Source organism: Streptomyces spiroverticillatus (assembly GCA_014650415.1).
Classification (GTDB): Bacteria; Actinomycetota; Actinomycetes; order Streptomycetales; family Streptomycetaceae; genus Streptomyces; species Streptomyces spiroverticillatus.
In genome coordinates, this window is the sequence record BMUX01000003.1 from 112,123 (window position 1) to 570,822 (window position 458,700).

General features: G+C 70.5%; 414 protein-coding genes, 4 tRNA genes and 11 pseudogenes (2 of these 429 cut by a window edge). 199 read left to right on the plus strand and 230 right to left on the minus strand.

The features are described from left to right. The 5 genes from IE269_RS08605 to IE269_RS08625 form a co-directional block, all read left to right on the plus strand. Positions 1-84, plus strand: partial view of a hypothetical protein gene (locus tag IE269_RS08605; protein WP_189822219.1) — the 3' end only. Its footprint begins 804 nt before the window's first position; 84 of the gene's 888 nt are visible here — the last part of the coding sequence; its start codon lies off the left edge, out of view; it ends in the stop codon at positions 82-84. 11 nt (positions 85-95) lie between these two features. After that, positions 96-1,274, plus strand: coding sequence for a collagen-like domain-containing protein (locus IE269_RS08610; protein WP_189822220.1), 1,179 nt, complete (start codon positions 96-98; stop codon positions 1,272-1,274). A 71-nt stretch (positions 1,275-1,345) separates the two neighbouring features. Next, positions 1,346-2,143: a peptidoglycan-binding protein gene (locus tag IE269_RS08615; protein ID WP_189822221.1), complete on the plus strand. Its 798-nt coding sequence runs from the start codon at positions 1,346-1,348 to the stop codon at positions 2,141-2,143. 65 nt (positions 2,144-2,208) lie between these two features. Continuing rightward, the gene (locus tag IE269_RS08620) at positions 2,209-2,475 is read left to right on the plus strand and encodes a hypothetical protein (RefSeq protein WP_189822222.1); all 267 of its coding nucleotides are present in this window, start codon (positions 2,209-2,211) and stop codon (positions 2,473-2,475) included. Further along, positions 2,472-2,831, plus strand: a complete 360-nt coding sequence (locus IE269_RS08625) for a hypothetical protein (protein ID WP_189822223.1) — start codon at positions 2,472-2,474, stop codon at positions 2,829-2,831. The genes IE269_RS08620 and IE269_RS08625 overlap by 4 nt, the downstream gene beginning before the upstream one ends. A 486-nt stretch (positions 2,832-3,317) precedes the next feature. Here IE269_RS08625 and IE269_RS43730 read toward each other — a convergent pair whose 3' ends face one another. Next, complete coding sequence (locus IE269_RS43730) at positions 3,318-3,854, minus strand: ATP-binding protein (RefSeq protein WP_438817527.1); 537 nt, start codon at positions 3,852-3,854, stop codon at positions 3,318-3,320. Positions 3,855-4,015: 161 nt separating this feature from the next. Here IE269_RS43730 and IE269_RS08635 point away from each other — a divergent pair, with 161 nt between their 5' ends. From IE269_RS08635 to IE269_RS08665, 8 genes are all read left to right on the plus strand, one after another. After that, complete coding sequence (locus tag IE269_RS08635; protein WP_189822735.1) at positions 4,016-4,876, plus strand: Scr1 family TA system antitoxin-like transcriptional regulator; 861 nt, start codon at positions 4,016-4,018, stop codon at positions 4,874-4,876. A gap of 11 nt (positions 4,877-4,887) precedes the next feature. Beyond that, a complete protein-coding gene (locus IE269_RS08640) occupies positions 4,888-5,088 on the plus strand; it encodes a DUF397 domain-containing protein (RefSeq protein ID WP_189822225.1) in 201 nt (66 codons plus the stop codon). A gap of 690 nt (positions 5,089-5,778) precedes the next feature. After that, positions 5,779-6,600 (plus strand): hypothetical protein, encoded by an 822-nt coding sequence (locus IE269_RS08645; RefSeq protein WP_189822226.1) that lies wholly within the window; start codon positions 5,779-5,781, stop codon positions 6,598-6,600. A 106-nt stretch (positions 6,601-6,706) separates the two neighbouring features. Continuing rightward, positions 6,707-7,000 carry a hypothetical protein gene (locus tag IE269_RS08650; RefSeq protein ID WP_189822227.1) on the plus strand — a complete coding sequence of 98 codons (294 nt, stop codon included), beginning with the start codon at positions 6,707-6,709 and terminating at the stop codon, positions 6,998-7,000. A 15-nt stretch (positions 7,001-7,015) separates the two neighbouring features. Further along, on the plus strand, positions 7,016-7,999 hold the full coding sequence (gene tgmB, locus IE269_RS08655; RefSeq protein WP_189822228.1) for an ATP-grasp ribosomal peptide maturase: 984 nt from the start codon (positions 7,016-7,018) through the stop codon (positions 7,997-7,999). Then, entirely contained in the window at positions 7,996-9,153 is a 1,158-nt protein-coding gene (locus IE269_RS08660; RefSeq protein WP_189822229.1) for a methyltransferase domain-containing protein, read from the plus strand. The genes tgmB and IE269_RS08660 overlap by 4 nt, the downstream gene beginning before the upstream one ends. A 110-nt stretch (positions 9,154-9,263) precedes the next feature. Next, the gene (locus IE269_RS43005; protein ID WP_268253589.1) at positions 9,264-9,398 is read left to right on the plus strand and encodes a hypothetical protein; all 135 of its coding nucleotides are present in this window, start codon (positions 9,264-9,266) and stop codon (positions 9,396-9,398) included. 150 nt (positions 9,399-9,548) lie between these two features. After that, complete coding sequence (locus IE269_RS08665) at positions 9,549-10,724, plus strand: MDR family MFS transporter (protein ID WP_189822230.1); 1,176 nt, start codon at positions 9,549-9,551, stop codon at positions 10,722-10,724. Between the two features lie 55 nt (positions 10,725-10,779). Here IE269_RS08665 and IE269_RS08670 read toward each other — a convergent pair whose 3' ends face one another. Beyond that, a complete protein-coding gene (locus IE269_RS08670; RefSeq protein ID WP_189822231.1) occupies positions 10,780-11,283 on the minus strand; it encodes a type III secretion system chaperone family protein in 504 nt (167 codons plus the stop codon). Then, positions 11,276-12,625 (minus strand): D-inositol-3-phosphate glycosyltransferase, encoded by a 1,350-nt coding sequence (gene mshA, locus IE269_RS08675; RefSeq protein ID WP_189822736.1) that lies wholly within the window; start codon positions 12,623-12,625, stop codon positions 11,276-11,278. Before mshA ends, IE269_RS08670 begins: the two co-directional genes overlap by 8 nt. 156 nt (positions 12,626-12,781) lie before the next feature. On the opposite strand from mshA, the gene IE269_RS08680 reads away from it, so the two are divergent. The 3 genes from IE269_RS08680 to IE269_RS08690 all read left to right on the plus strand — a co-directional run bounded on the left by IE269_RS08680 (position 12,782) and on the right by IE269_RS08690 (position 16,617). Next, positions 12,782-13,654: a class I SAM-dependent methyltransferase gene (locus IE269_RS08680; protein WP_189822232.1), complete on the plus strand. Its 873-nt coding sequence runs from the start codon at positions 12,782-12,784 to the stop codon at positions 13,652-13,654. Between the two features lie 217 nt (positions 13,655-13,871). Then, complete coding sequence (locus tag IE269_RS08685; protein ID WP_229897485.1) at positions 13,872-14,942, plus strand: C40 family peptidase; 1,071 nt, start codon at positions 13,872-13,874, stop codon at positions 14,940-14,942. 304 nt (positions 14,943-15,246) lie between these two features. Next, the gene (locus IE269_RS08690; RefSeq protein ID WP_189822233.1) at positions 15,247-16,617 is read left to right on the plus strand and encodes a PP2C family protein-serine/threonine phosphatase; all 1,371 of its coding nucleotides are present in this window, start codon (positions 15,247-15,249) and stop codon (positions 16,615-16,617) included. Here the strand turns inward: IE269_RS08690 and IE269_RS08695 are convergent. The 3 genes from IE269_RS08695 to IE269_RS08705 all read right to left on the minus strand — a co-directional run bounded on the left by IE269_RS08695 (position 16,599) and on the right by IE269_RS08705 (position 18,071). Further along, positions 16,599-16,937 (minus strand): DUF2516 family protein, encoded by a 339-nt coding sequence (locus IE269_RS08695; protein WP_189822234.1) that lies wholly within the window; start codon positions 16,935-16,937, stop codon positions 16,599-16,601. The two genes, IE269_RS08690 and IE269_RS08695, sit on opposite strands and share 19 nt — an antisense overlap. Positions 16,938-17,061: 124 nt before the next feature. Next, entirely contained in the window at positions 17,062-17,646 is a 585-nt protein-coding gene (locus tag IE269_RS08700; RefSeq protein ID WP_189822235.1) for a hypothetical protein, read from the minus strand. Positions 17,647-17,669: 23 nt separating this feature from the next. After that, a complete protein-coding gene (locus tag IE269_RS08705) occupies positions 17,670-18,071 on the minus strand; it encodes a helix-turn-helix domain-containing protein (protein ID WP_189822236.1) in 402 nt (133 codons plus the stop codon). 185 nt (positions 18,072-18,256) lie between these two features. Between IE269_RS08705 and IE269_RS08710 the strand changes: the two genes are divergently transcribed. Continuing rightward, the gene (locus IE269_RS08710; RefSeq protein ID WP_189822237.1) at positions 18,257-19,291 is read left to right on the plus strand and encodes a hypothetical protein; all 1,035 of its coding nucleotides are present in this window, start codon (positions 18,257-18,259) and stop codon (positions 19,289-19,291) included. Here the strand turns inward: IE269_RS08710 and IE269_RS43735 are convergent. Further along, a pseudogene (locus IE269_RS43735) lies at positions 19,239-19,352 on the minus strand (winged helix-turn-helix domain-containing protein); the annotation flags it as partial. The gene IE269_RS08710 and the pseudogene IE269_RS43735 overlap by 53 nt on opposite strands. Before the next feature lie 100 nt (positions 19,353-19,452). Here IE269_RS43735 and IE269_RS08715 point away from each other — a divergent pair. Both IE269_RS08715 and IE269_RS08720 read left to right on the plus strand, forming a co-directional pair. Then, positions 19,453-20,865 carry a protein kinase domain-containing protein gene (locus IE269_RS08715; protein ID WP_189822238.1) on the plus strand — a complete coding sequence of 471 codons (1,413 nt, stop codon included), beginning with the start codon at positions 19,453-19,455 and terminating at the stop codon, positions 20,863-20,865. 100 nt (positions 20,866-20,965) lie between these two features. Continuing rightward, on the plus strand, positions 20,966-21,283 hold the full coding sequence (locus IE269_RS08720; RefSeq protein ID WP_189822239.1) for a hypothetical protein: 318 nt from the start codon (positions 20,966-20,968) through the stop codon (positions 21,281-21,283). Between the two features lie 1,264 nt (positions 21,284-22,547). Here the strand turns inward: IE269_RS08720 and IE269_RS43740 are convergent. The 14 genes and pseudogenes from IE269_RS43740 to IE269_RS08775 form a co-directional block, all read right to left on the minus strand. Continuing rightward, positions 22,548-22,848 (minus strand): annotated as a pseudogene (locus tag IE269_RS43740) (helix-turn-helix domain-containing protein); the annotation flags it as partial. Between the two features lie 66 nt (positions 22,849-22,914). Next, positions 22,915-24,852 (minus strand): ATP-binding protein, encoded by a 1,938-nt coding sequence (locus IE269_RS08725; protein ID WP_189822240.1) that lies wholly within the window; start codon positions 24,850-24,852, stop codon positions 22,915-22,917. A gap of 1 nt (position 24,853) precedes the next feature. Then, the gene (locus tag IE269_RS08730; protein WP_189822241.1) at positions 24,854-25,426 is read right to left on the minus strand and encodes a hypothetical protein; all 573 of its coding nucleotides are present in this window, start codon (positions 25,424-25,426) and stop codon (positions 24,854-24,856) included. Continuing rightward, complete coding sequence (locus IE269_RS08735; protein ID WP_189822242.1) at positions 25,423-26,802, minus strand: dsDNA nuclease domain-containing protein; 1,380 nt, start codon at positions 26,800-26,802, stop codon at positions 25,423-25,425. The genes IE269_RS08730 and IE269_RS08735 overlap by 4 nt, the downstream gene beginning before the upstream one ends. Before the next feature lie 157 nt (positions 26,803-26,959). After that, positions 26,960-27,730 carry an IS21-like element helper ATPase IstB gene (istB, locus tag IE269_RS08740; protein ID WP_189822243.1) on the minus strand — a complete coding sequence of 257 codons (771 nt, stop codon included), beginning with the start codon at positions 27,728-27,730 and terminating at the stop codon, positions 26,960-26,962. After that, positions 27,727-29,142, minus strand: coding sequence for an IS21 family transposase (istA, locus tag IE269_RS08745; RefSeq protein ID WP_189822244.1), 1,416 nt, complete (start codon positions 29,140-29,142; stop codon positions 27,727-27,729). Before istA ends, istB begins: the two co-directional genes overlap by 4 nt. 396 nt (positions 29,143-29,538) lie before the next feature. After that, positions 29,539-30,057, minus strand: a complete 519-nt coding sequence (locus IE269_RS43010; protein ID WP_229897572.1) for a hypothetical protein — start codon at positions 30,055-30,057, stop codon at positions 29,539-29,541. A gap of 201 nt (positions 30,058-30,258) precedes the next feature. Then, positions 30,259-30,702 (minus strand): annotated as a pseudogene (locus IE269_RS43015) (TniQ family protein); the annotation flags it as partial. Positions 30,703-30,704: 2 nt separating this feature from the next. Beyond that, the gene (locus tag IE269_RS08755; protein WP_189822246.1) at positions 30,705-31,244 is read right to left on the minus strand and encodes a hypothetical protein; all 540 of its coding nucleotides are present in this window, start codon (positions 31,242-31,244) and stop codon (positions 30,705-30,707) included. A 267-nt stretch (positions 31,245-31,511) separates the two neighbouring features. Beyond that, positions 31,512-31,934 (minus strand): annotated as a pseudogene (locus IE269_RS43745) (TniQ family protein); the annotation flags it as partial. Then, the gene (locus IE269_RS08760; RefSeq protein WP_229897487.1) at positions 31,931-33,217 is read right to left on the minus strand and encodes an AAA family ATPase; all 1,287 of its coding nucleotides are present in this window, start codon (positions 33,215-33,217) and stop codon (positions 31,931-31,933) included. The gene IE269_RS08760 and the pseudogene IE269_RS43745, both read right to left, overlap by 4 nt. Before the next feature lies 1 nt (position 33,218). Continuing rightward, positions 33,219-35,507: a transposase gene (locus tag IE269_RS08765; protein ID WP_229897489.1), complete on the minus strand. Its 2,289-nt coding sequence runs from the start codon at positions 35,505-35,507 to the stop codon at positions 33,219-33,221. Further along, positions 35,504-36,370 carry a TnsA-like heteromeric transposase endonuclease subunit gene (locus tag IE269_RS08770; protein ID WP_189822247.1) on the minus strand — a complete coding sequence of 289 codons (867 nt, stop codon included), beginning with the start codon at positions 36,368-36,370 and terminating at the stop codon, positions 35,504-35,506. Before IE269_RS08770 ends, IE269_RS08765 begins: the two co-directional genes overlap by 4 nt. A gap of 209 nt (positions 36,371-36,579) precedes the next feature. Then, complete coding sequence (locus IE269_RS08775; protein ID WP_189822248.1) at positions 36,580-37,485, minus strand: LysR family transcriptional regulator; 906 nt, start codon at positions 37,483-37,485, stop codon at positions 36,580-36,582. Between the two features lie 173 nt (positions 37,486-37,658). Between IE269_RS08775 and IE269_RS08780 the strand changes: the two genes are divergently transcribed. Together IE269_RS08780 and IE269_RS08785 are read left to right on the plus strand one after the other, a co-directional pair. Next, positions 37,659-38,114, plus strand: coding sequence for a cupin domain-containing protein (locus IE269_RS08780; RefSeq protein ID WP_189822249.1), 456 nt, complete (start codon positions 37,659-37,661; stop codon positions 38,112-38,114). A 162-nt stretch (positions 38,115-38,276) separates the two neighbouring features. Beyond that, a complete protein-coding gene (locus IE269_RS08785) occupies positions 38,277-38,927 on the plus strand; it encodes a hypothetical protein (RefSeq protein WP_229897544.1) in 651 nt (216 codons plus the stop codon). On the opposite strand, the gene IE269_RS08790 is transcribed toward IE269_RS08785, so the two are convergent. Continuing rightward, positions 38,924-39,682, minus strand: coding sequence for a class I SAM-dependent methyltransferase (locus IE269_RS08790; RefSeq protein WP_229897491.1), 759 nt, complete (start codon positions 39,680-39,682; stop codon positions 38,924-38,926). The two genes, IE269_RS08785 and IE269_RS08790, sit on opposite strands and share 4 nt — an antisense overlap. A 36-nt stretch (positions 39,683-39,718) precedes the next feature. Here IE269_RS08790 and IE269_RS08795 point away from each other — a divergent pair, with 36 nt between their 5' ends. Then, positions 39,719-40,180, plus strand: a complete 462-nt coding sequence (locus IE269_RS08795; RefSeq protein ID WP_189822251.1) for a helix-turn-helix transcriptional regulator — start codon at positions 39,719-39,721, stop codon at positions 40,178-40,180. A gap of 10 nt (positions 40,181-40,190) precedes the next feature. Continuing rightward, complete coding sequence (locus tag IE269_RS08800; RefSeq protein WP_189822252.1) at positions 40,191-40,604, plus strand: VOC family protein; 414 nt, start codon at positions 40,191-40,193, stop codon at positions 40,602-40,604. On the opposite strand, the gene IE269_RS08805 is transcribed toward IE269_RS08800, so the two are convergent. The 3 genes from IE269_RS08805 to IE269_RS08815 form a co-directional block, all read right to left on the minus strand. Continuing rightward, positions 40,588-42,036 (minus strand): MFS transporter, encoded by a 1,449-nt coding sequence (locus IE269_RS08805; RefSeq protein ID WP_438817528.1) that lies wholly within the window; start codon positions 42,034-42,036, stop codon positions 40,588-40,590. The two genes, IE269_RS08800 and IE269_RS08805, sit on opposite strands and share 17 nt — an antisense overlap. Before the next feature lie 72 nt (positions 42,037-42,108). Continuing rightward, positions 42,109-42,648 carry a cupin domain-containing protein gene (locus IE269_RS08810; protein WP_189822253.1) on the minus strand — a complete coding sequence of 180 codons (540 nt, stop codon included), beginning with the start codon at positions 42,646-42,648 and terminating at the stop codon, positions 42,109-42,111. A 98-nt stretch (positions 42,649-42,746) separates the two neighbouring features. Beyond that, positions 42,747-43,109 carry a MerR family transcriptional regulator gene (locus IE269_RS08815; protein ID WP_189822741.1) on the minus strand — a complete coding sequence of 121 codons (363 nt, stop codon included), beginning with the start codon at positions 43,107-43,109 and terminating at the stop codon, positions 42,747-42,749. Positions 43,110-43,185: 76 nt separating this feature from the next. Here IE269_RS08815 and IE269_RS08820 point away from each other — a divergent pair, with 76 nt between their 5' ends. The 3 genes from IE269_RS08820 (at position 43,186) to IE269_RS08830 (ending at position 45,849) form a co-directional block, all read left to right on the plus strand. After that, positions 43,186-44,427 carry an MFS transporter gene (locus tag IE269_RS08820; RefSeq protein WP_189822254.1) on the plus strand — a complete coding sequence of 414 codons (1,242 nt, stop codon included), beginning with the start codon at positions 43,186-43,188 and terminating at the stop codon, positions 44,425-44,427. A gap of 287 nt (positions 44,428-44,714) precedes the next feature. Beyond that, complete coding sequence (locus tag IE269_RS08825) at positions 44,715-45,182, plus strand: hypothetical protein (protein ID WP_229897493.1); 468 nt, start codon at positions 44,715-44,717, stop codon at positions 45,180-45,182. 64 nt (positions 45,183-45,246) lie between these two features. Beyond that, complete coding sequence (locus IE269_RS08830) at positions 45,247-45,849, plus strand: histidine phosphatase family protein (protein ID WP_189822255.1); 603 nt, start codon at positions 45,247-45,249, stop codon at positions 45,847-45,849. On the opposite strand, the gene IE269_RS08835 is transcribed toward IE269_RS08830, so the two are convergent. After that, on the minus strand, positions 45,846-47,117 hold the full coding sequence (locus tag IE269_RS08835) for an MFS transporter (RefSeq protein ID WP_189822256.1): 1,272 nt from the start codon (positions 47,115-47,117) through the stop codon (positions 45,846-45,848). The genes IE269_RS08830 and IE269_RS08835 overlap by 4 nt on opposite strands. Positions 47,118-47,208: 91 nt before the next feature. Here IE269_RS08835 and IE269_RS08840 point away from each other — a divergent pair, with 91 nt between their 5' ends. Next, the gene (locus tag IE269_RS08840) at positions 47,209-48,135 is read left to right on the plus strand and encodes a LysR family transcriptional regulator (RefSeq protein ID WP_189822257.1); all 927 of its coding nucleotides are present in this window, start codon (positions 47,209-47,211) and stop codon (positions 48,133-48,135) included. On the opposite strand, the gene IE269_RS08845 is transcribed toward IE269_RS08840, so the two are convergent. Together IE269_RS08845 and IE269_RS08850 are read right to left on the minus strand one after the other, a co-directional pair. Then, positions 48,132-48,737: a TetR family transcriptional regulator gene (locus IE269_RS08845; RefSeq protein ID WP_189822258.1), complete on the minus strand. Its 606-nt coding sequence runs from the start codon at positions 48,735-48,737 to the stop codon at positions 48,132-48,134. The two genes, IE269_RS08840 and IE269_RS08845, sit on opposite strands and share 4 nt — an antisense overlap. Before the next feature lie 61 nt (positions 48,738-48,798). Further along, positions 48,799-49,590: a TetR/AcrR family transcriptional regulator gene (locus tag IE269_RS08850; protein ID WP_229897495.1), complete on the minus strand. Its 792-nt coding sequence runs from the start codon at positions 49,588-49,590 to the stop codon at positions 48,799-48,801. A 179-nt stretch (positions 49,591-49,769) separates the two neighbouring features. On the opposite strand from IE269_RS08850, the gene IE269_RS08855 reads away from it, so the two are divergent. Both IE269_RS08855 and IE269_RS08860 read left to right on the plus strand, forming a co-directional pair. Beyond that, positions 49,770-50,750 carry an ABC transporter ATP-binding protein gene (locus IE269_RS08855; protein WP_229897546.1) on the plus strand — a complete coding sequence of 327 codons (981 nt, stop codon included), beginning with the start codon at positions 49,770-49,772 and terminating at the stop codon, positions 50,748-50,750. After that, positions 50,740-51,489, plus strand: a complete 750-nt coding sequence (locus tag IE269_RS08860) for an ABC transporter permease (RefSeq protein ID WP_189822260.1) — start codon at positions 50,740-50,742, stop codon at positions 51,487-51,489. Before IE269_RS08855 ends, IE269_RS08860 begins: the two co-directional genes overlap by 11 nt. Here the strand turns inward: IE269_RS08860 and IE269_RS08865 are convergent. Together IE269_RS08865 and IE269_RS08870 are read right to left on the minus strand one after the other, a co-directional pair. Beyond that, positions 51,470-53,698 (minus strand): phosphotransferase family protein, encoded by a 2,229-nt coding sequence (locus IE269_RS08865; RefSeq protein ID WP_189822744.1) that lies wholly within the window; start codon positions 53,696-53,698, stop codon positions 51,470-51,472. The two genes, IE269_RS08860 and IE269_RS08865, sit on opposite strands and share 20 nt — an antisense overlap. 215 nt (positions 53,699-53,913) lie before the next feature. Next, positions 53,914-54,786 (minus strand): winged helix-turn-helix domain-containing protein, encoded by an 873-nt coding sequence (locus IE269_RS08870; protein ID WP_189822261.1) that lies wholly within the window; start codon positions 54,784-54,786, stop codon positions 53,914-53,916. A gap of 159 nt (positions 54,787-54,945) precedes the next feature. Here IE269_RS08870 and IE269_RS08875 point away from each other — a divergent pair, with 159 nt between their 5' ends. Further along, on the plus strand, positions 54,946-55,113 hold the full coding sequence (locus IE269_RS08875; protein ID WP_189822262.1) for a hypothetical protein: 168 nt from the start codon (positions 54,946-54,948) through the stop codon (positions 55,111-55,113). Here IE269_RS08875 and IE269_RS08880 read toward each other — a convergent pair. Together IE269_RS08880 and IE269_RS08885 are read right to left on the minus strand one after the other, a co-directional pair. Continuing rightward, positions 55,104-55,838 (minus strand): HAD family hydrolase, encoded by a 735-nt coding sequence (locus IE269_RS08880; protein ID WP_229897497.1) that lies wholly within the window; start codon positions 55,836-55,838, stop codon positions 55,104-55,106. The two genes, IE269_RS08875 and IE269_RS08880, sit on opposite strands and share 10 nt — an antisense overlap. Continuing rightward, the gene (locus IE269_RS08885; RefSeq protein WP_229897498.1) at positions 55,838-56,725 is read right to left on the minus strand and encodes a winged helix-turn-helix domain-containing protein; all 888 of its coding nucleotides are present in this window, start codon (positions 56,723-56,725) and stop codon (positions 55,838-55,840) included. The genes IE269_RS08880 and IE269_RS08885 overlap by 1 nt, the downstream gene beginning before the upstream one ends. 172 nt (positions 56,726-56,897) lie before the next feature. On the opposite strand from IE269_RS08885, the gene IE269_RS08890 reads away from it, so the two are divergent. After that, positions 56,898-57,092, plus strand: a complete 195-nt coding sequence (locus tag IE269_RS08890) for a hypothetical protein (RefSeq protein ID WP_189822264.1) — start codon at positions 56,898-56,900, stop codon at positions 57,090-57,092. Between the two features lie 28 nt (positions 57,093-57,120). Here the strand turns inward: IE269_RS08890 and IE269_RS08895 are convergent, their stop codons facing one another. Then, the gene (locus tag IE269_RS08895; RefSeq protein ID WP_189822265.1) at positions 57,121-57,969 is read right to left on the minus strand and encodes a winged helix-turn-helix domain-containing protein; all 849 of its coding nucleotides are present in this window, start codon (positions 57,967-57,969) and stop codon (positions 57,121-57,123) included. 260 nt (positions 57,970-58,229) lie between these two features. Between IE269_RS08895 and IE269_RS08900 the strand changes: the two genes are divergently transcribed. After that, the gene (locus IE269_RS08900; RefSeq protein ID WP_189822266.1) at positions 58,230-58,415 is read left to right on the plus strand and encodes a hypothetical protein; all 186 of its coding nucleotides are present in this window, start codon (positions 58,230-58,232) and stop codon (positions 58,413-58,415) included. A 49-nt stretch (positions 58,416-58,464) separates the two neighbouring features. Here IE269_RS08900 and IE269_RS08905 read toward each other — a convergent pair whose 3' ends face one another. The 3 genes from IE269_RS08905 to IE269_RS08915 form a co-directional block, all read right to left on the minus strand. Next, positions 58,465-59,748, minus strand: a complete 1,284-nt coding sequence (locus tag IE269_RS08905) for a GNAT family N-acetyltransferase (protein WP_189822267.1) — start codon at positions 59,746-59,748, stop codon at positions 58,465-58,467. A 25-nt stretch (positions 59,749-59,773) separates the two neighbouring features. Then, a complete protein-coding gene (locus IE269_RS08910; RefSeq protein ID WP_189822268.1) occupies positions 59,774-60,754 on the minus strand; it encodes an asparaginase in 981 nt (326 codons plus the stop codon). 69 nt (positions 60,755-60,823) lie between these two features. Then, positions 60,824-61,384 (minus strand): RsiG family protein, encoded by a 561-nt coding sequence (locus IE269_RS08915; protein ID WP_229897499.1) that lies wholly within the window; start codon positions 61,382-61,384, stop codon positions 60,824-60,826. 138 nt (positions 61,385-61,522) lie between these two features. Between IE269_RS08915 and dtd the strand changes: the two genes are divergently transcribed. Continuing rightward, positions 61,523-61,948 (plus strand): D-aminoacyl-tRNA deacylase, encoded by a 426-nt coding sequence (gene dtd / locus IE269_RS08920; RefSeq protein WP_189822269.1) that lies wholly within the window; start codon positions 61,523-61,525, stop codon positions 61,946-61,948. Between the two features lie 31 nt (positions 61,949-61,979). On the opposite strand, the gene ygfZ is transcribed toward dtd, so the two are convergent. From ygfZ to IE269_RS08935, 3 genes are read right to left on the minus strand one after another with little or no spacing between them, the layout of a single operon-like run. After that, positions 61,980-62,960, minus strand: coding sequence for a CAF17-like 4Fe-4S cluster assembly/insertion protein YgfZ (gene ygfZ, locus IE269_RS08925; RefSeq protein WP_189822270.1), 981 nt, complete (start codon positions 62,958-62,960; stop codon positions 61,980-61,982). A 9-nt stretch (positions 62,961-62,969) separates the two neighbouring features. Beyond that, positions 62,970-63,410, minus strand: coding sequence for a Fur family transcriptional regulator (locus tag IE269_RS08930; RefSeq protein ID WP_189822271.1), 441 nt, complete (start codon positions 63,408-63,410; stop codon positions 62,970-62,972). A gap of 46 nt (positions 63,411-63,456) precedes the next feature. Further along, on the minus strand, positions 63,457-64,029 hold the full coding sequence (locus IE269_RS08935) for a heme-binding beta-barrel domain-containing protein (protein ID WP_189822272.1): 573 nt from the start codon (positions 64,027-64,029) through the stop codon (positions 63,457-63,459). Positions 64,030-64,278: 249 nt separating this feature from the next. Here IE269_RS08935 and IE269_RS08940 point away from each other — a divergent pair, with 249 nt between their 5' ends. Further along, the gene (locus IE269_RS08940) at positions 64,279-64,641 is read left to right on the plus strand and encodes a DsrE family protein (protein ID WP_189822273.1); all 363 of its coding nucleotides are present in this window, start codon (positions 64,279-64,281) and stop codon (positions 64,639-64,641) included. A gap of 10 nt (positions 64,642-64,651) precedes the next feature. On the opposite strand, the gene IE269_RS08945 is transcribed toward IE269_RS08940, so the two are convergent. The 8 genes from IE269_RS08945 to IE269_RS08975 all read right to left on the minus strand — a co-directional run bounded on the left by IE269_RS08945 (position 64,652) and on the right by IE269_RS08975 (position 69,961). Beyond that, on the minus strand, positions 64,652-64,918 hold the full coding sequence (locus IE269_RS08945) for a DUF3099 domain-containing protein (RefSeq protein WP_189822274.1): 267 nt from the start codon (positions 64,916-64,918) through the stop codon (positions 64,652-64,654). Positions 64,919-65,134: 216 nt separating this feature from the next. Further along, a complete protein-coding gene (locus IE269_RS08950; RefSeq protein ID WP_189822275.1) occupies positions 65,135-65,422 on the minus strand; it encodes a DUF1416 domain-containing protein in 288 nt (95 codons plus the stop codon). 33 nt (positions 65,423-65,455) lie between these two features. After that, positions 65,456-66,301 (minus strand): sulfurtransferase, encoded by an 846-nt coding sequence (locus IE269_RS08955; protein WP_189822276.1) that lies wholly within the window; start codon positions 66,299-66,301, stop codon positions 65,456-65,458. A gap of 178 nt (positions 66,302-66,479) precedes the next feature. Further along, entirely contained in the window at positions 66,480-66,566 is an 87-nt protein-coding gene (locus IE269_RS43750; protein WP_353963751.1) for a putative leader peptide, read from the minus strand. Between the two features lie 206 nt (positions 66,567-66,772). Then, the gene (locus IE269_RS08960; protein ID WP_189822277.1) at positions 66,773-67,468 is read right to left on the minus strand and encodes an LmeA family phospholipid-binding protein; all 696 of its coding nucleotides are present in this window, start codon (positions 67,466-67,468) and stop codon (positions 66,773-66,775) included. Positions 67,469-67,561: 93 nt separating this feature from the next. Then, positions 67,562-68,779, minus strand: coding sequence for a hypothetical protein (locus IE269_RS08965; RefSeq protein WP_189822278.1), 1,218 nt, complete (start codon positions 68,777-68,779; stop codon positions 67,562-67,564). A gap of 10 nt (positions 68,780-68,789) precedes the next feature. Further along, positions 68,790-69,044 carry a MoaD/ThiS family protein gene (locus tag IE269_RS08970; protein WP_189822279.1) on the minus strand — a complete coding sequence of 85 codons (255 nt, stop codon included), beginning with the start codon at positions 69,042-69,044 and terminating at the stop codon, positions 68,790-68,792. Between the two features lie 41 nt (positions 69,045-69,085). Further along, on the minus strand, positions 69,086-69,961 hold the full coding sequence (locus IE269_RS08975) for an alpha/beta hydrolase (RefSeq protein WP_189822280.1): 876 nt from the start codon (positions 69,959-69,961) through the stop codon (positions 69,086-69,088). Positions 69,962-70,240: 279 nt separating this feature from the next. On the opposite strand from IE269_RS08975, the gene IE269_RS08980 reads away from it, so the two are divergent. The 5 genes from IE269_RS08980 (at position 70,241) to IE269_RS09000 (ending at position 75,681) form a co-directional block, all read left to right on the plus strand. Continuing rightward, positions 70,241-71,032 carry a winged helix-turn-helix transcriptional regulator gene (locus IE269_RS08980; RefSeq protein ID WP_189822281.1) on the plus strand — a complete coding sequence of 264 codons (792 nt, stop codon included), beginning with the start codon at positions 70,241-70,243 and terminating at the stop codon, positions 71,030-71,032. 61 nt (positions 71,033-71,093) lie between these two features. Further along, positions 71,094-72,116 (plus strand): LacI family DNA-binding transcriptional regulator, encoded by a 1,023-nt coding sequence (locus tag IE269_RS08985; RefSeq protein ID WP_189822282.1) that lies wholly within the window; start codon positions 71,094-71,096, stop codon positions 72,114-72,116. A 244-nt stretch (positions 72,117-72,360) separates the two neighbouring features. Beyond that, entirely contained in the window at positions 72,361-73,407 is a 1,047-nt protein-coding gene (locus IE269_RS08990) for a S1C family serine protease (RefSeq protein ID WP_189822283.1), read from the plus strand. Between the two features lie 76 nt (positions 73,408-73,483). Next, positions 73,484-74,236, plus strand: a complete 753-nt coding sequence (locus IE269_RS08995; protein WP_189822284.1) for a response regulator transcription factor — start codon at positions 73,484-73,486, stop codon at positions 74,234-74,236. Next, positions 74,233-75,681: a HAMP domain-containing sensor histidine kinase gene (locus tag IE269_RS09000; RefSeq protein WP_189822285.1), complete on the plus strand. Its 1,449-nt coding sequence runs from the start codon at positions 74,233-74,235 to the stop codon at positions 75,679-75,681. Before IE269_RS08995 ends, IE269_RS09000 begins: the two co-directional genes overlap by 4 nt. A 15-nt stretch (positions 75,682-75,696) precedes the next feature. On the opposite strand, the gene IE269_RS09005 is transcribed toward IE269_RS09000, so the two are convergent. Continuing rightward, entirely contained in the window at positions 75,697-76,275 is a 579-nt protein-coding gene (locus tag IE269_RS09005) for a TetR/AcrR family transcriptional regulator (RefSeq protein ID WP_189822286.1), read from the minus strand. Between the two features lie 91 nt (positions 76,276-76,366). Between IE269_RS09005 and IE269_RS09010 the strand changes: the two genes are divergently transcribed. The 4 genes and pseudogenes from IE269_RS09010 to IE269_RS43025 form a co-directional block, all read left to right on the plus strand. Beyond that, positions 76,367-76,813: an anthrone oxygenase family protein gene (locus IE269_RS09010; protein ID WP_189822287.1), complete on the plus strand. Its 447-nt coding sequence runs from the start codon at positions 76,367-76,369 to the stop codon at positions 76,811-76,813. A 56-nt stretch (positions 76,814-76,869) separates the two neighbouring features. Beyond that, positions 76,870-77,292, plus strand: coding sequence for a DUF4267 domain-containing protein (locus IE269_RS09015; RefSeq protein WP_189822288.1), 423 nt, complete (start codon positions 76,870-76,872; stop codon positions 77,290-77,292). A gap of 144 nt (positions 77,293-77,436) precedes the next feature. Further along, on the plus strand, positions 77,437-77,883 hold the full coding sequence (locus tag IE269_RS43020) for a nuclear transport factor 2 family protein (RefSeq protein WP_229897500.1): 447 nt from the start codon (positions 77,437-77,439) through the stop codon (positions 77,881-77,883). Continuing rightward, positions 77,853-78,125, plus strand: a pseudogene (locus tag IE269_RS43025) (VOC family protein); the annotation flags it as partial. The gene IE269_RS43020 and the pseudogene IE269_RS43025, both read left to right, overlap by 31 nt. A gap of 7 nt (positions 78,126-78,132) precedes the next feature. Here the strand turns inward: IE269_RS43025 and IE269_RS09025 are convergent. Beyond that, the gene (locus IE269_RS09025; protein WP_189822290.1) at positions 78,133-78,411 is read right to left on the minus strand and encodes a hypothetical protein; all 279 of its coding nucleotides are present in this window, start codon (positions 78,409-78,411) and stop codon (positions 78,133-78,135) included. Between the two features lie 445 nt (positions 78,412-78,856). Between IE269_RS09025 and IE269_RS09030 the strand changes: the two genes are divergently transcribed. Then, positions 78,857-79,219: an SCO4225 family membrane protein gene (locus tag IE269_RS09030; protein WP_189822291.1), complete on the plus strand. Its 363-nt coding sequence runs from the start codon at positions 78,857-78,859 to the stop codon at positions 79,217-79,219. A gap of 77 nt (positions 79,220-79,296) precedes the next feature. Then, on the plus strand, positions 79,297-79,614 hold the full coding sequence (locus IE269_RS09035) for a hypothetical protein (protein ID WP_189822292.1): 318 nt from the start codon (positions 79,297-79,299) through the stop codon (positions 79,612-79,614). A 134-nt stretch (positions 79,615-79,748) separates the two neighbouring features. On the opposite strand, the gene IE269_RS09040 is transcribed toward IE269_RS09035, so the two are convergent. Further along, on the minus strand, positions 79,749-80,261 hold the full coding sequence (locus IE269_RS09040; RefSeq protein ID WP_189822293.1) for a DinB family protein: 513 nt from the start codon (positions 80,259-80,261) through the stop codon (positions 79,749-79,751). A 194-nt stretch (positions 80,262-80,455) separates the two neighbouring features. On the opposite strand from IE269_RS09040, the gene IE269_RS09045 reads away from it, so the two are divergent. Both IE269_RS09045 and IE269_RS09050 read left to right on the plus strand, forming a co-directional pair. After that, positions 80,456-82,057, plus strand: a complete 1,602-nt coding sequence (locus IE269_RS09045; protein WP_229897501.1) for an ABC-F family ATP-binding cassette domain-containing protein — start codon at positions 80,456-80,458, stop codon at positions 82,055-82,057. A gap of 33 nt (positions 82,058-82,090) precedes the next feature. Then, complete coding sequence (locus tag IE269_RS09050) at positions 82,091-82,669, plus strand: DinB family protein (RefSeq protein ID WP_189822295.1); 579 nt, start codon at positions 82,091-82,093, stop codon at positions 82,667-82,669. Between the two features lie 95 nt (positions 82,670-82,764). Here IE269_RS09050 and IE269_RS09055 read toward each other — a convergent pair whose 3' ends face one another. Further along, complete coding sequence (locus tag IE269_RS09055; protein WP_189822296.1) at positions 82,765-84,612, minus strand: bifunctional metallophosphatase/5'-nucleotidase; 1,848 nt, start codon at positions 84,610-84,612, stop codon at positions 82,765-82,767. A gap of 244 nt (positions 84,613-84,856) precedes the next feature. Between IE269_RS09055 and mshD the strand changes: the two genes are divergently transcribed. The 7 genes from mshD (at position 84,857) to IE269_RS09090 (ending at position 90,727) form a co-directional block, all read left to right on the plus strand. After that, positions 84,857-85,777, plus strand: a complete 921-nt coding sequence (gene mshD / locus IE269_RS09060) for a mycothiol synthase (protein ID WP_189822297.1) — start codon at positions 84,857-84,859, stop codon at positions 85,775-85,777. Between the two features lie 101 nt (positions 85,778-85,878). Further along, a complete protein-coding gene (locus IE269_RS09065; RefSeq protein WP_189822298.1) occupies positions 85,879-86,268 on the plus strand; it encodes a GntR family transcriptional regulator in 390 nt (129 codons plus the stop codon). Beyond that, positions 86,265-87,179 carry an ABC transporter ATP-binding protein gene (locus IE269_RS09070; protein WP_189822299.1) on the plus strand — a complete coding sequence of 305 codons (915 nt, stop codon included), beginning with the start codon at positions 86,265-86,267 and terminating at the stop codon, positions 87,177-87,179. Before IE269_RS09065 ends, IE269_RS09070 begins: the two co-directional genes overlap by 4 nt. Beyond that, positions 87,176-88,138, plus strand: coding sequence for an ABC transporter permease (locus IE269_RS09075; protein ID WP_189822300.1), 963 nt, complete (start codon positions 87,176-87,178; stop codon positions 88,136-88,138). Before IE269_RS09070 ends, IE269_RS09075 begins: the two co-directional genes overlap by 4 nt. 50 nt (positions 88,139-88,188) lie before the next feature. Then, positions 88,189-88,773 carry an ABC transporter permease gene (locus tag IE269_RS09080; RefSeq protein ID WP_189822301.1) on the plus strand — a complete coding sequence of 195 codons (585 nt, stop codon included), beginning with the start codon at positions 88,189-88,191 and terminating at the stop codon, positions 88,771-88,773. Next, the gene (locus IE269_RS09085; protein WP_189822302.1) at positions 88,773-89,801 is read left to right on the plus strand and encodes a hypothetical protein; all 1,029 of its coding nucleotides are present in this window, start codon (positions 88,773-88,775) and stop codon (positions 89,799-89,801) included. The genes IE269_RS09080 and IE269_RS09085 overlap by 1 nt, the downstream gene beginning before the upstream one ends. Beyond that, complete coding sequence (locus IE269_RS09090; RefSeq protein WP_189822303.1) at positions 89,798-90,727, plus strand: ABC transporter permease; 930 nt, start codon at positions 89,798-89,800, stop codon at positions 90,725-90,727. The genes IE269_RS09085 and IE269_RS09090 overlap by 4 nt, the downstream gene beginning before the upstream one ends. Before the next feature lie 4 nt (positions 90,728-90,731). On the opposite strand, the gene IE269_RS09095 is transcribed toward IE269_RS09090, so the two are convergent. The 17 genes from IE269_RS09095 to IE269_RS09175 form a co-directional block, all read right to left on the minus strand. Next, on the minus strand, positions 90,732-91,256 hold the full coding sequence (locus IE269_RS09095; protein ID WP_189822304.1) for a tetratricopeptide repeat protein: 525 nt from the start codon (positions 91,254-91,256) through the stop codon (positions 90,732-90,734). Between the two features lie 80 nt (positions 91,257-91,336). Then, entirely contained in the window at positions 91,337-92,035 is a 699-nt protein-coding gene (locus IE269_RS09100) for a response regulator (protein ID WP_189822305.1), read from the minus strand. Further along, complete coding sequence (locus tag IE269_RS09105; RefSeq protein ID WP_308436937.1) at positions 92,032-93,579, minus strand: histidine kinase; 1,548 nt, start codon at positions 93,577-93,579, stop codon at positions 92,032-92,034. Before IE269_RS09105 ends, IE269_RS09100 begins: the two co-directional genes overlap by 4 nt. A 73-nt stretch (positions 93,580-93,652) precedes the next feature. Continuing rightward, positions 93,653-94,516: an SDR family oxidoreductase gene (locus IE269_RS09110; protein WP_189822307.1), complete on the minus strand. Its 864-nt coding sequence runs from the start codon at positions 94,514-94,516 to the stop codon at positions 93,653-93,655. A 52-nt stretch (positions 94,517-94,568) separates the two neighbouring features. Further along, on the minus strand, positions 94,569-95,444 hold the full coding sequence (locus IE269_RS09115; RefSeq protein ID WP_229897547.1) for an alpha/beta hydrolase family protein: 876 nt from the start codon (positions 95,442-95,444) through the stop codon (positions 94,569-94,571). A 169-nt stretch (positions 95,445-95,613) separates the two neighbouring features. Beyond that, positions 95,614-96,795, minus strand: a complete 1,182-nt coding sequence (kynU, locus tag IE269_RS09120; RefSeq protein WP_189822309.1) for a kynureninase — start codon at positions 96,793-96,795, stop codon at positions 95,614-95,616. Between the two features lie 55 nt (positions 96,796-96,850). Next, entirely contained in the window at positions 96,851-97,708 is an 858-nt protein-coding gene (locus tag IE269_RS09125; protein WP_189822310.1) for a tryptophan 2,3-dioxygenase family protein, read from the minus strand. Between the two features lie 111 nt (positions 97,709-97,819). Continuing rightward, positions 97,820-98,665 carry a DUF3152 domain-containing protein gene (locus IE269_RS09130; RefSeq protein ID WP_229897502.1) on the minus strand — a complete coding sequence of 282 codons (846 nt, stop codon included), beginning with the start codon at positions 98,663-98,665 and terminating at the stop codon, positions 97,820-97,822. Positions 98,666-98,883: 218 nt separating this feature from the next. After that, positions 98,884-99,297: a DUF3151 domain-containing protein gene (locus tag IE269_RS09135; protein WP_189822311.1), complete on the minus strand. Its 414-nt coding sequence runs from the start codon at positions 99,295-99,297 to the stop codon at positions 98,884-98,886. Between the two features lie 21 nt (positions 99,298-99,318). Further along, a complete protein-coding gene (locus tag IE269_RS09140) occupies positions 99,319-100,839 on the minus strand; it encodes an MFS transporter (RefSeq protein ID WP_189822312.1) in 1,521 nt (506 codons plus the stop codon). A 121-nt stretch (positions 100,840-100,960) separates the two neighbouring features. Beyond that, positions 100,961-101,983: a class II fructose-bisphosphate aldolase gene (fbaA, locus tag IE269_RS09145; protein ID WP_189822313.1), complete on the minus strand. Its 1,023-nt coding sequence runs from the start codon at positions 101,981-101,983 to the stop codon at positions 100,961-100,963. Between the two features lie 231 nt (positions 101,984-102,214). Then, a complete protein-coding gene (gene pyrE, locus IE269_RS09150) occupies positions 102,215-102,754 on the minus strand; it encodes an orotate phosphoribosyltransferase (protein WP_189822314.1) in 540 nt (179 codons plus the stop codon). Between the two features lie 45 nt (positions 102,755-102,799). After that, entirely contained in the window at positions 102,800-103,621 is an 822-nt protein-coding gene (locus tag IE269_RS09155) for an aldose epimerase family protein (protein WP_189822315.1), read from the minus strand. A gap of 25 nt (positions 103,622-103,646) precedes the next feature. Next, positions 103,647-104,558, minus strand: a complete 912-nt coding sequence (locus tag IE269_RS09160; protein ID WP_189822316.1) for an SRPBCC domain-containing protein — start codon at positions 104,556-104,558, stop codon at positions 103,647-103,649. Between the two features lie 71 nt (positions 104,559-104,629). Next, the gene (locus IE269_RS09165) at positions 104,630-106,213 is read right to left on the minus strand and encodes a polyamine aminopropyltransferase (protein WP_229897503.1); all 1,584 of its coding nucleotides are present in this window, start codon (positions 106,211-106,213) and stop codon (positions 104,630-104,632) included. A gap of 258 nt (positions 106,214-106,471) precedes the next feature. After that, positions 106,472-106,993 (minus strand): DUF2617 family protein, encoded by a 522-nt coding sequence (locus tag IE269_RS09170; RefSeq protein ID WP_189822318.1) that lies wholly within the window; start codon positions 106,991-106,993, stop codon positions 106,472-106,474. Positions 106,994-107,313: 320 nt separating this feature from the next. After that, on the minus strand, positions 107,314-107,601 hold the full coding sequence (locus tag IE269_RS09175; protein ID WP_189822319.1) for a hypothetical protein: 288 nt from the start codon (positions 107,599-107,601) through the stop codon (positions 107,314-107,316). Positions 107,602-107,722: 121 nt separating this feature from the next. Here IE269_RS09175 and IE269_RS09180 point away from each other — a divergent pair, with 121 nt between their 5' ends. Together IE269_RS09180 and IE269_RS09185 are read left to right on the plus strand one after the other, a co-directional pair. Continuing rightward, on the plus strand, positions 107,723-108,934 hold the full coding sequence (locus IE269_RS09180) for a pyridoxal phosphate-dependent aminotransferase (protein ID WP_438817529.1): 1,212 nt from the start codon (positions 107,723-107,725) through the stop codon (positions 108,932-108,934). Positions 108,935-109,059: 125 nt separating this feature from the next. Next, positions 109,060-110,070, plus strand: a complete 1,011-nt coding sequence (locus IE269_RS09185) for a helix-turn-helix transcriptional regulator (protein WP_189822321.1) — start codon at positions 109,060-109,062, stop codon at positions 110,068-110,070. Positions 110,071-110,117: 47 nt separating this feature from the next. On the opposite strand, the gene IE269_RS09190 is transcribed toward IE269_RS09185, so the two are convergent. Then, positions 110,118-110,333, minus strand: a complete 216-nt coding sequence (locus tag IE269_RS09190) for a hypothetical protein (RefSeq protein WP_189822322.1) — start codon at positions 110,331-110,333, stop codon at positions 110,118-110,120. Between the two features lie 338 nt (positions 110,334-110,671). On the opposite strand from IE269_RS09190, the gene IE269_RS09195 reads away from it, so the two are divergent. Beyond that, positions 110,672-111,889: a glycosyltransferase family 39 protein gene (locus IE269_RS09195; RefSeq protein ID WP_229897504.1), complete on the plus strand. Its 1,218-nt coding sequence runs from the start codon at positions 110,672-110,674 to the stop codon at positions 111,887-111,889. A 10-nt stretch (positions 111,890-111,899) separates the two neighbouring features. On the opposite strand, the gene IE269_RS09200 is transcribed toward IE269_RS09195, so the two are convergent. Further along, positions 111,900-112,442, minus strand: coding sequence for a type III secretion system chaperone family protein (locus IE269_RS09200; protein ID WP_189822323.1), 543 nt, complete (start codon positions 112,440-112,442; stop codon positions 111,900-111,902). Positions 112,443-112,576: 134 nt separating this feature from the next. Beyond that, positions 112,577-115,189, minus strand: coding sequence for an ATP-dependent chaperone ClpB (gene clpB / locus IE269_RS09205; RefSeq protein ID WP_189822324.1), 2,613 nt, complete (start codon positions 115,187-115,189; stop codon positions 112,577-112,579). Between the two features lie 162 nt (positions 115,190-115,351). Here clpB and IE269_RS09210 point away from each other — a divergent pair, with 162 nt between their 5' ends. Then, the gene (locus tag IE269_RS09210) at positions 115,352-115,756 is read left to right on the plus strand and encodes a pyridoxamine 5'-phosphate oxidase family protein (protein ID WP_189822325.1); all 405 of its coding nucleotides are present in this window, start codon (positions 115,352-115,354) and stop codon (positions 115,754-115,756) included. Between the two features lie 110 nt (positions 115,757-115,866). On the opposite strand, the gene IE269_RS09215 is transcribed toward IE269_RS09210, so the two are convergent. After that, a complete protein-coding gene (locus IE269_RS09215; protein ID WP_189822326.1) occupies positions 115,867-116,259 on the minus strand; it encodes a Rieske (2Fe-2S) protein in 393 nt (130 codons plus the stop codon). Between the two features lies 1 nt (position 116,260). Continuing rightward, positions 116,261-116,578, minus strand: coding sequence for a hypothetical protein (locus IE269_RS09220; protein WP_189822327.1), 318 nt, complete (start codon positions 116,576-116,578; stop codon positions 116,261-116,263). Between the two features lie 190 nt (positions 116,579-116,768). Here IE269_RS09220 and IE269_RS09225 point away from each other — a divergent pair, with 190 nt between their 5' ends. The 4 genes from IE269_RS09225 to IE269_RS09240 are packed head-to-tail and all read left to right on the plus strand — an operon-like array spanning position 116,769 to position 119,727. Then, positions 116,769-117,698: a helix-turn-helix transcriptional regulator gene (locus IE269_RS09225; RefSeq protein WP_438817530.1), complete on the plus strand. Its 930-nt coding sequence runs from the start codon at positions 116,769-116,771 to the stop codon at positions 117,696-117,698. 33 nt (positions 117,699-117,731) lie between these two features. After that, a complete protein-coding gene (locus IE269_RS09230; protein ID WP_189822329.1) occupies positions 117,732-118,376 on the plus strand; it encodes a helix-turn-helix domain-containing protein in 645 nt (214 codons plus the stop codon). A gap of 37 nt (positions 118,377-118,413) precedes the next feature. Further along, a complete protein-coding gene (locus IE269_RS09235; RefSeq protein WP_189822330.1) occupies positions 118,414-119,067 on the plus strand; it encodes a helix-turn-helix transcriptional regulator in 654 nt (217 codons plus the stop codon). A 57-nt stretch (positions 119,068-119,124) separates the two neighbouring features. Beyond that, positions 119,125-119,727: a hypothetical protein gene (locus IE269_RS09240; RefSeq protein ID WP_189822331.1), complete on the plus strand. Its 603-nt coding sequence runs from the start codon at positions 119,125-119,127 to the stop codon at positions 119,725-119,727. 264 nt (positions 119,728-119,991) lie between these two features. Here the strand turns inward: IE269_RS09240 and IE269_RS09245 are convergent, their stop codons facing one another. From IE269_RS09245 to IE269_RS09280, 8 genes are all read right to left on the minus strand, one after another. Beyond that, positions 119,992-120,174: a hypothetical protein gene (locus IE269_RS09245; protein ID WP_189822332.1), complete on the minus strand. Its 183-nt coding sequence runs from the start codon at positions 120,172-120,174 to the stop codon at positions 119,992-119,994. 128 nt (positions 120,175-120,302) lie between these two features. After that, a complete protein-coding gene (locus tag IE269_RS09250; protein ID WP_189822333.1) occupies positions 120,303-120,752 on the minus strand; it encodes a heat shock protein transcriptional repressor HspR in 450 nt (149 codons plus the stop codon). Between the two features lie 7 nt (positions 120,753-120,759). Continuing rightward, the gene (gene dnaJ, locus IE269_RS09255; protein ID WP_189822334.1) at positions 120,760-121,935 is read right to left on the minus strand and encodes a molecular chaperone DnaJ; all 1,176 of its coding nucleotides are present in this window, start codon (positions 121,933-121,935) and stop codon (positions 120,760-120,762) included. Between the two features lie 39 nt (positions 121,936-121,974). Then, positions 121,975-122,634, minus strand: coding sequence for a nucleotide exchange factor GrpE (grpE, locus tag IE269_RS09260; RefSeq protein ID WP_189822335.1), 660 nt, complete (start codon positions 122,632-122,634; stop codon positions 121,975-121,977). Next, positions 122,634-124,490 carry a molecular chaperone DnaK gene (dnaK, locus tag IE269_RS09265; RefSeq protein WP_189822336.1) on the minus strand — a complete coding sequence of 619 codons (1,857 nt, stop codon included), beginning with the start codon at positions 124,488-124,490 and terminating at the stop codon, positions 122,634-122,636. The genes grpE and dnaK overlap by 1 nt, the downstream gene beginning before the upstream one ends. 146 nt (positions 124,491-124,636) lie before the next feature. Beyond that, positions 124,637-125,173: an arsenate-mycothiol transferase ArsC gene (locus tag IE269_RS09270; protein ID WP_189822337.1), complete on the minus strand. Its 537-nt coding sequence runs from the start codon at positions 125,171-125,173 to the stop codon at positions 124,637-124,639. Beyond that, positions 125,170-126,138 (minus strand): FkbM family methyltransferase, encoded by a 969-nt coding sequence (locus IE269_RS09275; RefSeq protein ID WP_189822338.1) that lies wholly within the window; start codon positions 126,136-126,138, stop codon positions 125,170-125,172. The genes IE269_RS09270 and IE269_RS09275 overlap by 4 nt, the downstream gene beginning before the upstream one ends. Beyond that, complete coding sequence (locus IE269_RS09280; RefSeq protein WP_189822339.1) at positions 126,135-127,625, minus strand: tyrosine-protein kinase domain-containing protein; 1,491 nt, start codon at positions 127,623-127,625, stop codon at positions 126,135-126,137. Before IE269_RS09280 ends, IE269_RS09275 begins: the two co-directional genes overlap by 4 nt. 56 nt (positions 127,626-127,681) lie before the next feature. Here IE269_RS09280 and IE269_RS43030 point away from each other — a divergent pair, with 56 nt between their 5' ends. Continuing rightward, on the plus strand, positions 127,682-129,136 hold the full coding sequence (locus IE269_RS43030; RefSeq protein ID WP_229897506.1) for an O-antigen ligase family protein: 1,455 nt from the start codon (positions 127,682-127,684) through the stop codon (positions 129,134-129,136). Positions 129,137-129,542: 406 nt separating this feature from the next. On the opposite strand, the pseudogene IE269_RS43035 reads toward IE269_RS43030, so the two are convergent. Together IE269_RS43035 and IE269_RS09290 are read right to left on the minus strand one after the other, a co-directional pair. Beyond that, positions 129,543-130,430 (minus strand): annotated as a pseudogene (locus IE269_RS43035) (oligosaccharide flippase family protein); the annotation flags it as partial. 127 nt (positions 130,431-130,557) lie between these two features. Beyond that, positions 130,558-131,634 (minus strand): LCP family protein, encoded by a 1,077-nt coding sequence (locus IE269_RS09290; protein WP_189822341.1) that lies wholly within the window; start codon positions 131,632-131,634, stop codon positions 130,558-130,560. Positions 131,635-131,793: 159 nt separating this feature from the next. Between IE269_RS09290 and IE269_RS09295 the strand changes: the two genes are divergently transcribed. Beyond that, complete coding sequence (locus tag IE269_RS09295) at positions 131,794-132,393, plus strand: sugar transferase (protein WP_189822342.1); 600 nt, start codon at positions 131,794-131,796, stop codon at positions 132,391-132,393. Positions 132,394-132,435: 42 nt separating this feature from the next. Here the strand turns inward: IE269_RS09295 and IE269_RS09300 are convergent, their stop codons facing one another. Genes IE269_RS09300 through IE269_RS09320 form a run of 5 tightly spaced genes read right to left on the minus strand, consistent with a single transcriptional unit; the run spans position 132,436 to position 137,492 of the window. After that, positions 132,436-133,329, minus strand: a complete 894-nt coding sequence (locus IE269_RS09300; protein WP_229897507.1) for a class I SAM-dependent methyltransferase — start codon at positions 133,327-133,329, stop codon at positions 132,436-132,438. Continuing rightward, positions 133,326-134,486, minus strand: coding sequence for a glycosyltransferase (locus IE269_RS09305; protein ID WP_229897508.1), 1,161 nt, complete (start codon positions 134,484-134,486; stop codon positions 133,326-133,328). Before IE269_RS09305 ends, IE269_RS09300 begins: the two co-directional genes overlap by 4 nt. Next, complete coding sequence (locus IE269_RS09310; RefSeq protein WP_229897509.1) at positions 134,483-135,646, minus strand: glycosyltransferase family 4 protein; 1,164 nt, start codon at positions 135,644-135,646, stop codon at positions 134,483-134,485. Before IE269_RS09310 ends, IE269_RS09305 begins: the two co-directional genes overlap by 4 nt. After that, on the minus strand, positions 135,643-136,485 hold the full coding sequence (locus IE269_RS09315) for a WecB/TagA/CpsF family glycosyltransferase (protein ID WP_189822751.1): 843 nt from the start codon (positions 136,483-136,485) through the stop codon (positions 135,643-135,645). Before IE269_RS09315 ends, IE269_RS09310 begins: the two co-directional genes overlap by 4 nt. 5 nt (positions 136,486-136,490) lie before the next feature. Next, positions 136,491-137,492: an NAD-dependent epimerase/dehydratase family protein gene (locus IE269_RS09320; RefSeq protein WP_189822344.1), complete on the minus strand. Its 1,002-nt coding sequence runs from the start codon at positions 137,490-137,492 to the stop codon at positions 136,491-136,493. Between the two features lie 253 nt (positions 137,493-137,745). Between IE269_RS09320 and IE269_RS09325 the strand changes: the two genes are divergently transcribed. From IE269_RS09325 to IE269_RS09335, 3 genes are all read left to right on the plus strand, one after another. Beyond that, positions 137,746-138,867 carry a nucleotide sugar dehydrogenase gene (locus IE269_RS09325; protein WP_308436938.1) on the plus strand — a complete coding sequence of 374 codons (1,122 nt, stop codon included), beginning with the start codon at positions 137,746-137,748 and terminating at the stop codon, positions 138,865-138,867. Between the two features lie 205 nt (positions 138,868-139,072). After that, positions 139,073-141,355: a (Fe-S)-binding protein gene (locus IE269_RS09330; protein WP_189822345.1), complete on the plus strand. Its 2,283-nt coding sequence runs from the start codon at positions 139,073-139,075 to the stop codon at positions 141,353-141,355. 71 nt (positions 141,356-141,426) lie between these two features. Then, on the plus strand, positions 141,427-142,683 hold the full coding sequence (locus IE269_RS09335) for a hypothetical protein (RefSeq protein WP_189822346.1): 1,257 nt from the start codon (positions 141,427-141,429) through the stop codon (positions 142,681-142,683). Here the strand turns inward: IE269_RS09335 and IE269_RS09340 are convergent. Then, positions 142,671-143,504 carry a hypothetical protein gene (locus IE269_RS09340; RefSeq protein WP_189822347.1) on the minus strand — a complete coding sequence of 278 codons (834 nt, stop codon included), beginning with the start codon at positions 143,502-143,504 and terminating at the stop codon, positions 142,671-142,673. The genes IE269_RS09335 and IE269_RS09340 overlap by 13 nt on opposite strands. A gap of 397 nt (positions 143,505-143,901) precedes the next feature. On the opposite strand from IE269_RS09340, the gene IE269_RS09345 reads away from it, so the two are divergent. Next, the gene (locus IE269_RS09345) at positions 143,902-144,876 is read left to right on the plus strand and encodes a Yip1 family protein (protein WP_229897510.1); all 975 of its coding nucleotides are present in this window, start codon (positions 143,902-143,904) and stop codon (positions 144,874-144,876) included. 89 nt (positions 144,877-144,965) lie between these two features. Here IE269_RS09345 and IE269_RS09350 read toward each other — a convergent pair whose 3' ends face one another. The 3 genes from IE269_RS09350 to IE269_RS43040 form a co-directional block, all read right to left on the minus strand. Further along, complete coding sequence (locus tag IE269_RS09350; protein WP_189822349.1) at positions 144,966-145,469, minus strand: phosphoribosyltransferase; 504 nt, start codon at positions 145,467-145,469, stop codon at positions 144,966-144,968. Positions 145,470-145,477: 8 nt separating this feature from the next. Further along, positions 145,478-146,053 carry a dCTP deaminase gene (dcd, locus tag IE269_RS09355; protein ID WP_189822350.1) on the minus strand — a complete coding sequence of 192 codons (576 nt, stop codon included), beginning with the start codon at positions 146,051-146,053 and terminating at the stop codon, positions 145,478-145,480. 74 nt (positions 146,054-146,127) lie between these two features. Further along, positions 146,128-146,331 carry a hypothetical protein gene (locus tag IE269_RS43040; protein WP_229897511.1) on the minus strand — a complete coding sequence of 68 codons (204 nt, stop codon included), beginning with the start codon at positions 146,329-146,331 and terminating at the stop codon, positions 146,128-146,130. 123 nt (positions 146,332-146,454) lie between these two features. Here IE269_RS43040 and IE269_RS09360 point away from each other — a divergent pair. Continuing rightward, positions 146,455-146,528 (plus strand) — tRNA-Gly (locus tag IE269_RS09360). Between the two features lie 731 nt (positions 146,529-147,259). Here IE269_RS09360 and IE269_RS09365 read toward each other — a convergent pair. Further along, positions 147,260-147,442: a hypothetical protein gene (locus IE269_RS09365; protein ID WP_189822351.1), complete on the minus strand. Its 183-nt coding sequence runs from the start codon at positions 147,440-147,442 to the stop codon at positions 147,260-147,262. Positions 147,443-147,774: 332 nt separating this feature from the next. On the opposite strand from IE269_RS09365, the pseudogene IE269_RS43045 reads away from it, so the two are divergent. After that, positions 147,775-147,957, plus strand: a pseudogene (locus tag IE269_RS43045) (ISAzo13-like element transposase-related protein); the annotation flags it as partial. Between the two features lie 373 nt (positions 147,958-148,330). Further along, complete coding sequence (locus IE269_RS09375) at positions 148,331-148,879, plus strand: DUF6328 family protein (protein WP_189822353.1); 549 nt, start codon at positions 148,331-148,333, stop codon at positions 148,877-148,879. 67 nt (positions 148,880-148,946) lie between these two features. Here the strand turns inward: IE269_RS09375 and IE269_RS09380 are convergent, their stop codons facing one another. The 3 genes from IE269_RS09380 to IE269_RS09390 all read right to left on the minus strand — a co-directional run bounded on the left by IE269_RS09380 (position 148,947) and on the right by IE269_RS09390 (position 150,362). Continuing rightward, positions 148,947-149,402, minus strand: coding sequence for a hypothetical protein (locus IE269_RS09380; protein WP_189822354.1), 456 nt, complete (start codon positions 149,400-149,402; stop codon positions 148,947-148,949). A gap of 549 nt (positions 149,403-149,951) precedes the next feature. Then, positions 149,952-150,125, minus strand: coding sequence for a CsbD family protein (locus tag IE269_RS09385; RefSeq protein ID WP_189822355.1), 174 nt, complete (start codon positions 150,123-150,125; stop codon positions 149,952-149,954). 33 nt (positions 150,126-150,158) lie between these two features. Further along, positions 150,159-150,362 (minus strand): hydrophobic protein, encoded by a 204-nt coding sequence (locus IE269_RS09390; RefSeq protein ID WP_189822356.1) that lies wholly within the window; start codon positions 150,360-150,362, stop codon positions 150,159-150,161. Positions 150,363-150,716: 354 nt separating this feature from the next. On the opposite strand from IE269_RS09390, the gene IE269_RS09395 reads away from it, so the two are divergent. Continuing rightward, on the plus strand, positions 150,717-151,112 hold the full coding sequence (locus IE269_RS09395; RefSeq protein ID WP_189822357.1) for an ANTAR domain-containing protein: 396 nt from the start codon (positions 150,717-150,719) through the stop codon (positions 151,110-151,112). After that, positions 151,109-151,465 (plus strand): PRC-barrel domain-containing protein, encoded by a 357-nt coding sequence (locus IE269_RS09400; protein WP_189822358.1) that lies wholly within the window; start codon positions 151,109-151,111, stop codon positions 151,463-151,465. The genes IE269_RS09395 and IE269_RS09400 overlap by 4 nt, the downstream gene beginning before the upstream one ends. A 121-nt stretch (positions 151,466-151,586) precedes the next feature. On the opposite strand, the gene IE269_RS43055 is transcribed toward IE269_RS09400, so the two are convergent. The 3 genes from IE269_RS43055 to IE269_RS09415 all read right to left on the minus strand — a co-directional run bounded on the left by IE269_RS43055 (position 151,587) and on the right by IE269_RS09415 (position 153,066). Next, positions 151,587-152,258: a hypothetical protein gene (locus IE269_RS43055; RefSeq protein WP_229897513.1), complete on the minus strand. Its 672-nt coding sequence runs from the start codon at positions 152,256-152,258 to the stop codon at positions 151,587-151,589. A 46-nt stretch (positions 152,259-152,304) separates the two neighbouring features. Then, positions 152,305-152,841: a hypothetical protein gene (locus tag IE269_RS09410; protein ID WP_189822359.1), complete on the minus strand. Its 537-nt coding sequence runs from the start codon at positions 152,839-152,841 to the stop codon at positions 152,305-152,307. A 63-nt stretch (positions 152,842-152,904) separates the two neighbouring features. After that, a complete protein-coding gene (locus IE269_RS09415) occupies positions 152,905-153,066 on the minus strand; it encodes a hydrophobic protein (protein ID WP_189822360.1) in 162 nt (53 codons plus the stop codon). Positions 153,067-153,598: 532 nt separating this feature from the next. Here IE269_RS09415 and IE269_RS09420 point away from each other — a divergent pair. The 5 genes from IE269_RS09420 to IE269_RS09440 all read left to right on the plus strand — a co-directional run bounded on the left by IE269_RS09420 (position 153,599) and on the right by IE269_RS09440 (position 156,658). After that, positions 153,599-153,847, plus strand: coding sequence for a hypothetical protein (locus IE269_RS09420; protein WP_189822361.1), 249 nt, complete (start codon positions 153,599-153,601; stop codon positions 153,845-153,847). A gap of 153 nt (positions 153,848-154,000) precedes the next feature. After that, on the plus strand, positions 154,001-154,450 hold the full coding sequence (locus tag IE269_RS09425; RefSeq protein WP_189822362.1) for an STAS domain-containing protein: 450 nt from the start codon (positions 154,001-154,003) through the stop codon (positions 154,448-154,450). After that, the gene (locus IE269_RS09430; RefSeq protein WP_229897515.1) at positions 154,447-155,100 is read left to right on the plus strand and encodes a hypothetical protein; all 654 of its coding nucleotides are present in this window, start codon (positions 154,447-154,449) and stop codon (positions 155,098-155,100) included. The genes IE269_RS09425 and IE269_RS09430 overlap by 4 nt, the downstream gene beginning before the upstream one ends. 26 nt (positions 155,101-155,126) lie before the next feature. Further along, positions 155,127-155,861 carry an ANTAR domain-containing protein gene (locus IE269_RS09435; RefSeq protein WP_189822363.1) on the plus strand — a complete coding sequence of 245 codons (735 nt, stop codon included), beginning with the start codon at positions 155,127-155,129 and terminating at the stop codon, positions 155,859-155,861. 80 nt (positions 155,862-155,941) lie between these two features. Continuing rightward, a complete protein-coding gene (locus tag IE269_RS09440; RefSeq protein ID WP_189822364.1) occupies positions 155,942-156,658 on the plus strand; it encodes a GAF and ANTAR domain-containing protein in 717 nt (238 codons plus the stop codon). 493 nt (positions 156,659-157,151) lie between these two features. Here the strand turns inward: IE269_RS09440 and IE269_RS09445 are convergent, their stop codons facing one another. Further along, positions 157,152-157,733: a TetR/AcrR family transcriptional regulator gene (locus IE269_RS09445; protein ID WP_189822365.1), complete on the minus strand. Its 582-nt coding sequence runs from the start codon at positions 157,731-157,733 to the stop codon at positions 157,152-157,154. A gap of 170 nt (positions 157,734-157,903) precedes the next feature. Here IE269_RS09445 and IE269_RS09450 point away from each other — a divergent pair, with 170 nt between their 5' ends. From IE269_RS09450 to IE269_RS09460, 3 genes are all read left to right on the plus strand, one after another. Continuing rightward, a complete protein-coding gene (locus IE269_RS09450) occupies positions 157,904-158,254 on the plus strand; it encodes an antibiotic biosynthesis monooxygenase family protein (RefSeq protein WP_189822366.1) in 351 nt (116 codons plus the stop codon). Positions 158,255-158,398: 144 nt separating this feature from the next. Further along, a complete protein-coding gene (locus IE269_RS09455; protein WP_189822367.1) occupies positions 158,399-158,785 on the plus strand; it encodes a VOC family protein in 387 nt (128 codons plus the stop codon). Positions 158,786-158,936: 151 nt separating this feature from the next. Next, positions 158,937-159,362, plus strand: coding sequence for a DUF4267 domain-containing protein (locus IE269_RS09460; RefSeq protein ID WP_189822368.1), 426 nt, complete (start codon positions 158,937-158,939; stop codon positions 159,360-159,362). Positions 159,363-159,465: 103 nt separating this feature from the next. Here IE269_RS09460 and IE269_RS09465 read toward each other — a convergent pair whose 3' ends face one another. Beyond that, positions 159,466-160,317, minus strand: coding sequence for a helix-turn-helix transcriptional regulator (locus IE269_RS09465; RefSeq protein ID WP_189822369.1), 852 nt, complete (start codon positions 160,315-160,317; stop codon positions 159,466-159,468). A 148-nt stretch (positions 160,318-160,465) separates the two neighbouring features. On the opposite strand from IE269_RS09465, the gene IE269_RS09470 reads away from it, so the two are divergent. The 5 genes from IE269_RS09470 to IE269_RS09490 all read left to right on the plus strand — a co-directional run bounded on the left by IE269_RS09470 (position 160,466) and on the right by IE269_RS09490 (position 165,277). Next, positions 160,466-161,278, plus strand: coding sequence for an alpha/beta fold hydrolase (locus tag IE269_RS09470; RefSeq protein WP_189822370.1), 813 nt, complete (start codon positions 160,466-160,468; stop codon positions 161,276-161,278). Positions 161,279-161,607: 329 nt separating this feature from the next. Beyond that, positions 161,608-163,137: an ATP-dependent DNA ligase gene (locus tag IE269_RS09475; protein ID WP_189822371.1), complete on the plus strand. Its 1,530-nt coding sequence runs from the start codon at positions 161,608-161,610 to the stop codon at positions 163,135-163,137. Between the two features lie 102 nt (positions 163,138-163,239). Then, positions 163,240-163,707, plus strand: a complete 468-nt coding sequence (locus tag IE269_RS09480; protein WP_189822372.1) for a cytidine deaminase family protein — start codon at positions 163,240-163,242, stop codon at positions 163,705-163,707. Then, positions 163,704-164,543 (plus strand): sulfurtransferase, encoded by an 840-nt coding sequence (locus IE269_RS09485; RefSeq protein WP_189822373.1) that lies wholly within the window; start codon positions 163,704-163,706, stop codon positions 164,541-164,543. The genes IE269_RS09480 and IE269_RS09485 overlap by 4 nt, the downstream gene beginning before the upstream one ends. Positions 164,544-164,755: 212 nt before the next feature. Continuing rightward, positions 164,756-165,277 (plus strand): hypothetical protein, encoded by a 522-nt coding sequence (locus IE269_RS09490; RefSeq protein ID WP_189822374.1) that lies wholly within the window; start codon positions 164,756-164,758, stop codon positions 165,275-165,277. 117 nt (positions 165,278-165,394) lie between these two features. Here the strand turns inward: IE269_RS09490 and IE269_RS09495 are convergent, their stop codons facing one another. Beyond that, positions 165,395-166,909 carry an alpha/beta hydrolase gene (locus IE269_RS09495; RefSeq protein WP_189822375.1) on the minus strand — a complete coding sequence of 505 codons (1,515 nt, stop codon included), beginning with the start codon at positions 166,907-166,909 and terminating at the stop codon, positions 165,395-165,397. 399 nt (positions 166,910-167,308) lie between these two features. Here IE269_RS09495 and IE269_RS09500 point away from each other — a divergent pair, with 399 nt between their 5' ends. From IE269_RS09500 to mnhG, 6 genes are read left to right on the plus strand one after another with little or no spacing between them, the layout of a single operon-like run. Further along, complete coding sequence (locus IE269_RS09500; protein ID WP_189822376.1) at positions 167,309-170,215, plus strand: Na+/H+ antiporter subunit A; 2,907 nt, start codon at positions 167,309-167,311, stop codon at positions 170,213-170,215. Next, positions 170,212-171,114, plus strand: coding sequence for a Na(+)/H(+) antiporter subunit C (locus tag IE269_RS09505; RefSeq protein ID WP_189822377.1), 903 nt, complete (start codon positions 170,212-170,214; stop codon positions 171,112-171,114). The genes IE269_RS09500 and IE269_RS09505 overlap by 4 nt, the downstream gene beginning before the upstream one ends. Beyond that, positions 171,111-172,682, plus strand: coding sequence for a Na+/H+ antiporter subunit D (locus tag IE269_RS09510; RefSeq protein ID WP_189822378.1), 1,572 nt, complete (start codon positions 171,111-171,113; stop codon positions 172,680-172,682). The genes IE269_RS09505 and IE269_RS09510 overlap by 4 nt, the downstream gene beginning before the upstream one ends. Beyond that, a complete protein-coding gene (locus IE269_RS09515; RefSeq protein ID WP_189822379.1) occupies positions 172,679-173,266 on the plus strand; it encodes a Na+/H+ antiporter subunit E in 588 nt (195 codons plus the stop codon). The genes IE269_RS09510 and IE269_RS09515 overlap by 4 nt, the downstream gene beginning before the upstream one ends. Then, entirely contained in the window at positions 173,263-173,562 is a 300-nt protein-coding gene (locus IE269_RS09520) for an MrpF/PhaF family protein (protein WP_229897516.1), read from the plus strand. The genes IE269_RS09515 and IE269_RS09520 overlap by 4 nt, the downstream gene beginning before the upstream one ends. Beyond that, positions 173,559-173,915: a monovalent cation/H(+) antiporter subunit G gene (gene mnhG, locus IE269_RS09525; protein WP_189822380.1), complete on the plus strand. Its 357-nt coding sequence runs from the start codon at positions 173,559-173,561 to the stop codon at positions 173,913-173,915. The genes IE269_RS09520 and mnhG overlap by 4 nt, the downstream gene beginning before the upstream one ends. Positions 173,916-174,098: 183 nt before the next feature. On the opposite strand, the gene IE269_RS09530 is transcribed toward mnhG, so the two are convergent. Continuing rightward, the gene (locus tag IE269_RS09530; RefSeq protein ID WP_189822381.1) at positions 174,099-175,076 is read right to left on the minus strand and encodes a PRC and DUF2382 domain-containing protein; all 978 of its coding nucleotides are present in this window, start codon (positions 175,074-175,076) and stop codon (positions 174,099-174,101) included. A gap of 337 nt (positions 175,077-175,413) precedes the next feature. Between IE269_RS09530 and IE269_RS09535 the strand changes: the two genes are divergently transcribed. Further along, positions 175,414-177,765 (plus strand): ATP-binding protein, encoded by a 2,352-nt coding sequence (locus tag IE269_RS09535; RefSeq protein ID WP_189822382.1) that lies wholly within the window; start codon positions 175,414-175,416, stop codon positions 177,763-177,765. A 51-nt stretch (positions 177,766-177,816) separates the two neighbouring features. Here the strand turns inward: IE269_RS09535 and IE269_RS09540 are convergent, their stop codons facing one another. Further along, the gene (locus IE269_RS09540; RefSeq protein ID WP_189822383.1) at positions 177,817-177,969 is read right to left on the minus strand and encodes a hypothetical protein; all 153 of its coding nucleotides are present in this window, start codon (positions 177,967-177,969) and stop codon (positions 177,817-177,819) included. Positions 177,970-178,233: 264 nt separating this feature from the next. On the opposite strand from IE269_RS09540, the gene IE269_RS09545 reads away from it, so the two are divergent. The 3 genes from IE269_RS09545 to IE269_RS09555 all read left to right on the plus strand — a co-directional run bounded on the left by IE269_RS09545 (position 178,234) and on the right by IE269_RS09555 (position 180,554). Further along, on the plus strand, positions 178,234-178,656 hold the full coding sequence (locus IE269_RS09545; RefSeq protein WP_189822384.1) for an ATP-binding protein: 423 nt from the start codon (positions 178,234-178,236) through the stop codon (positions 178,654-178,656). Positions 178,657-178,813: 157 nt separating this feature from the next. Next, on the plus strand, positions 178,814-179,302 hold the full coding sequence (locus IE269_RS09550) for a cation:proton antiporter regulatory subunit (protein ID WP_189822385.1): 489 nt from the start codon (positions 178,814-178,816) through the stop codon (positions 179,300-179,302). Positions 179,303-179,321: 19 nt separating this feature from the next. Continuing rightward, a complete protein-coding gene (locus tag IE269_RS09555) occupies positions 179,322-180,554 on the plus strand; it encodes a cation:proton antiporter (protein WP_189822386.1) in 1,233 nt (410 codons plus the stop codon). A gap of 75 nt (positions 180,555-180,629) precedes the next feature. Here IE269_RS09555 and IE269_RS09560 read toward each other — a convergent pair whose 3' ends face one another. From IE269_RS09560 to IE269_RS09595, 8 genes are all read right to left on the minus strand, one after another. Then, positions 180,630-181,265 (minus strand): CatB-related O-acetyltransferase, encoded by a 636-nt coding sequence (locus tag IE269_RS09560; protein WP_438817537.1) that lies wholly within the window; start codon positions 181,263-181,265, stop codon positions 180,630-180,632. Positions 181,266-181,443: 178 nt separating this feature from the next. Then, positions 181,444-181,992, minus strand: coding sequence for a GNAT family N-acetyltransferase (locus IE269_RS09565; protein WP_229897517.1), 549 nt, complete (start codon positions 181,990-181,992; stop codon positions 181,444-181,446). Further along, a complete protein-coding gene (locus IE269_RS09570) occupies positions 181,989-183,077 on the minus strand; it encodes a murein hydrolase activator EnvC family protein (protein WP_189822389.1) in 1,089 nt (362 codons plus the stop codon). The genes IE269_RS09565 and IE269_RS09570 overlap by 4 nt, the downstream gene beginning before the upstream one ends. 131 nt (positions 183,078-183,208) lie before the next feature. Further along, on the minus strand, positions 183,209-183,337 hold the full coding sequence (locus tag IE269_RS09575; protein ID WP_189822390.1) for a type II toxin-antitoxin system YoeB family toxin: 129 nt from the start codon (positions 183,335-183,337) through the stop codon (positions 183,209-183,211). Between the two features lie 64 nt (positions 183,338-183,401). After that, positions 183,402-184,190, minus strand: coding sequence for a hypothetical protein (locus IE269_RS09580; protein WP_189822391.1), 789 nt, complete (start codon positions 184,188-184,190; stop codon positions 183,402-183,404). Between the two features lie 37 nt (positions 184,191-184,227). Beyond that, positions 184,228-184,737, minus strand: coding sequence for a SigE family RNA polymerase sigma factor (locus IE269_RS09585; RefSeq protein WP_189822392.1), 510 nt, complete (start codon positions 184,735-184,737; stop codon positions 184,228-184,230). Positions 184,738-184,854: 117 nt separating this feature from the next. Then, positions 184,855-185,220 (minus strand): iron chaperone, encoded by a 366-nt coding sequence (locus IE269_RS09590; protein ID WP_189822393.1) that lies wholly within the window; start codon positions 185,218-185,220, stop codon positions 184,855-184,857. Between the two features lie 19 nt (positions 185,221-185,239). Further along, positions 185,240-185,629, minus strand: coding sequence for a DUF1801 domain-containing protein (locus IE269_RS09595; RefSeq protein ID WP_189822394.1), 390 nt, complete (start codon positions 185,627-185,629; stop codon positions 185,240-185,242). Positions 185,630-185,817: 188 nt separating this feature from the next. Between IE269_RS09595 and IE269_RS09600 the strand changes: the two genes are divergently transcribed. Both IE269_RS09600 and IE269_RS43060 read left to right on the plus strand, forming a co-directional pair. Continuing rightward, complete coding sequence (locus IE269_RS09600) at positions 185,818-186,033, plus strand: type II toxin-antitoxin system VapB family antitoxin (protein WP_189822395.1); 216 nt, start codon at positions 185,818-185,820, stop codon at positions 186,031-186,033. Between the two features lie 25 nt (positions 186,034-186,058). After that, positions 186,059-186,233 (plus strand): annotated as a pseudogene (locus tag IE269_RS43060) (PIN domain-containing protein); the annotation flags it as partial. 193 nt (positions 186,234-186,426) lie between these two features. On the opposite strand, the gene IE269_RS09605 reads toward IE269_RS43060, so the two are convergent. The 7 genes from IE269_RS09605 to IE269_RS09630 form a co-directional block, all read right to left on the minus strand. Further along, positions 186,427-186,843 carry a hypothetical protein gene (locus IE269_RS09605; protein ID WP_189822396.1) on the minus strand — a complete coding sequence of 139 codons (417 nt, stop codon included), beginning with the start codon at positions 186,841-186,843 and terminating at the stop codon, positions 186,427-186,429. A 191-nt stretch (positions 186,844-187,034) separates the two neighbouring features. Beyond that, positions 187,035-213,119, minus strand: a complete 26,085-nt coding sequence (locus tag IE269_RS09610) for a DUF7927 domain-containing protein (RefSeq protein ID WP_189822397.1) — start codon at positions 213,117-213,119, stop codon at positions 187,035-187,037. Positions 213,120-213,624: 505 nt separating this feature from the next. Beyond that, positions 213,625-214,839 (minus strand): hypothetical protein, encoded by a 1,215-nt coding sequence (locus IE269_RS09615; RefSeq protein ID WP_189822398.1) that lies wholly within the window; start codon positions 214,837-214,839, stop codon positions 213,625-213,627. Positions 214,840-214,852: 13 nt separating this feature from the next. Continuing rightward, entirely contained in the window at positions 214,853-214,984 is a 132-nt protein-coding gene (locus IE269_RS43065; RefSeq protein ID WP_268253590.1) for a hypothetical protein, read from the minus strand. Positions 214,985-215,103: 119 nt separating this feature from the next. Continuing rightward, positions 215,104-215,421 carry an NIPSNAP family protein gene (locus IE269_RS09620; protein ID WP_189822399.1) on the minus strand — a complete coding sequence of 106 codons (318 nt, stop codon included), beginning with the start codon at positions 215,419-215,421 and terminating at the stop codon, positions 215,104-215,106. A gap of 428 nt (positions 215,422-215,849) precedes the next feature. Further along, positions 215,850-216,278, minus strand: a complete 429-nt coding sequence (locus tag IE269_RS09625; protein WP_189822400.1) for an ATP-binding protein — start codon at positions 216,276-216,278, stop codon at positions 215,850-215,852. Between the two features lie 202 nt (positions 216,279-216,480). Beyond that, a complete protein-coding gene (locus IE269_RS09630; protein ID WP_189822401.1) occupies positions 216,481-216,678 on the minus strand; it encodes a hypothetical protein in 198 nt (65 codons plus the stop codon). Positions 216,679-216,806: 128 nt separating this feature from the next. On the opposite strand from IE269_RS09630, the gene IE269_RS09635 reads away from it, so the two are divergent. Next, the gene (locus IE269_RS09635) at positions 216,807-217,640 is read left to right on the plus strand and encodes a helix-turn-helix domain-containing protein (protein ID WP_189822402.1); all 834 of its coding nucleotides are present in this window, start codon (positions 216,807-216,809) and stop codon (positions 217,638-217,640) included. Beyond that, positions 217,637-217,849, plus strand: coding sequence for a DUF397 domain-containing protein (locus tag IE269_RS09640; protein ID WP_189822403.1), 213 nt, complete (start codon positions 217,637-217,639; stop codon positions 217,847-217,849). The genes IE269_RS09635 and IE269_RS09640 overlap by 4 nt, the downstream gene beginning before the upstream one ends. A 116-nt stretch (positions 217,850-217,965) precedes the next feature. On the opposite strand, the gene IE269_RS09645 is transcribed toward IE269_RS09640, so the two are convergent. Both IE269_RS09645 and IE269_RS09655 read right to left on the minus strand, forming a co-directional pair. After that, entirely contained in the window at positions 217,966-218,610 is a 645-nt protein-coding gene (locus IE269_RS09645) for a hypothetical protein (RefSeq protein ID WP_189822404.1), read from the minus strand. A gap of 400 nt (positions 218,611-219,010) precedes the next feature. Continuing rightward, positions 219,011-219,364, minus strand: a complete 354-nt coding sequence (locus IE269_RS09655) for a hypothetical protein (protein WP_189822405.1) — start codon at positions 219,362-219,364, stop codon at positions 219,011-219,013. A 27-nt stretch (positions 219,365-219,391) separates the two neighbouring features. Between IE269_RS09655 and IE269_RS09660 the strand changes: the two genes are divergently transcribed. Continuing rightward, positions 219,392-220,963, plus strand: a complete 1,572-nt coding sequence (locus IE269_RS09660) for an alpha/beta fold hydrolase (protein ID WP_189822406.1) — start codon at positions 219,392-219,394, stop codon at positions 220,961-220,963. Here the strand turns inward: IE269_RS09660 and IE269_RS09665 are convergent. Continuing rightward, a complete protein-coding gene (locus IE269_RS09665) occupies positions 220,960-221,895 on the minus strand; it encodes a GNAT family N-acetyltransferase (protein ID WP_189822407.1) in 936 nt (311 codons plus the stop codon). The two genes, IE269_RS09660 and IE269_RS09665, sit on opposite strands and share 4 nt — an antisense overlap. Before the next feature lie 228 nt (positions 221,896-222,123). Between IE269_RS09665 and IE269_RS09670 the strand changes: the two genes are divergently transcribed. The 5 genes from IE269_RS09670 (at position 222,124) to IE269_RS09690 (ending at position 228,130) form a co-directional block, all read left to right on the plus strand. Next, the gene (locus tag IE269_RS09670) at positions 222,124-222,495 is read left to right on the plus strand and encodes a hypothetical protein (protein ID WP_189822408.1); all 372 of its coding nucleotides are present in this window, start codon (positions 222,124-222,126) and stop codon (positions 222,493-222,495) included. Continuing rightward, a complete protein-coding gene (locus IE269_RS09675; RefSeq protein WP_189822409.1) occupies positions 222,465-224,606 on the plus strand; it encodes a glycoside hydrolase family 172 protein in 2,142 nt (713 codons plus the stop codon). Before IE269_RS09670 ends, IE269_RS09675 begins: the two co-directional genes overlap by 31 nt. A gap of 141 nt (positions 224,607-224,747) precedes the next feature. Further along, on the plus strand, positions 224,748-226,394 hold the full coding sequence (locus IE269_RS09680; RefSeq protein WP_189822410.1) for an alpha/beta hydrolase: 1,647 nt from the start codon (positions 224,748-224,750) through the stop codon (positions 226,392-226,394). 140 nt (positions 226,395-226,534) lie between these two features. Next, entirely contained in the window at positions 226,535-227,326 is a 792-nt protein-coding gene (locus IE269_RS09685; protein ID WP_189822411.1) for an ANTAR domain-containing protein, read from the plus strand. A 42-nt stretch (positions 227,327-227,368) separates the two neighbouring features. Next, entirely contained in the window at positions 227,369-228,130 is a 762-nt protein-coding gene (locus tag IE269_RS09690) for an ANTAR domain-containing response regulator (protein WP_189822412.1), read from the plus strand. A 4-nt stretch (positions 228,131-228,134) separates the two neighbouring features. Here IE269_RS09690 and IE269_RS09695 read toward each other — a convergent pair whose 3' ends face one another. Then, positions 228,135-228,347, minus strand: coding sequence for a hypothetical protein (locus IE269_RS09695; protein ID WP_189822413.1), 213 nt, complete (start codon positions 228,345-228,347; stop codon positions 228,135-228,137). A 64-nt stretch (positions 228,348-228,411) separates the two neighbouring features. Then, positions 228,412-228,597 (minus strand): hypothetical protein, encoded by a 186-nt coding sequence (locus tag IE269_RS09700; protein ID WP_229897518.1) that lies wholly within the window; start codon positions 228,595-228,597, stop codon positions 228,412-228,414. A 525-nt stretch (positions 228,598-229,122) separates the two neighbouring features. On the opposite strand from IE269_RS09700, the gene IE269_RS09705 reads away from it, so the two are divergent. The 3 genes from IE269_RS09705 to IE269_RS09715 are packed head-to-tail and all read left to right on the plus strand — an operon-like array spanning position 229,123 to position 231,322. Continuing rightward, positions 229,123-230,235, plus strand: a complete 1,113-nt coding sequence (locus tag IE269_RS09705; protein ID WP_189822414.1) for an LLM class flavin-dependent oxidoreductase — start codon at positions 229,123-229,125, stop codon at positions 230,233-230,235. Further along, on the plus strand, positions 230,232-230,840 hold the full coding sequence (locus tag IE269_RS09710; RefSeq protein WP_189822415.1) for an FMN reductase: 609 nt from the start codon (positions 230,232-230,234) through the stop codon (positions 230,838-230,840). The genes IE269_RS09705 and IE269_RS09710 overlap by 4 nt, the downstream gene beginning before the upstream one ends. Positions 230,841-230,899: 59 nt before the next feature. Then, positions 230,900-231,322: a universal stress protein gene (locus IE269_RS09715; protein WP_189822416.1), complete on the plus strand. Its 423-nt coding sequence runs from the start codon at positions 230,900-230,902 to the stop codon at positions 231,320-231,322. Between the two features lie 45 nt (positions 231,323-231,367). On the opposite strand, the gene IE269_RS09720 is transcribed toward IE269_RS09715, so the two are convergent. From IE269_RS09720 to IE269_RS09730, 3 genes are all read right to left on the minus strand, one after another. Continuing rightward, positions 231,368-232,243 (minus strand): ABC transporter permease, encoded by an 876-nt coding sequence (locus tag IE269_RS09720; RefSeq protein ID WP_189822417.1) that lies wholly within the window; start codon positions 232,241-232,243, stop codon positions 231,368-231,370. Next, complete coding sequence (locus IE269_RS09725; RefSeq protein ID WP_189822755.1) at positions 232,240-233,259, minus strand: ATP-binding cassette domain-containing protein; 1,020 nt, start codon at positions 233,257-233,259, stop codon at positions 232,240-232,242. Before IE269_RS09725 ends, IE269_RS09720 begins: the two co-directional genes overlap by 4 nt. A gap of 290 nt (positions 233,260-233,549) precedes the next feature. Further along, the gene (locus tag IE269_RS09730) at positions 233,550-233,969 is read right to left on the minus strand and encodes a hypothetical protein (protein WP_189822418.1); all 420 of its coding nucleotides are present in this window, start codon (positions 233,967-233,969) and stop codon (positions 233,550-233,552) included. A 166-nt stretch (positions 233,970-234,135) separates the two neighbouring features. Between IE269_RS09730 and IE269_RS09735 the strand changes: the two genes are divergently transcribed. The 4 genes from IE269_RS09735 to IE269_RS09750 all read left to right on the plus strand — a co-directional run bounded on the left by IE269_RS09735 (position 234,136) and on the right by IE269_RS09750 (position 237,852). Further along, complete coding sequence (locus tag IE269_RS09735; protein ID WP_189822419.1) at positions 234,136-235,041, plus strand: hypothetical protein; 906 nt, start codon at positions 234,136-234,138, stop codon at positions 235,039-235,041. 5 nt (positions 235,042-235,046) lie between these two features. Then, entirely contained in the window at positions 235,047-235,592 is a 546-nt protein-coding gene (locus IE269_RS09740) for a hypothetical protein (protein WP_189822420.1), read from the plus strand. A 133-nt stretch (positions 235,593-235,725) separates the two neighbouring features. Beyond that, complete coding sequence (locus IE269_RS09745; protein WP_189822421.1) at positions 235,726-236,028, plus strand: DUF2630 family protein; 303 nt, start codon at positions 235,726-235,728, stop codon at positions 236,026-236,028. Positions 236,029-236,175: 147 nt separating this feature from the next. Beyond that, entirely contained in the window at positions 236,176-237,852 is a 1,677-nt protein-coding gene (locus IE269_RS09750) for an alpha/beta fold hydrolase (RefSeq protein WP_189822422.1), read from the plus strand. 32 nt (positions 237,853-237,884) lie between these two features. On the opposite strand, the gene IE269_RS09755 is transcribed toward IE269_RS09750, so the two are convergent. After that, a complete protein-coding gene (locus IE269_RS09755) occupies positions 237,885-239,978 on the minus strand; it encodes a PhoX family protein (protein ID WP_189822423.1) in 2,094 nt (697 codons plus the stop codon). Positions 239,979-240,695: 717 nt separating this feature from the next. Next, a complete protein-coding gene (locus IE269_RS09760; protein WP_189822424.1) occupies positions 240,696-242,243 on the minus strand; it encodes an MFS transporter in 1,548 nt (515 codons plus the stop codon). A gap of 197 nt (positions 242,244-242,440) precedes the next feature. Between IE269_RS09760 and IE269_RS09765 the strand changes: the two genes are divergently transcribed. Next, a complete protein-coding gene (locus IE269_RS09765; protein ID WP_189822425.1) occupies positions 242,441-243,211 on the plus strand; it encodes a TetR/AcrR family transcriptional regulator C-terminal domain-containing protein in 771 nt (256 codons plus the stop codon). Between the two features lie 110 nt (positions 243,212-243,321). Here IE269_RS09765 and IE269_RS09770 read toward each other — a convergent pair whose 3' ends face one another. Next, the gene (locus tag IE269_RS09770) at positions 243,322-243,741 is read right to left on the minus strand and encodes a DUF6344 domain-containing protein (protein ID WP_189822779.1); all 420 of its coding nucleotides are present in this window, start codon (positions 243,739-243,741) and stop codon (positions 243,322-243,324) included. 318 nt (positions 243,742-244,059) lie between these two features. On the opposite strand from IE269_RS09770, the gene IE269_RS09775 reads away from it, so the two are divergent. The 3 genes from IE269_RS09775 to IE269_RS09785 all read left to right on the plus strand — a co-directional run bounded on the left by IE269_RS09775 (position 244,060) and on the right by IE269_RS09785 (position 249,414). Next, positions 244,060-245,724: a VWA domain-containing protein gene (locus tag IE269_RS09775; protein WP_189822426.1), complete on the plus strand. Its 1,665-nt coding sequence runs from the start codon at positions 244,060-244,062 to the stop codon at positions 245,722-245,724. Positions 245,725-245,794: 70 nt separating this feature from the next. Continuing rightward, positions 245,795-247,405, plus strand: a complete 1,611-nt coding sequence (gene metG / locus IE269_RS09780) for a methionine--tRNA ligase (RefSeq protein ID WP_189822427.1) — start codon at positions 245,795-245,797, stop codon at positions 247,403-247,405. Positions 247,406-247,578: 173 nt separating this feature from the next. Beyond that, positions 247,579-249,414: a serine/threonine-protein kinase gene (locus IE269_RS09785; protein WP_189822428.1), complete on the plus strand. Its 1,836-nt coding sequence runs from the start codon at positions 247,579-247,581 to the stop codon at positions 249,412-249,414. A gap of 3 nt (positions 249,415-249,417) precedes the next feature. Here IE269_RS09785 and IE269_RS09790 read toward each other — a convergent pair whose 3' ends face one another. The 4 genes from IE269_RS09790 to aspS all read right to left on the minus strand — a co-directional run bounded on the left by IE269_RS09790 (position 249,418) and on the right by aspS (position 253,524). Further along, the gene (locus tag IE269_RS09790; protein ID WP_229897519.1) at positions 249,418-250,194 is read right to left on the minus strand and encodes a L,D-transpeptidase family protein; all 777 of its coding nucleotides are present in this window, start codon (positions 250,192-250,194) and stop codon (positions 249,418-249,420) included. After that, positions 250,191-251,108 carry a hypothetical protein gene (locus IE269_RS09795; RefSeq protein ID WP_189822429.1) on the minus strand — a complete coding sequence of 306 codons (918 nt, stop codon included), beginning with the start codon at positions 251,106-251,108 and terminating at the stop codon, positions 250,191-250,193. Before IE269_RS09795 ends, IE269_RS09790 begins: the two co-directional genes overlap by 4 nt. Next, entirely contained in the window at positions 251,101-251,613 is a 513-nt protein-coding gene (locus IE269_RS09800) for a SigE family RNA polymerase sigma factor (protein ID WP_189822430.1), read from the minus strand. Before IE269_RS09800 ends, IE269_RS09795 begins: the two co-directional genes overlap by 8 nt. Before the next feature lie 144 nt (positions 251,614-251,757). Continuing rightward, positions 251,758-253,524, minus strand: coding sequence for an aspartate--tRNA ligase (gene aspS, locus IE269_RS09805; RefSeq protein ID WP_189822431.1), 1,767 nt, complete (start codon positions 253,522-253,524; stop codon positions 251,758-251,760). A gap of 277 nt (positions 253,525-253,801) precedes the next feature. On the opposite strand from aspS, the gene IE269_RS09810 reads away from it, so the two are divergent. Next, the gene (locus IE269_RS09810; RefSeq protein ID WP_189822432.1) at positions 253,802-255,901 is read left to right on the plus strand and encodes a SpoIIE family protein phosphatase; all 2,100 of its coding nucleotides are present in this window, start codon (positions 253,802-253,804) and stop codon (positions 255,899-255,901) included. Here the strand turns inward: IE269_RS09810 and IE269_RS09815 are convergent. The 7 genes and pseudogenes from IE269_RS09815 to IE269_RS09845 all read right to left on the minus strand — a co-directional run bounded on the left by IE269_RS09815 (position 255,862) and on the right by IE269_RS09845 (position 263,498). Next, positions 255,862-256,948: pseudogene (locus tag IE269_RS09815) on the minus strand (AI-2E family transporter). The gene IE269_RS09810 and the pseudogene IE269_RS09815 overlap by 40 nt on opposite strands. 210 nt (positions 256,949-257,158) lie before the next feature. Further along, positions 257,159-257,972, minus strand: a pseudogene (locus tag IE269_RS09820) (pirin family protein). Positions 257,973-258,078: 106 nt separating this feature from the next. After that, positions 258,079-259,935, minus strand: a complete 1,857-nt coding sequence (locus IE269_RS09825) for a lectin-like domain-containing protein (protein ID WP_189822433.1) — start codon at positions 259,933-259,935, stop codon at positions 258,079-258,081. A 292-nt stretch (positions 259,936-260,227) separates the two neighbouring features. Further along, positions 260,228-260,728 (minus strand): SseB family protein, encoded by a 501-nt coding sequence (locus tag IE269_RS09830; RefSeq protein ID WP_189822434.1) that lies wholly within the window; start codon positions 260,726-260,728, stop codon positions 260,228-260,230. Between the two features lie 434 nt (positions 260,729-261,162). Then, on the minus strand, positions 261,163-262,002 hold the full coding sequence (locus IE269_RS09835; protein ID WP_189822435.1) for a transposase: 840 nt from the start codon (positions 262,000-262,002) through the stop codon (positions 261,163-261,165). Between the two features lie 329 nt (positions 262,003-262,331). Then, positions 262,332-262,622: a hypothetical protein gene (locus IE269_RS09840; protein WP_189822436.1), complete on the minus strand. Its 291-nt coding sequence runs from the start codon at positions 262,620-262,622 to the stop codon at positions 262,332-262,334. A gap of 96 nt (positions 262,623-262,718) precedes the next feature. Then, the gene (locus IE269_RS09845) at positions 262,719-263,498 is read right to left on the minus strand and encodes a GntR family transcriptional regulator (protein ID WP_189822437.1); all 780 of its coding nucleotides are present in this window, start codon (positions 263,496-263,498) and stop codon (positions 262,719-262,721) included. 30 nt (positions 263,499-263,528) lie between these two features. On the opposite strand from IE269_RS09845, the gene IE269_RS09850 reads away from it, so the two are divergent. From IE269_RS09850 to IE269_RS09880, 7 genes are all read left to right on the plus strand, one after another. Further along, positions 263,529-263,987, plus strand: a complete 459-nt coding sequence (locus tag IE269_RS09850) for an NUDIX hydrolase (RefSeq protein WP_229897520.1) — start codon at positions 263,529-263,531, stop codon at positions 263,985-263,987. Between the two features lie 139 nt (positions 263,988-264,126). After that, entirely contained in the window at positions 264,127-265,953 is a 1,827-nt protein-coding gene (locus IE269_RS09855; RefSeq protein ID WP_189822439.1) for an acyl-CoA dehydrogenase, read from the plus strand. 98 nt (positions 265,954-266,051) lie between these two features. Further along, entirely contained in the window at positions 266,052-266,768 is a 717-nt protein-coding gene (locus tag IE269_RS09860; RefSeq protein WP_189822440.1) for a hypothetical protein, read from the plus strand. A gap of 124 nt (positions 266,769-266,892) precedes the next feature. Further along, positions 266,893-268,197: a M18 family aminopeptidase gene (locus IE269_RS09865; RefSeq protein WP_189822441.1), complete on the plus strand. Its 1,305-nt coding sequence runs from the start codon at positions 266,893-266,895 to the stop codon at positions 268,195-268,197. Between the two features lie 155 nt (positions 268,198-268,352). Then, on the plus strand, positions 268,353-268,580 hold the full coding sequence (locus tag IE269_RS09870; RefSeq protein WP_189822442.1) for a DUF6458 family protein: 228 nt from the start codon (positions 268,353-268,355) through the stop codon (positions 268,578-268,580). Positions 268,581-268,755: 175 nt separating this feature from the next. Continuing rightward, the gene (locus IE269_RS09875) at positions 268,756-271,854 is read left to right on the plus strand and encodes an AfsR/SARP family transcriptional regulator (RefSeq protein WP_189822443.1); all 3,099 of its coding nucleotides are present in this window, start codon (positions 268,756-268,758) and stop codon (positions 271,852-271,854) included. Between the two features lie 154 nt (positions 271,855-272,008). Then, positions 272,009-272,644 carry a DUF4232 domain-containing protein gene (locus IE269_RS09880; protein ID WP_189822444.1) on the plus strand — a complete coding sequence of 212 codons (636 nt, stop codon included), beginning with the start codon at positions 272,009-272,011 and terminating at the stop codon, positions 272,642-272,644. A gap of 13 nt (positions 272,645-272,657) precedes the next feature. Here IE269_RS09880 and IE269_RS09885 read toward each other — a convergent pair whose 3' ends face one another. Then, positions 272,658-274,463: an NHL domain-containing thioredoxin family protein gene (locus tag IE269_RS09885; protein ID WP_189822445.1), complete on the minus strand. Its 1,806-nt coding sequence runs from the start codon at positions 274,461-274,463 to the stop codon at positions 272,658-272,660. Between the two features lie 123 nt (positions 274,464-274,586). On the opposite strand from IE269_RS09885, the gene IE269_RS09890 reads away from it, so the two are divergent. The 10 genes from IE269_RS09890 to IE269_RS09935 all read left to right on the plus strand — a co-directional run bounded on the left by IE269_RS09890 (position 274,587) and on the right by IE269_RS09935 (position 283,580). Further along, on the plus strand, positions 274,587-275,120 hold the full coding sequence (locus tag IE269_RS09890; protein WP_189822446.1) for a toxin-antitoxin system HicB family antitoxin: 534 nt from the start codon (positions 274,587-274,589) through the stop codon (positions 275,118-275,120). Positions 275,121-275,218: 98 nt separating this feature from the next. Continuing rightward, a complete protein-coding gene (locus IE269_RS09895) occupies positions 275,219-276,097 on the plus strand; it encodes a DUF4097 family beta strand repeat-containing protein (protein ID WP_189822447.1) in 879 nt (292 codons plus the stop codon). A 110-nt stretch (positions 276,098-276,207) separates the two neighbouring features. Next, positions 276,208-276,696 carry a GNAT family N-acetyltransferase gene (locus IE269_RS09900; protein ID WP_229897522.1) on the plus strand — a complete coding sequence of 163 codons (489 nt, stop codon included), beginning with the start codon at positions 276,208-276,210 and terminating at the stop codon, positions 276,694-276,696. A gap of 179 nt (positions 276,697-276,875) precedes the next feature. Further along, complete coding sequence (locus IE269_RS09905; protein ID WP_189822448.1) at positions 276,876-277,370, plus strand: GNAT family N-acetyltransferase; 495 nt, start codon at positions 276,876-276,878, stop codon at positions 277,368-277,370. Positions 277,371-277,401: 31 nt separating this feature from the next. Continuing rightward, positions 277,402-277,896, plus strand: coding sequence for an LURP-one-related/scramblase family protein (locus tag IE269_RS09910; RefSeq protein ID WP_189822449.1), 495 nt, complete (start codon positions 277,402-277,404; stop codon positions 277,894-277,896). A gap of 142 nt (positions 277,897-278,038) precedes the next feature. Continuing rightward, a complete protein-coding gene (locus IE269_RS09915; RefSeq protein ID WP_189822450.1) occupies positions 278,039-278,986 on the plus strand; it encodes a hypothetical protein in 948 nt (315 codons plus the stop codon). Then, positions 278,983-280,095, plus strand: coding sequence for a hypothetical protein (locus IE269_RS09920; protein ID WP_189822451.1), 1,113 nt, complete (start codon positions 278,983-278,985; stop codon positions 280,093-280,095). The genes IE269_RS09915 and IE269_RS09920 overlap by 4 nt, the downstream gene beginning before the upstream one ends. 31 nt (positions 280,096-280,126) lie before the next feature. Further along, positions 280,127-281,056: a hypothetical protein gene (locus tag IE269_RS09925; RefSeq protein ID WP_189822452.1), complete on the plus strand. Its 930-nt coding sequence runs from the start codon at positions 280,127-280,129 to the stop codon at positions 281,054-281,056. A 197-nt stretch (positions 281,057-281,253) separates the two neighbouring features. Next, on the plus strand, positions 281,254-282,357 hold the full coding sequence (locus IE269_RS09930) for a hypothetical protein (RefSeq protein WP_189822453.1): 1,104 nt from the start codon (positions 281,254-281,256) through the stop codon (positions 282,355-282,357). Positions 282,358-282,575: 218 nt separating this feature from the next. After that, entirely contained in the window at positions 282,576-283,580 is a 1,005-nt protein-coding gene (locus IE269_RS09935) for an FKBP-type peptidyl-prolyl cis-trans isomerase (RefSeq protein ID WP_189822454.1), read from the plus strand. A 119-nt stretch (positions 283,581-283,699) separates the two neighbouring features. On the opposite strand, the gene IE269_RS09940 is transcribed toward IE269_RS09935, so the two are convergent. From IE269_RS09940 to IE269_RS09950, 3 genes are all read right to left on the minus strand, one after another. Next, positions 283,700-285,634 (minus strand): L-type lectin family protein, encoded by a 1,935-nt coding sequence (locus IE269_RS09940; protein WP_189822455.1) that lies wholly within the window; start codon positions 285,632-285,634, stop codon positions 283,700-283,702. Between the two features lie 17 nt (positions 285,635-285,651). After that, the gene (locus IE269_RS09945) at positions 285,652-285,924 is read right to left on the minus strand and encodes a hypothetical protein (protein ID WP_189822456.1); all 273 of its coding nucleotides are present in this window, start codon (positions 285,922-285,924) and stop codon (positions 285,652-285,654) included. 178 nt (positions 285,925-286,102) lie between these two features. Continuing rightward, the gene (locus IE269_RS09950; RefSeq protein ID WP_189822457.1) at positions 286,103-286,897 is read right to left on the minus strand and encodes a carbon-nitrogen family hydrolase; all 795 of its coding nucleotides are present in this window, start codon (positions 286,895-286,897) and stop codon (positions 286,103-286,105) included. A 191-nt stretch (positions 286,898-287,088) separates the two neighbouring features. On the opposite strand from IE269_RS09950, the gene IE269_RS09955 reads away from it, so the two are divergent. After that, positions 287,089-287,919, plus strand: a complete 831-nt coding sequence (locus IE269_RS09955) for a maleylpyruvate isomerase family mycothiol-dependent enzyme (protein ID WP_189822458.1) — start codon at positions 287,089-287,091, stop codon at positions 287,917-287,919. Between the two features lie 67 nt (positions 287,920-287,986). On the opposite strand, the gene IE269_RS09960 is transcribed toward IE269_RS09955, so the two are convergent. From IE269_RS09960 to pdhA (IE269_RS09980), 5 genes are all read right to left on the minus strand, one after another. Then, positions 287,987-289,288: an MFS transporter gene (locus IE269_RS09960; RefSeq protein ID WP_189822459.1), complete on the minus strand. Its 1,302-nt coding sequence runs from the start codon at positions 289,286-289,288 to the stop codon at positions 287,987-287,989. Continuing rightward, positions 289,285-289,926, minus strand: a complete 642-nt coding sequence (locus IE269_RS09965; RefSeq protein ID WP_189822460.1) for a GntR family transcriptional regulator — start codon at positions 289,924-289,926, stop codon at positions 289,285-289,287. The genes IE269_RS09960 and IE269_RS09965 overlap by 4 nt, the downstream gene beginning before the upstream one ends. Before the next feature lie 77 nt (positions 289,927-290,003). After that, entirely contained in the window at positions 290,004-291,431 is a 1,428-nt protein-coding gene (locus tag IE269_RS09970; protein ID WP_189822461.1) for a dihydrolipoamide acetyltransferase family protein, read from the minus strand. Positions 291,432-291,444: 13 nt separating this feature from the next. Continuing rightward, positions 291,445-292,425: an alpha-ketoacid dehydrogenase subunit beta gene (locus IE269_RS09975; protein ID WP_189822462.1), complete on the minus strand. Its 981-nt coding sequence runs from the start codon at positions 292,423-292,425 to the stop codon at positions 291,445-291,447. Between the two features lie 3 nt (positions 292,426-292,428). After that, positions 292,429-293,595, minus strand: a complete 1,167-nt coding sequence (gene pdhA / locus IE269_RS09980; protein WP_189822463.1) for a pyruvate dehydrogenase (acetyl-transferring) E1 component subunit alpha — start codon at positions 293,593-293,595, stop codon at positions 292,429-292,431. Positions 293,596-293,922: 327 nt separating this feature from the next. On the opposite strand from pdhA (IE269_RS09980), the gene IE269_RS09985 reads away from it, so the two are divergent. The 3 genes from IE269_RS09985 (at position 293,923) to IE269_RS09995 (ending at position 296,300) form a co-directional block, all read left to right on the plus strand. Further along, positions 293,923-294,585: a response regulator gene (locus IE269_RS09985; RefSeq protein WP_189822464.1), complete on the plus strand. Its 663-nt coding sequence runs from the start codon at positions 293,923-293,925 to the stop codon at positions 294,583-294,585. 117 nt (positions 294,586-294,702) lie between these two features. Next, complete coding sequence (locus IE269_RS09990; RefSeq protein WP_189822465.1) at positions 294,703-295,122, plus strand: pyridoxamine 5'-phosphate oxidase family protein; 420 nt, start codon at positions 294,703-294,705, stop codon at positions 295,120-295,122. Positions 295,123-295,325: 203 nt separating this feature from the next. Then, positions 295,326-296,300 carry a phosphotransferase gene (locus IE269_RS09995; protein ID WP_229897550.1) on the plus strand — a complete coding sequence of 325 codons (975 nt, stop codon included), beginning with the start codon at positions 295,326-295,328 and terminating at the stop codon, positions 296,298-296,300. Positions 296,301-296,303: 3 nt separating this feature from the next. On the opposite strand, the gene IE269_RS10000 is transcribed toward IE269_RS09995, so the two are convergent. Continuing rightward, positions 296,304-298,013 carry a protein kinase domain-containing protein gene (locus IE269_RS10000; protein WP_189822466.1) on the minus strand — a complete coding sequence of 570 codons (1,710 nt, stop codon included), beginning with the start codon at positions 298,011-298,013 and terminating at the stop codon, positions 296,304-296,306. Positions 298,014-298,407: 394 nt separating this feature from the next. Between IE269_RS10000 and IE269_RS10005 the strand changes: the two genes are divergently transcribed. From IE269_RS10005 to IE269_RS10025, 5 genes are all read left to right on the plus strand, one after another. Beyond that, positions 298,408-300,030, plus strand: coding sequence for a protein kinase domain-containing protein (locus tag IE269_RS10005; protein ID WP_189822467.1), 1,623 nt, complete (start codon positions 298,408-298,410; stop codon positions 300,028-300,030). A 655-nt stretch (positions 300,031-300,685) separates the two neighbouring features. Further along, a complete protein-coding gene (locus IE269_RS10010) occupies positions 300,686-301,333 on the plus strand; it encodes a PadR family transcriptional regulator (protein ID WP_189822468.1) in 648 nt (215 codons plus the stop codon). A 79-nt stretch (positions 301,334-301,412) separates the two neighbouring features. Next, positions 301,413-302,174, plus strand: coding sequence for an ABC transporter ATP-binding protein (locus IE269_RS10015; protein WP_189822469.1), 762 nt, complete (start codon positions 301,413-301,415; stop codon positions 302,172-302,174). Further along, on the plus strand, positions 302,171-305,029 hold the full coding sequence (locus tag IE269_RS10020; RefSeq protein ID WP_189822470.1) for an FtsX-like permease family protein: 2,859 nt from the start codon (positions 302,171-302,173) through the stop codon (positions 305,027-305,029). Before IE269_RS10015 ends, IE269_RS10020 begins: the two co-directional genes overlap by 4 nt. Before the next feature lie 110 nt (positions 305,030-305,139). After that, positions 305,140-305,682 carry a bacterial proteasome activator family protein gene (locus IE269_RS10025; protein ID WP_189822471.1) on the plus strand — a complete coding sequence of 181 codons (543 nt, stop codon included), beginning with the start codon at positions 305,140-305,142 and terminating at the stop codon, positions 305,680-305,682. A gap of 90 nt (positions 305,683-305,772) precedes the next feature. Here the strand turns inward: IE269_RS10025 and IE269_RS10030 are convergent, their stop codons facing one another. The 7 genes from IE269_RS10030 to pdhA (IE269_RS10060) form a co-directional block, all read right to left on the minus strand. After that, the gene (locus IE269_RS10030; RefSeq protein ID WP_189822472.1) at positions 305,773-306,753 is read right to left on the minus strand and encodes an NAD(P)H-quinone oxidoreductase; all 981 of its coding nucleotides are present in this window, start codon (positions 306,751-306,753) and stop codon (positions 305,773-305,775) included. Positions 306,754-306,892: 139 nt separating this feature from the next. After that, entirely contained in the window at positions 306,893-307,996 is a 1,104-nt protein-coding gene (locus IE269_RS10035) for a potassium channel family protein (RefSeq protein WP_189822473.1), read from the minus strand. 61 nt (positions 307,997-308,057) lie between these two features. Continuing rightward, entirely contained in the window at positions 308,058-309,467 is a 1,410-nt protein-coding gene (locus tag IE269_RS10040; protein ID WP_189822474.1) for a molybdopterin molybdotransferase MoeA, read from the minus strand. Next, on the minus strand, positions 309,464-310,426 hold the full coding sequence (locus IE269_RS10045) for an NTP transferase domain-containing protein (protein ID WP_189822475.1): 963 nt from the start codon (positions 310,424-310,426) through the stop codon (positions 309,464-309,466). The genes IE269_RS10040 and IE269_RS10045 overlap by 4 nt, the downstream gene beginning before the upstream one ends. 64 nt (positions 310,427-310,490) lie before the next feature. After that, positions 310,491-311,819 carry a dihydrolipoamide acetyltransferase family protein gene (locus tag IE269_RS10050; protein WP_189822476.1) on the minus strand — a complete coding sequence of 443 codons (1,329 nt, stop codon included), beginning with the start codon at positions 311,817-311,819 and terminating at the stop codon, positions 310,491-310,493. 3 nt (positions 311,820-311,822) lie between these two features. Next, on the minus strand, positions 311,823-312,848 hold the full coding sequence (locus IE269_RS10055; RefSeq protein ID WP_189822477.1) for an alpha-ketoacid dehydrogenase subunit beta: 1,026 nt from the start codon (positions 312,846-312,848) through the stop codon (positions 311,823-311,825). After that, positions 312,845-313,996, minus strand: coding sequence for a pyruvate dehydrogenase (acetyl-transferring) E1 component subunit alpha (pdhA, locus tag IE269_RS10060; RefSeq protein WP_189822478.1), 1,152 nt, complete (start codon positions 313,994-313,996; stop codon positions 312,845-312,847). Before pdhA (IE269_RS10060) ends, IE269_RS10055 begins: the two co-directional genes overlap by 4 nt. A 222-nt stretch (positions 313,997-314,218) precedes the next feature. On the opposite strand from pdhA (IE269_RS10060), the gene IE269_RS10065 reads away from it, so the two are divergent. After that, on the plus strand, positions 314,219-314,791 hold the full coding sequence (locus IE269_RS10065) for an Lrp/AsnC family transcriptional regulator (RefSeq protein WP_229897523.1): 573 nt from the start codon (positions 314,219-314,221) through the stop codon (positions 314,789-314,791). A gap of 79 nt (positions 314,792-314,870) precedes the next feature. Here IE269_RS10065 and IE269_RS10070 read toward each other — a convergent pair whose 3' ends face one another. Then, on the minus strand, positions 314,871-315,479 hold the full coding sequence (locus tag IE269_RS10070; protein ID WP_189822479.1) for a TetR/AcrR family transcriptional regulator: 609 nt from the start codon (positions 315,477-315,479) through the stop codon (positions 314,871-314,873). Next, a complete protein-coding gene (locus tag IE269_RS10075; RefSeq protein WP_189822480.1) occupies positions 315,476-317,014 on the minus strand; it encodes a 3-hydroxyacyl-CoA dehydrogenase in 1,539 nt (512 codons plus the stop codon). Before IE269_RS10075 ends, IE269_RS10070 begins: the two co-directional genes overlap by 4 nt. Before the next feature lie 171 nt (positions 317,015-317,185). On the opposite strand from IE269_RS10075, the gene paaN reads away from it, so the two are divergent. Then, positions 317,186-318,889, plus strand: coding sequence for a phenylacetic acid degradation protein PaaN (gene paaN / locus IE269_RS10080; protein WP_189822481.1), 1,704 nt, complete (start codon positions 317,186-317,188; stop codon positions 318,887-318,889). An 82-nt stretch (positions 318,890-318,971) separates the two neighbouring features. Here paaN and IE269_RS10085 read toward each other — a convergent pair whose 3' ends face one another. From IE269_RS10085 to IE269_RS10095, 3 genes are read right to left on the minus strand one after another with little or no spacing between them, the layout of a single operon-like run. Continuing rightward, on the minus strand, positions 318,972-319,640 hold the full coding sequence (locus tag IE269_RS10085; RefSeq protein ID WP_189822482.1) for a TrmH family RNA methyltransferase: 669 nt from the start codon (positions 319,638-319,640) through the stop codon (positions 318,972-318,974). Then, the gene (locus IE269_RS10090; protein WP_438817531.1) at positions 319,637-320,869 is read right to left on the minus strand and encodes an HTTM domain-containing protein; all 1,233 of its coding nucleotides are present in this window, start codon (positions 320,867-320,869) and stop codon (positions 319,637-319,639) included. The genes IE269_RS10085 and IE269_RS10090 overlap by 4 nt, the downstream gene beginning before the upstream one ends. Beyond that, positions 320,866-321,702, minus strand: a complete 837-nt coding sequence (locus tag IE269_RS10095; protein WP_189822484.1) for a DUF5819 family protein — start codon at positions 321,700-321,702, stop codon at positions 320,866-320,868. Before IE269_RS10095 ends, IE269_RS10090 begins: the two co-directional genes overlap by 4 nt. A gap of 121 nt (positions 321,703-321,823) precedes the next feature. Here IE269_RS10095 and paaA point away from each other — a divergent pair, with 121 nt between their 5' ends. The 6 genes from paaA (at position 321,824) to IE269_RS10125 (ending at position 326,668) form a co-directional block, all read left to right on the plus strand. Beyond that, positions 321,824-322,810, plus strand: a complete 987-nt coding sequence (paaA, locus tag IE269_RS10100) for a 1,2-phenylacetyl-CoA epoxidase subunit PaaA (protein WP_189822485.1) — start codon at positions 321,824-321,826, stop codon at positions 322,808-322,810. Beyond that, positions 322,807-323,106: a 1,2-phenylacetyl-CoA epoxidase subunit PaaB gene (gene paaB / locus IE269_RS10105; RefSeq protein WP_189822486.1), complete on the plus strand. Its 300-nt coding sequence runs from the start codon at positions 322,807-322,809 to the stop codon at positions 323,104-323,106. Before paaA ends, paaB begins: the two co-directional genes overlap by 4 nt. Continuing rightward, positions 323,103-323,822, plus strand: a complete 720-nt coding sequence (gene paaC / locus IE269_RS10110) for a 1,2-phenylacetyl-CoA epoxidase subunit PaaC (RefSeq protein WP_189822487.1) — start codon at positions 323,103-323,105, stop codon at positions 323,820-323,822. The genes paaB and paaC overlap by 4 nt, the downstream gene beginning before the upstream one ends. Next, on the plus strand, positions 323,816-324,328 hold the full coding sequence (gene paaD, locus IE269_RS10115; protein WP_189822488.1) for a 1,2-phenylacetyl-CoA epoxidase subunit PaaD: 513 nt from the start codon (positions 323,816-323,818) through the stop codon (positions 324,326-324,328). The genes paaC and paaD overlap by 7 nt, the downstream gene beginning before the upstream one ends. Continuing rightward, the gene (locus IE269_RS10120) at positions 324,329-325,393 is read left to right on the plus strand and encodes a 2Fe-2S iron-sulfur cluster-binding protein (protein ID WP_189822489.1); all 1,065 of its coding nucleotides are present in this window, start codon (positions 324,329-324,331) and stop codon (positions 325,391-325,393) included. Positions 325,394-325,525: 132 nt separating this feature from the next. Next, complete coding sequence (locus IE269_RS10125; protein ID WP_189822490.1) at positions 325,526-326,668, plus strand: acyl-CoA dehydrogenase family protein; 1,143 nt, start codon at positions 325,526-325,528, stop codon at positions 326,666-326,668. Between the two features lie 40 nt (positions 326,669-326,708). On the opposite strand, the gene IE269_RS10130 is transcribed toward IE269_RS10125, so the two are convergent. The 4 genes from IE269_RS10130 to IE269_RS10145 all read right to left on the minus strand — a co-directional run bounded on the left by IE269_RS10130 (position 326,709) and on the right by IE269_RS10145 (position 330,895). After that, positions 326,709-327,053, minus strand: coding sequence for a rhodanese-like domain-containing protein (locus IE269_RS10130; protein ID WP_189822491.1), 345 nt, complete (start codon positions 327,051-327,053; stop codon positions 326,709-326,711). Positions 327,054-327,143: 90 nt separating this feature from the next. After that, the gene (locus IE269_RS10135; protein ID WP_189822492.1) at positions 327,144-327,974 is read right to left on the minus strand and encodes a hypothetical protein; all 831 of its coding nucleotides are present in this window, start codon (positions 327,972-327,974) and stop codon (positions 327,144-327,146) included. Between the two features lie 127 nt (positions 327,975-328,101). Continuing rightward, positions 328,102-329,559, minus strand: coding sequence for a DUF2252 domain-containing protein (locus tag IE269_RS10140; protein ID WP_189822493.1), 1,458 nt, complete (start codon positions 329,557-329,559; stop codon positions 328,102-328,104). Positions 329,560-329,779: 220 nt separating this feature from the next. Continuing rightward, positions 329,780-330,895, minus strand: coding sequence for a hypothetical protein (locus tag IE269_RS10145; protein WP_189822494.1), 1,116 nt, complete (start codon positions 330,893-330,895; stop codon positions 329,780-329,782). Between the two features lie 154 nt (positions 330,896-331,049). On the opposite strand from IE269_RS10145, the gene IE269_RS10150 reads away from it, so the two are divergent. Beyond that, a complete protein-coding gene (locus IE269_RS10150; protein ID WP_189822495.1) occupies positions 331,050-331,520 on the plus strand; it encodes a MarR family winged helix-turn-helix transcriptional regulator in 471 nt (156 codons plus the stop codon). Between the two features lie 60 nt (positions 331,521-331,580). On the opposite strand, the gene IE269_RS10155 is transcribed toward IE269_RS10150, so the two are convergent. After that, positions 331,581-333,299, minus strand: a complete 1,719-nt coding sequence (locus tag IE269_RS10155) for a glycosyltransferase (RefSeq protein ID WP_189822496.1) — start codon at positions 333,297-333,299, stop codon at positions 331,581-331,583. Between the two features lie 134 nt (positions 333,300-333,433). Next, a tRNA-Leu gene (locus IE269_RS10160) sits at positions 333,434-333,516 on the minus strand. A 311-nt stretch (positions 333,517-333,827) separates the two neighbouring features. Here IE269_RS10160 and IE269_RS10165 point away from each other — a divergent pair. The 6 genes from IE269_RS10165 (at position 333,828) to pknB (ending at position 342,042) form a co-directional block, all read left to right on the plus strand. Further along, complete coding sequence (locus IE269_RS10165; RefSeq protein WP_189822497.1) at positions 333,828-334,673, plus strand: FhaA domain-containing protein; 846 nt, start codon at positions 333,828-333,830, stop codon at positions 334,671-334,673. 10 nt (positions 334,674-334,683) lie between these two features. Further along, on the plus strand, positions 334,684-335,199 hold the full coding sequence (locus IE269_RS10170; RefSeq protein ID WP_189822498.1) for an FHA domain-containing protein FhaB/FipA: 516 nt from the start codon (positions 334,684-334,686) through the stop codon (positions 335,197-335,199). Between the two features lie 150 nt (positions 335,200-335,349). Further along, entirely contained in the window at positions 335,350-336,843 is a 1,494-nt protein-coding gene (locus IE269_RS10175) for a Stp1/IreP family PP2C-type Ser/Thr phosphatase (protein WP_189822499.1), read from the plus strand. A gap of 15 nt (positions 336,844-336,858) precedes the next feature. Beyond that, complete coding sequence (locus tag IE269_RS10180) at positions 336,859-338,271, plus strand: FtsW/RodA/SpoVE family cell cycle protein (protein ID WP_189822500.1); 1,413 nt, start codon at positions 336,859-336,861, stop codon at positions 338,269-338,271. Beyond that, entirely contained in the window at positions 338,268-339,728 is a 1,461-nt protein-coding gene (locus IE269_RS10185; protein ID WP_189822501.1) for a peptidoglycan D,D-transpeptidase FtsI family protein, read from the plus strand. The genes IE269_RS10180 and IE269_RS10185 overlap by 4 nt, the downstream gene beginning before the upstream one ends. 304 nt (positions 339,729-340,032) lie before the next feature. After that, positions 340,033-342,042, plus strand: coding sequence for a Stk1 family PASTA domain-containing Ser/Thr kinase (pknB, locus tag IE269_RS10190; RefSeq protein WP_189822502.1), 2,010 nt, complete (start codon positions 340,033-340,035; stop codon positions 342,040-342,042). Positions 342,043-342,181: 139 nt separating this feature from the next. Here pknB and IE269_RS10195 read toward each other — a convergent pair whose 3' ends face one another. The 6 genes from IE269_RS10195 to IE269_RS10220 form a co-directional block, all read right to left on the minus strand. Continuing rightward, complete coding sequence (locus tag IE269_RS10195; RefSeq protein WP_189822503.1) at positions 342,182-342,913, minus strand: class E sortase; 732 nt, start codon at positions 342,911-342,913, stop codon at positions 342,182-342,184. A gap of 67 nt (positions 342,914-342,980) precedes the next feature. Further along, on the minus strand, positions 342,981-344,129 hold the full coding sequence (locus IE269_RS10200; RefSeq protein ID WP_438817538.1) for a class E sortase: 1,149 nt from the start codon (positions 344,127-344,129) through the stop codon (positions 342,981-342,983). Positions 344,130-344,257: 128 nt separating this feature from the next. Beyond that, positions 344,258-344,902, minus strand: a complete 645-nt coding sequence (locus tag IE269_RS10205; protein ID WP_189822505.1) for an aminodeoxychorismate/anthranilate synthase component II — start codon at positions 344,900-344,902, stop codon at positions 344,258-344,260. Beyond that, positions 344,899-345,078 (minus strand): hypothetical protein, encoded by a 180-nt coding sequence (locus tag IE269_RS10210; RefSeq protein ID WP_189822506.1) that lies wholly within the window; start codon positions 345,076-345,078, stop codon positions 344,899-344,901. The genes IE269_RS10205 and IE269_RS10210 overlap by 4 nt, the downstream gene beginning before the upstream one ends. A gap of 78 nt (positions 345,079-345,156) precedes the next feature. Beyond that, on the minus strand, positions 345,157-345,846 hold the full coding sequence (locus tag IE269_RS10215; protein WP_229897524.1) for a class E sortase: 690 nt from the start codon (positions 345,844-345,846) through the stop codon (positions 345,157-345,159). A gap of 51 nt (positions 345,847-345,897) precedes the next feature. After that, a complete protein-coding gene (locus IE269_RS10220) occupies positions 345,898-346,710 on the minus strand; it encodes a DUF881 domain-containing protein (RefSeq protein ID WP_189822508.1) in 813 nt (270 codons plus the stop codon). Between the two features lie 147 nt (positions 346,711-346,857). On the opposite strand from IE269_RS10220, the gene crgA reads away from it, so the two are divergent. Further along, positions 346,858-347,115: a cell division protein CrgA gene (crgA, locus tag IE269_RS10225; RefSeq protein ID WP_189822509.1), complete on the plus strand. Its 258-nt coding sequence runs from the start codon at positions 346,858-346,860 to the stop codon at positions 347,113-347,115. 311 nt (positions 347,116-347,426) lie between these two features. On the opposite strand, the gene IE269_RS10230 is transcribed toward crgA, so the two are convergent. Next, positions 347,427-348,344 (minus strand): rhomboid family intramembrane serine protease, encoded by a 918-nt coding sequence (locus IE269_RS10230; RefSeq protein ID WP_189822510.1) that lies wholly within the window; start codon positions 348,342-348,344, stop codon positions 347,427-347,429. 89 nt (positions 348,345-348,433) lie between these two features. After that, on the minus strand, positions 348,434-348,961 hold the full coding sequence (locus IE269_RS10235) for a peptidylprolyl isomerase (RefSeq protein ID WP_189822511.1): 528 nt from the start codon (positions 348,959-348,961) through the stop codon (positions 348,434-348,436). A 344-nt stretch (positions 348,962-349,305) separates the two neighbouring features. Between IE269_RS10235 and IE269_RS10240 the strand changes: the two genes are divergently transcribed. Then, positions 349,306-350,016, plus strand: a complete 711-nt coding sequence (locus tag IE269_RS10240; protein ID WP_189822512.1) for a DUF5324 family protein — start codon at positions 349,306-349,308, stop codon at positions 350,014-350,016. 94 nt (positions 350,017-350,110) lie between these two features. On the opposite strand, the gene IE269_RS10245 is transcribed toward IE269_RS10240, so the two are convergent. From IE269_RS10245 to IE269_RS10265, 5 genes are all read right to left on the minus strand, one after another. Then, positions 350,111-350,755 (minus strand): response regulator transcription factor, encoded by a 645-nt coding sequence (locus tag IE269_RS10245; RefSeq protein ID WP_189822513.1) that lies wholly within the window; start codon positions 350,753-350,755, stop codon positions 350,111-350,113. Continuing rightward, positions 350,719-352,017: a sensor histidine kinase gene (locus tag IE269_RS10250; RefSeq protein ID WP_189822514.1), complete on the minus strand. Its 1,299-nt coding sequence runs from the start codon at positions 352,015-352,017 to the stop codon at positions 350,719-350,721. Before IE269_RS10250 ends, IE269_RS10245 begins: the two co-directional genes overlap by 37 nt. Before the next feature lie 80 nt (positions 352,018-352,097). After that, positions 352,098-354,608, minus strand: a complete 2,511-nt coding sequence (locus IE269_RS10255; protein WP_189822515.1) for an ABC transporter permease — start codon at positions 354,606-354,608, stop codon at positions 352,098-352,100. Beyond that, complete coding sequence (locus tag IE269_RS10260; RefSeq protein ID WP_189822516.1) at positions 354,608-355,411, minus strand: ABC transporter ATP-binding protein; 804 nt, start codon at positions 355,409-355,411, stop codon at positions 354,608-354,610. Before IE269_RS10260 ends, IE269_RS10255 begins: the two co-directional genes overlap by 1 nt. A 205-nt stretch (positions 355,412-355,616) precedes the next feature. Continuing rightward, a tRNA-Ala gene (locus IE269_RS10265) sits at positions 355,617-355,689 on the minus strand. A 161-nt stretch (positions 355,690-355,850) separates the two neighbouring features. Here IE269_RS10265 and IE269_RS10270 point away from each other — a divergent pair. Together IE269_RS10270 and IE269_RS10275 are read left to right on the plus strand one after the other, a co-directional pair. Then, positions 355,851-356,399 carry a helix-turn-helix domain-containing protein gene (locus IE269_RS10270; RefSeq protein WP_189822517.1) on the plus strand — a complete coding sequence of 183 codons (549 nt, stop codon included), beginning with the start codon at positions 355,851-355,853 and terminating at the stop codon, positions 356,397-356,399. Positions 356,400-356,439: 40 nt separating this feature from the next. Beyond that, the gene (locus tag IE269_RS10275; RefSeq protein WP_189822518.1) at positions 356,440-357,699 is read left to right on the plus strand and encodes a serine/threonine-protein kinase; all 1,260 of its coding nucleotides are present in this window, start codon (positions 356,440-356,442) and stop codon (positions 357,697-357,699) included. 55 nt (positions 357,700-357,754) lie between these two features. On the opposite strand, the gene IE269_RS10280 is transcribed toward IE269_RS10275, so the two are convergent. From IE269_RS10280 to dnaA, 11 genes are all read right to left on the minus strand, one after another. Further along, positions 357,755-359,197 carry a hypothetical protein gene (locus tag IE269_RS10280; RefSeq protein WP_229897525.1) on the minus strand — a complete coding sequence of 481 codons (1,443 nt, stop codon included), beginning with the start codon at positions 359,195-359,197 and terminating at the stop codon, positions 357,755-357,757. A gap of 290 nt (positions 359,198-359,487) precedes the next feature. After that, entirely contained in the window at positions 359,488-359,622 is a 135-nt protein-coding gene (locus tag IE269_RS43070) for a DLW-39 family protein (protein WP_003958712.1), read from the minus strand. Positions 359,623-359,781: 159 nt separating this feature from the next. Next, positions 359,782-359,855 (minus strand) — tRNA-Ile (locus IE269_RS10290). An 84-nt stretch (positions 359,856-359,939) separates the two neighbouring features. Further along, a complete protein-coding gene (locus tag IE269_RS10295) occupies positions 359,940-360,581 on the minus strand; it encodes a DUF3566 domain-containing protein (protein ID WP_189822519.1) in 642 nt (213 codons plus the stop codon). A gap of 93 nt (positions 360,582-360,674) precedes the next feature. After that, on the minus strand, positions 360,675-363,290 hold the full coding sequence (gene gyrA / locus IE269_RS10300; protein ID WP_189822520.1) for a DNA gyrase subunit A: 2,616 nt from the start codon (positions 363,288-363,290) through the stop codon (positions 360,675-360,677). 42 nt (positions 363,291-363,332) lie between these two features. Further along, positions 363,333-365,438 (minus strand): DNA topoisomerase (ATP-hydrolyzing) subunit B, encoded by a 2,106-nt coding sequence (gyrB, locus tag IE269_RS10305; RefSeq protein ID WP_189822521.1) that lies wholly within the window; start codon positions 365,436-365,438, stop codon positions 363,333-363,335. Between the two features lie 352 nt (positions 365,439-365,790). Continuing rightward, positions 365,791-366,324, minus strand: coding sequence for a DciA family protein (locus IE269_RS10310; RefSeq protein ID WP_189822522.1), 534 nt, complete (start codon positions 366,322-366,324; stop codon positions 365,791-365,793). Continuing rightward, the gene (gene recF / locus IE269_RS10315; RefSeq protein ID WP_189822523.1) at positions 366,321-367,442 is read right to left on the minus strand and encodes a DNA replication/repair protein RecF; all 1,122 of its coding nucleotides are present in this window, start codon (positions 367,440-367,442) and stop codon (positions 366,321-366,323) included. Before recF ends, IE269_RS10310 begins: the two co-directional genes overlap by 4 nt. Before the next feature lie 31 nt (positions 367,443-367,473). Then, the gene (gene gnd / locus IE269_RS10320) at positions 367,474-368,355 is read right to left on the minus strand and encodes a phosphogluconate dehydrogenase (NAD(+)-dependent, decarboxylating) (protein ID WP_189822524.1); all 882 of its coding nucleotides are present in this window, start codon (positions 368,353-368,355) and stop codon (positions 367,474-367,476) included. A 132-nt stretch (positions 368,356-368,487) separates the two neighbouring features. Continuing rightward, the gene (gene dnaN / locus IE269_RS10325; protein WP_189822525.1) at positions 368,488-369,618 is read right to left on the minus strand and encodes a DNA polymerase III subunit beta; all 1,131 of its coding nucleotides are present in this window, start codon (positions 369,616-369,618) and stop codon (positions 368,488-368,490) included. 957 nt (positions 369,619-370,575) lie between these two features. Then, a complete protein-coding gene (gene dnaA, locus IE269_RS10330) occupies positions 370,576-372,432 on the minus strand; it encodes a chromosomal replication initiator protein DnaA (protein ID WP_189822526.1) in 1,857 nt (618 codons plus the stop codon). Between the two features lie 405 nt (positions 372,433-372,837). Between dnaA and rpmH the strand changes: the two genes are divergently transcribed. The 9 genes from rpmH (at position 372,838) to IE269_RS10375 (ending at position 379,705) form a co-directional block, all read left to right on the plus strand. Continuing rightward, positions 372,838-372,975, plus strand: coding sequence for a 50S ribosomal protein L34 (rpmH, locus tag IE269_RS10335; RefSeq protein WP_014137019.1), 138 nt, complete (start codon positions 372,838-372,840; stop codon positions 372,973-372,975). An 18-nt stretch (positions 372,976-372,993) separates the two neighbouring features. Further along, on the plus strand, positions 372,994-373,395 hold the full coding sequence (rnpA, locus tag IE269_RS10340) for a ribonuclease P protein component (RefSeq protein WP_189822527.1): 402 nt from the start codon (positions 372,994-372,996) through the stop codon (positions 373,393-373,395). After that, positions 373,392-373,748 carry a membrane protein insertion efficiency factor YidD gene (yidD, locus tag IE269_RS10345; RefSeq protein ID WP_189822528.1) on the plus strand — a complete coding sequence of 119 codons (357 nt, stop codon included), beginning with the start codon at positions 373,392-373,394 and terminating at the stop codon, positions 373,746-373,748. Before rnpA ends, yidD begins: the two co-directional genes overlap by 4 nt. Before the next feature lie 3 nt (positions 373,749-373,751). Next, complete coding sequence (gene yidC / locus IE269_RS10350; protein ID WP_189822529.1) at positions 373,752-375,008, plus strand: membrane protein insertase YidC; 1,257 nt, start codon at positions 373,752-373,754, stop codon at positions 375,006-375,008. A gap of 14 nt (positions 375,009-375,022) precedes the next feature. Then, positions 375,023-375,541 (plus strand): Jag family protein, encoded by a 519-nt coding sequence (locus IE269_RS10355; RefSeq protein ID WP_189822530.1) that lies wholly within the window; start codon positions 375,023-375,025, stop codon positions 375,539-375,541. Positions 375,542-375,644: 103 nt separating this feature from the next. Then, positions 375,645-376,364 (plus strand): 16S rRNA (guanine(527)-N(7))-methyltransferase RsmG, encoded by a 720-nt coding sequence (rsmG, locus tag IE269_RS10360; protein WP_189822531.1) that lies wholly within the window; start codon positions 375,645-375,647, stop codon positions 376,362-376,364. Positions 376,365-376,617: 253 nt separating this feature from the next. Further along, positions 376,618-377,694 carry a ParA family protein gene (locus IE269_RS10365; RefSeq protein ID WP_189822532.1) on the plus strand — a complete coding sequence of 359 codons (1,077 nt, stop codon included), beginning with the start codon at positions 376,618-376,620 and terminating at the stop codon, positions 377,692-377,694. Next, a complete protein-coding gene (locus IE269_RS10370; RefSeq protein WP_189822533.1) occupies positions 377,691-378,788 on the plus strand; it encodes a ParB/RepB/Spo0J family partition protein in 1,098 nt (365 codons plus the stop codon). Before IE269_RS10365 ends, IE269_RS10370 begins: the two co-directional genes overlap by 4 nt. Positions 378,789-379,087: 299 nt before the next feature. Further along, the gene (locus IE269_RS10375; protein WP_189822534.1) at positions 379,088-379,705 is read left to right on the plus strand and encodes a GNAT family N-acetyltransferase; all 618 of its coding nucleotides are present in this window, start codon (positions 379,088-379,090) and stop codon (positions 379,703-379,705) included. Between the two features lie 96 nt (positions 379,706-379,801). On the opposite strand, the gene trxA is transcribed toward IE269_RS10375, so the two are convergent. The 7 genes from trxA to IE269_RS10410 form a co-directional block, all read right to left on the minus strand. Beyond that, positions 379,802-380,134 carry a thioredoxin gene (gene trxA / locus IE269_RS10380; protein ID WP_189822535.1) on the minus strand — a complete coding sequence of 111 codons (333 nt, stop codon included), beginning with the start codon at positions 380,132-380,134 and terminating at the stop codon, positions 379,802-379,804. A 44-nt stretch (positions 380,135-380,178) separates the two neighbouring features. Further along, positions 380,179-381,153 carry a thioredoxin-disulfide reductase gene (trxB, locus tag IE269_RS10385; RefSeq protein WP_189822536.1) on the minus strand — a complete coding sequence of 325 codons (975 nt, stop codon included), beginning with the start codon at positions 381,151-381,153 and terminating at the stop codon, positions 380,179-380,181. A 139-nt stretch (positions 381,154-381,292) separates the two neighbouring features. Next, positions 381,293-382,168 (minus strand): hypothetical protein, encoded by an 876-nt coding sequence (locus IE269_RS10390; RefSeq protein WP_189822537.1) that lies wholly within the window; start codon positions 382,166-382,168, stop codon positions 381,293-381,295. Next, positions 382,165-382,869 carry an RNA polymerase sigma factor SigM gene (gene sigM, locus IE269_RS10395; protein ID WP_189822538.1) on the minus strand — a complete coding sequence of 235 codons (705 nt, stop codon included), beginning with the start codon at positions 382,867-382,869 and terminating at the stop codon, positions 382,165-382,167. The genes IE269_RS10390 and sigM overlap by 4 nt, the downstream gene beginning before the upstream one ends. 30 nt (positions 382,870-382,899) lie before the next feature. Continuing rightward, complete coding sequence (locus tag IE269_RS10400; protein ID WP_189822539.1) at positions 382,900-384,621, minus strand: protein kinase family protein; 1,722 nt, start codon at positions 384,619-384,621, stop codon at positions 382,900-382,902. Between the two features lie 119 nt (positions 384,622-384,740). Continuing rightward, positions 384,741-386,891 (minus strand): murein biosynthesis integral membrane protein MurJ, encoded by a 2,151-nt coding sequence (gene murJ, locus IE269_RS10405; RefSeq protein WP_189822540.1) that lies wholly within the window; start codon positions 386,889-386,891, stop codon positions 384,741-384,743. A gap of 52 nt (positions 386,892-386,943) precedes the next feature. Then, positions 386,944-389,259 carry a DUF6049 family protein gene (locus IE269_RS10410; RefSeq protein ID WP_189822761.1) on the minus strand — a complete coding sequence of 772 codons (2,316 nt, stop codon included), beginning with the start codon at positions 389,257-389,259 and terminating at the stop codon, positions 386,944-386,946. Between the two features lie 181 nt (positions 389,260-389,440). Between IE269_RS10410 and IE269_RS10415 the strand changes: the two genes are divergently transcribed. After that, entirely contained in the window at positions 389,441-390,907 is a 1,467-nt protein-coding gene (locus IE269_RS10415) for a CCA tRNA nucleotidyltransferase (protein WP_189822541.1), read from the plus strand. A gap of 131 nt (positions 390,908-391,038) precedes the next feature. Here IE269_RS10415 and IE269_RS10420 read toward each other — a convergent pair whose 3' ends face one another. The 3 genes from IE269_RS10420 to IE269_RS10430 form a co-directional block, all read right to left on the minus strand. Further along, a complete protein-coding gene (locus IE269_RS10420) occupies positions 391,039-392,322 on the minus strand; it encodes an MFS transporter (RefSeq protein WP_189822542.1) in 1,284 nt (427 codons plus the stop codon). Between the two features lie 86 nt (positions 392,323-392,408). Next, positions 392,409-393,491: an inositol-3-phosphate synthase gene (locus IE269_RS10425; RefSeq protein ID WP_189822543.1), complete on the minus strand. Its 1,083-nt coding sequence runs from the start codon at positions 393,489-393,491 to the stop codon at positions 392,409-392,411. Between the two features lie 50 nt (positions 393,492-393,541). Further along, a complete protein-coding gene (locus IE269_RS10430) occupies positions 393,542-394,225 on the minus strand; it encodes a PadR family transcriptional regulator (protein WP_189822544.1) in 684 nt (227 codons plus the stop codon). A 388-nt stretch (positions 394,226-394,613) separates the two neighbouring features. Between IE269_RS10430 and IE269_RS10435 the strand changes: the two genes are divergently transcribed. Continuing rightward, positions 394,614-397,349: a transglycosylase domain-containing protein gene (locus IE269_RS10435; protein ID WP_189822545.1), complete on the plus strand. Its 2,736-nt coding sequence runs from the start codon at positions 394,614-394,616 to the stop codon at positions 397,347-397,349. A gap of 157 nt (positions 397,350-397,506) precedes the next feature. Beyond that, positions 397,507-398,991 carry a glycosyltransferase family 87 protein gene (locus IE269_RS10440; RefSeq protein WP_229897526.1) on the plus strand — a complete coding sequence of 495 codons (1,485 nt, stop codon included), beginning with the start codon at positions 397,507-397,509 and terminating at the stop codon, positions 398,989-398,991. 90 nt (positions 398,992-399,081) lie between these two features. On the opposite strand, the gene IE269_RS10445 is transcribed toward IE269_RS10440, so the two are convergent. The 3 genes from IE269_RS10445 to IE269_RS10455 all read right to left on the minus strand — a co-directional run bounded on the left by IE269_RS10445 (position 399,082) and on the right by IE269_RS10455 (position 401,749). Next, the gene (locus tag IE269_RS10445; RefSeq protein WP_189822547.1) at positions 399,082-400,113 is read right to left on the minus strand and encodes an alanine racemase; all 1,032 of its coding nucleotides are present in this window, start codon (positions 400,111-400,113) and stop codon (positions 399,082-399,084) included. A gap of 77 nt (positions 400,114-400,190) precedes the next feature. Beyond that, positions 400,191-401,315: a lipid II:glycine glycyltransferase FemX gene (locus tag IE269_RS10450; RefSeq protein WP_189822548.1), complete on the minus strand. Its 1,125-nt coding sequence runs from the start codon at positions 401,313-401,315 to the stop codon at positions 400,191-400,193. Between the two features lie 119 nt (positions 401,316-401,434). Continuing rightward, on the minus strand, positions 401,435-401,749 hold the full coding sequence (locus tag IE269_RS10455) for a hypothetical protein (protein WP_189822549.1): 315 nt from the start codon (positions 401,747-401,749) through the stop codon (positions 401,435-401,437). Between the two features lie 266 nt (positions 401,750-402,015). On the opposite strand from IE269_RS10455, the gene rpsF reads away from it, so the two are divergent. The 4 genes from rpsF (at position 402,016) to rplI (ending at position 403,744) form a co-directional block, all read left to right on the plus strand. Beyond that, positions 402,016-402,306, plus strand: a complete 291-nt coding sequence (rpsF, locus tag IE269_RS10460; protein ID WP_005482942.1) for a 30S ribosomal protein S6 — start codon at positions 402,016-402,018, stop codon at positions 402,304-402,306. A gap of 87 nt (positions 402,307-402,393) precedes the next feature. Then, positions 402,394-402,999 (plus strand): single-stranded DNA-binding protein, encoded by a 606-nt coding sequence (locus tag IE269_RS10465; protein WP_189822550.1) that lies wholly within the window; start codon positions 402,394-402,396, stop codon positions 402,997-402,999. 43 nt (positions 403,000-403,042) lie between these two features. Continuing rightward, positions 403,043-403,279 carry a 30S ribosomal protein S18 gene (gene rpsR / locus IE269_RS10470; RefSeq protein ID WP_003967857.1) on the plus strand — a complete coding sequence of 79 codons (237 nt, stop codon included), beginning with the start codon at positions 403,043-403,045 and terminating at the stop codon, positions 403,277-403,279. Between the two features lie 18 nt (positions 403,280-403,297). Beyond that, the gene (rplI, locus tag IE269_RS10475) at positions 403,298-403,744 is read left to right on the plus strand and encodes a 50S ribosomal protein L9 (protein ID WP_189822551.1); all 447 of its coding nucleotides are present in this window, start codon (positions 403,298-403,300) and stop codon (positions 403,742-403,744) included. Between the two features lie 151 nt (positions 403,745-403,895). Here rplI and IE269_RS10480 read toward each other — a convergent pair whose 3' ends face one another. Further along, positions 403,896-405,233, minus strand: a complete 1,338-nt coding sequence (locus IE269_RS10480; protein WP_189822552.1) for an MATE family efflux transporter — start codon at positions 405,231-405,233, stop codon at positions 403,896-403,898. Positions 405,234-405,714: 481 nt separating this feature from the next. Here IE269_RS10480 and dnaB point away from each other — a divergent pair, with 481 nt between their 5' ends. After that, a complete protein-coding gene (gene dnaB / locus IE269_RS10485) occupies positions 405,715-407,202 on the plus strand; it encodes a replicative DNA helicase (protein ID WP_189822553.1) in 1,488 nt (495 codons plus the stop codon). A 10-nt stretch (positions 407,203-407,212) separates the two neighbouring features. Here the strand turns inward: dnaB and IE269_RS10490 are convergent, their stop codons facing one another. After that, positions 407,213-407,941: a dienelactone hydrolase family protein gene (locus IE269_RS10490; protein WP_189822554.1), complete on the minus strand. Its 729-nt coding sequence runs from the start codon at positions 407,939-407,941 to the stop codon at positions 407,213-407,215. Between the two features lie 163 nt (positions 407,942-408,104). Here IE269_RS10490 and IE269_RS10495 point away from each other — a divergent pair, with 163 nt between their 5' ends. Continuing rightward, positions 408,105-409,535, plus strand: a complete 1,431-nt coding sequence (locus tag IE269_RS10495; protein ID WP_189822555.1) for a serine hydrolase domain-containing protein — start codon at positions 408,105-408,107, stop codon at positions 409,533-409,535. A 69-nt stretch (positions 409,536-409,604) separates the two neighbouring features. Here IE269_RS10495 and IE269_RS10500 read toward each other — a convergent pair. Continuing rightward, a pseudogene (locus tag IE269_RS10500) lies at positions 409,605-410,031 on the minus strand (N-acetyltransferase family protein). 71 nt (positions 410,032-410,102) lie between these two features. Continuing rightward, positions 410,103-410,561 carry a MarR family winged helix-turn-helix transcriptional regulator gene (locus tag IE269_RS10505; protein ID WP_189822557.1) on the minus strand — a complete coding sequence of 153 codons (459 nt, stop codon included), beginning with the start codon at positions 410,559-410,561 and terminating at the stop codon, positions 410,103-410,105. A 237-nt stretch (positions 410,562-410,798) separates the two neighbouring features. Between IE269_RS10505 and IE269_RS10510 the strand changes: the two genes are divergently transcribed. Together IE269_RS10510 and IE269_RS10515 are read left to right on the plus strand one after the other, a co-directional pair. Then, entirely contained in the window at positions 410,799-412,016 is a 1,218-nt protein-coding gene (locus IE269_RS10510; protein ID WP_189822558.1) for an MFS transporter, read from the plus strand. A gap of 397 nt (positions 412,017-412,413) precedes the next feature. Next, positions 412,414-413,805: a globin domain-containing protein gene (locus IE269_RS10515; RefSeq protein WP_189822559.1), complete on the plus strand. Its 1,392-nt coding sequence runs from the start codon at positions 412,414-412,416 to the stop codon at positions 413,803-413,805. Positions 413,806-413,821: 16 nt separating this feature from the next. Here IE269_RS10515 and IE269_RS10520 read toward each other — a convergent pair whose 3' ends face one another. The 4 genes from IE269_RS10520 to IE269_RS10535 form a co-directional block, all read right to left on the minus strand. After that, entirely contained in the window at positions 413,822-414,301 is a 480-nt protein-coding gene (locus tag IE269_RS10520; RefSeq protein WP_189822560.1) for an NUDIX domain-containing protein, read from the minus strand. A 59-nt stretch (positions 414,302-414,360) separates the two neighbouring features. Further along, the gene (locus tag IE269_RS10525; RefSeq protein WP_189822561.1) at positions 414,361-415,257 is read right to left on the minus strand and encodes a LysR family transcriptional regulator; all 897 of its coding nucleotides are present in this window, start codon (positions 415,255-415,257) and stop codon (positions 414,361-414,363) included. A gap of 353 nt (positions 415,258-415,610) precedes the next feature. Next, positions 415,611-416,765, minus strand: a complete 1,155-nt coding sequence (locus IE269_RS10530; RefSeq protein ID WP_189822562.1) for a cystathionine gamma-lyase — start codon at positions 416,763-416,765, stop codon at positions 415,611-415,613. Between the two features lie 5 nt (positions 416,766-416,770). Further along, entirely contained in the window at positions 416,771-417,151 is a 381-nt protein-coding gene (locus IE269_RS10535; protein ID WP_189822563.1) for a phage holin family protein, read from the minus strand. A 70-nt stretch (positions 417,152-417,221) separates the two neighbouring features. On the opposite strand from IE269_RS10535, the gene IE269_RS10540 reads away from it, so the two are divergent. From IE269_RS10540 to IE269_RS10555, 4 genes are all read left to right on the plus strand, one after another. Next, positions 417,222-417,539 (plus strand): cupin domain-containing protein, encoded by a 318-nt coding sequence (locus IE269_RS10540; RefSeq protein ID WP_189822564.1) that lies wholly within the window; start codon positions 417,222-417,224, stop codon positions 417,537-417,539. 220 nt (positions 417,540-417,759) lie between these two features. Continuing rightward, entirely contained in the window at positions 417,760-417,984 is a 225-nt protein-coding gene (locus IE269_RS10545; protein WP_189822565.1) for a DUF5326 family protein, read from the plus strand. A 188-nt stretch (positions 417,985-418,172) separates the two neighbouring features. Beyond that, entirely contained in the window at positions 418,173-419,054 is an 882-nt protein-coding gene (locus IE269_RS10550) for an IclR family transcriptional regulator (protein ID WP_189822566.1), read from the plus strand. A 99-nt stretch (positions 419,055-419,153) separates the two neighbouring features. After that, a complete protein-coding gene (locus IE269_RS10555) occupies positions 419,154-419,588 on the plus strand; it encodes an SsgA family sporulation/cell division regulator (RefSeq protein WP_189822567.1) in 435 nt (144 codons plus the stop codon). 36 nt (positions 419,589-419,624) lie between these two features. On the opposite strand, the gene IE269_RS10560 is transcribed toward IE269_RS10555, so the two are convergent. Continuing rightward, positions 419,625-420,950, minus strand: a complete 1,326-nt coding sequence (locus tag IE269_RS10560) for a YibE/F family protein (protein ID WP_189822568.1) — start codon at positions 420,948-420,950, stop codon at positions 419,625-419,627. 199 nt (positions 420,951-421,149) lie between these two features. Here IE269_RS10560 and thiC point away from each other — a divergent pair, with 199 nt between their 5' ends. Continuing rightward, a complete protein-coding gene (thiC, locus tag IE269_RS10565; protein WP_189822569.1) occupies positions 421,150-422,916 on the plus strand; it encodes a phosphomethylpyrimidine synthase ThiC in 1,767 nt (588 codons plus the stop codon). Between the two features lie 47 nt (positions 422,917-422,963). On the opposite strand, the gene IE269_RS10570 is transcribed toward thiC, so the two are convergent. The 3 genes from IE269_RS10570 to IE269_RS10580 form a co-directional block, all read right to left on the minus strand. Continuing rightward, a complete protein-coding gene (locus tag IE269_RS10570; RefSeq protein ID WP_189822570.1) occupies positions 422,964-423,815 on the minus strand; it encodes a hypothetical protein in 852 nt (283 codons plus the stop codon). A gap of 182 nt (positions 423,816-423,997) precedes the next feature. Then, positions 423,998-425,251 (minus strand): metallophosphoesterase, encoded by a 1,254-nt coding sequence (locus IE269_RS10575; protein ID WP_189822571.1) that lies wholly within the window; start codon positions 425,249-425,251, stop codon positions 423,998-424,000. A 263-nt stretch (positions 425,252-425,514) separates the two neighbouring features. After that, positions 425,515-426,636 (minus strand): LacI family DNA-binding transcriptional regulator, encoded by a 1,122-nt coding sequence (locus IE269_RS10580; RefSeq protein WP_189822572.1) that lies wholly within the window; start codon positions 426,634-426,636, stop codon positions 425,515-425,517. A 405-nt stretch (positions 426,637-427,041) separates the two neighbouring features. Here IE269_RS10580 and hisC point away from each other — a divergent pair, with 405 nt between their 5' ends. From hisC to IE269_RS10605, 5 genes are all read left to right on the plus strand, one after another. Then, positions 427,042-428,139: a histidinol-phosphate transaminase gene (gene hisC, locus IE269_RS10585; RefSeq protein ID WP_189822573.1), complete on the plus strand. Its 1,098-nt coding sequence runs from the start codon at positions 427,042-427,044 to the stop codon at positions 428,137-428,139. A gap of 286 nt (positions 428,140-428,425) precedes the next feature. After that, positions 428,426-429,934 carry a cytochrome ubiquinol oxidase subunit I gene (locus IE269_RS10590; protein ID WP_189822574.1) on the plus strand — a complete coding sequence of 503 codons (1,509 nt, stop codon included), beginning with the start codon at positions 428,426-428,428 and terminating at the stop codon, positions 429,932-429,934. 15 nt (positions 429,935-429,949) lie between these two features. After that, a complete protein-coding gene (gene cydB / locus IE269_RS10595; RefSeq protein ID WP_189822575.1) occupies positions 429,950-430,951 on the plus strand; it encodes a cytochrome d ubiquinol oxidase subunit II in 1,002 nt (333 codons plus the stop codon). Between the two features lie 40 nt (positions 430,952-430,991). After that, positions 430,992-434,534, plus strand: coding sequence for a thiol reductant ABC exporter subunit CydD (gene cydD, locus IE269_RS10600; RefSeq protein WP_189822576.1), 3,543 nt, complete (start codon positions 430,992-430,994; stop codon positions 434,532-434,534). Between the two features lie 105 nt (positions 434,535-434,639). Continuing rightward, on the plus strand, positions 434,640-436,376 hold the full coding sequence (locus IE269_RS10605; protein ID WP_189822577.1) for a GAF domain-containing sensor histidine kinase: 1,737 nt from the start codon (positions 434,640-434,642) through the stop codon (positions 436,374-436,376). Between the two features lie 54 nt (positions 436,377-436,430). On the opposite strand, the gene IE269_RS10610 is transcribed toward IE269_RS10605, so the two are convergent. Next, positions 436,431-437,324, minus strand: a complete 894-nt coding sequence (locus IE269_RS10610) for a Cof-type HAD-IIB family hydrolase (RefSeq protein ID WP_229897527.1) — start codon at positions 437,322-437,324, stop codon at positions 436,431-436,433. Positions 437,325-437,599: 275 nt separating this feature from the next. Here IE269_RS10610 and IE269_RS10615 point away from each other — a divergent pair, with 275 nt between their 5' ends. Both IE269_RS10615 and IE269_RS10620 read left to right on the plus strand, forming a co-directional pair. Next, a complete protein-coding gene (locus tag IE269_RS10615) occupies positions 437,600-439,489 on the plus strand; it encodes an HSP90 family protein (RefSeq protein ID WP_189822579.1) in 1,890 nt (629 codons plus the stop codon). Beyond that, complete coding sequence (locus tag IE269_RS10620) at positions 439,486-442,431, plus strand: tetratricopeptide repeat protein (RefSeq protein ID WP_189822580.1); 2,946 nt, start codon at positions 439,486-439,488, stop codon at positions 442,429-442,431. Before IE269_RS10615 ends, IE269_RS10620 begins: the two co-directional genes overlap by 4 nt. A gap of 259 nt (positions 442,432-442,690) precedes the next feature. On the opposite strand, the gene IE269_RS10625 is transcribed toward IE269_RS10620, so the two are convergent. The 6 genes from IE269_RS10625 to IE269_RS10650 all read right to left on the minus strand — a co-directional run bounded on the left by IE269_RS10625 (position 442,691) and on the right by IE269_RS10650 (position 448,940). Next, complete coding sequence (locus IE269_RS10625; RefSeq protein WP_189822581.1) at positions 442,691-443,596, minus strand: LLM class flavin-dependent oxidoreductase; 906 nt, start codon at positions 443,594-443,596, stop codon at positions 442,691-442,693. Between the two features lie 67 nt (positions 443,597-443,663). Continuing rightward, positions 443,664-444,224, minus strand: a complete 561-nt coding sequence (locus tag IE269_RS10630) for an RNA 2'-phosphotransferase (RefSeq protein WP_189822582.1) — start codon at positions 444,222-444,224, stop codon at positions 443,664-443,666. Positions 444,225-444,359: 135 nt separating this feature from the next. Beyond that, positions 444,360-445,304, minus strand: a complete 945-nt coding sequence (locus IE269_RS10635; RefSeq protein ID WP_189822583.1) for a MerR family transcriptional regulator — start codon at positions 445,302-445,304, stop codon at positions 444,360-444,362. 35 nt (positions 445,305-445,339) lie between these two features. After that, a complete protein-coding gene (locus IE269_RS10640) occupies positions 445,340-446,275 on the minus strand; it encodes a metal-dependent hydrolase (protein ID WP_189822584.1) in 936 nt (311 codons plus the stop codon). Continuing rightward, entirely contained in the window at positions 446,272-448,077 is a 1,806-nt protein-coding gene (locus tag IE269_RS10645; protein WP_189822585.1) for an SDR family oxidoreductase, read from the minus strand. The genes IE269_RS10640 and IE269_RS10645 overlap by 4 nt, the downstream gene beginning before the upstream one ends. Then, on the minus strand, positions 448,074-448,940 hold the full coding sequence (locus tag IE269_RS10650) for a M24 family metallopeptidase (RefSeq protein WP_189822586.1): 867 nt from the start codon (positions 448,938-448,940) through the stop codon (positions 448,074-448,076). The genes IE269_RS10645 and IE269_RS10650 overlap by 4 nt, the downstream gene beginning before the upstream one ends. A 299-nt stretch (positions 448,941-449,239) precedes the next feature. Between IE269_RS10650 and IE269_RS10655 the strand changes: the two genes are divergently transcribed. Genes IE269_RS10655 through IE269_RS10670 form a run of 4 tightly spaced genes read left to right on the plus strand, consistent with a single transcriptional unit; the run spans position 449,240 to position 452,812 of the window. Beyond that, entirely contained in the window at positions 449,240-450,268 is a 1,029-nt protein-coding gene (locus tag IE269_RS10655; RefSeq protein WP_229897563.1) for an ABC transporter ATP-binding protein, read from the plus strand. Continuing rightward, positions 450,258-451,169, plus strand: coding sequence for an ABC transporter permease (locus IE269_RS10660; RefSeq protein WP_189822588.1), 912 nt, complete (start codon positions 450,258-450,260; stop codon positions 451,167-451,169). Before IE269_RS10655 ends, IE269_RS10660 begins: the two co-directional genes overlap by 11 nt. Further along, positions 451,166-452,077: an ABC transporter ATP-binding protein gene (locus tag IE269_RS10665; protein ID WP_189822589.1), complete on the plus strand. Its 912-nt coding sequence runs from the start codon at positions 451,166-451,168 to the stop codon at positions 452,075-452,077. Before IE269_RS10660 ends, IE269_RS10665 begins: the two co-directional genes overlap by 4 nt. Before the next feature lie 15 nt (positions 452,078-452,092). Further along, positions 452,093-452,812 (plus strand): ABC transporter permease, encoded by a 720-nt coding sequence (locus IE269_RS10670; RefSeq protein WP_189822590.1) that lies wholly within the window; start codon positions 452,093-452,095, stop codon positions 452,810-452,812. 143 nt (positions 452,813-452,955) lie between these two features. On the opposite strand, the gene IE269_RS10675 is transcribed toward IE269_RS10670, so the two are convergent. From IE269_RS10675 to pheA, 5 genes are all read right to left on the minus strand, one after another. Continuing rightward, positions 452,956-454,221, minus strand: a complete 1,266-nt coding sequence (locus IE269_RS10675) for a CynX/NimT family MFS transporter (protein ID WP_189822591.1) — start codon at positions 454,219-454,221, stop codon at positions 452,956-452,958. A 56-nt stretch (positions 454,222-454,277) separates the two neighbouring features. Next, on the minus strand, positions 454,278-454,952 hold the full coding sequence (locus IE269_RS10680) for a FadR/GntR family transcriptional regulator (RefSeq protein ID WP_189822592.1): 675 nt from the start codon (positions 454,950-454,952) through the stop codon (positions 454,278-454,280). Between the two features lie 393 nt (positions 454,953-455,345). Next, positions 455,346-456,191 carry an HAD family hydrolase gene (locus IE269_RS10685; RefSeq protein WP_189822593.1) on the minus strand — a complete coding sequence of 282 codons (846 nt, stop codon included), beginning with the start codon at positions 456,189-456,191 and terminating at the stop codon, positions 455,346-455,348. Next, a complete protein-coding gene (serS, locus tag IE269_RS10690) occupies positions 456,188-457,465 on the minus strand; it encodes a serine--tRNA ligase (RefSeq protein WP_189822594.1) in 1,278 nt (425 codons plus the stop codon). Before serS ends, IE269_RS10685 begins: the two co-directional genes overlap by 4 nt. A gap of 594 nt (positions 457,466-458,059) precedes the next feature. Beyond that, positions 458,060-458,700, minus strand: the 3' portion of a protein-coding gene (gene pheA / locus IE269_RS10695; protein ID WP_189822595.1) for a prephenate dehydratase. It continues 295 nt past the right edge of the window; the window shows 641 of its 936 coding nt (coding positions 296-936); its start codon lies off the right edge, out of view — the gene reads right to left on this strand; it ends in the stop codon at positions 458,060-458,062.

A 458,700-nucleotide genomic window follows, 5' to 3' on the forward strand; every position in this document is an offset into this window, starting at 1 on the left:
CACGACGCCGAGCAGCCCGCGCCACCCCCCGCCGGCGACGCCGTCGACGAGGTCCTGCCGGGACTGCACCGCATCGACGACTAGGAGAGGTTGCCTTGCTCCCCGAAGAGATACCTACGGTCGTTGTCAGCGGCCGATTCCTCACCCCCGACGGACGCCCCCTCTCCGGCGCCGTAACCTTCCGCGCGCCCGGACAGATCACCTTCTCGGCGTCCGACGTCATTCTCGGTGGCCCTGTCGTGGCGCAGCTCGACGCGCAGGGACAGATCAGCGCGACCCTGCCCGCCACAGATAGCCCCGGTATGGACCCCGGAGGGTGGTCCTACACGGTGACCGAAGCACTGTCCGGCATCCCCACCGGACGCACGTACTCCGTGCTGCTCCCCCGTGCGCAGAAGTTGGTCGACCTGGCCGACATCGCCCCGACCGACCCGTCGAAACCCAACTACATTCCGGTACCCGGCATACAAGGACCGCGCGGCGAGCAGGGGCAATCCGCCTATCAAGTCGCCGTGGCCGGAGGGTTCAACGGCACACCCGCAGCATGGCTCGCGTCCCTCGTCGGGCCGCGCGGCGCAACGGGCGCGACGGGCGCGCAGGGACCGCAGGGCGTGCAGGGAGTACCGGGAAAGGACGGCGCCCCGGGCGGTATCCAGTCGGTCAACGGCAAGACTGGCGCCGCGGTAACCCTCGCAGCCGCAGACGTGAACGCACTCGCAACCCCTTTGCGAGGGGCTGCGAACGGCGTTGCATCGCTGGATGCCGGCGGGAAACTCCCCACTGCCCAACTGCCCGCGGGGGCAAGCGGCGTAACCAGTGTCAACGGAAAGCCCGGCCCTGCGGTTTCCCTTACCGCGGCCGATGTTGGCGCAATGCCCAGCGACGGACAGGCCGGCGCTTACCTCTTCTTGAACACACCGACCCCTGAATACCGGGGACTTGCCTTTCAAACCGGGGGCTCGAATCGGTGGGTGTATCAAGTCGACAACCAGCCAGAGGGCGCCAACGACAGCGGCTCGAACTTCGAACTTGCAGCGTGGACGAACGCCAACCAGTGGAAGAGCACCGTTCTCTACAGCGACAGGTCGACAGGAAATCTCGCTATCGGTACGGCCACGCTCGCAGTCGGCGCCAAACTCACCGTTGCGGGCGCGCTTGCCCTGCGCAACGTCGCAGCGGCGCCCGCCCCTGTTGCCGGCAGCGTTGTTCTTTACGCAGAAGCAGGCGTTCTCAAGGTTGTGAACGCTGCGGGAACGAGAACCACGCTCGGCTAGAACTCCAGCTCGCCCCTACGCCCCGCCCGGATTCCGGGCGGGGCGTTTCTCATGCCCAAGGAGGGCACGCAGTGCAGTTCGTCAGCCGTTCCCAGTGGGGCGCCCGCCCCTCCCGCTACTCCCTGACCCACATCGCCAGCACGCGCGGCGTCAAGATCCATTACGAGGGCACGGCCGTTCCGGCAAGCCTGGCCAAGCCCGAGAACCACAAGCAGTGCGCCGGTCGCGTCCGCGCGATTCAGGCGAGCCACCTTGCCAACCGGCAGGAGGATTACAGCGACATCGCGTACTCGGCGATGGTCTGCCCGCACGGCTACGTCTACGAGGGCCGCGGCGCCCGCAAGAAGACCGGCGCCAACGGCACGAGCACGCTCAACGCGCAGCACTACGCGGTCTGCGCCATGGTCGGCAGCTCGGGCCTGACCACGCCGACCGACGCTCAGCTCGCAGGGCTGCGCGACGCCGTCGAGTGGCTGCGATCCAGCGGCGGCGCCGGCGACGAGATCCGCGGCCACCGCGACGGGTACGCGACCGCGTGCCCGGGGCCGGCCCTGTACGCATGGGTACAGAAGGGCGCCCCGCGCCCCGGCACCACCACGCCGCCTAAGCCGCAGAAGCCTGCGTTGCAGCCCTTCCCGGGCGCCGACTGGTTCAAGACGAACCCCCGCTCGCCGATCGTCGCCGCCATGGGGCGCCGCCTCGTCGCGAACGGATGCTCGGCCTACGTCGAGGGCCCCGGCCCCCAGTGGACCGGCGCCGATCGCGAGAGCTTCCGGAAGTGGCAGCGCAAGCTCGGCGACGCCGAGCAGTTCTGCGACGGATGGCCCGGACGTCGCCAGTGGGACGCGCTGAAGGTCCCGCACATCTGACCCCCATCGGTCCGGCCGCGCCCGCGGCCGGACCGCCCCGCCCTTCCCCCAGTGAGGACCCGTACATGATCGACGCCAACCGCCGTACCCTGCGCACCCTCGTGCAGACCACGCTCGCCCTGGCCGTGACCCTGCCCGCGATCGTCGACGCCTCCGGCATTCCGGCCGCTCTCCCGTGGGTCGCAGGCGCGCTCGCCGTCGCCGGCGGACTCTCCCGCGTGATGGCCCTGCCGGGCGTGCAGTCCCTGCTTCCGCCGTGGCTGCGCGCCGAGCCGCACGTCGACGACGAGCTGCTGCGCGTCCTGCACCGTAGGGAGGATGCGACCGAGTGAGCGCAGCAACCGGCGTCGAGCAGGTCGACGCCGCAGTGATCTGGTGCGCCGCGCTCGTCGCCGTAACGGGCGCGGTAACCGTCGTCTGGCGGGCAACCCGCGCCGCGCGACGGCTCGCCCGACGCGTCGACGAGTTCGTCGACGACTGGCAGGGAACCGAAGCTCGCCCCGGAGTACCGGGGCGCCCCGGGGTCATGGCCCGACTCGTCGACATCGAGCAGCAGATAGCCGGTACCGCCGAGCAGCTCGCCGCCGTCGAGCACGAGCTGCACCCCAATTCCGGCAGCAGCCTGCGCGACGCCGTCGACCGAGTCGACGAGCGCACCCGGCAGATCGTCGACGACCCGCCCCCGTAACAGCAGCACGCCCCCCGTACCGGCCTCGTGCCGGTACGGGGGGCGCCTTTTGCGTTGGCGGGCAAGCAGAATGGACCCCCGGCGAGCCGCTACCGGGGGTCCATTCCTGGGGCTCACCGTGCGAATAGACCTATGCGGCTACTGGCACGGGACGAACGCCCCCTTCTCCGCCGTCCGCCCCCGCGTGGGAGACGTGGTTGGGGCGGTTGCGGTGGTCTGGTGGTGGGTTCTTCGCATGGCGCCCGCGCGACGCCGGCCGTGTGTCCGGCGGTGCGTCGATTCGGATCGTTGCTGCCGGATCAACGATCAATACGCGCAGTGGACGATCCCAGCAGTAACAGGAGTAGACCCGCCCCGGCTGGTCATTGGGGGGCGGCGACACTGCGCGGCTCGCAGAGGGCATCGACGCGTAGATCGCGACGAGGCTCAGCACCGCGAGACCGACAGCCAAAGCGATGACACCGAGGAACACGGGGGCAGTTGCACTCATGCGACGGACCTCTCGAACTCGTGCAGCCGGAACCACACAGCCTTACTCGTGCAGCCGAACGCGCCCCCGTAAAAGGTCGTCCCCCACTCTTCAGCCAAGGAGTCGAGCAGGGAGAGGCCCCGCCCCCGCTCCTCTTCCGAAAAATGGCTGCTCGGTACCAGCGTCCGCACGGGTGAGCTGTCGTGAACGCAGATCACGAGGTCGCGCTCGCGCAGCGTGGCATCGACAACAACCAGCGGCGATGCGGTGTGAAGCAGAACGTTCGTCACCACCTCCGAGAGGCAGAGGCGCGCGTCGTCCACAAGGTGTGTAAACCCAGCAAGGTTGCAGAGCAGCACGACCCACTCACGCGCTACGCGCGGCGTGGTGGGTCGGCTCGGGCCTGTCATGCGGTACGAACCCGGCTCGGGCGGTGGTGCAGATGGAGCTAAGGCAGCGATCGTCATCTCGTCGTCTCCCAACGCGGTCTGAGCTGCTCGCGTCGCGCGCCATGCGTGGCAATGGCCACCCCCAGGAGATACGCCAACTGGCATACCGGTGGCTGCACTTCGGACTTACAGGCGTGCGAAGCGGTGCTGCCGAAACCATAGGGTGAAACCATGGACCGGTACAACCCTGTACCCCTCATTGGGCAACGAGGTGGACCCGTGACGCTGCAACCGGCAAACTCATGTGGGACAAGGGGAAGGACGACATGCCACCGAGGGACAACCCCACAGCGCGACAGGTCCGTTTGGGCTCAGAGCTGCGAAAGCTGCGCGAGCGCGCCCAAGTGACCGCACGCGACGCCGGGGGCCTGCTCTCCACCGCCACCGATGCGGCCCGGATCAGCAATATCCCGGCCGGCCGCCTGGGGATCAGCGAAGAACGCATTCGCCGACTGTTCACGTTCTACCAGTGCCACGACGAGGACCTGCTGACTGCTCTCTGCGCCGTCGCCAACGAACGCCGCGGAACACACTGGTGGGATGACTACCGCGGCACTCTCGCCCCGGGCTTCCTCGACATCGCCGAGCTTGAGCACCACGCGGTCGCCCTGCGATGCCTGCAACCGGTGACGTTTCCTGGCCTCTTGCAGACCGAGGACTATGCGCGCGCTCTGTTCGGTGGCGCCATCCCGAAGGTACCGGCGGACGAGGTAGAGGTCCGGGTCGAACATCGCATGAAACGCCGAGTGATCTTCGATCGGCCCGAACCTCCGCAGTTTGAGGCCATCGTGCACGAGGCTGCGCTCCGTATGCGCGTGGGTGGTCGGAAGGTAGCTCGGGAGCAACTCGACTACCTGCTGCAAGCGTCTGAGCAGGAGTGGGTAACCCTCCGAGTAATCCCCTTCACCTCTGATGACTTCATTGAAGTCACACAGACAGTGATGTTCGCGTCTGGCACGGTCCCACAGCTTGACACCGTCCACATTGACACGCCATTCGGTGGACGTCTCCTTGACGCAGTCGCAAGCATCGACGGCTATCGAGCCCTGTTTGAGTTTGCCGAGCAGACGTCACTCAGCCCCGAAGAGTCGCGAAGTTTCATTCACCATGTCGCAAGAGAACTGTGAGAAATTCAGGAATGGACAGCGAAATTCAGTGGCAGAAGTCGAGCTTCTCGGGGGGCGGGGGCGAGCAGTGCCTGTACGTCGCCAAGCACGAGGGGGAGATCCTCTTGTGCGAGAGCGACGATCCCTCACGCATCGTGGCCACCTCACCCGAAAAGCTCGCCGCGTTCATTGAGGGAGTGAAGGCCGGCGAGTTCGACCACTTCGTCAACTAGCCACCCCCGGCGCACTCCTCCGCGCTGCAAGTGTTCCCCCCGCCTGACCTGGGCGGGGGGTTTTTGCATATGCCATTCGGCAGGTTTGGACCGGTACACCCTTGCAGTCGCGAGCGACCCGGCGCTACGGTCACACCCTGCCGCAGTAGCGCGTCCACCCCTTGTCACGCTGGACAAGTTGCAGCAGCAGGCCACTTGCACCGCCCTCTTGCGGTTCCAGCAAGGGAAAACCATGTAACTCTTTCGGGGAGTCCACATGCGTACCGCTCACTCACCGCACGCAGCAGCCGGTAAAACATTGCACCCCAGTGAGCTTCCCTTCACTCCTGCCCCCTTCAACGGCTACTGGCTACAGGTAGTGCGCTACGTCGCATCTACTGCCCTTCCCGAACCTTCAGCACTCACCATGTCGACCGAGAGCAACTCCGCAATTCGTTCCATGCGAATTCAGCTCCGCACCTATCACGCGTCCGGCATGACACCCCGCGAAGTCCTGCGCGCCGTCGAATGGACCGAATCCGGCTGGATACAAGCCCTTGCCGCGCTTCAGCGTGGCGAGCCCTGTTCCTTCTCAATCGTGTTGGGCAGCGGTGTTCGGATCGAATGGCGCGCAACCCCAAAGAAGTTGCTTCCGCTCATTGACGCTAGTTCTACAACTTGCCACACATCCCCCCACCCGGAATTGAGCAGATGAGTACCACGATCATGGCTGATCACCCCGCGTGGCAGGAAAGCTCGCAGGGGGACCTCGTACGCGTCGTCGAGTTCACCGGCGTTGTATGGGTGGCCCATTGGGTCGACGAGAGCCTCGTGCTTCGCCCCGTCGGCAGCGATGCCATGGACGCACCGCAGCCCGCCTATGCGCTGCCGATCCGGTTGCCGTACCTCCCTGAAGCGGCACTGCTCGCGGACGAGTTGGCGCGGCTCGGCACCGTACTGCGGCTGAACAACCCCTCGTTGTGGGATGCCCTGTTGGGTGCGCTGCTGCGCAAGGGGGCGCGAAGCTGCGACGCGAAAATCGTCTATCGCCGCATGTGCTCGGCGCACGGGCGCACCGTCGACACCTTCGCCGGCCCGCTCTCGCTCGCCCCTACCCCCGAACGCATCCTCGACCTACCCGACGAGGCGTTCGCCGCAGCCGGCGCCGCGCTCGACCGCGACGCGATGCGCGCCGCTGCTGAGGCGTACCGCGACCACGCCCCGTACTGGCACACGCTCGACGTCGAGCAGCTCGTTACGAGCCTGGCCACGGTGGACCACGTCGACCACTGGATCGCCGCTGTTGCGGCTGCGGACTACCGGGGCGACTTCTCCGTCTACCCGATCACCGATCTTTCCCTGCGCACCCTCGCGCACAAGATCGCACCCGACATGCAACTACCAAGCAGCGACCACGAGTTCGCCACCCTGTGGCGGAAGTGGGCACCCGACCGAACTGGACTCCACACCCTCACCCAATTCACTCTGGCATGGGGGACACATGCCCGCACCCGAACACAGACCGCCCGCTAGATCCTCCGCCCGCGCACCGCCGAGACGCCTGCATGACGTCGCCCTGCTCGTTGCTCGACACGTACCTGAACGGTCCGTTCTCACCAACGCAGAAAGAGGCAACTCCGTGCCCATACAGCCGATCGAGACAAGCAGCGATCTCGGAACGCTCGACCTCGTCACCCACTCCCCCGACGGCGAATCCCGGGGGATGTTCGAGCGCGTCGGGGACGTGTTCCCGCTCTCGCCCTTCCGCCACATCCTGACCAGCATCGCCGACGCCCCGACCCCCGTACGCCCGTGGGGACTGCGCTTCGCCGAGATCCCCCGACCGTCCGCCGGCAAGCACGAGGGGTCGAGCAAAGCCACCAGCGGCCACACGGACGGGACCAGCGGCGGCGAAGAGACGTCGGACGACTGAGAGGGCAGCGGAACCATGGGAAACACCGTTCTGATCCTCACGAATGACGAGGACATCACTGCCGGACGCGTCGCAGCCGAGCTCGCCGTGCGCGGCGTCCCGCTCGTACGGCTGGACCCTGCCGACTTCCCGACCAAGGTCAGCATGTCCGCCGAGATCAGCACCGGCACAACGTGGTCGGGCACGGTGACCGGTCTCACCACCGGGCGCGCCCTGGTCGACCTCGACGACGTCGCCGCGGTCTACTACCGGCGCCCGACGCAGTTCCGGCTAGCCGACGGCATGAACCGGGCCGAGCAGCAGTTCGCCTACGGAGAGGCCCGGAGAGGATTTGGCGGGGTGCTGGGCGCCCTCGACGGCGCCCTGTGGGTCAACGACCGAGCCGCAGCCGTACGAGCCGAATACAAGCCCTTCCAGCTCGCCGCAGCGTCCCACGTGGGGCTCACCATCCCCCCGACACTGATCAGCAGCGACCCGCAGCACGCGCACCAGTGGGCCAAGGAACAAGAGGGCCCGATCATCTACAAACCGTTGTCCGGCATCTGGCACGCCGACGACAACCAGATACGCGCGCTCTACACGAGTGCGGTCGAGGACCTCGACACCCTGCTCGACCCGGCGTTCGGCCGCACCGCGAACCTGCTACAACGGCAGGTGCCCAAGGATCACGAGGCGCGGGCAATCGTGGTCGGCGAGCAGGTGTTCGCCGTCGCCATCGACGCCGGCAGCCCCAGCGCACACAACGACTGGCGATCGGATTACGACGCTCTCAGCTATCGCCGGATCGAACTTCCCGACGACACGACGCGCAAGCTCGTCGCGCTGCACAAGCAGCTCGGCCTCGTCTTCGGCGCCGTCGACCTCATCCACACCCCGGACGATCAATGGGTGTACCTCGAAACCAACCAAAACGGCGAGTGGGATTGGCTGGCCGAAGAGACAGGTATCGACGTGGCAAGCGCAGTCGCCGACCTGCTCACTGGAAAGGCGCAAGAATGATCGGAAACCCTCTCGCGCAAGCGCTCTTCAAGCAGCTCATCGCGGCCGGCAAGCTCCCCGAGGAGTGGCGATCGGCGTACAGCGCGGTACTGCGCGAAACGTTCGTGCCCACCGTCGCGTGGGCCGTGCCGGACGGCCCTGCCCCCGGATACGGAATCGACCGCGACCACGATGCAGACGCGTGGTCGAGGGCGGTCTACTCCGACGCCTCGATCGTGACGCAGCTCGACGGCGGAACCGGTGACCTGCTCACCGGCAAGGGCAACCCGACGTCGTCCCTCTCAGCACCCCGAGCGGTATTCAACGCGCTCGACGCACTCGGCATCGAGGCCGGACACCGAGTGTTCGAGGTAGGCACCGGAACGGGTTGGACTACCTCTCTCCTGTCCAGTCGGCTCGGCTCGCGGAACGTCTTCTCGGTCGAGGTCGACGAACAAGTCGCAGCCGCGGCAGCAGCGAACATCAGCAGGGCCGGATACACACCGACGCTCATCGTGGGTGACGGCGCCGACGGTCTACCCGACGCCGCGCCATTCGACCGCGTGCACTCGACATGCGCCGTCGAGACGATCCCGTACGCATGGGTACGCGACACCCGCCCCGGCGGCGTGATCGTCACCCCATGGACCCCCACCTACGGCGACGGCCTACTCGCCCGCCTCGTCGTCACTGGCGACGGACGAGCATTCGGCCGCTTCCCTACAACCGCGAGCTACATGATGATGCGCGCACAGGACCGGCACGCATCGTGGTCGCCACACCACACCGACGAAGCCCACCAGACAACGACCACCCTCGACCCCCGCACCATCGCGCACGCCCCGCAAGGGGCAGCCCTGTTCATCGCGTCCACGGTGCGCGACGTCGTCGCGTTCGCCACCCCCGACGCTGACGGCGGATTCTCCCTGCTGCTCGCTGAAGCGGGACGTGCGAACGGCGCGTGGGCAGCCGTGGACTACACACCCGACGCGTCACAGTTCGAGGTGACGTGGTTCGGCGAGCGCGCTCTCTGGGACGAGGTCTCGGCCGCGTACTTCCAATGGGTCGCGTGGGGACAACCCGAACGAGAACGGTTCGGAATCACCGTTGCCCCAGAGGGCCAATTCGTGTGGGTCGACCACCCTCGGCACACCCCCTCCATGCGCCCCCTGTAGGAACTGTTCTGGGGAGAGGTTTTGAAACAACGGGGCGGGTACATGCAGATCTTCACTGTTTGACACTCTGTCACCGTCTGCCACAGAGCAGCCAATGAGAGGAGGCCGTCATGGCTGAGGAGAGCAACAAAAGGGTGAACGCGCCCAAGGAGTCCGTCGACGGCATGGCCGAATCGGTCACAGAGATCGAGGATGGTCAAGAAGTGGTGGGAGAGAAGGGGAACGGGACCGAGGAGAACGACTAGGAGCGGCTCCGCCCGCCTACCTCCGCCCGTCGGCGCCCACCCCCGGGGCCCGGCGGGCGGAGTCATGTCGGCGCCCCCTTTGGCGCAGCCCCCGACGCTACAAACGGGCCGCACCCGGAATCCGGCACCCCGTTGCGTACGGCATAGCAAATGGCTACCTTCATGGCGCTGTACCTGACGCTCGACCGGGGCTACTCGGCGACGTACGCCGGTCTGGTCGCCGCGCTGCACGGGCTCGGCGGTGTGGTGTCCTCGCTGGTCGCGGGTGTGATGGCGGACCGGCTCGGGCGGCGGCCGACGATGCTGATCGCGCAGACGTCGACGGCGTTCTCGGTGGCGCTGCTGGGGTTCATGGAGCACCCGATCGCGATTGCCGGGGTCGCGTTCCTGGTGGGCATGGCGTCCAACGCCTCGCGGCCGGCGGTGCAGGCGATGATGGCCGACATCGTGAAGCCCGAGGACCGGGTGCGGGCGTTCTCGCTCAACTACTGGGCGATCAACCTGGGGTTCGCGATCTCGTCGGCGGGCGCCGGGTTCCTCGCCGAGTACAGCTATCAGGCGGGCTTCCTCATCGAGGCGGCCATGACGCTGGCCTGCGCGGTCGTCGTCTTCGTGAAGCTGCCGGAGTCGCGGCCGGAGCGGACCACCGCGCAGAAGGCCGCCGAGCCGTCGGTGGGGCTGGGGACCGTGCTGCGGGACGGGCGCTTCATGAGCGTGGTGGGGCTGTCGTTCCTGGTGGCGCTGATCTTCCAGCAGGGGTACGTGGCGCTGCCGGTGGCCATGGGGACGGACGGGTTCAGCAGCTCGGACTTCGGGGCGGCGATCGCGGTCAACGGTGTGCTGATCGTGGCGTTGCAGATCCCGGTCACGCGGTTCATCGAGCACCGGGACCCGCGGCGGCTGCTGGTCGTGTCGTCGCTGCTCGCGGGGTACGGGTTCGGGCTGACCGCCTTCGCGGGGTCGCTCGGGGTGTACGTGCTGACCGTGTGCGTGTGGACGCTGGCCGAGATCATCAACTCGCCCATCCAGACGGGGCTTGTGGTGCGGCTGTCGCCGGTGCACGGGCGGGGGCGCTACCAGGGGATGTACACGATGTCCTGGGCGGTGGCGGCGCTGACGGCTCCGCTGATGGGCGGGTACGTCATCGACCGGTTCGGCAGTGAGTGGCTGTGGGGTGCGTGCGCGGTGATCGGGATGGTCGCGGCGGGCGGGTACTGGGTGCTGATGCGGAACATGCCCGAGGAGGAGTCGGCCGTGGTCGAGAAGGTCGCCGTGCCGGAGGAGGGGGCGGTGGCGAAGGCGGGGGAGGTCACGCCGGCCGCGTAGGTCCGCGTACGTATGGAAAAGGCCCGTCCGGAGCGTCCGGGCGGGCCTTGGTGCGTCAGGCGCGCGGTTGGGTCAGGTGGGCGAAGGCGTCCAGGTTGCGGGTGGATTCGCCGCGGGAGACGCGCCAGTCGTATTCCTTGCGGATGGCGGACGCGAAGCCCAGTTCGAGGAGGGTGTTGAAGGAGCCGTCGGCGGCTTCCAGGACCGAGCCGAGGAGGCGGTCGATCTCGTCGGGGGTGACGGCCGCGAGGGGGAGCTTTCCGGCGAGGTAGACGTCGCCGAGGGAGTCGATGGCGTAACTCACGCCGTACAGGCGGAGGTTGCGCTCCAGGAGCCAGCGGTGGACGGCTTCGTGGTTCTCGTCGGGGTGGCGGATCACGAAGGCGTTCAGGGAGAGGGAGTGGCGGCCGATGATGAGGGAGACCGTGGTGGAGAGCTTGCGGGTGCCGGGGAGCTTGACGACGTAGGAGCCCGGGGAGGGGCTTTCCCACTCCAGGTCGGCGTCCTTGAGGGTCGCTTCGAGTATGTCCCGCGCCGCTTTGTCAGCTGTCTCAGCCATGGTGCGAGCGTACGTGACGGCGGTGTTCGTGCATGGCGGCGGTGTAGACGTCCGCGGTGGCGGACGCGGCGGTGTCCCAGCCGAAGGCCTGCGCGTGGCGGGCGGCGGCGGTGCCCATGGTGTCGACGAGTTCGGGGTGGTCGATGAAGCGGCGCAGGGCGCGGGCGTACGCGGCCGGGTCGTGGCCCTCTATGAGGAAGCCGGTCTTCTCGTCGCGTACGGCCACGGGCAGGCCGCCGACGGCCGCCGCGACGACCGGGGTGCCGGTGGCCTCGGCCTCGATGGCGACCAGGCCGAAGGACTCGCTGTAGGACGGCATGACGAGGGTGGAGGCGGCGCGGAACCAGTCCGCGAGACGGTCCTGGCCGACCGGCGGGCGGAAGCGGACGACGTCGGCGATGCCCAGGCGCGCGGCGAGCTTCTGGAGCTTCTCGGGCTTGGCCATGCCGCTGCCGCTGGGGCCGCCGACGACGGGCACGACCATGCGCGTACGGAGAGAGGGGTCCTCGGCGAGGAGGACGGCGACCGCGCGCAGCAGGATGTCGGGGGCCTTCAGGGGCTGGATGCGGCCCGCGAAGAGGGGGATGAAGGCGTCCTGGGGCAGGCCGAGGCGGGCGCGGGCGGCGGCGCGGCCGTCGCCGGGGCGGAAGCGCTCCAGGTTCACGCCGGGGTGCACGACGGCGACGCGGCCCGGGTCGGCCTCGTAGAAGCGGACCAGCTCGTCGGCCTCCTCGGCGGTGTTCGCGATGAGGCGGTCGGCGGCGCGGACGATCTGGGTCTCGCCGATGACGCGGGCGGCGGGCTCGGGGGTGTCGCCCTCGGCGAGGGAGGCGTTCTTGACCTTGGCCATGGTGTGCATGGCGTGGACGAGGGGGACGCCCCAGCGTTCGGCGGCGAGCCAGCCGACGTGGCCGGAGAGCCAGTAGTGGGAGTGGACGAGGTCGTAGTAGCCGGGGCGCTGGCCGGCCCAGGCCTGCATCACGCCGTGGGTGAAGGCGCAGAGCTGGGCGGGCAGCTCCTCCTTGGCGAGTCCTTCGTACGGTCCTGCGTCGACGTGGCGGACCAGGACGCCGGGGGCGAGCTCCACGCGGGGCGGGAGGCCGCCGGTGGTGGCGCGGGTGAAGATCTCGACCTCGATGTTGATCGCGGCCAGGCGCTTGGCGAGCTCGACGATGTAGACGTTCATGCCGCCCGCGTCGCCGGTGCCGGGCTGGTGCAGCGGTGAGGTGTGCACGCTGAGCATGGCCACGCGGCGCGGCTTGCGCGGGGTGCCGGGCAGGCGCAGGCGCGGCGGGGTCGCCGCGGCCAGTGTGCCGGTGAGTCGGGAGACGTACTGGCTCACGTCGACGGTCCTCTCGACTGACTGCGCGGGCATGCCAAGGGAGGGCGGTGCCGCCCTTCCGAAGGGGGAGAACAGCGGAATTCCGCGGTCCATTTCCAGTTTGCCAAATCATTGCCAAGCGGCTCGGCGCGTCCCTCGCGCTTTAGGATTTCGCTCATGGCCTCCCGCACCACTCCCTCGCGCCCCGTCGGCGCCGTCACCCGGGGGACCACCAACCCGAACCGGCTGCGGCGCATGGACCGCTGGATCGCCGCCGTGCACGGTCAGGCGCTGCGGCGTACGGAAGGGGCGGTGGCCGTCGACCTGGGGTACGGGGCCGCACCCTGGACGGCGGTGGAACTGCTGGGTCGGCTGCGGACGGCGGCGCCGCGCGTCGAGGTGACCGGTATTGAGATCGAGCCCGCGCGGGTGGCGGGGGCGAAGCCGTACGAACGGGAGGGGCTGACCTTCCGGCACGGGGGCTTCGAGGTGCCGCTCGACGGGGGGCGGCGGCCGATGCTGATCCGTGCGGCGAACGTACTTCGACAGTACGACGAGGAGCAGGTGGCCGCCGTCTGGGAGCGGTTGCGGGGGCGGCTGGCGCCGGGCGGGCTGCTGGTGGAGGGGACCTGCGACGAGATCGGGCGGCGGCACGTGTGGGTGGCGCTGGGGCCCGAGGGGCCCCGGACGGTGACGTTCGCGGCGCGGCTGGCGTCGCTGGAGAAGCCGTCGGACCTGGCGGAGCGGCTGCCGAAGGCGCTGATCCACCGCAATGTGCCGGGTGAGCCGGTGCACGCGTTCCTGCGGGACTTCGACCGGGCGTGGGCGGCGGCGGCGCCGTTCGCGTCGCTGGGGGTGCGGCAGCGGTGGGTGCGGGCGGTGCGGGATCTGGCGGTCGACTGGCCGGTTCGCGGGCCGCATTCCGCTGCCGGGCACGCTCCGGCGGACGGGGAGCGGCGGTGGCGGCAGGGGGAGGTCACGGTGCGGTGGGAGGCGTTGGCGCCCCGGAGCGGGGAGGCACCGGCCCTCCGGAATGCCACATACCGGTGAATATCGGGGGACTTTCCGCTCGCTGGGCACTTTTGGGGAACGGGAATTCGATCTCGTTCGTCGGACGGGTGTGCAGGGAAGGGCCGGACGGTTCTTGGGGGTTGTGAGGGGATGCTGATGCGGCCTCTGTCGCTTTGACGGGAGGCGTGGCAGCATCTCGACAGCACCGCCAGGTTACTGACGGTAAATCAGATTCGACTTGTTCCGGGGGGAGCTCGTGAACCGACGCCGTAGCAGTGGCTGGGGTGGGGGTCGCCGCGTCACGACCGCTGTGGCAGTGGCCTGCGCGCTGAGCGTGCTGGTGCTGCCGGGTCAGGCGTCCGCCGCCCCGGAGCCGCCGCCCGCCGGGGGCTCGGGCCAGAGCCTCGAAGACGTACGAAGAGAGATCGACGAGCTCTACCGCAAGGCCGCCGTCGCCACCGACGCCTACAACCTCGCCGAGGACCAGGCGCAGGGGCAGTCCGGCGAGATCGTGAAGCTGGCCCAGACGATCGTGGCCGGCGAGCAGAAGATCAACAAGCTGAAGGACCGGCTCGGCGCGCAGGCCCGCGCCCAGTACCGCACGGGCGGTGTGCCGCAGAGCGCCCGGCTGATGCTCAGCGGGAACCCGGACCTCTTCCTGCGCGGCGCCGCCCGCATGCAGCAGGGCGAGTCGGCGGTCAAGGGAATGCTGGAGGAGCTCAAGCGCACCCAGGAGGACCTGCGTACGTACTCCGCGGACGCCAGCACCCAGTGGACCAAGCTGGAGGCCAACCGCAAGAGCAAGGAGAAGGCCCGCCAGGAGATCAAGAAGCAGATCGACGCCGCCGAGAAGATCGAGTCGAAGCTGGCGTCGAAGGACCGGGCCAAGATGCGGGAGCTGGAGCGCGAGGCGGAGTACCGCGCGCAGCAGGCCTGGATGAGCTCCGGTGCGCTGGGCAGCGGCGGGGGCGCGGGGACGAGCCAGGGCAAGCGGGCCGTGGCGTACGCGATGGACCAGATAGGCGACCCGTACGTGTGGGGTGCCGAGGGACCGTACGCCTTCGACTGCTCGGGGCTCACCCAGCAGGCGTGGATCTCGGCGGGGCGCGGGATACCGCGCACCTCGCAGGAGCAGTGGCGGCTGCTGCCGAGGGTGCCGGTGTCGCAGATGCGGCCCGGGGACCTGATCATCTACTTCGCCGACGCGAGCCACGTCGCGATGTACATAGGCAACGGCGCGATGGTCCACGCCCCCCGCCCGGGGCGGAACGTGACGGTGGCGGGCGCGGGCTCGATGCCGATCCTGGGGGTCGTGCGACCGGGGTAGCGCATCCGTCCCGGGGATCGTGCGGCCGGGGCAGGCGGGGCGTGCGGCCGGGGTGGCGCGCGGGGTCGGCCCCGCCCCCGTACGGCGTGATCTTTGTCATGGGAACGGGAGCGGCGGAACCGGCCTCGGCCCCCCGGCGGAACCCGGTCATGCCGGGCCGCAAGCGGTGAAAACTCCCGGCATATGACCGGGGCGGATTCGTGAACGCCATTCCGCTCGCCCGCCGGGTACCGCTAAGGTCCCCGTTTGGCGGGGCGTCGCTCGGCGTCCCACCGCCCTCGGGGGGAGGGAAGGAACCGAACCGATGCCCGTACCCATACCGCGGCAGAGAGCAGTGCCCGCCGTGGAAAGCGACGGACAAGGCGGCTCTTCGCACTCCGCTCCGCAGCAGCCGGCCGACCTCACGCTGCTGGTCATCGAGAACGACCCGGCGGACGCCGTCGCCGTACCCGACCTGCTGGACCACGACTCCGCGGGCGGCGGCCGGGTCCGCGTGCGCACCGCCCGCAACCTCACCGAGGCCCACCGGCTGCTCACCGACGACGTGCACTGCATCCTGCTCGACCTGGACCTGCCGGGCTGCGGCCACTGCCCCTCGTGCACGGCGGAGCCCGGACACGCGCTGGGCGCGCTGCACGACGTACTGCGGATGGCCCCGCACCACGCCGTCCTCGCGCTCACCCCGTCCGACCGCCCCGAGCACGCCGCGGACGCGGTGCGGGCCGGGGCGCAGGACTACCTGTTCCGCGACGAGCTGGACGGGCGGCTGCTGAGCCGGGCCATCCGGTACGCGGTGGAGCGCAAGCGCGCCGACACCGCCTCGTACAAACTGGCCGAGTCCCGGCTGCACGCGCAGGAGAACGCCCGCCTGGAGCGCGGGCTGCTGCCGACGCCGCTCCTTGAGGGCTCCGACCTGAAGTTCGCCGCCCGCTACCGGCCGGGGCGCTCCCGGGCACTGCTCGGCGGGGACTTCTACGACACCGTCCGCACCCCGGACGGCACCGTCCACGCGATGATCGGCGACGTCTGCGGCCACGGCCCCGACGAGGCGGCGCTCGGCGTGGAACTGCGCATCGCCTGGCGGGCGTTGACCTTCGCGGGCCTGTGCGGGGACGAGCTGCTCTCCACCCTCCAGCGGGTCCTGGAGCACGAGCGGGAGAGCGAGGAGATCTTCGCGACGCTCTGCACGGTCGACATCGCACCCGACGGCCGCCGGGCCGGCCTGTGCCTGGCCGGGCACCCGGCACCACTGATCGCCCGGCACGGGCAGCTCGCCCAGCTGATGCCGTACGACGGCGGCGGCCCGGCGCTCGGCCTGCTGCCGCACGCCCGCTGGCCGCGCAGCCAGGTCGAACTGGGCGGGGCCTGGAGCCTGTTGATGTACACGGACGGCCTGATCGAGGGCAAGATCGCCGGGACCGACGGCTCGGGCCGCCCGGTGCGGCTCGGCCAGGACGGCATGGTCGCGATGATCAACCGTCAGCTGTCGGAGGGGCTGCGGGGCGACGAGCTCCTGGAGGCCGCCATGACGCGCGTACGCGAGCTGAACGGCGGCGAACTCACCGACGACGTCGCGCTGTTGCTGCTGGACCGGGACCTGAAAAGGGACCTGCAAAGGGACCCGGGCCGGGACCGCTCCGACGCAACCGCCAGGGCTCAGCGCCCGCCGTTGTAGGGCCCGTACGGACCGTCACTGCTGCTGCCGCCGCTGCGCCGACCGCCGCCGGAGACCTGCCGGAGCGCGGGCCGCACGTCCACCAGGAAGACGATCGAGGCGACCAGCCCGGCGATCTGGAGGAACAGCATCGGCACCAGCAGGTTCACGACCGCCGTGATGCCGAGGATGATCAGCCAGAAGTTCTTGGACTGCTTGTCGGCGGCCCGGTAGGCGTCCGCCCGCGCGGTCGCCGCCATGACCAGCGCGACCACCGCCGTGATGAGGAAGACCCAGCCGACCACGAACATCAACGTGGCATCGAATCCCGAACGCAACATAACTGAGCACCGCCTCATCGGTTAGACCGCCTGGTGACCGCCCTGCCGCCCAAGGTACCGAAACGACGGACCGGACGCCCTCGCGGCGACCCGGCCCGTCGCATCCGGTCCGTGGAACGGCGGGCTACTTCTCCCCGGAGGCGTCGGCGGACGCAGCCGTCTTCTTGGCGGCGGCCTTGCGCGGCGCCGGGGTCTTCTTCGCCGGGGCGTCCTCGGCCTTCGTTTCCTCGGCCTTGGGCTCCTCGGCCTTGGGCTCCTCGGCCACCTTGGGCTCCGGGTCCGGCTCGACCGCGACGGCGATCTCGGCGATCTCCTCGGCGGCCTCGCCGCGCCACTGCTTCACGGCCTGCTCGCCGTGCTCGGCGACCTTCTCGTACGCCTCACGGGCCTTGACCGCGTACTCGGCGGCCACACCCACGCCGCGCAGGGCGAGGTCCTGGGCGGTCTCGCCCAGCTTCTTCAGGTCGGTGTCGAAGGAGCCGACGATCTCGCCGAACTTGGCCTGGAGGGTGGCCTGCGCCTCCTTGGCCTGCGAAGTCACCTTCTCCTGCACGGCCTTGGGGTCGGTCTGGCGCACCTTCTCGAAGCGCTCCGGCGCCTCGTCGGCGAGCTTCTTGGCCTGGCGGGCGGCGAGGTCGGCCGTACCGGCGAAGAAGTAGAGGGGGGTCGGGTCGGTGAGGGTCTTTCGCAGGTCATCGCTGATGGCCATAACTGTGGTCCTCCCGGATCGCATCAGTGTGAGGGTGGCGCTTCACTGCCGGCACCGGGGGCGTCCTGATTCCCGTTCTCCGCCGCGTTCTCCTTGCGGAAGGACTCGTAGATCTGGAGCAGCACCTGCTTCTGCCGCTCGTTGATCAGCGGGTCGGCCAGGATGACGGCGGGCGTCTCCAGCTCGTCCCGGTCCTTCTCGTCGAGGATTCCGGCCTGCACGTACAGCGTCTCGGCGGAGATCCGCAGCGCCTTCGCGAGCTGCTGGAGGATGTCCGCGCTGGGCTTGCGCAGGCCACGTTCGATCTGGCTGAGGTACGGGTTGGACACCCCGGCCGCATCGGCGAGCTGCCGCAACGAGAGCTGCGCGTTGCGGCGCTGCTCCCGCAGGTACTCCCCGAGGTTGCCGACGTTCAGTGAAGCCATGCTCCGATGGTGCACCCACTGCGCTAACTTTTGCAAGCACGTGCTTGCAAAAGTGGTCCACGCCACGCGAACCCGTTGTTGTGACTGAGCACGGTAGGTGTCGTATTTGCGCGACAGCTGTCGCCATCCAGGTCCAGTCGGAAATTGTGGGGTGGTTTCGGGCTGCGGAGCCATAGATTGGCGCTATGCCCGATTTTGCGCATGCCGAGGCCACGGCCTGGCGCGCTCTCGGCGTCATCGACCAGCTGCTGGCCGCCCGCGACAGGATGGCCTCCGGAGTTGGCGGCATCGGCTTCCTCCGCGAACACGAGGCAGTGGCACCAGTCGCGTGGAGCTGGTGGATGCTCATTTCGGACTCCGCCCGCGTGGTGGCGGAGGCGGCCAAGAATGGTAACGGGTTCGTCGTCGCACCGGTGATGCGGAACCTGATGACGCACGCGGTGGCGATGGCCTGGCTCGTCGACGGCGGCGACGCCGCGGTGCAGGCCGTTGACGCCTACAGCGACAACCAGCTCCTCAAGCTGATCACTAACGCGAAGCGAGCTGGGTGGGATGTCGAGGGAGACGAGGTCGAGACAAAGGTCCGTGCCGCTGTCGACGAACGCACCGCCCACCCGGCCCCTGAGGTTGTCCGGCTGACGAACGAGATCCGCAACACCGCCGACCTGATGGCGGCATTCGGAGAGCAGGAAGGCTATCTGCCCTACCGGCACCTCAGCTCCTACTCCCACACCACACGAGAGACAGCGCAGCTGTATCTCCATCGCACACGGGCCGGCGGCTGGGAACTGCGCAACAAGCCCAGGGAGAGTGGCCTGAACGACGTCACTTGGACGGCCGTCTGCCTGATCCAGGCCGGCCGGATCCTTGACTCCATCCTCAGCGAGCAGTTGCTGGCCGAGGAGCTTGACCAGGCCACCGCGCACCTCGGTATCTCTGGGGACATCGTCCCTCGGATCGCCTTCGCCGGGACGCCGCCAACTGACGTGGGCGACGCCCAGCTTCGGCGAGCAAGATGCCGATCCCGTCGCCACGGCGGGATAGCGCCATATCGGGGCACGCTTATCGACGCCGCCTCGCCAGCAGATCCTCCAGGTCGGCGCAGTCGCGACCCGGCGCAGCGGCCGCGGCAACCGAATCGCCGTCCGGCTGGATCTTCGAACGTGGCAGCAGGTCCAGCCCGGCCCGGGTGTAGTCGATGCCGAAGCGGCGGCCCATAATCTCGGCGATCAGGGCCAGCGTCCAGCACTGATCGAGCCGGCCAAACGCGGCCGGACCGGACCGGCCTGACCGGACTCGACCTCCAACCCCCGTGACCCCAGCCATTGGAGGTCTCTAGGTAGGCTCCCTCAGGCTAGAAGCCACACGACAGGGGGCTTAGATGGCAGGGTCGTTGACAGCTGCGGTGCGGAACCACTGGGTCACTTCAGGCAAATCTGTCCGTAGCCCTCACCACATAGAATCCGTAATTGAATCCGCCGTCGATGCCCTGGTTGAACGCGGCATTGACCGCTCCTGGATTCAGACAGGACGAAAGGCTTCCCTACCGGCATCCTTCGGCTTGGGAAACACCCGCTGGGATATTGTCATCATCAAGGATGAAATACCGCTGGGAGGAATCGAATTCACGGCACAGTCCGGGACCTCAGCCAGAATGAACTTGCCCAACCGGATCCACGAGGCAACCTCGCGCGCACTCGCGGTACGAAGCTCAGATCAAAACGGCGGACTGCAGCCACTGCTCGGTCTGTTTATCATGTGGGAACAGGGCAGTGGCACCTCTGTCCAGCCAAGGCTTGAAGCAGCGCTAAACCAGTTTCTTGACGACGAACTATACGACGAGATTGCCTACACGACCTGTAACTCCGATGCGGAACTACGGGAGCCAGTGGAAGGCATGTCTGTGCAGCGGTTCATCGACCGTTTCAGCCGTCGACTACTCGCACGAGCGGTAGGCCCACTGGAAGTCGTTACGCCAATACTAGAGCCCTACCGAGAGGTGATCGAGGCCGCACGGGGTGAGAAGAAGGACTATTCCCTGGAGCGCGTGCCCAAACAGGGTGGGCAAGCAGCAGTGTTCCGAGGAGTGCACAAAGCGTCAGGAATCGAGATTGCTTTCAAGCGGAGGCTTTCTCAGTGGTCGAAGGCAGGCGCCCGGATGGGACGCGAGATCGAGATCGCCCGCATCCTGAGTGCGCATCCACATGTCATGCCAGTCCTGGACTTTGAGGCGCAGCACCGCTGGTTCATCATGCCTCTGGCCGACGCAACCGCTGAAGAGCAGTTCCTCCAGTTGAAGGATCCAACGCATCTTCACAGGATGATCAAATCGGTGGCATCCGCTCTAGCAGAAGCGCACCGCCATGGTTGGCGCCACCGCGACGTCAAGCCACAGAACATCCTCCTGTTGCATGGGCGTTGGACCTTGGCCGACTGGGGCACCGTGCGTCGGCCACGCGGCCAAACCACCTTTGCCGGCCGTACCGGCGCCCATATCGGCACTCCTGGCTTCGCGCCGCCTGAGCTTTTCCCCGGGCCGCATGCGCCTGAGTTTCCCGCCGGGCCGCACGACCTCTCCGTACCGGCGACAGACATCTACAGCCTCGGCCGAGTCGCCGCCTGGGCTCTCACCGGGCAGTGGCCACAAGCAAATATCCCCCTCTTGCCGACAGAGGAGCCATGGCGGACCATCGTCGAGGAAGCGACACAGCACAAGATCGAAAGACGCCCCCAAAGTATTGCCGAGTTCCTGGCCATCATCGACCGCGAGCATGGCAAAGCAGGACGATCCTGAGGCTGAGAATTTGGCCTGCATCAGCGCGACTCACACATAGGTGGACGTAGGGCTACAGAAGTTCTGCCTGACTGATTGAAAGCCAGTAGTCAAGGTCTACGTGACCGCCTGGGAGGAAGCATTCAGTCCATCCACCCTTGAGATCCATCTTGGGGACATAAGACCGAGGGCCGACATGCCTCTTTATGTGGGCTTCCGCGACTATACATGTAAGCAATGGGGCGTCACGAGTTGCCACGATTCTCCCACCGGAGCGGCGGTGCGTATCAAGACGATCCTGAATGGTCCCGTACCTGCCGATGCCGAATTTAAGAAAATCCGCGCCGTCGACATCGCCGAAAAGCGCCAAATAAATGTAAGCCGGAGCGCTGGCAAGGGTCTCGTTGCGCTGCACTTTTGCCCTAATGTACAAATGTGAGGAACATGATCTACAGCCACCTTGGCCCCGCCGGATCGAATTCAGCAGGGGACGCGCGTCCCGACCACAGCGCAAACAACGTCCATGTATAGGCGTGGTTACGTTGACCCAGCCACCGAGTAATTCTATCCCTGCCTCGCGAAATTCCCGCTGGGCTGTTTCGAATGCAGTAGTTCGCTCCGCTGATATGGATCGATACATGCACGTTCGGCATCCGAAGACACGTTCTCCAGCGGCGAACTTCGCCCGAATCGCCCCAACTTTCACCCGAACGTGGGATCGACAGCGTTCACATCGGGCGCTAGTCAGCGCGTGTGCATCGACGTAAGGCCCAGTCATGAGAAGACCGGCGCTCGCGAGGGATTTAGTGGCCTCTGATTTAGTCAGTCTGTTCACAGGCAGACTGTTGGAGCGATAGCAATATCGACATCCGGACCCTTTGAGAACGTTAGTCAACGCCGGATTAGAGATTCCTGCACAAGTCAGGCAAATGCATCGGACAGGGCGTGAGGCAGCAAGGAAATCCCCCAGCATGGCAAATCCCGAAGACTCGAATATAGCCCGTACGCATGATAGGCAGCGTTTGGTCCTTCCGATGCGCGGGTTAGTGCCACACTCTACACACCAGGGTTGGCCATTAATGCTGCCGTACTCCATAAACCGTCGGTAATGAACGGAACACCACCCACGGGCGATCGAAGAACCACCACATCCACTGGCTTCGCATGGGGAAGGTTGCGATTTGGGACGGGTTTCAGTAGTTCCTGTTCGCTCAACCCTCTGGGCATGGAGAGAACAATAACCGTGATGTGAGTGCTTTCTGTCGCAGCCGGGAACGGCGCAGAATCGCTCAGGTATCAGAGCCAGCGGGTCACCGTGCCGCTGCCAACGCGCGTAGTGAGTGGGGCACCATCCGCGCCCGACGGCTAACCCCTGGCATCCGTCTATTGAACAGGGCTTCCGTCCCGTTGCTCGCCGATCTATGTGAGGGTCGCCATTCGCCCGCCAGCGTTCATAGTGTGCACCGCACCATGTACGGGCCCGCACAGGCCGGGTACAGCCGGGTATCGAGCACTGAAACACGCGACTATCACTTCCTCTGCTTGTTCATGTGGTGGTTTGTTGTGGTGCGACGTCAGTCTGCAGTGCGTCTTTCTGACATGAGCGGGACCGTACAGGCCAACACTGACAACGGAGTTGCTCTGGCCCTGCTTCAAGTCGAGAGACTGACGCAACGGACATGGAGGCCCTGACCACCGCCTGAGCACTGGTCACTCCAGCCCCACCCTGCCAGACAGGACTCCAAGACCACTTGCAGAAAACGCAGTTGCCAGGCGGCTAAGCCTTGCAACGAGCGTCACCGGGTCCCTTGGCGACCAGCGCTTGTCGGCCGCCCGAAGCGAGGGCCCGACACCAGCGGTTCGCCGACATCCGAGGCACCCGGAACCGCCGGGCCATCTCCCGGTCACTGACCCCAGCCTCGATCAAGTCAGCTGCCGCGAGCCGGACCTGCTCACGCCGATCTCGTTCCTCGGCTGTCAGCCGCCACCATTGGGATGCCTCACCCCTCCGGCATCGCGCAGCGGACGCCAACCGTCACGACCCCACGTAACCCGCAGCATTAAAGATCTCTAGCTATCCGACTGGCTCTCGATGCGAGTGACCTGATCAGGGCCGGGATGGTCCACGCCAGGCACCATGGGGTTCTCGTAGTCGAACTCCACCTTGCCGAAGGAGTCGCTGGTGATGGGCGGGGGGTCATTGTCAGCGATGATCAGTTGCAAGCGTTCGCCATATGCGTCAGCCAACGTCCTGAAGCGGCTGTAGATCTTGGCCGCGCGTTGACGGTCGGAGGCATTGTTGCCGAAGGCCTTGCGCGGTGAATCGATCACAAGGAGCGATGGAACGAGGACGTCGGAGTGGTCGAGTCCGAAGGCAAGGAGCGTGAGGCTGTAGGCGAGGTTGACGGAGGTGGCGATGCCCCCACCGGAGGCCTGCAGGGTCTCGAAGGGCCGTCCGTTGACCACCGGCAGGTAGGTGTCGCGGTCGATGACGGCCGTGTCGACCCAGGGCAGGTTCCAGCTGGTGAGCAGTCGGCTGAACTCGGTGCTGAGGTCACCGAGCAGAGTCTGGTTGGCCTTGAGCTGATCGGACTTCTCCTTGATGTCCTTGTTCAGCTGCCGGCGGTCGGCCTTGAGTGATCGGATGTCCGCGTCGATGGTGCGCACCCGTGCCCAGGATTCGCGCAGTTGTGTGATGGCGTCAATGCTGGCCTTGAGCGAGGCGACGCGGGAGCTGGCCTCGGCGATGGCGTCAAAGCGCGGGGCGACCGCATCACGGGTCTGGGCGTCGAGCTCTCGGCGCAGGCTGGTGACGGCGAAGCTGAGTTGCTGTGACCGTTCCTGGACGGTCTGCAGGTGTGCCTCGTCCGACTGCTGGATGGCTTGTGCGTCCTCAAGCTGCTGCTGCAGGGCCGTGCGTGTCTCTTCGATGGCAGCCGGGTCGATGTCGGCCTCGACTGGGTCGGGTTGGAGACAGACAAGGCAGTGATCGTGTTCGACGGCCCGGGCCGCCAGCGGCTGCATGCACCGCGGGCAGACGACGAACTCGAAGGGGGAGAGCTGGTCGATGGCCGTGACCGACCGTGCGAGACGGGAGAGGTCGAGCTGTACCTGGGCGACGACGGCATGTCGCGCCTCCACGAGGTCGGCGGCCGCGGACACTTCTTCTTCGGTCTGCCGAGCGGCGCGGATGGCGTTCTGCAGCTCGTCACGCAGTGCGGTGTCGGCGGCGGTCTGATCCTCAAGTTCGGCGCGGAGGCTGGCCAGGGCGGACGATGCCCGCTCAAGGGCGTCGCGCAGCTGGCTGAGTTCGGCCCGCAGTTCATCGTCGCTGCGGGGATCGGAGGCTGCCAGGAAGGAGCTGACGTTGTCGTGCTCGGCGGTTCTGGCCTTCAGTGTGTCCAGGAGCTGGTTCCTGGTGCGCTTGAGCTCCATGAGCGCACTGTCGGTGAGCCCGAACATCAGGCGGAAGAGCTCTCTGCGCTTGGTCTCAAACCAGCTGTCCAGGTGACCGACGACCTGGCGGTCGATCTCGCGTGCCTGGAGGTAGACGTAGGCGTACAGGTCGTTGAAGGTGAGGTTCTGCGGTCGCGCTACTCCTTCTCGCCGTGCGGCGATCTGTTCGCGCGGGAAGCCGAGTGCGTCCAGGAGGTGGTCGGAGAGCGTGGTGACGCCTTCCGAAGCCCGCAGAGGTAGGGTGCGTTCCAGAGCTAGGGAGTGTGGATCAAGGAGATCCACGGTGTCTGCGGTGTCTCCCTCAATGGTCCGCCTGAGGACGAAACGTTCGTCGCCGGCCACGACCTCGGCCTGGACCGACAGGACGTGGTCGCGGACCGCTGGGGTGAGCATGGCGCTGCCGCCGAGGGCGTGCTTGAAGAGCATCAGCAGACTGGACTTGCCAGTCCCGATGGGGCCGGTGATCACGGTGGCCGGACGGTCGAAGCGGTAGGTCTGTTCCGTCTCAGCGGTCGTGACGGTCAAAGCGACGATGCGCAGGTGGACGGCCATGTTAGATCTCCGTCCGCCAGGGCCGGTCGACGGCGTCGGGCAGACGGTCGTAGATGAGGTTCTTCAAAGCCGATCCTGACTTGTTGAAATGCCGCTTAAGCAGCTTGATGCGGCTGGCGACAACATCCCACTCCGGCGTTGCTGCAAGAGAGGCCGCGGCGGCGGCACCCTGCGGCGTGGCTCGGAATTCGGCTCTGGCGCTGTTGCTGTAGGTGATCAAGCCGCGGGCAGCGAGTGAGCCGAGGACGCTGTAGTAGCGCTGGTCCCAGGGCCCGTACTTGTAGCGGGTCATACGGCTTTCGACCGCGAGGCGCTCGGGTGGTGTGGGGGCGGTTCCTACTGGCCACGACGCCTCGCCAGCAGGCAGGAGGCGTTCCAACATTGCTGGATAGCGCAGAAGAAAATCGAGTTTGGCGAGCTTGGTCAGGCCGTCGAGCCCGCCTTTGGGGGTGGTGAACTGTGAGATGAGCAGGAGGATGCGCGCCTCGTGGTAGTGGACCTCACGCTGCTCTGCCTGCCGCCTCTGAGCCCGCAGGCGCGCTACGGCGGTCTCGAAGTCGGCGCTATGGGTCATGAGGCTTCCTCATCCGTGTTGAAATTCTCGGAGAAGAAGAAGAGGCACTCGTCACACAACTGGTAGGCCAGACCTCGCAAATGCAGGTTGCTGAGCAAGAACGGCGGCGGCGACGGCAGAGCGTCGACCTTCAGTTTCTCGGCCAACAGGTCGTTCATCTTGACGCCGAACTCGCTGCCCTCGGCGACCTGAGCCCGCGCATGGCGTCGGCACTCGAAGGCCATCTCCAGCACGTCCATGGACAAGTTCAAAAGGTCGGTTTCATCCCCGGCCAGGCCGGAGCGGCGCTCGGACCAGGTCGTGTACCACGCGGAGCGGAGCCGTTCGGCGAATGCCGCCTCGTCCAAGGGAACCATGCCCCGGCGCAGCTTGCGGTCGAGCTTTGCCCCTCCCGGTGCCAGCACGGGCGTCTGACCTCGGGGGAACGTAGGCAGCTGAACCGTCGTGTACGCGATCGCCTGGCGCACGATCTCGCGGGTGATGCTGCGCCGGCCGATGCGCCGCTGCATCCGCGTGCTGTGACGGACCCGGCTCGGGTCGGCTATGTAGACAGCAAGTTGGCTGCGGTCGCTCTCATCCCGGTTGGCACGCTCGATCCGGTCCACGACGGCCCGGTAGGTGCTCTCAAGGTCGACATGCGCCAGCTGCAGTTGCTCGACGGCAGGTACCAGAAGTCGTTGGATGTTGACGTCGGTGATGTGTGCGCGCTGGGGTGGATCACAGGAGATCTCCAGGACTGCGAGGAAACGAAGAACCCTCTCCACGAAACCCGCTGGCACCTGGATGTCAGCGAGCTTGCTCACCTGGGGTGTGTCCGGGACGTTGGGATAGGGCTGCTTCCAACGGACTTTGAGCATTTGGCGGGCGATCGTCTCCGCCATAGAGGACAGCCCATCCGTGAGTTCCGGCTCCGGGCCGCACATCCGAGCCAGCGTGCCGGCATTACCCTTGATCGGACTCAGCGCCGCGTTCGTCGCCAGTCTGAGTCGGACATTGGCGGCACACTCGCATGCGCACCAGCGGTCAAAGAGATGGGTCAGACCGCCGCTCTTGCACAACTCCGTAAGCGACCAGGTGCCCTGATTTTCTTCGCGATGCTTGACCGATACCAGTTCCACTGAACCATCGGCCCACGCCACGACGAAGTCCTCGTGCCACTCGCAGACGACGAAGTCAATTGCGTTCTCCGTGAGCATGGCGAGACACTCTCGTGCGGCTACCTCCGCCTGGTACCGGTAACGGCCCAGCGTGTCCGAGCCGCTGTCTTCTTCCGGAGCCAGTTCGAAGATGGCGTGCGCTGAACCGTCTGAACTCTCCGACTCAGCGGGCGCTCTGGCGCCTTCAGCCCCAACACCCATGCCCGCCGTGTCGACCATCGACGCCCCCGATCCGGCCCCATATCAGGGCACGTCCCCCGCCGCTTCCATCCCAGCACCGGAATTGAAGATCCCTACCTTTATCACACTCCAGCACCACCACTGTCGGCGTACGGAGTGAAGTGCAGAGGTGCGTACGGATGAACGTGCAGAGCTGTCAAGCGACGTCGGTCTCGCGCTCGATGGCCTGGAGGCGGTTCTTGAGCCGGTAGCTGGGGCCGTTGATCGGGACGACTTCGCAGTGGTGCAGGAGTCGGTCGAGGATCGCGGTGGCGAGGACTTCGTCGCCGAAGACCTGGCCCCATTCGCTGAAGGTCTTGTTCGAGGTGAGGATGATCGAGCCCTTTTCGTAACGCTTGGAGATGACCTGGAAGACCAGGTTCGCCTCGGCGCGTTCGAGCGGCTGATAGCCGACCTCGTCGACCACGAGAACGCTCGGCCGCAGGTAGGAGCGGAGTTTGCTGGTCAACCGGCCGGCTGCTTCGGCGGCTTTGAGGTTGCGGACCATGTCGTCGAGGCTGGTGAAGTAGATCGAGTAGCCGGCCCGGCAGGCCGCGACCGCCAGCGCGATCGCGATGTGGGTCTTGCCGACTCCGGGCGGGCCGAGCAGGGCGGCGTTGGCCTTGGCCTCGACGAAGGACAGGGTGGCGAGGTCTTTGACCTTGCGCGGGTCGAGGTCGGGCTGGAACGAGAAGTCGTACTCATCAAGCGTTTTGTGGTGCGGCAGCCGGGAGAGTCGCAGGCCCTGGCGGAAGCGGCGGTCGTCGCGGACGGCGAGTTCTTCGGAGAGGACCAGGTCGAGGAAATCTTGGTAGCCGAGTTTTCCCTCGTCGGCCCGTCGGGTGAACTCGTTGATGGTTTCCGCGAGGTGGGGCAGGCCGAGCTTCGCGGCCGTGGTGCGGATGCGGTTGCCGGTCAGCTCGCTCACGACGATTCCTTCGGGGTGCGGTGGGTGGTGAAGGGGCGGGTGCCGGTCAGTTCGTCATAGACCGACAACGGCCGGCGGCCGACCACGACCTGGGTTGCGGCGGCCCTGTTCAGCAGGGCCTGCAAGGCCCCGGCCTCTTCACCCAGGGGCTGGTGGTGCCGCGGCTGGACGGGGATCTCGCCGGTGGTCGTGCGGCGGTTCTTGCCGGTGGGCAGCCCGTCCCAGTGGGTTTCCTCGACCACGCGAACCCCGCGGCCAACCGCCCTGCAATGTGTGGCCAGCAGCGTTTCGCCATCCGCGTCGGGAACCGTGGAATGCAGCATGACCTGCGACTTCGTCGCCCGGATCTCGACAAGCTGACGAGGGCGGACCTTGCGGGCGGGCACCGAGTAGAGGTTGCCGGCGAACGCGACCAGGCAGTCCTTGCCGACCGGCCGCAGGTGCCGTTCGGCCACCAGATACGGGGCCGTCGGGATCGGCCTGAGAGCCTCATGATCGCCCACCGCCCGCTCACCGATGACCTGCTGGTGAGTGCGGTGGGTCTGGGCCCGTCGCTGCGGCACCCAGGCCGCGAAAGCGGCGTCCATCTCCTCGACCGAGGAGAAGGCCCGCCCGGAGAGTACGTGGTCGCGGACGATCAGCACCTGCCGCTCGACCCGGCCCTTGCCCTGGGGGCGGTAGGCGGCCAGCACATCGATGTCGAAGTCGTAGTGCCCGGCGAACCCGACCGCTTCAGGATGCAGCGGAACCGCCTCACCAGGGGCGACGTGGCGGCGCACGACCGTCTTGGTGCGGTCGTAGACGACTGTCATGGGCACACCGCCGAAGTGCGCGAACGCCCGCCGGTGGCAGTCGAAGAAGGTCTCCAGGTCCTGGCTCGTGGTGAAACAGCAGAACGGATCACGGGAATACGACAAGGTCATGTGGAAGGAATAGACCTTCCCGATGCCCAGATGCGCGAGGATCTTGCCCTCGTCTCCCCAGTCCACCTGAGCCTGGGCGCCGGGGATCACCTCGAACCGCCGGTGCATCCCCGCCAACTCCCGCGGTGTGATCCCCAGTTCACCCGCAATCCTGGGACGGGCCTCTTGAACATAGAGCTTGACCCGCTGGTAGTTCCCGGTGAAGCCGTACTCCGCGACCAGCCGCTCGTGAATCACCGCGGCCTTCATCAGGATCTCGGCCCGCAGCATCGCATCGACCAGCGGGGAAACTTCGTCGATCACCCGCTTGCGCGGCCGTCCACTCACCCTCCGGCGCGGCGGCGCAGACGACTCGGCAGACAAGTACTTGCTGACCGTCCGCCAGTTGAGCCCTGTCTCCTTGGCGACCTCCGACACACTCATCGCCCCGGACTCCACCAAACCGCGGAACCGCCGGAGTTCCAGCCAGCGCTGCGGCTCCAAGACCATCGGCCCGCACCTCCCTGCCGCTTTGGACAACAGGCAACAGGGTGCCGAGCACCATTCCTCAGCACATCAAGAACTCTGCACGTTCATCCGTACGCGGCTTTGTGCGTTCATGCGTACGCCGACAACCACGTAACAGTCCGTCGCGATCTGCTGTCTGATCAGGCCTTCGTGCGCTCGCCTCGGGAAGGACGACGAGCGCTCATCAGGACAGACGCAAAAGACCCTCAGGAGCAGGGAAGCTGTCACAGTCCGGACCGTTTCTACGTGATTCATGGTCATGCTCCCCCTCTGCCCCGACCAAGAAGCGGGGGACGTGGCTCTGCCCCTCCCGAATCGAGTCATGTATCTGGGGACGCCACGGCCGATCGAGCCCGGCTTGATGCCCACCAGAGGCGATCACGATGCAGCCCTTCTGCCTGTCGGAAGATCCATGACCGCTTGTCTCAGAGAGACCGAGATCCAAGTTGGGCGACGAAGCCAGGTGCTCAGTGCGAGGTCGGCCTCCCTTAGCCGTTGAACGAGCGGCGCTAACCGTCGTCGGGCATCGCCCGGATCGTGCGTGTCGAGCAGCTTCGCCGCGGTGTCGAGCGCCGCACCGGTGGCCAGGCACCCTTGGGGCGGCACGGTGTAGGGCTTGGAGGTCTTCTTCTTGCCCAGAGTGTTGAGCAGGCGCTCAGCCTGCAAGACGCGGGAGGCGTACTCCGCATCGATGGCGGCGGCCAGACAAGGTGTGCTGGCGTGCTCGCGGGCGACGGGCCAGGACCGGAAGATCATCGCGACCGTGGCGCGCAGGTCGGCGAAATAGTGAGGGACGGGGACTGGTGCGCCGGCGCTCATCGCGGTCTCGGGTCCGCTCGCGACGAGCAGGTCAATGAGTTGTCGCTGTACTTGCAGGAGCACTGTCATGGTGGCCACGTCAGGTGCTGTGGATGCCGGATCCACCCAGGTCAGGTCGGCTGCGCAGGCTGTTTCGGATCGCTGTGATGTCTGCCGCGCGGTGAAACGGCACTGCCATGGGTGGAGTGTGTCGTCGGACAAGCGCGCGATGGCGTTTGCTGCCGGAGCGAACTGCGCGGGTGTTGCGCAGCGTGGGCATTGACTCTCGAGAAGGCGTTGGTGCTGAACGCACAGGAACGTTACGGGGAGCCTCCACAGTCGTCTCCACGCCCCACCGTGGAGATCCTGAATGGCGCTGCGGTCCCCGGTGAGGCATTGCGGACAGTACCGCGTGGAGCGGGTCAGGACCCATGGGTTGTCGTAGATCATTCGCGCTGGGGTACGGCGTGGGGTGAGCACGGGGTTCAGAGGCCCGTAGCGGTCTCCGAGCGGGGCGAGAAGCATGCCGCTTACCTCGGCAGGCATCAGCTGTGTGGAGCGGGCGAATCCCGTGAGGTGTTCGTCGTTCAGGTGGTGAAGAACGCCCAACGGCAGACGGGAGGGCAAACCCGTGCGGTCGGCAATCTCGCCGGGTGTCGTACCCAGCCTGTGGGCGAGCCGGAGTACGAATCCGGTGAGGGTCTCGTCGGGCAGCGGGTTGAGGCTGCGTGGCAGAGGGCGCATGGTCAGCCATTTCGCGGACCGCGGATGTAGGGCTCGGGGCTCGAACTGTCCGCTGGTCCCTTCGCTACTCCGAGAACCTCCTGCAGCGCAGAGGAAGTGCCTGGAAGGCGGGCGAGCTCCAGAAAGGTGTCCCGGTGCAGCGCCAAGGCGCTGCCGTAGAGCGGGCCTACAGCCATCCGAGTCCACTGCTTCTCGCGGCCGTCAAGGATGCGTTCGGCGATCCCCAGTACTGCGCCCATGGTCAGGGGGGATTCCAGAGGCGAGAGCAGCGAATTGATCCCGTATGGTCTCTTCGATGCGCCTGACGTGCGGCGTCGGCTGTCGCGAAGTCGCTGCTCTGCTTCCCGTCCGATGGCTTGGGCCAGGGCACGTGTCGCCGCAAATCCGCTGGCCTCCGGCCAAGAGGCCAGGACTAGGGTGGCCACGACACGCAGGTCAATGAAGTACTGCGCGACAGGCACGAGCTGGCCGCAACTGTTGACTCTCTGAGGCCCGTCGGATGACAACAGCGTATCCAAGCGATGCTGGAGGGCCAGCAGCATGCCGAGGGAGTCCTCGTCACCCAACGCGCGGAGAGAGCGAACACTGGCGAGGTCCGTCCCGCAGACCGAGCGTCGTCCCGTGCCCGTCTGCGGTGCAGGAGACGTGGCTCGGCACTGGGTGGGGTGAAGATCTTCCGTGCCTGGGCGAGCGATCAAGCCGTTGGGGGCGAACTGGGCGGGGGCTCGGCACTTGGGACAGGTGCGGCTCAGGAGTTGCTGGTGTCGCGAACACGCAAAAACCACCGGAAGCCGCCAGGCCCGTTTCCAGGCACCTCCGTAAAGGCGTCCCAGCGGGCCGTCATCACCCGCGAGGCATGGCGGGCAGTACTGGGAGGTCCGCATGAAGACCCAGCGGTTGGGGCGGCCCAGCTGCTGTGGGCTCGTCCACGGCCGGTATAGGTGGCTCACGAGGCCATATCGATGGCCCATGGGGGCAAGCAACAGCTTGCCGGCCTCCGCCACAGTCAGGTCTGCCGCGCGCGCCGCCCGGACAAGGCGTGGCTTATCCATGTCCGCGAGCAACCACGGCGAGACGACTCCAGGTGCGGCGCTCATCTCGTCCATCAGCCCCATACGAGACGCGATTTGAGCCGGGGTCGTGCCGTTGTGGCGAGCGAGGCGTAGAAGGAAGCCGACAAGGGTCTCGTCGTCGAGCGGGTCGAGGCTGCGTGACAGTCGGCGGTGAGTCATCCTTCGGCCGCCGAAGGGGTGCCTCGGTCGTCGTAGACGCTGTTGCGGCCCCTTCTGGGCCTCGGCCCTGGTTTCCGCTTCGGAGCGGTGTCGACGTCGGGGATCTCTCCGGCTTCGGCGTCCCGCCCGTCGTCTCTGCCGGGAACGTTGCCCAGATTGATCGTGATCTCGTCGAGGAGGTCGGTAGTCAGGTCCTCTAGGCCGCTCTCCATGGCTTTGACCAGTCCGTCCTCGGCCAGCCGCCGCAGGAGACCGACGATGCCGTGGGTCCGGCGATAGAGGTACTCGGGCATCTCGCCTTCGGACAGCGTGCCCGGGCCGGCGTTGAAGAGCCGGATCTGGTTCTCGATGCCGACAAGATGGTCGACGAATGCCGCGATGCCCGCGTCGCTGCTGTAGTCGAACGGGGCAAGGTTGACCAGATCGAAGCGGCGTTCCGTCTGGGTGGAGGCGTCGGGGTTGTAGCTCTTGCCTTTCTTCAGCGGGGCGTAGACCCACTGTTTAGTGCGGGGGTCGTGCCAGCCCTCCCTGAGCAGTCCGGAGCGAGGGATGTTCACACCGATGAGGACGAGCGTGACGTCCAGGTCCATCAGGCCTCGGATCAGGTCGAGAGTGTCCTGGTCGTCCTCCCGGTGCATCTTCAGGCGCGTGATGTCGTCGATCAGCAAGACGGTGGTGGCGTGCGCTTTGATCGATTCGCGGACGTTGCGGATCATGCCGCGCAGGTTCTTGCCGTAGGGGGCGCCGTAGAAGTCGAGAATCGCCTCACACAGGCCGATCGGGGTCGCTTTGACCGGGGTCTGGCAGTAGGCGACCGGTGCGATCAGGTCCCGGGTCCCAGGCATCGGGTCGAGGTAGTAGGCGGGGTACCGCTCGAACAGGTCGCGCCAGGTGTCCTCGAACTCGGCGGCGGTCCGGCAGGCAGTCTCCGTTTTGCCCTGGTAGCCACCGCCGTTGATCATCAGTCCGTCGAGAGTGCTCGGGCCGATGCGCATTGCGTTGTTCTGGATGCGAGAACGCATCAGCGTGGTGACCACCGCGCTCATCGGAGTCTCTTCCATCCGCATGTTTACGTGCGTGGCCGCGCGATGCAGGTCGTGCAGCGACCTCTTGCGCGGGCTCAGCAGTCGGTACTCGGCCAGGGAGATCTTCTTGACCGGCACGAACAGCTCGCGTGTCCTGCGGAACTCCTGCCAGCCCTCGTAAGTGGTCCTGTCCGGCCGGGGGCCGAAGCGTAGGAACGGCACGGGCTCGTCCGGTGCCTCTGGGAGCCGGTCGCTCATCTCACTTCTCCTCCGCCGCCTGCGGACCGGACCCCTGCAGTTCTGTGGGTGGATCGCCGGGTGTGTCATCGTCGTCCGCGATCACGAAGAGGTTGCGGCCGCGGCGGCTCGATCCAAGGGAGGCAGGCTGCGACGGCCGCAGTGGCCCAGCCGCTTCGCGCCGCCGACGCCGATGGGTGTCCAGACTCCGTGTGGCCTGCCGGGCCCGTTCCCACAACGGCAGCTCCGCTTCAGGCACACCGGCGGCGGCCAGCAGCGGCGACTCGCCCCGTTCCTGCGATTGTGGTCGGTCCGCAGCGGCTGCCTGGGCCTGGGCGATCTCCCGCGCCTGCTGCATGCGCTGGGACTTGGTCATCTGGGACGGCCAGCTCTCGACCGGATCGACCGCTCCCAGCATCTCCAGGAGAATCGGAACGAGCTCGGTGTCAGAGCGCGGCTTGAGTCCTGCTTCTCGTACTCGGTTGAGAAGTTCTTCAACCCGGGTATCCCCGAAGGCCGGGATCTCGCCCTCCGGCGGCAGGCCCGTCCAGCGTAGGGCGTGCCACTCGTGTGTGTCGGGGTCCTGGAAGTACACCACCCGCCGGTCCCGGGGTTCGCGGTGGATGACCCACTGCTGTTTGTACCGGCCGCCTCGCGCCGATTGCCGGCCGGGACGGTGCAGCAGCTCGGCGTCGTACCAGAGACCTTTGACCTTCACGCCTCGCCGGTAGATCCGCTTCACATGATGCTCGGGCAGAAAGCGGTAGTACGTCTCCGGTGACGGGATGTCCAGGTCGAAGCCCTCCTGAGCGAAGGAGGCAGCGAACAGAGTGTTGGGGCTGTGATCACCGCCTGGATCCCAGCTGGGTGCGAACTCGGCGAGCCTGCGGTTTTGCCAGGTCTTCACGACCCAGGTCGCGATGAAGTGTTCCATCTCGGTGAAGGTCAGTACCGCGTCGCCCTCCGGGTCGGCGCCACGGTCGGCAACATCGATTCCCGTGTAGCCGGGAAGCTTCTCGAACAGCAGCGATCGGATGCTGCCAAAGACACGCTCCACCGCGCTCTTGTCCTGCGGGCGCAAAACACGAGCCGGCAGGATCCGGCATCCCATCGCCTCCTGAACATCCACGAGATGGTGGTTGCGGTAGACAGAGCCATGGTCGGAGGTGATGGTCTCGGGAGTGAAGAACGGCAGTGCGGCCACCTTGTGCCCCGCGAACTCGGAGACCACTGCGGCCGGCAGCCCGGGGTAGGGCCACTCCATGTCCTCGCCCCACTCCGCCCGCATCGGCAGCGGCAGCATGACGTCCCGCAGGACCATCGCGACGTCCACGGAGGAGTCCGACACCAGCGTGAGCCGGAAGGCGCAGATGGAGTGGGTGTATACGTCGAGCGCCAGGGTGAGGTGGACAGTGACCGGATCCCCGAAGACATTCTCGCGGACCATCACCGGGAGGATCGTGGTGTCCAGGGCGACAACCTGGCCCGGCCGCGTCACGAGCACATGTCCGTTCTTGGTGGGCAGTTCAGCCGAACGCTGGTACCGCGGTCGGGCGCCACCCGGCCCAAACCACTCTTTCCACACCCGCAGGAGGGTGTGATAGCTCGGGACCTCGATCTCAGCGTCCTTGAAGGTCTCCCGCACATAGCGCTGGATCATGATCTCGCGGGTTCGTGCGCTCACCCGGGAGCGGTGCAGCGTCTCCTGCCTCACTGCGAAGATCGCCTCACGGACTTCTTCGCAGATGCTCGGGTGTCCTCCGCTGGCACGCAGCCACCGGTGATCGGCACAGCCGATGACGCCGTACTTCCTGCGCCGGCGTTCCCACCGTTCAAGCGTGCGCACTCCGACGTGGGCGACGCCCAAGAGCAGTCTGGTCTCCTCGGGCCGCAGCGTCGATAGCTCGGCGGCCTTCGCCGCCCGTCGCTCGGTCAGCGTCGTGCGGTCCGGGTCGTACTCGGGACGCGGCTCACCCGGCTCAGGACGGAACGGATCACCGCTGCGGAAGCCGCACTTCACCTCCATCAGGTGGGCGAAGCGCTGCTCCATCAAGGGGCGCTTCTCCGGCTTCACATCGCTCCATGTGGCCGACTGGCGCCCTCGGTCCGCCCCTTCCGCAGCCGTGCGTGACGACGGTCTGCAATTCGGGTCGTTGACCAAGAAGCGGAAGCTCACCCGCTGGCGATCACCGTCCGCCCGCACCAGGTGGACCCGCCCCAGATGCGGCTCCTGCCGCTCGACCAGCCACTCCACGTCGTTAAGCACAATGCCTGCTCCGGGCGAGAGGTCCAGGGCAGCTGAAGCATTCACGAGGCACCTCCTGCCAGAACCACTCGCGACCTGTCCGTCAGCGGATGAGAAAGGTCGATCCCGAGCCTGCGGTGCCACAACAGGTGCAGCAGATGAGCCCGGGCCACCGGCCAGTACGCCTGAGCGGCCGCCAGCTCTCCGAACGTCACGCCCTCTGCGGCGTGGGCGAGCAGACCGGCCTGGACCCCGAGCATGTCCCGCGTTGGACGACGCCTTCCGTACATCGCGCCGATCGTGGACCGCACCTGCGGACGCCACTCGGACACGACCGTGTAGTGCCACCCGCAAGCGACTGCCACTTCCTTGGCCGCTGCGAAAGACTGCAAGTCTTCGGGCTTGATCAGGGGCCTGGGCCGCACATCGATCAGCCAGGTGCCCGTCTTCGTGACCGCGAAGAAGTCGGGCGTGTGCTTGCGCCATTTCTCCGCGGTGCGAAACCGAATGCACAGCGGCTGCGACAGCACCTCGACCAGATCACCGGCAAAGTCCATTGCCACCAGCAACTGATCCTCTTCGAGGCTCTCGAATGCGTGCAGCCGCCCGGTCGCCAGCAACGGTCCCAGGCCAGGCCGATGCCTCTGATCCCGCCGCCAGGTAAAACCCCGCATCGGGCCGCGGCCCGCCACAGGGACCTGCCCCAGATGGCGTACCAGGCCCGTCACCTCGTTCCCGGCGTACCTCCACGTCGCGGTCCACCGGTTCGCCCAGCCGTCGGACAGGTCCAGGGCATCCCGCCCCGCATCCAGGGGGACGGGCACCAGCAGATCCCTCCATGTACACCGGTGGGACCACAGAGAACCGAGCTCGTACGGAAACGGAGCCTTATTGCCAGCCAACCCAGATACGCCCTCGGTTTCGCTCATGCCTCAAGGGAAGCTGCTTGCCTCCTGACAGGGAGGCGATCTTCGAAGTTGGCGACAACTTGGCTGCAAAGAGCGCTGAGCACGTCAGGAACGATGCGAATCCGACGACAGATGTCGCGCTCAGGGCCTCAAGAAAGGCCAGGTCGGCACGCGAAATGACGACACCTATCGTGCTCAGTCACAGTTGTTGTGACGCGCAGCGGCGCCTGTCACTTCGTCGCCGGAACGACCGGCCCGAGCGTGCGCAGCGCCTGGAGCAGGACCCGTACCGGCGGGGTCGGCGGGCCGGGTGGCAGGGCGAGTGAGGTGGGCACGGACGGCGCGGCCAGCGGGCGCAGTGCCACGCGGGGCAACTGCGGCAGCGCGCCGACCTCGTAGAACACGGTCCATGAGGGTTCTGCGGCGGCTCCGATCGCGGTGAGCGTCGCCTGGAGGTCGGTGAACGGCGGGCCCTGCGGCGGTTCGGCCCCGGCCTCGCGCAGCGACCGTCGGACGAGGTCGTGGAAGGGAGGGTTGTGCTCCCGCGCGGCGAGCCGCAGCGGCAGCGCGGACAGTGCGTCGAGGCCGAGTACGGGGAGGTCGGCCAGCGGATGGTCCGCGGGTACGGCCGCGTACAGCGGATCGCGCCACACCTCCAGCAGCTCGAGCCCGTGAGCGGTGGGGGCGGTGGGGGCGGCCCGTACCAGCGCCGCGTCGAGCTCCCCGGTGCGCACTGCGGCCAGCCGCTCGGCGACCGGCAGCCGCCGCAGTTGGACCTGCAACTTCGGTACGAGGGCGGAGAGTTCGCCGACCAGCCGGTAGATCCGGTCGCCGGGCCCTTGAACGGTGCCCAGGCGCAGCACCCCGTCGCGGCCGGCCGCGATGTCGGCGGCCACCTGCCGGGCGCGGTCCGCGGCGGCGAGTACCGCGTACGCCTCGGGCAGCAGCCGCTCGCCCGCGCCGGAGAGGCGCACCCGGCGCGTGGTGCGGTCGAAGAGCGCGACGCCCAGGGAGCGTTCGAGGCGGCGGACCTGCTGGCTCACTGCGGACTGGACGATGTTCAGCCGCTCGGCGGCCCGCCCGAAGCCGCCTTCTTCCGCCACGGCGACGAAGTATTTCCACTGCCTCAGTTCCACGGCTGCCTCAGTTCCACGGCGCTGCTCCGCTCCCGTCGCCCGCCGACTCATCACGAACGGTGATTTCTGGAGGCGACAACTGCCGGTGGTACCCGACTCCTTCCCGCGCTGTCATGGAGTGCGGCGCAAGTGCGGCACATCAGCCGCCCCGCACGACGCAAGGAGCAGACGTCATGGCTGACAAGGACAGAGCGCTGATCGTACGCACGGGCGAGGCCGAGCAGGTGCCGCTCCCGCACGGCGGCGCCTTCCACCTGCTGGCCGATGCGAGCAGCACCGGCGGTGCGCTGGGCGCCAACCGCCTGACCCTCGGCGAGGGTGCGGTCGGCGCCCGCCCCCACTACCACGCACTGTCGACCGAGCTGTTCTACGTGCTCGACGGCGTCATGGAGTTCACGCTGGCCGGCCGTACGGAGACCGTGGCCGCGGGCGGCATGGTCTGTGTCCCGCCCGGTCTAGGGCACTCCTTCGGCGCCGCTCCCGGTTCGACGGCGGACCTGTTCGCCGTACTGACCCCGGGCATCGACCGCTTCGAGTACTTCCGCACCCTGAGCCGAATCCAGCACGGGCAGGCGGACTTCAGCGAGCTCCTTCCCGAACAGGACCGCTACGACGTGCACTTCCTCTGACACACCACGCGAACCCGCCGCCTGCACCCCCCGCCCGGAAATGCATTCGACGGACCGGGACCCGGCCGACATGATCCCTCGGTGACAACACCGCAGCAGAAGCAGCAGCCCCTGCCCCTCGCCCTGTCCGCCGCCCGCAACAACGCCGAATGGTGCGCGGCGATGAGCCGGTCGCACGGCCTGAAGAGCGAGTTCGGCGACCAGGCCTGGGCCGCCCCCGCCCGTACGCCGCTCTACTACCCCGACGCCGTGACGCTGGCCCCGGGCGCCGCACCGGACGCGCTGGTCCCCCGTATCGACACTGCCTCACCCGGCGCATCCGTCAAGGACAGCTTCGCCGACCTCGATCTGGCGGGGAGCGGCTTCGGGGTGCTCTTCGAGGCGCAGTGGATCCACCGCCCGGCCGGTCCGGCCGCACCGGCACCTGGCCTGGCCTGGGAGGTGGCGAAGACCCCGGAAGCCCTGCGGGCCTGGGCGCTGGCCTGGGACGGCGGGGACGGCCACGCCGCTCTCTTCGGGCCCGAACTGCTCGACGAACCCGACCACTTCGTCATCTCCGTACGGTCGTCCGACGGGGCCCGCGTGGTCGCCGGAGCGGTGGCCAGCCGCAGTGCGGACGTGGTCGGCCTCTCCAACGTGTTCACCGGGGAGGACGGCCCCGAGTCGGCCTGGCCCGCCGTGCTCGGCGCGGCGCACGCACTCTTCCCCGGCCTCCCGGTCGTCGGCTACGAGGCGGGCGACGACCTCGCCGTCGCCCTGCGCCACGGCTTCGAGCCGGTCGGCCCGCTGCGGGTGTGGCTGCACGGGCTCTAGTCGCGTAAGGCCTTCCTGGCCGCGACGACCACGAAGTTGGTCAGGTGTACGTAGCTCTCGATGCCCGGCGTGGCCGGCGCGGCCTCCTCGGCGACCGCCGGAGGGAGTCCCGGCTCGGCCAGTTCGGTGAAGTGCAGTCCGAGGGGCGGGAGTTCCTTGAGGTAGGCGGAGAGCGGGCGGTGGTAGTCGGGGGCGTGGGTCTGCGGGATCTCGTACTCCTCCAGGTAGCGGGTGAGGCGGTACGCGCCGTGGGTGCGCCAGGGGGCGAGGAGCTGCTCGAAGGCGGGATGGTTGACCGTGAAGATCAGCTGCCCGCCGGGGCGGAGGGCGTCCGCGCAGGCCCGCAGGGCGGGCTTCCAGTCGGGGACGGTCGACAGCACCATGCTGCATACGACCGCATCGAATTCGCCCTCCAGCGGCGGCAGTTGAGTGATATCGGCGCGAACGTACGTGACCCCGCGAGGCTGCGCGGCCTCCTGCTCGCAGGCGTACGCGTACATCGTCCCGGTGGGTTCGACGGCCGTGACCCGCGCGCCCCGCGCGGCGAGGAGGCGGCTGAGGTAGCCGGTGCCGCTGCCCGCGTCCAGGATGCGGCTCTCGCGTACGTCGCCGAGCATGCGCAGCAGTACCGGGTTGATCAGGTGGCGCTTGGCGAAGTCGCCGTCGGGGCCCATGGCGTCCAGGGCAGTGCGCGGGATGTCGTTCCAGCGGGCTATCGCGTCGTCGTTGGACGGCTGCGGCGCGGAAGGGGTCATCGCGGGAGCCCAGGGCCGTTGTCAGTGGTGCGTGCCATGCTGGATTGTGTGGATCTGGAGGATTTGGCACGACTGCGACGGGCGCGGGACACGATGGACCGGTTCTACGCCCAGCCCCTCGACGTGCCCGCGCTGGCGAAGGTCGCACTCATGTCGCCGGGGCACTTCTCGCGCAGTTTCCGCGCCGCGTACGGGGAGACTCCGTACAGCTATCTCATGACCCGCCGCGTCGAGCGCGCGAAAGCGCTGCTGCGGCGCGGGGACAGAAGCGTGACGGAGGTCTGCTTCGAGGTCGGATGTACGTCGCTGGGGTCCTTCAGCTCGCGGTTCACGGAGCTGGTCGGGGAGTCGCCGAGCGCATATCGGGCCAGGTCGCACGGGGCTGATGCGTCGGCGGGGGCCATTCCGGCCTGTGTGGAGAAGGTGGTGACCCGGCCCGGCGGGCGGCGCGGGAAACCGGTCAGTTCTGGAGAAGCGCCGGACGGCCCGTCGCCGTAACTTCGAAGACATGGACATCAACCTCTCCCAGTGCTTCATCGCCGTCGACGACCACGACAAGGCGCTCACCTTCTACCGCGACGCGCTCGGCCTCGCCGTGCGCAACGACGTCGGCTACGAGGACATGCGGTGGGTCACCCTCGGCGACGCCGACCGCCCCGGCGGCGTCGAGATCGTGCTCGAACCCCCGCTCGCCGACCCCAACGCCCCCGCCGCCGACCGCAAGGCCATGTCGGAGCTCCTCGCCAAGGGCTTCCTGCGCGGGGTGATCTTCTCGACCCCCGACTGCGACGCCACCTTCGAGAAGGTGCGCGAGGCGGGCGGCGAGGTCATCCAGGAGCCGATCGACCAGCCGTACGGCGTCCGCGACTGCGCGTTCCGCGACCCGGCGGGCAACATGATCCGCTTCACGCAGGCGAAGTAGCGGTACGGGTCCGGGGCGCGTCCGCGCGGGCGCGCCCCGCGAGGGCGACCACCAGCGCCACGGGCACGAGCAGCAGCGCGAACGCGCCCCCGTATCCCGGCAGTTCGCCCTGCCGCGCCAGCACCGCGTTGAAGAGCGCGGACGCCACGCCCAGCACCACGATCTGGCCCAGGTTCTGCGTGGTCTGCATCGCGGCGCTCGCGTAGCCCTGGCGATCGGCCGGGGTGTGGTGCAGCGAGAGCAGGGTGAGGGAGGGGGCGAGCAGGCCCATCCCGACCGCCGCCACCACCATGGAGGGGGCGGCCGTCACGGGCGGTACGGACGGCAGCGTGCCGACCAGCGCCAGCACGACCGCCGCCGCGAGCAACAGCGCGCCCGCGATCACCACCCGGTGCCTGGGGAAGCGCCCCAGCCACCGGCTCTGCACCCACGCCGCACCAGCCCAGAACACCGCCGCCCCGGTGAAGGCCAGCCCGGTCACGACGGCGGGCACCTCCCGTACGGTCAACAGCATCAGCGGCACGAACGCCTCCAGGGTGAAGAAGACCCCCGACGCCAGCCCCCGCAGCAGCACCGACGCGGGCAGCCCACGCCCGGCCCGCAGCGTGCCCGGCGGCAGCAGCCGGGGCGCGAACACCCCGAGCACGGCGAGCGCGGCCACCGCGTACAGCAGGTGCGTGAGGTCCCAGCCGGACGCCGCGTACTGCCCGAGCGCCGCGCCGACACTCACCGCGACGGCCACCAGGAGACCCGGCCGGTGCGCCACGTCCCCTTCCGCATCAGCCTTTTCGTACGGTACGGAGCTGCCGCGCTCGCGCAGCAGGAGCAGCACCGCGAGTGCCGGGAGGGCGGTCAGCACGGCGAGGCCGAGGAAGACCGTGCGCCAGGACCATGTCTCCGCGACCAGCCCGGCAACCGGGGGTCCGACCAGGGACGGCACGATCCAGCTGGTGCTGAGGAGGGAGAGGGCGCGGGGGCGCAGCTCCTCGGGGTAGTTCTGGGCGACGGCGGCGTTGACGGCGACGGCGGTCATTCCGGCGGCGAGTCCGTCGAGGAAGCGTCCGGCGGCGAGCTGCCAGACGCTGCCGCTCAGCCCGGAGACGATGAGGGTGAGCACGGCGAGGAGGGTTCCGGCGGCCAGCGGGCGGCGTGCGCCGGAGCGGTCGGCCCAGGTGCCGCCGAGGACTCCGCCGAGCAGGCTCGCGGCGACGAAACACCCTGCCACCAGGGGGAAGAGGGCCACCCCGTCGAGTTCGCGGGCGGCCACCGGGAGGGTGGGCACCACCGCGAGGGCGGCGAAACCGGTCAGGAACATCACCGCGGTGATGCCGGCGGTGAGGCCCGCGTACGGGCGGGAGAACAGCCCGGCGGGCTTCGGCTCGGGGGCCGGGTGCCCCGGTCGTACGGGCGTCCCGGCAGTCTCTTCCGTCACAGGCGGAGAAGCTATGCGGGGGAAGTCCGGGGCGCCACCGGATTTCCCCGCCCAACTCACCGACCCGGAAGACTACTTGGCCGCTTCGAGGGCCGCTCGCCAGACCGGGCTGTCGACGTAGTGGTTGTCGTAGAGCTCGGAGGAGTTCTTGATCTCCTCCGGGCTCGCCTCGCCGCGCACCACGCGGTTCAGCAGGCGCAGGTAGTCGAAGCGGGGCATGCCCGGCGTGAAGACGAAGAGGACGTCGGCCTCGCAGCCGGGCGCGGCGGCGAAGGCGTGCGGGGTGTGCGGGGGGACGAGGAGGAAGTCGCCCGCGTTCAGGGTCTCGACGGTGTCGTCCAGGAGGACCTGGAGGGAGCCGCTGATGACGAAGAAGAGCTCCGAGGCGCGGGTGTGGAAGTGGGCGGGGGCGCCGACAGCTCCGGCGGCGAAGGTGGAGCGGTAGCTGGTGATCGGGCTGCCGTCCGTGCCGCAGTCGGCGAGGAGGGTCATCACGCTGCTCGGGTCACTCGTGGTCTCGGCGGTGGCGGCGCGGGTGAGGAGGGGGCGGGCGGCCTGGGCGGTGGCGGTGGCGGTGCGGGCGGCTTCGGTGCGGTTCTCCGTGGTGTTCATGTGGACAACTCTAGGGAGCAGAAAGACCCCGCACAGGGTGCATTCCGGGGGTGATTCGATGGGTCAATTGTGGTGCCGGGAGAGCTCGGCAGGACCCCTCACACCCTCGGCCGCACCGCCTCCAGGTACTCCGCGATCGCGTCCCGGTTCCGCTGCATGCACTCCACCCGTGCCTGCATCCGGTCCAGCTCCGTCTCCAGCGTGGCCAGCATCTCCGGGGTCGCGTCGGGGAAGTGGATCGTGCGGGGCTTGTCGAGGCACGGGAGGATCTGGCGGATGATGCGGGTGGGCAGGCCGGCGTCCAGCAGGCCGCGGATCTGGGCGACCCGGTCCACGAAGCGTTCGTCGTAGACGCGGTAGCCGTTGGGGGTTCGTTCGGCGACGATCAGGCCCTGCTCCTCGTAGTAACGGAGCATCCTGCGGGAGGTGTTGGTGCGCTCGGAGAGCTCGCCGATACGTATGCCGCCCACGGTGTGGCCCACCTCACAGATCGCCGCGTTGACCCTCACATCAATGTGAGGGTTCGAACATACCGGCATGGCAACCACCCACACCACCAAGCCAGTTGAGACCACTGCGGACTCCAACTCACGACTCCCCCTCGCCGCCCTCCTCGCCCTCGCCACCGCCGTCTTCATCACCAGCCTCACCGAGACCCTCCCCGCAGGACTCCTACCCGCGATGAGCGCCGACCTCGGTGTCAGCGAGTCCGCCACCGGCCAGACGGTCACGATCTACGCCATCGGCACCGCCCTCACCGCGATCCCGCTGACCGCCGCGACCGCCGCCTGGCGGCGCAAGCGGCTGCTGCTGACCTCGATGGCCGGGTTCGCCGCCGCCAACACGGTCACCGCCCTGTCCGGCGACTACACCGTCACGATGGTGGCCCGCTTCGTCGCCGGTGTGGCGGCGGGCCTGGCCTGGGCCCTGCTCGCCGGGTACGCCCGCCGGATGGCCCCCGTACACCTCCAGGGCAAGGCCATCGCCATCGCCATGGCGGGCATCCCGGTCGCGCTCTCGCTGGGTGTCCCGGCGGGCACCTTCCTCGGCAAGGCGCTGAGCTGGCAGGTGGCGTTCCTGGTGATGACCGGGCTGACCGTGGTCCTGCTGGGCTGGATCGCGGCGATCGTGCCGGACTACCCGGGCACGCCCCGCACGCCCCGCACGGCCGACACCCCGCAGAAGCAGGCCGGCATGCTGAGCGCCCTCCGCGTCCCCGGCGTGACCCCCGTCCTCTTCGTCACCCTCGTCTTCGTCCTCGCGCACACCATCCTCTACACCTTCATCGCCACCTTCCTCACCGAGCTGGGCATGGGCGACTCCATCGACCTGGTCCTGCTCGTCTTCGGCGCCGCGTCGCTGGTCAGCATCTGGGTGGTCGGCGCACAGATCAACCGCCGGCTGCGCGCCCTGATGATCGCCAGCACCCTGCTCATCGCGGTCGCCGCCGCCCTCCTCGCACTGCTCTCCGACAGCACGGCCATGGTGTACGTCGCGGTGACGCTGTGGGGTCTCGGCTGGGGCGGCGCGCCGACCCTGCTCCAGACCGCCGCCGGTGACGCCGGCGGCGAGCACGCCGACGCCGCGCAGGCCATGCTGGTCACGCTCTGGAACGCCGCGATGGCGGGCGGCGGAGTCGTAGGCGGAATCCTGCTGGGGCTGCTCGGCTCGGCCTCCTTCCCGTGGAGCGTGCTGGTCCTGCTGGCCCCCGTACTGCTCGCGGTACTGGCCGCCCGGGTCCACGGATTCCCCAAGCGCCGCACGGAAAGCGCAGGTTGAGCCGTACTTTCGGCCGGGTGACCGGCCGGGAAGGCGGCCCCGCACCCACCCCTCGATGTACCGGCCGACGCCGAGCACCTCCTCCCGGAGCGCTCGGCGTCGCTGCGCGTTCCACGCGGAACCGGAACTGACTGGAACATGGCGACAGTTGACCGATTCGGGCACATCCGGCAATTGGCCGAAAAGCCCATCTAGCCACCAGAACACCCCAGCTGTTGAGCTGTACGTACACGGTCACTTCACCGCCCGCACCGGTGGGCGGGACCGCAGCGGAAGGCAGGTTCCGGATGACCCCGACGAAGCGCATGGGCACGGCGATGGCCGCGGGCATGCTCATGGCGGCCTCACTGCTCGGCATGACCGGCGGCACGGCCACGGCCGCCGAGAACGACCTCAGCGAAGTGCAGGCCACCGTCGCCTCGGTGATGGGCGCGGACGTCGCCGCCCAGGGCCGCCGGGTCGACGCGAACACCCTCGACTACGGCGGCTTCACCGCCACCAAGAACGCCAACCTCAAACTCACCTGCCGCTACGGCTACCTCTGCATGGAGGTCCGCGGCACCGTCTTCAACTACTACAAGTGCCAGACCTGGACCGTCTCCAACTGGTACGGCACCGGCCCCTGGATCAACAACCAGACCCCCGGCACGGTCGCCCGCTTCTACGGCAAGAGCGGCAACCAGCTCTGGACTTCCACCGCCTACAGCGACGGCACGGCGGACTGGGCCCCCGTGTACTCCCTGCGCCCCTGCTGACCCCGACCCGATCACCGGAGGGCCCGCACCGCGTGCGGGTCCTCCCGTCGGTTAACGTCCGCCCATGAAGACCGCCCCGCGCCACCTCTACATAGCCCGCCACGCCCAGGCCACCCCCGACGAGTCCGGCCTCTCCGAGACCGGGCGCCGGCAGGCCGCGCTCCTCGGGGAGCGGCTGCGTTCCGTACGCTTCGACGCGATCCACCACGGGCCGCTGCCCCGGGCCGCCGAGACCGCACGGCTCGTGGCGGACCGGCTGGAGCATGCGGTACTGCCCCAAGTCACCGCCGCCGCCGGGGACTTCGTACCGTACGAGCCGGTACGGGAGGACTTCCCCGAGGGGATCGACGCGGACCGGTACCTGAACTTCGTGGCGCAGTTCCCGCCGGAGGAGCGCGAGCAGGGGCCCGAACTCGCCGCACGGGCCATTGAGTTGCTCACCGGACCGGCCGACGAGCCCCGCCGCGAGCTGGTCGTCACGCACAACTTCCTCGCCGCCTGGTTCGTCCGCGAGGCCCTCCAGGCCCCCGCCTGGCGCTGGCTGGGGCTCAACCTCGCCAACGCCGCGCTGACCGTGATCCGGTACGAGGCCGGGCGGCCCGACACCGTACTCGTCCTGAACGACATGGCCCATCTCCCGCCCGAGCTGCGGGAGTTCGACGTCTAGGCCCGCACCGGCTCCCGCACCGGCGGCGTGACGGCCACCGGTGCGGGACGCGCCGCCCGTACCCCGATCCGAGCCGCGACCGCCGAGCCCACCGACAGCAGCACCGCGAACACGATCATCACCGGCTGCCGCCCGAACTGGTTCGCCGCGATGCTGAACAGCACCGACGGCACGCCCATCCCGACGTACGCGATCACGAAGAACACGGCCAGCACCCCGGCCCGCGAGGACGGATCGGCCGCAGCCGCCGTCTGCCCGACGCTCGCCTTGAACAGCAGCCCCGACCCGGACCCGGAGAGCACCGCCGCCACCAGGAAGAGCGGCAGGGACGGAACGTACAGGGTCAGAGCGGTGAGCCCGAGCCCGACCGGGAAGAGCACCGCACCCAGCGTCAGCATCCGCACCACCGGCATCCGCCCCAGCAGCAACTGCGCCAGCGCCGACGCCCCGAACACGGCGAACGCGGCCGTGCCCGCCACCAGCGGCGAGGTGATCCCGAGGTCGAGCCGGACGATGATCGCGCCCAGCGCGGAGAAGATCCCGCTCGCCGCGAAGGCGAAGAAGCCCCCGGCGGCGGCCGCCACGAACACCGGCCGCGCCCCCTCCCGCAGCGCGAAACGCGCAGGTCGCACGCCCTTCGCCAGTTCGGTGTCGACGGTCTCGGGCGTGGCCAGGATCAGCACCAGCAGCACGAGCATGGCGACGGCGAAGAGGACGTACGGAGTCACCAGCGGCGCCCCCGCCCACTGCGCCAGCGCGCCCACGACCAGCGGTCCCATGGCCAGCCCGCCGAGGTTGGAGACGGCGGCGACCAGGCCCGGAGTGGGCGAGAGCGGCTGGCCGGGGTGGGCCTCGTGCCAGAGGTCCATGAGGTACGCGGTCGCCGTGGACGCCATCAGGCCCACCGCCAGACCGGTCAGCAGCCGGGCGGCGAGCAGCACCGGCAGGTCCGGCCAGAGCGCGAGCATCGCGGCGGCGACCACGTCCACGACGAGCGCGGGGACGATCACCCGGCGGCGGCCGTAGCGGTCGGAGAGGTGTCCGAGGCCGAGGAAGCCGACGGACGCGCCGACCACCATGATCGCGAAGGCAATGGTGACGGTGGTCGCGCCGAAGCCGTCGCGGTCCTGGTAGAGGGGCCAGAGGGGGGTGGGCGCGGTGCCGAAGGCCATCAGCACCGAGAAGGCGACGGCGACGAACCAGAAGCCGATGCGGTGGGGGGCGCGGCGGTTCTTCTGCGCTCCGGAGGTGGGGGGTATCGCGTTCATGTCCGTTTCAACGGACGGCGGATTCCGTTCCTTACCAGCTCCGCCGCACCGGGTGGAGATACCTATTATCTCTGCCGGAGATACTGAACCCATGGAACTCCGCCACCTCCGCCACTTCGTCGCCCTCGCCGAGGAGCGCAGCTTCACGCGTGCCGCCGCCCGCGAGCTGATCGTCCAGTCGGGTCTGTCGTCGTCCGTGCGGGCGCTGGAGAAGGAGGTCGGAGCGCTGCTCTTCGTACGGGGGACCCGCCCCGTCCGCCTCACCACCGAGGGCGAGGCGCTCCTCCCGGCCGCCCGGCGCACCCTCGACGCGGCGGACGGCGCGCTCCAGGCGGTGCGGGACGTGCACGGCGGGCTGACCGGCCGGCTGCGCATCGGCGCGTACCAGGCGAGCCGCCACCTGGTGCCGCTCGCGTCCTGGCTGTCCGGCTTCGTACGGTCGCACCCCGGCCTGGACATCGAGGTGCGCCAGCATCCGGCGGTCGAGATGATCCGCATGGTCGCGGACGGCGAACTGGACTGCGCGCTCGCGGCGGCGCCGGACCCGGCCAGGACGGCGGAGCGGCTGGACCTGCTGCCGGTCGCCTCGGAACCGTACGTACTGGCCTGCGCGCTCGACCACCCCCTGGCCGCACGCGACGACGTGCCCCTCCCGCTCCTCGACGGCGAACGCTTCGTGGAAACCCACAGCCTGTGGACGGGGCGGATGCTGTCGGACGCGCTGTTCGCGGAGGCGGGGATGGTGCGGCGGATCGTGTGCGAGGTGAGCGAGTGGGCGATGGTCAGCGACCTGGTGGCGGCGGGGCTCGGGGTCGCCTTCGTACCGGAGTCGCTGGCCCGCGACCTGCTGCCGCTGCCCGATCTGCCGCTGCGCCTGCTGCCCATCACGGGCAATACGACGTCGGTGCGGCTGGAGCGCCGGGTGGATCTGCTGCTGCCGAAGGGGCAGGGGCTGAACACGGCGACGCGAAGGTTCGCGGAGCACGTGCAGGCGGAGGTGAGGGCGGCGAGGCCCTAGAGGTCCAGCCCTTCCCGCAGCCGCCGGAAGGCGTCCCGTGCCTCGGTCACCGCGTCCGCGTGCACCGCGTCCGCGCTTTCGCCGGACTCGATCCGCCGCCAGTTCTCCAGCGCGAGCACCCGCAGTACGACCCCGATCTGCCCGGCGGCGAGCCGCGCCCGCAGGCCCTCCCCGATGGCCTCCGCCAGTACTGCCTCCGACCTGCGCAGATACGTGAACAGCCGGGTCTCCAGGCTGGGCGTCCCGTACAGCATCCGCTGGTACGCGAGCACGCCCGGGTCGTCGCACAGCCCGGTGATCGGGTCCCGCGCGGCCAGCCGCTCCAGCAGGTGCCGCTCCAGCGCGTCGAGCGCGCCGACGCCCTCCTCGCGGCCCGCCCGCACGACCCGTGCCGACTCGTCCTCGTGGTCGGCGAACCGGTACAGCGCGAGGTCCTCCTTCGCCGGGAAGTAGCGGAACAGGGTCGGCTTGGACACCTCGGCGGCGGCGGCCACCTCCGCCACGGACACGGCGTCGAAGCCCCGCTCCAGGAACAGCGCCACGGCCGCGTCCGAGATCGCCTCGTACGTCCGCTGCTTCTTCAGCTCCCGCAGCCCACTCATCCCGCGACTCCCCGCTTCCGCAGCCCGTTCATCCCGCCACTCCCACGCTTCCGCAGCCCGCTCATCCCGCGACTCCCCGCTTCCGCACCAGCGCCTCGATCCCGTCGAGCAACCGCTCCAGCCCGAAGGCGAACTCGTAGTCCGGGTCGTCGGGCCCCTCCAGCACGCCCGCCTCCAGCAGGCGCGTCACCGCCGGGAAGCGTACGGGGTCGGTGAAGCGGGCCAGCAGCCTTCCGTACCGTACGAGCGACTCCTCGGGCGTGGTGCCGGCCTTGGCCTGCGCGGCGGCGAGGTCGGCCATCGTGCCCACCTCGTTCCGTACGAAGCCGCTGACCAGCATGATCACCGAGATCCGGTCGCCGTCGCCGAGCCCGGAGCCGTCGAGCGAGGCGAGGCCCTGCTCCATCCAGGCCACGGAGTGGGGGGTGGCGGGCGGTCCGTCGACGGGGATGCGCATGGCCCACAGGTTGCGCCGGGAGCGGTCGCGCAGGGCGGTCGCCCAGGCGGTCAGCACCTCGCGCCAGGGGGTGCCGGGGGCGGGCGGGGCGGGCGGCAGCCCCATGGCGGCCTCCTGCATCAGGACGTACAGCTCGTCCTTCGCCGCCACATACCGGTACAGCGACATCGTGGAGACGCCGAGCTCCTTGGCGACGCGTCCCATGGAGACCGCAGCGAGGCCCTCGGCCTCGGCGATCCGTACCGCCGCGCCGACGATCCGGTCGAGGTCGAGACCGGGCCGGGGGCCCTTGCCGGGCCGCTCGCGCAGCCCCCAGGCGACCTCGACGCTGGCGGGCAGGTCGCTCGCCCGGCCCGGCCGGTCCGTGCTGCCGCCCGCCTGCTTGCCCTGGGCCACCGTGGCTCCTCTCCCGATGCTCCCGACGCTCCGGATGCTCCGGATGCTCCGGATGCTCCGGATGCTCCCGACGCTTGACGGTCATCCTAGTTATGCGTAAGGCTTACGCAGTAGTGCGTATGTCATACGCAGAAGACGGCGAGAGGTACACCGTGCCAGCAAACGAAGCCACCGCGCCGGTGAGCAGCGGGGCACCGGCGCCCGCGACCGGCGCAGCACCCACCCCGGCAATCGAAGCGACCGGCCTCACCAAGTCCCACGGAACTCAGCACGTCCTCAAGGGAGTTGACCTGACCGTCCCCGACGGCAGCGTCTTCGCCCTGCTCGGGCCGAACGGCGCCGGCAAGACGACCGCCGTGCGCGTCCTCGCCACCCTCACCGCCCCCGACGCGGGCACCGCCCGCGTGGCCGGCCACGACCTCCGCACCGCACGCTCGGAGGTACGGGCGGCCATCAGCCTCACCGGCCAGTTCGCGGCACTGGACGAGCGCCAGACGGGCGCGGAGAACCTGAGGATGATGGCCCGCCTCGGCGGCCTGCGCCGCCCCGCCGCCCGCCGCCGCGCCGACGGCCTCCTCGACCAGTTCGGCCTCAGTGACGCCGCGAACCGCCTGGTCGCGACCTACTCCGGCGGAATGCGCCGCCGCCTCGACCTCGCGGCGGGCCTGGTCGGCAGCCCGTCCCTGCTCTTCCTGGACGAGCCGACCACCGGCCTGGACCCGCGCAGCCGCCGCACCCTCTGGGACGCGGTCCGGGCGCTCTCCGCCACCGGCACCACCATCCTCCTCACCACCCAATACCTGGAGGAGGCCGACCAGTTGGCCGACCGGATCGCGGTCCTGGACTCCGGCCGGGTGATCGCCGAAGGCACCCCCGCCGCACTCAAATCACGTGTCGCCGACCACCGCCTGGACCTCACCCTCGCCACCCCCGCCGCCTACGCGGCCCTCGCCCCCCGCGCCGTCCACCACTCCCCGGAAACCCTCACCCTGGGCCTCCCCACCGACGGAACCGCCCCCCACATCCGTGCCCTCCTCGACACCCTCGACCCCACCCGCACCACCGTCACGTCCTTCACCGTGCACACCGCGACCCTGGACGACGTCTTCCTGGCCCTGACCTCCGCCTCGCCCGTTCCGGAGCCCACCCATGTCCCCTGACACCACCCTCACCCTCACGGCCCGGAGCATCCGCCTCAGCCGCCGCAACGGCGAAGCCCTCCTGACCGCGCTGATCCTCCCCGTACTCCTGATGCTGCTCTTCGTCCACTTCTTCGGCGGAGCCATCAACACCGGTACGGACTACGTCACTTACGTCACCCCGGGCGTCCTCGTCCTCTGCGCGGGCTTCGGCGCCGCCTCGACGGCCACCACCGTCTCCGAGGACATGAAGTCCGGCCTCATCGACCGCTTCCGCTCCCTGGACATCGGCCCCACCCCGATCCTGACCGGCCACGTCGCCGCCAGCGTCCTGCGCAACACCCTCTCCACCGCCCTGGTCCTGACCCTCGCCGTCGCCATCGGCTTCCGCCCCTCCCCCACCCCCCTGGGCGTCCTGGCCGCCACCGCCCTCCTCCTCGCCTACCTCCTGGCCCTCTCCTGGCTCTCGGCGGCGGTCGGCCTCCTCACCCGCACCCCCGAAGCCGCGGGCGGCTACGCCTTCTTCATCAGCTTCCTCCCCTACCCCAGCAGCGCCTTCGTCCCCACCCGCACGATGCCCTCCTGGCTCCACCCCTTCGCCGACCACCAGCCCGTCACCCCCCTGATCGAATCCCTCCGCGCCCTGCTCCTGGGCCAGGACGCGGGCACCGCCCCGTGGGTGGCGCTGGCCTGGTGCGCGGGGATCCTCGCGGTGGCGGCGGGGGCGGCGGGAGCGCTCTTCAGGTGGCGGACGGGGTGAGGGCGGCGGACGGGGCGACTCTCCTGGCCTCGCCGCCCCGGGTGAGGACGAGGGCGAGGTAGGGGTTCTGCACGCGAGCGTGGCCGAGCCCCAGCGACTCCGTGGCCGCCCGCACGGTCATCGCGTACGCGTCCACGGCCCGGCGCACGTTCGGGGCGTCCAGGCTCGCGCCGGTGACCAGCCGGTCGAGGTCGATGTAGGCGGACCGTACGAGCTCGATCCATCGGTACGTGTGCACGTCACCGGACCAGCCCGCCACATACGCGGAGGACCGCCTCCCCAGCGCCTCCGACCAGCGGTGCAGCATGCGCTGCCGGATCTCGCCCCGGTGCGGGGTGAGGTGCAGATGCCGCACCAGGTCGTAGAGGGGGTCGCCGGCCACGGCCATCTCCCAGTCGATGACGGAGAGTTCACCGGGGGCGCTGCCGCGCACCAGGTTCCATGGGTTGAGGTCCCCGTGCAGCAGTACGGGCGTCCGGTGGGACACGCTGCGCCGGAGCAGGAGGCCCCGCAGCAGGGCCGCGTCCGGCAGTCCCAGTTCCCTCGCCAGGCGCTGCGACTCCGGGGGGAGCGAGGCGACCAGGTCCACGAGCCGATCGCAGAGCCAGCGGTAGAAGCCGCCCGCCGGGAGGCCGGGCTCCAGCTTGTCGACGTCGACGTCCGCGAGCGCGGCAAGCTGGTCGACCAGGTTGTCGGCCTCGTGCGGCGTCAGCCCGTCGACGGGGTGGGAGGGCGGGCCCCAGAGAGGCCCGGCGTAGGAGTGCACGGCGAACGCGTCCGAGGGAACGCTCTCCCCCAGCGCCAGCACCCTGGGCGCACTGATCCCGTCGACCTTCGCGACGGCCTTCAGAACGTCGGCCTCGACGTTGAAGCACTGCTCCCTGCGGGTGGCCGACCGCAGTTCGCGGCGCACGACGAGCCTCTTGCCCTGGACCGTCACCACGGTGTTGAGGTGCCCGGTGCCCTTGAAGACACTCCCCGAAGGGGCCGCGCCCTCCGCCACGAGCGCCTCCGCCACCACGCTGTGGGCAGTCTCGGCGTCCGGGAACTCCGTCGGGTTGATCCACTGCGTCACGAACGTGGCGAAGGGGCCGCCGGCGCCCTTGCAGTTCCGGCCCACCCGGGCCCGGTGCCACCGGCGCAGAATCCGCGCCGCCCCCGGGGCGTCCGGCGCCCCGGACAGGCGCAGCGGCTCCTTCGCCGCCTCCAGCGCGCTGACTACGGACTCCGCGGCCTCGCGCAATCCGGCGGGCTCGCCCTCCGAACCCAGCGAGCGCGCGGCCCGCATCACGTCCGGGTACACGGACTGGGCGCGCTCGAAGTCGAGGTAGTGCTGCAGATCGGTCTCCAGCCCCCGTGCGGCCTCGGGGCGCGTCGCGTACATCGCCCGGGCCCAGGCTTCCTTGACCTCTTCCTGCTGGGTGTCCGAGTACTTCATGCGGACCAGATGGGTTGCCAGGTCGTGCAGCGGGTCGCCGAAGGTGGCCAGTTCCCAGTCGACGAAGACGAGCGGCGGAGCGTCGACGTACGAGACGATGACGTTGTCCCGGTGCAGGTCGGTGTGGAGCAGGCAGAAGGGCCGCTGCACCATGGCCGGCACGCGGGCCGCGAACGCCGTCATGGCGTGCTCGGGGATGCCGAGAGCCGCGAACAGGCCGCCGAATTCGGTCCAGTTGGGCTGGCGGACATGCTGGTCGGTCAGCAGAGCCAGATGCTGTAGGAACGCGCGGCTCTGCCCGTCGCGCGGCCAGCCACCGGGCAGCCTCGGCAGCATGTCCCGGCCGACCCGGGCCATCCTGGCCAGTTGGCCGACCAGCGCCTCCACGAGGAGGTGGTCCAGCGGCTTGCCGTTCTGGCAGATGCTGGAGAGGGGGACGCCCTCCACATAGCTGAGCACCGTCGAGTACCGGCTCTTCGCCAGGCACCTCGGCACGTCCGGCAGCACGCCCCGCAGGGAGTCCAGGATCTCCGTCTCGTCCTCCCAGGTCCTGAGGACGACGGACAATGCTTGCCGTTCACGAACTCGGACCGTCACCGTTTCCCCTGGGCTCCTCCCTACCAAGCGGGCCATCGGTTCGGTGAGTCGGGCCAGGTAGTTGCGATTGTGAAAACCCCCGCTCACGTCGCCTCTGCGGATGGCGGAGTCCACGAAGGCCGGATAGATGTGCACCGACGCCGGCTTGGGCGCCGGCCGCACGACCGGCGGCATGGTCGCGGCCTGCGCGCCGCGGGCGGTGGCGGGGGTACTTTGCACGGCCGCTCCCGGCAGATCGCACAGCACAGACAGAGGCGCGCCACATTAGCGCCAGATAAATGTTTACGAACAGGGAGAGGCCCGATTGGCGTAAGTGGCCTACGTCGTTGAAGGGAGCAGAGGGCGCTTCCTGGGGCACACGTGGCCGACCGCCCCACACGGGTCCGAATTCAGCCCGCCTCGGGCCTCTGCTCGGTCAGACGGTCCCACACGGAATCGAACCAGTCCTGGGCCTCGGTGACGAACGCCGACCCCAGCGATTCCGGATTCGCGTCCTTGACGTGCTGCAGGAGTTGCGCCTGCACGCCCAGTACGTCGATGGTGCGGAGCTCGGAGCCGTCGTCCTGGTCGATCACCCGCTCGACGATCTTGTAGAAGGCCTGCAGCGCTGTCGTCCCGTTGAGCAGGTAGAGCTTGACGGGCGGGGCCAGGGGCACCCGCCGCACCTCCCAGGAGACCTCGGACACCAGCCTGTTCCTGCGCAGGCGGTCGAACGACATGCGGTTCACCTCGATCTGCTGCCGCGACATTTGACGCAGATCCTCGACCAATTGGCCGTCATTGGCGCCACTCTTGGGCCTCGGGTACGGCAGCGGCATGTGCTCGCTGGGAAGCACCAGCCGCACCTTGATGCTGCGCGGGGCGATCTCCCCCTGCTGGACCCGCGTCACCTGGCTCGCAAGATGCCCGCTCAGCGTCTCCGCCGTCAGACTGAACACGTCCAGGGTGACGTCCTCGACCTCGAAGGCTTCCGCGATCAGGGCGCCCAGCGCTCCCGGCCCCAACGCCTCGTCCGAATGGACCCGGGACACCTTGATGACCTTGGTTCCACTGCCCTGCTTGGGTTCGATCCAGCCCTCGCTGACCAGATCGCGCCAGACGCGTTGGATGGTGTCGCGGGCGACGTCGAACCGGATCGCCAGCTCCCGCTGGGTCGGGAACGCGTCTCCGACGTCATAGGTGCCGTCGGACATCTCCATACGCAACCGGGCAGCGATGCGCTGCACTTCGCCCTTGCCCTTGCCGCCCGATGCAGTCGCCACTTCAGGAACGTACCTCTTCCGGACTGGCCCGAACCAGCTTTTGGCCATCCAAAGGAAATGGCAACAGTCCAGTTAGTCGATCTGCCGGGCCGGGGACAACCAATACGAGTCAACCAGTCCAATTGGACAGTTAGTTGACCGAGAAGGGGGGGCCACTCCATGAACCCGTGGATCCTGCTGGAGGGGCTCGAACTGCTCGCCCAGACCCGCTACGGAGCCCTCGGCGCCATCTGCCTCCTGCTGATCGTCGGCGGCGCCAAAGCGCGCAACGCGACGTGCACCGCCCTCGGTGCCACCCTGTTCGCGATCCTGATGCTTCAGGCCTGACGGCCGTCGCTCTCCACGTGCACGAGGACGTCCTCCAGCGAGTGGATGACGGTCTCGGCGCCCGCCCTGCGGAGCCGGTCCGTACGTCGGCCGACCTCCGCGTAGCCGAGGAACGCCACTCCCGCCCGGCGGGCCGCCTCCAGGTCCGACGGGGTGTCGCCGATCATCAGGGACTTGGCGGGGTCCGCGTCCAGGGCATGGAGGGCGCGGTTGAGGCAGTCCGGGTCGGGTTTGAGGTGGTCCAGGTTCCGGGTGCGGCCGTAGATGTGCCGGTCGAAGCAGGACGTCAGGTCGCGGCGAGTCAGGTAACTCTCCGCCGCCAAAGGGGAGTTGTTGGTAGCTATGGCCAAAGGGACACCCCGGGAAGACCATGCGCGTATCAACCTGTCGACGTGCGGGGTCGGCTCGGCCGTCACGGAGGCGCGGAGTTCTTCGTCGGTAAGTGCCTTTTCCAGCCGGTGGACCAAGGGGGACCTGCTGGCCCCCACCACTCTGAGCACCGCATGCGGATCGTCGCGTTCGGCACCGGTCAGGGGGACGACGAAGTCCTCCCGTTCGAGCCATGCGATCAGCCGCTCCGCGATGTCGTGTGCGCGGTGTTCCGCGAAGAGCCCGCAGATCGGGCCGTCGAAGTCGAAGAGGACGCAGGTGGCGCCGGTGATCGCCTGTGCTGCCTGCTCGATCACCGGCGCCGCCTGTTCGAGGTCAGTGGTTTCAGGGGCCATTAGGAGAGTGTCAGGTCCGACGTGATGGTGTTCCAGAGTGCGTCGAACCACTTTGCGGATTGTTCGACGAAGGCCGCGTCGCGCGGGCCCTTCTCGGCGTCGAAGGCGAAGAGGACCGACTCCGGGCCGAGCGTGTCGTACATCTCCAGATTGACGTCCTCGATCACCTCCGGCCGCTTGGTGACCTGGTAGTACGCGAAGAGGGCCTCGGAGCCGTTCAGCACGTACAGCTTCAGGGGCGGGGTGAAGGGGAGCGCCCGGAAGGTGACGGTCACGTCGATGCCGTGGGAGCGGTAGAGGCTGCGGAGGGTGTTCCGCAGGACGTGGCCCTGGGAGTTGCGCTGCTGGAGCCAGCGCTGGTGGACCAGGCTCGCCTCGCTCGGCTCCAGACCCTTGGGGAAGGCCAGTTCGATGTTGCGGGCCGGGAGCAGGACACGGAGGGTGATGTTCACCGGCTTGAGGCGGTTCTCGTGGATCAGCCGCAGCGGCTCCGTCATCGCCAGCATCAGCGACTCCGACGTCAGGCTCAGCGCGTCGATCCGTACCTCCTCCGCCTCGAAGGCCCGCGCCAGGCGGGGGCCGAGCGCGCTCACCGTGGGCTGGGGGGTGGTGCCCACGGGGTCGCCCGTCGCCGTCACCGGGGAGGTGGCCGCCACCTTGGCGGGGGCGCCTCGGGTCGCCTCCGTGAGGAGGCCCTCGGTGTGGAGGATGCGCAGGGCCTGGCGGATGGTGCCGCGTTCCACGCAGAACTCCTCGGCGAGCCGCCCCTGCGTCGGCATCGGCTCGCCGGCCTTGATCTCGCCTCTTCGGATCCGGTCGCGCAGGGTGTCGGCCACTTCCCTGTACGACCGCTTTCCGCCACTTCCTGAACTGCTCACGTCGCTCACGACACAACGTTACAACTCACAGCCATCTAACGGCAGTTGTAGCCATCTCGTTTATCGATCGCAGCCAAGTGGGGACAACTCCATTGAGTTGGTTGCTACTTGGCAAACTTGGCTGAGGCAGCGTCGCCTCCCCGCCGCTCACCCCGTCGCTGATTCCCGAGGGAGGGACCCCATGCCTGCTCTGCTGCTGCTCTCCGCCGTCATCGTCATTGGATTCGAGAGGTTTGTCGAGTGGCGCTACGGGGCCGCGGGCTCCATCGGTGTCCTGCTCCTCTGCATCGGGGCGAAGGCCAAGAGCCCCGCCTGCGCGGGGGTCGGGGCCACCGTGCTCACCCTCGCGGTGCTGGCACCCGCCACCACCACCTAGGCCGACCTGCCCGGCTGCCAACTCGACGCTAGTTGGCAGCCAGGTTCAGGTCCTGGCTGATCGTGTTCCAGATCGCGTCGAACCACAGCTGCGACTGCTCCACGAAGGTCCCGTCCCGCTGGCCGCCCGTCCGCTGGTCGAAGGGGAAGAGCATCGACCGGGTGCCCACCGTGTCGTACATCTCCAGCGGCTCGCGGTCCTGGTCGAAGTGCTCCTTCTGCTTCGTGATCATGTAGTACGCGAAGAGGGCCTCGGAGTTGTTCAGGAGGTAGAGCTTCACGGGGGGCGTGAAGGGCAGCGCCCGGAAGGAGATCTTCACGTCGATGCCGTGCGTACGGCGGAGGTTGACCAGGTTGTGCCGCAGCACCTGCCCCTGCGCATTGCGCTGCTGGAGCCAACGGCCGTGCAGCCGAGCGTCGTTGCCGTCCGCGACCGGCGTCGGGAAGGCCAGGTCGATGTCCCTGCTGGGGAGCAGCACGCGGACGGTGATCCGGGACGGTCTCACCCGCCCTTCGTGCACCCGGCGCAGGGCGTCGCCGAAGCCCAGGGTCAGCGAGATCGCCGTCAGGCAGAGGGCGTCGATCTCGACGTGGTCGGCCTCGAAGGCCTCCGTGATGCGGGAGCCCAGCGCCACCATGGTCGGCTGCGGGGAGGCCGCCGCGCCCGCACCGAGCGCCGCCGGGGCGTCGCCCGCGACGGTCGCCGGGGAGCCCTTGGTCACGTTGGTCAGCAGCCGCTCCTCGGCGAGGATGCGGAGCGCCTGGCGCACCGCGCCGCGCTCCACCTCGTACTCCTCCGCCAACTGGGCCTGTGTCGGCATGCGGTCGCCCGGCCGCAGCTCCCCGGTCCTGATCCGGGTCCGCAGCGCGTCGGCCACATCACGGTGTGACCTTTTCCGACCGTTCACGGCGGCGCCGACTGTGCTCACAACCAGAACACTACAACTTCACGCCATCTAACGGGAGTTGGTTGGAGAACCTGGTTAAAGGTTCTTGAGGCATGGGGACAACCTCAGAAGAGTTGGTCGCCAACTCGGCCAAGGTGGCTCCAGGTTCACCAGCCTGGTCAGCCTGGCCCCAGAGTCCGCAAAGTTCGACCAACGGACCGCCACCCCGACCACCGTCTGGAGTGATCCCCATGCCGCTCGTCGCACTCCTCGCCATCGGCGCCTACCTGCTCGGCGAAATGGTCGAGAAGCAGTACGGCCTGCTGGGCGCCGTCGCGCTCGGCTTCCTGACCGTCGGCGTCAAGACGAAGAACACCGCCTGCCTGAGCATCGGCGCCGTCGCCCTGGTCGTCCTCGGCCAGTCCGCCCTCACCTGAGCCCGAGACCGAGGGCCAGATCCTCGAGCTCCGGCCCCCGGGCGCGACCTCAGAAGATGTCCGGGCACCACGGCTGCCGCGCCGTCCGGAACAGCCCGTCCACCCGCGCCGCCGCCCCCGCCGTCCCCTCGGCCACCTCGCCCAGCGCCGCCATCCGCACCGCCGACCGGCCGCCCAGGTACAGCGCCCCCAACTCCCGCACATCGAGAGTCAGTTCAGCGGAGGCGGACGTCGGCTCGCAGGTCGCCGTCCCGAACTCCGACACCGTCAGCCGGAAGCGCCCCGCGGACAGGCCCAGCCGGTCCGCCACCTGAAGCACCACGGTCCCGCTCCTCTCGTACGTCCTGGCCTCCAGCGCCCGTACGACGTCGAGCACCCGCACCCACAGCCAGTCCGCCGACGTCACGATGCGCGCCGCACGCTGGTCCGGCAGCAGGTCGGGCAGCAGGTCGTCCGGCGCGCGGTAGCCGGTCCGTACCTTCGCCACCCAGTCGATCGAGCACAGGTAGTGCCACAGCGCGCGCTCGGCGGCCGGGGTGGTGGTGATCATGTTGCCCACGCTCGCCGTGTTCAGCGGCTGCTTGCCGTCGCCCCAGTTGTCGTCCACGCGGTACGCAGCGAGCCCCTCCACCTGCCCGCCCCGCTCGGCCGGCGCCCGGTAGAGCGCGTAGAAGGCGGGCGGATACGGCTCGAAGGAGTACGCGGTGAGGCCCGTGCGCTTCTGCCACCAGGCCTCGTCGCGGTCGATCGCACCGTGCTGCGCCGCCCGGAACCGCTCGTGCAGCTCGGGGCCCGCCTTGCGGAGCTCCTCCGCGTCGGCCAGGTCGACCCGGCCGCCGCAGTCGGGGCCCGACCAGTGCGGATCGAGGCCGGTGCGGTGGGTGTCGATCTCCCAGACGTGCGTGGAGGTCGCGTGCCCGAAGCCGTACCGCCCGTAGATCGGGTACTCGGCGGCGATCAGCGTCGCCACCACGTCACCCCGCTCCTTCGCCTCCGCGAGATCCGCGCGGATCATGCGGCTGAGCAGCCCGCGCCTGCGGTGCGTCGGCGTGACGGTGACGCTGGAGACCGCGTTCGCCTGCACGAACTGCCCGCCGGGCACGGTGAGTTGCTGCGCGAAGGAGCGGTACGTCGCCACGCACCGCCCCTCGTCGAACGCCCCCCGCGCCCGGGGCAGGTCGGTGCGCTCCAGCCGCTGCGCGAGATCCGCCTCGGTGTACGGCGCGGCCCGCAGGAAGCCGGTGTTGGTGGCGCGGGCCCAGCCCGGGAAGTCGGCCTCGGTCAGCGTGCGTACGTCGAGGGAAGCGGCGGTTCGGTCAGCGTGGGCACTCATGGCGCCCACGCTAAGCACGCCCCCGTCAGAATGTCGCCCTGATTTCGCCGACCTTCACCGGTCCCCCGAGCAGCGGCGCGTCCCCGATCCGGTCGACCACGTCGCCGTCCACGCCCAGCAGGTGCAGCGCCCGGGCCAGCACAGGGCCGAGCGCCCGCCCCGCCCCGTCGTCGATCTTGAACGCGAGGGCCCGCCCGTCCGGCAGCGCCATGGCCTGCACGGCCTCCGCGCCCATCTTCGACAGCGCCCCCGGCACCGCCCGCATCAGCCAGGTGTCGGGCCGCCGCGTCCCCGCCACGTACTCCGGGTGCGCCCGCATCGCGTCGGCCACCCGGCGCTCCGGGCTGCCCTCCTCGGCGAGGACGAAGTGCCGGAAGGCCCGCGCGAGCCCGACCAGGCTGATCGCCATCAGCGGCGCCCCGCACCCGTCCGTACCGACCGCCCTGACCTTCTCGCCCGCCGCACGCTCCACGCACGCGAGGACGAGCTGCTGGAGGGGGTGGGCGGGGTCGAGGTAGGTCGCGGTGTCCCAGCCGTTCAGCTTGCAGGCGGCGATCATCGCGGCGTGCTTGCCGGAGCAGTTCATGGTGACCCGGTCGCGGACGTGCCCGGAGGCCAGGTACGACTCGGCCTCGACGGGGTCCAGCGGCAGGTCGGGCGGGGTCTGGAGGTCGGTCTCGGCGAGTCCGTACTCGCCGAGCATCTTCCGTACGAGATCGAGGTGGAAGCCCTCGCCCGAATGGCTGGCGGCGGCCAGTGCCAGGCGCTCGCCGGAGAGGTCCAGGCCCGCGCGGAGCACGGCGGCGGCCTGCATGGGCTTGTTGCTGGAGCGGGGGAAGACGGGGGAGGCGACGTCGCCGAGGGCGAGCTCCGTGCTGCCGTCGGCCGCCAGCACCACCAGCGAACCCCGGTGATGGCCCTCGACGAAGCCGGATCGGACGACTTCGGCGAGAACCGGGGGTATGACCGGGACCGGTGCGGCAGCGGGGGCGGTGGAGGTCGTCATCGTCGACAGGGGCCTTCCGGACGGGGACCCACTCCCTCGGCAGTCCCCGGGGATCGCCCGGCCGTGGCCTCAGTGGAGCAGGTCGTCTACTTGAGCTTCGCCTTCACGGTACCTGCGGGCGATCTCCGCGCTGCAATCGTCGGCGGTCCGTTGGAGGGCCTGACGCTGCCGGGAAACCTGCTGTTCATAGCCGATCAGGCGGTCCATTCCCGCATGCAGCTCTGCGTCCGTCCGGGCGTCGAGGTCGGACAGCTCGACCTCCGCGAGCATGTCGGCGGCCAGCCGCATGTACTCCTCGTTGCGGGGCGTGGAGAGGGTGACGTGCCGGGCGGAGGAGCGGTGGCTGGAGGGGGTGTCGGCGAGGATCTCCGACAGCCGCTCCACCACGGGCGTCTTGGGCCCGCCGCGCCGGGCCAGCTCGGCGCGCAGGATGTCGATGCGGCCGTGCAGCAGCCGCCGTACGTAACTGAGGTCGGCCTCGTCGCTCTGCGCGCCCTGGCGCAGGGTGCGCAGCTCGGGGAGGCCCAGGATGCCGAGGTCGTGCGGTGGAAGTGCGGGCAGTGCGTCCTGCAGGTCGTGGTCGCCGACCCTTTGGCCGTGGACCCTGTGCCCCGCGCCGGAAATGCTCATGAGTGTCCGTCCCCTCGAACGGTGCGGCGCACCGCCTTGCCCCGCATCGTGCCACTCCTGCCGCTTCCCACGCAGGCACACTGCACCCGTATGGCCCTTGCACGAGGGAGTCGATTGCGGGCAGGCATCATGGACCGCATGCGAGCTGTGGTGCAGAGAGTGGACGGCGCGAGCGTCGTCGTCGGCGGCGAGACGGTCGGGGAGATCGTCGGCGAGGGCCTGTGTGTCCTGGTGGGAGTCACCCACGAGGACACCCCCGAGAAGGCGGCGCAACTGGCCCGCAAGCTGTGGTCGGTGCGGATTCTGGAGGGCGAGAAGTCCTGTTCCGACGTGAACGCCCCGCTCCTGGTGATTTCACAATTCACCCTGTACGGGGACGCCAGGAAGGGCCGCCGCCCCACGTGGAACGCCGCCGCCCCCGGTGACGTCGCCGAGCCGCTGGTGGACGAGGTCGTGGCGCAGCTGAGGGCGCTGGGGGCGACGGTGGAGACGGGCCGGTTCGGCGCGGACATGCGGGTGTCGCTGACGAATCACGGCCCGTTCACGGTGCTGCTGGACATCTAGAGCCGTACGGCGCGGTATTACGCCGTAATCATCACGGCTCTACGACGACCTCCTGAGCTGCGGCGGTGTCCCCCGCCATCAGCTCCGCGTCGACCGCCACGTTCCGCTTCACCAGCGCGAGCGCGATCGGCCCCAGCTCGTGGTGGCGCACGGACGTGGTCACGAACCCGATCTGCCGCCCGTCCGGGCCGTCGGCCGCGAGCCGGACCGGCGTCCCCGACGGCGGCAGCAGGACCTCGCTGCCGTCCAGGTGCAGGAAGACGAGCCGGCGCGGCGGCTTCCCCAGGTTCTGCACGCGGGCGACGGTCTCCTGCCCCCGGTAGCAGCCCTTCTGCAGGTGCACGGCGCTGCCGATCCAGCCCAGCTCGTGCGGGATGGTCCGGTGGTCGGTCTCGAAGCCGAGCCGGGGCCGGTGGCCCTCCACCCGCAGCGCCTCGTACGCGAGCACGCCCGCCGCGGGCCCGTGCTCGGCGGCGAACTTCTCCAGGTCGCCGCGCGGCAGGAACAGGTCCCGCCCGTACGCGGTCTCCCGTACGACGACGCCTTCCGGCACCTCGCCGATGGACCCGGCGGGCAGCCACACCACCGCGAAGTCCTCGGTGCGGTCCTGGACCTCGACCCGGTAGAAGAACTTCATGCTCTCCAGGTACGCGATCAACTCGCCCTGCGTACCCGGCTCGACGTGCATCCAGACGGTCTCGCCGTCGTCCACCAGGTACATCGCGTGCTCGACGTGACCGTTGGCCGTCAGGATCAGCGCCTCGGTGGCCTGCCCGGCGGGCAGCTCCGTGACGTGCTGGGTGATCAGGAGGTGCAGCCAGCTCAACCGGTCGGAGCCGCTGACGCTCACGACCCCCCGGTTCGAGAGGTCCACGAAACCGGACCCGCCGGCGAGCGCACGCTGCTCGCGGAACAGGTCACCGTAGTGCGCGGCCACGCCCTCGTCGCGTCCCTCGGCGGGGACGGCGCCGGGCAGGGAAAGGAGGGGGCTGCTCGGTGAATTCGACTGCATGCGTCCAGCCTACGACTCGGCCGCGGAGGCCTTCTTCGCCGTACAGGAAGCGCACCGGCCAAAGATCGCGAAGTGCTTCATATCGGTCTCGAACCCGAACTCGCCCCGCAGCTTCGCGATGAAGTCCCCGGCGACCTCGACATCCGCCTCGATGACGTCGGAGCAGTCCCGGCACACCAGGTGGATGTGGTGGTGCCGGTCGGCGAGGTGGTACGTCGGCGCCCCGTGCCCGAGGTGCGCGTGGCTGACCAGCCCGAGCTCTTCGAGGAGCTCCAGGGTCCGGTAGACGGTCGAGATGTTGACCCCGGAAGCGGTCTTGCGCACCTCGCCCAGGATGTCGTCGGGCGTCGCGTGCTCCAGCGCGTCCACCGCTTCCAGCACAAGCTGCCGCTGCGGTGTCAGCCGATAACCGCGCTGCCGCAGATCACTCTTCCAGTCGGTGCTCACCACGCCACCAGTCTAGGCAGCGCGGCGAGCGTTCGGACTGCCGCGGGACTCAGCGGAAGAACGCGATCCCGTCGTCCGGCAGGTCGGGAAGGTTCTTGGCCACGGCCTCGACCTCCTCCGGGGTGACGGTCTTCTTCAGGTGCGCGGACATGTACGGGCGCAGCTCGACCTCGGGGGTGGCCTTCTCGCCGACCCACATCAGGTCGCTCTTCACGTACCCGTACAGGCGCTTTCCACCGGTGTACGGGCCCGATGCGGCCGTGCGCGCGACGGCGTCCGTCACGAGGTCGATCTGCGGCTTCTGGTCGGCCAGCTCGCCGTACCAGATCTCGACGACGCCGGTGTCGCGGGTCATGACGACCTCGACCTTGCGGTCCTTGTCGATGCGCCAGAAGCCGGACTCGGTCTCCAGCGGCTTCACCTTGTTGCCCTCGGCGTCGAGGATCCAGGAGTGCGAGACGTACTCCAGGAAGTCGCGGCCGTCGTGGCTGAAGGTGACTTCCTGGCCGAAGTTGGCCTTCTCCTGGCCGGGGAAGTCGGTGACGCCCGCACCCGTCCACTTCCCGAGGAGGAAGACGAGGGGGACGAGGTCCGGGTGGAGGTCGGACGGGATCTCGATCATGAGTGGCTCAGGCGATCTGTGTGGAGGGTGACCGGTACGGGTTAGCGCTGGCCCTGGTAGAGCTTCTTCACGGCCAGACCGGCGAAGGCGAGGACGCCGACGCAGACCAGGACCAGCAGGGAGGAGAAGACTGCCTCAAGCACGGGGTGCTCCTTGGTATGAGCGAGGTGTGAGATACGGGCCGGGCCCCAGCTTAGTCCGCCGGGCTCCGGCGCTCTCGGTGAGGTTCGTCGCGCTTAGGCTGCCCGCATGTCGAAGAAGCTCGTGATCAAGGTGACCGCCGGGGCCGACGCCCCCGAGCGGTGCTCGCAGGCGTTCACCGTGGCGGCGGTGGCGGTGGCCAGCGGGGTGGAGGTGTCGCTGTGGCTGACGGGTGAGTCGGCGTGGTTCGCGCTGCCGGGGAGGGCTGCGGAGTTCGAGCTGCCGCACTCCGCGCCGCTCCCGGACCTGATCGAGTCGGTCCAGGCGGGCGGCACGATCACCCTGTGCACGCAGTGCGCGGTACGCCGGGACATCGGCGAGAAGGACGTGCTGGAGGGTGTGCGGATCGCCGGGGCGCAGGTCTTCGTGAGCGAGATCATGGCCGACGGCGTACAGGCGCTCGTCTACTAGACCGCACGGGTCACGGACGGTCGCGCTTGCCGCGGCCGTCCAGCTCGTCCCACAGATCGTCGGAGTCGGCGTCCCCGGTGGTGTCGTCCCACCACCGGTCCCCCGGCCCCTTCCGATTGGCGACCATCGCCGCCACGGGCGGAATCAGGGCCGCCACCACACACATCCCGACCGCCACGGGCACCGACCACAGCCGCACGACCGCGCACCCTCCCACGAAGAGGACCAGGCACGCCCCCATGAGGAGGAAGTAGCCGCGGCGGCGACGCGCGTACATGCTTCTACGGTACGTCCGGGAGCCGGGCGCACGGCAGCCCCGAGCCCGACGGACGGAGTCCGGCGCAGCGGCCCGAAGCCCGTGAGGCGCCCCGGCGCCGAGCGGTGCGAGGGACGCGTCAAAAGGAACAGACCGGAGGGCCGCACCCTTCGTCACAGGTAATGGCGTCCAACCCCCTGTGGGTGCGGCCCTCCGGCCGGTATCAGTGCGATGCGGTCAGACCGCGATCGCGACCTCCGCCAGGCCGCCCGTCTGGGCGACGACCGTGCGGTCGGCGGTGCCGCCCGGGACCAGGGCGCGGAGCGTCCAGGTGCCCTCGGCGGCGTAGAAGCGGAACTGACCGGTGGCCGAGGTGGGGACCTCGGCGGTGAACTCGCCGGTCGAGTCGAGGAGGCGGACGTAGCCGGTCACCGGCTCGCCGTCCTTGGTGACGCTGCCCTGGATGGTGGTCTCACCGGGCTTGATGGTGGAGGCGTCGGGGCCGCCGGCCTGTGCTCCGCACATGAGGGGTACTCCAAGTCTGGGAAGGGAGGGGGCTTACTTGTTGGCGCCGAGCTCGATCGGGACGCCGACGAGGGAGCCGTACTCGGTCCAGGAGCCGTCGTAGTTCTTGACGTTCTCGACGCCGAGCAGCTCGTGCAGGACGAACCAGGTCAGGGCCGAGCGCTCACCGATGCGGCAGTAGGCGATGGTGTCCTTCGCCAGGTCGACCTGCTCGGCCTCGTAGAGGGCCTTGAGCTCTTCGTCGGACTTGAAGGTGCCGTCGTCGTTGGCGTTCTTCGACCACGGGATGTTGCGGGCGCTGGGCACGTGGCCGGGGCGCTGCGACTGCTCCTGCGGGAGGTGCGCCGGGGCGAGGAGCTTGCCGGAGAACTCGTCGGGCGAGCGGACGTCGACGAGGTTCTGGGTGTTGATGGCCTTCACGACGTCGTCGCGGTAGGCGCGGATGGACTCGTCCTGCGGCTGGGCCTTGTAGGACGTGGCCTCGCGCTGCGGGACCTGCGCGCCGTCGACCAGGTCGCGGGAGTCCAGCTCCCACTTCTTGCGGCCGCCGTCGAGGAGACGGACGTCGCCGTGGCCGTACAGCTTGAAGTACCAGAAGGCGTAGGAGGCGAACCAGTTGTTGTTGCCGCCGTAGAGGACGACCGTGGTGTCGTTCCCGATGCCCTTCTCGGACAGGAGCTTCTCGAAGCCGGCCTGGTCGATGAAGTCGCGGCGGACCGGGTCCTGGAGGTCCTTGGTCCAGTCGATCCGGATGGCGTTCTTGATGTGGTTCTTCTCGTACGCCGAGGTGTCCTCGTCGACCTCGGCGATCGCCACCTTCGGGTCGTCCAGGTGGGCCTCGACCCAGTCGGCGTCGACCAGTACGTCGCTGCGGCTCATGTGTTTCTCCTCCGGGGCAGTTACGGGGGGATACGGGTGCGGTGGTGCGCGGTGCTTGCGAGGTGCGCGCGGGTACGGCTGCGGGGCCGCAGGTACGGCGGCGCACGGTACGTCGGGAGGGGGCGCAAGTCGCCCTGGGCAAGCGGGAGTTCGGGCTACGCGGCCCGGCGGGTCCCGCTCAGACGGCGCGGCGACAGAGCATGGCGGCGACGCGGCACAGGTCTACTGCCCGCCGCTTCGTGAGGTCCGCCTGTCGCTTCTGCATGGGTCCGATCGTAGGGACGTACGGGCGGGCGTGTCACCGGTGTGTCATATCGTGAGACAGAAACGTCCGTTGTGTGGGATATGGCAAGGGGCCGGGACGTCGGTCCCGGCCCCTCGTGCCGCTCGTACGACGCCCAGTCCTGCGGAGTGGACGCCTCCGTCTCGCCATCCGGCCGAAGCTGTCCGACCAGGGCAGTCCGACCGGCGCTATCCGGCCAGATGCACGTTCGTCCCGCTCACCGCGATCTCCATGCCCGTCTCCACCGGCGTGACCTTGTCCAGCTTCAGGCCGTTCGGCAGGCCGCCGATCGGACGGACGAAGTCGATCTTCTTGCGGATCATGCCTTCGAGGCCGGGGATCTCCTGCCCGGGCACCTCGTCGGCACGCACCGCGAGGGACTTCCCGCCGTTCTTCAGGGTCACGCTGGACAGCACGCTGCGGGTCAGCTCGCGGCCGAAGATCGAGACGGTGCCGGTCACCTTGACCTTGCCGTTGCCGCCGTAGGCGAGCTTGACGTCCTTGTCGCCCGCCGCGCGGGTGAGGTCGTCGTACGAGATCACGGCGGTGCCGGTGGCACGGGCGGCGGTGGCGGAGGAGAAGTTGTTCTCCAGGGCCACGTCGTGGAGTTCGGCGGTCATCCTGCCGACCGTCAGCTTCTTGCCGTCGGCGCTGGCCTCCAGGCCGTCCATGGTGACGTCGACCTGTTCGAGGTTCTTGCCCAGGATCTGGGTGAGGAAGGGGAAGCCCTTGATGTCTATCTGCGGTTCCGCCGAAAGCCCCTGGCTGGTGCGGACCTTGGTCGCGACCTCGCCCTCGGCGTAGTTCACGGCGAAGCGGTCGGCGGCGACGAAGATGCCGCCGAAGATCACCACCAGGATGAGAAGTATTCGTATCGCTCGCATGACTGGTGTTCCCCCACCGCGTTCGTCGGCCCCCGTATCTGACGGTGAGCCTAACCGGTGGGGGTCACACCAACCCCTGAAGTCCCAGCAGGATCAGGCGAACGCCCTGCCCAGCAGGTACACCGCCGGGGCCGCCGCCGTCAGTGGGAGCGCCACACCGGCGGTCATGTGCACGAACTTCGACGGGTAGTCGTAACTCGCCACCCGCAGCCCGATCAGCGCGCAGACGCCCGCACCGAGCCCGATCAACGCCCCGCCCGAACCGACCCCGTTGGCCCCGCCGACCGCGATGCCCGAACCGGCGGCGGCCAGCAGCGCGACCGCGACCGAGGCGATCGTCGGCAGCGGCAGCGCCCGCGCGAACACCGCGACGGCGACCGCGATCCCGCCGACCGTCATGGCCTTGGGGTTCGCCGCCAGGTGCCCGGAGGCGACGACCGCGAGCGCGGCCGTGGTGACCCCGGCGGTCAGGGCGTACATCCGCTCGTCGGCGGGCATCGAGTTGCGCAGGTGCAGGACGAGGGTGAGCAGGACCCAGATGCCGAGCGTGCCCAGGATCGCGGCGGGCGCGTGCAGCCCGTCGACGACCAGGATCGCGACGTCGGCGACGAGCCCGCCGAGGAAGGCGAGCGCGATGCCCTGCCGGGCCGGCCACATGCCGTTCAGCCGGAACCAGCCCGCAGCGGTGACCGCCTGGAGCAGCACCACCGGCACGACCAGCGCGAACTGCCCGAAGACCGCGGCCCCGGCGAGCAGCGCGCCCAGCACCGCCGTGATCAGGGCGGGCTTCATGCCGGGCTCTATGATCGGCGACCGCCCCTCTGCACGGGCCCGCTGGGCGTCGGTGATCCGGGTGTTGCCGCGGGTCGCCGGGGAGCTGTAGGCGGGGGCCGGGGGGATGTCGTACGGGGCGTGGGCCTGCGGGACTCCGGCGGCGGGGGTGTGCTGCTGCTGCGGCGGCTCGGGGTCGGGCTGGGGCTGCTGGACCGGGACCTCGGGCGGAAGGGGCTGGCTGCCGGTCGGCTGGGACCCGTACGCCGAGGAACCGTACGAGGAGTCGTACGAGGACTGGTTCTGCGGCGGCAGATACGCGGTGTCGGCAGCCGCCGAAGCGGGCTGCACCGGCTGGTACTGGGTGTCCCAGGTCTGCCCCTGCCAGGTCTGCGTGGAGTACGGGTCCTGGGCGGGCGCCGGGGCCTGGTGGGGCTGGTCGCCGTAGGAGGGCGCGTACGGGTCCTGCCCGTACTCGCCGGACGGCTGCTGCCCGTATCCCTGCTGGTACGGGTACTGCTCATTGCTGTGGTTGCTCATGGTCTGGGGTTCACCCTCCTGCGAACGGCGGGAGCACCTCGACCGTGCCGCCCTCGGCCAGCCGTACCGTCCCGTGGTCACGAGTGCCGACGGGGTCGCCGTCGATCAGGAACGAGCACCGCATCAGGACCCGCGTCAGCTCCCCCGGATGCCGTTCGCGGACCGCGTCCAGCGCCTCGGCGAGGGTGTCTGCCGCGTACGGCTCCTCGGCGGTGCCCGCGGCGGCCTTGGCCGCCGCCCAAAAGCGGATGGTTCCCGCTGCCACAGCGGCACTCCTCTCAACCCGACCGGCTCGTCAGCTGTCCATCATGGGCCATCCGGCACACCCGCCCGCCCCCACACGGCGATGCGGGCGAGCAGCTCCTTCGCGGCCGCATTCTCCGCGTGCCCCATCCCGGGCTCGATCCACAGCTCCGCGCCCGGGGCCGCGGCGGCGAGCGAGCGCGGGTGGTCGAGGGGGAAATACGGGTCGCGGTCGCCGTGGACGACGAGGAGAGGTGTTTTCGAGAGGTACGGGGCGGCCTCCACCGGTGACAGCGGTACGGGGTCCCAGGCCTCGGTGTGAATCCTCGTACGCAGTCCGGCCCGCCCGACCAGACGCCCGAGCGGACGCGTCACGACCCAGTGGAGGCGTCGCATCGGGGCGGTCCCCCGGTAGAACCAGCGGGCAGGCGCGCTGACCGCGACCACGGCGTCGGCGCCCGCGCCCGAGCGCGCTTCCGTGCGCCCCCTCTGCACCGATGCGTACGGAGATCCGGACAGCGCCCCGTACAGGGCCCCGTGCCGGAGCACGACGGAGCCGCCCATCGAGAACCCCACGGTGATCACGTGGGAGTGCCCCAGCGCTCTCCCCCATGCCACCGCGGCGGCCAGGTCCAGCACTTCCCGGTCTCCCACCGTGGACCGCCCGCCCGACCTCCCGTGCCCCCGGAAGGAGAACGTGATCACGGCTCCGTACTGGGCGAACACCGCTGCGGCACGTTGCAGGGCGGGCCGCTCCAGCGAGCCGGAGAAGCCGTGGGCGAGGACGAAGAGGGGGATCCGGGAGGGGTCCGGAGAGGGGTCCTCGTGGGCTGCGCACCCGGGCTCGTAAAGCGCCTCGATCGCCACGAAATCGTCCGTACGGAGCGTGGTGCGCCGGGTCGCCGGAGTGATCAAGGGAACAGAGGGGGCGCCGGTCATGTGGGCTATTCTGCTGGGCAGAGGACTCGGGCAGCGTTGCCCCCGGGTCCTTTTGTGCTTTCCGGACGACCTAAAAAGCTCGGAAAGAACAGGGCAAGAGAGCAGGAAATCGGGCACGTCGGACCCCGGGGCGCGGGGGCCTTCGGCCTAGTACGTACGAAACAGCAGTACGAAGCAGTGCCGTAAACGTCCTCGCAGGGACCGAGGAGGAACCGACGTTATGGGCGAGCGAACCGTGCACCAACCGGACATGAAGTTGTGGGCAGCAGGTGGGGCCCGATGAGCTCTCTGCTGCTCCTCACCAATGCACTCCAGCCGTCGACGGAGGTGCTCCCCGCCCTCGGCCTGCTGCTGCACAGCGTGCGTGTGGCACCCGCCGAAGGCCCGGCGCTGGTGGACACCCCCGGCGCGGACACCATCCTGATCGACGGCCGCCGCGACCTCCCGCAGGTGCGGTCGCTGTGCCAGCTGCTGCGCTCCACGGGACCCGGCTGCCCGCTGATACTGGTCGTCACCGAGGGCGGCCTGGCCGCCGTCACCGCCGACTGGGGCATCGACGACGTACTCCTGGACACGGCGGGCCCGGCGGAGGTCGAGGCGCGGCTGCGCCTGGCGATGGGCCGCCAGCACCTGGCCGTGGACGACATCCCGACCGAGATCCGCAACGGCGACCTCACGGTGGACGAGGCGACGTACAGCGCGAAGCTCAAGGGCCGGGTGCTGGACCTGACCTTCAAGGAGTTCGAACTCCTCAAGTACCTGGCGCAGCACCCTGGCCGGGTCTTCACGCGGGCGCAGCTCCTCCAGGAGGTGTGGGGCTACGACTACTTCGGCGGTACGCGCACGGTCGACGTCCATGTACGGCGGCTGCGGGCGAAGCTCGGCGTCGAGAACGAGTCCCTGATCGGGACCGTACGGAACGTCGGCTACCGCTTCGTCGTGCCGGAGAAGACGGACAAGGCGGAGAAGCCGGAACCTGCGGAGAAGGTCGCCGGGCGGGAGGCCGAAAAGGCCCGCGCGCGGGCTTCCGCCTCCGTAGCCCGGTCGGCGGAATCACCCGTACCGGAGTAAGTCGGCCCGTTCCTTGGGACGACCGGCCTGTGCCCCGGTCTCTCCGCGTAGACTTCCGCGCGTGGCCAAGGTGACGCGGGACGACGTGGCAAGACTGGCGGGGACTTCGACCGCGGTCGTCAGTTACGTCATCAACAACGGACCCCGGCCGGTCGCCCCGGCCACGCGCGAGCGTGTCCTCGCCGCGATCAAGGAACTGGGCTACCGCCCGGACCGGGTCGCGCAGGCCATGGCGTCCCGGCGGACGGACCTCATAGGAATGATCGTGCCGGACGCCCGGCAGCCGTTCTTCGCCGAGATGACGCATGCGGTGGAGCAGGCGGCCGCCGAGCGCGGAAAGATGGTGCTGGTCGGGAACTCCGACTACCGCAACGAGCGCGAGATCCACTACCTCCGGGCCTTCCTGGGCATGCGGGTCTCCGGCCTCATCCTGGTCAGCCAGGGCATGAGCGAGAGCGCGGCCGCCGAGATCGACGCGTGGGACGCGCGCGTCGTCCTCCTCCACGAACGCCCGGAGGCCATCGACGACGTCGCCGTCGTCACGGACGACATCGGCGGCGCGCAGCTCGCGACGCGGCACCTGCTGGAGCACGGTCACGAGTACGTCGTCTGCTTCGGCGGCGTCGAGTCCACCCCGTCGGTGGGCGACCCGGTCGCCGACCACGTGGAGGGCTGGCGGCGGGCGATGCACGAATCGGGGCGGGCGACGGAGGGGCGGCTCTTCCAGGCTCCCTACGACCGCTATGCCGCGTACGAGGTGGCGCTCGGCCTGCTGTCGGGGCCCTCGCGTCCCCCCGCGATCTTCTGCTCGACGGACGACCAGGCGATCGGTGTGCTGCGGGCGGCGCGGGAGCTGCGTATCGACGTGCCAGGTGACTTGGCGGTGGTCGGCTTCGACGACGTCAAGGAGGCGGCGCTGACGGATCCGCCGCTCACGACGATCTCCTCGGACCGGCCGGCGATGGCCCGCGCGGCGGTCGACCTGGTCCTGGACGACGGCCTCCGGGTGGCCGGATCCCGCCGCGAACGGGTCAAGCAGTTCCCCTCGGCATTGATCATCCGCCGCTCCTGCGGCTGCGGCTGACCCACGCCCCTTTCAGGGGCGCGGGGAACTGCGCGAGCAACCCACCACAAAGCCGCGCGGCGAGCGCTTTAGGTGAAGGGGCGGGACCGGGGCGAAACCCGGGGGTCCGGGGGCGAAGCCCCCGGCAGGAACAGCAACCACCCACCCCGCACCCTTACACCCGCCCCCTTACATCGGGCATACAGGAATCTGCCGGGCTTCTTAACCGGCCCTCAGACAGTTCTCATCCACCGAGCCCAAGCTCATGAACATGACGAACGAGACCCCCCGCCCCAGCGGCGAGCACCCCGAGCACCCCGCACAGGCCCAGTACGCCGGCTTCCCCCCGCCCCCGGCCCACGCCCCCACCGCCCACAAGCGCCGCGCGGGCCGCCCCGTCGCCCTGCTCGCCGCCGTGGCCGTCGTCGCCGCGACCTTCGGCGGCGGCGCGGCGTACCTCACGCAGCGGTACACGGGGGACACGGGCACCGGCGGCAGCCTCGCCGCCCCCGGCAGCAACGTCTCGCAGTCCAGCATGGGCACCGTCTCCGGCGTCGCCCAGGCCGTCGGCCCCGCCATCGTCGAGATCAGCGCCCGGTCCACCGCCGGCCAGTCCACCGGCTCCGGCGTGATCATCACCTCCGACGGCGAGGTCGTCACGAACAACCACGTCATCGCGGGCGCCGACACCGTCAAGGTGAAGATGTCGGACGGCAAGACCTACACCGCCAAGGTCGTCGGCACCGACCCCGACAAGGATCTCGCCCTGCTGAAGATCCAGGGGGCGAAGAACCTCCCCACCGCCAAGCTCGGCAACAGCAAGGACGTCAAGGTCGGCGACCAGGTGGTCGCCATCGGCTCCCCCGAGGGCCTGTCCGGCACCGTCACCAGCGGCATCGTCTCCGCCCTGGACCGCGACGTCACCGTCTCGAAAGAGCAGCCCCAGCAGCAGCGCGGCGGCGGAGGCGGCTGGCCGTTCGAGTTCGGCGGCGAGCAGTTCAACGGCGACACCGGCCAGTCCAAGACCACGTACAAGGCCCTCCAGACGGACGCCTCCCTGAACCCCGGCAACTCCGGCGGCGCCCTGATCAACATGCGCGGCGAGATCATCGGCATCAACTCCGCCATGTACGCCCCGAGTTCGGGCGGCGGCAGCAGCTCCGGCAGCGTGGGTCTCGGCTTCGCGATCCCGGTGGACACGGTCAAGGCCGACCTGGACAGCCTCCGCAAGGGCGGTTCCGGCGACCAGCAGCAGGCCCCCGAGCAGCAGGACCGTCGCGGCGGCGGCCTCATCGGCGGCCTCGGCGTGTAATGCCCGGGCACCCACCCCGTGCAAAGCTGGACGGGCCCCCGCCCGTACCGGAGAAGAAGAGCAGGACTGACGCGACATGACCCCCGCAGGCACGCCCCCCGAGGACCGGACGACCTCCGCCGAGCGCATCCTCGTCGTCGACGACGAGCCCGCCGTGCGGGAGGCGCTCCAGCGCAGTCTGGCCTTCGAGGGGTACGCGACCGAGGTCGCCGTGGACGGCATGGAGGCGCTCACCAAGACCGCCGCCTACGCCCCCGACCTGATCGTCCTGGACATCCAGATGCCCCGGATGGACGGCCTGACGGCGGCCCGCCGCCTGCGCCACGCGGGCGACACCACTCCGATCCTGATGCTGACCGCCCGCGACACGGTCGGCGACCGCGTCTCCGGCCTCGACGCGGGCGCGGACGACTACCTGGTCAAGCCCTTCGAGCTGGACGAACTCTTCGCGCGTGTAAGGGCGTTGCTCCGCCGCAGTTCCTACGCCGCCCAGGCGGGCCTGCCCGAGACCCCCGGCCCCGATCCTGACGTTCTGTCCTTCGAGGACCTGCACATGAACCTGGTCACCCGCGAGGTGACCCGGGGCGAGCGCCACGTCGAGCTGACCCGAACCGAGTTCACCCTCCTGGAGATGTTCCTCGCGCACCCCCGCCAGGTCCTCACCCGCGAGCAGATCCTCAAGTCCGTCTGGGGCTTCGACTTCGAGCCGTCCTCGAACTCCCTCGACGTGTACGTCATGTACCTGCGCCGCAAGACCGAGGCCGCCGGCGAACCCCGCCTGGTGCACACGGTCCGGGGCGTGGGCTACGTCCTGCGGGGCGGAGAGTGAACAGCCCGCTCCGCCGGTACCGCCGTCTCCCCCTCCGTTCCCGGCTCGCCCTGCTCGTCGCCACCGCCGTCGCCCTCGCCGTGGCGGCGGCATCGGTGACCTGCTGGTTCGTCACGCGCGAGGCCCTCGTCAACTCCCTGGACAACGCGCTCAGCAACAGCCGTATGAACGACGGCGACGTCGTCCGCCAGATCGAGATCGACACCCAGGCCGGGCAGGCCCGCTGCCTGCGCCAGCTCCCCAAGCGGGACGCGACCAGCGGGGTGGACCGGACCACCGTCCAGGTCGTCACCAGGACCGGCGAGCAGTGCGTGATCTACGGGCGGCAGTCCGTCGCCGTCGGCCCCGAGGACTACGCCGTGGCCGCCGGGCAGACCACCGAGTCCTCGCACGACGCACTCGCCTCCACCGGCGAGAAGTACCGCGTGTACACCTACCAGCTGAAGGCCTACCCCCACCTCCAGCTCGCCGTCTCCGTCTCCCGCCCCCTCAGCGAGGTCAACGACCCTCTCGACGACCTCGCGCTGATCCTCCTCATCGTCGCCGGGGTCGGCGTCCTCCTCGCGGGCGGCGCCGGACTCTGGGTGGCCCGCAGCGGGTTGCGCCCCGTCGACCGGCTCACCGACGCCGTCGAACACGTCGCCCGCACGGAGGACTTGAGCCTGCGCATCCCGGTGGAGGGCGACGACGAGATCGCCCGCCTCTCCGCCTCCTTCAACGCGATGACCGCCGCGCTCGCCTCCTCCCGCGACCTCCAGGCCCAGCTCATCGCCGACGCCGGCCACGAGCTGCGCACCCCCCTGACCTCTCTCCGCACCAACATCGAACTCCTCGCCCGCAGCGAGGACACCGGCCGCCCGATCCCCCCGGACGACCGCAAGGCACTGCTCGCCTCCGTCAAGGCCCAGATGACCGAACTGGCCTCCCTCATCACGGACTTGCAGGAACTGGCCCGCCCGGAGTCCACCCCCGGCCACGCCTCCCCGAAGGTCGTCGGCTGGCACGACCTGATGCGGACCGCCCTGGAGCGGGCCCGGCTGCGCGGCCCGGAGCTGACCTTCGACGTCGAGCTGGCCCCTTGGTACGTACGGGCCGAACCCCCGGTCCTGGAGCGGGCGTTGGTGAACATCCTCGACAACGCGGTCAAGTTCAGCCCGCCGTCGGGAACGATCTCCGTACGCCTCCACCTCGGCGAACTGACGGTCCGCGACCACGGCCCCGGCATCCCGCCCGCCGACCTCCCGCACGTCTTCGAGCGCTTCTGGCGCTCCCCCTCGGCCCGCGCCCTCCCCGGCTCCGGCCTGGGCCTGTCCATCGTGGCCCGCGCCATCCGCGAGGCGGGCGGCGAGGTAGCCCTGCGCGCCCCGCTGGACGGCGGCCCCGGCACGGAGGCGGTCGTCCGGCTCCCGGGTGCGCCGACGCCGCCGCCGAGCGAGGTTCCGTAAGACCTTCTCGTACGGTCAGGCCACCGCGAGCCGGTCCACCAGGAGTGCGACCCGCTGGTCGGCGTCCTCCGGGGGGAGGCGGCCGGCGCGGGTCAGGGTGGCGAGGCCGTGGAGGGAGGCCCAGAAGGTTTCGGTGAAGAGGCCCGGGGCGATGCCGTCACCGGCGACCTCGCCCAGGGCTTCCAGGAGGGCGGCGAAGGCGTCCTTGAGGGGTTGCGGGGTGTCCTCGCGGGCGTAGGCCAGGCCGCCGTCGAGCTGGAAGAGGGCGTCGTAGACCGCCGGGTTGCGGGCGGCGAAGTCGAGGTAGGCGTGGGCGAGGGCCGCGACGCGCTGGCGGGGGCTGTGGGCGGCGGCGGTCGCGGACCGTACCGCCACCGCCATCTCCGAGGCGCCTTCGAGGGCGACCGCGCCGATGATCTCGCGCTTGCCCTTGAAGTGGCTGTAGAGGACGGGCTGGCTGTATTCGATGCGCTCGGCGAGCCGCCGGGTGGTGACCGCGTCCCAGCCCTGCTGCTCGGCGAGTTGACGGGCGGTGGCGACGATGAGGCGTTCGCGGTCCGCCCGTTCGCGCTGCTTGCGTTCCTGTACCGACATAACTGAACCCTAGCACTGCTAGACAAACGAGCGACAGTAGGTCTAGCGTTGCCACATCACCTAGCAACGCTAGATCCGTGAAGGGGTCGTCATGCTTGATGCACTTCAGGTCGTCACCACCGTGCTCGTCGGACTGATGGTGGGGGTGGAGTTCTCCGTCGCCTTCGTCATGAACCCGATCTTCAGCTCGCTGCCGGAGGACGCCGACCAGCAGGCCCGCAGCAAGGGCGGCCGGATGCTCGGGGCGCTGATGCCCTTCTGGTACATCGGCTCGCTCGTCCTCGCCGCGCTCTGGGCGATCGCCGCGTGGGGGACGGCCGGCACCGGGCTGGTGGTCACGGCCGCCGGGCTGCTGATCCTGAGCGTGGTCATGTCGATCCTGCTGCTCGTCCCGATCAACAACCAGGGCAAGAAGTGGACGCCGGAGAACCGGCCCGCCGACTGGAAGCAGCAGATGAACCGCTGGGACCGGTACCACTACGTCCGCGTGGCCGTGATCATCGCCGCCTTCACGCTTCTCGTCGTCGCCCTCGTCTGAGCCCGAGCACCGCGCAGCCCATCCACTTTCCGGAACTCCCAGAGAGCAGGACCGCAATGCTGAGGAAGATCAACACCGTTCTGGCCACCGCCTTCGTCCTCTTCATCCTCTGGTTCGGGAGCGAGTTCATCCTGACCCCGGCAGCCACCGCACCCACCTTCGGGCTGCCGACCTGGCCGTCCGGCGACGGCGGCGGCTTCCTGGTCGTCAAGGGGGTCCGCGACGTCGTGATGGGCCTGACCCTGGGCGCGCTGCTGGTGACCGGCAACCGCCGGGCGCTGGGGTGGGCGCTGCTGGTGGGGGCCCTGGCCGCGTTCGGCGACATGGGCAACGTGCTGGCGCACCACGGCGACACCGTCGTCGCGTTCAGCGTGCACGGGCTGACGGCGGTACTGATGGTGGTCACCGGGCTGATGTTCCTGCGCGAGACGCGCAGCTCGGCGGCCGACGCCCGGGTGGGCGTGCGGGCCACGGCCTGACGCCGGGTGGATCGTTCCGGGGCCGCGCCCCCGGCCATTACCTCGTACGTAATCGACCTTGCTCCGCCGCTGCGGCAGCCTGAGACACGTCGACGGGATCCCGACCGGGATCCCGTCCCCATGAGGCCCGACCGAGGAGCGATCGTGACCGTCAACTCCCCCGAGAAAACCACGACTTCGACCGCCGAGACCACCCGGCACATCGTCCAGGAGTTCCTGACCGCCCGGCTGGCCGGGGACGAGGACCGGATGGTCGAGCTCTTCGCGGACAAGGTCGACTGGCTGCTGGCCGAGAACCCCGCCGCCCGGTGGATCCGCCCGCGCTCGACCGGCGCCGAATGCGCAGCACAGGCAAGGGAGTTGGCGGAGTACACCGTGCCGGAGGACAGCAAGGCCACGCTCGACGCGTTCCTGGTCGACGGCACGGACGCCGTCCTCACGGGGCACCTGTCGGGGACCGTACGGGCGACGGGCAAGTCCTTCCAGGGGCCCTTCGCTCTGCGGCTCACGGTCGAGGACGGCCGGATCACCCGGCACCACCTCTACGAGCACAGCCTCTCGATCGCGGAGGCGTGCACCCCCACTCCCTGATTGATCCGGACGGAGGGGTGAAGGGGACGACCGTGGCACTGCACGTGCACGTCGCCGACGTCGACGCACTGGCCAAGCGCGCGGAGGCAGCGGGGGCGGAGATCCTCCAGCAGCCGACGGACATGTTCCACGGCGACCGGACCTTCATGGCGAAGGACCCGGAGGGCCATGTGTGGGTGTTCCTGACCCACCTGGAGGACGTGTCGGAGGAGGAGCTGCTCAAGCGGATGGCCGAGCAGTAGGAGCCCCCTACCTGCGCTTACGCCCCCGGCGCGTCCGGCGAGGGCCGCCTTCCCGCCCCAGCTTGGCCCGCATTTCCCGGCGGATACGGGCGGCCTTGCCCCGTACGACCTCCGGCGAGGGACCGCACTCCCGCACGGGTTCGGTGCTCCGGCAGGGGCGGCACAGGCCGCCGGGCAGCTCTTCGGGCCGACCGACCGCCCCGCAGCCGAGGCATTCGGCCATGGGCGTGCCGAGGGGGGTCGGAGGCAGTTCCGGGGGCAGCTTGGCGAGCAGGCGGGACTGCACGAAGCCGAAGGGGTGGGTGACGCGGTCGGCAGCAACAGGGTAAGGGCGTAGGTGAGTTGGGTTTCGCTCGCCCCGCGCCGGAACCACTCCCCCGCCAGCTCGGCCAGCGCGTAGCACTCGCTCTCGGAGAGCGCCAACTGCGGCTCGCGCCGCCCGATCCGGGCCAGCGCCCGGAAGCCCCGGCCCTCGTGGCCGCCGCTGCGGTCAAACTCACCGCCGATGCGGCGGCGGACCAAGTGATGGCGGGGTTGCTGGTCGGGAGCCTCGCGCCTGCCGAAGCCGGGGGTGGCCATGGGGTGGGCGGGGGCGTGAATGGCTGTGGGGTGGGCGGGGGCGTGGACGCCCGGGGAACGTACGCAACGTACGCAGAAAGACCTGAGTCCCGTGTGGCGGGAGGTGAGTACACGTACCCATGCCACGAGCACATCCCCGGCCGGAACATGAGGTGACCGACCACCACACCTGCCGGGAGAACCTCATGTTCGCGCGCAAGCTTTTCCGCCTCGCCGTCGCCAACCCCCTCTCCGCCGCCTACCTGGGCGTCGTCGGAGCCGTCGTTCTGTTCGAGGTGGTCGCCGCCCTCGTCGGAGGGGGTCATGACATGGCGGGGATCTGGGTGGGCATGGTGACCATGCCCGCGTCCTTGCCCCTCGTGATGTTCGCGGTCAACGAGACCGGGGAGCCGAACCTGGCGCTCTACGGCGTCGGCCTCGTCGTCGGCGTCGGACTCCAGTCACTGGCCATGGGTCTGCTCTGGAAGCTGGTGCGCAGTGACCGCGCACGTGGCGGCCGACCCCTCCACAGCTGAACGGTCCCGGCGGCCCGTCCCCGTGGGGCGCATTTAATGGCGGGCGGCCGAACTGCCCGGTACAGCAGACTCCTTGCATGGACGCACCGATCGCCCCGCTGATCCTCTTCGACGACGACCACTACATGTACGTACTCAAGGACCGTGCCTCCGCCGAGGCGTGGTGGGAGATGCCGGACGAGTACGGGTGCGGCTTCGACGCGCTGGCGCGTCCCCTGCGGATGACGGGCGAGCCGCTCCGGGTGTCCGTCGAGCTCACCGGCGAGGGGCCCGCCGAGGGCGAGTTGCGCCGCCTTGTCGCCGGTCATTACGAGCGGTTCCTGAACGGGCGGACGCCGCCCGACGCGACCGGACTCGCGGAGTTCGTGGCGGAGTTGCCGGTGGAGTGCCAGTAGGGTGCGCGGACCTGCCGCCCGGGGCCGCGCGTGGACCAACCGATCCCCTGCCCGCCGGCCAGGTCCTCACCTCGCGCCGGGCGACCCGCCCCTCCGACTCCGACTCCGGCCGGAGGGGCCGCGCCCACCTGGAACTAGTAGCCGGTCGCGCCGTCGAGCAGCTCGCGCAGGATGTCCAGGTGGCCGTTGTGTCGGGCCGTCTCCTCGACCAGGTGGTGCAGGATCCAGCGCAGGTCGACGGGGACACCGTCGCGGATGGTGCGCTGGGCCTTTGTGTCCAGGTCGCTTCCGGCGACCAACTCGCGGTACCGGGCGCTCTGCTCCTCGTACTCGTCGAGCAGCTGCGCGATCGGGAAGTCGACGGCGATGCGCATCTCGCGGTCGGGGTCCTCGTCCGTCATGGGGGCCAGGTCCTCCTCGCCGAGGAAGATCACCTGGAACCAGTAGTACTCGACCCAGCGGAGGTGGTTGATCAGCCCGCTCATGGTCATCAGCGGGGAGCCCGGCAGGAGGGCCTTGCGCGCGTTCTCCTCAAAGACGCCCTCGCACTTGGCGCGGGCGGTGCCGCGTGCGTAGTCGAGGAACGTGGTGAGCTGCGTGCGGTCGTCCCACGCGGGCGGCGTGTCATTGATTCTGGTCGTCGTCATCGCGCGAAGCATCCATGATCGGCACGGCCCGTGTCGAGGCATTTCCCGGAGGGCCCCTGTCGCCCCCACCCGCCCCCGGCCGCGAGACGCAGCGTCTTGCGGGGGCGGCCGGGGCGAGTTACGCTCACGCCATCGAAACGAGACGCAGCGTCTCGCGACGATACGTCACTCGTCCCCTGCGGAAGGCCACCCACTTGTTCCCAGTCACCGGCACCACCCCCGCCACCACCGCCTCCCAGCTCGCCCTCCTCGACGTCACCAAGCGGTATGGGGACCGCACCGTCCTCGACCGGGTGTCCCTCACCGTCCGCCCCGGCGAGAAGGTCGGCGTCGTCGGCGACAACGGGGCCGGCAAGTCGACCCTGCTCCGGCTCGTCGCCTCGCGCGAGCTGCCCGACAACGGCAGCCTCACCGTCACCGCCCCCGGCGGCATCGGGTACCTCGCCCAGACCCTTGACCTGCCCGGCACCGCCCTCGTCGGCGACGCGATCGACCTCGCGCTGCGTGACGTACGGGAGTTGGAGCGGGCGCTCCGGACGACCGAGGACATGGAGGTGTACGGGGACCTGCTCGCCGCATTCGAGGCGCGCGGCGGGTACGAGGCCGACCGGCTGGTCGACACCGCCCTCCACCACCTCGGCGAGCGGGAGGCCCTGGACCGCGCCCGCCCCCTGGGCACCCTGTCCGGCGGGCAGCGCTCCCGGCTCGCGCTCGCGGCCACCCTCGTCTCCTCCCCCGAACTGCTGCTCCTCGACGAGCCGACCAATGATCTGGACGATGCGGCCGTGGACTGGCTCGAAGGCCGGTTGCGGGCGCATCGGGGGACCGTCGTCGCCGTGACGCACGACCGGGCGTTCCTGGAGCGGGTCACCGGGACCGTGCTGGAAGTGGATGCGGATCTGCGGACCGTCCATCGTCATGGGAACGGGTACGCCGGGTATCTCGCCGCGAAGGCTGCGGCGCGGGCGCGCTGGGCGCGTCAACACGAGGAGTGGAAAAAGGAGTTGGCCCGGCAGTCCGCCCTCGCCTCCACCCACGCCACTCACCTCCACGCCATCCCCCGCAAGGTCCCCCGCGGCTTCAGCGGGGCCGGGGCCTTCCGGGCGAGGTCGCGGGCGCACGGGGCGATGGGGCGGATCCGCAACGCACAGGAACGGCTTCAACGGCTCACCGCCAACCCGGTGCCGCCACCCCCGGAGCCACTAGCCTTCACGGGGCGCATAGAGGGGCAACTCGCCTCCACAAACGTTGAGTTGAGCGACGTACGCGTACGAGGACGGCTGGCCATCGACGCGCTCACGGTCGGGCCGGGGGCGCGGCTGCTGGTGACCGGGCCCAACGGGGCGGGGAAGTCGACCCTGCTGGAGCTGCTGGCGGGAGGCGTCGACCCCGACTCCGGGACCGTGGTCCGTCCCGGCCGGGTCGGCATCCTGCGGCAGAACACCCCATACGCCGTCACCCGCGACCAGCGGACCGTACGGGCCGCGCAGGGCGAGGAGCGAGCCCAACTCCTCGTACGGTACGGGCTGTTCAGGGAGAGCGACCTGGACACGCCCACTTCCGCACTCTCCACCGGGCAGCGGCGCAAGCTGGAGCTGGCGGCTTTGCTCGACGGGCCGTACGACCTGCTCCTCCTCGACGAGCCGACCAACCACCTCTCCCCCGCCCTGGTCGAGGAGCTGGAGGCCGCGCTCGCCTCCTTCCCCGGGACGCTCGTCGTCGCCACCCACGACCGGCGGCTGCGCGCGGGCTTCGCGGGCGGCGAGCGGCTGGAGCTGGATCCGTACCGGTCTTGAGGCCGTGGGCGGCCCGTGGCAGGGTCGGGCCGCATGATCGACGACACCGCGAAGAACCTCCTGCACGGGCGCCTGCGCCGGGACCGCCAGGCGCTGCTCTGGAAGCTCGACGGCCTGTCCGAGTACGACGCCCGCCGCCCGCTGACCGCGACCGGCACCAACCTCCTCGGCCTGGTCAAGCACGTGGCCACCGTCGAGGCCCGGTACTTCGGCGAGGTCTTCGGCCGCCCGTCCCCGGAACCGCTGCCCCGGTGGCAGGACTCCGACGGCAGCGACCACTGGGCGGCCGAGGACGAGAGCCTGGATGAGGTCGTGGCCTTCTACCGGCGTACGTGGGAGCACGCGGACGCGACGATCGACGCGCTGCCGCTGGACGCTCCCGGTCATGTGCCGTGGTGGCGGGAGCCCGCCCCGAACACGACCCTGTTCGCCGTCTTCGTCCACGTCCTGGGCGAGACCGTCCGGCATGCGGGACATGCCGACATCCTGCGCGAGAGCGTCGACGGGAGGACCGGAGTGCGGGCCGAGAACGAGCAGTTGGTGGACGAGGAGGCCCGCGCGGCCCTGCGCGCGAGGATCGAGCGGGCCGCGGCCGGATCGCTGATGTCGTAGCGGCGGACGCGGATACGCGAGAGGGGCGGCACCCGGGGAATCCCGGCTGCCGCCCCTTCACGTGCCCCTGTGCGGGCACGTACCCCTGTGCGGGACTACTTCACGATCGTGATCCGGTCCGTGGCCGGCGGTGCGATCGGCTTGGCGGCGCTGGAGTTCGCGGCCAGGTAGGCGTTGAAGACGTCCAGGTCGGAGGCCGCGTTGAGCTTGTTCTTGCCGAGGGCGAGGGCGGGGAAGTTGTCGCCGCCGCCGGCCAGGAACTCGTTCATCGCGACGCGGTAGGTCTTGGCGGGGTCGATGGCCTCGCCGTTGAGCTTGATGGTCGCGGCGTCGATGCGGTCGGCGCCCTTCTTGGTCAGGTCCAGGGTGTACGTGAGGCCCTTGGAGATCTGGAGGATCTTCGGGGAGGCCTCGTTACCGCCGCTGACCTGCTGCTTCAGCGCGGCGATGAGGTCGGCGCCGGTCAGGTCGACGACGTTCATCAGGTTGGTGAAGGGCTGGACGGTGAAGGCCTCGCCGTAGGTGACGACGCCGTCCCCTTCCGCGCCGGACGCCTTGTAGACCAGGTCGGAGCGGATGCCGCCGGGGTTCATCAGGGCGAGCTGCGCACCGCCCTTGTCGGCGGCGGACAGGCCCTGCTGCTGGGCGTCGGCGATGAGGTTGCCGAGCGGCTTCTCCATCGCGGGGGAACCGCGGCCTTCGATGTCGGCGGAGATGTAGCCCTGGGGGCGGTTGGCGATCGGCGCGGCGAGGACGTTCCAGCGCGCGATCAGGTCCCGCATGTCCGAGCCCAGCTTCTCCCGCTCGGGCTGGTCACGGGTGACGATGTGGTTGCGCGAGCTCGGCGCCTTGGCGGCCGTACGGACGATGTCCTTGGTACGGCGGTCGTAGGTGAGCGTCGTCTCCGTGTAGACCTTGCCGAAGGAGGCGGCGGAGGTCACCAGGCGGGGGTTGCCCGCCGGGTCGGGGATGGTGCAGACGTAACTCTGGTGGGTGTGGCCGGTGACCAGCGCGTCGACCTTGGGGCTGATGCCCTTGGCGATGTCCTTGATCGGACCCGAGATGCCGTCGCCGGGGCCGGGGCTGTCGCAGTTGTAGTCGTACGTGGAGGAGGCGGGGGCGCCGCCCTCGTGGATGAGCGCGACGATGGACTTCACGCCCTGCCGGTCGAGCTCCTTGGCGTACTTGTTGACCGTCTCGATCTCGTCGTGGAACTTCAGGCCCTTGACGCCGGCCGCCGTGACGATGCCCGGGGTGTTCTCCAGCGTGACGCCGATGAAGCCGATCTTGACGCCGTTCTTCTTCCACACCGTGTACGGCTTGAGCAGCGTCTTGCCGGACTTCTCCTTGGTGACGTTCGCGGAGAGGTACGGGAAGTCGGCGCCCTTGAACTTCTTGGGCTTGCCCTTCTTGTCCTTCTCGTAGCACCCCTCGGTGGGGTGGCAGCCACCGTTCTGGATGCGCAGCAGCTCCGCCGAGCCCTCGTCGAACTCGTGGTTGCCGACGCTCGTCACGTCGAGCTTCATCTTGTTGAGCGCCTCGACGGTGGGCTCGTCGTGGAAGAGCCCCGACAGCATCGGGCTGCCGCCGATCATGTCGCCCGCGGCGGCCGTGACCGAGTACGCCTTGCCCTGCCGGGCCTTGCGCAGGCTCGTCGCCAGGTGCTCGACACCGCCGGCGTCGACGATGCCGACCTTGCCCGAGGAACCGGCCGGGGGCTCCAGGTTGCCGTGCAGGTCGTTGAAGGAGAGGAGCTGCACGTCGACGGTGCGCGGGCCACCGGGCCCGTGACCGCCGTGACCGTGACCGCCGTGCCCCTGCGCGGACGCGGGCATCGCGGCGACGAGGGCACCGGCGGTGGTGAGACCGGCCGCGGCGAAGAGGAACCGCCGGGCGGCGCGGTTCTGCCGGGCAGGACGGGGCGGACGAGGGTTCGCTGACATCTGTCCCCTTGTGAGTTCAGCGTGAAGGGTGCGGGGTGCGTTGGTGAGCCTAAAGTCAACGCGCGTAGCGCAACAGGGGGGTGCGGGTTACGAGGTGGTTTCCGTTGGCGGTACGTCAGGGTTTGTGCGGATGACGGAGCTTCGGCGGGAGGCCGCTCGCCCGTTCCGGTCCGGGCGGCGCCCCGCCTCCCGCTCCCCGGCAATCCTCCGCCCCGCACACGGGACTCCCCGTACCCTCGACCCCATGACCAGCGACGCGACTCTTCCCGGCCCCGGCCGGCTGCGGATCCTCGACGCGCTTGACGGCGCGCAGGCCGCCCAGGTGATCGAGCTACTGACCGATGCCGCCCGTTCCGACGGTGTGCAGGCCGTCTCCGAGCAGGGGCGGTTGCAGTTGCGGGGCGGGAAGCGGGAGGGGGTCACCCACTTTCTGATCAGTGACGGGGACCAGCTGGTGGGGTACGCCCAGCTGGAGGACACCGACCCCGTCGAGGCGCCGGCCGCCGAGCTCGTCGTACATCCCGAGCAGCGGGGGAAGGGGTACGGGCGGGCCCTCGGGGACGCCCTGCTGGACGCGTCCGGGCGGCGGCTGCGGGTGTGGGCGCACGGCGGGAAGCCTGCGGCGCGGCATCTGGCGCAGGTGCTGGGGATGGCGATGTTCCGGGAGCTGCGGCAGTTGCGGCGACCGTTGAGCCCGCTGGACATCCCGGAGCCCGTGTTCCCGGAGGGCGTGAGCGTACGGACCTATCGGCCCGGGCAGGACGACGCGGCGTGGCTGGCCGTGAACGCCGCCGCCTTCGCCCACCACCCCGAGCAGGGGTCCCTCACGCAGCGGGACCTCGACGACCGGAAGGCGGAGGAGTGGTTCGACCCGAAGGGGTTCTTCCTCGCCGAGAAGGGCGGGGAGATCGTCGGGTTCCACTGGACCAAGGTGCACCGCGAGGAGCAGCTCGGTGAGGTGTACGTCGTCGGGGTCGCGCCCGGCGCGCAGGGCGGCGGGCTCGGGAAGGCGCTGACCGCGACGGGGCTGCGGCACCTCGCGGCGGAGGGGCTGCCGACGGCTTCGCTGTATGTGGATGCCGACAATGTGGCGGCGGTGACGGTTTACGAGCGGCTCGGATTCACCACGTACGAAACGGACTTGATGTACCGGACCGAGTCGTAGGGGACGGGCTCAGCCCCCGCTGAGGGCCGGTGTCGATTGACACCGGCCCTTTTCTGGATCACGCTTTCACTAATCAAGTAGTGAAAGGGGGGTGAAGCGCGATGGTCGAGTACCGCATCGACCGGCGCAGTGGCGTCGCCACCTACCTCCAGATCGTCCAGCAGACCAAGCACGCCCTGCGGCTCGGCCTGCTGGAGCCGGGCGATCAGCTCCCCACCGCACGCGCGGTGGTGGAGGCGACCGCCATCAACCCGAACACCGTGCTCAAGGCGTACCGGGAGCTGGAGCGGGAGGGCCTGGTGGAGGCCAGGCGAGGGATGGGCACGTTCGTGACCCGTTCCCTGGGGGCCGCGCAGCCCGCCGATTCACCACTGCGCGAGGAACTGCGGAAGTGGGCCGAGCGGGCCAGGTCGTCGGGGATGGACAAGGACGACGTGGCCGCGCTCTTCACCTCCGTACTGGATCAGATCTTCGAAGGGGAGCAGGGATGAGCATTGCCGCGATCGAGGCGGTCGGCCTCGGCAAGAGGTACGGACGGCTGGGGAAGTGGGCGGTCCAGGACTGCTCCTTCCGGCTGCCGCAAGGGCAGATCTGCGCGCTGGTCGGGCCCAACGGGGCAGGTAAGTCAACCCTGTTGGGTCAGCTGGCGGGGCTGGTACGGCCCTCGCGGGGCGAGCTGCGGGTGATGGGGAAGACGCCGGGTGCGGCACGTCAGCAGCTCGCCTTCCTGGCGCAGGAGAAGCCGCTGTACCCGCAGTTCACGATCGAAGAGACCCTGCGCATGGGCCAGGAGCTGAACCCGGGCCACTGGGACGCCGAGCGCGCCGCCCGCATCGTCAAGGAGGGCGACCTCGACCCCGGCACCAAGGTCCGCGAGCTGTCCGGCGGCCAGCGCACCCGGGTCGCGCTCGCCCTGTGCCTGGGCAAGCAGCCCGACCTGCTGCTCCTGGACGAGCCGATGGCCGACCTGGACCCGCTCGCCCGCCACCAGCTGATGGGCAACCTCCTCGCCGAGGCCGGCGAGAGCGGCACCACCGTGGTCATCTCCTCCCACATCCTCGCCGAGCTGGAAGGCGCCTGCGACTACCTCCTGCTCATGGAGAACGGACGCATCCGCCTGGGCGGCGAGACCGACGAACTCCTCTCCGCGCACGCCCTGTTGTCGGGTCCGGTCACGGAGATCGGGGCCGGGACGACCGTCGTGGAGTCGAAGGTGACGGGGCGTCACATGACTGCTCTGGTGCGGCGGGACAGCGAGCCGCTGGGCGGCGACTGGGAGGTCGTCGAGCCGACCCTGGAGGAGCTGCTGCTGGCCCACATGCGGTCGCCGCAGGCGCCCGCACTGCTGACGCCGAGCGCGGAACCGCAGGCTGTGCGCGCCGGAGCGGGGGTCGCGGCATGAGCGCGACGTCCTCGATCTCCCTGCTGCCCCGGCTGAGCGGGCCCCGCTGGGTCGCCGCCCACCAACACCGCACCACGGGGCGGGTGTTCGGCGGATTCGTCGCGGTGTCCTTCCTCGCCGTCGCTGCCTTCCTCGCCGTCTCGGCGGGCGCCGACCCGAAGGCCGACTTCGCCCAGTCCGCCGACACCGGCATGACCATGCTGCTGCAGCGCGTGGCCGGGGCGGGGATGCTGCTGCCCGCGCTGGTGGGGGCGTTCGTCGCGGGCCCTCTGGTCGCGAGGGAGCTGGAGTCGGGTACGTACACCTGGCTGTGGACGCAGTCCGTCTCGCCGGTCCGCTGGCTGGCGACGAAGCTGGCGCTGGTGTCGGCGGTGACGCTGAGCGGGACGGCCGTGCTGGTGGTGCTGTTCCGGCTGGCCAGGGGCGCGCTGAGCGCTGAGGCCCAGTTCTCGCTGAGCTGGTACGACACCGCGTACGAGATGCTCGGGCCGGTGCAGGTCGCGATGTGCGCGCTGGGCATCGGGGTCGGCGCCCTGGTGGGACTGCTGGTGCGCAAAACCGTGCCCGCGATGGTGGTCGCCGGAATCACGGTGCTCACCGTCGCCTGGGTGTTCACCGGGCTGCTGCGGAAGTCGCTGTGGCCGGTCGAGACGCTGGTGTCGAAGACGCCGATCGAGTCGCTGCACACGCCCGCGGTGTGGGACTTCGCCGACGGCATGCTGACCGCGTCCGGCACGCGCGTCCTCACTGAGACGTGCTGGGGGACCGAGGGCGTCGGGAAGACGCCGGAGCAGTGCATGGCCGACCTGGGCGGCGTCCAGTACTTCGCCGACGTCCACCCCGAGTCCCACTTCTGGCCGCTCCAACTCATCGAGTCCGGGCTGCTGTTGGTATTGGCGGGCCTCGCGGTCGCCGTCGCCTTCCGGGTACTGCGGGGCCGCCACGCGGGGGCGTCGTGAGCGCCGTGGGGGTGGCGCCGGGGGGCCGTGCCGTTCCGTACCGGCACGTGATGCACCAGCACCGGGCGGCGCTGTGGACGGCGCTGATCCTGGCGGGTATCGCGGTGGCGCTCTCGGTCGGCAAACGGCTGTGGACGGCCGACGGGGGCTGGGGGCTGTCCGGTGGGACGGCGATCTCGGCGATGCTGCCGCTGTACGGCGGGGTGCAGGTGGCGGGGCCGATGGTCGCCGAGGAGCTGGCCACCGGGACGTACAAACTGGCCTGGACGCAGGGCGTGACCCCGGCCCGCTGGCTGGCGGCGAAGCTCGCGGTGCCGGCGGTGCTGCTGGTCGCGCTGGCGGTGGGGCTGGGGTGGGTGCACGGCTCCGAGCTGGCATTCGGTCCCGTACCGATCGCCTTCGTACTGTGCGCGGTGGCCTTCGGGGCGCTGGCCGGGCTGCTGGTGCGGCGGACGACTCCGGCGATGTTTCTGACCGGGGCCGCGCTCGGGGTCCTGTCCCTGGCGGGACATGCACAGCCGCACGACACGTTCGAGGCTCAACTCAGGCTGGCCGTGCCGCTGTTGGTGGGGGCGGGGGTGGCGGTGGGGGGCTCGTTTCTGCTTCTTCGTCGGATGGCCAGGGGGGATTCCTGATGAGTGGTACGACGAGCACGTTGAGTCCGGAGCGTACGACTGCGCCCGCAGGCCCCGCGAAGGCCCCGGGGGCGCTGGGCGGGGCGATCCGGGCGGCCGTGCGGCAGCACAAGTGGGCGCTGCGGATCACGCTGGCGCTGCTGGTGCTGGTCGTGGGGGTGTGGGCCGGGCTGCGGGTGTGGCTGGAGGCGTCGGGAGTGTCGCCGGACGCCAACAACTACGGCGTGCGCAGCGCCAAGATGCTGGCCAAGTACGCCGCTGACGTCTTCTCCGTACTGCCGCTGCTGGTGGGGGCGTTCGTCGCCGGGCCGCTGATCGGCAGGGAGCTGGAGTCGGGGACGTACAAGATGGCGTGGACGCAGTCCATGTCCCCCGCCCGCTGGCTGACGATCCGGCTCGCACTGCCGTTGACGCTGGTCGTGGTGGGTGTGCTGCTGCTGAACGTCTCCTACCGCCTGCTGCGGGGGCCCTTCATCGACGACCCCCTGGCCGGCTGGTACCAGGGCGGCATCTACCAGGGCCTGGGGCCGGCCTCCCTCGCCTACTGCGTGCTCGCCGTGGCACTGGGTGCACTGGTCGGGCTGCTGGTGCGGCGCTCGGTCGTGTCCATGGCGGTGACAGCACTGGCCATGGGCCTGCTCGCCACACTGATGAGCAATGTCCGCGGCGGGCTGTGGCCGATGCGTACGGATGTGGGCCCGGAAGCCGCGATCGTCACGGCGCACGCGCAGGAGACCCGGTGGGGGCACGGCGCGGGCTGGCAGGACGCGCAAGGGGTGCGGATCGACCCCGGGGCGTGCGAGAACGCGGCTTCGGAGGCTTCGATGAAGCGCCCCGACGCCTATGAGTCCGTCTTCGAGAAGTGCATGGCGGACCGGGGCGCGACGACGCAGTACGGCGACTACCACTCCACGGCGGACTTCCTGCCCATCCAACTCGTCGAGTCCGCCGTCCTGTTGGGCCTCGCCGCCCTCGCGGTCGTGGCCTCCTACGGGCTGCTTCGGACACGTCACGGAGGCCGGGCATGAGCGGAACACTGAGCGCCGTACGGGTGCAGGGCCCCACCCGCCTCGTCCTGCGGCAGAGCCGGGCCGTGGTCCTGCCGGCGGCGGTGCTGCTGGGGCTGGGGGTGCTGGCGGCAGGGGTGATGTACCTGGTGGGGGCGGACGACGGTTCGCCGCTCAGGACGACGTCGCGTTCCCTCACCGAGTACACCGCGTACACGGCCCTGCTGCTGCCGCTGCTGATCGGGGCACTGGTGGCGGGGCCGCTGGTGGCCCGGGAGCTGGAATCGGGTACGTACCGGCTGGCCTGGACGCAGGGGATGTCGCCCGCGCGGTGGCTGGCCGCGAAGGCGGGGGTGGCGGCGGGCGCCGCGGTGGCGGCGAGTGTGCTGCTGCTGGTGGTGTTCCGGCTGGGGCAGGGAACTGCCGAGGGCGTCCACTTCCAGTGGCACCAGGCACACGCCTACGCGGCGTCCGGCACCGCCGGGATCGCCTGCGCGCTCCTCGGGGTCGCCGTCGGAACGCTCACCGCACTGCTGGTGCGGCGGACGCTGCCCGCGATGGGCGTGGCCGCGGTGGCGACGGGGGCGGTGATGCTGGCCGTGGGGCAGGTACGGCAGTACCTGTGGCCGGCGATGACGGTGACGGTCCGGGAGTCACCGGAGCTGCGGGCGGGCGTCCTGCCCTCCCACTGGGAGACGTCCTCCGGGATGGTCACCGATTCGGGGCGGCGGCTGGACTGGGAGGGCTGCTGGAGCCGGCAGGCGGCCGAGACCTACTCCGACCCCAACGCATGCATGACGGCACGCGGCGCGGTCGAGCACTTCTCGGACGTGCACCCCGCGTCCCACTTCTGGCCGCTCCAGCTGGTGGAGGCGGGGGTCGTGCTGGCGCTGGCGGCGGGGACGGTGTGGCTGGCGTTCCGGGTGCTGCGCAGGCTGCACGGGTGAGGGGTCACTCCGTGACGGTGAGGTCCTTCGCGTAGTAGTCGATGGCCTCCCGGTACTCCTGCACGGAGGCGTCCCCGCTCGTCTCCGTCAGCAGGCGCAGCAGCAGCCGCATCCCGTCGTGCGCCTCGCCCACGTTGAACAGGGCCATCGCCAGGAAGGTGCGCATCGCCCCGTGCTCGGGGAACTCCTGCGCCCCCGTGCGCAGGGTGCGGACGGCCTCCTCGTACCGGCCGAGGGTCCGGTACGTACTGCCCAGACCCAGCAGCGCGCCCTTGCGGTCCTCGGGAGTCAGCGTCCCGGCGAGCGCGCTCACGTAGAACGGCACCGCCTCCGCCTCCAGCCCGAGCCGGTCGTGGGCCCATGCGGTCTGGTACGCGATCTCCGCGTCGCCCGGGAAGCGCTCACCGAGGGCGAGGAGCCGGGTACGGGCCTCTTCGGTGCGGCCGGCGGCGCGCAGGGATACGGCCTCGGCGAGGAGGGGGGTGCGGTCGGTGTGCTCGGTGTGCTCGGTGTGCTCGGGGGTGGTCATGGGGAGCATGATCGCAGGGCGGGGCGCGTCGGGGGACGCAATTCTTCAGGGGACCGACTCCCCTGCCCCGGCTGCCTCAGCTACCCCGGCGTCACCAGCCGTGCCTCGTACGCGAAGACCGCCGCCTGGGTGCGGTCGCGCAGGCCCAGTTTCACCAGGACCCGGCTCACGTGCGTCTTGATCGTGGACTCGGCGACCACCAGGCGGGACGCGATCTCCCCGTTGGAGAGTCCGTTCGCGATCAGTACGAGGACCTCCGTCTCGCGGTCGGTGAGGTCGCCGATCTGGGTGAGGGCGGCGGGCCTGCGTACCGACGACGCCTCGGTCAGCTTCGAGAACTCGGCGATCAGCCGCTTCGTCACGGCGGGCGCGAGGAGGGCTTCGCCGCCCGCCACCACCCGCACTCCCTCGGCGAGCTGGCGGGCGGAGGCGTCCTTGAGGAGGAAGCCGGAGGCCCCCGCCCGGAGTGCCTGGTAGACGTACTCGTCGAGGTCGAAGGTGGTGAGGACCAGCACCTTCGCGTCCCCGTCGGCGGCGACGATCTCGCGGGTGGCCTCGATGCCGTTCAGCTCGGGCATCCGGATGTCCATCAGGACGACGTCCGGGCGCAGGGCCGCCGCCTGCGCGATCGCCTGCCGCCCGTCGACCGCCTCGCCGACGACCTCGATGCCGGGCATGGCGTTGAGGAGCACGGAGAAGCCCTCGCGGACCATCATCTGGTCGTCGACGATCAGGACCCGGATGGGGCGGGCGGCGGCAGGGGCGGGAACGGTCGTCATGCGGCGGACTCCGGGGAGTGGGGAGGTGCGGGCTCCTTCTGGAGGGAGAGAGGGGAGGGGGCGGGGGAGGGTTCCCGGGCGGGGGGTGCGGGGGGCTGTTCTTCGCGCGGGGTGGGTACGGGTGCCTCCTCGCGCGGAGCCGGTACGGGGGCCTCCTCGCGCCGAGTCGGTACGGGTGCCTCCTCGCGGGGACTCGGCACGGGTGCACCCTCGCGCGGACTCGGCACGGCGTCCTCGACGGCCTCCTGTGCCGCCGGCTCCCCCGGGGCCACCGGCACGAACACCGTCACCTCGAAGCCCCCTTCCGGTGTCGGCTCCGCCGTCATCTCGCCGCCCAGCATCTGCACCCGCTCCCGCATCCCGGTCAGCCCGTGCCCGGCGCCCGGCGAGGGCGGTGCGTCGGTGGTTCCGGGGGCGTTGAGGATCCGCAGCCCGAGGCCGCCCAGGACGTAGCTCACCTCGACCTTGGCGTCGGCCCCCGGCGCGTGCCGCAGCACATTGCTCAGGGCCTCCTGCACGATCCGGTACGCCGACAGCTCCACGCCCTGCGGCAGCACCCGCACCGCACCGGTCGTGGCCTGCTCGACGGTCAGCCCGGCGTCCCGTACGTTCGCCAACAGGCGCGGCAGGTCGGAGAGTTGCGGCTGCGGGGCGTCGGGCGCCTCGTAGTCCGCCGCCCGTACGACGCCCAGCACCCGGCGCAGTTCGGTCAGCGCCGCCACCGCGTTCTCCCGGATGGTCGCGAAGGCCTGTTCCAGCTCGGGCGGCGGGTTCTCCACCCGGTACGGGGCGGCCTCGGCCTGGATGGCGACGACGGACATGTGGTGGGCGACGACGTCGTGCAGCTCGCGGGCGATGGTGGTGCGTTCTTCGAGCAGGGTGCGGCGGCTCCGCTCGACGGCGGTGACCGACTGCTGGGCGACGATCTCGCGCTGCCCGGCCCGCCGGACGTGCACGATGCACACCAGCAGCAGGAGGAAGGCGGCCGCCGCCAGGAACGGACCGCCGTTGTTGAAGCGCCCGCCGCCGAACATGACGTCCGCGAGCAGGGCGTACAGGGCGGACAGCGCCCACATCCAGACGGCGGTGCGCGGCCGGGTCCTGAACGCCACCACGACCAGCACCACCAGATGGGCCGCGATCACTCCGGCCGGCCACGGCCAGTACAGGTCGAACGCGCCCAGGAACCCGGTCAGCGGGGCCATCAGCAGCGACAGCCAGAAGGCCGCGACCGGCCGCACCAGCGTGAGCAGCACCGGAGCCGCGGTCAGCAGTGCCAGCACCACCGCCTCGATCTTGCCGCGCGTGGTGAGGAGGACGATGAGGCCGGCCAGGAGCGCCCCCGCCGCCACCAGGGCGTACACGATCCAGGTCGCCCTGTCGCGCATCCGGGCGGGCAGCGCGGCCACGAACCGGTGGTCCTGGCTCAGCGGCGGCAGGGGCCGGTAGGCGGCGGGCTCGCTCAGCAGGTCGTCCCGCAGGCCGCCCAGCGCTCGGGCGGCCAGCCGGTACTCCGGGCTTCTACCAAGGGTTGTCTGGTTCACGTTTCCCAAGGTAGAGCGGGGAACGCCGCAGGTCGTCCGTCCCAGCTCCGACCTTCGGCGTCCCCCTCAAGGACTACACGCGCCCCCTGAACGCCCCCGCGTGCTCCTTCGCCCACTCCTCGAAGGTCCGCGCCGGGCGCCCCGTCACGTCCTGCACCGTTGAGGCCACCGTGCGGCCGACCTCCGGGGTGTTCCCGTACGCCATCAGCAGGAAGTCGATGTTCTCCTGCGGCACACCCTGCGCCCGCATCCGCTCCACCGCCTGCTCCTCGGTCAGCTCGACGAGGCCGACCTCCGCGCCCCGCGCCTCCCCGAGGATGCGCACCTTGTCGGCCAGCGTGAGGACCGCCGGGCCCGTGATGACGTGCTCCTTGCCGTGGTGGACGCCGTCCCGGTCCAGCAGGGCGACCGCCGCGACCGCCCCGATGTCGCCCTCGTGCACCATCGAGCTGATCCGGTCCGCGAACGGCTCCTCGATGCGGCCGTGCTCCTTGATGTCGTCCGCCCAGAACAGGGCATTGGCCATGAACTCCACCGCCATCAGCACGGTCCACCGGATGCCCAGCTCATTGCCCCGCACCGCGTCCTCCAGCAGCGACGCACCGCCGCCGTGCAGCACCGTCACCCGCCGCACCCCCGCCTTCGCGGCCTGCGCGAGGACCTCGGGGCCCGTGGTCAGCGGGGCGTACGCGTCGCCGCCGAAGACGATCAGGTGCACGGCCTCGACACCCTCCAGCGCGGGGGCCAGCGACGCCGGGTCGCCGAGGTCTCCGCGTACGACCTCGACCTCGGCCGGGAAGTCGGCCTTGGCGGGGTTGCGGGTGAGGGCGCGGACGGAGGCGCCGCGGGCGAGGAGTTCGGCGACCACCTGACGGCCGACCGTTCCGGTGGCTCCGGTGACCAGGACCTTCTGCGTGTCGTTCTGCGTCTTCGTCATGTCTCACACACTAGGGAGACTTGCGGACAGTTCCGGTCCGCAAGTCCCGCCCTCAGTAAGCGAGTTGTGCGATTTCCTCCGCCACCACCGCGCATGCGTCCGCCGCCGGGTCGATCAGCGGGAAGTGCCCGACGTCCTCCAGGAGCGTCACCCCCACGACCTCCCCGGCCTTCGCCGCCGCCTCCGCGTACACCTCGGCGACCTGGTGCGGGACGGTGGTGTCGGTGCGGCCCTGGACGACGGTCGTCGCGATGCCGGTGGGCAGCAGGGCCGCCGGGTCCGCGTACGGCCTGCGCTCCTCGTACGCGTCCGCGCCGCCCAGGAGTTGAGTGACCGCGCCGCCGCACACCCCACGGCGTACCGCCTCCTCGAAGTCCGCGATCGGCGCGAGCGCGACCACCCCGCGCAGCGGCGGCGGCGCGTCCAGCCGCCACGGCGAACCCTCCGGGAGTACGTGCCGGGCGGCGGCCCACAGCGCCAGGTGGCCGCCGGCGGAGTGCCCGGTCAGGACGGTGCGGCGGACGTCCGCCTCCGGGAGCGCCTCCTTCACCAGGTGCGGCAGCGCGTCCAGGGCGGCGGCGACGTCGTCGAAGGTCTCCGGCCAGCGGCCCGCCACCGGCCCTTCCGCACCCTGGTGCGGCAGCGAACTCCCGCGCCGGTACTCGACATTGGCGACCGCGAAACCGCGCCGGGCCAGGAAGTCCGCGAACGGGGTGACGTGCTGCCGGTCGTACGGTGCCCGCCAGGCCCCGCCGTGCAGGACGACCACCAGCGGGACCGCCCCGGTGCGCTCGCCGCGCGGCGCGTAGAAGTCGACGATCTGGTCGGGATGGTCGCCGTACGCGGCGGTGGCGTCCGGCGCGACGGCGGGCAGCGTCGGCGGCTCGTCGGGCGGAAGGCCGGGAGCGGCGGACGGGTCGTCCGGCAGGGGGATGCTCGGCATGACGGCTTCAACCTCCGGGCACTGGCGGGACGTTCACACGCCCGTGTGGATCACCACGTGTGGATCATTAAGCGCGGACGCTATCAGGCACTTTGCACACGCGTGGCCACGCCGGAGACCGTTCCCCCCGACGTGGCCACCACGCACAGCGCCGCTACAACACCTCGGCGAGCACCCGGGCCGCCCGCTCCACGTCGCCGAAACCGACGTACAGCGGAGTGAACCCGAAGCGCAGCACGTCCGGGTGCCGGAAGTCCCCGACCACACCCCGTGCGATCAGCGCCTTCATGACCTCGCCCGCGTCGTCGCAGCGCAGCGCGACCTGGCTGCCGCGCTCGGCGTGCGCGAGCGGCGTGACCAGCTCCAGCCGCCCTTCCGGGACGTACGCCTGCACGCACTCCAGGAAGAAGTCCGTGAGCGCCAGGGACTTCGCCCGTACGGATGCCACGTCGACGCCCTCCCAGACGTCGAGCGAGGACTCCAGGGCCAGCATCGACAGGATGTCCGGCGTGCCGACCCGGCCGCGCACCGCCCCGTCGGCCGGGGCGTACTCCGGGGTCATCCCGAACGGGTTCGCATGCCCCGTCCAGCCCGGCAGCGGCGAGTCGAACCGCTCCTGGTGGCGGGCGGCGACGTACAGGTAGGCGGGTGAACCCGGACCGCCGTTGAGGTACTTGTACGTGCAGCCGACCGCCAGGTCCACGCCGTGCTCGTCGAGCCCGACCGGCAGCGCACCCGCGCTGTGGCACAGGTCCCAGACAGCGAGCGCGCCCGCCGCGTGGATCGCGGCGGTGAGTGACGGCAGGTCGTGGAGCCGGCCCGACCGGTAGTCGACGTGGTTGAGGAGGACGGCAGCGGTACGGGGCCCGAGGGCGCCGAGCACCTCCTCCGGGCAGACCGGGCGCAGGGTGCGGCCGGTCATGCGGGCGGCGGACTCGGCGATGTAGCCGTCGGTGGGGAAGGTCGTGGCGTCGACCAGCACCTCGTCGCGGCCGTCGTCCGCCAGCCGGATCGCCCCGACCAGCGCCTTGAAGACGTTGACGCTGGTGGAGTCGCCGACGACGATCTGGCCTGCCGCAGCGCCGACCAGCGGGGCGATGCGGTCGCCGATCCGCTCGGGCGCGGTCCACCAGCCGCTCTCGTCCCAGGACCGGATGAGCAGCTCGCCCCACTCGCGTCCGGCGACGTCCTGGAGGCGTCCGGGAACGGCTCTCGGCAGCGCACCGAGCGAATTGCCGTCCAGATAGACCAGCCCCTCGGGGAGGCTGAACAGCGCGCGCTGCTTGGCGAGTTCGTCGGCGGCGTCGAGCTCGGCGGCACGTTTCACGTGAAACATCGCAGCACCTTCAGGGGAGTTGTCGTGTTTCACGTGAAACATCGTCTTCGGGTCCTCAGACATGGCTGCGCGCCGTCCACAGCTCGGGGAACACGTTCTTGCGGGCGCGCTTCTCCAGCCACGCCACTCCGGCGGACCCGCCGGTGCCGACCTTCGACCCCATGGCACGCCGTGTGGCCACCAGATGGTCGTTGCGCCAGCGCCACACCAGCTCGCCGACCTCGGTCAACGCCTCGCCGAGCACGACGAGTTCGGAACGGCTCGCGCCGACCTCCTCCGCGCCGTACACCTGCGCCCAGACCGCCTCGACCTCGGGCGACGGCTCGTACTTCTGCGACAGGTCGCGCTCCAGGACCTCCGGCGGGACCGGCAGGCCGCGCCGCGCCAGGAGCCTCAACACCTCGTCGTACAGGCTCGGTTGGTACAGCGCCTTCTCCAGCTCGTCGTGCACGCGGGGTGCGCCCCGGTGCGGGACCAGCATGGAGGCGGCCTTGTCGCCGAGCAGGAACTCCATCCGCCGGTACATCGCGGACTGGAACCCGGAGCCCTCGCCCAGCGCGCTGCGGTAGGAGTTGAACTGGGCGGGCGTGAGGTGGGCGAGCGGCTTCCAGGAGGCGTTCAGGGCCTCCAGCTCGCGGGTGGAACGTTTCAGTGCGTCCAGTGCCACGGGGAGCTTCTCCTCGCGCAGCGCTGCCGCCGCGGTCTCCCACTCGTGGACGATGACCGTGAACCACAGCTCCATGACCTGGGTGGTGACCAGGAAGACCATCTCTCCGGGATCGTCGGAGAGGGGGTTCTGGAGGTGGGTGAGGACGTCCGCCTGGACGTAGTCCTCGTACGGTGTGGTGCCTGCGAAATCGAGGTTCGGGGTCTCCGAGCCTTCGGTTCCGGGCGCCTCGGGGGTGTGCGTCATCGCATGCTCCTCGACACGAACTTCCAGGTAGCGGTCCGCCCCTTCCTCGAAGGATTCTCGGGCCCCGGTCCCCTGCTGCGCAGCATAGTCCGGGCCCTCGCGAGGTGCGCCTCAGAGGGCGGGCCCTGCCAGGTACGTCCCGTTCGTCGCATACGGGTGGGCGTTGGAGCGGCAGCCGTCCAGGCCCTTGATCTGCTGCATCATCACGGGTGCGGGGCGGCCGGGGCCGGGGCAGCCGAGGTGGCCGAGGCCCAGAGCGTGGCCCAGCTCGTGGTTGATGATCAGGTGGCGGTACTCGGCGGGGGTGCCGGCGAACTGGGGCGACCCGAGCGCCCACCGCTTCAGGTTCACCACGACGCCGTTGCCCGTCTCGCAGTTCAGCTCGCCGCCGGTGTCGAGATGGGCCTGGGCGCAGAGCCGGTCGGCGGTCTTCGGCGTGGCGATGCGGATGACGAAGTCGGCCTTCCCGGCGACGAGTTGGAAGCGTCCGCGCCCGTTGCGGGCCCAGCCCTGGGGGTGGGCGACGATGCGCTGGATCTCGGCGGCGGCCTGGTCGGGGGCGATGCCGCTGCCGGTCTCGACCTGGACCTGGTACCGGCGCAAGGTGCCCGTGCCGACCGGGTCGCCGGTGAGCCGGGCGGCGGCGAAGGAGCCGGTGCCGGACGCGGGGACCTGGTGGTCGGCGCGGTCGCGGCTCGGGGGATTCCGCGAAACTTCTCCGGTGTCCCCGGACGCGGAGGGCCCGGGAGCTGCGGCCCTGCCCGTCTCCCCGGCCCCGGTGTCCCAGGCGGCGACGGCCAGCGAGGTGCCGCCGATCCCCACCGCGACGCACAGCACGGTGACCAGAAGCCGCCCGCGCCGGGTCAGCCGGGTGCCGGACGCGGGGCGTCTGGCGGCGGGGTGCCTGCTGGCCGGCCCGCCGCCGGACGACGGATGTCTGCTGCGGCCTCGGCCCACGTCAGAGCCCTCCCCTGATCGACGTCTCCGGCAGGTGTCTCCGGCGGTCGTCTCCGGCGGGTGGGGGGAGCGGGGCACGGGCCCCGGACACCGGCGACGATCTTCCTCACGGTCCGGGCGATCGTACAGGCGTCTTATCGGCGCCCCCGGGGCTTGCCCTGCCGGGGGCGTGTCGCCCCGGGGTGCGCCGAAGCGGCCCCGGGGCGTGAACGAGATGCCTAGCCGAGGGTGTCGGCGGCCAGCGCCGAGGAGTCGCGGAGGAAGGTCGAGCAGCGGTCGTACTCCTCCTGGTCGCCGATCGCCTGCGAGGCGCGGGCCAGGGCGTGCAGGGCGCGCAGGAAGCCGCGGTTGGGCTCGTGCTCCCACGGCACCGGGCCGTGGCCCTTCCAGCCTGCGCGGCGCAGCGAGTCCAGGCCGCGGTGGTAGCCCGTGCGGGCGTACGCGTACGACTCGACGACGGAGCCCTTCTCGAAGGCGTCGTCGGCGAGCTGCGCCCAGGCCAGGGAGGAAGCCGGGTACTTCGCGGCGACGTCGGCGGGGGCCGTGCCGTTCGCGAGGAGCTCGCGGGGCTCCGGGTCGTCGGGCAGGTGGGTCGGGGGCGGTCCCCCGAGGAGGTCCTGGTGAATAGCCATGCCCCCTAGTCTGCCTCCCCGCTACGACAACCCGTGCCGCTCCTCGCGACCGGGCTGATCGGGCCGACCGGGCTGATCGGGCTCCAGGGGCGGCGCCGCGACCCCGCAGTGCGTGCGGCACTCGCTCTCGGGAACGGCACCCTTCGGATTCCGTACGGTCGCGAACGCGATCAGCGAACCCAGCACCAGCACCCCCGCGCACATCGGCATCGCCCGCCGGAACGTCGCCCCGAACTCCGCCGCCGACCGGTACGCCTCCGGCCCCATCCCCGCCAGCAGCGGCAGCGCGGCCACCGCGATGAGCCCGGCGGCGCGGGCGGCGGCGTTGTTGATCCCGGAGGCGAGCCCGGCCCGCCCGGCGTCCACGGAGGCCAGCACGGTCGCGGTGAGCGGCGCCACCAGCGTCACCATGCCCATGCCCATCACCACCACCGCGGGCAGCACATCGGCGACGTACGACGCGCCCTGGCCCACCCGCAGCATCAGCAGCATCCCCGCCGCGCACAGCAGCGGCCCGACGGTGAGCGGAATGCGCGGCCCGATGCGCTGGGCGAGCTCCCCGGACCGGGCGGACAGGAACAGCATCAGCACAGTCGTCGGCAGCATGGCCGTGCCCGCCTGGAGCGCCGAATACCCGGCGACCACCTGCAACTGCAACGCCGCCAGGAAGAAGAACCCGCTGAACGCGGCGTACACGCACAACGTCACGACATTGATCGCGCTGAACTGCCGCGAGGCGAAGAGCGTGAGCGGCATCATCGGATCGGCCCGCGTCCGCTCGACGTGCAGGAACGCCCCCGCGACGACCACGCCCACCACCGCGCACCCGATCACCACGACCGACGCCCCCTGCGTCGGGGCCTCGATGAGCGCGTACGTCACCAGGGCCAGCGCAATGGCCGCGAGCGCGGCCCCCAGCACGTCGAACCGGCCGTGCGCCTGCGGATCCCGCGACTCCGGTACGTGCCGCAGCGCGACGGGCACGCACAGCGCGGCCAGCGGCACGTTGATCAGGAACGCCCACCGCCAGCCGGGCCCGTCCACCAGCCACCCGCCCAGGAACGGGCCGACGGCCGCCCCGATCCCGCCCAGCCCCGACCACAGCCCCACGGCCCGCGCCCGGTCGTCCGGGTGGAAGGAAGCCTGGATGAGCGCGAGCGACCCCGGTGTGAGCAGGGCCCCGCCGATCCCCTGCAGCGCCCGTGCGGCAATCAGCACCGTCGCGTTGGGCGCGAGCCCGCACATCAGCGACGCCACGGCGAACCACACCACCCCCACCACGAACACCTTGCGCCGCCCGTACCGGTCCCCGAGCGCCCCGCCCAGCAGGATCAGCCCGGCCAGCGTCAGCATGTACGCGTTGACGGTCCACTGGAGCCCGGCGAGATCGGCCCCGAGGTCCTTGCCGATGCGGGGCAGGGCGACGTTGACGACGGTCGAGTCCAGCATCGCCATGCTCGACCCGAGCACGGTGGTGAGCAGCACCCACCGCCCGGTCGCACTGCCGACCCTCAGTCCCCCGGCACTCTCGCTTTCGGCCATACCCGGATACTCCCCGCACTCACCGACTCCGGCCAGACGAGAGACACCGCTCGCGGAACGAGAAAGGCCCGGCCGCCCCCGGACACGAAGTCCGAAGGGGGCCGGGCCCTCCCGGGAAGGCTTACTTCAGGCGGGTGCCCGTGGAGCGGAGCGCCGCGCAGGCCTCCGTCACGCGCGCGGCCATGCCCGCCTCAGCGGCCTTGCCCCACGTACGGGGGTCGTACTTCGACTTCGTGCCGACCTCGCCGTCGACCTTCAGCACCGCGTCGTAGTTGCGGAACATGTGGTCCACGACCGGCCGCGTGAAGGCGTACTGCGTGTCCGTGTCGAGGTTCATCTTCACGACGCCGTTCTCCAGCGCGGTGGCGATCTCCTCGGCCGTCGAGCCCGACCCGCCGTGGAAGACGAAGTCGAAGGGGGAGGACTTGCCGTACTTCGAGCCCACACCCTCCTGGAGGTCCTTCAGCAGCTCCGGACGCAGGACGACGTTGCCCGGCTTGTACACGCCGTGCACGTTGCCGAACGAGGCGGCCAGCAGGTAGCGGCCCTTCTCGCCCAGGCCCAGCGCCTCGGCGGTACGCAGCGCGTCGTCCACCGTGGTGTACAGCTCGTCGTTGATCTCGTGGCTGACGCCGTCTTCCTCGCCACCGGTCGGGGTGATCTCGACCTCGAGGATGATCTTCGCGGCGGCGGCCTTGGCCAGCAGCTCCTGGCCGATGGCCAGGTTGTCGGCCAGCGTCTCGGCCGAACCGTCCCACATGTGGGACTGGAAGAGCGGGTTCAGACCACGCGCGACGCGCTCGGCGGAGACGTCGAGCAGCGGACGCACGTAGCCGTCCAGCTTGTCCTTGGGGCAGTGGTCCGTGTGCAGCGCGACGGTGATGTCGTACTTCGCGGCGACGATGTGCGCGAACTCGGCCAGGGCGACCGCACCGGTGACCATGTCCTTGTTGTGCTGGCCACCCAGGAACTCCGCACCACCGGTGGAGATCTGGATGATGCCGTCGCTCTCAGCCTCCGCGAAGCCACGCAGGGCGGCGTGCAGGGTCTGCGAGGAGGTCACGTTGATCGCCGGGTAGGCGAACTTCTCCGCCTTCGCCCGGTCGAGCATCTGGGCGTAGACCTCGGGGGTTGCGATGGGCATCTGTCCGCTCCTTGGGATATGCGGGTGTGCGTGCTGGTCCCTGACCTGGGGGCGACGTCATCGTCGTCGCCCATCTTTCCAGACTCTTCACGGGACTCCACCCGACGGACCTCCGCGTCCCGTGTCCCGGAATGCGCAAAGGTCGGAGTGTTTCACGTGAAACACCCCGACCTCAGACAAAACCGCAGGTCACAGCCCTGCCACCGCAGGCCCGGGACCTAGGTCACAACTTCAGCCCAGACCAAGATCGCCGAGCTGGTAGCCGGTCAGGTACGGCAGTCCGGCGTCCGCGATGGCCTTCGCCGCACCCCGGTCGACGATCGTGGCGACCGCGACGACCTCGCCGCCCGCCTCACGGACCGCCTCGACGGCGGTCAGCGGCGAGCCACCGGTGGTGGACGTGTCCTCGACGACCAGGCAGCGGCGGCCCTTGACGTCGGTGCCCTCGATGCGACGCTGCATGCCGTGCGCCTTCTGGGCCTTCCGCACGACGAAGGCGTCGAGCCGCTGCCCGCGCGCGGCGGAGGCGTGCAGCATCGACGTCGCGACGGGGTCGGCACCGAGGGTCAGCCCGCCCACGCAGTCGAAGTCCAGCTCGGCGGTCAGGTCGAGCATGACCTGCCCGACCAGCGGCGCGGCCTCGCCGTCCAGCGTGATCCGGCGCAGGTCGATGTAGTAGTCGGCCTCCAGACCCGAGGAGAGGGTCACCTTGCCGTGCACCACGGCCTTGTCCTTGATCTGCTGGAGCAGTTCAGCGCGTACGTCAGTCATGCGTACGAGCTTAAGTGGCGGCAGAAGACCCTGCCGCCAAGGCCCTCAGCCCAGCCGCCGCCACGCCCACGTCGTCGACGCCTCCAGCGGGTCGACCGGGGTGACCAGGCGCGGAAGGGTGTTGAGGCCGTTCGGCGGGCCGGTCTGCGGCTCGACGCACACGGCCGTCTCCTGCTCGTCGTACACGACGACCCACTCCTCGCGGCTGGTCACCTTGAGCTCCAGCTCGCCGGGCCAGGTGAGGGTGACGTCGACGCCGTCGGGCATGCCGAAGCAGTCGTCCCACGGGCCGGGGAGGGGGTCGATGCGGCGCCCGGTGGGGAGGTGGTTGTCGCCGCGCTCCTCCTGCCAGGCGGCGGTGAAGTCCAGCCGCACGTCCTGGCCGCCGAGGTTGCGGCGGAACCAGGGGTGCCAGCCGACCTGTGCCGGGAAGGAGTTGTCGTACGTCTCGACGCCCATGGTGAGCGTGAGCGCGTCCGGCGTCAGCTCGAAGACCTGGGTGACGCGGCCCGCGTAGGGCCAGGGGCTGGTGAGGTCGTACGTGAACGAGGCCGACGCCGTGTCCCGTGCGGCGGTGCGCCAGCGGCCGTCGCGGCCGGTGCCGTGGATGGCGTGCGGCGGCGAGTTCACCGGGAGTTGGTGGACCTTGTCGCCGTCGCGGAAGACGCCGTTCTCGGTGCGGCCGCACCACGGGACCATCGGGAAGCTGCCGAAGTGCTTGCCGTTCTCCGGCTGGCGGAGCACCTCGGTGCCGCCGATGCGCAGGCTCTCGACGCGGCAGCCGTCCGCCGGGTCGACGGTCACCTCGGCGTCGCCTGCGGTCAGTACGACAGCGGTGCTCTTCTTCTCGTTCTCATCGCTACTCACGTCCCGGACCCTACCCAGCCCGGTCCTACCTGCGCCGCCTGAGCACACGTCCCACGACCACCGCGGAGGCCACCGCGAGGGCCGCCGCCGGGGCCAGCCGGCGCAGCGTGAAGGTGCCGGAGGCGGGGGCGGGGGCCATGACCGGGGCGTACCGGCCGCGCGGGGGCGCGTGGTCGACCTCCTCGGCGCTGCGGCCGATCATCGTGCGGCGGGCGTGCGCGGCCTCGGCGGGGGGCTCGTCGGGGAAGGCGTCGGGCAGTTCGCCGGGCAGGCCCTCCAGGGCCTCGCGCAGGGCGATCTCCTCGTCCTCGCGGGTCGGGCCGGAGCCGGGGAGGGGGTCGTCCTCGGTGAGTTCCTCGTCGCTGAGGCGGTCGAGGGAGGGCGGCGGGACCTCGGTCTCGAAGACGGAGGCGCGGGGCTCGTCGGGCTTGGAGTTGCGGTCCGGCTTGGAGTTGCGGTCCGGCTTGGGTCCGGAAGACGTCTTGGGTCCGGAAGTCGGCTTCGGCCCCGCCGCCTCCGTGCCGAGTCTGCTCCCGAAGCGGTCCAGGAGGCGGTGCACGGCGGACTCGACCGTGGGGGCGTCGAGTTCGGTAATGCGGCCCTCGCCCTGGGCGGTGCCGGTGAAGCTCAGCTTCGTACCGTCCTCGTGGCGTGCGGTGCTCACCGTGAGGGACAGCTTCACGGAGCCGTTGCCGCGGGCTTCCGTGCCCTCGCCCTCGACGGTGTAGACGCCCTTGGAGGTGGGGGTGACGGTCAGGGCGCCCCGATAGGTGATGGTGTGGCCGCCGAGCCGGACCTTCAGGCGGCCGGTCAGCGGGGTGGACGACTTGTCGGCGTCCTGCTGGAAGCCGGGGAGGCAGCGGGCGACCCGCGCGGGGTCGGCGAGCGTGTGCCTCACGGCGGCGGGCAGAACCGGAACGAGCACCTCATGGTCCATGGTCCCTGAGCCTACTCAGCCTGACCGGATTCACACCCCGGTCTTGCCCAGAAGTCCCGCACCGCCGCCCCTCACTGCCCGTACCGCGGATGCACCAGCGTGGACGCCACCGCCCCCCGCACCCGCATCGCCTCCGCCGACCGCGCCCCTTCCAGCAGCAGCGGCACGGTGAGCGAGCGGAGGTGGGGTGCGTCCGGGGCGATGCCCAGGCCGGGGCGGCTGCGGGCGGCCAGGACGAGGCCCCAGTCGCGCGGGGCACGGGAGTTGCCCGAGGAGCGGTCGGGGCCCGCGCTGAAGTCGGAGAGGCGGCCGGTCGCCCGGTAGGGGCGGGTGGCGAGACCGGCCGCGCGCAGGGTGGCCTCGACGGTCCAGTAGACGTGCGGGCGGGCCGCGATGGGTCCGGCGTGGACGACCATCCGCCCGCCGGGAGCCAGCACGTCCGCCGCGAGCCCGTAGAACTCCTGGGAGTAGAGCTTGGTGGAGGCGGTGATGCCGGGGTCGGGCAGGTCGGAGACGACCACGTCGTACGGAGGGTCGCCGAGCGGTGCCGAGCGCAGCCAGCCGAAGGCGTCGGCGTTGACGACCTTGAGCCGGGGGTCCTGGTGGACGCCGCCGTTGAGGGCGACCAACGCCGGGTCGGTGCGGGCCAGTTCCACCACTCCGGGGTCCAGCTCGACCAGGGTCACCGAGCGGACGTCCGGGTAGCGCAGGACCTCGCGGGCGGCCATGCCGTCGCCGCCGCCCAGGATCAGTACGCGGGCGTGCTTGCCGCGCATCGCGGGGTGCACCAGGGCCTCGTGGTAGCGGTACTCGTCCCGGCTGGAGACCCTCAGCCGGCCGTCCAGGAAGAAGTCCATGGGCCCGGACGCGCTGCCGGTGATGACGATCTCCTGGGCGTCGGTCTGCACGGCGACCCGCACCCGGTCCCCGTACACCGCGCGCCGGGCGGCCCGCTCGAAGTCGTCGACGAGCACGGTCGCGGTGGCGAGCGAGGTGAGGACGGCGACGTTGACGCCGATCAGCAACCAGCGGTTGCGGCGGGTGAGTTCCCGCCGGAAGAGCCACAGCACGAGGGAGCCCCCGGCCGCGGTGTTCACCGCACCGGTGACGAGTGCACCGGTGAGCTGGCCGAGCATCGGCAGCAGGAAGAAGGGGAAGAGGAGCCCGCCGACGAGCGCGCCCACGTAGTCGGCGGCGAAGAGGTCCGCGACGTCACCACTGGCGTCGTCGCCCTCGCCGGGGTCGGGACCGCGCCCGATCCGCTGGATCAGGGTCATCAGCAGCGGGATCTCCGCCCCGATGAGGATGCCGATGGCCAGCGAGAACGCCACCAGCACATAGCGCGCGCCGCCGAACCAGGCGAACGACGCGTACAGCACCAGCGCCGAACTGCCGCCGACCGCCGCGAGCCCCGCCTCCAGCATCCCGAAGCCGACGGCCGCCCGGCAGCGCAGCCGCTTGGCGAGCAGCGAGCCGACACCCATCGCGAAGACCATCGTGGAGAGCACCACGGACGCCTGGGTGACCGAGTCGCCGATCAAGTACGAGGCGAGGGCGACCAGTTCGAGTTCGTACACCAGACCGCAGGCGGCGCACAGGAAGACCACCCCGAGCACCAGGAACCTGGCCGCCCGCGGGCTCACCGGGAGCGCCATCCCCGCCCCGGGCGCCCGCCCGCCCTGCACCGGAACGCGTCTGGGAGGGCGTTGCGGGGGGTCGGAGGAAGGTCCGGCGGAGTCGGGCCCGGCTGAGGCGGAGGCCGGTTGGATCATGTTGGGCAACGCTACGTCACCGCCCACTCGCAGCGTGTCACCCACAAGGGTGCAACTGGGGCACGTACGGCATACATCGCACACCACGCACCCTGCACGCCCGGCCCGCCCTCGGGGGCCGCGCCCGGACCACCGGAGCCCTCAGACCGCCGCCGGGACCCGTGTCGCGACCCGGGTGCGGGTCACGACCAGCTGCCCTTCCTGCGGGTACGCGTGCCAGGTCCGCCAGCTGACCTGGCCGCCGCCCTCGTGCTGGGCGAGCAGGGCGGTGAAGGCGTACGGGCTGCCGGGAAACGTTCCCGCCAGCCCGTTGGGGTGATCGGCGACCAGGGCCAGGAGCTCTTGCGCCCGGCCCGCGAAGGCGGCCTCCGAGAGCAGCTCCACGCGGGCCGCGAACTCGTAGTCCCAGTCGCCCACTTGCTTGGACACCCCCAGCGGCAGCGGGGTCCTGCTGCCCGGGATGCAGGCGACGGTCTCCGAGCAGTACCCGTCACCCTCGGACAGAAGCACCTGGTGGGACGCGCCGAGGAGGCGCAACTGGAGGGTCGCGCCGCACAGTTCGAGGTCGAGGACGGCGAGGGCGGGCAGCGGCTCCCGGCCGAGCGCCCAGGCCAGATCGGAGGCGCACGTGTCGGTGTAGTCGGTCTTGAGGGTCGTCAGCATGGGGTGGCTCCGCAAACACGCAGTGGGGGGTGGGCCAGGGGCACGCCGGAGATGTTCGGGGTGGAGCTGGAGGACCGCCCGCTCGGGGAATTTCCACAGCGAGGGAATCATGAAGTGTGCGGCGCACCTAGCGTTTTTACCCAATCTGGCGGGGTTTCCATCCCCCCGGGGGCCACACGGTTCAACTGTTCAACAAAAGCGCGCCCGGCGGGAGTTGAGAAGGAGGACAGGCGTACGAGTCCTCCCCCGCTCCCACCGGGCGCGCGGTGCACCGGCCCGGCGGATCAGCTGCCCCGTGTCAGCCGTTCCGCCGGGCAGTCTCAGCTCCCCCCGCCGCAGCCACCGCCGCCTCCGCCGCCGCAGGAGGAGGAACCCCCGCAGGAGGAGGAGCCTCCGCAGGACGACCCGCCGCCCCCGCAGACGTACGCGCCGCCGCCGCCCGTCCAGGAACCCCTGCGGCTCGCACGGCGCTTCCTCTTGGTGTGCGGGTGGGGCCGCGCGGTCGGCACTTTCCTCAGCCGGTTCGGGTCGGGCGTGCTCCTGACCTTCGCGACGACGGCGACCATCACGACCACCATCACACCCAGTGCGATGAAGAGACCGGTCACGGCCCTCACCGTCCTTCCGTTCCCCCGGAGCGGAGAGCGTTCCCTCCGCACGTGGAGGGGGGATTCCCGAACGCCGACCCGCCCAAAGCACACTTGAGCAAGTCCAGAGGTTCCGCGCAGGATGGCCGTCATGACCACCTCCGCAGGCTCCCCCGACGCCCCCCGCCCCCTCCTCAACCGCCGTCTCGCCGAGTTCGGGACGACGATCTTCGCCGAGATGTCGGCGCTGGCCGTGCGGACCGGTTCGATCAACCTGGGACAGGGCTTCCCCGACGAGGACGGACCCGAGGAGATCCGCGAGGCGGCGGTGCGCGCCCTGCGCGACGGCCGCGGCAACCAGTACCCGCCGGGTTCCGGCGTCCCGGAACTGCGCACCGCCGTCGTGGAACACCAGCAGCGCCGCTACGGCCTGGCCTTCGACCCCGACACCGAGGTCCTCGTCACGGCCGGGGCCACCGAGGCCATCGCCGCCTCCCTCCTCGCCCTCCTGGAGCCCGGCGACGAGGTCATCGCCCTGGAGCCGTACTACGACAGCTACGCCGCCTGCATCGCCATGGCCGGCGGCCGCCGCGTCCCCGTACAGCTCCGCCCGAAGGACGGCACGTACCACCTGGACCTCGACGAACTCCGCGACGCGATCACCCCGCGCACCCGCCTCATCCTCCTCAACACCCCGCACAACCCCACCGGCACCGTCCTCACCCGCGAGGAACTCGCCGAGATCGCCCGCCTCGCCGTCGAGCGGAACCTCCTCGTCATCACCGACGAGGTGTACGAGCACCTGGTGTACGACGTCGAGCACATCCCCCTCGCGACCTTCCCCGGCATGCGCGAGCGGACGGTGACCATCTCCTCCAGCGGCAAGACCTTCGCCTTCACCGGCTGGAAGGTCGGCTGGGTGACGGCCTCGCCGGAGCTGGTGGCGGCGGTCCGCTCGGCCAAGCAGTTCCTGACGTACGTCTCGGCGGGCCCCTTCCAGTACGCGGTCGCCGAGGCGCTGGCCCTGCCCGACGCGTACTTCGACGGGCTGCGCGCCGAACTGCACGCCAAGCGCGACCTGCTGAGCACCGGCCTCGCGGAGGCGGGCTTCGAGGTCTACCGGCCCTCGGGAACGTACTTCGTGACCACCGACATCAGGCCCCTGGGCGGCACCGCCGACGGCTTCGCCTTCTGCCGCGAACTGCCCGAGCGGTGCGGGGTGGTGGCCATCCCGAACGCGGTCTTCTACGACGACCGCGCGGCCGGAGCGCCCTTCGTGCGGTTCGCCTTCTGCAAGCGGACGGAGGTCCTCCAGGAGGCGGTGGCCCGGCTCAAGGGGCTCGCGACGGCCTGACGCCCGGCCCCGGTCCGGCCCTCGACCCGACCTGGAAGCCGCTGGTCAGCAGCCCGGAATCGGTGATTCCATGTGCCCGAGCAGCATGGCCCGACCAGCCGTGCGCACGGGGGAGGGCGGGGGCCATGACCGGGCCGAATCTGGAGTTCCTGGAAGCCGGAGGGGACGTCGAGCAGGCGTACCGGCTGCTGCTGCGCCTGGGCGGGGCGGACCACGACGCGCTGGCCCGGCACCTGGGGCTGTCGCCCGACGCGGCGGCGGCGCGGGGCAGCCGGGTCGTGGGCCTCGGCCTGGCCACCGCCCAGGACGGCGTCCTGCGGCCGGTGCCGCCCGGCAAGGCGGTGGAGCGCCTGGTGGAGCGGCGGCTCGCGCGCAGCCGGGACGCGCTGGAGGCGGAGGTGGCACGCTGCGGCATCGTGGACTCGCTGCACGACGAGCGCGCGGCGGGCCTGGCCGAGGCGAGCCGGGTGGGGCGGGACGGCCCTCCCGTACAGCGGCTGGAGAGCCTGGACGACATCCAGGCGGCCCTGGACGAGATGACCTTCTTCACCCGCACCGAGAACCTGACCGCGCAGCCCCGGGGAGTCCTCTCCCCGCACCACATCTCCCACTCCAGGCCGCTGGACATGCGGGTCCTGCGCCGGGGCGTGGCCATGCGCTCGCTGCTCGGCCGGGACGCCCTGGGCGACCCCGGCACCATGGCCTACCTGTGGGAACTCGCCGACAAGGGCTGCGAGGTACGGATCGCGCGGCAGCCCGTCGAGCGCATGATCGTCTGCGACCGGGCGGTGGCCCTCACCTCGCTCGACCCCGAGGACGGCAGCAAGGGCGCCCTGCTCACGCGCGAGCCCGGGCTGGTCGCCACCCTGGTCAAGCTGTACGAGCAGATGTGGGAGGCGGCCGACCCGCTCCCGGCCCCGAGCGGCGCCACGCAGTCGCCGGGGGCCCGGCCGGAGGGCGTCGAGCGGCAGGTGCTCGACGCCCTCCGGACGGCCGACAAGGACGAGGCGGGCGCCCGTGACCTGGGCATATCGGTCCGTACGTACCGCAAGCACGTGGCGTCCCTGATGCAGCGGCTGGACGCGACGAACCGCTTCCAGGTGGCGCTGCTGGCGCGCGAGCGGGGCTGGATCTAGGCCTCGAAGACCCCGGATCCAGGCCTCGAAGACCCCGGGCCGGGGCTTCAGGACTGCCGTTTGCTCCGCTTGTACGCCGCACCCGTGTACCCCGCGCAGATGATGATCACGAAGCCGAGCGTGCTGCCGACGATCGTGCGCAGGGTGCCCTCCAAGGAGGTCATGCTGACGGCGAGCACCACCATGAGCATGGCGTTGATCAGCGCCAGCTTGGTGAGTTCCGCGTTCGCCTGCGTCTGCTGTGGCGTCTGTGCTCCGGACACGACTGTGTCTCCCCTCGTCGGCACCCTGTCTGACCTGCACTTTCCGTGCCTTCCTACATTCCCATCGGCAACCGTGCCCACCACGCGCCCCGACGCGCAGCTTCCTGCAGGCTCCGGTGCAGCTTGCTGCAGGGCCGGCCGACGGAAGGGCCCACGGAAAGGCCGACGGAACCCCAGAAGGGCAAAAACCTTTCTGCACAGTGCTGCTGACACCCCGTACGCTTCCCGTACACCCGGTCGGCCGACCTCCGGTAGCGGACGGCACCGGGGCCGATCAAGGTCGGTTCGACCGGTCCCCGGTCGCCCCGCGACCGTCCCCGCCGCCCGGAGGTAGCCCCGTGTCCGTCGACACCTCCGTCGACACCGTCGTCCCCGCCCAGTCGAAGACCGCCCCCGCACCCCCGGCAACCCGCCCCGATCCGGCGGCGCGGCTGCGCACCGCCTTCCTGCGGGCGGCCCCCGCGCTCGGCGTGTTCGCGGGGGTGCGGCTGACCGGGATGCTGCTGATGGCGGTCTGGGCCTGGCACATCGGCAAGTCCCCCCTCAAGCTGCTCGGCCAGTCCTGGGACTCCCTCTGGTACACCCGGATCGCCACGCACGGCTACGGCCACACCCAGGTCTTCGCGGGCGGCGAGGTCGTCCAGAGCGACCTGGCGTTCTTCCCGCTCTACCCGGGCCTGATCCGGGCCGTCTGCACGGTCCTGCCGGTCACGCCCGGCGGCGCGGGCCTGCTGATCTCGTGGACGGCCGCGCTGGCCGCCGCCTGGGGCATCTTCGCGGTGGTTGACCGCCTCTACGGCCGCCGGGTCGCGACCGTCACCGTCGCGCTCTGGGGCCTGCTCCCCCACTCGGTCGTGCTGTCCATGGCGTACACCGAACCCGTCCTCGTCGCCCTCTCCGCCTGGTCGCTGTACTCGGTCCTGACCCGGCGCTGGCTGCTCGCGGGCGCGCTGGCCGCGGTGGCGGGGCTGTCCCGGCCGAACGCGGTGGCGCTGGTGGCCGCCGTCGTCCTGACAGCGGCGTACGAGCTCCTCAAGGGCCGGCAGCGCGGCTGGCGCGTCTGGACGGGCGCACTGCTCGCACCGCTCGGCTGGGCCTCGTACGTCCTGCACGTCGGCATCCGCACCGGCGACCCGCTCGGCGGCTACTTCGCCGTGCAGGCGGGCTGGTCCTCGCGCTTCGACTTCGGCTCGGGCACGCTCAAATTCATCAGGCACCTGGTCAGCGCGCCGGAACGGTTCAGCTTCCCGATGGCGCTGGTCATCGTCGCCGTCGGCGTCCTGCTCCTCGCGCTCATGGCGTACGGAATGGACCGCCGCCCCCCGCTCGCGCTGCTCGTCTACACGGGCGTGCTGGTCCTGATCACGGTCGGCGGCGCGGGCTTCTTCGAGTCCAAGCCCCGCTTCCTGCTCCCCGCCTTCCCCCTGCTCCTCCCGCTGGCCTGCGCCATGACGAAAGCCCGGCCGCGGGCCGCGGTCGTGGTGACCGCAGCCCTGGCCGGGCTCTCGATGGCGTACGGAACGTACCTGCTGACGGTCGCGCCGATGCCGATGTGAGGGGAGGCGCTTACGCGTCGCCGTCCTCGTCCTTCTTCTCGTCCTCGACGGCCGAGTCGACGTCCTTCTCCAGACCGAGCTGCTCGACGACCCACTTGTCGAACTCGATGGAGGCGCGGACCCAGGAGACCGTGGACGACACGAAGTGCTCCAGCGAGACACCGGTGCCGATCAGCATCTGCGCCTCGCCGATGAGGCGGACGGAGCCGTCGTCGTGGGTGTGGCTGTAGACCTTGGGCCACAGGGTGCGGCGGTTCCAGTCGTCGAGGAGCTCAAGAAGCTGGAGCTTGTCCTCGATGCTGTGCGGACGGTCGTAGAACGTACGCACCGAGAAGACCTGCTGGTCCTCCTCGCCGCGGAACATGAAGTACGTGCGGAACTCTTCCCACGGCGCGGCGAGGTCACCCTCGTCGTCCACGACGTACTTGAGCTCCATCTGGTCCAGGAGCTGCTTGACCAGGTCCTGGTCGGGGATGACGGGGCCTGCCGGTCCCTCGGGCTGCGGTTCGGGCTGTCCCCCGAAATTCGGAATCGAGGACGGGTCGATGCTCACCGTGTATTTCCCTTCGTACGGTTGCGGTCATCCTCTCCCATCCCGGGAGGGTGAACGCAAGCCCCGGCGGGTGCGATCCGCTGCGGGCTTACAGATCGCCGCGAATCGCACCCCTTGGGCCCGGCTCGTACCCCTTACAGCTTCTTCTCCGTGGAGACCCCGGTCGCGGGCCCCACCAGCAGCTCGTCCCCGACCCGCTCGACGCGGACCGTGTCGCCGTCCTTGACCTCACCGGCCAGGATCTCCTTGGCCAGGCGGTCGCCGATGGCGGTCTGGATGAGACGGCGCAGCGGGCGGGCGCCGTACGCCGGGTCGTTGCCCTCCTCGGCCAGCCAGGCCAGGGCGTCGGGGGTGACGTCCAGGGTGAGCTGGCGGTCGGCGAGCCGCTTGGCGAGGCGGGCCACCTGGAGCTCGGCGATGTGGGCCAGCTCGTCCTTGCTGAGCGCGGAGAAGACGACCAGGTCGTCCAGCCGGTTCAGGAACTCCGGCTTGAAGGAGGACCGTACGACCTCCAGGACCTGCTGCTTCTTGACGTCCTCGGGGGTCGCCGGGTCCATCAGGTACTGGCTGCCGAGGTTGGAGGTCAGGATCAGGATGGCGTTGCGGAAGTCGACCGTCCGCCCCTGGCCGTCGGTGAGACGGCCGTCGTCCAGGACCTGGAGGAGCACGTCGAAGACCTCCGGGTGCGCCTTCTCGACCTCGTCGAGGAGCACGACGCTGTACGGACGCCGGCGCACGGCCTCGGTGAGCTGGCCGCCCTCCTCGTACCCGACGTAGCCGGGCGGGGCACCGACCAGACGGGCCACCGAGTGCTTCTCGCCGTACTCGCTCATGTCGATGCGCACCATGGCGCGCTCGTCGTCGAAGAGGAAGTCCGCGAGGGCCTTCGCCAGCTCGGTCTTGCCGACACCGGTCGGCCCGAGGAAGAGGAAGGACCCGGTGGGCCGGTCGGGATCGGCGATCCCGGCACGCGTACGGCGTACGGCGTCGGAGACGGCCTGCACGGCCTCGGTCTGCCCGATGAGCCGCTTGCCCAGCTCCTGCTCCATCCGCAGCAGCTTCTGCGTCTCGCCCTCCAGGAGCCGACCGGCCGGAATCCCGGTCCACGACCCCACCACATCGGCGATGTCGTCCGGGCCGACCTCCTCCTTGACCATGGTGTCGACGTCACGGACCTCGGCCTCGGCCTCGGCGGCCTCCTCCAGCTCGCGCTCCAGGCCGGGGATCTCCCCGTACAGCAGCTTGGAGGCGGTGTCGAAGTCGCCGTCGCGCTGGGCCCTTTCCGCTGTGCCGCGCAGCTCGTCCAGCTTCTCCTTCAGCTCACCGACGCGGTTGAGGCCCTGCTTCTCCTTCTCCCAGCGGGCGTTGAGGCCGCGCAGCTCCTCCTCCTTGTCGGCGAGGTCGCGGCGCAGCTTCTCCAGGCGCTGCACGGAACCGGCGTCGGTCTCGTTCTTGAGCGCCAGCTCCTCCATCTTGAGCCGGTCCACGGACCGCTGGAGCTCGTCGATCTCGACGGGCGAGGAGTCGATCTCCATGCGCAGCCGGGAGGCGGCCTCGTCCACGAGGTCGATGGCCTTGTCGGGCAGGAAGCGGGAGGTGATGTACCGGTCGGACAGCGTCGCGGCGGCGACCAGCGAGGAGTCCGCGATCTGCACCTTGTGGTGCGCCTCGTACCGCCCCTTGAGCCCGCGCAGGATCGCGATGGTGTCCTCGACGGACGGCTCGGCGACCAGCACCTGCTGGAAGCGGCGCTCCAGGGCCGGGTCCTTCTCGATGCGCTCGCGGTACTCGTCGAGCGTGGTCGCGCCGACCATGCGCAGCTCACCGCGGGCGAGCATGGGCTTGAGCATGTTGCCCGCGTCCATGGCCGAATCGCCACCGGCCCCGGCGCCGACCACCGTGTGCAGCTCGTCGATGAACGTGATGATCTGCCCGTCGCTCTCCTTGATCTCGGAGAGGACGGTCTTCAGCCGCTCCTCGAACTCGCCCCGGTACTTGGCACCGGCGACCATCGCGCCCAGGTCCAGCGAGACGAGCCGCTTGTTCTTGAGCGACTCGGGCACGTCGCCCTTCACGATGCGCTGGGCGAGCCCCTCGACCACGGCGGTCTTGCCGACGCCGGGCTCACCGATGAGGACGGGGTTGTTCTTGGTCCGGCGCGACAGCACCTGCACCACACGCCGGATCTCCTGGTCGCGGCCGATGACCGGGTCCAGCTTCCCCTCGCGCGCGGCGGCCGTGAAGTCCGTGCCGAACTTCTCCAGGGCCTTGTACTGGCCCTCCGGGTCCGGAGTGGTCACCCGGCGTCCTCCCCTGCTCTTCTCGAAGGCGTCGAGCAGCTTCTCCGCGCTCGCGCCCTGGTTCTTCAGTACGTCGGCGGACTGACCGCCCTTGGCGGCGATGCCGATGAGCAGGTGCTCCGTCGACAGGAATTCGTCCCCCAGCTCCTTCGCGCGCTGTGCGGCGTCGGCGACGACGGCCAGCATGTCGCGGTTGGGCTGCGGGGGCGAGACCGTGGACCCGGTGACGCTGGGCAGGGCGGAGAGAATCCGCTCGGCCCCGGCCCGTACAGCCGCCTGATCAGCTTCCACAGCGGCCAACAGGTCGGTGATGTTCTCGTTGTCCTGACCCTCCAGCAGAGCGAGCAGCAAGTGCGCGGGGGTCAGATCGGGGTGGCCGTCGGTCACGGCCCGGTTGGTGGCCGCGTTGATCGCGTCCCGGCTCCTGTTGGTCAGCTCGGCTTCCACGTCTGCACTCTCCTCCTGTACGCCCTCACGGCATCGGCAAGGCTGTCGTCGGTCCGCATGCCCAGCGGCACGACCTCTATGACTCATCCAACGTGCACAAAGTTGAGTCTATTCCACTCAGCTTTACGATCGCTGGTCACCCTGGGGGCTAATCTGCGCTCCATGGCCATCGACCTGCACCGTCCGAGCTCCGAGTTCCGCGCCTTCTGGAGCGAGAAGCACCTCTGCACCCTCACTACCCTGCGCCGGGACGGGACGCCACACGTGGTGCCGGTAGGGGTGACGTACGACGTCGAACAGGGCATCGCCCGGGTGATCTGCTCGCGCGGCAGCCGCAAGGCGGTCCATGTGCGGGCGGCGGGCGAGGCGGGGGCGCGGGTGGCCGTGTGCCAGTTCGCGGGCGCGAAGTGGTCGACGCTGGAGGGGGTGGCCCGGGTGCGCGACTCCGCGGAGGAGGTCGCGGACGCGGAACGGCGCTACGCCGAGCGCTACGGCCGGCAGCCGCGGGAGAACCCGGAACGGGTCGTCCTCGAAATCACGGTGACCCGGGGCCTCGGCAACGCGTAGCCCTCACTTGGACCTGGGCACAGCACAGCGACGCCCTCGTGTTCAGGTTCACGAGGACGTCGCTGTGTGGGGGAAGCGCCTGGGCGATCTACTGCGACGGGGGAATCGCGTCAGGCACTGCGGGGGGTGGCTGTGGCGGTCCGCGAGGCGGACCGGGTGGTGGTGCGGGTCGTACGGTCCGTGCGCGAGACGGAGCGGGGGGTGGCGCGTGGAGCGCCTTCCGTCTCGTACAGCTGGTGGTCGGCCTTCTCCAGGTTCACGAAGATGTTGCCGTACCGGATCTCGCACCGGATGGGCTGCGGCGCGCCGCGCGGGCGGCGCAGACACCGGTAGGCACGGACTTCCTCGTCCCTCTCACGGACGACCAGGATCGGGTCCCCGAAGAGGGTCACCATCAGCGAGTCACCGGGCTCGGGGAGCGCAGAGACGAGGTCGATGAGGTGCCATCCGCTGCGCATGACCCGGGCCACTTCACGTCTGAACGAGGGGTCGTCCGACGGCATGTCAGGCGCCCTTGTCGGCCGAGGCTGTGTTCCAGGCAATGTCCGACGGCTGAGCATCCGCCTTGAAGTTCCAGGCGATGTCCGACGGCTGGGCAGCCAGGGCACCCGGCTTGGCCGGGGCCTTGAACCAGGCGATGTCCGACGGCTGGGCAGCCACGGCACCCGGCTTGCCCGGCGCCTTGAACCAGGCGATGTCCGACGGCAACGCCACCGCGGCACCCGCCCCGTCCTTCCCACTGGACCAGGCGATGTCCAACGGCGCGATCGCGCCGAAGACCGCCACGGCGGAGAAGGCCACCGCAAGACCTGAACGAAGCATTCGCTGATACATAGTCGGCTTTGTCCTCACTTCCATGGGTTCCTCACCCCCGCCGTAAAGACGATGGCTCATTGAGCCACGTCAACGCCACAGGCCCGGTGCATCATGTTCTTGCACGTTCAGGACCCTGGGGGACGGACCTATGACTACAAATGCCGCCAACTCGACACATCCCCACGCGATAACCGAGATGTGCGATGCCGCAAAGCAGTTGTACGCGAGTGCGCTGCGCTCGGGCCGGATCTCTCGCACCGAAGTGGCACCGGCCCCATGCCTGATGGACTTGGCCCTGCTGCACCCCGACCCGGACGACGCACTGTGGCTCCGACCGGTTCCACCCGCGTCGGCACTGGCCAAAAGGCTCCTGACGATCGAGAACGACATTCAGGTCAACCGACGGCTGAGCGTCGAACTCACCGATACTTTCGAGCCATTCATGACCATCAGCGCACAGAGCCCTCCGCCCACCTACGCCATCACGGTGCTGGAGGGGGAGCCCCGGATCAATGCCGCTCTCGACCTGGCCCTGGCCGACACGAAGTTCGAGGTGCTGACGATCCAGCCGGGAGGCGGACGCAGCGAGGACGCTCTGAACGCCGCCGTGTCGCGCGGCCGCGCACTCAACGGCCGTGGCGGCTCCATTCGCACGCTCTACCAGCACACGGTACGCCACAGCCAGGGCACCCTGGCCTACGCGGAGATGATGGCCGGCGACAAGGTCGAGATACGTACGCTGGAGGAACTGCCGGACCGCCTGCTGGTCTTCGACCGTACGGTCGCCTTCATACCGGCCCAGGACGACCGCCGGATCGCCCTGGAACTGAGACATCCCGGCCTCGTCGCCTATCTGGCCAACGTCTTCGAACACTTCTGGCGCCGAGCCACCCCGCTGATCGAGCCGGTCTCCTACGACCCCACCCCCGAAGGCATCACGGGTGTGCAGCGCACCATCGCCAAACTCCTCGTGGAGGGATACGTGGACGAGGCCATCGCCCGCCGACTCGGCATGAACGTCCGCACCTGCCGCGCACATATCGCCAAACTCGCCGCTGCGCTGGGCAGTGGCAGCCGCGCCCAACTCGGCTTTCTGATAGCAAGGTCGAGCATCCTCGACTCCTGACCGCGTTGGCGGTCCCCCTCGAACGGAACAGTCTTGCTCCCGGCGATCACCGTCCTGGAAGGGCTTGAGCGCATCAACGCCTCCCTGGACATCGCTTCGGCCGCTTGCCGCGCGGAAGTCCGCACGCTCCAGCCCGGTGGAGCCCGGTCCGAGATCCACCTCGCCGAGGCGCTGGAACGGACGGCCCTCCTCGCGGACCGTGGCGTCCGCATGCGCTCCCTCTACCAGCACACCGTCCGGTACGACTACGGGTTGCAGGCATATCTGGAACGCCTGCCCACCGTCCAGTTGGAGGCGCGCACCACGGAGGAGCTCCCTCCCCGGCTGATGATCTTCGACCAGACGGCCGCGTTCGTCCCGTGCGGCCCCGGCACGCAGATCGCCCTGGAGCTGAGGGAGCCTTCCCTCGTCGCCCACCTGACGACCGCCTTCGACCGGATCTGGCACCAGGCGATCCCCCTCACCGACCCCCTCCCCCACCACACCACCACCATCCGCCGCACCATCGCCCGCCTCCTCGTCGAAGGCAACACCGACGAAACGATCGCCCACCGCCTCGGCCTCAACATCCGCACCTGCCGCGCCCACATCGCCAAACTCGCCACCTCCCTCGGCGGCACCACCAACCGCGCCCAACTCGGCTACCTCATCGCCACGTCCGGCATCCTCGACGGTTGAGCCACCGACCACAGCCCCGCCAGAGAACGGACAGGCCTTGACTCCGGAGCAGCGCCCCGCGCTCACCGTCCTGACCGGCAAGGACCAGATCGACCCGGCACTCGACCGCGCGGCTTCACAGGCCCGCACCGAAGTCCTGACCATTCAGCCAGGCGGCGCCCGCAAGCCGAAAACCCTGGCAGACGCCCTGGTGCGCTCCGCATCGGCAATCGAGCACAACGTCCGCATCCGCACCCTCTACCAGCACAGCATCCGCTTCAGCTACGGCGTCTACGCCTACGCCGAACGCCTCCCGCCCCACTGCGAGATCCGCACCGTCGAGCAGCGCGTCGACCGCCTCATGATCTTCGACGACACCTCCGCCTTCGTCCCCGCCTCCCCCGGCCCCGAAGTGGCCCTGCACATCCACCACCCCGACCTCATCCGCTACTTCACCGACGTCTTCGAGCACCACTGGCGGTACGCCGTCCCCCTCACCGACCCCCTCCCCCACCACACCACCACCATCCGCCGCACCATCGCCCGCCTCCTCATCGAAGGCAACACCGACGAAGCCATCGCCCACCGCCTCGGCCTCAACATCCGCACCTGCCGCGCCCACATCGCCAAACTCGCCACCTCCCTCGGCGGCACCACCAACCGCGCCCAACTCGGCTACCTCATCGCCACGTCCGGCATCCTGGACGCCTGACCTGCAAGAAGTCCCCCGGAGTGCGCAACCCTCCACCCCTCGGTACGGTCTCCACAGGTGAGCCAGCCCCTCCTGCCCGAAGGCCCCGGCATGACCGAGCACCCCTCCCCCGTCGACCTCGTCAAGGCCCCCGAGACCCCCGAGGCCCCCTCGTCGTCCCGCCCACCCCTGGACGACCCCCTCTTCGGCCCGGTCACGGTCTCCATCACCCCGCACCGCCGCATCACCGTGTCCGGCCCCGGCATCCCCCGTACCGATCTGATCCGCAACGGGGGCATCGACGGAGCCGACACCTACAGCGCGATCGGCACCCGCTCCGCCGCCGCCCTCACGCTCACCGTCGAGGACACCCCCGCCGAGATCCGCCCCGGCCGAGGCCGCTTCCGCCGCTCCACGTACAAGATCGACGCCACCCACGAGGGCACCCACTACCGCCTGGTCCCCACCTCCATGGCCACCAGCACCTTCCTCCGCGACAAGACCGTCCTCGGCGAGTTCACCGCCGACGGCGACGAGACGGTCCTCGTGGAGTGGAAGGAGGACGCCGACCCGCAGCCCGTCGACGCGTCCGTCGGCTACACGCTCGCAGCGGCGTACGGCACGGGCGGCCAGCCCATGTGGCTGACCCTGGTCGACGTCGTCACGGACCTCATCCCGTGACGGGGCGCGGCCCCTACGCCGTCAGCAGCTCCACCTCGTACCGGCATCTGACAGCATCGCCGTCGAGCAACTCAGCGGCGAGAAGGAACCCTGGTTTGCCCTGGATTACAGCCATCTCCGGAGGACAGACCCCTGGGAGCCGACGCTCAGGAGTGTCCTCTTGGGTGCGCCCCGCAGATGACGGCGAGCAACACGTGCCGTACAGACCTGATGCGCCACTCGGCGCGCGTGCCGCCGCCCAACTGGAGCGTGAAGCCGCACACTTCACCCCCGGTGGAGGGCGTCGAGGGCGTGCAGGCTGCCGGTGTCGGCCCACTCGACGGCACGGGCGATCTCGCGCGGGGTGAGGCCGAGGACGTGGAGGGTACGGACCTGGACGCGGACCGTGCGGAGGGCGGTGCGGGGGCAGTCGGCCCCGGCAAGTCCGCCTGGTTCCAGCTCGTCCACGGCCCGCAAAGGGCCTGACAGCGGCCACCCTGGAGTTCAGCAGCCCCCCGACAACGCAAAGGGGGCCGGAAAGCACCCAGTGCTTCCCGGCCCCCATGAGCCAGCCGAACCCGTACAACCGCGAGGACTCAGTCCGAAGACCTCTTCGGCCGCCAGACCACCAGCGCACTCGTCTGCTGCACGTCCTGGTACGGGACCAGATCGCGCCGGTACGACGCGTGCACCTGGGCCTCGCGCTGCTGGAGGGCGGCGGCCGCGCCGTCCACCGCCGCCGAGAGTTCGGCGACGCGGGACTGGAGGGCGGCGACCTGGTTCTCCAGCTCGATGATGCGTTTGATGCCGGCCAGGTTGATGCCCTCGTCCTGGGACAACGCCTGCACCGTGCGCAGGAGTTCGATGTCGCGGGCCGAGTAGCGGCGGCCGCGCCCGGCCGTGCGGTCCGGGGAGACCAGGCCGAGGCGGTCGTACTGGCGCAGGGTCTGCGGGTGCAGGCCGGAGAGCTGGGCGGCGACCGAGATGACGTACACCGGTGACTCGTCGGTCAGCTCGTAAGGATTGGTGCGTCGTCGGCCGTCCATTGCTCTCCTACGCTCCCTTCGCGTCCTGGAAGAGTGCGGCCCGCGGGTCGTCGCCCGCCGTGGCCTCACGGTAAGTCTCCAGGGCTTCCCTGGCCTTGTCGTTCAGTTCGGTCGGCACCGCCACCTCCACGGTGACCAGGAGGTCGCCGCGGGTGCCGTCCTTGCGGACCGCGCCCTTGCCGCGGGCCCGCATGGTGCGCCCGTTGGGCGTCCCGGCGGGCAGCTTGAGGGTGACCGGCGGTCCGCCGAGGGTGGGGACCTTCACCTCGCCGCCGAGGGCGGCTTCCGTGAAGGACACCGGCACCGTGACGGTGAGGTTGTCGCCCTTACGGCCGAAGACCGGGTGGGCGTCGACGTGGACGACGACGTACAGGTCGCCGGCCGGTCCGCCGCGTTCGCCCGGAGTGCCCTTGCCGCGCAGGCGGATGCGCTGGCCGTCGGTGACTCCGGCGGGGATGCGCACCTGCATCGTGCGGGAGGACTTGGCCCGGCCCGAGCCCTTGCAGACGTCGCAGGGGGTTTCCGCGATGAGGCCGCGGCCCTTGCAGTCGACGCACGGGTCGGTGAGGGAGAAGCCGCCCCCGCCGCCCCGCGAGACCTGGCCGGTGCCGACGCAGGTCGGGCACACCCGGGGGGTGCCGTTCTTGTCGCCGGTGCCGGAGCACGCCTTGCAGGGGGCCTGGGAGGACATCCGCAGCGGTACGGTCGCGCCGTCGACGGCCTCGGTGAAGCTCAACGTCACCTCGGACTCGATGTCCTGGCCGCGGCGGGGCTGCGTACGGGTGCCCGTACCGCCCCTGTTGAAGAGGCCGCCGAACACGTCGCCTATGCCGCCGCCGAAGCCGCCGGTCTGGGTGCCGCCGGCCGTGCCGCCGCCGAAGAGGTCGCCGAGGTCGAAGTTGAACGAACCGCCGGCCGCCCCGGGGCGGGGGCCGAAGCCCCCGCTGCCGAAGAGGGCGCGCGCCTCGTCGTACTCCTTGCGCTTCTTGGCGTCACCGAGGACGTCGTTCGCCTCGGAGATCTCCTTGAAACGCTCCTCGGCCTCCGCGTTGCCCTTGTTGGCGTCCGGGTGGAACTCGCGGGCGAGCTTCCGGTACGCCTTCTTGATCTCGGCCTCGGTGGCGTCCTTGGGGACGCCGAGAACCTTGTAGTAGTCCTTCTCGACGAAGTCCTTCGTGCTCATTTCCTCGACGTCCCTCCTCTCGGATCCAGCAGTGCGGCACTACCCCTTCTCGGGGTCACCGCTCTCCTTCTTGTCGTCGGAGGCGGCGGAGTCCTCCGACTTGTCGGCCGCGCCCGGCTGGGGCTCGGCCACCGCGACCCGTGCGGGACGGATCGTACGCTCGCCGATCCGGTAGCCCGGCTGAAGGATCGCCACGCAGGTCGTCTCGGTGACGTCCGGCGCGTACGAGTGCATCAGGGCCTCGTGGATCGTCGGGTCGAAGGGCTCGCCCTCCTTGCCGAACTGCTGGAGGCCCATCTTCGCGGCCACCGTCTCCAGCGACTCGGCGACCGACTTGAAGCCGCCGACCAGCTCGCCGTGCTCACGGGCCCGGCCGATGTCGTCGAGGGTCGGGAGGAGCTCGGTCACGAGGTTCGCCGCGGCGATCTCCTTGACCGTGATCCGGTCCCGCTCCACGCGGCGACGGTAGTTCTGGTACTCCGCCTGGAGGCGCTGGAGGTCGGCCGTACGCTCGTTGAGCGCCATCTTGGCCTGGTCCAGCTGGGCGGTCAGTGCGACGTCCTTCGCGGCGTTCGCGTCGTCGGCCGGGGCCGCCGAGCCCTCCTCCGAGGAGGGGGACTCAGCGGCCTTCGGCTCGGCGTCGTCCGCGCCGGAAGAGACGTCGGGCTTCTCGTCGAAGCCCGGAGTCTCCTCCGTCATCAGGCAGCGCCGCCCTTCTTGTCCTTCTCGTCGTCCACGATCTCGGCGTCGACGACGTCGTCGTCGGCGGCCTGACCGGCACCCGGGGCAGCACCCTCGGCACCCGGCGCACCCTGGGCGGCCTGAGCGTCGGCGTACATGGCCTGGCCGAGCTTCTGGGAAACGGCGGCGACCTTCTCGGTGGCCGTACGGATCTCAGCGGTGTCCTCGCCCTTGAGCTTTTCCTTCAGCTCGGTGACGGCGGTCTCGACCTCGGTCTTGACCTCGCCCGGGACCTTGTCCGCGTTGTCGGAGAGGAACTTCTCCGTCTGGTAGACGAGCTGCTCGGCCTGGTTGCGGGTCTCGGCGGCCTCGCGGCGCTTGTGGTCCTCCTCCGCGTACTGCTCGGCCTCCTCACGCATCCGGTTGACCTCGTCCTTCGGCAGCGAGGAGCCGCCGGTGACGGTCATCTTCTGCTCCTTGCCGGTTCCGAGGTCCTTCGCGGCCACGTGCATGATGCCGTTGGCGTCGATGTCGAAGGCGACCTCGATCTGCGGCACGCCGCGCGGGGCCGGCGGCAGACCGGTCAGCTCGAACATCCCGAGCTTCTTGTTGTACGCCGCGATCTCGCGCTCGCCCTGGTAGACCTGGATCTGCACGGACGGCTGGTTGTCCTCGGCCGTCGTGAAGATCTCGGACCGCTTGGTCGGGATCGTGGTGTTGCGCTCGATGAGCTTGGTCATGATGCCGCCCTTGGTCTCGATGCCCAGGGACAGCGGGGTGACGTCGAGGAGCAGTACGTCCTTGACCTCGCCCTTCAGGACACCCGCCTGGAGCGAGGCGCCGATGGCGACGACCTCGTCCGGGTTGACGCCCTTGTTGGCCTCGCGGCCGCCGGTGAGCTCCTTGACGAGCTCGGCCACGGCCGGCATGCGGGTCGAGCCGCCGACGAGGACCACGTGGTCGATCTCGGAGAGGGCGATGCCCGCGTCCTTGATGACGTTGTGGAACGGCGTCTTGCAGCGCTCCAGCAGGTCGGAGGTCAGCTGCTGGAACTGCGAGCGCGTGAGCTTCTCGTCCAGGTGCAGCGGGCCCTCGGCCGAAGCCGTGATGTAGGGGAGGTTGATCGACGTCTCGGTGGAGGACGACAGCTCGATCTTCGCCTTCTCCGCGGCCTCGCGGAGACGCTGGAGAGCCATCTTGTCCTTGCCCAGGTCCACACCGTGGTTGCCCTGGAACTGCTTCACCAGGTAGTCGACGACGCGCTGGTCCCAGTCGTCACCACCGAGGTGGTTGTCACCGTTGGTGGCCTTCACCTCGACGACGCCGTCGCCGATCTCCAGGAGGGACACGTCGAAGGTGCCGCCACCGAGGTCGAAGACGAGGATCGTCTGGTCGTCCTTGTCGAGGCCGTACGCCAGCGCGGCGGCGGTCGGCTCGTTGACGATGCGCAGGACGTTGAGGCCCGCGATCTCACCGGCCTCCTTGGTCGCCTGACGCTCGGAGTCGTTGAAGTACGCCGGGACGGTGATGACCGCGTCGGTCACCTTCTCGCCCAGGTAGGACTCGGCGTCGCGCTTCAGCTTCTGCAGGATGAAGGCGCTCATCTGCTGCGGGTTGAAGGACTTGCCGTCGAGGTCGATCTTCCAGTCAGTGCCCATGTGGCGCTTGACCGAACGGATCGTCCTGTCGACGTTGGTGACCGCCTGGCGCTTGGCGACCTCGCCGACGAGCACCTCGCCGTTCTTCGCGAAGGCGACGACGGACGGCGTGGTCCTGGCGCCTTCGGCGTTGGTGATGACGGTGGGCTCGCCGCCTTCGAGAACGCTGACGACGGAGTTAGTCGTGCCCAGGTCGATGCCGACCGCACGTGCCATTTCGGATTCCTCCAGTTACGTACTTGAGTGGATCTGGCTCAAGGATGCATCACTCGTACGCCGGAGTCAACAGACCTGAGTCGACCCCACTCAACTCTTATGCGGTCCTTATCCGCAAGAGTCGAGCAGGTCGGCATTTCCGCAGGTCAGCGAGGTGCGACCGGAGTGAGCAGCGCGGCCAGAGCGCGGGTGTGGGCGTCCAGTAGGGTCCCGCAGGCGCTCAGCGCCTCGTACCCGAGACCCCACGGATCACTCACCGCGTCCTGTTCAGCATCCACCGGAGCCACCTCCCCCCGCATCCCGGCGGCGTACGCGACCACATCCCCCTGAGCCCCCTGAGCCCCCTCCGCCAGCCGCAGGAACTCCCGCAGCGTGAACACCCGCCGCAGCGCCCCCGGCCGCAGCCGCACCGCCGCCTCCCGGTGCTCCCGCTCCATCCCCAGCACGAGCGAGGCCCCCGCCACCATCTCCCCGGTCAACCGCCGCGAGGTGAAGTCCCTTCCCTCACCGCCCAGTTGCTCCAGTACGGTCCGGGTCTCGCGGTCCATCTCGTACGGTCCCGGGGGCCGCGTCCCCGCACTGGCGACCCGCACCCCCGCCCCCGCGTGCTGCGCCAGCAGCCGCTCGGCCAGCACCGACCGGTGCACGTTGCCGGTGCAGACGAAGAGCACCTCGAAACTCACCCGGCACAGCTCCAGACCCGCGCCGAGCCCTCGGGCAGCAGCGCCCGGTGGGCGGGGCGGCCGACGGAGAGGAGGTTGTCGCAGTGGGGGTGGCGGGCACGCAGGGCGGCGAGCGCCGCCCGGTCCGCACGCCGTACGACACCGCAGACCTTGTCCAGCACGAACACCCCGCGCCCGTCCGCCCACAGCGCGTCGAGGATCTCGCGGGGGTCGTCCCCGCACGCCGCGACCTGCTCCGGGACGTACTCGACGAAGACGGCGGGACGGCCCTGCGCCAGGGTGCGCACCGCGCCCCGCAGCACCTGGACCTCGTACCCCTCGGCGTCGATCTTGACGAGGTCGGGCCGGCGCTCCCAGGGGTACGCGTCCAGGGCGACCCGCGGCACGGTGACCGTCCGCCCGCCGGGCCCGAAGGCGTCCGGGGCGGCGCTGTGGCCGCCGCTGTTGGCGGGGTCGAGGTGCAGGGTGAGCGAACCGGGGGCGGGGCCGACGGCGACCTCCTCCACCCGGACCCGGTCGGCCAGGCCGTTGAGGCGGAGGTTGCGGCGCAGGGCCTCGGCGTTGGCCGGGACCGGCTCGAAGGCGGTGATCCGGCCGTCGGGCCGCATCTTCGCCGCGCCCGTGCAGGAGTACAGGCCGATGCTCGCGCCGACGTCGACGATTCCCGAGGCGCGGGCCGCCAGCCGCTCGTACAGGTCGAGTTCCAGGCTCTCGTACGCCCCGCCCAGCATGGCCGTGGCCACGCACCGGTCGCCCTCGGCGGTGGTGAAGCGCAGCCCCCGGTAGGGCACGACCGTCCCCGCCACCGGGAAGGCGAGCCGGTGCAGGGCGGCGGAGAGGGCCGAGGTGGGGCCGCTGCCGGAGAGCGGGGTGGCGGCGAGGGTGCGGCGGCCCGCCCGGATCACCGCGCACAGGGCCCGCTGGCGGAAGGTGGGCCCGGCGGGGTCGAGGAGGGCGGGGGTCACCGGATCTTCTTCCGCGACGACTTGGCGGCGAGCACCGGCTCCGGGGACGACGACTGCGAATGCGACTGCGAGGCGCCCCTCGGCCGCCCGATCCGGTGCAGCCACGCCGCCCTGCCCGTGGGCGGGCCGACCGGGCTGTAGCTGTGGTACGAGCTGTAGCTGCCGACCCCGCGCCGGTCCTGGGTCATGCTGAGCACCGCCCCGATCAGGGTCGCGCCGACCCCGCGCAGGGCCGCCGCCGCCCCGGCCGCCTGGTCGCGGCCGGTCTTCCTGGCCCGTACGACCAGCACCACCCCGTCGACGTGCAGGGCGAGCCCCACGGTGTCGGCGACCGGCAGCACCGGTGCGGTGTCGACGACGACGGTGTCGAAGCGCTCGCCGAGCTCCCGAAGCACCGCGCCCATCCGGTCGGAGGCGAGCAGTTCGACGGGGTTGGGCGGCACCGGGCCCGAGGTGAGCACCTGGAGCCCGCCGGGCCCGCACTGGAGGACGTCCTCGATCTCCGCCTGCCCGATGAGGACCGTCGTGAGTCCCGCGTCGGCCACCAGGCCGAGCCCGTCGGCGAGCCGGGGCCGCCGCAGGTCGGCGTCGACCAGGCAGACCCGGCGGCCGTCCAGGACGAGGGCGGCGGCCAGGTTGACGGCGGTGGAGGTCTTGCCCTCGCCGGGCAGCGCGCTGCTGACCGCGATCACCTTGGGGGCCTGTCCTACGGAGGCGAACTGGAGGTTGGTGCGCAGCTGGCGGTAGGCCTCGGCGCGGCGCGAGTAGCCGCCGGCTCCGTTCTCCTCCAGGACGAGGGTCTGCTGTTTGCCGATCCGGTTGAGCGGGATGGAGCCGAAGACGGGCAGTTCGACGGCCTCGCCGAGCTCCTCGGAGGTCGCCATGCTGGAGTCCAGCACCTCGCGCAGCAGCGCGGTCCCGACGCCGACCAGCAGTCCGCCGAAGAGTCCGGCGGCCAGGTTGAGCAGCGGACGGGGGCTGTCGGGGCGGGCGGGCACGTCGGAGGACTGCGACACCGACAGCTTCACCGGGATCGCGCCCCCGCCGACCGGGGTCTCCAACTCCCCTACGGCGTCGATCAGATGGCGGGCGACCGCGTTCGCGATGTCGGCTGCGCCGCGCGGCGAGCGGTCGGAGGCGGTGATGTTGATGAGCACCGTGCCGATCGGGGAGGACGCCTTGACCTGCTGGGCGAGCTCGTCCGGGCGCTGTTCGAGGCCGAGTTCGGCGACGACCTCCTCCATCACGGGCCGGCTCGTCACCAGGTCCGCGTACGACTGGACGCGGTCCTGGCCGAACGAGGAGACCTGGGCGAGCTGCTGGGTGTCCGCCACCGCGCGCGCGGAGACGAAGATCTGGCTGTGCCCCTGGTAGACGGGCGTACTGAGCCAGGTGGCGAGCAGTCCGGTCAGCAGACCTGCGAGGGCGCACAGCGCGATGAACTTCCACCGCTTGAGAAGGGCTTCTGCATGGGCTCTGGCATTCACTTCGTCCTCCGGTACGGTCATTGCGGAGCGTAATCGGACAATCACGGAGATAAGGTATGAAACGCCTGAGCCCGGCCATGCGGCCCAGTCCGGAACCGCCCGCGCGGGCCCACGACGGCAGCCGGGAAAGCCCCGACAGCCCTGCCGCCACCGTCGCCGCCCAACTGCGCACCGCCTGCCTCTGGGTCGTCCTGCTCAGCCCCGCGTTCTTCGCCACCGTGGTCTGGGGCCGCGCCATCGTCGCCGCGAACGACGTCCTGGGCGCCGCCTACGGCACCCCCCGCGCGGAGGTCGCGCTCGCACCCTGGCGGATGCAGGCGGCCGTGGGCTGGGCCGGACTGTCCTTCGCCCTGTTCACCGCCACCCTGGTGATCGCCCTGGTCGCCCCCCGCCCGGCCCGCCGCAGGCCCGGCTCTGCGGTGCTGGCGGGGGCGCTGCTGATGTACGCGGGCCCGGTGCTGGCCGGGGTGTGGGCGGGGCACGGCGGGGCCGGGGACTGGCGGCTGTGGCTGGCCCCGCTGCTGCTCACCGCGTTCCAACTGGCCCCCCGCCCGCGCCTGGAGACGCTGGTGCGCACCCTGCGCGCGGGGCTGCGCGTGTTCACGTACGGCAGCCTGCTGGTGCTGGTCGTCGCCCCGAACTGGGCGGTGCTGGCCAGCCCGGTGGTCAACTTCGGGCTCGACCTGGTGATGCCGGGCGGGCGCCTCGCCGGGCTCTCCAACCACCCTGCCGCGCTGGGCACGCTCTCCGTACTGGCCCTGCTGCTGGAGGTGCAGGGCATCGCCAGGACCCGGCTGTGGCTGGTGCACAGTGCGGCGGCGGGCCTCACCCTGCTGTTCGCCCAGTCCCGTACGGCCTGGCTGGCTGCCCTCGTGTCGCTGCTCTTCGTCTACCGCAGGGAGGACGCCCTGCGCGCGGGCCGGGTGCACCCGGCGGTCAAGCGGCTGGTGGCGGCCGGGCTCGCGGGCAGCGCGGCGCTGTTCTCCCCGGCCGTGGTCGACGGCTTCCACCAGGTGACCAGCTCGGACGAGGTCGCCACCCTGCACGGGCGCGAACTGCCGTGGCGGCTGGCGCTGGAGGCCTTCCACGAGAACATCTGGTTCGGGTACGGGCCTGGCCTGTTCAGCGACCGCAGCTCGCCGGTGGGCGGCGCCTTCGACCACGCGCACAACCAGGTTCTCCACACCCTGGGGACGGCGGGCATCGCCGGAGCCGCCGGGCTGCTGGTCTTCCTGCTGGTCGTGCTGTGGACCGCCGCCCGCACGGCCGCCGTCACCCACGGCCTGAGCTGGGCGCTCACCGCGACGACCCTCGTGCTGTGCGTGCCGGAAGCACCCTTGCGGGGCAACGGGTTCACGCCCTATCTGGTGCTCACCCTGACCCTGTTCACGGTGCTGTCGACTGCCTCGGCACAGCGGGCGGGGCAGCAGTCTTCCGCCCCAGCAGCCCGTGTGCCGAGGCCAGCCGCAGCGCGGGAATCCACCGCCGCACCGGCCATGCGCACGCCGTAGCCGCGCCGCCCGCCAGCAGTCCGTACACAAGAGGTACGAGTCCGGGCCCGCCGCCCTGTGCCACGCTCCCCAGCCGGGCGGCCCCCGCGACGACCGCACCGAGTGCGGTGTGGACGGCGTACTCGCCCAACATCCCCTGCCAGCCCGGCAGTCGACGCCACCGCCGCAGCTGCCAGGCGTGCCCCGCCCCCGTCGCCAGCAGCAGCGCCAGCGCCAGCAGCCGGGCGTCGGCCAGCGCCGCCGCGACGCCCACCCCGGCGAGCATCCCCACCAGCACCACCCGCTGCACCACCGCCACACCCGCCACGTCGCCCCGCACCCGGTCCGCCTGATACCCGACCGTGCACAGCACCTGGAGCGCGAGCCCCGGCACGAACCACACCACCAGCGCCGCCGCCTCCTCCCACCCCGGTCCCAGCAGCAGCAACAGCCCCACCGGCCCCACCCCCGCGACCACACCCAGGCACACCCCGAGCAGCCCGGACGCCACCGTCAGCGCGTCCCGCAGCGCCCCCGCCAGCCGCTCCGGGGTCTCGGCCAGCCGCGTGAACAAGGGAGTCGAGGTCCGCACCAGCGCCTGGGTGAGCGTCTGGGAGACCATCGAGACGAAGTACACGGCCCGCGAGAAGTGCCCGGTCCCGCTCGCGCCCAGCACCAGCGCCGCACTCCACACCTGGAGGTTGTACGTCAGCGACTGGACCAGCGTGAACGCGGCGCACGAGCGCAGCGAGAGCCACAGCTCCCGCCCCGGCCGCTCCCACCGCGCCCCGCGCAGCATCCCCCGCAGCAGCACCAGACCGCCCACGCACGGCACCACGCCCGACAGCACCGGCGACAGCGCGACCCCGTACGGAATCCATCCGGCGATCAGGGCGCTCAGCGCGCACGTCCAGCCGACCGCCTGCCCGCCCAGCTCCAGCAACGCGGCCGTCCGGAAACGCAGTTCGCCCCGGAGGGCGGCCGTGCAGACGGCCGCCACCGGGGCGATCAGGTTCTGGAGGACGAGGATGCGGACGAAGTCCACGAGGTAGGGGACCCCGCTGAAGACGAGCCCCCACAGCGGGGCCACCGCCTCGAAGAACAGGCAGGAGGCGGCCCCGGTCCCGGCCGCGAGCAGCAGCGACGGGGCCAGGAAGGCGGGCCCCCGCTCGCGCGAGGTCAGCACGTACTGGGTGAGTCCGCTGGTCAGCGACGCGCTGACGTGCACGACGGCCGTGGCGGTGGCGTACGCGCCGAAGTGCAGGGCGCTCAGGTGCCGGCCGGTCCAGGCCCCGTAGCCGAGCTGGAGGACCATGGCGGCGATCAGCGCCCCGGTCTCCCAGCCGAAGCCGCCCGCCAGGGCGCGGGCTCGAGGGGCGGCCTGCTTCTCCCGCGTGCCCGCGCCCGCTCCCGGCCCCGGGCCGGTGGGGGTGCTCACGCACTCACTCGTACTCGTCGTGCACCGGCTCGAACTCCGGCTCCGGGTTCTCCTCCGACGGCTCCTTCTGGGCCTTCTTGAGGGCCGCGAGCACGGGCTTGTCCTTCTTCACGGCCTCGAACACCCGCCGCGCCTCCGGCTGTTCGAGGTCCAGGCGGTACCAGTGGTCGGGTGCCTGGTGGTGCGGGAGGGTGGTGAAGGTGAGGGCGCCGGGCGGCAGTTCGCGCAGGCTGTCGGCGACCTCGTACAGCTCGCTCAGCGAGTCGAGGCCGGAGTCGGCGGTGAGCGCCGAGGTGGCCGCGTCGAGCACCGGGTAGAGCCGGGCGGGGTTGGTGAGGGTGCCGTCGCCGCGGATCTTGCCGACCAGGCGGTTGACGAAGTCCTGCTGGCGGTTGATCCGGTTGAGGTCGCTGCCGTCGCCGACGTACTGCCGGGCCCGTACGTAGCTGAGTGCGGTCTCGCCCTTCAGCAGGTGCTTGCCCGCGCTGAGGTCGAGGCCGACGTTGGGGTCGTGCTCGGGCTTCTTCAGGTCGACCTCGACCCCGCCGACCGCGTTCACGATCTTCGTGAAGCCCTTGAAGTCGACGATCAGGTGGTGGTCGATCCGGATGCCGGTCAGCTTCTCCAGCGTACGGATCGTGCAGGCGGCCCCGCCGAACTGGAAGGCCCAGTTGAACTGGGCGTTCTGGGCGAGGCTGTAGCTGCCGTCCTCCTTGAGGCAGCTCGGCATGTCGACCCTCAAGTCCCTGGGGACGCTGAGGACTTCGGCCCGTTTCCGGTCGGCGGCCAGGTGCAGCAGCATCACGGTGTCGCTGCGCTCGCTGCCCTGTTCCTTCCGCCAGTCGGAGCCGAGCAGCAGGATGTTCTGCGCCGTGCCCGGATGGCGGGCCGGGCGGTCCGCGCCGTGCTCGGCGAGGGCCGCCGCGGTCGCCTCGTCGGTGCGGATGTTGCCGTCGATCTTCCGGTACGCCAGCCAGCCCGCGACCCCCGTCAGCCCGACGAGCAGGGCGAGCCCCGCGCACGCGTACTTCCATGTGCTCCGCGCCTTCAGACGCGCCCGTACCCGGTGGAGCCTCGACATCGATGCCACCCCCACAACCACCTCTCCGTCCTGTGCTGCTGTCCGGCTGAGCGGCACGCGTGGCGCGACAGCCGACTTGTGTTCATCGTGCGATGGTCATAGCCATAAAGCCGACTATTCCCATCAAGTCGGACAAAGATCCCACGAAAGGATGCGGCGATGCGGTCGCTGTCCGCGAAACGCGCACTCGATCTGACGGGCAGTGTGTTGCTCCTGCTCCTCTTCGCACCCGTCCTGGCCTCGGTGTATGCCGCTGTTGCCCTCACCTCGCCCGGCGGCGCGATCTACCGTCAGCCCCGGGCGGGTCTGCACGGGAAGCCCTTCCACATCCTGAAGTTCCGCACCATGCACATCGGGGCGGCGGCCGAACGCGTGAACCTGGCCGCGCTCAACGAATCCGACGGGCACCTCTTCAAGCTCCGCTCGGACCCCCGCGTCACCCCCGTCGGCCGCATCCTGCGCCGGCTCTCGCTCGACGAGCTGCCGCAGCTCTTCAACGTGCTGCGCGGCGAGATGTCCCTGGTCGGCCCCCGCCCCCTGGTCGTCGAGGACTCCGGCTACACGGGCCTGGCCCGGGGCCGGCTGACCGTACGGCCGGGCCTCACCGGCCTCTGGCAGGTCAACGGGCGTTCCGAACTCCCCTGGGACGAGATGGTGTTGCTGGACCTGGAGTACGTCGACACCCACTGCCTCTCCGTCGACCTCGCCATCCTGGCCCGCACCGTCCCGGCCGTGCTGACCTCGCGCGGGGCGCACTAGAGGGGTGGCCGCCGGACCCCGGGACGGCCACCCGCCCCCGGTCTACTTCCTGTCGCGGGCCACGATCCCGAAGGTCGTGTACGGGCCGAAGCGCTCGCCGACGTACTGGAGCAGCGGCGACTGCGTCGACCAGTACCGGTCCACCTCGACCGAGGCGAACTCGTGCCGCAGGATGCCGTGCAGGGCGCGCTCGTCGCAGCCGTCGCGCACCACGTGGTACTCGACCATGTCCGCCGGGTTGGACTCGTCCAGCTCCCCGCGCAGCCGCCGCAGCCGGGTCGCCGCGCCCCGCGCGAAGCCGCCCTGCCCGATCCGCCACCACGCGTACGCGGCCCGGTCCAGGCCGAGCGAGGCGGCGTTGCGGCGGGGGTAGTACAGCGGGTCCTGGAAGCTGAGGAAGCTGCCGCCGGGGGTGATGCGCTCGGCGAGCGCGGCGACCGTACCGAGGTAGTCGGGAATGTGGTGCAGCACCGACAGACAGGCCACCAGATCGGGCCGCTCCCCCTCGAACGCGGCTTCCCCGTACGGATCATGACGGACCGTCACGCGCGGGTTGTACCGGTACCTCTCACGCAGGAAGTCCGCGCTGGGGGCGCTCATCTCGGTGACGACGACCTCCGCGCCCGCCGCCAGGAGATGGTCGGTGAAGGTGCCGTGGCCCGCGCCGACCTCGGTGACCAGACAGCGCCCGTTGCGCCGGATCGTGTCGGCGACGGTCGTGTGGATCGTACGGACCAGGCGCTCGCGGACGGAGTGGTGGCGGATGTGCGGGGACCCGGCCGCGTAGTCGTGCCCCTCGCCGTGCTCGGACTGCTGGAGTTCGCCCATCGGTACGGGGGGCGCATCCTGCGGCGGCACGGTCGAGAGGCCCTGCTGCGGGGCCGGGTCCAGGTCCTGCTGCGCGATCGGGGTCGATGTACCCGAATTTGTGCTCATATGCCGAAGTTAGGCAGCGCCCGCACCATTTCCTGTGCCCCCCGCGCGAACCGCTCCGCCATCCCTCCGATGGTGTAGCGCTCCGCGTCCGTTCGGCACGCCTCGCGCAGCCGGTCCAGCTCGGCCCCGCCGGTGAGCAGGGCGACCGCCGTGGCCGCGTAGGTGCCCGGACAGTCGTGGGTGATCACCGCGTTGTGCCCGTCGCGCAGATAGTCGAACTCCGGCCCGTGCAAGGCACTCCGTACGGTCAGAACCGGCGTGCGCAGCGCGAAGGAGTCCACCGCGACCAGCCCGACCAGCCCCGGCACCAGCATCAGGTCGCTCGCCGCCCCGAGCAGCGCCTTGTGCGCGTCACCGGTGGTCCGCCCGACGTACACGACCGGTGCGCCCGCCGCCGCGGCCCGCTCCACCTCGCCCCGCCCGTCGCCGTCACCGGCGACGATCAGCCTGAACCCGGGCAGTTCGCGGGCGATCCGCTCGGCGGCGTCCAGCAGGAAACCCAGCCGCTTGGTGGCGTCGAGCGCCCCGATGTAGAGCGCGGTGCGCCCCTGCACGAGCCGGTGCTCGGACCGGAAGCGGGCCACCTCGGCGTCCGTGACGGCCTCCCGGGCGGCGACCAGCGCACCGGTGTCGATGGTGTTGCGCACGACGGTGATCCGCTCCCCGGGAAAGCCGGTGTCGCCCACCGCCTTCGCCCCGCTGTCGGTGTACGCGAAGAACCAGTGCGCCCGCCGGGTCAGCGCCCGCTTGACCGCCCGCAGCCCGCTCCCGTGCCGCACGGTCCGCGAACTCCCGTGCCCCCACAGCGCGACGGCGGGCCCGCGCCGCCCCGGGCGCAGCAGGTGCGGCAGGCTCTCCAGGTTGTGCAGCGCCTGCTCCACCACGAGTACGTCGCTGCGCTCGGCCAGCTCGCCCAGGTCCCGCCAGATCAGCGTGCGCCCGGCCAACTCGACGCTGCGCTGCGGAAGTTCCCGCGCCCCCGGCAGCCGCACCGCGTCCCCGCGTGCGACCAGCCAGGGCGTGGGCCGCCCGTGCGCCACGGTCAGGTCGATGCCCCGGGCGTCCAGCTCGGGCCCGAGGCGGGCCAGGAAGGGGGCCCGGTAGCCGGTGACGTACGGCTGGACGACGGTGATCCGGGGGCGCCGGGCGGTGCTCACGCGGGACACGGCACGGCCCCCCTCTCCCGTACGACCGACGCGTACAACTCCTGCGTACGCCCCAGCCAGACCGGCTCCCGGTAGTGCTCGGCGAACACCCGGGCGCAGTGGGCGCGCAGGCCCGGGAAGCGGGCGGCGGCCTCCCGCAGCTCGGCGGCGAGCGGGGTGTCCCAGCCGGTGACCGCGCCGGTGCCCTCGGTACGTAACGCCTCGGCGACCGAGGAGCCCGTGAAGGCCAGCACCGGCAGCCCGGCGGCGAGCGCCTCCGCGTACACCAGCGGGGCGTTCTCCAGGCAGCGGCTGGGGAAGACCAGCCCGCGCCAGGACGGCATCCGCCGCCGCAGCTCCTCACGGCCGAGCGCGCCGACGAACCGCACCGACGAGGGCGCGGCGGCCCGGCAGGCCTGCGCCAGCTCGCCGTCGCCGACCACGTCCAGCGGCTCCCCGTCGGGCCAGCGCCGCAGCAGCTCCAGGACGCCCTTCTCCGCGCCCAGCCTGCCCGCGAAGACCCAACGCCCCTTGCCGCCCGTGGAGTTGACCGCCGGAGCATCGGTGACGAAGTTCGGCACCAGCGCGAGCCGCTCCGGGGCGACGCCCGCCTTCTCGTACGTCCGCCGGCTCAGCTCGGAGAGCACCACCAGCCGGTCCGCCCGCCCGAGCAGCGCATCGGCGCCGGGACCGCCGCGACCGGCCCACGCGAGCGGGAGTGTCGCGAGCCGCGAGCCCCGGTAGCAGCCCTCCTTGAGGCCCGCCCAGCGCTCCCCGTCGAGGCAGCGCGTGCAGGCGGCGCCCTCCCGGTAGAGGGTGGCGGCGGCGCACAGCGGGCGGTAGTTGTGCAGGGTCGCCACGAGCGGCCCCCGCCACTCGCGCACCCAGGAACGCCCGTAGTTCGGGAAGAGGTTGTGGACGTGCACGACGTCGGGCCGCCACTCCCGCAGCCGGGCCAGCGGGGTCGCCCCGCGCCCGGTCGCCACCCGGGCGGCCGCCTTCAACGGGTAGGCCCCGCCCGCCAGTTGGTCGGTGTGCGCGGCCGCCAGCAGCACCTCGTGCCCGGCGGCCCGCAGCGCCCGCTCCTGCTCCAGCACGGCCTGGTTCTCGCCGCTGGGCTGCCCGGAGCCGTAGAAGCTGTGCACGAGCGCGATCCGCAGGGAGCCGCTCACCGGACCTCCCCCGACATCACGGTCGGCGCCCCGGCAGAGCGGCCGCCTCCGCAGCACCCTCCCGCCGCCACCGGCTCCCCCGTCACCAGCCGGGGCGGGCGCAGCGCGATGCGGGCCAGGTACTCGGGGTTGTTGCGCAGGTAGCGCCGCCACAGCCGGCGCGGCTCCTTCGCCAGCCGGTACGCCCAGCCCAGGCCCCGCTCCTGCATCCACAACGGCGCCTGCGGCACCCGCCCGGTGTGGAAGTCGAAGGCCGCGCCCACGCCGAGCAGCACGGAAGCCTCCAACCGGTCGCGGTGCTCGGCCATCCACCGCTCCTGCTTGGGCGTGGACAGCCCGACCCAGACCAGGTCGGCCCCGGAGTCGTTGATCCGCCGGACGACGTCCGCGTCCTCGGCGGCCGTCAGCGGCCGGTACGGCGGCGAGTACGCCCCCGCCACCTTCAGCCCCGGGTAGCGCCCGGCCATCCGCTCGCCGAGCAGCTCCGGCACACCTTCCGCGCCGCCGTAGAAGTACGAGGACCAGCCGCGCTCCGCCGCCCGCTGAAGCACCGAGAGGAAGAGGTCGGGCCCGCACACCCGGGACATCCCGTGCGCCCCGGCCCGCCTGCCCGCCCACACCATCGGCATCCCGTCGGGCACGGTCAGCCCGGACCGGTTGTGCACCCCGCGCAGCCAGGGGTCGCGTACGGACTCCATCACCCCGTGCACCCCGGTCACGCACACGTACGACCGCAGGCCGGGCGTCTCGATCCACCGCCCGATCTCGTCCACAGCCTGTGCGGGACGGGTCGCACTGACCCAGGTGCCCAGCACGTCCACCCGTACCTGCTGACCCATGACGCTCACGCGGCGAAGTACGGACGGCCGTCGAGCTGGGCGCTGACCTGGTCGTACACCCAGCGGTAGGTCCGCTCCAGACCGGCGGTCAGCGGGGTCTCGGGCTCCCAGCCGAGCTCCTTCATGATGCGGGTGTTGTCACTGTTGCGCCCGCGCACACCGAGCGGACCGGGGATGTGCCGGTGCTTGAGGCGGACCCCGGCGATGGACTCCACGATCGCGAAGAGCTGGTTGATGCTGACCAGTTGGTCGGAGCCGATGTTGAGCGGCTCGACGACCTGGCTGCGGGCCAGGCGCAGGGTGCCCTCCACGCAGTCGTCGATGTACGTGAAGGAACGCGTCTGCTCGCCGTCGCCCCAGATCTCGACCTCGTCCGTCCCGGTGAGCACCGCGAGCGCGACCTTGCGGCAGGCGGCGGCGGGGGCCTTCTCACGGCCGCCGGTCCAGGTCCCGTACGGGCCGTAGACGTTGTGGTAGCGGGCGGTGCGGGTGGCGAGGCCGAAATCCTCGCGGAAGTGCCGGGCCATGCGCTCGCTGAAGAGCTTCTCCCAGCCGTACCCGTCCTCGGGCATCGCGGGGTACGCGTCCTCCTCGCGCAGTGCGGCGACGTCGGCCTCGGTCTGCTTGCCGGCCGCGTACACGCACGCGGACGAGGAGTAGAAGTAACGGCCCGCGCCCGCGTCCCGGGCGGCCATCAGCATGTGCGTGCTGGAGAGCACGGAGAGCATGCAGTCGGCCTTGTGGCTCTCGATGAAACCCATCCCGCCCATGTCGGCGGCGAGATGGAACACCTCCGCACCCTCGGCGCCGGCCATGGCCTGCGCGCAGTCCTCGCGCAGGTCCACGTCCCCGACCAGGTTGTCGGCCTCCGGGTGCGCCTGGTACCAGGCGTGGAGCGGCTTGCGGTCCACGCCCCGCACGGTCAGGCCCTCGTCCAGAAGGGCGCGGGTGAGGTGTCCGCCGATGAATCCACCGGCCCCCGTCACCACTGCGTCGATTGTGCCCATGGCAGCCATTGGCTTTTATCCCCTTTTCGGCCGGTAACACCGAAAGGTGTGTCACGCCCCGTCCGCCGACCCCACCCGCCGCGCCGCATCCCATGTCCGATTTACGACATTTGACGCCTTTTCAGACAATTTGTCATCCGTGATGACTGTATGCGTCGTGGGCCTGGGTTACGTCGGTCTTCCCCCCCGCCGTACGCGCCGCCGAAGCGGGTTTCCGGGTCACCGGAATCGAGACGGACGAGTACAAGGCCAAGTGCCTGGAGGCGGGGGACAGCCACGTCGAGGACATCCCCTCCCCCGGCTCCTGGCCGCACTCGACTCCGGCCGCCTGCACATCACCACCGGCTGCGAGGCTCCGTACGACATCTGCGTGATCGCCGTCCCCACCCCCCTGCGCGACGGCGTGCCCGACCTGTCCTGCGTGGAGAGCGCCGGACGCGCGGTGGCCCCGCACCTGCGGCCCGGCGCGACCGTCGTGCTGGAGTCGACGACGTACCCCGGAACGACCGAGGACCTGCTCGGCCCGATCCTCGAAGCGGGCAGCGGTCTGCGGGCCGGCCGCGACTTCCGCCTCGGCTACAGCCCCGAGCGGATCGACCCCGGCAACCCGACCTGGCGCCTGGAGAACACCCCGAAGGCCGTCGCCGGAATCGACCCGGCCTCCCTCGCCGCCGTGCGCGCCTTCTACGACCGGATCACCGAGCGCACCGTCCCGGTCTCCTCGCTGCGCACCGCCGAGCTGACCAAGCTCCTGGAGAACACCTTCCGGCAGGTGAACATCGCGCTGGTCAACGAGCTGGCGATGTGCGCGGGCCCCCTCGGCATCGACATCTGGGAGGCGGTCGACGCCGCCGCGACGAAGCCCTTCGGCTTCATGCCCTTCTACCCGGGTCCGGGAGTCGGCGGCCACTGCCTCCCCGTGGACCCCTCGTACCTCTCCTGGCAGGTGCGCCGGGAGCTCCACCACGACGTGCGCCTCGTCTCGCTGGCCAACGAGATCAACGAGCAGATGCCCGAGTACGTGATCCGCCGCATGGAGAAGGGCCTCGGCCGGGACCTGCGCGGGGCCTCGGTGCTGGTCCTGGGACTGGCGTACAAGCGGAACACGGGCGACGTCCGGGAGTCCCCCGCCGTGCACATCGCCGAGCTCCTGGTCCGCCGGGGCGCGAGGGTGCGCGCGGTCGAACCCCACGCGGACTCCGCGCACCTGCCCGACGACGTACTCCTGGTGGAACTCACCGGGGCGGAGGTGCGGGCGGCGGACGCGGTGGTGCTGGCGACGGACCACGACGCCTTCGACTACCCGCTGATCGAGCGGAACGCCTCGTACCTCTTCGACGCGAGGAACAGGTGCGGGGCGGCCGACCGGCTGTAGGCAGGCGTGGGTGAGGGGAGCCTGAGCGACGCAGATCACCGGCCGCCTGGATACTGTGCGACGGCATAAGTGGGTAATCTCAGCTCGACTGGATAAGTTACCCCTCAGTAATCAGCACAGCGTAATCAAGCCTGAGGCCCGGGACCCCCGGGACCGCCCCCAGGCACCCCCGTTACCCACCCTCGCAGGCCCGAGGAGCCCCCAAATGCAACTCGCCGCGATCATCGTGTCGCTGGTCCTCATGGCAGTCGGCGTCGCGCTGTTCGGCCGTGCGATCTTCCAGATCTATCGCTTCGTACGGCTCGGACAGCCCGTGCCCGCCGGCACCCGTACCGACTACCCGTGGCAGCGCGCGGTCACCGTGGTCAAGGAGTTCCTCGGCCACACGCGCATGAACAAGTGGGGCGTCGTCGGCGTCGCGCACTGGTTCGTGGCGGTGGGCTTCTTCTCGCTGCTGCTGACGATCGTCAACGCCATCGGCCAGCTCTTCCAGGCCGACTGGATGCTGCCGATCATCGGCGAGTGGGCTCCGTACAACATGTTCGTGGAGTTCATCGGCACGATGACGATCGTCGGCATCGCCGTCCTGATCGTGATCCGCCAGCTGAGCAAGGCGAACAAGCCGGGCCGCAAGTCCCGCTTCGCGGGCTCCAACGCGGGTCAGGCGTACTTCGTCGAGTCGGTCATCCTGATCGTCGGCATCTGCATCTTCACGCTGCACGCCCTCGAAGGCGCCCAGCACCACGTGGACTCCTACGAAGCGTCGTTCTTCATCTCGTACCCGGTGGTCGCCTGGTTCCGGGGCATGGACCTCTCCACGCTCCAGCAGCTCACGTACTTCTTCGCGGGTCTGAAGATCGCCACCTCCTTCATCTGGATGATCACGGTCGCGCTGAAGACCGACATGGGCGTGGCCTGGCACCGCTTCCTGGCCTTCCCGAACATCTACTTCAAGCGCAGGGCCGACGGCGACGTCGCGCTCGGCGCGCTGCTGCCGATGACCACCGGCGGCAAGGAGATCGACTGGGAGGACCCGGCCGAGGACGCCGTCTTCGGTGTCAGCCAGGTCGAGCAGTTCAGCTGGAAGGGCATCCTCGACTTCTCGACCTGCACCGAGTGCGGTCGCTGCCAGTCGCAGTGCCCCGCCTGGAACACGGGCAAGCCGCTCTCCCCGAAGCTCCTGATCATGTCCCTGCGCGACCACGCGCACGCCAAGGCGCCGTACCTGCTGGCGGGCGGCGGCAAGGACATGGAGGGCGAGGAGAAGGCGTCCGAGGAGGCCCTCAAGGACGTCCCGGCCGCGGCGTTGGCGGAGGCCGAGCGCCCCCTCATCGGCACCCTCGAAGAGAACGGCGTCATCGACCCCGACGTCCTGTGGTCCTGCACCACCTGCGGTGCCTGCGTCGAGCAGTGCCCGGTGGACATCGAGCACATCGACCACATCGTCGACATGCGCCGCTACCAGGTCATGATCGAGAGCGCCTTCCCGTCCGAGGCGGGCACGATGCTCAAGAACCTGGAGAAGAAGGGCAACCCCTGGGGCCTGGCGAAGAAGCAGCGCCTGGAGTGGCTCAAGGAGCTCGACTTCGAGGTGCCGGTCGTCGGCAAGGACATCGAGGACCTCACCGAGGTCGAGTACCTGTACTGGGTCGGCTGCGCGGGCTCCCTGGAGGACCGCGCCAAGAAGACCACCAAGGCCTTCGCCGAGCTGCTCCACATGGCGGGCGTCACGTTCGCCATCATGGGCGGCGACGAGAAGTGCACCGGTGACTCCGCCCGCCGCCTGGGCAACGAGCCGCTGTTCCAGCAGCTCGGCCAGGAGAACGTCATGGCGCTCAACATGGCCTTCGGCGAGGAGTACGACGACGACGGCAAGGTGACCGTGGACTCCAAGAAGCCCCGCACCGCCAAGAAGATCGTCGCCACCTGCCCGCACTGCCTCAACACGATCGGCAACGAGTACCCGCAGATCGGCGGCGACTACGAGGTCATCCACCACACGCAGCTGCTCCAGCACCTCATCGACGAGGGCAAGCTGCTCCCGGTGACCCCGGTCGAGGGCCTCATCACGTACCACGACCCCTGCTACCTGGGCCGCCACAACAAGGTCTACACGCCCCCGCGCGAGATCATGTCCGCCGTCCCGGGCCTGCGCCAGCAGGAGATGCACCGCCACAAGGAGCGCGGCTTCTGCTGCGGCGCCGGCGGTGCGCGGATGTGGATGGAGGAGCGGATCGGCAAGCGCATCAACAACGAGCGCGTCGACGAGGCGCTGTCCCTGAACCCGGACATCGTCTCGACCGCCTGCCCCTTCTGCCTCGTCATGCTGACCGACTCGGTCAACGGCAAGAAGAACGAGGGCAAGGCCAAGGAGTCCGTGACGGTCGTCGACGTCGCGCAGCTGCTGCTCGAATCGGTGAAGACGCCGATCGACCCGGCGGCGTCGGAGGAGTCCGAGGACGCGCCGGAGCCCGAGCCGGTGAAGTAGTTCGTACGGATGCGTGAGCGGCCGGTTCTGCCTTGAGGGCGGGACCGGCCGCTTTTGCTATGCCCGGGCGCATGCGCCGTCATCCCGTGTTGCTGCTGCGTCCCGTGTTGCTGCTGCGTCCTGTGTTGCTGCTGTTCTTCCTGTTCGCCGTGATGCACCTCGTCCTGCTCCCCCAGTGGACCTTCAGCGGCGACTCCTACCGCTACGCCGTCGCGGCGCTGCGGTTCACGGGCGCGTCCGAGGGGGCCGCCCACGCCGAGGCGCTGCGGGCGTACTGCTCGGCGCAGGATGCGGGGTCGTACGCGGGCTGCCTCGCCGACGTACCGGCGGGCCTGCGCTCGTACGGTCAGCGGTACGAGTCGGTCTTCGCGGCGCGGCCCGGCTACCCCCTCCTGGTCGCTCCTCTGGTTGTGCTGTGCGGCGTGCTGCCGGGGATGTGGCTGGCGGGGCTCGCGCTGTCCGGGGTGTCGGTGTGGCTGCTGGGGCTGCTGCTGCGGGAGGCGGGGTACGGGGCGCGGGCGGTGCTGGGCGGGCAGGCGCTGCTGCTGTTCGGGCCGCTGGGCTACTGGGCGATGCGCCCGCTGACCGAGGGCGCGGTGCTGGCCTGCGTACTGGCCTGCACGCTGGGGGCGTACCGGGTGGTGGCGGAGCGGCCGTCGGGGGCGTGGGGGCCGCTGGGGGCGGGGTTCGGGGTGCTGGCGGAGGTGAAGTATTCGTCGGCGCTGATGGTGGGGGTGGTGCTGGTGGGGGCCGGGCTGTGTCTCGTACGACCGCGTCTCGTACGACCGCGTCTTGTACGTACGTCAGGGCAGCGACCGGCACTCCTGCTGGCGGCGGCGGGCGCGTCCGGAGCCGCCGGGCTCGCGGGGCTGTCGTGGCTGCTGGGGCTGCCGGGACCGGCGGTGGCGGCGCAGGACCTGCTCACGCACCACTTCACACGGCCCGACGTGGCGGACCCGGGGATGCGGATCGTGGTGCTGGCGGTGCGCTACTGGGCGGAGTGGGCGCGGGACGAGACGGCGTTCGTGGTGCTGCTGGGGCTGGCGGGGTGGCTGCTGTGGCGGCGGGGGGACGCGCGGCTGGCGGTGACGGTGGCGGCGGCCGGGGCGGTCGGCTTCCTGACGGCTTCGGGGCTGCCGGGGGCGGCCGAGCAGGACCGGCTGTGGGTGCTGATGTGGGTGCCGGTGGTGGTGGGGCTGCCGGGGCTGGGCGGACTGGTGGGTCCTCGCGTCATGCGGAAGGGACCGGAGTGGTCACCTCCACTCCGGCCCCTTCCGGGAACGCGTACGGCGTCAGTTTCCGACCTTGCGGAGGGTCAGCCCTCCTGACGGTTGCGGCGCATCATCGCGAAGCCGAGGCCCGCGGCACCGACGGCGGCCAGACCGCCACCGGCGGCTATCAGGGTGTTGCTGGAGGAGGAGGCGCCCACGTTCTCGGCACCGGCCTTCACGCCGCCCTTGGGGACGGTGCCCTGCGGGACGACCACGGTCTTGCTGGTGGTGGCCTTGCCCGGGGTCGTCACGACCTTCTGCTGGTGGACGTGGGTCGAGTGGGTGTGGGTGTGGGTGCTCTTGTGGCCGTCCCAGTTGCCGTGGCCGTGGCTGCCCTTGTGGCCGTGGTTGCCGTGGTGGCCGCCCTTGCAGTCCTTGTTGTGGTGGACGGTGCCCTTGCCGTCGGTGGGACAGGTGCAGTCCTTGTTGCCCTTGTCCTTGCCGGTGTCCTTGCCGGACGTGACGGTCTCGTCCTTGCCGCCGGTGGTGCCCTTGTCCTTGCCGGTGTCCTTACCGGTGTCCTTGCCGGTGTCGGTCTCGTTGCCGGGGACGGGCTTGGTGGTGGGCGGGGGCGTGGTCTCGTCCTTGCCGGCACCGGTCTCATTGCCGGGCACGACCTGGTTGGTCGGCGGCGGGGTCTCGGACTTGGGGGACGTCACGGTCTCGTCGGCAGCAGCGGCGGGCGCGGCCGGCGCGGGGGCCTCGGGAGCGGGGGTGCTCTCGCTCTTGGGAGCCTCGCTCTTGGGGGCGCTGGCCGTCTGGTCGCCGGCCGGTGCCGGAACCTCGTCCGCGAAAGCAGCGGCAGTCGGGAACGCGAGGGCCGCGACGGCCCCGGTGGCGACTGCGGCGGTACGGAAAGTGCGTCGGGTAGCGCTCATAGGAACTGATCTCCCTCAGGTACTTCGTCTTCGCTGTGTCTGCTTTGTCGGCCCTGTCGGCTTTGCAGCCATTTGCGCCTCGATGACAGCGACGAAGTTACGTGGATCACATGTGCGCCACCCATCGGAAATGTAACGAACGCCACCAGACGCTGTCTCATCCATGTAAATCCACCCAATCCTTAACAATTACTCACCAGTTCGAGCCCGCCCGACTACGCTCCGCACCCTCACGAACCCCGCCGCCGCCCCGCCGCCACCCCTCCGACAGCCGCCCGACGGCTCCCCGGCAGTCCCCCCGGGGTTCCCCTAGGGGATGTCACAGCTCGGCGGCAAAGGCCCCCGGATCCGCCACCGCCCGTCCCCGGCCGTATCCGGAGCGGGTACGTTCGTTCGCGTGGCTGGATTCAGGATCGGACGCGGCCGGGACAACCGCACGCAGCAGGAACCGCAGCGGCAGCAGCCGCAGGCGCAGCCGTACGGGGGGCAGCAGGCACCGCCTCACCCCCAGTACGGCGGTCAGCAGTGGCCGCCGCAGGCCCCCGGTTACGGGCCCGGCGCCCCACGGGGCAACGGCGGATACGGAGGCGGCGGCCCCGACGAGCCGGAGTACTTCGGCGACCCCCAGGGCGGCTACGACCCCCGGGGCACCTACGACCCGTACGCACAGGGCGGCGGCCCCGCCCCGTACCAAGCAGGCCCCCACTCGGGCCCCCACGACCCGTACGCCGCCAACAACCCGGGCCACACCCAGGCCTTCAGCGTCAACGAAGACCCCTACGGCGACGGCAACACCTACCGCGCCGGCAACACCCCGGCCCCGCCGATCGGCCCGCGCCTGCACTGGAAGCAGCTGCTCTCGGGCATCGTGCTGCGCCCGGGTGCGACCTTCTGGCAGATGCGCGACCACCAGGTGTGGGCCCCCGCGCTGATCGTCACCTTCGTCTACGGCATGCTCGCGGTCTTCGGCTTCGACAAGGCCCGCGAGGACACGATCAACTCGACCTTCGCGAGTGCCATCCCGTACGTCCTGATCACGGCGGTCGCGATGACGCTGTGCGGACTGATCCTGGGCGCGGTGACGCACACGGTGGCGCGCCAGCTCGGCGGCGACGGCTCCTGGCAGCCGACGGTGGGCCTCTCGCTCCTGATCATGTCGATCACCGACGCCCCCCGCCTGCTCCTCGCCCTCTTCCTGGGCGGCGACAACAGCGTCGTCCAGATCATCGGCTGGGCCACCTGGCTGGCGGCCGGCGCCCTCTTCACCTCGATGATCAGCAAGTCCCACGACCTCCCCTGGCCGAAGGCCCTGGGCGCCTCCGCGATCCAGCTGATCGCGCTGCTCTCCCTGATCAAGCTGGGCACGCTGTAGAAGCACCCGAACACGACAGAGGGCCCGGAGCGAGTGATTCGCTCCGGGCCCTCCGCCGTACTTACCGCCTACTGCCTGCCACTCACTGCTTACGCGTCGAGAATCTGCCCGTCACGCCGCACGACGGGCTTCTCGACGGACCAGGGGAAATTGATCCACTCATCCGTACGCTTCCACACGTACTCACACTTCACCAGCGAGTGCGACTTCTCGTAGATAACCGCACTGCGCACCTCCGCCACATGCTCCAGGCAGAAGTCGTGCACGAGCTTCAGCGTCTTACCCGTATCGGCCACGTCATCAGCAATAAGCACCTTCTTATTGCTGAAATCAATGACATTCGGAACCGGCGCCAGCATGACCGGCATTTCCAGCGTCGTCCCGACCCCGGTGTAAAACTCCACATTCACCAGGTGGATGTTCTTCACATCCAGCGCGTACGCGAGACCACCCGCGACGAACACACCACCGCGCGCGATGCTCAGCACGATGTCGGGCTCGTACCCGTCATCGGCGATCGTCTGCGCCAGCTCGCGCACCGCGTGCCCGAACCCCTCGTACGTCAGATTCTCTCGTACGTCACTGTTACCCATACCGGCTATCACACCTGCGTCCGATGGAAATTGAGGAAGGACCGCGAGGCCGTGGGCCCGCGCTGCCCCTGATAACGGGACCCGTACCGCTCGGACCCATAAGGAAACTCAGCCGAGGAGCTCAGCTGGAACAAACACAGCTGCCCGATCTTCATCCCCGGCCACAACTTGATGGGCAGAGTCGCCAGATTCGACAACTCCAACGTCACATGCCCGGAAAACCCGGGGTCGATAAACCCCGCCGTCGAATGCGTGACCAGCCCCAGCCGACCGAGCGAACTCTTCCCCTCCAACCTCGAAGCGAGGTTGTCGGGCAACGTGATCGTCTCGTAAGTGGAAGCGAGCACGAACTCGCCCGGATGCAGGATGAACGCCTCATCCCCCTCAGGTTCCACCAGCCGCGTCAGATCCGCCTGCTCGACGGCGGGATCGATGTGCGGATACCGGTGGTTCTCGAACACCCGGAAGTAGCGGTCCAGCCGCACATCGACACTCGACGGCTGCACCATCGACTCGTCGAACGGATCAATACGTACGCGTCCGGCATCGATCTCGGCCCGGATGTCCTTGTCTGAGAGAAGCACCTACCGAGGATACGCAGAGCGCGCGGGCCCGCCCCAATCGGACAACCCCACGCGCCTGCCTCACTGCTTCTCTTCTACTTCTCTCCGGCCACCGGCACGGCATGCCGCAGCCGCGCACACCGGGGACACCTCACGAGCCTCCCGGGCCCGATCCGCCCCTCACCGAGCTGTCGCAACGGGAACGAAGAGGTGCTGAACACGTGCCCCTCGGCACAGCGGACGACGGTGCGATCCATCAAGTCCCTTCCCCAAACCACGCGTGGACGAAGCTGCCACATTAGGGGATATACAGGACGCCCGACCAAGCGGCACTCCGCATTCCGCTCCTCGCCCCTGGACACCGGGATCCCGACATGGGGTACAGTGTCCGACGATGCGGCAGCAGCTCAACGGCCGTTTTCGCGGGTGTAGTTTAATGGTAGAACATGAGCTTCCCAAGCTCAGAGCGCGAGTTCGATTCTCGTCACCCGCTCCATAGAAAAGCCCCAGGTCAGAGACCTGGGGCTTCGTTGTTGTCTAGACCACTTTTGGCTCGCGTGCCATTCGCGTGCCACAGGCGACCTAACGGTGCGTCAGGTTAACCGTCTCGGGCCCGCAGCCACATCCCGTTCTGGTCGGCGCCCAGAGAGGAAGACGGTGAGACCTCTCACGATCCGCAGCAGCCACCCGGCGTTGCCTCGCCGAGATCGCACCCGGGACGACTGCGTGAACAGGGTGCGGCCCGGAGCAGTGCCGGACCGCACCCCGCTGCTTCAACTCCTCCGGGCCCCTTGGACGGGAGCCGTTGGCGCGGGCGCCATCCGGTGGACGGTGCCGAACGACTCACCATGGGCCAGCTCCTTCGACGCTTTGGTGACTGAAGGCGTGGGCGCGCATGCGGGCCAGGGCGTCGGAGACGGGAACGTCGCTGAATGCGGCGGCTGCGCCGGTGGCACTCGCGGTCGCCACGACGCGCTTCCTCGCCGCGGTGTTCTGCCGCACATCCATGACACAGCCCCAACTGCCTGCCCGGAGCGCGGTCAGTCCGCTCGCACACCGGTACAAACAAGCGTAGGCCCCCGCAGCGACAACAGCCAGGAGGCCCCGCACCCGGTCCGTACAGCAGGGGACACGGGCCTTGTGCCGCACCGTGATGGTCCGGCGAAGGCACGGCCTTGTGCCGTACTGACCAATGAACGCCTTGCAATACCGCATGCCAACGCCGCGTCACAGCTGGATATTTGGGGGACCCGGCCGCTTCCCGTGGAGATAGACATGCGCGTTGACGGCGGGGGACTCATCCGGGCGGGCCGTCGGAAGCATCAGGTCCTCCCACCAGGACAGAACCAGGACCGTCCCGAGCAGGGCGAGAGGAAGCAGGGGGACGAGCAGCAGCACGTACATGTGCACCGCCGGCTTGTTGGTGGCGCGTGGGGCTGGTGGGCAACTTGGTCATCGCCTCTACCAGCTGTGTGGCGCTTCGGGAACATCAACCTGCACCGTGAGGCGACGAGGCGTGCACACCGATGCGCAGGATGCGCCCTGCGCAGGGGCGCGCTCATGATGCGATGCCGCCGGGGTCCAGGGCCGCTGGTCGAACGCTAGCGCCATCCGCACCCTCTGGCCAGACGGCAACTGGACGTGCGCGCAAGTCAGTAGTCGCGTCCGGGCGCCGCTGACCCCAAGGTGAACAGCCGGTCATCGAGGGGACGGTGATCTGACCTCAGGTCGGTCAACTGCCTGCGGACCGTGTTCCCGGTCTGGCTGTGGTGGAACCCGATGAGCGGGCCGATCCGATGCCGCCGCTGTGCTGGACGGCGAAGTCGACCAAGAGCCCGGCGGCGGGGCTCGCCCGGCAAGGACGCAGGGTCGGGGCGGACACCGTCGGCGCCCTGCTGCGCGAGGAGGAAGAAACATGCCAAGCCCCGCCCCTGAAAGCCACCGGCTGTCGACGTTGCTCGCTGAGGCCGCGAGGGCCGGGAAGGCCGGGGTACGGGCCGCAGAGCCTCGTGGGTGGTGGGTTGCGGCTGGATCATCTGCCGGTGTTGCGGGCGGGTGGGATCAATGGGTTCCACATGGGGGGGCGGGGTTACGTCGCCGGGGTGGGCGGGTGCGACTCCGTCGGGGGCCGCCCCCGCCGCCATCCCGGCCGGCTGACCCCCGACGGGTTCGAGACCGTCATGACCCCACCGGCCCGCCGGGCCGCGCGACCGGACCTCACCCAAACCTGCGTCAGACCCGAATTGGGTGGGCTGATCAGAGCGACGTGGTGGTGGGGAGCGAGTAGTTTGCCAGGGCATGGCTGAGGAGCAGGTGCGTACGCCGCGCGAGGAGACGACGCTGGAGCAGGCCGACCGCAACTATGGTGAGCTGCTGCAGGAGTTGAGGATCGTGCAGGCGGGTGTCCAGATCCTTTTCGCGTTCCTTTTGACCGTCGCTTTCAGCGCCCGGCTTCCGTCGCTCGACACGGTGCAGCGCGCGATGTACGTGGCGACGCTGTTGCTGGCAGTGGTTGCCGCGGCGTTGTTCACCGCACCGGCCGCATTGCACCGCACGCTGTTCCAGAGCGGATCCAAGCCGGAGATCGTCCGCACTTCGGCACGGCTGGCCGCGACCGGGATGGTGGTTCTGGTACTGACCCTCGGCGGGTCCGTGCTGCTCGTGGTCGATGTGGTGCTCGGGCGGGTCGAGGGCGTGATCGCCGGGAGCGGGACTCTGATGGTGTGCGGCGGGCTGTGGGTGTTGTTGCCGCAGTTCGTGAGGCGGCATGCGAAACGGCGGAGCCTGCGGCGGGCGGCGGCGGAGGAGCCCTCGGCGGGGCGACCGGAGGTCGGCACCGTGGAGTAGCGGGGGCTGATGGAGGGCTCACAGTTGGGGGAGCGTCGTCGGTTCGCTGGTCGACCGTCGGCGGTTCTCATATGCGCAGGAGCTGTTCCGTGGAGTCCTGGTACTGACGCAGGGCGAGGCGCAGGTTCTCGGTCTGCGCGTCCGTCTCCTGGTGCTGCCAGCTCGCGCGCAGGGTGCGGCGGCGTTCGGCGAGGGTCTCGGTGAGCTGGGTGACGGCTTCGTCGAACACGCTGTCGGCTTCCTGGACCGCCTTGCCCGGGTCGGCGACGAAGGTGTTGAGCGCCTGCTGGAGCCGGAGGGTGAACTGGTCCCGATCGCCTTGCAGGAGCAGTACAGAACTCTGGGCGAGGTCGTCGCTGCCGCGGCTGTGGCCGGTGCGGGCAGGACCGGCAGGGCGAGCGTGGGCCGGGTCGGTGCCGGGCGGGGTGCCGGAAGGCGTGCCGGGGGCCTGTGGGGCGCGCTGCTGGACGGCGCCCGGGGGGCCGGCGTGGGGCTGCTGGGTGCGTTCCTGGTCGTAGCGCATGAGTTGCTGCTTCCTGTCGGCTGGTGCGGGTGTGTGTCGTGGAAGTGCGGGGCGAGGAGCGCTTCGAAGCGGCCCTGCGCCTGAAGGAGGGCGTCGCGTGTCTCCTCGGTGCTGCCCTGGGTGCGTACCGCCGCGTGCAGGGCGCGGTATCCGCGTACGTTCGTGGCGTGGTGGACGGAGAGGGCGGCCGTCTGCTCCTTGAAGCACGCGCCCTGTTCTCCGTCGGCGAAGCCGCGGACGCCTGCCGGACAGGCCAACAGCGCGTCGGTCTGGGAGTCCGCCTTGTGCGAGGAAATCGACGAACCGGCCCTGGAAGTCACCCCACTGGGCCGCGTGGCGTGCGGCTCTCGGGTGTGAGCGGCTACTTCCCGAAGGAGCCGTACTGCTTTACGCGTACGCCGAGTGTACGGTCGGCCGCCTTGGTGTCGCCGCCGCGGTCGGCGACGGCGGGTAAGTCAATAGCGCTTCCCTGTAAGGGCGTTGCTGGATTCCGGTGCCTGCCGGGCGGCGTTTGCACGGTGGCGTACGCCGCCCGGGGCCGTGGTGGGGTCAGCGCCTGAAGGCGTCCCTGGCCTTGTTGCCGGACTGCTTGAGATTGCCGGACATCCGGTCGGTGCGGCCTTCGCGTTCGAGTCGCCTGTTACGGGTGTTGCGGCCGATGCGTTCGCTGATCCGGCCCTTGAAGGTCTGCGTCTTGTTCCTGAGGGTGCGTCGCACGCTCATGGTCTTCCTCCTGGCGTCGATGCGGGTGGGGAACTACCTGCGGCTGTGGCTGCGGCCGAACCGGAGTCCGCCACCGCCGCGCCCGCCGCTCGAACGCCCGCTGCTGCCGCGTCCGCGCATGAAGAAGCCGACGACCCAGACGATCAGCAGGACGGCAGCGATCCACCAGAGGATCTGCATGGTGAAGCCGAACCCGAAAATCACCAGGATCAGCAGAAGGAGAAGGATCCACAACATTGCCGGGCCTCCGGATCGCGGAAGTGTTCATGGAATCCGCGGGGTCCGGGCGAAGTGGGAAGGCTGAATGCCTCGCCCGGGGAATCCGGAGCGGCATTGCCGACGCCGTACCGCTAGTCAACGCTTGGCGTCCTCCCTTGTCAACGGCGCTTGGTGGACGTGGGGTTGGGTACGTCAGGCCGGTCCAAAGAGGCAACCGGAAGGGTGGTGATCAGCGCCCGGACGATAGGGACACTGCCGCACGGGTGCCGGGGCCACGAGGTAGGGCTACGCTGACCGGAAGGCCCTGGACCCCGGCGCGGCACGTGTGTGCCGTACGACGTTCCCGCAGTGTGAGTCCGGGAGGCTCCTGCCATGCAGAGGGCGAACAGCACGGTTCATGAGGAGTGGTGGAGTGCGACCGCCGAGGTCGCCTGGGGAGAAGCTCCCCCGGGACCAGATGTCGCCACACTGCGTGCCGAGAACGATCATCTGCGCCGGGTGATGGCCGGGCGGGCAAGGGTCGACCAGGCGTGCGGCATGGTGATGGCGCTGGCCCCGTGCCGCAGGGGAGCCGCGCGCGCCCTGCTGGTGGACATCTCCCGGCAGTGCGATGTCACGCTGCGTCAGGTGGCCGAGGCACTGGTCGCCACCACGGAGGACGAACCGTTCCCGATGCCGATGCAGCGGGCACTGCGGGCCTCGCTGAGGCGGATGCACACGACAGCGGTCCGGTACGGCAAAGAATCCGGAGGGGGAGGAAGGTCATGATCCATGCTGCGGACGTTCGGGAATGGCGCGGCCTCGACGTCGTCGATGCCGAATCGCACAAGATCGGTGTGCTGGAAGCGGTTTACGTGGACACCAGTACGGACGAGCCGGCCGTGGCCACGGTACGGACCGGCCTGCCGACCCGGCACCGCCTGCTCTTCGTCCCCCTGACCGAAGCGGTGGCCGGGCCCGGGTACCTCAAGGTGTCGTACGCGAAGGCACTGGTGAAGGAGGCCCCGTCGATCGGGGTGGACGACGTGCTGCCCGCCGAGCAGGAAGAAGCCGTCTTCCACCACTACGGGCTGCCCTACAAGCCGGGTGCCGGCGGCGAGCGCCAACTCGCCCGCCGCTGAGCACGGATGCCAGGTCGGCACGGCCCGGGCACCGCCAGGAAGGGAAGCCCCGTGCTCCACCGTCGGCGCAGTTCTCCTGCGGGTCAGGGCTGCTTGGGCACAGGGTCTGAACCGGCCCCGGTCATGCAGGACGTTGGGTTCGGTCATTGTGCGTGAGACCGTCCGGATGCTCGGCCGTGCGCTCGCCGAGGGCCAGTACCAGCACGCGCGACGTGCCCGCTCCGGGCGGCGGCCGATGCATCCGTCCCACCTCCTGCCAGCCCCAGGGGAGGAACGCGTCGAGGGTCGTGCGGTCCGTGGTGTCCACCGAGGTGACGCCGAGGGAGGCGTGGTGGTCGGCGAGCAGGTGCCGGTGGAGGCGGTGGGCGAGACCGGTGGCATGGCCGTGCGGGTGGACGAGGGTCTCGGTGATCGCGAAGACGTGCCCGGACGCGGTGAGCTGCTCCAGCTTGTGCGGGAGCTGACCGTCGAAGCCCTCCCACCACGAGCCGTCACGGCCCACCGGGAATCCGTAGACGCATCCGTCGAGCACTGTGGACTCGGCGACCAGCATGTCGAACCCCGGCTGCTGCACGGTCTCCGCCAGCCGGTGCAGGAATTCCTCCCGGCGGTGGAAGTCCTTTCCCGGCGGGCCGGCGGAGGACTCGACGTACAGATCCGCGAGGTCCTCCTGCAGTTGCTCGGCCTGCCAACGGTTCAGCCTGCGCAGCCGTACGGTGTCCATGGCGGACGGGCCGGTGCTCGGCGGGTCGGGTTGGCGGTTGGTTGCGTGCGGTTCCTGCGGAGTGCGCATCGGACGCCTCGGTTCGGGCTGGGAAGGGTGCGCTGCTGCGGACCGGTCAGCCCTGGGTGTGATCGTCACGGATGAGGGGGCCCAGGCCGAACACCGGGACCTTGGGCTCGATTTCGAGGTCCAGGACGAGGTTGCTGAAATCGGCGGCCCCCAGGCCGTCACTGCAGCTGAAGCGGTATGAAGTGGGGCTGGGCGAGGCCAGTGTGAAGCCCGCGTTGCCGGTCCAGGAGTGGCGGACTCCGCGCGCGTCGCGCCAGCAGTTCCAGACCAGCAGAGTTGCCGCGGTGGTGGGCGCCTTGAGGAGTTCCAGGTGGACGAGCGGGGGCGTGGTGTCGGCCCACAGGGTGATCCCCGACGCCTGGAGCCCGTTGACCAGGAGGTCTCCCTCCGACATGTCGAGGCACACGCCCTGGACCGGGCGTTTGGCGGAGGACACGAAGCGGAGGGCCACCCTGGCGGAGGACCACTCGATGGGTATGCCGAAGGCGAGGTGCACGGTCTGGCCGTTCACCTCGATGGGACGGCCGTTCGAAGTCTGAAACTTCTGCTCGAACCTGGGTGAACGGTGCGCGGAGTGCAGCATCTGATCCTCCTGGGGGTACGTGCTGCCGGGAGCCGTCAAAGGGCGGTGCCCGTCTGTCACTTGTCACTGCGGAGCGGGCCTCAGCAGTTCGCGTGCGGGTGTCACGTATCCGGCAAGCCACAGAACGAGCAGGACCGCGGCGAAGTGGCGGAGGAGTTGCCGCACGGTGAAGCCGAATCCCGAAGAAATCAGGACGGCGAGGAGGAGCGGAATCCACAGCGGCATGGCCGGACCTCCGGAAGGCGAACGGGACGTTCTTGGCTTCCGCGGGGTCCGGGCGAAGGGGACAGGGGCCTCGTGCCGCACCGTGACGGTCCAGCGGTGGTACGGCCCCGTGCCGTACTCGCCAGTGAACGCCTCGCACCACCGCATGTCAACGCTGCTTAACAGCAGGGGATTTGGAGATCTCAGGACCTTCCGCATGGGGTTGGGCCTGCGCGCTGATGGCGGAGTGTCCTGGGGGCGGGCCGTCGGAGGTGTCAGGTCCTCCCACCGGGAAAGTCCCGAGCAGCGTGAGAGGAAGCAGGGATGCGCCCCTGCGCAGGGGCGCGCTCATGATGCGATGCCGCCGGGGCCCAGGGCGGCCGGCTGAACGCCAGCGGCGCCCGCGCCCTCTGGCCAGACGACAACTGGCCCTGCGCACATGTCAGTAGTCGCGTCTGGGCGCCGCCGTCGGCAGGTGCCTGGCAGCGCTACGGTGGGAGGTCAAGGCCCCGGTCCCCGGCTGCGTGCACGCTTCCGCTCCGGATGGGCCGTCATGATGGTGCTGCTTCTCCTCGTCCTCGCTGTCTTCTTCGGCCTGGGATTCCTGAACTCGCTCTGGTGGGTGGCCGCCGCCCTCCTGATTTTCGGCCTGATGCAGTACGGCCGGCACCGCAGCCGCGGCGGTTACCGGGACTACGAGGAGTACCGCGACGACCGGGAGCGCGAGGACCGCTGGGGACGCCGGTATGCCAGGCGGCACCGTAGCGGATGGATGCGCGGTGACCGTGAGCACTACAGCTGACGGAACGTACCCGACTCGCCAGAGAACAGCAGCGGGCGCAGCCGGGTGCCACGAGTGCGGCTGCCGCCGATCCCCACTCCTTCCCGCTGGAAGGTCCCGGAATCCGGCATTGCCGTCCGGCTCTTCGCAGCGGGTCTCATGAACCGAGGTGCCATGTCCCTGACGCAGTTGAACGCCTACCGGCACGATCGGGGGAGCCGCGCGCTCCTCACTCTGGCCGGGGAGATCGATCTGGACACCGTTCCCCTGGTCCGGACGTCGGTGGAACAGTGCCTGCGCGACGGCATCCGCACCATCGACGTCGACCTCACCACCGTGACCTTCTGCGACGTGAGCGGCCTCAACACCTTCCTCCTCGCCTTGCTCCAGGCCGATCGGGCCGGAGCGTCCTTCCGCCTGCACCACGCGCCACCGTTGCTGGTACGGGTCGTCGACCTCACCGGATGCCAATTCCTGCTCCGCGGGCATCCGTTCGCACACCATCGTGCACCGCCCCTGGACGGACTGCCGTCCCCCGCTCCGGCCGCGCTGCCAGAGGCCCTGTCCGTGATGCCGCGGCGGCGCAGGCCGATGGTTGCTGCCGATCTGGAGAGTGTGCAGTGACGACCCTGCGGAGACACCCGCCCACGCCCCGCGACCACGAGCCCCGTGCCATGGGCGCCGCACGGCTGAGTCAGCTGAACCGATGGCGGGCCCAGGACCGCAGCGGGGACCTGGTAGACCTCTTCCTGCAGCACTCGGCTCCCCCGCTCGAAGAGGAGACCGGCAGCCGGGACGACTTCCGCGACCGCCTGGCCGCTGACATCCGGCGACCCGGGTTCACCATGGTGGTCGCCGAGACGGACGACCTGGTCGGGTGCGCCTTCGGGTTCCCCGTACCCGGCGACGGTTCCTGGTGGCACGGGTTCCGCGGAACCCTGCCACGGAGCGTGTACCAACTCACTGTCTCCCAGAACGTGTTCGCCGTCTCTCACATCCTGGTCCGTCCGCACGCACAGGACGGCGTACTGGTGCGCAGGATGCAGGAGCACCTGCTGGCCTGTCGGCAAGCGACACTCGGGGTGACGGCAATCGCCGCCGAGGACCGGGCCGCGCTCGCCGCCTTCCGCACCTGGGGCTGGCAGGATCTCGGACGCCTGCGCAGGCCGCAGGCCACCGCGCCGCTGCGGGTCCTGGGCCTTCCGCTCGGGGAGCGCACCGTGCAGAGGCTGGGCGAAGACATCGGCCCCAGTACAGCCCGGGGGGTGGAGTGAAGGCGGGCAACAGATCCTCACGGATCATGACCCTGGTCGCCGAGCAGGCGGCGCAGCGGGGCGCCCGGGTCGACCTGAGGGACGTATGCACGGCGGCGGTGGCCGCCCTCCCGGTCGGCGGGGCAGGGATATCCGCGATGTCCACGTCGGTGGCCAACTACCCGCTGTGCAGTACCGACGGGACCAGCGAACAGCTGGAGGAACTGCAGCTCACGCTGGGTGAAGGACCGTGCGTGGATGCGTTCACCGGAAGTGTGCCCATCCTGACACCGGACATGGCAGACAGCGAACTCCAGGACAGCTGGCCGGTTTTCGCCACCGAAGCACTCACACTGGGAGCCGTCGCGATCTTCGCTCTGCCGCTGCAGATCGGGGCGATCAGCCCCGGCGTCCTCGACCTCTACGCAAGCAAGCCGGGCCCGCTCGGTGCGGAGGATCTCGCGGACGCGCTCGCCTTCGCCGACCTCGCCACCCTGATCCTCCTCGACTCCGTGCACGGAGGGCCCGCCGGGATGCCGGACAACAAAGAGGAAGAAACCGGGTACGCCCTGGAGGCGAACGGATACCGGGCCGAGATCGACCAGGCGACCGGCATCCTCACCGTCCAGCTCGGCGTCGGCATCGACGAAGCATTCGTCCGCCTGCGCGCCCATGCCTTCACCCACGGGCACCGGATCACCCACGTCGCCGCGGACGTGGTGGCCCATCGCCTGCGCTTCCGCCCCGACGCGGAGCCGTACCGCACCGATCAGGACAGATAGCGCCGCCGAGGCCAGCAACAGCCGCTGCCCGCTTCCGCCACGGCAGTGACGGGCCTAGTCTCCCAATAAGGGTGGATTACATGAATGAAAGACTTCTGGCCGAGACGTTCGTCGAGCTGGCGGACAACCTGGTCGCCGACTTCGACCTGATCGACTTCCTGCGCCTGCTGAGCGACCGCTGCGTGAGTCTCCTCGGTACGAGCGCCGCCGGCGTGCTCTTCGCCGACCGGGACGGTGCGCTGCGCGTCATGGCGGCCTCCGACGAACAAGTGCGGCTGCTGGAACTCTTCCAGCTCCAGAACGACGAGGGCCCCTGCCTGGAGTGTTTTCACACCGGCACTGCGGTGGCCGCCCCCGAACTGGCTGCCGAAGCAGGCCGCTGGCCCCGCTTCACCGCGCAGGCCGCCCTCCACGGGTTCGGCGCCGTCCAGGCCCTGCCGATGCGGCTGCGGGACGAAACCGTCGGCGCCCTCAACCTGTTCCGCACCACACCAGGCCCCTTCGACCCCGTCAGTACGTCCATCGCGCAGGCACTGGCCGACGTCGCCACCATCAGCCTCCTCCAGCAGCGTTCCACCCAACGCGGTCACGCCCTCAACGAACAGCTGCAGACCGCGCTGAACAGCCGTGTACTCATCGAACAGGCCAAGGGGAAACTCGCCGAACGCCAAGGCATCGACATGGAACAGGCATTCACCGCCCTGCGCCGCTACGCCCGCGCCCACAACCGCCGCCTCGCCGACGTCGCCCGCGACTTCATCAACGACACCGAAGCCCTCACCGAACTCACGCTGTGACGCGTAAAGAGACCCTGGCCAGGGTGAATGTGGGCACCATTCCGCACGGCTCTTCGATGTGCTCTCCTGCTCTGTCAAGGACACAGAAGACCTGATGGATGGGCTCGGCGGCCAGCTGTGTGCAGCCGGCCCAATGCGGTACCAGCTGGACGCTCCGGCCCAAGAGAGTCCCCGTCGTCAAGTCCACCCGGAAGGAGGATCAGGCCGACCCCACAGCCCCGACGGTCACCCCAAACGCTGCTTGATGCTCGTGCCGTAACGTGCCAGTCGGAGCGGTGAACAACGGTCAATACCGGTGCTCACATGCAGCGCCCACGACAAGCACTGGACGACGTTTACGCAGGTCAGAAGCCCTTCTGTGATCGAAGTCCAGGGTGATTCCCAAGCTCAGAGCGCGAGTTCGATTCTCGTCACCCGCTCCGCGCAGTACACGCGAAACCCCCAGGCCGGCGGCCTGGGGGTTTCTTTGTTGCCTGGCGAGTTTTCGCGTTGTTCAGGGCGTGGGTGCGGTGAGGTATCGCTGGATTGTGGGTCCGAGCCAGTCCACGATCTCCTCGGGGTCGAGCGCCACGCTCTCCGGGAACCGCAGCACGTAGCGCGTCAGCGCGAGACCCAGCACGGTCGAGGCGCACAGTGCCGCCCGTGCCGGCGCCTGCTCCGGGTCGGGGCCGAGTCGGCGGGCCAGCGGGATCAGTTGGTCGCGCAGCACGAACTGCATGCGCTCGGCGGCGGCCGGGTCGGTGGCGCCGACCCGCATCAGTGCGGTGAACCCCTCGTTCCCCTCCCAGAGGGTGAGGAAGTGGCGCACCAGGGTGCGGCCGACGGTGTCGCCCGGTTCGACGGACAGGCCGGGCAGCCCGGGGTCGACGGCGACGGCTTCCGCGAACAGGCCCGCCTTGTTGCCGTAGTAGCGCATCACCATGGACGGGTCGATCTTCGCGTCGCGCGCGATGGCCCGGATGGTCGCCTTCTCGTAGCCGTCCGCCGCGAAGCGCTCGCGGGCCGCGGTGAGGATCGAGGCGCGGGTGGCGTCGGAACGCCGCGCGGGCTGCTGGTTCTCCGTGGTGCCGGTCATGCCAACAAACGTATGCCAACAAGTGTTGACAGTCCAGGGCCGCGACTCTACGTTTGCCAACAAGCGTTCGCCAACAGGTGTTGGCATACGAGCGTTGACCTGGCGGCAGCCGCTGAAGTTCCGTTCTGGCGACGCCTGTTGAGTGACCCCAGTGAGAGGAAGTGCCGGAGATGGCCACGATCCAGAGCCTGGACCCGATGACGCCGATGTTCGCGCAGTTCAAGGAGAAGACCGGGCCCATCGTCCTGGCCAACACCTTCTTGGTCCCGCAGGAGACGGCCGAAGCTTTCCTGCCCCTGTTCCGGAGGCAGGCGGAGTTCATGGAGGCCCAGCCGGGATTCGTCTCCCTGCGGATGCACCGGGGGACGGCAGGGAGCCGGCTGCTGATGAACGTCGCGGTCTGGGAGTCGACCGAAGCCCTGGCCACGGCGATCGGCAGCCCGGAGTTCCAGCGCATGGCCGCGGAGTTCCCCGACGACGTCGTGTCCTACCCGCACATCTTCGAGCAGATCGACGTATGACGGTGGCCGCAGTCGGGGGTCGGCGGAGAGCGGCCGGAGAAGCCCTGCCCCCTCCCCGGGCGGTCACGCAACCCGACCATGGCGGGCCGCCGAGACGTCCGGCCGACCCACCACCCGTAAGCCCGTCCCTGACAAGGAGCCCCCATGCCTGCGGAACTGAACCACACCATCGTCCCCGCCCGTGACCCGCTGGCCTCGGCGCGGTTCCTGGCCGGAATCCTCGGTCTGGACGTCGATCCGCCGGTCGCCCACTTCACGCCGGTCACTCTGGCCAACCAGGTCAGCCTGGACTACGACCGGCTGGACGACTTCGAACCGCACCACTACGCCTTCACCCTCAGCGAGCAGGAGTTCGACGCCGCCCTCGCCCGCATCGAGCACGGCGGAATCACCCACTACGGCGATCCCTCCTGCCAACAGGACGGGCAGATCTATCGCAGCAAGCACCGCACAGGCCGCAGGGGCACCTACTTTCGCGACCCCGACGGGCACCTCATGGAAATCCTCACTCCGGGCGGCACCGGGTCGTAAGGCCCATGACGGCCCAACGGAACGCGACTTCGCCGGTGGTGGCGGGACCCCGCCACCACCGGCAGCGGCGAAGCCGAACCGGCCGCCCCCGGCTGGTTCCCGCCGCCCCCCCCTGCCCCCACACCACCCTGAGCGTCAAAGGAGAAACGTCATGGCACTGAAGAAGATCAACACCGTCCTGGCCGCCATCTGCGCCCTGTTCGTCCTCTACCTCGGGCTGACCTTCGTCCTGGCCCCCGAGGCATCCACGGAAGGCGTCGGCCTGCCGACCTGGTCCGGCGGCAACGACGACGGCTTCCTCATCATGAAGGGCACCCGCGAACTCGCGATGGGCCTGGTCGTCGGCATCCTGCTGCTGACGGGCCAACGCCGCGCGCTGGGATGGGTCCTGCTGATGGAGGCGGTCGCCCCGTTCGGGGACATGATCAACGTACTGGCCCACGACGGCTCCCCTGCTGCCGCGTTCGGCATACACGGCCTGACCTCGGCGTTCATCGCGGCAACCGGCCTGCTGACCCTCCGCGAAACCCGCAAGGCCGCGACCTCCCCGGCAGCCCCCACCCCGCAGCCCGCCTGACGGAGGGGAGTGCAGGGCCCACCCGTCACTCGCGTCGCGCCAAGCACAAAAGCCCCAGGCCAGCGGCCCGGGGCTTTGTTGTTGTTCCGCATGGCGGCAGACCTCAGCCGGAGGGCGTGAACTGGCCCGTGCCCACGATCTTGAGGAGGGCGAGGCGTTCGGCGGTGTCGGTGCCGACGGGGGGAGTGTGGAGGACCACGCGCTGGTCGCCCTCCGGGGCGAGCAGGACCTGGCAGTCCAGGTCGACCGGGCCGATCAGGGGGTGCAGGACACGCATGCGGGTTGCCCGGCGTACGGCGACCTCGTGCAGGTCCCAGAGGGTGGTGAATTCGTTGGAGGCCGCCTTCAGGCGGTCCACCAGGCGGGTCGCGGCCGGGTCGCCGGTGCGGCGGCCCACGGCCGCCCGCAGGTCCGCCACGTGCAGGCGGCTGTAGTACGCGTGCTCCTCCGGCGGGTACGCGACGCGCTGGGCCGGGTCCGTGAACCAGCGCCAGACCACGTTGCGCCCGTGCTCCGACACCGTGCACACCCCGCCCAACAGGGCTTCTGCCATGGGGTTCTGCGCGAGGACGTCGCCCAGGTCGCCGAGTATCTGGACCGGGGTGGCCGGCAGCTGGTCCAGCAGGTGCAGCAGCGCCGGGTTGACGTGGTCGCCCGAGGTACGGGAAGCGGGCGGGCGACGGCCGGCGAGGAGGTGGAGGTGGTCGCGTTCGTCCTCGGACAGCCGCAGGGCGCGGGCCAGGGCGGCGAGCATCTCCGGCGAGGGCTGCGGGCCGCGGGCCTGTTCGAGGCGGGTGTAGTAGTCGGCGGACATGCCCGCGAGCTGGGAGACCTCCTCGCGGCGCAGCCCCGGGGTACGGCGACGGGGCCCGGCCGGAAGGCCCGCTTCCTGGGGGCTCACCCGGTCGCGGGAGCGGCGCAGGAAATCAGCGAGTGCCTCGCGGTCGATCTTCATGGCGTCATCCTGCCGGATGCCCGCGGGCCCAACCAGGGACTGCCGATCCCAGGGTAAGGAGGTCTCTCCCGGCCCTTGCCGGGCGACGGCACTGTTGGTCCGGCCGGAGCACGGATGCCCCGGTCAACTCACCGACAGGGAGCATTCCATGGCCATCGTCAACGTCAACGGCGCGCAGGTCCACTACGAGAAGACCGGCTCGGGCCCCGCCCTCGTCCTGGTCCACGGAACCGGCTCGGCCGGTGCCGCCCTCAACTGGGGAAGCACCGCACCCCGGTTCGCCGCGCACCGTACGGTGATCGCCCCTGACCTCTCCGGCACCGAGGCCACCGCGGACGACGGCGCCCCGCTGACCGCGGAAGGGCTCGCCGCCCAGGTCATCGCCGTCATCGAGGACGCGGTGGACGCGGCGGACGGGCCGGTCGACCTGCTCGGCTTCTCGATGGGCTCCACCGTCGCCGCGACCGTCGCCGCCCTCCGGCCGGACCTGGTCCGGCGGCTGGTGCTCGTCGCCGGGTGGGCCCAAACCGACAGCGACGAGTACCTGCGCAGCCTCTTCACCCTCTGGCAGGACCTCGGCACCTCCGACCCCGCCTCCTTCGGCCGCGCGGTGGCGATGACCGGCTTCAGCCGCGGCTTCCTCAACGCCGTCGGCCGCGAACAGTTCGAGGCCCTCATCCCCAACATGCAGCCCACCCCCGGCACCCTGCGCCACATCGCGTACGACCTCCGGGTGGACATCCGGTCCCTGCTGCCCCGTATCGACGCCCCGACCCTCGTCGTCGGAGGCACCCAGGACATCACCGTCCCCGTCGAGCACAGCCGCGCGCTCCATGCCGCGATCCGGGACAGCTCCTACGCCGAGATCGACGCGGGCCACGTCATGCTCTTCGAGCAGGAGGACGCGTTCATCAAGCTCGTGACCGACTTCGTCGACGTTCCCGTGACGACCGGCAGGTGAGCGGGGACCGTATGTGGTGCGCGTACCAAGTCCGGCGGTCGATGTCAGCGCAAGGTGGTGACGGCCTCGACGGGCTGGTCAACCGCCTGTTCGCCCTCCGCGCGCGGACCTGACGCCGGGGCCGGGCCGGGCCGAGGCCGTTGGGCCGGCGGGGATTCGGGGCTCAGCCGGCTGGCATTCAGGGGGCGCCTCCGGACCGGCATAGCGGCGCGGGGGCAGGGCGGGATGCCGCCGGGTGGGGGTCTGTGCCGTGCGGGGTTCGCCGGTGGGCGGGACGATCGGGGGAGGGCCGGTGGTGGTCTGTCCGTGGTGTGCGGTCGGGAGGGCGTGTGAGGTTCGACGAGGTGGCGAGGGCTTCCCGGAGGGTCGGGGCCGTTTCGGGGCGTACGGAGAAGGTGGGGGTATTGGCGGAGGTCTTTCGGGCGGCGGGGGTGGGTGAGGTCGCGTTGGTGGTGACGTATTTGTCCGGGAGGCTGCCGCAGCGGTGGGTCGGGGTGGGGTGGGGGGTGCTGAAGGACGCTGCCGGGCCCGCTGAGGCGGCTTCGCTGGAGGTGGGGGAGGTGGATGCGGCGTTGGAGGAGCTTGCGGGCGTGAGTGGGAAGGGGGCGCGGGCCGAGCGGAAGCGGCTGGTGGACGCGTTGCTGGGGGCGGCGACGGAGGAGGAGCGGGCGTTTCTGGTGCCGCTGATCCGGGGGGAAGTGCGGCAGGGGGCGTTGGATGCCGTCGCGGTGGAGGCGTTGGCGCAGGCGTACGGGGCTCCCGTGGAGGGCGTACGGCAGGCGCTCATGCTCGGGGGGTCGCTCGGGGAGGTGGCGCGGGTGCTGGCCGGGGGCGGCGAGCTGAGTGAATTCCGCCTGGAGGTGGGACGGCCGGTGCTGCCCATGCTGGCGCAGAGCGCGAAGACGCTGGCGGAGGCGGTGCAGCGGGTCGGGGCCGGGGGCTGTGCGGTCGAGGAGAAGCTCGACGGGGTGCGGATTCAGGTGCACAGGAGTGGTGGGGGTGAGGTGCGGGTGTTCAGTCGGACGCTCGTGGAGATGACAGAGCGGGTTCCGGAGGTGGTGGAGGTCGTACGGGCGCTCCCTGGTGGGGATCTGGTGCTGGACGGGGAGTTGCTCGCGGTCGGGGAGGACGGGCGGCCGCGGCCGTTCCAGGAGACGTCGGGGCGGGTGGGCAGCGGGGTCGGGGCGGACGGGGTTCCGGTGGGGGTGCCGCTCACGCCGGTCTTCTTCGATGTGCTGTACGAGGAGGGCCGCGACCTCCTCGCGACGCCGGACGCCGAGCGGCGGGCGGTGCTCGAACGGGTGGTGGGGGATGCGGAGTTGAGGGTGCGGCGGATCGGTCCGGTGGAGGACCTGGGGGCGGCGGAGGAGTTTCAGCGGGAGGTGCTGGCGCGGGGGCACGAGGGGGTCGTCGTGAAGGGGCTCGACGCGGGGTACCGGGCGGGGCGGCGGGGGGCGTCCTGGGTGAAGGTGAAGCCCGTACACACCCTGGATCTGGTGGTGTTGGGGGCCGAGTGGGGCAGCGGGCGGCGGACCGGGTGGCTGTCGAACCTGCATCTGGGGGCGCGGGGCGAGGACGGGTCGTACGTGATGCTCGGCAAGACGTTCAAGGGGCTGACGGATGAAGTGCTGGCGTGGCAGACGGCTCGGTTGAAGGAGCTGGCCGTGTCGGAGGAGCCGTGGGGGGTGCGGGTGCGGCCGGAGCTGGTGGTGGAGATCGCCTTCGACGGGGTGCAGAGGTCGACGCGGTATCCGGCGGGGGTGACGCTGAGGTTCGCGCGGGTGGTGAGGTACCGGGAGGACAAGGGGGTGGGGGATGTGGAGGGGGTGGGGGTGGTGAGGGGGTTGCTGGTGGGGTGAGGGGGTTGCTGGTGAGGGGGGCTCCTGGCGCTCCCCGTGACCCCTCGGCTCGCCCCGGAAATCCTCGCGAGGGCAGCCCGCCGGTTCCGTAGCATGCGGATCATGGACTGGAACGTGGGATCGGCGAGGGAGCTGGACGGTGACGAGGTCGAGCTCGTCGCGTACGCGCGGCGCATTGTCGATGCGCACGGGGACGGTGAGGCGGGGATTCACACCATGGGCGCCGCCGTGCGCGCGGCCGACGGGCGGATGTACGGCGGGATCAACCTCTACCACTTCACCGGCGGGCCCTGCGCCGAACTGGTCGCGCTCGGGCATGCGCGGGCGTCCGGGGCGCGCGGGCTGACGACGATCGTCGCGGTGGGGGACGGTGGGCGGGGGCCGGTCGGCCCGTGCGGGCGGGATCGGCAGGTGCTGCTCGACTACCACCCCGGGATCCGGGTGCTGCTGCCCACCGCCGAGGGCGTACGCAGTGTGGTGATCGAGGATTTGATGCCGTACGGGGCGCGGTGGACGCCCGAGGACGGGATGGATGCAGTGGATGCAGTGGATGGGGAGGGGCAGAAGTGAGCAGTGGTGCGCTGGTGGGGGTTGAGTGGTTGCTGGAGCGGGTGGGGGGTGAGGGGGTTGTGGTGCTGGACGCGTCCGTGGGGGCGCATCGGCGGAAGGGCCCGTGGATTCCCGGTGCGCTCGTCTTCGACATCGACGGTGAGATGTCGGACGGGGGCAGTGCGGTCCCCCACACCATGCTCGGGGAGGAGCAGTTCGGCGAGCGGGTGCGGGAGTTGGGGATTCGGGCGGGGGATCAGGTGGTCGTGTACGACGCCGCCGGGATCTACTCCAGCGCCCGTGCCTGGTGGATGTTGCGGGCGGCCGGGTTCGAGCGGGTGGCGGTGCTGGACGGTGGCCTCCCGGCGTGGGTGGCTGCGGGTGGACCCACGAGTGCGGAGCCGGGTGAAGTCCCGGAGCGGGAGGGGGACTTCGCTGCACGCCTCGCTCCCGGTGCCTTTCTCGGGCTGGAGGACGTGCGGGAGGCGTTGGACGGCGCGTCCGGGGTCCGGGTCCTCGATGCGCGGTCGCGCGGACGGTTCGCCGGTACGGAGCCGGAGCCGCGGGCCGGGCTGCGGGGCGGGCACATGCCGGGGGCGGTGAACCTCCCGTTCGGGGAGCTTCAGGACGGGGAGGGGCGGATGCTTCCGGCGGCGGCGCTGCGGGAGCGGTTCGACGCGCTCGCCCCGGGGGACGGCCGGCTGGTGGTGAGCTGCGGGTCCGGCGTCACCGCGTGCGTGCTGGCGCTCGGGGCGGAGCTCGCCGGGCACGGGGAACGGGTGTCGGTGTACGACGGCTCGTGGAGCGAGTGGGGGCTTGAGGGGACCGGGACGCCGGTCGTGACGGGGAAGGTCTAGAGCGGCGGACGTCGCCTGCGCCGCGGGCGAGGTCCGTGCGGCGGACGTCGCCCGTGCCACAGGCGTGGCGTGTGCGGCGGACGTCGCCCGTGCGGCGAGCGTGGTCGGCTTGCGTCAAGCACGCATCAAGGTACGGGCAGGAGTTGGCGGTATTCGTCAGTGAAGCGTCAACTCCCGTCGAGGGGTACGGGTTTCGCGCTTAACCTCCGTTTATGGGAGCCGATGGAGGACCTCTCGGCGAGACCGCGTACGACGCGGAATGGGCCGATGCGGTGCGGCACGCGCTGCGGTGCGCAGGGGCGTTCCTGGCGATGCTGCTGGTGGTCGACGCGAGTGCGGAGGCGTCGAGTTGGGCGCGGACGGCAGTGTGGGTCGGGCTGGCGCTGGTGGTGCTGGTGATCCTGGTGCCGGTGCGGGTGACGGCGGGGGCCGGGTGGGTGTCCGTGCGCGGGGTGCTGGGCGAACGTGTCGTACGGACGGACCGCCTGGTCGCCGTGCGCTGGGCGGAAGGGGTCGCGGGGCGGGTCGTCCTGCGGGACGCGGAGGGCGGCCGGGTCGAGCTGGACCCGAGGGTGCTGGTGGCGAACCCGCAGCTGTGGCGGCTGGTCGACGAGGGGGCGCGGGCCTCCCGGGCGGGGACGCTCCGCTGTGGGACGGCGGAGCTGAGGCGGCTCGGGGAGCGGGTGGACGGGGAGACGGCGCGGGCGGTGTTCCGGGTGTCGGGGCTGGAATAGGCCCGGGGACCTTCCGGGGCGCTGGAGTGGATGGCTGGGCCCGCCCACGCTGCGGAGCCGCCGCACATCGATGCAGCCCCGCGCACCTGAAGGGGCACGGCCCCGCCCCCCTCAGCGTCAGCAGGAGGTGTCGGCGGCCGGGCGGACGCCCGTCGTCAGGAACGCCGTGACCCGTGCGTCGCCGCACGCGTTGCCCGTGCCCAGGTACGACCCGTGGCCCGTCTTGTCCACGCTCACCAGCCGCGCCCGCTCCCCCAGCGCCTCCCTCATCTTCAGGGCCCCGAAGTACGGGGTCGAGGGGTCGCGGCGGTTCTGGACGACGAGGATGTTGGAGGGGCCGGAGGAGGTGATCCGGGTGGGCTTTTCGGCCGGGGTCCACTTCCAGTAGGAGCACGGGGTGATGTTGGCCGGGAAGCCCGCCGTCAGGGGGTAGCGGGTGCGGTCGGCCCGGACGGCGCGGCGGTAGGCGGCGGTCGTGCCCGGGCCTGCGGGCCAGCGGACGTCGTTGCAGATCACCCCGATGGTGGTCGCGGCGTCGGCGTCCGGGAGGGGGCCCGCGATGTCGGGGGTGAGTACGGGCTTGACCTTCGGGTCCGTACTCGACGCGGCGGCGATCAGCCGGGCCAGGGGGAGGTAATTGGCCTCGCCGTAGAGGGAGTTCTGGAGGGCCTGGCGGAGGTGGTTGCCGGTGAGGGGGGTACCGGGGACGGAAGACTCCTTCGGGGTGCGGTCGAGGCGGACGGCGAGGGAGAGGATCAACGGGCGTACGGCGGAGGGGTGTTCGGCGAGGCGGTCCGCGCCCCGCGCCGGGTCGGAGGCCCAGGCCGCGAAGGCGGGGAAGGCGTCCTCGACCGCCTGTCCGGTGTTGCGCATCCAGGTCTGGGCGAGCCGCTTCGGGTCCGGGTCGGCGACGCTGTCCAGCACCCAGCGGTCCGTACGGTGCGGGAACTTCTGGGCGTAGACGGCCGCCGCGTACGCCCCGTACGACGTCCCCCAGGCCGACAGCTTCTGCTCGCCGAGGGCGCGGCGGAAGAGGTCCATGTCGCGGACCTGGTTGGCGGTGGTCAGGCTGCGCAGGACCGGGCCGCCGTTGCGGGCGCAGAGATCGGCGGTGCGGCGGGAACGGTCGATGTTGGCGTCGATGCTGCCGTCGGGGGCGGGCCAGGAGCGGAGGGTCGTCAAGTGGCGGTCGGAGGCCGGGAGTTGGCAGTCGGCGCGGGTGCTCTTGCCGGTGCCTCGGGGGTCGAGGGCGACGAGGTCGTACGTGTCGCCGAGCTGCGCCCGCAGCTTCGTGCCCCGCTGGGTGAGGCGCTGGACCCCGGAGCCGCCGGGCCCGCCGGCCAGGACGAGGAGGGCTCCGCGCCGCTTGGCGGGGTCCTCGCTGCGGACCCGGGAGACGGCGAGGTCGAGGCGGGGTCCGGTGGGGTCGGCGTGATCTACGGGGACGGAGAGGGTGGCGCACTCCTGGGTGGTGGGGCCGCCGAGGTCGGGGCGGGCGCAGGGGGTCCAGGTGAGGGTGGGTTGCGGGGTGGCAGCTTCGGCTGCCTGGGCGCTCGGGGTGGCGGTCAGGGTGCTCAGCGCGGCGGCGGTGGAGAGGGCGAGGAGGAGGCTCTTCGAGCGGTAAGTGGACATGGGTGGAAGGTATTTGGGGTGGGGCGGGTGGGCCCATCGGGCGGGCAGGTGAGTCGGGGGTGGGGGTAGCCCCAGGGGGCGGTACGGGGGTGGGTGGGGCGGTGTCCACGGGGTGGGCCGGAGCCGGGGCGGGGCGGGGCCCATCGGGTGGGCCCGTGCCGGGGTGGGGCGGGGCCCTGCGGCGACGCGCCCCCGGCGCCGGGGCTTGGCCGGAGGGAACCGGGGCCCGCCGGAAGCGGGAGGGGCCGCCCCCTTGCCCGCCCGTCCCGCCCCCGGGGGGCGGCCCCGCCGCCCAAGGGGGCGAGGGAGAGGGAGGGGAGGGCTGCCCGGGCGGTGCCCGCCTGGGCGGGCGGCGTGTTGGAGGGGGGTGGGGGGATTTGCGCTGGTAATTGTGCGTTTATGACCTTTTTGGTCCTCGCCCATTTCGTCGTCGCGCTCTGCGCAGCCCCTCTCGTCCGGCGGACGGGGCCGCGCGCCTTCGTGCTGCTCGCCGTCCCGCCGGCCGTCGCCCTCGGGTGGGCCCTCTCCCACTGGGGGGAGGTGGTGGACGGGAAACCCGCGGAAGAGGCGTGGACCTGGATCGAGGGGTACGGGGTCGAGGTCGCGTTCCGGCTCGATGCGCTGTCGCTGCTGATGGTGCTGCTGGCAGCCGGGATCGGTGCGTTGGTACTGCTGTACTGCGTGAGTTACTTCGAGGCGGGGGAGCCCCGACTCGGGCCGTTCGGCGGGCAGTTGCTCGGGTTCGCGGGCGCCATGCTGGGGCTGGTCCTCGCCGACGACCTCATGGTGCTGTACCTGTTCTGGGAGCTGACGACCGTCCTGTCGTTCCTGCTCATCGGGTACGACTCCGAGAAGCGGGGCGGGCGGCGGTCCGCACTCCAGGCCCTCACCGTCACCACCGTCGGCGGGCTCGCCATGTTCGTGGGGTTCCTGATGGTCGGGGAGGAGGCCGGGACGTACCGGATCTCGAAGATCCTGGACCAGCCCCCGGCCCCCAGCACCGCCCTCTCCGTCGCCCTCGTGCTCATCCTCTGCGGAGCCATCGCCAAGTCGGCGATCTGGCCGCTGAGCCTGTGGCTGCCCAACGCGATGGCCGCCCCCACACCCGTCAGCGCCTACCTGCACGCGGCGGCGATGGTGAAGGCCGGGGTGTACCTCGTCGCCCGGCTCGCGCCCGCCTTCGCCGAGGTCACGCCCTGGCGGCCGCTCCTGCTCACCCTCGGTTCGGCCACGCTCCTGCTCGGCGGGTGGCATGCGCTGCGGCAGAACGACCTGAAGCTAGTGCTGGCGTACGGGACGGTCAGCCAGCTGGGGTTCCTGGTGGTGCTGGCGGGAGCCGGGTCGTACAACACCGGGCTTGCAGCCGTCGCGATGATCCTCGGGCACGCCCTCTTCAAGGCCCCGCTCTTCCTCGTCACCGGGATCGTGGACCACGCCACCGGGACGCGGGACCTGCGGAAACTGTCGGGGGTGGGGCGGGCGCTTCCGTGGGTGTGCGCGGTGGCCGTCGTCGCCGGGATGTCGATGATCGCGCTGCCGCCCATGCTCGGGTTCGTTGCCAAGGAGGCCGCGTTCGAGGCGCTGCTGGAGGGGACCGCCGGGGAGCGGTGGGTGCTCGCGCTGGTCGTGCTCGGGTCGGCGCTCACGACCGCGTACACGCTGCGGTTCCTGTGGGGGGCCTTCGCGCGCAAGCCGGGGCTGCCCGACACCCACGTCCACCGCGTCTCCGCCGCCTTCCTCGCCCCGCCCGCCCTGCTCGCCCTGGCGTGTCTCGTCCTCGGGCCGGGCATCGGGTGGCCCGCCGGGCTCTTCGAGCGGTACGCCGCCCAGTACCCCGTGCCCGAGCAGCCGTACCACCTCGCCCTCTGGCACGGCTTCGGCACGACCCTCGGCCTCTCCGCCCTCGCCTGGGCCCTCGGCACGGCCCTCTTCCTCCTCCGCGAGCCCGTCGCGCGGCTCGGATCCGCGCTGGCCTGGCCCTCCGCCGAGCGCGCCTTCGACGGGACCGTGCTCGGGCTCGAACGCGCCTCCCTCCAGCTCACCGGCTACGTCCAGAAGGGCTCGCTGCCCGCGTACGTCGCCACCGTCCTCGGCGTCATGGTCTGGGGCCTGCTCGCCGTCCTCGCCGTCGACCGGCCCTGGCAGGACTCCCCGCCCGCGCCCCGCCTCTGGGACTCCCCCTGGCAGGCCGTCGTCGCCGTACTGACCTGCGCCTGCGCCCTGCTGTGCCTGCGGGTGCAGCGGCGGATGCAGGCGGCCGTGCTCGCCGGGCTCACCGGGTACGGGACGGCTCTGCTGTACGTCGTCCACGGCGCGCCCGACCTCGCGCTCACCCAGTTCGGGGTCGAGACCGTGTCGACGGTGGTGCTCGTGCTCGTACTGCGCAGGCTGCCCCTGTTCTTCGGCGACCCCGTCCAGCGGCGGCACCGGCGGATGTCGGGGCTGGTCATCGCGCTGGTCAGCAGCCTGGTCGCGGCGGTCGCGGTCTGGCTGGCGGCAGCGGCGCGCACGGGAACCCCGATCGGGGCGGCCATGGTCGAGGCGACCGCCGAACACGGCCTCAAGGACGTCGTCGCCACGATCCTGGTCGACTTCCGGGCCTGGGACACGCTCGGCGAGTCCGCCGTGCTGGCGGCGGCCGTCGCCGGGGTGACCAGCCTGCTGTTCACCGACAGCGGGCAGGAGGACCCGGACGCGCCGGGCGCGTGGCGGCGGTACACACCGCCCGAAGCCGTACGGGCCGAACACGAGCCCTCTCCCTACGACTTGGCCGCACCGGAACGGTCCTGGCTGGCCGCCGGGGGCGCGACCGACCCCCGGCACCGGTCGGTGGTCTTCGAGGTCGTCGCCCGGCTGATCTTCCACCCGATCCTGATGCTGTCCGTGTACTTGCTCTTCTGCGCGGAGAACCTGCCGGGCGGAGGATTCGTCGGCGGACTGGTCGCCGGCATCGCCCTGACGATCCGTTACCTCGCCGGTGGGCGCCACGAGTTGGAGGCGGCGACCGGTTTCCATGCGGGCTTCTTCGTCGGGCTCGGGCTGGCGCTGTCGACCACGGTCGCGCTCGCCGGGCTGTTCTTCGGCGGGACGGTGCTGCACTCGTGGTCCTGGCACGGGCATCTGCCGCTCATCGGCGAATGGCACGCCGGTACCTCGGTCCTCTTCGACATCGGCGTGTACTTCCTGGTCACCGGCGTCGTCCTGGACACGGTCCGGGCAATCGGGGCGTGGATGGACCAGGGGGCCGAGAACGAGGTCGCCGCACGCGCCTCGGCCCGCCCCCTCACCCCGGAGGAGACCTCGTGACCGTCAGCGCCACACTGCTCGCCTGTGCCGTCGTGCTGACCTTCGTGGGCAGCATCCTCGTCCTGACCCGCAGCCTCACCCGGGTCCTGATGGGCGTGATCATCTCCGGGAACGGGGTCAACCTGTTCGTGCTCGCCGGAAGCGGGCAGGCGGGGGCGCCTCCGCTCCTCTACCCGGGGGTGGGGCACGACACGGTGAGCGACCCGTTCCCGCAGGCCATCGTGCTGACGGCGGTGGTCATCACGCTGGGCACGACGGCGTTCGTCCTCGCGATGGCGTACCGGAGCACGCAGCTCACCGGGTCGGACTTCGTCCCGGACGACATCTCGGACCGCCGGGTGGCCCTGCGCGCCGAACTCGCCTCGCAGCGCCGCAGGCTGCGGGCCAAGGCCCGCGCCCGGGGAACCGACCGGCGCACCGCACGAGGGGCCTGGCGCGAACTCTGGCGCGAGCAGAGGCGCCTGCTACGCAACGACCGGGCGTACCAGGCGCGGGCGGGCGACTACGCGGACGACCGGTGGGACGACGTGCTGGGGGCGGATCCGGTGCCGGAGGGCGTGCCGGAGGGGCCGGGGGGTGCCCCTGGGGCCCCGGATGCTCCGGACGCTCCGAGCGCCCCGGACGCCCCGGACGCCCCGGACGCCCCGGACGCCCCGGACGCCCCGCGGGCCGCGCGCCCGGAGCCGGGCCCGCAGGCCGAACGGGACACCTCGGGGCCTCAGGGCCGCCGGGCCATGCGCACCGCACCAGACGCGCAGGCTCCCCGTGGACCGCAGGCCGAACAGGATGCCCCGGGTCCGCAGGGGCCTCGGAACTCGCCGGACCCGCAGGCTCCCCCGCCCCCGCAGGACCCGCACGACCCCCAGGACCCCCCGGCCGCCGAAGAGGAGTCCCGGTGAATGCCCTTGTCCCCCTGCCCGTCGTGCTGCCCATCGCCTTCTGCGGGTGGTCCGTCGCCGTCGGGCCCCGGCTCATCGCGTTGCAGCGCATCGCCTCCGTCGCCATGCTCGCCACCGTGCTGGCCGTCGACGTCATCCTGCTCGTCCAGGCCGACCGGAACGGGCCCCTCGTCGTCCATCTCGGCGACTTCGCGCCGCCGCTCGGCGTGACGCTGGTCGCCGACCGGCTGTCCGCGCTCATGCTGACCGTGTCGGGGGCCGTCACGCTGCTCGTGCTGCTGTATGCGATGGGGCAGGAGGGGCGGGCGCGGGGGCCCCGGGCGATCACGTTCTTCCACCCCGCGTATCAAGTCCTCATCGCGGGCGTCTCGTTGACCTTCCTCGCCGGGGACCTGGTCAATCTGTACGTGGGCTTCGAGATCATGCTGATGGCGAGCTTCGTGCTCATCACCGTGGCGAGCAATGAGGCGCGGCTGCGCGCCGGGTCCACGTACGTGATCGTCTCCCTCGCGTCCTCGCTGGTCTTCCTGGTCGGCATCGCCCTGACGTACGCCGCCACCGGCACCGTCAACTTCGCCCAACTGGCCATTGCGCTGGGCGACTTGCCGATCGGCATTCGGACGCTGTCGGAGGCGCTGCTGCTGACCGTCTTCGGGGTGAAGGCCGCCGTCTTCCCCGTCGCGGCGTGGCTGCCGGACTCGTATCCGACGGCGCCCGCGCCCGTCACCGCCGTCTTCGCGGGACTGCTGACCAAGGTCGGCGTGTACTGCATGATCCGCACCGAGACCCTGCTCTTCCCCGGCAACCGGCTCTCCGCCATCCTCATGACCGTGGCCTGCGCGTCCATGCTGATCGGGATCCTCGGCGCGGTCGCGCAGACCGACCTCAAGCGGCTGCTGTCGTTCACCCTCGTCAGCCACATCGGCTTCATGCTGTACGGGCTGGCGCTCGGCAGTGCGGCCGGGATCAGCGGGGCGATCGTCTACACCGCGCACCACATCACCGTACAGACGACGCTGTTCCTGGCGTGCGGGCTGCTTGAACAGCGGTACGGGACGACCGAGTTGACGCGGTTGGGCGGGGCGGTGCGGTCGGCGCCGTTGATCGCGGTGCTGTGGTTCGTGCCGGCGATGAGTCTTGCCGGGATTCCGCCGCTGTCCGGGTTCCTCGGCAAGCTGGGGCTGATCCGGGCCGGGGTGGAGGACGGGGGGAACTGGGCGTACGTCGCGATCGGCTTCGTGATGGTTTCCAGCCTGCTCACGCTGTACGTCGTCACCAAGGTGTGGAATCTGGCCTTCTGGCGGACCGCGCCGGAGCCGGACGCCGCACCCGACCCGGTCCGCGCCGAACCGCCCCCCTTGGGCAGGAACGCCACCCTCGTCCTGGCCCCTCCGCAGAAGGCCCCCGAGCGGGCCGTGCCCCGGCTCACCACCGGCGCGACCGTGGCAGCCGTACTGCTCGGGCTCGCGTACACCTTCCTCGCGACGCCCCTGGTCGGGGTCGCCGACCGCGGTGCGGCCGAACTCCTCGCCCGTACGCCCTACATCGAGGCGGTGCTCGGATCATGAGCGACGACCAGCCGGTCCCCTGCGGGCGGCGGGGGCGGATCGATCTGCCGCTGATCGCCTGGCTCACCGTCATTTGGATGCTGCTGTGGTCGGGGGCGACCTGGGGGAATCTGATCAGTGGGGTGGTCGTGGCCGTGGTGCTGTGTGTTCTGTTTCCCCTGCCGCCCGTCGAACTCGGCTTGAGGCTGCGGCCGTTGGGGATCCTGCTGCTGGCCAAGTACCTGCTGCACGACATCATCGCCGCCAGTCACAAGGTCGCCCTGCTCGCCTGGTCGGGGCGGGTCGGGCCGGCGGCGGTGGTGCGGGTGCCGTTGCGGTGCCGTACGGATCTGATGCTGGCGGCGACCGCTGTGGCCGTGTCCAGCGTGCCGGGTGGGGCGCTCATCGAGGTGAATGCTGTGACGGCCACGCTGTATCTGCACGTCAGTGATGCCGATGATCCGGAGAACGTGGCGCGGACGCGGGCCAGTGTGTGGCGGCTGGAGCGTTTGGTGGTGCGGGCGTTCGGGACGCGGGACGAACTGGAGAGGGTGCGGCAGGAGCCGCCGTCCGTCGAACGTGACTCCTTGGGAGACGCCCCGTGAACCAGGCCACCGACATCCTCCTCAACGCCGCCCTCGGGGTGCTCGCCCTCGCCGGGGCGCTGCTGCTGATCCGCATCGCGCGGGGGCCCTCGATGCTGGACCGGGCCGTGTCCATCGACGTCGCGTCGGCGCTGATCGTCGCGGGGATCGGGGTGCAGGCGGCGCTCACAGAGACCCGGTACTACCTGTCGATCATGCTGGTGCTGGCCTTTCTCGGCTTCACCAGCTCGGTGTCCATCGCCCGGTTCATCGCCCGTCGGGACCGGCCCACGGCCGAGGAGGAGCGTGCGTCATGAGCAACGTGAGCAACTGGTCCAAGGCGGCGGACCTGATCAGCGCGATCCTGCTGTTCATCGGGGCGGTGAACTGTCTGTCCGGGGTGATCGGGCTGCTGCGGCTGCCGGACGTGTTCACGCGGAGCTATGCGGCGACGAATCCGCAGACTTTCGGGATGCTGATGCTGTTGGCGGGGGTGGCGTTGAGGCTGCGCTCGGCGTTTGATCTGGGGACGTTGGCGCTGGTTGCCTTCTTTCAGCTGCTGACGAGTGCGGTGGCGGCGCATTTGGTGGCGAGGGCGGCGTACCGGACGGGGTTGCTGGGGGAAACCCCGCTCCTCTACGACGAGTTGGGGGAACGTCCCCCGCACTGAGCGCGGGGCTCGGCCCTCTTGCGCTTCCCGGTACCGGGCGTTCAGCTCTGGCCTGCTGGGCCAAGAGGGCCCCAGCCCCGCCCCTTCACCTGAAGCGCTCGCCGCGCGGCTGGGTGGGGGGGTTGCTCGCGCAGTTCCCCGCGCCCCTGGAGGGGCGCGGGGGAGGCGACTGCCCGGGGGAGGCTAGCGCTTGCCCAGGCCGCCCAGGTCGTCGGACGCGTGCTTTGCGCGGACGCCGTCGTTGAAGTCGACTTCCTCCTTGCGGATTTGGCCGGACATTTCCTTTTGTTCGGTGACCTTGTAGACCTCCAGGCGGACACGTTCCACCGGGACCGTCTCCTTGCGCATCACGGCGCGCTCCTCGTGGAGGACGACCTCGACCTGGCCCTCGCCGATCTGGGCGGCCGTGCGGCCGGTGCGGCGTTCCTCGTCCGTGATGGGGACGCGGGTGACGCGGACTTCCTCGTGGCTGACGGCAACGGACTTCGTGACGTCCTCCGTCACGACGCGCTTGCGGAGCTGGGCGCGGCCCGATTCGTGTTCCTCGGTGGCGAAGCTCAGGCGTTCCTCGGAGAGGAGCAGTTCCTCGGTCTGGCCCTTGGTGCCGGTCGTACCGGGCGCGGTACGGGTCCCCGCGCCTGCCCCCGCGAGGGTGCGCGCGCCCGTGCCGTCCGACATCGAGCCGGCCAGCGGGCGGACCGTCGCCTTGGCCCGGTCCGTGAGGCCCGTCGCGGCCGCGGTGGTCGCCGCAGCGGTGGTCGCCGCCGCGTGGCGGCCCGTCGAGGTCACGGACGTCGTGTCGGCGGCCGCCCGGCCCGCGAAGCCGTTGCCCGTGTCACCCGGACCCGTCAGCCCGTAGTGCCGGTAGAGCGTGCCCTCCTCCGAGCGGTCCAGGTGGCCGTCCACGTCGATCCTCGGGGCGTCCTTGATCACGTCCTTGCTGTGCGGGACGCGCAGGCCCCCGTCCGTACGGGTCGAGCCGGCCAGCGGGACGAAGGTCTCCTTGGTGCCGAACAGACCGGTCCGTACCGTGACCCACTCCGGTTCCCCGGTGGTGTCGTCGCGGTAGACCTTCTGCACGGCCCCGACCTTGTTGCCCTCGGCGTCGACCACGTTCGCGCCGGACAGGTCCTCGGGGGTGTAGCCGTTGGGAGCGGTCATGGGCTTCTCGTCTCCTTCCGCGCAGAGTCAGCGTCGGTGCCCTGCGCATATGTCCAGTGCGCGTCCCTTCCGGGCCTCGCGCTACCGCAGTGATCGCCCCGGCACCCTCCGCGAGCGCCCCCGAAACCGCCGGGGAGCCGCCCCACCGGCCATATCAGGCCCTTCTCGTCCCACGGGGCACCTTCCGTCCCATGTACTCCGTTCGAGTGAACCCCGTACGGGAGGCGGTCTTGCCCCGGACCGTCACGACCTGTCACCGTGCGGTCCGTACGCTGACACGTGATGCCCTAACGGGCCACACTGGTAGGCACATTGAGAACCGCGTGTGGGGGGCGACATGGCACTCGGCTACACCCGACGCACCGGCATGCTGCCCGTGGAAGTGACCGGCTTCGTGGGGCGGGTCTCCGAGCTCGACCAGGTCCGGGAACTGCTGCGGCGCTCGCGTCTGGCCACGTTGATCGGACCGGGCGGCGTCGGCAAGAGCCGTCTCGCGCTGCGTACGGCGCTGTCGCTCAAGGGCGACTACGACGACGGGGTCGTGCTGGTCGAGCTGTCGGCGCTGCACGACCCGGAGCTGCTGCCCGGCGCGGTGGCGAGCGCGCTGGGGCTGCCCGAGCAGCCGGGGCGGGTGGTCGTGGACGTGGTGGTCGAGCATCTGGAGGCGCAGCGGGTTCTGCTCGTACTCGACACCTGTGAGCATCTGCTGGATGCGTGTGCGTTGCTGGCGGATTTGTTGCTGCGGGAGGCGCCGGGGGTGACGGTGCTGGCGACCAGTCGGCAGCCGTTGGACGTTCCGGGGGAACACACCCTTCCCGTACCGCCGTTGGAGGACGTCGACGCGGTGGAGCTGTTCGCGCAGCGAGCGGCTGCCGTGGTGCCGGGGTTCGTGGTGAGTGAGGCGAATCGGGCCGATGTGCTGGCGTTGTGCCATCGGCTCGACGGGATTCCGTTGGCCATTGAGCTGGCGACGGTGCGGTTGAGGGCGTTGCCGTTGGCGCAGCTCACCGCGCGACTGGAGCACCGGTTCCAGGTGCTCACCGGGGGGCGGCGCAGTGCGGCCCTGCCCCGGCACCAGACACTCCGTACCGCCATCGACTGGAGCCATGAACTGTGCTCGCCGCAGGAGAAGTTGCTGTGGGCCCGGTTGTCGGTCTTCGCCGGGTCGTTCGATCTGACGGCGGTGGAGGAGGTGTGTTCGGACGACGAGGACGGGGAGGACTCGTATCAGGAGGGCAGCTCCGGCGGGCTGCTGCCCCGGGAGGAGATCCTGGAGCACCTGATAGGGCTCGTGGACAAGTCCGTGGTGCTGCGGGACGGGGACGAGGGGGCGCGGTACCGGCTCCTCGACACCATTCGTGAGTACGGGTCCGACAAGTGCAGCTCCGCCGAGCGCGAGCGGTGCAGGCGGCGGCATCGGGATCACTACCTGGGGCGGGCCTCGTACTTCTTCGAGATGCTGCTCAGTGCTGAACAGGTGCCGTTGTACTGGCAGTTGCACCGGGACATCGCCGATTTGCGCAGTGCGCTGGACTACTCGTTGTCCAGGCCGGACGGGGTGCGGCCCGCGCTGGTGATGGCGGCGCGGCTGTGGCCGTTCTGGTCGACGGCCGGGCTCTTCACCGAGGGCCGGTACTGGCTCGACAAGGGGCTCACCCAGGAGTTGGAGCCCTCGCGGGAGCGTTCCCAGGCGCTGCTGTGGGGCAGTCTGCTGGCGGTCATGCAGGGCGACGTGGGTGTCGCGCACGCGGGCTTCACGGAGACCATGGAGGTCGCCCAGGCGGCCAACTCCGAGCTGGACCGGATGCTGGCGCTCGGCTACCTCGGCGGGATCTCCCTGCTGTTCGGCGAGATCGAGAAGGGGCGCGAGGCGCTGACGGAGGCGCTCGCCGGGCTGGTACGGATCGACGACCCGCTGGGCCTGGCCCTCTACCACTACGCCAACGCCTACTGCTTCGCCCTGATAAGGCGTGCCGACGACTCCGACGCCCACGCCGACCAGGCGCTGCGGCGGATCAAGGAGGCCCCGAGCGGCGGGGTCGGCGAGTGCATGATCACCAGCCAGGTGCTCGGCATCAAGGGCATGGCCGCCTGGGTGCGCGGCGACTGGACCGAGAGCGTCCGGCTCGCCCGGGAGTCCCTGCACGCCAGCCTGGAGCTGCGGGACGTGTTCGCCGCGACGAACTCCCTGGAGCTGCTCGCCTGGGGCTCCGCCGAGACCGGCCGGCACCGGCTCGCCGCCTGGCTGCTGGGCACCTGCTCCGAGCAGTGGCGGAAGATCGGCTCACCGATGATCGGGGTGGCGATCTACCAGGACGACCACTCCCGGGTGGAGTCGGCCGTACGCAAACAGCTCGGCGAGCCGGAATTCCGGATGCTCTTCGACCAGGGCGTCCCGCTCACCCTCGACCAGGCCGTCGAACTGGCCCTCGCCGGGGCCTCCCGCCCGGTGACCGCCACGACCCCGGCCGACCGCACCACCTCGCTGGACCACCTCACCCGGCGCGAGCGGGAGGTGGCGTCGCTGATCTCGGCGGGGCTGACCAACCGGGAGATCTCCGAGCGGCTCGTCATCTCCAAGCGGACGGCGGACGCGCACGTCGAGCACATCCTCGCCAAGCTGGGCTTCTCCTCGCGCACGCAGATCGCGGCGCTGGCGGGGGAGGCGGCGACGAAGGGCGGGCGTTAGGGCCGTCAGGCGGAGGGCGTCAGAGCCGTCGCGCGGCGGGCGTCAGAGCCGTCAGGCGGTGGGTCGGCGTACGTATCGCGCCGCCGTACTGAGCACCGCGTACGCGAAGAACAGCGCGAGCAGGATCTGCGCGGCGACCGGAAGCTCGGGGCCCGGACCTGCGGCGAGGGTGGTGGTGTTCATCTGGTTCATGGGGCTGTTCATGGGCCCCGTGTGCCCCCGTACCGCGTCCCGGAACACGTATCCGCCCCTGCTCCGCCCGTACGAGCGACGCCGCCCCGCGCCCGTTCGACCCCCTGACCGAGCCCGTTCGAGGGCCCCTGGGGCAAATTCCGTCCGCGCCCAAATTCGCATGACTGAAAACGCGATGATGGGGAAAGCGCGTCAGCAGAGCACCGGGCATCACGGGGGACGTCAGGTGTACGACATGGACGGGTGGTACGGATGCTTATGACGCGGGAAGCGGCAATGACGGTGACCATCCCCTTCAGTGCCAGCGCGACCTACGACGGAGCGCCCGGCACGATCGGGGAGGCCCGCGACTTCGCCGAGGACTTCCTCGTACGGGCCGAGGCGCTGCACGGCGTCCCGGTCACGCCGAGGACTGCGGGCACGGTCAAGCTGGTGGTCAGCGAGCTGGTGACGAACGCGGCGAAGTACGCGCCCGGCCCCTGCCTGCTCGACCTCTCCATCGAGCGGGACCGCACCGGCAGCCCCGACCTCCAGATCACCGTCTGGGACACGGACGACAGCCTGCCGCAGCCCGGTGCGCCCGACCCCGAGCGGATCGGGGGGCACGGGCTGGAGCTGGTGCTGGCGCTGGTGACGCGGTACGACATCCAGCGGATGGCCGGGGGGAAGCGGGTGCGGGTGCATTTGGCGCTCGCCTGAGGCCGTGGAGCCCTGAGCCCCGCCCCGAGCCCCTTCGCGAGCCCCTTCGCGGGCGCGCATTTCAGCAGCGTAAAACCGCATAAAGCCGCACAACTCCGGCGGGAGTAAGGTAATGGAAACTTAAAGTTGATCAGTTTCCGCTCCCCTGGAGGACCCCATGGGAACCCGCCGCTCCACCCTCCCCGGCATCGGCACCCAGTACGACTTCACCACCGAGGAGGGCCGGCACATCTCCGTGGTCGTCCACCACGACGGCCGCCGCTTCCTCGGTTTCTACGACCGTGACGACCCGGACGCCTGCCAGCAGGCGATCCCGCTCTCCCAGGACGAGGCCACCGCGCTCGCCCACCTGCTGGACGCCGCCCCCATCGACGCCGTGCGCACCGACGGGATCGACCTGGTCACCGAGCACATCCCGGTCACCGCCAAGTCCCCGTACGGCGGCAAGCTCCTCGGCGACACCAAGGCCCGCTCCCGTACCGGCGCCTCGATCGTCGCGGTGCTGCGCCGGGCCAGCGCCCACCCCTCCCCCGAGCCGGACTTCCGGCTGGCCATCGGCGACACCCTCGTCGCCGTCGGCACGCGCGAGGGCGTGGACGCGCTGGCGGAGATCATCGCGGGCGCCCCGACCGGCGACGACGACTGAGGCGGACGGGAACCCCACGATGCACAACACCACCGCCCTCCTCATCGAACTCGGCGCGGTCATCCTCGCCCTCGGCATCATCGGCCGCCTCGCCGGACGCATCGGCCTCTCCCCCATCCCCCTCTACCTCATAGCCGGGCTCGCCTTCGGCCACGGCGGGCTCATACCCCTCGACGCGAGCGAGGACTTCACCGCCGTCGGCGCCGAGATCGGCGTGATTCTGCTCCTCCTGCTCCTCGGCCTCGAATACAGCGCGAGTGAGCTGGTCAGCAGCCTCAAGACGCAATACCCGTCCGGGATCGTCGACTTCCTCCTGAACGCCGTCCCCGGCGCGGTCGCCGCCCTGATCCTCGGCTGGGGCCCGGTCGGCGCGGTCGCGCTCGCGGGCGTCACCTGGATCTCCTCGTCGGGCGTCATCGCCAAGGTCATGACCGACCTGGGCCGGCTCGGCAACCGCGAGACCCCCGTCGTCCTCGGCGTCCTGGTCATGGAAGACCTCGCGATGGCGGTCTACCTGCCCCTCCTCACCGCGATGCTGGCGGGCGTGGGCCTGGCGGGCGGCTCGGTCACGCTGCTCATCTCGCTCGGTACGGTCGGACTCGTCCTGTACGCGGCCCTGCGCCACGGGCGGCTGATCAGCCGGGCGGTGTCCTCCGACAACCCCGAGATGCTGCTCCTCGTCGTCCTCGGCCTGACCGTGCTGGTCGCGGGCGTCGCCCAGCAGCTCCAGGTGTCGGCGGCGGTCGGCGCCTTCCTGGTCGGCATCGCACTGTCGGGCGAGGTCGCGGAGGGCGCACACAAACTCCTCGCCCCGCTCCGCGACCTCTTCGCCGCCGTCTTCTTCGTCTTCTTCGGACTGTCGACGGACCCGGCGGACATCCCGCCGGTGCTGATCCCGGCCCTGATCCTGGCGGTCGTCACGACCCTGACGAAGATCGGTACGGGCTGGTACGCGGCCCGGCGCGCCGGAATCGGCCCGCGCGGTCGGCTGCGGGCGGGCGGAACGCTGGTCGCGCGCGGCGAGTTCTCGATCGTCATCGCGGGGCTGGCCGTTGCCACCGAACCCCGCATCGGGCCGATCGCGACGGCGTACGTCCTGATCCTGGTCATCATCGGCCCGCTGGCGGCGCGCTGGACGGAGCCGCTGGTGACGCGGATGCAGGGCCGCCGGAAGAAGCCCGCCGCCGGGCCTCCGACACTGGAGGACATGATCGCGGCGGAGACTCCCCAGGGGGAACCGAGCAGGTCCTAGGTTTCTTGGGCGTGCATGCCGGGAGGCCGGACCCGCCGCTTCGTGCGGTACGGGTCCGGCCTCCCTCTCGTGGTGTCAGCGGGGTGCGACGGCCGCCAGCTCGTCCACCGTGCCCGCCATGATCACGCGGACGTGCTCGGTGATCAGCTCGACCGGCCAGTCCCACCAGGCGATCTCCACGAGCCGCTTGATGTCCTCGTCGCTGAAGCGCTTGCGGATCAGCTTGGACGGGTTGCCGCCGACGATGCCGTAGTCGGGTACGTCGGAGGTCACGACGGAACCGGCGGCGACGATCGCGCCGTGCCCGATCCGTACGCCGGGCATGACGGTCACGCCGTACCCCAGCCAGACGTCGTTGCCGAGGACGGTGTCGCCCCGGGAGGGGAGGTCCATGAGGAGGTCCACGTTCGGGCCCCAGGCGCCGCCCATGGTGGAGAAGGGGAAGGTGGAGGGGCCGTCCATGCGGTGGTTGGCGCCGCCCATGATGAAGCGGACGCCGGTGGCGAGGGCGCAGAACTTTCCGATGCGGAGGCGGTCGGGGCCGTAGTGGTAGAGAACGTTCTTCGTCTCGAAGGCGGTGGGGTCGTCCGGGTCGTCGTAGTAGCTGTACTCGCCGGCCTCGATCAGCTCGGACTTCACGAGGGGCTTGAGGAGGACGACGCGGGGGTGGCCGGGCATGGGGTGGAGGGTGGTGGGGTCGGTGATGGTCAACTCTGCGCCGGTCTTGGTCTCTTCGGTCATGGGGTCCCCCCTGCTCGTCAACAATTGATCACCCAGAACCTCTCATGTCCCTTTCCTCTCGGACCACTTGATTCCTCTCGGCTCGCGGTGCCGGGTGCGCTCGGCCCCGGCCCGCCGGGCCAAAGGGTCCCCAGCCCCGCCCCTTCGCCTAAAGCGCTCGGCCGCGCGGCTGGGTGGGCGGTTGCTCGCGCAGTTCCCCGCGCCCCTGAAGGGGCGCGCCGAAGCAGTGGACCGGTACGTGGATGCCGCCGCCCCAGTCCTGCTTGCCCGAGCCCAGCCGCTCCCAGCCCGCGTGGGCGTAGAAGGCCACCGAGGCCGTGTCGGCGGACACCACGTCCAGGACGGCCCGGCGGCCCAGGGTCCGGGCGTGCTCCGCCGTCTCCGCGAGGAGGGCTCGACCGGCACCCAGCCCCCTCGCCCGGGGAGACACGAAGAGGCGGGCCACGACGGCGACTTGGCCGGGGGAAGGGGTGAGGGTCGGGGCCGCGTCGCCGTCCCCGGGCGGACCCAGCGCCACGTGGCCGATGAGGCCCAAGGCGGGCGTCTCCGCCACCCAGGCCCCGTAGCCGGAGCCCGACGCCACCCAACTCGCCGGGTCCGCAGGCCAGTTGCGCGGGTAGCCGCTGGCCGTGTGGACCTCGCGGAGGATGTCCACGCACGCCCCGACATCCCCCGCACCCCGTTCTCGTATCTTCACAGCGTCACCCCGTGCTCCCTCAGCCACGGCATCGGGTCGATTCCCGAGCCCAGTTGCGGCGTCACCCGCACCTCGAAGTGGAGGTGCGGGCCGGAGACGTTACCCGTGCGGCCGCTGAGGCCGATCGTCTGCCCCGGGACGACCCTGTCTCCCGTGCGCACGCCGAAGACGGACAGGTGGGCGTACTGGGTGAAGTAGCCGTTGGCGTGACGCAGGATGACCTGGTTGCCGAAGCCGTCGCCGCAGCCGACGAACTCGACCGTCCCCTCGCCCACGGCCCGTACCGCCGCCCCGTCGAAGACCGCGAAGTCCTGGCCCGTGTGCCGGTGCTTCCACCGACCCCCCGCCTCCGCGAAGCCGGAGGAGAGGGGAGCCGGGTCGACCGGCTTCACCCACAGGGCACCGGCGGTGGGCGGCGGGCCCAGCGGGGCCACCTCCGCCGCGCCGCCGCACGCGGGGCCAGGGGCTCCCCCGGTGGCCACCCACCCCTTGCCCTCCTTGGCCGCCTTCGCCGCCGCTGCGGCGGCCAGCGCGGCCCGCCGGGCCTCCTCCGCCGCCCGCAGCCGCTCCTGCGCCTCCTTGAGCTTGCGCTCGATCTCCTCGCGGGCGGCGGACTGCCGGGCGAGTTCCGTCTTCAGCCGGGTCAGGGCGGCCGTCGACGCCGCCCGGTCGCGGGCGAGCCGCGCCTGGGAGTCCCGTACGCGCGTCATGAGCGTGTCCGTGGCGTGCCCGCCGCGCCGGGCGAGGGACAGCCGCTCCATCATCAGCTCGGGGGACGGCGCCGTCAGGAAGCGCACCGCCACGACGACCCCGCCGCCCCCGCCCCGGTACTGACTGCGCGCCAACTCACCCATCGCAGAACGGAGTTGATTCAGCCGCGCCCGCTCCACACCCTCGGCGGCCTGGAGCCGAACCACTTCCCCCCGACCCCGCTCCACGGCCTTGCGCGCCGCCTCGTGCGCCTTCACGGCGACCGACGCCTCCCGGTACAGCCGCTCCACCTCCGCCGTCTCGGGCAGGGGCTCAAGCCCTCGGGCTCCCGTGCCCGCCCCCACCACCAGACAGCCCGCAACCGCCACCGTCACCGCACACCTTCGTGTGAATTCGTGTCGTCGCATTGACCGACTGTGACAACCCGACACCCGATCAGCCCCGCACCGCCCCCGGGGGCGCGCGACAGGGTCACTCGGGTGCAGCAGTGAAAGTGGGCGCGGGCTCAGCCGTAGTGGTACCGCGCCTGGAGGACGACGACCTCGTTGTCCCCGGGCAGCGGGAGGCAGACCAGCCGGTGTTCGTCGGTGATGCGGCGCGACCGGGCCTCGGCGAGGGCGTGCTTGAGGGGCATGAGTGGTACCAGAAACGGTACCGCTGGACTCGCGCGTGCGCCGGGCGTCCGGGAGGCGGGCCGGTCACCCCACCGCCCCCAGGATCGGCGCCCACGCCGGGCCCGTCAGGGCCGATGCGGCCTGCTGCGGGGTGAGCGGCGGGGCGGGGCGGGTCGGCTTCGGGGCGGTGGCGGAGGTGTCGGCCGCGTTCCACTGCACCAGCTGGATCTGCGCGCCCGTCGACTTCACCGTCAGGGTCGTCGTCCAGCGGTAGGCGGTCTCGCCGTCGGCGGGGTTCCGGTCGGCGATCTTCTCCGACATGAGGAGTGCGCCGCCGGGGAGGGTGGGACTGCTCGGGAGTTCCTTCAGCTCGCAGGTGTCGCCGTGATCGGGGTTGCCGAAGGTGTCCTCGCAGCTCAGGCCCTCGGCGTCGGCGAACGGCAGCTTCAGGCGCATCGCGGAGGCGCCGACGCGGGCCGGGCCGTGGCCGTCGTCGACGATCAGACCGCCGTTGGCGACCTTTCCGGCGGAGGGGTCGGCGGGGTTGTTGCTCTGGCCGTCCTTGTCGCTGAGGCGGGCGCCGGGGTACGTCTTCTCCAGGGCCTGAATCATCTGCGTACCGGAGACGGACGAGCGGGGCATGGCGAGCGCGACGGTCTCCAGCTCGCCGTCACCCCGGTGCAGCAGGTCCGGGACGATCAGTGCGGCCACGGCGATGGCGGCGCAAGCGCCCACGCCCGCACCGAAGTTGCGGCGGTTGCGGCGGCTGCGGCCCCGCTTGACGGCTCCGCCGACGAGGGCGGTCAGGTCCGGGTCAAGGCGGTCGGTCGTACGGTCCAGGGCATCTGCGAGGTCTGTTTCGAAGGAGGGCATGCGGAAGTCGCCTTTTCGCTGGTAGGAAGCTGGGGGCTCAGTGCTGCGGGACGAGGTCGGACAGGCTGTCGCCCAGCAGCGCACGCGCTCGGGCGAGCGCCCGGGTGCCCTGGGAGCGGACCGCGCTGCTGCTCAGCTTCAGCATCCGCGCGGTCTCCTCGATGGAGTGCCCCTCCCAGTAGCGCAGCAGCAGAACTGCCCTGTCGCGGGGCGGGAGCTGGCCGAGCGCGTCCAGCAGGGTCAGCCGCAGGGCCGTGTCCGTGCCGCGCGCCGCGCTGTCGGGGAGGTTGCCGGTGGGGCGCTCACCCGTGCTGCCGCGCCGCTTGAGGGTGAGGAAGGTGCGGACGAGCACGGTCTGCGCGTACGCCGCCGGACTGTCGGCCCGCGACACCTTCTTCCAGTGCACGTACACCCGGCTCAGGGTCTCCTGGACGAGGTCCTCCGCCAGGTGCGAGTCGCCCGCCGCGAGCACGTACGCCGAGCGGTAGAGCGCCTTCGCCCGCGCCCCCACGAACTCCAGGTACTGGTCCTCCTGCGCTGCCTTCACTCGGCCCCCGCCTGCTCTCTGTCGCTCTGATCGCCGTGCATACCCTGCTGACTACGCGAGTCGCCGGGATGTCGCGCACGGGACCGAACTTCTTCGCGGCGGGGCATGCCGGTGGGCTCAGCTGACCGCGCCGGGCCCCTTCGCGGTCGCCCGCAGCAGATCCCGTACGAGATCGAAGTCCACGCTCTCCGCCTTCCGGAACCGCAGACACCCCTTGCCCATGTCGTGCCCGGCGAGCCGCCCGGCGAAGGCCTCCCGCACGTCCTCGCGCAGGAGGTAGAGGGAGATGTACTGCTTCTGGCTCGCGAAGGCGATCTCGCCGGTGCCGTCCCGCTCGTACACGGGCATGCCGTACGCCATGACCTCGGCGAAGCCGGGCAGCTCGGCCCGGCACAGCTCCCGGAGCCGGCCGAGCGCCTCCCGGCGCTCCTCGGGGACCTCGGCGAGATATCCGTCCACGTCTGCCGCGCTGCTCTGCACCATGAAGCGAGGGTATGCGCCACTAACCCGCCGCGAGCCGGTCCCGCACCCGCGCCGCGGCCTCCGCGAGGAGCGCCGCGATGCGGGGGTCGGCCGCGTCCTCCGCCGCCCGGAGCTTGATGTGCCGGGCCTTCTTGCCGGTGCCCTCCAGCAGGCCGCCGCCGTCCAGCGCGGCCCCCTCCGCGAACATCAGATTCACGTGCCGCGCATGCAGTACGAGTCCCACGACGAGCCCCTTGTACGTTCCGGGCGCGAAGGTGAACCCCAGCAGCCGAGCCCCCTCGTCCACCTCCTCCACGGCATCCGGCATCACCCCCCGAACCACCTCCCGCGCCCGCCGCGCGATCCCGGCCACCTCCTCCGAGGCCGCCCCCACCACCACGTCCCAGCCTTCCGGCCCTCGTCCCGTCATGGCCGGGACCCTAGCCAATGGAGATCCCACTCCCTGCGTACAGCGCCCGCCCCCTTGAGTACCCGTACTCAGGTGGGCCCCCGCGGGGGCCCACCGCCCCAAGGGACGGGGTGGTGGAAGGGGCACCGCCCAAGGGGACCGGACGGGGACATACTGGTTCGCACACTTGATGTCTCCGGAGGTGCAGCATGAGCAGGACCGTGATAGACGTCGATGACGCCCTCCTCGCCGACGTGGCCCAGGCCCTGGGGACGAGCACCAAGAAGGACACCGTGAACTCTGCCCTGCGGGAGGTCCTGGAGACCCGGCGGCGTGCGCTGGCCCTGACCCGTCTGCGGGCCTCGGCAGCGGAAGGCGCCTTCGACCTGGAGTTCCTGGAGGACAAGAGGAACTACCGGCGGTGAGCGCCGCACAGTTCCTGATCGACACACCTGTCCGCTGATAGACCCGGCGTTCTTCTTCAGCGCCCGGAGTGCGGCGGACCGGGCACGGGGCGTCGAGGACATAGGGCCTCACCCTCCTGCACCGCGACCGCGACTTCGAGTGCGTGGCAGCCGTCACCGGGCAGGCCCTCCAGTGGTACGGGCCACAGGCAGGCAAGTAGCGCTCCCGCACAACCGCTTCGGGCGGGGTGATGGCTGCCCGGAGGGCATGCCATCAGGGGCGCGGGGAACTGCGCGACCAGCCACGACGGGCCCGCGCAGGACCGAGACCACGGCACCCCCGCACGGGACAAAGACCAACCGACCCGCCCGCACGCAGACCGCGACCGCGCCCCGCCCGCACAGCGCCAGAGCTCACTCCCCCTCGCACGCCGCCCGGCGGAAGTCCTCCAGCGTGCCCGTCGTGAAGACGTCCGGGGCGGACGGCGTCGCGTAGCGGACCTGGCCCGGTTTCAGGGTCGAGAGGTCTTCCGGGGTGAAGCTGACGGCGCCCGTCGACCAGGAGTTGTCGTCGGTCGCGCCGTACAGGCGGTACGTCACGCGAGGGACCAGGGGCTTCGGCGGACTATCCGCGGTCCAGCCGTCCCCGTCCGCCCCGGACAGGGGCCACGTCGCGAACTTGTCCGGCGTCCCGGACCTGCTCCAGCTCCCCTCGGGCTCCGCCTCCGGCGGCCCCGCAGGGACGTGCAGCACCGCCCGGTCCATCGGCGCCTCGCAGCCCTGCACGACCCCCATCGGCCGGCCGTCCTCCCCGACCGTGATCCCGGTCATGCCGGACACAGGCACCGTGCACCCTGTCAGGAGTACGAGCAGCGGTACGGGCAACAGCACACCAACGAGCGGAATGCGGCGGCGATTCGACACAGAAGTCCCCCCGAGGACGACGGTCCGGGTGCGACGACGCGCCCCCCGCCACAGAGGCGGGGGGCGCGTCGTCGCGTCACGTCAGAGGGAGCGTAAGGTCACGCACCCCCGTTGCGACGCCTGCGGGTGATCACGATCAGGCCACCTCCCAGGAGGAAGAGCATCGTGCCCGCCGCAGCCGCGGCCCCCGTGCGCCAGTCCAGGCCCGTGTGCGGGAGGGGTCCCGCCACCTGGCCCATCGAACCGGGCTTGCCCCCGCCGGGCTTGACCGGCTTGATGGGCTTGACCGGGACCTGGGTGATCCGGATCGCGGTCGAACAGGACTTGTCGCGCCCCGACTTCGGGCAGTTCGAGCCCGCCGTCGCCGACGCGTCGACCGTGTTCGTCAGGCGGCCGTCACCCGTGCGGGCTCCCACCACCGTCACCGGGTAGGTGACCGTCGCCGTCGCGCCGGCCGGGATGTCGCCCTTCCAGGACAGGACGGGGGCGGCGTACGAGACCTTGCCGGTCGTTGCCGTCACCGCACCCGGAACGAAGCGGACGTCGTCCAGGATCTCGCGGAGGTCGTCCGCGAAGCCCGCGCCCTCGTACACGCCGGTGCCCGAGTTCTTCATGGTCACCGTGTAGACGAGCTTGTCGCCCGGCTTGGGCTTCGCGGGGCCCGTCAGCTTCTTCACGAACTTCACCAGCGGGATCAGGACCTCGTCCGCGCACTCGGTCTCCACGCCCTTCTGCGCCTGGCAGTTGGACGCGTGCCCGATGACGTGCGCGTTCAGGTGGAGGTTGCCGCCCGGCGGGGTGTCAACCACCGCCGACCAGGTGATGGTCGCCGTCTCGCCGACCGGCAGGTCACCCGTCCAGGAGATGACGTCCTGCGGGGACGGCACCGCCCGGAGCTCCGGCGGGAGCTGCGAGCGCGAGACCCGCGACGCCGTTCCCTTGTCGGTGCGGACATCGTCCGCGACCGTCGCCGAGTCCATGACCTCGGCGAGGTCGATGTACGCCTTGGCCGCCGGGTAGGGCGCCGTGCCGGTGTTCTTCACGCGGGCCGTGTACTGGACGCGCTCGCCCGGCTTGGCGACCACGTGGTCGTCCACCAGGTCCACGTACAGCTTCGGGATTCCGCCGTCCTCGCCCTTGCCCGTGGAGCACTCCGGAGTCTCCTCGCCCGCCACGCAGTTGGAGCCGGGGTTGGTGGAGGTGATGGAGTTGGTGAGCTTGGCGTTGCCCTGCGGCGGGACGCCGACCGTCACCGAGTAGGTGATGACGACGGCCGTGGCGTCGCCGCCGTGCTTGACCGGGCCCGTCCAGGTCAGCTTCCCGGTGGCCGCATCGAAGACCGGGGCCGGTGCGCCGTCCGTGACGGTCAGGTCGTCGTTCCACTTCGCGTCGTCCAGGACGTCCGTGAGGTCGTCGGTGAAGTTGGCGTTGGGGAAGTCGGCGCGACCCGTGTTGAAGACCTTGATCGTGTAGGTCACCTTGTCGCCCGGCAGCGGGTTCTTCTTGTCGACCGACTTCTCGATGGCCGGGTTGGCGATCGGGACCTCGACGCCGCACTCGGCGCCGGGAGCGGTCTTGCGGCAGTTGGAGCCCGCGTTCTCGGAGAGGGCGGTGTTCTTCAGCAGCGACGTCGCGGTGCCCTTGGCCTTCTCCGGGACCTTCACCGAGTAGGTGACCTTCACCGTGCTGCGGGCCGGGACGTCGCCCTTCCAGGTCAACACCGGTGCCGCGTAGGCCAGTTCACCCGAGGTGGCCGCAGCGTCGTCGCGGTAGTCCGCGTCGGTGAGGACGGCGGTCAGGTCGTCCGTCACCGTGACGTTCTCGTAGGCCGCACCGCCGTCGTTGGCGATGAGGATCGTGTACGTCACCTCCGAGCCCGGTACCGCCTGCTCGTGGTCCGCGCTCTTCTTCACGTCGAGCCGCGGGAAGCCGCCCGACTCGTCGGGGCTCTTGGACCCGAAGGCGTTGCCGCACTCGGGGTTGGACGTACCCGACTTGCAGTTGGAGCCCGCGTTGTCCGAGACGATGCCGTTCAGCAGGCGTCCCGTGGCGCCCGGCTTCGGGCGGTCGTGGACGGTGACCGAGTAGGTGACGGTGACCGGGGTGCCGGCCGGGACGTCGCCCTTCCAGTTCAGCTTCTGCGAAGCCGCCTCGTAGGTCACGTCGCCGACCGTGGCCTTCGCGTCGTCGTTGTAGTCGGCGTCGCCGAGGACCTTGGTCAGGTCGTCCTCGAACTGCGCCGCCGGGTAGGCCGTCGAGCCGTCGTTGACGACCGTCACCGTGTACGTGACCTTCGCGCCCGGCAGCGGCTTGCGCGGGTCCATCTCCTTCCGGAAGCGGAGGTTCGGGTAGGTGACGGTGGTGGTGCAACCGGCCTTCGCAGTGCGGCAGTTGGAGCCGGGCTCCTGCGAGGTCACCGCGTTGACCAGCTTGCGGTCGGCGGTGGCCTTGGCGCGGGCCGGGTCCGGGATCCTCACCGCGTAGGTGAGGGTCACGGTGCCCTTGCCCGGCACGTCACCGGTCCAGTTCAGCTTCGTACCGGCGATGGCGGCCGCGCCCGTCGTGGCCTGCACGTCGCCCTCCAGAGCGGCGTCGTCCAGCACCTCCGCCAGGTCGTCCGTCAGGGAGTAGCCCTTGTACGTTCCCGCTCCGGCGTTGGTGAGGGTCAGCGTGTACTTCACCGTGTCGCCCGGCAGGGCCGTCGCCTTGTCCGCGGACTTGGCGAGGGTGACGTACGGAACGCCGGTCTCGTCCGGGTCGATCGCGCACGCGGGGTCGGTGGAGCCGAACTTGCAGGGCGAGCCCGGGAGTTCGGAGACGACCTTGTTGTTCATCACCTGGTCGCCGCCCGCCTTGGGCTGCGTCGGGATCTTCACCTGGTAGGTGATCTTCTTCTCCTCGCGGGGGGCGAAGTCGCCCGTCCACTTCAGGTCCGGAGAGGTGAAGTCCGCCTTGCCGCCCGCCTCGCCCGTCACGCCGACCCAGTCCGCGTCGTCCAGGACACCGGCCAGGCTGTCGCTGAACTCGGCCGCCGGGTAGGGCGCGTCGGCGTCGTTCTTCATGGTCACGGTGTACGTGACCGTGGCGCCCGGCAGGAGCGGGGTCGGGGCGGCCGTCTTGGTGATGACCAGCTTCGGGTCGGCGGGCGGCTGGCTGCCGCTCACGCAGGCCTTCTTGGAGTCGTCCGGGCACTGGTTGTCGGTGGGCACGGTCGCTGCCGAACCCGTCGACGTCCAGGCCTTGTTGACGAGCTTCTCGGTCTTCGAGGCGGCCGAGGTCGCCTTGACGGTCAGCACCAGCTCGGCGTCCGCGCCGCCGGCCAGCGTGCCCACGGTCCAGACCAGCGGACGGGCCGTCGAGTCGGCGACCGTACCGGCCGTGGGTGCCGCCTTGACGACCTCCACGCCCTCCGGCAGCGCGTCCGTGATCTCGATGCGCTCGGCCTTGTCCGCACCCGCCGCGTTGGCGATCTTCACCGTGTAGGTGAAGGGGACGCCGACCTGCGGCGCGGTCAGGCTCTGCTTCTTGGTGAGGGTGAGCTTGGGCTCGCCCACCTCGGAGCCGTCGCCGTCGGTGTCACAGACCTTGCCCGGGGTCGGGTCGTCCTTGCACTTGTTGTCCGGCGGGACGATCGGGTCGGGGCCCTCGGTCACCTCGGCGCTGTTCTTCAGCTTCTTGCCCTTGGCGGCCGACGTCACCTTGCCGGTGATCGTCAGCTCGGCCGTCGTACCGCCCTTGAGCAGCGGGATCTTCCAGACGACCGGATCCGCCTTGGCGGCCGACGTGCCCTCGGGCGCCTTGATGCCCAGCAGGTCCACGCCCTGCGGCAGCTTGTCCTCGATCTCCAGGTCCGAGGCGTCGGCGGTGCCGGTGTTCTCCGCCTTGAGGACGTACACCACCTGCTCGCCGACCTGCGGGTTCGCCGGGGTGGCCGTCTTCGTCAGCTTCCAGACCGGCTTGCCCGGAGGCGTCGCGTTCTCGCCGGAGCAGGCCTTCTTCGGGTCGTCGGAGCACTGGTTGGCGTCGGGCACCTTGGCTTCCGGGCCGGCCGAGGTCCAGGTCCGGTTGACGATCTTCTGGCTGACGTCGGCGTCCTGGCGGACCTTGACCCGTACCGTCAGCGTCGCCTCCTCGCCCGCGGGCAGAGCGCCCACGGTCCACACCAGCATCGGCTTGCCCGAGTCGTCGAGCGTGCCCTGCGACGGCGTGGTCGACACGAGGTCCACCCCGGCCGGGAGCTGGTCGGTTACCTCGACGCGCTTGGCGGCATCCGCACCCGCCGCGTTCGCGATCTTGATCGTGTACGTGAGGGTGTTGCCGATCTGCGCCTGGGCGGGCAGCTGGGTCTTGGTCAGGGTCAGCTTGGGCTCACCGACCTCGGAGCCGTCGCCGTCCGTGTCGCAGATCTTCCCGGGGTCCGGGTCGTTCTTGCAGCGGTTGTCCGGCGGGACGATCGGGGTCGAGCCCTCGGTCACCTCGGCCATGTTGCGCAGCTTCTTGCCCTTGGCACCCGCCGTGACGAGAGCCGTGATCTTCAGTTCCTCGGTGGCACCGGCCGCGAGCGTCGGGATCTTCCACACCACCGGGTCGGCCTTCTCCGCCGACGTACCGGCGGACGGAGCCACCGTGAGCAGCGTCAGCCCCTCCGGCAGATCGTCGGTGATCTCCAGGTCCTTGCCCTCGACGGTCCCGTTGTTGACGGCCTTGAGGGTGTACGTGACCTTCTCGCCGACCTGCGGGTCCTTCGGGTCCGCCGTCTTGGACAGGGTCCAGTCCGGGCGGCCCGGCAGCTCCGCCTGCTCGCCCGCACAGGCCTGCTGCGGGTTGTCGTCGCACTGGTTGGCCTTCGGGATCTCCGGCTGGGCGCCGGTCGACGTCCAGGCCCGGTTGACCACCTTGGCACTCGCGTCCTGGCGGACCTTGACGACGACGGTGAGCGTGCGCTCGCCGCCCGCCTCCAGGGTGCCGACGTTCCACACCAGCTTGGGCTTGCCGGTGGTGTCCACCGGGGCCGAGGTGTCCGAGGACACCGCGCGGACCAGGTCCACGCCGCCGGGCAGGAGGTCGGTGATCGTCACGCGCTCGGCCTTGTCCGCGCCGGCCGCGTTCACGATCTTCACCGCGTAGGTGAGGGTGTTGCCGACCTGCGGCTGGGCCGGGACCTGGGTCTTGGTCAGGGTGAGCTTGGGCTCGCCGACCTCGGAGCCGTCGCCGTCGGTGTCGCAGACCTTCCCGGGGGTCGGGTCGTCCTTGCACTTCTTGTCCGGCGGGACGATCGGGTCGGGACCCTCGGTCACCTCGGCCTGGTTGCGGAGCTTCTTGCCCTTCGCACCCGCCGTGACCAGCGCCGTGATCTTCAGCTCGGCACTCGTACCGGCCTTGAGCAGCGGCAGCTTCCAGATCACCGGGTCGGCCTTGGCGGCAGTCGTCCCGTTGGTCGCGTCCACGTCCTTGAGCTCAAGCCCGTCGGCCAGCTTGTCCTTGACCTCCAGGTCCACGGCGTCGACCGTGCCCGTGTTCTCGGCGGTCAGGGTGTAGACGACGGTCTCGCCGACCTGCGGGTTCGCCGGGGAGGCCGTCTTCGACAGCTTCCAGACCGGCTTGCCCGGAGGCGTCACGTCGTCCTCGTGACCGGCGCAGGCCTTGGTGGGCTCGCCCGGGCACTGGTTGGCGTCCGGCACGACCGCCTGCGAACCGGCGGACGTCCAGGTCTTGTTGACGACCTTCTGGATGGTGTCGGCGTCCTGCTTGACCTTGACCGTGACGGTCATCGTCGCCTCGGCGCCGCCCGCCAGGTCACCCACGTTCCAGACCAGCTTCGGCTTCCCTGCGGCATCCACCGTGCCCGCCGACGGGTCGGTCTTCACCAGCGCCACCCCTGCCGGGAGGACGTCGGTGATCTCGACGCGCTTGGCGGCATCCGCACCCGCCGCGTTCGCGATCTTCACCGTGTAGGTGAGGGTGTTGCCGATCTGCGGCTGCTTGGGCAGCTGCGTCTTGGTCAGCGTCAGCTTCGGCTCCTTGACCTCCGAGCCGTCGCCGTCGGTGTCGCAGACCTTCCCCGGAGTCGGGTCGTCCTTGCACTTGTTGTCCGGCGGGACGATCGGGTCGGGACCCTCCGTCACCTCCGCGGAGTTCTTCAGCTTGGTGCCCTTGGCACCGGCCGTGACCAGCGCGGTGAAGGTCAGCTCCTTGGTCTCGCCGGCGGCGAGCGTCGGGATCTGCCAGACGACCGGGTCGGCCTTGGGAGCCGTCGTACCGTCCGGGGCGTCGACCGTCAGCAGGTTCAGCCCGTTCGGGACGTCGTCCTTGATCTCCAGGGCCTTCGCGTCGACGGCACCGGTGTTGACCGCCTTCAGCGTGTACGTCACCACCTCGCCGACCTGCGGGTCCTTCGGGGAGGCCGTCTTGGACAGGGTCCAGGCGGGCTTGCCCGGCAGGTTCGCCTTGTCGCCGGAGCAGGCCTTGGTGGGCTCCCCGTCGCACTGGTTGGCGGCGGGCACCTTCGCCTCGGCACCGGCCGTGGTCCAGGTCTTGTTGACGATCTTCTGGGTGGTGTCGGCGTCCTGCCTGACCTTCACCGTGACCGTCATGGTCGCCTCGGCACCGGCGGCCAGGTCGCCGACGGTCCACTTCAGCGTGGGCTTCGCGGCGGAGTCGACCGTACCGACCGACGGCTCGACCTTGACCAGGTCAACTCCCGCCGGAAGAAGGTCCGTCACCTCCGACCGCTTGGCGGCATCCGCTCCCGCCGCATTCGCCAGCTTCACCGTGTAGGTCAGCGTGGTGCCGATCTGCGGGTCGGCCGGGAGCTGCGTCTTGGTCAGCGTGAGCTTGGGGTCCTTGGGCTCGTTGCCGTCGCCGTCCGTGTCGCAGACCTTCCCCGGAGTCGGGTCGTCCTTGCACTTGTTGTCCGGCGGGACGATCGGGTCGGGGCCCTCGGTCACCTCGGCGCTGTTCTTCAGCTTCTTGCCCTTGGCGGCCTCGGTCACCTTCGCGGTGATCTTCAGCTCCTTCGTCTCGCCGGCGGCGAGCGTCGGAATCTTCCACACCACCGGGTCCGCCTTCGGCGCGGTGGTCCCGGCCGGGGCGTCGACGGCGAGCAGGGTCAGGCCCTCGGGCAGGTCGTCCTTGATCTCCAGGTCCTTGCCCGGGACGGTCCCGGTGTTCACGGCCTTGAGGGTGTACGTCACGACCTCGCCGATCTGCGGCTCGGCCGGGGACGCGGACTTCGACAGCTGCCACTCCGGCTTCGCGGGCGGGTCGACCTTGTCGCCGGAGCAGGCCTTGGTGGGCTCGCCGTCGCACTGGTTGGCGGCGGGCACCTTGCCCTCCGCACCGGCCGAGGTCCACGTCTTGTTGACCAGCTTGTCGGCGGTGGAGGCGTCCTGCCTGACCTTCACCGTGACGGTCATCGTCGCCTCGGCACCGGCGGCCAGGTCACCGACGGTCCACTTCAGCGTGGGCTTCGCGGCGGAGTCGACCGTACCGACCGACGACTCGACCTTGACCAGGTCAACTCCCTCCGGAAGAAGGTCAGTCACCTCCGCGCGCTTGGCACCGTCCGCACCGGCCGCGTTGGCCAGCTTCACCGTGTACGTCAGCGTGTTGCCGACCTGCGCCTGCGCCGGGAGCTGCGTCTTGGTCAGGGTCAGCTTGGGCTCCTTGACCTCCGAGCCGTCGCCGTCCGTGTCACAGACCTTCGTCGGGTCGTCCTTGCACTTGTTCTCGTCCGGGATCTCGGGGTCGGGACCCTCGGTCACCTCGGCGGAGTTCTTGAGCTTCTTGCCCTTCGCGCCCGCCGTGACCTTGGCCGTGATGGTCAGGGTCTCGGTCGCGCCGACCGCGAGGGTCGGGATCTTCCAGACCACCGGGTCCGCCTTCTCGGCGCTGGTGCCGTCGGACGCCTTCACGTCCAGCAGGCTCAGCCCGGTGGGCAGCTTGTCGTTGATCTCCAGGTCCTTGCCCTCGACCGTGCCCTTGTTGACGGCCTTGAGGGTGTACGTCACCGTCTCGCCGACCTGCGGGTCCTTCGGGTCCGCCGTCTTGGACAGCTGCCAGTCGGGGCGGCCCGGAATGTCCGCGCCCTCGCCCGCACAGGCCTTCTTCGGGTCGTCGTCGCACTGGTTGGCCTTCGGGATCTCCGGCTGGGCGCCCGTGGACGTCCAGGCCCGGTTGACGACCTTGGCGCTGGCGTCCTGGCGGACCTTGACCGTGACGGTCAGGGTGCGCTCGGCGCCCGCGGCGAGGTCGCCGATGTTCCAGACCAGGCGCGGCTTGGCGGTCGTGTCGACCGGGTCGGTGGAGTCCGAGGACACCGCCGAGACCAGGTCCACGCCGGTCGGCAGCAGGTCGGTGATCTGGACGCGCTCGGCCTTGGAGGCGCCGGCCGCGTTCACGATCTTCACCGCGTAGGTGAGGGTGTTGCCGACCTGCGGCTGGGCCGGGACCTGGGTCTTGGTCAGGGTGAGCTTGGGCTCGCCGACCTCGCTGCCGTCGCCGTCCGTGTCACAGATCTTCCCCGGAGTCGGGTCGTCCTTGCACTTGTTCTCGTCCGGGATCTCGGGGTCGGGCCCCTCGGTCACCTCGGCCGCATTGCGGAGCTTCTTGCCCTTGGCACCCGCCGTGACGAGAGCCGTGATCTTCAGGGTGGCGGTCTTGCCCGCACCCAGCACCGGGATCTTCCAGATCACCGGGTCGGCTGCGGCGGCGGAGCCCTCGGTGGCCTCCGGGTCGCCGACGAGGGTCAGGCCCTCGGGCAGCTTGTCCTTGACCTCCAGGTCCTTGGCGTCGACCGTGCCGGTGTTCTTGGCCGTGAGGGTGTACACGACCTCCTCACCGACCTGCGGGTTCGCCGGGCTCGCGGTCTTCGCGAGGGACCAGGTCGGCTTGGCCGGCGGGTCCACCTTGTCGCCGGAGCAGGCCTTGTCGGCCTCGCCCGGGCACTGGTTGCCGGTCGGGATCTCGGGCTTGGCACCCGCCGTCGACCACGCCTTGTTGACGAGCTTTGCGGTGGTGGACGCGCCCTGCTTCACCTTGACGGTGACCGTCATGGTCGCGTCCGCACCGGCGGCCAGGTCGCCCACGGTCCACTTCAGCGACGGCCTGCCGGAGTCGTCCACGGCACCCGCACTCGCGGAAGCCCGTACGAACTCCACGTCCGCCGGAAGCAGATCCGCCAGCTCGATGCGCTTGGCGGCACTCGCGCCCGCCGCGTTCGCGATCTTCACCGTGTAGGTGAGGGTGTTGCCGACCTGCGGCTGGGCCGGGGACTGCTCCTTGGTCAGGGTGAGCTTGGGCTCGCCGACCTCGGACCCGTCGCCGTCGGTGTCACAGATCTTCTTCGGGTCGTCCTTGCACTTGCTCTCGTCCGGGATCTCGGGGTCGGGACCCTCGGTCACCTCCGCCGAATTGCGAAGCTTCGCGCCCTTGGCCGCCTCCGTCACCAGCGCGGTGATCTTCAGCTCCTTCGTCTCACCGGCGGCGAGCGTCGGAATCTTCCACACCACCGGGTCGGCCTTGGGAGCCGTCGTACCGGCCGGAGCGTCCACCGCCTGGAGCGTCAGCCCGTTCGGGACGTCGTCCTTGACCTCCAGGTCCTTGGCGTCCACGGACCCGGTGTTCTCGGCCTTCAGCGTGTAGACGACCGTCTCGCCGACCTGCGGCTCCTGCGGGGAGGCCGTCTTCGACAGCTTCCACTCGGGCTTCGCGGGCGGGTTGGCGCTCTCGCCGGAGCAGGCCTTGTCGGCCTCGCCGTCGCACTGGTTCGCCGGGTCGACGGCGGCCTTGGCGCCGTCCGTCGTCCACGCCTTGTTGATGAGCTTCTCGATGGTGGAGGCGTCCTGCTTGACCTTGACCGTGACCTTCATCGTGGCGTCCGCACCGGCGGCGAGGTTGCCGACCACCCAGACCAGGGGCGCGGAGGCCCGGTTGACCGTGCCGACCGACGGGTCGACGTCGACCAGCTGAACACCGTCCGGCAGCAGGTCGCTGACCTCGACGCGCTTGGCCGCGTCCGCGCCCGCCGCGTTCTCGATCTTCACCGTGTAGGTGAGCGTGTTGCCCACCTGCGGCTGTGCCGGGACCTGCGACTTGGACAGCTTCAGCTTCGGGTCCTTGGGCTCGGTCCCGTCGCCGTCGTCGCAGATCTGCCCCGGAATGACCTTCCCGTCGGCGTCCTTGCACTCGCTGCCCGGGTCGACGGTCGGGTTCGGACCCTCGGTGACCTTGGCGATGTTCTTGAGCTTCTTGCCCTTCGCGGCGGCGGTGACCGTGCCGTTCAGGGTGAGCGTGGCGGTGGTCTTCCCGTCGAGCGCGGGGATGTCCCACACGACCGGACCGGTGCCGGTCGCCGCGCCCGCCGTGGCGGTGGCCTTGTCGAGGCGCACGCCCGCCGGGAACACGTCCTCCAGCTTGAGGTCGGCGGCGGCGCCGTCCCCGGTGTTCTCGACCGTGATGACGTACACGACCGCTTCCCCGACCTGCGGGTCCTTCGGCGTGGCCGTCTTCTTCATCGTCAGCGTCGGGCTGGCGGGCGTCTTGTTGCCCGCACAGGCGTGCTGCGCGTTGTCGGAGCAGGCGTTACCGGCGAGCGGGGTCGCCACCGGACCGGCCGTCGAGTACGTACGGTTGGTCAACTCGTCGTCCAGCGAGACGTCCTGACGGACCTTCACCGTGACGGTGAGCTGCTTCGACCCCTTCGCAGGTACGGTGTCCGGCTTCCACTTGATGACCGGCGCACCGCTCACGTCCACCGCGTCCGACGAGTCCGAAGGCGTCGCGGACACGAGGTCCACGCCCACCGGCAGCCGGTCCAGGATCTCGGACCGCTTGGCGGCGTCGTCGCCGTCGTTCTTCAGCTCCAGTACGTAGGTGAGCGTGGAGCCCACCTGGGGCGTGCCCGGACGCTGGAGCTTGGAGAGGATCAGCTTCGGGTCCTTGGGCTCCCCGCCGTCGGTGTTGTCGCAGACCTTGCCGGGAATCGGCTGACCCTGCGCGTCCTTGCACTTGTTCTCGTCCGGGACCTCCGGCGTCGGCCCCTCGGTGAGGTCCGCGCCGTTGCGCAGCTTCTTGCCCTTGGCGCCCGCACCCACGAGCGCCTTGTACGTCAGCTTTGCCTCGGCACCGGCCGCGAGGGTCGGCACCTTCCACACGATCGGGTCGGCGGCGGTGGCCGTGCCGTTGGTGGCGGCCGGGGTGCCGACCAGGGTCAGGCCCTCGGGCAGGTCGTCCTTGACCTCCAGGTCCTTCGCGACGACCGTCCCGGTGTTCTTCATCGTCACCACGTACGTGACGGTCTCGCCGATCTGCGGGTCCTTCGGGTCCGCGGTCTTGGTCATCGACAGGGACGGCTTGGCCGGCGGCTGCGCGTCAGTACCCGAGCAGGCCTTGGTGGGCTCCCCGTCGCACTGGTTGGCGGCCGGGACCTTGCCCTCCGGACCGGCGCTGGTCCACGCCTTGTTGACGAGCTTCGCAGCCGTCGACGCGTCCTGCTTGACCTTCACGACCACCGTGAGGACCTTCTCCGTCCCCGGGTCGACCGCGCCGACCTTCCACACCAGCTTGCCGGACGCGTCCGGGGCCACGGTGGTGCCGGTCGGGGCGTCGGTCCGTACGACCTCGACACCCGCCGGGAGCTGGTCGGACAGCTCCACGCGCTTGGCCGGGTCGCCGTCGGCGGCGTTCTTGACCTTGACCGTGTAGGTGAGGGTCGAGCCGATCTGCGGCTGGGCCGGGGCCTGGGACTTCTCCACGGTCAGCTTGGGGGCGCCGGGGTTGTTGTCGGTCGAGTCGTCGCAGATCTCGTCGGCGACGACGTTGCCCTGGGCGTCCTTGCACTCCTTGCCCGGGTCGACGGTCGGGTTGGGGCCCTCCTTGACCTTGACCTTGTTCTTGACCGGCGCGGAGGCGCTGGTGACCTTGCCCTTGATGACCAGGGTGGCGGTCTCGTCCTTCTTCAGCGACGGGATCTTCCACACGGACGGGCGGGCGTTGGTGGCGGTGCCGAGGGCGTCCGGCGTCACGGACAGGATCTGCACCCCGGCCGGAACGGCGTCCTCGTACTCCAGGTCCTTGGCCTCCTGGTCACCGGTGTTCTTGACGGTGACCGTCCAGGTGACCTCCTCGCCGAGCTGCGGGTCGGTCGGGGACGCCTTCTTCTCCATCGTCAGCTTGGGCGCGGACGGCGGCTCGGAGTTCTCGCCGGAGCAGGCGCGGGTGGCGTCGGTGGTGCACTTGTTGGCGTCGGGAATGGCCGGGCGAGGCCCGCTCGTCTCCCAGACCTGGTTGACCAGCTTCTGCGTACCCGAGGAGTTCTGGTTCACCTTGGCGACGACGGTCAGCGTGGCCTTGCCGCCGTTGGCCGGGACCTCCCCGACCTTCCAGTGCAGAACCGGGTCGTCGCTGCGGTCGACGGTGCCGACGGTCGGCGTCGCCGAGACCAGGGTCATCCCGGCGGGCAGCTTGTCGTCCAGCGCGACCCGCTCGGCCTTGTCCGTACCGGAGTTGGCGACCTCGACGGTGTAGGTGACCGTCGAGCCGATCTGGGGCTGCTCGGGCGACTGCTTCTTGGTCAGGGTGAGCTTGGGCTCGCCAGGGTTGGTGCCGTCGCCGTCGTCGCAGATCTTGCCGGGGATCGGCCGGCCCTGGGCGTCCTTGCACTGGCTGGTCGGGTCGACGGTCGGGTCCGGACCGGCGGTGACGGTGGCGGTGTTCTTGAGCGCCTTGCCCTTCGCCGCCTCGGTGACCCGGCCGATGAGCTCCAGCGTCTTGGTCTCGCCCGCGCCGATCGTGGCGATCTTCCACTTCACCGGACGCGTCGCCTTGTCGGTGACGGTGGTGCCCGCGTCGGGGGTGGCCTCCTCCAGGGTGACGCCCTCGGGCAGGACGTCGGTGATCTCCAGGTCGGCGCCCGGGACGGTCCCGGTGTTCTCCATGGTGATCGTGTAGGTGACGCGCTCGCCGACCTGGGGGTTCTTCGGCGACGCGGTCTTCTTCATGCTCAGCTTCGGCTGGGCGAGGGTGTACGAGACCGCACACTCGGCCGCCGAAGTCCCGCCGGTCGCCGGGCAGTTGACGCCGACGTTCGTCGACGTAACAGCGTTCTTCAGGGTGAGGTCACCGCTCGGGGTGCCGTCGGCGGCACGCTTGCGGTTGGCCGGGATCTTCACCTCGTACGTGATCTCGGTCTTGCCGCCGGCCGGGACGGTCCCGGTCCAGTCGTAGCCGTCACCGGCGGCGTTGAGCAGCGCCGTGGTCGTGCCGTTGACCTTGAAGGAGTCCGCGACCACGTCGGCGTCGGTGAGGACGTCGCGCAGGTCGTCGTGGAGATTGGCCCCGGTGTAGTCGGCGGTGCCCTCGTTGGAGGCGGTCACGGTGTAGGTGACCGTGGTGCCGGGCGCCGGGTTCGCCGGGGAGACCTTCTTCGCCAGCTTCACCGTCGGGATCTGCACGGCGGTGCCGTAACCGCACTCGGGGTCGGTGGAGCTGGTGGTGCAGTTGGTGTCGTCGGAGGCGACGACGAAGTTGTCCAGCTTGTGGTCGTCGAAGCCGGTCGCCTTGACCGTCACCTCGTACGTGATGGTGAACTCGCCCCCGGCCGGGACGTCGCCGCGCCACTCGATCGCATGCGCGGTCGGCCGACCGCCGTCCACGTACCGGGCGGCCGGGGTGATGCCCGCCGTGGTGACGGACGAGGCGTCGATGACCGACTCGTCGACGACCTTGTTGAGCACGTCGAGGATCGTGGCGTCCGGGTAGGCGACCCGGCCCTCGTTCTTGACCTTGATCGTGTACGTGACCTTCTCGCCCGGCTTGGCGACCCGCTTGTCGGGGGTCTTCACGATGTGCAGCTTGGGCGCGTTGAGGTCGACCGTGCAGCCCGCGTCAGGGGAATCGACGGGGCAGTTCGTGCCGGTGGTGTCGGACTTGACCTTGTTGACCAGGTCGTTGTTGCCGATGCCGTCCTGCGGGAGGACCTTCATGGAGTAGGTGAGCGTGTACGTCTTGCCGCCCGGGACGTCACCGGTCCACTTCAGGGTCTTGGCGGCGGCGTCGTACGCCAGCGTCCCGACGTCCGCCCCGTCCTCGTCCACGATCTTGTGGTCGCCGGTGTAGGTGGCGTCGTCCACGACGTCTTCCAGCAGGTCGGTGATCTTCGCACCCGTGTAGGCGGCGGTGCCCGGGTTCTTGATCTCGACCTTGTAGTTGATGACCTTGCCCGCGGTCGCGTTGCCCGTCAGGTCGGTCGTCTTGTTGATCTGGAGCACCTGGACGGCGACGTCGACCTTGCAGTCGGGGCCGGGGGCGGCCACGTCGCAGTTGGAGCCCTTGTGGGCCATGGTGACGACGTTCTGGAGGGCGTCACCGCCGGTCGGCGGCTGGACCAGGGTCACCGGGTAGGTGAAGGTCTTCTTCTGGCCGGCCGGGACGTCCGAGGTCCAGGTGATCTTCTTGCCCGCCTGGTCGTAGACACCGGGGCTCGGCACGGTGCCGATCCGCGCGTCGTCCACCAGCGCCGACACGTCGTCCACGAGGACTGCGCCCGGCCAGTCCTCCGTGCCCGTGTTCTCGACCTCGATCGTGTAGTTGACGACCTCGCCGGGCTTCTCGGAGGCGGAGTCGGCCTTCTTCACGATCTTCAGGCGCGGGACCTTGGTGGTGGTGACGCAGGGGGCCGCGTCGGTGCAGTTCACACCGGGCGAGTCCGAGGTCACCTTGTTGACCAGCTTGGTGTCGGCCCCGGCGGTCGTGATCTTGTCGAGGACCACCTTGTACGTGACGACCTTCTGGCCGCCCGCCGGGACATCGCCCTCCCAAGTCACCTTGTTCGTACCGGCAGTCGCCCCACCGGTGACCGAGCCGGGCTGGAAGGTGCCGTCGTCGGCGACGCCCGTCAGGTCGTCGGTCATCTTCGCGCCGCGGTAGACCACCGCGCCGGTGTTCTTCATCGTCACCGTGTACGTCACGGTGTCGCCCGGCAGCGGCTTCGCCGGGGAGATCTTCTTCTCGATCTCCAGCGCGGCGGTGCCCAGCTCGACGGTGCAGTCCGCGTCGGTGGAACCCTGGCGGCAGTTGGAGCCCGCCGAGTCCTCGACCACGGTGTTCTTGACCTTGGCCCCTGCGGGCAGCGGGTCCTTGAGCTTCACCTTGTACGTGATGACCAGCGAGGCGGCCCCGACCGGAACCTCACCGTCCCACTTCAGGGTGGTGGTCCCGGCGTCGTACACCGGGTCCGGGGCGTCGGCCCCGCCCGCGAAGACGGCCTTCAGGTCGGTCGGCGCACCCGAGAGCACACCGGCCATCCCGGCCAGCGAGTCCCGGATCTCCGCCCCCGTGAAGGGAGTCGATCCCGAGTTCCCCACCGTGACGGTGTACGTCAGGGTGTCGCCCGGCTTCGGGGAGTCGTCGTCGGCCTTCTTCTTCAGGTCGATCCGCGCGACCTTGGTGGTCACGGCGCAGGGCCGCGAGGTCGGGCAGGAGGAGCCGGGGGCGGTGACGGCGACCTGGTTGTCCAGGATCTCGTCGGAGCCCGCGGGCTTGGTGAGCGGGATCTTCACGTCGTACGAGACGACGACCTTGCCGGGCTGCGCGAGCGTTCCGGCCGGGACGCTCCCGCTCCAGGTGAGCTTCTTCGTGCCGGCGTCGAAGGCGGTTCCGGTCGGCGAGACCCGGTTGGCCCAGGTCGCGGCGTCGAGAACGGCGGAGAGGTCGTCGTTCAGGGCGGCGGCGGCCGGGGCGGCGCCCGTGTTCTCCATGGTCACCGTGTAGGTGACCGTGTCCCCGGGCTTGGCGACGGCCTTGCTGACGGCCTTGGTGACCTTCACCGAGCCGTATGCGTGCTTGGTCTTGCACTGGTCGTCGGCCGACCCGGCGGCACAGTTCGACCCGGAGTTCGGGACGACGACGGTGTTCTCCAGCGTGCCGTCGGCGGTCGCCTTGGGCGTGGTCGGGACGGTCGCCGTGTACCGGATCTCGACGGAACCGGCCTTCGGCACCGTCCCCTTCCAGGACAGCTTGCCGTTCTCGATCTTCGCCCCGTTGGCTCCGGTCGGCGAGACGACCGTCAGGTCGTCCGCGTCCTTGGCCAGGTCGGCCAGGTCGTCGTTGACCTGGACGTCCGGGTAGTCGGCCGTACCGGCGTTCGTGAGCGTGACGACGTACGTGTACGGAGCGCCCGGCACGGGCTCGCCGACGCCCGCCTTCTTCACCTGGAGCTCGGCGATACCGGCGTTCTCACCGGGCTGGCCGGTGCCGCCGGTGCCACAGTTCGGCTCGGTGCCGAGGAGGCACTCGCTGCCGGGGGTGCTGGAGGTGACGGCGTTCTTGAGCTGCTTGTCGCCGGTGGTGGGCAGCGGCGAGGGCAGCGTGACCTTATACGTCACGACGGTCTCGCCGACCGGGAGATTCCCGGTCCAATTCAGCTTCTTCGTAACGGAGTTGTATGCGGGGGCGGTCAGCCCGCCCGTGATGGTGATGTCCTTCGGCCCTCCGGGGGCGTCGTCCACGACGCCCGACAGGTCGTCGGAGAAGGTCGCGCCCGGGTAGGGCTGGGACCCGTTGTTCTTCATGGTGATGGTGTAGGTGATCGTCTCGCCGGCCTTCGGCTTGACGTTGTCGACGGACTTGGCGATGTCGAAGGTCGGCAGACCACCGGTCGCGTCGTCGTCACCGGTCGAACAGTCGGCGTCCGTGGACCCGCTGTCACAGTTGGAAGCGACGGCCAGAAGCTTGTTGTTGAGCTTCTTGTTGCCGCCGGGGCGGGTGTTGACGGTGACGGAGTAGGTGAACTCCATCTCCTCGCCCGCGCCCAGGTCGCCCTTCCACTTGATGTTGTCGGCACCGGCGGTGAGGGTCCCGCGCGGGCCCTTCGTGACGGCCTGGTCGCCGTTGAGCCGGGCGTCGTCCACGACGTCCGCGAGGTTGTCGGTGATCTCCGCGCCGGGGAATCCGGCCGTGCCTTCGTTCTTCGCCGTGATCTTGTACGTGATCCGGCCGCCCGGCACCATGTCGCCGCTGACCTTGGTCTTCTTCAGCTTGAGGTTGGGCAGAGGGGTCCGGACCTTGCAGGCTGGATCGGTGCTGCCGGTCTGGCAGTTGGAGCCGTCGGTCTCGGACGTGAGGGTGTTCTCCAGGACGTGGTCACCTGCGCTGGTGACCTTCACCTTGATCGCGAACTTGGCCTCCGCGCCGGCTGCCAGATCACCCTTCCAGGTCACCTTGTTGCCGTCGCGGGCGACGGTACCGCCGCCGGAGACGATGTTCTCGCTGACGTAGGTGGCGTCGTCCAGGACACCGGCGAGGCCGTCCGCGACCTCGACGCCGGTCTTGGCGGTGCGGCCCGCGTTCTTCACGGTCACCGTGTAGGTGACGGTGTCGCCCGGCTTGGGCGCGGTGTTGTCGATGGCCTTGCTGATCTGGAGCAGGGGCTCCTGAATGGTCAGCGGGTGGTCCTCGACCTCGCCGCCGCCGGCGTGCTTGCCGGTCGGCTTCGGGTCGGCGACCTCCGCGTCGTACAGCCGGACACGCACGAAGGAAGCACCCGCGGTCGGACGTGCGCCCGCCCGCAGCTTCCCGGCCCGCTTGTCCCGCTCGTACGCCTTCTGCTGCGCGACCAGCAACTTCATGGCCCGGGTGTTCTGCACACCCGTCCACTTGAGCTGAACGGTCTTGTCCCCGGCGTCGACGTCCTGCTTGACGCGCTCGCCGTCGTCGAAGGTGCCGTTGACGTTCCAGTCGACCCAGCCCGCGACGGTGACCTTCTTGCCGGTGGTGTTCTTCACGACCACCGGGACGGTGTAGTCCTTCGCGGTCACGTCGACGTCGGGCAGGGTCACGCCGTCGTCGAAGGTGTCCTTGGTGCCGTCCAGCGGCTGCCGGGCGTCCGCCTCCAGGGACTCGTCAGCGCCGATGCGCAGGCCGTCGATGCGCTTGTGCGCGGCACCGCCGCTGTCCGAGTCGGTCTTGTACGTGTCGGGGGCATCACCGAAGTCGAGCGCCTGGAGGCAGCCCATGCCGTCGACGACGTTCAGTCCGGCCGGGAGCTGGCCGACGAGCTGCCGGGTCCTGCTCCAGGGATTCACCGGACGGGCCTTGGTGGAGTCCGTCAGGTCCAGCGACCACACGTTCTGCGGCGACTGGGAGTCGATCACGTAGAAGGTGCCCTCGCTGTCGAAGAACGAGGCGACGTACTGGGAACTGTTGAAGCCGGAGCCGTAGTTGAAAGCACCCGTGTCGGCGTCGACGGTGAAGGAGTTGCCGTTGTCCGTGACGGACATCAAGCGTCCGTCACGCGGGTGGAAGGCCCAGTCCCGGATGCCGCTGACGTTGCTGCCGAGTGTCACGGGAGTCAGGACCTTGCCGATCGGCCCCGCACCCGGATCCAGGTTGATCTTCTGGAACGGGATGCTGCCGCCTGCGGAGGGGAAGACGATCAGCTGTCCGCCGTCCGGCGAGACCGCGCCCGCGGTGTACGGCGTGCGCGGCAGCACCGACGACAGCGCGATCTCCCGCACGATGCCCGTGTCCGGGTCGATCTGGAGCAGGGTGGTGCCGGACGCCGGAGCCGTGGACGGCAGTGCGTAGATCTTTCCGTCCAGCGAGCTGAGTGCGGCCGCGTCGAACCCACCCGGGTAGCCGCTCGCGTAGGCGGCTCCGGCGTCGCTCTTCAGCGGCACCTCGGTCTTGCTCCCGAGCAGCGGGTTGAAGCGGAGGAGCTTGGTGGGGTTGGCCCCCGACGCCAGATAGGCGGTGGACCGGCAGATGTCCCGGTCGGTGCGGATCAGCACCGGGTGGTCCTCCACCTCACCGCCCCGTGCGTACGCGCCCTTGGGGCTCGGGTCGGCGACCTCGCCCTCGTACAGCCGGAAGCGGGAGTACGTGGCCCTGCCCGCCTGGAGTCCGGACAGACCCGTCCACCTGAGCGTCGCGGAGGTGGCCCCGGCCGCAACCTCGGCGGTCTTCCGCTCGCCGTCCTCGAAGGTGCCGTTGGCGTTGAAGTCGACCCAGCCCGCCAGGGTGGCCTTGGCGCCGGTCGTGTTCCTCACCGTGACCGGGACCTCGTACGTCGTGTCGCCCGCCTTCAGCGGCGGCAGCGTCACCCCGTCGTCATAGGTGTCGCCGAAGCCGTCCAGCTCGGTCGCGCCGACCGTCTTGCGGGCGTCCGACTCGACGGACACCTTGGCACCGATGGTCAGCCCGGGGTCAGTGGCGTGGCTGGGCCCGCCCTTCGCGGCACTCGTGGAGTACGAGTCCGGGGCGTCGCCGTAGTCGGCCACCTTCAGGCAGCCGCCCGCGTCGGTGATCTGCTGCTGCACCGGCACCGTGGACATCGGCTGCCTGTCGTGGGTCACGGTGTTCACGTCGATCAGCGCGCCCGGCCTGGAGGCGGTCAGGTCGACCTGGAAGACCTTGCCGGGGGTGCTGTTGTCGACGCCGTAGAGGTTGCCGTAGCTGTCGAAGAACACGCCCCGGTACTGGGCCCCGGGCAGCATCGCGCTGGTCTGCCGGTTCGCGGTCGCGGTGTCCGGGTCGACCCGGACCAGCCGGCCGTCGGTGGCCAGGCTGTAGAGCTTGCCGTCGATCGGGTGGAAGGCCCAGTCGTAGAGCCCGTTGCCGGTGCTGACGGTGAACTGCCCGACCCGCTTGCCGACGGGACCGGCCGACGGGTCGATGTTGATGATGAAGGTCGGGTAGGAGGAGTTGTACTGCACGTACAGCTTGGTGCCGTCCGGGGAGACCGCGCCGATGTCGTAGGCGGCGGACCCGATGTTCTGGAGCGCGGGGTCGAGGTCGTGCTGGGTGATGCCGCCCGCCGGGTCGATCTCGATCAGCTTGGTGTAGCGGTCGGTGCCGATCGCCGTTCCGTAGATGTGGCCGTTGAGGCTGGAGACCCCGATGCCGTCGTAGCCCTGCGCCCGCGTGGTGTTGTCGATCTTCGTGGCCTGACCGGTGAGCGGGTCGAACCGGTAGAGGTCGGTGGGGCCGTTGCCCACCGAGGTGAAGACGGAGCTGGAGCAGTTGTCGTCTGCCGGGATGCGGATCACCAGCGGGTGGTCCTCGACCTCGCCGCCGCGGGTGTACTCGCCCGAGGGCTGCGGATCGGCGACCGCGCCGGAGTACAGCCGGAAGCGGGAGTAGGTCGACGCGCCCTTCTTGAGCCCGGACAGACCGGTCCACTTGAGCGTCACCGACGTCGTGGACGCGGTGACGTTGGCGGTCTGCCGCTCGCCGTCCTCGAAGGTCCCGTTGACGTTGAAGTCGACCCAACCGGCAAGCGTTCCGGACCTGTTGGTGGAGTTGTCGATGGGCAGTGTCACCTCGTAGGAGGTGTCCGTCGAGGTGAGGTCCGGCATCCGCCGGAGGGCGTCCTCGTCGTCGCGCTCCGTCTCGTCGTCGCCGAAGCCGTTCAGGTTGCCCGCCGCGTCGGGTTCGTCGTCGGAGTCGACGCCCAGCTCGTACCCGCGCCGGATGATGTGGCTCGCGCCGTCCGACGCCTTCTTGGTCTTGTACGAGTCGGGGGCGTCGCCGAAGTCGCGGGCGATGATGCAGCCCGCGCCGTCGCCGCCGGTGAGGCCGCCGACGTTGCCGATGCGGACGTCGCCGATGTACTTCGCGAGGCCGTTCTCCATGGTGGAGAGGTCGACCTTGATGATGTACGCCGAGCCGGTCGCGTAGAGGTTTCCGGCCCCGTCGAAGGCGACGCCGTTGAAGTACGAGGAGCGGTTGCCGGAGGTGATCTGTCCGGCCTCGGCCATCGCGCCGGTCGTCGGGTTGATCCGGTAGATCTTGCCGTCGTTGTTGCCGATGCCGTAGAGCTGCCCGTCGCCCGGGTGCACGTCGAAGTCGTAGAAGGCGGAGGAGCCCGTGGTCAGGTCGGGGAGCCTGCGCGGCTTGTCCGGGTCGGTCATGTCGACGACCTGGATGGTCGTGCCGTTGTTGACCCGCAGGTAGAAGCGGGACCCGTCGAGGCTCATGGCGCCCTGTGCGCTGGAACCGGCGGAGGGCAGGCCGCCCGCGACCGGCAGGCTGGTGGCCGCACCCGTCGCCGGGTCGACCCGCACCATGGTGTTCGCAGAGGACTGCGCGGTGGCGTACAGCTTGCCGTCGACGCGGTTGTAGGCCAGCGCGTCGTACTTGGGGGTGGCCGCCGCCCCGATGTTCGTACGGACACCGTTCGCCCGGTTCACGGACGCGAGCTGGGTGCCGCTGCCGCCGTCACCCGAGTAGTACATGACGTCGTTGCACTTGTCGGCCGGGCCGATGATGAACACCGGGTGGTCCTCGACCTCACCGGCCTTGGCGTTCGCGCCAGCGGGCTGCGGGTCGGCCTCGGTGCCCTCGTAGAGGCGGAAGCGGGTGTACGTGTAGGTGTTGGCCCGCAGTCCGGACAGACCGGTCCACTTGAGCGTCGCGGAGGTGTCACCGTTCTTCACGGTGGCCTTCTTCAGCTCGCCCGCCTCGAAGGACCCGTTGCCGTTGACGTCCAGCCATCCGGCGAGCGTCGCGTCCGCGCCCGTCGTGTTGGCGGTGGTGAGCTTGACCTCGTAGTCGGCGTCGGTGGAGTGCAGCACCGGCATTCCGCCGGTCGGCCCGTCGTCCGCGCTGTCGCCCGTGCCGTCGTACTCGCCGCCCGCGCTCTTGCGGGCGTCCAGCTCGGCGGTGACGTCGGCGCCCAGGCGCAGCTTGGTGCTGTAGGCGTGCTCCGGGCCGCCCGCGCCGTGGGTGGTCTTGTACCTGTCGGGGGCGTCGCCGAAGTCGGTGGCGAGGATGCAGCCCGCGAGGTCGTTCTCGGAGAGGGCCTTGGTCATGGACAGGACCTGGGTGTCGCCCCTGACGTAGTCCGAGCCCGACTTCTTCGTCAGGTCGGTCTGGGTGAAGCGGCCCTCGGTGCCGACCATGTAGAGGTTGCCGATGGAGTCGAAGACCGCACCGGGCTGGCTCTGCGTGACGCCGGTCGCCCCGAGGTTCGCGCCGGTCACTCCGGGGCTGGTGGCCCGCCAGAGGCTGGCGCCGTCCGAGCCGTAGAAGGCGTTGTCGCCGGGGTGCAGGGCGAAGTCGTAGAGCCCCGAGCCGGTGGAGAGCTGCGGCTTGAGGACGGGTGCGCTCGGGTTGCTGAAGTCGATGACCTGGATGCGGGCGGAGGCGCCGCGCGCCGAGGTGTAGTACGTCTTGCCGTCCGCGGCGAACGCGCCCTGGACGTAACCCTCCCCGGGCGGGGCGGGCAGAGTGATCGGGGTGTCCTTGAGCGCCCCGTCGTCGGGGTTGATGGTGAACACCCGGTACGGAGGCGTCCGTTGCACCGCGACCAGCAGCCCGCTGGCGGAGCCGTAGCCGAGCCCGTTGAAGAACTCCCCGCTGGCAGCACCCTTGTAGGTCAGGGGGACGGGCGTGGTGGCCCCGGTGGTCGGGTTGACGGTGAACAGCTTGGTCGCGCCGCCGCTGGTCTCCGAACCGGACAGGTAGACGGTGTTGTTGCAGCCCCCGTCGGGGTTGCCGAGGAAGACCGGGTGGTCCTCCACCTCACCGGCCTTGGCGTACGCGCCCGACGGCTGCGGGTCGGCGACCGTGTCCTCGTACAGCCGGAAACGGGCGTACGTCCGCCCGCGCTTCCCGGAGGCCGGGAGGTTCCAGGTCAGCTTGGCGGAGGTGTCCCCCGCCCTGACGGCGGCGGTCTGCCGCTCGCTCGCCTCGAAAGTGCCGTTGCCATTGATGTCGATCCAACCGGCAAGCGTGGCTGCCTTGTTGGTGGCAAGGGAGAGGTTCGCCTCGTACGCGCTGCCCAGGTTGCCGACGGGCATGGAGACCCCGTCGCCGAACGCGTCGTCGAAGGTGTCGGAGGTGCCGTCGAGGGAAGCGGCCGCGCCCGCCGAGTCGGTGGAGCGGCGGGTGTCCGGCTCGACGGAGAGCTTCGCGCCGAGACGCATGCCCGGGTCGTACTTGTGCGACGGACCGTCCGAGGCCCCGAGGGTGTCGTACGAGTCGGGGCTGTCGCCGAAGTCCAGTGCCCGCAGGCAACCGCCCGCGTCGCTCACCGTGACACCGGCAGGGATGGTGCCGAAGGGGACGGAGACGGCGGACACCGTTTTGATGTCGATGGGCGAGGCCTGCGTGGACCCGGTCAGGTCGAGCACCCAGATCTTCTGCGGATCCTGGCTGTTGACCGCGTAGAGGTTCCCCACCTCGTCGAAGAACTGGCCGTAGTAGCGGATGTCGGACCCGTTGATCTTCGGCGAGGCGTACGAGTACCGCTTGGCGGCCATGTCGTACCGCATGAGGTAGCCGCTCTTGCCCACCCCGTACAGGATGCCGTCCTTGGGGTGGAAGGCGAAGTCGTAGGGGAGGTCGCTGTCGTCCTCCGGCGGGTTCCACTCGTCGATGACCTGGCCGATCGCACCCCGGGAGGGATCCAGGTTGATGGTGTACAGCGGGCGGGTCTCGGTGACGTAGACGACCAGCTTGTCGCCCTCGGGGGTCACCGCGCCCACGTCGTAACCCGGGCTGCCCAGCAACGGCTTGGACAGGGTGTACGTCTTGACCGGCACGGCGCCCGTCGGGTCGACCTCCACCAGCTTGTCCAGGCTCCCCCGCTGGATTCCGTACACCTTGCCGCTGAGCTGGCTGTAGCCGATCGCGTCGTACCCGGCGGCGAGGGTGCTGTTGGGGATGGCGGCGGACACCTTGCCGGTGGCGGGCTCGAAGCGGCGCAGGTCGGAGGGGCCCACGCCATTGACCACATAGACGTGGGGGAGGCAGCGGTCGTCCGCGCTCGCCCGCACGCTGACCCGGTAGTCCTCCGCCTCCCCGATCCCGTCGGAGGCGGTCGCGGGCTTCGGGTCGGTCACGGCCGCCCGGTTGCTGTCGCCGGAGTACAGCCGCAGCCGTACGCGGACCAGCTTGCCGGTGGTGATCCCGGTCAGCCCCGTCCACTCCAGCTTCGCCGAGGTCGCCCCGGCCGCGACGGTCGCGGTGGTGCGCTCGCCGTCCTCGAAGGTGCCGTTGGCGTTGAAGTCGGCCCAGCCCGCGAGGGTGGCGGCGGCGCCGGTGTCGTTCGTCGTCTTCACGTCGACGGCGTACTTCGTGGCACCCGACTCCAGCGCGGGCAGACGTCCGCCCTCGACGCCGTCGTCACTCGGCCCACCGGTGGTGTCCAGGTCCTGCGGCTCGCCGCCCCCGTCCAGGGACTTGACCGGACCCCGCGAGGAGAACACCTTGGCGCCGAGCTTCAGCTTCTCGTCGGCGTAGTGGGAGGCGACACCGAGCGGCCCGTCCGCGTACGTACGGGCGATCAGGCAGCCCGCGCCCTCGGCGCTCGCGCCCGCGGGCATCTCGGTGACCTTGATGGCCTTGGCCATCCCGGCTTCCCACATGTAGACCGACGCCGGGTTCTTGTCCGTGGCGGCGTACATGGTGCCGTGGCTGTCGAACCACATGGAGTCGTAGTTGCCGACCCCGCTCGGGAAGGGCACGGCGGCGGTGGCGATGGTCTTGGCGGCCAGGTCGGCGCGGTAGACATAGCCGTTGTCGCGGACCTTGATGTACAGCTTGCCGTCGACCGGGTTCATGGCCATGGCGCTGCTGTTGCCGGTGTTGGTCGGCGCCTCGAAGTCGCTGACCGTCTTGCCGAAGTCGGCGCTGGTCGCGTCCACGTTGATCGTGACGATCTTCGCGTTGGGCTGGGGCAGCGCGACGTAGAGCTTGGTGCCGTCGGTGGAGACCGCGCCGATGGGGTACTTCCCGGCCGGGAGCGCCGGGTCCAACGGCATCGCGCGGGTGACCTTGGTGCTCGGGTCGGTGTCGAAGAGCTGGGGGCTGTCGGTGTTGCTGACGCCGTAAAGGTGCCCGTTGACCGCGCTGAAGCCGTACGTCACGGAGGTCTGGCCGCCGGCGACGTTCGGCGCGAGGTCCTTCTGTGCGCCCGTGTAGAGGTCGACGGTCCGCAGCGGGGCGTTGGTGGCGGTGCCGTAGCTGAGGTAGGCGGTGTCGTCGCAGTAGGGGTCACCGGCGGCACGGTTGCGGCCGGCGGCGAAGATCAGGTCGGCGGCGCGCTCGCCGCCGACGGTGTGGTGCTTGACCCAGTTCTTGCGCGGGAGCTGCCCGGTGTAGGAGACGGTCGCGGTGTAGGCGGCCGTGCAGGCACCGCCGCCCGTGACGATGGCGTCCCGTGAACTCCCGTTCAGCCACGACAAGTTGAGGGCACACGTGTTCCCCGGAGCGGGTGCGATCCTCTCGACCCGTCCGGGGACGCCACCGCCTTCGATCCGGTCCCGCAGATCGTCCTTGGCGGGACCGCCGGGCAGCTTGGCAGCGACCTTGATCTCGTACGAGGGAGCCCTGGCCCCACCGCGCGGCCCGCTCACCGTCGTCCCGGCGCGGGCGGCGCGGGCGATGGCGGTGGGGGTGGCGGCCGGGTTGGTCGGGGTCGGCCGGAGCGCGGGCGGGGTGGTGCGGGCGGGGGTGCCGGTGGGCTCGGGGTGACCCGAACTGCTGGTCGCGGACGGGGACTTGGAGGGAGTCTGCTTCTCGGCGGCCTTCTCCGCACTGGGCGTCGCGGACGGCGACGCCTTCGCCTTCAGGGCGCGCTCGACGGCCTTGCAGTCACCGGCGGTGGTCTGCTCGTACCGGTTGACCAGCGAGCCGTCCCCGCTCGCCTTCTTGTCCAGCTTCACCTGGTACGTGACGACTTCCATCGCCCCGGGCTCCAGGTCCCCCGACCAGTGCACCCGCGGACGGACGTAGGTGGGCGTCCCGGTGACGGCCCTCGGCTTGCCGACCAGCTCGGCGTCGTCGAGGACGCCGGAGAGGTTGTCGGCGAAGGCGGCCCCCTCCGCCTTCGCGCCGCCGTCGTTCCGCACGGTCACGGTGTACGTCACCGTGTCGCCCGGGTTCGGGGCGCTGGGCGTCGACTCCCGCGTGTACGTGATCTTCGGCCCGCCCTCGACGCCCTCGCACTCGGCGGTCGTCACGGCGCCGGGCCGCAGGGCCTCGGCGGAGGCGACCGTGCCGGACAGCATGCCGAAGCTCATCCCGTTGACCAGCAGCAGGACGAGCGGCATGCGGGCGTTGCGGGCACTGGTGGCGGCGCGCAGGAACCGGGTGAAGCGCCCCGGCGGCGATGCCGGGGGCATCGACTCGACCGTCGGCACGTAGTTCTCGTCGTCGCTCATCGCGTTGTCGACCGATCTCACAGCTGGCTCGATTTCTTCGGATTCTTCGGGGCGGGGTCTGCGGGGAACTGAGGGGCCGTCACATCCGTTGGATGCAGGCCCGGTTCAGGCCCCGCCCGGTGAAGCGGGACGAAATGGCGCGCGCTGGGCGGCCTGGCCGTGGGGGTGGTGGCAGCGGGCAGCGCGGAGTGCGGCGAGGGCACGTCGACGACGTGCACCTCCCGCACCGCGCGTGCTCGGACTGCCCTGCGCACCACAAAGACCACAACCTGACAAGTCGGACAAATGACGCGCAGATAGTAGGCATGGGGTGCGGTGGACTTGTCGTATTGACGGCACGTAGGACGACGCGGCGTCCGGGGTGCGGCCCAGCCGCCGCAAGGAATCCACCGCAGGACGTGACGCTCCGTCACCCGTCCGGTCCGCAACCGGAAGGGGCCCGAAAGCGTGTCGTTCGGGGCCCGATGTCACACGAAAGCACCCCCTGCCCGCTGGGCCGGGGGTGCTTGGACTGACGCGTTCGGCGCTACCTGGGCGGTCGGGTGACGAGCCCGGCCGGGGGTGCGTAGGTGGTCCGCTCGGCGCGGGGGCCGTCGAGGAGGGTCGTGGCTGCCGCGTCGGCGAAGACGCTGGACGAGTGCTCCTTGGACCAGGGGCGGGTGGGCACGCGCCCCTGGTAGGAGACGCGGGCGGTCATCTTCGCGACGCAGTTCCTCCCGTCGAGCAGGGGCGCGGGCGCATCCAGGACGCGCACCGAACTCCCGTCGAGCCAGGCCGGGTTGAGACGGCAGGCCGCCGCCTCCCCGGTCACCGGGCCCGCGGTGATGCTCTCCACCTTGCCGGGTACGGGACCGCCCTCGATCCGCGCCCGCAGGTCGTCCTCGACCCGGGCGGAGACCGGCGCGCCCTCGGTGCTCAGCCGCAGTTCCACGGGTACGTCGTAGGCGGCACCCGTACCCGTGCCGGTGGGCTGCGGGCCGGCGTAGGCGGGTGTGCCGACGACCAGGGAGCCCTTGGTGTCGGGGGTGCAGACGTACGGGGACATCATCGTGTTGGAGCCGCTGCTGCCCTCGTTGTCCCGGACGACGGAGACGAGGACCTTGTCGACGGGCCGCAGGAAGGCGATGTCGCCGACCGCACGCTCGTCGAGGTCGCTCAGGTCCGTCCAGCTGCCGCGCCACACCCGGACGGTGTCGGGCTTGGGGTAGGAGATGACGACTCCGGCGGGGTTGTGGGCGTACCCGGTGGGCTTGACCGGGGTGGTGCCCAGGAGGCCGGTGACCTCATACCCGTACCCGTCGTCCATGTCGGCGACGGAGAACTGGAGGCGGGTGGCGGCCGGGAGGGTCAGGGTGAGGGTGTAGCGGGTGTTGACCGGCGGCATGTACGGCTCCAGGTACGCCACCCGGAACAGGGGGCTGTACGTGGAGGAGGTGTAACTGCTGCGGTTCACGTAGATGCTGCTGATGCCGGGCCCCAGGGACCACTCCCCGGTGGCGGGCGGCAGGCCGCTGTCGCCCTGGGTGGTGGTGAAGCGGGGCTTCGCCTCGGCGTAGGCGGCGGGCACTTCGGCGTAGGTGAAGAGCTGCTTCATGCCCTTCGCGCACCCCAGCCGGTCGGTGAAGGTCGCCCACTCCCACCGCTGTGCGTCGGCGGGCGCGGCGGCCAGCGCACCGGCCCCCAGCACGAGGGCGGCCACCGCGACCGTCCACCGCCGTACCGCTGCCCCGAGTCTCCTCACGTCCGCTTCCTCCCTACGGCTGCTGCTGCAACACGCTGATGAGCGTGGGCAGCAGCGCGGCCCCCGCGAGCGCCCCGGCGACGAGCAGCACGAGGAGTGCCCTCCCCGCCTTCTCCCTTGTGTTCCTGCCTTCGACGGTCTTCACGCCGCACCACGCCTCTCCTCGCCTGCCTCCTCTCCACGCTGGCAGGAGGGGGGCGGGGGCGCGCGAGCTGATAGGCCGTTAGGGCGCGTACCGGGTCTGCCCCTTGGGGCCGGGGGCCGTCAGGAGCCGGGCGCCGGGTCGAGCGGGCGCAGGAAGCGGCGCTCGTACCGGCGGATGCACCGGGTCCGGCGGGCCAGCTCGACCGTCTCCCGGCAGGCGGCGTCGCGCGCGCTGTCCTCCCGGTACTGCTCGTACACGGCCAGACTCGGGTAGGAGAAGAGGGCGTACGCGATGTCGCTGTCGCCCTCGCCGGGCAGGAAGTAGCCGTGGTGCGTGCCGCCGAACCGGGCGACGTGGTCCACCCACTGGCGGCCGTACTCCTCGAAGTCCGCGATGCGGTCGGGGTCGATCTCGTACTTCACGTGAACGGTGATCATGCGACGCCATGGTGCCCCTGCCGCCCCCGGGACCCGCTGAATGCGCCCTCCGTGGGCGCGCGTCACGGCCGGAGACACACGGGTGGGTGCGGGTGCCGACCGGCCCGCAGGGGGCTAAAGGGCAGACAGGGGCGCCCAAGCCCCCGGGGCCATGCCCTCGCAGGCCTGGGCCGCCTCCGCCCGCTCGCCCCGACACGGCCCACAGTGCGTTTCATCGCCCACGGGCAGAAAGTCCCGACCGCACCGGGGCGCCGCGCATTCGACCAGGTCCCGCGCCCGGGACCGGGGCGGCGCCGGAAGGTCGACGCACCGGGCCTGCCCCGGCACGGGCACCGGCGGGACCTTTACGACCTCCTCCACGGGCACCACCCGCCAGCCCATGGCCGCTGGCTCACCCGGATGCAGGCGCATGGGTCCCCCTCCCGGGGTCACGGCAGCAGATGCACCCGTACGGTCTTCCCGCACTGGGGCTCCGCACGCAGGAACCAGCTCAACCGGCCCAGATTCCGTACGAGTTGGAGCCCGCGCCCGCCCTCCTCACCCTTCGCGCCCGGCCCGAACCCGGCCACCGCGTCCGACACGTCCACCCAGAGCCCGCCGCTCTCCAGCACGGCCAGCCGCAGCCAGGGCACGTGCCCGGCGACGTACGCGTGTCGTACCGCGTTCGTCACCAGCTCGGACACGACGAGGACCGCGTCCTCCACGTCGCCGGTCCAGCCGAGGACGGTGAGCTGCGTACGCGTACGAGTGCGGGCCAGGGCGACCGCGCTGGGGGTTGGATCACACGCGGTAGACCACTCCCGGAGCACCGCGTCGTCCCCCACCGTGCCGGGGGTCTGGACAAGGGGCGTTCTCATGCTCTCTCCTGTTGCTGTGTGGAGCCCGCCCCTGCCGGGGCCACTGCCAGGTGAACTGTCCGGCAGGAGCGGGGAGTTCAACGAGGTCGTTCGGCTGATTGCCTGTTCGCTTCGCGGACTTTGGCGAGCAGTGCTTCACGGCGCTGCTCGTCCTCCGCTTCCTGTTCCTCCCGGGGCCGGGGCTGCGGGTCGTCGCCGTCGTTCATTTGCGCAGGGCGGCGGCAAGCGCGCGTGCCGTGTCGAGGTTGCAACGGCCGAGTTCGAGGAGGGGGCGGGGCTGGCTCCCTGCGAGGGAGGCCGCGTCGAGCCCGAGCGAGGGCAGTTGCACGCCCACCCCTGCGAGCGCGTCGCGCAACTCGTCGCGGGCCTCCTCGGCGGCCCGTGTCGGTTCAGTGCACATGGTGTGGTGCTGGTCCCTTCTGTCGCCGGGTTACCACTTCCACGTATCAGCATCGGGGTGTAGGGCTACGCTCACTAGGGGTAACCGTTGGACATGCCCAACTGTCCACCCGTTGATGGGGGTTGATCATGACGGTGGAAGACGACGGCGTGGATCAGGACGACCCTGCGGCATCGGCTCTGGCCCACTTCGGAAACGAGGCCCGGCTGGAACGGGAGCGTCTGGGCATCACACGTGCGGACCTGGGCAAAGCGGCCACCTGTGGCTACTCCCTGGTCGCCAAGATCGAGAAGGGTCAGCGGGTCCCGCCACGCGAGTTCGCCGAAGCCTGCGACCGCTTGTTCCCTGATGCGCACGGCCGGTTCATGCGGCTCTGGCCGCTGGCCTTGAAGTACGCCTACCCGGTGTGGTTCAGGAAGTACGTGGCGCTGGAGGAGACCGCCACGCACATCTGCATGTTCAACCCGCACATCGTGCCGGGGCTGTTGCAGACCGAGGCGTACGCCCGCGAGGTGTTCCGCAAGGCACGGGTAACGAAGATCGAGGACGCCCTGACCGCCCGGCTGGAACGCCAGCGCATCCTCACCCGGGAGGAGGGCGCACCCCGACTGTGGATCATCCTTGACGAGGCCGCGCTACGACGACGGGTCGGGGACGCGGAGCTGATGCGCGGGCAGTTGACGCGGATCAGGGACGTCGCGGAGACCCCCGAACACGTGGTGCAGATCATCCCGGCGAGCGAAGGTTTCTACCACGCGGGCGGCTGTCCGTTCAGCCTGCTCTCGTTCCACGACAGCGCCGATGTGGTCCACGTGGACGGCTTCCCCACCGGCTACATCTTCGCCGAAAGCGACGCCGTGGCGGAGAGTCGTCACACCTATGATCTGCTCAAGGCAACGGCCCTGTCGGCGGACAAGTCGGCAGCCGTGATCGATTCGATCATGAAGGACGTATACGTATGAACAGCGCGCAGCGCTATCCCGCCTCCGCCTGGCGCAAGTCCAGCTACAGCGGGGGCAACCAGGGCGAGTGCCTGGAGGTCGCCGACGGATACGCCCTCGTCCCCGTCCGCGACAGCAAGAACCCCGACGGCCCCGCCCTCGTCTTCCCGCCGGCGGCCTTCGCCCGCTTCGTCACCGCCGTCCAGCAGGGCGAGTTGGGCCCGGCCTGACCCGCCACCCGGCACCCGTACGCCCACGGAGAGCCCCCGGAACACACCACCCGGGGGCTCTTCCCTCCGAGTGCACCTCACGCACCGGGAGAGGCCGAGGCCGCCGCCTGAACGCGCTACCCCTCCGCGCCTTGCAGCTTCCGCCACTCGGTGCGCGCGGGGGTGCCCGCCAGGCCCACCTCGGTGAGCTCCGCGCAGTAGAGGCGACCGGCCACGTCGCCCTCCCGCAAGGCGAATTCGAGCGCGTGGAGGACTTCGGAGCCTTCTGATCCGTTGCCGTGGACCACCGCGGCGAGGGCCGCCAGGAAGGGGTTTCGTCGCGCTTCGAAGTAGCCCGGGAGAACGGGGGCTTCGTCCGGGCCCAGCACCAGGGGGCGCACGGTCAACGCCCCCTCCGCGGGTAAGGGCCCCGCCGCCCAGGCCGCGGTGGCGCGGTCCCGGCACAGCACGAGCAGCAGCACGGGCATCCGGAACTGCGACTCCAGGTGTCCGAGGCAGTACCGCCAACTGCGTTCCTTTTCCGGTTCCCGGCGACCCTGCACGTCGATGGCCAGGAGGAAGGGACCCCCGTCGGCCGGAACGACGCGCAGGACGGTGTCCGTCCGACTCCGCAGCGGTCCGAGTCGGATGGCTTCCGGGTCGAGCACCTCGACGGAGGCCCGCTCGGGGACCTGCACGCCGAGCAGGCGGAAGACGGGGGCCAGCAGGCCGGGCCTCTCCGGGAAGATCCGGTGCGAGGCCTGATGGGGTGAAGTGATCATGCGGGCGACGGTAGGGGCGGGCAGGGGCACCCGTCGTACGCATCGGCATATGCCAGCAGCACGAGTGACCCGTCGTACGTACGACCGTTCCCGCTCAGCCCCGGTACGGTCACGTCCACGCCTCTGCGATCGGTGGATCTGCGCAAGGACCCCGTGGCTGCCGTACTGAACCGGGCGGACAGCGGGCCGAGTTCCTGCACAGCGCGCGCAAGGGCCGTGAGTACGACGAGATCGCGGGAATGCTCGGCGCCCTCTGCCCCGACGTCTCCGGCCCGAAGAGCGCGGGGCGCTGGGCGGTGGCGGAGGTGGGCGAGATGCCGGCACGGCTGCGGCGGTGAGCCGCGTGCGCGAAGAGCCCCGGGCGGTCGGGCGCCCGGGGCTCTTGGGGTCGGGTCGGGGGTCAGCCGGTCGGCCGACAGATGGAGGTCACGGAGACCTGGTCGGCGACGCCGTTCACTTCCTTGCCGTGGACGGACCAGCGGTTGTTGGCGGTGTCGGGCCCAGAGGTGACGAAGCGGACGTTGTCGCCGGCGGCCTCGGAGGTGAAGCCGCCGCCGGGCCTGCCCCCACAGCCCCCGTCACCGCACGGTTTCGTCTCATACGGCGAGCGTTGGGACGCCCCGGCCCACCGGCAACCCGGGCGGGACCGGGCGGGACCGTGCGGGTACGGCAGCCGTACGCACTCCACGCGTACGGACGCTCCCGGCGTGCGTGGCCCCCGCACCCCGCCCATGCTGGCCCGGAAGAGCGGCACGGGCGACACGGGAAGGGCTGGCCTTCGATGGCGGTACGGCGAGGAATGCACTCCCGGCGGACGGGGCTGGTCCGGTACGTCCTCGTCCTGGCGCTCGTGCTGGGGCTCGCCGCGTGCGGGGGCGGGGGCAGCGAGAAGGACACGCCTGCGGCCAGCTCCCCGCCGCCCGCCGTGCCCGTGCCCAAGGCGGACTGGAAGGGCTGCCCCGTCACCGGGCAGCCCAACCGGGAGTGCGCCCTGCTGAAGGTGCCCATCGACGCCGCGAAGCCCGGGTCGGGGACGCTGGAGCTGGCCGTGTCGCGGCTGCCCGCCACCGACAAGCGGCGGCGGATCGGGGCGCTGGTGATGGACCCGGGCGGGCCGGGGCTGCCCGGGCTGTACACGACCGCTTCCCTGATGCCGCCGCAGATCAGGGCGTTGTTCGACGTCGTCGGCTTCGACCGGCGCGGGTCGGGGAAGAGCCGGCCGGTGGACTGCGGAGAGCCCGGCGGGGCACTGGAGAAGCTGAGCGAGGGGGACTTCGCCGACCTGGAGAAGGCGGACGCGGGGGCGGTCGAGAAGTCGGCCAAGGAGTACGTCGCCAAGTGCCGGGCGAAGTACGGGGAGTTGACCGCCCACCTCGGCACCGCCGACACCGTCGCCGACCTGGAGTCCATCCGGCTCGCCCTCGGCGAGGAGAAGCTCAGCCTCCTCATGGTCAGCTACGGAACGGCCACCGCCCAGGACTACCTGCGCACCCACCCCACCCGCGTCCGCGCCGCCGTCCTCGACGGCACGGTCGACCCCTCCGAACCCGGTCTCGAAGCCGCCCTCGGCGGCGACGCCACCCTCGAAGAGGCCTCCGGCACGGCGGGCGAGACCGAGGAGCAGAAGCGGGCCTCCGAACTCCGCGCCCAGACGGCCGGGTTCAGGTCCTGGTGCGCGGCCTCGGGGCCCGCCGAATGCGCCATCGCCCCGGAGCCGGAGGAGGAGTTGGCCACCGTCTCCGCCGCCGACCACGACACCCTGCTCAAGGCCGCCAACGCGGTGATGGTGGTGCCCTCCGACTGGCCCGGCTTCAGCCGCGCCGTCGCGAAGGCGGAGGACGCCGCGCCGGGCGACCGGGCCGCGTACGCCGATCTGCGGACGTACGCCGACAAGGGCTTCCCGAAGGACGTAGCCGCCGCGCTCAAGAACCCCGGTCAGTCGACCGCCTTCGACCTCGGCGTGAAGTGCGCGGACTTCGTCTGGCCGAAGACCACGGAGGGGCTGCTGAAGGAGACCGTCGCCACGGCCAAGCGCCTGGACAAGGAGGAGTCGGCCCCCTACTACGCCTCCCTCTACGCCAACTGCCCCTCCTGGCCACGCAGCAGCGCGCCCCTCGGGGAGATCACCGCGAAGGGCGCGCCGCGTGCACTGGTCGTCAACGCGGAGAAGGACGTCCGGACCACCCTGACCGAGGCCGAGGCCGTCGCGAAGGCGCTGCCCGCGTCACTGCTGAAGGTCGGCGGGCAGGTCCATGGGGTCGTCCAGTCCGGCAACCCGTGTGTGGACACTGCCGTGTTGAAGGTGCTCGTGGACGGAGAGACCGCGAAGGACGGGACCTGCCCGGCGTTCTAGGCCGTCTTGATCATGGGTACGTCCCGGCTCAGCGGGCGGAAACCCACCCCGTGGTAGAGCCCGCGCGCGGACGGGTGCTCGTCCGCCCCGAGGCAGGCGACGGTCATGTGCACGCCCCCGTTGGCCTGGATCACCTGCATCCCGTACAGCATGAGCGCGCGGGCCAGACCACGGCGGCGGTACTCGGGGTGGGTGCCGACCGGTTCGAACTCGGCGCTCTTGTTGGCCTCGTCCAGCCACATGATCGCGGAGACGGCGAGGGTCCCGTCCGGGGCTTCGACGAAGAGGTGCAGGTCGGGGCGGTAGGGGTGGGTGCGGCGTACGTTCTCGTACGCCTCGACGTTGTACGCCGAGCGGGGCCAGGCGTCGCAGTGGGCCCGGACGACGGCCTCGGGCGTGAGGCCGGTGGCGTCGCGGAAGCGGTAGCCGTCCGGGAGGACGGGGGACTCGACGTCCCCGAGGTGGAGCTCGTTGAACTGGGTCCAGTCGTTCTCCTCCTCCTCGTCCGGGAGGTAGCCGTGTGCGGCCCAGCGCTCCAGGCCGTACGGGTCCCTGGAGTTGGGGAGGACGCGGCGCTCGACGCCGGGGACGGCCTCCTCGTACCAGGAGATCACCTCGTCGACGAGTTCACTGTGCTCGGGGTGGACCTGGTGGGCGAGGTAGGCGTCGGGGACGTCCACCAACTTCCCCTCGCTGTTGGTGACTTGGCGGGGGAGGTGGATCCAGGCCCAGGCCACCAGCTCGCCGTCTGCGTACCAGAGGCGGCGCACCCAGCTCTTCCCGTCACGGAGCTGGGCCGCGCCCCAGTTCCAGGCCAACTCCCCGTACGACGCATCGGCGTTGATGCGTTCCGGCCAACGGGCGGCGATCTTCCGGGCCAGGCCCTGCATGAGCGCGATGTCGTCGGCGGTCAGGAGTTCCAAGGTCGTCATGGTGGGCACTGTGCCAGGGCGGGTCCGCGCCGGGCGACGTCTTTTCCGGGGCGGCGGGGCGGCGGTGCGGGGGGCCATTGGCCGGGTTCCCGGGCGGGTGCCCGCCAACGAGGTGATGATCCGTCCCGGGCCGAGTGTGGGCCCCGGGCAGGTACGCGGCGGCGGTGATGCTGGACGGCCATGTGTCGGGTGGCCGGTCCGCCGGTCCGGGCGGAAGCGGAGTGCCGTATGAGGCGTGTCCCTGTGCTGGTCGCGGCGGGTGCGGTGGTCGTGGGGGCCTGGGCGGTGGGGTCGGGAGGCGCGCCCGACGGGCAGGACTCCCGGCCGCCCGGTGCGGGCGGGCGGGCCGCGACGGCGGCGGCCGCCGGGAAGGGGCCGGTCGGCTGGGAGACGTACCGCAGGCTGGACCGGGCGGCGCACCTGCCGACGGGTGTGGAGACGCGGATGTTCTCCAGCTTCGACCGGAAAGGCGGCAACGACGACGGGTTCGACGGCAAGACGCCCTGCATGAGGGAGAGTTCGGCGGGGTGTGTGATCGCCGAGCACGTGGGGCGGGGGAGATCGCGTCGATGTGGTTCACCCGGTGGCAGGGGGACCTGACCGGGACCGGGCGGCTCGTGGTGGAGCTGGACGGGAAGCGGGTGGTGGACGCGCCGCTGGCGGACGTGGTGTCGGGGCGGCTGGGGGCTCCGTTCGTCGCGCCGCTGGTCGCCGACCCGAAGCAGTCGTCCGGCGGGGCGCTGATCTCCGTACCGATGCCGTACCGGAAGTCGATGCGGGTCACCACCGAGCACAACCCGCACCTCTACCAGGTGGGTTACCGGTCCTTCGCGGACGCGGAGGGGGTGCGGACCTTCGATCCGGGCGAGAAGGCCGAGGACGTGGTGGAGCTGCTGCGGAAGGCCGGGACGCAGGATCCGAAGCCCGCGCTCGCGGGGAGTGTGGAGCACCGGGCCCGCTTCGACCTCGCCCCCGGGAAGACCCGGCGGCTCGCGCACTCCACCGTGCCGGGGCTGGTCGGGGCGGTGCGGGTGCGGCTGCCGCAGACCGTGCTGCGGGTGCCGCCGCCGGTGGAGGACACCGGGCGGGCGTACCGGCGCGGCGGCGGCAGCACCTTCACGGTGGCCGTCGACCCGGGCAACCGGGGCGTGCTGCTGACCCGGCCCCTGGACCGGGGGATCGGGGGCCAGGAGGCGCGGGTGTACGTCGACGGGGAGTCGGCCGGGGAGTGGAAGGGGCTGCCCGGGGAGGGCGGCCGGTGGGACGAACAGGGGGTGGAGCTGCCCGCCGCGCTGACGGCGGGCCGGTCGCGCCTGACGATCCGTACCGAATGCGCGGAGTCCTCGACCTCCGACTGCAACGAGTTCACGTACTGGGTGCGGAACGCGGTCGGGGGGCCGGTCACCGACACCGTCGACGTCGGCGGCCCCTCGTCCGAGCAGGCGCACGGGTACCGGATCAGCGGGGAGACCTGGCGCGGCACGCGCACCTTCCGCCCGCTGCGCGACGCCCGGCAGGCCGACGAGTCGCGGGCACTGCTGCGCGGGCTGCGGCTGCGGGCCGTCTTCGACGGGGTGCGGACCGTGGACGCGCCGCTCGGCGAGTTCACCGGCTCGGGGTTCGTGATGGCGCCCGTACGGTCACTGATGCAGCAACTCGACCCGCAAACAGGGGAGTTCGTTGCTTGGTGGCCGATGCCATACGCGCGCAGCGCCACCGTCGAGCTGTACAACGGGTCGGGACGGGCGGTGTCCGGTGGCACGTCGTCCGTGACCACCACCCCCTCCGAGGGCCACGCGCGGGCGGTGCGCACGGGCACGGAGGGCTACTTCCGGGCCACCTCGCGAGCCTCCTCCACCGTCGCCGACCGCAGTTGGGAGTTCCTGTCCGCGCAGGGCGGCGGCAAGCTCGTCGGCGTCTCGCACAGCATGCAGGGGGCCGCCGACCGCTACCACATGGAGGGCGACGAGCGGGTGTTCGCCGACGGCTCCAGCACCCCGCAGGTGCACGGCACGGGGACGGAGGACCTCTACCGGGGCGCCTGGTACTTCCTGTACGGCACCTACCTCCAACCCCTCAACGGCCACCCCGCCCGCCTGACCGACAGCCCCGAGTGCGGCGGCTGGCACCAGGACTGCTCCAGCGGGTACCGGCTGCTGCTCGCGGACGCGGTGCCGTTCGGGCGGTCGCTGCGCTTCACCGTCGAGCACGGCCCGTACGACGACCTTCCGGCGGACTACGCGGCCACCACCTACTGGTACGGCCAGGACGGCCCGCGTCTGCGCCGCACCGACAGCGTGGCGGCGGACGACGTGTCGCAACGGGCCCCGATGTCGGAGATCGGCACCCTCGCCGCCTGCTTCGAGGGCGAGTACCGCAAGCCGCAGACCCTCACCGCCGGGACCCGGACGGCCCGTGTGCCGGTGGTGCTGGACGTGGCCGTCGACCCCGCCAACCGGGGTGTCGTCCTGCGCCGGACCGGCGACCAGGAGAAGGCCGGGCAGCGGGTGCGGGTGCAGGTCGACGGGCACTCCCTGCCCGACTGGTACCAGCCGCTGTCCAACCCCGACCGCCGCTGGCTGGAGGACTCCTACCAGCTCCCGGCGTCCGTCACCCGGGGCAAGGACCGCCTCCGGGTGACGCTGAGCCCGGTGAAGGGGGCGCCGGGGTGGTCGGCGGCGTCGTACGAGGTGGACAGCGTCCTGCGCTAGGGCCTGGTACGGGGTCTCCGTGCGGGCAGGGCGCGGGCGGGTGCAGCCCCCGCGCGGAGCAGCCCGGCGCGCGCGGGGGGGGCGGTGGAGGGGCTGAGGGTGAGGGGGACAGTCCAGAGCCGGCGGAAGCGGGAAAGCGTCATGCAGAGGCGTATGCGCGGGGGCATCGGAGTACGGGTGGGGGCCGCCGTCGTCGGCGTGGCCCTCCTCGCCACCGGATGCGGAAGCGGCGGCGGGAGCGGGAAGGAGGCCGCGGCCTCCGATCCCGGCACGCCCTCGCCCGTACAGCAGCCCGTGAAGGCCCCGGACCCGGCGACCCTGACCGCGTTCACCTCGCAGAAGCCGGTCTGGACGGACTGTCCGAAGGGGCCGGAGCTGCCCGCGGGCTCCCCCAAGATGCCCGAGGGCAAGTGCACCAAGATCAAGGTGCCCCTGGATTACGCCGAGCCGGACGGCGAGACGATCGAGATCGCCGTCAACAAGTTCCCGGCCACCGGCGAGAAGCGCGGGTCGCTGTTCGTGAACCCGGGCGGCCCCGGCGGCTCCGGACTCGGCTTCGCACCCGCGATCCCGATGGTGTCGCCCGAGGTCGGCAAGGCGTACGACGTGATCGGCTTCGACCCGCGCGGGGTGGGGGAGAGCAAGGCGGTCGAGTGCCTCGACACCGCCGCGAAGGACGCGTACTACGCGGCGGGCCCGACCCCCCGCCCCACCGCCGACGGCAAGGCCGCCTGGCGGAAGGCCGCCAAGGCGATGGCGGACGGCTGCGAGGCCAAGTCCGGCAAGCTGCTCCCGCACGTCGGGACGGAGAACGTCGCCCGCGACATCGACGTCATGCGGGCCGTGCTGGGCGAGAAGAAGACGGACTACGCGGGCGTGTCGTACGGAACCCTCCTCGGCGCGTACTACGCCGAGCAGTACCCGGAACACATCGACCGGATGTACCTGGACTCCGTCATGGACCCGGCGCGCACGCTGCCCGGCATCATCGAGGACAATGCGGCCTCCTTCCAGAAGGCGTACGAGGCCTTCCTCGCCCGGTGCGCCGAGGACAAGGACGGCGACCAGGAGCCCTGCCCGATGGGCAAGGACCCGAAGGCCACGGACGCGGCGATCCAGAAGCTGGCGAAGGACCTGGAGGCGAAGCCGGTCGCCGCGAAGTCCGACCCGAAGCGCCCGGTGTCCGGGTCCGACCTGCGGGATGCGCTCACCGAGGGGCTGGGGCAGGCCGCGAGCTGGCCGAAGCTGACGAAGACGCTGGGGTCGGCGCTGAAGGGCGACCTCGACGGGGTGCGGGAGGACGCGGACGGGGCGCACGGCCGCAAGGAGGACGGGAGTTACGGGTCCACGGACCAGTCGTACCTGGCGGTGGCCTGCCAGTTCGCGACGGACGAGGACCGCAGCCACGAGGCGCTGGACGCGGCACTGGTGAAGGCGACAAAGAAGTCCGCGCTCTTCGGCCCGGTCGACACTTTCCGGCCGTGCGCGGACTGGGCGGCGAAGTCGGCGGCCCCGGCGCGCGAGATCAAGACCTCCGGCACGCAGCCGATCCTGCTCGCCCAGAACACGGGCGACCCGGCGACGCCGCTCGCCTGGGCGCAGGCGGCGCAGAAGATGCTGGGCGGTTCGGCGCTGGCGACCAACGAGGCGTTCGGGCACGGGTATCTGACGGCGGGGGCGTGCACGATGAAGGTCTTCGGGGACTACCTGGCGAAGGGCACCGTGCCGGGCGCGGGCTCGGAGTGCCACGACAGCGGCATGAACCAGAGCCCGCCGGCAGCGGAGTAGAGAGGTACAGAACGGGACTTGATGGGAGTTGGGGGTTCCGGGCATCCTGGAGGGAAAGAGAGAAGAGTTCGCCGTTCGGCAGAGTGCGGCCCCAGGGATCGGCTCGCCGTGAACACCCCCGGCGAACGGGGTGATGACGCATGGTCGCACGGGAACACGGCGAACTCGCCGAACTCCTCGCCGCGTTGGAGGCCGGAGGAAAGGGCCCCGACGCCGCCTGGACCGTGCGCTGCGCCCAAATCCTGGACATGGACGGCATGTGCGTGTCCACCCAGGCCGACTCGGGCGAACTGCTCTGGTTCAGCGATGAGTTGAGCACCCGCCTCGACGACCTCCAGTTCACCCTGGGCGAGGGCCCCAGTTACGAGGCGGGCGAGCACGGCTCGATGTCCCTGACCGCGGACCTGCGCACCAGTTCCGCCCGGCGCTGGACCGCCTTCGCGCCGGGCGCGGAGGAATTGGGCGTACGGTCCGTGTTCGCCTTCCCGCTCCGCCTCGGGGCGATCAGCGTGGGGGCGCTGACCGGCTACCGCCGCGAACCACGCCCCCTCGCGGACGAGTCCGTCGACGCCGCGCTGAGTCTGTGCGACGCCCTCACCCTGCACCTGCTCTCCACGCTGTCGCCGCCCGCGCGGTCCGCGCGGTCCGCGCGGTCCGCGCGCCCGGGACCGTACGAGAACGAGTCCACCCACAACCGCCCGAGCGGACTGCACCGGGCCGTGGTGCACCAGGCGAGCGGCATGCTCAGTGTCGAACTCGGGGTGAATCTGGCCACCGCTCTTGACCGATTGCGTGCTTATGCCTTCTCCCACAATCGCCCTATCGTCGCCGTCTCGCGCGATGTCGTGGCCCGCCGGCTGCAGTTGACCGCCGACTGTTCGGGGCCGGGCCCCTGCCCCGGCCCCGGCCATTCGGAAAGCGGCAACCGATGACGTCACGCGGCACCCGAGAACCGGAACCGAGGAAGCAACCCTATGAACCCGGAACGCGAACTTTCGCTGGCGGACGCGTTCGTCGAGCTGGCGGACACTCTCGTCGACGAGTTCGATGTGATCGACTTCCTGCAGCAACTGTCCGTGCGGTGCGCGCAGTTGCTGGACGTGTCGGCGGCCGCGGTACTGCTGGCCCCCGACGGCGAACCGCTGCGGCCGGTGGCCCCCTTCGACCCGGGAAGCGCGCTCGCCGAACTCCTCGACGCCGCCGCGGACGCCGGACCCGCGCTCGACTGCCACCTCGGGGGTGCGCCGCCCGACGCTCCGGGCGCGCCCGGTGATCCCGATGCACCCGACGTGACGCGCGTCGACCTGCTCGGCCAAGGTCCGGACCGGTGGGGCGAGTTCGTGCCGCTCGCCCGGCGGGCCGGGTACACCTGGGCGAGCGCACTGCCGATGCGGCTGCGCGGGGAGCGGCTGGGCTGCCTGCTGCTCCTGCGCACCGACCCTGCCCCGCCGTCCTCGACGGACGTACGCCTCGGGCAGGCGCTCGCCGACGCCGCCACGATCGGCCTCGTACACGAACAGACCCTGCGCGCCCACCGCGCCACCGGCGCGCAGCTGCGCGGTGCGCTGCACAGCCGGATCGTCATCGAGCAGGCGAAGGGGATTCTGGCGGCGCGGCTGGGGATGGGCGTCGACGAGGCGTTCGCGGTGCTGCGCAGGCATGCGCGGAGCAACAGCAGGCGGCTGACGGAGGTGGCCCGTCAGGTCATCGACGAGGGTCTGGTCCCGGCGGCCTGATTACCTAGTTGAAGCGGCGCAGATGCTCCTCCGTCGGCCGGAAGCGTTTGGAGCAGTTGCCGCACCACCAGCGCCAGTGGTGTTCGTCGTTCTCGCGGATCTCGGCCCGGGTGTCCTTCCAGAGCAGCCCCTGGCGGCAGTTGGGGCAGGTGGGCGGGATCGGCGGCGGGGAGGGGACGCTGCCGCGCTCTGCTGTCGTGCTGATACGTGTGGACATCCCGGCAGAGTGCACCTCTGCGGCGTGGCGTGGGGCGATTTCGTGAAGCCGTCACCCCTTCGGGTCAGGAGGGGCCGAGATCGGCGCCGAGCCAGTGCTCGGGGTGCATTCGGAGGGTGACGAGGCCGCCTCGGGCGAGGGACTTCTCGACGTAGGCGGGGACGGCTTCGGGTGCCAGGTAGCGGGCGGCGATGGCTTCGAGCTCGGCGGCGGTGGTCTCGCGGAGCGGCGCGATCGGCCCCCCGTTCACCAGGCCGCGCGGCCGAGCGCTTTAGGTGAAGGGGCGGGGCTGGGGCCTCTTTGGCCGAGCTGGGCGGGGCTGAAGGCATCCGGGGCCTGGGCCCCCTCGCCGGGGCCGGAAGGCGCGGCCCCGCCCCGCTGGGGCAAGGGATCCCCAACCCCACCCCTTCACCTAAACCCGCGGGGCAATGGGCGGTTCCGTGCGGGTGAGTGGGTGGTTGCTCGCGCAGTTCCCCGCGCCCCTGAAGGGGCGCTCGCTCACGTCGCGGAGAGGGCCTCCGTCAGGGGGAGCCCGGCGGCACGGACCGAGGGGTAGACGCCCGCGATCACGCCGACCAGGACGGCCGGAACGGCGGGCGTGACGAGCGAGGTGGGGCGGGGGCGACGTTCGTACGGGACTTTCCGGCGGCCGTACGGGACTTCCCGGCGTACGGAACCGATGCGGGGCCCCGGGAATAGATCGCGGGGGCCGCCCGTTCTTGGGTTTGTTCAACTTTCAACAGACTCTCGACAGGCGGGTGCCTCGATGAACGCGATGCAGTTCGGAATCTTCACGGTCGGCGACGTCACGCCGGACCCGACCACGGGCCGGACCCCGACCGAGCACGAGCGCATCAAGGCGATGGTGGCGATCGCGCAGAAGGCCGAGGAGGTGGGCCTCGATGTCTTCGCGACCGGCGAGCACCACAACCCGCCCTTCGTGCCGTCCTCCCCCACCACCATGCTCGGCTACATCGCCGCCCGCACCGAGCGCCTCATCCTCTCCACCTCCACCACCCTCATCACCACCAACGACCCGGTGAAGATCGCCGAGGACTACGCGATGCTCCAGCACCTGGCCGACGGGCGCGTCGACCTGATGATGGGCCGCGGCAACACGGGCCCGGTCTACCCGTGGTTCGGCAAGGACATCCGCCAGGGCATCCCGCTCGCGGTCGAGAACTACGCGCTGCTCCACGAGCTGTGGCGCAAGGAGGTCGTGAACTGGGAGGGCAAGTTCCGTACGCCGCTCCAGTCCTTCACCTCCACGCCCCGCCCGCTGGACGGCGTCCCGCCGTTCGTCTGGCACGGCTCGATCCGCTCCCCGGAGATCGCCGAGCAGGCCGCCTACTACGGCGACGGCTTCTTCGCGAACAACATCTTCTGGCCGAAGGACCACTTCCGGAAGCTGATCAACCTCTACCGCGAGCGTTACGCGCACTACGGCCACGGCACCCCCGACCAGGCCATGGTCGGCCTCGGCGGCCAGCTCTTCCTGCACAAGAACTCGCAGGAGGCCGTGCGGCGCTTCCGCCCCTACTTCGACAACGCCCCGGTCTACGGTCACGGCCCCTCCCTCGAGGACTTCACCTCGCAGACCCCGCTCACCGTCGGCTCCCCGCAGGAAGCCATCGAGAAGACCCTCACCTTCCGCGAGAGCTTCGGCGACTACCAGCGCCAGCTCTTCCTGATGGACCACGCGGGCCTGCCGCTGAAGACGGTCCTGGAACAGCTCGACATCCTCGGCGAGGAAGTCGTCCCGGTCCTGCGCGCCGAATTCGCCAAGAACCGCCCGGCGAACGTCCCGGACGCCCCGACCCACGCGGCACGGGTGGCCCAGGCCCTCGCCGACTCCGACTCCGCCCCCAAGGAGGCCAACGCGTCATGACCCAGCACCTCGTCGTCGTCTCGGCGGGCCTGAGCGTGCCCTCCTCGACCCGCCTCCTCGCGGACCGCCTGACGGAAGCGGTCCGCGCCGAACTCCCGTCCGCCACGGTCGAGTTCATCGAACTCCGCGAACTCGCCACGGCCATCGCGAACCACCTGGTCACGGGCTTCCCGAACGAGCCCCTGCACAAGGCCATCGAGTCCGTCTCCTCGGCGGACGGCCTCATAGCAGTCACCCCCGTCTTCGCGGCCTCCTACAGCGGCCTGTTCAAGTCCTTCTTCGACCTGATCGACCCGGACGCGCTGACCGGCACCCCGACCCTCATCGCGGCGACCGGCGGCACCCCCCGCCACTCCCTCGCCCTCGACCACGCGATCCGCCCCCTCTTCTCCTACCTCCACGCCCTGACGGTCCCCACCTCCGTCTTCGCGGCCTCCGAGGACTGGGGCGGCGAGGGCGACGCGTTCACGGCCCACCTGCCGGGCCGGATCAAGCGGGCGGCCTCGGAGCTGGCCGCCCAGATGCGGACCGCCGGCCCGCGCACCACGCCCGCCGACGACCTGACCCCCTTCGCCCAGCAGCTCTCGGACCTGCGCTTCGACTGACCGAATCGACCGTTTCACGTAGATTGTCCGGAAAGAACTGATCCCGGAAGGACGCCACCATGGCAGAAGGCAAGATCGTCGTCGGCGTGGACGGCTCGGACCAGTCCGTGCGCGCCCTGCACTGGGCCGCCCGCCAGGCCGGCCTCACCGGCGCGGAACTGGTCGCGGTGACGGCCTGGGAGTACCCCGTCTGGGGCGGCCTGACCCCGGAGACCGCCACGTACGACCCGGAACGCGAGGCGGCGAAGGTCCTCACGGAAACGGTCGAACGGGCTCTGGGCGCGGAGGCCGCCACCCAGGTCACCCACAAGACCCACAAGGGCAACGCCGCCGAGGCCCTCCTCAAGCAGGCCGAGTCCGCCGCCCACCTGGTGGTGGGCGCCCGCGGCTACAGCGGCCTGAAGGCCACGGTCCTGGGGTCGGTCTCGCTGCATGTGGTCCAGCATTCGCCGGTGCCGGTGACGGTGGTGCGGGGGGAGTAGACGGCCGCACCCCTTCCCGGCCCCGGGAGCCCGGGGCCGGGAAGGTCACTTGCGGTTGTAGAGGCGCATGGTGGCCGCCCCGAACACCACCAGAAAGAGCGCCGCCCACCCCAGGGACCACGCGATGTCCGCCCCCGGCCAATGACCCGCCATCAACTCCCGTACCGCCGTGGCCACATGGGACACCGGGCTGTTGTTGACGAAGGCCTGGAGCCAGCCCGGCATCGTCTTCGGGTCGACGAAGACGTTGGAGAGGAAGGTGAGGGGGAAGATCACCATCATGCTCACGCCCATCACCGACTTCTCGGAGCGCAGCATCAGCCCGAACATGGTCCAGATCCAGGAGAAGGCGAAGGAGAAGACCATCAGCAGGGCCACCCCGGCGAGCACGCCGAGGATTCCACCGGCCGGGCGGTAGCCGATGATCAGGCCGACGACCAGGATCACCACCGAGGCGATCAGATAGCGGACGATGTCACCCAGCAGATAGCCGACCATCGGAGCCGGACGCCACATCGGGAGCGTACGGAAACGGTCGAAGACGCCCTTGGTGATGTCCGTGTTGATGGCCACCCCGGTGTACATCGTGATCATGACGATGGACATGACCAGGACGCCGGGCAGGAGGAACTGGATGTACGAGGAGACCGACCCCGCCAGCGCCCCGCCGAAGAGGTAGGCGTACATCAGGACCATCATGATCGGGAACGCCGTGACATCGAAGAGCTGCTCCGGCACGTGCTTGATCTTCAGCATGGCGCGCCAGCCGAAGGTCAGGGAGGACGTGAGGGCGCTGGGACGCGGCGGGCGGTCCTTGGCGACCAGGAGGGCGGCCAGTTCGTCGGCATTGGGCGCTTTGACGAGGGCGTCGAGATCTTCGACGGTGCCCTTCACCGTCCCGGTGTCGGTGTCGGTGGTCATGCCGTCGCCCCCTTCTTGTCCGTGAGGGCCATGAAGACCTCGTCCAGGCTGGGCTGCCCGAGGGCGAAGCTGTCGACCGTGATGCCCGAGCGGGCGAGGGCCGCGAGGGCGCGGGCGGCCTGTTCGGCGGCGCCCTGGTCGGTGTCGCTCCCGTCGACGGTGGCCGTCAATGCAACGGGATCCGGATCAAGTTGGACGTTCGCCTTCATCGACTCGGCGAGGATGCGTTCCGCCTCCTGGCGCTGCTCAGGATCCCGCAGCCGCAGATGTACGGAGCCGGAACCGACGGAGGCCTTCAGCTCGCCCTTGGTGCCCTCGGCGATCACGCGGCCGTGGTCGATGACGGCGATCCGGGAGGCCAACTGGTCTGCCTCGTCCAGGTATTGGGTGGTGAGGAGGACGGTGGTGCCCTGCGCGACGACCGCCCGGACGATGTCCCAGACCTGATTGCGGCTGCGCGGGTCGAGGCCCGTCGTCGGCTCGTCCAGGAAGAGCAGGTCGGGCGTGTTGAGGATGGACGCGGCGATGTCGATACGGCGGCGCATTCCGCCGGAGTAGTTCTTGACCTGTTTCGCGGCGGCCGCCGTGAGGCCGAAGGCTTCCAGCAACTGGGCTGCGCGGGCACGGGAGTTGGACTTGGAGTGGCCGAGGAGGCGGGCGAGGAGGATCAGGTTCTCGGTGCCGGTGAGGTCCTCGTCCACGGACGCGTACTGGCCGGTGAGGCTGACCCGGGAACGTACCGCGTCCGCCTCCCTCACCACGTCCTTGCCGAAGACATGGGCCGTGCCGCCGTCGGGGCGCAGGAGGGTCGCGAGCATCTTCACGGCCGTGGTCTTGCCCGCGCCGTTCGGGCCCAGGACCCCGTAGACGGTGCCTGCGGGGACGGCGAGGTCGATTCCGTCGACGGCGCGGTTGTCGCCGAAGACCTTGACGAGGTCGTGGGTGCGGATGGCGAGGTCGGCGTCCGCAAGCGGGGGGCCCGGTCGGGAGGCGTCTGTTCCTGTGACGGAGGGGATCAACTTCCTTGCTCCTTCAGCCGGTTCAGCTGGTTCAGCCGGTTCAGACTGGTGTTCTACGGCACCGGGAGCCGAACCGCACGCAATGCCGCCAATTCGACCGTACCCGAACGGAGTTGTGCGCCTCCCCGCATTTTTCTGCGCGCGGTTGTCGCAGTCGCGGGCCGGATGCGTCGGTCCGTCCCGCGTGGATGCGTCGGTCCGTCCCGCGAGGATGCGTCGGTCCGTCCCGCGAGGATGCGTCAGTCCGTCAGCGCGTGGATGCGTCAGTCCGTCCGCGCGTGGATGCGTCAGTCCGTCCGCGCGTAGAAGTAGTAGTACGCGGAGACCCCGATCCCCGCCCCCACCGCCAGCCCCAGCCCCGCCGAGCTCAGCACGCTGCCGTCGCCCCTGCTGGACAGGAAGCCCATCGCCACCCCCGTCAGCACGCCGAAGCCCACCGCCCGCAGCGCGGGCGAGCCCGCCCGCAGCGCCGTCCAGACGCCTGCGAACAGGGCGGCGAAGAGGATGCCGCAGAGCAGGCCGAGCCACACGTTGCCCGCCGTCAGCTCGCCGCCCCTGCGGTCGACCAGGCCGACGTACAGGCCGTAGATCAGGCCGAGGGTGGCGGAGAGGCCGCCGATGATGCGCGGGGTGGCGGTGCTCCGGGTCACTCCGACCGCGCGGCCGTAGCCCGCGTTCCGTACAGGTACCGCTGCGTGTGCTCCCATGACAGCTCCGTCCGTCAGACGATTCGGCCCCCGGGTTCGCAAGTTCGCCCCACCAGGTCACACCCGGTCGGCGGAGGCAGCAAGTGGATCAAGGTCCCGAACGCCGGTCACCACTACGGCGGCGCTCCGCTCGCGCGGCCGTACGGGCCCCGCTTGGCTGGGACGCATGCTGCTGCGCCGCCTGCTCCCCGCCGCCCTGCTCGCCCTCGTGGCGCTGCTCGTGCCGCTCGGCGCGGTCGCCATGTGGGCGGACGTCGAGGTCGAGGACACCGGGCGGTACGTCTCCACCATGGCCCCACTGGCCGAGGACCCCGACGTACAGAAGGCCGTCTCCACCCGCCTGACCAGCGAAATCATGAAGCAGGTCGATCTCGGCCCGCTCCAGAACGGTGCCGAGCGGCTGATCGGCGAGGCCGCCCGTTCCTTCACCGGCACCCCGCCCTTCCAGAAGGCCTGGAACACCGTCAACCGCGTCACCCACGACGCCTTCCGTGACGCGCTCGACGCCCCGCAGGGCAGCGGCGACCGGGTCGTGCTCGACCTCGCGCCCGTCACGGAGGAGCTGAAGCAGCAGCTCAAGGACGACGGGGTGCCCTTCGCGGGCCGCATCCCGGTCGTCCACACGGATCTGACCCTGGTCGAGACGGACCAGCTCGACACCTGGCGGTCGGCGTACGCCTTCCTGGAGTCGGCCGCGTGGTGGGCGCCGGTGGCGGCGGTGCTGCTGGTGGCGGGAGCGGTCGTCGTGTCCGTACGAGGAAGGAGGCTGCCGGCCGTCGCGATGGCCGGGGGTGCCTTTGTCCTCGGGGCGCTGATCCTGGCCCTCGCCCTCGCGGTGGTGCACAACCTGGCCCTCTCCCACCTGCCCGAGGACGTCAGCCGGACAGCCGGCGAGGCGGTCTACTCGACGCTGACCGGGAGCCTGCGGGCGGCGGCGTGGTGGCTGGGCCTGGGCGGGCTCGCGGTCGCGCTCGCGGCGGGCGGCGGGTGGTGGCTGCGGGGGAGACGGGTGAATTCCGGCACCCCTTCGGACCAGCCGGCTCGCGAGGACGCGGCGGCGCACGCAAGGTGACCGGCATGAAGATCACCCGCGCCGCAGGCGCCGCAGTCCTGGCCTCCGTACTCGCTTTCGGCGTCTCCGCCTGCGGGGACGACACGAAGTCGGCGGGGGACGCCGTGTCCGACGCCACGAAGAAGGCCGGGGACGTCGCCGCCTCGGCCACCGCGAAGGCCGGGGACGTCGCCGCGTCCGCCACCGCGAAGGCCGGGGAGGCGGCGGACAAGGCCAAGGAGGCGTACGCGTCGGCCTCCGCCTCGGCCGAGGAGAAGTTCAAGGAGGTCAAGGACGGCGCCGACGCCAAGGACGAGGTGAAGGTCGGCGCGGTCAAGGAGGACGGCGACCGCAGCACGGCGGAGGTGACCGCCACCAACAAGGAGACCAAGGCGCAGACCTACCTCGTCCAGGTCAACTTCCGCGACAGCGGCGGCAATCTGCTGGACGCGGTCGTCGTCAACGTCAAGGACGTGGCGGCGGGCAAGGACGGCACGGCCGTGGCCAAGAGCAACCGGGCCCTCGGCGGCGAGGTCAAGGCGGACATCGGCAAGGCCGTGCGGCACGGCTGACGGGTGTTCGGGGAGGGGGCGACGCCCCCTCGGCCCCCCGCCCCCTCCCCGTACCGCCACGACTCGCGCCCCCGCCGCCTCTCCGCCAGGCTGAACACAGCACCCCCCGACCCTGACGGAGGAGCCCCCGCCCATGACCACGCCCAGCACCCCCGACAGCTCCAACAACCCCGCCAGCCCCGACAACCCCGAGCTCCTCAGCAGCATCGACCGCCTCGTCGCCGAAGAGCACGAACTCCGCGAACGCGCCGCCTCCAAGGGCGGCCACCCCGGCGGCCTCTCCGAGGCCGACCGCAGCCGCCTCGCCGCCGTCGAAGTGCAGCTCGACCAGTGCTGGGACCTGCTGCGACGCCGCCGCGCCCGCTCCGAATACGGCGAGGACCCCACCACGGAAAAGGCCCGTCCCGCGAACGAGGTCGAGGGCTACCTCAACTGACGCTCGGGCCCCTCCCGGCCCTCCGCCCAAGTTCACGACCCTGTCACGGTCCGCGCACCTGGTTCTCACTCGATCACCCGTTCGTGGCACCATTTGCTGCGTTCCGGGCGCTCATGGCCCCTGCCCGGCGAAGGGACCGGGTGCGCAGTGCGATCACGAACAGAGGCAGACGCGAGCAGCCCGAAGAGCCGCGCGCGCAGCGGCAGGAGCGGCGACAGGAGCGGCGACAGAAGCGTCGGCAGGAGCAGGATCAGCCGAAAGGCGCAGGTCCGCGCCGCCCTCGTCCTCGCCGCCGCCCTCGCGCTCACCTCCTGCGGCGGGCCCGAGCAGCCCCAGGACTCCGCCACCGCCAACCTCGCGCGGCCCGACGTCCCCGCCCCCGAAGCGCGTTGGGACGACTGCCCCGTCACCGGGCAGCCCACCCGCGAGTGCACCACCCTCAAGGTGCCGATCGACGCGGCCAAGCCGGGCGGCGGGAAGATCGACCTCGCCGTCTCGCGCATCCCGGCCACCGACCGCAAGCGCCGCGTCGGCGTGCTGGTGATGGACTCGGGCGGCCTCGGCCTCCAGGGCCTCTACACCGCCGCCAACGCCCTCCCGCCGCACGTGCGCGCCCTGTTCGACATCGTCGGCTTCGACCGGCGCGGCACCGGCCGCTCCACCCCCGTCGACTGCGGCCCCGCCCCGGCCCCGATCGCCTCGCTGGGCACCGCCAAGAAGCTCCCCGGGACCCCCGAGGACACGGCCCCCATCGCCGAGGCGTCCAAGACGTACATCGCCAACTGTCAGGCGAAATACGGCCAGTTGCTCGCCCACCTGGGCACCGCCGACGTCACCGCCGACCTGGAGTCCATCCGGCTCGCCCTGCACGAGGACAAGCTGAACCTCCTGCTCCACTCGTACGGGACGCTGCTCGGCCAGGACTACCTGGCCGCGCACCCCACCCGGGTGCGTGCCGCCGTACTGGACTCGACGTACGACCCCAACCGCACCGGCACCGAGCACGCCGTCGACGCGGCGAAGAGCCCGGAGGCGGTGAGCAGCACGCAGGACCTCTCCAAGTCCACGCCGTACGCGGCCCGTCTGCGCGCCTACACGGCGGGCTTCCGCGCCTGGTGCAGCGCGGCCGGCCCGGCGGAGTGCGCGCTCTCGCCCGACCCGCAGAAGCTCCTCGACCAGGTCGCCCGCAAGGCCCCCAACCTCCAGCAGGCCGCGTACGCCGTCATGGCCGACCCGGCGGACTGGCCCGGCTTCTCGCGCGCCGTCGACCTCGCGCTCGACGGCACCAAGGACCCCGAGCACCCCGCCTACTCGGAACTGCGCAGGTACGCCGAGAAGGGCTTCCCCCAGGACGTCGCGGACGCCGACAGGGCGACACCCGCCTCCTACGCGCTCACCCTCGCCAACCACTGCAACGACTTCGCCTGGCCCCGCGACACCAAGGCCCTCCTCGACGGAATCACGAAGTCCGCGAAGGCGGGCGGCAAGCCGGACGCCGCTCCGGCCCTCGCCGCCGCCTACGCCCCGTGCGCCCAGTGGCCGCAGAGCCCCACCGGCACCCTGGGCCCCCTGACCCTCAAGAAGCTCCCGCCGGCCAAGCTCAAGGCCACCCCGCGCCCCCTTCTCGTCAACACGGAACGCGACCCCCGCACCCCGATGCTGAACGCCTGGCACGTGGGCACCCGCTATCCCGCCGCACTCCTCCGCGTCGGCGGCACCACCCACAACATGACCCTCAAGGGCAACCCCTGTGTCACCGGCCACCTCCTGAACACCCTGGTCACGGGCGTGCCCCCGAAGAACGCGAAGTGCCCGGCGGTGTGAGGGCCGCCGGGCGCTCCGCGTAGGAGTGGGTGTCACACGCCGATGTCGCGGCCGTCCTTGCGCCAGACGGAGACGACCGCCGGGCGGACCATCTTGCCGGGGCCGTCGGGCCAGGCGGAGAGGGGGTTTTCGACGGTGGCGCCGTCGAGCTCGCCCGGGTGCTGGACCGCGACCAGGACGCGGCTGTCCTGGATGAGCGGGCCGCAGGTCTCCGCGCCCTTGGGGACGGTGAGGAACTGCTTCAGCTCGCCGCGCCGCTCGCCCGCCGTCGCGACGCCGAACAGGCCGTCGTGGGAGCCGAGTTGGTTGCCGTCCGTGGAGATCCAGAGGTTTCCGTGGGCGTCGAAGGCGACGTTGTCCGGGCAGGAGATCGGCGAGACCTTGTCCTTCGGGAAGCCCGCGAAGTAGGTGGCGGGGTCCTTCGGGTCGCCCGCGACCAGGAAGAGACGCCAGGCGAAGGTGGTGGCCGTGGGGTCGTTGCGGCGCTCGGCGAGTTCGAGGATCTGGCCGTGCTTGTTGAGGTTGCGCGGGTTGGCCTCGTCCGCACCCGGCTTGCCGGGCTTGCCGCGGTCGGTGTTGTTGGTGAGGGCGACGTAGACGCGGCCCGTGCGCGGGGACGGCTCGACGTCCTCGGGGCGGTCCATCTTCGTCGCGCCGACCTTGTCGCCCGCGAGGCGCGTGAAGACGTACACCTCTTCGGCGGTCATGCCCGGGACGTGCGACTTCGTGCCGGTGGCCAGCGGGATCCAGGTGCCGGAGCCGTCGAACTCGCCGTCGCTGGGGTGCTTGCCGGTGCCGTCGATCTCGGCCGCCGGGCTGTCGCCGGTGAGCTTGGCGACGTACAGCGTGCCCTCGTCGAGGAGGGTGAGGTTGTGCTCCCGGGCGGCGCGGGAATTGCCCTTGCGCATCCGCTTCGACGACACGAACTTGTAGAGGTAGTCGAAGCGCTCGTCGTCGCCCATGTAGACGACCGGGCGGCCGTCGTCGGTCAGGCGCGGCTGCGCGGCCTCGTGCTTGAAGCGGCCCAGCGCGGTCCGCTTGCGCGGGGTCGAGTCCGGGTCGTACGGGTCCAGCTCCACGACCCAGCCGTGCCGGTGGGACTCCTGGGGCTCCTGCGCGATGTCGAAGCGCTTGTCGAACCGCTCCCACTTGCGCTCGGACGCGCCCTTCTGGAGGCCGTAGCGCTTGTCGGTGGGGCTCTTGTCGTGGTCGGCGTTGGCGAAGTACCCGTTGAAGTTCTCCTCGCCGTGGAGCGTGGTGCCCCACGGGGTGGTGCCGCCCGCGCAGTTGGCGAAGGTGCCGAAGACCTTGGTGCCGGTCGGGTCGGCGGACGTACGGAGGTACTTGGATCCGGCGGCCGGGCCGGTGAGCCTCATCGGGGTGTTGACGGTGATACGGCGGTTGAGGTGGTGGCGGGGAACGGCGGTGAGCCCGGCATTCCGGCGGTTCTCCTCGACCACGACGACACCCAGGCCGTGCGCGGCCCACGCGATCTCGACCTGCTCGCGGGTGGGGTTCTGCGGGTCGTAGCCGCGGAACATGAGGTTCTCGTCCGTGTACTCGTGGTTGGCGACCAGGAGTTGACGCTCGCGGCTGCCGAACTCGCCCCGCAGGGGGAGCAGGGAGAGGAAGTCGTTGTTGTAGCCGAACTGGCCGGCCTGGGCCTTCGCGGTCTGGTTCTCCGGGTCGAAGGCGGGGGCGCCGCGCAGGATCGGGTCGCCCCACTTGATGACCACGTTCTGCTCGTAGCCCTCGGGGATGGTGACCTTGTCGTCCTTGTTCGGGGCGACGGGGGTGAAGCGGAGGCCCTTGGCGGCCTTGGGCTTGCCGTTTCCGTGGCCGTGGCCGCCTCCGGGGCGGTGGCCCGCCGCGGGGGCCGCGACCGCCTCGGGGGCGGTGCCGACCGCGAGCGCGCCACCCGCCGTCGCGGCGACGGTGACGACGGCTGCGGCGCGCATCATCGAGCGGCGGGAGAGCGTGCCCGCGATGATGTCGCCGACGTACTCGTTGTCGCTGGTGTTCGGGACTTCCTGGAAGCAGGCGTCACCGCAGCGGTAACGGCACGTCAGGGCGGAACGTCCGCCTGCGTGCGGCGACGGGTTGAGCAGCGGCAGCAGGTTGCGCACGGGTCGGGTCCCCTCCGGGTCATCAGTGCGTACGGGTTTGTGCGTACGAATCCGGGGGTTCGGCCCGGTCACGGCGGTGACACTAGGGGGCGTGGGGGGTGTGCGGGGGGCCCACGGGGTGAACGCCGGGTGAAGTCCAACCAACCGGTCCACGCCTGGCGCGGGACTGCGTCCCACTCCGCCCCCTTGAACATCGGGGCCACCCCCCTTCCCCTCTTGGGCACCGGGCCCGCCCCCTCCCCTTTGGACGGCGTACCGCCCCCTTCCCCTTCTCCCTCGCCCCCTTGGGCGGCGGGGCCGCCCGTCTCCTCCCTCTTCCCCCTCGCCCCCTTGGGCGGCGGGGCCGCCCCCTCCCTCCCCTCGCCGCCTTGGGCGGCGGGGCCGCCCCCCGGGGGCGGGACGGGCGGGCAAGGGGGCGGCCCGCCCGATCCGGGCCCGCCCCGGTACCGGCCCCTGCCCGCACCTTGCACGCCGGGTGCGCTCGGCCCAGGCCCTCGGGGCGCCTCCCGGCACCGGGCACGTGAAGCCCCGGCCCGCTGGGCCAAGGAGGCCCCAGCCCCGCCCCTTCACCTAAACCCGCGGGGCAAGGGGACCCGGTTCCGTGCGGGAGCGTCGTGGCTGGTCGCGCAGTTCCCCGCGCCCCTAAAGGGCGCGCCAAAGGGCCCGGCCCCCGGACCGGTGTGCGGTCCGAGGGGCGGGCCCGGGAGGGCGGGAGGGTCAGGAGGCCGTGGTCAGGAGGGACTGGTCCGGGGTCGGGGCTGCAGCCGACGGAGCCGGGGCCGGCTTCGGGTCGCGCATCATCAGGAAGGCGACCGCCGCCGCAACCAGGACGCCCGCCGCGCTCAGCAGGAACGTCGTCCCGACCCCGGAGGTGAAGGCGTCCCGCGCCGTCTGGGCCAGCCCCGAGTCCCCCATCGCCAGCGCCTCCCCGATCGAGTGCTTCGCCGCAGCAGGCGCCGACTCCGGCATGGCCGCCGCGTACCCGGTGGTGAGGATGGACCCCAGGGCCGCGACCCCCAGCGCCGCCCCCGCCTGCTGGATCGTGTCGTTCAGCGCCGACCCGACCCCCGCGTGCTCCGCCGGAATGGCCCCCATCAGCGCGGTGATCGCCGCCGGCATCGCCAGCCCGGCACCCGCGCCGACCGCCACCATCGCCGCCGCCAGCATCAGGAAGCTGTCGCCCTGGTCGACCGTACCCAGGAGCACGAACCCGCCCGCCAGGACCAGCAGGCCGATCGCCGCCATCGCCCGGTTGCCGATCTTCTGGCCGAGCGTCGCACCGAGCCCGTTGAAGGCGAGCGCCGCCACCGCCATCGGGATGAAGGCCGAACCCGCCTCGGTCGGCGAGTACCCGAGCACGAACTGCACGTACTGCGTGACGACCAGCAGCATTCCGCCGTTGCCGACCTGCACCAGGGTGAGGGAGAGGCTGCCGCCCGCGAAGTTGCGGTCACGGAAGAGCCGCAGCGGCACCATCGGCTCGTCGACCTTCAGCTCCCAGGCGACGAAGGCGCCGAGCCCGACCACCGCGACGATCAGCGAGACGACGGTGCCGGCGTTCGAGAGCCCGCCCTTGGGCAGTTCGTTGATCGTCCAGATCAGTGCCACCATGCCGATCACCGAGAGGAGCGCCCCGACCGGGTCCGCCTTCTTCCACGCGCCCTTCGACTCCGGCATCAGGAACAGCGCGGCGAGGATCGCGACGACCGCCACCGGCACGTTGATCAGGAACACCGCGCCCCACGAGAAGTGCGTCACCAGCGCGCCGCCCATTACCGGACCGCCGATCAGACCCAGCATCGAGACCGAGCCCCACACCGCCATCGCCTTGCGCAGTTCGTCCGCATCGAAGACGGTCATCAGGATGGAGAGCGTGCTCGGCATGATCAGCGCGCCGCCGATGCCCATCACCGTGCGTGCGGCGATGAGTTGGCCCGGGTCGGACGCGAACGCCCCTGCCAGCGAGGCGAGTCCGAAGAGCGCCAGTCCCAGGACCATCACTTTCCGCCTGCCGAAGCGGTCCGAGAGGCTGCCGGAGGTCAGGAGCAGTCCGGCGAAGACCAGGATGTAACTCTCCATCACCCACTGGATGTTCTGCGGCGTCGCCCCCAAGTCCTCGGTCAGGGCCGGGACTGCGACCGTCAGCGCCATGTTGTCGATGACCAGCACCAGCGTGGCCAGGCACAGCACCATCAGGATGATCCAGCGTCGCGGATTGCGTGCCACCGAACCGGCTTCCTGTGCCGCCGACTTGAGCGTTTCCATCTCCAACCTCCGTTGTCCGAAGCCCAATTGCGGGGCGCTGAGTACGCCGTTCTCTCGTTGCGAACACTGTACGCACGGCGCACGGTGTACGCAAGAGGCAAACAGCGTGCGCTACGGTGGATCGCAGAAGCAGAAGCAGAAGCAGAAGCAGACGCCCGCGAGACAGGGGCAGACCGAGACAGAGGGAGGGCCCGAACATGGCGGCGTCCGAGAAAACGGCCAGGTCAGCAGCGCAGCCCGTCGCATCCGTGTGGACGCGCCCGCGCCCCAAGCAGCGCGAGCAGCTCAGCCGGGAGCAGATCGTCGCGGAGGCGGTACTGCTGCTGGACGCCGACGGCATCGAGTCCTTGAGCATGCGAAAGCTCGGCACCCGTCTGGGCGCCGGCGCGACATCCCTCTACCGGCATGTCGCCAACAAGGACGAACTCATCGAGCTGGTCGTGGACGAGATCTATGGAGAACTCGAAGTCCCGGCGGTCACCGGGGAGTTGAACTGGCGCGAGGCCGCGGTCCGCAGCGCGTACAGCGTGCGCGCGATGGCGATCCGCCACCCGTGGATGGCCTCGGTACTGGGCCAGGTGGGCCTTGTCCACCTGGGGCCGAACGTGCTGCGCATGACGGAGCGACTGGCCGACATCATCGCGACGGCGGGGTTCGCCGCCGAGGAGGCCGATCTCGCCCTCAGCGCGGTCTTCTCGTACGTCATCGGGTACGCGACCAGCGAGGCCGCGCAGTTGTCGTTGATCGCACGCAGTGGCATGACGGAGGAGGAGTGGATCGCGAGCCTGACCGGCGTCGCCGCTGCCGCCACGGAGGAACTTCCGCGACTGCGGGAGGGACACGACAACTACCGGGGAAAGACCGCGGAGCAGATCCGGGGCGAGAAGTTCGACTACGGGCTCCAACGCGTCCTGGACGGACTGGAGTTCCGGCTCGGCACCCTCTCGACCGGTGGCGCTGCGAAGTAGTTCGCCCGGTCACGGTACGGCTCGGGGGGACTGGGGCAGGGCTGGGGGTTCTGCGGTACGACTCGGATGCGGCGGTACGTGTGCCGGGCGGGCCGGGAACGTACCGCACCTCACGCAGCGGCGACGTACGCCTTGGCGGCGGCGTCGCTCTCGCCCTGCGACGTGGCCTTCACCGACGCGTCGTCCGGCAGGATGCGGCCCAGGCCGGCCAGTCCGTCGAGGGCGTCCAGGGCCGGGACCTTGCGGGCCGACGGGGAGCCGCCGTGCGCCTCGGCGCCGATCCGCTGCTTCATCGTCGGCGGCACGGAGCGCGTCGGCACGTCCGCCCTCCAACGGGTCGCCGTCGGTGCTTCGACCGACGCCGTCCCGGCCGGGGTGTCCGCGCGCTCGGCAGCGGGGGCGGCCGGCTGCGGGGCGTCGGAGGAGCGGTCGCTCGGGGCGGCGGCGGAGGCGGACGCCGGGGCGGCGAAGCCCAGCATCGCGAGGAGCGCGACAATCGCGCTGATCAGTGCGGTCCACATCGTCTTCATGGCACGGCTCCTTGAGGGTGCGTCAGTCTGCTTGCGGGCATGAGGAGTACGCGTTCCGGGATGTCCGGTTTTCGTACTTTCCTCATGATGCGGAGGACGCACAGGAACGCACGGACCGCCACCCCGATTCGCAGTTCTTCGGACAAACGCCACCCATGCGGCGCAATCATGGGCCCGGAAGTCCCTGCCCGCCCCGGCCCCGGCCACTGCTCCACCCGTGCAAAAGCGGCCGCTAACCTTACGTGTCACCCCTGGTCAGGGATCAATCCCTCCAGTACGGACATACAACGCACCCAACTCACTCGAAAGGCCTCGCCCATGGGCATTCGGAGCTTGCTGCGCAAGGTGTTTGGCGGTCGGACGGAACAGGTCGACGAGACCTCGACGGCGGCGGCGCCGTCCCTCCCGGCCCAGACCGAGCGCACGGAGCCGGCCGAAGCCGGGGCGAACGAGCCCTCCGGCCAGGTGAGTTCGGCCCCGTCCCGGGCCACCGCCTCCTCTTCCCTGGCCGCGGACCTGGTCGCCGAAGCCTTCGACAACCCGAAGCGCACGGCCCCGCCGAAGCCGCCGATCGAGTCCGCACGGGAGGAGGCCCCCGCCCCGGAGGCCACACCTGTCCGGGACGAGGCACCTGCCCCGGCCCCCGAGCCCGTACGGGAGACGTCCCCCGAGCCGACGCGGGAAGCGGACCCCACCCCGGAGGCCGAGCCCGAGCCGACACGGGAAGCGGACTCCTCTGCGGAGGCCGAGCCCGTACCGGCCGAGACTCCGGCCCCGCAGGCCGAGTCCGTACCGGAAGCCACTCCCGTACCGGAGCAGAAGCCGGAACCGGAACCGGAGCCCGAACCGGAGCCCACCCCCGCCGTCCCGGCCCAGTCCGCCCCGAAAGACCTCCCGGCACCCACCGCCACCACCGCCGAGGGCCGCCTCCCCGCCCAGACCGACCGCGACACCGCCCCGGAGTCCACCACCCCGGAGCCCACGGCCGACACCGACACGGACCCCGAGGCCGCATCCGCTCCCGCCGAGCCCGAGGCCGCCGCCTCCGCCGAGCCCGAGCCCGAGGCCGAGGCCGAGGCCGAGGCCGACCCCACCCCCGAGGCCGAGCCCATCGCTGCCGCCCCCGAGGCCCCGGCCCCCGAGCCCGCCGCCGAGGCCCCGGCCCAGATCGAGTCCGAGCCCGCCACCGAGGCCCCCGCCCCGGCCGAGTCCGAGCCCGCCGCCGAGGCCCCCGCCCCGGCCGCCGAGCCCGAGCCCTCCGCCGAAGCCGCCCCCACCGCGCCCCGCGAGGACCGCGAGGACCGCGAGGACCGCGAAGCCCTCACCCCCGCCCAGCTCAAGAAGCTCAAGGTCCCCCACCGCGCCGCCGCCACCGCCCTCAAGAAGGCCGAGGTCCCGGAGGCCGCACGGGCCAAGGTGTACCTCGTCCTCGACCGCTCCGGATCCATGCGCCCGTACTACAAGGACGGCAGCGCCCAGAAGCTCGGCGAGCAGGCCCTCGCGCTGGCGGTCCACCTCGACCCCGGGGCCACCCCCACCGTCCCCGTCGTCTTCTTCTCCACCGACATCGACGGCACCGGCGAGCTCACCCCCGAGGCCATCGACGGCCAGGTCGACGCCCTGCACGCCGACCTCGGCCACATGGGCCGCACCAGCTACCACCGCGCGATCGAAGAGGTCGTCGACCACTACGAGAAGCACTCCACCAGCTACGACGGCCCCGCCCTCGTGATCTTCCAGACGGACGGCGCCCCGGAGGCGAAGACCGCCGCCACCGCCGCCCTCGCCGAGGCCGCCCGGCTGCCGCTGTTCTGGCAGTTCGTGGCGTTCGGCGACACCGAGGCCAAGGGCTTCGACTACCTCCGCAAGCTGGACGCCGAGAACGCCGCGTTCTTCCACGCGGGCCCGGCCCCCGCCGACCTCACCGACGCGGCCCTGTTCAAGGGCGTACTCGGGGGCTCGGCGGAATGGCTCAAGCGCTGACGGACGCACCCCTGGCGCCCTCACCTATATGCAGGTGAGGGCGCCTCCTCGTACCACTTAAGATTTCCGCATGGCGGCCACTGGAATCGAGAAGCAGGAGTCGGCGGCGTACTACGTCACGACCCCCATTTACTACGTCAACGACGCTCCTCACCTGGGCCACGCCTACACGACCGTCGCAGGCGACGTGCTCACGCGCTGGCACCGTCAGCGCGGCGAGAAGGTGTGGTACCTCACCGGCACGGACGAGCACGGTCAGAAGATCATGCGCACGGCCGAGGCGAACGGCGTCTCCCCCCAGGAGTGGTGCGACAAGCTCGTCACCGAAGCCTGGAAGCCCCTCTGGGAGCACCTGAACATCGCGAACGACGACTTCATCCGCACCACGGAGAAGCGTCACACCGACCGTGTGCAGGAGTTCGTCCAGGATCTCTTCGACAAGGACGAGATCTACAAGGGCGGCTACGAGGGCCCGTACTGCGTGGGCTGCGAGGAGTACAAGCTCCCCGGGGACCTCATCGAGGCGGAGGACGGGACGAAGCTCTGTCCCATCCACAAGAAGCCCGTGGAGATCCTCAAGGAGGAGAACTACTTCTTCAAGCTGAGCGAGTACGGCCCGAAGCTGCTGGAGTTCTACGAGGCCAACCCGGGCTTCATCCAGCCGGAGTCCGCGCGCAACGAGGTCGTGAACTTCGTCAAGCAGGGGCTCCAGGACCTGTCGATCTCCCGCTCGACCTTCGACTGGGGCGTCCCGGTCCCGTGGGACGACAAGCACGTCATCTACGTGTGGGTCGACGCGCTCCTGAACTACGCGACGGCTGCGGGCTACGGCTCCAACCAGGAGAAGTTCGACGAGACCTTCCCCGCGAACATCCACCTCGTCGGCAAGGACATCCTGCGCTTCCACGCGGTGATCTGGCCCGCGATGCTGATGGCGCAGGGCCTCCCGCTCCCCGGCAAGGTCGTCGCGAACGGCTGGCTGATGGTCGGCGGCGAGAAAATGTCGAAGTCCAACCTGACCGGCATCAAGCCGCAGGACCTGACCTCGCACTTCGGCGTGGACGCGTACCGCTGGTACTTCCTGCGCGCGATCACCTTCGGCAGCGACGGGTCCTTCTCCTGGGAGGACTTCTCCGCCCGGTACACCTCCGAGCTGGCCAACGACTACGGCAACCTCGCCTCCCGCGTGGCCGCCATGATCGGCAAGTACTTCGGCGGCACGCTGCCCGAGGCGACGGCTTCCGGCGACGCCGAGAAGGCCGTGCAGGAGGGCCTCGCGAAGGCCGTCGCCGAGGCCGACCGGCTGATCGGCGAGGAGCAGGACTTCCAGGGCGGCATCCTGGCGATCTTCGACTTCGTGAAGCAGGTCAACGGCTACATCACGGAGCAGGAACCGTGGAAGGTCGCCAAGGACGACTCGGAGGAGGGACGGGCGCGGCTCGCGACCATCCTCTACACCTCCGCCGAGTCGCTGCGCGCCATGGCCGTCCTGCTGAACTCCGTCATGCCGGAGACCTCCCAGAAGCTGTGGGACTCGCTGGGTGCGGAGGCCGCCGGTCTGGGTGCGCTCGCCGACCAGAAGGTCCAGGACGCCGGCGACTGGGGTCAGCTGCCGGTCGGCGCGACGGTGACGAAGGGCGCGGTGCTGTTCCCGCGCCTGGAGGAGAAGCCCGCCGCGTAGGCGTTCGTACGGTGTGAAGGGCCCGGGGTCGTGACGATCCCGGGCCCTTCGTCGTACGTACGGACATGTCGGGCGCCCCCAACCGGCCCTGCCCGTACCCGACTTGATGCATCTGGCAGACTTCCTGGGGCCGAGCACCGGCGCATCGGCGAACACCGTGGGGGGCAGCGCACATGTGGGGTCGGGGGACCGTGCTCGGCGGCCGGTACACGCTGGGCGAACGCATCGGCGGCGGCGCGATGGGGGAGGTCTGGCGGGCCGAGGACGGGGTGCTGGAGCGCTCCGTCGCGGTGAAGATCCTGCTGCCGAAGCTCCTGGAGGACCCGCAGTTCGCGGCCCGCTTCCGGCGCGAGGCGAAGCTGCTGGCCTCGCTGGCGCACCCGGGGATCGTCGACGTCCACGACTATGGCGAGCAGTCCGGGGACGGCGAGGGCGGCGACCGGATCGCGTACATCGTCATGGAGCTCATCGACGGGCGGCCGCTGGACGAGGTCCGCGAGGACGACGGACCGATGCCCGCCGAGCGCGCGCTCGCTCTGGTCGCGCAGGCCCTGGACGCCCTGCACACCGCCCACCGGGGCGGCATCGTGCACCGCGACCTGAAGCCCTCGAACCTGATGCTGAGCGGCGACGGCCGCATCACCGTCACCGACTTCGGCATCGCCCACAGCAAGGCCGCGTCCCGGCTGACCGCGTCGCACTCGGTGCTGGGCACGGCCCTGTACATCGCGCCGGAGCAGGCGGAGGGCATCGCGGTCGTCCCGGCCTCCGACCTCTACTCGCTGGGCGTCGTGACGTACGAGTTGCTCACCGGGGAGCCGCCGTTCAACGGGGAAACGGTCCTGGAGATCGTCCTCAAGCACATCCGGGAGCCCGCGCCCGCGCTGCCGGACTCCTTTCCTGCTCCGGTACGGGACTTCGTCGCGCGGGCGCTCGCGAAGACGCCGGAGGAGCGGTACGCGGACGCGGCGGTGATGGCGGCGGCGGCGCGGGCGGCGGTACGGGGCTCGGGGGCGGCTCGTCCAGAGGGCTCGGCGGGGGAGGGGGCTCCGGTTGCGGCGCCCAAGGTCCCGGAAGCCCCGGAGGTCCCTGCGGTGCGTCCGGTCGCGCCCCCCGTGCCCGCCCCCGCCCCCGTCCTCGTATCGGGGCCGACCGCCCCCGTCCCCGTACCGCAGCCGTGGTGGCGGCGGCTGCCGAAGCCGGTGGTCGTCGTGGTGCCCGTCGTCGTGTCGGCGGCAACCGTGCTCACGATCGTCCTCACGCCGAACGTCAGGGACGAGGCCCGGGGCGCACCCCGTCCGACCGCCTCCGTCCCCGCAGGTCAGATACCCGGTGCGCAGGTGCCGGCGTCGCCCCGTGGCACTGCGTCCCCCACCGGCAAGCCCGCCGCCGACAAGCCCGCGAAGGGCGACGACAAGGCCAAGGGCGCCACCGCGTCCGGCGGCGACAAGGACAAGCCGGCTTCCGGGGACGGCGGCAAGGGCACGGACTCCGGCAAGGGCAACGGCGGCGGCACGGACCCCGGCAAGGGTTCCGGAACCGGCGGCGACTCCAAACCCCCGCCCTCCGGCCCCGGCAAGCCCGACAACTGCGGCGGCGACTCCTGGGGCGCGATCGTCAACGTCGGCAGCGGCCGGAAGATGGGCCTGGCCGGGACCGACACCGGTGGCTACGGCGGCAAGGTGGTCTCGGGCGGAAACACGCAGTTCGGGTGGGTGCCCGGCGGCAGCCAGTTCTCCGAGTTCCACGCCTGCAACATGGCGGGCAGCGCCATTGCCCTCAAGTCGGCCCCTGCGTACAACGAGAAGGTGGGCGTCGTCCTCGCCCCGGCGGACAATTACGCCGGGTACATCACCGGCTGGCGGACCACCGCCGGGGCCGGTGGCGCGGTCCAGATCAACTACTACGTCGGCGACGGCTGCGTCACCGACGTCGGCGCGGGCCGCCAGCTGACCGTCGACCCCTGCACCCCGGGCAACAAGCACCAGCTGTGGCGGCTGCCCGGCTAGCCCTCACCTGGCCAGATCGCCCTGCGGCCCCATCACCACCACCGGCTTCTTCGCCGGGTCCAGGGTGCGCAGCAGCTCCCGCATCACCTCGCGCTTGAGGGCGACGCAGCCCTGTGTGGGGGTGGTGTGCTCGACGTGCAGCCAGATCCCGCCGCCCCTCTGCGCGCCCAGCGGGCGGCCCCAGTCGAGGGGGTTGCGGCCCTCGTAGCGGTTGTAGTTGATCGCGACGACGTAGTCGAAGGAGCCCCGCAGGGACTGGCCGGAGTCGTCGGTGCGGTCGATCGTGTAGCCGCGCCCCCTGTCGTACGGGAGCTTCGTGCCGGGGTCGGGCAGCAGCCCGCCCGCGTCCGTGAGGCCGTACACGCCGATCGGCGTGCGCAGGTCGCCCTGGACGTGGTGCTCGGTCCAGCCGCGTCTCGCGTTCTGCGCTCTCCAGGTCGCCCCGGCCTTCCAGCCCTCGCCGGTCTTCTCGTACAGGACCGCCTCGGCGTCGGAGGAGTCCCGGTCCCGGCCGGTGACGACGAGCGCCTGCCGGGTGTCGGGGCCGATCCCGCCGCGCGTACGGGGGCCGAGGCCCGGCAGTTCGGCGGTGGGCGCGGCGTCGGTGCGCGCGCTCTGCGGGGTCGGGGCGGACTTCCCGGCGGAACCGCCCGCGGCGTCGTGCAGGGGGGCCGCCTCCCGCCCGGCCTGCGGCTTCGCGTCCTGCCCGCAGGCGGTGAGCACCGGGAACAGCGCCAGGGCGGCTGCCGCGCACACTCCGGTCCGTATGCGTGTCTTCACTTCGTCGTGCCCTTCGTCTGCTGCGGGTGTCCGGTGTGCGAGTCGTCCGGGTCGTTTCCCGGGGTGCCCGTTTTTTGGAAGGTGATCCCCTTGAGGATCGAACCGGCCTCCGCGAGCCGCTGCGGAGAGGGACCCCGGAGGCAGGCCCGCGCCTCCAGGTAGCCGTCCCGGCCGTCCTGGCTGTCCTGGCCGTCCCCGCCGTCCCGGCCTGACGTGCCGCCGGACGCCCCCGAGGACTTCGGCCGCCCCGTCGCGTACCAGACGACCAGCTCACGGGTGCCCTCCATGACCCGGCAGGACCCGGCGACGCGCTCGCCCCGCAGGTCCTGCACGCTGCCCGGGGACACGTTCCTGCCCTCCCGCTCCAGGGCGTCCCGCAGCCGCAGCGAGACGAGCACGCCACCGGCCGGCAGGTCCCTGTCCGGTGCGCAGCGCCCGGTGGCGCCCGCGTCGCACGCCTCCCCGTCCGGGAGCGCCGTCCCCGGTGGCCCGGCGAAGGCGAGTGCCGGTGGGCCCTGTACCACCGAGGTCCGCCAGCTCCGGGGCGTACGGAGCAGCAGGCCGGCCAGCGAGGGCGCCTTCAGCTCCTCCGTCAGGCCCACCTTCGGGACGTCCGGCGGTGACCAGTCCGTCGATGCGGGCTGCGGGACGATGCCCCGGCTCGCCGCCGGAAGCGAGGGCTCCAGGACCGGCCCGTCCTGCGCGGGGCCCGGCACCAGGCTCGCGGCGACCGCAATGCCCGCCAGGGTGAGGGCTGCCGCCCCTGCCGTACGCCGCTGTCTGCGCCGTACGACCTTCGCGCGGACCCGTTCCATCCGGTCCACCGGTGCTGTGGGCCGGGGGGTGCCCCGCTCCAGCAGCTCTCGGAGCTCTCGTAGCTCTTGGGCCGCCGCCTCGTCGCCGTACTCAGTCATGACACTCCTCCCGCACCGGCAGGGCCGCCCGCAGTGTGCGCAGGGCCTTCGCGGACTGGCTCTTGACCGTGCCGGCCGTGCAGCCGAGCACCTCCGCCGTCTCCTCCACGCCCAGGTCCTCGAAGAAGCGCAGCACGACCACGGCCCGCTGCCGGGCCGGCAGCGCCCGTACGGCGGCGCCGAGCAGCTCCTCCAGGTCCACGCCCGCGTACGCGTCCGGGGCCGCCCGCAGGTCCGGGACCTCGCCGTGCGGCAGCTCGCCGCGCCAGCGCCGCCGCCACCAGGAGCTGTGCGTGGTGACCAGCGTCCTGCGCAGATACGCCTCGGGGTGCTCGTCCCTGATCCGGTGCCACTTGGGCCACACCTTGGCGAGCGCGGTCTGCACCAGGTCCTCGGCGAGGTGCGCGTCGCCGGTCAGCAGCCAGGCCATGCGCAGCAGCCGGGGCCCGGTGGCGGCGACGAACTCCTCGAATCCGTCGTCGCGCGTGCCGCCGCTGGCCTGCATCGCCGTACTCCTGTCGCTCTCCGGGACCGTCCACACCCGGGGAACGCGCTGGGGGTCCGATCGGGTTGCCCCGGAAAGGAAGAAGGGCCCGGGAACCTTTCGGTTCCCGGGCCCTTCCTTACGGCTCTTACGGCGTCGCCGTGACTACTTCTCGACCGGCTTCCGCAGCTGGATGTTCAGCTCGCGCAGGCGGGCCTCCTCCAGGACGGTCGGGGCGCCCATCATGAGGTCCTGGGCGTTGCCGTTCAGCGGGAAGGCGATGGTCTCGCGGATGTTCGGCTCGTCCGCGAGGAGCATCACGATGCGGTCGACGCCCGGGGCGATGCCGCCGTGCGGCGGGGCGCCGAGGCGGAAGGCGCGCAGCATGCCCGCGAACTCCTGCTCCACGGTCTCGCGCTCGTAACCCGCGATCTCGAAGGCCTTGAGCATCAGCTCGGGCTCGTGGTTGCGGATCGCGCCCGAGGACAGCTCGATGCCGTTGCAGACGATGTCGTACTGGAAGGCCAGGATGTCCAGCGGGTCCTTCTCCTCCAGGTCCTTCAGGCCGCCCTGGGGCATCGAGAAGGGGTTGTGCGAGAAGTCGATCTTGCCGGTCTCCTCGTCCTTCTCGTACATCGGGAAGTCGACGATCCAGCAGAACCGGAAGACGCCCTCCTCGAAGTGCCCGGCACGCTTGGCGGCCTCGACGCGCACGGCCGACATGATCTTGGAGACCTCGTCGTACTCGCCCGCACCGAAGAAGATCGCGTGGCCGGGGACCAGCGAGAGGCGGTCGGTGAGCGCCTTGACGTCGTCCTCGGTGAGGAACTTCGCGATCGGCCCTGCCAGCTGGCCGTCCTCGCCGACGCGGACCCAGGCCAGGCCCTTCGCGCCCTGCTCGACCGCGTAGTCGCCCAGGCCGTCGAAGAACTTGCGGGACTGACCGGCGGTGTCCGGCACCGGGAGGGCGCGGACGTGCTTGCCGGCGAAGGCCTTGAAGCCGGACTCGGCGAAGACGTCCGTGACGTCCACGAGCTCCAGCTTGGCGCGCAGGTCCGGCTTGTCGTTGCCGTACTTCAGCATCGACTCGCGGAACGGGATGCGCGGGAACGGGGAGGTGACCTCGCGGCCGCCGCCGAACTCGGTGAAGAGCTCGGTCATCAGCTTCTCGATGGGCTGGAAGACGTCTTCCTGCTCGACGAAGCTCATCTCGACGTCGAGCTGGTAGAACTCGCCCGGCGAACGGTCGGCGCGGGCGTCCTCGTCGCGGAAGCACGGCGCGATCTGGAAGTACCGATCGAAGCCCGAGATCATCAGCAGCTGCTTGAACTGCTGCGGCGCCTGCGGGAGGGCGTAGAACTTGCCCGGGTTCAGGCGGGACGGCACGACGAAGTCACGGGCGCCCTCGGGGGAGGTCGCGGTGAGGATCGGGGTGGCCATCTCGTTGAAGCCCAGCGCGACCATCTTCGAGCGGATGGAGGCAATGACGGACGAGCGCAGCATGATGTTGCGGTGCATGCGCTCGCGGCGCAGGTCGAGGAAGCGGTACGCCAGGCGGCGCTCCTCGTTGACGCCGTCGTCCGTGTTGATCGTGAAGGGCAGCGGGTCGGCGGCGCCCAGCACCTCGACCTCGGTGACCTCGATCTCGACCTCACCGGTCGGCAGCTCGGGGTTGACGTTGTCCGCGCCACGGGCGGAGACCTTGCCGTCGATGCGGACGACGGTCTCCTTGGTCAGCTTCACGAGGGCCTCGTTGGCGGGGGTGCCGGGACGGGCGACGAGCTGGACCAGACCGTAGTGGTCGCGCAGATCGATGAAGAGGATGCCGCCCAGGTCGCGACGGTTGTGCAGCCAGCCGCTCAGCCGGACGTCGGCGCCGACGTCGGAGGCGCGGAGCTCGCCGCACGTGTGGGACCTGTACCGATGCTGCATCGTTCATCCAATTCTTCGCGAGATTCTTCGCGAGACAGGCGGGAATCAACTCGCATCCAGGTTACCGGCCCGGCGCATCCCCTTTTTCGGTCGCGCCCTGCGCCACGTTTCACGTGAAACATCGGCGCCCACCGGAACCGGCCGGGGGTCCGGGGGTTGTCCCCCGGGAAAGCACAGCACGTGAATCAGCAACCCATGTTTCACGTGAAACGTCCCCCTCCGTACCGGGCATCCGCCCCGGGCAGCCGGGTTCCGTACGACCTGGAAGGATGGGCCCATGCGCACCGAGGACGTGCTGGCCGCGATCGACACGGGCCTGTGGCGATGGAACAACGCGTCGGGGACCGTCACCTTCGACGCCGAAGCCGCACGCCTCATGGGCCTGCCCGCCGAAGAGGTGCAGCTCAGCGAGTCCGCCGCCCGCGCCCGCTTCCATCCCGTGGACTGGAACGAGATACAGGGCATCGTCCAGCTCGCCGTCACCGAGGGCACCGTCGCGGAGGCCCGGCTGCGGGTCATGTCCGAGGACGGCCGCCAGGTGCTGCGTACGGTACGCAGCCGCTCCAAGCCCTTCGGCGAAGGCACCGCCTACCAGCTCATCGGCACCATCCAGGAAGTCGCCGAGACCGCCCCCGGCACCGCCGCCCGCACCCCCGTGACCGGCGACTGGCGGCGCTCCCGGGAGGCTTTCCTGCTGGACGCGGGCCGGGCGCTGGCCGAGGCGCGGTCCACGGCCGAGGTGCTGCGGGTGGCCGCCTCGCTGTCCATGCCGGGGTTCTCGCCGGACGGGCTCGCGGTGTTCGGAGTGGCGGGCGACCGGCTGACGACGATCGGGCACCACGGGCACAAGCCCGGCGACGAGGACCCGTTCCGGGACATGCCGCTGGAGACGGACTACCCGGCCGCCGAGGTCGTACGGACCGGGCGGGCCATCTACCTCCCCACCCCCGAGGAGTACCGGACCCGCTTCCCGGCGACCTGGCCGCTCGCGGAGGGCTTCGGGCGGCGGTCCTGGGCCTTCGTGCCGCTGGTGGTGGCGGGCCGGACGATGGGCGCGTGGATGGCCGGGTTCGCCCACCCGGTGGCATTCACGCCCGACGAACGCTCCGTACTGACGACCGTCGCGCGCATGCTGGCGCAGGCGCTGGCCCGGGCCGGGGTGGAGGAGTCGGAGCGGGAGCTGTCCGAGGGCCTCCAGCGCTCGATGATGCCCACCCTCGGCCCGGACATCCCCGGCATGAAGGTGGCGGCGCGGTACGTGCCGACCGGCGGCGGGCTCCAGGTCGGCGGCGACTGGTACGACATGATCCCGCTGCCCAGCGGCCGGTTCGCGCTGGTCATCGGCGACGTACAGGGGCACGACGTGCGGGCGGCCGGGCTGATGGGCCAGCTCCGCATCGCCCTGCGCGCGTACGCCTCCGAGGGCCACCGCCCCGACGCGGTCCTCTCCCGCGCCTCCCGCTTCCTGCACGGCATCACCGACACTTACGCCCCCGACGACCACTCCTCGCCGCGCTTCGCGACCTGCCTCTACCTGGAGGTCGACCCGGCGGACGGCACGGTCGAGCTGGCCAGGGCGGGCCACCCGGAGCCGGCGGTGCGGATGCCGGACGGGACCGTACTCGTACGGACGACGGCGGGCGGGCTGCCACTGGGCATCGACGCCGACACCGACTACCCGACCACCCGGCTCGCCCTGGAACCCGGCGAGACCCTGATGGTGTGCACCGACGGGCTGATCGAGACGGGCGGCCACGACCTCGATTCCGGCTGGTCACGCATCCGTACGATCCTGGAGAGCCACGCAGAGCTGGACTTGGAACGCCTCGCCGACGACCTCGTCCAAGCCGTCCACGGCCCCCCGTCCCACCACACCACAGGCCCTCTCTCCGACCGCCGCGAGGACGACATCGCCGTGCTCCTGCTGAGCCGGGAGGCCACCCGTACGGACAGGACCGCATCCGTACGATCCACCGCGATGACCGTCGCGCAGGCCGAGCCCGAGCGCATCGCGGGCACCCGCCGCCAGCTGCGCGAACTCCTCCACGACTGGGCCGACGCCGACCAGGTGGACTCGGCGGTGCTGATGGTCTCCGAGATGGTGACGAACGTCCTCGTCCACACCGACGGCGACGCCCTGCTGACCGCACGCGCCACCGGCCCGATCGGCTCGCGGACCCTGCACGTCGAGGTGACCGACGTCAGCGACGAACTCCCGCACAAGCGGCGTCCCGGCGAGATGGCGTCCTCGGGGCGCGGGCTGCTGCTGATGGAGATGCTGGCGCACAAGTGGGGCGTGGACCCGCGCGGGCAGGGCAAGTCGATCTGGTTCGAGCTCTACGAGGACGCCCCGCCGGCCTCGTACGAAGACTTCTGAGGGCCGGCCGCGTAGTTCTTCCGGATCTCCGAGAAGACGCCGAACGCGGCGGCCGTCAGCGGCACCGCGAGCAGCATCCCGATGATCCCGGCGACGGACGCCCCGGCGGTGATGGCCAGCATGACCACTGCCGGATGCATCTGCACGGTCCGGCTCTGGATCATCGGTTGCAGAATGTGCCCCTCCAGCACCTGCACGGCCAGCACCACCCCGAGCGCCCACAGCGCGATGACGACCCCCCCGGTCGGCGAGCGCGACGAGGATGGCGACGGCACCGGAGATGAAGGCGCCGAGATACGGGATGTACGCACCGACGAAGACCAGCGCGCCCAGCCCGACCGCGCCAGGGACACGCAGGATCAGCAGCCCGACGGTGATGCAGATGGCGTCGATGAGCGCGATGAACGTCGTCCCGCGCATGAACCCCTCGACCGCCTCGAAGGCCCGACGCGCCATGGCTTCGGCGGTGTCACCGGACTTCTGCGGCACGAACCCGCGCAGCGAGGCCACCGCCCGGTCCGAATCCCGCAGGAAGAAAAAAATCAGCAGCATCGCCAGCACGGCCGTCGCGACGATCTCCCCGACGATCCCGAGCCCGGCCAGCACCCCGGAAGCCGCGGTCCCGCCGAACTTGCCCAACAACTCCTGGGCCTTGTCCCCGAGATCCCCGAGGCTGGTGCCCTGCCCCCCGAACTTCTCCACCAGATCGGTGGCAGCACGCTGCACGGACGACACGATCTGCTCGCCGCTGTCGATCAGCGCATTCACCACGATCCAGGACGCCCCGCCCACGACCGCGACGACCGCCGCACAGGTCAGCCCGGCGGTGAGCGACTTGTTGACCTTCATCTTGATCAGCCGCCGGTACAGCGGCCCGAGCAGCGCCGTCCCGAGCAGCGCGAGCAGCACGGGCGTCACCGCGGTCTTGAAGGTGACGCACAACCAGATCCCCACCGCCACGACCCCGGTGACGAGCAGCACGACAGCACACCAGGCGGCGATACGCCGAGCGGGATCGGGCAGAAGCGGCTTGCGGGTCGACTGCATGCAGCCACCTGAGCACGGGCCGGAAACTCCCGCCCTCCCACGAGGTCCGTCAGAGGGACGCCCCTTCCAGGGGCGCGGGGAACTGCGCGAGCAACCAAACAACAAGCCGCGCGGCGAGCGCTTTAGGTGAAGGGGCGGGACCGGGGCGAATCCCGGGGGTCCGGGGGCAGCGCCCCCGGCCTGAACCGCACCCCCCCCCACCACCAGGACCTACTTCATCCCGTGAACCGCCGGAACCTTCCCCAGCCGCCCCGCCTGAAAGTCCTCAAACGCCTGCTTCAGCTCCGCCTGACTGTTCATCACAAACGGCCCGTAGTGCGCCATCGGCTCCCGAATCGGCCGCCCGCCCAGCAGCACGACCTCCAGGTCCGGCGTGTGCGAGTCCTGCGACTCGTCCGCCCGCACCGTCAGCGAGCCCCCGTCACCGAAAACGGCGGTCTGCCCGACCCGAATCGGCCGCCGCTCCGCACCGACGGAGCCCCGCCCCGCCAGCACGTACGCCAGCCCGTTGAAGTCGGACCGCCACGGCAGCGTGACCTCGGCCCCGGGCCGGATCGTCGCGTGGATCATCGTGATCGGCGTGTGCGTGATGCCCGGCCCCTCGTGCCCGTCCAGCTCACCGGCGATGACCCGCAGCAGCGCCCCGCCGTCCGGCGACGTCAGCAGCTGCACCTGCCCACCGCGGATGTCCTGGTACCGGGGGTCCATCATCTTGTCCGCCGCCGGAAGGTTCACCCACAGCTGCAGCCCGTGGAAAAGCCCACCGGACTGCACCAGCGACTCCGGCGGAGCCTCGATGTGCAGCAGCCCCGACCCGGCCGTCATCCACTGGGTGTCACCGTTCTGGATGGTCCCGCCGCCACCGTTGCTGTCCTGGTGGATGAAGGTGCCGTCGATCAGGTACGTCACCCCCTTCGAAGCCGCTCGGCGCCGTCGTGACGGCTAGCACGGGACGGGCCACGGCGTCGGCCGGGGCGGTCACCCTCGGCAGGGTCAGCGGGTTTTCGACAGTCACTGCGGGCATTGCGAGCCACCTCCAGGGGGGATGTTCAGGATTCAATTTAGTTGAATCCTGAACATCCTGCAAGCGGGCGCCGGCCCCACGGGGATCCACCGGCACCCGCGGCGGCTCAGCCGACCCGCACCGTGTCCCCGGCCGAGCAGCCCCGCGCGCACGTCAGGTCGTCGACGCCCTTGGCCGGCTCGACCGCCACCGTGCCCTGCACGAGCCTCGGCGGCACGTTGCCCGACAGCGTGTAGACGACCTTGCCGCCCGCCGCGATGTTCACCTTCTGCACCACGTCGCCCTGCCCGGAGACCTGCTCACAGGTGCTGCCGGTACCGAACGCCTCGCACCGCCAGCGGAACTTCTCGAAGCGGTCCGGCAGCTTGTACTCCACCGAGGTGCCCTGCGCGTCCGAGGGACCCGCGTTGGAGACGGTCACCGTCTGGGTCAGCGGGCGGCCCGGCTCGTACTCGGCGGGGCTGTGCGTGATCGTCACGGACGTCGCCGTCTCGGCGCGGCCCTCCACCGTCGCGTCCGCCGAGCAGACCTGCTCGCACCGCTCGTCGACCGCGCCGGCGGGCGGCGCGATCGTCGCGTCGGCGGTGATGTCGTCCGTGCTGTTCGACGGCGTCCTGCCGGTCACGGTGAACTTCCGCGCGTCCTGCGCGGGAACGTCCGCCGGGAAGCGCAGCACGCCGTCCCGGCCGACCGTGCCGCACGGCGTGCCCTGCTCGCTGACGCACTTGGCGCCCGCCATCTTCTGCGGGAGGCGCACCGCGACCGGCACGCCCTTCGCGTCGGAGGGGCCGCCGTTCTCCACGGTGACGTCGAAGGACACCGGCAGGCCCGCCGTGTACGGGTCGGGGCGGCCGCTGACCGTCACCCGCAGCGATGTCTGCGGGCGCACCACGGCCTTGCCGCGCAGTGCGTTGTCCGCCGGGTTGATCTCGTTCGGCGTCGCGACCTCGCCCGCCACCGGTACGTCACCGGCCGCGCCCGGGTCCGCCTTCACCGGGATGTCGATCACCGGGAAGCTCTCGCCGGGCGGCAGCGCGTCGTCGCCGAAGCCCGGACGTACGCACTCCACTTCCTGTCCGTGCAGCTCGCAGTCCCAGCCGTCGCCGCTCGCCGACAGCGGTACGAGGCCGTCACCGATCGTCTGCTTCACCGTGACCGGCCGCTTGCTGGGCCCGGCGGGCTGCGCGTTGTCGACCCGCAGGTGGATCTCGCCCTCGCCGCCCGCGGCGATCGCGGCGTCGTCGGTGCGGTGCAGGGAGAGGTCGGGGCCGAGCGTGCCGACCTTGACCCGGCCGATCTCGTGGATCGCGGCGTTGCTGCCGGTGCCCGCCGCGAAGCCGATCTTCATGGTGTGCGGCATGGCGGGCTGGCCTGGCACGGAGTCGATGTCGACCTTGTCGACGACCTTCTGGAAGCCCTGCCCGTCGTTGAAGTCGACCCGCACCGTGAACAGCCCGGCCGGCGACAGCTCCGCCCTGACCTTGCGCAGCGCGGCCCCGCGGCTCTTCGCCGCGTCGGCGGCCAGCGGCTTGGCCAGCTTCTTCGTGGAGATCCACGGGTTCCCGGCGCTCGTCGCGCCGCGCACCGTCACGGAGTTGGGGGTACGTCCGGGGCCGCCCCGGTGCCCGAACTCGGGACTCGCCATGTTGCCCCACTGGTCGAGCGTGACACCGAGGTAGCCGCCGGGCAGGTCGATGTAGCCGTTGCCGGCGCCCGGCTTTCCGGGCGCCTTCGGGGAGGCCTTGCCGTCGATCAGGAAGACGCTGATGCCGTCGGCGCCGCCGCCCTGGGCGCCGTTGTACTGGTACGAGTCGAACTCGACGGTGACGCCCTGGCCGGAGCCGAACGCGTCGTCCAGCATGGCGAACCCGCGCTGGCCCCGGGTGTTGTCCGTCAGCCGGAGCACACCGCGCCCCGGGGCGTCGATCGCCCGGCCGCCCTTGCAGGCCTGGAGCGGGCCCACCTCTCCCGAGGCGGCGGTGAGACAGGCCCAGCCGTCCGGGTCCGGGTCGACCTTCGCCGAACCGGCGGTGAGCGCGCCGAGCGCGCGATCTGGAGCCCGGTATGGGCGGTCCTTCCGAGAGGGGGGTGGGGAGAGGTTTCCGCAGCCAAAAGGCCACAGAAAGCGGTCCCACCCCGCTCACGGCACGAACAGATTGGTTCAGCCGGGCGGATCAGCCATGCGTACGGCTCAGCTCAGCCGTACATCCGGCGCAATGCCCGAGCCGTACATCCGGCGCGATCTCGTCCTGGCCTCAGCCGTACATCCGGCGCATCGCGAAGTCGACCATCTGCTCCACGGCCTTCGCGTCGAACACCATCCGGTGCTCGCCCTCCATGTCGAGCACGAAGCCGTACCCCGTCGGCAGCAGGTCGATCACCTCCGCCCCCGTGATCACGAAGTACTTGGACTCCTTGCCCGCGTACCTGCGCAGCTCCTTGAGCGTGGTGAACATGGGGATCACCGGGTGCTGCGTGTTGTGCAGCGCCAGGAACCCGGGCCCGTCACCGCGCGGGCAGTACACCTTCGACGACGCGAAGATCTGCTGGAAGTCCTCGGCGGACAGCGTGCCGGTCGTGAACGCCCGCACCCCGTCGGCCAGCGACGGCGGCGACGGCTCGGGGTACAGCGGCTGCTCCCCGTATCCCCCCTGCTGCTGTTGCGGCGGCGGCTGCGGCGGCGCGTACCCCTGCTGGGCACCCCCCGGCGGGGCGTAGCCCTGCTGCGCGCCCGGATTCTGCTCGTAGCCATACATGCGGGAAAGAGTAGTAGGCGAACCTTCCCGGCCTCAGCGGGCCAGGATTTCTGTCCGTCGCACACTGGGCAGCCGGTACGGGGCGACGCCCCTGCGGCACTGTGCAAAGTGTCGCCACCGCTGCTCCGGTGCGCGCCCGCCGGCGGCGGGGACAGCAACATCCACTCAGGCGTTCACGCCGTCGTGAAAGGCCCGGTTCCGGGCGCTACCGCGTGCTCCCCGCCCTCGCACCCCGCCGGCCCGCCCTTCGGCGGCCTGGCGAGACCCGTGGCGTTCCCTCTGGTCCGGGGACCATCCGGGTACGGCTCGCAGATACTTCACCCGCATCTCCGTGGCGGGTGGCACGGAGACGTACGCCCCGTCGTTGACGGCAAGGGTGTGGATGTTCACCCCGCCCACCGCGTCCCGGTGAAGCACCAGGGCACAGTTCGGGTTCACGCAGGCGTAGTCCGGCCTCGCACCTTCCGCCGGGTGAGACAGAAGGGGCAGGACTGCGAGGAGTACGCCTCACTGATGTGCTTGATCCGCAGGCCGGTCTTGTACGCCAGCTGGCGTTCCTGCACCCCTCGCTCCCACTGGGAGAGCTGCTGCCGCGTGGAAGGTGAAGCCCTGCGCTTCTTCGCGGTGTCGCGCTCGATCCCGCGTACGTCCCCAACAACCAGGTGCGCCACCACACGGGTGCCTTCAGGCGCTGCTTGCCGGTGGGCCTCCACCTGCTCGCGGACGAACCGGTTGGCCCTGGCCGTCACCTGGTGGTTGAAATTCTTCAACTGCCGCCTGGTTCTTGCCGTCAGCTTCTTCCTGGCCCGGGTAAGCCTGCGATGCCGCCGCGATCCGGTGCGGCACCGGGAGAGCTTCGACTGGAGGTGGGCATACCGCTTGTTCCTTTCCCGCTTGATGGAACGGGCACTGCGACCGTTGATCACCGCGATCTCGTACGCACCGTCCGGGGCGCGGGAAGCCAGCGTCATCGAGTTGATGACACCTTCGTCCACCGCAACCGTCACCACTCGCATACCCGCCGCCTGGTCGTGCCGCGAAAGAGCCTGGACCAGCCGGTCGTCCGGGACCCGGTGAGTAATGTGCAGAGACCACCGTCGCTCTGCCGAGTCCCAGCAGAGTTTCATCTCGCCCCAACGGTCGGGTTCGACCGACTGTCCGGCCCGGTCGGTGAACTCGGGCACCGGGATGACGATCCGCTCCCGGCCTCTCCCCAGCGACAGAGCCAGATCTCCGCCTGGAGTGATCCGCCAGCCGGATCGGGCACTGAGCATGAGCGGGCGGTAAGCCTTTTCCCGCCAAGGGAAACGGGTGCCCGACATGCCGTTGGCCCTTCCGGCTCGTGCGGTGGCAATCGCCTCTGCAAGGTCATACGCAACGGCTGCCGCAGTGTGCGCATGCAGAGGCCTGGACTCCGGGGGCAGAGAAATCACGTACCGCCGAATATCTTCCGGCCCTGGAGAACACCCGGAACTCCACTCGGCCCGCACCCAGCTCACGGCCCTGTTCCACAGCAGCGCCGAGGCGTGACAGGCAGTGTGCGCCCGGACGTGCTCGGACCGGTTCAGCCATACGGGCACCACCGCCGTGAGGACACGCGTGGTCACTGGCCCTGCATCCTGAGACGTCCGCCACGACTTTCAGCGACCCTGAGCGCATCGGCGAGGCACTCCGAAAGCCGGACGCCGGTACGCCGCAATTCCGTCTCCGAGGCGGACGGGTCCGCCAACAGCGGCTGCGCAAGGACCAGCGTTTCGGCTCCCATGCCAAGCTGCACGCGCTCCATACGATCAGCGATCCATGACACGTACCCCGACCCGTCCTCCTCGTCCGCACTTCGCACCACGAAGCCTTCCGCCAGCCCTTCCCCGGAAGGAAAGGCATCCACGCTCATCCACTCATGTGCATGAGTGAGCCCAGCATCCCTTTTGACAGTTCGAGCGTCAACGGGTTCTGAAATGGAGCGAGTTGGGAACTTTCGTTCGAGCAATCAGTCGGTTGCCGGGATGCGGTACTCCAGCACGAACCGGTCCGCGTTCATGACGGTTTCGCACACCTCGACCACCCTCCCGTCCCGGGATACGGCCTGTCTTGTGAGCTCGATCAACGGGGCCCCGGCACTCAGCCCGAGCGAAGCGCATTCACGACGGTCCGCAGTACGCACACGTACCGTCTCCAGGAACTCTTCCAACTTGTGTCCGTTCTCCTCCAGCCGGGCATAGATGCCACCGGGGCCCGGATTTTCCTGGAGCAACGCCGGAACGGCTTCCGCCAGCTCCCAAGGCAGGTAGGACGTCGCCTCCTCGGCCGGTACGCCGTCGTTGAAGTACAGCCTCTTCCGGGCGAGCACCTGTGCCCCCGCCGTCACGCCGAGCTGTGCCGCGACCTCCGCGGAGGCAGCCAGGGGTCCGACGTACAGCACGCTCACCCTGACGGCCACACTCGACCTGTCCGCCTCGACCAGGTAGGCAGCTCGCCCGGCCTGCCGGTGTGCACGACGGAACCTGTCGGAGGACTTGCGGCACACGGGCGGGCGAGCACGCACGTACGAGCCCTTGCCCTGATGGGTTTCCACCAGGCCACCGGCGCGGATCTCGGCCATGGCCTTGCGGATCGTGCCCACCGAGACTCCGTACCGGATCATCAGCTCACTTTCGCTGGGGACCTGCTGACCGGGCTCCAGAACACCGGCCCGGATCTGGCGTGCGACATCATCGGCAACCTGGAGGTACTTGGGCACCGGCCCTCTCTGCTCGGTCTCGTCCCGCATAGCTCCCCGCTTCCTCCTATGCTCCGCCGCATGGGTAACAACGTGGCCGACAGGCAGTCAACACCACTGCACTCAGTCTCTGTCGCGGGAGCCGTGATCCGTGACGACGGCCGCGCTCTCGCCATCCAGCGCGCCGACAACGGCGCATGGGAACCGCCGGGAGGAGTCCTCGAACTCCATGAATCGCCAGAGGAGGGGGTCCGGCGGGAAGTCCGCGAGGAGACGGGGCTGGACGTCACTGTCGGGCCGCTGTCCGGCGTGTACAAGAACGTCGGCCGAGGCATCGTCTCCCTCGTCTTCCGTTGCCGTGCAGGCCAGGGCGACCCGCACCCGACCGATGAAGCAAGGACTGTCGCGTGGCTCACGAGGAAGGAGGTCGCCGAGCTCATGACCGAGGCGTACGCGGTGCGCGTTCTGGACGCCTACGGTCCGGGCCCGACACCGGTCCGCACCCACGACGGGACGCGGATCACCCCCGCCCGGCCTTGACCGGCCAAGGTGACCAGAGCCTCACCCGGGATGGCCCCACAGGGGTTGCGGCTTATTACCGACGGGTAGCATCATCGTAGCTACTTGCTGGTAGTTGTTACGAGGATCCTGCCTCCCCGATTTATACGGAGCCGTCGCCATGGGGCACTACAAGTCGAATCTCCGGGACATCGAGTTCAACCTCTTCGAGGTGCTCGGCCGCGACAAGGTGTACGGCAGCGGCCCGTTCGCGGAGATGGACGTCGAGACCGCCAAGAGCATCCTCGACGAGCTGCGCAGGCTCGCCGAGAACGAGCTGGCCGCCTCCTTCGAGGACGCCGACCGCACCCCGCCGGTCTTCGACCCGGCCACCAACACCGCGCCCGTCCCGGCGTCCTTCAAGAAGAGCTACCAGGCCTTCATGGACTCCGAGTACTGGCGCCTCGGCCTGCCCGAGGAGATCGGCGGCACGACCTCCCCGCGCTCCCTGATCTGGGCGTACGCGGAGCTGCTGCTCGGCGCCAACCCGGCGATCTGGATGTACTCCTCGGGCCCGGCCTTCGCCGGCATCCTCTTCGAGGAGGGCAACGAGGCGCAGAAGAAGGTCGCGCAGATCGCCGTCGACAAGCAGTGGGGCTCCACCATGGTCCTCACCGAGCCGGACGCCGGCTCGGACGTGGGCGCCGGCCGCACCAAGGCGATCCAGCAGGAGGACGGCTCCTGGCACATCGAGGGCGTGAAGCGCTTCATCACGTCCGGCGAGCACGACATGTCGGAGAACATCCTTCACTACGTGCTGGCGCGCCCCGAGGGTGCGGGCCCCGGCACGAAGGGGCTGTCGCTCTTCCTCGTACCGAAGTACAACTTCGACTGGGAGACCGGCGAGCTGGGCGAGCGCAACGGCGTCTACGCCACGAACGTCGAGCACAAGATGGGCCTCAAGGCGTCCAACACGTGCGAGATGACCTTCGGCGACCAGCACCCCGCCAAGGGCTGGCTGATCGGCGACAAGCACGACGGCATCCGCCAGATGTTCATGATCATCGAGTTCGCCCGCATGATGGTCGGCACGAAGGCCATCGCGACGCTCTCGACGGGTTACCTGAACGCCCTGGAGTACGCCAAGGAGCGTGTGCAGGGTCCGGACCTGGCCCAGTTCATGGACAAGACGGCCCCCAAGGTCACCATCACGCACCACCCCGACGTGCGCCGCTCGCTCATGACGCAGAAGGCGTACGCGGAGGGCATGCGCGCCCTCGTGCTGCACACCGCCTGCGTGCAGGACGCCATCGCGGTCAAGGAGGCGGCGGGCGAGGACGCCAAGGCCGAGATCGCGCTCAACGACCTGCTGCTGCCGATCGTGAAGGGCTACGGCTCGGAGAAGTCCTACGAGCAGCTCGCCCAGTCGCTCCAGACCTTCGGCGGCTCCGGGTACCTCCAGGAGTACCCGATCGAGCAGTACATCCGCGACGCCAAGATCGACACCCTGTACGAGGGCACCACGGCCATCCAGGGCCAGGACTTCTTCTTCCGGAAGATCGTCCGCAACCAGGGCGCGGCACTGAACCAGCTCGCCGAGGAGATCAAGAAGTTCCTCGCGGTGGGCACCGGCGGCGACGAGCTGGCGGGCGCCCGCGAGCAGCTCGCCAAGGCGGCCGTGGACCTGGAGGCCATCGTCGGCGCCATGCTGACGGACCTCGCGGGCACCGAGCAGGACGTGAAGTCCATCTACAAGGTGGGTCTCAACACGACCCGTCTGCTGATGGCGTCCGGTGACGTGGTCGTCGGTTACCTGCTGCTCCGCGGTGCGGCCGTGGCGCAGGAGAAGCTGGCGACGGCCTCTGCCAAGGACCAGGCGTTCTACACCGGCAAGATCGCCGCCGCGAAGTTCTTCGCCGCGAACGTGCTGCCGGGTGTCGGCGTGGAGCGAGCGAAGGCCGAGTCGGTCGACAACGAGCTGATGGAGCTGGACGAGGCGGCTTTCTAGTCCCTGCTTCCTGATGTCCTGAGCGGGCCGGAGGAGTCTCACGTTTCACGTGAAACATCTCCGGCCCGTTGTCGGTGGTGCGTGCGACGCTTGGTGACATGGCTGGACAGGAACAGCAGGGCAAGGGGTACTCGGTACCGGCGGGGCTCCCGTATGCGCTCAAGGAGCTGCGCAGCAGGCTGGGCTCCGCGAGCGACCTGGTGAAGGACCTGTACGACGGCGCGCACCCCGCCGAGTACGAGCCCGTCGCGGACACGCTCTACAGCGCGTACCGCACCGCCTCCGAGCTCGCGCCCGCGCGCAACGTCACCGGGTGCAAGGAGCACCCCGACGGCGCGGTCGACCCGACGGTGCCGGACGGCTGGGGCCGCTGCCTGATCTGCAACCACCGGCGCAGGCTCGCGGAGCGGGGGGCGCCGACGCCGGCCGAGGACGTGCCCCGGCTGCGGGAGCGGGACGGACGGCAGGCGACGCTCGGGATGCTGAACGAGCAGTTCGCGCTGGTCAACGAGCGGTCCTTCGAGCTGGGGACGGGGTCACGGCCCGAGGAGTTCGCGGTCCTGGCCGAGTCCCTGCACCGCGCCTTCGTGCTGGCCCGTGAGCTGTCCCGGCCCCGGAACACCTCGGGCTGCTCGCTCCACCCGGGGGCTCCGGTGGACCCGGACGCCCCTCCGGGCGAGGAGTGCATGTTCTGCGCGGGCCGCCGCAGGCAGGCCTCCCGTGCCCCGGGCACCCCGCAGATGCTGCCTCGGGTGCCGAGGGGCGAGCGCAGGATGCCGCTGCGCCGCCGCTTCGAAAGGCCGCCGGGGCTGTAGGGGCTCCGGCGCTGCGGACCGGGCGGACCGCGCTGACCGGGCGGACCGGGCTGACCGGACGGACCGGGCTGACCGGGCGGGCGGTGGCACGCCGGGAAGAAGGCCCCCTGGTTACGCTGAGCGTATGAGCACCGCAGCCCGCACCACCCCCCGCTTCGACCGGGGCCACACCGACGACCTGAAGTCCTTCCTGGCGGCAGGTCCGTCCCCGTACCACGCCGTGGCCGCCGCCGCCGAGCGGCTGGAGAAGGCGGGCTTCCGACAGGTCGCCGAGACCGACGCCTGGGACGGCACGACCGGCGGCAGGTACGTCCTGCGCGGCGGCGCGATCATCGCCTGGTTCGTCCCGGAGGGCACCTCGCCCCACACCCCCTTCCGGATCGTCGGCGCGCACACCGACTCCCCGAACCTGCGCGTGAAGCCCCTGCCGGACACCGGCAACGAGGGCTGGCGGCAGGTCGCCGTCGAGATCTACGGCGGCACCCTGCTCAACACCTGGCTGGACCGGGACCTGGGTCTCGCCGGCCGCCTCACCCTGCGCGACGGCTCGCACCGCCTCGTCAACATCGACCGCCCGCTGCTGCGCGTCCCGCAGCTCGCCATCCACCTCGACCGCCAGGTCAACGAGGGCATGAAGCTGGACAAGCAGCGCCACATGCAGCCCATCTGGGGCCAGGGCGAGGTGCACGAGGGCGACCTCATCGCGTACGTCGCCGAGGAGGCCGGCCTCGACCCCGAGGACATCGTGGGCTGGGACCTGATGCCGCACGCCGTGGAGGCCCCCGCCTACCTGGGCCGCGACGAGGAACTGCTCGCCGGGCCCCGCATGGACAACCTGATCTCGGTGCACGCGGGCGTCGCAGCCCTGGCCGCCGTGGCCACGGGTGACGAGAAGCTGTCGTACATCCCCGTACTGGCCGCCTTCGACCACGAGGAGAACGGCTCGCAGTCGGACACCGGCGCGGACGGTCCGCTGCTCGGCAACGTGCTGGAGCGCTCGGTGTTCGCGCGCGGCGGTTCCCCCGAGGACAAGGCGCGCGCGCTCGCCGGGTCCGTGTGCCTGTCCTCCGACACCGGTCACGCCGTGCACCCCAACTACGCGGAGCGGCACGACCCGACGCACCACCCGCGTGCCAACGGCGGCCCCATCCTCAAGGTGAACGTGAACCAGCGGTACGCCACCGACGGTGCGGGTCGGGCGGTGTTCGCGGCGGCCTGCGAGAAGGCCGGGGTGCCGTGGCAGACCTTCGTGTCGAACAACTCGATGCCGTGCGGCACCACCATCGGCCCGATCACCGCCGCCCGGCACGGCATCCAGACCGTCGACATCGGCGTCGCGATCCTCTCCATGCACAGTGCACGTGAGCTGTGCGGGGCCGAGGACCCGTACCTGCTCGCCAACGCGCTGGTCGCGTTCCTGGAGGGCTGACCGGGCCCGTCGGCCAAGCTGAAGGTCGAACTCCGCCTGCGCGCATGGCTGTTCCGGGCCCGGGTACTCGCACCCGTACAACGAGACCGGTGCGAAAACCGGTCTCAACCGGACCCGGAACGGTCGCAAGCAATCGCACTCGGAGGCGAACTGACATGGGACTGGGCGGCTGCATCGTCCTCGTCGCGGTGGGGGCCATCCTGACCTTCGCCACGGACTGGGAGCTCGAAAGCGTCAACCTCGACCTGGTCGGAATCATCATGATGCTGGTCGGCGTCGTCGGGATCGTGGTCTTCACCAGCGTCCTGAAGCGGCGTCGCGGCGTCGGCGGTCCGCCCGCGGGCGGCGGGGTCGTCGAGGAGCGCTACCGCCACTACGAGTAGGCCGCACCTCCACTACCAGTGGGCCACACCTCCACCACGAGTGGCTCGCACCCCACGCCCCCTCTCTGACCGGCGGTTTTGCGCCCCACCGTGCCCGAAGTGCCCCTCCGGCGCGCGGTGGTGGCCCCGGTAGGCTGGCCCTTTGTCCGCTGCCCGCGTCAGGGAGAGGCTCACGGTGGAATTCCGGTTGCTCGGAGCGGTGTCCGTCGCGACCGAGGCCGGTGAACTCCCCCTCGGCCCGGCCAAGCGGCGCAGCGTGCTGGCCGCACTGCTGCTGCGGCCCAACACGGCGGTGCCGGTCGAGCAGCTCATCGACTCCATCTGGGACGAGGCCCCGCCCGCCCACGCCCGTACGGTCGTCCAGGGCCACGTCTCACGGCTGCGGGCGCTCCTGAACGACGGCGAGGCCGCGGCGTACGGCGTCGAGCTCACCACACAGGGCCGGGCGTACGTCCTCCAGATGTCGGAATCCCTCCTGGACGCCTACCGGTTCGAGGAACTGGTGCTGCTGGCCCGCCGCCAACGGCAGGCCGCCGACGCGGTGCTGATGTTCCGCGAGGCGCTCGCCCTGTGGCGCGGGCCCGCACTCACCGGAACGGTCTCCTCCGAACCGCTGCAGGCCGCCGCGCACGCACTGGAGGAGACCCGCCTGGTCACCGTCGAGGACCTCGCGGACGCCTACGGCGAACTCGGCGAACACGGCCGTGCCGCCGCCGTCCTGCGCACCGAGGCCGTCGCCCACCCCATGCGCGAGTCCCTCTCGGCGGCGCTGATGCTCGCCCTGTTCCGGGCGGGCCGCCAGTCCGACGCCCTGGACTGGTACCACCGCACCCGCCGCCTGCTCGCCGACGAGCTCGGCGTCGACCCCGGCCACGCCCTCCAGTCCGCCTACGGCGCCATCCTCCAGGGCGACCCCGTCGATCCCGTCGGCCCTCTCGCCCCGGAACCCTGGACCCCCACCCCGTCGGCCCTCCACCTCCGCCCTCGCGCCGAATCCGCCACCGCCCCGAGCGCTGAGCCCTCCGCCGGCCCGGCCACCGAACCCTCCGCCGGCCCCGCCGCTGAACCCGTCGCCGCCAGCCCCGCCAGCCCCGTCGCCGCCAGCCCGTGGGCGCGGGTTCCGCCAGAGGCGGAACGGGCGGGCACGGGCGGACCGGCCTCGCCGCCGGTCGGCACCCCCACCCCCCGGCCCACCCCGACCCCGGACGCCGGCCCCGACGAGGCCCGGCCCACCCCCGTACCGCCGCAGAAGACCCCGCAGGAAGCCCCACCGGAGGCCCCGCAGTTCCGGCACGCACCACACGCCCCGGCCGCCCCGGCCACACCCCCCGACCTCCTCCCCCGCCACCCCCGCGGCTTCCTCGCCCGCACCCCCACCCTCACCACCCTCACCCGCATCGCCACCGCCGCCGACTCCCCGATCGCCCTCATCACCGGCCCGCCCGGCGTCGGCAAGACCGCCCTCGCCCTGCACTGGGCCCACCACCACCGCGACGACTTCCCCGGCGGCCTGCTCTTCGCCAACCTGCACGGCTTCGACGCGCTCCCCACCCCCGAACCCGCCGACGTCATACGGGAGTTCCTCCTCGCCCTCGGCGTCGGCCGCCGCGCCCTGCCCGAGACCGAGGCCACCGCCGCCGCCCTCTACCGCCGTCTCACCGCCGACGCACGGCTCCTCGTCGTCCTCGACAACGCCGGCAGCTCCGAGCAGATCCGCCCCCTGCTCCCCGCGGGCGACACCTGCGTCACCCTCGTGACCAGCAGGAACCGTCTCGGCGGCCTCATCGCGGGCGACCTGGCCCGGCCCGTTCCGCTCGACGTCCTCGACGCGGAGGACTCCGTCGCCCTCCTCGCCACCGTCCTCGGCGCGGACCGTGTCGCCGCCGAGCCCGACGCCGCCCGCACTCTCGCCGCCCGCTGCGACGGCCTCCCGCTCGCCCTGCGCATCACCGCAGCCCGCCTCGCCACCCTCCCCGACCGCACCCTCGCCCAGCACGCCGCCGAACTCGCCGACGAGCGCAGCCGCCTGAGCCTCCTCGCCGTCGAGGACCGGGGCGTCGAGGCGGAACTGCGGCTCAGCGTGCAGCAGTTGGACGCCCGCACCCAGCGCGTCTTCTGGGGCCTGGGCGCCCACACCGGGCCCACCGTCGACCGGTACGCCGCCGCAGCCCTCGCCGACGTCTCCGTCGCCGAGGCCGCCGCCGCCCTCGACCAGCTCGCCGCCGCCCACCTCGTCCAGGAGCACGGCCGCCCCGGCGGCGGCCGGTACGCCCTGCACGACCTGGTGCGCCTCTTCGCCCGCTCCACCGCCGACACCGCGAGCGCCCTGCCCCGCCTCCTCGACTACTACGTGTGCGCCGAGCTGGCCGCGAACGCCGTCGCCGAACCGGGCAGCCGCCCCTGCTGCACGCTGCCCGAGAACGTGCAGAAGCCCACGGAGACCCCGCACTTCACGCACCGCTCCGAGGTCATCGAGTGGTACGCGGCCGAGCGCGAGGCCCTCGCCGGGGCGCTGACGGCGGCCCGTGCGGCCGGGCTCGACGACCGGGTCTGGCGGCTCGCGATCCTTCAGTGGCCGTACGTCCTGTGGCGCGCCCGGGACGGCTGGACGCCCGTGCTCCAGACCGCGCTGGAGGCCGCCGTCGCCGTGGACGACCCGGAGGGCGAGTCCCGGGTGCGGGCGCTGCTCGGTTGGGTGCTGGTGGAGGAGGAACGCACCGAAGAGGCCCATCCGCACCTGGAGTTGGCCCCGGTGCTGGCCGCCCGCACGAACGACCCGGTGGACGAGGCGATCGGCTGGGTCAACCTCTCGCTGGCCCAGCGCCGGCGCGGCGAACTCGATGCCGCCCGGGCCGGCTGCGTACGCGCCGTGGACCTGGCCCGGCAGGCGTGGGACGTACCGACGGAACGACTGGCACTGCTGTCGCTGGCCGAGCTCTTCCTCTGGGCCGACGATCCGGCCGCCGCCCTGCGGTACGCCGACGAGGGCCTCGCGCTCGGCACGCCCGGCGGCATCGGGCAGGCCCGGGAGCTGCTGCTGCGGACCGTCCGGGGCGAGGCGCTGACCCGGCTCGGGCGGACGGTGGAGGGGGACGACGTGCTGCGGGCGGTGGCGGACGCCGCCGAGCGGGAGGGCTTCCACGAGGGCGCGTGCCGGGCGCTGGCCGTGCTGCGGGCCTCCCACGAGGCGTCCCCCGAGGGCGAGGCGTACGAGGTCAGGTACGTGCGTGCGACGGCCGCACTCGCTGCGGAGACGGGCCGGGACCACCCGTAGAACGCAGGTACGGGAAGCCGGAAGAGTCGCGTTTGCGCAGGTCAGTAGGGGTGCGTACGCGGCCGGCGAGGTACGACAGCGGAACGTTAGCGGTGCGATAACGGGTGCCGTCAGGCTCGTCCCCGAAGGGGACGAGCCCGGGGGGACCTGCACGATGAGCCGACGCGACGACCGACGCGACGACCGCCGTACTCGGAGCCGGGCGTTCCTGGGCGCGGTTGTGGCGCTGGTCCTGGGGGTCGCCGGGTGCGCGGATGTTTCACGTGAAACACCGCCGCACCGGGTGGTCAAGGCGGCTTCGGGGCCCACCGATCCGGCCGCCGTGGAGGGGCTGGACGACTGCGCCACGGACGGGGTGACGTTCCGGGTGGAGGTGCCGAGGTCGCGCCGGGGTGAGCGGGCGGGATTCCGGGTCGCGAAGGTGGTCGTCACCAGCACCGGTGCCCGGCCCTGCCTGCTGGACCGGGCACCGTATGTGCACGTCAGGATCGCCCCGAGCGGCGCGACGATCGCCGTGAACCGCCCGGAGCCGCGCTCCTCGCGCATGGTCCTGAAGCCGGGCAGGGAGGCGGCCGCACCGCTGTACTACACCGTCGTGAGGCCGAAGGACCGCCGCCACCGGCACGACTGCGGGCCCGCCGCCGACGGCACCGCGACGGTCGCCCTGACCGAGGGACCCGTGTCGCGCTCCGCGCCGATCGGCGGACCGGGCGGCAAGGGCCGGGCACGGCTGGTGCTGTGCCCGGACCAGGCGGAGGTCGGGGGGTTCAGGGCGGCGCCGGGGCGCTGAGGACCTGCCCGATTTACGCGTCCAGACCCGCCAGCACCAGCGCCAGGCGGGACTCGCCGCCCTCCGTGACGCGCACCGGAACGCCCCAGTCCTGCTGGTGGACGTGGCAGGACGGGTACTCGTTCGCCGGGTCGTCGTCGCAGGAGGCGGCCATCGCGGAGACGTGCAGCACGCCCTCCGTGACGTCCGGGTTCAGCCGGATCTCGCGGGCCAGGTCGGTGCCCGTGCCATCGCCCTCGGCGATCAGCTCGGGCGGGGTCGCCGAGACCAGCAGACGGGTCGAGGGACCGTACCGGGTGTCCAGCTTCTGGCCGCTCGGCGCCTGGAAGACCACGTCCAGCCGGAGCGTGCCCGGGGCGACTTCGGTCGCGGCCCGCTGCGTACGGTGCGCCACGGCCTCCACCCGTACCGCCTCCTCGGGAAGCCGCAGCCGGGTCAGCCGGTGGCGTGCGGACTCGACGACCACGATGTCCTCCCCGACCAGCACGGCGTCGCTCGGCTCGCGCAGGTCGGTGGCGAGGGTGGCGACCTGGCCGGTCGCGGGCTCGTAGCGGCGCAGTGCGTGGTTGTACGTGTCGCTGAGCGCGACCGAGCCGTCGGGCAGCGCGGTGACGCCCAACGGGTGCTGGAGCAGCGCCTGTCCGGCGTCGCCGTCACGGTGGCCGAAGTCGAAGAGGCCGGTGCCGACGGCCGTGTGCACGACGTCCTCCGTGTCCACCCAGCGCAGGGCGGAGGTCTCGGAGTCGGCCACCCACAGGCGGTCCTCGGTGGCGGCGAGCCCGGACGGCTGGGCGAACCAGGCCTCGGCGACCGGGCCGTCGACCAGGCCCTCGTTGGTGGTCCCGGCGGCGACGCGGACGGTGCCCGCCTCCGGGTCGTACGCCCACAGCTGGTGCACGCCCGCCATGGCGATCCACACCTCGCCGCGCCACCAGGCCACGTCCCACGGGGAGGAGAGCGAGACGTCCAGGGCGGGGCCCGAGGTCGGCTCGCCCTGCCACCACTGCTTTCCGGTGCCCGCGACGACGGCGACCTCGCCGGTGGCCGGGTCGTACGTCGTGAGCCGGTGGTTGACGGTGTCGGCGACGATCACGCGGCCGTCGGGGAGGAGCGCGAGGCCCTGCGGCTCGTTGAAGTCGCCGTCGATCCTGCGCAGCACGCTCTCGCCGTCCGGGGCCAGCTCCACGAGCTGGTCGCGGGTGGTGTCGGAGACCAGGAGGTTGCCGCTGCCGGGGAGCAGGAGGGCCTTGCCGGGGAAGCGGAGGTCGGTGGCGACGGGCTCCGGCTCGACGTACGGGCCGTCGCCCCGGCGCAGCGTGCCCTTGGCCTCGTGCTCGGCCTCCAGCTCGGTGACCAGGCGCTCGATGGCGTGCGCGTGGCCCTCGCCCGCGTGCTGGGCGACGACGTAGCCCTCGGGGTCGATGACGACGAGGGTCGGCCAGGCGCGGACGGCGTACTGCTTCCAGGTGGCCAGTTCGGGGTCGTCGAGGACGGGGTGGTGGACCTGGTAGCGCTCGGTGGCGTCGACGACGGCCTGGTGCTCGGCCTCGTGGACGAACTTCGGCGAGTGCACGCCGATGATCACCGTGGTGTCGCTGTGCCGCTGCTCCAGCTCGCGCAACTCGTCCAGGACGTGCAGGCAGTTGATGCAGCAGAAGGTCCAGAAGTCGAGGATGACGATGCGACCGCGCAGGTCGGCGAGGGTCAGTTCCTTGCCGCCCGTGTTCAGCCAGCCGCCCTTGCCGACGAGCTCGGGGGCGCGTACGCGGGCGCGGGCACGGTGGGGGGCGGGGGTCGCGGCGGCATCAGCGGCAGTCATGGGACAAGGGTGCCACCGCCGCACGAACGCGCGGTCACGGCATCGTGAAGCCCGCGTCCGGACCCGCTCGGCTGAGCCAGGACCGGCCTTGCTGTGGCACCAACGTGAAGCCATCATGGCGTCATGGATCTCTCCCCGTACGTCGACACCCTCCGCCGCGAGCTCGCGGTGGCCGCCGAGGCCGGCGGCGAGGACGCCCGTGTCCTCGCCGAACGGCTCACCGCGCCGCTGGAGTCGGCCGCCCGGCTCGCCCTGCTGAACGTGCTGTCGGACGCCATGGGCGAGGTGACCCGCGAGCTGGCCCCCGGCTCGGTGGACGTACGGCTGCGCGGGCTCGACCCGTCCTTCGTGGTGACCCCGGCGCCGGGCGGGGCGGAGTTCGGCTGGCAGCCCGAGCCGAGTGCGCCCGCCGCGCCCCCGGCCCCGCCGCTGCCCCCGGAGACCGACGACGGCGGCACCGCCCGGATCAACCTCCGGCTGCCCACGCACCTCAAGACCAGGGCCGAGGAGGCGGCGACCCGGGAGGGCCTGTCGCTCAACGCCTGGCTGGTACGGGCCGTGGGCGCGGCGGTGGAACCCGGCGCGGGTGCCTCCCGGAGCCCGCAGGACCCGGGCGCGGGACGCGGACGGCAGAGCTTCACGGGGTGGGTCCGCTAGGGAGTCCTGCCGCAAGGACCATCGCTCCGCACGGACCACCACTCCGTGAGGACCATCGCTCCGCAAGGACCACCGCCGCCCTCACAGACGGGACCGCCATGCCGAAAGCCGGCACCTCCGACCAGCCGCACGTCCACCGCTTCGACACCGCCTCGCCGGTCGCCGCCACCGTGCACGTCGAGGTCGGCACGGTCCGGGTCACCGCGTCCGACCGGGCCGACAGCGTGGTGACGGTACGGCCGAGCGACAGCGCCCACGCCGGCGACGTGAAGGCCGCCGCCCAGACCCGGGTGGAGTGCGCGGACGGTTTCCTGCGGGTGCGCGCGCCCAAGACGCGCAGCCTGTTCGGCAAGTCGCCCTCGCTCGCCGTGGAGGTCGAACTGCCCGCGGGCTCCCGCCTCGAAGGCAAGGGCGCGGTCACCGACTTCGACTGCCGGGGCCCGCTGGCGGAGGTACGGATCAAGACCTCGGTCGGCGACCTGCGCCTCGACCGTGCGGTCTCCGCCGACCTCACCACCTCGCACGGCTCCGTCACCGTCGAGCACGTCGAGGGGGACGCCGATCTCACCACCGGTTCCGGCGAGATCCACGCCGTGCGGATCGGCGGCACCTGCGACGTCAAGAACTCCAACGGCAGCACCCGCATCGACGACGTCACCGGCAGCCTCACCCTGCGCATCGCCAACGGCCGGGTCGTGGTCGGCCGCGCCCACGCCTCCGTCACCTCGCGCACCGCCAACGGCAGCGTCCGCATCGACGAGGTCACCCGCGACAGGACCACCGTGGAGACCTCCGCGGGCAACATCGAGATCGGCATCCGCACGGGCTCGGCGGCCTGGCTGGACGTCACGTCGGGGATGGGCCGGGTCTACACGGACCTGGAGGACTCGTCGGGCCCCGGCGACGCCGAGGAGGCCGTCGAGATCAGGGCGCACACCACGATGGGCAGCATCACGATCCGCCGCGCACCCGCGTAGCGGGCCCGTACAAGACCCGGAAACCCCTTGTCCGGCGCGCTCACCCTCTGCGAAGGTTCGGTCGGCCCCAGCAGGGCCGCTCTCCGTACCGGAACAGCCCAGGAGTCACCTTGCCCGTCATCCCCGACCTGATCACCGAGCGCCTCGACCTCCGTGCCTGGACCCCCGAGGAGATCGACGCGGTGATCGCCGGGAAGCACCTCCCGCACTGGGCGGAGGACTTCCCCTCCGCAGGCGACAAGGCCCTCGCCGGGCTCTTCGAGAAGCACCCCGGCTGGTACGGCGCGTACGGCCACCGGCAGATGATCGAGCGCGCGAGCGGCCAGGTCGTCGGCGCGATAGGCCTGTTCACGCCGCAGCCCGACGGCACGGTCGAGTTCGGCTACGGCGTCGCACCGTCCCACCAGCGCAAGGGATACGCCACCGAGGCGGCCCGCGCGATCGTCGCGCACGCGCTCACCGCGCCGGGCACCGAGGTCGTCTTCGCGAAGGTCTCCCTCGACAACCCGGCCTCCATCCGTGTTCTGGAGAAGGCGGGCCTCACCCCCTGGACCGGCCTGGAGCTGGAGCCGGGCCTGACCGCCTTCCGCACGCCCTGACACGCACGCCCGACAGGCAACCCCGACACGCACCCCTGACGTTTCACGTGAAACACGGCCCGCCGTGCTGCAGCGGTCCGTCATGTTTCACGTGAAACATGACGGACTGCGCCGAACCGGCCCGAACCTGCCGCGAAATAGGGCGAGTTCGAGCCCGCTCTCAGATCTACGCTGCCTTCATGCCCGAACTCCAGCCCCTGCACGCCGATCACGCCTCCGCCGTCCTTGCCTTCGAGCGCGAGAACCGTGCCTTCTTCGCCGCCGCCGTACCGGACCGGGGCGACGCCTACTTCGCCGAGTTCACCGCCCGCCACCAGGCACTCCTGGACGAGCAGGCCACCGGCACGATCGCCTTCCACGTCCTCGTGGACGAGTCGACCGGCGAGATCCTCGGCCGCTTCAACCTGATCGACCTCGCGGACGGCACCGCCGACGTCGGCTACCGACTCGCCGAGAAGGCCACCGGCCGGGGCCTGGCCACCGCCGCCGTCCGCGACCTCTGCACGCTCGCCGCCACCCGCTACGGCCTGCACACCCTCACCGCGGCGACCACCCTCGCCAACACCGCGTCCCACCACGTCCTGACCCGCACGGGCTTCACCCCGACCGGCACCACGACCCTCTCGGGCGAACCGGCCCGGACGTACGCGCTCCGGCTCCCGTCGCACGCGTGAGAGCGGCACCGGGCCGGGTATCCGTCATGGCATGAAATTCCTCGTACGCGACAAACTCTTCGCCATCGGCGACGACTACTGGATCGAGGACGAGAACGGGCGGCACGCCTTCCTCGTTGACGGCAAGGCCCTCCGGCTGCGCGACACCCTGGAGATCAAGGACCCGACCGGCCGGGTGCTGATCACACTCAAGGAGAAGATGCTCAGCTGGCGGGACGCCATGACGCTGGAGCGGGACGGGGAGATGCTCGCGACCGTACGCAAGAAGCGGCTGTCGCTGATCCGCAACCACTACCGGGTCACCCTGAACGAGGGCACCGAGCTGGACGTCAGCGGGCGGGTACTGGACCGCGAGTTCGCCGTGGAGTACGACGGGGAGCTGCTGGCGCACATCTCGAAGAAGTGGTTCCGGATGCGCGAGACGTACGCGGTCAACGTCGTGCGCGAGGACACGGACGCGCCGCTGCTCATCGCCGTCGCCGTGTGCGTGATCCGAATGGCGGAGAAGGAGCGGGACGGGGACTGAGCCAAGGAGCCCCCGGAGAGCCCTGACCTTGCCCTGACCCGAACGGTCATCCACCGAATGCGCGTCACTCGCCGTGGTGACGCTCTTGCGGACAGTGGTCGAAATGTCGACCTGTCGTTCGTACGGAAGGAATTGGGTGGCTATGTCCCCATGGCGCGCCTCGGGCCCCGGCATCGCACTCGCGGCCGGGCTCGGGCTGGTGGCGACGCTCGCCGTCGCCGCACCGGCCCAGTCAGCAGCCCTCCCCATGGCACCGGTCGCGGGCGGGCACGAGCCCGCGACCGGTGACTGGGGCGAGGTCGTGGAGACCAAGGACGGGGTGCAGGCGCACGCCTGGGTCGCCCGCCTCCAGGGCCTCGGCGGTGTGTCCGACGCCCCGGTCCTCGACGCGCACCACCCGGCCCTGCCCGGCCAGCCCGCCGAGCAGAACAGCGGGTACGAGGTGACGCCCCTGGCGACCAAGGACGGCTTCCCGATCGGCCGCGAGTCGGCCGCCTACTCCCGCGCGCTCGGCAACCAGATCGCCGCCTCCACCGGCTTCGACAAGGCGGCGTCCAAGCCAGGCGCCGCGTTCGCCGAGGCAGGCGCGATCTCCATCGACATCGGCGTCCCGTACGTCGGCAGCCCCGGCAGCGGCACCCAGCTCTCCACGGTAGGCATCCACGCGGAGGGCGTCTCGGCCACGGCGACGGCCCTGCCCGGCAAGCCCGTGGACTTCTCCGGCAGCGCCTCGCGCGCGTACTTCTCCGTCCTCGGCGAGAAGACCGTCACCGTCCCCAAGCTGTGGGAGGTGAACTACGGGGTGCGCATCCCGGCCGACTACAGCAGGCCCGTCTTCGCCCTGGCCACGACGAACGAGCAGGTCACCACGGACGTCAAGGGCCGGCCGACGCTGGACGCGGACGAGCAGTACACCTACGACGCGGAAGCCACCAGCGGCTACGCCAACGCCGTCCACCTCAGCATCCTCGGCGCCAACGTCACGGACGTGACGCTCGGCCACGCGGGCGTCCTGCGGGACGCGAAGAAGACCGACGGCCTGTCCAAGACCAAGGCGACGCGGACCGGAGCAGGGGTGAGCGCGCGATGAAGCGACGTACCGTCAGGACCTCCGTGGCCGCCACCGCCGCCTGCTTCGCGCTGTACGGCAACCAGGCAGGCGCCCTCGCCCAGATCCCCGCACACATCGTGCCCGGCATCGACGAGCCCACCGACACCTGGGGCACGGTCGTCGCCGATGTGCCCGGGCAGGCCGACTCCTGGGTGGTCCGCCTCAACGGCATCGCCGCCCTGCCGAACAAGCCGATGCTGGAAGCCCGGTACCCGGCCGTCGAGGGTGCCGGCGAACTCAACACCGCCGGCGAGGACATCGCGGACCTGAACATCGGCCGCGCCCCGTTCGGCAAGTCCTCCACGCACTACGCACGCGCGCTCGGCGAGCAGATCCCCGGCGAGAAGCAGGACTCCCCGGTCGTGAAGTCCGTGGGCTCCGCGTACGCCGACGCGGGCGGCGGTTCCCTCGACGTCCGCGTGCCGCACACCATGCAGGAGTCGGAGGGCGAGAAACCGCCGGTCATCGGGGCGGCCCTGACCGCCTTCCAGGTGTCCGCGCTGGCGAAGGCGGGCAAGCCGGTCGCGCTCACGAGCCGGATCAACGGCGGTGCGCTGTACATCGGGGAGAAGCAGATCGCGGACCTCGGCAAGATCACCGGGGTCAACGAGAAGGTCGTCTTCCCCGGTTCCTCGGAGCGGCTGCCGCTCGCCGTCGCCACCGTCAACGAGATGGTCACCACCGACGAGAAGGGTCAGCCGACGGCCACCCCGGACAAGGCCGCGACCAGCGGTTACGTCAACGCGGTGCACATCAGCATCCTCGGCCCCGAGATCGCGGACATCACCATCGGGCACGCGGCCGTCCTGCGCAAGGCACCCGAGAAGGAGAAGGCGGCGCTGCGGGCGGCGGCCGTCCCGGCCTCGGCGATGCTGCGCGGCGGCACCTTCCCGCCGTTCGGACCGCCGCCCGGCGTGCCGGTCGACGACAAGGGCATCCCCAAGGGCAAGGAGATCGACAACCGCTGGTGGGTCTTCGTGAAGCTCACGGAGGCCTGGGACGCGGTCACAGGCGCGGTGAAAGCGGGCTTCGACTGGATGGTGCACGGCGTGCAGAACGCCTGGAGCTGGGTCACGAGCTGGTTCTGAGCGGGCCGTTTCACGTGAAACATCCCGCCCCGTGTCCTACGCAATGCCCCCTCCCCGCCCCCTTCCCGAAAGGAATGCGCCCCGCCTGAGACCCGGACGCACCACCCAGCTCCTCACCCTCACCGCCGTCGCCGCCCTCGCCCTCACCGGCACCGCCCTCGCGGAGTCCGGAGCGGGCGTCGCCGTACGCGGCGGCACCAACGACAACTGGGGCTCCGTCCTCCAGACCGACGAGACCGTGCAGGCCGACACCTGGTCCGTACGGGCCAAGGGCGAAGCCGGCACCCTCGTCGAGGGCGACACCCGCTCGCACTTCCCCGCCTTCGACGGCGCCCCCACCACGACCGACCAGCGCGGCAAGGCCGTCCAGCTCCAGTACAACGGGCAGCCCATGGGCCTGCTGATCGAGCCGTTCACCGAGACCCGCAAGCTCAAGGGCACCGGCAAGGGCGACAACGGCGGCGACGGTGTGCGCGCTCGGACACTGATCGAGACCATCGACCTCGGCATGCCGTACACCGCACACGACGGGCCCGGCGGCGGCGCGGCCAAGGCCGAACTCGGGCTCAAGCTGGACAAGGTGAAGGTGGTCGCCGAGGCGCTGCCGGGCAAGCCCGTGCACTTCGACACCTCGGTCGGCTCGGGCGCCCTGTACGCCAAGGGCAAGGCCCTGATCACCGTCGACCCGAAGAAGAACCCCCGCAGTTGGGCCCCCAACGCCGGAATCCGCTTCCCGATGGACCCCAAGGTCGCCCCGCGGCTGATCGTGACCGTCAACGAGCAGATCACCACCGACGGCCAGGGCTACCCGACGATGGACGACGACGGTTCGTACCGCTTCGACCCGAAGGCACTCAGCGGATACGCCAACGCCGTCCACCTGACCGTGCTGACGCCCGACATCGCTGACATCACCATCGGCCACGCGGCGGCCCTGCACGCTCCCGGCCCCAACGAGTAGGCGTATCGGCCCAGTTGAGACACCCCGGGACCGGCAGCCCGGATGGCGGTCCCCAGCGTGCAGTGATCACTCCACGCAATGAAACCACTACTGAAAGTAGCTGAACAGTGGCGGGCCGCTGTCAAGCACCACCGTACGAACTCCACCAGGAACCACTCGGAAGAGAACTTTCGAAAACTCAGAAAGCGAGGGTCGCCATGGGATCGTGGCGCAACTCTGGACGGCGCACGGCGCTGGCGGCGGGAATCAGCCTCGTCCTCGCGGTGTCCGCCGCGGTCCCGGCGATGGCCGAGACCGGTGTCGGCACCGGCAACGGCGCCGGCGCCGGCAAGGAAGGGGTCACGGGTGAGGTCAAGACCGGCCCCGACGCCGGAGTGCGGATCCTTCCGCAGGGCGACAGCGACAACTGGGGCACCCTCGTCGACACCGAGGACTGTGTCCAGGCCGACGCGTGGGTGCTGCGCGGCAAGGGCATCGGCGGCCTGGTCGAGGGCGCGCTGTTCGGCTCGCACTATCCGGCAATGGGCTGGTGGGCCAAGCAGCACACCTTCACGGACAACCTGCTCGACCTCACCATCGGCGGCGTCGGCCTCGGCCGTATCTCCGCCCTGTACTCGCGGGCCCTCGGTCACGCCCACCCGTCCTCGCGCGCGGGCGGCCCGGACGTCCCGGCGCAGGGTCAGGTGTACGCGGACGCGGGCGGCGGCTCGATCGACGTCGGCGTCCCGTACATCGAGAACCCGGTCGGCCGCACCCAGCTCTCGCCGATCGGCGTGCACGTGGACGCCCTCGCGGTGTCGGCCTGGTCGCAGCCCGGCAAGGCGGTGCAGTTCACCGGCGGCGCGGGTTCCGCGCACTTCTCCATCGCGGGCATGCGCCTGATCGACATTCCGGACGCCTGGCCGGTCAACTTCGGCCTGACCCTGCCGCCGAACCTCGCCTCCAGCTTCACGCTGGCCCAGGCGACGACGAACGAGCAGGTCACCACGGACGAGAAGGGCCGGGTCACGGTCAACAAGGACGGGGAGTACGAGTACGACCCCGGTGCGACCAGCGGCTACGTCAACAACATCCATATCAGCGTGCTCGGCACCAACGTCATCGACATCACGCTGAGCCACGCGGCCGTCATCCGCGACCCCAAGCGCACCGACAAGTACGCGAAGAAGGTCACGGCCCTCGGCAACACCTCGCAGCGCAACGCACCGCGCGACGGCTTCTGCGCGCCGTTCGCCCCGCCGGCCCCGTCGGCGAAGGCCGTCGCGGCGAAGTTCCGTCAGCAGGGCAAGAACTGCTGGTAGTTCCGGACGCCGGCCGGCTCCTCCCCGACGGCCACTGGTCGACCCTCCGCCGGCGACTGCTGATCTTTCCCACCGATTGCCGTACGCCCTCCCGGCGTACGGCAATCGGTGCGTCGGGGGTGTGTCGGGGCCGGGGTTGCGGGCGACGGGCGGGGTGGGCGGGGGACGCTCGCGGGAGTCATGTTCCGTTTGTCCGCCCGTGTCCCGGAGGAACCGTCATGTGTCCCGGAGAAGCCGTCCTCTGCCCCGGAGAAGCCCCCACCCCCCGCACCCGCCCGCGCGCCCTCGCCGGCGCCGCGCTGCTGGCCGTCGCCACCCTGGCCGCCGCGGGCTGCGCCTCGGCCACCGTCGACGACAGTCCCGGTGTCAGCGGCCCGTTCGGCAAGAAGCCGGCCATCACCATCCCGGACCTCAAGCCCCCGAAGAAGGCCCGGATGAAGATCCTCCTGGAGGGCAACGGGCCGGTCGTCCGCAAGGGGCAGGTGGCCGTCACCCACGTCGGGATGATGACGTGGGAGAACCGCAAGCCGATGATGAACACCTACGACCTCCAGCAGCCGACCACCGTCGCCTTCGACGGCGAACACGTCGCCCGTACCTGGGACCAGGCCCTCATCGGCCGCAAGGGCGGCAGCCGGGTCCTCATGGTGACGCCCGCGACCAGCGGCTTCGGCCCGCACGGCATGGCCCCGGCGCAGGTGAAGCCGACCGACCACATGGTGCTGGTCTTCGACCTGATCGGCGGTTACGACCCGGCCCAGCAGGTCCCCGCCCCGGCGCCCGGCAGCACGGCAGGTGCGGCGGCCGATGCCGGCGCCCCCGTCATCAAGGTGGCCAAGGGCCAGGAGCCGCAGGTCGAGAAGTGGGGGAGCGACGCCCCGACCGCCTACGCGGCCCGCACCCTGGTCCCCGGCAACGGCGCCGAACTGCGCAAGGGGGACTCGGTGGTGGTGCAGTACACCGGGTGGGAGTGGGGCAAGAAGGACCCGTTCGGCTCGACGTACCGCATCAGCGGGCCCAACGGCTTCACCGTGAACGACAAGGACGCACTGCTCCCCGGCTGGTTCGCCGCGCTCAACGGCGCGAAGGTCGGCAGCCGCATCGCCATCCACGTCCCGGCCAAGCACAAGCCCGGCTTCACGGCCACCTCGGGCGGCGTGATGGCGCCGCGCGACAAGCCGGTCCTGTACGTCCTGGACGTACTGGACCGCCGGGCGGGCTGACCGCCCCCCCCCCCCCCCCCCCGACGTTTCACGTGAAACACCACCGTTTCACGTGAAACACAAGGAACCGCCGGGAGCGAGTCGCTCCCGGCGGTTCCCTCATGCTCTGACGGACAGGATCAGCCCTCGCAACGCATGCCCGCGCGCAGCGACTTGTCCTTCACGTCCTTGATCCACTCACCGCAGTTGGTGTCCTGGCCCGCGGCCGACTTCACCACGACCGTGTCGATGACCCGGCCGTTGTTGTTGTCGTCGCCCTTGGTGTTGCCGTTGGTCCAGCTGTCGATGGAGCCCGCCGCGTCCGCCGCGACATCCGCCTTGATCTTGATCGGCGGGTACGACTTGTCCGCGGCCAGCGCGTCGCCGCCGGTGCCCGGGCGACGGCACGTCACGGTCTGCCCGTCGACCGCACACTTCCAGCCGTCGCCCTCGGCGGCGGTCGGCTTGATGCCCTCGCCGAACTCGCGGACGACCTTGACCTCGGCGTTGGTCGGGCCGCCGTCGGGACCGTTGGCGACCGTCGTCACGAACGCGGCCGGCTTGCCCTTGACGACCTCGCCGTCCGGCTTGGTGTTGACCTGGAGGTCCGGCTCGGCCGGGGCCGCGGCCTCGACCGGGGTCGTGTCCTCGACCTCCTTGCCGGAGTTGTCGCCCTTCGGCGTGGAGGTGGTCGTGGTGCCCTTGACGTCGCCCTTGACGCCGGGCTTGACCGCGACGCCGACGGTGACCGGCTCGTAGCTGTCGCCCGGGTTCAGCGCGTCCTCACCGGCGCCCGCGCGGCTGCACGCCACCTTCTGGCCGTCGATCTTGCACTCCCAGCCATTGCCGTTGGCGGTGACCGGGACGACGCCCTCGGGAAACGTACGGACGACCTCGACCTTGCCGTTGGTGGCGCCCGCGTCCGCCGCGTTGCTGGTGGTCATGGTGTACGAGGCGTTGGTGCCCGCACGGACCTTGTCGGCCGGCTCGACCTTGGTGGTCAGCGCCGGGCCGTCGAACTTGGTGACCTCGAACTCGTTGGTGGTCTCCGGGGCGTCCTTGTCGCCCGGGGTGACCGTCGAGATGACGTCCATCTTGGTGTCGGGCTTCAGGCCCTTGTCGGCCTTCGTCTGGACCAGGATCTTCGGGTACGAGGCACCGGCGGCCAGCGCGTCCTTGTCCTTGCCGGGACGGGTGCAGGTGACCTTCTGGCCCTCGACCTTGCAGTCCCAGCCGTCGCCCTTGGCGGCCGTCGGGGTGACGCCCTTGGGGAAGGTCTGGGTGGTGGTGACCGGACCGTCGGTCGGGCCGCCGTCCTTGGCGTTGGAGGTCGTCAGCGCGAACTCGGCGTCACGGCCGGGGCTCACGGTGCCGGCCGGGGAGACCTCCGTCGTCAGGATCGGGTCCATCGACTCGATCTTGGCGCCCCACAGCTCGTGGATGTTCGTGTAATCACCGGTGCCCGCGGCGAAGCCGAACCGGATCGTCTCCGGCAGCTTCGGCTGGTCCTTGATGCTGGTCAGGTCGACCGGCTCGATGGCCTGCTTGTAGCCCTGGCCGTCGTGGAAGTCGATGCTCACCGTCAGCACGCCCGCGGTCGACAGCTCGACCTTGGCAGTACGGGCGGCCTCCTTGCGGGACTTGGCCTCCGGAACGGAGATCTTCCGCTTCGCCTGGTAGGTGGCGATGAACGGGTTGCCGACACTGCTCGCACCGCGCACGGTGATCGAGTTGTCCTTGCGCTCGGGGATGCCGCCGCGGCCGAAGCGCGGAGTGGCGAAGTTGCCCCACTCGTCGAGGCCGACACCGATGTAACCGCCGACGGTGTTCTGGTACCCGAGACCGCCGCCGAAACCGCCCGCGTCCTTGGGCATCGGAGCACTGCCGTCCAGCAGCATCAGCGAGATGCCGTCGGCCGCGCCCTTCTTGGCCGTCGACGAGTCGTAGCTCGCGAAGTCGACCGTCAGCTTGAGGCCCGACTTGGACGGAATCGGCTCCTTGGTGACGACGAAGCCGTCCTGCTTGGTCTTGTTGGAGGTGAGCCGCAAGGCACCCTCGCCCGCCTTGTCACCCACGGCGTCGGGTCACGCCTTCAGGGGCCCTTCGCGCCGGTGGCCGCCGTCAGACAGGCCCAGCCGCTCGCGTCCGACTCGCCCTTCCAGGCACTGATCCACTCGTCCTCACCGCCGTCGACCGCGGTGCCGGTGAAGCTCTCACCGGCGATCTCGCCCGCCAGGGCGGTCTGAGGAGTCGCGAGGGACAGCCCGAGTGCCACGACGGTGGCGAGGCCGAGCGGGGTGGCGAACCGGGACGACGTCGTGCGCCGCCCTGCCCGCCGTCCGCGAGTGTGTCCGGTGTCCATCATTGTTTGAGTGCCTTTCCTCGGGCTCACCACGCCCTGCCACAGGTCCGATTGATTACCGTGGCTGCATCTTCAAATGCACAAAGTGACCGGTATGTCGATCATCAGAACACCGGGCAGGGCAGGGCGCGAACGGCGAAGCCCAAGCGAGTGACGGCCCTGAACAGGGCCGTCGGGCAGCTCAGCGGCGGGGTGCGGCAAGCCCCAGGAGCCGGTCCTTCAGCGCCGGGAACTGCTCCCTGGTGGCCTCCGGACGCCCCGGTTCCAGCTCCACCACGAGGACCTCCTCACCGGGTCCCGCCTCGGCCAGCACCTCGCCCCACGGGTCGACCACGATGCTGTGCCCGGCCTGCTCGACACCGCCGTGCGTCCCGGCGGTGCCGCAGGCCAGGACGTACGCCTGGTTCTCGACCGCACGGGCCCTGGCCAGCAGGGTCCAGTGTCCCCGCCGCCTGGCCGGCCACCCGGCAGGGATCACGAAGGCGGTGGCGCCGGCGTCGACGAGCCCCCGGAACAGCTCCGGGAAGCGCAGGTCGTAACAGGTCGCCAGCCCCAGCTGCAGCCCGTGCGCGGGCACGGAGACCAGCTCGCCGCCCGCGGCCATCAGCACCGCCTCGCCCTCGTCGAAACCGAAGCGGTGGATCTTCCGGTAGACGGCGGCGAGTCCGCCGTCGGGGGAGAAGACGAGGGAGGTGTTGAAGAGGGGACCGTCGGGGTCCCGCTCGACGAAGGAGCCCGCGTGCAGCCAGACCCCGGCATCCCGCGCGGCCTTCGCCATCACCTCGTACGTCGGACCCTCCAGCGGCTCCGCCTCCTCGGCGAATCCCTCGTACGCCCACGCACCCGTCGGCCAGAGTTCGGGAAGCACCACGAGGTCGCTATCCTGCTGCGCCCTCACCAGTGAAGCGACCCTCTCCCGGCGGGAATTGACCGATTCGTCATCGTTTACGTCGATCTGGAGCAGAGAGGCGCGCACACTACCACCGTCCTGGCATTCGAGCCGTCAACACGGGCCTACGATCGTCACACGAAAGCACTGCCGGGGTGCCTCCGGGCAGCGTAACTTAGCGTCCAAGTCCGCCACCCAGACCGCACCTGCCCGCACGCACGCACGGCAACCCAGCCGCACCGTCCGCGCCGCCGCCACTGAACCGCCCGAGGGGTCCCGTGACCGTCCACCATCCCGCCCTGCAGACCTACGCCGACGCCTGGACGCACTCCATAGAGGCGATATCCGAGCTGGTGAAGCCGCTCGTCGAGGGCGAGTGGAACCGCCGCACGCCCTGCCCCGGCTGGTCGGTGCGCGACCTCGTCTCCCACGTCATCGGCGCGGAGTGCGAGATGCTCGGCGACCCCCGCCCGATCCACACGCTGCCCAGCGACCTCTTCCACATCACCTCCGACCTGGCCCGCTACCTGGAGGTGCAGGTCGACGTCCGCCGCCACCACACGGCGCCGGAGATGACCTCGGAGCTGGAGTACACGATCATCCGCCGCAACCGGCAGCTGCGGAACGAGACCCGGACCCCCGACACCCTGGTCCGCTCGCCGCTCTCCGGCCGCGAGATCCCGCTCGAAACGGCCCTGCGTATGCGGGCGTTCGACGTGTGGGTGCACGAGCAGGACCTGCGCACCACCTTCCACCAGCCCGGCAACCTGGACTCCCCCGGCGCCTACGTCACCCGGGACTTCCTGCTGGGCGCCCTGCCCAAGGTCGTCGCCAAGGAAGCGGGCGCACCCCCGAACTCGGCGGTCGTCTTCGACGTGCACGGCCCGGTCGAGTTCCTGCGCACGGTCCGCGTCGACGCCCAGGGCCTCGGCACCATCGACGGCACCCCCTCGCTGGGTCCGCTGGTGACGATCGCCCTGGACTGGGAGACGTACTACCGGCTGGCCTGCGGGCGGGTGCGGTACGCGGCGGTGGCCGACCTCGTGAAGATCGAGGGCGACGAGGACCTGGCGCACGAGATCCTGCGGAACTTCGCGGTCACGCCGTAGCGGCAGCCCAAGCCGTGGCCGTAGCCGACGGGATGTTTCACGTGAAACACGCGCGCGTCGGGACCTTCTACACAGGCACGTGCACGGCCTCGACCCTGCTCGCCACCAGGTGCTCCCGCTCGCGTCGCACCGTCCGCGTGCGCAGCCGCAGGATCTGGGTCAGGCCCACCGCCTCCAGCACGAACACCGAGGCGAACGCGATCCGGTAGTTGTCGCCGGTCGCGTCCAGCAGCACGCCCACCGCGAGCAGGGTGGTCATGGAGGCGATGAAGCCCCCCATGTTCACGATGCCCGAGGCCGTGCCCTGCCGCTCCGGCGGGTTCGCGGGCCGCGCGAAGTCGAAGCCGATCATCGAGGCGGGCCCGCACGCCCCGAGCACCACGCACAGGGTCACCAGCAGCCACACCGGCACATGTTCGCCGGGGTACGCGATCGTGGCGCCCCACAGCAGGGCGGTCGCCGCCACCGTGCCGAGCGCCAGCGGCACCCGCGCCGCGTGGTGCCGGCCGATGACCTGCCCGTACACGAGCCCGATCGCCATGTTGGAGAGCACCACCAGCGTCAAAAGCTCACCGGCCGTCGCCCGCGACATGCCCTGTGCCTCCACGAGGAACGGCATCCCCCACAGCAGCAGGAAGACCATCGCCGGGAACTGCGTCGTGAAGTGCACCCACATCCCGAGACGGGTGCCGGGCTCGCGCCACGCGGCCGCGATCTGCTGCCGTACGAACGAAGGCCCCCCCTTCACTGCGGGCGGCGGCTCGTGCCCCTCGGGGTGGTCCTTCAGGAAGAGCAGGGTCAGTACGAGGACGACGACACCGGCCGCCGCACTGCCGACGAAGGTCGCCGTCCAGCCGTACCCGTGCAGCGCCCGCGCGATCACCAGTGTCGAGACGAGGTTGCCTGCCATCCCGAACAGGGCGGCGACCTGCGCGATCATCGGCCCGCGCCGGGCCGGGAACCAGCGGGTGCCCAGCCGCAGCACGCTGATGAAGGTCATCGCGTCGCCGCAGCCGAGCAGCGCGCGGGAGAGCAGTGCCATGCCGTACGTCGGCGAGAGCGCGAAGCCCACCTGGCCGAGCGTGAACAGCACCGCGCCGATGAGCAGCACCTTCTTGGTGCCGAGCCGGTCGACCAGCAGGCCGACGGGTATCTGCATGCCCGCGTACACGAGCAGTTGGAGGATGGAGAAGGTGGACAGCGCGGAGGCGTTGACCTGGAAGCGGTCGGCGGCGTCCAGGCCCGCGACGCCCAGGCTGGTGCGGAAGATGACCGCGACGAAGTAGACGGCGACGCCGATCGACCACACCGCCATGGCCTTGCGGCCGCCGGGCGGGTCACCGTGCACGGCCTGTGCTGACGGCTTCATCGGTCGTCCCCCCTGACCAGCGTCTTCACGCGGCTGACATGGCGGCGCACGCAGGCCGCCGCGGCATCGGCGTCACCGGCCCGGATGGCTTCCAGCATCTCGGCGTGCTCGGTGATGTTGAGCGCGATGCGGTCCGGGTGGGCCTCCATCACGGCCACCCCCATCCGCAGCTGGCGGTCGCGCATCTGGTCGTAGAGGCGGGAGAGGATCTGGTTCCCGGCGTTGCGGACGATCTCGGCGTGGAAACAGCGGTCGGTGACGGCGACCTCCGCCAGGTCGCCCGCGAGCGCCAGGGTCCGCTGCTCGTCGAGCAGTTCCTCCAGGCGCTCGATCAGCCGGGGGGAGGCCGGGATCGCCTTGCGTACGGCGAACTCCTCGACCAGCAGCCGCGTCTCGACCACGTCGGCGATCTCCTGCGCGGAGACCGCGAGCACCAGGGCGCCCTTCTTCGGGTAGAGCTTGATGAGCCCCTCGACCTCAAGACGCAGCAGTGCCTCGCGCACCGGGGTGCGGGAGACTCCGACGGCTTCGGCGAGGTGTCCCTCGGTGAGGAGCGTCCCGCCCTCGTAGCTGCGGTCGAGCACCCCCCTCTTGATGTGGTCGTAGACACGTTCGGCGGCGGGGGGTGCGGCTGGCATGCGCACAGCTTAGATACAACAGGTGTACAAGAGGAAGGCCCGTCCGCGATGCGGACGGGCCCCTCTGCGACCTGCGGTTACGCCCAGGTGATCAGACGCTTCGGGTGCTCCAGGATCGCGGCCGTGTCGGCCAGGACCTTGGACCCGAGTTCGCCGTCGACCAAGCGGTGGTCGAAGGACAGCGCCAGCGTGGTGACCTGGCGGGCCTTGACCTTGCCCTTGTGAACCCAGGGCTGGAGCTTGATCGCACCGACCGCGAGGATCGCGGACTCACCCGGGTTCAGGATCGGGGTGCCGGTGTCGACGCCGAAGACGCCGACGTTGGTGATGGTCACCGTGCCGCCCTGCATGGCCGCCGGAGAGGTCTTGCCCTCACGGGCGACCGACACCAAGTCACCCAAAGCGGACGCCAGTTCGGGCAGGGTCTTGGCGTGGGCGTCCTTGATGTTCGGGACGATCAACCCGCGCGGGGTGGCCGCCGCGATGCCCAGGTTCACGTACTCCTTCTCCACGATGACCTGGTTCTCCTCGTCCCAGGCGGCGTTGACGCCCGGGTTGCGCTTGATGGCGACGAGGAGGGCCTTGGCGATGAGCAGGAGCGGGTTGACCCGCAGCCCCGCCATGTCCGGGTCCGACTTGAGGTCGGCGACCAGCTTCATGGTGCGGGTCACGTCGAGGGTGATGAACTCGGTGACGTGCGGGGCGGTGAAGGCGCTCTTCACCATGGCGGCGGCGGTGGCCTTGCGGACGCCCTTGATCGGGATGACCTTCTCGCGGGAAGCGGGTGCCGTCGTGTCGATCCCGGCGAAGCCCACCACGGTGCCCGGGGCCTCGACGACCGTTTCACGTGAAACATCCGGCTCGGCGGCCGGAGCCGCCGCCGCGTGCACGTCCTCGCGTGTGATGACGCCGTTGGCACCGGTCGGCGTGACCGTCGCGAGGTCGATGCCGAGGTCCTTGGCCAGCTTGCGGACCGGCGGCTTGGCGAGGGGGCGCGTGCGCTCCTCGACGGCCTCGACCGACGTCGACGTGCCGTTCAACTCGGCCTGGACGGCGGCGGAGTAGGCCGCCTTCTCCGGTGCCGGGGTGTCCGCCTTGCGGGCCCGGCGCTTGGTGGAGGACTCGGCGACGCCGTACCCGACCAGGACCGGCTGGCGGCCCTTGGGCGCCTCGTCCTCCTCCGGCTCCGCCACGGGAGCGGGAGCCGGAGCAGCGGCGGGCGCCTCCGGAGCAGCCGTTCCCGGCGCCACGTCGACCACGATGATCGAGGTGCCGACGTCGACCGTCACACCTTCCTCGAAGCGGAGCTCGTGCACCACGCCGTCGTACGGGATGGGCAGTTCGACGGCCGCCTTCGCCGTCTCGACCTCGCACACGACCTGGCCGTCGGTGACGGTGTCGCCGGGCTGGACGTACCACTTGAGGATCTCGGCCTCGGTGAGGCCCTCGCCCACGTCGGGGAGCTTGAACTCGCGGTAGCGGGAAGCGTTCTGCGTCGTAGTCATGTCAGTCGGCCCCTTAGTACGCGAGCGAGCGGTCGACGGCGTCGAGCACCCGGTCCAGACCCGGCAGGTACTCCTCCTCCAGGCGCGCCGGCGGATACGGCGCGTGGTACCCGCCGACCCTCAGCACCGGTGCCTCCAGGTGGTAGAAGCAGCGCTCGGTGATGCGGGCGGCGATCTCCGCGCCCGCGCCGTAGAAGACCGGCGCCTCGTGCACGACGACCAGGCGGCGGGTCTTCTCGACCGAGGTCTGGATGGCGTCGAAGTCGATCGGGGACATCGAGCGCAGGTCCACGACCTCCACCGACTTGCCCTCCTCGGCGGCCGCTGCGGCCGCCTCGACGCAGACCTTCACCATCGGGCCGTACGCGGCGAGCGTCAGGTCCGTGCCCTCCCGAGCGACACGGGCCTTGTGCAGCGGCGCGGGGATGGCGTCGGTGTCGACCTCGCCCTTGTCCCAGTAGCGGCGCTTGGGCTCGAAGAAGATCACCGGGTCGTCGCCCTGGATGGCCTGCTGCATCATCCAGTACGCGTCGGACGCGTTGGACGGCGAGACGATCTTCAGACCCGCGACGTGCGCGAACAGCGCCTCGGGCGACTCGCTGTGGTGCTCGACCGCGCCGATGCCGCCGCCGTACGGAATGCGGATGACGACCGGCAGCTTGATCTTGCCGAGCGAGCGGGCGTGCATCTTCGCGAGCTGCGTGACGATCTGGTCGTACGCCGGGAAGACGAAGCCGTCGAACTGGATCTCCACGACGGGCCGGTAGCCGCGCAGGGCCAGGCCGATCGCGGTGCCGACGATGCCGGACTCGGCGAGCGGGGTGTCGATGACCCGGCCCTCGCCGAAGTCCTTGAACAGGCCGTCGGTGACCCGGAAGACACCGCCGAGCTTGCCGACGTCCTCGCCCATGATGAGGACCTTGGGGTCGTTCTCCAGCGCCGTGCGGAGCGACTCGTTGATCGCCTTGGCGATCGGAAGCTTCTTGACTGCCATGGCTTACTTGCCCTCCTCGGCGAACGACGCCTGGTAGGCGGCGAACTGCGCGCGCTCCTCGTCGACGAGCGCGTGCCCGTCCGCGTAGACGTTCTCGAAGATCGCCATGGTGTCCGGGTCGGGCATCGAGCGCACCGCCTCGCGGACGCGCTTGCCGAGCGCCTCGCTCTCGGCCTCCAGCTCCTCGAAGAAGGCCGGCTCGGCCAGGCCCTGCTTCTCCAGGTACGTACGGACGCGCAGGATCGGGTCCTTCGCCTCCCACGCCTCACGCTCCTCGTCGGCCCGGTACTTCGTCGGGTCGTCGGAAGTGGTGTGCGCGCCCATCCGGTAGGTGAACGCCTCGATCAGCATGGGGCCCTGACCGCTGCGGGCACGCTCCAGCGCGGCCTTGGTGACGGCCAGACAGGCCAGCACGTCGTTGCCGTCGACACGGACGCCCGGGAAGCCGAAGCCCTGGGCGCGCTGGTAGAGCGGCACCCGCATCTGCTTCTCGGTGGGCTCGGAGATCGCCCACTGGTTGTTCTGGCAGAAGAAGACCACCGGGGCGTTGTAGACCGCGGAGAAGGTGAACGACTCGGCGACGTCGCCCTGCGAGGACGCGCCGTCGCCGAAGTACGCGATCACGGCCGAGTCCGCACCGTCCTTGGCGACGCCCATGGCGTAGCCGGTGGCGTGCAGGGTCTGCGAGCCGATGACGATCGTGTACAGGTGGAAGTTGTTGCTGTTGGGGTCCCAGCCGCCGTGGTTGACGCCCCGGAACATGCCCAGCAGGTTCGTCGGGTCGACGCCGCGGCACCAGGCCACGCCGTGCTCGCGGTAGGTCGGGAAGACGTAGTCGTCGTCCCGCAGTGCGCGCCCGGAGCCGATCTGCGCGGCCTCCTGGCCGAGCAGCGAGGCCCAGAGGCCCAGCTCGCCCTGACGCTGGAGCGAGGTCGCCTCCGCGTCGAAGCGGCGGGTGAGGACCATGTCCCGGTACAGCCCGCGCAGCTCGTCGGCCGACAGGTCGATCTCGTAGTCCGGGTGCGTGACCCGCTCGCCCTCGGGCGTCAGCAGCTGTACGAGCTGCGGCTCGTCGGCGGCCGTCGCGGGGGTCTTCTTGGCGCTGGCGCGCTTGGTGCCTGCTCCGCTGCTGCGTCGCGGTTTACGCGCGGCAGTGCTCTCCACGGTCACGTGCGTGCTCCTCCGTCGGTCCGGCCCCCGGGGTCTGCCGGGAAACCAGTGCGGCTCGCCCTGAATCCGTACCCGCGCACGGGGTGGGTGCGGCTCGGCCGGGACAGGGCGTGACAGGTGCCCCGGCGAGCGCCCTGTCAAAAGAACGTTACCCAGTGCTTCGCATAACTGCGAAACCCCATTTGACCTGCGATTTTGCTTGGATTTCCAAGTAAATCGAAGAATGCGGGAACAACCACTGGTCAGAGCCTTGCGGGCCGCCGGAACAGGGGAACGTTATCCCGGTCACCTCGGGCACGGGAAGAGTTCGTATGTGAGGATGGCGGCGTGCGCGAATCAGGCAAAATCACCGTTTTCCTCGTCGATGACCACGAAGTAGTCCGCAGAGGTGTTCATGAATTGCTCTCCGTCGAGGACGACATCGAGGTTGTCGGAGAAGCCGGTACGGCGGCAGATGCCCTGGTCAGGATCCCTGCGACCCGTCCCGATGTAGCTGTGCTGGACGTCCGGCTGCCGGACGGGAGCGGTGTGGAGGTCTGCCGCGAAGTCCGTTCGCAGAACGAGGACATCAAATGCCTGATGCTCACCTCGTTCGCCGACGACGAGGCCCTTTTCGACGCGATCATGGCCGGTGCGTCCGGCTATGTCCTCAAGGCGATCCGCGGCAGTGAACTCCTGTCCGCGGTACGGGACGTGGCCGCCGGCAAGTCCCTGCTCGACCCGGTCGCGACCGCCCGCGTCCTGGAGCGGCTGCGGGCGGGCAACAGCGCCAAGGGCGACCAGCGGCTGGCCAACCTCACCGAGCAGGAGCGGAAGATCCTCGACCTGATCGGCGAGGGCCTCACCAACCGCGTGATCGGCGAGCGCCTCCACCTGGCCGAGAAGACGATCAAGAACTACGTCTCCAGTCTGCTCTCCAAGCTCGGCATGGAACGCCGCTCGCAGGCCGCCGCTTACGTCGCCCGGATGCAGGCCGAAGAACGGCGCTGACCTGCTGGAAAGCACCGCCCCAAGCACCCCCCTAGGCCCCCTGATCAGGCACTTTGTGACTTTTCTCGGGACCTAGGTCTCTTTTGGCGGCCACCGGCCATCGCGCACAGTGAAGACATGCCCACTTCCGAGCGCTTCCGCGCGATGCAGCTGCTGACCTCCGTCCCGTACGGCCGGGTCGCCACCAGCATGCGTGCGCTGCCGTTCCTCGCCGTCGCCCGCCACGTGGTGACCGACGGCGCGGTCCTGCTGCGGATGCACGCCGGTTACGGCTACCACCAGGCCTGCAACGGCAGTGTCGTGGCGTACGAGACCGACAACTTCAACTCCGGCGACGTGCTGCTGTGGTCCGTGCAGGCCACCGGCGAGGCCCGGGTGATCGAGCCGACCGAGGCCCATCGGGAGCTCTTCGGCCCCGGGCCGACCGAGGTCGAGGGCGAGCCCTTCGACCCCGTGTACATGCGGATCGACCCGCAGTTCTTCCTGGTCCACACCCTGCGCGACGTCCGCGAGCGCACCCTTCAGCACGCAGGGTGAGGCCACGTAACCTGTCGTGATCTAACATCTGCCGGGTGCCGCGCTCATCTGTATCCGCAGAACCCGCCGAACCCGCCGAACCCGCTGAATCCATCGCGTCCATCGCGTCCATCGCGTCCGCCGTATCCGTCGCGTCGGCCGCATCCGTCGCGTCCGTCGGCGTTTCACGTGAAACATCCGCACCCGCCCCGCCCCTCGGCAGCCTGCTGCGCCGGTACGCGTTCCTGGGCGAGCCGGTGTCCTGCGAGCCCGTCGCCCAGGGCCTGCTGAACCACGGTTTCCGGCTGACCACCACCCGCGGCGACTTCTTCCTCAAGCACCACCTCGACGGCGACCGCACCGCCATCGCCCGCCAGCACGGCGCCACCCAGCGCCTGGCCGCCCTCGGCGTCCCCGTCGCCCCGCCGCTGCCCGGCACCGACGGCGACACCGTCGCGGTGGTCGGCGGACGCTGCTACGCCCTGCACCCCTGGATCGACGGCAGCCACCGGGACGGCGCCCAGCTCACCGAGGCCGAGTCGCTGCGTCTGGGCGCCCTGCTGGGCGTCGTGCACACCTGCCTGGACCAGGTCATGGAGTCGGCCGCCGGACGCGACGGCGGGCAGCTCAGCGCCGATCCGCGCGACAGCTTCGAGACCATCGACGAACTGCTGCTGCTGGCCCGCAGGAGGCACCCCAGGGACGCCTTCGACGTCCTGGCCGAACACCGCCTCCTGGAGCGCCGCACGCTCCTGGAGCGGCACGCACACCGCCGCCCGCCCGCCGGGGCCGAGCCGACCGCCGGGTGGGTGCACGGCGACTTCCACCCGCTGAACCTGCTCTACCGGGGCGCCGAACCCGCCGCGATCGTCGACTGGGACCGGCTCGCGGTGCAGCCCCGCGCCGAGGAAGCGGTCCGTGCGGCCGCCATCTTCTTCGTACGGCCGGACGGCGAGCTGGAACTGACCAAGGCCCGCGCGTACGCACGGGCCTACCGGCGCACCACGGGGGCGGGGGAGGCCGAACTGGCCGCCGCCGTGCACCGGGTGTGGTGGGAGCGGCTGAACGACTTCTGGATACTGCGCTGGCGCTACCAGCTGCACGACCGAAGGGCCGACCCGCAGTTTCCTGCGGCGTCGGCCCTGGCGGTCTGGTGGACCAAGGAGTACGAAGCCGTGCTGGACGCCTTCGCGGGGTAGCCGTTAGGGCTTGGTGCCCGCCGTGTCGGTGCCCTGGGCGGCACCGGCGTTGGCGTTCCCGGCCGGGTTGCCGCCCGGCTGGCCCTCGGTGGTCCCCTGGGTGGTGCCCTGGTTCGTGCCCTGGTTGGCGTTGCCGTCGGTGGTGCCCTGGTTGGCGTTGCCGTCGGTGGTGCCCTCGGTGGTGCCCTGGTTCGTGCCCTGGTTGGCGTTGCCGTCGGTGGTGCCCTGGTTGGCGTTGCCGTCGGTGGTGCCCTCGGTGGTGCCCTGGTTGGCGGTGCCACCGGTGGCCGGAGGCTTCGTCGGGTCTTCCTTCGGCGGCTTCGTCTCGGTCTTCGGCGGCGACTTCTTCGGCGGCGGGGGCAGCTTGTTGCCGCCGTCGGTGCCGCCGTTGGTGGAGGAGCTGCCGTTCTCGCTGCTGCCGCCGGAGGTTTCCTCGTCGTCGGGGGAGTCCTCGTCGGTCGGGGTGGCGCCGGGAGTGCTCGGGCCGGTGGTGTGCACCGGCGGCTTCTCTTCCTTCTTCCCGCCGAAGAAGTCGTTCGCGTACGCCACACCGCCCGCGATCGCCAGGACCGCGATCAACGCGAAGATCCAGATCTTGGCGCGGCTGGGACGGTCGTCGTACCCGTCGTCGTACGCCCCGTCGTGCGGGTTCTGCGGGGGCAGCATCGCGCCGCCCGGACGGAACTGCGAGGTGTCGCCGTGCGTCGGGTGCCCCATGGCGGCCGTCGTCGCGACACCGTGCGCCGGGGTGTAGCCCGACTCGTGCATCTCGACGGGGCCGGTGTTCCAGGTGCCCGTGTGGCTGCCCTGCTGCTGGAGCATCTGGAGCCCGTACTGCACCAGACCGCGCATCTCCTCCGCGCTCTGGAACCGGTCGTCCGGGTCCTTGGCGAGGGCGCGCATGGCGAGGCCGTCCAGCTCCGGCGGGGCCACGTCCGACATCTCGGACGGCGGCACCGGGAGGTCCTGGACGTGCTGGTAGACCACCGACAGCGGCGTCTCGCCCATGAACGGGGGCCGCAGCGCGAGCAGTTCGTACAGCAGGCAGCCCGTGGCGTACAGGTCGGAGCGGTGGTCGACGGCCTTGCCGAGCGCCTGCTCCGGGGAGAGGTACTGCGGGGTGCCCATGACCATGCCGGTCTGCGTCATCGTCGACTGCACGCCGTGCAGGGCGCGCGCGATGCCGAAGTCCATCACCTTGACCGCGCCGCCGTGCGTGATGATCACGTTCGCGGGCTTGATGTCGCGGTGCACGATGCCGTGCTGGTGGCTGTACGCGAGGGCCTCCAGCACGCCGGAGACGATGATCAGCGCCTGCTCCGGGCCCGGGGCCTCGGCGTTGAGCAGCAGGTCGCGGATGGTGTTGCCCTCGACGAGCTCCATCACGATGTACGGGACGAGGTTGCCGCCGATGCGGTCCTCGCCCGAGTCGTACACGGCCACCACGGCATGGTGGTTGAGGCCGGCGACGGACTGCGCCTCACGCGTGAAGCGCGCCTTGGCGACCGGGTCCTCGGCGAGGTCGGAACGCAGCAGCTTCACCGCGACCTGGCGGCCCAGCCGCACGTCCTCCGCGGCGAAGACCTCGGCCATGCCGCCGCGGCCGAGACGATGGGTCAGCCGGTAGCGACCATCGCCGACAAGTCCGCCCATACCGAACGATTCCGGCAGGTCAGACACTCCACCGCCGGTGTCCTCGGGTTCGGGTGCCATCAGTCCTCGCCGTCATCATCTGTCCGCGCCCGCGGGTCCGTACGGTCCGGAAACCGACGGTTCGTAAGCCCGCGTCGCGGTGGTTCACAGGGTTCTCCGCCACGTCACGCTACAGCCTCATGCGTGGCCCCTCTGCTATCAGATGGACCTGCCATCAAAACCGTTGCGCCTGTACCCGTGCAAATTACCCACCCTTCGGGGTCGCGCGGATAACGCTTCCGAGACTCTTCCTCTCCCGTACGGTCACGGAACGGGCACCTCGCTTGACGTGTCAGTGCCCTGGGGCAGACTTGGCCCGTAATGAGGGATGATCGCGGATTGCCTCCGCATTGTCTCCGCACGAGCGAGCGCCGGTCCGACGCGGGTCCACCGCGGCCGAGGGGGAAGCACAGTCATGAGCCAGGACGGCACGCAGGGCCGGTACGCGGGCGGCTCCGTGGCAGGTGGTCGCTACCAGCTTCGGGACCTGCTCGGCGAGGGGGGCATGGCCTCCGTCTACCTGGCCTACGACGCCGCCCTGGACCGCCAGGTCGCGATCAAGACATTGCATACGGAACTGGGTCGCGAAGCCGCCTTCCGCGAGCGCTTCCGGCGCGAGGCGCAGGCCGTGGCCAAGCTCTCGCACACCAACATCGTCTCGGTCTTCGACACCGGCGAGGACGATCTGGGCGGCTCCCAGATGCCGTACATCGTCATGGAGTACGTGGAGGGACAGCCGCTCGGCTCGGTCCTGAACAACGACATCCAGCGGTACGGCGCGATGCCCGCCGACAAGGCCCTGAAGGTCACCGCCGACGTCCTCGCGGCGCTGGACACCAGCCACGAGATGGGCCTGGTCCACCGCGACATCAAGCCCGGCAACGTCATGGTCACCAAGCGCGGCGTCGTGAAGGTGATGGACTTCGGCATCGCCCGCGCCATGCAGTCCGGCGTCACGTCCATGACCCAGACCGGAATGGTCGTCGGCACCCCGCAGTACCTCTCGCCGGAGCAGGCACTGGGGCGCGGCGTGGACGCCCGCTCCGACCTGTACTCGGTCGGCATCATGCTGTTCCAGCTGCTCACCGGCCGGATCCCGTTCGACGCCGACTCGGCGCTGGCCATCGCGTACGCGCACGTCCAGGAGGAGCCGGTCGCCCCGTCCTCCATCAACCGGACGCTCCCGCCGGCCATCGACGCGCTGGTCGCCCGGGCCCTGAAGAAGAACCCGAACGAGCGCTTCCCGAGCGCCGCCGCCATGGCCGACGAGTGCCACCGGGTGCTCGCGTCGTTGCAGCCGGGCGCCGCCCCCTCGATCGTCCCGGGCAGCGGCCCGGTGCAGGGCGCGGGCTCGGGCGTCGGCTCCGCGGTGTTCCCGCCGGTCGACCAGATGGGGCAGGGGGTGCCGCAGAGCGGCGTGCAGACGCCGTACCAGCCGCCGACTCCGAGCCCGTACGGTCCCGCCACGCCCGCACCGATGCCGACCCCGGCGCCGCAGGCCGCGTACGGGTACCCGCAGCAGCAGGGCGGGTACGCGACGCCCGCGCCGTACGCGCAGAACCCGACGCCGCCCTCGACGCCGATGCCCGCTCCGGGTGCGCCGGGCGGGCAGGCCAAGAAGAAGAACACCCCGATGCTGATCGGTGCGGTGGTGGTCGTGCTGGCCGTGATCGGCGGCGTGATCTTCGCGCTCCTCCCGAAGGACAAGCCGGAGGACAAGCAGGACAACCCGACCACGCAGGCGGGTCACAAGGGTCCTGACCGGTCGAAGACGCTCAAGGACACGGAGTGCAGCGACCCGAAGGAGGACAACCTCGACCCGTCCAAGGTCGTCGTGCCCAACTTCGTCTACAAGAACGTGCGCTCGGTCAAGCTGTGCGCCCAGGCCGCCGGCTGGACGGTCCGGGAGAAGCCGACCGACGAGAACCAGTGGGGCGAGGAGACGGTCATCGACCAGTTCCCGCTCGCGGGCTCGGCGATCGACCCCAAGGCCACCAACATCGAACTCACCGTCTCCACCGGCAACCCGGCCCAGTAGCCCCCCGGGCCCGCCCGATCCGGCCCATCCCGGTCACGGCCGCGCCCCCTCTGCCCGCATCCCCTCACTGCCGCCGTATCCGCATCCCCAAGAACCCCAGCCCCATCCCCACCAGCACGATCCCCACCCCCAGCGGCACCGGCCTGACCCCCGCCCCCGCACCCCCCGCCACCGCCTGCGGCACCACCGCCGGAGGCCGTGACACCGGCGTCCTCGACGGCGACGGCCGCACGGGCCTCGCCGGCACCGCCGGCAGCCTCACCGCCACCGGCCGCACCACCTCCGGCTCGGTCACCCTCCCCGGCCTGACCCGCCCCACCCCCGCCTTCCTTCCGGCCAGCCGCTCCCCACCGGCCGCCGCACGCGAGGCCACAGCCGACGCCCGGGGCGACACCTCGAGCGACGCGGAAACGACCGGCGACGGAACCTCCTCCGCCCCGGCCGTCCCCCCACCGCACACCACCAGCAGGCCCCCCGCCACCCACACCGTCACGCGCCCGCGGACCCCTGAAGCCATCGGAACGACCGCCTCCCGTCGGTACCGCCGAACCATCGGACTCAGCGTCACATACCGCAATCAATCGGGCACGCGGACCGAGCCATCCGGACCGTCACCCGCTTGCCACCGCGGGCATACTCGGTATACATACTCAGTATGTCGATCCGCCACGGGCTCCTCGCCCTCCTGGAACAGGGCCCCCGGTACGGCTCCCAGCTGCGTACCGAATTCGAGTCCCGCACAGGCGCCACCTGGCCCCTAAACGTCGGGCAGGTCTACACCACGCTCAGCCGCCTGGAGCGCGACGGCATGGTCGTCCCGGGCGGCGACGACGACGCGGGCCACCCGCTGTACGCGATCACCGACGCCGGACGCGAGGAACTGCGCCAGTGGTTCGAGCGCCCCGTCGACCGCACCAGCCCGCCCCGCGACGAACTGGCGATCAAGCTGGCCATGGCCGTCGGCGCACCCGGTGTCGACATCCAGGCCGTCATCCAGGCCCAGCGGCACGCCACCCTGAAGGCGATGCAGGACTACACCCGGCTCAAGGCGCAGGCCCTGATCGCCGTCGAGTCCGGCGGCGACCTCCAGGACAACGCCCGGGGCCGCGACGACATGGCGTGGCTGCTCGTCCTGGAGCAGCTGATCTTCCAGACCGAGGCCGAGGCCCGCTGGCTCGACCACTCCGAGTCCCGGCTCGTCCGGCTCTCCGCCACGGCCAAGCGGGGAGCCACTCCGCCACCGGCCGAACCCGCGCCCCGTACCGCCGAGAGCGCACCCGCACGCGCCTCCCGGCGCCGCTGAACCGCGCGGCTCCCACTTCCGTACGACCGCCGGACGGCGCCCCGTGCCGCACGGCCTTCCCAGGGGGGACCCCACACCCATGTCCGACCAGTCCCGGCAGCCCGTGCTGCAACTGGAGCAGCTGACCCGTGTACACGGCAGCGGCGCCACCGAGGTACACGCCCTGCGCGGCGTGAACCTCTCCGTCTTCCCCGGCGAGCTCGTCGCCGTGATGGGCCCCTCCGGGTCCGGCAAGTCGACCCTGCTCACCATCGCGGGCGGTCTCGACAACCCCACCTCCGGCAAGGTCGTCGTCGAGGGCACCGACATCACGCAGGTCACCCGCAAGGAACTGGCCGCGCTGCGCCGCCGCAGCATCGGTTACGTCTTCCAGGACTACAACCTCATCCCGGCACTGACCGCCGCCGAGAACGTGGCACTGCCCCGCGAGCTGGACGGAACCTCCGCACGCAAGGCCCGCGTCTCCGCGCTCGCCGCGCTGGAGGAGATGGGCCTGTCCCACCTCGCCGACCGCTTCCCGGACGAGATGTCCGGCGGCCAGCAGCAGCGCGTGGCCATCGCCCGCGCCCTGGTCGGCGACCGCCGCCTGGTCCTCGCGGACGAGCCGACCGGCGCCCTCGACTCCGAGACCGGCGAGTCCGTCCTCGCACTGCTGCGCTCGCGCTGCGACGCGGGCGCCGCCGGCATCCTCGTCACCCACGAACCGCGCTTCGCCGCCTGGGCGGACCGGGTGGTCTTCCTGCGCGACGGCTCCGTCGTCGACGAGACGATCCGCACGGACGCCGAATCGCTCCTCGCCGGCTCCGGCACGGGCACGGGCGGGCAGGCGGGCGCCAAGTGAAGGGCTGGTACCACTCCTGGCTCGCGGCGATCCGCATCGCCCGCCGCGACGCCTGGCGCTCCAAGGGCCGCAGCATCCTCGTCCTCGCGATGATCGCCGTACCGATCCTCGGCGTCAGCGCCATCGACGTGACCCTGCGCAGTGCCGAACTGACCCCGGCCCAGGGCCTGACCCGGGAAATGGGTGCCGCCGACGCCATCCTGAGCGAGGCGGGCTGGGGCGGTGGGCCGATCCACCAGCCGCCGGACCCCCGCTTCACCGGCACCGAACCGGTCGGCGGCTTCGAGCAGTACGAGAACAAGCCGATGCCCGAGGGCCACGCCGACGTCACCAAGGCGATCCCGGCGGGCGCGAAGGTCCTCACCGACACCACGGCGATGTCCCGGCTGCGCACCACGCACGGTCTGCTCGACACCGAACTCCGCGAGATCAAGGCCGGGGACCCGATGGTCACCGGTGCGATCGTGCCGACCGGCGGCCGCTTCCCCGAGAAGGCCGGCGAGATCGCCGCCACCGACGCCTTCCTCAAGAACAGTGGGCTCTCCGTGGGCTCCACGCTCACCGCCCGCTCCCTCGACACGACGTTCACCGTCGTCGGCTCCTACGAGCTGCCCCACGCCCTGAAGACCACGCAGGTCATCGCCCCTCCGGGCACCTTCATCGCCCCGCTGAACAAGGCGCTGGAGGCACAGGGCCTGCCCAGTGCCGGAAACCACACCTCGTACCTCGTCTCCGTCGGCGGCGAAGGTTTCACGTGGAACATGGTCAAGGAGGCCAACGCCAAGGGCGTCCAGGTGAATTCGCGTGCGGTGATCCTGTCGCCGCCGCCGGACTCCGAGGTCCCGTACTTCCAGAAGAACCCGCGCAAGACCGAGGAGCTCGGCAGCAACCGTGAGCTGCTGACCATCGCCGCGACGATCGTCGGCATGGCCCTGCTCGAGGTCTGTCTGCTGGCCGGTCCGGCCTTCGCCGTCGGCGCCCGGCGCTCGCGCCGTCAGCTCGGCCTGGTCGGGGCCAACGGCGGCGACCGCCGCCACATCCGGGCCATCGTCCTGTCCGGCGGTCTCGTGATCGGCGTGGCCGCGGCCGTCGTCGGCACCATCCTGGGCCTGCTGCTCACCCTCGCCCTGCAACCGGTCCTCGAAGGGGTCATGGGCAAGAGGTTCGGCACGTTCACCGTGCAGCCCCTGGAGCTGCTGGGGATCGCCGCAGCCGCCGTGATCACCGGTCTGCTGGCCGCGATCGTGCCCGCGGTCAACGCCTCCCGGCAGACCCCGCTGGCCTCCCTCACCGGCCGGCGCGGAGTGCGCCGCGCCAACCGCGTCCTGCCGGTCCTCGGCCTGATCGCCGTCGCCCTCGGCGTCGCGATCGCCCTGTACGGGGCCACCAGCAGCGAGAACATCCTCCTGGTCGCGGGCGGCAGCGGCATCGCCGAACTGGGCGTCGTCGCCCTCACCCCGGTGCTGGTCGGCCTCTTCGGCCGGCTCGGCGGCTGGCTTCCGCTCTCCCCCCGGCTCGCCCTGCGCGACGCGGTCCGCAACCGGGGACGCACGGCTCCGGCCGTCGCCGCGGTGCTGGCTGCCGTCGCGGGCACGGTCGCCGTGGCGACGTACGCCGAGAGCCAGGACGCCAAGCAGCGCGCCCAGTACCAGGCAATGCTCCCGCACGGCAGCGGCAAGGCGACCACCGACGAGGCGGGCGGGCGCGACGTGCCCGCCGTCCGGCAGGCGATCCAGGCCAACATCTCGCTCGACGCCCTCGCCGACGTCCAGCGCATCGTCATCGGCAGCAAGACCTGCACCTCGTACAGCGAGGACAAGAAGTGCGGCACGTACGACGTCTTCATCCCGAAGGCCAACCGCTGCGCCCTGCACGACCCCGCCAAGGGCCCCGACGCCTTCACGGTCGCCGAGCGGCGCAAGCTCTCCAAGGACTGGCGCTGCCAGGTCAACGAGGGCGGAAACACTCCGCAGCAGGGTGGTGTTCTCGTCGGTGACGAGAAGGTCCTCAAGGCCCTCTCCATCACCGACCCGACCCTGGTGAACGCCCTCAAGGAGGGCAAGGCGGTCTCCTTCGACCAGACGGCCTTCATGAACGGCAAGACCGGCATCAACGTGGTCACCGACCAGAAGAAGGCCGAGGAGGCGAGGGCCGCCAACAAGGAGGCACCGGGCAAGGTCCACGAGCTGCCCTCGGTCCTGGCACCCAAGTCCGTGAACGGTTACGGGCTCCAGCTGCTGGTCCCGCCGTCGCTCGCCAAGTCCGCGGGGTTCACCACCGTTCCCTTCGGCGTGGTCTTCTCGACGTCCGCACTGCCCAGCACCGAGCAGAAGCAGGCCCTCGACGGAGCGATCGACAAGATCGGCCTCAACGAGGGCGTGGTCATCGAGGCCGGGTACGTCAGCGAGAACGGCATCGTGCTGCTGGCCCTGACCGTCTTCGCCGGTCTGATCACCATCGGCGCGGCAGGCATCGCCACCGGGCTCGCCCAGGCCGACGCCGAGGCCGACCTGAAGACGCTCGCCGCGGTCGGCGCACCGCCCCGGGTACGCCGTGCGCTCAGCGGCTTCCAGTGCGGAACGGTCTCCTTCATGGGAGTGGTCCTGGGATCGGCGGCCGGTGTGCTGCCCGCCATCGCCCTGATCCTCTCGGACCGCCGCACGGACGCGGCCAACATGCAGGAACACCTGGACATGGGCTGGGGCACCAGCGGCATGGCCAACGTGGACATGCCGATCGTCATCCCGTGGGAGACCCTCGGCGCGCTCATCGTCGTCGTACCGCTCGGCGCGGCCCTGCTCGCCGCGCTGGTCACCCGCTCCCGGGGCGCGCTCGCCCGGCGCGAGGTCGGCTGACCGTACGGCTCGCCGTGAAACTGCTCCAAGCTGTGCCCCCGTACGAAGGTGGATCACCTTTGTGCGGGGGCACACCCACTCTTGACGCACGTGTACGAGAGAATGACGGCATGGAGATGCCGAGGAGTGAACGGTCGCAGGAGAGCCCTCAGGTCCTGGTTGTCGGGCAGGACGGAATGGCGCTCGGCGGCGGTGACGACGAGTCGCGCGAGGTGCCTGTGACGGACATGGTCGAACAGCCCGCGAAGGTCATGCGGATCGGCAGCATGATCAAGCAGCTCCTGGAGGAAGTCCGCGCGGCTCCTCTGGACGAGGCGAGCCGGGTACGGCTCAAGGACATTCACGCCAGCTCCGTGAAGGAGCTGGAGGACGGGCTCGCCCCCGAGCTCGTCGAGGAACTGGAGCGCCTGTCGCTGCCGTTCACCGAGGAGGCCATCCCCTCCGAGGCGGAACTGCGCATCGCGCAGGCCCAGTTGGTGGGCTGGCTCGAAGGACTCTTCCACGGCATCCAGACCGCGCTGTTCGCCCAGCAGATGGCCGCGCGCGCCCAGTTGGAGCAGATGCGCCGGGCGCTGCCGCCGGGCGCCTCGCACGAGGACGACGAGGACGACGGCCACGGACACGGCGCCCGCACGGGCGGCCCGTACCTCTAGGAACCCTGTACCTCCAGGACCGCGTACCTCCGGGACGACGCACGAAGGGGCCATGTTTCACGTGAAACATGGCCCCTTCGGCTTGCCCGCTCAGCCCACGGTCAGCAGGATCTTGCCGACGTGGCTGCCCTCGTCGAGCGCCGTGTGCGCCTCGGGGGCCCGGTCCATCGGGAAGACCCGGTCGACCACCGGCCGCACCCGGCCCGCCGCGATCAGCGGCCACACGTGCTCGCGCACCGCCGCCACGATCGCCGCCTTCTCGCCCAGCGGACGCCCACGCAGCGACGTCGCGGTGATCGCGGCCCGCTTGCGCAGCAGGGCGTTGAGGTTGATCTCGCCCTTCACTCCGCCCTGGAGGCCGATGATCGCGAGACGGCCGCTGGTGGCGAGCGCCTTCACGTTCTGGTCCAGGTACTTGGCGCCGATGATGTCGAGGATGACGTCCGCGCCCTTGCCGTCGGTGGCCTTGCGCAGCTCCTGCACGAAGTCCTGCTCGCGGTAGTCGATGAGGATGTCCGCACCCAGCTCCGCGCACCGGGCCAGCTTCTCCGGGCCGCCCGCCGTGACGGCGACCTTCGCACCGATCGCCTTGGCGAGCTGGATCGCCATGGTGCCGATGCCGCTGGCGCCGCCGTGCACGAGGAGCGTCTCGCCGGGGCGCAGGTGGGCGATCATGAAGACGTTCGACCAGACCGTCGCGGCGACCTCCGGCAGCGCGGCGGCCGTCACCAGGTCCACGCCCTCGGGCACGGGCAGCAACTGTCCCGCCGGCACGGCGACCTTCTGCGCGTAGCCGCCGCCCGAGAGCAGCGCGCACACCTCGTCGCCGACGGCCCAGCCGTGCACTCCCGCGCCGAGGGCCACGATCCGGCCGGAGCACTCCAGGCCGGGGTAGCGGGAGGCGCCGGGCGGCGGGTCGTAGAAGCCCTGCCGCTGGAGCAGATCGGCCCGGTTCACGGCGCTCGCGGCGACCTCGACAAGGACCTCGCCCTCGTTCGGGACGGGGTCGGGGACCTCCGCCCAGACGAGTGCGTCGGGGCCACCGGGTTCAGGGATCGTGATCGCATGCATGGCCACGAAACTACCCCCGGTGCCTGTGATCAGTCCGAAGAGCCCCGAGTGGGCCCTCCGGACGACGTCCGCCCCGTACGCTGTGACGCTCCGCCGGTGGCTTCTGGTTTGCCGAACTGAGACGCTCCGCCGGTGGCCTCTAGTCCGCCGAACTGAACCGCATGTCCGTCTCCTCCGCGCCCGGCACCGCCCGCACGATCGCGATGACCCGGTCGGTGAGCTGGAGCGGGCTGGCCTTCGGGTCGTCGTAGCCGAGCAGCCGGTGTCCGCGCAGGACGCTCACCACCAGGTCCTCGGTCTCCCGGACGTTCTTGCCGACCTCGCTCTTTATGACCGGCCGCTCGATCAGGTCCAGGCCCGAGCCCTGCTGGATCAGGTCCTCCATCACCGTGCCCGCGCTCGGGCTGAGCACCGAGAGGCCCAGCAGGCGGCCCGCCGCGCTCGCGCTGGTGATGACCGCGTCCGCGCCGGACTGCCGCAGCAGCGGCGCGTTCTCCTCCTCGCGGACCGCGGCGACGATCTTCGCGCCCCGGTTGAGCTGCCGGGCGGTGAGGGTGACCAGCACCGCCGTGTCGTCGCGCTGGGTGGCGATGACGATCTGCCGGGCCCGCTGGAGCTCCGCCCGCAGCAGCACGTCGCTGCGCGTCGCGTCGCCGACCACACCCGTCAGCCCCTCCGCGTTGCAGGTCTCGATGACCTTGGCGCTCGGGTCGACGACGACGATCTGGTCCTTCTTCAGGCCCGTGGCGATGAGGGTCTGCATCGCGGACCGGCCCTTCGTCCCGTACCCGATGACGACAGTGTGGTCTCGCAACTGGGACCTCCAGCGATTCAGCCGGAACTCCTCCCGCGTCCGCTCGGTGAGGACTTCGAGAGTGGTACCGACCAGGATGATCAGGAACAGAACCCGCAACGGTGTCACGAGCAGCACATTGGTGAGCCGCGCGCCGTCGCTGTAGGGAACGATGTCGCCGTACCCCGTGGTGGAGAGGGTGACGGTCGAGTAGTAGACGGCGTCGAGGAGGTCCACGCCGCCGTCGGAGTTGTCGTGGTAGCCCTCACGGTCGATCCACACGATGAAGACGGTCACCGCGAGCACCACCAGCGCCATCAGCAGCCGCTTGGCGACCTGCCGCAGCGGGCGTTCGACGACCCGCTTGGGCAGCTTCACCGGCGCGGTGTTCAGGTGCTCGTCCGCCTCCCGAGCCATCGCGTCATGGCCTGGCAGTTTCACGTGAAACATCCTTCCGGTCGGCCTGGCTTCCGTGCGCCCGGATGTTTCACGTGAAACACCCCTCGATGTTTCACGTGAAACATCCTTCGGCCCAGGGCAGGTCGAGGATTTCCAGTACGTCCCCGGCGCATGCACCGCCGGGCGGCACGACTGCCAGCCCGTCGGCCGCCGCGATTCCGCGCAGCATCGCCGGTCCGTTGTAGTGCAGAGGTACGGCGTGGTCCGCGCCGGAGGCGTCCGTGCGGTGGGTGACGGGCACCAGGCGGGTGGAGACGGGGTGGCCGGGCACGTCGTCGCGCACCGGAGCACGGTACGGCTCGGGGGCCGGCCGGTGGGCGAGCGCCCGCAGCAGGGGCTCGGCCAGCGTCAGCAGCCCGGACACGGCGGCAAGCGGATTGCCGGGCAGCCCCACGAGGTGGGCGTCGGGGGCGAGCCGGGCCAGCAGCATGGGGTGCCCGGGGCGCACGTCGACGCCGTCCACGAGGAGTTCGGCGTCGACGGAGTCGAGGAAGGGGTGGACGTGGTCGACGGGTCCGGCGGCGGTACCACCGGTGGTGACGACGACGTCGGCCTCGGAGCCGAGGACCGCCTTACGGAGCGCCTGGGGGTCGTCGCCCAGGCAGCGGGTGTCGAGCACTTCCGCGCCGAGGGCGCGCAGCCAGGGGGCGAGCATCGGGCCGAGCGCGTCACGGACCATGCCGTCGCGGGGCGCACCCGAGGTCAGCAACTCGTCTCCCAGGACGAGCACTTCAACGGTGGGCCTCGGCACGGTCAGCAGGGTGTCGTACCCGGCGGCGGCCGCCAGACCGAGCACCGCCGGGGTCACCACGGAGCCCGCGGGCAGCAGGTGGTCGCCGACACGGCACTCCTGGCCGCGCGGGCGGATGTCCTGACCGGGGATCACCTCGCGCTGGGCGTAGAGGCGTTGTTTGGTCTCGTCGGCGTGGGCGTGCTCGCGGCGGATGACGGCGGTCGCCTCGGCGGGGATACGGGCCCCGGTGGCGATCCGTACGGCCTCGCCGTCGCCCAGCGGGTCGGGGGCCGTGCGCCCGGCGAGGATGCCGGGGCCGTCGTGGAAGGACCAGGGGCCGGGGCCCGCCACCGCCCAGCCGTCCATGGCGGAGGTGTCGAAGGACGGCAGGTCGGTGAGGGCTTCGAGGGGCTCGGCGAGGATCTGCGCGAGCGCCTGCTCCAGGGGTACGCGGCGGGGGCGGGCCGGTGCGGTGCGCCCGGCGAGCGCGGCGGCGGCCCGGGCGTCGGGCCAGGGGGTGGAGGTGGGGTGGGCTTCGGCGGCGGGCTCGGCCGACGCCTCCTCGAGGGGCTCGGGGGCCGGTTCGGGGTCCGTCGGGCCGGGGGCCTCGGCGGCGGGTGCGGGCACGGCGGGATGCGGCGAAGGCTGGGGCTGCGGCTGCGGCTGCGTGCGGCTGACGAGGGCGAGGGCCTGGTCGATGCCGTCGATCTCGTGGTCGGTGTCGCTCATGCCGGGCCCGCCTGACCGCTGCCAGGGGCCGCCGGGCCATTGCCGGGGGCCTGACCGCCGCCGGGGGCCTGACCGCCACCGGAAGCCGCAGGGCCGCTGCCGCTGTCCGGGGCGTCGGCCTCGGCTGCCCAGCGGGCGGCGAGGGCGGTGGCCTTGGCAACGGCTGCGGCGACGGCCTCGGGTCCTTCGGCTCCGGCGCGACCTGCGGCGTAGCCGACGAGGAACGTCGTCAGGGGGGCGGCGGGTCGGGCGACGCCGTGCGCGGCGTCGCGCGCGAGGTCGAGGAGGAGGGGGGTGTCGACGTCGAGATCGAGGCCGAGTTCGTCCTTGACTGCGGTGATCCATTCATCCAGCACGTGCCCATGCTCCCTGATGCGGGCACGGGCCGCCGCGATGTTTTCCCAGGTGTCGCAGTCGAAGGAGGCGAAGGAATCGGCAGCGGTGACACGCGTGAGGGCCAGCTCGGCGGTGAGGAGCCGCAGCGGCAGCCCGGAGAGGGAGCCGTACTCGGCTGCCAGCAGGGCGAGTTCGCGGCGCAGCGGTTCGACCCGGTACACGGCGACCAGGGGCTGGTCGCGCCCGGTGGCGTCCACCAGCAGCGCCGCGTCGGTGTGCGGGTCGGCCTGCACGGACCGTACGAGCGTGTCGACCGTCACCCGGTCCACGAACGGCAGGTCCACGGAGAGCACGAGGACCAGCACGGCCCGGGTCTCGCGGACTCCGGCGGCGAGCGCGGCCAGCGGGCCGCCGCCCGGCGGGTCCTCGCGCGTCCAGGTCACCGGCCGGGCGGTGGCGTGCCGGCCGCCGACGACCACGGTGGTCCCGGCCGCGTCACAGGCCGTCAGGACCCGGGCGAGCAGGGTCCGTCCGCCGACCCGGACGGTGGCCTTGTCGACGCCGCCGAGCCGCCGCCCGGCACCACCGGACAGCACGACGGCGTCATACGCAGGGGCACTCATGCCCCGAAGTATGGCCGGGTCCCCCAGGCCGCCGACGGCGAGGGGGACCCGGGGCGCGTCGGCGTCAGAGAGTGCGCAGCAGCAGGGCCGGGTGCTCGACGCAGTCGGCGACGTACCGCAGGAAGCCGCCCGCGGTGCCGCCGTCGCAGACCCGGTGGTCGAAGGTCAGCGACAGCTGGACGACCTGGCGCACCGCCAACTGCCCCTCGTGCACCCACGGCTTGGGCACGATGCGGCCGACGCCGAGCATGGCCGCCTCGGGGTGGTTGATGATCGGCGTGGAACCGTCGACGCCGAACACCCCGTAGTTGTTGAGGGTGAAGGTGCCGCCGGTGAGCTGGGCCGGGGTGAGCCGGCCCTCCCTGGCCGCGTCGGTGAGACGGACCAGCTCCTCGCCCAGGGAGTCCACGCTGCGGGTGTGCGCGTCACGGACGACGGGGACGACCAGACCGCGCTCGGTCTGGGCGGCGAACCCGAGGTGCACCTCGGACAGCCGGACGATCTCGCGGGCCTCGGTGTCGACGGTGGAGTTCAGCTCCGGGAAGCGGGCGAGGACGGCCGTGCAGATGCGGGCCAGCAGAGCAAGCACCGACACCTTGGGGCCGCTGCCCACGCTGTTCATCGCGGCACGGGCGGCCATCAGCTCGGTCGCGTCGGCGTCCACCCAGCAGGTGGCCTCCGGTATCTCGCGGCGGCTGCGGGACAGCTTGTCGGCGACGGCTCCGCGCACGCCCTTGAGGGGGATGCGCTCGGCAGCGGCGGGCGCCGAAGGAACCGCAGGAGCCGCAACCGCCACGGGGGCTTGAAGCGCCTGCTCGACGTCGCTGCGCAGGATGAGCCCGTCGGGCCCCGACCCGCTCAACTGCCGCAGATCGAGCCCGTTCTCGCGCGCCAGACGACGTACGAGAGGAGAGATGACCGGCACGGGCCCGGCGTCGGGCACACGGGCGGGAGCGGCGGCCGGGGCCGCCTTCGGAGCGGCGGGTGCCACCGCTCCGGCGCCCCCTGCGGGCCGCACCCTGCGCCGGCGTGCCGCCGGAGCCGTCGTGCCGTAGCCGACCAGCACATTCCCCGACCCGGAGTCACCGTTCACCGAAGCGGAACCGGCCGAAGCGGAACCGCCCGCCGCGGAACCGGCCGAAGCGTCCGCGCCCACCGCCACCGTCAACAGCGGTGACCCGACCGGCAGTTCCGTGCCCTCCTCGCCGAAGCGGGCGGTGACCACGCCCCCGTACGGGCACGGCACCTCGACCATCGCCTTGGCCGTCTCGACCTCGACGACCGGCTGGTCGACGGCGACGACGTCGCCGACCTGCACCAGCCAGCGCACGATCTCCGCCTCGGTCAGCCCCTCACCGAGGTCCGGCAGCTTGAACTCCAACACCTGCGCCATGGATCAGTCCTCCCACTGGAGCCGGGCGACCGCGTCCAGCACCCGGTCCACGCCGGGCAGGTGGTGGCGCTCCAGCATCGGCGGCGGGTACGGCACGTCAAGACCGGCGACGCGCAGCACCGGCGCCTCCAGGTGGTGGAAGCAGCGCTCGGTGATCCGGGCGGCTATCTCGCCGCCGGGTCCGCCGAAGCCGGCCGACTCGTGCACGACCACCGCGCGCCCGGTGCGCCGCACGGACGCGGCCACCGTCTCGTCGTCGAAGGGCACCAGGGAGCGCAGGTCGACGACCTCCAGGTCCCAGCCCTCCGCCGTGGCGGCCTCGGCGGCCTCCAGGCACACCGGGAGGGACGGACCGTAGGTGATCAGGGTGGCGCTGCGCCCGGGGCGGCGGACGACGGCCTTGCCTATCGGGGCGACGGCGGCCGGGGTGTCCGGCGACCAGTCGGCCTTGGACCAGTACAGCCGCTTGGGCTCCAGGAAGACGACCGGGTCGTCGGAGGCGATGGCCTCGCGCAGCATCCCGTAGGCGTCCTCGACGGTGGCCGGGGTGACGACGTGCAGGCCGGGGGTGGCCATGTAGTACGCCTCGGAGGAGTCGCTGTGGTGCTCGACACCGCCGATGCCGCCGCCGTACGGAATGCGGATCGTCAGCGGCATGGGGAGGGCGCCGCGGGTGCGGTTGCGCATCTTGGCGACGTGACTGGCGAGCTGCTCGAACGCCGGGTAGGCGAACGCGTCGAACTGCATCTCCACGACCGGCCGCAGCCCGTACATCGCCATGCCGACGGCCGCGCCGAGGATGCCCGCCTCGGCGAGCGGGGTGTCCGTGCAGCGGTCCTCGCCGAATTCCTTGACCAGGCCGTCGGTGATGCGGAAGACACCGCCGAGTGCGCCGACGTCCTCGCCCATCACGTGCACGGTCGGGTCCTCGGCCATCGCGTCGCGCAGGGCGCGCTGGAGGGCCTGGGCCATGCTCGCGGGCTTTGCGGCGGCCTTCTTCGTGCCGGGGGCCACGGTGGTGCTGCTCATCGTCCGTCCCCCGATTCCACGGACGCTTCCGCTTCCAGCTCTGCCCGCAACTGGGACTCCTGCTCGCGCAGTTGTGCGGTGCGCTCCGCGTACACGTGGGTGAACAGGTCCATCGGGTCGAGCACCGGGTCCGCGTTCATCCGCTCCCGCAGGTCGGCGGCCATGGTCTCGGCTGCCTCCTTGGCCTGACGTATGCCGTCCTCGTCGAGGAGGCCGCGTGTGGTCAACTCCCGCTCCAGCAGGGTGATCGGGTCGTGGTCGCGCCAGGCGTCCACCTCGGCGTCGCCGCGGTAGCGGGTGGCGTCGTCGGCGTTGGTGTGGGCTTCCATGCGGTACGTGATCGCCTCGACCAGCGTCGGGCCGCCGCCGCGCCGGGCACGCTCCACGGCCTCGCTCAGCACCTCGTGCATGGCCACCGCGTCGTTGCCGTCGACGAGCCGGCCCGGCATTCCGTATCCGACGGCCTTGTGGGCCAGGGACGGGGCGGCGGTCTGCTTGGCGAGCGGGACGGAGATCGCGAAGCCGTTGTTCTGCACGAGGAAGACGACCGGGGCCTGCCACACGGCGGCGAAGTTCAGCGCCTCGTGGAAGTCGCCCTCGCTGGTGCCGCCGTCGCCGACCATGGCGAGTGCGACCACGTCGTCACCCTTGAGGCGGGCGGCGTGCGCAAGACCCACCGCGTGCGGCAGCTGGGTGGCGAGCGGCGTGCACAGGGGGGCTATGCGGGACTCGCGCGGGTCGTAACCGGTGTGCCAGTCGCCGCGCAGCAGGGTGAGCGCCTGTACGGGGTCCAGACCGCGGGCCACGACGGCGAGGGTGTCGCGGTACGAGGGGAAGAGCCAGTCCTGCTCCTGGAGCACCATGGCGGCGGCGACCTCGCAGGCCTCCTGGCCGGTGCTGGAGGGGTACACGGCGAGGCGGCCCTGCCGGGTGAGCGCCGTGGCCTGCGCGTTGTACCTGCGGCCGCGCACCAGCTCGGCGTACAGCCTGCGCAGCAGGGCGGGGTCCGCCCCGGCGGCGGCCTCGGTGCCGAGCACGCGGTACGGCGAGGAGTCGGGGAGCAGCGGGGCGGGGTCGGTACGCGGCTGCCAGGCCGGGGGAGGGCTGGGCCGGTAGGCCGTGCTGCCCGGCATCTCTTGAATCGTCACGACGAACACCTCCTCGTGGGAACGGTGCGGACAACCCGTCCCGGCGGGTACAGGACCAGCAGGAACGGAAAGGTCACGAGGGCGCCGGAATGTGGCGTGCCTCACCTACCGATTGTTCGGTCGTGGATGCAGTTTGGCTACAGGCGGCATCAGCCTGTGGACAAACGGTTCTGCGCAGCCTGGGATGGGGGCAGGACGTCCATGGCGGGGAAGCAGGGGGACATGGCAGCTGAACAAATGGCCGGATCGGGTGACGGACTTTCCCACAACGGCGGGGACGTCCACAGGGGCGGCTCCCGGGAGCTGCCGCCGGCCCGCCCCCGGGACCTGCCGCCCGCCCGCCCGCTGGACGCCATCGACCGCGACATCCTGCACATGCTCCAGACCGACGGCCGGGCCTCGATACGGTCGGTCGCCGAGCGCGTCCACGTCTCGCGGGCGAACGCCTACGCGCGCATCAACCGGCTCATCGACGACGGGGTGATCCGGGGCTTCAGCGCCCGCGTCGACCACGAGCGGGCGGGGCAGGGCGCATCGGCGTACATCACCCTGAAGATCGTCCAGAACTCCTGGCGCACGGTCCGCGAGGAGCTCCAGGCGCTGCCGGGGGCCGCGCACATAGCGCTGGTCAGCGGCGATTTCGACGTGCTGCTGCTGGTGCACACACCCGACAACCGCACCCTGCGCGAGCTGGTCCTCACCAAGATCCAGTCGATCCCCGAGGTGCTCAGCACGCGCACGCTGCTGGTCTTCGAGGAGACCGACCTGGACCCGCAACGCCCGGCGCAGGACTGAACCTCCCGCGCCGGGCGGACCCGGGAGGCCGGGGCGGACCCGGGAGGCCGGGGCGGACCCGGGCGGGCCCGGGAGGCCCTCAGCCCGTACGCAGCCCGTCGAAGGCCATCCGTACGACCGTGTCCACGAGCTGCTCCTGCTCCGCGCCCCCGTCGGGATGCGGCCGGTACCACTCCACCAGCGAGTTGATCATCCCGAAGAGCAGCCGGGTCGCCAGCCGGATGTCCACGTCGGCCCGCAGATCGCCGTCGGCGGCCGCCGCCTTCAGCAGGTCGGCGACCCGCTGGTCGAACTCGCGCCTGCGCTCCAGCGCCCACCGCTCCGTCTGGGTGTTTCCGCGCACCCGCAGCAGGAGGGTCACGTACGGCAGTTCCGCCATCAGCACCTCGACGGTGCGCCGCGTGACGTACTCGACCCGCTCGATGGCCCGCCCGCGCTGCGCCCGCGGCTCCTCCAGGGCGGCGAAGAGACCGTCCAGCGCCCGGCTGACCGCGCGCCGCAGCAGTTCCTCCTTGCCGGCGACGTGGTGGTAGATCGACGACTTGGAGATCCCGGCGGCCTTGGAGAGGTGCTCCATGGAGGTGCCGTCGTAGCCGCGCTCGTTGAAGACGCTCACCGCGACGGCGAGCAGTGTCTCCGGGGTGTACGTGTCCCGTTTGGCCGTCGTCGGCCGGTCCGTGGTGGTCATCCGGTGCTCTCTTCCTCGGACGCGGAGTCGGACACGGACGCCTGGTCGGCGTACCCCTGCCGGTAGTGCGCGAGCGACGGGGCGTAGCGCCCGGTGGGACAGCGCTGGTGCATCGCGGTGAGCAGGTCGAAGGACCAGTCGCCGGTGAGGTCGCGGCCCCATTCCAGCGGCCCGCGCGGGTAGTTGACGCCCAGGCGCATCGCGGTGTCGATGTCACCGGCACTGGCGACACCCTTGGCCACGGCATCCAGTGCGAGGTCGACGAGCATCGCGACGGTGCGCGCGACGATCATCCCGGGGACGTCGCCGATGACGCTGACGTCCTTGCCGAGCGCCTGGAAGAGCCCGATCGCCTCCTTGAGGGTGTCCTCGCTGACGTCGCCGGAGGCGGCCAGGGCGATGCGGGTGGCGCTCCGGTAGTCCAGGGCGAGGTCGAAGTAGACGACGTCGTCGTACTCCACCGAGGTGTGCCCGTCGACGGGGGCGAGCTGGCCGCCACCAGGGAGGCCGATGTACGGGCCGCCGGAGGCCAGTTGCTTCACCTCGATGCCGTCCGCCTCCTGGAGGATCGCGAGCACCTCTGCGGCGGGCCCGAAGTCACCGGCGACGGTGACCTGCGCGGGCGCCGGCTCCGGTGGTGCGGTGTGCGGTGCGGGCCTGGTGCTGCCTTCCGCGTACGGGAACCAGCCGTGCCCGGACTTGCGGCCGAGCCGTCCGGACTCCACCAGGCGGCGCTGCGGCAGCGACGGCACGAACTTGGGGCTCTGGTAGAACGCCTCCCACACCGAGCGGGAGACGGCCTCGTTGACGTCCTGGCCGATCAGGTCGGTCAGCTCGAAGGGGCCCATCCTGAAGCCGCCGCACTCGCGCAGTACGGCGTCGATGGTGGCGGGGTCGGCGGCCTGCTCCTCGTACACCGCGAAGGCCTCGGCGTAGAAGGGGCGGGCGATCCGGTTGACCAGGAAGCCGGGGGTGTCGGCGCAGCGCACCGGCGTCTTCCCCCAGGCGAGCGCGGTGTCGTACGCGCGGGTGGCGGCATCGGCGTCCGTCGCGAAGCCGCTGACGATCTCCACCAGGGGGAGCAGGGGCGCGGGGTTGAAGAAGTGCATGCCCACGAAGCGCCCCGGGTGCTTCAACGCGCCCGCGACGGCGGTCACCGACAGCGAGGAGGTGTTCGTGGCGAGCAGGCAGTCGGCGGAGACCAGCTCCTCCAGGGAGCGGAACACCTGCTGCTTCACCTCCAGGCGTTCCACGATCGCCTCGACGACGAGGGCGGCCTCGGCGAGGTCCCGCAGGTCGTGGGCGGGGTGCAGCCGCTCCAGCGCCGCGTCGGCGTCGGCGCGCGCCAGCTTCCCCTTCGCGACGAGGCGTTCCACCCGGGAGCGTACGGAGGCGTCCGCGGCGGTGGTGCGCTCGGCGTCGACGTCGAAGAGCCGGACGGGGTGCCCGGCGAGGAGGGCGACCTGGGCGATGCCCTGGCCCATGGTCCCGGCCCCGACGACGGCGACGGTGCGGGAGCGCTCGATTGCTGTCATGCGGCCAATCCTCCAGGACGGTTGTCCACAGGTGCACGTCGGTCCCGCGAACGCGTTGTCCACAGGTTTGCGTCGGCCCCCTTGTCCCGACCGATCGTTCGGTTACTCTAGCCGTGTCCGACCGTCCGAGCCCAGTCCGAGCCCAGCTCGACGAGGAGTTGGTCCGTACACATGCAGTCGCCGCAGCAGCTGACCCAGCTGACCGAGACCCACCGGCCCACACTCGACCAGGCCCTCGACGCGATCCGTACGCGCGCCTACTGGTCCCCGCACCCCGAGCACCCCAAGGCGTACGGCGAGAGCGCGGCGGCCGACGGCCTCGCGGCGTTCGAGGCGCTGAAGAACACCCGCTTCGACCTGGGCGACCAGCCGGGCACCGACGACTGGGTCGGCGGCACCGCCTCCGAGGGCGGCGAAGTCTCCCCGTACGGCCCGGAGCTGGGCATCTCCTACCCGCACGCGGACATCGACGTCCTGCTGCCCGCCATGCGCGCGGGCATGGGCGCGTGGCGCGACGCGGGCCCCGAGGCGCGCGCCGTGGTGTGTCTGGAGATCCTGGCCCGCATCAGCGCCCGCACGCACGAGTTCGCGCACGCGGTGATGCACACCAGCGGCCAGGCGTTCATGATGGCGCTCCAGGCGGGCGGCCCGCACGCCCAGGACCGCGGCCTGGAGGCGGTGGCGTACGCCTACGTCGAGCAGACCCGGGTGCCCGCGGCCGCCGACTGGTCGAAGCCGCAGGGCAAGCGCGACCCGCTGAACCTGGCGAAGTCCTTCACGGCCGTCCCGCGCGGCATCGCCCTGCTCATCGGCTGCAACACCTTCCCCACCTGGAACGGCTACCCGGGCCTGTTCGCGTCCCTGGCCACGGGCAACCCGGTCCTGGTCAAGCCGCACCCGCGCGCGGTGCTGCCGCTCGCGATGACGGTGAAGGTCGCCCGTGAGGTCCTCGCCGAGGCCGGGTTCGACCCCAACCTGGTGGCGCTGGCCGCCGAGCGCCCCGGCGAGGGCATCGCCAAGACGCTCGCCACCCGCCCCGAAATCAAGATCATCGACTACACGGGTTCCTCCGCCTTCGGCGACTGGCTGGAGGCCAACGCCCGCCAGGCGCAGGTCTACACGGAGAAGGCCGGCGTCAACACCGTCGTCGTGGACTCCACCGACGACTACAAGGGGATGCTCTCCAACCTGGCGTTCTCGCTGTCCCTGTACAGCGGCCAGATGTGCACCACCCCGCAGAACCTGCTGATCCCCCGCGAGGGCATCACCACCGACGCGGGTCCCAAGTCGTACGACGAGGTGGTCGGCGACCTCGCGAAGTCGGTCGGCGGCCTGCTCGGCGACGACGGCCGGGCGAACGCCCTGCTGGGCGCACTGGTCAACCCGGACGTCAAGGCCCGCCTGGAGGCGGCGGCCGGTCTCGGCGAGGTCGCCCTGCCGTCCCGCGAGGTCACCAACCCGGACTTCCCCGATGCCACGGTCCGTACCCCCGTCATCGTCAAGCTGGACGGCGCGAAGCCGGACGCGGAGGCGGCGTACCTCTCGGAGTGCTTCGGCCCGGTGTCCTTCGCCGTCGCCGTGGACTCCACGGCCGACGCCGTCGAGCTGCTGCGTCGTACGGTCCGCGACAAGGGCGCCATGACGGTCGGCGCGTACACGACGTCCGACGAGGTGGAGCGGGCCGTCGAGGAGGTCTGCCTGGAGGAGTCCGCGCAGCTCTCGCTGAATCTGACGGGCGGGGTGTACGTCAACCAGACGGCCGCGTTCTCCGACTTCCACGGCTCCGGCGGCAACCCGGCCGCGAACGCCGCACTGTGCGACGGCGCGTTCGTGGCGAACCGCTTCCGGACGGTGGAGGTACGCCGCCAGGCCTGACGGCGGCGTACGCACCGGAAAGACGAATGCCGTGGTTCGCGCCCCCCAACGCGGACCACGGCGTTCCCGGTACTGCCCCCTGTTACGACGGCTCCGGCACGTCCGCGTACCGCTGTACCCAGGCATGCATCGCGACGGCCGCCGCGGCTCCCGCGTTGATCGACCGTGTCGAGCCGAACTGCGCGATCGAGCACACCATCGACGCGTGCCTGCGCGCCTCCTCGGTCAGCCCAGGCCCCTCCTGACCGAACAGCAGCACACACCGCTTCGGCAGCACCGTGCGCTCCAGCGGGACCGCCCCCGGCAGGTTGTCGATGCCGATGATCGGCAGGTCCTCGGCGGCCGCCCACGCGGTCAGCGACTCGGTGTCCGGGTGATGGCGCACATGCTGGTAGCGGTCGGTGACCATGGCCCCGCGCCGGTTCCAGCGCCGGCGGCCCACGATGTGGATCTCCTTGGCGAGGAAGGCGTTCGCGGTACGCACCACGGACCCGATGTTGAAGTCGTGGCCCCAGTTCTCCACGGCCACGTGGAAGTCGTGCCGCCGGGTGTCCAGGTCGGCGACGATCGCCTCCCGCGTCCAGTACCGGTACGGGTCGACGACGTTGCGCCGGTCGCCGTGCGCGAGCAGCTCGGGGTCGTAGCGCTCGCCCTTCGGCCAGGGCTCGGGGTGCGGGCCGACGCCGATCCCGTCGCCGAAGCCGTCGTCGTACTGGGCGGGCTCTTCCACGGGAATGTTCTCGCTGCTCACCCCACGAGCGTACGGGGCTGCTCCACGGCCTCGGGACGCTGCTGCGGGGCCTTGCGCGACGGAACGAACACCCAGTCCCTGAGCCGCCCGGCCCGGCCGCCCAGCCACAGCAGGAACACCGTCGGCAGGAACACCGCGTCGGCGGCGATCATCGCCAGCGAGAAGAACGGCAGCCCCAGCAGCACCGCGATGCTCGCGTGCTCCACGATCATCAGCGCCAGCAGGACGTTCTTCACCCGCCGGTTGAACAGCGTGAACGGGAAGGCGACCTGCACGATCACCGTTCCGTACGTCACCAGCATGACCATCGTGCCGTGCGAGGCGAGCTGCTCGGACAGCCACGGCCAGGGCGTGAAGTAGTCCAGGTGCAGCGGGTAGTAGATCGCGGTGCCGTCCTGCCAGCGCGAACCCTGCACCTTGTACCAGCCGGCCGTCGCGTAGACGAAGCACACCTCGACCATGATGATCAGCAGACCGGCGTTGTGGACGAGGTTGGCCAGGACGTCCGCGAGCCGTCGCGGCTCACCGTCGGCGAACCGGCACACCGCCCACCACCCCAGGTGCACGAGCAGCAGCGCCCAGAACACCAGCGCCCAGCCCCAGCTCAGCAGCCCCAGGAAAGTGACCGCCGCAAGGGCGACACCAAGCACCGTCCACAGCGCGGGCCCCACCCGGTCCCGTACGACGGCAAAAACGACACCCCCTGCGGCCTTCACCCGGCGCGCGTCCAGCGACCACACCTGGCCGCAGCGCGTGAGCACCAGGTACATCGCCATCAGGTGGATGACGTTGTCGCCGCCGTCGCCCATGAAGACGCTGCGGTTCATCAGCGACAGCACGCCGATCATGAACAGCACGGACATCGTCCGGGTGCGCCAGCCCACCAGCAACAGTGCGCTGGAAACGATCGCAAGGGCGTACACGAGCTCGAACCACAGTGTGCTGTTTGTCCAGATCAGCACAGTGAAGGCGCCGTTGTCGGCGAGGATGTCCCGGCCCATGTCGAACGCCCACGGACCGTCGGGCCCGTACAGCTCGTGCCGGTGCGGCAGCTCGCGCAGCAAAAACAGCAGCCAGGTCGCGGAGAACCCGATGCGCACTATCGCTGTTTGATACGGACCGAGGGCCGCGGCGGTGACGCGCTGGACGCCCCGCTGGAGCCACTGCTGCGTCCGGGCCGGCAGAGCCTTGGACGGGGCCTTGGACCGGAACCTCTGGGTGACGCTCACTTGGTCACTCCCGCCTCGTCGGCGACCTTCGTCAGGTCGGCCTGCGTCACCTTCCACCAGGGCAGCGTCCGGTACACCGGCTTGGTGGAGATCTTCTCCGTGCTCCACGGCGGCGGCTTCACCGAGGTCGTGGAGGAGCGGACCTGGATACGGACCACTCGGCCGCCCATGTCGAGCTCGGACATCCGCTCCAGGACGATGCGCCGGATGTAGCGTGCGGAAACGTCCCCGCGCATGCCCAGCGACTCGTTCTTGTCGTTGTGCCAGTTGGTGTAGAAGTCCCAGCCGCGGCGCAGTTCGTTCTGGTCGGTGTGGCTGGGCAGGAGGCTGCCGCGGATCTGCTCGGCGTCCTTGGCGGAGAAGTCGATCCACTCCGTGATGCGCCACTGGCCGCTCTTGGTCTGGATCTGGGCACGGGACTGGACGGCGATGTTCTGCTGCAGCGGGTTGGGGGCGAAGAGCTTCCAGTTCTGCTCGAACTCGGGGTTGATCCAGTCGCTCACCGCCTGGCTGTGCTCTTTGGAGAGCGTGTTCGACGGTGCGACATGCAGGAAGACCATGCCGAGATGCACGAGGGCGGTGACACCGACCAGGGCGAGGGCGAGGGCCGCGACGACCTGGGAGCGCAAGGAGAGCCCGGCGATGCCGGGGGTCTCGGTGCCGGGGGTCTCGGTGCCGGGGGTCTCGGTGCCGGGGGTCTCGGTGCCGGGGGTCTCGGCGGGTACGTCTGCGGCGGGCGGGTCCTCGGCGGGCGGTGACGTGTCCTTCGCCGGATTCTCGGCGGCATCCGGGGTCAGGTCCTCGCCCCGGGCCTTGTCGTCGTACGAATCCATCCCGCCCCGATCAGCACGCGTCGGCCAGTTGTCCACAGAGGTTGACACCCTACGGGCCGTCGCCCCACCATTGAAGTCAATGAACCGAACGATCGGTCGGTCGGTGGCACAGGGGGCCAGGATGACGGCAGTGACAGAAGGGCAGACCCACCCCGCGAAGGAGGGCTCGGCTCCGGACCAGCAGACGGTGTTCGACGCGGCCGTCGCCGCCGACGAACGCATCGAACCCCGCGACTGGATGCCCGACGCCTACCGCGCCTCCCTGGTCCGCCAGATCGCCCAGCACGCGCACTCCGAGATCATCGGCATGCAGCCCGAAGCCAACTGGATCACCCGCGCACCCTCCCTGCGCCGCAAGGCCATCCTCATGGCCAAGGTCCAGGACGAAGCCGGCCACGGCCTCTACCTCTACAGCGCCGCCGAGACCCTCGGCACCAGCCGCGAGGAGCTCCTCGACAAGCTGCACGCCGGCCGCCAGAAGTACTCGTCGATCTTCAACTACCCCACCCTGACCTGGGCCGACGTCGGCGCGATCGGCTGGCTGGTGGACGGCGCCGCGATCACCAACCAGGTACCCATCTGCCGCTGCTCCTACGGCCCGTACGCCCGCGCGATGGTCCGCATCTGCAAGGAGGAGTCCTTCCACCAGCGCCAGGGCTTCGAATCGCTCCTCGCCCTCTCCCAGGGCACCCCGGAGCAGCACGCCATGGCGCAGGACGCGGTCAACCGCTGGTGGTGGCCGTCGCTGATGATGTTCGGCCCGCCCGACGACGAGTCCTCGCACTCCGCGCAGTCCATGCAGTGGAAGATCAAGCGGCACTCCAACGACGAACTGCGCCAGCGCTTCGTCGACATCGCCGTCCCGCAGGCGAAGGCACTCGGCCTCACCCTCCCGGACCCGGACCTGCGGTGGAACGAAGAACGCGGCCACCACGACTTCGGTGCCATCGACTGGGCCGAGTTCTGGGACGTCCTCAAGGGCAACGGCCCCTGCAACGACCAGCGCATCACCCAGCGCCGCCGGGCCCACGAAGAGGGCGCCTGGGTGCGGGACGCGGCAGCGGCGTACGCAAGCAAGCACCGTAAGACCAAGGGGGAAGCCGCATGACCGGCACCGACCAGAACCACGACTGGCCGCTGTGGGAGGTGTTCGTGCGCTCCCGCCGCGGACTCTCCCACACCCACGCCGGCAGCCTGCACGCCCCGGACGCCGAAATGGCCCTGCGCAACGCCCGCGACCTCTACACCCGCAGGTCCGAGGGCGTCTCCATCTGGGTCGTGCCGTCCGCCGAGATCACCGCCTCGTCCCCCGACGAGAAGGACTCCTTCTTCGAACCCTCCGGCGACAAGCCCTACCGCCACCCCACCTTCTACGCGATCCCGGACGGGGTGAAGCACCTGTGACCGCCACCTCCGTTGCGCGCACCGCCGCCCTCGCCCTCGGCGACGACGCCCTCGTCCTCTCGCACCGGCTGGGGGAGTGGGCCGGCCACGCCCCCGTCCTCGAAGAGGAAGTCGCCCTCGCCAACATCGCACTCGACCTCCTCGGCCAGGCCCGCATCCTGCTCTCCCTCGTCGGCGACGAGGACGAACTCGCCTACCTCCGCGAGGAACGCGCCTTCCGCAACCTCCAACTGGTCGAGCAGCCGAACGGCGACTTCGCCCACACCATCGCCCGCCAGCTGTTCTTCTCCACCTACCAGCACCTCTTGTACGGCCGACTGGCCGCCGGAGACGGCGAGTTCGCGCCCCTCGCGGCCAAGGCCGTGAAAGAGACGGAGTACCACCGCGACCACGCCGAGCAGTGGACGCTGCGCCTGGGCGACGGCACCGAGGAGAGCCACGCACGGATGCAGCGCGCCGTGGACACCCTGTGGCGCTTCACCGGAGAGCCGTTCCAGCCGGTCGAGGGCCTGGCGGAGGCACCACTGGTGGAGGAGGAGTGGCTGGCCTCCGTCACCACGGTCCTGGAGCGGGCCACACTCACCGTCCCCGAGGGCCCCCGCACCGGAGCCTGGGCGGCAGGCGCGGGCCGGCAGGGCCTGCACACCGAACCCTTCGGCCGCATGATCGCCGAAATGCAGCACCTGCACCGCAGCCACCCGGGGGCGACATGGTGACCGAGCAAGACACCGCCTTGGAGGCCGAACTGCGCCGCCTCGCGGGCACCGTCCCCGACCCCGAACTGCCCGTCCTCACCCTGGAAGAGCTCGGCGTACTGCGCGCAGTGCACGTCACCGGGCCGGGCAGCGTCGAGGTCGACCTGACCCCGACGTACACCGGCTGCCCCGCCATCGAAGCCATGTCCGCCGACATCGAGCGGATACTCCACGAGAGCGGCGGCATGGCCGAGGTCACCGTGCGCACCGTGCTCGCCCCCGCCTGGTCCACGGACGACATCAGCGACGAAGGACGGCGCAAGCTCGCCGAGTTCGGCATCGCACCCCCGCGCACCACACGCGAGGTGAGCGGCGGCGGCCCGATACCCCTCTCCCTGGCGATCCGCTGCCCGCACTGCGGATCCGTCGACACCGAACTGCTCAGCCGCTTCTCCTCCACCGCGTGCAAGGCGCTGCGCCGCTGCGTGGCCTGCCGCGAACCCTTCGACCACTTCAAGGAGTTGTAGATGCCGTTCCACCCGCTCCGGGTCTGGGGCATCGAGCGGCTCACCGACGATGCGGTGGCCGTCACCCTCGCGGTGCCGCCCGAGCTGCGCGAGACCTTCCGGCACGTGCCCGGCCAGCACCTGGCACTGCGGCGGATCGTGGACGGGCAGGAGATCCGGCGTACGTACTCGATCTGCGCCCCCGCGGCCGAGGCCCCTCACGAGCCGGTGCTGCGGGTCGGCATCCGGCTGGTCGACGGCGGCGCGTACTCCACGTACGCACTGAAGGAACTGCTGGTCGGGGACACGGTCGAGGCGATGCCGCCCACCGGCCGCTTCGTACTGAAGCCGCGCGCCGGGTACTTCGCGGCGGTCGTCGGCGGCAGCGGCATCACGCCGGTGCTGTCGATCGCGACGACGCTGCTGACGCGCCGGCCCGACGCCCGGTTCTGTCTGATCCGCAGCGACCGCACGGCGGCCTCCACGATGTTCCTGGAGGAGATCGCCGACCTGAAGGACCGCTTCCCCGACAGGTTCCAGCTGGTCACGGCGCTCTCGCGGGAGGAGCAGCAGTCGGGGCTGCCGTCGGGGCGACTCGACGAGGACCGGCTGACGGGCCTGCTCCCCGCGCTCCTGCCCGTCGCCGACATCGACGGGTGGTACCTGTGCGGGCCGCTCGGCCTGGTCGAGGGTGCCGAGCGGGCGCTGCGCGGACTCGGGGTCGGCCGGGACCGTATCCACGAGGAAATCTTCCACGTCGACGACGGTGCCGCTGCCGCCGCGCCGGCCGCGACCGTGCCCGCCGCCGTGGGCGGCACCCTGACCGCCACCCTCGACGGCCGCTCCGGGACCTGGCCGGTGCAGGACGGCGAGTCGCTGCTGGAGACGGTGCTGCGGGCGCGCGCGGACGCGCCGTACGCCTGCAAGGGCGGGGTGTGCGGGACCTGCCGGGCGTTCCTGGTGCGCGGCGAGGTCCGCATGGACCGCAACTACGCGCTGGAGGAGGAAGAGACCGAGGCGGGATACGTGCTGGCCTGCCAGTCGCATCCGGCCACCGGGGAGGTGGAGTTGGACTTCGACCGCTGAGCTACGGAAGCTGCCGGGGCCTGTGAAGGGCGGGGCCGCGCGGCCGCCGCCATTCCCTTCCCGTAGAACGTGTTCTATCTTGACGCACCGTCAGATGTCGGTACGGGCACGGCTTTACGGGAGGGCAGGGCAGTGGACTTCACCTTCACCGAGGAACAGCAGGCGGCCGCCGAGGCGGCACGGGCGGTCTTCGCCGGGGAGGCACCGGACGCCGTACCGAGCCCGGCGCTCACCACGGGCGCCGTCGCCGACGACTTCGACCGCCCACTGTGGGCGAAGCTGGCCGCCGCCGACCTGCTGAGCCTGCTGCTGGCCGAGGAACACGGGGGCGCGGGCCTGGACCCGCTCGCCCTCTGCCTCGTCCTGCGCGAATCGGCGAAAGTGCTCGCCCGGGTGCCACTGCTGGAGTCCAGCGCGGCGGCCCTGACCGTTCAGCGGTACGGGGACAAGGAGCTGGCGGGCGAGCTGCTGCCCCGGGCCGGACGCGGCGAACTGGTCCTCACCGCCGCCGCGCACGGACGCACCGGACACGAAAAGGCCGAACTCGCCGTCACAGCACGGCAGTCGGACGACGCCGACTGGACTCTGGACGGCGTACAGACGGCGGTCGCCTGGGCGCAGCACGCCGACCTGATCGCGGTGCCCGCCCGCACCGGCGACGACGGCCGCACCGTAGTGGCCCTGATCCCCCGCGACCGCACCGGCGTCACCCTCGCCGACCAGGTCTCCACCAGCGGCGAACTCCTCGCCGAGATACGCCTGGACGCCGTACGCGCGGCACCGCACGAGGTGATCACCGACCCGGCGGCAGGGGACTGGCTGCACGCGCTGCTCACCGTCGGGACCTGCGCGCAGGCACTGGGCCTGGGCGAACGCGTCCTGGAGATGACGGCCCACTACACCTCACAGCGCGAGCAGTTCGGACACCCGGTCGCCACCTTCCAGGCCGTCGCCGTCCAGGCCGCAGACCGGTACATCGACCTGCGCGCCATGGAGGCCACCCTCTGGCAGGCCGCCTGGCGGCTGAGCGCGTCCTCGGCGGATGGTGCGCTTCCGCTCGCGGGGGACGTGGCGGTGGCCAAGATCTGGGCGGCAGACGGCGTACGGCGCACCGTACAGACCGCACAGCACCTGCACGGCGGCTTCGGCGCGGACACCGACTACCCGCTGCACCGCTACCACGCCTGGGCCAAACAACTGGAGCTCAGCCTCGGCCCGGCGGCCGCCCACGAGGAGCTCCTGGGCGACCTGCTGGCCGAGCACCCGCTGGGCTGACCTTCACGCCGGAGGACCTTCGGGTCAGAAGACCTGAGCGTCAGAGCACGAACGCGGGGGCGTCGCCGTCGGCAACCATCGGCCGGCCGGCGCCGTCCCACGCCAGCATGCCGCCCTCGATGTTCACCGCGTCGATGCCCTGCTGCACGAGGTACTGGGTGACCTGCGCCGAACGCCCGCCGACCCGGCACATCACATGGGCGCGACGGCCGTCCGCCACCGCCTCGGTGACCTCACCGAACCGGGCGACGAAGTCACTCATCGGCACATGCAGCGCACCCTCGACGTGCCCGGCGGCCCACTCGTCGGCCTCCCGGACATCCAGCACGAGGCCGTCGGCCGGCACCGACGCGACGTCCACCGAGGGCATGGAGGCGAAATTCATGGGGTCAGGCCTTCTCTCGTACACACGACTACCGATCACTCATCACAGACGACACCGGGTCACCCACGACCCCCGTCGCCGCCCGGAACGCTACTGCACCCACCGGGCGAGCTCCGCCTCCCGCTCGGAGACCTGCGCGAGCAGCTGCTCGGCGATCTCCTCCAGGAGCCGGTCCGGGTCCTCCGGCGCCATCCGCAGCATCGACCCGATGGCGCTCTCCTCCAGGTCACGGGCCACGACGGTCAGCAGCTCCTTGCGCTGCGACAGCCACTCCAGGCGGGCATACAGCTCCTCGCTGGCGCTGAGCCGCGTCTCGGGCACCGGCCCGGCCGCCCACTCCTCGGCCAGCTCCCCCAACAACGCCTCGTCACCCCGCCCGTACGCGGCATTGACCCGGGTCATGAACTCCTCCCGGCGCGTGCGCTCCTTCTCCTCCCGGGCCAGATCGGGGTGGGCCTTGCGCACCAGCTCGCGGTAGAGCTTGCGGGCCTCCTCGCTGGGCCGCACGCGCTCGGGCGGCCGCACCGGCTGCTCGTTCAGCATCGCGGCACCCTCGGGCGACAGGCCCTCGGAGTCCATCCAGCCGTGGAACAGCTCCTCCACCCCGGGCATCGGCATGACCAGCGCCCGCAGCTCGTCCGCCTTCGCCAGGTCCTTCGGATCCCCGGTCTGCCGGGCCTTCGCCTCGGCGATCTGCGCGTCCAGCTCGTCGAGCCGCGAATACATCGGCCCGAGCTTCTGGTGGTGCAGCCGCGAGAAGTTCTCGACCTCGATCCGGAAGGTCTCCACGGCGATCTCGAACTCGATCAGCGCCTGCTCGGCGACCCCCACCGCCTTCTCCAACCGCGCCTCCGGCCGCTCACCGGACCGTACGTCGTCTTCATTCGGGGTAACCGGTCCCCCGGCGGCATCCTGAGTCACCCATCCAGCCTACGGTCCTTCCCCGGGGCGGGGGGCTTGGGCCTGGGGGAGGGCTTGGGCGGGGATCCGGCAGGGGGGAGGGGCCCCTCCCCCCCACCCCCCATCCCCGCCCCTCACCCCACCCCCCTCACACCCCCATCTCCCCCTCGATCCGCCCACTCCTCACCGCAGCCACCAGTTCCGCGTGGTCGGCCTCCGTACGGTCCGCGTAGGACACCGCGAAGTCGGCGACGGCCTCGTCGAACTCCTCGTTCTTGCCGCAGTAGCCGGCGACGAGTTCCGGATCGGCACTGTGCGCGTGAGCCCTGGCCAGCAGCGCGCCCGTCATCCGCCCGTAGTCGTCGACCTGGTCCGCCTCCAGTGCCGCCGGGTCCACACTTCCCTTCCTGTTCCTGAACTGCCTCACCTGGAACGGCAGCCCGTCGACCGTGCACCAGCCGAGCAGGATGTCGCTGACGACCTGCATCCGCTTCTGCCCGAGCACGACCCGCCTGCCCTCGTGCACGGGCTCCGCTATCTCGAACCCGGCCTGCGGCAGGTACGGGGTGAGGGCGGAGGCACGCGCCTCCTTCACCTGGAGCACCAACGGCTCCCCCCGGTGGTCGAGCAGCAGCACCACGTACGACCGGGTGCCGACGCTGCCGGTGCCGACCACCCGGAACGCCACATCGTGTATCGCGTACCGGGCCAGCAGCGGCAGCCTGTCCTCGGAGACGGTCCCCAGGTATTCGCCGAGGGCGGTGGCGACCGCCGCCGCTTCCGCGTCCGCCACCCTGCGCAGCACCGGCGGCGCGTCCACGAAGCGCCGGCCGCCGTCCTCGGTGACCTCGGTGGACTTGGCCGCGAACCGGGCGCTGGTGTTCTTGCGGGCCTTCTCCGAGACCCGTTCCAGGGTGCCCAGCAGGTCGCGGGCGTCGGTGTGCGAGACGAGTTCCTCGTCGGCTATCGCGTTCCACGCGTCGGCCGCCGGCATTTTCGCCATCAGCCGCATGGTCCGCCGGTACGCACCGACCGCGTCGAACGCTCCTCGGCGGCAGGTGTCCTCGTCTGCCCCTGCCTCACGTCCGGCGAGCACCAGCGAGGCCGCGAGGCGCTTGACGTCCCACTCCCAGGGGCCGACGACCGTTTCGTCGAAGTCGTTGAGGTCGATGACCAGGCGGTTCCTGGCGTCCCCGTAGAGCCCGAAGTTCGCCGCGTGCGCGTCTCCGCATATCTGGGCGGCGACGCCGGTGACGGGTGTGCCCGCCAGGTCGTGCGCCATCAGTCCGGCCGTACCGCGCAGGAAGGAGAAGGGGCTTGCCGCCATGCGCCCCACGCGTATCGGCGTCAGGGAGGCGACCCGCCCCCGGTTCGACTCCTCGACGGCCCGCACCGCGTCCGGCCGCCCCGGGTCGAGGATCAGCCTGCGGTGGTCGGCGCGCGGCACCTTCACCCGCAGTGCCTTCCCCTCCGCCTTGCGGGACTCCGCCTTCCTCGACGCCGCCCGCGCGGCCCCTTCCGCGCCGCCCTGCACGTCCCCCTTCACGGCCCGCCGGGCAAAGCCCTCGACCTCCGGAATCCGCCCGGTCCCCCCGGTGTCGTTCATCACGCCGCCTCCCCCGCTCCGTACCGCCCCACGAACCGCTTTCCGCGGCCGCTCATCAACTCCCCACGACCGTAGCGCCGTTGTCGAGCCCCTGCTCAGACACCCTGTGGATAACCCGGGATTAGTACGAAGAACGGCCCCGGACCACAGCCCGGAGCCGCTCCCACTCCCACACGCCGACCGCCCTCACACGCCGACGCCCTCAGACGCCACCCCGCCCTCACACGCCGACCGCCTCCTCCAACTCCTCCTCCACCGCGTCTTCTTCCCGCACGGCCCCCGCAGCCGCAGCCCCCTCGGTCCGACGCGCCCCCGCCTGCGCCACAGCCGCATGCGCCCCCGGGTGCTCCCTGCGCCGCCGAGCCGCCTCGCAGACCGCCGCCGCCCCCATCACGACCGCGCCCACCACGAACCACAGCGCCAGCACCAGCACGCTGCGCCCGACGCCGTTGCCCTCGAAGTACACGTGTCCGCGCGCCCCTTCGATGAAGCAGGCGCCGTTCCAGAAGGAGTGCAGCGAGGCGAAGAAGCCGGACTGGAGCTCGGGCCGGAAGATGCCTCCGGAGCTGGTGAAGTTGAGCATCACGAACAGCACCATCACGCCCAGCGTGGTCCAGCGCTTGAGGAAGGTGTGCAGTCCGACGCCGACCAGCAGGATGCCCGCCGAGTACAGCCACGACATCGCCCACACCCCGGCGAGCCCCTGGTCCACCAGGTGGAAGAGCGGCCCCGCGAACACCGCCCCGATGACGCTGACGACCAGCGACATGCCCACCGCCAGCAGCGCCCGCAGCCGCAGTGCTAGCACCGCACCGGCCCCGCCGATCACTGCCACGGAGGCGTACGAACCGATGCTGAGCGCGACGAGCAGGAAGAACAGCCCCTGTCCCGTCGGGTCGCCCGACGCCACGGGCACCACGTCGGTGACCTTCAGCGGCGCCCCCTGCTCGGCCGCGAGCCCGGTGAAGACCTTCTCCACGACGGTCGCCGTGGTGTCCGATCCCGCCGAGGCAACCAGCAGTTCGGGCTTCGCGCCCGGCACGTACGCCCCGTAGATCTCCCGGTCCTTCAACGCCTGCTGGGCGATCGCACGGTCGGCGACGGTACGGACGTCGAGCGCGCCGTTCCCCTTGTCGTGCAGCGTCTGCGCCAGCACCTGTGCGCTCGGCCCCGACCCGACGACGTCGACGCGCAGGTGGTGGGGTTCGGGTGCGTGGAAGGCCCCGAGGTACGCCAGCCCCATGCCGATGCACATGAGCAGCGGGGTGAGGAGGTGGCCGAGGACGTGCCGCAGCTGCGCCCCCGTACCGCTCTGACCTGTGGGGGACGCAGACATCGACAGACTCCAGGGGAAGGGCGCGAAGGGAGGCACGAAGAGAGGTGGCCCGGTGCGAAGTTCGACAGCACAGACCCACCACGCAGTGGTTGGCAATTACAACCACCTTGATGAATGTACTCTACAACCAATAGAGCGAAGGGCAAACCACCCCATGACCACCCAGCACCCCCACGACGCGCAGACCCCCCGGACCGCCGAGGCCGGCCGCACCACCGCCGTCGACACCATCGAGCGCGAGCTGACCGCCTTCGCCCGCCGGGCCCGCGCCACCGCCGCCCGGCTCCACCCGGACCTGCCCCTGGTCTCGTACACCCTGCTCGCGCACATCCACGACCAGCAGGGCTGCCGCGCCACCGACCTCGCCGCGCACTACATGCTCGACAAGTCCACCGTCAGCAGGCAGCTCACCACCCTGGAAAAGCTCGGCCTGGTGGAGCGCCGCCCCGACCCCGACGACCACCGCGTCCAGGTCCTGCACCCCACCGAGGCCGGCGCCGCCACCCTCACCGCCACCCACGCCAGCCGTCACGCCGCCTACCAGGAGCGCCTCGCCGACTGGAGCGAGGACGACCTCACCCGCTTCGCCTCGTACCTGCTGCGCTACAACAACAGCCGCACCTGAAGCCCTCTCCCCGAAGACCGGGGCAAGAACCGAGGCAAGAACCAGGGCCAGGACAGAGACTCAGAACCGCACACTCCACACCGTCGCCGCCCCCGCCGACCCCCCGGTCACCGCCGGCATCCGCAGCAGCGTCGCCGGACGCCCGTCGATCAGCTCCCGCACCCCTGTCGCGTTCGGCTGCAGACGCCCCTTCTCGAACCGTACGAAGCTCACCCGCGTCCCCTGCGGCACGTGCACCGTCCGCCCGTTCCCGTACTTCTCCCGGTACTGGCGGTACGTCAGCGCATCGCACCCCGTGTACCAGCCGAACTCCGGCTCGTACCCGGTGACGATCAGGCAGCGCTCCCCGTCCTTCGCGGCCAGCGCCCGCGCCACCGGCACCGTGGACGCGCCCAGCTTCGTCGGCGCGGGCATCGCACCGTGCGCCACCACCTGCGCCGTCCCGAGCACCGTCACCGCCGCCAGCGCCCCCACGCACATCAACACCCGGGGCGCCCACACCCGCGTGAGCTCCGCCACCGCCTGCACCCCGAGCACCGTGAGCAGCGTCACCGGCAGATACACAAAACGGGGCTCCCCGTCGGTGGCCACTCCCAGCACCACGAACACCAGCAGCGCCGCAGCCCCGAGGAACACCCGGCGCCGGTCGTCGAAACGGACACCCGTACCGCCCCTGCGCACCCTCCGCCAGGCCGCGAACGCCGCGCACACCCCCGCCGTCATCACCACGGCGCCCAGGTCACCGGCCAGCCGGTAGGGGAAGACGCTCAGGTAGTAGACGAAGCCGTCGCCCACGTACTCCCGGTTGGCCTGCGAGGTCGCCGACAGGATCATCCCCAGCGGCTTCCCGGTGCGCTCGGTCGCGTACACGAAGTGCGGCACCAGCCCCACCACCAGCACGCCGACCGCCGCCCACAGCCGCCACCCCAGCGCCCACCAGGCCCTCGGCCCGTACGCGAAAACACCCGCAAGAGCCACCGCCAGGAGGTTTCCGACGACTCCGTAGCGCAGATAGAAGGCCGCGAGCACCACCACCGGTGCCAGCAGAAGCGCCCTCGCACCCGCCTTCGTGCCCGCCTGCTCCAGCGCACGCACCAGCAGGAACACCACGATCAGCAGCAGTGCGGTGGACCCGATGTCGTTCAGGAACTCCGGCATCCGGCGCAGGAACCCGAGCCCGCTCAGCAGCACCAGCACCGCCACCAGGGCCCGCCGGGGCGTCGTCCACGCGCGGGCCACCAGGTACGTCGTGCACAGCATCAGGAGCGCCAGCACGAGGGTCACCGCACGCAGTGCCCCCATGCCGCCGCCGGAGGCGTAGCCGTCGTACCCCGTGATCCACAGCGCGAGCGCCCCCAGCGCGGGCAGCCCGACCGGCCGGTAGACGCCCCAGCCCGCGTCCGGCGTCCCGTCGAACCAGAAGCGCGCCTTGTTCGCGTAGACCGCCTCCTCGTGACCGAGGTACGGCTCGAAGTCCTGCAGCCAGGCCCACACGGCGGCGGTCAGTACCAGCACCGCCACGACGTACGCCCAGACCGGAACCCGGCGCAGCCACTTCTCCGCAGCCGTCCAGAACCCGGGAACTCCGTCCGCGTCCGGCCCGTTCTCACTCCACCAGGGCTTCGCGAGCAGCCACAGCACGGCGGCGAGCAGCAGATAGGGCCACGGCTGCCAGCCGGGCAGCCAGCCCCCCAGGCCCACGGCGAGCATCACCTGCTGCGCGGCAGCCAGCCCCGTCAGCACCCCCGCACCGACACCGAACAGCCTCGACCGCGTCACTACCGCCTCCGACCAGCACGTCGTCAGACCGACCGCCCCTGACCACACAGGCCGATCCGAGCCCGGACGTCCCTTGTTCCGGGCATACAGAAACGGGCCCCACCGTTTTCACGGTGAGACCCGAATCTCAAGAGTGCGCGAGGGGGGATTTGAACCCCCACGTCCCTAAGGACACTGGCACCTGAAGCCAGCGCGTCTGCCGTTCCGCCACTCGCGCATGAGTGATGTCGTTCGATTCCCCGCACTTGGTTTGTGCGACTGCCTGGCGACAAGAAGAAGATTAGCACGCTGGTCGGGGTGGATTCACACGCCTTGTTTCCGGGGACCCGGGAGTGGAACGCCGGCCTCCGGCACCCACTCCTCAGAGGAGGAGCGCACGTGCGGGACACTGTCAGGAAGCCACCTCTACGATCCCTTGTGAGGGGTGACACTCATCGACTGGGCGGACAAGGGGAACCAGCCGTTTTCCCGGCGCGTGGATACGATCAGTAAGCAGTACCAGGACGACAACGACGGAGGAGGTGCCCCATGGGAGTCCTGAAGCGTTTCGAACAAAAGCTCGAAGGCATGGTGAACGGCACCTTCGCCAAGGTCTTCAAGTCCGAGGTCCAGCCCGTCGAGATCGCCGGCGCCCTCCAGCGTGAGTGCGACAACAACGCGACGATCTGGAACCGGGACCGGACGGTCGTCCCCAACGACTTCATCGTCGAGCTCAGCGCGCCCGACTACGAGCGCCTGAGCCCGTACTCCGGCCAGCTCGGCGACGAACTCTCCGGCCTGGTCCGCGACTACGCCAAGCAGCAGCGCTACACCTTCATGGGACCCATCAAGGTCCACCTGGAGAAGGCCGACGACCTGGACACGGGTCTCTACCGCGTACGCAGCCGCACGCTCGCCTCCAGCACCTCCCAGGTCGCCGCACCCGACGCAGGCCCGGGCCCCAGCGCCCCGGCCGCACCCCGAGGCGGCGGCTACGGCTACCCGCAGCCCTCCTCGGGCGGCGCACCGCCCATGCCGCCGGGCCCGCCCGGCGGCCGCCCGGCCACCCCGGACCGCAGGCCCCCCGCGGGCCCCGGCCCGATGCCCGGCGCCCAGACCAGACGCTGGATCGAGATCAACGGCACCCGCCACCAGATCTCCCGCCCCACGCTCGTCATGGGCCGCAGCACCGAGGCCGACGTACGGATCGACGACCCCGGCGTCTCCCGCCGGCACTGCGAAATCCGTACGGGCAACCCCGCGACGATCCAGGACCTCGGGTCCACCAACGGCATCGTGGTGGACGGGCAGCACACCACCCGCGCTACGCTCCGCGACGGCTCGCGGATCGTCGTGGGCAGCACCACCATCGTTTACCGGCAAGCCGAAGGGTGAAGCGGGGGCAATGTCAGAGCTGACCCTGACGGTCATGCGGCTAGGTTTCCTAGCTGTCCTGTGGCTATTTGTAATCGTGGCCGTCCAGGTCATCCGCAGCGACCTGTTCGGCACCCGTGTCACGCAGCGCGGCTCACGCCGCGGCAATGCGCCCGACACGCGTGCCCAGCAGCAGAACACCGGGGCGGGCCGCCAAGCCGCGCCCCCGCAGCAGCAGCGCCAGCGCCGCGGCGCACCGACCAAGCTGGTCGTCTCCGAGGGCAGCCTCACCGGAACCACGGTGGCGCTCCAGGGGCAGACCATCACGCTGGGCCGCGCGCACGATTCGACGATCGTGCTGGACGACGACTACGCGTCCAGCAGGCATGCCAGGATCTACCCGGACCGCGACGGCAACTGGATCGTCGAGGACCTGGGTTCCACCAACGGCACCTACCTCGACCGGAACCGGCTCACCACGCCGCAACCGATTCCGCTGGGCGCACCGATCCGCATCGGCAAGACCGTCATCGAGCTGCGGAAGTAGTACGACAATGAGCGAGCGGATCGAGCGAGCCGCAGCGGCCCTGGCGCAGGGCCCCCGAGCCCTGCCCGGGGCCCCGGGCGCGCTCTCGACCGGAGGGTGGGCAGTGTGGCTCGAAACCCGGTGTACCCGGAGCCGACGGGCGAGGTGCGTATGAGTCTGTCCCTGCGCTTCGCCGCCGGATCGCACAAGGGCATGATCCGCGAGGGTAACGAGGACTCCGGCTACGCCGGTCCGCGTCTCCTCGCGATCGCCGACGGCATGGGCGGCCAGGCCGCCGGCGAGGTCGCCTCCTCCGAGGTGATCTCCACGCTGGTCCAGCTCGACGACGACGTGCCCGGGTCGGACATCCTGACCTCCCTGGGCACCGCCGTGCAGCGGGCCAACGACCAGCTGCGCATGATGGTCGAGGAGGACTCCCAGCTGGAGGGCATGGGCACCACGCTCACCGCCCTGCTGTGGACCGGCCAGCGCCTGGGCCTCGTACACGTCGGGGACTCCCGCGCGTACCTGCTGCGCGACGGCGTCCTCACCCAGATCACGCAGGACCACACCTGGGTGCAGCGCCTCGTCGACGAGGGCCGCATCACCGAGGAAGAGGCCACCACCCACCCACAGCGCTCCCTGCTGATGCGCGCGCTGGGCAGCGGCGACCACGTCGAACCCGACCTCTCCATCCGTGAGGTGCGGGCCGGCGACCGCTATCTGATCTGCTCCGACGGCCTGTCCGGCGTCGTCTCCCATCAGACGATGGAGGAGACGCTCGCCAGCTACCAGGGACCGCAGGAGACCGTCCAGCACCTCATCGAGCTGGCACTGCGCGGCGGCGGCCCGGACAACATCACCTGCATCGTGGCCGACGTCCTGGACGTCGACGGCAACGACACCCTCGCCGGCCAGCTCAACGACACCCCGGTCGTCGTCGGCGCGGTCGCCGAGAACCAGCACCAGCTGCACGACACCGGCGCCATGCAGACCCCGGCCGGCCGTGCCGCGGGCCTGGGCCGCCCCGCACCGCAGCAGCCGCTGGGCGGCTTCGGCCCCGCGGGCAGCGGCGGCGGGTACGGCGGCAGCCTCCCGGACGACACGTTCGACATGTACAACGGCGAGGACTTCGTGAAGTCCCCCGGCCGCAAGTGGTTCAAGAGATCCCTGTACCTCGTGCTCGCGCTCGCCGTCGTCGGCGGCGGTCTGTACGGCGGCTACCGCTGGACCCAGACCCAGTACTACGTCGGCGCCAACGGCGAGCACGTCGCGCTGTACCGGGGCGTCGACCAGGACCTTCCGTGGGTCTCCCTCTCGACGATCGAGAAGGACCACCCCGACATCGAACTCAAGTACCTCCCGGACTTCCAGTCCAAGGAGGTCAGGGGCACGCTGCCCGCGAGCGACCTCGCCCAGGCACGCGAGAAGATCGAGAAGCTCGCGCTCCAGGCGTCCGCCTGCAAGAAGAAGTCCGAGCAGCGGTCCGCGCCGCCGAAGCCGCCGGCCACGCCCGACCCGGGCAAGTCGCCCGATGCCAAGGACGGCGCCAAGAAGCCGCCGAACTCGCCCACACCCACGACGAGCGCCCCCGCTCCCGGTCCCACCCTCTCCGAGGAAGAGCAGGAACTGGCCTCGCAGTGCGGTAAGCCGGCCACACCGTAGGGGGCCCACACCACCATGAGCGTTGTCACCAACACGACCACCATCGGCGCGATCGAAGCACCCAGCAGGCGCAACACCGAGCTGCTCATGCTCGCGTTCGCCGTCGCCATCCCGGTCTTCGCCTACGCCAACGTGGGCCTCGCCAAGGACGGCAGCCTGCCCGCAGGCATGCTCGGATACGGAGTGGGGCTCAGCCTCCTCGCCGGCATCGCGCACCTGATGATGCGCAAGTTCGCCCGGTACGCGGACCCGCTGATGCTGCCCATCGCGACCCTGCTCAACGGCCTGGGCCTGGTGCTGATCTGGCGCCTCGACCAGGAACCGGCCATCACCACCGCCGCACTCGGCGGGCCGATGGCGGCCAAGCAGCTGATGTGGTCGACCGTCGGCGTCGCACTCTTCCTGGGCGTCCTGCTGGTCCTCAAGGACCACCGCGTGCTCCAGCGCTACACGTACATCTCCATGGTCGTGGCCCTCGTGCTGCTGATCCTGCCGATGTTCTTCCCCGCCCGCTTCGGCGCGCGGATCTGGATCACCATCCCGGGCCTCGGCTCGCTCCAGCCCGGCGAGTTCGCCAAGATCATCATCGCGATCTTCTTCGCGGGCTATCTGATGGTCAAACGCGACGCCCTCGCCCTGGCCAGCCGCCGCTTCATGGGGATGTACCTGCCGCGCGGCCGCGACCTCGGCCCGATCATCGCCATCTGGGCGCTCAGCCTGATGATCCTGGTCTTCGAGACCGACCTCGGCACCTCGCTGCTGTTCTTCGGCCTCTTCGTGATCATGCTGTACGTCGCGACCGAGCGCACCAGCTGGGTCGTCTTCGGCCTCACCCTCAGCGCGGTCGGCGCCGTCACCGTCGCCTCCTTCGCCGGGCACGTCCAGGGCCGCGTCAACGACTGGCTGAACCCGCTGGCCACCAAGTGCGTCAACGGCGAATGCGGACTGGTCACCGAGACCGCCCAGTCGATGTTCTCCTTCGGCTCCGGCGGCCTCTTCGGCTCCGGCCTCGGCCAGGGCTACTCCCGCTTCATCGGCGGCATCGCCCCCAAGAGCGACTACATCCTCGCCACCGTCGGCGAGGAACTCGGTCTGACCGGCCTGATGGCGATCATCCTGCTGTACGGCCTGCTCATCGAGCGCGGCATCCGTACGGCGCTGGCCGCCCGGGACCCCTTCGGCAAGCTCCTGGCGATCGGCCTCTCCGGCGCCTTCGCGCTCCAGGTCTTCGTCGTCGCCGGCGGTGTCACCGGCCTCATCCCGCTGACCGGTATGACCATGCCGTTCATCGCGCAGGGCGGTTCCTCCGTGATCGCCAACTGGGCGCTCGTGGCCATCCTCCTGCGCATCAGCGACACCGCCCGGCGTCCCGCGCCCGCCCCCGCCCCGTCCCCCGACGCCGAGATGACCCAGGTGGTCCGCCCGTGAACAAGCCCCTGCGCCGGGTCGCAATCTTCTGCGGAATCCTGGTCCTCGCCCTGCTCGTTCGCGTCAACTGGGTCCAGTTCGTCCAGGGGGACAAGCTCAAGAACCACGGCGACAACCGCCGCGTCCTCGTCGAGCGCTACGCCCATCCGCGCGGCGACATCATCGTCGACGGCAAGGCCGTCACCGGCTCCGTCGAGGCGAAGAACGGCGACCTGAAGTACAAGCGCACCTACAAGGACGGCGCCATGTGGTCCCCCGTCACCGGGTTCGCCTCCCAGGTCTACGGCGCCACCCAGCTGGAGAAGATCCACGACGGCATCCTCTCCGGCACCGACGACCGTCTCTTCTTCGACCGCACGCTCGCCCTCTTCTCCAACGAGGAGAAGAAGGGCGGCAACGTCGTCACCACCCTCAACGGAGACGCCCAGCGCGCCGCCTACGAGGGGCTCAAGGGCAAGAAGGGCGCCGTCGCCGCCCTCGACCCAAAGACCGGCAAGATCCTCGCGCTGGCGAGCACCCCGTCGTACGACCCCTCCAAGATCGCGGGGATGGGCGACGCGGACGCCTGGAAGCAGCTCGACAAGAAGGTCAACCCGGACGACATCTCGCTCAACCGGGCACTGCGCCAGACCTACCCGCCCGGCTCGACCTTCAAGGTCGTCACCGCCGCCGCGGCCCTGGAGCACGGCAAGGTCAGCAACATCGACGACCCGACCGACACCCCGCTGCCGTGGACGTTGCCGGACACCAGGACCGAGCTCAAGAACGAAGGCGACATCCCCTGCAAGAACGCCACGCTGCGCGTCGCGCTGCAGTGGTCGTGCAACACGGTCTTCGGCAAGCTCGGCGTCGACGTCGGCAAGGACGCGATGAAGGAGACCGCGGAGAAGTTCGGCTTCAACAGCGAGCAGTTCACCCCGGTCCGCTCCAACGCGAGCGTCTGGCCCAAGAAGCTGGACCGCCCGCAGACCGCACTCTCCTCCATCGGCCAGTTCGAGACCGCCGCCACGCCCCTCCAGATGGCCATGGTCACCGCCGCCATCGCCAACGACGGCAAGCTCATGACCCCGTACATGGTCGACAAGCTGACCGACCCCAACCTGGACGTCGTCAAGCAGACCGACCCGACGGAGATGAGCCAGCCGCTCTCCGCGGACAACGCGCAGAAGGTCCAGCAGCTGATGGAGACCGTCGTCAAGGAGGGCACCGGCAAGAGGGCCCAGATCGACGGCGTCACCGTCGGCGGCAAGACCGGCACCGCCCAGCACGGCGTGAACAACGAGGGCAACCCCTACGCCTGGTTCATCTCCTACGCCAAGACCGACAAGGGCTCCCCGGTCGCGGTCGCCGTCGTCGTCGAGGACAGCGAGGCCGCGCGCGGCGACATCTCCGGTGGCGGCCTGGCCGCGCCGATCGCCAAGAACGTCATGAAGGCCGTGCTCGACCGCGCCAAGTAGACGCACGCCCCTGAGGGATGTTTCACGTGAAACGGTCGGACACATGCCGACGTTTCACGTGAAACAACCCGACGGAATCCACGGAAACCGACGTTTCACGTGAAACATCCCCACCGCCCCACCGGGTCCGACGTGACCCCCGTCACCACCCCTCACCATTCATGCACGTTGACGTACCGGTCAGGTATCAGGTGACGGTCGCGGGCCGACCGGGTGCGGACCGCCCGGTACCGTATGCGCGAACAGCACACCGCCGGACCACGCACAGGTGCGGTCGGGACAGACGGAGAGGGCTGGATTAGCTATGGAAGAGCCGCGTCGCCTCGGCGGCCGGTACGAGCTGGGCTCGGTGCTCGGCCGTGGTGGCATGGCCGAGGTCTACCTCGCCCAGGACACCCGGCTCGGCCGCACCGTCGCTGTGAAGACGCTCCGGGTGGACCTCGCCCGCGACCCGTCCTTCCAGGCCCGGTTCCGCCGTGAGGCCCAGTCGGCCGCCTCGCTCAACCACCCGGCGATCGTCGCCGTCTACGACACCGGCGAGGACTACGTCGACAACGTCTCCATCCCGTACATCGTGATGGAGTACGTCGACGGATCGACCCTGCGCGAACTCCTGCACTCCGGGCGCAAGCTGCTCCCCGAGCGCACCCTGGAGATGACCGTGGGCATCCTCCAGGCGCTGGAGTACTCGCACCGCGCCCAGATCGTCCACCGCGACATCAAGCCGGCCAACGTCATGCTGACGCGCACCGGCCAGGTCAAGGTCATGGACTTCGGCATCGCCCGCGCCATGGGCGACTCCGGCATGACGATGACCCAGACCGCCGCCGTGATCGGCACCGCCCAGTACCTCTCCCCAGAGCAGGCCAAGGGCGAGCAGGTCGACGCACGCTCCGACCTCTACTCCACCGGCTGCCTGCTGTACGAGCTGCTGACGGTACGTCCGCCCTTCATCGGCGACTCGCCGGTCGCGGTCGCCTACCAGCACGTACGCGAAGAGCCGCAGCCCCCGTCGAACTTCGACCCCGAGATCACGCCCGAGATGGACGCCATCGTCCTCAAGGCCCTGGTCAAGGACCCCGACTACCGCTACCAGTCGGCCGACGAGATGCGCGCCGACATCGAGGCCTGCCTCGACGGCCGCCCCGTCGCCGCCACCGCCGCCCTCGGCGCGGTCGGCTACGGCGGCTACGACACGTACGGCGGCAACGACCAGCCCACGACCGCCCTGCGGCAGACCGGCCAGGGCGGCCAGACCGCGATGATGCCTCCCGTCGCAGGCGGCGGCGACGGCTACGGCAACCAGAACGGCAACGGCGGCTACGACGAGCCGCAGGGACGCCGCCGCCAGCAGCCCAAGAAGAGCAACACCTCGACGATCCTGCTGGTCCTCGCGGGCATCCTGGTCCTCGTCGGCGCGGTCCTCATCGGCAACGCGGTGTTCAACAACAACAAGCCGCAGGAAAAGGCCGTCCCCAAGCTCATCGGCAAGGAGCTCGCGGACGCGGAGCTGTCGGCCAAGAACGTCGACATGGTCCTCAAGACGACCAGCAAGCCCTGCGACGACATGGACAAGGGCAAGATCTGCTCGCAGAACCCGGCAGCGGGCACCAACCTGCCCAAGGGCGGCTCCATCAACGTCGTCGTCTCGACCGGGGCACCCAAGGTCGAGGTCCCCGACGTCATGGAGCAGACCGAGAAGCGGGCCACCCAGCGGCTGACCAAGGAGGGCTTCACCCCCAAGGTCAAGCAGGAGGAGTCCGAGAAGCCCGAGGGCACGGTCATCGACCAGAACCCCAAGGGCGGCGAGCAGGCGGAGAAGAACTCCGACGTCACCATCGTCATCGCCAAGAAGAAGACGACGAAGCTCCCCGACCTCAAGGGCCAGACCTACGAGGCCGCCGAAGCGACCCTGAAGAGCCTCGGCTTCACCAGCATCACCAAGGCCGAGCAGGAGTCCGACCAGCAGCCCAACACGGTCATCAAGCAGACTCCCGACGCCGGCACCAAGGCCCTCCCCGACACGGGCATCACGCTGATCGTCGCCAAGCCCAAGGAGGGGCAGCCCCCGCCGGGCGGCGACACGGTGCAGATCCCCGGCGGATTCACCGGGAAGACCGTCGGCGAGGTCAGGGGCCCCCTCGAAGGCATGGGGCTGCGCGTGGTCGTGCCCGACGGCGCACCGGACGACGCCAAGGTGATGGGCACCAACCCGCCCGCAGGCAGCACCGTCGCCAAGGACAGCGAAGTCACCCTGGTGATCATCCCGGGCACCGGCGGCCACGGCGGTGGCGGCGGCGGAATCTTCGACTAGCACCACAGAGGCAAGCACCACACACGCAGCACCACACACAGCACCGCACAGGCAAGCACCGCACATGCCAAGGGGCCCCCGGCACACACCGTGCCGGGGGCCCCTCCGCATGCGGCCGCACGCAAGACCGTACGAACCGCTACCTCAGCTCCGCCGGAGGCGTCCGCTTGGCGTTCACCCGCTCCGTGCGCTCCAGCTCGCCCCACACGATGTAGCGGTACTTCGACGTGAACACCGGCGTGCACGTCGTCAGCGTGATGTAGCGGCCCGGCTTGGTCCTGCCGGACTCCCTCGGGATCGGGTCCAGCACCTTCACGTTGTACTTCGAGGTCTCCGGCAGGGAGGCGAACACCTTGTAGACGTACCAGGTGTCCTTCGTCTCGAAGACGATCGAGTCGCCTTCCTTCAGCTTGTCGATGTTGTGGAACTTCGCCCCGTGCCCGTCCCGGTGCGCGGCCAGCGAGAAGTTGCCCTGCCTGTCCGACGGCATGGCGGCCTTGACCGGGTCCGTGTAGTAGCCGGCGACACCCGCGTTGAGGGCCTTGGTGCTGGTGCCCTTGCGGACGAGCACCTCGCCGTTCTTCATCGCGGGCACGTGCAGGAAGCCGAGCCCGCCCTTTATGTCGATCTCGCCGGGCGCGGTGCTCTCCCACTGCTGGCGCACGTCGTCGCCCTGCTTGCCCGCCTCCCGGTCGGCCAGGACGTTCGTCCACCACAGCGAGTACGCCACGAAGAGCCCGAGCACCAGCCCCGCGGTGATCAGCAGCTCGCCGAAGACACTGATCGCCCCCGCGATGCGCCCGCGCGCCCCCGAGGTCCGCGGTGGCGCGGACTCCTTCGCCCGCTCGTCCTGCTCGGTACTCGCTGCCACCGCACCCGTCCCTCGTGTCCTGGTCACCGGCGTCGCCGGCCCCCGGCGGCCGCGTGCAGCCGCTCCGTCAGCCTCCGAGCGCCGACGGCATGCCCTTGCTCCGGGGGCGCTCCTCGACCATCTTGCCCCAGACGATCAGCCGGTACGTGCTGGTGAATTCCGGGGTGCACGTCGTCAGCGTGATGTACCGGCCGGGCTTGGTGAAACCGGAACCCGGCGGCACCGGCTGGATGACTCCCACGTTCGACGGCGAGGTCTGCGGCAGCGCCGACGTCATCTCGTACGTGTAGAAGGTGTCCTGCGTCTCCACGACGATCTTGTCGCCCTTGACCAGCTTGTTCACGTAGCGGAACGGCTCGCCGTGCGTGTTGCGGTGACCCGCCACCGCGAAGTTGCCCTGCTTGTCGCCGGGCATCGCCGTCTTCAGCCCGCCGTCCGCGTAGTGGCCGACCATGCCCCGGTCCAGCACCTTGTGCTTGTCGATGCCCTCGGCGACCGGCACCTTCACGTCCAGCTTCGGGATGTGCATGATCGCGAAGCCCTGCCCCGGCTCGAACGCCCCGGCCGGCTTCGCCCCGTCCTGCTTCGCCTTCTCCCAGCCGTCCTGGAGACTGTGCGCCGCCCCGTCGGCCTGCATACCGGCCCGGACGTTGGTCCACCACAGCTGGTACGTCACGAACAGCAGCATCACGACGCCGAAGGTGATGAACAGCTCCCCGACGAACCGGCTGACGACGACACCGGTGCTCTCCTTGCCCGCCGGTGCACGCCCCTTCGCACTCCTGCGGCGCTCCGCCCGGCCCCCCGTGGACACCGGTGCGAACTCCGGCTCCGGCTCGGCTATTCGGTGCTGCGGCGGCTCGTACGCAGCGGGCTCGGGCATGTACTGCTGCTGCGGCTGGGGCACGTGCGCCTGCGGCTGGGCCACATACGCCTGCTGCTGCGGTACGTACGTCTCCTGCTGCGGCGGCACATAAGCGGCCGGCTCCTGCGGCGCATACAGGGCTTCCTGCGGCTGCGCGTACGAAGCAGCCTGCTGCTGCTCCCCGTACCAGTCGCGCCGGTACCCCTGCGGGTCGTACCACTCCTGCTGCGGAGCCTGGTGGCCGCTGTACGCCCCGTGGGCGCCCTCGGAGCCCCCGCCGGGCTCCTGGACCCAGCCCGGCTGCTGCGCGCCCGGCAGCGGATCGTTCAGCGGGTCCGCGAGGCGGTCCACCGCCGCGCCGAGATCACCCTGCGCCCCGTACACCTGCTGCTGCGGGGCGTACCCGTCCCCGTAGGCATGGCCGTAGCCCTCCTGGGGAACGCCGTACCCCGCCGCGTCGTGCTCGGGACGCAGTGCCGTCACGCGAGCGCCTTGGCCGCACCCACCACCGGTGCCAACCCGGCCGACCGCGCCACCGCCTCCGTGTCACCGCACTGCACCAGCCAGTTGGCCAGCATCAGGTGACCCCACTCGGTGAGCACCGACTCCGGATGGAACTGCACGCCCTCGACCGGCAGGTCACGGTGGCGCAGCCCCATCACGATGCCGTCGGCGGTCCGCGCGGTCACCTCCAGCTCCGCCGGAACCGACTGAGGCTCCGCCGCCAGGGAGTGGTAACGCGTCGCGGTGAACGGCGACGGCAGCCCGGCGAACACGCCCGCACCCTCGTGCAGCACCGGCGACGTCTTGCCGTGCAGCAGCTCCGGCGCCCGGCCGACCACACCGCCGTACGCCACCGCCATCGACTGCATGCCCAGGCACACCCCGAACACCGGGATCCCGTTGTCCGCACAGTGCTTCACCATGTCGATGCAGACGCCCGCCTGCTCCGGAGCGCCCGGCCCCGGTGACAGCAGCACGCCGTCGAACCCGTCCTGGGCGTGGCTCAGCTCCACCTCGTCGTTGCGCAGCACCTCGCACTCGGCGCCCAGCTGGTACAGGTACTGGACCAGGTTGAAGACGAAGCTGTCGTAGTTGTCGACGACCAGAATGCGCGCGCTCATGAGGTGTTCGACCCGTTCTTTCCGTCGACCGTCACATCACCGAACGGCAGCAGGGGCTCCGCCCACGGGAACACGTACTGGAAGAGCACGTACACCACCGCCAGGACCAGCACGATCGAGATCAGCGCCCGCACCCATGTGTTGCCCGGCAGATGCCGCCAGATCCAGCCGTACATGCTGTCCCTTCCCGTTCGGTGGTCACCAGACTAAAGGGCGGGGGCAAGCAACAGGGGGCGCCCGTCCAAAGCGGGGACTCAGCCTTCCAGAGCCGTGGGCCTGCCTTTGCCGACCGGTTGCGTGGCGTCCAGGTGCGCCCAGACGATCAGCCGGTGGCTGCTGCCCCACTCCGGGTCGCAGGTGGTGAGCGTCAGATAGCGGCCGGGCCCGTCGAACCCGGCCTTGCGCGGCACCGGGTCGACGACACCCACGTCGCTGGGGACGGTGAGGTACGGCTTCTTCTCGATGCGGTACGTGAACCAGGTCGTCCCGTCGTTCACCACCACCGCGTCCCCGCGCCGCAGCTCGGGGAAGTCCTTGAAGGGGTCGCCGTACGTCCTGCGGTGCCCGGCGACGGCGAAGTTTCCGGTCTCGCCCAGGCGGGCGGTGCCCGCGTAGTGGCCCAGGCCCTTCTTCAGGGTGCCGGTGCCGGTGCCCTCAAGGACCGGCCAGTCCCACTTCCTGCCGAAGCGGGGCACGTACATCACGGCGAAGGGCTTGCCGTCCTCGTAGGCGGGTCCGGTGGGCTCCGTGCCCTGTCCGGTCGCCCCTGTGACAGCGGGCGCCGGCGCTGGTGCGAGGGAACGCTGCGCCCACTGCCGCTCCAGTGTGTCGATCTGGCCCGCGGAGGCGCCGTCGGCCTGCACACCGGTCCAGAAGAGCACGTACACGACGAACAGGACGATGAGCGCGCCCGCGGTGATGCAGAGTTCGCTGAACGTCCTCACGACCAGTCGCACCGACCCCACCGACACCGGGGCAGCCCCCCTCCCGAGCCCCTACGGCTGTTGCACGGGCTTCGCGTAGTGGAGATCCACTGTGCCCGAGTAACCGGGGAGAGTCACCGTCTCGTGCTCGTCGACTTTCCATCCGAGTCCGTACGCCTTGACGTACAGCTGGTAGTTCTGGAGCGCCGGGGAGGCGGCGAGGGACTGCTTGAGGCGGCCGCGGTCACCCACCGCGGTGACGGTGTACGGAGGCGAGTAGACGCGGCCCTGGAGGATCAGGGTGTTGCCGACGCAGCGCACCGCGCTGGTGGAGATGAGGCGCTGGTCCATGACCTGGATGCCGCGGGCGCCGCCCTCCCACAGGGCGTTGACGACGGCCTGGAGGTCCTGCTGGTGGATGACCAGGTCGTTGGGGTGCGGCTTGGGGTAGCCGGGGTTGGCGGTGGCACCGGGCGGGGCGTCGTTGAGGGTGACCGTGACGGCGCCGCCGGCCAGTTTCTTCGTCCCCGCCGCCTTCTCCAGCACACCCAGCTTGGCGTCCTCGGCCTGGGTGCTGCCGTCGTCGCGGCGGGCGAGGGCGTCGACCTCGCCGCGCACCACGGCGGTGGACTTCTCCAGTTCCTTGTTCTTGTCGCTGCGCTGGCGGGTGAGGTCGGAGAGCTTCAGCAGGGAGTCGTCCGAGCGGATGTTGGTGCCCTTGGCCGTGTTGAAGCTGGTGACGAAGATGAGCCCGGCGAGGGCGAACACGGCGGCGGTCAGCAGGCGCACGGGACGCAGCCCCGGACGTCGTACAGGCGGCCGGTCGGTGTCCCTCTCCGGCGGCCGATCCGTGGACTGCTCCGGAGAGTCGGCAGAATTGCTCATACCCTTATCTCCTTCGACGCCGCGGAAGCACTACGCTAACGGACGCCCGGGGGAGGCCGTGTTTCCCCTGCTGGCTCCCGTCTGCCCCTTGGCGTCACGCCACAGTTCTCTGCGCGGTAACGCAGCGCATCGACAGGAGAGTCCCTCGTGCCGAAGTCACGTATCCGCAAGAAGGCCGATTTCACGCCTCCGCCCGCCGCGAAGAAGGCGACGGCGATCAAGCTGACCAGCCGCAGCTGGGTCGCGCCGGTGATGCTGGCGCTGTTCCTGATCGGGCTCGCCTGGATCGTGCTGTTCTACGTGACCGAGGGCGACCTGCCGATCAAGAGCCTGGAGAACTGGAACATCGTGGTCGGCTTCGGCTTCATCGCCGCCGGCTTCGGCGTCTCCACGCAGTGGAAGTAGGGGCCTGAGCGCGGGGCCGCGGCTGCACACCGGGGCCCCGTTCCACAAGCACTCCCCAGAACTGTCCACAGCGTTATCCACACCTGAGGAAAAGTTACGACGATCTGTGGATAACTCCCACGCTGTTGACGCCAGTGTGATCGCATCCTCACTCCGCACCCCCCTGACGCCCCTTGTCCTGGCCGGGAAAACCCAGCTCAGCGACGAGGGGCTCAGTTGTTCCCGCGTTTCCCCACAGCGTGCACAGCCGTCGCCACGCGCTGTGGACAACGTCCGAAGGGCCGGGCCGAAAGTCCGTTGCCCACAGCCGCTCAGGCGATCAGCGTCGCCGTCCTGACCAGCACCGTCACCAGCACGGCGACGAACACCAGGCCGAAGGTCCCGGCCTGGACGAGGTTCCGCTTCTCCCGGGGCGCGTACACCAGGCCCAGCGCCAGCAGCAGGCCCCCGACGAGACCGCCGATGTGCGCGGTCCACGAGATGCCCGGGACGCCGAAGGTGATGATCAGGTTGATCACCAGCAGGGCGATGACCGGCCGCATGTCGTACTTCATGCGCTTCATCAGCACCGCGGTCGCACCGAACAGCCCGAAGATCGCTCCCGACGCGCCCAGCGACCCGGCGCCGGGCGCGGAGACCGCGTACGTCAGCGCACTGCCCGCGAGCCCGGACAGCAGGTACAGGGCGAGGTAGCGGGTGCGCCCCAGCGCCGCCTCCAGCGGTCCGCCGATCCACCACAGGCTGAGCATGTTGAAGGCGATGTGCCAGATCGCCTGGTGCAGGAACATCGAGGTGACCAGCCGGTACCACTCACCGGCCGCCACCCCTTCGAACATCGGGTACGGCGGCGGGGGCCAGGCGCCGACCAGGACGAGGTCGTTGATGATGCGCTCGCCGGTCTCCGGAATCAGGGTGAGCCCGAACACCAGCAGATTGATCGCGAGCAGAATCTTGGTGACCAGCCGCGGATCCCCGCCCCGCACCACACTGCCCACCACGTTCCGCGGCTGGTTCGCCCCCGGCGCGTGCCCGGTCCCCGAGCCGTCGCGCACGCAGTCCGGGCACTGGAAGCCCACCGACGCGCTGACCATGCAGTCGGTACAGATCGGCTTCTCGCACCGGGTGCACCGGATGCCGGTCTCCCGGTCGGGATGCCGGTAGCAGTGCGCCACCGGCTCCTGCGCGTCGTCGGCGGGCTGCGGGTCCGGGCTCTTCGGCGGCTGCTCCATACCGTCCATTGTCACGACTGCGCGCGGTGCCCGGCCACAACCTCAGCCACGACCTCTGCCACAACCACTGCCACGGCCTCGGCGCACACTCATCGCTTCTCGACGACGACGGTCTCCACGACGACGTCCGTCACGGGCCGCTCGGTGCGCGGATTGCGCTCGGCGCGGGCGATCGCGTCGACGACCCGCTTGCTCTTCTCGTCGGCGACCTCGCCGAAGATCGTGTGCTTGCGGTTGAGCATCACGGTCGGCTCGACGGTGATGAAGAACTGCGAGCCGTTGGTGCCGGGCCCGGCATTCGCCATGGCGAGCAGATACGGCTTGTTGAAGCTCAGCTCGGGGTGGAACTCGTCCGCGAACTCGTATCCGGGACCGCCCATCCCGTTCCCCAGCGGATCACCGCCCTGAATCATGAACCCGCTGATCACCCGGTGGAAGATCGTGCCGTCGTACAGCTTCGCGGTGGTCTTCTCACCCGTGCCCGGGTGCGTCCACTCGCGTTCGCCGCGGGCGAGCTCGACGAAGTTGCGGACCGTCTTGGGCGCGTGGTTCGGCAGCAGCCGGATGTCGATGTCGCCCTGGCTGGTCCTGAGAGTGGCGTAGAGCTGCTCGGCCACGGGTCTCCTCCGCGTGTGTCCTGGTGGGCCCGCTGTGTCGCTCCAGCCGGGCGTGCGTCGAATCCTCGCACGCGGCACCTCCCACCGGCCCGGACCGGGCCCCTGCGACCGCTTGCCGACCGGCTTTCTTCGGACGAGTACGCCCGGAACCGGCGCGGCCGACCGAGAAGCGTGGCATTGTCGTCCGCAGTTCCCCTTGCACCGTATTTGCCCCACCGTCTCCGTTCATGACCGTTCATGACCCGGATGCCCTTCCGCACATGCCGGATATGGCTGTGCCGGGCATGATTTCGATTCGGGTGGAAAGGCGCATCGACGAAGCGCCACCGAGGAGGAGGATTTCCGTGACCCGTAAGGACAGCGTGCGCCACGCGACCAGTACGGCGAAGGACAGCGTGCGACACGCCGCCGAAGTGGTGGCGCCCTACGCGGGCACGGCCAAGGACACGGCCGTGCACTACGCGCACGAAGCCCGCACCAAGATCGCCCCCCGGGTTTCGCAGGCCACCCTGCAGGCCGCCGAGCAGGCCCGCGCCCAGTACGGGGCGCACCTCGCCCCCCGTATCGAGCAGGCTCGTACCCATGTGCCGGCCCGGGTGGACGAAGCGGCCCACAAGGCGGCCGTACGTGCCAGGAAGGCGGCCAAGCAGGCCGCGGACTACGCGGCGCCGCGCGTCGAGCAGGCCGTCGCCGCGGCCCAGCCGGTGCGTGAGGAGGCGGCGGCCCGCAGCACGGCCGCGCTCGCCGCACTGCGCGGCCAGGTCTCCGCGAAGGAGGTCCAGAAGCTGGTGCGCAAGCACGAGCGCCGGGCCCGTTCGGGGCGGCTCGCCAAGCGCCTGACCGTACTGGGGCTGCTGGCCGGTGGCGCGTTCGCCGCCTGGAAGTGGTGGGACAAGCAGGCCAACCCGGACTGGCTGGTCGAGCCCCCGGCCGCCACCGAGGTCCACGACCGCACCCCGCTGACCTCGGTCGACAGCAACGGCAAGGCCGTGCTCGACCCCGAGGTCGAGGCCAAGCAGGCCGAGGCGGAGGCCGCGGACCCCGAGGACCGCTGACCCCACCTCATACGCACGACCTGGCAAAGGTCCCCCCGACCTGCGGTTTCGCAGATCAGGGGGACCTTTTGCCGTTCTGCCCCGACCGGCCCGCTCAGGCGTTGAGATACGCCAGAACCGCGAGCACCCGACGGTTGCTGTCGCTCGACGCCGGCAGCAGAAGCTTGCTGAAGATGCTGGAGATGTGCTTGGCGGCGGCGCCCTCGGTGACGGTGAGCCGCTGGGCTATCGCCAGGTTCGAGCAGCCCTCGGCCATCAGCGACAGCACCTCCCGCTCGCGCGCGCTGAGCGAGGCGAGCGGTTCGTCCCGGGCGTGGCTCGTCATCAGCTGGGCGACGACGGCCGGGTCCATGGCCGTGCCGCCGGCCGCCACCCGTCGCACGGAGTCGATGAACTGCTCGTCGTCCAGGACGCTGTCCTTCAGCAGATAGCCGATCCCGCCGGTGCCGTCGGCCAGCAGCTCACGGGCGTACATCTGCTCGACGTGCTGGGACAGGACGAGGATCGGCAGGCCCGGCTGCTCGCGGCGGGCCCGCAGGGCGGCCTCGAGGCCCTCGGTGGTGAAGGTGGGCGGAAGCCGTACGTCGACGACGGCCACGTCGGGGCGGTGCTCGGCGAGCGCGGCGGCGAGGTCCGTGCCGTTGTCCACAGCGGCGACGACTTCGAAGCCGTAATCCTCGAACAGCTGGACGATCCCCTGTCTCAGGAGGAAGAGGTCTTCTGCGAGGACAACGCGCACGGCAACTCCATCTTCATCACGGTCGGACCACCCCGAGGGCTGTCGATCTCCAAGACCCCGTCAAAGGATGCCAGCCGTCGCCGAATGCCCTCCAGACCGCTCCCGGCGGACAGATCGGCGCCGCCCCGGCCGTCGTCGGTGACCAGGGCGGTCAGGACGCCGTCCGCGTACCGGGCCACGAGCTGCACCGTTTCGGCGTCGGCGTGCTTGAGGGCGTTGGCCAGCAGCTCCGAGACCGCGAAGTACACGGCGGACTCGACCGGGTCGGGCAGCGGTCCTGGCAGATCCGTCTCGACGCTGACGCCCAGCGGGCTGGCCAGGCCCAGGGCGCGCAGGGCGTCGGCCAGGCCGCGCTCGGCGAGCACCGGCGGGTGGATGCCGTGGACCAGGTCGCGCAGTTCGCGCAGGGCCTGTACCGAGGAGGAGCGGGCCTGGCGCAGCAGCAGCCGGGCCGCTTCCGGGTCCTGGGTCATTTTGCGTTCCACGGAGCCGAGCTGGAGGCCCAGGCTGACCAGCCGGGCCTGGGCGCCGTCGTGCAGGTCGCGTTCGATGCGGCGCAGTTCGGCGGCCTGTACGTCCAGGGCGCCGGAGCGGGTCTCCGCCAGGTGCCGCACGCGGGAGGTCAGTCGGGACCCGCGGGTCGGGCCGAGCAGGAAGCGCACGAAGTGGGCGTAGCCCCGGAGCACCAAGGGGCTGAGGAAGACCCAGGCCGCGAACACCGCGACGGTCAGCAGCCCCGCGGCCAGTGCTGCCGGCCAGCTGTCGATGGTGACGGACGCGTACCAGCGTCCCGTTCCGTCGTCGGCGAGGGGCAGCCAGAGGCCGCAGGCCAGGAGCAGACCCTCCCCGGCGTAGTAGAGCAGGGCGGCCGGCAGGAAACCGGCGAGGCCGACGACGCAGTTGAGCAGCAGCCACAGCAGGTCCCGCCAGGTCGCGGGGTCGGCGAGGATCCACTTGCAGGTGCGCATCCAGCCGACGATGTCCTTCTCGACCTCTTCCGGAGCAGGCTGGTACGGCCGCTCCACGGGGACGCCCCAGCGGGCGGCCGCACGCCTGTTGAGGTCGGCCAGCCGGCGTACGGCCCGGGTCAGATACGGCAGCGCGAGGAAGCCGATACCGATCACGCACAGGATGACGAAGTAGGACGTGGTGACGAAGAGAACGACCGACAGCAGGGCCCCGGTGGCGATCGCGACACCGGACAGGGTGGCCGAAGAGGCCCGGACCAGTCGGCCCCGCCATGTGGCCGGCACAGTCTGCATGCCCTCATGATCCCGTCCCCGGCCCGCCGCCCCCTCCGGGGGAGCCGGGGCGGCCCGACGGCCCGGCCGGGGGAGGTGGTTCACGCGGCCTTCACCGTGTCCACGGCGGGGCTGCGCATGCCGCGCCACGAGGGCAGCAGGGTGGCACCGAACACCAGCAGCAGCGATCCGCCGACGACGGCGAGGTAGATGCCGATGGATCCGGAGGGCAGATACGAGCCGCTCTTGACGAGGCTGTACGGAACGACGGTCGTCGCCGCGGCGATCGTGCCGAGCACGGTGGCGACGACACCGATCAGGGCGCCCTCCACGGACAGCATGCCGATCACCTGGCGGCGGGTGGCGCCGGTGAGCCGCTGGAGGGCGAACTCCGCACGCCGCTTGCGGGTCACCGACACCAGGGTGTTGACGACCGTGATCGAGGCGTACCCGACGATCATCGCGACGATGGTGTAGTTCGCGGAGACCAGGATCTGCTGGATCTGGTTGGTGCGGCCGGCCAGTGAGGAGCTGTCGTCCAGTTCGCTGCCGGGGAGCCGGGCGGCGAGTGCGGCGAGGCCCGCGTGGGCCCGGTCGGCGCTGCCGGGCTCGGCCCGGACCAGGATCTGCTGCGGCAGCCTCTCGCCGGTGTGCTCGGCGAGCACGGACGCGGGCATCGTCAGGTAGGGCTGCTTGGGGTTGTCGGCGTAGAGGGCCACGACGGCGGGGTTGGCCCGGGTGCCGTCACCGAGGTGCATCGGCAGCCTGTCGCCGACCTTCACCCCGTACTCCTGGGCCTTCTTGTCGGACAGGGCCACCGTGTCGCCGCTGAGGGCAGTCAGGTCACCGGCGACCTCGGGCAGGTCGAGGCTCTGCACGACGCCGTCTGCGGAGACTCCTCGCAGGTCGACCTCGGCCGGGCCGTCCGGACCGTCCACGAAGCCGCGGGTGGTGACGAACTCGGAGGCCGCGGCCACCCCGGGCGTCCGGCGCACCCGGTCGACGACGTCGGCTGCGAAGCCGCCCGTCGTGGAGTCGAGGACGTAGTCGGCGAGGACGTTGTGGTCGTAGGAGCTGCGGGAGACCTCGTTCTCGGTGGACTGCATGTACAGGGTGCCGGTGGCGATGCCGATCAGCAGGACGATCGGGGCGACGGCACCCGCCATCCGGACGTTGGCGGTGGCCGCGTTGCGCAGTGCGAGCCGGCCGGAGAGTCCGGAGAAGGCGCGCACCGGCAGCTTGAGCAGCGCCACCATGAACCGGGTGATGCCGGGGGCGAGCAGGACCAGACCGATGCAGAAGAGCACGGACGCCGGTCCCGCCGTGCTGGCGAGGGTCGGGCCGTCCTCCATGACGGTGGCGGTGGCGACGGCCAGGCCGATGCCGTTGACCAGGAAGAAGAGCGCGAACACCAGGCGCGGCACGCTGAACCACCGGGTGCCGGCGGTGGACTCGGCGGTCGCGGCGATCGGCTCGGTGCGGGCGGCCCGCCGTCCGGCGAAGCGGGTCGCGCCCGCCGCGGCCAGCACGGTGACGATCGCGCCGACCGCCATGGGGACCGCACCGGCGCGGTAGGTGATCGAGGACGACACGACACCGCTGGACGTCAGCACGGCGAACAGCCCGCGCCCGACGGCGTATCCGGGCAGCAGGGCGAGCAGCACGGAAGCCACCGACAGCACGGTCGTCTCGGTGAGGATCATGCGGCGCAACTGTGTGGGAGTGGATCCGACGGCACGCAGCAGCGCCATCTCGCGGGCGCGCTGCTGGAGGGAGAGGGCCAGGGTGGAGGCCACGCCGAAGATGACGATCAGCACGACCGAGGAGCCGAAGACGGCCGCGAGGATGACGACGGTGCGCTGTCCGGCCAGCGCGGTGGGCAGTTCGGCCAGTCCGCGGCTCTCGCCAAAGAACACCTCGGCGCGGTCGCCGACCGCAGTGCTCACCGCTGCGGCGACCATGTCGGCGCTGCTGCCGGACGCGGGCAGGACGGCGATCGAATCGATCCGGCCGCCCGCGAGGGTGCGGGCCGTCTCGTCGGTGAAGAACACGGCCGCATGCGGGTTGCGGCCGCCGTTCTGCTCCGCAACGCCGCTGACCCGGAACTGCCGCGTGGTGCCTTCGACGACGATGCCGACCGTCGATCCCGGGCTGACACCGGCCTGTTCGGCCAGTGCCGTGTCGAGAACGACCTCGCCGTCGCCTGCGGGAGCCTTGCCGGCGGCGAGGGTGTAGGGGGTGAACGGGGCACTGGCCCAGCCGTGGCCGTACGAGGACGAGCCGCTGGTCACCGGCTTGCCGTCCTGGAGGACGGTGGCGGGGAACGACACGTCGCCGACGGCCTTGCCGACGCCGTCGGCCCCGGCCACCCGGCCGACCAGGGAGGGGTCGATGCGGTGACGCTCGGCCAGGGCGGTGGAGTGGTGGGTCTGTACGCCGCTTACGACGACCGGTGCTTCGTGCAGGCGCTGCGGTGCGGCCGCCATCCGTAAGCCCGTCTCCATCAGGCCGCCGCAGCCGATGACGATGGCGGCGCCGAAGAACATGGCGCAGAAGGTCGCGATGAAGCTGGTCCTGCGGAACTTCAGGGTGCGCAGGGCGAGACGCAGCATCAGTACCGCCCTCCGGAGGGCTGCGCCAGGGCCTGGTGCTGGTTGTCGTCCTCCCAGGCACCGAGCCTGGTCATCCGGGCGGCGACGGCATCGGCCGTCGGCCGGAGCAGTTCACCGGCGAAGGCGCCGTCGGCGAGGAAGACCACGCGGTCCGCGTAGGAGGCGGCGACCGGGTCGTGGGTCACCATGACCAGGGTCTGGCGGGCGTTGTCGACGGACTCGCGCAGCAGGCCGAGGACGGCGCTCGCGGTACGGGTGTCCAGCGCTCCGGTGGGCTCGTCCGCGAAGACCACCGCGGGGCGGGTCACCAGGGCGCGTGCGATGGCCACGCGCTGCTGCTGGCCGCCGGACAGCTCGGAGGGCAGGTGCCCCAGCCGCTCGGCCAGGCCGACGCGCTGCACCACGGTGCGGATCAGGCCCTTGTCGGGGCGCTCACCGGCCAGTTGCAGGGGCAGCGTGATGTTCTCCATGACGGTCAGCGCGGGCAGCAGGTTGAAGGCCTGGAAGATGAAACCGATCCGGTTGCGGCGCAGCATGGTCAGCTGGTCGTCGTCCAGCCCCGAGAGGTCCCTGCCGCCGACGACGACCCTTCCGGAGGTGGGCCGGGCGAGCCCCGCCGCGCAGTGCAGAAAGGTGCTCTTGCCCGATCCGGACGGACCCATCACGGCGGTGAAGGTGCCGTCGGCGAAGCCCAGGGAGAGCCCGCGGAGCGCGGCCACCTTGCTGTCGCCCTGCCCGTAGATCTTCGACACGGCGTCCAGCCGTACCGCCTCCGCCTGACGGAGGTCCTGTGAAGTGTGCACCGAGGGCTCCCCAATGAGCTGTAGCGCTTCCCGAGCGGTATCTGTGATCCAGCCTAGGAACGGTGCAGCTGCGGCACATTGGCATTGACCGGCCGCTTCGAGGTAGAGGTTTCTCCACCCCGGCACACCAGGTTCGGGCGGCCCGCGCCCGACGCAAAATGCCCCCTGAAACCGCGTTTCCGCAGTTCAGGGGGCATTCAATGTGTGGAGCCTAGGAGATTCGAACTCCTGACATCTGCCTTGCAAAGGCAGCGCTCTACCAACTGAGCTAAGGCCCCGAAAACGGGTGCCGGAAACGCACCGCACCGCAGGCGTCCACCGACGCAGACAAGAGTAGCGGGTGACCCCCGTAATCCCGCAAACAGATTGGGACTCCCCGTCGCTGACCACTCTCCGTAAGATGCACCGCGAGGTTCGCAGCAGCGAAGGGGAGACGCAGATGGACGCAGCACAACAGGAAGCCTCGGCGAGGGCCAGGGAGCTTCAGCGCAGTTGGTACGGGGAGCCGCTGGGGGCGCTCTTCCGTCGGCTCATCGACGACCTGGGACTCAACCAGGCCCGGCTCGCGGCCGTGCTCGGCCTCTCCGCGCCCATGCTCTCCCAGCTGATGAGCGGCCAGCGCGCCAAGATCGGCAACCCCGCCGTGGTGCAGCGCGTCCAGGCACTCCAGGAACTCGCGTCCCTGGTCGCCGACGGCAGCGTCAGCGCGGGGGAGGCCACGGACCGGATGGACGAGATCAAGAAGTCCCAGGGCGGTTCGGTCCTGAGCACCACCAACCAGTCCACGCCCAGCTCCGGGGCACCCACCGTGCGCCGCGTGGTGCGCGAGATCCAGTCGCTGCTGCGCTCGGTGGCCGGCGCCGGCGACATCATCCACGCGGCGGACTCCCTCGCCGCGGACCACCCCGAGCTCGCCGAGTTCCTGCGGGTGTACGGCGCCGGGCGCACCGCCGAAGCCGTCGCCCACTACGAAGCACACCAGAACTGACGCGTCACCACAGGACGGCAGGCGGGGGCGGGCGGGGGCCATGGGAGAGATCTTCGCGAACCGGTACGAACTGATCGACCCGATCGGGCAGGGCGGGTCGGGCGCGGTGTGGCGTTCCTGGGACCACCGGCGTCACCGCTACGTGGCGGCGAAGGTGCTCCGGCAGCGCGACGCCCACGCACTGCTGCGCTTCGTCCGCGAGCAGGCCCTGCGCATCGACCATCCGCACGTCCTGGCACCTGCCAGCTGGGCTGCGGACGACGACCAGGTCCTGTTCACGATGGATCTGGTGGGCGGCGGCTCGCTCGCCCACCTCATCGGGGACTACGGCCCGCTCCCGCCCCGCTTCGTGTGCACCCTCCTCGACCAGCTGCTCTCCGGCCTCGCCGCCCTCCACGCCGAGGGGGTCGTGCACCGCGACATCAAGCCCGCGAACATCCTCCTGGAGGCGACCGGCACCGGCCGCCCCCACCTGCGGCTGTCGGACTTCGGGATCGCCATCCGCAAGGGCGACGCCCGCCTGACCCAGACCGACTACGTCATCGGCACCCCGGGCTATCTCGCCCCCGAGCAGCTCCGGGGCTGCGAACCCGACTTCCCCGCCGATCTGTACGCGGTCGGGCTGGTCGCGCTGTATTTGCTCCAGGGCAGCAAGCCCGAGCCGACACAGCTGGCCGAGCTCTTCGCCGACGGCACCCCCGACGCACCCGAGGGCCTGCCCGAGCCGCTGTGGCAGGTCGTCGCCGGGCTGCTCCGCCCGGACCCGCAGACCAGGTTCCGTACCGCCACGGGGGCCCGCAAGGCGCTCGCGGCCGCCGCCGAGCTGCTGCCCGAGGAGGACACCGGTCAGGACCCGGTGGAGGTCTTCGACCAGCTGGGCCCCCTGCCGACGGGATTCGGCCCGTCGGGCCCGGACCGTACGCAGTCCTCCACGCCCTCCCCGTCGGCGCCGGCGTCCACCCCCGCGGCCGCCGCCCCGACGCCCGCACCGGCACCCACGCCGACCCCCATGTCCCAGACCGGCAGCTACTACCTCGCCCCACCGCCCTCACCCCGCACGCCCTCACCCCACACGCCCGCCCACCTGTCCCCGCCTCCCGCCACGACCCCGCTGCCGCAGGCCACGGCACCTCTCCCGCAGACCACGGCACCTCTCCCGCAGGCCGCACCCCCCGCCTACCCGGTCCCGCACGCGGCCCCCCGGAAGCGGCCCGGACCGTCCCCGAAGGTCGCGGTCCCGGTCCTGCTGCTCGCGCTGGTCTGCTTCGCCGTGGGCATCTGGGCGCTCACCCAGACCTGACCCGACCTGACCTGCGTCACCGCTCGACCCGACCCACGTCACCACCCGACCCGGGTCACCAGCCCGCCGGCGGCCCGAACCCCGGCCCCTGCGGTGCACGGCCCGCCGCCGCCCTGCGCCTGGCCAGCAGCGTCCAGGTTCCCAGCCCGAGCACCAGCACGCTCCCCGTGCCGATCCCGGCCGCCGCGACGACCCGCATCACCCCGCTGCGCCCGTCCGGGACACCACCGCGCCCTTCGTCCACCGCCTGGGGATCACCCTTGGGGACACCGAATTCCCGGGACTCCTCCGTGTACGCGGGCCCGGCCTTCGCGGCGCCCTGCACCGCGACCCGCAGCGTCACCCCGTACGCCCGGTCGCCGAAGGCGCTGCCGACCTCGGGGCTCAGCGCGATCCGCAGGTAGTACCAGCCCGCCAGCCGCATGCCGCCGACGGCGCTGGAGAAGGCGAAGCGGTTCTCGTACGCCACCGGCGGCAGCGGGTCCAGCGACACCGTCTTCAGTTCCCCGTCGTACAGCATCGAGTTGTGGCCCGCCACATACCCGCGCGCGGGGTTGTGCAGCGTGAAGGACAAGGCGTTGCCCACGGTCCCCTTGCGGCCCCCCTCGGCGTTGTGCAGGCCCACGTCCGCGTAGATCTGCTGCCCCCAGTCGACGGGCACCCGGTAGAAGAGGCTCTGCCCGGGAGTGATCTCGTCGCGCCACTCCCCGCCGGTCAGCGCGGCCGCGTCGTTGAAGCCGGTGCCGCCGTGCCGCTTCTTGGCCGCTCCCGCCGGGGGTCCGGGCGGTGTGCTCGGCCAGTCCTTCGGGGCCTCGGTCGGCCCGGCCTTCTTCAGCCCCGGCTCGGACTGGTGCCGTATCTCCAGCTCCCAGTCCTCCCGGGAGGACTCGGCCTTCGTGGTGCGCTGCACCAGCACGTAGTAGGCGCCCGCCGTCTGGCACCTGCGCGAGTCCGGCACGACCAGGCGGGCCGCGGTGGCGCTCAGCGGACGCGGGAAGGCGGCCGACCCGAAGTTCATGCCCTCGCCCTGGTCGCAGGGGATGCTGCTGCCGTCCAGCACCGACACCTTGAGGCCGTCGGCGTACTGGACGCGGGCCCCGGCCTTCGGCACCCCGACGGCCGACACGTGCGCGTTGGTCCGGGCGTCGAGGTCCAGCCGGTAGTACCGCTTCTCGCCCGGCCCGATGCTGTCCCGGTACGTCTTCCCCGCCGCCAGCGCGGGCGCCTCGGCGGTGCTGGACGTGGCCTTGACCTGCTGCGCGCCCTCGGCGAAGACGTACGCATCCGGCCCGGCGGCCGCGAGCGCCTGCCCCGGCAGGCCCAGCGGCAGACAGACCGCCGCGCACAGCGCCGCCGCCCCGGCGAGGAGCACGCGTAACCGCCCGGCCCCAAAAGCTCCCCGGCCTCCGATGCGCTGCCTCTTCACCACGCCGCCCCTCGCCCTCTCCGGGTGGCCGCCTGCCGCCTCGGTGGCCGCAACGGACTCCGTGAGGCTCATCCTGCCCCGCCCACACCAGCACTGTCCGCTCATACGACCGATTACCGGCCCTGGAAGCCCCTCTGCGGGCCTGCGAAGTGACGACCCGCCAGGAACCCCCCGGCCCGCCGCACGGCCCTCACAGCCCGCCCAGAGCGCACGCACGGGAGGATCCACGCGAATGTTTCACGTGAAACACAGACCAAGCCCCCTGACCGTTTCACGTGAAACATCGCCCACGGGAGCCCGGACAGCACAAAACCCCGGCTGCTCCTCAGAGCGACCGGGGTTTTGCATGTGACTACTGGGGCTCACACACCCGAACCTGCGGGCACGGAGTCAGTCGCCTCCGTCCACAGATCCTGCTCGGCGCGATCCGCCTGGATCTGGCGGTACACGAGGAGCCCGCCAATGGCGGCCAGTGCGACCAGGAGAAGCTTCTTCACCGCGCGACCTCGTCTTTCCTTGACGTAGGAGACCTCTTGGCGGCCGACTATACACACCGGCCGATACCGATCGGTGACCTACCGGGGGGTTCAACTGCCGGACGCACAAAAGCGGTTGGCTCGGACGAGAAGTTTCTCGTCCGGGCCAACCGGTGTCTGTGGGCCTAACAGGATTTGAACCTGTGGCCTCATCCTTATCAGGGATGCGCTCTAACCAACTGAGCTATAGGCCCGCTGCGCTCGCGCGCTGACTCCTGAAGATTAGCGCACGAGGGGCGCAGTCCCAAAATCGGTTCTCCGCCCCCCGCCACCAGCGCCTATTCGTCCTCGGCGAGCGTGAGCTCCACACCGCCCACGAAACCGGCCGACAGGTTGTAGATGAAGGCGCCCAGCGTCGCCAGGGCCGTCATCAGCACCACGTCGATCACCGCGATCACCGAGGTGAAGGTCAGCACCCTCGGCAGCGACAGGAACGACTGGAGGTCGAACCCGCTGCTCTCGCCGGAACCGGCCGTCGAGCTGGTCGCCTCACTGATCGTGCCGCCGACGGTCGCGAAGACGCCCATGGCGTCCATGACCATCCACAGCACGGCCGCCGCGATCACCGTGCAGATGCCCAGCGCGATCGACAGCAGGAAGCTGACCTTCATCACCGACCACGGGTCGGCCTTCGCCACCCGCAGCCGCGCCTTGCGCGTACGGGGCGTGGTCCGCGCCCCCGTACGCGGCTTGCGCACCGCGCCCGTCTGGCCGCCCTGCGTACCGCCGCCGCCCTGGCCCACGGGCGGACGCTGACCCCCCTGGGTGCCACCGCCGCCCTGCGTCGCCTGGTACGCCTGCGGCGGGTGGTACGGCTGGGAACCCGGCCCCTGGGCCGGCTCCTCCCGCTCACCGGGCAGCGGTCCGGCCGCGTACCCCTCGTAACCCTGCTGGGGCTGCGGCCCCCGGGTGTCCGTCACAGTTCCCCCCTGGGAGTCCGCGGCAGAGCCACGGGCACCGGGTGCTCCAGCTCCGGAAGTTTTTCCTCCGGTGCCCGTGGCTCCACTCACGACCTACTCCTCGTGCTCCCCTGCCGAAGGCTCGACGCCCTCGGCTACTTCGGTCGCGGCCGTGGCAGTGACCGCACCGTCCGCTTCGGCCTCGGAGCCGTCTGCCCCGTCGACCTCTTCGGCCTCACGGCCGGCCTCGGCGTTGCGGGCGATGCCGACGACGGCGTCCCGCTTGCCCAGGTTGATCAGTTGGACGCCCATGGTGTCACGGCCCGTCTCCCTGACTTCGTTGACTCGCGTACGAATCACACCACCGCCGAGGGTGATGGCGAGGATCTCGTCGGTCTCCTCGACCACCAGCGCGCCCACGAGCGAGCCCCGGTCCTCCACGATCTTGGCGGCCTTGATGCCGAGACCGCCGCGGCCCTGGACGCGGTACTCGTCGACGGGCGTGCGCTTCGCGTACCCGCCGTCGGTTGCGGTGAACACGAACGTACCGGGCCGGACCACATTCATCGAGAGCAGTTCGTCGCCCTCGCGGAAACTCATGCCCTTCACACCCGACGTCGCACGGCCCATCGGACGCAGCGCGTCGTCCGTCGCCGTGAACCGGATCGACTGGGCCTTCCTGCTGACCAGCAGCAAGTCGTCCTCGGACGACACCAGCTCCGCGCCGATCAGTTCGTCGTCGCTGCCGTCCGCGGTCTCCCGCAGGTTGATCGCGATGACACCACCCGATCGGGGCGAGTCGTAGTCCTTCAGCGACGTCTTCTTCACCAGGCCGCCCTTGGTGGCCAGGATCAGGTACGGCGCCGCCTCGTAGTCCCGGATCGCCAGGATCTGGGCGATCTTCTCGTCCGGCTGGAACGCGAGGAGGTTGGCCACGTGCTGGCCGCGCGCATCACGTCCGGCGTCGGGAAGCTCGTATGCCTTCGCCCGGTACACCCGGCCCTTGTTCGTGAAGAACAGCAGCCAGTGGTGGGTCGTGGACACGAAGAAGTGGTCGACGATGTCGTCCTGCTTCAGCTTCGTGCCGCGCACGCCCTTGCCACCGCGCTTCTGCGACCGGTAGTCCTCGGTCTTCGTGCGCTTCACGTAGCCACCGTTGGTGATGGTGACGACGATGTCCTCCTCGGCGATCAGGTCCTCGATGGACATGTCACCGTCGAAGGGCACCAGGGCGGAACGCCGGTCGTCGCCGAACTTGTCGACGATGACGGCCAGTTCCTCGCTGACGATCGCACGCTGGCGCTGCGGGGAGGCCAGGATCTCGTTGTACTCGTTGATCTTGGCCTGGAGCTCGTCGTGCTCCGCCACGATCTTCTGCCGCTCCAGGGCGGCCAGGCGGCGCAGCTGCATCTCCAGGATCGCGTTCGCCTGGATCTCATCGATGGAGAGCAGCTCCATCAGGCCCTCGCGGGCGATCTCCACCGTGTTCGAGCGGCGGATCAGCGCGATGACCTCGTCGATCGCGTCCAGCGCCTTGAGCAGACCGCGCAGGATGTGCGCCCGCTCCTCCGCCTTGCGCAGGCGGAACTTCGTACGCCGGACGATGACCTCGATCTGGTGCGTCACCCAGTGGCGGATGAACGCGTCCAGCGACAGCGTGCGCGGCACGCCGTCCACCAGCGCCAGCATGTTGGCGCCGAAGTTCGACTGGAGGTCGGTGTGCTTGTACAGGTTGTTCAGCACGACCTTGGCGACGGCGTCGCGCTTGAGCACGATGACCAGGCGCTGGCCGGTCCGCGACGAGGTCTCGTCGCGGACGTCGGCGATGCCGCCGACCTTGCCGTCCTTCACCAGGTCGGCGATCTTCTGCGCCAGGTTGTCCGGGTTCGTCTGGTACGGGAGTTCCGTGACGACCAGGCACTGACGGTTCTGGATCTCCTCGACGGCCACCACGGCGCGCATAGTGATCGAGCCGCGGCCCGTCCGGTACGCCTCCTCGATGCCCTTGCGGCCCACCACCAGCGCGCCGGTCGGGAAGTCGGGGCCCTTGATGCGCTCCATCAGAGCGTCCAGGAGCTCCTCCTGCGAGGCCTCCGGGTTCTCCAGGCACCACTGGGCGCCGGCGGCGACCTCGCGCAGGTTGTGCGGCGGGATGTTCGTCGCCATGCCGACCGCGATACCGGCGGAGCCGTTGACCAGCAGGTTCGGGAAGCGCGACGGCAGGACCGTCGGCTCCTGGTTGCGGCCGTCGTAGTTGGCCGTGAAGTCGACGGTCTCCTCGTCGATGTCGCGGACCATCTCCATGGAGAGGTTCGCCATCTTGCACTCGGTGTAGCGCATGGCGGCCGCCGGGTCGTTGCCCGGGGAGCCGAAGTTGCCGTTGGAGGCCACCAGCGGCATGCGCATCGACCACGGCTGCGCCAGACGCACCAGGGCGTCGTAGATCGAGGAGTCGCCGTGCGGGTGGTACGTACCCATGACGTCACCGACGACGCGGGCGCACTTGTAGAAGCCCTTCTCGGGCCGGTAGCCGCCGTCGTACATCGCGTACAGGACGCGACGGTGCACGGGCTTCAGGCCGTCCCGCACGTCGGGCAGCGCGCGCGCCACGATGACGGACATCGCGTAGTCGAGGTAGGACCGCTGCATCTCGGTCTCGAGCCCGACGGGCTCGATCCGTACGGTCTGATCCTCGGGAGCAGGGGTGACAGGGGTGTTCTCGTCGGCCATTGCTGGTCAAAATCCTTTCGAAGCGGTCAGCGACGGACCGACTCAGATGTCGAGGAAGCGGACGTCCTTGGCGTTGCGCTGGATGAACGAGCGCCGCGCCTCGACGTCCTCGCCCATCAGCACCGAGAACAGGTCGTCGGCCTGGGCCGCGTCGTCCAGGGTGACCTGGCCGAGCACACGGTGGTCGACGTCCATCGTGGTGATGCGCAGCTCCTCGGCATCCATCTCGCCGAGACCCTTGAAGCGCTGGAGGTCGCCCTCCTTGATGCGCTTGCCCTGCTGCTCGCCCGCCTCGCGCAGCGCGTCGCGCTCGCGGTCGGAGTAGGCGTACTCGACGTTGTCGCGGCTCCACTTGAGCTTGTACAGCGGCGGACGCGACAGGTACACGTGCCCCGCCTCGACCAGCGGCCGCATGAAGCGGAACAGGAACGTCAGGAGCAGCGTGTTGATGTGCTGACCGTCGACGTCGGCGTCCGCCATCAGGATGATCTTGTGATAGCGGAGCTTCTCGATGTCGAAGTCCTCGTGCACACCGGTGCCGAAGGCGCTGATCAGCGCCTGGACCTCGGTGTTCTGAAGGATCTTGTCGATGCGCGCCTTCTCGACGTTCAGGATCTTGCCGCGGATCGGCAGGATGGCCTGGTACATCGGGTTGCGGCCGGACTTCGCCGAACCACCGGCGGAGTCACCCTCGACGATGAAGATCTCGCACTTCGTCGGGTCGTTGGACTGGCAGTCGCTGAGCTTGCCCGGCAGCGACGCCGACTCCAGCAGGCCCTTGCGACGGGTCAGGTCGCGCGCCTTGCGGGCAGCGACACGGGCCGTGGCGGCCTGGATCGCCTTGCGGACGATGTCCGCGGCCTCGTTCGGGTTGCGGTCGAACCAGTCGTTGAGGTGCTCGTGCACGACCTTCTGCACGAAGGTCTTGGCCTCCGTGTTGCCCAGCTTGGTCTTCGTCTGACCCTCGAACTGCGGCTCGCCCAGCTTCACCGAGATGATCGCGGTCAGACCCTCGCGGATGTCCTCGCCCGCCAGGTTGTCGTCCTTCTCGCGCAGGAACTTCTTCTCCCGCGCGTACCGGTTGACCAGACCCGTCAGCGCCGCACGGAAGCCCTCCTCGTGCGTACCGCCCTCGTGCGTGTGGATCGTGTTCGCGAACGAGTACACGCCCTCGCTGTACTGCGAGTTCCACTGCATCGCGATCTCGACCGAGAGCAGACGCTCCTTGTCCTCGGCCTCGACGTCGATGACGGTCGGGTGGATGAGCTCGCCCTTGCGCGAGTTCAGGTACTTCACGAAGTCGACGATGCCGCCTTCGTAGTGGTACGTGACCGTCCGCACCTGCTCGTCGTCCGAGGTCTCGGCGGTGTCCGCCCCGGCGACGGCCTTCGCGGACTCCCGCTCGTCGGTGAGCTTGATGGTCAGTCCCTTGTTCAGGAACGCCATCTCCTGGAAACGCCGCGACAGCGTCTCGAAGGAGTACTCGGTGGTCTCGAAGATGTCGCCGTCGGCCCAGAAAGTGACCGACGTGCCCGTCTCGTCAGTGGCCTCGTGGCGCTCCAGCGCAGCGGTCGGCACACCGAGCTTGTAGTCCTGCGTCCAGCGGTAGCCGTCCGTCTTGATCTCGACGGAGACCTTCGTGGACAGCGCGTTCACCACGGAGACACCGACGCCGTGCAGACCGCCGGAGACGGCGTAACCGCCGCCGCCGAACTTTCCGCCCGCGTGCAGGACGGTCAGGACCACCTCGACGGCCGGCTTGCCCTCGGACGGGACGATGCCCACCGGGATGCCTCGGCCGTTGTCGATGACGCGCACGCCGCCGTCGGGAAGGATGGTGACGTCGATCGTGTCAGCGTGCCCGGCCAGCGCCTCGTCGACGGAGTTGTCGACGACTTCCTGCACCATGTGATGCAGGCCACGCTCGCCGGTCGAGCCGATGTACATGCCCGGGCGCTTGCGGACCGCGTCCAGCCCCTCAAGGACTGTGATCGCGCTGGCGTCGTACGACGGGGCGCCGTCGGGGGGCGTCCCCCCGGCAGCGGCAGCCTCCGGAGAGGTCACCTCGGCGTCCTCGCCGGCAGTGGACGGACTGATCTCGTTGGGGTTGCCGGAATCGGCCACGAAGCGCCCTTTCTGGCACAGCACAGGCCCATCCCCTGCCGTCGGCTGGGGGAATCCCCATCCCCAGGCAGGCAGGAGCGGCTGCGTCGTTCTGTGTGAGTCGACGTGCCCCGCGAAACAAGCGAGGACTATGCATCAGTCTACCGGTAGCGCAGACATGAATGGGGGTTTGCCGGTACCTGAGTCCGCATGTGCCGCCCGGAACCGGGGCTGCCCGACTCCCCATATTCGGAGAGGGGCTCCAGGCGGCTCCAGAGGGCGTCCAGCGCTTCGGGCTGTCAACCACTCATCACCGTGAGGGACGCCTCACTCCCACCGCCCGGTTTCACGTGAAACATCCTTGTCATGTTTCACGTGAAACATGGACGCACCGGCTCTATCCGTACGTGTCCCCGGGCCCCGTGCTCCCCGGCGCCCGGAGCGGCCCGTACCGGCGCTGCGGCGCGTTCGGCCCCTCCAGCCTGATCTGCCGCACGGTGTCCCGGCCGAGCTCCCCGTTGAGCCGCTTCAGCAACGTGGGCGTCAAATACTTCATCTGCGTCACCCACGCCGTGGAGGTGCAGCGCACCCAGAGAATCCGCTCCTCCTCGTCGTACTTCAGCGGCTCGGTGTGCTGCGCGACGTCGGGGCCCACGATGTCCTTCCAGCGCCCCATCACCCCGCTGACCGCGATCGGCATCTCCCAGCCGCGCTCGGTCTTCAGCCGGTCCAGCGCCGCACCCAGCTTCAGCGGGTCCCGGCCGTCCGCCCCCGAACCCGACCGGATGCTCCCGCCCCGGCGCACCGTCTTCTTCTGCTGGGCCGCGGCTCCGCGCGCCCGCGCCTGCTCCTTCGCCGCGGCCAGGGCCTGCCGGGCGAGATCCACACCCGAGGACTCGGGAGGCTTGGGCTCTTTCTTGTCCCCGCTCACAGCCGGGTCACCTCGCCACCGGCCACCCCGTACCGAACCCCTGACAGCACACCCGGAACGTCGTCGTCGACGGCCGCCGTCACCAGCACCTGCTCGCCGTGCGCCACCAGCTCCGCCAGCCGTTCGCGCCGGCGCACGTCCAGCTCGGCGAAGACGTCGTCCAGGACGAGCACGGGTTCGTTGCCCTCGGCGCGCAGCAGGTCGTACGAGGCGAGCCGCAGCGCCAGCGCGTACGACCAGGACTCCCCGTGACTCGCGTAGCCCTTCGCGGGCAGCTGCCCCAGCTTCAGCAGCAGATCGTCGCGGTGCGGGCCGACCAGCGTCACGCCCCGCTCGATCTCCTGCTTGCGCGCCTCGCCGAGCGCCGCCAGCAACTGCCCGTACAGCTCCTCGCGGGTGTGCCCCTCGCCGGGCGCGGAGGTGCGGTACTCCAGCAGCAACGGGCCGCCGCCGGGGGCGAGTTGTTCGTACGCCTTGTCGGCCAGCGGCTGGAGGGTGGCGACCAGGTCGAGGCGCTGGGCGAGCAGCTCGGCGCCGGCCTTCGCCAGGTGCTGGTCCCAGACGTCGATGGTGGACATGTCCATGGACCGCCCGCCGTGCCGCCGGGCCATCGCCGCGGACTTGAGGAGGGTGTTGCGCTGCTTCAGTACGCGTTCGTAGTCGGAGCGCACCGCGGCCATGCGCGGGGAGCGCGCGGTGACCAGCTCGTCCAGGAACTTGCGGCGCTCGCCCGGATCGCCCTTCACCAGGGCCAGGTCCTCGGGCGCGAACAGCACCGTTCGTACGATCCCCAGTACGTCCCGGGGCCTGACCTGCGAGGACCTGTTAATACGGGCCCGGTTCGCGCGGCCCGGGTTGAGCTCCAGCTCGACCAGCTGGGACCGCTCGCCCTGGGTGACGGCGGCCCGGACGACGGCGCGCTCGGCACCCATCCGTACCAGAGGCGCATCCGAGGAGACGCGGTGGCTGCCGAGCGTGGCGAGATAGCCGATCGCCTCGACGAGGTTGGTCTTGCCCTGCCCGTTCGCCCCCACGAAAGCGGTGACGCCCGGGTCGAGAGGTACTTCGACCCGGGCGTACGAGCGGAAGTCGGCCAGCGACAGATGCGTGACGTGCATGGTGGTGCGCCGACCTTCCCCCGTGTTGCGCTTACTTCTTGTTGGACTCGACCGCGTGGCCGCCGAACTGGTTGCGCAGCGCGGCGATCATCTTCATCTGCGGGGAGTCGTCCTGGCGCGAGGCGAAGCGCGCGAACAGGGAGGCCGTGATCGCGGGCAGCGGCACGGCGTTGTCGATGGCGGCCTCGACGGTCCAGCGGCCCTCGCCGGAGTCGGCGGCGTAGCCGCGCAGGCCCTCCAGGTGCTCGTCGTCGTCGAGCGCGTTGACCGCGAGGTCCAGCAGCCAGGAACGGATGACCGTGCCCTCCTGCCAGGAGCGGAAGACCTCGCGCACGTCGGTGACGGAGTCGACCTTCTCCAGGAGCTCCCAGCCCTCGGCGTAGGCCTGCATCATGGCGTACTCGATGCCGTTGTGGACCATCTTCGCGAAGTGGCCGGCGCCGACCTTGCCCGCGTGGACCGAGCCGAACTCGCCCTCGGGCTTGAGGGCGTCGAAGATCGGCTGGACCGTCGCGACGTGGTCGGCGTCGCCGCCGTACATCAGCGCGTAGCCGTTCTCCAGGCCCCAGACGCCGCCGGAGACGCCGCAGTCGACGAAGCCGATGCCCTTGGCCTTCAGCTCCTCGGCGTGCTTCTCGTCGTCCGTCCAGCGCGAGTTGCCGCCGTCGACGACGATGTCGCCGGGGGAGAGGAGCTCGCCCAGGGCGTCGATCGTGGACTGGGTCGCGTCACCCGCCGGGACCATGACCCACACGACGCGCGGGCCCTTGAGCTTGCCCACAAGCTCTTCCAGGCTGTGGACATCCGCGACGTCCGCGTTGCGGTCGTAACCGATGACGGTGTGGCCTGCGCGGCGGATGCGCTCGCGCATGTTGCCGCCCATCTTGCCGAGGCCGACGAGACCGAGCTCCATCAGAAGATTCCTTTAGCTTCGAGGCGATTCGTACCCGGGTACGAGCCTACGCCCGGCTTGTGCGGACGGCCCGAGGGGCACGTGAGGCCCGGGGCCACCTGGGCTCCGGGCCTGCACGGCACTGCTCCGCGATCAGCCGGACAGACGCACCGGCATGATCAGGTACTTGTACGCGTCGTCCGCCTCGGCGTCCACGGCCGGGCGGCCGCTGAGCAGCGCCGGCTTGGTGGACGTGGTGAACGAGAGCTGGGCGACCGGGGAGTCGATGGCGCTCAGACCGTCCAGCAGGAAGGTCGGGTTGAAGGCGATCGAGATGTCGTCGCCGTCGAGGTTGGCGTCGACGCGCTCCACAGCCTGTGCATCGTCGCTGGAACCGGCTTCGAGGATCAGGACGCCCTGCTCGAAGGTCAGCCGGACCGGAGTGTTGCGCTCGGCGACCAGCGCCACGCGCTTGACGGCCTCGACGAACGGGGCGGTCTCGATGACGGCCACCGAGTTGAACTCGGTCGGGAACAGCGTCCGGTACTTCGGCAGGTCGCCTTCGAGCAGACGGGTCGTCGTACGACGGCCGGCACCCTCGAAACCGATCAGGCCCTCACCGGCGCCGGAGCCCGACAGCGCGATCGTGACCGTGTCACCGCTGGTCAGGGACTTGGCGGTGTCCAGGAGCGTCTTGGCGGGCACCAGGGCGACCGCGGAGGCCTCCGGGTCCTCGGGCTTCCACAGGAACTCGCGGACCGCGAAGCGGTAGCGGTCGGTGGAGGCCAGCGTGACCGTGTCGCCCTCGATCTCGATGCGCACACCGGTCAGGACGGGCAGCGTGTCGTCGCGGCCGGCGGCGATGGCCACCTGGGCGGCGGCGGAGGCGAAGACCTCACCGGGGACGGTGCCCGTGGCGGTCGGCATCTGCGGCAGCGCCGGGTACTCCTCCACTGGAAGCGTGTGGAGTGTGAACCGCGAGGATCCGCAGGCCACGGTCGCCCGTACACCGTCTGTGGAAATCTCCACCGGGCGGTTGGGGAGGGCGCGGCAGATGTCGGCGAGCAGACGCCCCGACACCAGGACCGTGCCGTCCTCCTCGATCTCCGCGTCGACCGACACACGGGCCGAGACCTCGTAGTCGAAGCCGGAGAGGCTCAGCGCGCCCTCCTCGGCCTTCAGCAGAAGGCCCGCGAGGACGGGCACCGGCGGACGGGCCGGGAGGCTGCGGGCCGTCCAGGCCACCGCCTCCGCGAGTACATCGCGCTCCACCCGGATCTTCACCGGAACCGCCTCCTGCTGTTGCTGGCTCGCCCTGCTGGCTTTCGTCGTCTGGATCGGTGTCTCCCTGCCGTCGGCGGGGGAAGTTCACCGGGGACCAGTCTGACGTACGCCACCGACACTCGGTGCTGCCGCCGGTCAAGTCGGGCCGAGAGCGGCCTGGAGGCTTCGGGCCGAGTTGTACACAGGGCCTTCTTCTTTGCGGATTCCGGGCTCTCTCTGAGTGGGAGTAGTAGTAGGGCCTGTGGAAACCGTGGATAACCCTGTTTTCGCAGCTCAGGCCCACTTTTTTGTCCACTGCCCCTGTGGGTGGGACCCGTGGACAACTCGCCTGTTCTGTGGACGGGGCGGAGTTCTGCACACCCGGTGCACAGGCAGGGGCCACTTCCCCACAGCTGTGTCCCCAGGTTTACCCACCTTCCCCACAGCCCAACCGACCTCCTTGGTGTGACGCCTTTCACTCGACCCGGTGAGAAGGGGTGTCGCGTTGCCGAACAGTGGACAGCCGTGTGGAGAAGCTGGGGACAAGGCCGCCCAGCCTGTGGGCCGCCCGTGGACAACTCCTTCGGCCCCCTGTGGAGGAAAATCTTGTCCACAGCCTGTGGATCATTGTTTGCCACAATTCCACAAGCACCTGACCTGGGGTGATGAAGCCTCAGGAAGCGCGCCTGTGGACATAATCTGGACAACTTCACAGTCCCCAGGGTGTGGACGGAACATCGTCCCAGGATCTGTGGAGAACTCCAGCCCAGCGGCCCGAATTCGAACAGCGGGATGTGCCGAGGGCCCGTCAACAGCCTTGGGAAAATGTCGTGAAGCCCCGGAAACGGGTGCCGGAGACGTCCCGGCGAGAGCCGGGGGGCTGCCCGGAGAACGCTTCTGGGGCAAACAGAAGGGCGCCCGGGGACTCGTGGTCCCCGGGCGCCCTCCGTCGTCGTAACAGCCGTAACGGTGGCCCTGTCAGCCGTTCTTGATGCGGTTGGTGAGCTCCGTGACCTGGTTGTAGATGGAGCGCCGCTCCGCCATCAGGGCCCGGATCTTCCGGTCGGCGTGCATCACCGTCGTGTGGTCGCGGCCGCCGAACTGCGCGCCGATCTTCGGCAACGACAGATCGGTGAGCTCACGGCACAGGTACATCGCGATCTGCCGGGCCGTCACCAGCACGCGGCTGCGCGAGGATCCGCACAGGTCGTCCACCGTCAGCCCGAAGTAGTCCGCGGTCGCCGACATGATGGCCGGCGCCGTGATCTCCGGGGAGGCGTCCTCGCCGCCGGGGATGAGGTCCTTCAGCACCTGCTCGGTGAGCCCGAGGTCCACCGGTTGCCGGTTCAGGCTCGCGAAGGCCGTGACCCGGATCAGCGCCCCCTCCAGCTCGCGGATGTTGCGCGAGATGCGGGAGGCGATGAACTCCAGTACCTCCGGCGGGGCGTTCAGCTGCTCCTGCACCGCCTTCTTGCGCAGGATCGCGATCCGCGTCTCCAGTTCCGGCGGCTGCACATCGGTGGTCAGGCCCCACTCGAAGCGGTTGCGCAGCCGGTCCTCCAGCGTCACCAGCTGCTTGGGCGGCCGGTCGGAGGACAGCACGATCTGCTTGTTCGCGTTGTGCAGGGTGTTGAAGGTGTGGAAGAACTCCTCCTGCGTCGACTCCTTGCTCGCCAGGAACTGGATGTCGTCGACGAGCAGGATGTCCACGTCGCGGTAGCGCTTGCGGAACGCGTCGCCCTTGCCGTCTCGGATGGAGTTGATGAACTCGTTGGTGAACTCCTCCGAGCTCACGTACCGCACCCGCGTACCGGGGTAGAGGCTGCGCGCGTAGTGGCCGATCGCGTGCAGCAGGTGCGTCTTGCCGAGGCCGGACTCGCCGTAGATGAAGAGCGGGTTGTACGCCTTCGCCGGCGCCTCGGCGACGGCGACCGCGGCCGCGTGCGCGAACCGGTTCGAGGAACCGATGACGAAGGTGTCGAAGAGGTACTTGGGGTTCAGGCGCGCATGCGGCTCGCCGGGCCCGGGGGCCGGCGCGGGCTGTGCGGCCAGCGGGCCGGGGGCGCCGCTGGAGGCGGGCAGCGACGGGCCGCCGCCGTGCCGCGGCCCCTGGCCCTGCCGGTCCTGGCGCTCCGCGCGCTCCTGCCGCTGGGGCTCGTACGACGGCGGCTGGTCGTAGGACTGGCGGTCGGGGAGCTGCGAGCGGTAGTCGTGCTGCGGCGGCCGGGAGTAGGGGTCGCGCTCCTGGAAGCCGCCGAGCCGGGGCTGCTGCCAGCCGCCGTGGTCCTCCTGGGCACCGGGCCAGGTGCCGGGCGCGGGGCGCGACTGCTGGCGGTACTCGGGGTAGGCGGGGCGGGCCACGGGCAGGCCGTCGTCGGACTGGCGGTGACCGTAGGAGTCGTACGCGTCACGGTCGTCGCGGCTGTCGCGAACATCACGCTGCTGCGGCTCGTCGTGCTGCTGCGCGTGCTGTCCGCCCTGGCCGTGCTGCCCCTGCTGGCGCTGTGCCGGGTAGGAGGGCTGCGGGTGGGACTGCTGGCGTACGGGGGCGGGGGACTCGCCGACGGAGTCGTCGACGGTGATGGCGATCCGGATCGGACGCCCGCACTCGCGGCTCAGGGCCTCGCTGATGAGCGGCGCGAGACGCCCCTCCAGGACCTGCTTGCTGTACTCGTTCGGCACGGCCAGCAGGGCGGTGTCGGCGACCAGCGCGAGGGGCTGGCAGCGCTCGATCCACTGCTTGTCCTTGGCCTCGACACCCTGCTGTCCCTCCCCGAGCAGGTGCTCCAGCACGCGCGGCCACACTGCGGCAAGATCGGCAGGTACGTCAGCCACAGGGCACGCTTTCTCACAGGTCCCACGAAGGTGTGGTTCTCAGGGACGGGACGGGAAGGACAGGCTGGACGGGCAGGGACACGAGGGCCGCTTGGCCGCTTTTCGACGAATGCCTGAATCCTTGGTTGTGCCACGGTAGTCGTGGCAGCTCACGCGGTTCAAGTTGTTGTCCACAGGCTGTGCACAGCGGGCCCCCGACAAGCCCCGGTTTGACCGGATGGCGTAGCCGCGCGTACCGTAACCAGGTCGAGTTGTCGATGGCTGCTGCCGCCTGCCTCCGATGGGCAAAGATCATGATCTGTGATCGTGAAGCGGTGCACTGAGAGCGTTGCGAGCTTCCTCGTGGGCGCACGGTGACAGCCAGGCGATGTTTCGCCACCCCCGATTCATTTCTGGAGCCCCCGAGTGAGCAAGCGCACCTTCCAGCCGAACAACCGCCGTCGCGCCAAGACCCACGGTTTCCGTCTGCGCATGCGTACCCGCGCCGGCCGCGCCATCCTGGCGAACCGCCGTGCCAAGGGCCGCACTGAGCTGTCCGCCTGATCCCGTACGGGTCATGACGTGCTGCCTACCGAGAATCGGCTGAGGCGGCGCGAGGACTTCGCGACCGCGGTACGACGAGGGCGCCGCGCAGGCCGCCCGCTTCTCGTCGTCCACCTACGTAGTAGCGGTGCAACGGACCCGCACGCGGCAGGGGAGAGCACTCCCCCGACGCGTGCGGGTTTCGTCGTGAGCAAGGCCGTCGGCGTCGCTGTCGTACGCAATGCGGTGAAGCGGAGACTGCGCCACCTCATGCGCGAGCGGATCGCCGAGCTGCCCCCCGGTAGCCTGGTGGTCGTACGGGCGCTGCCCGGAGCGGGTGACGCCGACCACGCACAGCTGGCCCGAGACCTGGACGCCGCGCTGCAGCGGCTGCTGGGCGGGGCTCCCCATACCGAAGGTCGGGGGAGAGGCACGCGATGAAGTACCCGCTACTGGCCCTTATCAAGCTGTACCAGTGGACCATCAGCCCGCTGCTCGGGCCGGTCTGCAGGTACTACCCGTCGTGTTCCCACTACGGATTCACGGCCATCGACCGGCACGGCGCGGTGAAGGGCACTGCTCTCACCGCCTGGCGCATCCTGCGGTGCAACCCGTGGTCGCCCGGCGGTGTGGACCACGTGCCACCACGCACCCGTCGTCGTTGGCACGAAGCGCTGCGCGACGCGTGGCGCGGAAGCAAGGGCGAGAGGCCCGCCGTCGGCGTGTCTTCTCCGGGGTCCGACCAGACCCCGAGCCCGGCCGCAGAGACCTCGCCCAATGCTCAAGGAGCTTGATTAGTGGACACGATTGCCAGTCTGTTCAGCTTCATCACCTGGCCCGTTTCCTGGGTCATCGTCCAGTTCCACAAGGTGTACGGGTTCATCTTCGGACCCGACACGGGGTGGGCCTGGGGCCTGTCCATCGTGTCCCTCGTGGTGCTCATCCGCATCTGCCTGATCCCGCTCTTCGTGAAGCAGATCAAGTCGACGCGGAACATGCAGGTGCTCCAGCCGAAGATGAAGGCGATCCAGGAGCGCTACAAGAGCGACAAGCAGCGTCAGTCCGAAGAGATGATGAAGCTGTACAAGGAGACGGGCACCAACCCGCTCTCCTCGTGCCTTCCCATCCTGGCGCAGTCCCCGTTCTTCTTCGCCCTGTACCACGTGCTCGCGAGCATCGCCGACGGCAAGAAGATCGGCGTCATCAACGACACGCTGCTGGAGAGCGCCCGTCAGGCGCACATCTTCGGTGCCCCGCTGGCCGCGAAGTTCATGGACAGCGCGGCGAAGATCGAGAGCCTCGGCGCCTCGGCCACCTCGGTCAAGATCGTCACCGCGGTCATGATCGTGATGATGTCGGCCTCGCAGTTCTTCACGCAGCGCCAGCTCATGACGAAGAACGTCGACCTCACGGTCAAGACGCCGTTCATGCAGCAGCAGAAGATGATGATGTACATCTTCCCGGTGATGTTCATGGTGATGGGCATCAACTTCCCCGTCGGTGTGCTCGTCTACTGGCTGACCACCAACGTGTGGACCATGGGCCAGCAGATGTACGTCATCAACCAGAACCCGACGCCGGGCAGCAAGGCCCAGGACTCCTACCTCCAGCGTCTGCTGAAGACCGTGGTGGAGTCGGGCGAGGTCAAGGCGAAGCGCAAGCGCAACGTCGTCAAGGTGATCGTCTCCAAGGGCCCCGACCGCAACGACGTCGAGCGCAAGTTCATCACGGGCCTGGCCAAGGCCGGCTTCGTGGCCGAGGCGGACGGCACGGTCTCCAAGAGCACCACCGCCCTCGCCGAGGCGGAGGGCGGTGCCACGGTCGCCAAGCGGCAGCAGCCCAAGCGCCAGACCAAGGCCAAGCGTCAGTCGGCCACCGTCCAGCAGGGCACGACGGCGAAGGCTTCCGAGGACTCCGACTCCAAGACCTCCTTGGAGAAGAAGGACGCGGCGCAGGACGCCAAGCCCACAGCGGCGGGCAAGCCCGCTCGTTCCCAAGCCAAGTCCGGGCAGCGCAAGGGCCCGCAGCGGCCCAAGCACCCGTCCAAGAAGTAAGAAGGAGTCCTCCCGTGACGGACGGCACCACCACTTCCTCCGCGCCCGCCGAGGGCACCGACACCCTGACGCGCCTGGAGCAGGAAGGTGAGATCGCGGCCGACTACCTCGAGGGTCTGCTCGACATCGCCGACCTGGACGGCGACATCGACATGGACGTCGAGGCCGACCGGGCCGCTGTTTCGATCATCAGCGACTCCAACGGCCGTGACCTCCAGAAGCTCGTGGGCCGTGACGGCGAGGTGCTCGAAGCGCTTCAGGAGCTGACCCGGCTCGCCGTGCACCGCGAGACCGGTGACCGCAGCCGTCTGATGCTGGACATCGCGGGCTTCCGGGCCAAGAAGCGCGAAGAGCTCGCGGAGATCGGCGCCAAGGCCGCGGACGAGGCGAAGACCTCGGGCGCGCCCGTGAAGCTGGACCCGATGACGCCGTTCGAGCGCAAGGTCGTGCACGACGCGGTCGCCGCGGCGGGTCTGCGCAGCGAGTCCGAGGGCGAGGAGCCTCAGCGCTTCGTCGTCGTTCTCCCGGCCTGACCGGATACGTGCTTTTTCGGCCCCGTCTGTTCTGTTCGCAGACGGGGCCGATCTTTGTCAGCCTGATAGTCAGCCCACAGTGCGGTACGGAAGGACGGTCCCCGTGACGGAGGCAGCAGCGGAGCTTCCCCAGGCGCCCGAAGAGGCCAAGGCGGTATTCGGTGAGCACTTCCCGCAGGCCGTTCGGTACGCCGAGCTGCTCGCGGACGCCGGGGTCGAGCGCGGTCTGATCGGCCCGCGCGAGGTGCCTCGCCTGTGGGAGCGGCACCTGTTGAACTGCGCCGTCCTCTCGGAGGTCGTTCCGCAGAACACCACGGTCTGCGACGTCGGCTCGGGTGCCGGTCTGCCCGGTATCCCGCTGGCCCTGGCCCGTCCGGACCTGAAGATCACTCTTCTGGAGCCTCTGCTGCGGCGTACGAACTTCCTCCAGGAGGCCGTCGAGCTGCTGGGCCTGGACCACGTCACCGTCGTACGGGGCCGGGCCGAAGAAGTCATGGGCAAGGTCGAGCCCTTCCACGTGGTCACCTCTCGCGCGGTGGCGCCGCTGGACCGACTGGCCGGCTGGGGTGTTCCGCTGCTGCGTCCCTACGGCGAGATGCTCGCCCTCAAGGGCGACACGGCCGAGGAGGAGCTCAAGGGCGCGCGGGCCGCGCTCGGCAAGCTGGGCGTGGTGAAGACCGAGGTGCTCCAGGTCGGCACCGGTGTGGTGGACCCGCTGTCCACGGTCGTACGGGTCGAGGTCGGCGAGAGCCCGGGCGGCGTGCGGTTCGCGGCGAAGCGGGCCAAGGCCGCGCGGACCGGCAGGTCGCGGCGCCGCCGCTGAACGGCGGAATCCGGCCCCGATGCTCCATCCAAGGTGCCGCGCCTGCGTGGCGCGGAGTGTCGGGGTCTTCCGATGAGTCCCCGCAGGCATCGTGTTTCACGTGAAACGTCGCTCGTTGCTGCAAGGAATCATCAGCCGGGGCCGTGCCGCTGCCGCCCCGCACGAATCGAGACCCGAAAGGGTCATGGGGTTGTCCACAAGGTCGGGTTCTTCCACAGGAGAACGGGCCTCACTGGTTCATGACCCCCTAAGCGTGACAGGCTCTGAGCACTACGAGCCTGAAGTCGAGGAGAGTGAATCCTTGCGGTCCGACGCCAACATCGCGGGACCGATGACCGATCCGGTCCCCGGCCCCCGTTCCGAAGCGGCAGGAGCCGATGTTTCACGTGAAACATCGCCCCTGCCGGACGACACCCCTATCGGGCGTGCTGCCCAGGTGGCGGTGGATGCCCTCGGCCGTACCGGCGAGGGTCTCCCGAAGCCCGAGCAGACACGCGTGATGGTGGTTGCCAACCAGAAGGGCGGAGTGGGGAAGACCACGACCACGGTCAACCTCGCCGCCTCGCTCGCACTGCACGGTGCGCGGGTCCTGGTGATCGACCTCGATCCGCAGGGCAACGCCTCCACGGCACTGGGAATCGACCACCACTCCGAAGTTCCCTCCATCTACGACGTGCTGATCGACAGCAAGCCGCTGTCGGACGTGGTCCAGCCCGTCCGGGACGTCGAAGGTCTCTTCTGTGCCCCGGCCACCATCGATCTCGCCGGTGCGGAGATCGAGCTGGTGTCTCTGGTGGCACGTGAGAGCAGGCTTCAGCGGGCCATCCAGGCCTACGAGCAGCCGCTGGACTACGTCCTCATCGACTGCCCGCCGTCCCTGGGACTGCTGACGGTCAATGCGATGGTCGCCGGTGAGGAAGTGCTGATCCCGATTCAGTGCGAGTACTACGCGCTGGAAGGACTCGGCCAGCTCCTGCGGAACGTGGAACTGGTGCGCGGGCACCTCAACCCCGAGCTCCATGTCTCCACGATCCTGCTGACCATGTACGACGGTCGGACCAGGCTCGCTTCGCAGGTGGCGGAGGAAGTGCGCAGCCACTTCGCCAAGGAAGTCCTCAAGACCAGCATCCCGAGGTCCGTCCGGATCTCGGAGGCTCCCAGCTATGGGCAGACCGTGCTCACCTACGACCCGAGCTCCAGCGGTTCGCTGTCGTACCTTGAGGCGGCGCGGGAGATCGCGCTTCGGGGGGCCGGTGTCTTCTATGACGCGCAGCACGCCCATGCTGTCGACCAGAACAATCAGCACGGTGTGGCGGAGGGTGTCCAATGAGCGAGCGACGTAGGGGTCTGGGGCGTGGGCTCCAGGCACTGATTCCGAATGCCTCCCGGGAGCCACAGGTGCCCGGCGCCGGCACGGCGACCGCGGAGCGCGGTGTGGCCGCGGCGAAGGTGACCGCGCTGCGCGAGAGCGATGTTTCACGTGAAACATCGCTGCCGCCCCGGACGCCGGAAGCACCGGTGGCCGTGGAGCCCGAGCCCGAGACGGCTGCCCTCCAGGTACCCGTGGGGGCGTTCTTCGCCGAACTTCCGCTGGACTCGATCACGCCGAACCCGCAGCAGCCGCGTCGGATCTTCGACGAGGACGCGCTGGCCGAGCTGATCACCTCCATCAAGGAAGTGGGGCTTCTCCAGCCGGTCGTGGTGCGGCAGCTGGGTCCGGAGAGCTTCCAGCTCATCATGGGCGAGCGCCGTCTGCGGGCCAGCCGCGAGGCGGGCCTGGAGCGCATTCCCGCGATCATCCGGGCCACGGAGGACGACAAGCTCCTCCTCGACGCCCTCCTGGAGAACCTCCACCGGGCTCAGCTGAACCCGGTGGAAGAGGCACTGGCGTACGACCAGCTGCTGAAGGACTTCGGCTGCACGCACGACCAGCTGGCGGACCGGATCGGGCGCTCGCGTCCGCAGGTCTCCAACACGCTGCGTCTGCTGAAGCTGCCGATGGCGGTGCAGAAGCGGGTCTCGGCCGGTGTGCTCTCCGGCGGCCATGCCCGGGCGCTGCTCGGCCTGGAGGACTCCGAGGCGCAGGAGCACCTCGCGAAGCGCATCGTCCAGGAGGGTCTCTCGGTCCGTACGACCGAAGAGATCGTCAAGATGATGGAGTCCGAGCCGGCGAAGACGGCCAAGCCGAAGGGCCCGAGGGCGGGTTCGCGGATGGCCCCTGCTCTGTCGGACCTGGCCTCTCGGCTCTCGGACCGCTTCGAGACCCGGGTGAAGGTCGACCTTGGGCAGAAGAAGGGCAAGATCACCGTCGAGTTCGCTTCGGTGGAGGATCTGGAGCGCATCCTCGGCACGCTCGCCCCGGGCGAGGGACGGGTTCTGGAGAAGAGCCTGAGCGAGCAGGACGGGCAGGACGGGGAGGTCTGATCTCCCGAAGACCTGTGAAGGGCGGGGGTGTTCCGGCGGTGGCCGGAACACCCCCGCCCTTTGCTCTTGGCCGGTATCCGTCCGATTGCCCGGTGGATACGATGCCTCGTGGTACGGCGCATCCACTGTGATCCACCTCGGAGGGGGAACGGAGCCATGCGATCGGTGAGCCGGAGCCAACTGGTGACTGCGGGACTGGGAATCGGGGCGGTCGGCGGATTCGTCGGCAGCCTGCTCCGGGAACGGAGCGCGCTGAGTGCCGCCCGTGGTGCGGCAGGCGAAGAAAGTGGGGAACGGCCTTGGGGCGTCGGCTCGTACCGCTCACGCTGGACAACCTTGCGGATCTTCCCCGGCGGTGTCGCGGCTGCGTCTTCTGGGAACTCGACCCCGTCCGTGGTGAAGCGGCCCTAACGGAGGGCCGGGCCGAACTGGAGAAGGAAGCCTGGATCTCCGCCGTCCTCCTGGAATGGGGGTCCTGCGGCCGGGTCGTCTACGTGGACGAGGTCCCGGTGGGCTTCGTGATGTACGCGCCTCCGGCGTATGTGCCCCGGGCGACGGCATTCCCCACGAGTCCGGTGTCGCCGGATGCCGTGCAGTTGATGACGTCCCTGATCGTGCCCGGCTATCAGGGGCAGGGGCTGGGCCGGGTGATGGTGCAGACCGTGGCGAAAGATCTGCTGGGGCGCGGCTTCAAGGCGATCGAGGCGTTCGGCGACGCCCGGTGGAAGGAGCCCGGCTGCCTGCTGCCCGCCGACCATCTGCTGTCGGTCGGCTTCAAGACGGTCCGCCCGCATCCCACGCATCCCCGGCTCCGGCTGGAACTGCGGACGGCGCTCTCCTGGAAGGAAGACGTGGAGCTGGCGCTGGACAAGCTGCTGGGCGTCGTGCAGAAGGATCCGGTGCTGCGGCCGCTGTAGCGGATCGGTGAGCTGCGGCTCCTGCGGTGGAGAAGCATTGAGGCCCACCCCTGACGGGAGTGGGCCTCAATGTTTCACGTGAAACAACGGCGGTGATTACTCGCCGATGAACGGGTCCAGGTCGCGGACGATCGCGGCCTTCGGCTTGGCGCCGACGATCGTCTTGGCGACCTCGCCGTTCTGGTAGACGTTCAGCGTCGGGATGGACATGACGCCGTACTTGGCAGCGGTGGCCGGGTTCTCGTCAATGTTGAGCTTGACGACCTCGATCTTGTCGCCGTGCTCGGCGGCGATGGCCTCCAGGGACGGGGCGATCTGACGGCACGGACCGCACCAGGCGGCCCAGAAGTCGACGAGCACGGGCTTGTCGCTCTTGAGGACGATCTCGTCGAAGGAGTCGTCGGTCACGTTCTTCAGGTCGCCGGCCACGGCGGCCTCCTTCACTTCTCAGGGGTGTGGGGTGGGGATGGGGTTCAGGCGGCGGGGGTCTTCTCCGGCTCGGCCACCTTCTCGCTGTCGGCGAGCGCAGCGAGGTAGCGCTCCGCGTCGAGCGCGGCGGAGCAGCCGGTGCCCGCGGCGGTGATGGCCTGCCGGTAGGTGTGGTCGACGACGTCACCGGCGGCGAAGACACCGGCGAGGTTGGTGCGGGTCGAGGGGGCTTCGACCTTCACGTAGCCCTCGTCGTCCAGCTCGACCTGGCCCTTGAAGAGTTCGCTGCGCGGGTCGTGGCCGACGGCGATGAACAGGCCGGTCACGTCGAGCGGAGCGGTCTCACCGGTCTTGGTGCTGCGCAGCGTGATCCCGGAGAGCTTCTGGTCGCCTTCGAGGGAAGCGGTCTCGCTGTCCCAGGCGAACTTGATCTTCGGGTCGGCGAAGGCGCGCTCCTGCATCGCCTTGGAGGCGCGCAGGGTGTCGCGGCGGTGGACGATGGTGACGGACTTCGCGAAGCGGGAGAGGAACGTGGCCTCCTCCATCGCGGTGTCGCCGCCGCCGACCACGGCGATGTCGTGGTCCTTGAAGAAGAAGCCGTCGCAGGTGGCGCACCAGGAGACACCGCGTCCGGAGAGGGCGTCCTCCTGGGGCAGGCCCAGCTTGCGGTGCTGCGAACCGGTGGAGATGATCACGGCCTTGGCGCGGTGCACGGTGCCGGCGGTGTCGGTGACCGTCTTGATGTCACCGGTGAGGTCCACCGAGACGATGTCGTCGGGGATGAGCTCGGCACCGAAGCGCTCGGCCTGGGCGCGCATGTTGTCCATCAGGTCCGGGCCCATGATGCCGTCACGGAAGCCGGGGAAGTTCTCGACCTCGGTGGTGTTCATCAGCGCACCGCCGGCGGTGACGGCGCCTTCGAACACCAGCGGCTTCAGCGACGCGCGCGCGGTGTACAGCGCGGCGGTGTAGCCGGCCGGCCCGGAGCCAATGATGATCACGTTACGGACGTCGCTCACGGGTTTCTTCCTCGTCTCTGCAGACTGCTCTACTGCCAACCGGGGCCCGGTCTGAACCTTCCACCCCACCCAACGGATACTACGGGGCTGGCATTCCCGAGACGGCCGAGCGATTCGGCAGGTGTGTCAGCGGCAGGTGTCAGCGACGGGGGTAGGCGCTCGTCAGCAGCAGCTCGCCCTTGCCGGTGGGCGCCGTCTCCACGCAGGTCGCGTCCACGACGTACGCCTCGACCTGTGCAGGGTCGGAGGTGTGCGGCAGTACGAGCAGGAAGGCCTGCTTGCCCTGGTAGACACCCTGCTTGCTGCCGAGGGGGCTCTCGGTCCGGCCGGTGCCCTGCTGGACGCAGGGCGGGACGGCGGCCGGCTGCTTGACGGGGGGCCCGTCCGCGGCGTCGAGCGAGGGGGCATTCTTGTCGCCGCGCAGATACTTCGGGGCGTCCAGCAGCAGGCCCACCTGGGTCTCCAGCGGAGTGCCGGCGAACCGCGGGGACTGTGCCGCCTTGGCGGTGCTCTGCTTGTCCGAGCCGGCGCCACCTGTCGGAAGGTTCTGGACGAGCAGGGCGCCGAGCCCCAGCGCCGCGGCTCCCAGTACGGCGCTCCACACCACGCGGCGACGCGGCCTGCGCGAAGCGGGGCGTCCCGGGCCGGTCGTCGCGCGGGAGTGCCCGGCGGGACGGTCGACGGTGGGCCGACGGGCGGGAGTCTGCGATGTTTCACGTGAAACATCGGCAGCCGTGTCGGTGGTCGTTCCCGGGGCGGTGGAGTTCAGCAGCGCTTCGGCGGCCAGGGCGGCGTCGATCCGTCCGGCGATGTCGGCGGGCATCCGCTGGGGTCCGGGCAGGGTGCCGAGCAGCCCGCGGATCTCCTCCAGGGAGAGCTGGACGTCGGCGCACAGGGCACAACCGTCGACGTGACGGCGTACGTCCTGGGTGCGGGACGGCGACAGCAGCCCCTCCGTGAGATCGGAGATCTCCGCGACATCCGGGTGCTGAGCCGTTCCGGTCGTCGATGTCACGCGCGCCCACCTCCGCCCTTCACAGCGGCAGGACCGTTCGGCCCTGCGTCCCTCGGTTCCGTTGCCGGTGGGACGGATGTCCCCGGCCTCCGGTTCCTTCCCCCTCCGAGGTCTTCACTACCCCCGGTGCCGGTGCGCAGATGAGTGAGGAGTGGGAGGAGCCGGGCGCGGCCGCGTGCGCAGCGGCTTTTCACCGTTCCGGTGGGTACGTCGAGGACCCGTGCGGCCTCTGCCACCGGGTATCCCTGCATGTCGACGAGGACGAGCGCGGCCCTCTGCTCGGCGGGGAGCGTGCGCAGCGCGGCCAGGAGTTCGCGGTGCAGGTCCTGGCGTTCGGCGGGGGCCTCGGCGGACTCGTGGGGTTCCAGGAGCTGGTCGAGCCGGTCGGTGTCGTCCACGGGCGAGGTCTTGCGGGACGCGGCCTTGCGGGCGCGGTCCAGGCAGGCGTTCACGGTTATTCGGTGCAGCCAGGTGGTGACGGCGGACTGGCCGCGGAAGGTGTGCGCGGCCCGGTAGGCGGAGACCAGGGCGTCCTGCACCGCGTCGGCGGCCTCCTCCCGGTCGCCCAGCGTGCGCAGGGCCACCGCCCAGAGCCGGTCGCGGTGGCGGCGTACGAGTTCACCGAAGGCGTCGGGGTCTCCTCCGACGTGCTGGGCCAGGAGTTCCTGGTCGTCGGCATCGCGCAGTGTGACCTCGTCCAACGGTGAGCCCCCCTTCCCCCGGCGGCTGAGTCAGCCTGTGAACTTCACATCGGTTATGCCCTGTTTGTACCCGGCATCGCTGTATTCATCGGAAGGAGCCTGCGGCATGGCCGTGATCCACACAAGCACGTATCGGGTCTTCACAGGAGACTTTGCCCGCAGAGCGGCCGTCGTGCCCTCGGTTTCGGTTTCGGCGAACTTCTTCTTCGGGTCGAGCGGTGCCGAAGAGGAGAGGGAGTCCGTGGCGTACAGGGAGATCGCGGTCTTGCTGCCGCTGTAGTAGAGCTGTATCGACGCCGTCGACACGTCCTTGGCCTCGCCGAGGTCGTAGACGATGCCGACTCCCTGCTTGAAGGGGGCGAGGACCGGGCCGCCCCGGAAGGAGTAGCTGCGCCAGTAGGTGGAGCCTTGGCCGTCGTACGTCTTGCCGACGTCCTCGGGGTGCTGCGCCTTGCCGTCCGGGTAGTACTCCTGCGCTCCCTTGATGGCGAGCGGACCGGCGGGCTTGGGCTTCTCGTTGCCGCCCTGGTTGGTGGAGACCTCCGGAGGGGCGTCGGAGTTCTTGCGGTCCAGGAGCGTGTCGGCGAGCTGCCAGCTGCCCAGGCCGAGCGCTGCGATCAGGAGCGAGGCCACACCCCACTTCAGGGCCCGTCCGGTACGGCTCTGGAGCGGACGCGGCGGTACCGGCACGGGCTGCGTCGCCGAGGCGGGGCGCGGCTGCTGACGCCCGTAGGAGCCCTGCTGGTAGTCGGGGCGCGTGGTGAAGGCGGGCTCCGGCGGGCGGACGCGCGGCATCGCCGCGACCGCCTTGGCCAGCTCGTCCGGGGTCGTGCAGGGCGGTTCCTGCCGGGAGGCGGTCGCACCGTCGTTGGCCAGGGCCCGCGTGGCGAGCTCCGACAGACCCCGGTGGACGCCGGCCCGTACCTGGTCGGGGGCGATCAGCCCGATGCCCTTGGGCAGCCCGGTGAGGCCGTAGGCGTCGCTCTCGTACGGCCAGCGCTGGGTCAGCGAGGCGTACAGCAGGGCGCCGATGGCCTCGGTGTCGGTGCGCTGCGGGCTCTCGGAGGTGATGCCGCGCAGGGCGGCGCTGACCGCGAGGCCGCGGATGCGGTACTGGCCGGTGGAGGTGCGCAGGACGGCGTTCGGGGTGAGCTGGAGGTGGGCCAGGCCCTCGCGGTGGGCGGCGGCCATGGCCTGCGAGACCTGGCTGACCAGCTGGTACGCGTCGTGCGGTTCCAGCGGGCCGGAGGCCAGGATCGCGGTCAGTTCGGTGGCGTCGGGCAGCCACTCGTGGACGACGTAGACGAGGTCGTTCTCCTCGACGGCGTCCAGGACCTGGACGAAGCGGGGGTCGCCCAGCAGCGCCGAGGAGCGGGCCGCGGCGAGCACGGAACGGGCCCGGGCGTGATCCGCGGGCAGCAGGTGGACCCCGACGGCACGGCGCAGCTTCTCGTCGACGGCGCGCCAGCTGCTGAAGCCGTCGAGCCGGGTGAGGCATTCCTCCAGGCGGTAGCGTCTGGCCAGCTTGTGGCCGCTGTGCAGTTCGGGTGCGACAATCGGGGACTCGGTGCCCTTTTTCGTACCGGGCTCGTCCTGCGTGCTCATCTCCGGTGTGTCCTGGCCTTCCGCCACCCCGTCGGCCGTGGCTCCGTCCGCACAGGCGGTGGCCGGTCCTTCTCCGCCGGGGGCGGGAGTGGGACCGTCACCGCTGTTGTCGGCCACGTCGACGGCAGCCGTGCTACGTTCCGCCACCGTCGTTCCTGCCTCCCCATTCGTTGCGCGCTGCTGTGCAGCTCTGCCAATTGTGCCCACAGTCCGCCGCTGTGCACGACATGCGGCGGCGGACGAGGGCGCCCCGGGTGCCTTCCGGCTCAGCGGCCGAGGCGTCCGCGGACCATGCCGACCAGGGCGTTCAGCTCTGCGATGCGCATCTTCTTCGCCGCGACGAAGAAGACTCCGAGCAGGACCGCACCGCCGACGACCAGCGCCGCGATCGAACCGAAGACCCCCTGGCCGAGGGCCTGGGAGAGCGCGTACCCCACAGCACCGGCAAGCATGGCTGCGGGAATCGAGGCGATCGCGAGACGTGCGTACGTACGGAGGACGTTCGCGCCGTCCAGATCGCCGCCCAGCCGCTTGCGCAGCCGCTGCCAGGCGATGCCGACACCGATGGCGTAGGCGAGACCGTACGAGGCGGCCATGCCGGTGACGGCCCAGCGGTCGGGCAGGACCAGGTAGCACAGAGCCGAGGCTCCGGCGTTGACGGCGGCGACGATGACCGTGTTGTAGAAGGGGGTGCGGGTGTCCTCGTACGCGTAGAAGGCGCGCAGGACGACGTACTGCACGGAGTAGGGGATCAGGCCGAGGCCGAAGGCCATCAGCATGTAGCCCATGTTCGTGGCGGCGGTGACGCCGGAGGAGCCGAAGATCAGGGTGCAGATCGGCACGCCGAGGGAGAGGAAGGCGAAGGCGATCGGGACGATGGCGACGGCGGTGGTGCGCAGGCCCTGCGAGATGTCGTCGCGGACGGCGCCCGCGTCGTTCTCGTTGGCCGAGCGGGAGAGCCTCGGCAGCAGGGCGGCCATCAGCGAGACGGTGATGATGGCCTGCGGGAGGCCCCAGATCAGCTGGGCGTTGGCGTAGGCGGCGAAGCCGATGCCCTCGCCGTGCTTGCCGACGGCGGCGGTGGCGAGCTGGATGACGACGACCGCGCCGACCTGGTTGGCGAGGACGAACAGGATCGTCCACTTGGCCAGCTTGGCGGCCTTGCCGAGCCCCTGGCCCTTCCAGTCGAAGCGTGGACGCAGCCGGAAGCCGGTCTCGCGCAGGTAGGGGATCATCGCCAGGGCCTGTACGACCAGGCCCAGCAGGACGCCGACGCCCAGGAGGCGCTCGCCCTCCGGCGGGATGGTCGACACCGTCATCCCGGAGCTCGCCGAGGTGCCGTACACCCAGATGAACATGCCGAGGGTGGCGATGATGACGATGTTGTTGAGGACCGGGGTCCACATCATGGCGCCGAACTTGCCGCGGGTGTTGAGGATCTGGCCCATCACCACGTGGACGCCCATGAAGAAGATCGTGGGCAGGAAGTAGCGCAGCAGGGTCACCGCGACGTCGTTGGCCTCGGGGTTGCCCGAGATCGGTACCGACAGGAAGCGCACCAGCAGCGGTGCGAAGACCATCGCGAGGGCGGTGAGTGCGCCGAGGGCGACCGTGACCAGGGTGAGCAGGCGGTTGGCGTACGCCTCGCCGCCGTCCGCGTCGTCCTTCATGGCCCGCACCAGCTGCGGCACGAAGACCGAGTTGAGGCCGCCGCCGACGGTCAGGATGTAGATCATCGTCGGCAGCTGGTAGGCCACCTGGAAGGTGTCGCCGAGCAGGCCCGCGCCGAGCGCCGCGATGATCAGCGCGGAGCGGATGAAGCCGGTGAGGCGGGAGACCATGGTGCCCATGGCCATGACGGCGCTGGACTTCATGAGGCCCGCCGCGCGGCCCGCGGGCTTCTTCGGCGCGGGGGCCGGGGCGGCCTGCGGCTCCGGGGTCGTGGGGGCGGGGATGCCGGGGGTCTGCTGGTCGCGGTAGAGGTGCGCGAAGGCGTCCTTCTCCGGCTGCTCCTCCTGGCTGGCCCGGGTCACCAGGTCGTCGACGCCGGTGAACTGCACGGTCCGGGCGTCGTCCCCGTACGGCAGGTGGCGGGACGGGCCCTCCGGCTCGGGCGCCGGGGTCTGCGCCCACACCCGGGGGTCCGGGGCGTGCGGGGGCGCGGCCGGCTGCTGGTAGAGCGGCGGGGTGTCCGGGTAGGTGCCGGGCGGCGGCGGGGGGTGCGAGGCGCGGTCGTAGAGCGCCTCGGTCACCGGGTCCTGCGCGGAGAGGTCCTGCGACCGGTACGGGTCATGGTCGTAGGCGGAGCGGAGGTACGGGTCGTCCGGGGCGTCCGGCGCGGGCTGCTGCGGCGGGGCCTGGCCCGCCGCATCGCCGCCCGCGCGCTGGCCGCGGTCACCGTCGTACGGCGCGTTCATTGCAACCCCACCTCATCGTCCCCGGCCGACGGCCACGACATCACGACATCGCTCAACGGTCCACTTTCTCACCCGTGGCCTTGGGCTCCCCGCTTTCCGGACCGGTGTCCGTGGTCGGGTCACTCGGCTGCTCGGGGTCCTCGTCCTGATCCGTGCCGTCCTCCGGGGCCTCGCCCCGGGCGGCCGCGCGCTTGCGCTGCGAGTACATCTTGATTCCGGCGAGCACCAGCAGGAGCACACCTCCGGCGATCACGAGCATGATCGTCGGGGTGACCTCGTTGACCTTCACCGTGAACTGCATCGGGGGCCCGTACGGGGTGTTGTCCTCGGTGAACAGCTGCGCGACGACCTGGACCTTGCCATTGGCGTTGGCCGTCGTGGGGATCTTCACGGACTGGCTGTGGCCGCCGCGGACCTTGATCGGCACCTTGGTCTCCGCCTGGCCGTCGCCCTCGCCCAGCTTGAGGCGGGTCGGCATGGTGGAGCGCAGTCGCAGCACCAGGTGGTCGACGTCCTGCACCAGCTTGTTCTGCACCGTCACCGGGATCGTCGCGCTGCGCCCCGAAAGGGTCGCCGTGGACTTCTCGATCAGGTTGACTTCTTTGGTGAGGGCGAGCAGATAGTCCTGGACGTCCTCCCGGTAGGCGCTCGCGGCGGTGTCCTTGCCGCGCCAGGAGGTCGACATCTCGCGGTTTATGGCGTTGCCGAACGGGGGGACCACCCGCTCCGGGCGGGTCAGGACCACCTTGAACTGGTCCAGCTTCTGCTGGGTGGTCTTGATGGTCTCGAAGGCGGAGGTCGGCAGCTCCCGGTCGCGCAGCTTGTCCGGGTACGCCGCGTAGCCGGGCACCTTGGTGGTGGCGGCGGGGTCCGGCTTGACCTTGGCCGCGGCCTCCAGGTCGAGCGGCTGGGTCCAGCGTCCGGCGCTCAGGGCGCGCAGCGCGGAGGCCATCGCGTGGACCTGGGTGACGCTGGGCATGCGCTGCGGGGCGACGACGATGCTGCGCTGCTTGTCCTCGTCCTGGAGCGTCAGTGCCAGCGTGTGGGCGAGGAACTGCTGGACGGCGAGCGTCGCGTTCTCCGCCTTGGACATGTCGCCCTGGAAGGCCGTGGAGAGCCGGGCGTCGGCGACCACGGCGGTGCGCCCGGCGCCGATGGGGCGGGCCGCGGTCGGCGTGTAGAGGAGTTTGCCCTGCTCGCTGAGGCTGTCGCTGCGGGCGATCACGTTGTGGGCGCCGGCGGACGTGGCCGCGTTGACGATCGCCGGGTCGATGGCACCGTCCACCGGCCAGGCGAAGTCGGTGGACGGCTTCACGTGCAGGATCGAGTCCACGGTGATCGCGGCGGCCTCGGTGGCCCGCTGGAGCTGGTTGAGGGAGCCGGGCACCTTCTTGCCGCGGTGGGCGAGCGAGGCCAGGTCGGGGTCGGCGAACGGCAGCGCCACCACCTTCTGGTCCTTCACCGCCTTCTCCAGCGAGTTCAGCCAGTTCTTGGCGACGTTCCGGTTCTCCTGGCTGCCGGGAACCTTGTTGCCGGACTCCTTGTCCTTGACCGTGTAGCCCTTCACCATCGCCTCGACGGTGGCCAGCAGGTCGGGGTCGATCACCCAGGTCACGGACAGTTCGTCGCCGAGCGAGACGAGCTGCTCCAGCCGCCCGCCCGGGGCGAGCTCCTTGGCGAGGTCGTCGTTCTCGAAGACGGGGGTCTGCTGCTCGTCGGAGCCGGTCTCGGCGGACAGCCGGGTGGTGGAGATCAGCGGCCACAGGTAGGTGAACTGCGTCTTCTTCTTCGTCTGACCGCTCTGCCAGGGAAGGAAGGTGCGTTCGGCGCCCAGGACCTGCTCGGTGCTGTTCCCCTTCGTCTTCCCGGAGAGCGTCACGCCCAGCTGGTACACGCCCGGGTCGTCGAGGTCCAGCTTGTCGACGGGGACGGCCAGGCTGAAGTCCGCGCTGATGCCCGGCGCCAGTTCGGGGACCTTGACGACGTACGTCTCCAGCTCCTCCGGCTCCGTGCCCTCGGTGAAGCCGGTGCGGTCCGCCGCGGTGTCGAGCTGCGTGCGGCCGGAGAGCCTGGAGCCGACGCGCAGGCCGATGTGGGCCTCGGTGACGGGGGTGCGGCCCTTGTTGGTGACCGTGCCGGAGAGGGTCACCGTGTCGCCCTTCACCGGGGCCGCAGGCGTCACCGAGTTCAGCGACACGTCCACGGAGCGTGACCCCGACGCGTTGTGCGCCGCATAGGCGGCCGGTGCGGGCGACAGTTGCGTCATGCCGGCCAGGAAAGGTGCCCCGACCAGCAGGGATGCCGCGCGCAGGGCCCATCGGCGGGCAGGAGAAGGAGTCATCCCCTGAAAGTCTGCCGCCTCGGCCACGCGCTTGCCCGTCCCTTGTCGTTGGGTGCCGTTGATGGTTGTCCGGTTGCTGCGTCCACGCATGGTAACGATGCGCGCAGCGCCGAAGTGCCGCGGACTGCGCCACGTGATCGCAGAAGTCTCTCAGGGCCGCGGAAAACGATGACACTCCGCCCGGCGGGGGCACGTACCCTTTTCTGTTGTGCCGAACGCCAACGAAGACCACCCCAGCGCCCTGAGCCAGGTGCAGCGCCGCGCAGTCAGCGAACTGCTGCGGGTCTCACCCGTCGCCGACGACCTCGCCCGCCGTTTCCAGGAGGCGGGCTTCAGCCTCGCCCTGGTCGGGGGATCGGTCAGGGACGCGCTCCTGGGCCGGCTCGGCAACGACCTGGACTTCACCACCGACGCCCGCCCCGAGGACGTACTGAAGATCGTCCGGCCCTGGGCGGACGCCGTCTGGGAGGTCGGGATCGCCTTCGGGACGGTCGCGTGCCAGAAGGACGCCCGCGTCGGAGACGCTGATATGCGCTTCTTGGTCGAGGTCACGACGTACCGCTCCGAGGCGTACGACAGGACCTCGCGCAAGCCCGAGGTGTCCTACGGCGACTCCATCGAGGAGGACCTCGTCCGCCGCGACTTCACGGTGAACGCGATGGCCGTCGCGCTCCCGGAGAAGGAGTTCGTCGACCCGCACGGCGGTCTGGAAGACCTCTCGGCGAAGGTGCTGCGCACGCCGGGCACCCCGGAGGCCTCCTTCTCCGACGACCCGCTGCGGATGCTGCGTGCCGCCCGCTTCGCCGCGCAGCTCGACTTCGAGGTCGCCCCCGAGGTCGTCGCCGCGATGACCGCGATGGCCGACCGCATCGAGATCGTCTCCGCCGAGCGGGTGCGGGACGAGCTCAACAAGCTGCTGCTTTCCGCGCACCCGGCCAAGGGTCTTTCGCTGCTGGTCGACACCGGGCTCGCCGCGCACGTGCTCCCCGAGCTTCCCGCGCTGCGGCTGGAGAGTGACGAGCACCACCGGCACAAGGACGTCTACGAGCACTCCCTGATCGTCCTCCAGCAGGCCATCGACCTGGAGGAGAACGGCCCGGACCTGACCCTGCGACTGGCCGCGCTGCTGCACGACATCGGCAAGCCGCGCACCCGCCGCTTCGAGAAGGACGGCCGGGTCTCCTTCCACCACCACGAGGTGGTCGGCGCGAAGATGACCAAGAAGCGCATGACCGCGCTGAAGTACTCCAACGACATGATCAAGGACGTGTCGAAGCTGGTGGAACTGCACCTGCGCTTCCACGGCTACGGCACCGGCGAGTGGACCGACTCGGCCGTGCGACGGTACGTCCGCGACGCGGGCCCCCTCGTGGACCGGCTGCACAAGCTGACCCGCTCGGACTGCACCACCCGCAACAAGCGCAAGGCCGCCGCGCTCTCCCGGGCGTACGACGGCCTTGAGGAGCGCATCGCGCAGCTCCAGGAGCAGGAGGAGCTGGACTCGATCCGGCCCGACCTGGACGGCAACCAGATCATGGAGATCCTGGGCATCAGTCCCGGCCCCGCGATCGGCCAGGCCTACAAGTTCCTGCTCGAACTGCGCCTGGAGAACGGCCCGATGGCGCACGAGGACGCGGTGGCCGCACTCAAGGAGTGGTGGGCCCAGCAGGGCTGAGGCACTGGGGAAGCGGGCCGATGTTTCACGTGAAACATCGGCCCGTTGTCACGTGCCGCGTCATGTGCGGCGGCGAATGTTTCACGTGAAACATCGAGCTGTGTGTGCCGAGCGGTGTTTCACGTGAAACATCACGCGCTCTCCGGCTGCCGGTTCCACCGGAACAGAGCCGCGGCCACCCCCGCGTAGAGCACCGCGACCCCCAGAACCAGGGCGGCCGAGCGCCCGTCCGCCGGCAGGACCAGAGCCGCTGCTGCTGCCGCGCCGACGAAGGCGACGTTGAACAGCACGTCGTAGAGCGAGAAGACCCGGCCCCGGTAGGCGTCGTCCACCGCGGACTGCACGACCGTGTCGGTGGCGATCTTCGCCCCCTGCGTGGTGAGCCCCAGCACGAACGCGCCGATCAGGACCGGCACGGGCGAGAACGGCAGCCACAGCGCCGGTACGAGGACGGACGCCGACGCGGTGCACACCACCATCCAGCCGTACGGACCCCACCGCCTCGCCGCCCACGGGGTGAGCACGGCCGCGGCGAAGAACCCGGCACCGGAGAGTCCGGCGGCCAGGCCGAGCAGTGCCAGCCCGTCGGAGCCGTCGGAGCGTGCGGGCCCCTCGGTCCAGGCGTACCGGCACAGCATCAGCACCGTCACCGTCAGCGCGCCGAAGCAGAAGCGCAGCACGGTCATGGAGGCCAGGGCGCGGGCGGCGGACCGTTGCGCGGTCAAGTGCCGCAGGCCGTCCCGCAGTCCGTGTGCGGTGGAGGCGAGCGCGGCGCCCAGCCGGGGTTGCCGCAGCTCGGGCTCGGGGCCGAGCAGTTCCCGGCTCATGCGGAGCGACGCCAGCGCCGAGCAGAGGTAGAGCACGGCGCCGAGCAGGACGACCACCGCGTCGGAGTCCGAGCCCAGCAGCCGTACGCCGAAGGCGAGTCCGCCGCCGAGCGTGGCGGCGAGGGTCCCGGCGGTCGGCGAGAGGGAGTTGGCGATGACGAGGCGTTCGGCGTCGACGACCCGGGGCAGGGCGGCGGAGAGCCCCGACAGGACGAAGCGGTTGACGGCGGTCACCGACAGGGCCGAGGCGTAGAAGATCCAGTCCGGGGCGGACCCGACGATCAGCAGGGCGGTGCAGGCGGCGAGCACGGCCCGCAGCACATTGCCGTACAGGAAGACCTGCCGGCGGCTCCAGCGGTCGAGGAGGACTCCGGCGAAGGGGCCGACGACCGAGTACGGCAGCAGGAGCACCGCCATGGCGGAGGCGATCGCGGCGGGCGAGGTCTGCTTCTCCGGGGAGAAGACGACGTACGCGGCGAGGGCGACCTGGTAGACGCCGTCCGCGGACTGGGAGAGCAGCCGCACGCTCAGCAGGCGCCGGAAGTCGGGCAGGCGCAGCAGAACCCGCAGATCACGTACGACGGACATGCGAGCAAGAGTCACACACGCGGGACGCGAGGAGGGGCCCCGGGCAGTCGCTGCCCGGGGCCCCTCCTCGTGGAAGGCGGTGACGCTTAGCGCTCGACCTCGCCCTTGATGAACTTCTCGACGTTCTCGTAGGCCTCGTCGTCGAAGTACTGCACCGGCGGGGACTTCATGAAGTACGAGGACGCAGAGAGGATCGGGCCGCCGATGCCGCGGTCCTTGGCGATCTTCGCGGCGCGCACGGCGTCGATGATGACACCCGCGGAGTTCGGGGAGTCCCACACCTCGAGCTTGTACTCGAGGTTCAGCGGGACGTCGCCGAAGGCGCGGCCTTCGAGGCGGACGTAGGCCCACTTGCGGTCGTCCAGCCAGGCCACGTAGTCCGAGGGGCCGATGTGGACGTTGTTCTCGCCCAGCTCGCGGTCGCGGATCTGCGAGGTGACGGCCTGCGTCTTGGAGACCTTCTTGGACTCCAGGCGCTCGCGCTCCAGCATGTTCTTGAAGTCCATGTTGCCGCCGACGTTCAGCTGCATGGTGCGCTCCAGGCGCACACCGCGGTCCTCGAACAGCTTCGCCATGACGCGGTGCGTGATGGTGGCGCCGACCTGCGACTTGATGTCGTCGCCGACGATCGGCACGCCCGCCTCGGTGAACTTGTCCGCCCACTCCTTGGTGCCGGCGATGAAGACCGGGAGGGCGTTGACGAAGGCGACCTTGGCGTCGATGGCGCACTGGGCGTAGAACTTCGCCGCGTCCTCGGAGCCGACCGGGAGGTAGCAGACCAGGACGTCGACCTGGGCGTCCTTCAGGGCCTGGACGACGTCGACCGGCTCCTGCTCCGACTCCTCGATGGTCTGGCGGTAGTACTTGCCCAGGCCGTCGAGGGTGTGGCCGCGCTGGACGGTGACGCCGGTGGGCGGCACGTCGCAGATCTTGATGGTGTTGTTCTCGCTGGCGCCGATGGCGTCCGCGAGGTCAAGACCGACCTTCTTGGCGTCGACGTCGAAGGCGGCCACGAACTCCACGTCCTTGACGTGGTAGTCGCCGAACTGGACGTGCATCAGACCGGGCACGCGAGCGTCCGGGTCAGCGTCCTTGTAGTACTCGACGCCCTGGACCAGCGACGCAGAGCAGTTGCCCACGCCGACGATGGCTACGCGAACGGAACCCATTGACGGTTGCTCCCTGTGTGTTCTGTACGAGACCTGCGGAGTGCAGGGCCTCAGTTGGCGGTGTCGTCGGGCGTGTCCGGCGGGGTGGTACCCCTGTCCCGGGGCAGGCCGCCCTTGGCACCTGATGTGCGGTCGTCACCGGCTGCGCCGGCGTCCTCGGACCGGAGTTGGTCCCGGCCCACGCGCTCGCTCTCGATGAGCTCGTTCAGCCAGCGCACCTCGCGCTCCACGGACTCCATTCCGTGCCGCTGGAGTTCGAGGGTGTAGTCGTCCAGGCGCTCCCGGGTGCGGGCCAGCGAGGCCCGCATCTTCTCCAGGCGCTCCTCCAGACGGCTGCGGCGCCCTTCCAGGACGCGCATCCGCACCTCGCGCTCCGTCTGCCCGAAGAAGGCGAAACGGGCAGCGAAGTGCTCGTCCTCCCAGGAGTCGGGGCCGGTGTGCGAGAGCAGCTCCTCGAAGTGCTCCTTGCCCTCGGCCGTGAGCCGGTAGACGATCTTGGCCCGCCGTCCGGCGAGCGAGGCGGCGAGCGCGTCCTCGGGGGCGCTGCCCGGCTCCTCGATCAACCAGCCGTGTGCGACGAGTGCTTTGAGGCACGGGTAGAGCGTGCCGTAGCTGAAGGCACGGAAGACGCCCAGCGAGGTGTTGAGCCTCTTGCGCAGTTCGTATCCGTGCATCGGGGATTCGCGGAGCAGGCCGAGCACGGCGAATTCGAGGATGCCGGAGCGTCTGCTCATCCTTCGCCTCCCTGCCGCTGTCGTGAAGTCCCGCCCGCTGTCCTGCACTTATGTCGAACTTATGCCGGGCCGATGTATCGACTCGATACATCCAGACGATAGAACGGCCGTCCGTCCGCGACAAGGCCAGTCATGGTGAACGGCGTCACATCATCAATTCGTGGGAAGCAACTTGCCTGATTTGGGGTGAACATCGGCACTGAGGTGGTTTTGAGCGTGCGTAGTCTGTGCGGCATGCAAAACACCGGGAGCCGCGTGACGCAAGGGGGCGTCGTGCTTCCGGGAGTAGCGAGAACGGGCCTGTGGGAGGGCTCGTTCGCATTTCGGGGGGACCGGAACTCAGCTGCCGCTTCCAGGCGAACTCGCCTGCCCGAGGAGTAGTCGTTCGATGAGCGAGCACCGTCGCAAGCCTCCGCAGCCCCAGGGCGGCGGACGTGCCGCGGCCAGGAAAGCCGCCCAGCAACCAACAGGTCGCCGCGCGACCCCGCCGCCTCACGGCCCTGCCGTCGGGTCGCCGTCTGGTGCGTACGGGCAGGAACGTCCGTACGGAGGAAGGGCCGAGGCCCGCCGTGCCGCCCAGCGGGGCGGCGGCGGTGGTGGCCGGCGCGGAGGCGGAGGAGGAGGCCGGGGAGGCCCTGAGGGCCCCGGCCGTGGGCGTGGGAGAGGCGGGCAACCGCCGGGCAAGAAGAGGTTCATTGATTACCCGCGGTCCACCAAATACGGGTGGCAGCGGTTCGTCCCGTCCTGGAAGCAGGTGACGGGGCTGTGCATCGGCTTCGTCGGAGCTGTGATGGCGGCGGGCAGTATTGCGTACGCGATGGTGGACATCCCGGACATCAACAAGGCGGCCAGGGCGCAGAACAACGTCTATTACTACTCGAAGGCCGACGGTTCCAGGGGCGATCAGATGGTCGCGACCGGTGGTGAGATCAACCGCCAGGCGCTGCCGTACGACCAGATCCCCGACCCCATGAAAAAAGCGGTGATCTCCGCCGAGAACAAGACCTTCGAGACGGACAGGGGCGTCGACCCCATGGGTATCGCCCGAGCCCTCTTCAACATGGCCACGGGTGGCAACACCCAGGGCGGCTCCACGATCACCCAGCAGTACGTCAAGAACTCCCGGCTGAGCCAGGAGCAGACGCTCACTCGAAAGGCCGAGGAGCTCTTCATCTCGATGAAGGTCGGCATCGAGGAGGGCAAGGAAACGATCATGGCGGGGTACCTCAACGTCTCGTACTACGGACGTGGCGCCTACGGTCTCCAGGCGGCTGCCCGCGCGTACTACAACAAGGACGCGGACGACCTCAACGCGAGTGAGTGCGCCTTCCTCGCCGCGGTCCTCAAGGGTGCGACGTACTACGACCCCGCCGGTGCTCCCGAGATCGACCCCCGGGCCACCAAGGAGCAGAACACCTACAACGCCAAGAAGCGTTGGGGCTGGATCATGGACGAGATGGTCAAGGACGGTGCGCTGAGCGCCGCCGACCGGAACAAGTACCGCGAGTTCCCCATGCCTCTCGCGCCGCGCAAGAACGCTCAGCTCGGTGGACAGACCGGTTACCTGGTCGACCTGGCGAAGTCGTACATCCTGAACAACACGGATATCACCGCCGACCAGCTTTCCCAGGGCGGCTACCAGATCCAGACCACCTTTCAGAAGGACAAGGTCCAGGCCCTCACGAAGGCCGTCAAGAAGGTCTACGACAAGAACATCGACCCGAAGAAGCGGCCCGACCTGGACTCCCACGTGCAGTTCGGCGGGGCGTCGGTGAATCCCAAGGACGGCGCGATCGTCGCCATCTACGGCGGCAACGACGCCACGAAGCACTTCACCAACAACGCCGACCAGACGGGTGCGCAGGTCGGTTCGACGTTCAAGCCGTTCGTTCTCGCCGCGGCGATGGAGTACGGCAAGCGCGACCCCGAGGGCGGACGGGAACAGGGCGAGTCCATGCGGACCAAGCTCTCGCCCAAGAGCATCTACAACGGCAAGAACAAGCTGAAGATCAAGAACTTCGACGGCAGCATCTGGCGGAACGAGAAGGGTCTGGAGTGGCTCCAGACCAATGACGGTGACGAGTCGTACGGCGACATCGACCTGCGGGAAGCGATGCGCGTGTCGGCCAACTCGCCCTACGTGCAGCTCGGCATGGACGTCGGGATCAAGCAGGTCCGGGAGATGGCGGTCAAGGCCGGACTCCTGGAGAAGAGCCTGGTCGGCGGCGAAGTCCCGTCGTTCTCCATCGGCATCTCCGACCCGAGCGCCATCCGGATGGCCGGTGCCTACGCCACCTTCGCGGCCAGTGGGGAGCAGAACGACCCCTACTCCGTCGTCGAGGTGGTGAAGGAGGGTGACACCAAGTACCGGCGCAAGTCGGACCCGGAGGCCAAGCCCGAGCAGACGATCTCCAAGGCTGTCGCCGACAACGTCACCGAGGTGCTGAAGAACGTCGTCGAGAAGGGCACCGGCTCCAACGCGAAGATTCCCGGCCGCGATGTCGCGGGCAAGACGGGAACCACGGACGGCAACAAGTCCGCCTGGTTCGTGGGATACACGCCGCAGCTGTCGACCGCCATCGACATGTACCGCTTGGACGACAACGCGGATAACAAAAAGCGGGCATTCCTGAAGATGTTCGGAACCGGTGGCCAGGAGAAGATCCACGGCGCCTCGTTCCCGTCGGACATCTGGCACGACTACATGGTCACCGCGCTCAAGGGCACGGAGCCGAAGACCTTCCCCGTCCCCGAGCCCATCGGCGAGACGGTCTGGGGCGGCGGTGCCAAGAGCCCCGAGCCCACGCCGACCGAGACGGCCGAGGAGTCGCCCTCGGGGACGCCTCCCGCGGAGTCTCCCCCGGTGGAGTCTCCCCCGGCCCAGTCCCCGCCCCCGCCGCCGCCCGGCCAGGGCGGCGAGGAGTGCGACATCTGGGACTGGGAGTGCAAGCAGAACCAGAACGGCGGTGGCAATAACCAGGGCGGCAACAACCAGGGCGGCGAGAACGGCGGCGTCGACCCGGGCCGCCCGCCGGAGGAGACCCAGCCCCCGGGCGGGGACAACGGTGGCCACAACGGCGGCAACGGCAATGGCGGCAACGGAGGCGGCGGCATCTTCGGATGACCCCACCCGGTCCCCGGACCGCCCGGCACCACCCAGGAGGGCCGTCGCACCGAGCAGTACGGTGCGGCGGCCCTCCGCCGTGTCCGGGCCCGGGCCCGGTGACGGGACCTGGCCGTGCATCCGGTCGCGCACAGCCCCGTACGGCAGGATGTCCCGCATGACGAGCGTGCACGAGGACCGGCCCGTACCCCCCACGCGGCAGGACGACGTCGCCTCCGCCGGCAGTGAGCTGATCGGCGGGCCCGTCGGGCGGTGGGCGAGAGTCGGCGGCAGCCGGCTCACTCCGGTACGCGTCGTCGCGCTCGTGATGATCGGCATGTTCGCCCTCGGCATGGTGCAGAAACTGCCCTGCTACAACTGGGCCTGGTTCCAGGGCACCAGCTCCCAGTACACGCACGCCTGCTACTCCGACATCCCGCACCTCTTCGTCGGACGCGGCTTCTCCGAAGGGCTCATGCCCTACTTCGACAGGCTCTCGGGGGACATGGACTTCCTCGAATACCCGGTGCTCACCGGCCTGTTCATGGAGGTCGCCTCCTGGTTCACACCGGCGGGAGGGACCATCCAGTACCGGGAGCAGATCTACTGGCTCGTCAACTGCGGGATGCTGATGGTCTGCGCCGTCGTCATCGCGGTCTGTGTGGCCCGCACCCACCGCAGGCGCCCCTGGGACGGCCTCCTCGTCGCCCTTGCACCCGCCTTCGCGCTCACGGCGACGATCAACTGGGACCTCTTCGCCATCGCGCTCACGGCCGCGGGCATGCTGATGTGGTCGCGCGGCCGGTCGCTGATGTTCGGCATCCTCATCGGGCTCGCCACCGCCGCCAAGCTCTATCCCGTACTGCTGCTGGGGCCGCTGTTCGTGCTCTGTCTGCGGGCCGGGAAATGGCGGGAGTTCGGGGCCGCGGTGCTGGGCACGGCCGCCTCCTGGCTGTTGGTGAACCTGCCCGTGATGCTGGCCGCGCCCGAGGGCTGGAAGAAGTTCTACTCCTTCAGCCAGGAGCGCGAGGTCGACTTCGGCTCGTTCTGGCTGATCATCACGCAGAGCACCGGCGTCTCGCTGAAGCACGAGCAGGTCAACACGTACGCCATCGTGCTGATGGTGCTGGCGTGCGCGGGCATCGCCTGGCTCGCGCTCACGGCCCCGCGGCGGCCCCGGTTCGCCCAGCTGGCCTTCCTGGTCGTCGCCGCGTTCATCCTCACCAACAAGGTCTATTCGCCGCAGTACGTCCTGTGGCTCATCCCCCTCGCGGCGCTCGCCCTGCCGCACTGGCGGCACTTCCTCGTCTGGCAGGCCTGCGAGGTCCTGTACTTCCTGGGCATCTGGATGTACCTCGCCTACACGACCAGCGGCGACAAGCACCAGGGGCTGCCCACCGACGGCTACCACCTGGCGATCCTGCTCCACCTGGTCGGCACGCTGTACGTCTGCGCGGTCATCGTCCGCGACATCCTGCTGCCCGACCGGGACGTGGTCCGCCGCGACGGCTCCGACGACCCCTCCGGGGGTGTCCTGGACCGGACTCCCGACGTGTTCGTCCTCGGCCGGGCGGCAGCGCCGGACTGGCGCGAGGCACAGCAGGTCCAGGGGCCGCGCGTGCAGTGGGGCATGGTGCAGGGCGGGGCCACGACCGCCGACTGAGGCGATGTTTCACGTGAAACGGCCGGAGCACGCGAAACGGCCGGTGTTTCACGTGAAACACCGGCCGTCAGACTCTCGCTGAAGCACGTCTCAGCGGTCGACCATGCGGTCGAACTGCGTGGTCGTGTGGCGCAGATGGGCCACCAGCTCGTCGCCCACCTTCGGCTCCGTCGCGTCGGACGGCACGAAGAGGATCGACACCTGCATGTGCGGCGGCTCCGCGAACCAGCGCTGCTTGCCCGCCCACACGAACGGCGACAGGTTCCGGTTCACCGTCGCCAGGCCGGCCCGCGCCACGCCCTTGGCCCGGGGCATCATGCCGTGCAGCGCCTTCGGGGCCTCCAGGCCCACGCCGTGCGACGTGCCGCCCGCGACGACCACCAGCCAGCCGTCGGAGGCCACCTTCTGCTGCCGGTAGCCGAACCGGTCGCCCTTGGACACGGGCGTCACGTCCAGCACCGAGCCCCGGTACTCCGTCGCCTCGTGGTCGCCCAGCCACAGCCGGGTGCCGATCCGTGCGCGGAACCGGGTCTGCGGGAACTGCTGCTGGAGCCTTGCCTGCTCCTCCGCCTTGAGGTGGCTGACGAACATGGTGTGCAGCGGCAGCCGTGCGGCACGCAGCCGATCCATCCACGCGATGACCTCCTCGACCGCGTCGGATCCGTCCGTGCGGTCCAGCGGGAGGTGCAGGGCGAAGCCCTCCAGACGGACGTCCTCGATCGCGGCGTGCAGCTGCGCGAGCTCGGACTCCTTGACGCCGTGCCGCTTCATCGAGCTCATGCACTCGATGACGACCCGGGCGCCCACCAGGGCATGCACACCGTCCACGGAGGAGACGGAGCGGATGACGCGGTCCGGCAGCGGCACCGGCTCCTCGCCCCGCCGGAACGGGGTCAGCACCAGCAGGTCGCCGCTGAACCAGTCCTTGATCCGGGCCGCTTCGTACGTGGTCCCGACGGCGAGGATGTCCGAGCCGAAGCGCGTCACCTCTTCGGCGAGACGCTCGTGCCCGAAGCCGTAGCCGTTGCCCTTGCAGACCGGAACCAGGCCCGGGAACTGCTCGATGACGGACTTCTGGTGCGCCCGCCAGCGCGCGGTGTCGACGGAGAGAGTGAGCGCCATGAGCCGGTCCGGAACCTTTCCTGTTGCTGCGGTGTATCAGAGGTATGAAACGTACGAGGGCCCTGGAGGCCCAGCCGTCAGCGGCGCGACATGTAGACGTCGAGCGCCTTGTGCAGCAGCTTGTTGAGCGGGAAGTCCCACTCGCCGAGGTACTGGGCGGCCTCGCCGCCCGTGCCCACCTTGAACTGGATCAGGCCGAAGAGGTGGTCCGTCTCGTCCAGCGAGTCGGAGATGCCCCGCAGGTCGTAGACCGAGGCGCCCATCGCGTAGGCGTCGCGGAGCATGCGCCACTGCATGGCGTTGGAGGGGCGCACCTCACGGCCGATGTTGTCGGAGGCGCCGTAGGAGTACCAGACGTGACCGCCGACGACGAGCATCGTCGCCGCGGAGAGGTTCACCCCGTTGTGGCGGGCGAAATACAGCCGCATCCGGTTGGGGTCCTCGGTGTTGAGGGCCGACCACATGCGCTGGAAGTACGCGAGCGGGCGGGGCCGGAAGTGGTCGCGGACCGCCGTGATCTCGTACAGCCGCTGCCACTCCTCCAGGTCCTGGTAACCGCCCTGGACGACCTCGACGCCGGCCTTCTCGGCCTTCTTGATGTTGCGGCGCCACAGCTGGTTGAAGCCCTTGTGGACGTCCTCCAGCGACCGGTTGGCGAGCGGCACCTGGAAGACGTAGCGGGGCTGCGCGTCGCCGAATCCGGCGCCGTCGTCCTCGCCCTGCTGCCAGCCCATCTTGCGCAGCCGGTCCGCCACTTCGAAGGCACGCGGCTCGATGTGGGTGGCCTCGACGTCGCGCAGGCGCTTCACGTCCGGGTCCTGGATGCCCGCCTTGATGGCCGCGGCGTTCCACCGGCGGATGACGACCGGCGGGCCCATCTTCACCGAGAAGGCGCCCTGCTGCTTGAGGTGCGCCAGCATCGGCTGGAGCCAGTCGTCCAGGTTCGGGGCGTACCAGTTGATGACCGGGCCCTCGGGGAGGTACGCCAAGTACCGCTTGATCTTGGGAAGTTGGCGGTACAGCACCAGGCCGACACCGACCAGTTCACCGGTCCGGTCGTCGAACCAGCCCAGGCTCTCCGAGCGCCACTCCGCCTTCACGTCGGCCCACGCCGGGACCTGCATGTGGCTTGCCGCGGGCAGGTTCTGGATGTACGCCAGATGCTGCTCTCGGGGGATGGTCCGAAGGGTCAGGCTCGTCATGCGGGGCGCTCCTCGGCAGGTGTGTCCCCATGGGGTCAGGGGCTCCGGCTCTCGCGCCGAAGCCTACTGGGCCGATGGAGCGCCCCGTCCGGCCCTGCCTGGCCGAATTGCCGCCGGGCTCAGCCCAGTACGCCGCCGAAGAGCCCGCCGTGCGCCATCCCCAGGAAGAATCCGAGCGCGGAGGCGCCCAGGCCGAGGATCAGGACGAAGCGCTCGCGGGTGGTCGCGGAGACGTACATGCCGTAGCCGCCGGTGATGATGCCCGCCAGTCCGGCCCACGAGGACAGCAGATGGAGGTGGTGGAACATCGCCGTCACCAGCGCCAGCACACCCAGGACCAGCGTGATCCCCATGAGGGTGTCCTGGAGCGGATGGGGTTTGCCGTCGGTGGCGAAGAGGGAGACGGACGAGTTGCGTCGCATTGCCTGTGCCATGAGGCACCTCCTGGCAGGAAGGCGGCGCACTGTAGCGCCGCTCACACCCGATGTGTACAGATTGCGGCCTTCCGGGGCCCGATTTCAACCGGAAGCCTCTCTACGGGTACTCTGGACGGTCTGCACCGGTGTCACCCCTGCCCGAAACGTCTCCGTGGGTTCGTCCCGCGGGATTGTCAGAGGCAGCCGATACCGTTGCGTACGCATCACGACCCTCCTGCCACGGAACGACCGTGGCCGCTGAGTCCAAAGGAGGTGGGTTCCACATGCGTCACTACGAAGTGATGGTCATCCTCGACCCCGATCTGGAGGAGCGCGCTGTCGCCCCCCTGATCGAGAACTTCCTCTCCGTCGTCCGTGAGGGCAACGGAAAGGTCGAGAAGGTCGACACCTGGGGCCGTCGTCGTCTGTCCTACGAGATCAAGAAGAAGCCCGAGGGCATCTACTCGGTCATCGACCTGCAGGCCGAGCCTGCGGTCGTCAAGGAGCTCGACCGACAGATGAACCTGAATGAGTCGGTCCTCCGGACCAAGGTCCTCCGTCCCGAGACCCACTGAACCTCGGTTCAGCGGTAATCGGGTTCGAGTAGCACCCACCAGCAGCACCACAGCTTTCCGCAGCAATCCCCGCCGAGAGGTTCACCCATGGCAGGCGAGACCGTCATCACGGTCGTCGGCAATCTCGTCGACGACCCCGAGCTGCGCTTCACCCCGTCCGGTGCGGCGGTCGCGAAGTTCCGTGTCGCGTCCACTCCCCGCATCTTCGACAAGCAGACCAATGAGTGGAAGGACGGCGAAGGCCTGTTCCTCACCTGCTCGGTCTGGCGTCAGGCGGCGGAGAACGTCGCGGAGTCGCTCCAGCGAGGCATGCGCGTCATCGTGCAGGGCCGGCTGAAGCAGCGGTCCTACGAGGACCGTGAGGGCATCAAGCGCACGGTCTACGAGCTGGACGTCGAGGAAGTCGGCCCCGCCCTCAAGAACGCCACGGCCAAGGTCACCAAGACCACCGGTCGCGGCGGTCAGGGTGGCGGCGGCGGGTTCGGCGGCGGTGGCCAGCAGGGTGGCGGCGGCAACTGGGGCGGCGGTTCCGGTGGCGGTCAGCAGGGCGGCGGAGCTCCCTCCGACGACCCCTGGGCCTCCAGCGCGCCGGCCGGTGGGCAGCAGTCGCAGGGCGGGGGTGGCTGGGGTGGAAACTCCGGCAACTCCGGCGGTGGCGGCGGCGGTGGCTACTCGGACGAGCCGCCCTTCTAGGGCCGTTCGTACTCCCACTTCTTGATCACACAGGAGAAACACCATGGCGAAGCCGCCTGTGCGCAAGCCTAAGAAGAAGGTCTGCGCGTTCTGCAAGGACAAGACCCAGTACGTGGACTACAAGGACACGAACATGCTGCGGAAGTTCATTTCCGACCGCGGCAAGATCCGTGCCCGCCGCGTCACCGGCAACTGCACGCAGCACCAGCGTGACGTCGCCACGGCCGTCAAGAACAGCCGTGAGATGGCGCTGCTGCCCTACACGTCCACCGCGCGATAAGGAAAGGGTGACCGAAAAATGAAGATCATCCTGACCCACGAGGTCTCCGGCCTCGGTACCGCTGGCGACGTCGTCGACGTCAAGGACGGCTACGCTCGCAACTACCTGGTTCCCCGTGGCTTCGCGCTGCGTTGGACCAAGGGTGGCGAGAAGGACGTGGCGCAGATCCGCCGCGCCCGCAAGATCCACGAGATCGCGACCATCGAGCAGGCCAACGAGGTCAAGGCCAAGCTCGAGGGCACGAAGGTCAGCCTGGCCGTTCGCTCCGGCGACGCCGGCCGTCTCTTCGGCTCCGTGACCCCCGCCGACGTCGCTGCCGCGATCGTCGCTGCCGGTGGTCCGAAGGTCGACAAGCGCAGCGTCGAGCTGGGCTCCCCGATCAAGACCCTCGGTTCGCACCAGGTCTCCGTGCGTCTGCACGCCGACGTGGCCGCGAAGCTCGGCGTCGAGGTCGTTGCTGCCTGAGTGCAGCACGCCCCGGCCTGAGAAGGTCTGAGCAGTGAGGAAGGGCCGCATCCCCTCGGGGGTGCGGCCCTTTCGCATGGGCTTCGGGGGGGCGAATGTTTCACGTGAAACGTCCAGCGAGCCTCGTTTCACGTGAAACATCGGCGGTACGTCAGCGGGTCGCACCCGTGACGATCCAGCGGCCCGAGCGGGTCCGCCACCACAGGGTGACCATCCGGACCGCCATCATCAGCACCATCGCCCACCAGAGCGCCGTCAGACCGCCGCCCAGCGTCGGCACCAGCAGTGCCACGGGGGCGAACACCGCGAGCGTGGCCAGCATCGCCCAGGCCAGGTAGGGGCCGTCGCCCGCACCCATCAGCACGCCGTCGAGCACGAAGACCACGCCGGAGATCGGCTGGCTGACGGCCACCACCAGGAGCGCGGGCAGCAGGGTGTCCCGTACGAGCTGGTCGCCGGTGAAGAGCGGGACGAACAGGGGACGGGCGAGAGCTACCAGGATGCCGAGCACCACACCGGCCGCGATCCCCCACTCGACCATGCGCCGGCAGGCCGCCCGGGCGCCTTCTTCGTCTCCCGCACCCAGATAGCGGCCGATGATGGACTGCCCGGCGATGGCGATGGCGTCCAGGGCGAAGGCGAGCAGGCTCCACAGGGTGAGGATGATCTGGTGGGCGGCCACGTCCGCGTCGCCGAGGCGGGCGGCGACGGCCGTCGCGATCATCAGCACCGCGCGCAGCGACAGCGTACGGACGAGGAGGGGCGCTCCGGCCTGGGCGGAGGCCCTTATCCCGGCGGCGTCAGGGCGCAGGGAGGCGCCGTGGCGTCGGGCACCGCGGACGACGACCACGAGGTAGACGGCGGCCATGGCCCACTGGGCGGCCACGGTGCCCCAGGCGGATCCGGCGATGCCGAGTCCGAAGCCGTACACCAGGAGCAGGTTGAGGATGCCGTTGGCGACGAAGCCGCCGATGGCGACGTACAGCGGGGTCCTGGTGTCCTGGAGGCCGCGCAGGACGCCGGTGGCGGCCAGGACGACGAGCATCGCGGGGATGCCGAGGGCGGAGATGCGCAGATAGGTGATGGCGTAGGGGGCGGCGGTGTCGGAGGCGCCGAAGAGGTCGATCAGGCCGGGGGCTGTTGGCAGGACGGCGGCGATGACGACCGCGCCGAGGAGCAGGGCCAGCCAGATGCCGTCCATGCCCTGACGGATGGCGGCGGCGAGGTCGCCCGCGCCGACGCGTCGGGAGACGGCCGCGGTGGTGGCGTACGCGAGGAAGACGAAGATGCTCACCGCGGTGGTGAGCAGTGCCGAGGCGATGCCGAGACCGGCCAGCTGGGGGGTGCCGAGGTGGCCGACGATGGCGCTGTCGGCCATCAGGAAGAGGGGCTCGGCGACGAGTGCGCCGAAGGCGGGCAGGGCGAGGGCGACGATCTCGCGGTCGTGCCGACGGCGGCCTGCTTTCGATGCCGCGGGAGCCTGTGTCATGGCCTCAATCTAATCTTCCACAGGTAAGAGATGCAATGGCCTAGGGACCCTTACTGATCGCCGTTCTCCGGCTCGCGGTGTGCGCCGTTTGAAGTGATCTTGGCCTGCTGGGGAAAGTTTTTCTCCCCCACAGCCGGTGGATGGTGTTTCCGCAGGTCAGATGGGTCACGGTAAGGGGGCTGTGAACTTGTCCACAGCGCTGTCCCCCGGTCCGTGCACAGGTTCTGGGGAGTTCTCCACAGCAACGGCGGACTTTCTCACAGGCCCTGTGGATAACCAGATTGGCTGACGGTGCCCGCGGGCCTACCGTGGACCGGCGCCCGCCCTGTCTTCCGGCCGGATTCGGCCTCCGGACACCTCCGGAAACCCGCCCCATTCGATCTGCCGGAAGCGGAAGTCGGGCGTCTCATTTGTCGGTGCCGTGCCGTAAGAAAGAGTGGCACAGCGAGGTCCGCGGAGCGGACGGGAGGAGGTGGGCCCGGTGACGATTTCCGAGCCCTTGGACGACCCCTGGGCCGACAGCGGTCCGGGTGACCGTCTGCCCGCCCGTAAGCGGAACGGCGACGGCGGCCAAGGCCGTGGTCGCGACGACCGGCACGACCGAGGGTCCGACGCAGGCGCCTGGGACGGCGGCGGGGGCAGCGGCTTCGAGCGCGTACCGCCGCAGGACCTCGATGCGGAGCAGTCGGTGCTCGGCGGCATGCTGCTGTCCAAGGACGCCATCGCGGACGTCGTCGAGGTCCTCAAGGGCCACGACTTCTACAAGCCGGCCCACGAGACCGTCTTCCAGGCGATCCTCGACCTGTACGCCAAGGGCGAGCCCGCCGACCCGATCACGGTCAGCGCCGAGCTGACCAAGCGCGGCGAGATCACCAAGGTCGGCGGCGCACCGTATCTGCACACGCTGGTGCAGTCGGTGCCGACGGCGGCCAACGCCGAGTACTACGCCGAGATCGTCCACGAGCGGGCGGTGCTGCGCCGGCTGGTCGAGGCGGGCACGAAGATCACGCAGATGGGATACGCCGGAGACGGCGACGTCGACGAGATCGTGAACTCCGCGCAGGCGGAGATCTACGCCGTCACCGAGCAGCGCACGTCCGAGGACTACGCGCCGCTCGGCGACATCATGGAGGGCGCGCTCGACGAGATCGAGGCGATCGGCTCCCGCAGCGGTCAGATGTCGGGTGTGCCGACGGGCTTCACCGACCTGGACTCGCTGACCAACGGTCTGCACCCGGGCCAGATGATCGTCATCGCGGCCCGTCCCGCCATGGGCAAGTCCACCCTCGCCCTCGACTTCGCCCGCGCCTGTTCGATCCAGAACAACATGGCCAGCGTGATCTTCTCGCTGGAAATGGGCCGCAACGAGATCGCGATGCGTCTGCTGTCGGCCGAGGCGCGCGTGGCCCTGCACCACATGCGTTCGGGCTCCATGACCGACGACGACTGGACCCGGCTCGCGCGCCGCATGCCGGACGTGTCGGCCGCGCCGCTGTTCATCGACGACTCCCCGAACCTCTCCATGATGGAGATCCGCGCGAAGTGCCGTCGGCTCAAGCAGCGGCAGGACATCAAGCTGGTCATCATCGACTACCTCCAGCTCATGCAGGCCGGTGGCTCCAAGCGCAGCGAGAGCCGTCAGCAGGAGGTCTCGGACATGTCGCGAAACCTGAAGCTGCTGGCCAAGGAGCTGGAGGTGCCGGTGATCGCGCTGTCCCAGCTGAACCGTGGTCCCGAGCAGCGCACCGACAAGAAGCCGATGGTCTCCGACCTGCGTGAATCGGGTTCCATCGAGCAGGACGCCGACATGGTGATCCTGCTGCACCGCGAGGACGCGTACGAGAAGGAGTCGCCCCGCGCGGGCGAGGCGGACATCATCGTCGGCAAGCACCGTAACGGTCCGACGGCGACGATCACGGTGGCCTTCCAGGGCCACTACTCGCGCTTCGTGGACATGGCGCAGACCTGACGGATCCCGCTCACCCCCGCACGGGCAGGCATTCGTCGAGCAGGGCGAGGACGTCGCGCCAGGCGCGTTCGGCGTGCAGGGGGTGGTGGGCGATGCCGGGGACGGTCTCCTGGTCGACCGGCGGGTGGTGGAAGGCGTGCTGTGCGCCGCCGTAGACGGTGAGGCGCCAGTCGACGCCCGCCGCCTGCATCTCGGCGGCGAACGCGTCGCGCTGAGCGGCGGACATGATCGGGTCCTCCGATCCGACACCGGCCCAGACGGGGCACCGGATGCGGGCGGCTTCGTCCGGGTGGTGGCCCGTGATCGTCGCGTTGATCGTGCCGATGGCCCGCAGGTCGACGCCGTCGCGGCCGAGTTCCAGGGCGATCGCGCCCCCGGTGCCGTAGCCGATGGCCGCGATCCGGTCGGGGTCCACACGCGGCTCGGCCTGGAGGACCTTGAGCGCCGCGTGGCCGATCTCCCGCAGCCGGGTGGGGTCGGCGAGCAGGGGTGTCGTGTGCTCCAGCATCTCGCGGGGGTCGGTGAACCAGCGTCCGCCGTTGATGTCGAAGGCCAGCGCCACGTAGCCCAGTTCGGCCAGGGCGTCGGCCCGGCGGCGCTGGAAGTCGTTGAGCCCCGCCCCCTCGGGCCCGATCAGGACCCCGGGCCGGGGGCCGGTGCCGGCGGGGAGTGCGAGGCGCCCGATCATCGTCAGACCGTCGGCCGGGTACTCGACTGTGCGTGTGGTGATCGTCGTCATGGGTTCGGACGGTAGTGGGCCCGCACGCCGGTTCGCGGCGGGATTCGCCGTCGGCGGAACGATGCATGTACGGGTAACAGCGGCTTCGGTAAGGCGTGTTGGGCGGGCCGCGCGACGTGTTTTCCATTCGACGGGGGCGAGGGCGCGGGGGTAGTTGTGGAGCATGACTACTTCTGCGGACGCCGCCTCCGACCGTGAATTCACCGACCTCCTCCCGAGCACCCGCCGTACCCTCCTGCGCCGTGTCGCCGCCGCCCAGGCCGAAGGGCGGGCACCGTCGCTGACGGCCGCCGTGCTGCGCGAGGGGCGCGTGGTGTGGGACGGGGCGCGTGGGTCACAGGTGGACGGGCGGGCGCCGGGGGCGGACGACCAGTACCGGATCGGGTCGATCACCAAGACGTTCACCGCGGTGCTGGTGATGCGGTTGCGGGACGAGGGGCTGCTGGGTCTCGACGATCCGCTGGAGAAGTACGTGCCGGACACCGGCGTCGGCGACGTCACGATCCGTCAGCTCCTGGGACACACCGCCGGGCTGGCGGCCGAGACCGCCGGGCCGTGGTGGGAGCGCACGCCGGGCACGGTGCGCCCGGACCTCGCCGCTGTGCTCAGGGACGTACAGGAGGAGAAGGCGGCGCGTCCGCATGAGGCCGGGCGGATCTTTCACTATTCGAATCCTGGCTACACGGTGCTCGGGGCGCTGGTCGAGGCGGTGCGCGGGGTGCCGTGGGCCGAGGCCGTACGGAGCGAGATCACGGAGCCGCTGGGGCTGACCCGTACCAGCGCGCAGCCCGAGGCGCCGTACGCGGAGGGCTGGGCGGTGCACCCCTGGGCGGACGTGCTGCTTCCGGAACCGGTGGAGGATCTCGGGCTGATGGCGCCCGCGGGGCAGCTGTGGTCGACGGCCGGGGACCTCTGCCGCTTCGGGGCCTTCCTGCTGCACGGTGACGACCGGGTGCTGAGTGCCGATTCGGTACGGGAGATGCGCGTGCCGGCGGCGCCGCTGGAGACGGGCAACTGGTCCGGGACGTACGGGCTCGGGGTGCAGGTGATTCAGGCCGGGGGGCGGGAACTCATCGGGCACGGCGGCTCGTTGCCTGGGTACGTGGCTGCGCTCTGGGTGGATGTCGCCGAGGGAGTGGCCGCCGCGGCACTGGCGAACGCCACCTCCGGGCCCGCGACCGGTGCGGTGGCGGCGGAGCTCGCCCTCACGGTGGTGGAGGCCGAGCCCGGCATCCCGGAGCCGTGGCGTCCGCTGCCGGAGGGCGGCGTGGACCGGGCCCTGCTGGAGCTGACCGGCGCCTGGTACTGGGGCACGCTCGCCTTCGGGCTGCGGCTGACCGGCGACGGCGGGCTCTCGCTGGCCAAGCTGGACGGCAGCGCGGGCCGCAGCTCGCGCTTCTCGGCGCGGCCGGACGGGACCTGGCTCGGGCTCGACGGGTACTACGCGGGGGAGACGCTGCGGGTGGTACGGCGCCAGGACGGCACGGTGAGTCATCTCGACCTGGCGTCGTTCGTCTTCACCCGGGCGGCGTACGAGGCGGACGCTCCGGTTCCGGGCGGGGTGGACGCGCGAGGGTGGCGGGGCATCGGGTAGCGGGGCGCGGGGCGCGGGGGTGCACCGTGGTGTGCCCCCGCGCCCGCCCGCCAGAAGCCCCCGCCCGTGTCAGAGCTGGAGCTTGAAGCCCACGTGGGAGGCGGTGGGCGTCCTTCCGGGTGGCGTCCGAGGTGAGCTGCACCAACTGGCAGCCCCGGGCGCGGGATTCCTCGACGGCCCACTCGATGAACCGGGTGCCCAGGCCGCTGCCCCGCTCGTCGGCGTGGACGCGTACGCCTTCGATGATCGAGCGGGTGGCGCCCTTGCGGGACAGGCCCGGGATCAGGGTGAGCTGGAGGGTGCCGACGACCCGACCGGCGCGCTCGGCGACGACGAGCAGCTGGTTGGGGTCGGCGTCGATGCGCTTCAGGGCGTCGGCGTACGGAGTGAGGTCGTCCGGGGACTCGCGTTGTGCGCCCAGCGGGTCGTCGGCGAGCATCGCGACGACGGCGGGCAGGTCGGCCTCGGTGGCGGGACGTATCGACAGGTCGGTCATGGTCGCAGCGTATGCCGACCGGCCGGTCGTGACCATGGACCCCCCGGCTGCCGTGACAGAGGAATCCCAGGTCAGACCGGGGTGCGCAGCTCTTCCACCGCGCGTACGAGCGGGGCGAGTTCGGGGTTCTCGGCGGCGGCGTCGAGGGCCTCGCGCAGGGCGGTGTCGTTGGTGGGGCGGGCCTGGGCGAGGAGGGCCTGGCCGGCGTCGGTGACGTCGGTGTAGATGCCGCGGCGGTCGGTGTCGCAGAGGTAGCGGGTGAGCAGGGCGCGGTCCTCCAGGCGGGTGACCAGGCGGGTGGTGGCGCTCTGGCTGAGCAGGACGGCCTCGGCGACCTGGCGCATCTGGAGGTGGCCGCCGGGTCCGCTGTGCTGCCGGCTCAGGACGTCGAGCAGCGAGTACTCGCGGACGCTCAGGTCGTGCTGGGCCTGGAGCGCCTTCTCGATGTGGGCCTCGATGCGGCTGTGCAGCAGGGAGAGCGCGCACCAGCCCTGGGCGAGGGCGGTGAGCGCGGGGTCGGTGGCGGTCATCTGGTCTCTCCTCGTCCCCTTGCGCGATGGGCGGGCAGGCGGTGTGCCGTGCGTGGGCGGTCGGCGAGGTGCCGTGCCGTGGGCGGCCGGGGATGCGGCCCGCTCACCAGGATAGGCGACCTCCGCAATATCCCGCGCTTGCAATTAACCAGCGTCTGCAATTATTGTCGACGCTCGTAGGGAACCCCTGCAAGTAATGCCCTCACGCAGGGCCGCCCCCTCCCCGGAAGGACCTCCATGCCGCTCGCGCTCCTCGCACTGGCCATCGGCGCCTTCGGTATCGGCACCACCGAATTCGTGATCATGGGGTTGCTCCCCGAGGTGGCCGCCGAGTACCAGGTCTCGATCCCCACCGCCGGATACCTCGTCACCGGATACGGCCTCGGCGTCGTGCTCGGCGCGCCTTTGATGACCGCCCTCGGCACCCGCGTCTCCCGCAAGAACATGCTGATGCTGCTCATGGGCCTGTTCGTCGTGGGCAACGTGCTCACCGCCGTCGCCCCCGCCTTCGGCGTGATGCTCGCAGGGCGTGTGGTCGCCTCCTTCACGCACGGCGCGTTCTTCGGCATCGGCTCGATCGTCGCCGCCGGGCTGGTCGCACCGGACAAGAAGGCCAAGGCCCTCTCGATGGTGTTCACGGGACTGACCCTCGCCAACGTGATCGGCGTCCCGTTCGGCACCTGGCTCGGGCAGCAGGTCAGCTGGCGTGCCACCTTCTTCGTCGTCGCCGGACTCGGGGTGCTCGGCCTCGCGGGCATCGCCAAGCTGGTGCCCGAGCAGCCGAAGCCCGAGGGTGTCCGGCTGCGCGACGAGGTGGCCGCCTTCCGCAACGTGCAGGTGCTGCTCGCCATGGCGATGACCGTGCTCGGCTTCGGCGGCGTCTTCGCCGCAATCACCTACATCACGCCGATGCTGACCGACGTCGCGGGCTACGCGCCGGGCTCCGTCACCTGGCTGCTGGTCCTCTTCGGCCTCGGCATGGTCGCCGGGAACCTGATCGGCGGCCGCTTCGCCGACCGCGCGCTGATGCCCCTGCTGTACGTGTCCCTGGCCGGCCTCGCCGTGGTCCTCGCCCTCTTCACGGTCACCGCCCACAACAAGGCCGCCGCGGCCGTCACCCTCTTCCTGATCGGCGCCTTCGGCTTCGCCACCGTGCCGCCGCTGCAGAAGCGGGTGCTGGACCAGGCCGCCGCCGCGCCCACGCTGGCCTCCGCCGGGAACATCGGCGCCTTCAACCTCGGCAACTCCCTCGCCGCCTGGCTCGGCGGCCTCGTCATCGCGGGCGGGCTCGGGCTCACCGCGCCGAACTGGGTCGGTGCGGGCCTGGCGGTGTCCGCGCTGGTGGTCGCCTTCATCTCCGGGTCGCTGGACCGTCGTACGGTACGAAGCCGTGGCCGTCTCGTGGCGCAAGGCGTGCCCGAGGCTGCGCCGGCGGTGGTCGCCGTGCGGCGCTGACCTGCGCGTTCTTTGTCGCCCGCCCCCGGTCCTCCGTCACAGGAGGGTCCGGGGGCGGGCCTTTGTGCGCGGGGGCAAACGAGACAACCGGTCCATGCGGTGTGTTTCACGTGAAACATCGTGGTTCGGCCGGTGAGTGGGTGCGGCAGGAATGGTGCCGGTGTTCCTGGGAATGCGCTGCCACGGACCGAGGGCCCATGGGCATGGGGCGAAAGCAGCCTAGACGTAAGGAGAGATCGGAAACCCGGACTTCCCGGTCTTCGCCCGCTTTGGGCGACAGGCTGACACGCTGCGACGACGAGAACTGCGGCCGACGCGCAGCCTTTTCCGCCTTGCTCTCACAGAGCTCTCACTGAGGGAGAAGCGCGACCACATGACGTTCGAGGCGAGGCACAGAATGGACGCTCCGACTACGACACCGGCCGGGAACAACGGCATGGCCAGGCAGAACGGCATATCCGGGGCCGGTGCCGAGGAAGCCGGAAGAGGCACGGTCGGCGACCTGAGCAGCGGGTGGTTCGACCCCGCACCCGGCACCGGGACGAACGCCCAGGAGGCCGCCGGGGAGCCGGCAGCCGCACCGCCCGCATCACCGGAAGCGGACCCCGCCCCGACGGCCGCCGCGCTCTTCTTCGGCAGCACCCCGCACCGGCCCCCCGCAGCCCGCAAGTCCCCCCAGCCCTCCCCGGACGCCCTCCGGGTGCGCAGGACGCTGGCCGAGATCCAGCCGGTGGCCGACCGGGCCACCTCGTACTTCTACGCGCTTCTGTTCGTCCGGCATCCCGAGCTGCGCCCGATGTTCCCGCCCGCCATGGACACCCAGCGCGACCGCCTCTTCAAGGCGCTGCTGACGGCCGCCGACCACATGGACACCCCGGAAGTGCTGAGCGAGTACCTGCGCCACCTCGGCTCCGGGCACCGCAAGTACGGCACGCAGGCCGCGCACTACCCGGCCGTCGGCGAGGCCCTGATCGGGGCGCTGTCGCGGTACGCGGAGGCGGTGTGGGACGCGGAGACGGAGGCCGCTTGGGTGCGGACGTACACCGCGGTCTCGCAGATCATGATCGACGCGGCGGCCGAGAGTGAGCTGACCTCGCCCGCCTGGTGGCACGCCGAGGTCGTCGCGCACGACCTGCGCACCCCCGACATCGCCGTGGTCACGCTGCGCCCCGACCAGCCGTACCCCTTCCTGGCCGGGCAGTACACCAGCCTGGAGACCCCGTGGTGGCCGCGGATATGGCGGCACTACTCCTTCGCGGCGGCCCCGCGCCCGGACGGACTGCTCACCCTGCACGTGAAGGCGGTCCCGGCGGGCTGGGTGTCGAACGCGCTGGTGCACCGGGCCCGCCCCGGCGACGTCCTGCGGCTCGGCCCGCCGTCCGGCTCGATGACCGTCGACCACACCACCGACAACGGGCTGCTGTGCCTCGGCGGCGGCACCGGCATCGCACCCATCAAGGCGCTGGTGGAGGACGTCGCGGAGCACGGCGAGCGGCGCCCCGTCGAGGTGTTCTACGGGGCGCGCACCGACTACGACCTGTACGACATCGACACCATGCTGCGCCTGGCGAAGTCGCACTCCTGGCTGTCGGTGCGCCCGGTGGTGGACGACCGGTCCCAGTTCCCGGACGCGGTCAGGCAGTTCGGACCCTGGAACGCGTACGACGCCTACCTCTCGGGTCCGCCCGGCATGATCCGCAGCGGACTCGACGCACTCCGCACGGTCGGCATCCCAGGCAGCCGGATACGCCACGACGCGGTGGAGGAACTGGTGGCGGCGGGGGACTAGCCCGGGTCGGGGGCGGCTAGCCCAGATCAGGGGCGAGCAGTGCCCGTACGCCCTCGATGTTGCCGTCGAGGTAGTGCCGCAGTGACAGCGGTACGAGATGGACCGCCGCGATGCCGACCCGGCTGAAGGGCACGCGCACGATCTCGTACTCGCCGAGCGGGTCGTCCACCTCCGGGCCGTGCCGCAGCGCGGGGTCCAGGGACTCCAGGCGGCAGACGAAGAAGTGCTGCACCTTCACGCCCGCGCCCGCGTTGCCCGCGATGTGTTCGACGGTGTCGACGAAGCAGGGCACCACGTCGGTGATCTTCGCCCCGAGTTCCTCGTCCACCTCCCGGTGCAGGGCGTCGACGACGGTGGCGTCCTCCGGCTCGACTCCCCCGCCGGGGGTCACCCAGTACGGATCGACGCCGGGCTTGGTGCGTTTGATGAGGACGAGGTGGTCGCCGTCGAGGAGGACGGCGCGTGCGGTGCGCTTGACCACGGGACGTTCGGTCATGGCAATAACGTGGCCCGCGCGGGGCCCGTCGAAACTCCCCGGCCCCCCTCGGCTCCCGCTCAGCACCAGTCACCGGCAGCGCGCAGCAGCCATTCGTGCGCCCGCGCGAGGTGCGGCTGGGCGAGCGTGCCGGTGCGTACGGCCAGGAAATAGGTGCGCAGGGGCGGTACGACGGGTTCGTACAGCGCCACCACCTCGCCCCGGTCGAGCGCGTCGGCGCACAGGTAGCGGGGCAGCACGGCCAGGCCAGCGCCCGCGACGGTGGCGGTCAGGACGGCGCGCAGGTCCGGGACGACGACGGTGCCCGCGGCGGCGGGCGGGGTGTCGAAGACGGCCGCCCAGTAGCGGGCGACGAGCGGCAGGCTCTCGTGGACCTCGACCACGGGAAGGTTCTCCAGGACGACGGCGCCCTTGTCTGCGAGGAGTTCGGGGGTGAGGTGCTTGGCCCAGCGCGGGGCGGCGACCAGGACGTGCTCCTCGTCGCACAGGGCGGTGGCGGTCAGCAGCCCGCCGCGCGGCCGGTCGGTGGTGAGCGCCAGGTCGTGGTGGCCGGCGGCGAGGCCCTCCAGGGTCTCCTCGGAGCTGCCGAAGGCGACCCGCAGCGCCAGGCCCTGCGCGGTGAGCGGGGCCAGCGCGGGCAGCGCGCGCAGCGAGGTGAACTCCGGGGGCCCTGCGAGGTGCAGGGTGCGCACCCCGGACTGGTCGTCGAGGCCGGTCTCGGTGATCTCGACCAGGGCATCCAGGTGCGGGGCGGCCCGGTGGGCGAGCTCGTCGCCGATGGCGGTGGGGGTGACGCCGCGCGCCCGGCGCAGGAACAGGGGGCGGCCCAACTGCCGCTCCAGCGTGCGGATCTGTCCCGTCACGGCGGGCTGGGAGAGGCCGAGCAGGGCGGCGGCCCGGGTGAAGGAGCCCGCCCGGTGGACGGTGACGAAGGTGCGCAGCAGGGCCAGATCCATGTCATGCCTTCCGCGTTGCGCGGTGCCGGGGCGGTGGTCGCGGAGGCCGGGCGTCCGCCCGGTCCCGTACCGCCGTCCAGGCCCCGTGGTCCGGTCCCCGCCGGTGTGCCCGAAGACGCAGTATAAATATGTCGATAGGTCGCTGTCGCTAGCGTGATTGGACACTGACGCAGAGTCAACTAGCCTTGTGCAGGCGGTTCTTCGCGCGCAGAACCGGGGCGGTCCGAGCCACGAGGGGGGAGGTTCGGACCGCCCGTCCTACGCCAGGCGGCTACCCGGCGCTACGTACATGCTCGCTGCATCGAGCGTTCCACCGCAGGGTTTCGAAGCCGACCGAAGCCGGTGGCGGCCGGTCAGGAGACCGGCCCGTCCAGCGGGCCGCCCGCCGCCTCCAGCGCCCGCAGAAGGTCGACGAGCAGGTCGTCCGCGTCCTCCGCGCCCACCGAGAGCCGGATGAAGCCCTCCGGCACGGCGTCGCCGCCCCACCGCCCGCGCCGCTCGGCGGTGGACCGTACGCCACCGAAACTCGTCGCGTCGTCCACCAGCCGCAGCGCGCCCAGGAAGCGCTCCGCGAACTCCTTGTCCGGCAGCGTGAAGGACACCACGCAGCCGAAGCGCCGCATCTGCCGCACCGCGACCGGGTACGAGGGGTCCTCGGGCAGCCCCGGGTAGCGCAGGTCGCTGACGTAGGGGTGTTTGTGCAGGGCCGTCGCCAGGACGAGCGCGCTCGCGCCCTGACGGTCGGCCCGCAGGTGCAGCGTGGCCAGCGAACGGTGCGCGAGCCAGGCCTCCATCGGCCCCGGGATCGCCCCGACGACCTTGCGCCAGCGCTTCACCTTCGCCGCCAGCTCGGCGCTGCGGCACGTCACGTAGCCGAGCAGCAGATCGCCGTGCCCGGTGAGCCCCTTGGTGCCGCTGGCCACCGAGAAGTCGGCGCCCAGGTCGAGCGGGCGCTGTCCGAGCGGGGTGGCGAGGGTGTTGTCGACGGCGACCAGCGCGCCCGCCTCGTGGGCGGCGTCGACCAGGACGCGGATGTCGCAGACGTCGAGGCCGGGGTTGGACGGCGACTCGATCCACAGCAGCTTCGCCCCGGTGAGGTGGGCGATCTGCGCCTCGCCGGCGGTGGGCGCGGTGCGCACCTCGACCCCGTACGCCTCCAGCTGTTCGCGCACCAGGGGGAGCGCCTGGTAGCCGTCGTCGGGCAGGACGACGGTGTCGCCGGCCTGCGCCTGGGAGAGCAGGACCGCGGAGATCGCGGCCATGCCGGAGGCGAAGACGACCGTGTGGGCGGCGCCGCCCGGGTCCTCCAGCTCGCCGATCGCCCGCTCCAGATGGGTCCAGGTGGGGTTCTCGTCGCGGCCGTAGGTGTACGGACCGGTGGGCTCGCCCGGGAGGTGGAAGTGGGCGGCGAACACCGGGCCCGGCAGGGTCGGCTCGTACGCGACGGGCTCGGGCAGCCCGGCCCGCACGGACCGGGTGCCGTCGCCGTCCTCGTCGGATATCGGCATGCGGGTCAGTCCCTTCCGTCGGGGAGGATCACGTTCAGGGCCCAGGACACGACACTGATGATCAGCGCGCCGAGCACGGCGGTCCAGAAGCCCTCGACGCGGAAGGCCAGGTCGAACTTGTCGGCCAGCCAGGAGGTGAGCAGCAGCATCAGGGCGTTCACGACCAGGGTGAACAGTCCCAGGGTGAGGACGAACAGCGGGAAGGACAGGAGCTTCACCACCGGCTTGACCAGGAAGTTCACCAGCCCGAAGAGCAGGGCCACAACGATGAGCGTGCCGATCTTGCGGCCGGTGCTGTCGCCGGTGAGGGTGATGTCCGGGACGAGCCACACGGCCACCCAGAGGGCGACCGCGTTGGCGATCGTCTTGACTGCGAAATTCATCATGTGTCTGATCGTGGCAGACATGATCGGTCACACCCAGGTGCGGCGGTACGCGGCGAGGAGCGGGTCAGGCATGAAGGTATTCCGACTGGACGAGCTGGAAGCGGAACGCGCCGCGAACGACGGCGCGTATCTGCAGTTCCTCAAGGAACGGAACATGTCGGCCGGTCTGTACGCGCTCGACGCGGGCTCGACGGACCCGCAGCAGCCGCACAACGAGGACGAGATCTACTTCGTGGTGAGCGGCCGGGCCGCGGTCACCGTCGGCATGGAGACGACGCAGGTGGCGCGGGGCAGCGTGGTCTACGTGCCGGCCGGGGTGGCGCACAAGTTCCACCACATCTCGGAGGACCTGCGGGTGCTGGTGGTCTTCTCGCCGCCGGAAAGCTGACGTCCGGGCCGGAGAGCTGACGTTCTGACCGGAGAGTTGAGCCCCTGCCGGGTGCGCGTCCCCGAATGTTTCACGTGAAACACCCCGAGAGTCCCTAGGGGTCGGATCAGGGGTCTTCAAGGGCTGCACGGCTCCGGCGGAGGCACTTCCCCGCCTAGCATCGAGAGCAGGGAAACACCGCAGAGCCGGGCAGGTTCCGGACCGAGGGAGAGGCAAGAAGATGGCTGCACGGGAAATATTCGAAGGTCTGCCGGGCTGGGTGAAGTGGGTCGCGATCCCCGCCCTCGTCCTCCTCGTGTTCGGCGGCGCGATCCTCACCGCGATCGGCACGCTGATCGGCCTGCTGTTCAAGCTGCTGGTGCTGGTCGCCCTGGTCGGCGGTCTGATCTACGTCGTACGGCGTTTCAAGTCGGGTTCCTCCTCCGGCTCCTCCAAGGGCTGGTGAGCCCGCGGGCGGCGAGGCCGTGGCCGCCGATGGGTAGCCCGTGCGGGCGTTAGCCCGCCGGGGGGAACCTGACACGTGAAAAGAACTGAGGCCCCGGGCAAGGCAGTTAGGGTGAAAAACCGCTGCCGTCACCCGGGACTCCCGCTCCCCGGCGACCGCGTTGCCCCTCGGGACCCCGGGAGTGACCCATGGCCACGGCCCAGCCCAAGGCCCGACCGACCCAGCCCACGGCCCGATCCACCGCCGTACCCGCCCCCGGCCCCCGCACCCCACCGGTGCCCGCGCCCGGCGGCCCCGCGTCGGCCCCCACCCTGATCGGTTCCGTCCAGCGCGCCCTGCGGCTGCTGGAGGCGGTCAGCGACCACCCCGACGGCGCCCCCGCCAAGCAGCTCGCCCGCGAGGCCGGTCTGCCGCTGCCCACCGCCTACCACCTGTTGCGCACCCTGACCCACGAGGGATACCTCCATCGTGAGCAGGGTGTTTTTGTGCTCGGTGCGGCCGCCGGGCAGCTCGGTCGGGGCGAGGCGGACCAGGAACGGCGCGAGGCGGGCCAGGACCGGCGCGAGGTGGTCACCGGAACGATGGAGCGGTGGCGCGACACGCTCGGGGCCGCCGTGTATTTCGCCGTCTACCGCGAGGGCGAAGTCGAACTGGCGGCCCTCGCCGAGAGCATCGAACACCCCGCCGTCGAGGAGTGGGCCGACCTCCGCGAGACCGCGCACGCGCACGCGATCGGCCAGTGCCTGCTGTCCCAGCTGGACACCCGGACCCGCCGCGACCACCTCGACCGCCACCCCGTCGAACCTCTCACCCCGTACACGGTGCGTGACGCATCCGCCCTGCTGGAGAGGCTGGCGGCGGTCGAGCGGATGCAGACGGTGGTCGAGCGCCAGGAGTACGCGCTGGGCACGGTGTGCGCGGCGATCCCGGTCACGATCGGACTGACGCCGACGGTGCTGGCGATCTCTCTGCCGCTCGACCAGGAGTACCGGTTGAGACCTGCGATCGAACGGGTGCGCGGTGAACTCGGCGAGGTGGTCCGTTCGCTCATGTTCTCTATCAGTATCTGAAAACTCACTCCTTGTGATCTGTTACTGCTTCAAGCACGATGACGTCAAGAGGGCCGGAAGGGATCGTTCCGGCCACTTTCATCTACGGCAGGGTTGGCTATGCGCGAGTCGGTTCAGGCAGAGGTCATGATGAGCTTCCTCGTCTCTGAGGAGCTTTCCTTTCGCATTCCGGTGGAGCTCCTGTACGAGGCGAAGGACCCGTACGCGATCCGCCTGACCTTCCACCTGCCCGGCGACGCCCCTGTGACCTGGGCCTTCGGTCGTGAACTGCTGGTCGACGGAATCAACGAACCCTGCGGCGAGGGCGATGTGCACATCTCGCCGACCGATCCGGACGAACTCGCCGACGTCCATATCCGGCTCCAGGTGGGCGGCGACCGGGCGCTGTTCCGGGCGAGCGCAGCCCCCCTGGTCGCCTTCCTCGACCGCACCGACAAGCTGGTCCCGCTCGGCCAGGAGCACACGCAGAGTGACTATGCGGGGTGCCTGGAGGACGAGCTCGGTCGCATCCTCGCGGAGGAGAACGCGGGCTGACCCCGGCCCGCGTCAGCTCTTGCGGCGCCGGCTGCGTCAGCGCTTGCGGCGCCGCCCGCGTCCGCCGCCCGTCCGGTCCGCCGAGACCACCAGGGCGGCGAGCGCCGTGGTGACCGGCACCGAGGCCACCAGCCCGATGGAGCCGACCAGGGTACGGACGATCTCCTCGGCGACCAGCTCGCTGTTGGCCACCGTGCCCACGCTGGACTGGGCGATGGAGAACAGCAGCAACAGGGGCAGTGCGGCGCCCGCATAGGCGAGCACCAGAGTGTTCACCACGGACGCGATGTGGTCGCGGCCGATGCGGATGCCCGCCCGGTACAGCGCGCGCGGGCCCATTGTGGGGTCGGCCTGGTGCAGTTCCCAGACGGCGGAGGTCTGGGTGACCGTCACGTCGTCCAGGACGCCGAGCGAGCCGATGATGACGCCCGCGAGCAGCAGGCCGCTCATGTCGATCGACGGGTAGAGGCTGTGGATCAGCCCGGTGTTGTCGTCGATGTTGCCCGACAGGAACGCCCAGCCGATGAACAGCGAGCCCAGCAGTCCGATCAGCAGCAGCGAGATCAGCGTGCCGATGACGGCGACGGAGGTCCGTGCGTTCAGCCCGTGGCAGGCGTACAGGGCGATCAGCATGATGGCGCTCGCCCCGACCACCGCCACGACCAGCGGATTCGACCCCTGGAGGATGGCCGGGAGGATGAACAGGGTCAGCACCGCGAAGGACGCCACCAGCGCGATCAGCGCCATGATGCCCTTCATCCGGCCGACGACGACCACCGCGACGGCGAAGATCCCGGCGAGCAGGGTGAGCGGAAGCTTCCGGTCCACGTCGATCACCGAGTACTGGAGATCGCGCGGGGCGTTCGGGGCGTACGCGACGACGACCTTCTGACTCTGCTTCAACTGCCGGGAGGATTCCGGCTGGACGATCTCGGTGAAGGTGCGGCCCTTGTTCGCGCCGGTGGTCACCTCGACGGTGGCCTTCTTGCACTGGGCGGACGGTGCCTCGCTGTTCGGCGGCGGCACGGGTTCGCCCTGGCCGGGCTGGGGCGGGGCGACGTTGGCGTCCTTGCAGTCGATGGTCTCGACGGCGACGACCCGGCCCTGCTCGGTCTGCCGGTCGAAGCCGACGCCGGTGCGCTCGTGGGCGGGTGCGCCGCCCGGCCACAGGACCGCGAGGCCCACGAGGACGGCGGTCGCGAAGGGGATCAGGACGGCCGCGATCACTTTGCGCAGGTGCTGGGAGACGGGTGCGGCGGGGCCGTGGCTGTGGCTGTGTCCGTGCCCATGACCTGCGGGGGAGGGCAGCTGAGGGGGCGTCGGCTCGGCCGGGTGCTGGGGCGGGGGCTGTGGTGGGGTCACGAGGCGATCATCGCAAGAACGACAGGGGCCCTCTGTTCAGCGCGCCCGGCAAGACGCTAGCGTGGGGGCACCTTTGCACACGCGGGAGCTCGGAGCACCGGGCTGAGAGGGCGCTGACCTCCGTACACATGCGTACGGAAACGGCTGCGTCGACCGCTGAACCTGTTACCGGGTAATGCCGGCGTAGGGAGTAGGTCTCATGACCACGATGGATGCACGCACGCCTGCCTCCGGCCAGGACGGGCGCACGCCCGGCTGGCACAAGGGGTACGTCGAGGGATCGCGCCCGGATCTGCGGGTGCCGGTCCGTCAGGTGCACCTGACCAACGGCAAGGACGTGACGCTGTACGACACGTCCGGCCCGTACACCGACCCGACCGTCGAGACGGACGTGCGGCGCGGGCTTGCCCCGCTGCGCGAGAACTGGATCGTCGGGCGCGGCGACACCGAGGAGTACGCGGGCCGGCCGGTCCGCCCCGAGGACGACGGCATCAAGCACACGTCCCCGCGCGGGGGCCTGAAGAACCTGGACGCGGTCTTCCCGGGCCGTCCGCGCCTGCCCCGCCGGGGCCGCGACGGGGCCGCCGTCACGCAGCTCGCGTACGCGCGGCGCGGGGAGATCACGCCGGAGATGGAGTACGTGGCGATCCGGGAGAACGTTTCTCCCGAGGTCGTACGGGAGGAGATCGCCGCAGGCCGCGCGGTGCTTCCCGCGAACGTGAACCACCCGGAGATCGAGCCGATGATCATCGGCAAGCGGTTCCTGGTGAAGGTCAACGCCAACATCGGGAACTCCGCGGTCACTTCCTCGATCGAGGAGGAGGTGGACAAGATGACCTGGGCGACGAAGTGGGGCGCCGACACAGTCATGGACCTGTCCACCGGCCGCAACATCCACACCACCCGCGAGTGGATCCTGCGCAATGCGCCCGTCCCGATCGGGACCGTGCCGCTCTACCAGGCGCTGGAGAAGGTCGACGGCCGCGCCGAGGAACTGTCCTGGGAGGTCTACAAGGACACGGTCATCGAGCAGGCCGAGCAGGGCGTGGACTACATGACCGTCCATGCGGGCGTGCGCCTGGCGTACGTTCCGCTGACCGCGCGCCGCAAGACGGGCATCGTCTCGCGCGGCGGTTCGATCATGGCGGCCTGGTGCCTGGCGCACCACAAGGAGTCGTTCCTGTACGAGCACTTCGAGGAGCTCTGCGAGATCCTCGCCTCGTACGACGTGACGTACTCCCTCGGCGACGGCCTGCGGCCCGGGTCGATCGCGGACGCCAACGACCAGGCGCAGTTCGCGGAGTTGAAGACGCTCGGGGAACTCAACACGATCGCCAAGCGTTACAACGTGCAGACCATGATCGAGGGCCCGGGACACGTCCCGATGCACAAGATCAAGGAGAACATCGACCTCCAGCAGGAGATCTGCGAGGAGGCGCCGTTCTACACGCTCGGCCCGCTGACGACCGATGTGGCGCCCGCCTACGACCACATCACCTCCGGCATCGGCGCCGCGATGATCGCCTGGTGGGGCACCGCGATGCTCTGCTACGTGACGCCCAAGGAGCACCTGGGGCTGCCCAACCGGGACGACGTGAAGACCGGCGTCATCACCTACAAGATCGCCGCGCACGCGGCGGACCTCGCCAAGGGCCACCCGGGTGCGCAGGAGTGGGACGACGCGCTCTCCGACGCGCGGTTCGAGTTCCGCTGGGAGGACCAGTTCAACCTGGCCCTCGACCCGGACACGGCCCGGGAGTTCCACGACGAGACGCTCCCCGCCGAGCCGGCGAAGACGGCGCACTTCTGCTCGATGTGCGGGCCGAAGTTCTGCTCGATGAAGATCAGCCAGGACATCAGGAGGGAGCACGGGGGAACGGCGGAGGAGATCGAGGCGGGCATGGCGGAGAAGTCCGCCGAGTTCGCGGCGGCGGGGAACCGGGTGTATCTGCCGATCGCCGATTAGTCGCGTGGTGTCGGGACGGCTGCCGTGTGGTGACGGGCGGCCCCGGATCATTCCGGTTTGTGGTCCGGGCCGCCGTAGTCGGGGCTGGAGAAGTCCGGGCTGGTGAAGCTCGGGCGGGTCTTGTGGCCGTTGTTGTTGCTGTTGTCGCCGGGGCTGCTGAAGTCCGGCCGTGAGTACCCGAGACCAGGGATGCGGCCGGACTGCCGGGGCGGCTCGGTGGCGGGCGGGGCGGAAGCGGGCGGTGCGGACGACGCCGGGTCGGGGGGCTTGGCGAGCGCTTCGCGCAGGAACGGGACGATGCCCCGCTCCGTCAGGGCTTCCGTCCAGGCGGCCCTGGCCCGGTCGACCTCCTCCGTGCTCGCGTCCCGGTGGCCGTCCTGGAAGGCGGTCGAGCCGTTGCGCAGCGCGGTGAACAGCAGGCCGACCGCGGCCCCGAGCAGCCCGGCCGCGGTCAGCGCCCCGAAGATCCATCCGGCGGTCAGCAGGGCGTCGGCGATGGCGGGCGGCGGACTCAGCATCCGCAGCGCGAAGCCGACCAGCAGCAGCACCACGGCGGCGATCCCGGCCAGCACCGGGGTCAGCACGGCGACGACGGCGATCGCACCGGCACCGGTCGCCTCGGCGTTCTCGCCGACCCCGGGCGCGAGCAGGGTGGCGGGCAGGGTGGGTGCGCGCAGCTCGCCGCGCACCTTCACGTAGTGGTCGTACTCGGTCAGCGCGTGACCGTTGATTATTTCCCTGGCGTTGAGCGCGGCGGTGCGCAGCTGCTCGCTGTTCAACCGCCCGCCCGCTGCGGCGAGTTCCGGGCGTTCGTGCGCGGTGCGCAGTGCTTCGTCGAGGGTCCGCTCGAACTCCGGGCGGTCCTCGGCCAGCAGGTGCGGAGCGCTGTTCATGTGCATCCCCCGATGCTCCGTAGGGCCGGGTTGCCCGCTTCGGTGGGGCGGTTGGGCGGAAACGGAGGAGAGCCTGCTACGGATAACCCGATGGTAGAGCCGTTACGGCACGGGGTGACAGAGGGTTTCCGGAAATTGGCCCGGTGGTGGGAGTGTGTTCGCACCGCGCACGTACGAGTTCGTAACGCTCAGTCATCCAACGGGAGTTGGACCACCAGGAGCTTTCCGGCCATGGTCACGCCGCCGTCCATGGCGATCGCGAGCGAGTCCGCGTAGACGTGCGGACCCTCCACGACCGGCCCCGAGCTGCCCTCTCCGTCGGAGGTGTCCTCGTTGCCGACCTCGCCGAGGAGGTACGGGATGGGGCTGTGACCGTGGACGATGCGCTCGCCGCCATATGCGGCCAGCAGTTCCCGCACGGCGTCGGAGCCGCCTTCGTCACGGAACGCGAAGCGCTTGGTGAATTTGCGGAAGACGTCCCAGCACTCGTCGGCGTCGTTGCGGGTGAGGATCTCGTGCACCGTGTCGTTGACGTCCTCGATGGTGCTGCCGTAGTCGAGGTAGGCGGTGGTGTCGGAGTGCGTCAGCAGGTGCCCGTCTTCCAGTGCCACTGCGTCCAGGCGGGCCATCCACTGGAGGTGTACGTCCTGGAGGCGCTCCATGTCGTGCTTCTGGCCGCCGTTGAGCAGCCAGGCGGCCTGGAAGGTGGCCGTGCCCGCGCCGGAGTTCACCGGGGTGTCGCCGAAGCGGCGGGCGCCGAGCAGCAGCAGCTCGTGGTTGCCCATGAGGGCCTTGCAGTAGCCGCCGGCGGCGGCCGCCTCGGCGGACAGGCGCATCACCAGGTCGATGACACCGATGCCGTCGGGGCCGCGGTCGGTGAAGTCGCCGAGGAACCACAGGCGCGCGTTGCCCGCCGACCAGTGGCCCTCGTCGTCGATCAGCCCCTGCTCGTGCAGGGCGTCCAGCAGCTCCACCAGGTAGCCGTGCACGTCGCCGACGACGAACAGCGGGCCGAGGCCCTCGCCGTCCGGCTGCGCGGCGAAGTCGGGCTGCGGGATGCGCAGGGTGTCACCGGGACCGCGGTCGTCCCGGGTGATCACCGGGAGGTCGCGCTGGGTGGGGGTGTAGCCCTCGGGGGCGTCGCCCTCGTCGAAGGGGGGCTCGGGTTCGTACGTCTCCTGCACGGGGGCGTACGCCTCCTGGGCGGGCGTGTGCGTTTCCGGCACGGGCGGGTACGCCTCCTGCACAGGTGCGTACGTTTCCTTCACATCCCCGTACGTCTCCTGCACGGGGATGTACGAGTGCTCCGCGAGCGCCTGCTCTCCCGGGTGCGCCTGCTCCGCGTCGTACGTCGCGACGGGGGCCTGCGCATAGGGAGGCACCCGGAAGTCCCGCAACGTAGCCGTACGCACCGCGGGTCCCTGACCGGCCCCCTGAGTCATTGACCCCTCCACCACCGTCGCACCGCCGTACACCTTGGGGTCCCACCTGGTCTCGGGTGGTCCGCTGTGTCGTGCGCCCATCATAGGAATGCGGCCCGCGCTGTGTGAGGCACCAGGGGTGGTGAATCCGGGTACACCCGCGGTTCACCAGTTGTTTCGCCCGGATTGCGGAGATCGGTCCCGGTGTTGATTTCGGGGCGGCTCCCCGCCTGCCGCCCCGCGCACCCCTTCGTCCGGCCCCCTCGGGCCCCCGCCGGCCCTCTTCAGTCCCCCGACGGCGACCGCGGAGCGCTCACCGTGGTGCGCGGAGGGCGCCGCTGGGAGGACGTACGGATGATGAGCTCGGTCGGTATCACCTGCTCGACCGGCCGCCCGGTGTCCAGTCCCTCGATGGCATCGATGAGGAGCTGGACGACCGCCGTGCCGATCCGGCGCGGCTTGAGGGAGAGCGTGGTGATGGGCGGCTCGGTGCTCGCGTACACCGTCGACTCCGAGCAGCAGACGAGCAGCAGGTCCTCCGGGACCCGCAGCCCGTAGCGGCGGGCGGCGGCCAGCAGGTCGGTGCCGTTGGGGTCGAAGAGGCCGTACACGGCGTCCGGGCGGTCCGGGCGGGCGAGCAGCCGGTCGGCCGCGACGGCGCCCGCGCACGGGTCGTGCGCCGGGTAGGACTCGTACACCGGATCCTGACCGACGCGCTCGCACCAGCGCAGGTAGGCGGTGGTGGAGAGGCGGGTGTACGTGTCCGTGGTGGTGCCGGTGAGGAGGCCGATGCGGCGGGCGCCGGCGTCGGCGAGGTGGTCGAGGAGTTCGAGCACGGCGGCCTCGTGGTCGTTGTCGACCCAGGCCGTGACGGGGAGGGCCCCGGACGGGCGGCCGTCGGAGACGACGGGCAGGCCCTGGCGCATGAGCTCGGTGACGACCTGGTCGTCGTCCGAGGGGTCGATCACGACGGTTCCGTCGAGCGCGACGTTCTGCCACACGTCGAAGGGGCTGTGCCGGGAGGAGGCGGGGAGGATGACGAGGGCGTAGCCGCGGGCGAGGGCGGCCGAGGTCGCGGCCCTGGCCATCTCCGCGAAGTACGCGAACTCGGTGAAGGTGAAAGGTTCATCCCCGTACGTCGTCACGGTCAGGCCGATCAGGCCCGACTTTCCGGTACGGAGGGTGCGGGCCGCGGCGGACGGGCGGTAGCCCAGCCGGTCGGCGACTTCGCGAACGTGGCGGCGGGTGGCGTCCGGGAGCCGTCCCTTGCCGTTGAGGGCGTCGGAGACAGTCGTGATGGAGACACCGGCTGCGGCGGCGACATCCCGGATGCCCGCACGTCCTGGCCGACTGCCTCGCCGGGGTGTCTCGGTCCGGCTCACCTGATGCTTCCCTGCTGCTGTCATGGCGAGCCGATATTAGGGCTCAGGGGGCCGATTGGCTGCCGTGCATATGCGCCTGGTGGCAGGCACGTTTCTGCATGGGTCTGCTCGGTCAATGACCATGGAAGTCAAGGGAGTTGGGGGGTGTGCTGCCGTGGAGTCGGTTGGCTGGCGGGGTGCGTCCGGCATCTGCCGCATGTCTCGGTGAGGTCTCAACTCACCAGTTCGAGGGACGCGCGCCACGGCGTGAGCCACCGGCGCGCGTGGAGTCCGGGGGCGCGCCCCCTGGAGGGTGCGCCGGTGCTTTCCGGACGGGCCGCTGTTCCGGGCGTGGGTCCGGCCGCGGTCTTCTGCGGCCTCTTCGCAGCGCCGCCCAATCCTCATAAGGTGAGCAGTATTGGCGGTACGTACGGTCGAGGAGGACCTTAAGTGAGCGAGACGAGCGCGGGCACCCCCAAGCTGCGTGCGGTGCTGGACGGCATCCCCACGTACAAGCCCGGGAAGCCGGCCGCGGCCGCCGAGGGCGACGGCCCGGTGGCGTACAAGCTGTCCTCCAACGAGAACCCCTACCCGCCGCTCGCGGGCGTCATGGAGCAGGCGATCGCCGCGGCCGGGGTGTTCAACCGCTACCCGGACATGGCCTGCACGGGGCTGATGGAGGAGCTGGCGAAGCGTTTCGGCGTGCCGGTCTCCCACCTGGCGACGGGCACGGGCTCGGTCGGCGTCGCGCAGTCGCTGCTCCAGGCGACCTCGGGTCCTGGCGACGAGGTGATCTACGCCTGGCGCTCCTTCGAGGCGTACCCGATCATCACGCAGATCAGCGGTGCGACCTCGGTCAAGGTGCCGCTGACCGACGGCGATGTGCACGACCTGGACGCGATGTTCGACGCGATCACCGAGAAGACCCGGCTGATCTTCGTCTGCAACCCCAACAACCCCACCGGCACCGTGGTGCACCGCGCCGAGCTGGAGCGCTTCCTGGACCGGGTGCCGAAGGACATCCTGATCGTTCTGGACGAGGCCTACCGGGAGTTCATCCGGGATGAGGACGTGCCGGACGGCATCGAGCTCTACCGGGACCGGCCCAACGTCGCCGTGCTGCGCACCTTCTCCAAGGCGTACGGGCTGGCCGGGCTGCGGGTCGGCTTCGTCGTGGCGCACGAGCCGGTGGCGGCGGCGCTGCGCAAGACGGCCGTGCCGTTCGGTGTGAGCCAGATCGCACAGGAGGCGGCCGTCGCCTCGCTGCGCGCCGAGGACCAGCTCCTTGAGCGGGTGGACGCGCTGATCGCCGAGCGGACCCGGGTGTACGACGCACTGGTCGGCCAGGGGTGGACGGTGCCCGTGACGCAGGCGAACTTCGTGTGGCTGCGGCTGGGGGAGCGTACGACCGACTTCGCGGCGGCGTGCGACCGGGCCGGTGTCGTGGTGCGGCCGTTCGCGGGCGAGGGCGTGCGCGTGACGATCGGTGAGGTCGAGGCGAACGACCTGTTCCTGAAGGCGGCGGAGGAGTTCCGCAAGGAGCTGTAGCCCCTGACGGGTGGTGTGCGTGGTGCCCCTGTGAGCCGTGGGCCGGCTTGCGGGGGCACCGGCGTTTTCGGGGAGCCCGGCCCGGCGTCATTTATGGGGACCCCCCTGGATCCTTCCGAATGGCCGTGCGACATAATGCTTGTGAATGTGAACGCGTTCACAAGCGTGTCCCCGTTCGTCCCGCGATTTGTGGGATTAAAGGGGCAAACTGCCCCTGTGATCTACCCGTGGATCGTGAACTACCCGTGAATGCGGCTGTGGCTTCGGCGACGTAAGGAGAGACGACGTGGAGCTGGCACTGGCGCCAGAGACCCTCGCGCGATGGCAGTTCGGTATCACCACCGTCTACCACTTCCTCTTCGTCCCCCTGACGATCTCGCTCGCCGCGCTGACCGCCGGCCTGCAGACCGCCTGGGTGCGGACGAACAAGGAGAAGTACCTCAAGGCGACCAAGTTCTGGGGGAAGCTCTTCCTCATCAACATCGCGATGGGGGTGGTCACCGGCATCGTGCAGGAGTTCCAGTTCGGCATGAACTGGTCCGACTACTCGCGCTTCGTCGGTGACATCTTCGGAGCGCCCCTGGCCTTCGAGGCGCTGATCGCGTTCTTCTTCGAATCGACCTTCATCGGGCTGTGGATCTTCGGCTGGGACAAGTTGCCGAAGAAGATCCACCTCGCCTGCATCTGGCTGGTGTCGATCGGCACGATCCTCTCGGCGTACTTCATCCTGGCGGCCAACTCCTGGATGCAGCACCCGGTCGGCTACCGGATCAACAAGGAACGCGGCCGGGCGGAGCTCACCGACTTCTGGAAGGTGCTCACCCAGGACACCGCGCTCACCCAGTTCTTCCACACCATCACCGCCGCGTTCCTGGTCGGCGGCGCCTTCCTGGTCGGCATCGCCGCCTTCCACCTGGCCCGCAAGAAGCACATCCCGGTGATGCGCACCTCGCTGCGGCTGGGCCTGGTCACCGTGGTGATCGCCGGTCTGATGACCGCGATCAGCGGCGACGAGCTCGGCAAGGTCATGTACAAGCAGCAGCCGATGAAGATGTCGGCGGCCGAGGCGCTGTGGGAGGGCGAGGCCCCCGCACCGTTCTCCATCTTCGCCATCGGCGACGTGGACAAGGGCCACAACCGGGTCGCCATCGAGATCCCCGGAATACTGTCCTTCCTCGCCCACAACAACTTCACCGAGTACGTCCCCGGCATCAACGAGATCAACAAGGCCGAGCAGGAGAAGTTCGGTCCCGGCGACTACCGGCCCAACATCCCGGTCGCCTACTGGGGCTTCCGCTGGATGATCGGCTTCGGCATGGCGTCCTTCGCGCTCGGCATCCTGGGCCTGTGGCTGACCAGGAAGAAGTTCCTGCTGCCACCGGGCCTGCGGACCGGTGAGGACGAAGTGCCGAACCTGGTGCTCTTCCGCAAGAAGGCACTCAGCCCCCGCCTCGCGTCCCTGTACTGGGTCGTCGCGCTGTGGACCATGCTCTTCCCGCTCATCGCCAACTCGTGGGGCTGGATCTTCACCGAGATGGGCCGTCAGCCCTGGGTCGTCTACGGCGTCCTGAAGACCTCGGCGGCGGTCTCCCCCGGCGTCTCGCAGGGCGAGGTCCTCACCTCGATGATCGTCTTCACCCTGCTGTACGCCGTCCTCGCGGTCATCGAGGTCAAGCTCCTCGTGAAGTACGTGAAGCTCGGCCCGCCGGAGCTCACCGAGGCCGACCTCAACCCGCCCACGAAGATCGGCGGCGACGACCGCGATCCCGACCGGCCGATGGCCTTCTCGTACTAGGACTGGGGAACTGCTGTGGAACTCCACGACGTCTGGTTCGTGCTCATCGCCGTCCTGTGGATCGGCTACTTCTTCCTGGAGGGCTTCGACTTCGGGATCGGCGTCCTCACCAAGCTGCTCGCCAAGGACCGCAAGGAACGCCGGGTCCTGATCAACACCATCGGTCCCGTCTGGGACGGCAACGAGGTGTGGCTGCTCACTGCGGGCGGCGCCACCTTCGCCGCCTTCCCCGAGTGGTACGCCACCCTCTTCAGCGGCTTCTACCTGCCGCTGCTGCTCATCCTGGTCTGCCTGATCATCCGGGGTGTCGCCTTCGAGTACCGGCACAAGCGGGACGAGGAGCGCTGGCAGACCAACTGGGAGCACGCGATCTTCTGGACCTCGCTGCTGCCGGCCGTCCTGTGGGGCGTGGCCTTCGGCAACATCGTGCGCGGCGTGAAGATCGACAAGGACATGGAGTACGTCGGGAACTTCTTCGACCTGCTCAACCCGTATGCCATCCTCGGCGGCCTGGTCACGCTTACCCTGTTCACCTTCCACGGCGCGGTGTTCGCGGCGCTCAAGACGGTCGGTGACATCCGGGTCCGGGCGCGGGCCCTCGCGGTGAAGCTGGGCGTGGTGACCGCCGTGCTGGCGCTGGGCTTCCTGATCTGGACCCAGGTCGACAAGGGCGACACCGGCAGCCTGGTCGCGCTGATCGTGGCGGCGCTCTCGCTGGTCGCGGCGATCGCGCTGATCAAGGCGGGGCGCGAGGGGTGGTCGTTCGCCCTGTCGGGCGTGACCATCGCGGCAGCGGTCGCCATGCTCTTCCTGACGCTCTTCCCGAACGTCATGCCGTCCTCGCTGAACGACGCCTGGAGCCTCACGGTCACCAACGCATCGTCCAGCCCGTACACCCTGAAGATCATGACCTGGTGCGCCGGGATCGCGACCCCGCTGGTGCTGCTGTACCAGGGGTGGACGTACTGGGTGTTCCGGAAGCGGATCGGTACGCAGCACATCGCTGACGCGCACTGACGCAGTTGCTCTTCGTTCTCGCTAGTGGGGGATGTTTCACGTGAAACCGATCGACCCGCGTCTGCTCAGGTACGCCCGGGCCACCCGCTTCTTCCTCGGAGCGGTGGTGGTTCTCGGACTCGCAGGCGCGGGTCTGGTCGTTGCCCAGGCGATGCTCATCGCCGAGGTGGTGGTCGGGGGCTTCGAGGACGGCCTCGACTCCGCCGGGGTCCGGACCCCGCTGATCCTGCTGGCCGTGGTCGCGGTCGGGCGGGCGCTGGTGGCCTGGCTGACCGAGCTGGCTGCCCACCGGGCGAGTGCGGCGGTCAAGTCCGAGCTGCGGGGGCGGCTGCTGGAGCGGGCGGCCGGGCTCGGGCCCGGGTGGCTGGGCGGGCAGCAGGTCGGGTCGCTGGTGGCGCTGGCCACCCGTGGTGTGGATGCGCTGGACGACTACTTCTCGCGCTATCTGCCGCAGTTGGGGCTCGCGGTCGTGGTGCCGGTGGCGGTGCTCGCGCGGATCGTCACCGAGGACTGGGTGTCGGCCGCGATCATCGTGGTGACGCTCCCGCTGATCCCGCTGTTCATGATTCTGATCGGCTGGGCCACCCAGTCCCGGATGGACCGTCAGTGGAAGCTGCTCTCCAGGCTGTCCGGGCACTTCCTGGACGTGGTCGCGGGGCTGCCGACGCTCAAGGTCTTCGGCCGGGCCAAGGCGCAGGCCGAGCAGATCCGGGCCATCACCGGCGAGTACCGCCGGGCCACGATGAAGACGCTGCGGATCGCCTTCCTGTCGTCCTTCGCGCTGGAGTTGCTGGCCACGCTGTCGGTGGCGCTGGTCGCGGTGACCATCGGCATGCGGCTCGTGCACGGTGAGCTGGATCTGTACACCGGGCTGGTGATTCTGATCCTGGCCCCGGAGGCGTATCTGCCGCTGCGGCAGGTCGGGGCGCAGTACCACGCCGCTGCCGAGGGGCTGGCGGCTGCGGAGGAGATCTTCGAGGTGCTGGAGACCGAGCTGCCCGAGGGCGGCTCGGGGGACGCGCCGGTCGGTGGTGCGCTGCGGGTCGAGGGCGTGACCGTACGGCACGAGGGGCGTGCGGCAGCATCGCTGGAGTCGGCGTCGCTGGAGGTCGGGGAGGGCGAGACGGTCGCCCTGGTCGGGCCCAGCGGGGCGGGCAAGTCGACGCTGCTGAACGCGGTGCTCGGGTTCGTGCCGCTGGAGTCGGGGCGGGTGCTGGTCGGGGACACCGACCTGGCGAGCGTGGATCCGGAGAAGTGGCGGGCGAGGGTGGCGTGGGTGCCGCAGCGGCCGCACCTCTTCGCGGGAACGGTTGCCGAGAACGTACGGCTGGCCCGGCCGGAGGCGGACGACGCGGCGGTGCTGGAGGCGCTGCGGGACGCCGGGGCGTACGACTTCGTGGCCGCCCTGCCGCAGGGCGTCGAGACCCTGCTCGGCGAGGACGGGGCCGGGCTTTCCGCCGGGCAGCGGCAGCGGCTGGCGCTGGCACGGGCCTTCCTTGCGGACCGGCCGGTGCTGCTCCTGGACGAGCCGACGGCCGCGCTGGACGGCGAGACCGAGGCGGGCATCGTCGAGGCGGTGCGGCGGCTGGCGGTCGGGCGGACCGTGCTGCTGGTGGTGCACCGGCCGGCGTTGCTGGCGGTGGCGGACCGGGTTGTGGCGCTCGGTCTCGTGGAGGCGGAGGCCGTTGCGACGGGCCCGGGGGTGCGGGTTGGGCTGCCTGCGGGCGATGTTTCACGTGAAACGGCCGTCGATACTGAGGCGCGCATGGATGTTTCACGTGAAACGGTTGTCGGCGTTGAGGCGCGTGCGGATGTTTCACGTGAAACGGTCGCGGGCGTGCGCGGCGGTGTGCTGCGCCGGGTGCGGCGGGACGCGGGCGAGCAGCGGGGGCGGCTGGCGCTGGCGCTGCTGCTCGGAAGCCTGGCGCTCGGGTCGGCCGTGGGGCTCATGGCGGTGTCCGGGTGGCTGATCTCGCGGGCCTCCGAGCAGCCTCCGGTGCTCTATCTGATGATGGCGGTCACCGCGACCAGGGCTTTTGGTATCGGGCGCGCGGTGTTCCGGTACGCGGAGCGGCTGGTGTCGCACGAGGCCGTGCTGCGGATGCTCGCGGACATGCGGGTGGCCGTGTACCGGCGACTGGAGCGGATCGCGCCCGCCGGGCTCAGGGAGACCCGGCGCGGGGACCTGCTGTCGCGGCTGGTCGCCGATGTGGACGCGTGGCAGGACTACTGGCTGCGGTGGCTGCTGCCGGTCGGGGCCGCCGGACTGGTGGGCGCGGCCGCCGTGGGCTTCACGGGGTGGCTGCTGCCGGAGGCCGGTGCGGTGCTGGCCGTCGGACTGCTGCTCGCGGGTGTCGGGGTGCCGCTGGTGAGCGGTGCGGCGGCGCGGCGGGCGGAGCGGCAGCTGGCTCCGGCGCGGGGTGCTTTGGCCGTACGGGGCGCGGATCTGCTCGGCGGGGTCGGGGAGCTGACGGTGGCGGGCGCGCTGCGGCGCAGGCTGGCCGCCGTGCGGGAGGCGGACGGGGTGCTGACCCGGATCGCCTCGCGCGGGGCGTCGGCCACCGCGCTCGGCGGCGGGCTCTCGGCGCTGGTGTGCGGGCTGACCGTGGTCGGGGCCGCCTGGGTCGGGGTGCAGGCCGTGGCGGACGGGAGGCTGTCCGGGGTGACGCTGGCGGTGGTGGTGCTGACGCCGCTGGCCGCGTTCGAGGCGGTGACCGGGCTGCCGCTGGCCGTGCAGTACCGGCAGCGGGTGCGGCGCAGTGCGGAGCGCGTGTACGAGGTGCTGGACGCGCCGCTGCCCGTACGGGAGCCCGAGACTCCTGCTCAGGTGCCCGCCTCGCCGTTCCCGGTGGAGGTGCGGGGCCTGTCCGCCCGGTACGCCGGCCAGGAGCGGGAGGCGCTGAGCGGGGTGGACCTGACGCTGGAGGCCGGGAAGCGGATCGCGGTGGTCGGGGCGAGCGGGGCCGGGAAGACGACCCTCGCGCAGGTGCTGCTGAGGTTCCTGGACGCCGAAGCCGGGTCGTACACGATCGGCGGGACGGCCGCCGAGGAGCTCGACGGCGACGACGTACGGAAGCTGGTCGGCCTGTGTGCGCAGGACGCGCACCTCTTCGACAGCTCGGTACGGGAGAACCTGCGGCTCGCTCGGACCGACGCGGACGACGACCGGCTGCTGGAGGCGCTCGGCCGGGCCCGGCTGCGGGAGTGGGTCGAGGCGCTGCCCGAGGGGCTCGACACCCTGGTGGGCGAGCACGGGGCGCGGCTGTCCGGCGGACAGCGGCAGCGGCTGGCGCTGGCCAGGGCGCTGCTGGCCGACTTCCCCGTACTCGTACTGGACGAACCGGCCGAGCACCTGGACCTGGCGACGGCGGACGCGCTGACGGCGGACCTGCTGGCCGCCACCGAGGGCCGCACGACCGTGCTGATCACGCACCGCCTCCAGGGCCTGGAAGCGGTGGACGAGGTGGTCGTGCTGGACGCGGGACGGGTCGTGCAGCGTGGGGACTTCGTGGCGCTGACCGCCGAGGAGGGGCCGCTGCGGCGGATGCTGGAGCGGGAGAGGGCGGCGGAGCCGGTGGCGTAGGAGGGGTGCCGCGTTCTTGACGGGCGGGCCACCAAGGGCCTTAAGCGGTCGAAACGCGCGCACGTCGACTTTCCCCTTTAAATCGGACTAACTAGTCTCAAGGGCATGTCAGCGCAGCAGGACCCGCTCGTACCCGACGGCCCGGCCACCCCACAGGACTCCCTCGACGCCGCGACCGAGGCGACCCGCAGCCTTCAGGGGCTCTCGACCGAGCTCACCGCGCGGGTGCCGCACCTGCTGGAGGCCATGCGGTCGGTGGGCACCGGCCTGGAACTGCACTCCACCCTCGACCGCATCTGCGAGACCGCCGCCGAACTGGCCGACGCCCGGTACGCGGCGATCGGTGTGGTCGACGACGAGGGTGACGGGCTGTCCGACTTCGTGACGTACGGAGTGACGGTCGAGGAGGCGGCCGCCATCGGCCGGCTGCCGGACGGGCACAAGGGGCTGCTCGGGGCACTGATCAGGGACCCGGAGCCGGTGCGGCTCGCGGACCTGACGGCCGACCCCCGGTTCGCCGGGTTCCCCGCGCACCACCCGCCGATGCGCAGCTTCCTCGGTGTCCCGATCCGGGTGCAGGGCAAGATCTTCGGCAATCTCTACCTCGCCGAGAAGAACGGCGGCGGCGAGTTCAACGACTACGACCTGCACATGCTGCGGGTGCTGGCCACCGAGGCCGGGATCGCCATCGGCAACGCCCGCCTGTACGAGGCGGCCCGCCAGCGCGAGCGGTGGATCGACGGCTCGGTGGCCGTGACGACGGCCCTGCTCTCCGGCGGCGACGTCGACGACGCCCTCACCGTGGTCGCCGAGCAGGCGCGGCGGCTGGCGGACTCGGACGCCGGCATGGTGCTGCTGCCTACCGACGACGGCGGCCTGGAGATCGCGGCGGTGTCCTCCGACAACCCCGGCGAGACGCTGGGCAAGGTGATGCCGCCGGAGAGCCCGATCGTGGGGCTGCTGCTGAACGGCGAGTCGGTGTTCGTCAGCGACTCGGCCACCGACCCGCGCATGATCACCAAGATGTCCGCGCGGTACGGGCCGAGCATGCTGCTTCCGCTGCACAGCGGCGGCCGGGTGATGGGCGCGCTGGCGACCCCCAGGGGACGGGGCGGAAAGCCGTTCACCGAGGCGGAGCGGACACTGGCCACCCAGTTCGCCTCGCAGGCGGCGCTGGCGCTGATGATGGCCGAGTCGCAGCGCGACCGCGAGCGCCTCGCGGTGTACGAGGACCGCGACCGCATCGCCCGTGACCTGCACGATCTCGTCATCCAGCGGTTGTTCGCGACCGGGATGATGCTGGAGAGCGCCCAGCGCAGGTCGGTCGTGCCGGAGGTCCAGGAGGGCGTCGGCAAGGCGGTGGACGAGCTGGACGTGACGATCCAGGAGATCCGTACCGCGATCTTCGCGCTCCAGCAGGGCCCCGCCGAGGCGCCGTCCGGGCTGCGCACCAAGGTGCTGCGGGAGATCAACATGGCGGCGGTGCCGCTGGGCTTCAAGCCCGCGCACCACTTCGTGGGCCCGGTGGACGCGCTGGTCGGCGAGCTGACCGGGAAGAATCTGATCGCGGCGCTGCGCGAGGCGCTGTCGAACGCCTTCCGGCATGCGGAGGCGTCCCGCATCGAGGTGGTCGTGGACGCGACGGTGGTGCTGGACGACGGGCGGCGTGCGGTGCGGCTCACCGTCGCGGACGACGGGGTCGGCATCCCGGAGGGCGGCCGGCGCAGCGGGCTGCGGAACCTGGGGCGGCGGGCCGAGGCGCTGGGCGGCTCCAGCTCGTACGGTCCCGGGCTGTGCACCGACGGCGGGGGGACGACGGTGGTGTGGGAGGCGCCGCTGTAGCGGGAGCACGTAAGGGGCGCCCTCCGGGAGGAAGCCCCTTACTCGGCACGGCTTCTACTGCTGCTCGGCCAGGATCTGCTCGATGATCGCGGCGACCCCGTCCTCCTCGTTGGGCGCCGTGCGCCCCGAGGCGACGGCGAGGACCGCCGGGTGGGCGTTGCCCATGGCGTACGAGCGGCCCGCCCAGGCCAGCATCTCGATGTCGTTCGGCATGTCGCCGAAGGCCACGACCTCCTCAGGGAGGATGCCGCGCTCGGCGCAGCAGCGGGCCAGGGTGCTCGCCTTGGAGACGCCGGGGCCGCTGATCTCCAGGAGCGCGGTCGGGCTGGAGCGGGTGACCGAGCCGTGGGTGCCGACGGCCGTGCGGGCCAGGTCGAGGAAGTCGTCCGGGGTCATCGTGGGGTGGTGCGCGAGCAGCTTGATCACCGGGGCGTCCAGGCCGGGGGCCTGCGCGTGCAGCAGTTCCTCGGCGGTGCCGATGCTCGCCGCCGGGTCGAACTGGAACGGCGGGTAGTCGGGCTCGTAGTGGATGCCCGTGGTCAGTTCCACCGCGAAGGAGGTGCCGGGGGCTGCGGCCCGCAGCGCCGTCACCGTGGCGAGGGCGTCGGAGCGCTCCAGGGGGCGCACCTCGATGAGCTCGCCGCTCGCGTGCAGGTCGACGACGGCGGCGCCGTTGGCGCAGATGGCGAGGCCGTGGCCGTGCACGTGGTCGCTGACGACGCCCATCCAGCGGGCCGGGCGGCCGGTCACGAAGAAGACCTCGATCCCGGCGGCCTCGGCGGCGGCCAGGGCGGCGACGGTGCGCTCCGAGACGGACTTGTCGTCGCGCAGCAGGGTGCCGTCCAGGTCGGTGGCGATCAGGCGGACGGCCGTGGCCGCGCCCGCACCGTCTGTACCGTTGTCGGGATTGTCGGCCGGGCGGGGGCGGGGGTCGGTAGCTGAGGTCACCGCCTCATCTTCCCGCATGAAGCGCACGGACGTGCGAAAGGGTGCACATCTGAGGGGGCACATGCGGATTCGGTCGCTCCGGGCGGAGGCGCTGCGGGGCGGCCGGAATTCCCTGGGGCATTGTCAGTGCCCGCACCTACGATGTTCATCAATTCCGGGTCCTGCCCGTCGGGTTGCGGCCGGCGGCATGGGCCGGACGGCCGTCGCGATTCGTCAGGGGGGACCCAGCGATTCGTCCGAGCCCACGCAGCCAGCCACAGACGCGAGGTGATTCGGTGAACCCGAAAACACAGGCAGAAACCCCAGACAATTCCGAGAATCCCGAGAATCCCGAGGTCAACACCTTCCAGGTCGACCTGCGCGGCCTCGTCGACCTGCTCTCCCACCACCTGTACTCCAGCCCTCGCGTCTACGTCCGCGAGCTGCTGCAGAACGCCGTGGACGCCTCCACCGCCCGCCGCGGCCACGACGCGGACGCCCCGGTCCGCATCCGGCTGAGCGCCGCCGCCGACGGCGCCGTCACCATCGAGGACAGCGGCATCGGCCTGACCTCCGACGAGGTCCACACCCTGCTCGCCACCATCGGCCGCAGCTCCAAGCGGGACGGCCTGGAGGGCGCCCGCCGCGAGTTCCTCGGCCAGTTCGGCATCGGGCTGCTCGCCTGCTTCGTGGTCGCCCGGCAGATCCGCGTCATATCCCGGTCCGCGCGCACCCCCGACGCGCCGCCCGTGGAGTGGCTCGCCACCGACGACGGCTCGTACACCGTACGGACGCTGCCCGACGACGCCCGCCCCGAACCCGGCACCACCGTGCACCTCCAGCCGCGCCCCGGCGCCGAGGAATGGACGCAGGCCGCCCGCGTGGAGGAGCTGGCGAAGGACTTCGGCTCCCTGCTGCCGTACGACGTGACCTTCACCGGGCCCGACGGCCAGATCCGCCCGGTCACCGACCGCCCCGCCGTGTGGGACCGCGAGCACCCGACGCCCACCGCCCGCCGGGTGGCGCTCGCCGGGCACTGCGCGCAGACCTTCGGGTTCACCCCGCTCGACAGCATCGACCTGGACCTGCCCGTCGCCGGTGTGCGCGGTGTCGCGTACGTCCTGCCATCGGCGACCAGCCCGGCCCACCGCGCCGCCCACCGGGTCTACCTCAAGGGCATGCTGCTCACCGACCGCGCGGACAACCTGCTGCCCGACTGGGCGTTCTTCGTCCGCGTCGTCCTCGACACGGACACCCTGCGGCCCACCGCGTCGCGGGAGAACCTCTACGACGACGAGACGCTGGCCGCCGTACGAGAAGCGCTGGGCGTACGGATACGGGAGTGGCTGGCGGAGCTGGCGGCCGGAGACCCGGACCGGCTGGCGTCCTTCCTCGCCGTGCACCACCTGGGCGTGAAGTCCCTCGCCCGGCACGACGCGGACCTGCTGGAACTGATGCTGCCCTGGCTGCCGTTCGAGACCAGCGACGGCCGGCTCACCCTGGACGAGTTCTCCCGCGCGCACCCCGAGGTGCACTTCACGCGCACCGTCGAGGAGTTCCGCCAGGTCGCCCCGATCGCCGCCGCGCACGGCCTCGGCGTGGTCAACGGCGGCTACACGTACGACGCCGAACTGGTGGAGCTGCTGCCTCAGGTGCGCAAGGAGGTGAAGGTCAGCGAGCTGGACGCAGGGGCCGTCACCTCGCACCTCGACCCGGTCGCCCCCCAGCAGGAACTGGCCTTCGCGTCCTTCCTCGCCACCGCCAGGACCCGCCTGGACCCGCTGGGCTGCGACGTCGTCCTGCGCGGCTTCCAGCCGGTGACGGTGCCCGCGCTCTTCCTCGACGACCGCCAGGCCCGGCACGAGCGCGACCGCGCCGACGCGGAGGCGAACGCCGACAGCCTGTGGACCGGCATCCTCGGCGCCCTGCGCGGTTCCGTGCCCCGCGCCCGCCTCGTCCTCAACCACAACAACCCCCTGGTCCGGAAGATCGCCGCGATACCCGACGCCGACCTCGCCGGGACGGCCGTCGAGTCGCTGTACGGACAGGCCCTGCTGATGTCGCAGCGCCCGCTGCGCCCCGCCGACACCTCGCTGCTCAACCGGGCCTTCCTCGGCCTCCTGGAGTGGGCGACCCACCCGATCGCGAACACCGCCGACGCGGAGAAGAAGGAGGACGGCAAGTGAGCGCCCCCGAGTCCACCGGTCCGCTGCCGGCCGACCAGATACGCCAGGCGATCTGGGAGAACCGCGAGTCCCCCAACGGCCTGCCCCGCAACGCCCGCGCCGAGGAACTGGTCTCCCTGGCCGAGCAGTCGGGCGACGCCGAGCTGGTCCGCCTCGCGCTGTTCAACCTGATCGACGCGTACGAGTTCTCCACCGAGCGCGGCAAGCTGATCGTGCCCTTCGCCCGTCTCCTCCAGGAGTGGGACCGAGACCCCTCCGGCTTCGACCAGTGGGACGTGCAGAGCCTGCACTGGCGGTTCAAGTGGGTCGGCTCCGGGATGCTCGACCTGCCGGAGATACCCCTGGACTCCATCCGGCAGTGGCAGCAGGAGATGGGCCGCCGGTACGCCGTCGCCGGGTACAGCCCGCGCGCGGTGCGCCAGTCCGCGTACTACCTGGCGTACGAGATCGGCGACGACGAGGCCGCCGACCGGCACCTCGCCGAGTGGACGTCCGCGGACCGCGACCAGATGAGCGACTGCCACGCCTGCGAGCTGAACGAGCAGGGCGGCTACTGGGCCCGCCGGGGCGAGGACGACAAGGCCCTCGCCACCTGGGCGCCGGTCCTCGGCGGCGAGCACGTGTGCGCGGAGGAGCCGCACCGGGTGCTCGCGGAGGCGCTGGTTCCGCTGGTCCGGCTCGGCCGCCTCGACGAGGCGCGCACGTATCACCTGCGCGGCTACCGCATGGCCAAGGGCAACGAGAGCCTGCTCCGCAGCATCGGTCACCACCTGGAGTTCTGCGCGCTCACCGGCAACGAGGCACGCGGCCTGGAGATCCTCGCCGAGCACGCCGCCCACTTGGGCCCGCTGGGGGACGCCGACGCCCAACTCGGCTTCTGCGGCGGCGCACTGGTGCTGCTGGGACGGCTGATGGAGTTGGGGCATGGAGCGCTGCCCGCCGCCCGCCACCAGGGCGCGGAACGCACCGTTGCCGAGCTGCACGGGCTGTTGCTGGCCGACCTCACCGCGCTCACCGCCCGCTTCGACGCCCGCAACGGCACGGCGGCCAGCTCGACCCGGCTCACGACGCGGCTCGGGCAGCGGCCGTTGGTGGACGCGCTGCCGCTGGGGGTGCGGGTGGCCCCCGTCGTGGCAGCTCCCGTACGGCCGGCCCCCGCCGAGTCGGCCGTACGGGCGGAGACCGTGGCGGAGCTTGCCGTACGAGCGAGGGAGGCGCGGGCCGCCGGGCGCCCGGCAGCGGACCGGCTCTGGGAGCGGATCGCGGTGCTGTGCGCGCGGGAGGGCGAGCCGGCGCCGGACGCGCTGCTCGCGGCCGAACTGGCGGAGCACCACGCGCTCACCGTGGGCCGGGCCGGGGGAACACCGGTCGAGGACGGCACCGCGCGGCGCCTCTTCGAGCAGGCCGTCGCGGCCTACCGCGAGCTGGGCGAGCCCGGCCGGGCCGCCGTCAACGGTGTACGGATCGCTGTCGCCGCCGTCCAGCAGGGCGCGTCCGACGAGGAGATACGGGCGGCGCTGGACGCGTCGGCCGCGCTCGTCGAGGAGATACCGGCCGACGATCCGCTGCGGACGCGCCGGGCGGCCACGCTGGAACTGACCCGGATCAAGCTGGAGGCCTTCGTCGCCCAGCGGGCCCACGCCCACCGCGACGGGGGAGACCTCAACGCCGAGGCCGAGGCGCGCTTCCTGGCGGCGATGACCGGGTACGTCGCGGAGTTCGGCACGGGTGCCGGCGCCGAGCGGCTGTCCGACCTGGTCGCCGAGGCCGAGGCCGCCCTCGCGCACAACGCGGTGAACACCCAGGACTGGGAGCGTGCCGAGGACCTGCTGACCTCCGCCGCCCGGCGGAACCAGGAGGCCGACAAGCCGTGGGAGGCCGTGGAGCCGCTGACCCGGCTGGCCCGGCTGCGCCTGATGCTGGGCCGCCCCGACCTGGCGGAGGAGGCGGCCCGTACGGCGCTGGACTGCTCGGCGGAGCTGACCGACGCCGAGGAACTGGGCACCGTACGACTGACGTTGGCGGAGGCGCTCTACCAGCAGGACGGCAAGGAGGCCGAGGCGGCGACCTACGCGCTGGAGGCGGCGCACTGGTTCGACGCGGCGGGCGAGGGTGCGGGGGCGGGCGCCCACGCACGGCTGGTCCTGGCGCAGGCGTTCGGCGAGAGCGACCGGGCGGCCGAGGCCGCCGAGATCCTGGAGTCGGCGCTGCCCGACCTGCTGGAGCACGGCGACGAGCAGGCCGTCCGCGCGCGGGACACCCTCGGACGGCTGCTGCGGCAGCTCGGCGACGGCAAGGCCGCCGCCGAGCAGTACCTGCTGGCCGCGGAGATCGCCGAGGCCTGGGACCACCCGGTGCCCAAGGCGCGGCTGGCGATGCTCGCGGGCGAGTGCCTGGCGGGCGAGCAGGGCCTGGAGGCGCAGGCGCAGCAGGCGTACGAGCGGGCCGTCGCGCTGTGGCAGGAGGCGGGCGAGACCTTCGGGGCGGTGCGGGCGCTGCGGGCGCTGGCGTGGCTGGCGGCCGAGACGCGGTACGACGACGAGGGCGACGAGCTGCCGGGCGACGTCGCGCGTGCACGGGAGCTGATGGACCGGGCCCTCGCGGCGCTCGGCGAGGACGGGCCCGAGCACCGGCTGGAGCGGGCCCGCACCTGGTCGCAGCTGTCGCAGCTCCTCTACAACGAGGACGGTCTGGAGGCCGAGGCGGCCGAGCTGGGCATCCGGGCGGCGGAGGCGCTGCGCGAGTTCGGCCCCGAGGAGCTGGGCGAGCGGGCGAGCTGTGTGCTGCGGTCCGCGTGGGCGGAGCAGACGCTCGGGCGCAAGGCCGAGGGGCGGGCGCTGCTGGAGGCGTTCGTCGGCGAGCTGAAGGTGCTGGCCGGGGAGTCGGAGAGCGCGGCGGAGCTGCTGCGGCGGGTGGAGCAGCGGGTGGAGAACTACGGCTGAGGCCGGTGGGCCCAGCGGGAGGCCCTGTCGGGGCGCACCCTTGGGGGTGCGCCCCGGGCCCGGCGGGATCGCCTCCCGCTTCGAGGCCGCCGGCTGAGGCGCTGGTGCGCCCCGGAGGCGCTCGGCCCAGCTGCGCCAGCCCGCCTGCGGGTGCGCCCCGGAGGCGCTCGGCCCAGCTGCGCCAGCCCGCCTGCGGGTGCGCCCCGGAGGCGCTCGGCCCAGCTGCGCCAGCCCGCCTGCGGGTGCGCCCCGGAGGCATTCAGCCCAGCTGCGCCAGCCCGTCCGTCGCGATCTGCTCGAAGAGCTTCTCGTCGGCCGCGAACTGCGTGTCCGCGATCGGCCAGTGCAGGACGAGCTCGTCGAAGCCCAGCTCCCGGTGCCGTCCGGCGAAGTCCACGAATGCGTCGAGGGACTCCAGCAGCCGGTCAGGGGTGAACCCGGTCAGCAGGGTCTTGCCCAGCTCGCCGACGTTCCGCCCGACGGCCTCGCACGCGGCGCCCAGCTTCGCCACCTGGCCCCGGATCGCCTCCAGGGACTCGTCCGGCGTGCCGTTCTCGTACAGCTTGGGGTCACCGGTGGTCACCCACGCCTGCCCGTGCTTGGCGGCCAGCTTCAGCCCGCGCGGCCCGGTCGCCGCCACCGAGAACGGCAGCCGCGGCCGCTGCACGCAACCGGGGATGTTCCGCACGTCGCCCGCCGACCAGAAGGTGCCCTCGTACGACACGGCGTCCTCGGTGAGCAGCCGGTCCAGCAGCCCCAGGAACTCGGCGAACCGGTCGGCCCGCTCGCGCGGCGTCCACGGCGCGGTGCCCTCGGGCACCAGGGCCGTCGCGTCGAACCCGCCGGCGCTGCCCGCGCCGATGCCCAGCGTGACGCGCCCGCCGCTGATGTCGTCGAGCGAGATCAGCTCCTTGGCCAGGGTCACCGGGTGCCGGAAGTTGGGCGAGGTCACCAGCGTGCCCAGGCGCAGGGTGTCGGTGGCCGAGGCGGCGGCGGTCAGCGTGGGCAGCGCCCCGAACCACGGGCCCTCCCGGAACGGCACCCGCCAGGACAGGTGGTCGTAGGTGTACGCGGTGTGGAAGCCCAGCTCCTCGGCCCGCTGCCACACCTGCTTGCCGCCCTCATTCCAACGGCGGATCGGCAGAATCACAGTGCTCAGACGCATGATCCGACTGTACGGGTCCGGGCCCGCGCCCTCGGGTGGTGTGGCGCGCCCGCCGGCGCCCGGCCCCTCAGGCTCCCGGGAACCGCACGAATTCCACCGGTACCCGCGCCGTGAGCCACACCCCGTTGGCGCTCACCCGGAAGGTGTGGCCGGCCCGGTGCATCGCCCCCGCGTCCACGGACAGCACCACCGGCCGCCCCCGGCGGGCGCCGACCCGGGTCGCGGTCTCCCGGTCCGCCGACAGGTGCACGTCGTGCCGGGCCATGGGACGCAGCCCCTCGGTGCGGATGGCTTCCACGGCCCGGGGATGGGTGCCGTGGAAGAGGAAGGCCGGGGGCTCGACCGGGGGCAGCGCCAGGTCGACCTCCACCGTGTGGCCCTGGCTGGCCCGGATCAGGGTGCCGCGCGCCTGGTCCTCCCGTACCGCGAAACGCTTTTTGTCGTTGGTGGCGACGACGTGGTCCAGCTCGGCGCGGGTGAAGCGGAAGCCGTGCGCGGCGGCGGCCCGGACGAGGGTGTCGATCTCGACCCAGCCGTGCGCGTCGAGGGTGAGGCCGATGCGCTCGGGCTGATGACGCAGATGCTTCGAGAGGTACTTCGAGACCTTCACGATGCGCTGTTCGTTCATCCGGTCAGAATCCCTGGCGAGGCACGTCCTGTGCATCTGAATTCCGTTGGCCTGAGAGGAAGTTCGAGGTAATCCACAGCCAACCGCCCTTTTCCACAAGGGAAATGCAAGATCTGTGGATAACTCATGCCCGATTTAGGGCGCTTCGTCAAGTTTCGCACGATTGAGTTGTGTTGAGGTGAGGGCGTCCAAGGTGCGTGCCTGGAGCTCCCGTTCGGTGGCCGCCGTGACGAAAGCCGATGCGTTCTCTGCTCCAACCAACGCCTGGACGGCGGCGATCGTTCCCGCCGGAAGGGCGAGTGCCTGCGGCCGGTTGTCCGGCTCGACGGAAGGCGTCGCGCCGAGGTGCTGCTGGAGGTGCCGCGTCGCGAACAGGCGCATGGCGCGAGCCAGTTCGGCGTCCACGCTCTGCTGGGCCAGCGGACGCAGCCGACGTACGAGAGCGGCCGCCTCCGCCGCCTCCGCGTCCGTCGGAGGTGTGTGACCCAGGTAGCGCGCGAAGACGTGCTCGGTGGTGAACTCCAGGAACCTGGCCGCTATGTGCTCGACCTGGCCCCGCAGTTCGCGCAAGTGACCCGAGATCGCCCGCAGCGGAACACCCGCCGCGTACAGCTCGGCGGCCACCGCCAGCTCCTGCGGCGAGGGCACCAGGAACTCGTCGTCGTGGCCCTCGATCCTTTCCAGCACGCCGAGTTCGACCGCTTCGGCGACCGCCGAGTCGTCGGACCGGCCGCCGAACCGCGCGTCCAGCTCCGCCCGCGTGATCCGGCTCGCCTCCTCGTCGGTCCACGGCCCGCCGACCTCCGCGACGAGACCGAGCACCCCGCCCAGCCCCCGGCCCGCGTCCCACGCCTCCAGCAGCTCCTTGATGCTGGCCAGGGTGTACCCCCGGTCCAGGAGGTCGGCGATCTGCCGCAGCCGGGCCAGGTGCGCGTCCCCGTACACATTGGCCCGCCCGCGCCGCTCCGGCCGGGGGAGCAGCCCGCGGTCCTGGTAGGCGCGGATCGTACGGACCGTGGCACCGCTGTGGTGCGCGAGGTCCTCGATCCGGTACTCGTCCTGTGCCTGTCGCACGGACATCGGCCACTCCCCTTCCTTCCGGTCGGCCGGCCGGCTCAGGGCCGCAGTGCCGCCCGCCCCACCGCACCCGCCGCGGCGCGCGCCGCGGGCGAGGTGGCCAGGTACTCCACGGCCTTGCGCAGCGAGCCTTCCTGCGAGGGATGGTACGACCGCCGCAGGTACCGGGGTATCGCCGCTCCCAGCTCCCGCCAGGTCGGCAGCAGCCCCTTGGCGACCGCCCTGTTGTGCTCGCGCAGCGAGTAGCGCAGCCTCCCGGCGAGCTGCGGGTCGTGACGTATGAGGTACGAGGCCCCCCACGCCCACAGCCACAGCATCACCGGCGCCACCACGGCCATGCCCTCGATGCGGCGGGCGTAGCGGGGCAGGCCCTCCCCGCCGCAGTGCTGGTACATGTCGAAGGCGACCGCCCGGTGCTCGACCTCCTCCGCGCCGTGCCAGCGCAGCAGATCCAGCATCACCGCGTCCGGGTCGGCCCGGTCCAGGCCCTCCGCGTGCAGCACCCAGTCGCCGAGGACGGCGGTGAACTGCTCGATCGCCGCGACCACGGAGAGCCGGAAGCGCAGCCACTCCTGGGTGGGCACCGGCAGGTTCAGCGGTGGTGTCTCGCCGAGCAGCTTCTCGAAGAGGAAGTCGACGTGCCGGGTGTACGCGGCGGTGTCCAGGTCCTGCTCGGCGAGGTGGTCCAGCACGTAGCTGTGCTGCACGCTGTGCGTGGCCTCCTGGCCCATGAATCCCTTCACCTGCTGGAGGAGTTCGGGGTCGTGCACCAGCGGCAGCGCCTCCTTGAAGACCCGTACGAACCACCGCTCACCGGCCGGCAGCAGCAGGTGCAGCACGTTGATGACGTGCGTGGCGGTCGGCTCGTCGGGTATCCAGTGCAGCGGTGTTGCGTGCCAGTCGAAGGAGACGCGGCGCGGTGCGATGACGTATCCGGCGTCGCGGGGTTCGGTCTCCAGCGGATCGGTGCTCACAACGGCGGCTCCAATCGGGCGATCGCGCGCAGCGCCTTCGGCGTGAAGCGGGACATCAGATGCGCACCGCGCGCCTCCGGCGTCACCGGCACCACCGCCTGGTTCTTCACCACGGCGCGCAGTACGGCGTCGGCGACCTTCTCCGGCGGGTAGTTGCGCAGTCCGTACAGCCGCGACGACCGCTTCTGCTTGCGCTTCTCCTCTTCCTCCGACACCCCGGTGAAGCGGGAGGTGGCGGTGATGTTGGTGTTGACGAGGCCGGGGCAGATGGCGCTCACCCCGATGCCCTGGCCTGCCAGTTCGGCGCGCAGGCACTCGCTGAGCATCAGCACCGCCGCCTTCGAGGTGCTGTACGCGGGCAGCGCCTTGGAGGGCTGGAACGCGGCGGCGGACGCGGTGTTGACGATGTGACCGCCCTGGCCGCGCTCGGCCATCTGCTTGCCGAAGGTGCGGCAGCCGTGGATGACACCCCACAGATTGACGTCCAGGACCTTCTTCCAGTCCTCCGCCGAGGTGCTCATGAAGGAACCGGACATGCCGATCCCGGCATTGTTGACCAGAACGTCCACGACGCCGTAGTCGGCGGCGACCTTCTCCGCCAGCTTCTCCATAGCCTGCGCGTCGCTGACGTCGACGACCTCCGCCCAGGCGTCCGGCGCCCCGATCAGCCGGGCCAGCTCGGCGGTCCTGGACGCCCCCTCCGCGTCCCGGTCCACCGCCACGATCCGCGCCCCCGCCTCGGCGAACGCGAAGGCGGTGGCCCGCCCGATCCCGCTGCCGGCGCCGGTGACCAGGACCAGCTGCCCGCCGAACCGGTCGGCGTACTTGCCGCCCGCCACGGACTCGCGCGGGGCGACCCCCGCCGTGCTGTCCTCGTTCGCCGTGACGAACTCGGCTATCCACGCAGCCAGTTGGTCGGGCCGGGTGCGGGGCACCCAGTGCTTGGCGGGGAGTGTGCGACGTACCAACTGCGGAGCCCACAGCTCCAGTTCGTCGTACAGACGCTCCGACAGGAAGACGTCGCCGGTCGGGGTGATCAGCTGCACGGGTACGTGCGCGTACGCGTCGGCGCGCGGCCTGCGCAGCCGGGTGCGCACGTTGTCCCGGTAGAGCCAGGCGCCGTGCGCCGCGTCCTGCGGCAGCGAGGACGTCGGGTACCCGCCGGCCGGGATCTTCTCGATCCGCTCCAGCATCTTCGGCCAGCGCTTGCCGAGCGGCCCGCGCCACGCCAGCTCCGGCAGCACCGGGGTGTGCAGCATGTACACGTACCAGGACTTGATGCCCTGGTTGAGGAGCTGGGCGGCACGGCGCGGGGTCGGCCGGGACATCCGCTTCTTGATCCAGTGGCCGAAGTGGTCCAGGGACGGCCCCGACATCGAGGTGAAGGACGCGATGCGCCCCTGCGTCCGCTTGACCGTCGCGAACTCCCAGGACTGCACGGACCCCCAGTCGTGCCCCACCAGGTGCACCGGCCTGTCCGGACTGACCGCGTCCGCGACCGCCAGGAAGTCGTCGGTGAGCTTCTCCAGGGTGAATCCTCCGCGCAGCGGCTTCGGCGCCTGCGACCTGCCGTGCCCGCGCACGTCGTACAGCACCACGTGGAAGCGGTCCGCCAGGCGGGTCGCGACCTCGGACCACACCTCCTTGCTGTCGGGGTAGCCGTGCACCAGCAGCACGGTCGGGTGCGCGGTGTCGCCCAGTTCGGCGACGCACAGCTCGATCCCGCCGGTCCGCACCCGGCGCTCGCGCGCGCCCTCCGGGCCTGTCGTCCCCGCTGCGGGGTGTGCCTTCTCCACGCTCATGCCGCCTTCTCCTCGGCCCAGCGCCGCACGTGCGGCAGATCGTCGTCCAGCCAGAACGCGCTCTGTTCGGGGTCCTTGGAGTCGGTGACCACCAGGATCTCCTCGAACTTCGCGCCCGTACCCCGGAATCCGAGGTGCGGTTCCACCGCCCACAGGCCCGGCTGCGGCGGATGGTCGGAGAATTTGTACGGGCTCCACAGCGGCGACCAGCCGTCCCGGTGCCCGTGCAGCGCATCGCCCGCCAGTCCCTTGAGCGACTGCGTCCCGAACCCGAACACATGCGGTGACCAGCGGCGTTCCTTCACCCGGTCGACCTTGTGGGCGATCACGCCGAAGGGATACGCGCGGTGCCGGTTGGCGTACCCCTGACTGACCATGAGTCGCTCGACGTTCTCGTAGATCTCCCGCAGGGTGCGCTTCTCGCGCACCTGGTCGAGGATCAGGGCGCGGTGCGCCTCCAGGTCGGCGAGCAGCCGGTCGTGCACCGGATTCAGGCCCAGGCAGCCGGAGTAGCCGATGTCCGCGGTGTAGCCCTGGTGGACGGGCGCCATGTCGAGGATGAACGGCATCCCCGCCTCCAGCCGCCGGTTCGTCGGGAAGAACTGGAGCGGTATCCGGAAGTCGGTGAACGCCGTCCGGTCCCCGAACCACGCGAACGGCAGGTGGAACCAGTCGCGCACCCCGCGCTCGCGCAGCCACACCCGCTGCATCCGGGCCGCCTCACGCTCCGTCACACCCGGCTTGAGCTGTCCGGCGACGGCCTCGGCGCATTCGTACGCGAGGCGCTGCACTTGTCTGAATCCCCGCAGTTCCGCGGTGAGTTCGCCCCGTGTGCCGGAGACTTCTGAGATTGCTGAGGTCATGCCACCCGTCCGTCCCGTGTAGCGGTACGCGTCCGTAACTTGACACTGATGAATGTGACAATGCCCGGCGGCTACGTCAAGGGCTGTGCATAACTGCCTGTGGATAACTCCGCACAATCCCACCGTGTTTCCCTCCCGGGCCCCTCCCAGGTCCCTCCCGGGACTGCTCCGGAGGGCCGGGTCCGCCCCTGGTACCGCTCCCCCCTACGGGTCCGTACGACCAGAGGCGGAGAGGAGAACAACCGCCAGGGCTGACGTGGAATGTGGCCTGCGCCACTACCTTCGGACTTGTGACTGCCGTGATCGCAACCGAAGCCCTGAGCAAGCGGTTCCCCCGGGTGACCGCGCTTGACCGGCTCACGTTGGACATCGGACCCGGAGTAACGGGTCTGGTGGGCGCCAACGGAGCCGGCAAGTCCACATTGATCAAGATCCTGCTCGGCCTGTCCCCCGCCACCGAGGGCACGGCCGCCGTGCTCGGACTCGACGTCGCCACCAGCGGCGCCGAGATCCGCGAACGCGTGGGGTACATGCCCGAGCACGACTGCCTCCCGCCGGACGTCTCGGCCACCGAGTTCGTCGTGCACATGGCGCGGATGTCCGGACTGCCCGCGACCGCCGCGCGCGAGCGCACCGCGGACACCCTGCGGCACGTCGGCCTCTACGAGGAGCGCTACCGCCCCATCGGCGGCTACTCGACGGGCATGAAGCAGCGGGTGAAGCTGGCCCAGGCCCTGGTCCACGACCCGCAGCTGGTCCTCCTCGACGAGCCCACCAACGGCCTCGACCCGGTCGGCCGCGACGAGATGCTCGGCCTGATCCGCCGCGTGCACACCGACTTCGGGATCTCGGTCCTGGTCACCTCGCACCTCCTGGGCGAACTGGAGCGCACCTGCGACCACGTCGTCGTCATCGACGGCGGAGCGCTGCTGCGGTCCAGTTCGACCAGTGACTTCACCCAGACGACCACGACCCTCGCGGTCGAGGTCACCGACTCCGACACCCACCCCGACGGCACGCGCGCGTTGCGCGAGGCACTCACCGCCGCCGGTGTCACTTTGCACGCGGCAGAGGAGCAGGGTCTGCCCGGCGCCGGTCACATCCTCCTCGTCGAGGGCGAGGGCGACGCCACGTACGACCTGGTCCGCGACACCGTCGCCGACCTGGGCATCGGCCTGGTCCGCATGGAACAGCGCCGCCACCACATCGCGGAGGTCTTCCGCACCGAACAGCACGCCGGGGCCCAGCCGGTGACCTCCGGAGCGCCCGCCGCCTGGGGCGCCCAGTGGAACGACAAGCAGAAGGGAGGCGGCCACGATGGCAACTGAGCTCACGCCGCAGGGCGCCGACCCGACGCGCATCCACAACATCGGCTACCGCAAGTACGACGGCCCCCGCCTCGGCCGCGCCTACGCCCGCCGCTCGCTCTACTCGCAGTCCCTGCGCGGAGCGTACGGACTGGGCCGCAGCGCCAAGTCCAAGGTGCTGCCGATGGTCCTGTTCGGCGTCATGACCGCCACCGCGGCGATCATCGTCGCCGTCGCCGTGGCGGCCCCCGCGGGCACCATGACGAAACTGCCGCTCTCCTACACGGCGTTCGCGATCACCCTGCAGCCCGTCATCGGCCTCTACCTGGCCGCACAGGCGCCGCAGACGGTCTCCCGCGACCTGCGCTTCAAGACGGTGCCGCTGTACTTCTCACGGCCCATCGAGCGCCGGGACTACGTGCTGGCCAAGTACGCGGCGATGGCCTCGGCCCTGTTCGCCCTCACGGCGATCCCGCTCGTCATCCTCTACGCGGGCGCGCTGCTCGCGAAGTTCGACTTCGGCGCCCAGACCAAGGGCTTCGGACAGGGGCTGGTCTCCGTGGCACTGCTGTCGCTGCTGTTCGCCGGTCTCGGCCTCGTGATGGCCGCCCTGACACCGCGCCGCGGTTTCGGCGTGGCCGCCGTCATCGCCGTGTTCACCATCTCCTACGGTGCCGTCTCGACCGTCCAGGCCATCGCCTCCGCACAGGAGGCCAACGGGGCCGTGGAGTGGCTCGGCCTCTTCTCGCCCGCCACCCTCATCGACGGCGTCCAGACCGCCTTCCTCGGCGCCACCTCGAACTTCCCCGGTGGCACCGGCCCCGGTGCTGGGACAGGCGTGGTCTACCTGCTGGTCGTTCTCGGGCTCATCGCCGGCTCGTACGCCGTCCTGATGCGCCGCTACCGGAAGGTCGGACTGTGACCACGATCGACATCACCAAGGCCTCCCGCTGGTTCGGGAACGTGGTCGCCGTCAACGACGTCACCATGAGCATCGGCCCCGGCGTCACCGGCCTCCTCGGCCCCAACGGCGCCGGGAAGTCCACCCTGATCAACATGATGGGCGGCTTCCTCGCCCCCTCCAACGGCACCGTCACCCTCGACGGCAACCCGATCTGGCGCAACGAGAGCGTCTACAAGGAGATCGGCGTCGTCCCCGAGCGGGAGGCGATGTACGACTTCCTCACCGGCCGCGAATTCGTCGTCGCCAACGCCGAACTGCATGGTTTGGACGAGCAGGCGGCACAGAAGGCGCTCGCGACCGTCGAGATGGAGTACGCCCAGGACCGCAAGGTCGCCACGTACAGCAAGGGCATGCGCCAGCGCGTGAAAATGGCCTCCGCCCTGGTGCACGATCCGGCGGTGCTGCTCCTCGACGAGCCGTTCAACGGCATGGACCCCCGCCAGCGCATGCAGCTGATGGACCTGCTGCGGCGCATGGGCGGTGAGGGCCGCACGGTGCTGTTCTCCTCGCACATCCTGGAGGAGGTCGAACAGCTCGCCTCGCACATCGAGGTGATCGTCGCCGGCCGGCACGCGGCCTCGGGCGACTTCCGCAAGATCCGCCGCCTGATGACGGACCGCCCGCACCGCTATCTCGTACGCTCCAGCGACGACCGCGCCCTGGCCGCCGCGCTCATCGCCGACCCGTCCACGGCCGGCATCGAGGTCGACCGCGCCGAAGGCGCCCTGCGCATCCAGGCCGTCGACTTCGGCCGCTTCACCGAGCTGCTCCCGCAGGTCGCCCGCGCGCACGGCATCCGCCTGCTCACGGTGCAGCCCTCCGACGAGTCCCTCGAATCGGTCTTCTCCTACCTCGTCACGGCCTGAAAGGAGCTTGCTGCGATGTACGAACCCACCGTCGCCCGGCTCACCTACCGGGCCCTGCTCGGCCGCCGCCGCGCGGCCATCCTCTTCCTGCTGCCCGCCCTGCTCATCGTGATCGCGGTCGCGGTGCGCATGCTGGTCGGCGTGGACGACGGCGTCGCCGCCGACGTCCTGGGCGGCTTCGCGCTCGCCACGATGGTCCCGCTGATCGGCGTCATCGCGGGCACGGGCGCGATCGGCCCGGAGATCGACGACGGCTCGATCGTCTACCTGCTGTCCAAGCCGGTGAAGCGGCCCACGATCATCTTCACCAAGCTGATCGTGGCCATCGCCGTCACCATGGCGTTCTCCGCGATCCCCACTTTCATCGCGGGCCTCATCCTGAACGGCAACGGCAGCCAGATCGCCATCGCCTACACGGTGGCCGCCCTCGTCGCCTCGATCGCCTACAGCGCCGTCTTCCTGCTGCTGGGCACGGTCTCGCGGCACGCGGTCGTCTTCGGCCTGGTGTACGCGCTGGTGTGGGAGGCCCTGTTCGGCAGCCTGGTGCCGGGCGCCCGGACCCTCAGCATTCAACAGTGGGCGCTGTCCCTGGCCGAGAAGATCGGGGCGGACGGCGCGATCGCCTCGGACGTCGGGCTGCCGACTGCGGTGATCCTGCTGGTCGTCGTCACGGGTCTGGCCACCTGGTACGCGGGGCAGAAGCTGCGTTCGCTCACTCTTGCGGGTGATGAATAGCCGAAAGCGGGCCCTTTTGGGAACGCGAAGCGCCCCCGGTTTGTATGTCACATACGAACCGGGGGCGCTCCCGTTTCAGCAACAGGTCGGGATTGCCTGGCCCTTGGGACATCGATCCCTCGGACCTTGACACCTCAAAAGCGTCAGATCTTACGATCCCGGGCCGCGAAGAGGCCCACCACCAGAGCCGTCGCGCACACGCCCAGCATCAGGGCGATCGGCACCGTCCAACTGCCGGTCACCTGGTACACGGCGCCCGCCGCCAGCGGGCCCACGGCGGCCATCAGATAGCCGATCGTCTGCGCCATGCCGGACAGCCGCGCCGCCGTCGCCGCGTCCCCGGCCCGCAGCACGATCATCGTCAGCGCCAGACCCACGGCACCGCCCTGGCCGACGCCGAGGATCGCCGACCACAGCCAGGCCCCGGACACCGGGGCGACCATCAGCCCGACGTACCCGCCCGCGACCAGAGAGGAGACCAGCACCACGAGCGGCCGCTGCGACCGCATCCGCCCCGCCAGCAGCGGCACCCCGAAGGCACCCGCGACCTGGATCAGGTTGTTGAACGCGAAGACCACACCCGCAGTGGAACGGCTCATCCCGTGATCCGTGAAGATCGTCGGCATCCAGGCGATCAGGACGTACGACCACAACGACTGGAGGCCCATGAAGAGAGTGACCTGCCAGGCCAGCGCCGAGCGCCACACGCTCTTCGGCGCGGCCCCGGCCTGCGGGGCGACCCGCACCTCGTGCCCGGTACGGCCCCGCGCGATCAGCACCTGAGGCAGCCAGGCCACCGCCGCCACGGCCGCCAGCAGCGACCAGAACGCCAGCGACGCCTCCCAGCTCCCCCCGAAGGCCTTCTCCAGCGGCACCGAGGCGGCGGCCACGACCGTGGCACCGGCGATCATCGAGCCCGTGTAGACCGACGTCATCGACGCGGCCCTGTCGGGGAAGTCCCGCTTGATCAGACCGGGCATCAGCACATTGAGGAGGGCTATCGCGACACCGATCAGCACACCGCCGCCGTACAGCGCCACCGTCGAGGGCACGACGCGCACCAGAATGCCGATGCCCAGCAGCACCAGCGCGAAGAACAGCACCACCTCGGTGCCGAACCGCCGGCCCAGCCACGGGGCGACCATCGCGCCCACACCCAGGAAGAGCACCGGCACGGACGTCACCAGACTGGTGGCCGTCGACGACAGGCCGAAGGCGTCACTGATCTCGCCGACCAGCGGGGACACGCTCGCGAGTGCCGCCCGCATGTTGAGCGAGGCCAGCACGATGCCGACCATCAGGATCACCGGATGCGCAAGCAACGCCCGCCGCGCGGCGACCCCTTGAGGGGTGGGCCGGACATCGGCCTCGGCGTCCAGCAGGAGTTGATCGGCTTCCGGGCGTGACAAGGCGAACACCTTTCAGAGGGGGAGGGAAGAGAAGTGAAGGGGGTGCGGGACAGGCCTCAGCGGCCGACCAGGCCCCGAATGACGTCGATGGGGACCTGGAGCAGCGCACGGGCCGCCTGCTCCGCCGTGGCGGGATCACCGCTCTCGACGGCGTCGACCAGGGCGGCGTGCGCGGCCAGGTCGATGGGCGGCATCTCGTGGTCGCCGAGCGAGGTCACCAGCGACTCGTGCACCTGGGCCGAGAAGAAGCGGTAGACCTCGGTGAACGCCGCGTTGTGGGTGGCCTCGACGATCCCGAGGTGGAAGGCGAGATCGGGGTCGGCGGCGCGATCCCCCTGCTCCTCCAGGTCGGCGAGCGCGGCCCGCAGTGCGCGCAGATCGTCCTCGTCGCGGCGCACGGCGGCCAGCCGGGCCGCCTCCGCCTCCAGGGCCACCCGCAGCTCCAGCACGTCGAGTGCGCCGGCGTGCTGCATCCCGCGCAGCACGGCCGCGGGGTCGGCGGTCGAGCGGACGAAGGTGCCGTTGCCCTGCCGGGACTCCAGCAGCCCCGCGTGCACCAGGACCCGTACGGCCTCGCGCACGGTGTTGCGGCCGACGCCGAGCTGCTCGGCGAGGTCGTGCTCGGTGGGGATGCGGTCGCCGACGGACCACTCGCCGTCGGTGAGCTGGTCGCGGAGCTGCTCCACGACGGTGTCCACCAGGGACTTCCGCCCTGCTGCCCGAAGTGCCATGCCGTGCCCCGTTCCCGGTCCGTCCGCCTGTGACCGGGCATGGATTCGCCCGGTTGCCCAGTCATCCTACAACTGAATGGTTGCATGGTGCACGCGGCTGGAAAATGAGTGGCGGGTGGCAAGCGGGGGCGCGCACAGTAGGGGGGGGCAGCAATGCCCAACTACCGGGGGTGGAGCGGGCGTTGACCGATGCGTCGATGCGTCGGTCCGCGCGGCTCCCGTTCGGGGCAGCGGAGTGGGGCAGGCACCGGAGGGGGCACACACCCGCCACTCCGCCGTGCGGCCCCGCGGAGACTGCCCGGGGCGGCCTCGTCCAGCGCGCATCGCGCCGGGCCGCCCCTCCCCGTACCTTCGTGAACCCCCGCCGCCCGCCCAGCGGGCGGGCAGGGCGGGTCAGCGGGAGGACCGGGCGAGCAGGTTCTCCAGGACCACGGCGATGCCGTCGTCCTCGTTGGACGCGGTGATCTCGTGCGCGACGGCCTTCAGCTCGTCGTGCGCGTTGGCCATCGCCACACCGTGCGCGGCCCAGCCGAACATCGGGACGTCGTTCGGCATGTCGCCGAAGGCGATGGTGTCCGCCGCCTTCAGCTTCAGGCGGCGGGCCGCCAGGGACAGCCCCGTGGCCTTGCTCAGGCCCAGCGGCAGGATCTCCACGACCCCCTCGCCGGCCATGACGATGTCCACCAGGTTCCCGACCGTCTGGCGGGCGACCCGGGCGAGGTCGTCGTCGGACATGCCGGGGTGCTGGATGTACAGCTTGGTCAGCGGGGCCGCCCAGACCTCCGCGATGTCCGTGAACGGGACGTACGGCAGATCGCCCTCGTGCACCCGGTAGCCGGGGCCGATCAGTACCGCGCCGTCCATGCCGTCGCGGCTCGCGGCCAGCGCCAGCGGGCCGATCTCCGCCTCGATCTTGGACAGTGCGAGACCGGCCAGCTGCCGGTCCAGCGTCACCGAGGTCAGCAGCCGGCGTTCGCCCGCGTGGTAGACCTGTGCGCCCTGGCCGCACACCGCGAGGCCCTCGTAGCCGAGGGACTCGAAGATGTGCTTCGTCCAGGCCACCGAGCGGCCGGTCACCACGATGTGCGCGGCGCCCGCCGCGCAGGCGGCGGCGAGCGCGTCGCGGGTGCGCTGCGAGACCGACTCGTCGGAACGCAGCAGCGTGCCGTCGAGATCGGTCGCGATCAGCTTGTACGGGAACGGAGCGGACGCTTCCGAGCCCGTGGAGGCGGTGCTCACTTGGCGATCGGCTCCAGGACCTCGCGGCCGCCCAGGTACGGACGCAGGATCTCGGGGACCCGCACCGAGCCGTCCGGCAGCTGGTGGTTCTCCAGGATCGCCACGATGGTGCGCGGGACCGCGCACAGCGTGCCGTTCAGGGTCGCCAGCGGCTGGACCTTCTTGTCCTCGCGCATACGGATCGAGAGGCGGCGCGCCTGGAAGCTGTTGCAGTTCGACGACGAGGTCAGCTCGCGGTACTTGCCCTGGGTCGGGATCCACGCCTCGCAGTCGTACTTCCGCGAGGCCGAGGCGCCGAGGTCGCCGGTCGCCACGTCGATCACCTGGAAGGGCAGCTCAAGGGCGTTCAGCCACTGCTTCTCCCACTCCAGCAGCCGCTCCAGCTCGGCCTCCGCGTCGTGCGGGTGGACGTAGGAGAACATCTCGACCTTGTCGAACTGGTGCACCCGGAAGATGCCCCGGGTGTCCTTGCCGTACGTACCGGCCTCGCGGCGGAAGCACGGCGAGAAGCCCGCGTACCGCAGCGGCAGCTTGTCCGCCTCGATGATCTCGTCCATGTGGTACGCGGCGAGGGGGACCTCGGAGGTGCCGACGAGGTAGTAGTCGTCCTTCTCCAGGTGGTACACGTTCTCCGCGGCCTGGCCGAGGAAACCGGTGCCCTCCATGGCGCGCGGACGGACCAGCGCGGGGGTCAGCATCGGGACGAAGCCGGCCTCGGTGGCCTGCGCGATCGCCGCGTTCACCAGGGCCAGCTCCAGCAGGGCGCCGACACCGGTGAGGTAGTAGAAGCGCGAGCCGGAGACCTTCGCGCCGCGCTCGACGTCGATGGCGCCCAGCGCCTCGCCGAGCTCCAGGTGATCCTTGGGCTCGAAGCCCTCGGCGGCGAAGTCGCGGATCGTGCCGTGCGTCTCGCGGACGACGAAGTCCTCCTCGCCGCCGACCGGAACGTCCTCGTGGACGATGTTGCCGAGCTGGAGGAGCAGACGCTGGGCCTCTTCGGCCGCCTCGTTCTGCTCGGCGTCCGCGGCCTTCACGGCGGCGGAGAGCTCGCCGGTGCGCTTCAGCAGCTCGGCCTTCTCGTCGCCGGAGGCCTTGGGGATGAGCTTGCCGAGCGACTTCTGCTCGTTGCGGAGCTCGTCGAAGCGGACGGCGGACGACCTGCGCCGCTCGTCGGCGGAGAGCAGGGCGTCGACGAGCGCGACGTCCTCTCCACGGGCGCGCTGGGAGGCGCGAACACGGTCGGGGTCCTCACGGAGCAGGCGAAGGTCAATCACCCCTCCAGGCTACCGGTGCCTGCCTGCGCCCCTCGACTGGATATCAACGCACCTTCTCTTTTGTCCGGATTGCCGGAAATGGGAATTCGGTGCAAAGGTACGGAGGGAGGGGGTGCGGAATCGCGCCGAAGGGCCCGGTGGGCGGTACTTCGTGCGGGCCGGGAAAGGCGGGTGCATTTCCGTGGGCGGGGCGGTGATGGTGGCCCGGACCCGCGCTCCCGCCTTGTGGGAAGCGGGAGTTGGGGGCCCTTGGGCGGCCTCTTTTCCACAGGGTGCGCCGTTTCTGAAAGTTATCCACAGGGTGTGCGAAAGATCTGTGGATTCCGGAATCGGCACTTCCGAAAGGGGGGTGCGGGACGATGGATTCCCAGCCCAAACCACCTTCACACGCTCATTCGAGTGGGAATTGCTCCACTAAAGAGTTGAACAAGGCAATTGGGCTGACACTGCCGGACCTGTCGGCCTGTGGAGGGATCTTGGGTCGCTAGGGCGATTTGTCGACCATGTCGCGTTACGTTGTCGACTTGTCCCCAACCCACACCCCCGCCCTGTGGATAACTTTGTGGGAAACCTCCGGTGCCCTGCGGCCCGCCCTCAGCCCCGCCCGTCCTGGACCCGCGCCAGCCAGTCCGACGCCTCCGTGAACTCCCGGTCCGACGTCCCGTGCCGCAGCTCCGCCACGTCCTCCACAGCCACCCCGGCCCTCGGATACGACCCCAGGAACCGCACCTTCGGCGCGATCCGCTTCAGCCCCATCAGGGCCTCGCCCACCCGCCGGTCCGCGATGTGCCCCTCCGCATCCACCGCGAAGCAGTAGTTCCCGATCCCCGCACCCGTCGGCCGCGACTGGATCAGCATCAGGTTCACCCCGCGCACCGCGAACTCCTGGAGCAGCTCCAGCAGCGCACCCGGCCGGTCGGGACCCAGCCAGATCACCACCGAGGTCTTGTCCGCCCCGGTCGGCGCGGCAGGCCGCGCGGGCCGCCCCACCAGCACGAAGCGCGTCTGCGCGTTCACCGCGTCGTGGATGTCGGTGACCAGCGGCTCCAGCCCGTACGTCGCCGCAGCGAACTCGCCCGCGAAAGCCGCGTCGTACCGGCCCTCCTGCACCAGCCGTGCACCGTCCGCGTTGGAGGCCGACGACTCCCACACCGCGTCCGGCAGGTTCTCCTTGATCCAGTTCCGCACCTGCGGCTGCGCCGCCGGGTGGGCGGTGACCGTCTTGATGTCCTGCA

Coding starts and splice junctions, on each gene's coding strand:
- IE269_RS08620 (WP_189822222.1), top strand. CDS start 2,209: ATGATCGACGCCAACCGCCGTACCCTGCGCACCCTCGTGCAGACCACG.
- IE269_RS43730 (WP_438817527.1), bottom strand. CDS start 3,854: ATGCCAGTTGGCGTATCTCCTGGGGGTGGCCATTGCCACGCATGGCGC.
- IE269_RS08635 (WP_189822735.1), top strand. CDS start 4,016: ATGCCACCGAGGGACAACCCCACAGCGCGACAGGTCCGTTTGGGCTCA.
- IE269_RS08640 (WP_189822225.1), top strand. CDS start 4,888: ATGGACAGCGAAATTCAGTGGCAGAAGTCGAGCTTCTCGGGGGGCGGG.
- IE269_RS08645 (WP_189822226.1), top strand. CDS start 5,779: ATGAGTACCACGATCATGGCTGATCACCCCGCGTGGCAGGAAAGCTCG.
- tgmB (WP_189822228.1), top strand. CDS start 7,016: ATGGGAAACACCGTTCTGATCCTCACGAATGACGAGGACATCACTGCC.
- IE269_RS08660 (WP_189822229.1), top strand. CDS start 7,996: ATGATCGGAAACCCTCTCGCGCAAGCGCTCTTCAAGCAGCTCATCGCG.
- IE269_RS43005 (WP_268253589.1), top strand. CDS start 9,264: ATGGCTGAGGAGAGCAACAAAAGGGTGAACGCGCCCAAGGAGTCCGTC.
- IE269_RS08665 (WP_189822230.1), top strand. CDS start 9,549: ATGGCTACCTTCATGGCGCTGTACCTGACGCTCGACCGGGGCTACTCG.
- IE269_RS08670 (WP_189822231.1), bottom strand. CDS start 11,283: ATGGCTGAGACAGCTGACAAAGCGGCGCGGGACATACTCGAAGCGACC.
- IE269_RS08680 (WP_189822232.1), top strand. CDS start 12,782: ATGGCCTCCCGCACCACTCCCTCGCGCCCCGTCGGCGCCGTCACCCGG.
- IE269_RS08690 (WP_189822233.1), top strand. CDS start 15,247: ATGCCCGTACCCATACCGCGGCAGAGAGCAGTGCCCGCCGTGGAAAGC.
- IE269_RS08695 (WP_189822234.1), bottom strand. CDS start 16,937: ATGTTGCGTTCGGGATTCGATGCCACGTTGATGTTCGTGGTCGGCTGG.
- IE269_RS08700 (WP_189822235.1), bottom strand. CDS start 17,646: ATGGCCATCAGCGATGACCTGCGAAAGACCCTCACCGACCCGACCCCC.
- IE269_RS08705 (WP_189822236.1), bottom strand. CDS start 18,071: ATGGCTTCACTGAACGTCGGCAACCTCGGGGAGTACCTGCGGGAGCAG.
- IE269_RS08710 (WP_189822237.1), top strand. CDS start 18,257: ATGCCCGATTTTGCGCATGCCGAGGCCACGGCCTGGCGCGCTCTCGGC.
- IE269_RS08715 (WP_189822238.1), top strand. CDS start 19,453: ATGGCAGGGTCGTTGACAGCTGCGGTGCGGAACCACTGGGTCACTTCA.
- IE269_RS08725 (WP_189822240.1), bottom strand. CDS start 24,852: ATGGCCGTCCACCTGCGCATCGTCGCTTTGACCGTCACGACCGCTGAG.
- IE269_RS08730 (WP_189822241.1), bottom strand. CDS start 25,426: ATGACCCATAGCGCCGACTTCGAGACCGCCGTAGCGCGCCTGCGGGCT.
- IE269_RS08735 (WP_189822242.1), bottom strand. CDS start 26,802: ATGGTCGACACGGCGGGCATGGGTGTTGGGGCTGAAGGCGCCAGAGCG.
- istA (WP_189822244.1), bottom strand. CDS start 29,142: ATGGTCTTGGAGCCGCAGCGCTGGCTGGAACTCCGGCGGTTCCGCGGT.
- IE269_RS08755 (WP_189822246.1), bottom strand. CDS start 31,244: ATGCTGCTGGCCCTCCAGCATCGCTTGGATACGCTGTTGTCATCCGAC.
- IE269_RS08760 (WP_229897487.1), bottom strand. CDS start 33,217: ATGAGCGACCGGCTCCCAGAGGCACCGGACGAGCCCGTGCCGTTCCTA.
- IE269_RS08770 (WP_189822247.1), bottom strand. CDS start 36,370: ATGAGCGAAACCGAGGGCGTATCTGGGTTGGCTGGCAATAAGGCTCCG.
- IE269_RS08780 (WP_189822249.1), top strand. CDS start 37,659: ATGGCTGACAAGGACAGAGCGCTGATCGTACGCACGGGCGAGGCCGAG.
- IE269_RS08785 (WP_229897544.1), top strand. CDS start 38,277: ATGAGCCGGTCGCACGGCCTGAAGAGCGAGTTCGGCGACCAGGCCTGG.
- IE269_RS08790 (WP_229897491.1), bottom strand. CDS start 39,682: ATGACCCCTTCCGCGCCGCAGCCGTCCAACGACGACGCGATAGCCCGC.
- IE269_RS08795 (WP_189822251.1), top strand. CDS start 39,719: ATGCTGGATTGTGTGGATCTGGAGGATTTGGCACGACTGCGACGGGCG.
- IE269_RS08800 (WP_189822252.1), top strand. CDS start 40,191: ATGGACATCAACCTCTCCCAGTGCTTCATCGCCGTCGACGACCACGAC.
- IE269_RS08810 (WP_189822253.1), bottom strand. CDS start 42,648: ATGAACACCACGGAGAACCGCACCGAAGCCGCCCGCACCGCCACCGCC.
- IE269_RS08820 (WP_189822254.1), top strand. CDS start 43,186: ATGGCAACCACCCACACCACCAAGCCAGTTGAGACCACTGCGGACTCC.
- IE269_RS08825 (WP_229897493.1), top strand. CDS start 44,715: ATGACCCCGACGAAGCGCATGGGCACGGCGATGGCCGCGGGCATGCTC.
- IE269_RS08830 (WP_189822255.1), top strand. CDS start 45,247: ATGAAGACCGCCCCGCGCCACCTCTACATAGCCCGCCACGCCCAGGCC.
- IE269_RS08835 (WP_189822256.1), bottom strand. CDS start 47,117: ATGAACGCGATACCCCCCACCTCCGGAGCGCAGAAGAACCGCCGCGCC.
- IE269_RS08840 (WP_189822257.1), top strand. CDS start 47,209: ATGGAACTCCGCCACCTCCGCCACTTCGTCGCCCTCGCCGAGGAGCGC.
- IE269_RS08845 (WP_189822258.1), bottom strand. CDS start 48,737: ATGAGTGGGCTGCGGGAGCTGAAGAAGCAGCGGACGTACGAGGCGATC.
- IE269_RS08860 (WP_189822260.1), top strand. CDS start 50,740: ATGTCCCCTGACACCACCCTCACCCTCACGGCCCGGAGCATCCGCCTC.
- IE269_RS08865 (WP_189822744.1), bottom strand. CDS start 53,698: ATGCCGCCGGTCGTGCGGCCGGCGCCCAAGCCGGCGTCGGTGCACATC.
- IE269_RS08875 (WP_189822262.1), top strand. CDS start 54,946: ATGAACCCGTGGATCCTGCTGGAGGGGCTCGAACTGCTCGCCCAGACC.
- IE269_RS08880 (WP_229897497.1), bottom strand. CDS start 55,838: ATGGCCCCTGAAACCACTGACCTCGAACAGGCGGCGCCGGTGATCGAG.
- IE269_RS08890 (WP_189822264.1), top strand. CDS start 56,898: ATGCCTGCTCTGCTGCTGCTCTCCGCCGTCATCGTCATTGGATTCGAG.
- IE269_RS08900 (WP_189822266.1), top strand. CDS start 58,230: ATGCCGCTCGTCGCACTCCTCGCCATCGGCGCCTACCTGCTCGGCGAA.
- IE269_RS08905 (WP_189822267.1), bottom strand. CDS start 59,748: ATGAGTGCCCACGCTGACCGAACCGCCGCTTCCCTCGACGTACGCACG.
- IE269_RS08910 (WP_189822268.1), bottom strand. CDS start 60,754: ATGACGACCTCCACCGCCCCCGCTGCCGCACCGGTCCCGGTCATACCC.
- IE269_RS08915 (WP_229897499.1), bottom strand. CDS start 61,384: ATGAGCATTTCCGGCGCGGGGCACAGGGTCCACGGCCAAAGGGTCGGC.
- dtd (WP_189822269.1), top strand. CDS start 61,523: ATGCGAGCTGTGGTGCAGAGAGTGGACGGCGCGAGCGTCGTCGTCGGC.
- ygfZ (WP_189822270.1), bottom strand. CDS start 62,960: ATGCAGTCGAATTCACCGAGCAGCCCCCTCCTTTCCCTGCCCGGCGCC.
- IE269_RS08935 (WP_189822272.1), bottom strand. CDS start 64,029: ATGATCGAGATCCCGTCCGACCTCCACCCGGACCTCGTCCCCCTCGTC.
- IE269_RS08940 (WP_189822273.1), top strand. CDS start 64,279: ATGTCGAAGAAGCTCGTGATCAAGGTGACCGCCGGGGCCGACGCCCCC.
- IE269_RS08945 (WP_189822274.1), bottom strand. CDS start 64,918: ATGTACGCGCGTCGCCGCCGCGGCTACTTCCTCCTCATGGGGGCGTGC.
- IE269_RS08950 (WP_189822275.1), bottom strand. CDS start 65,422: ATGTGCGGAGCACAGGCCGGCGGCCCCGACGCCTCCACCATCAAGCCC.
- IE269_RS08955 (WP_189822276.1), bottom strand. CDS start 66,301: ATGAGCCGCAGCGACGTACTGGTCGACGCCGACTGGGTCGAGGCCCAC.
- IE269_RS43750 (WP_353963751.1), bottom strand. CDS start 66,566: ATGCAGAAGCGACAGGCGGACCTCACGAAGCGGCGGGCAGTAGACCTG.
- IE269_RS08960 (WP_189822277.1), bottom strand. CDS start 67,468: ATGCGAGCGATACGAATACTTCTCATCCTGGTGGTGATCTTCGGCGGC.
- IE269_RS08965 (WP_189822278.1), bottom strand. CDS start 68,779: ATGAGCAACCACAGCAATGAGCAGTACCCGTACCAGCAGGGATACGGG.
- IE269_RS08975 (WP_189822280.1), bottom strand. CDS start 69,961: ATGACCGGCGCCCCCTCTGTTCCCTTGATCACTCCGGCGACCCGGCGC.
- IE269_RS08980 (WP_189822281.1), top strand. CDS start 70,241: ATGAGCTCTCTGCTGCTCCTCACCAATGCACTCCAGCCGTCGACGGAG.
- IE269_RS08990 (WP_189822283.1), top strand. CDS start 72,361: ATGAACATGACGAACGAGACCCCCCGCCCCAGCGGCGAGCACCCCGAG.
- IE269_RS08995 (WP_189822284.1), top strand. CDS start 73,484: ATGACCCCCGCAGGCACGCCCCCCGAGGACCGGACGACCTCCGCCGAG.
- IE269_RS09005 (WP_189822286.1), bottom strand. CDS start 76,275: ATGTCGGTACAGGAACGCAAGCAGCGCGAACGGGCGGACCGCGAACGC.
- IE269_RS09010 (WP_189822287.1), top strand. CDS start 76,367: ATGCTTGATGCACTTCAGGTCGTCACCACCGTGCTCGTCGGACTGATG.
- IE269_RS09015 (WP_189822288.1), top strand. CDS start 76,870: ATGCTGAGGAAGATCAACACCGTTCTGGCCACCGCCTTCGTCCTCTTC.
- IE269_RS09035 (WP_189822292.1), top strand. CDS start 79,297: ATGGACGCACCGATCGCCCCGCTGATCCTCTTCGACGACGACCACTAC.
- IE269_RS09040 (WP_189822293.1), bottom strand. CDS start 80,261: ATGACGACGACCAGAATCAATGACACGCCGCCCGCGTGGGACGACCGC.
- IE269_RS09050 (WP_189822295.1), top strand. CDS start 82,091: ATGATCGACGACACCGCGAAGAACCTCCTGCACGGGCGCCTGCGCCGG.
- IE269_RS09055 (WP_189822296.1), bottom strand. CDS start 84,612: ATGTCAGCGAACCCTCGTCCGCCCCGTCCTGCCCGGCAGAACCGCGCC.
- mshD (WP_189822297.1), top strand. CDS start 84,857: ATGACCAGCGACGCGACTCTTCCCGGCCCCGGCCGGCTGCGGATCCTC.
- IE269_RS09065 (WP_189822298.1), top strand. CDS start 85,879: ATGGTCGAGTACCGCATCGACCGGCGCAGTGGCGTCGCCACCTACCTC.
- IE269_RS09070 (WP_189822299.1), top strand. CDS start 86,265: ATGAGCATTGCCGCGATCGAGGCGGTCGGCCTCGGCAAGAGGTACGGA.
- IE269_RS09075 (WP_189822300.1), top strand. CDS start 87,176: ATGAGCGCGACGTCCTCGATCTCCCTGCTGCCCCGGCTGAGCGGGCCC.
- IE269_RS09080 (WP_189822301.1), top strand. CDS start 88,189: ATGCACCAGCACCGGGCGGCGCTGTGGACGGCGCTGATCCTGGCGGGT.
- IE269_RS09085 (WP_189822302.1), top strand. CDS start 88,773: ATGAGTGGTACGACGAGCACGTTGAGTCCGGAGCGTACGACTGCGCCC.
- IE269_RS09090 (WP_189822303.1), top strand. CDS start 89,798: ATGAGCGGAACACTGAGCGCCGTACGGGTGCAGGGCCCCACCCGCCTC.
- IE269_RS09095 (WP_189822304.1), bottom strand. CDS start 91,256: ATGACCACCCCCGAGCACACCGAGCACACCGAGCACACCGACCGCACC.
- IE269_RS09100 (WP_189822305.1), bottom strand. CDS start 92,035: ATGACGACCGTTCCCGCCCCTGCCGCCGCCCGCCCCATCCGGGTCCTG.
- IE269_RS09110 (WP_189822307.1), bottom strand. CDS start 94,516: ATGACGAAGACGCAGAACGACACGCAGAAGGTCCTGGTCACCGGAGCC.
- kynU (WP_189822309.1), bottom strand. CDS start 96,795: ATGTTTCACGTGAAACGTGCCGCCGAGCTCGACGCCGCCGACGAACTC.
- IE269_RS09125 (WP_189822310.1), bottom strand. CDS start 97,708: ATGACGCACACCCCCGAGGCGCCCGGAACCGAAGGCTCGGAGACCCCG.
- IE269_RS09135 (WP_189822311.1), bottom strand. CDS start 99,297: ATGGCTATTCACCAGGACCTCCTCGGGGGACCGCCCCCGACCCACCTG.
- IE269_RS09140 (WP_189822312.1), bottom strand. CDS start 100,839: ATGGCCGAAAGCGAGAGTGCCGGGGGACTGAGGGTCGGCAGTGCGACC.
- fbaA (WP_189822313.1), bottom strand. CDS start 101,983: ATGCCCATCGCAACCCCCGAGGTCTACGCCCAGATGCTCGACCGGGCG.
- pyrE (WP_189822314.1), bottom strand. CDS start 102,754: ATGACTGACGTACGCGCTGAACTGCTCCAGCAGATCAAGGACAAGGCC.
- IE269_RS09160 (WP_189822316.1), bottom strand. CDS start 104,558: ATGGACCATGAGGTGCTCGTTCCGGTTCTGCCCGCCGCCGTGAGGCAC.
- IE269_RS09165 (WP_229897503.1), bottom strand. CDS start 106,213: ATGGCGCTCCCGGTGAGCCCGCGGGCGGCCAGGTTCCTGGTGCTCGGG.
- IE269_RS09170 (WP_189822318.1), bottom strand. CDS start 106,993: ATGCTGACGACCCTCAAGACCGACTACACCGACACGTGCGCCTCCGAT.
- IE269_RS09180 (WP_438817529.1), top strand. CDS start 107,723: ATGGCCGTCATGACCACCTCCGCAGGCTCCCCCGACGCCCCCCGCCCC.
- IE269_RS09185 (WP_189822321.1), top strand. CDS start 109,060: ATGACCGGGCCGAATCTGGAGTTCCTGGAAGCCGGAGGGGACGTCGAG.
- IE269_RS09210 (WP_189822325.1), top strand. CDS start 115,352: ATGGCCATCGACCTGCACCGTCCGAGCTCCGAGTTCCGCGCCTTCTGG.
- IE269_RS09215 (WP_189822326.1), bottom strand. CDS start 116,259: ATGCCGTCGGACGACCCCTCGTTCAGACGTGAAGTGGCCCGGGTCATG.
- IE269_RS09220 (WP_189822327.1), bottom strand. CDS start 116,578: ATGCTTCGTTCAGGTCTTGCGGTGGCCTTCTCCGCCGTGGCGGTCTTC.
- IE269_RS09225 (WP_438817530.1), top strand. CDS start 116,769: ATGTGCGATGCCGCAAAGCAGTTGTACGCGAGTGCGCTGCGCTCGGGC.
- IE269_RS09250 (WP_189822333.1), bottom strand. CDS start 120,752: ATGGACGGCCGACGACGCACCAATCCTTACGAGCTGACCGACGAGTCA.
- dnaJ (WP_189822334.1), bottom strand. CDS start 121,935: ATGAGCACGAAGGACTTCGTCGAGAAGGACTACTACAAGGTTCTCGGC.
- grpE (WP_189822335.1), bottom strand. CDS start 122,634: ATGACGGAGGAGACTCCGGGCTTCGACGAGAAGCCCGACGTCTCTTCC.
- dnaK (WP_189822336.1), bottom strand. CDS start 124,490: ATGGCACGTGCGGTCGGCATCGACCTGGGCACGACTAACTCCGTCGTC.
- IE269_RS43030 (WP_229897506.1), top strand. CDS start 127,682: ATGAAACGCCTGAGCCCGGCCATGCGGCCCAGTCCGGAACCGCCCGCG.
- IE269_RS09290 (WP_189822341.1), bottom strand. CDS start 131,634: ATGTCGAGGCTCCACCGGGTACGGGCGCGTCTGAAGGCGCGGAGCACA.
- IE269_RS09295 (WP_189822342.1), top strand. CDS start 131,794: ATGCGGTCGCTGTCCGCGAAACGCGCACTCGATCTGACGGGCAGTGTG.
- IE269_RS09300 (WP_229897507.1), bottom strand. CDS start 133,329: ATGAGCACAAATTCGGGTACATCGACCCCGATCGCGCAGCAGGACCTG.
- IE269_RS09315 (WP_189822751.1), bottom strand. CDS start 136,485: ATGGGTCAGCAGGTACGGGTGGACGTGCTGGGCACCTGGGTCAGTGCG.
- IE269_RS09320 (WP_189822344.1), bottom strand. CDS start 137,492: ATGGGCACAATCGACGCAGTGGTGACGGGGGCCGGTGGATTCATCGGC.
- IE269_RS09330 (WP_189822345.1), top strand. CDS start 139,073: ATGCAACTCGCCGCGATCATCGTGTCGCTGGTCCTCATGGCAGTCGGC.
- IE269_RS09335 (WP_189822346.1), top strand. CDS start 141,427: ATGCGCCGTCATCCCGTGTTGCTGCTGCGTCCCGTGTTGCTGCTGCGT.
- IE269_RS09340 (WP_189822347.1), bottom strand. CDS start 143,504: ATGAGCGCTACCCGACGCACTTTCCGTACCGCCGCAGTCGCCACCGGG.
- IE269_RS09350 (WP_189822349.1), bottom strand. CDS start 145,469: ATGGGTAACAGTGACGTACGAGAGAATCTGACGTACGAGGGGTTCGGG.
- IE269_RS43040 (WP_229897511.1), bottom strand. CDS start 146,331: ATGTGGCAGCTTCGTCCACGCGTGGTTTGGGGAAGGGACTTGATGGAT.
- IE269_RS09375 (WP_189822353.1), top strand. CDS start 148,331: ATGGCTGAGGAGCAGGTGCGTACGCCGCGCGAGGAGACGACGCTGGAG.
- IE269_RS09380 (WP_189822354.1), bottom strand. CDS start 149,402: ATGCGCTACGACCAGGAACGCACCCAGCAGCCCCACGCCGGCCCCCCG.
- IE269_RS09385 (WP_189822355.1), bottom strand. CDS start 150,125: ATGAGCGTGCGACGCACCCTCAGGAACAAGACGCAGACCTTCAAGGGC.
- IE269_RS09390 (WP_189822356.1), bottom strand. CDS start 150,362: ATGTTGTGGATCCTTCTCCTTCTGCTGATCCTGGTGATTTTCGGGTTC.
- IE269_RS09395 (WP_189822357.1), top strand. CDS start 150,717: ATGCAGAGGGCGAACAGCACGGTTCATGAGGAGTGGTGGAGTGCGACC.
- IE269_RS09400 (WP_189822358.1), top strand. CDS start 151,109: ATGATCCATGCTGCGGACGTTCGGGAATGGCGCGGCCTCGACGTCGTC.
- IE269_RS43055 (WP_229897513.1), bottom strand. CDS start 152,258: ATGCGCACTCCGCAGGAACCGCACGCAACCAACCGCCAACCCGACCCG.
- IE269_RS09410 (WP_189822359.1), bottom strand. CDS start 152,841: ATGCTGCACTCCGCGCACCGTTCACCCAGGTTCGAGCAGAAGTTTCAG.
- IE269_RS09415 (WP_189822360.1), bottom strand. CDS start 153,066: ATGCCGCTGTGGATTCCGCTCCTCCTCGCCGTCCTGATTTCTTCGGGA.
- IE269_RS09420 (WP_189822361.1), top strand. CDS start 153,599: ATGATGGTGCTGCTTCTCCTCGTCCTCGCTGTCTTCTTCGGCCTGGGA.
- IE269_RS09425 (WP_189822362.1), top strand. CDS start 154,001: ATGTCCCTGACGCAGTTGAACGCCTACCGGCACGATCGGGGGAGCCGC.
- IE269_RS09435 (WP_189822363.1), top strand. CDS start 155,127: ATGACCCTGGTCGCCGAGCAGGCGGCGCAGCGGGGCGCCCGGGTCGAC.
- IE269_RS09440 (WP_189822364.1), top strand. CDS start 155,942: ATGAATGAAAGACTTCTGGCCGAGACGTTCGTCGAGCTGGCGGACAAC.
- IE269_RS09445 (WP_189822365.1), bottom strand. CDS start 157,733: ATGACCGGCACCACGGAGAACCAGCAGCCCGCGCGGCGTTCCGACGCC.
- IE269_RS09450 (WP_189822366.1), top strand. CDS start 157,904: ATGGCCACGATCCAGAGCCTGGACCCGATGACGCCGATGTTCGCGCAG.
- IE269_RS09455 (WP_189822367.1), top strand. CDS start 158,399: ATGCCTGCGGAACTGAACCACACCATCGTCCCCGCCCGTGACCCGCTG.
- IE269_RS09460 (WP_189822368.1), top strand. CDS start 158,937: ATGGCACTGAAGAAGATCAACACCGTCCTGGCCGCCATCTGCGCCCTG.
- IE269_RS09465 (WP_189822369.1), bottom strand. CDS start 160,317: ATGAAGATCGACCGCGAGGCACTCGCTGATTTCCTGCGCCGCTCCCGC.
- IE269_RS09470 (WP_189822370.1), top strand. CDS start 160,466: ATGGCCATCGTCAACGTCAACGGCGCGCAGGTCCACTACGAGAAGACC.
- IE269_RS09480 (WP_189822372.1), top strand. CDS start 163,240: ATGGACTGGAACGTGGGATCGGCGAGGGAGCTGGACGGTGACGAGGTC.
- IE269_RS09490 (WP_189822374.1), top strand. CDS start 164,756: ATGGGAGCCGATGGAGGACCTCTCGGCGAGACCGCGTACGACGCGGAA.
- IE269_RS09495 (WP_189822375.1), bottom strand. CDS start 166,909: ATGTCCACTTACCGCTCGAAGAGCCTCCTCCTCGCCCTCTCCACCGCC.
- IE269_RS09500 (WP_189822376.1), top strand. CDS start 167,309: ATGACCTTTTTGGTCCTCGCCCATTTCGTCGTCGCGCTCTGCGCAGCC.
- IE269_RS09515 (WP_189822379.1), top strand. CDS start 172,679: ATGAGCGACGACCAGCCGGTCCCCTGCGGGCGGCGGGGGCGGATCGAT.
- mnhG (WP_189822380.1), top strand. CDS start 173,559: ATGAGCAACGTGAGCAACTGGTCCAAGGCGGCGGACCTGATCAGCGCG.
- IE269_RS09530 (WP_189822381.1), bottom strand. CDS start 175,076: ATGACCGCTCCCAACGGCTACACCCCCGAGGACCTGTCCGGCGCGAAC.
- IE269_RS09535 (WP_189822382.1), top strand. CDS start 175,414: ATGGCACTCGGCTACACCCGACGCACCGGCATGCTGCCCGTGGAAGTG.
- IE269_RS09540 (WP_189822383.1), bottom strand. CDS start 177,969: ATGAACAGCCCCATGAACCAGATGAACACCACCACCCTCGCCGCAGGT.
- IE269_RS09545 (WP_189822384.1), top strand. CDS start 178,234: ATGACGGTGACCATCCCCTTCAGTGCCAGCGCGACCTACGACGGAGCG.
- IE269_RS09550 (WP_189822385.1), top strand. CDS start 178,814: ATGGGAACCCGCCGCTCCACCCTCCCCGGCATCGGCACCCAGTACGAC.
- IE269_RS09555 (WP_189822386.1), top strand. CDS start 179,322: ATGCACAACACCACCGCCCTCCTCATCGAACTCGGCGCGGTCATCCTC.
- IE269_RS09575 (WP_189822390.1), bottom strand. CDS start 183,337: ATGCCCCTCAAGCACGCCCTCGCCGAGGCCCGGTCGCGCCGCATCACC.
- IE269_RS09580 (WP_189822391.1), bottom strand. CDS start 184,190: ATGCCCTCCTTCGAAACAGACCTCGCAGATGCCCTGGACCGTACGACC.
- IE269_RS09590 (WP_189822393.1), bottom strand. CDS start 185,220: ATGGTGCAGAGCAGCGCGGCAGACGTGGACGGATATCTCGCCGAGGTC.
- IE269_RS09595 (WP_189822394.1), bottom strand. CDS start 185,629: ATGACGGGACGAGGGCCGGAAGGCTGGGACGTGGTGGTGGGGGCGGCC.
- IE269_RS09600 (WP_189822395.1), top strand. CDS start 185,818: ATGAGCAGGACCGTGATAGACGTCGATGACGCCCTCCTCGCCGACGTG.
- IE269_RS09605 (WP_189822396.1), bottom strand. CDS start 186,843: ATGACCGGGATCACGGTCGGGGAGGACGGCCGGCCGATGGGGGTCGTG.
- IE269_RS09620 (WP_189822399.1), bottom strand. CDS start 215,421: ATGATCACCGTTCACGTGAAGTACGAGATCGACCCCGACCGCATCGCG.
- IE269_RS09625 (WP_189822400.1), bottom strand. CDS start 216,278: ATGAGAACGCCCCTTGTCCAGACCCCCGGCACGGTGGGGGACGACGCG.
- IE269_RS09630 (WP_189822401.1), bottom strand. CDS start 216,678: ATGTGCACTGAACCGACACGGGCCGCCGAGGAGGCCCGCGACGAGTTG.
- IE269_RS09635 (WP_189822402.1), top strand. CDS start 216,807: ATGACGGTGGAAGACGACGGCGTGGATCAGGACGACCCTGCGGCATCG.
- IE269_RS09640 (WP_189822403.1), top strand. CDS start 217,637: ATGAACAGCGCGCAGCGCTATCCCGCCTCCGCCTGGCGCAAGTCCAGC.
- IE269_RS09645 (WP_189822404.1), bottom strand. CDS start 218,610: ATGATCACTTCACCCCATCAGGCCTCGCACCGGATCTTCCCGGAGAGG.
- IE269_RS09660 (WP_189822406.1), top strand. CDS start 219,392: ATGGCGGTACGGCGAGGAATGCACTCCCGGCGGACGGGGCTGGTCCGG.
- IE269_RS09665 (WP_189822407.1), bottom strand. CDS start 221,895: ATGACGACCTTGGAACTCCTGACCGCCGACGACATCGCGCTCATGCAG.
- IE269_RS09670 (WP_189822408.1), top strand. CDS start 222,124: ATGAGGCGTGTCCCTGTGCTGGTCGCGGCGGGTGCGGTGGTCGTGGGG.
- IE269_RS09675 (WP_189822409.1), top strand. CDS start 222,465: ATGTGGTTCACCCGGTGGCAGGGGGACCTGACCGGGACCGGGCGGCTC.
- IE269_RS09680 (WP_189822410.1), top strand. CDS start 224,748: ATGCAGAGGCGTATGCGCGGGGGCATCGGAGTACGGGTGGGGGCCGCC.
- IE269_RS09685 (WP_189822411.1), top strand. CDS start 226,535: ATGGTCGCACGGGAACACGGCGAACTCGCCGAACTCCTCGCCGCGTTG.
- IE269_RS09690 (WP_189822412.1), top strand. CDS start 227,369: ATGAACCCGGAACGCGAACTTTCGCTGGCGGACGCGTTCGTCGAGCTG.
- IE269_RS09695 (WP_189822413.1), bottom strand. CDS start 228,347: ATGTCCACACGTATCAGCACGACAGCAGAGCGCGGCAGCGTCCCCTCC.
- IE269_RS09705 (WP_189822414.1), top strand. CDS start 229,123: ATGCAGTTCGGAATCTTCACGGTCGGCGACGTCACGCCGGACCCGACC.
- IE269_RS09710 (WP_189822415.1), top strand. CDS start 230,232: ATGACCCAGCACCTCGTCGTCGTCTCGGCGGGCCTGAGCGTGCCCTCC.
- IE269_RS09715 (WP_189822416.1), top strand. CDS start 230,900: ATGGCAGAAGGCAAGATCGTCGTCGGCGTGGACGGCTCGGACCAGTCC.
- IE269_RS09720 (WP_189822417.1), bottom strand. CDS start 232,243: ATGACCACCGACACCGACACCGGGACGGTGAAGGGCACCGTCGAAGAT.
- IE269_RS09730 (WP_189822418.1), bottom strand. CDS start 233,969: ATGGGAGCACACGCAGCGGTACCTGTACGGAACGCGGGCTACGGCCGC.
- IE269_RS09735 (WP_189822419.1), top strand. CDS start 234,136: ATGCTGCTGCGCCGCCTGCTCCCCGCCGCCCTGCTCGCCCTCGTGGCG.
- IE269_RS09740 (WP_189822420.1), top strand. CDS start 235,047: ATGAAGATCACCCGCGCCGCAGGCGCCGCAGTCCTGGCCTCCGTACTC.
- IE269_RS09745 (WP_189822421.1), top strand. CDS start 235,726: ATGACCACGCCCAGCACCCCCGACAGCTCCAACAACCCCGCCAGCCCC.
- IE269_RS09760 (WP_189822424.1), bottom strand. CDS start 242,243: ATGGAAACGCTCAAGTCGGCGGCACAGGAAGCCGGTTCGGTGGCACGC.
- IE269_RS09765 (WP_189822425.1), top strand. CDS start 242,441: ATGGCGGCGTCCGAGAAAACGGCCAGGTCAGCAGCGCAGCCCGTCGCA.
- IE269_RS09770 (WP_189822779.1), bottom strand. CDS start 243,741: ATGAAGACGATGTGGACCGCACTGATCAGCGCGATTGTCGCGCTCCTC.
- IE269_RS09775 (WP_189822426.1), top strand. CDS start 244,060: ATGGGCATTCGGAGCTTGCTGCGCAAGGTGTTTGGCGGTCGGACGGAA.
- metG (WP_189822427.1), top strand. CDS start 245,795: ATGGCGGCCACTGGAATCGAGAAGCAGGAGTCGGCGGCGTACTACGTC.
- IE269_RS09785 (WP_189822428.1), top strand. CDS start 247,579: ATGTGGGGTCGGGGGACCGTGCTCGGCGGCCGGTACACGCTGGGCGAA.
- IE269_RS09795 (WP_189822429.1), bottom strand. CDS start 251,108: ATGACTGAGTACGGCGACGAGGCGGCGGCCCAAGAGCTACGAGAGCTC.
- IE269_RS09800 (WP_189822430.1), bottom strand. CDS start 251,613: ATGCAGGCCAGCGGCGGCACGCGCGACGACGGATTCGAGGAGTTCGTC.
- aspS (WP_189822431.1), bottom strand. CDS start 253,524: ATGCAGCATCGGTACAGGTCCCACACGTGCGGCGAGCTCCGCGCCTCC.
- IE269_RS09810 (WP_189822432.1), top strand. CDS start 253,802: ATGCGCACCGAGGACGTGCTGGCCGCGATCGACACGGGCCTGTGGCGA.
- IE269_RS09830 (WP_189822434.1), bottom strand. CDS start 260,728: ATGTATGGCTACGAGCAGAATCCGGGCGCGCAGCAGGGCTACGCCCCG.
- IE269_RS09835 (WP_189822435.1), bottom strand. CDS start 262,002: ATGCTCAGTGCCCGATCCGGCTGGCGGATCACTCCAGGCGGAGATCTG.
- IE269_RS09840 (WP_189822436.1), bottom strand. CDS start 262,622: ATGAGCGTGGATGCCTTTCCTTCCGGGGAAGGGCTGGCGGAAGGCTTC.
- IE269_RS09845 (WP_189822437.1), bottom strand. CDS start 263,498: ATGCGGGACGAGACCGAGCAGAGAGGGCCGGTGCCCAAGTACCTCCAG.
- IE269_RS09850 (WP_229897520.1), top strand. CDS start 263,529: ATGGGTAACAACGTGGCCGACAGGCAGTCAACACCACTGCACTCAGTC.
- IE269_RS09855 (WP_189822439.1), top strand. CDS start 264,127: ATGGGGCACTACAAGTCGAATCTCCGGGACATCGAGTTCAACCTCTTC.
- IE269_RS09860 (WP_189822440.1), top strand. CDS start 266,052: ATGGCTGGACAGGAACAGCAGGGCAAGGGGTACTCGGTACCGGCGGGG.
- IE269_RS09865 (WP_189822441.1), top strand. CDS start 266,893: ATGAGCACCGCAGCCCGCACCACCCCCCGCTTCGACCGGGGCCACACC.
- IE269_RS09870 (WP_189822442.1), top strand. CDS start 268,353: ATGGGACTGGGCGGCTGCATCGTCCTCGTCGCGGTGGGGGCCATCCTG.
- IE269_RS09880 (WP_189822444.1), top strand. CDS start 272,009: ATGAGCCGACGCGACGACCGACGCGACGACCGCCGTACTCGGAGCCGG.
- IE269_RS09885 (WP_189822445.1), bottom strand. CDS start 274,463: ATGACTGCCGCTGATGCCGCCGCGACCCCCGCCCCCCACCGTGCCCGC.
- IE269_RS09890 (WP_189822446.1), top strand. CDS start 274,587: ATGGATCTCTCCCCGTACGTCGACACCCTCCGCCGCGAGCTCGCGGTG.
- IE269_RS09895 (WP_189822447.1), top strand. CDS start 275,219: ATGCCGAAAGCCGGCACCTCCGACCAGCCGCACGTCCACCGCTTCGAC.
- IE269_RS09905 (WP_189822448.1), top strand. CDS start 276,876: ATGCCCGAACTCCAGCCCCTGCACGCCGATCACGCCTCCGCCGTCCTT.
- IE269_RS09910 (WP_189822449.1), top strand. CDS start 277,402: ATGAAATTCCTCGTACGCGACAAACTCTTCGCCATCGGCGACGACTAC.
- IE269_RS09915 (WP_189822450.1), top strand. CDS start 278,039: ATGTCCCCATGGCGCGCCTCGGGCCCCGGCATCGCACTCGCGGCCGGG.
- IE269_RS09920 (WP_189822451.1), top strand. CDS start 278,983: ATGAAGCGACGTACCGTCAGGACCTCCGTGGCCGCCACCGCCGCCTGC.
- IE269_RS09930 (WP_189822453.1), top strand. CDS start 281,254: ATGGGATCGTGGCGCAACTCTGGACGGCGCACGGCGCTGGCGGCGGGA.
- IE269_RS09935 (WP_189822454.1), top strand. CDS start 282,576: ATGTGTCCCGGAGAAGCCGTCCTCTGCCCCGGAGAAGCCCCCACCCCC.
- IE269_RS09945 (WP_189822456.1), bottom strand. CDS start 285,924: ATGATGGACACCGGACACACTCGCGGACGGCGGGCAGGGCGGCGCACG.
- IE269_RS09960 (WP_189822459.1), bottom strand. CDS start 289,288: ATGAAGCCGTCAGCACAGGCCGTGCACGGTGACCCGCCCGGCGGCCGC.
- IE269_RS09965 (WP_189822460.1), bottom strand. CDS start 289,926: ATGCCAGCCGCACCCCCCGCCGCCGAACGTGTCTACGACCACATCAAG.
- IE269_RS09970 (WP_189822461.1), bottom strand. CDS start 291,431: ATGACTACGACGCAGAACGCTTCCCGCTACCGCGAGTTCAAGCTCCCC.
- IE269_RS09975 (WP_189822462.1), bottom strand. CDS start 292,425: ATGGCAGTCAAGAAGCTTCCGATCGCCAAGGCGATCAACGAGTCGCTC.
- IE269_RS09990 (WP_189822465.1), top strand. CDS start 294,703: ATGCCCACTTCCGAGCGCTTCCGCGCGATGCAGCTGCTGACCTCCGTC.
- IE269_RS10000 (WP_189822466.1), bottom strand. CDS start 298,013: ATGGCACCCGAACCCGAGGACACCGGCGGTGGAGTGTCTGACCTGCCG.
- IE269_RS10005 (WP_189822467.1), top strand. CDS start 298,408: ATGAGCCAGGACGGCACGCAGGGCCGGTACGCGGGCGGCTCCGTGGCA.
- IE269_RS10010 (WP_189822468.1), top strand. CDS start 300,686: ATGTCGATCCGCCACGGGCTCCTCGCCCTCCTGGAACAGGGCCCCCGG.
- IE269_RS10015 (WP_189822469.1), top strand. CDS start 301,413: ATGTCCGACCAGTCCCGGCAGCCCGTGCTGCAACTGGAGCAGCTGACC.
- IE269_RS10025 (WP_189822471.1), top strand. CDS start 305,140: ATGGAGATGCCGAGGAGTGAACGGTCGCAGGAGAGCCCTCAGGTCCTG.
- IE269_RS10030 (WP_189822472.1), bottom strand. CDS start 306,753: ATGCATGCGATCACGATCCCTGAACCCGGTGGCCCCGACGCACTCGTC.
- IE269_RS10035 (WP_189822473.1), bottom strand. CDS start 307,996: ATGTTTCACGTGAAACTGCCAGGCCATGACGCGATGGCTCGGGAGGCG.
- IE269_RS10040 (WP_189822474.1), bottom strand. CDS start 309,467: ATGAGCGACACCGACCACGAGATCGACGGCATCGACCAGGCCCTCGCC.
- IE269_RS10045 (WP_189822475.1), bottom strand. CDS start 310,426: ATGAGTGCCCCTGCGTATGACGCCGTCGTGCTGTCCGGTGGTGCCGGG.
- IE269_RS10050 (WP_189822476.1), bottom strand. CDS start 311,819: ATGGCGCAGGTGTTGGAGTTCAAGCTGCCGGACCTCGGTGAGGGGCTG.
- IE269_RS10055 (WP_189822477.1), bottom strand. CDS start 312,848: ATGAGCAGCACCACCGTGGCCCCCGGCACGAAGAAGGCCGCCGCAAAG.
- IE269_RS10065 (WP_229897523.1), top strand. CDS start 314,219: ATGGCAGCTGAACAAATGGCCGGATCGGGTGACGGACTTTCCCACAAC.
- IE269_RS10070 (WP_189822479.1), bottom strand. CDS start 315,479: ATGACCACCACGGACCGGCCGACGACGGCCAAACGGGACACGTACACC.
- IE269_RS10075 (WP_189822480.1), bottom strand. CDS start 317,014: ATGACAGCAATCGAGCGCTCCCGCACCGTCGCCGTCGTCGGGGCCGGG.
- paaN (WP_189822481.1), top strand. CDS start 317,186: ATGCAGTCGCCGCAGCAGCTGACCCAGCTGACCGAGACCCACCGGCCC.
- IE269_RS10095 (WP_189822484.1), bottom strand. CDS start 321,702: ATGGATTCGTACGACGACAAGGCCCGGGGCGAGGACCTGACCCCGGAT.
- paaA (WP_189822485.1), top strand. CDS start 321,824: ATGACGGCAGTGACAGAAGGGCAGACCCACCCCGCGAAGGAGGGCTCG.
- paaB (WP_189822486.1), top strand. CDS start 322,807: ATGACCGGCACCGACCAGAACCACGACTGGCCGCTGTGGGAGGTGTTC.
- paaD (WP_189822488.1), top strand. CDS start 323,816: ATGGTGACCGAGCAAGACACCGCCTTGGAGGCCGAACTGCGCCGCCTC.
- IE269_RS10120 (WP_189822489.1), top strand. CDS start 324,329: ATGCCGTTCCACCCGCTCCGGGTCTGGGGCATCGAGCGGCTCACCGAC.
- IE269_RS10130 (WP_189822491.1), bottom strand. CDS start 327,053: ATGAATTTCGCCTCCATGCCCTCGGTGGACGTCGCGTCGGTGCCGGCC.
- IE269_RS10140 (WP_189822493.1), bottom strand. CDS start 329,559: ATGAACGACACCGGGGGGACCGGGCGGATTCCGGAGGTCGAGGGCTTT.
- IE269_RS10145 (WP_189822494.1), bottom strand. CDS start 330,895: ATGTCTGCGTCCCCCACAGGTCAGAGCGGTACGGGGGCGCAGCTGCGG.
- IE269_RS10150 (WP_189822495.1), top strand. CDS start 331,050: ATGACCACCCAGCACCCCCACGACGCGCAGACCCCCCGGACCGCCGAG.
- IE269_RS10165 (WP_189822497.1), top strand. CDS start 333,828: ATGGGAGTCCTGAAGCGTTTCGAACAAAAGCTCGAAGGCATGGTGAAC.
- IE269_RS10170 (WP_189822498.1), top strand. CDS start 334,684: ATGTCAGAGCTGACCCTGACGGTCATGCGGCTAGGTTTCCTAGCTGTC.
- IE269_RS10175 (WP_189822499.1), top strand. CDS start 335,350: ATGAGTCTGTCCCTGCGCTTCGCCGCCGGATCGCACAAGGGCATGATC.
- IE269_RS10180 (WP_189822500.1), top strand. CDS start 336,859: ATGAGCGTTGTCACCAACACGACCACCATCGGCGCGATCGAAGCACCC.
- pknB (WP_189822502.1), top strand. CDS start 340,033: ATGGAAGAGCCGCGTCGCCTCGGCGGCCGGTACGAGCTGGGCTCGGTG.
- IE269_RS10205 (WP_189822505.1), bottom strand. CDS start 344,902: ATGAGCGCGCGCATTCTGGTCGTCGACAACTACGACAGCTTCGTCTTC.
- IE269_RS10210 (WP_189822506.1), bottom strand. CDS start 345,078: ATGTACGGCTGGATCTGGCGGCATCTGCCGGGCAACACATGGGTGCGG.
- IE269_RS10220 (WP_189822508.1), bottom strand. CDS start 346,710: ATGAGCAATTCTGCCGACTCTCCGGAGCAGTCCACGGATCGGCCGCCG.
- IE269_RS10230 (WP_189822510.1), bottom strand. CDS start 348,344: ATGGAGCAGCCGCCGAAGAGCCCGGACCCGCAGCCCGCCGACGACGCG.
- IE269_RS10250 (WP_189822514.1), bottom strand. CDS start 352,017: ATGCAGACTGTGCCGGCCACATGGCGGGGCCGACTGGTCCGGGCCTCT.
- IE269_RS10255 (WP_189822515.1), bottom strand. CDS start 354,608: ATGCTGCGTCTCGCCCTGCGCACCCTGAAGTTCCGCAGGACCAGCTTC.
- IE269_RS10270 (WP_189822517.1), top strand. CDS start 355,851: ATGGACGCAGCACAACAGGAAGCCTCGGCGAGGGCCAGGGAGCTTCAG.
- IE269_RS10275 (WP_189822518.1), top strand. CDS start 356,440: ATGGGAGAGATCTTCGCGAACCGGTACGAACTGATCGACCCGATCGGG.
- IE269_RS10280 (WP_229897525.1), bottom strand. CDS start 359,197: ATGAGCCTCACGGAGTCCGTTGCGGCCACCGAGGCGGCAGGCGGCCAC.
- gyrA (WP_189822520.1), bottom strand. CDS start 363,290: ATGGCCGACGAGAACACCCCTGTCACCCCTGCTCCCGAGGATCAGACC.
- recF (WP_189822523.1), bottom strand. CDS start 367,442: ATGCACGTCACGCATCTGTCGCTGGCCGACTTCCGCTCGTACGCCCGG.
- gnd (WP_189822524.1), bottom strand. CDS start 368,355: ATGGAGCTCGGTCTCGTCGGCCTCGGCAAGATGGGCGGCAACATGCGC.
- yidD (WP_189822528.1), top strand. CDS start 373,392: ATGAAGTACCCGCTACTGGCCCTTATCAAGCTGTACCAGTGGACCATC.
- IE269_RS10370 (WP_189822533.1), top strand. CDS start 377,691: ATGAGCGAGCGACGTAGGGGTCTGGGGCGTGGGCTCCAGGCACTGATT.
- murJ (WP_189822540.1), bottom strand. CDS start 386,891: ATGAACGCGCCGTACGACGGTGACCGCGGCCAGCGCGCGGGCGGCGAT.
- IE269_RS10420 (WP_189822542.1), bottom strand. CDS start 392,322: ATGTCCGTCGTACGTGATCTGCGGGTTCTGCTGCGCCTGCCCGACTTC.
- IE269_RS10425 (WP_189822543.1), bottom strand. CDS start 393,491: ATGGGTTCCGTTCGCGTAGCCATCGTCGGCGTGGGCAACTGCTCTGCG.
- IE269_RS10430 (WP_189822544.1), bottom strand. CDS start 394,225: ATGAGCAGACGCTCCGGCATCCTCGAATTCGCCGTGCTCGGCCTGCTC.
- IE269_RS10435 (WP_189822545.1), top strand. CDS start 394,614: ATGAGCGAGCACCGTCGCAAGCCTCCGCAGCCCCAGGGCGGCGGACGT.
- IE269_RS10440 (WP_229897526.1), top strand. CDS start 397,507: ATGACGAGCGTGCACGAGGACCGGCCCGTACCCCCCACGCGGCAGGAC.
- IE269_RS10445 (WP_189822547.1), bottom strand. CDS start 400,113: ATGGCGCTCACTCTCTCCGTCGACACCGCGCGCTGGCGGGCGCACCAG.
- IE269_RS10450 (WP_189822548.1), bottom strand. CDS start 401,315: ATGACGAGCCTGACCCTTCGGACCATCCCCCGAGAGCAGCATCTGGCG.
- IE269_RS10455 (WP_189822549.1), bottom strand. CDS start 401,749: ATGGCACAGGCAATGCGACGCAACTCGTCCGTCTCCCTCTTCGCCACC.
- rpsF (WP_005482942.1), top strand. CDS start 402,016: ATGCGTCACTACGAAGTGATGGTCATCCTCGACCCCGATCTGGAGGAG.
- IE269_RS10465 (WP_189822550.1), top strand. CDS start 402,394: ATGGCAGGCGAGACCGTCATCACGGTCGTCGGCAATCTCGTCGACGAC.
- rpsR (WP_003967857.1), top strand. CDS start 403,043: ATGGCGAAGCCGCCTGTGCGCAAGCCTAAGAAGAAGGTCTGCGCGTTC.
- rplI (WP_189822551.1), top strand. CDS start 403,298: ATGAAGATCATCCTGACCCACGAGGTCTCCGGCCTCGGTACCGCTGGC.
- IE269_RS10480 (WP_189822552.1), bottom strand. CDS start 405,233: ATGACACAGGCTCCCGCGGCATCGAAAGCAGGCCGCCGTCGGCACGAC.
- IE269_RS10490 (WP_189822554.1), bottom strand. CDS start 407,941: ATGACGACGATCACCACACGCACAGTCGAGTACCCGGCCGACGGTCTG.
- IE269_RS10495 (WP_189822555.1), top strand. CDS start 408,105: ATGACTACTTCTGCGGACGCCGCCTCCGACCGTGAATTCACCGACCTC.
- IE269_RS10505 (WP_189822557.1), bottom strand. CDS start 410,561: ATGACCGCCACCGACCCCGCGCTCACCGCCCTCGCCCAGGGCTGGTGC.
- IE269_RS10510 (WP_189822558.1), top strand. CDS start 410,799: ATGCCGCTCGCGCTCCTCGCACTGGCCATCGGCGCCTTCGGTATCGGC.
- IE269_RS10515 (WP_189822559.1), top strand. CDS start 412,414: ATGGACGCTCCGACTACGACACCGGCCGGGAACAACGGCATGGCCAGG.
- IE269_RS10520 (WP_189822560.1), bottom strand. CDS start 414,301: ATGACCGAACGTCCCGTGGTCAAGCGCACCGCACGCGCCGTCCTCCTC.
- IE269_RS10525 (WP_189822561.1), bottom strand. CDS start 415,257: ATGGATCTGGCCCTGCTGCGCACCTTCGTCACCGTCCACCGGGCGGGC.
- IE269_RS10530 (WP_189822562.1), bottom strand. CDS start 416,765: ATGCCGATATCCGACGAGGACGGCGACGGCACCCGGTCCGTGCGGGCC.
- IE269_RS10535 (WP_189822563.1), bottom strand. CDS start 417,151: ATGATGAATTTCGCAGTCAAGACGATCGCCAACGCGGTCGCCCTCTGG.
- IE269_RS10540 (WP_189822564.1), top strand. CDS start 417,222: ATGAAGGTATTCCGACTGGACGAGCTGGAAGCGGAACGCGCCGCGAAC.
- IE269_RS10545 (WP_189822565.1), top strand. CDS start 417,760: ATGGCTGCACGGGAAATATTCGAAGGTCTGCCGGGCTGGGTGAAGTGG.
- IE269_RS10550 (WP_189822566.1), top strand. CDS start 418,173: ATGGCCACGGCCCAGCCCAAGGCCCGACCGACCCAGCCCACGGCCCGA.
- IE269_RS10555 (WP_189822567.1), top strand. CDS start 419,154: ATGCGCGAGTCGGTTCAGGCAGAGGTCATGATGAGCTTCCTCGTCTCT.
- thiC (WP_189822569.1), top strand. CDS start 421,150: ATGACCACGATGGATGCACGCACGCCTGCCTCCGGCCAGGACGGGCGC.
- IE269_RS10570 (WP_189822570.1), bottom strand. CDS start 423,815: ATGCACATGAACAGCGCTCCGCACCTGCTGGCCGAGGACCGCCCGGAG.
- IE269_RS10575 (WP_189822571.1), bottom strand. CDS start 425,251: ATGACTCAGGGGGCCGGTCAGGGACCCGCGGTGCGTACGGCTACGTTG.
- IE269_RS10580 (WP_189822572.1), bottom strand. CDS start 426,636: ATGACAGCAGCAGGGAAGCATCAGGTGAGCCGGACCGAGACACCCCGG.
- IE269_RS10605 (WP_189822577.1), top strand. CDS start 434,640: ATGTCAGCGCAGCAGGACCCGCTCGTACCCGACGGCCCGGCCACCCCA.
- IE269_RS10625 (WP_189822581.1), bottom strand. CDS start 443,596: ATGCGTCTGAGCACTGTGATTCTGCCGATCCGCCGTTGGAATGAGGGC.
- IE269_RS10630 (WP_189822582.1), bottom strand. CDS start 444,224: ATGAACGAACAGCGCATCGTGAAGGTCTCGAAGTACCTCTCGAAGCAT.
- IE269_RS10635 (WP_189822583.1), bottom strand. CDS start 445,304: ATGTCCGTGCGACAGGCACAGGACGAGTACCGGATCGAGGACCTCGCG.
- IE269_RS10645 (WP_189822585.1), bottom strand. CDS start 448,077: ATGAGCGTGGAGAAGGCACACCCCGCAGCGGGGACGACAGGCCCGGAG.
- IE269_RS10650 (WP_189822586.1), bottom strand. CDS start 448,940: ATGACCTCAGCAATCTCAGAAGTCTCCGGCACACGGGGCGAACTCACC.
- IE269_RS10660 (WP_189822588.1), top strand. CDS start 450,258: ATGGCAACTGAGCTCACGCCGCAGGGCGCCGACCCGACGCGCATCCAC.
- IE269_RS10670 (WP_189822590.1), top strand. CDS start 452,093: ATGTACGAACCCACCGTCGCCCGGCTCACCTACCGGGCCCTGCTCGGC.
- IE269_RS10680 (WP_189822592.1), bottom strand. CDS start 454,952: ATGGCACTTCGGGCAGCAGGGCGGAAGTCCCTGGTGGACACCGTCGTG.